The following is a 445,767-nucleotide window of genomic DNA, read 5'->3' as shown; positions in this document are numbered from 1 at the left end:
CCTGGGTGTGAAGGGCGATCTGGCCAACAAGCCGGTGCAACTGTTCGGCCGTAACTCGGTATCCGGCACCTACGGCTACTTCAAGGAAGAAGCCCTGTGCAAAGGCGACTTCAAGCCTAACGTCAACGAGCAGCCAGGTTCGGCTTCGGTGGTGCAGTCCATCAGCTCCTCGCTGAACGGCATCGGCTACTCGGGCATCGGCTACAAGACCGCCAGCGTGAAGACCGTGGCCCTGGCCAAGAAAGGCAGCAGCGACTTCATCGAAGACACCGAAGAAAACGCCCTGAACGGCAAGTACCCGCTGTCGCGTTTCCTCTACGTCTACATCAACAAAGCCCCGAACAAGCCTCTGGCCCCGCTGGAAGCCGAGTTCGTGAAGCTGGTCCTGTCCAAGCAGGGTCAGGAAGTAGTGGTCAAGGACGGCTACATCCCGCTGCCAGCCAAGGTGGCCGCCAAGGCCCTGGCTGACCTGGGCCTGAAAGAAGGCGCATAAGCCGCCGCAGAAGGTCCGGGCTCCCCGGACCTTCTCGTTTTCGTAGGAGCGGGCCGGGCGGCGCAAGCGCCCGCAAGGGCGACCCAGGCTCAAGGCCGGCTCGTCGGCCAGCCGGCTCCTGCAACCTCATTTTTCAACCCGCTGCCGGCTTTGCCACGTGGCGGATTTGCTGCGTCACTGCATTGTCATCTTTCTGTCATACAGGATCGCTAGGGTGTGCGCATGAATGATCTGGCCAATTCCCCCATGACTACGACTTCTCCCCCCAAGCGCATTGACTTCAATACGCCTGAACTGCAACGCAAGCGTCGCATTCGCGCGCTCAAAGACCGCCTGACCCGCTGGTACGTCCTTGTTGGCGGACTGGCGGTACTGGGTGCGATCACCCTGATCTTTTTCTTCCTCGCCTATGTCGTGGTGCCGCTGTTCCAGGGCGCCGACCTGACCGTCAAGGACCCGCTGACCCCGGCCTGGATGCAGGACGCCGGCAAGCCGCTGATGTTCTCCCTGGAAGAGCAGAACCAGGTCGGCATGCGTGTCTCCGACAAGGGCCAGGCGCTGTTCTTCGACATCGACAGCGGTGCCGAGCTGCGCAAGGTCGACCTGCCGATCCCGGCCGGCGCCAACGTGGTGTCCATCGGCAAGGACCAGCCCGGCAATCCGCTGGTGGTGGTCGGTCTGTCCAACGGTCAGGCCCTGGTGTTCCGCCACACCTACAAGGTCAGCTACCCGGACGGCAAGAAGACCATCTCACCGGCCATCGAGTACCCCTACGGCGACAGCCCGATCACCCTGAACGAGCAGGGCGGTGCCCTGGAGCACGTCAACCTCAACGCCACTGATTCGTCGCTGATCATCGCCGGTTCCACCGGTGCGCAACTGCATGTGCTGAAGCTGACCCGCGAAGAAAACATGATGACTGGCGAGGTCACCAGCGAGCAGAGCCGCATCGAACTGCCGCAGATGACCGAGGCGGTGAAGGCCATGTACATCGATCCGCGCCAGCAGTGGCTGTATGTGATCAATGGCCGGGCCCAGGCCGACGTGTTCAGCCTGCGGGACAAGAGCCTCAACGGTCGCTACAAACTGCTGGAAGACGCTGACACCGAAGTTACCGCCAGCACCCAGCTGGTGGGCGGCATCTCGCTGATCATCGGCACCTCCAAGGGTGGCCTGGCCCAGTGGTTCATGGCCCGCGACCCGGATGGCGAACTGCGCCTGAAGCAGATCCGCACCTTCCAGATGGGCACCGCGCCTATCGTTGAAATCACTGCCGAAGAGCGTCGCAAGGGCTTCGTTGCCCTGGACGCCGCCGGCAAGCTCGGGGTGTTCCACAGCACCGCCCACCGCACCCTGCTGGTGGATCAGGTGGTGGATGGCCAGGGCCTGTTCGGCCTGTCGCCACGGGCCAACCGGGTGATCGTCGAGGCCGGTGGCAAGCTGCAGCCGCTGCTGCTGGACAACCCGCACCCGGAAGTGTCCTGGAGCGCGCTGTGGAGCAAGGTCTGGTACGAGAACTACGACGAGCCTAAATACGTCTGGCAATCCACCGCGGCCAACACCGACTTCGAACCCAAGCTGAGCCTCTCGCCCCTGACCTTCGGCACTCTGAAGGCGGCGTTCTACGCCATGCTGCTGGCGGCACCATTGGCCGTGGCGGCAGCGATCTATACCGCCTACTTCATGGCCCCGGGCATGCGCCGCAAGGTCAAGCCGGTGATCGAGCTGATGGAAGCGATGCCGACGGTGATCCTCGGCTTCTTCGCCGGCCTGTTCCTGGCGCCCTATGTCGAAGGTCATCTACCGGGCATCTTCAGCCTCTTGATGTTGCTGCCAATCGGCATTCTGGTGGCCGGTTTCATCTTCAGCCGCCTACCGGAGTCGATCCGCCTGAAAGTGCCGGATGGTTGGGAAAGTGCGCTGCTGATCCCGGTGATCCTGTTCGTGGGCTGGTTGTCGCTGTACATGAGCCCCTTCATGGAAAACTGGTTCTTCGGCGGCGACATGCGCATGTGGATTTCCCACGACCTGGGGATCACCTACGACCAGCGCAACGCCCTGGTGGTCGGCCTGGCCATGGGTTTTGCGGTGATTCCGAACATCTACTCGATCGCCGAAGACGCCGTGTTCAGCGTGCCTCGCGGCCTGACCCTGGGCTCTCTGGCCCTGGGTGCCACGCCGTGGCAGACCATGACCCGGGTGGTGATCCTCACCGCCAGCCCGGGGATCTTCTCGGCACTGATGATCGGCATGGGCCGCGCCGTGGGCGAGACCATGATCGTGCTGATGGCCACCGGCAACACCCCGATCATGGAAATGAACCTGTTCGAAGGCCTGCGCACCCTGGCCGCCAACGTCGCGGTGGAAATGCCCGAATCTGAAGTCGGCGGCAGCCACTACCGCGTGCTGTTCCTCTCGGCGCTGGTGCTGCTGTTGTTCACCTTCGTCATGAACACCCTCGCAGAACTGATTCGTCAGCGTCTGCGCAAGAAATACTCGTCGCTTTAAGAAAGGTAGAAGTCTGTGAAACAGAACTCCCTAAAAGACTGGTTCAAGAGCGGCGCCCCGGGCGTCTGGATCAGCGGTGGCGCGGTGTCCATCGCGGTCATCATGACCATCGGCCTGCTGGCGGTGATCGCCGTGCGCGGCCTCGGCCACTTCTGGCCGGCCGACCTGGTGCACGCCAGCTATGACGTGCCGGGCCAGGCCAACCACCTGGTCATCGGTGAAGTGGTGCAGAAGGAAGAAGTGCCCCGGGCGCGCCTGAAGAGTGCCGGTTTGCCGGTGCCCGACCAGGGCCCGGAGTTCATGACCCGGGAGCTGATCAAGGTCGGCAACCGTGACCTGAACGGCAACGACTTCACCTGGATCGTCGGTGAGTGGCTGACCAACCAGAGCTACCCCAAGGAGCTGATGGCCATCGAGCGCCGTGAGTGGGGCAACTTCTACGGCTACCTGGTCAACGTCAAGGAAAGCGGCAAGGTGGTCGCCGAAGGCGAGGCCGCCTGGCCTGAGCTGCAAGCACGGATCAACCGCGTGAACCAACTGGCGGCTCAGCTCAAGAGCCTGGAGAAGTCCGACATCGGCGCGATCAACGCCGGTCTGGAGCGCCTCCGCCTGCACGGTCGCAAGCTGGAGCTGGAGGGCCGGATGAGCCCCGCCGCTCAAGCCGACATGGACGCCGAGCGGGCCGAACTCAATGCCCGTTACCAGGACATCGAAGCCCGGCTCAATGACCTGCACGCCCAGTTCAATCGCGACAGCCTGACCGCCCGCGATGCCAACGGCAAAGAGCTGGAGATCAGCCTGGGCAAGGTGGTGCACGCCTACCAGCCGAATGCCATGGGCACCTTCACCAAGATCGGTTTCTACTTCAGCAAGATCTGGGAATTCCTCAGCGACGACCCCCGTGAAGCCAACACCGAAGGCGGGATCTTCCCGGCGATTTTCGGCACCGTGATGATGACCCTGATCATGGCCATGATCGTCACCCCGTTCGGCGTACTGGCGGCGGTCTACCTGCGTGAATATGCCAAGCAGAACACCCTGACCCGGGTGATCCGCATCGCGGTGAACAACCTGGCAGGGGTTCCGGCCATCGTCTACGGCGTATTCGGCCTGGGCTTCTTCGTCTACGTGCTGGGCGGTTCCGTGGACCGGCTGTTCTTCCCCGAAGCTTTGCCGGCGCCGACCTTCGGCACCCCGGGCCTGCTCTGGGCCTCCCTGACCCTGGCGCTGCTGGCAGTGCCGGTGGTGATCGTGGCCACCGAGGAAGGCCTGGCGCGGATTCCCCGCACCGTGCGTGAAGGTTCCCTGGCCCTGGGCGCGACCAAGGCCGAGACCTTGTGGAAGATCGTCCTGCCGATGGCCAGCCCGGCGATGATGACCGGCATGATCCTCGCGGTGGCCCGTGCCGCCGGTGAAGTGGCGCCGCTGATGCTGGTGGGTGTGGTGAAACTGGCGCCGTCGCTGCCAGTGGACGGCAACTACCCGTACCTGCACCTGGACCAGAAGATCATGCACCTGGGCTTCCACATCTATGACGTCGGCTTCCAGAGCCCCAACGTCGAGGCGGCGCGGCCGCTGGTGTACGCCACCGCGCTGCTGCTGGTGCTGGTGATCGCCGTGCTCAACCTGTCGGCCGTATGGATTCGCAACCACCTGCGCGAGAAGTACAAGGCGCTGGACAGCTAATCGGCTGGTTTCTACAGAACAGAATGATGTCACCGCAGGCCAGACGCCTGCGGTTCACGACAAACGAATTGGTAGCACAGGGAGCATCCCATGCAACACGAAGCACATACTCACGGCATCAACATGTCCGCCCTGGGCCGCGACAAGCAGAGCCTGAGCCTGGAACAAGAGACCGTGGCCATCGAAGTGCCCGGCCTGAGCCTGTTCTACGGCGAGAAACAGGCACTGTTCGATGTCAGCATGAACATCCCCAAGCAGCGTGTGACCGCTTTCATCGGCCCGTCCGGTTGCGGCAAGTCGACCTTGCTGCGGACCTTCAACCGCATGAACGACCTGGTGGACGGCTGCCGTGTAGAGGGTGCGATCAACCTTTACGGCAACAACATCTACCGCAAGGGCGAAGACGTGGCCGAGCTGCGTCGTCGGGTCGGCATGGTGTTCCAGAAGCCCAACCCGTTCCCCAAGACCATCTACGAAAACGTGGTCTACGGCCTGCGTATCCAGGGCATCAACAAAAAGCGTGTGCTCGACGAAGCCGTAGAGTGGGCGCTCAAGGGCGCGGCGCTGTGGGATGAGGTCAAGGACCGCCTGCACGAATCGGCCCTGGGCCTGTCCGGCGGCCAGCAACAGCGTCTGGTGATTGCCCGGACCATCGCCGTGGAACCTGAAGTGTTGCTGCTGGACGAACCCTGCTCGGCCCTGGACCCGATCTCGACCCTGAAGGTCGAAGAACTGATCTACGAGCTCAAATCCAAGTTCACCATCGTCATCGTGACCCACAACATGCAGCAGGCGGCGCGGGTTTCCGACTACACCGCGTTCATGTACATGGGCAAACTGGTGGAATTCGGCGATACCGATACGCTGTTCACCAATCCGGCGAAGAAGCAGACCGAAGACTACATCACCGGGCGTTACGGCTAGAAAGCAGCTGCAAGCCGCACGCTTCAAGCGGCAAGTAACAGCAGTTCAACGCGACGAAACCTATCAACTGGCAGCTTGTAGCTTGCGGCTTACAGCTTTTGTGGAGCAGAACCATGATTTCGAAGGAAGGCCTCACCCACCACATCTCCGCGCAGTTCAATGCCGAGCTGGAAGAGGTGCGCAGCCACCTGCTGGCCATGGGCGGGCTGGTGGAGAAGCAAGTCAATGACGCGGTCACCGCGCTGATCGAAGCCGACTCCGGGTTGGCCCAGCAGGTGCGCGAGATTGACGATCAGATCAATCAGATGGAGCGCAATATCGACGAGGAATGCCTGCGCATCCTCGCCCGTCGCCAGCCGGCGGCTTCCGACCTGCGCCTGATCATCAGCATCTCCAAGTCGGTGATCGACCTGGAGCGCATCGGCGACGAAGCCACCAAGATCGCCCGTCGGGCCATCCAGTTGTGCGAAGAGGGCGAAGCTCCTCGTGGCTACGTGGAGGTGCGGCACATCGGCGACCAGGTGCGCAACATGGTGCGCGATGCCCTGGACGCTTTTGCCCGCTTCGATGCCGACCTGGCACTTTCCGTGGCTCAGTACGACAAGATCATCGACCGTGAATACAAGACCGCACTGCGCGAGCTGGCCACCTACATGATGGAAGACCCGCGCTCTATCTCGCGGGTTCTGAGCATTATCTGGGTGCTGCGTTCGCTGGAGCGGATCGGCGATCACGCGCGCAACATTTCCGAGCTGGTGATTTATCTGGTGCGTGGCACCGACGTGCGCCATTTGGGGCTCAAGCGCATGAAGGAAGAAGTTGAAGGCACAAGTGGCGAATCCGCTAATGTTCCGGATCAAGCTGACGATAAGTAAGAGTGCCCGAGAAGAGCGCCCGGCCCTTTGGCCGGGCGTTTTTGTTTGTGCTCCTCGAATTTGAAAAGCAGCACCCGCGAACGAAAAGTCCCGGCGTGACTGAAGAGTTTTGGCAAAGTGCCATCAGCCAGCGTTATGCTTGCCGGGATTTTTAAAGGGGTGGTCGATGAGTAAGGTAAGTGTGTTGGTGGTGGATGACGCTTCGTTCATTCGTGACCTGGTGAAGAAGTGCCTGCGCAACTACTTCCCTGGCATCAAGATCGAAGACGCGATCAACGGCAAGAAGGCCCAGGCGATGCTCGCCCGCGAAGCCTTCGACCTGGTCCTGTGCGATTGGGAAATGCCGGAAATGTCCGGCCTTGAGCTGCTGACCTGGTGTCGTGAGCAAGAGGCGCTGAAAACCATGCCGTTCGTCATGGTCACCAGCCGTGGCGACAAGGAAAACGTGGTGCAGGCGATCCAGGCCGGGGTTTCCGGCTATGTGAGCAAGCCTTTCACCAATGAACAGCTGCTGACCAAGGTCAAGCAGGCGCTGAACAAGGTCGGCAAGCTCGACACCTTGATGAACAGCGCGCCGACCAAGATGAACTCGGCCTTCGGCAATGACTCCCTGAGCGCCCTGACCGGCGGCAAGCCGGCGGTGGTGGGGGCGGCTTCGGCCCCGGTCAATCCGTTTGCCAAGCCGGCCGCCCCTGCGCCGGCCTCGGCAGCCGCAGCGCCGGCGCGTGGTTTGCTCAACAGCCCTCCGGTCAAGGCGCCGACGCCCGCAGCAGCGGCCAGTGGCGGTCGTGGCCAGGGCCAGCTGCGGTTGTCCAGCGGCAATCAGCCGTGCGTGATCAAGGCCCTGAGCATCAAGGAAGCGTTGCTGGTGGTGAAGCGTACCGACAGCCTGCCTCAAGTGCTGGAGAGCGCGGTGCTGGACCTGGAGCAGGGCGACAACGCTGAAGTGGCGCGGCTCAACGGCTACCTGCATGCGGTGGTGGCGTTGGAGCCCAAGCCGGACAGCGATTGGCTGCAACTGACCTTCCGTTTCGTCGACCAGGACGCGCAGAAGCTCGATTACATCTCGCGCCTGATCGCCCGCGGCACCGCGCAGAAGCATTTCGTTCCCGGCGCCTGATCCTCCCAGTCCGCTTTGTAGGAGCTGGCTTGCCAGCGAAAGCGTCCACAAGAGCAACACAAGGCTTGCGGGTCTCTTCGCCGGCAAGCCGGCTCCTACGAGGATCAAAGCTGCGGAAATCTGCGGAAAACACTTTTCCCGTTGCGGACTTTTGCCTTGCGCTGAGACGGCCTGCTGCACCATCCCGCTATCGAGCGAACCACTCGCAACATAGGCCGTAACCCTCAAGCCGCAAGGCTTTCGCCGTACCCCTCGATACTTTCTGCCGTACGTCCGATTGATCTTTTTGTCCTTGATTTATATCTGTTTGGATATAGATTGCGCGTAGCGCTAAGTGCCTTTCAGCGCTTGTGGCCATGCCTTGAAACAACCCGGCGCGGCCGGTCCTGGCCGTGTTGATTAGCCTTGTTCCTGGTCATTAACAGGAGAGGTTCGATGCCCAGGCACAAGGATGTGGTGTTTGTCGGGAGCGCGCTGCGAGATCTCCGGGCGTTCCCTGAAGATGCCCGTCGGGCCGCCGGTTTGCAGTTGGATCTGCTGCAGCAGGGTGAACAGCCCTACGATTGCAGGTCGGTGAAGACCATCGGTCCGAGCGTTTTCGAGATCAGGGTCAATGAGGATTCAGGGGCGTTTCGGGTGTTCTATGTGGTCAAGCGGCCGGCAACCATCTATGTGCTGCATGCGGTGCGCAAGACCATCCGCAAGACCGAAGCGCGGGAGATCGAACTGGCTCGCGCCAGATATCAGGAAGCAGGTTCACGCCATGACTGATTCACCGGTTACTCAGCGGTTCACCAGTGTCTGGGATGCCCTTGAGGCCACTCCCCAGGAAGCCGCCAACATGCGCCTGCGGGCCAAGCTGATGCTTGAGCTGGGCAAGACCGTACAAGCCTGGGGCCTCTCGCAGAAGGAGGCGGCCAAGCGCCTCAATATCTCCCAGCCACGTCTCAATGACGTACTCAGCGGCAAGATCAACAAGTTCTCCCTCGATGCCCTGGTCAACCTGTCGGAGGCCGCGCAACTGGGCGTGGATATCCATTTCGATGCGTCGGGCACGCACCCTCTGGCCCCGGCCTGATTCACACAAGCTCCATATCCGGCTGTTAGCGTGCCTGCATAACCTGCCAAGAGGCTGCCCAATGCTTGTGCGCCTGCTGCTGTTGTGCGGACTGTCCCTGCTGGCCACCTCGCTGGCGGCGATGACCGTCTACAAATCCGTCGACGCCGATGGCGTGGTGTCCTACAGCGACCGGCCTTCGCCGGGAGCCCAGGCGTTCGTGTTCCGCGATCGCATGGAGGAACACCTGGAGCGCCAGGTGCGCCTGGATATCCAGAAGCACAAGGACGGGGACGCGGTGTATGTGCGCAACGACCTCTACGCGCCGGTGGAGATCGAGTTGGGCTTTGCCGGTTTGCACAACGTCAGTGGAGCGCCCGGAGGCCCGATCCGACAGGTACTGCCGGCCCGCAGCAGGCAGCGCCTGGCGCTGCTCACGGCGATTCGCGCCGATCAGCCCTTGAGCTATGTCCCCAGGTTCCGTTATTCCCTGGGGGACCCGGCAGGCGCCACCCAGGCCTATCGCTACCCGCTGCCCTGGCGCGGCGGGCCGTTTCGCCTGACCCAGGGCGCCAATGGCCCATACAGCCATTTCGGTCCCAGGAGCCGTTATGCCATGGACATCGCCATGCCCGTGGGCACGCCGATCATCGCCGCCAGGGGCGGGGTGGTGGTCAAGACCGAGAATGCGCAGAACGGGCGGGGCGACAACCCGGCGGGCAACTTCGTCCGGGTGCTGCACGACGACGGCACCATGGGCGTGTACCTGCACCTCAAGCAAGGTTCGGTGACTGTGCGCGAAGGGCAGCGGGTGGCGGTGGGCAGCCCGTTGGGGTTGTCGGGCAATACCGGCAACAGCAGCGGGCCGCACCTGCATTTTGTGGTGCAGCGCAATACCGGGCTGGGGCTGGTGTCGATTCCCTATCAGTTCAACCAGCCGCTGGGGGATCTGCCGAATTTTGCCTTGGGCAAGAAATGACCTGCTGCTGTAGGCGCCGGCGTGCCGGCGAACGGGCCAAAGGGCCCGTCAATCCAGCATCAACACCTTGGCCAGGATGATCTTCGGTCCCTTCATCTTCTTGATGATGATGCGCAGGCCTTCGACTTCCAGCACTTCTTCCTCTTCCGGCACCCGTTTCAGGGTTTCGTACACCAGGCCGGCGAGGGTTTCGGCTTCGATATGGTCCAGGTCGATGCCCAGCAGGCGCTCGACCTTGAACAGTGGCGTGTCACCGCGCACCAGCAGCTTGCCTGGCTGATAGGCGAGGATGCCGCGCTCGGTCTTGCGGTGTTCGTCCTGGATGTCGCCCACCAGTACTTCCAGCACGTCTTCCATGGTCAGGTAGCCAATCACCTTGCCGTCGGCTTCTTCCACCAGGGCGAAGTGCGAACCGCCCTTGCGGAACTGCTCCAGCAACTGTGACAGCGGCATGTGCCGCGACACGCGCTCCAGCGGGCGAGTCAGCTCGGCCAGGTTGAACGACTCGGGAATATGGTCCAGGGCCGCCAGTTCCAGCAGCAGGTCCTTGATGTGCAGCAGGCCGACGAACTCGTTGCGCTCGCTGTCGTAGACCGGATAGCGGCTGAACTTGTGGCGACGGAACAGGGCAAGGATTTCCTTGAGCGGCGCGTTGAATTCGACGCTGACCAGGTCCTCTCGGGAGTTGGCCCAGTCCACCACTTCCAGTTCGCCCATTTCCACGGCCGAGGCCAGTACGCGCATGCCCTGGTCGCTGGGGTCCTGGCCGCGGCTGGAGTGCAGGATCAGCTTGAGTTCTTCACGGCTGTAATGATGCTCGTGGTGCGGGCCGGGCTCGCCCTGGCCGGCAATGCGCAGGATGGTGTTGGCGCTGGCATTGAGCAGGTAGATGGCCGGGTACATCAGCCAGTAGAACAGGTACAGCGGTACCGCCGTCCACAGCGACAGCAGCTCGGGTTTGCGGATCGCCCAGGATTTGGGCGCCAGCTCGCCGACCACGATGTGCAGGTAGGAAATGATGAAGAACGCGGTGAAGAACGAAACGCCGCGGATCACTTCCGGGGAGTTCACGCCTACGGCACCCAACAGCGGCTCCAGCAGGTGGGCGAACGCCGGCTCACCGACCCAGCCCAGGCCCAGGGAGGCCAGGGTGATGCCCAGCTGGCAGGCCGACAGGTAGGCGTCCAGCTGGCTGTGCACGGTACGCAGGATCTGCCCGCGCCAGCCGTTCTTGTGGGCGATGGCTTCGACTCGAGTCGAGCGCAGCTTGACCATGGCGAACTCTGCGGCAACGAAAAAGCCGTTGAGCAGGACCAGGATCAGAGCAAAAAGAATCATGCCGAAGTCGGCGAACAGAGACGCGAGGGTGAAACCAGGGGAAGGGTCCATGATGGAGTTTTGCGGGTTCCGTGTATTCGAAGAAGAAGGAAAGGCGGTGCCTGAATGGCAGGCACAAGTGACGCAATGTAGCGGCTGACGGGGCGATTGCCTAGGGGCAAACCACGGTCAGCGCTGTTCGGTAAGGCTGCCAGCTGCGGCTTTTTTAACCTGGGCCGGGGCGAAATGGCAGGTAAAGGTACTGCCGTGGCCCAGTACGCTGCTGATTTCCAGGCGTGCGCGATGACGCAGCAGCACGTGCTTGACGATGGCCAGGCCCAGGCCCGTGCCGCCGGTATTGGAGTTGCGGCTCGAATCCACGCGGTAGAAGCGTTCGGTGAGGCGCGGCAGGTGCTTGCTGTCGATGCCGATCCCGGAGTCTTGCACGCTCAGGTGCGCGCCTTGGTCGTCGCCCCACCAGCGGATGCGGATATTGCCTTCGGCCGGGGTGTATTTCACCGCGTTGAACACCAGGTTGGAGAAGGCGCTGCGCAGTTCCGCCTCGCTGCCCTTGAGCTGTACCGAGGCGTCGGCTTCCAGGGTGATGCGCTGGTTGCGCTCCCCGGACAGAGCCTGGGCATCGCTCTTGATCGATTGCAGCAGCCCATCGATGGGCACCGGCTGGTTGTCCGAGGGATAGTCGGTGGCTTCCAGCTTGGCCAGCAATAGCAGGTCGTTGAGCAGGGTCTGCATGCGCCCGCCTTGCTGCTGCATCTGTTGCAGGGCACGGCTCCAGCGCGGATTCACTTCCTCGACGTTGTCCAGCAGGGTCTCCAGATAGCCGCAGATCACCGTCAACGGGGTACGCAGTTCGTGGGACACGTTGGCGATGAAGTCCTTGCGCATCTGTTCCAGCTGGTGGATGCGGGTCACGTCGCGCACCAGCATCAGGTGCTCATTGTTGCCGTAGCGGGTGATGTACAGCTGGATGCGCACCCGGTCGTTGGCCGGGGAGGGGATCTCCAGCGGTTCGGCGTAGTTGTCTTGCTCGAAGTATTCCTTGAAGCGCGGATGGCGCACCAGGTTGGTCACCGGCTGACCGCTGTCCTGGGGCGTCTTGAGGCCCAGCAGGGTTTCGGCGGCGCGGTTCCACCATTCCAGGTTGCCGTCGCTGTCGAGCATGATCACCGCGTCTTTCAGGGCCGCGGTGGACTCCTGGACCCGGTCGATCACCGCCTGCAGGCGCCCGCGCACCCGTTGGTCGCGGCGTTGCAGGTGATAGATGCTGTCGAACACCTCACCCCACAGGCCATAGCCGTCGGGCGGTGCTTCGTCGGGTTGATGCAGGCGCAGCCATTCGTGCAGGCGCAGCAGCTGCTTGAGGGTCCAGGCCAGGTAGAGCCCTAAGCCGGCGGCCAGGCTCCAGCCGTAGTAACCACTGATCAGGCCCACCAGCAGGCAGCCGGTGATCAACAGCAGCAGGTGGCGAATCAGGGTGCCATGCCAGTTTTGATTCACTTGAAACACGTCCGTGGGGGTGAAGCAGCTCCGAGCTGCAAGTGTTGAAGCGGTCACTCATCGGCGCGCCGCTTGTTGCTTGCCGCTGTTGTCAGGCCTTGGTGGAAAAACGATAGCCGGTGCCGCGCACGGTTTGTACCAGATTCTCGTAGGCGTCACCCAGGGCTTTGCGCAAGCGGCGGATGTGCACGTCTACGGTGCGTTCCTCGACATACACATTGCCGCCCCAGACCTGATCCAGCAGCTGGCCGCGGGTGTAGGCACGCTCCTGGTGGGTCATGAAGAATTGCAGCAGGCGGTATTCGGTGGGGCCCATTTCTGCCGGCTTGCCGTCGATGGTCACCCGGTGGCTGATGGGGTCCAGCAGCAGGCCGCCGACTTCGATCGGCGCTTCGCCATCGGTAGGGCCGGCGCGGCGCAGCACGGCCTTGAGGCGGGCCACCAGCTCACGGGGCGAAAACGGCTTGGTGATGTAGTCGTCGGCGCCGACCTCCAGGCCCTGGATCTTGTTGTCCTCTTCACCCTTGGCGGTGAGCATGATGATCGGGATGTCCCCGGTCAGCTCGTCGCGCTTGAGGCGTCGGGCCAGCTCGATGCCGGAGGTGCCGGGGAGCATCCAGTCCAGCAGGATCAGGTCCGGCTTGCGGTCGACGATAATGGCATGGGCCTGCTGAGAGTTCTCTGCCTCCATGCAGTCATAGCCGGCCATTTCCAACGCAACGGCGATCATTTCGCGAATCGGCGCTTCGTCGTCAACGATCAGAATGCTTCTGCCAACCATGCTGGAACCTCTTGTCATTTAACTGTCTTGCGCCGCATTAGATAACGGAATTATTGCAGTCGTGTGACAGTATTTCAGGTCGCGAGGCGCGGTGCAGCTTCGTCGACTACGCTTTGGGTCCGATTCCTGACAACCACAAAAGAAGGTTTCCATGACTCTGTTCAAGCAATCGTTGAAAGTCCTGCTGGTAGGCGCTGTCCTGGCCTTGCCGACATTTGCCCTGGCCGCCGACCCGGCGATGAGCAAGGACGGCGTGCTGGTCAATCTCCAGGGCATGACCCTCTACACCTTTGCCAAGGACACCGGTGGCAAGTCCATGTGCAACGACAAATGCGCCGCCAACTGGCCGCCGCTGATGGCCGAGGGCAGCGACAAGGACATGGGCAAGTGGACGGTGATCAAGCGTGACGACGGCAAGATGCAATGGGCTTATGACGGCAAGCCGCTGTACAGCTTCGTGATGGACAAGAAGGCCGGCGACATGACCGGTGACGGCAAGATGGACGGCGCCTGGAAGGTCGCCAAGTCCGACTGACCTTTTCGGGCCGTTCGCAGCCTGCGGCAGCGGCTACACCGATCTCTGTAGCCGCTGCTGAGCCATGGCGAAGCTGCGAAAAGGCCCGCAGGGCCTTGCTTGACGCTCTAGCGCAACGCGTAATCCAGGACCACGCCGATAAAGATCGCCATGCCGGCCCAGTGGTTGTGCAGGAAGGCCTTGAAGCATTTCATCCGATCGCGATCTCGGGTGTACCAGAACTCCCAGGCAAAACACGCCGCCGCCACCAGCAGCCCCAGGTGGAACCAGCCCCCCAGATGGAAGCGTGCGCCGGCCAGCAGCAGGCAGCCCAGGGACAAGCCCTGCAGGGTCAGGATGATCACCCGGTCGGCATCGCCGAACAGGATCGCCGTGGACTTGACCCCGATCTTCAGGTCGTCGTCGCGGTCGGTCATGGCGTAGTAGGTGTCGTAGCCCACGGTCCACAGCAGATTGGCGATGTACAGCAGCCACGCACTGGCTGGCAGTTCGCTGTTCTGCGCGGTGAAGGTCATCAGAATGCCCCAGGAATAGGCTGCGCCCAGGACCACCTGTGGGTAATAGGTGTAGCGCTTCATGAAGGGGTAGCAGGCCGCCAGGGCCAGGGCGCCGAACGACAGCCAGACCGTGGTGGCGTTGGTGCACAACACCAGCAGGAAGGCTGCGCCCATGAGGAGCGCGAACAGTGCCAGGGCTTCCTTGGCGCTGACCTTGCCGGTGGCCAGGGGCCGTTGGTCGGTGCGCTTGACCTGGCCGTCGACCTTGCGGTCGGCGAAGTCGTTGATGGCGCAGCCGCCGGCTCGGGTCAGGATCACGCCGAAGGTAAAAATCAGCACATGGCTCAGGGATGGCTGGCCCTCGGCGGCGATCCACAGGGCCACCAGGGTCGGCCACAGCAGCAGGTAGATGCCGATGGGCTTGTCCATGCGGGTCAGTTGCAGGAAGTCCCAGGCCCGTGGATGCAGGCGATTGAGGGATTTGAGCAGGCTCAGGTACATCAGCAGGCCTCCGGTTGGGCTTCGATGGCGCGCCACAGGCTGGGCAGGAAGACCTCGGCGACCAGCAGGCTCAAGGGGCCGCGATCGAAACGCGAACGCCGGCCCCAGAGCCCCTCGGTGGCCACTGCGGTGGGCAGCCAGGCTTGCGGATAGCGGCAGACTTCGATGGGCTGGCGGGTAAAGGCTTCATCGCAGAACAGCAGTTCCCCGAGGGAGCGGCTGCCCAGTTCGTCGATGTTCAAGCCGCCTTGCTGCAAGGCGCTGCGGGCGGCCACGCTGCGGGCGAACACCCAGGCTTCGCCGTGGCCCCGCAGGTACACCTCGCGAACCCAGCCTTCACTCTGTTCGGGCAGGCCCAGGGCCACGCACTCGTCGTTGCGCAGGGTTTGCCATTCCTCCACCAGCGGCGTGACGCTGAAGCCGTCGCGGGAGAGTCGGGTCAGGCGCCGGGTCAGCGACCCTTCATCGAACAGCCAGTTGGCAACGGCTGAGCCGGGGAAGGGGGACAGACGGCTTTGCACCAGCCAGGTCGGGGCCGGTGCGGGGGGCATTGAGTGCGGCACAGTGGGTCAGTATTGGCAGCAAATGAGGCGGCGAGCTTAGCATGGCAACCGCCGGTTTTGATTGATCCAGGACGCCTGGCAGCACGAACGTGCTTGCATCTGCCGGTAGTGATCAGTAAAAAACCCCAGTGCCGGACGCTGATCAGCGTGGCCTTTAGAGTCGATCCATCGACCGAGCCTGAACTCCCGAGGAAATGCATCAATGAAAAAGTGGCAATGTGTGGTCTGCGGCCTGATTTATAACGAAGCGGAAGGCTGGCCGGACGACGGTATTTTGCCGGGTACCCGTTGGGAAGATGTGCCTGAAGACTGGCTCTGCCCGGACTGCGGCGTGGGCAAGATGGATTTCGAAATGATCGAGATCGCCTGATCGAATTCTGTGGATTGAACGACCAATAACAAGGAGCAGGGAATGAGCGCACCGGTGGTGATCGTGGGAACAGGTCTGGCGGGTTACAACCTGGCCCGGGAATTTCGCAAGCTCGACGGCCAAACGCCGTTGTTGCTGATCACTGCCGATGACGGCCGTTCCTACTCCAAGCCGATGCTGTCGACCGGTTTTGGCAAGAACAAGGACGCCGACGGCCTGAGCATGGCCGAGCCCGGCGCCATGGCCGAGCAGCTCAAGGCCGAGGTTCGCACCCACACCCGCATCAGCGGTATCGACCCGGGCCACAAGCGTTTGTGGATTGGTGAGGAGGCGGTGGCCTACCGGGATCTGATCCTGGCCTGGGGCGCGGAAACCGTGCGGGTGCCGGTGCAGGGCGACGCATCCGAACTGATTTTTCCCATCAACGACCTGGAAGACTACGCACGCTTTCGCGCCGCGGCGGCGGGCAAGCGGCGGGTGCTGTTGCTGGGGGCCGGGCTGATCGGCTGCGAGTTTGCCAACGACCTGATCCTTGGCGGCTACAGCGTGGACCTGGTGGCCCCGTGCGAACAGGTGATGCCGACCCTGCTGCACCCGGCTGCCGCGGCGGCGGTCCAGGCCGGACTGGAAAGCTTGGGCGCGCGCTTCCACCTAGGACCGGTGCTCAACCGCCTGCAACGCTGCGCCGACGGCCTGGAAGCCCATCTGTCCGATGGCCAGGTGATCGCCTGCGATCTGGTGGTCTCGGCCATTGGCCTGCGCCCGCGCATTGATCTGGCCGCAGCTGCCGGGTTGGTGGTCAATCGCGGCGTGGTGGTGGACCGCGAGCTGAAAACCTCCCACGCCAATATCTATGCCCTGGGCGATTGCGCCGAGGTCGACGGCCTCAACCTGCTGTACGTGATGCCGTTGATGAGCTGCGCCCGGGCCCTGGCGCAAACCCTGGCCGGCAAGCCCACCGCAGTCAGCTACGGGCCGATGCCGATCACCGTGAAGACCCCGGTCTGCCCGCTGGTGGTGTCGCCACCGCCACGGGGCGCCGAAGGTGTCTGGACCGCTGAAGGGCAAGGGGCCGACATCAAGGTGCTGTGCCGTGACGCTAGCGGCCAGCTGCTGGGTTACGCCCTGACCGGGGCGGCGGTGATGGAGAAACTGGCCCTGAACAAGGAACTCCCGGCCCTGCTGGCTTAAATACCGGTCGTTCTGTCGGAATAACCGGGTTTTTGCACCTACAAAGGTCGTGGCAAGACTGGCGCCACTCTCAAGCGCGTGCCATCCTCACTCCCGTCTGCCGCAGCGTAGAGCCTGCGGCGCCTTGGGCGCTGTTCCCGTGAACAGCACGGACATAACAACAAAAAACCGTCAAAGAGGCTTCACACTATGCGTAAACCAGAACTCGCCGCAGCCATTGCTGAAAAAGCGGACCTGACCAAAGAGCAGGCCAATCGCGTGCTCAACGCCATCCTTGAAGAGATCACCGGGGCTCTGCACCGCAAAGACAGCGTCACCCTGGTTGGTTTTGGCACCTTCCTGCAACGCCACCGTGGCGCCCGCACCGGCAAGAACCCGCAAACCGGCGAGCCGGTGAAGATCAAGGCCAGCAACACCGTGGCATTCAAACCGGGCAAGGCGCTGAAAGACAGCGTCAACCCATAAGCATTGAGCGAGCTCCCGGCAGCGGGAGCTTGCAGGGGAAAATAGGCACGCCGAGCGCATCGGGTGCCTATTTTTTTTGCCCGCTGATTGCTTGCGGATCAGCTTGCGAAGCCGCGGTGGCGTGGCTAGGATGCGCGATTGTCCGACACGTGATCTAAGGCCAAGGATGACCCGTTCCACTGACAAACCCCCGGCACGGGTGGCCGCGTTGCGCTACCTGGGGCGCCCCGATATCGCCGCCATGCTACTGGGCTGCATCCTCTCCCTTGGCCTGTCATCGGCCTTTGCCGGCAGCGACTCGCGACTGGCCCAGATCGGCTATCGCGAGGCCCTCAACTGGTTCCACAGTCAGAAATACGACAGCGCCGGCGTCTGGCTCTGCGGCTATTCCCTGGCCCGCGAGGACTACAGCGTGGCGCCCAAGGCGCCGCGTTTGCTGGTGGAAGTGGATGAGCGCTTTCTCTACCTCAAGACCGGCGGGCAACTGGTGGAACTCACCGGCGCCGCCCAGGGCCCCGAGCGCAGCGAGTACCAGAATGCCGGCGCCCATATCCGCGTCACCCTGAACATCCTCAAGCGCAACAACTTCAGCGAGTACCAGGAATCCCACGACCGCCAGGTGCTGGCAAAGATCGAGATGAACGATCAGATCCAAACCCTGACCCTCAAGGGGCAATCATGCGGTACTTGAACCGGGTGGGCCTGAGCCTGCTGCTCAGCGCTTGCACCCTGCCGGCCCTGGCCGATGAGGCCAATCCGGGTCAAGGCTGCTACGGCTACCTCACCGAAATGGTCAGGAGCAGTGATTTTCCCTACCGCGACTTCACCACCCCAGAGCGGCTCAAGCTGCTGATCGACCGCGATGATGGCGATGAACTGAGCCTGCAGCTGTTCTACGAAACCTCCGGCAGCGGGATCATCGGCTGGGTTCGCTACGACGTGCCGCAGCAAGCGCTGTGGAATGTCAGCATCGATCCCGAAGAGCCCCAGGCCCTCAAGTTCGACCGGCGCTTTGCCCAGGCTTACGCCTCCTGTCTGAAAGCACGCTGAGCCTGATCCGGGTGCCTTTGCCGGGCTGGATCGGTTTGTTCAAAGTTGCCGACGGGTTCCTTGATTGTTGCCGGTCATTGCTTGAAAATCCGCCGCTGTCCGACCCCCTCAGCATGGAACGCGAACCTCTTGTCCTCTTACCGCATTCAAGAAGCCGACCTCGACATCCCTGACGCCTGGCAGGACCAGAGCATCAATATCTTCAAGCTGCCGGCTGTGGGCGGCGCCCAGGAAGCCAGCTTCGTCATCAGCCGCGACCCGAGCCAGGGCGACGCTTCATTCGCCGATTACGTGGCCCGGCAGTTGAGCGGTGCCGAGCAGCAACTGCCGGGCTTCACCCTGATCAAGCGCTGGGAGTTCGACATGCACGGCCACGCCTCGGTCCTGCTGGACTACAGCTGGAAACGCGAAGGTCGCGAGCTGATGCTGCGCCAGGTGTTCATCGAGCGTAAGCCGGCGGTGCTGATCACCACCCTGACCACCACGCCGCAAGACCTGGTGCACCACGAGCCGGCCTGGAAACAGGCCATGCAGAGCCTCAAGCCTCAGCCTTCGCGGGCCTGATCCCTTCGCTGAGTAGCGCACCATGGATATGTTGGCAGCAGCGCGCCTGGGGGATGAGATCGCCCACGGTTTTGGCGTGGCGGCGATGGTGGCGGGGGCCGTTGTCGGTGCCCTGATTGGCGCCGCGGTGGTGGCGGCGACCGTGGCCACCGGTGGCGTGGCGATCGCCATCATCGCCGGTTCGGTCGCGGCTGGTGGCCTGTCGATGTTCCAGATCGCCAAGGGCCTGAGCACGATCTTCAACCTGCCTGAACCCAGCACGGGGGTGCTGGTGGAGGGCAGCTTCAATGTCCGCATCAACCTGCGCAACGCCATGCGCGCGGGCCAGGATCATTCGTCCTCGTGCAGTGGCCTGCCGCTGAATCATCCGATCTGGCCGTTCCCGGTGCTGATCGCCGAGGGCAGCGCCAAGGTCACCATCAACGGCAAGCCCGCCGCGCGCCTGCAAAGCAAGATGGTTTGCGGCGCCCACATCAAGACCGGCAGTGAAAACACCTTCATTGGCGGGCCCACGGTGCAGGTGGCCTTCGTCCTGGATATCGAAGGCTGGATGCACACTGGGCTGGAGGCATTGGGGCTGTTGGCGGCCGGCGGGGCCCTGGTATTGGCGGCCTGCGCCGGAGCGGCGGCATTTTTCGGGGCCCTGGCCATTGGTGGGGTGATGTTCGCCGGGATGTCCCTGCTGGGTGACCTGGGCGATCGCCTGGGCCCCGGCTATCGTGACTTGCTGCAAGGCGTTGCCGGCATGGCCTTGCTGGGCCTGGGGCCGAAGATGGCCAAGGGCATCAAGCCGCCCCAGTTCAAGCCCGGCTTCAGCGAGGCGGATATCCTGGCGATTCCCAAGGGCTCGCGCCCGGACCCTTCGGAATACCTGACGCCCCAGTTTATGTCCAAGCACCTGGCGCAGTTCGACAAGGGCGCCTCGCGCCTGATGAGCAAGGGCAACCTGGACAAGTACGGCATCGGCCAGAAGGACGGCACCTCGTTTATCGCCCCCAGGCACGAAATCGACCAGTTGCTGGCCCGCACCAAGGGCAATCCCCGGGCGCTGGAAGACGCCCTGGGCCTGCCGAAGAACTTTTTCGAATCCGGTGGCGAGCTGGTGCGTGTCGACCTGCCGAAGCCCCGGGACATGAACCTGCGCATTCCCTCAGGCAACGAGGCCGGCGCCAACGAGAGCTGGATCCCCGGTGGTAAGCTGCCCGAGGGCACCAGCGAGGCAGTGATCGACGCCGGCGGCCTCAAGACCAGTGACCTGGACTGGAAAATCCTCACCTTCTAAGGACCGAAATGAAATTCAACGATCTGTTTGTCAGCCGTGAAGAGATGTTCTCGATGGGCATCGAAGAAGTCTCCGGCCAGCACTACGTCTCCTTTCCGGTCAGCAACGGCATGGTCGATTACGAGGAGTACTACGCCATCGACCAGGCGACCTTTGAGCTGTTCCAGAACGACCTGCAAGCCGCGCTGGAATTTGTCGCCCGCGCCAGGAAGCGCGAGCTGGATCAGTTGCTGATCATCCAGCCGGGGAAGAATCGCGGTACCGCGATCTGACCCGGCTTCGCCTTGGCATCAGGCCTGGTTGCGGTATGGCATGAAGCGACCTTCGGCCCGGTAGAGGCCCAGGCCTTTATCGCCCTTGAAGCCTGTGTCGATCAGGCCATCGGCCAGGGCGCCCGAGATCAGCAGGTCCCCCGAATCCGGTTCCCTGGCGATCTGCTCCATCCCGGCGACGCTGTCGAGGAACCAGGTCTTGTTGAAGTAGAGAAGGGTGCCGTCGTCCGTCCGTTCCGCTTCGGAGCACGTGTGGTCGATGGCCTTGACGGCCTGGATGGCGTTGACGATGTAGTACGGCTGGCTGACCTCCTGGTGGTCGGCCACCAGGCGCAAGGGCTGGATCAGCTCGACATCGGCCGGCGCCTGCTGGTGGAGAAAGTCCGCCAGGCGCGCCGACACCAGGGGAATGCCCCCCAGCAGCCACAGGCAATCATGCTCCAGCAAGCGCTCAGCTCAGCGCCGCCAGGAGTTGCTTGTTGAACGACTCTTTCAGTTCCTGGTTGTTGGTGTAGCCCAGGGTCTGCTCGCTCATAATCTTCGCTAGCGTTGCGTCGTCCGGTTGGATTGCGTTGGTTTTCAAGGCGATAACAATCAGCGGAACCGGATAGGCGTAATACTTTGGCCTCTCGATGACATCGTTCACCAGTGCGGGGCTGACGTTGAAGAGGTTGTACAGGATAGGCAGGTGAACATCCTGGAGCCGGCGCAGAATCACCTGGCAGGTATTTTCAATGCCTTGTTCGGTCACGGGCAGCAGTGGACAGCCGTCTTTTTCGCTGACCGTCGACATGCAGTAGAGCAATTTCGGATTGGCCAGGTTGGACGGGTAGGGCGGGCTTATCCGCTCAATCTCCGCCTGCAGGGCCGGGTGTTCGACAAAGATGATGATTTCGTAGGCGCGGGTGTTGGCCAGGTACTCGAAATGCAAGGTCGCCACGGCGCCCGATTCTTTCTGGGTAATCAGCACTTTGTTCCGGGTGACTTTCACGCCGGGATAAACCGCGAGTTCGCTCTTCAAGAAAAGCTGGAGTGCCTTTTCGAAGTGGCTGCGCAATTGATGGGTGCCTGCTTTCATTTCTTGATGAGTCCTTCAATCATGAAACGGCGCTACGACGATCCGCCCCGACCGTCGTTGAGCCTGATGTACAAACCTCTGCTCACTTGCCGAACGCGGCATTGATCTCTTTGAGGCTATGGCTGTAGTGCTTTTTCTTCGGATGGAAGTAGACCTCTTTCAGGCTCTTGGAGGTCAGCAGTGGGCTCATGTCGCCGTCTTTCAGGTCCCAGAATTGCAGTGAGCTCAGGTGCTCCATTGCCGGGGCGAACGACACCGAGTCGAGCTCGGAAATGAACACCTCCTCAAGGGTCTTGTTGTCTGACAGGAATCCGTAGTCCCGTAACTGGCTGCATTTTTCGATGTGCAGGGTCTTCAGGTTCTTGAGCGCGTTGATGGCGCTGATATCGAGCATCTTCGGGCTGTGCTGGATCTGAATCGATGCCAGCTCGTCCAGCGTCTCGATGCCGGCCAGTCGCTCGATGTTCCCGCCGCTGATTCGCAGCTCCTGCAGTGCGCTGAGCTTCGAGAGAAACCCGCAATCCTGATTCTTCACCGCCACCAGCAGCAGGTGCTTGAGCCGTGGCAGCTCCAGGGGTTCCAGCGCCTCATCGGCGCCGGTTATGTAGAGCGTCTCCAGGCTGGGCAGTCGCGAGAAGTCGATACGTTCCTTGAGGTAGGGGATCGACAGCAGCTTCAGCTGTGGCAACGCGTACAGCGGGCTCAAATCAACATGCTTCAGGTCGATGTCGTCCGACAGGTCCAGCGCCTGCACGCCGCTGTGCCCATTCAGCGCACTCAGGTCCAGCGGCGCACCCTTGGCCGCTTTGGCAGAGCCCATGACCCGGAGGTTGGCGTAGCCCTTCTTGCTGGCGTATTCGATACCTGCGGCGAACTGCTGGGCCGGTATTTCCAGGGCGTTTATGTCCTCGTTGTAGCTGAATTGCTTCATGACTTGCTCCCACATGATCCGGATTTCTTGAAGTGGTTGCCCAACTTCGAGCGGTTCAAGCAGGACCTGCCCGCCGCGCTGGCATTGGTCACCCGCGCCAGAAGGCGCGAGCTGGATCGGTTGCTGATCATCCAGCCGGGCAAGAATCGCGGCTCGGAGATCTGATCGGATGCCCCCAGGCGCTCAGGCATTGTTCCGATAAGGCACGAAACGCCGTTCGGCGCTGTACAGCCCCAGTCCCTTGTCACCCTTGAAGCCAGTGTCGATCAAGCGGTCGGCCAGGGTTGCGCTGATCAACAAGTCGCCGGACTCCGGCTCCCGGGCGATCTGGCCCATGCCTGGGGCGCTTTCGAGAAACCAGGTCTTGTTGAAGTAGAGCAGGGTGCCGTCATCGTCGCGCTCCGCTTCGGAGCGCGCGTGGTCGATGGCCTTGACGGCCTGGATGGCGTTGACGATGTAGTACGGCTGGCTGACCTCCTGGTGGTCGGCCACCAGGCGCAAGGGCTGGATCAGCTCGACATCGGCCGGCGCCTGCTGGCGGAGAAAGTCCGCCAGGCGCGCCGACACCAGGGGAATGCCCCCCAGCAGCCACAGGCAATCATGCTCCAGCAGCTTCTTGGCCTTGCACTGGAAAAACACCGGCGGCGTGTCCATTGCCTTTGGATACGGCTGCCCGGCGAGCAGGGCCAGGTAGTTGAAACTGGAGCCCGGGGTTTGATAGGCACCGCTCTCGACGTCGTAGGAGCCGATCAGCTTCGGGTTGTATTGGATCGGAGGTTTCCAGCTCAAGATCATCATCTGTTCCTAATCGTAATAGGCTCCCGGCCGGGCATTCTTGTTCAGTTGCCGCTGGCCTGAGCGCAGCAACTGGCGCTCGTCGGAGACAATTTTGTCCAGGGCCTTGCGGTATTGGGCCTGGTTCCAGTTATTGCGTTTGCCGACCTGTTCCACCTGGGTCATCTTCGCCGCCAAGTTGTCGCTGACCCGGCCGGCGTGGCGGCCTTCGTGGATCGAACGGCGCGGATCCTTCATTGCGGTCTTCTTGTTGGGCAGGAAGATTTTATTCCTTCGGCTTTGCAGATCGTACCCGGCCAGCTTGAGCAACGGATGATTCTTGGTGGCCGGGTGCTTGTCGCTGAGGATGTGGTGGTCCTGATAGCCCTGTTTCTTCAGGCTCTTGATCCGGCGGTTGATCGATGAGGCACAGCTCCAGCCCAGGGGGTCGATCCAGCCGAACGGGTTGGGGGCGTAGAGGTAGAGGTTCAGGCCCCCGGCCAGGCTGATCGGGTCCGGCGTGGTGAAGCGTCCCACATCCGGGTCATAGAAGCGGAAGGTGTTGTAGTGCAGGCCGGTTTCCCGATCCAGGTACTGCCCCTGGAACCGCAGGTTCTGTTCTTCGATGTAATAGGGTTCACGCACCTCATCCAGGGTGTTGCCCCATACCTGATAGCGCGCCTGCCAGACGCAGTGGCCATCGGCCTCGGTCAATTGCTCCGGCAGTCCGCTCAAGTCGTTGTGGTAGTAGCGCACCTTCTGTTGGTCGCCCAGGCCATCGACCCGGGCCAGGGGCTCGTCGCTGTCCGGGGCATAGAGGTACAGGCTGTCCTGGCGGCTGTTGTGCTCCTGCAGCAGTTGCATGCCATCCCAGGTGAAGCGGGTTTCGTCCAGGGGCTGGCCCTGGCTGTCGCAGAGGCTCTTGGAGATCCGCCGGCCGAACGGGTCGTAGCGCATGCGCACCAGGGTGTCGCCCGCGGCGCTCTGGTTGCGCACCTCGATCAGGCGATGTTCGGCGTCATAGCTGAAATGCTGCACGCCGCGGCGGGCACTGTGTTTTTCGATCAGCCGGCCGAAGCCGTCGTAGCGGTAGCGTTTGTCCTGAAAGCTCAGCAGTTGGTTGTGCCGGACCTGCCCGCCCGCCACCTTGGGCCCGTCCAGCAGGTTGGCCGCGGCGTCGTAGCTGAAGGTTTCGTTGTGCCCCGCCAGGCGTCCCTGGCTGGCGATGATGCGACCGCTGGCGTCGTAGTGCAGCAGTTGCTGGTCCTGCCCCTGAGGCTGGCGGGTCATGCGCCCGATCAGGTTGTCGCCGGGGTCGAAGTCGAAGTGCTTCTGCCGCTCCAGCGCCGGGTTGCCCGGCATTGCTGTCGAGCGCCGCAGACGGGCGCGCAGGCGCCCACCGCGGTCGTATTCGCTGTGGCAGCTGATCTGGCCCTGGGTGCGCAGCACTTCGCGGTGCAGCCGGTCGCGTTCGAAGTCGCTGATGAGCTGGCCGTCGAGGTTGATCTGGTGCAGGTGGCCACTGCCGTAATACAGGCGGTTGAGCCAGCGCCCATCCGGCAGGCGGGTGCGGGTCGGGTTGCCCAGTTCGTCGTACTGGTACTGCAGGCTGGCGTCGGGGGTCTGCTCCGAAAGCAGCTGGCCGAGGGCGTCGTAGGTGAAGCTCAGGTCCTGCTGCTGGCCGGTGTGGTCGGTGAAGTGCACCGCCGTCAGTTGATCCAGTGGGTCGTAGTCGTACCGGATGTGCCCGTCGTCGGTGGTCTTGCCGATCAGGCGGCCCACGGCGTCGCGCTGCAACTGGTGGACGATGGGCGCTACGGCCGGCGCTCCCGGGGCCGGGGGGGCGGGGACGTACTCCAGGCGGGTGACCTGGTCCAGGCCGTCGTAGGCAAAGCGTCGGGCGCTGCCGTCGAGGTCCTGCTGTTGCACCAGGCGATCACCGGCGTCCCAGGTGAAACGGTAGCTTTCGCCGTTTTCATTGGTCAGCGCCAGCAGGCGGCCAAAGGCGTCGTAGCTGAACTGCACCTGCCGGCCATGGGGATCGGTGCGCAAGCGCACCTGGCCCCGGCGATCGTATTGATAGCCGGTGCTGTGGCCCGCCGGGTCGATGTAGCCGGTCAGCAGGCCGCTGGCGTCGCGCTGGTAGTGTTCGCTGCGGCCATCGGGCAGGTGGCTCCGCAGTAAGCGCCCCTGGGCGTTGTAGTGAAAGGTCTGACGCTCGCCCAGGGCGTTGGTAATGGTCTGCAGGTAGCCCTGGCGGTCATAGCTGAAACGGGTGGGGTAGCCCGAGCAGTCGACCTGCTGCACCAGCTGACCCTGGGCGTTCCATTCCAGGGTCTGGCGCTTGCCGCTGGCGTCGATGACTTCCTGCACCAGGCCGCGGGCGTCATAGCGGTAGCGGGTGCTGTGGCCCAGCGGATCGGTTTCGCGGATGCAGTTGCCGCGGGCATCGTACTGGTAGGTCCAGCTATTGCCCGCGGCGTCGATCTGCGCCAGTGGCAGCGACCAATGCTCCAGCCACAGGGTCGACTCGCAGCGTCCCAGGGGGTCGACGCTGCGGCACAGGTTGCCGGTGTCGTCGTACTGGAACTGGTACTGGCCGCCCTGGGGGTCGACAGCGCCCAGCAGCTGGCGCTCTTCGTTCCACTGGAACTGCCAGGTCTGCCCGAGGTTGTCGGTGTATTCGGTGATCTGTCGTTGGCTGTTCCAACGGCGCAGGCTCTGGCGCTGCAAGTTGTCGGTGATGCGGGTGACGCCCGCCTGCAGGTCGTAGTCGTAGCGGTATTCGTCGCCTTCGTCGGTGTAATGGCGAACCACCCGCCATTCGCGCTCGTCGATCCAGGCCCATTCATAGAAGCAGCGCAGCCCGGTGGGGAGCCAGTGCTCGACCATGCGCCGGGCACTGTCGTAGGCAAAGTGGCGTTGCAATTGCTGGCTGGCGTCGCGCACTTCGGCCAGGTCGCCCTGGCTGTCATAGGCGTAGCTGGCCAGCACTTCACGCTGCAGGTCGGGGTACAGGCGCTCGATCTGCGCCACTCGGCCGGGCCATTGCGGGCTGTAGATCAGTTCGACCTGGACCTGATCGAAGGTATCGCGCAGGCGGCCGAGGCGCCCGCTGCTGTCGTAGTCCAGGTGAATGCGGTTGTCGTTGCGGTCCCCCAGCTGGCTCAGGCGCAGATGGGCCGGCCGATCCGGACTGGGCTCGAACAGCCGGTACAGGCCGTCCTCGCTCTCGATCAGCAGCCGGCCGTCGTGATTGCGCCGCACGCTCAAGCCTTCGCCGTCACTGAACACCGCGCCACCGAGGGGAATCGAGCCCATGTCGATGCGCCGCCCCTGTTCATCGGTGTAGATCAGGCGTTCACCGCCCTCGGGGTGGGCGTCGAGCGCCACGAAGCTCTCGTAGAGTACGCTCCAGCCGGCGCCGAACAGCCCGTCCCGGCGTTCGTCGAGGCTGTTGTAGACCCGCTGCCAATCGATGGGCAACACCCCGGGCAAGGCGAAATCCAGGTCCTCGTCGTACCCCAGCACCTTGGCCCCGGTCGCGGCATGCACCGGATTCGGCGAGCCGGCGATAGCCTGGGTCAGCGCATTGGTGGCCTGGCTGACGACAAACGAATTGACCCCGGCCATCAGCATGCACGGCAGGTTGCTGAGGAACTTGCCCTTGCCGCCCTTGAGCATCATCAGCGCGCTCACCGCCAGGCCAACCCCCGGGGTCTTGCCGCTGCGGATCTCGCGCACCACCACCGAGCCGCCGCCGATGGTCACGTCGGGAGAGATCGGTCCGGCGGACACCACCTTGGCGTCGCAGGTGCTGCGGTCGCCGCTGCGCACCGCTGGCTGGCCGTCGATGCTGACCTTCTCCGAGCCTTCGGCCAGGTACTGCAGGGGCATTGGCGGGTGCTTGGTGCAGGTCACCAGGTCCAGTTCCTTGGTCTGCGAGCCGGGCGCCGGGGAGGCCACGGTGGGCCGCCACATCTGCGAGAAGAATTCCTTGGCCATGTCGAGAAAGCCCGGGCCTTCTTCCGGGGTCGCCGAAGGGGTGTCGGTGGCTTCGCCTTCTTCGGCGCCGTCGCCGTTGATATGCGACGGCGGGGCGATACCGGCCGCGCGGGCCGCCGGTTTGTTGTTGGTCAGGACCTTTTTCGAACCGCTGGCGATGGTGGCCTGGATCGAGGGCGGGAACAGGGCATTGGCGATGCCCTCGCATAAATTGCTCAAGCCCTTGTCGGCGCCGGTCTTGCTCATGACCACGCCGACCACCACGCCCACCACCAGCCCCAGTACGCAGGCACCGAGGCCGCCGGTGGCCACGGTGATGCCCGCCGCCGCGGCCACCGCCATGGTCGCCAGGGCGCCGATGGCGACGTTGGCCGCCACCTCCAGCACGCCGCCGAGGATGTCGGCCATCATCGAGGTGTGTTCCAGCCCGTCGCCCAGTCGGGCGGCCCACAGCGCGTCAGACATGCCCCGGTCTCAGCCCAGCACCAGGCTGTGCTTGATCTGCGCCCAATGCGCGGCTTCGGCGTCGCCGAGTTTCTGCGCCTTGACGTAGCTCATGGCGAGCATCTGCCGGGTGCCCGGCAGCACCAGGGCCAGCTGGAACTGGAACACCTTTTCGCTGCCCTTGCTGAACTGGCTGCGCAGCTCCAGGCCCGGAATGTCCTGGGCCGGGCCCAGCAGCACCGGCTGCGGACCCTTGACCCGCAGTTCCTGCACTTGCTGTTCCAGCCGCTGCAACTGGCTGGCCAGGCTGCTCTCCAGGGTTTCGCCGTCGCCCAGCAGGCTGCGGCTGACGATCAGCGAAGTGCCCAGGGCCGGGAACTTGAGGATGTTGATCGAGGCGTCCTGCAGTTCGCCGGCAGGGGGCTGGAACTGCAATTCATTGAGGCGATAGGTCATGGCATGGGCATCCGTTCGTTAGCCTTTGGGGGCGGAAAAGGGGGCTTTGGCCTTGGCGCTGATGGCGCCCTGCACACCCTGGCCCTCGGTGGTGGTGCCCGGGCCGCCGCCGTTGTTCAGGTGCAGCACGCCACCGGTATTGATCTCGGCATCGGCCGAGGCATGCACGCTGATGTTGACCCCACACAGGTTGATCTGGCCGCTGGCATTGAGCTCCAGGATGCTGGCCCCGCACACCAGGCGCAGGCGTTCGCCGACCTCGATCACGTAGCTCTGGCCGATGCTGTCGAGCTTCTTCTCGCCCACCGTCAGCTCATCCACGTGCTGGACGATGCGCGTGCGCTTGTTGCCGATGGTCACGTACTCGTCGTGGCCGATGCTCTTGTTGCGGTTGTTGCCCACCGAGTGGCTTTCGTTGACCTCGACCACGATGTCCTGGTTGCGCTCGGCGTGGATGTACAGCTGCTCGGCGCCCTTTTTGTCTTCCATGCGGATTTCGTTGAAGTTGGCCGGGCTGCCGCCCTTGCTCGAACGACTCTTCATCCCGCTCTGGGTGGCGTTGGCCGGCAGGTCGTAGGGCACGGTCTGCTCGGCGTTGTACACCCGGCCGGTGATGATCGGGCGGTCGGGGTCGCCTTCGAGGAAGCTGACGATCACTTCCTGGCCGATGCGCGGGATCTGCATCGAGCCCCAGTTCTTGCCGGCCCAGGCCTGGGACACGCGAATCCAGCACGAGCTGTTCTCGTTGGACTGGTCGTGGCGGTCCCAATGGAAGTGCACCTTGACCCGGCCATATTGGTCGGTCCAGATCTCTTCCCCGGCCGGGCCCACCACCCGCGCGGTCTGCGGGCCCTGGACGATGGGTCGCTGGGTCTTGGCCAGGGGGCGGAAACTCTGCTGGGCGTCGATGCAGGTCAGGTGGCTTTCGAACTGTGCCGAGCCGCCGCTGCCGCCGGTCTCCAGGCTCTCCTGGACCACGTAGTAGTGGATGCCGACGATCAGGTACTCGCGGTTCTGGTCCTGGCGGCTGAAGCCGGTGAGGTTGAACAGGTTGCCCACCCCCAGGCCACGGGCATTGCCGCTCAGTTCGATGCGCTCGTGCAGGCTTTGCAGGGCTTCGATGCGGGTCTGCGCGTAGTGCTCGCCGTCGCTGCTCTGCACGTAGGTGCCGGGGTAATCGTAGAGCGGGTAGTCGCCGGCGCTGTGGGGGCGCGGCATGGCCGAGCGCACGTCGATCCGTGCGCTGGGGCGCTGGAAGTCGTAGTCGTTGAGCTCAAGGGAGCCGGGCTGGACTTCCTGGGCCAGGTGCCAGTCGAAGATGTGGTCGCGCTCGCGCTGTTGCTCGTCCCGGGGGTAGTAGGGCACCGAGGCGTAGCCGGGCACGCTGCTGTGGGCACCGTAGGCGTCAGCCAGCACCAGCACGTGGCGGTCCTTCTCGTGGCGGAAGAAGTAGTAGATGCCTTCCTGTTCCATCAGCCGGCTGACGAAGTCGAAGCTGGTCTCGCGGTACTGCACGCAGTATTCCCACTCCCGATAGGGACGGCTCAGGGCGTCTTCGAAATCGGAAAAGCCCAGGTCGCGAAACACCTGCTTGATGATCTGCGGGATGCTCAGGTGCTGGAAAATCCGGCAGTCGGAGGTGCGGCTGAGCAGCCACAGCCAGGGGCGCAGGGTCACCTGGTAACTGGCGAACTGGCCGCTGTCGACGTTCTGGCTGCAGCGGGCCACGATGCCGTGGAAATAGCGCTGGCTGCCGTCGTCCAACTGCACGCTCAGGCCCATGGGTTTGCCCAGCAGCTGGTTGAGGTCGATGTTGGCGTCGCTGGAAGTCAGCTGCAGCTGGTAATCGAACAAGCGCCCCAGCTCTTCGCCGCCGCCCATGCTGTTGAGCAGCAGGACGTCCGGTCCCAGTGGGCAATTGACCTGTGCCAGTCGTGTGGATTGCTGAAATAGCATCGTCAGTCTCGTTGAATGCGTGGTGTGCCTGAACACTGCGTCCGGCGCGCTCCCTGTAGCCGCTGCCGAAGGCTGCGACAAGGCCCGAAGGGCCTTCTCTGGCCCTCAAGGGCGCGACCGCTGCGGCGCAGTGCCGCCCAGCTCGTTCGCAGCCTGCGGCAGCGGCTACAGGGAGCCCGGGCTCAGGCCGGCTCGCTGAAGTCGTAGTGCAATTCGTTTTCCCGCTGGCGAATGCGCACCCCGGCCAGCGCGCGGCCTTCGAGCATGCGGGTGAGGAACTCGCGGCTCATGTCCGGCAGCAGGCTGTTGGTGAGGATGGCGTCGATCATGCGGCCACCACTTTCGGTCTCGGTGCAACGGGAAACGATCAGGTCGATGACCTCGTCGTCGAAATCGAAATCCACCTTGTGGGTGCTTTCCACGCGCTTCTTGATCCGTCCCAGTTGCAGGCGGGTGATCGCCTTGAGCATGTCGTCGCTCAGCGGGTAGTAGGGGATGGTCACCAGGCGCCCCAGCAGCGCCGGCGGGAAGATCTCCAGCAATGGCTGGCGCAGGGCCTTGGCGATCTCTTCCGGCTCGGGCAGGGTCTGCGGGTTCTTGCAGACGTTGGCGATCAGCTCGGTGCCGGCGTTGGTGGTGAGCAGGATCAGGGTGTTCTTGAAGTCGATCATGCGGCCTTCGCCGTCTTCCATGACGCCTTTGTCGAACACCTGGAAGAAGATCTCGTGCACGTCCGGGTGGGCCTTTTCCACCTCGTCCAGCAGCACCACGCTGTAGGGTTTGCGCCGCACCGCTTCGGTGAGCACGCCGCCTTCGCCGTAGCCGACATAGCCCGGCGGGGCGCCCTTGAGGGTGGACACGGTGTGGGCTTCCTGGAACTCGCTCATGTTGATGGTGATGACGTTCTGCTCACCGCCGTACATGGCTTCGGCCAGGGCCAGGGCGGTTTCGGTCTTGCCCACCCCGGAGGTGCCCGCCAGCATGAATACGCCAATCGGCTTGTTGGGGTTGTCGAGACCGGCGCGGGAGGTCTGGATGCGCTTGGCGATCATCTGCAGGGCGTGGTCCTGGCCGATGATGCGTTTCTTCAGGTGCTGGTCGAGGTTGAGCACGGTTTCCAGCTCGTTGCGGGCCATGCGGCCTACGGGAATCCCGGTCCAGTCGGCGACCACCGAGGCCACCGCCTGGTAATCCACGGTCGGCAGGATCAACGGGGTTTCGCCTTGCAGGGCCGTCAGGCGCTGTTGCAGGTCCAGCAGCTTTTCCCGCAGGCCGTGGCTTGCGTCGCCAACGTCGCTGTCCACCAGGCCAACGTTTTCCCGCAGTTGGGCGCGGGTCGCCAGCAGTTCGTCCACCAGGGTCTTCTCTTGCGCCCAGCGGCTTTCCAGTTCGGCCAGGCGCTCGCGCTCGGCGGCCAGGAGGTTTTCGCTGTTGACCTGACGGTTGCCGATGGCCACGCCGATCGCCTGTTCCCGGGCGATGATCTGCAGTTCGGTTTCCAGGGCCTCGATGCGCCGGCGGCTATCGTCCACCTCGGCCGGCACCGCGTGCAGGCTGATGGCGACGCGGGCACACGCGGTATCCAGCAGGCTGACGGATTTGTCTGGCAACTGGCGCGCCGGAATGTAGCGATGGGACAGTTTGACCGAGGCTTCCAGGGCTTCGTCGAGGATCTGCACCTGATGGTGCTGCTCCATGGTCGAGGCCACGCCGCGCATCATCAGCAGCGCCTTGTCTTCCGACGGCTCGGCCACTTGCACCACCTGGAAGCGCCGGGTCAGGGCCGGGTCTTTCTCGATGTGCTTCTTGTACTCGGCCCAGGTGGTGGCGGCCACGGTACGCAGGGTGCCGCGGGCCAGGGCCGGTTTCAGCAGGTTGGCCGCATCGCCGGTGCCGGCGGCGCCACCGGCGCCCACCAGGGTGTGGGCTTCGTCGATGAACAGGATGATCGGCTTGGGCGAAGCCTGGACGTCTTCGATGACCTGGCGCAGGCGCTGTTCGAACTCGCCCTTCATGCTGGCACCGGCCTGCAGCAGGCCGACGTCGAGGCTGCGCAGTTCGACGTCCTTGAGCGCGGGCGGCACGTCGCCGGCGACGATGCGCAGGGCGAAACCTTCCACCACCGCGGTCTTGCCGACCCCGGCTTCGCCGGTGAGGATCGGGTTGTTCTGGCGGCGGCGCATGAGGATGTCCACCAGTTGGCGAATCTCTTCGTCACGGCCGACGATGGGGTCGAGCTTGCCGCTACGGGCCTGCTCGGTGAGGTCGACGGTGAAGCGCTTGAGGGCTTCCTGCTTGCCCAGGGCGCTGGGGGCCATGGCGCCGCTGGCTTCGCCCGGCACCGCGCCGGCAGTGAAACCGTCGCTGGCGCTCAGGGCGTTTTCCGGCGAGTCGCCGATGTACTCGTCAAAACGCTCGCACAGGGCCTCGATCTTGATCTTGTCGAACTCCCGAGACAGCCCCAGCAGCGCGTGGCGCAGGCTCGGCGTCTTGAGGATGCCGATCACCAGGTAGCCGGTGCGCACCTGGCTTTCGCCGAACATCAGGCTGCCGTAGACCCATCCGCGTTCCACCGCTTCCTCGACGTGGGACGACAGGTCGGTGATCGAGGTCGAGCCCCGGGGCAGGCGATCCAGGGCTTCGGTCAGGTCCTTGGCCAGGCGCGCCGGCTCCAGGTTGAACTGGCGGATGATGCGGTGCAGGTCCGAGTCCGTAAGTTGCAGCAACTGGTGCAGCCAGTGGGCCAGTTCCACATAGGGATTGCCCCGCAACTTGCAGAAGACCGTGGCGGCTTCGATGGCTTTGTAGGCAACGCTGTTGAGTTTGCCGAACAGCGCCGCGCGACTGATTTCACCCATGCTCTGTGCTCCTTGGTGTACGTGAGGTAGTGGCCAGGTCGGCGTAGTGCCGGGCCAGTATGAGATCCTTGGCATCACTGCCGGGTTGACCGAGCCAGGTGTTGAAACCCAGGCGCTGGCGGCCGTTGAGTTGCAGCTTGGGCACTTCGTCCTTGAGCAGGACCAGGTTCAGGTCCCAGTCCAGCTCGAAGCCCAGGTATTCGGCGACCCAGGCCACCAGTTCCTTGAACGGCTGGCCGTCGGGCAGCATCCCCTGGTAGTCCTCCAACTTCAGCGGACCCAGGCGAATGCGGAATTTGTGCTGGCGGTCCCAGACGTGGCTGCCCAGGCAGAAGTCCACCCCCAGCTGATGGGACTGCACCCCGACCCGGCTGCGCTCGGGCAGCTCCAGCCACTGGCCGACGTATTCCTCGATCGCCACCGGCAGGCCGAAGTACTCGCCGATGATGGCGCGCAGGCCGTCCGGGTAGCGGGTCTGGGCCGCCAGGTGGCCGCTGTAGTGCAGCTTGGCGGTGTCGGGAATCAACCCCTGTTTGAGCAGGCTGGGCATGCCCCGGCCACTCAGGGCCGCCAGGCGCGCGGACCAGTAGTCGTCGTCCGGGCGGTCGTGGCTCACCGTCGGCCGGGCTTCGGCCCAGGCGCGGTAGAACAGGCTCAGCAGGCGATGGTGGAACACATCGAGAAAGCGCTTGCTGGTGCTGTCGGCGTTGTTGCGCTGGCGTTCGCGCACGTACTCGGTGATGTGCAGCGGCAGGGGGCCGTTGGGCCCGCCCAGGCCGAAGAAGAACTGCTCCAGGCGCGTGGCCGAGCCGTCGCTGCCCGGGGTGACCGAAGCCAGGGTCGAGGGCGCGAAGGTGCAATCGGCCTGTTGGCCCAGGCGCAGCGGATCGTCCGCCAGGCGCAGGGAGTGACCGAAGCGCGGCAGTTGCGGCGACAGGCATTCGATACGCCGCAGGGCCTGGAAGAAGTCGTACTCCCAGGGCTCGGCGTGCATCGCCGTCAGCGTATTCAAAGAGTCGGACGACGTCCGGGCTTGGCTTTCCATCGCATGATCTCGCCGCGTTCGGTGGTACGGATCACCGTCTCGGTAAAACTGTTGATCGACACGTAACGTGCCAGGAAGCGCTCGAAGACCGCGCCGAGCAGGAACACCCCGGTGCCGCGAAACGCGTTTTCGTCGAATTGCAGGGTGATCTCCAGGCCCCGGCCGAAGACGATCGGCCCGGGCATCGGCAGGCGCCGGGTCACCGCCTTGCTGCTGACTTCCCGCAGGCCCTCGATCTGCAATTGCAGGGCCGCGTCGTTGCTGTCGCCGTACAGCCGCAACAGCTCGCGCAGGGCCGCTGCGCCCTGGCCCTGTTCGCTCAGGGACAGGTAGTTCAGCGACAGCTGGCTGATCAGGCGCCAGGCCTTGCCGTCATGGGCGTGGCTGGGGCGTGGTCGGCTGGGGCCGGCCAGGCAGCGGATGGCCTGCACCGGGGCGCTGTCGGCCAGGGTGAAGTCGGTCTTGGCGTTGCCGGTGTTCATGAACAGCGGCAGGTCGCGGTTGGTGCACAGGGCGCTGACCCCTAGCTGGCGCAAGTCATGGCGGTAGGGCGCCTGCTGGCTGTCCACCAGGCTGACGAAGGATTCGCTGCCGATGTAAGTGGAGCGCGGGCCGTTGCGGCGCTGGTCGCTGGACAGCACCCGGGGTTCGCGGCGGACGATGTAGTAAGCCTGGTCGCGGCCGTAGCGGGACGGGTCGCGCACCGCGTAGAACGGCAGGAATGGCTGCTCCGGCCCGGTGCCGTGGCCACTGATGGCGGTCAGCGAGTGCACTTCGAAATCCATGGGCCGGGTGCGGTCGGCGATCACATGGTGCTCGTTGACCCGGTCGGACAGGTGGATGCGGTCCAGGCGCTTGGGAAACAGGTTGATCGCCGGGGTGCAGAAGGGCACTAACTGGGCGGTGCCGACGCCGCCTTCCAGGCTCTGGTCGAAGCGCTCGAAGAGCACGATCAGCTCCAGCTCCTGGCCGGCGCAGCGTTGTACCGCACGGCCCAGCTGGGCGAATTCGACGAACAGGAAGCGGTTGGGCAGGGCGAAGTATTCCTGCAGCAGGCGATAGCCCTGGAAGGCCTGAGGCACCACCGGCAGGGCCGCGTCGCGGTCGTCGAAGCCACGGGAGCGCAGGGCGTCCAGTGGCAGGCGCTCGACCCAGTCGCTGCCCGGAGCCCGGGCGAACACCGCACAGGCGTTGCCCAGCAACTGTTCGTAGAGACGGAACGGCAGCTCGTCGTTGCCATTCAGGTACAGCGGCAACTGCTCCAGGGCCAGGCTGTTGAATGGCAGTTCGGCGCCGGTGCGCAGGGTCAGGCGCAGCCCGGCCTTGGCCTTGGGCTCGTTGGCGGCCAGGCGTCCGAGCACCGCTGCCGGGTTGCCGAAGTATTCGGCCTGGCTGACTTGCAGCGGCCACAGCGTCACCGCGTGGGCGGTGCGGTACTCGCAGCAGGTCTGGGTGTCGCGGCTCAGGGCGGCCCGCAGGCTGGTGTCGCGCTCCAGGGTGAAGCCGCTGCTCAGGGAGCCTTCATCGGGATCGGCCTGCAACTGCACCACGGTCATCGACGGGGTCGGCGCCAGGTAGTGCGGGTAGGCGATCTCCAGCAGGTTGTGGGTGAAGGTCGGGTACTCGGCATCGAGCTTCAACTGCACCCGGGCGGTCAGATAGGCGAAGCCTTCCAGCAGGCGCTCGACATAGGGGTCGGCGCAGTCCATGCCCGACAGGGTCAGGCGGCTGGCGATCTTCGGGTATTCCTTGGCGAACTCCGCGGCGCTTTCGCGCACGTGGTGCAGTTCCTGGTTGTACAGCTCCAACAGGCGCGGATTCATGAGCGCCTCCGGGAGTCGGCTTGCACCACCCGGACATGCCCGGATTCCAGGTCCATGTCGGTTTGCAGCAGCAGGCGCAGTGGCATCGGCTGGGCCCACAGATCGCCCTCGATCTCGAAGCTCAGGGCGTTGTGGTTCATCTCGCCGGGCGCGGTGCGCGCACGAACCCGCAAGGTGCTGCGCAGGATGCGTGGTTCAAAGGTGGCGATGGCCTGGTGGATCAGGCTTTCCAGGGCCGGAATATCGATGCTCGACGCGCTGTACCCGGCCAGGGCCGGCAAGCCGTAGTTGACCACCGACGTACCGGCGGGGGTGTGCAGGGTGGCATCGGCTTCCAGCAGGGAAGTGGTGTTGAGCAGCCATGCCAGGTCGCGCAGTACCGAGGCCTTGAGCTGGCTCAGGGACAGCACGCGCTTGTCCGGGCTTTCTTTCAGGTTGCCGGGTTCATCGTCGGTCAGACGATCCAGCAAAGAGGGTTGCAAGCGATCGCGGGCGGCGATGTCGGTTACCAAAGGGTTCGCTCCAGGATCGGATTGCGCAGGCATGACGTCACGAAAAGGGGCACAGGCGCACACCCCTGTAGCCGCTGCCGCAGGCTGCGAACGAGGACAACGTCCTCGCAACCCGGGCCAAGCATGCAGCATGGCCCGGATCTTTCGCCGCCGCGGCGCGACCGCAGCGGATCAGCGCTTGGTGTTCGAGCGGATGTTCCAGCCGTACTTGATCGGGCCGCCGTCCTTGGTGCCGTCGGCTTTCTGCGGCTGGTACTCGACCATCACCTGAGCGAAGTTCAGGGTGATGTTTTCGGTCAGGCGGTCATCGCTGCCCGAACCGCCGGTGCTCAGCGAGGTGATCAGCACTTCTTCCAGGTCGATGATCATGTACTCGACCTGGCTTTCGCCGCCGGCCTTGCGCACGGTCAGGCGCACCTTGTCGATGTGCTTGCCGCTGGAGCAATGCATCATCAGGTTCGGCGAGGCCTTGTCGACGTACTTGGTCAGCGACAGGTCCTGGATGTTCACCTTGCCCGCACCGCCGCCGCCACCCACGTGCATGTTGCCGGACTGGGACATGCCCCAGCTCCAGTTCAGCACGTCGATTTCGTCTTTGTGGGCTTTGTCCATGGACTCGCCCTTGATGTCACCGATCTTGATGAAAATATCAACAGCCATGTTTTCTCCCTGTGTGGCACTTGCCACGATGTTGATTCAGCGTCTGGCGCCGCTGCGCGAGGCCCTGGGGACCTTGCGCGGCTTGTGGCGACGGCGACAGGTTTGAGTCGGTTATGGGTCAGGCGCCCTTGGCGGACGGCAGTTTGGATACCAGGCGCAACGACACGGTCAGCCCTTCGAGCTGGTAGTGCGGGCGCAGGAAGAACTTCGAGTTGTAGTAGCCCGGGTTGCCTTCGACTTCCTCGACCACCACTTCCGCCGCGGCCAGTGGGTGCTGGGCCTTGGTGGTTTCGGTGGAGTGCGCCGGATCACCGTCGACGTAGTTGAGGATCCAGTCCTGCAGCCAGCGCTGCATCTCGTCCTTCTCTTTGAAGGAGCCGATCTTGTCGCGCACGATGCACTTCAGGTAATGGGCGAAGCGGCAGGTGGCGAACAGGTACGGCAGGCGCGCGGCCAGGTTGGCGTTGGCGGTGGCGTCCGGGTCGTCGTACTCGGCGGGCTTCTGCAGCGACTGGGCGCCGATGAAGGCAGCGAAGTCGGTGTTCTTCTTGTGCAGCAGCGGCATGAAGCCGTTCTTCGCCAGTTCCGCTTCACGGCGGTCGGAGATGGCGATCTCGGTCGGGCACTTCATGTCCACGCCACCGTCGTCGGTGGGGAAGGTGTGGGCCGGGAGGTTTTCCACCTCGCCACCGGATTCCACGCCGCGAATCCGCGAGCACCAGCCGAAATGCTTGAACGAACGGTTGATGTTCACCGCCATGGCGTAGGCCGCGTTGGCCCAGGTGTACTTGGAGCTGTCGGCGCCGTCGGTGTTTTCTTCGAAGGCGAAGGCTTCCACCGGGTCGGTCTTGGCGCCGTACGGCAGGCGCGCCAGGAAGCGCGGCATGGTCAGGCCGATGTAGCGCGAGTCTTCCGACTCACGCAGCGAACGCCAGCCGGCGTATTCCGGGGTGGTGAAGATCTTGGTCAGATCGCGCGGGTTGGACAGTTCCTGCCACGAACCCATGCCCATCACGGTCGGCGAAGCCGCGGCGATGAACGGGGAGTGCATGGCGGCGCAGACTTTCGACAGCTCGCCCAAGAGCTCGACATCCGGTGGCGACTGGTCGAAGTAGTAGTCGCCCACCAGGCAGCCGTAAGGCTCGCCGCCGAACTGGCCGTATTCCTCTTCGTACATTTTCTTGAACAGCGGGCTCTGGTCCCAGGCCGTGCCCTTGAATTTCTTCAGGGTCTTGTGCAGCTCCGGCTTGGAGATGTTGAGCACGCGGATCTTCAGCTGCTCATCGCTCTCGGTGTTGTTGACCAGGTAGTGCAGGCCACGCCAGGCGCTTTCCAGTTTCTGGAATTCCGGGTGATGGATCACCTGGTTGACCTGGGCGGTGAGCTTGGCGTCGATGGCGGCGATGATCGACTCGATCGACTTGATGGCGTCGTTGGACACCAGGTCGGTCTGCGCCAGGGCCTGTTCGGCCAGGGTCCGCACGGCGGTTTCCACGGCTTCGCGAGCGCGCTCGGTCTTGGGTTTGAATTCCTGCAGCAGCAGCGAAGCGAATTCGCTGGCCTGCTCGGTGGCGCCGGGTTGGGCCTGATTGTCACGCATCAATTCGGTCATGATCGTTGGTCCTGATTTACGCGTTCGGCTCGGAGTCCACAGGTTTTGGCGCACTCGCCAGGGCCTGGAGCAACGCCGGATCCTTGATGGCTTTCATGATGATTTCTTCAGCGCCGGTCTTGCCGTCCATGTAGGTCAGCAGGTTGGCCAGTTGAGTACGGGCCTCCAGCAGCTGGTTCAGGGAGTCGACCTTGCGTGCCACCGCGGCGGGGCTGAAGTCGTCCATGCTCTCGAAGGTGATGTCCAGGCTCAGGTTACCTTCGCCGGTCAGTTCGTTGGGCACGTGGAACGCGACCCGTGGCTGCATGGCCTTGAGGCGCGAGTCGAAGTTGTCGACGTCGATTTCCAGGAACTTGCGATCGGCCACCGCCGCCAGAGGCTCTGCAGGCTTGCCGGCCAGGTCAGCCATCACGCCCATGACGAAGGGCAGCTGGACCTTTTTCTCGGCGCCGTAGAGTTCGACGTCGTACTCGATCTGCACCCGGGGCGCGCGGTTGCGCGCGATGAACTTTTGAGAACTTTGCTTCGCCACGTTGTGCTCCTGGTCGCTGTTGCGACGGTGTTGGCGTCGGTCGGTGATTGCCGCTGACGATACTGTTCGGCCGTACCGGGGTTAGTCGGATTCGGGGCCGCGCAGGTTTTCAAATTGGGACATGCCATCGGGGATCAGATTGCGCACGATGGCCGCGAAATCGGCGTTGACCAGATTCTTGGCTCGGTTGAGCAGCACCGGCAGCGGGCTCGAAGGCTCGTGACGGCTGTAGTAGGCCAGCAACCGGTCAAGGCTGCGCAGCACGTCCTCACGGCTGTTGATCTCGCCGGAAATCCGCGTTGCGGCTGGCGCCACGGGCGCGTTGCCGGCCTCGTTCGCGGGGGCTTCGGCGGGCTCATCGGCCGGGCTTTCGCTGGTTTGCGGGGCGTGCAGGCTTAGCACCTGCAGCGCCAGGCGCAGGGGCTGCTTGAGGGCGCTGAGGTCAACGCCGCTGGCGGAACCCACTTGTTCGCTGACCTGCTTTTCGATGGATTCGGCCGCCGAGCGAGCGCTGCTCAAGGCGTGGCGAATGGCTTCCAGGTGCTCTGGGTCGCTGTCTTGCAGGGCCCCGGCCAAGTGATCGGAACCCAGGCTTTCGCCCGAGAAGTGCTGCAGGCCGGCGGCGTTCAGCGCCGCGCGCACGCTCACCGGGCCGAAGGTCCGGGAACGGGTGAGGATGGCTTCGCGCAACAGGCCGATAGTGGAGTCTGCGGCCAGGCCGGCCAGGGCATTGATCCGCACCGTGGGATCGTTGTCGTCGTCGGCGTCCAGGCGCGGGTGCAGCTCGGCCCAGTAATCACGGAGCAAACCGTTGATCAGGTCGAGACTGGTGGCCAGGCCCGGCAGGCCTTCAAGGGCCAGGGTACTTTGCAGGAGGAAATGGGTGATGCGCAGGTCTTTGCTGCGGGCCAGCAAGTCCAGGCTCTGTTGCTGGACGCTGCGCCAGTCCGGCGGCTCGGCCGGCAGGATCGAGTCGCCCATGCTGCGCTCGGGCTGGCCTTGTGCGGCCCGCTCCAAGTGCAAGAAATCCGCGTCATATTCCAGGTCTTCGCCACAAGGCGAAGTTGCTGAAATAGCGGCGAGCAACATCGGTACATCCACCTGGTTCGATCTCCCTATCAGCCTGCAGGACAGTCAGGCAATTAATGCACTAGTTGTTTGTGAACTCGCGCACATTTCTTGGTTAACATGGACTCATTGATACTAGTGAGCCATCATCCGTGTTCAAGAAGTTGTGCATTTTTGGTGTAGTAGTTGTGGCTTGTCAAGGTAAGCTATTCGCCCCGCATGACACTGTTATGTCGACTTACTTAGTTCCTTGACCGGCGAGTCAGATTGGGGCGGGACGAAAGGCTTTTGTCATCTGTGTAGTTTAAGTTGAGCGATCATGCTGTGAACGGTGCTGTTTAAAGGATTTTTTGCGGGTTTTTCTTTTTTTACGGAACTTTTTCCCCGCCGCCGGTTCGCACGCGGAAGTACAGCAAGGAGGCGCAATGTCGCTGTGTTTGACTATCACTAGTTATCACAAGATCACCCCTGGTCAATGCCCTGAGAAACTAATGGATCAGGGAATGATGGCAATTGGCCGCAGTTCCGATAATGACTGGGTACTTCCTGATCCCGAGCGCTTAGTTTCAGCGCGACATTGTGTCATCCAATACAAGGATGGCCGTTATTATTTGACCGATAACAGTACTAATGGTGTGGAGTTAGTCCGTGCCGGTATTCGTATGCGCCGGGGTAGCAGTGAGCCATTGGAAGATGGCGAGGTTATTCGCATTGGCGATTATGAAATCAGTGCGCGGATCGATTTCAGTCTCAATCGTGCCCAGGTTGAGGCCTTTTCCGGGGACAGCTCCAACAGTTTCGAAGCGCTGATGGGGCGCCACTCGTCGCCTCCCACGCCGATCGAGCCGATTGCCATGGCGCCGGTGGCGCATTTTCAGGGGGCTTCTGCCCAGGACACCTTTCCTGACCTGTTCGATTTCCTGACTCCGAGCGCCACGCCTCCGGCCACTCAGCCCGATCATGTGCCCGCCGAGCAGCACGACTTTCGCCCGCCGACCCCCACCACCGTGCCTCAGCCCGTAGCTGCGCCTCAGCCGGCTGCGCCCCAGGGCGCGGCGGTGATTCCGGAGGACTGGGACCTGTTCGGCGAAACACCGGCCCGACCGGCTCCGGTGGCGAGCGCAGCGCCAGTGGCAGCGCCGCCTGTTGTCCCGGACCCCTTTGCCAGCGTCGCTGAGTTCAGTGCAGTTGCGTCGCAACCGCAACCGCAACCGCAACTGCAACCGCAACTGCAACCGATCGAGGTCGCAGCCGTGGTGCCCGTTGCCCCTGTCGCCCCTGCGACTCCCGTTGCGCCAGCGGCCGAGCCGGAGCCACACACCGACCTGTTGCAAGCCTTCCTGCGGGGCGCCGGGCTGGACCAGCTGCGCATCGACCCGCAGCAGGCCCAGGCGCAGATGGAAAGCCTGGGGCGCAGCTACCGCTTGATGGTGGAAGGCCTGATCGATGTGTTGCGTGCCCGCAGCAGCCTCAAGGGCGAGTTCCGCATGCAGCAGACCATGATCCGCCCGGTGGAAAACAACCCGCTGAAGTTCGCCCCTAACGTGGACGAAGCCATGCTCCTGCTGTTGCGCCACAGCAACCAGGCGTTCATGGCCCCGGACCAGGCGGTGCAGGAGAGCTTCGACGATTTGCGGGCTCACCAGCTGGCCGTCATGGCCGGCGTGGAAGCCGCGATCAAACACCTGCTGGGGCGCTTCGAACCCACTGAGCTGGAAGCCCGCATGGCCCGTCCCGGTGGCCTGGGCAACCTGTTCAGCGGTTCGCGGCAGGCGCAGAACTGGCAGCAGTTCACGGCGCTCTACAAACAGATTTCCCAAGAAGCCCAGGACGATTTCCAGGACCTTTTCGGTCGTGAATTCAGTCGCGCCTACGAAGAGCATACCCACCGGCTGCGCCGTTCCTGAGCGCGCCTGGAACCCCCCGAACACACGGATACACGGACAGCTGACACGTCATTGAGGACGCAGGATGATTCAACGATTACTGACATTGGTCGCCATGCTGGTACTGGCAGCCTGTGCCAAGGACGCACCAACGCCCGCCGAGCCGGCCAAGGACGAACCTGGCGCCACCACCGTGGAGCTGCGTTTCCAGGCCGTGGCCGGGCTCAACCCGGGCCCTGACGGCCTGAGCACCCCGGTGCGGGTGCGGATCTTCGAACTCAAGAACCCGGCCACCTTCATGCGCGCCGACTACTTCGCCCTGGCGGAGCGGGCCCCGGCCACCCTGGGCCCGGACCTCATCGACCAGGATGAAGTGCTGGTCAAGCCCGGCGACCAGTTCACCCTCAAGCGCACCCTGGACCCGGCCACCCGTCAGGTCGGCCTGTTGGTGGGCTATCGCGAAGTGGACCAGGCCCTGTGGCGAGTCGGGGTCAACACGGCGCAGCGCCTGAACAATCAGTATCAGATCGTCCTCGATGTCCGCGCGATCAGCGCCGAGCTCGTGGCCCCCCCATCCAGCCCTGCCCAATAGGCAATCGGAGCAACCATGTCCTGGAACAATCGCGTGGTCTGGTCGGAAGGCATGTTCATTGGAACCCAGCACTTCCAGCAGCATGACCGTTACCTGGAAAACCTCATCGATGCCCGCAGCCGTCCGCTGTCGGCGGGGGCCTGGGGATTCTCCGAGCTGCGTATCGATCAGGGCCTGCTGGCCCAGGGCAAGCTGGCCATTGTCAGCGCCCGCGGCCTGTTGCCCGACGGCACACCGTTCAACATTCCCCATGACGACCTGGCGCCGAGCCCGCTGAGCATCGACGACAGCCTGCGCGATGGCCTGGTGTACCTGGCGCTGCCGCTCAAGCGCGCTGGCGCCCGGGATACCGTGGACGAAGGCGAGGAACTGGGCGCTGCCCGCTACCTGAGCCAGGTGCGCGAGGTGCGGGACGACAACGCCCCCTTTGAAAACCGTGCGCCGGTGGCGGTGGGTTCCCGGGCCTTGCGCCTGCTGACCGCGGCGGACGGCCTCAGCGACTACGCCGCCATCGGTGTGGTGCGGGTCAAGGAAAAGCGCGCCGACCGCGCCCTGGTGCTGGATGACAGCTACATCCCGCCGCTGCTGGATGTGGCCGCGTCCAAGCCCTTGAGCGCCTTTCGCAGCGAGCTGCTGGGCCTGCTGCACCAGCGGGGCGAAGCCCTGGCCGGACGGGTGGTGGCTTCGGGGGCCGGAGGCGCTTCGGAAATCGCCGACTTCATGCTGCTGCAACTGGTCAACCGCGCCCAGCCGCTGGTCAGCCATCTGAACCAGATCAGCCCGCTGCACCCCGAGCGCCTGTACAGCGAGCTGGTGAGCCTGGCCGGTGAATTCTCGACCTTCTCCAACAGCGCTCGACGCCCCGCTGAGTACCCGCAGTACCAGCACGATGAGCTGGCCCTGAGTTTTGCCCCGGTGATGCAGGCCCTGCGCGAGGCCCTGTCGATGCTGATCGACAGCAAGGCGACGCCGATCCCGATCGTCGAGAAAGCCTATGGCGTGCACGTGGCGATGCTGGCCGACCGCACCCTGCTGGAGAGCGCCAGCTTCATCCTGGTGGTGCGCGCCGACGTGCCCGGCGAGACCCTGCGCGGGCGCTTTGCCCAGCAGAGCAAAGTGGGCTCGGTGGAGCACATCCGCGATCTGGTCAACCTGCAGTTGCCGGGCATCGGCCTGTTGCCGCTGCCGGTGGCGCCACGGCAGTTGCCGTATCACGCCGGCTCCACCTACTACGAGCTCGACCGTGGCAGCGAGCACTGGAAGCAGCTGGTTCATTCCGGCGGCTTCGCGTTCCACGTCGCCGGGGAATTCCCGGGCTTGAACCTGGCCTTCTGGGCCATTCGAGGATAAGTCGCGATGCATCCTTTCGACGATTCGGCAGGGCAGCCGTCCCCGGCCAATGACCGCACCCAATTCATGCCGCGCCCCGGTGGCCGTGCTCCCGAGCCCGGGCGTCCGGCTCCGGCGCCAGCGCCGTCCCTGGCCATGCCGGCGGCGCCGCTGCCGGCCGGCCAGGCCCAGGGCCTGAACCCCCTGGAGAGTGCTGCCGGCCCGCTGCTGGCCTTGCTCACCCGGCTGCGCAACACCCTGGCCCATCCGGCCCCGGCCAGCCTGCGGGCGCAACTGCTGGCCTACCTGCGCCAGTTCGAGGAGCGGGCCGAGGCCGCTGGCGTGCCGCGCAACGATGTGCTGCTGGCCCGCTATGCGCTGTGCACTGCCCTGGATGAAGCGGTGCTCAGCACCCCCTGGGGCAGCACCAGCGACTGGGGCAAGCAGAGCCTGCTGATCACCGTGCACAACGAAGCCTGGGGCGGCGAGAAGGTCTTCCAGTTGCTGGAGCACTGCCTGCAAAGCCCCCGCGAGCGCCTGTACCTGCTGGAGCTGCTGTACCTGTGCATGTGCCTGGGTTTCGAAGGCCGCTACCGGGTGATGATCGACGGTCGCAGCCAGCTCGAAGCGCTGCGCGAGCGCACTGCGGCGATCATCCGCAGTGCCCGCGGCGAGCACGAGCGCGAACTCTCGCCGCATTGGCGCGGGGTCAGCGTGGCCCGTGACCGGCTGGCCCAGTTCATGCCGCCCTGGGTCGGTATCGCCATCGGTGTGGCCCTGCTCCTGGCGCTGCTGTTCGGCCTGCGCCTGAAGCTGGCGGCGGACGCTGAGCCGGTGTTCAAGAACATCCATGCCCTGGGCGAGATCCCGGTGCAGACCCTGGACCGCCCAGTGATCCAGCCCAAGATTGTCGAACGTCCGCGCCTGGCGGGCTTTCTTGCCGAGGACATCAAGGCCGGGCGGGTGGCGGTGGAAGACGCCGTCGACCGTTCGGTGGTGACCATCCGTGGCGACGAGCTGTTCGCCTCGGCCAGCGCCAGCATCCTCGACGACTATCAGCCGCTGATGCTGCGCATCGCCGACGCGGTGCGCAAGGTCAAGGGCCAGGTGCGCATCACCGGCCACAGCGACAACCGCCCGATCGCCACCTTGCGCTTCCCGTCCAACTGGAAGCTGTCCCAGGCCCGCGCCGAATCGGTGTTGCAGATTCTCGCAGCGAAGACCGGACAGCCGGAGCGCTTCAGCGCCGAAGGCCGCAGCGATACCGAGCCGTTGGCAACCAATGCCACCGCTGAAGGGCGGGCGCGCAATCGTCGGGTAGAAATCAGCGTATTGGCGGAGGGAGTCGAGTGAAGGCGTTTTTCAGTTTTGTGACGCGCTGGGTGATTCCACTGCTGGGGCTGATCGCCCTGAGCCTGATCATCTGGTTCATTGGCCCGCTGCTGGAGTTCCTGGTGCCGGAAGGGCGGCGTTGGGCGCTGATCATTGTCATTTTCGCGGTGTGGATCGGCTACCGGGTGTTTCGCATCATCCAGGCCCGCCGGCACGCGGCCAAAGTCCTGCAAAGCCTGGCCGCCGATACCCCGCCGGACCCGGACAGCGTGGCCACCGCCGAGGAACTGGCGGCCCTGCGCCAGCGCATGGACGAAGCCCTGGCGCTGTTGAAGAAGGCCAAGCTCGGCGGTGACGAGCGGCGCAACCTCTACGAGCTGCCGTGGTACGTGATCATCGGGCCGCCGGGCTCGGGCAAGACCACCGCGCTGGTCAATTCCGGCCTGCATTTTCCCCTGGCCGCGCAGCTGGGTGCCGGTGCCGTGCGCGGCGTCGGCGGCACCCGCAACTGCGACTGGTGGTTCACCGACCAGGCGGTATTGCTGGACACCGCCGGGCGCTACACCACCCAGGACAGCCATGCCGCGGTGGACAAGGCGGCCTGGCTGGGCTTTCTCGACCTGCTGAAAACCCAGCGTCCGCGGCGGCCCATCGATGGCGCCTTCGTCGCCATCAGCCTCTCCGACCTGCTGCTCAGCAGCGAAGCCGAGCGGGCGGCGCATGCGGCGGCGATTCGCCTGCGTATCCAGGAGCTGTACACCCAGCTGGGAGTGCGCTTCCCCATCTATCTGATGCTCACCAAGCTCGATCTGGTGCCGGGTTTCATGGAGTTCTTCGATTCCCTGAGCAAGGAAGAGCGGGCCCAGGTCTGGGGCATGACCTTCGCCCTGGACGACGGCAAGAGCGGCGACAGCCCCCTGGCCCAGTTGCCGGCGGAGCTGGCGGCCCTGGAGCAGCGCCTCAACGAACGCCTGGTGGAGCGCCTGCAACAGGAACGCGATCCGGCCCGGCGCGACCTGATCTACGGCTTCCCGCAGCAATTCGCGGCGCTCAAGGAGTCCTTGCAGGGCTTCCTCGAAGGCGTGTTCAAACCCAATGCCTTCGAGGAGCGCGTGCTGCTGCGCGGGGTGTATTTCACCAGCGGCACCCAGGAAGGCAGCCCCATCGACCGCCTGATCGGCGCCATGGCCCAGAGCATGAACCTGGACCGCCAGCACCTGGCGCGGCAGACCGGTACCGGGCGCAGCTACTTCATCGAGAAACTGTTCAGCGCGGTGGCCTTTGCCGAGCGCGGGCTGGTGGGGGTCAACCCCAAGGTCGAGCGGCGGCGCAAATGGATCGCCCGGGGCGCCCTGGCGGCCACCGTGGCCCTGGTGCTGGTGGTCAGCACCCTGTGGATCATCAGCTACCGGGCCAACCAGGCCTATATCGCCCAGGTCGACCAGCGGGTCGGCCCGGTGCGTCAGGACGTGCAAAGCCTCAGCCCGGCCCAGCGCGATGTGCTGGCGGTGCTGCCGCTGCTCAACGCCACGCGCAACCTGGCCGGCGATGCGCCGGGCTGGGCCGAGGGCCTGGGCCTGTATCAGGGCGACATGCTCGAGGCCGAGGCCGCCAGCGTCTATCGCAAGCTGCTGGTGGCGGTGTTCGCCCCGCGTCTGATGACCCGCATCGAAGAGCAGCTGCACAGCGGCGGCAACTCGGACTTCCTCTACGAGGGGCTCAAGGCCTACCTGATGCTGGCGGACAGCGAGCACTACGATCCGGACTTCATCAAGGCCTGGATCACCCTGGATTGGGACCGCACCCTGGCCCGCGACCTGCCGCCCGAGCAGCGCCAGGCCCTGACCGGCCACCTGCAGGCGCTGTTCGAAAAACATCCACCCAATGCGCGGCTGGACCAGCACCTGATCGACGACCTGCGCCGCCAGCTGCAACAGCTGCCGGTGGCCCAGCGCGTGTATGACCGGGTCAAGCGCGCCAAGCTGCCGGACGGTGTGCCGGACTTCCGCCTCAGCGAAGCCGGTGGCCGTGACGCGGCGCTGGTGTTCACCCGCAAGAGCGGCAAGCCGTTGAGCGAACCCCTGAGCGGGCTGTTCACCGCCAAGGGCTACCGCGAAGGCTTCCTCCTGGCCAGTCTCAACCAGGCCGGCACCCTGGCCGAAGAGCAGTGGGTACTGGGCCGCGATCAGGCCGACCAGCAGAACGTCGCCAGCCTCGCCGCCGACGTGCGCCGCCTGTACTTCCAGGACTACCTGCGCCAGTGGGACGCCTTGCTGGCGGACATCGACTTCGTGCCGATCACCAGCGTGGCCCAGGCCGCCGACGTGCTGCGGATTCTCTCCGGGCCCACCTCGCCGCTGAAGAAGCTGCTGGTGGCGGTGGCCAAGGAAACCGATCTGCAACAGGAAGAACGCCTGTTGGCGGCCCAGGGCCAGAAGGTCGAGGGCGGTGTGGATCAACTCAAGCAGCGCCTGGGTTCCCTGCTGGGCCAGGAACAGGCAGGCAATCCGGCGGCCGTGGCCAGCAGCGAAGACCCGGTAAGCGCGCACTTTGCCGAGCTCAACAGCCTGGTGAGCAAGGGCGAAGGCGAGCCGGCGGCCATCGACGGCCTGCTGGCGGACATGAATGCCCTGTACGTGCAGGTCAGTGCCATGGTCGGGGCCAGCGGCGATGCTCTGCTGGGCGAGGCCAAGAACCAGGCCAGTGCCGCGGCGGCGCGGGTCAGCCTGACTGCCGAGCGCCAGCCGCCGGTGGTCCAGGGGCTGGTGAAATCGGTGGTCAGTTCCACCACCAACACCATGATGGGCGGGGTGCGCAACCAACTGAATGCGGCCTGGGTCAGCGAGGTGGTGAACGTTTATCGCCAGTCCCTGAGCGGGCGTTATCCGATGTCGCCGGGCAGCTCGCGGGACGCGACCCTGGAAGACTTCGGGCAGTTCTTCGGCACCGGCGGGGTGATGGACAACTACTTCCGCAAGTACCTGCAGCCTTACGTCAACACCTCGACCACCACCTGGAGCTGGCAGCCGGGCGCGGCGCAGAAGCTGGGCATTTCCCCCGGCGTGCTGCAAACCTTCCAGCGCGCCTCGAACATCCGCGATGCGTTCTTCCGCTCCAGTGGCGGGACCCAGCCGGCGGTGCGTTTCGAGCTCAAGCCGGTGGCCATGGACGCCAACATCAGCCAGTTCCTGCTCGACCTGGATGGTCAGCAACTGAGCTACGACCACGGTCCGAGCCGGCCGGTGGCCATGCAATGGCCGAACCCGGGGAGCATCGGCGTGGTGCGCCTGTCGATCATGCCGCCATCGGCCACTGGGCGCTCCGGGATCACCCTGGACGGTCCCTGGGCCTGGTTCCGTTTGCTGGAGCAATCGGACCTGACCGCCACCAACTCGCCGGACCGCTTCAACCTGCGGCTGCGGGTGGATGGCGCGAGCATCTCTTACGAACTGCGGGCCAGCAGTGCCTTCAACCCGTTCAAGAGCCGGGTGCTCAGCGGCTTCAGCCTGCCGGAGCGGCTATGACGGTGGTCGGCCTGTACGGCAAGTTGGCCAGCCGCGGCGATTTTGTCAGCCGTGGCTTGCCGCAGAGTTTCATCGGCCCTTGGGACAGTTGGCTGGCGGCGGGGTTGCTGGCCAGCCAGAACGCCCTGGGCGAGCAGTGGCTGAACGCCTACCTGGTCAGCCCGCTGTGGCGTTTTGCCCTGGCCCCGGGAGTCTGTGGGCCCCAGGCGGCGGTGGGCGTGGTGATGCCGAGCATCGACCGGGTCGGGCGTTACTTCCCCCTGACCGTGGCCGCCTTGCTGGAGCCTGAAAGCGATGTGGCCTCCCTGGTGAGTGGTCCGCAGCTGTGGTTCGAACAGGTGGAAGAGCTGCTGCTGGCGACCCTGGACCAGGACGCCAGTTTCGAAGCCCTGGAGGACGGGTTGCAGGCCCTGGGAGCGCCGAGCCCGGCGACTCGCGCCGAATGCAGCCATTTCGCCGGCCTGCAGCGGTTTTATGTCAGCGATCCACAGTCCCGTGGCGCGGTCCTCGCGACCCAGGGCAGTGAAGGGTCGAGCGCCTGGTGGGGCCGGGGTTCGCCGTCCATCAGCCCGATGCTCCTGCGTTGCCAGGGGCTGCCGCCGGCCAGCGATTTTGCGCAATTTTTGCTCGGACAAGAAGGTGCCGTCTAAATGGGTTCAGCGCCACAACTGTCCTACCAGTCCGCCAGCTACAGCCATGTCGGCATGGTGCGGAAAATCAATGAAGACGCCTGGCTCGAAGCCCCGGAAGCCGGCCTCTGGCTGGTGGCCGACGGCATGGGCGGGCACGCTGCCGGGGATTACGTCAGCAGCTTGATTGTCGATAGCCTGCGCGGCATTGCGCCGGTCGACAGCCTCGACCATTACGTCGCCGCGCTGCGCAATGGCCTGGCGGCGGTGAATGCTGCCGTGCGCGAGGAAACCGCCAATCGCGGGGTGACCATGATGGGCAGCACCGTGGTCCTGCTGGCGGTGCGCGGTGCTCGGGCGGTGTGCCTGTGGGCCGGCGACAGTCGCCTGTACCGGCTGCGGGACGAGCAACTGGAAAGCATTTCCAGGGATCACAGCTACGTTCAGGACCTGCAGGACAGCGGCCTGCTCAGCGAAGCCGAGGCGCGGGTGCACCCCCGGGCCAATATCGTCACCCGGGCCATTGGCGTCGAAGCCCAGTTGGAGCTGTCCCAGGTCGACCTGCAGGTGGAGGACGGCGACACCTTCCTGCTGTGCAGCGACGGCTTGAACAAGACCGCCGAAGACTTCGAGCTGCGCGATGTGCTCAGCCACAGCGAGCCCAACGACGTGGTGCGCAGCCTGATTCACCTGGGCCTGACCCGGGGCGCGCCGGACAACATCACCGCCATCGTGATCAAGGCCGCAGGACAGTGACCATGGACATTCTGATTCCCGGCTTTGACATCCAGGGCGAGATTGGCGAAGGCGCCATGGCCACCGTGTACCTGGCGACCCAGCGTTCGCTTGAGCGCAAGGTGGCGCTCAAGGTGATGGCCGCGGCGCTGGCCGCCGACCCGAGCTTCTGCGAGCGCTTTTTGCGCGAGGGCAAGACCCTGGCGCGCCTGTCCCATCCGCACACCGTGACCATCCACGACATCGGCAATGTCGGCGAGCTGTACTACATGGCCATGGAGTACCTGCCCAACGGCACCCTCAAAGAGCGCATTGCCGCCGGGCTGACCCCGGAGCAGGGCCTGGCCTACATCCGCCAGATCGCTTCGGCCCTGGGTTATGCCCACGCCCAGGGGTTGGTGCACCGTGATGTGAAGCCGGCCAACATCCTGTTCCGCGCCGACGGCACGGCGGTGCTTTCGGACTTCGGCATCGCCAAGTCCCTGGATGACCGTACCCAGTTCACCCAGGCCGGTTTTGCCGTGGGCACGCCGAGCTACATGAGCCCGGAACAGGCCCGTGGCCAGGACATCGACGGGCGCGCCGACCTCTATGCCCTGGGCGTGGTGCTGTACGAAATTCTCGTCGGCGAGTTGCCTTACAACGGCACCGACGCGCTGTCCACGGCCCTGGCCCACCTCACCGAGCCCTTGCCGGAGCTGCCGCTGCACCACGGGCGCTACCAGCACATCCTGCGCAAGCTGCTGGCCAAGGACCCGGCGGAACGTTATCCGGATGCGGCGGCCTTGCTGACGGCCCTGGACAACCTGCCGCCTGAGGCGACCGAGGTCGAGGCGACGCTGATCCAGCCGTTGCCGCTGCCGCCTCAGGCTGCACCTCAGCCTGTACCTCAGCCTGTACCTCAGCCTGTAACTCAGAGCCACGACCTGGCCGGGCTGACCCCGGTGTCGATCGAGATTCCCCGGCAGGCGCCTGCGCCACAACCGGCGCCGCGCCGCGAGCCGCCCGAGGAGCCAGCGGCGCCGCCGCGCACCTCCAATCTGCCACCAGCCGGCAGTGGGGCCTCCGAACAGCACCGTGGCCCGGTGCTGGCCCTGGCCGGCGTCGCCGTGGCCGTCGCCCTGGCGGTGGCCGGCGCTGGTTATTGGTGGCTGTCCGGTGACAGCCCGGCGCCTGCGCCCAAGACCGCTTCGACGGTCAGCACCCCGCCTGCCGTGGTGGCGCCGCCGGTGGAGCAGCCACTGGCAGCGGATGTCGATGGCGGCCAGCGACCGTTGCTCATGCCGGGCAAGAAGACCCTGTTCCAGCGGGTGCTGAGCAAGCCGGGGGCGAGCTTTTCCAGCGAGCCGGGGGCCACGCCGGACAAGTCGGTGCCGGCGTTCTCGGTGCTTTACGTGTACCAGCGCAAGAACCTCGACGGCCGCTCCTGGCTGCGCCTGGGCGCCGCCAGTGACGGGCGCAGCGCCGGCTGGCTGCCGGCCGAGCAGGTCAGCGACTGGAAGCAGAGCCTGGTGCTGAAGTTCACCGAGCGCTCCGGTCGTGCACCGGTGATGTTCGTGCGTCAGGCCAGCGAACTGGAGCGTTTGCTGGCGGACCCGGCGGCGGCCAAGAACCTGCTGCTCAGGGCGCAGAAGAATCCTCAGGACGAGCAGCAGGTGCTGGCCCTGGAACCCAATGCCAGCGCGGTGCCCCAGGAGCAGTTCTACCTGCTGCCGATCTTCGATTCCAAGGAGAGCTTCGACGAGAGCGGCCAGCCGGTGCAGTTGCTCAATGTCGCCTCGATCGACCCGGGCAACAGCCCGCAGAGCATCAGCGACAGCAGTGGCCAGCGCCTGCCGGCGAACAGCCCGCCGGCCGCCGCCGATGCCTTCCGCACGGCAGTGGTGCTGGTGGTGGACACCTCGGTGTCGATGCAGCCGTACATCGATCAGGTGCGCGACGTGGTGCACGAGCTGCAGAGCAAGATCGCCGAGCGTGGCGAGCTGGACAGTGTCAGCTTCGGCCTGGTGGGGTTTCGCAACAACACCAGCAAGACCCCGGGCCTGGAGTACGTGACCAAGACCCTGGTGACCCTGGATCAGGGTCGCGACCCGCAGCGTTTCCAGGAGCTGGTGAGCCAGGTCAAGGCCACCAGTGTCTCCAGCCACTCGTTCAACGAAGACGCCTTTGCCGGGGTGATGCAGGCCGTGGAAGGCATGGACTGGAAGGGCTACGGCGGACGCCTGATCCTGCTGGTCAGTGATGCCGGGGCCCTGCGCAAGAATGATCCTTACAGCCGTACCCAGATGAACGAAGCGGAAGTGCGCCAGGCGGCTTTGGGCAAGCAGATCAAGATCTATGCCCTGCACCTGCGCACCGATGCCGGCAAGAAAAACCACGCCCAGGCGGAAACCCAGTACCGGGTACTGACCGCCGACGCCAACCCGAAGATCGGCGACCTGTACATTCCGGTGCCCGGCGGCGATGTGCGCAAGTTCGGCGAGCAGGTCGACGAGATCGGCACGGTGTTCGCCGACCTGGTGCATCAGGTGCGCAGCAACCAGAACCAGGACGTCCCGCAGCTGGCGGCGGCGCCGAGCATCGCGCAGAAGTCGGCGGCCATCGGCTACGCCATGCACATGGATTTCCTCGGTCGCAAATCCGCGAGTCAGGCACCGCAGCTGGTCAGCGCCTGGACCGCCGACCGCGACCTGACCAACCCGGCGCTGCCGGCGTTCCAGGTCTGCGTGATGCTGACCAAGCTGCAGCTCAACGACTTGCAGCAGTCGCTGAAGCTGATTGTCGATGCGGCACGCAAGACCCAGACTTCGCCCAAGGATTTCTTCCAGGAAATCGCCAGCGCCAGCGCCTACATGAGCCGCGACCCCTCGGCCCTGCGCAAGGGCGGCAACCTGGCCGACGGCGGCGTGCTGGGGGAATACCTGGAAGGGCTGCCGTACCGCAGCAAGTCGCTGAACATGACCCAGGACCTGTGGCTGTCCCTGAGCGTGGCCGAGCAGGAAGATTTCATCGACGAGCTGGATTCGAAGATCCGTCTCTACGAGACCTTCCACAACGACCTGGCCAACTGGGTGCGCTTCGGCGATGCCGAGCCGGGTGATGCCCTGTACCGCGTTCCGTTGTCGACGCTGCCGTGATGCTCGATCTGGCAGAGGTGCGCAAGAGTCGCGGCGAGGGTCGCCAGCGCTACAGCCTGGTGATCCCCAGGCTGCAATTGCGCGCGGGCGATCAACTGGCGGTGGTCGGCCCCAGCGGCTGCGGCAAGAGCACGCTGCTCGATCTGCTGGCGCTGGTGCTGGCTCCGGACTCGGCGGCGCGCTTTGAATTTGCGCCGGCCAATGACCCCATCGACATTGCCGGCATCTGGCGCGGCACTGGTCACAGCGCCCTGGCGCAGTTGCGCAGCCAGCACCTGGGTTATGTGCTGCAGACTGGCGGTCTGCTGGGGTTTCTTGATGTGCGCAGCAATATCAGCCTGCCCCGGCAGTTGCTGGGGCTGGCGGACGAGGGCATTCCACGGCGTTTGGCCGAACGCCTGGAAATCGCCGATCAACTGCACAAGAAACCCGCCGCCCTGTCGGTGGGCCAGCGTCAGCGGGTCAGTTGTGCCCGGGCCTTGGCCCATGGCCCGCAGGTGCTGCTGGCGGATGAGCCGACCGCGGCCCTGGACCCCTTGAACGCTCAGCGGGTGATGCAACTGTTGGTGCAACAGGCGCGGGATCAGCGGCTGTGCTGCGTGATCGCCACCCACGATGAGGTGCTGGCCCGGGCCAACGGCTTGCAGGTGCGGCGCATTGCCTGCCAGCGCGATGCCGACGGCGGAGTCACCGCGACGCTGGGGGAGGCCTGCTGATGCGTGCGTCCCTGACCGCTGCCCTGGCCTGGCAGGACTACCGCGCCGATACCTGGTTGTCGGCCTGTTCGGTGCTGGCCCTGGTGGCAGTGATTGCGCCGTTGCTGGTGCTGTTCGGGCTCAAGTTCGGGCTGGTGAGCAGCCTCACCGAGCGCCTGGAAAAGGACCCGGCGGTACGCGAGATCATTCCCCTGGGCGGTGGACGTTTCAGCGCTAGCTTCATTGCTGAACTGGGCCAGCGTCCGGACGTCGCCTTTGCCTTGCCGCGCACCCGGCAGATTGCCGCGACGGCGGACTTGTCCCGGGGCACGGGGGATATCGGACTGACCGTGGAAATGTTGCCGACCGCTGTCTCGGACCCCTTGCTCGGGCGTTTGCCGGTGCCGCGGAACATGAGTGGCGTGCTCCTGAGTCGTACCGCCGCCGAGAAGCTTGGCGTACAGCCTGGAGATTGGCTGCAGGCAAGCTTCGGCCGGCAGGTGGCAGGGCGCAGCGAAGTGCAGCGGACCCGGGTCCAGGTGGAGGGTGTATTGCCTCTGGAAGCCTTTGCCCGGGATGCCCTGTTCGCCCCGCTGGCCTTGCTGGAGGCCGCCGAGGACTATCGCGACGGCCGTGCCGTGGCGGCCCTGGGCTGGCTCGGCGAAGCGCCGGCCGCGTCCGCGCAGCGGGTCTACCCGGCCTTTCGCCTGTATGCCCGCAGCCTGGATGACGTCGAACCCTTGCGCCGCTATTTCGCCGAGCGTGGCCTGTTGGTGGCGACCCAGGCCCAGACCATCGCCCAGGTGCAGTCCTTGAGTCGCAACCTGTCCATTGTCTTCTGGGTGATCGCCGGGCTGGCCCTGGCGGGCGCCTTTGCGGCGATCTTCGCCGGGGCCCTGGCGGCGGTGGAGCGCAAGCGCCGGGAGTTGTCGGTGCTGCGCCTGCTGGGATTCTCCACCGGCGCCCTGTTGTTGTTCGTGGTGGCCCAGGCGCTGTACAGCGCCGGTTTCGCTGCGTTGTTGAGTGGCGCTCTGTATGGCCTGGCCCAGGCCGGGCTGAATCATTTGTTCATGCAGGTGCCCGGCGAGTACGCCAGTCATTTGCTGCCGGCCCATTACGGGCTGGCCCTGTTGGCGACGCTGGGCGTCAGCACCCTGGCCGCCGCGCTGGGCGGCTGGCGGGTGTCGCGCATTGAAGCCTGTGAAGGAATTCGCGATGTATAAGTTGATCGGCACCGTGTTGGCCATGACCCTGGCCGGCGCCGCGTGGGCGCAAGAGCCCGGTAACAAGATGGACAACCCCAAGCCCTTGCCGGACGACGTCAGTCTGCCGCTGCCCTGTGAAGGCGAGATGGTGTTCCGCTATGTCTACGTGTTGGCCCAGGGCACCCTGGACGACCGTGAGGTCAACCTCGGCTATCCCTTCAGCGAAGGTGAGAGCGGCTACCAGCAATCGTTCATCTCCGGTTATCGCCGGGACTACATCAATGGCCAGTTCACCCTCAAGGACCTGCCTGGTGCCTGGAGCAAGACCATTGCTCCGGCCTTGCCGAAAACCGGTGCCGGGGTGCCTCTCAAGCCGATGCTGTATTTCATCGGCAAGTACGAAGTCACCGCTCGCCAGTACGCCCAGGTGATGGCCCAGGCCCAGTCCCTGGCCAGCGGCGAGCCGGCCCCGGCCTGTGAAGTCTCGGAGGGGATGCAGGGCCGTTTGCCCAAGGTCAAGCTGTCGCGCTTCGAGGCCGAGCGTTTCGCGGCGGTGTACAGCGCCTGGCTGATGAAGCATCACCGTGACTTGCTGCCGGTCAGCGGCCGCGGCGGCTCCTCCGAAGACGGCGGCCTGGGCTTTGTGCGCCTGCCCACCGAAGTGGAGTGGGAATACGCCGCCCGTGGCGGTCAGGCGGTGAGTCGCCAGGAGCTGGAAGGGCGGCTGTTTCCACGGCGCCTGGAGGGCAGCGAGAGCGATGGCCCGCTGGCGGACTGGGCGGTGTTCAATCAGGTGGCCGGCGGCACGGGTCAGGCGGCGCGGCTGATGCCGATCGGCACCAAGCTGCCCAACCCCATCGGCCTGTTCGACGTGATCGGCAATGCCGCCGAGATGGTCCAGGAGTCGTTCCAGCTGGTGCGCGCCGGACGGCGCCAGGGCACCTACGGTGGCTTCGTGGTCAAGGGCGGCAATTACCTGGAAGGCGAGGGCACGCTGTTTACCGGCATGCGCCGCGAGTACCCGCTGTTTGGCGCCGACGGCACCGAGCAGAGCAATGAAACCACGGGTTTTCGGGTGGCCATCGGCGCCTTGTCGGCCCCGCGTTCGCGCTACAAGGAGCTGTTCGCCCAGTGGCAGAAGGAAGGCCGCCTGGCGTCCCTGACCGACGCCATCGATGACGCCCAGGACCCCACCAAGCGCCTGGACGCCATCATCGCCGCCAGTGTCGACCCGCGTCTGCAGGCGGAGCTGGGGCTGGTCAACGAAGAGCTCAAGCGCAACGTCTCGCTGATCGCCCAGCAGCGCGAGGAGGCGGCGGGCAACCTGATCCAGTCGTCGGCCCTGGTGGCCGAGACCATCAATAACTACAACATCCGCCTGACCAACCTGAAGAAGAGCCAGCAGCAGGCCATCGATGCCAAGGACGAACCCAGCGCCAAGCTGTTCGCCGAAGCCATCGACAACGGCCGCAGCGCGCTGGACGGGGCGGTGGCGATCTACATCGACAACCTGGCCACGGGCACCCGTTACACCGACGCGGTGATCCAGGCGCAATTTCAACGGATCAAGGAAGAACTCAATCGCAAGCCGGTGCTCGGCAAGAGCCTGGTGACGCGCGCTACGTTATTCGTCCGCCATGTCGGGAATTATCGCCAGCAACGGCGAGCCGACCCGGCGACGATTTTGAAGGAACTGCTCGCATCGACCGGTCAGAAGTCATGACCGGCCGCTGTCTGTCGAGCCTGGAGGAGCTCGGACGACCTGGCGTCGTACCGAGTTGGTCAAACTTAATCGAGATCACGAACATGCTTTTTTCCCGCAACCCATTTGCTTCAACATCCAAGCGTCACCTGCTGTTGGTTGCCGCCGGGTTCAGCACCGTATTGACCGGTTGCGCGACCTCTCCGGTGTCCAAGGTCGCCTCCACCACCAAGGTCGAGTACTACCCGAGCTGCTACGAGCCGGTGCAGCACCTGCGCGCCACTGATTCGGACATGACCAAGTCGGTGGTCACCGGTGCCGCCCTGGGCGCTGCTGGCGGTGCCTTGCTCGGCGCCCTGACCGGCGACGGCGACAACCGTGGTCGCAATGCGGCCATCGGTGCGGCCGGTGGTGCCCTGGCCGGTGGTGCCGCCGGTTACTACACCGAGCGCCAGAAGCAGATCGCCGATGACAATCAGCGCATCGCTTCCTACGCCGCCGACGTCAACAAGAGTGCTGCCGACATCGATCGCAGCACCGCCTACGCCCGTGCTTCGCAGACCTGCTACCAGCGTGCCTTCGACAGCCTGATCACTGCCCGCAAGGCCAACAGCATCAATGATGTGGAAGGGCGCAAGCGCCTGGCGGAGATCGTCAGCGGCCTGAAAGAGTCCAATGACCTGATCGCCGCGGTGAACGGCCGGGCCAGCGAAGACCTGAGCAAGTACAACCAGGCCTACGAGCAGGATCTGCAGCAAGTGGGCGTGCAACGTACCGACGTGGTGAAAGTCGCCACCGCCGACACCACCCCGGTGACCACCACCGGTGGCAGGAAGAAGCAGCAGAAGGTCAAGCAACCCAAGCTGCCGACTGTACCGACGGAAGCGGTGAGCACCGAGAAGTCGATCCAGCAGGCCAAGACCAAGCAGGCCGAGAGCAACAAGGTCGCTACCACCGGCCAGACCCAGGTCAACAGCATGTGCAAGAGCCCGGACCTGGGTGACTGGGCACCGGTGCCTTGCCCTAACGTGTGAGTCAGTGATTGTCTGACAAGATGTAGCGATAAGCGTTGAACGCCAGTCGATCTCCGAGTAATCGAGCAGATCGGCTGGCGCTCTTCGAGTTACAGGTTAAACTGCGGCGGCCATCCAATAATTCCACTGAGGCGCCGTGCATGAAATTCCGTTTTCTTCTCTGGGTGCTTGGCCTGTTGATGGGCAAAGCCAGCCGCAACAATCCTGCTTTTCAGCAACAGTTGGGTGACAAGGAACTGGTATTCCAGTTGCAGACGCTCGACGGCAAGGTTGCTCGACACTTCTTCGTCAAAGACCAGCGCGTGACCAGTCGTTCGGGGTTCTATCCGGAGCCGGCGTTCGCCATTGCCTTTAAGGATGCCGCTTATGGCTTCGCCACGATGCAGGCGAAGAACAAGCAGTTGGCGTTCATGACCGGGATTCAGGACAAATCGATCCAGATCAAGGGCAATCCGGCGCTGGTGATCTGGTTCCAGGGCTTGACCAAGTATTTGAAACCGAAGAAGGCCAAGCCCAAGGCTTGAGGGTGGGACTTCGCCGGCTAGCCGGCGAATGGGGTCAGGCCTGGCTGAACTGCGAAGCCAGTTCCCGCAGCAGCACTTCCGCTTCCAGCACTTTGCTCACCACGTCTTCGGCCTTGTCGCGGCTCAGGCCCAGGCGCTCGAACAGGGCGTCGGGAATTTCCTCGTGGGGGCCGGAACCGATGCCACGGCTGCGCAGCAGGCGCACCGCCAGGCACACCAGATTCGGGTACTCGGCGTAGGCGCCGTCGTAGCTCGGGTCGTGCTGGAAGCGCAGGGCGGTAGACAGCTCGTCCGGCATGTCCCAGTAACGCATCAGCCAGGAACCGATCTGTTCGCGGCTGATGCCCAGCAGGTGCTGCTCGACATAGCTGTGGCACAGGTGCGGGTTGACCTCCAGGTGCCGGCAGATCAGCGAGAAGTGCGGTGGGAATACGTGGGCCAGCAGCAGGTAGCCGAAGTTGTGCAGCAGGCCGGCGAGGTAGGTCAGGCCGGCTTCCGGGCGCTGTGCGCGGGGCATGGCGCGGGTCAGGCCTTCGATCACCGCGGCGGTGTAGATCGATTGCTGCCAGTAGGGCGTGGCGTGCTGCGGCTGGTCCTTGGGCAGGCTCAGGGTCTTGCCCAGGGCCAGGCCCAGGGCGAGGTTGATCACCAGGTCAAAGCCCAGCACGCGGACGATGGCGTCCTCCACCGAGCGGATCTTGCCCGGCGACGCGTAGTAGGGCGAGGCGGCCCAGCTGACCACTTGCGCGGCCAGGGCCGGGTCGGTCTCCACCACGCCGGTGATGTCGTCGATGGTGGCGTTGGGGTCGACCCGCAGCTTGATGATCTTCTGCGCGGTTTCCGCCAGCGGTGGGATCTCGATGGTGGCTTCCAGGCGTTGCTGGATACGCCGCGCGGTGAACGCCTGCATGGCCTGGGTGATTTCCTCGCGGTCGTCATCCGGGCGATCGAGGTTGGGGCGGATGCTGCTCAGGGGTTCGCCGAAATGCCCGGCGCTGGCCTTGTTGAGCATGCTCTTGAAGGCTTCGCTGGTGATTTCCAGAAGCACGCCCGGCTCGCCCGAATAGATCAGCAGGCTGGGCTCGCGCAGCAGGCTTTCTTCGTACAGGCAGGGGGAACTGGTGAGTGCCGGCAGGCCGGGCAGCAGGCTCAGGCTGTGTTTGCCGAGCATGCGCTCCAGGCGTTCGGTGGACACCGCGGTGAGACGGCGGCCGGTGAGTTCGGTGAGGCGGTTGAGGTCCAGTAGCTGGCTCTGCGGAAACAGCACCATCAGCGCGCCGACGGCATCGTCCAGCAGCACCGCCTGGACCTTGCGCGCAGCCGGCAGGCCCGGCTGGTCGAGCACTTCGTTGTAGCTGATGGCCAGCTTGCCGAGCAGCAACCGGATAACAGACGGAGCGTGTGGGGTTGCAATGTCGAGGGCAACTTCTGTCATGGTCTGGTATCCGTTTTTCTACAATTTGACGAGTATAACCAGCTTGGTTATGCCCATGGTCCATTAACTGAGCGTTGGTTCACACTTGGCCGTATTGCTGGCCGTGGCGCAGCCAGCGTTCCAGCAGCGGGCTCACATGGTCCGGCCAACGCTCCAGCAAGGCCTGCGCGGCGTCGCGCACGGCCGGTAGCAGGTCAGCGTCACGCATCAGGTCGGCGACCTTGAATTGCAGCAGGCCGGTCTGGCGGGTGCCGAGCATTTCCCCGGGGCCGCGCAGTTCCAGGTCCTTTTCGGCGATGACGAAACCGTCGTTGGTCTCGCGCATGATGCCCAGGCGCTGCCGCCCGATTTGTGAAAGCGGCGGATGGTAGAGCAGCACGCAGTGGCTGGCGGCGCTGCCGCGTCCGACCCGGCCGCGCAGCTGGTGCAGTTGCGCCAGGCCCAGGCGCTCCGGGTTCTCGATGATCATCAGGCTGGCATTGGGCACATCGACCCCGACCTCGATCACGGTGGTAGCCACCAGCAGTTGTAGGTTGCCGGCCTTGAACTCGGCCATCACCGCGGCTTTCTCCGCCGGTTTCATGCGGCCGTGAATCAGCCCCACGCGCAGTTCGCCCAGGGCGCTGGAGAGGTCTTCGAAGGTGGTTTCGGCCGCCTGGCAGGTGAGCTCTTCAGACTCTTCGATCAGGGTGCAGACCCAGTAGGCCTGGCGCCCTTCGGCGCAGGCCGCGCGCACCCGCTCGATCACTTCGACGCGGCGGCTGTCGGTCACCAGCACGGTGTTGACCGGGGTCCGGCCGGGCGGCAGTTCGTCGAGGATCGAGGTATCCAGGTCGGCGTAGGCGCTCATCGCCAGGGTTCGCGGAATCGGTGTGGCGGTCATGATCAGCTGGTGCGGACAGAGGCGGCCACCCACGCCTTTCTGGCGCAGGGCCAGGCGCTGCTGGACGCCGAAGCGGTGCTGTTCGTCGATGATCACCAGGGCCAGGTTCTTGAACTGCACTTCATCCTGGAACAGGGCGTGGGTGCCCACCACCATCGGCGCGCCGCCGGCAATCTGTTCCAGGGCCGCAGCGCGGTTCTTGCCCTTGAGCTTGCCCGCCAGCCAGGCGACTTCCAGGCCCAGGGGCTCGAGCCAGCGCTTGAAGGTAATGAAGTGCTGCTCGGCGAGGATTTCCGTCGGCGCCATCAGCGCCACCTGGTAACCGGCTTCCAGGGCCTGCAGGGCGGCGAGGGCGGCGACCACGGTCTTGCCGGCCCCAACGTCGCCCTGGATCAGGCGCAACATGGGCTCCGGCTGGCTCAGGTCGTAGGCGATTTCGTTGCCGACTCGCTGTTGCGCGCCGGTGGGGGCGAAGCCGAGGTTCTTCAGGTATTTGGCCGGCAGCTTCTTGGCCAGGGGCAGCACCGGGGCGCGCTGGGAGCGCAGGCTGTCGCGCAGGCGTTGCTGGGACAGCTGATGGGTCAGCAGCTCTTCGAACGCCAGACGGTGCTGGGCCCAGTGGTGCCCCAGGGCCAGTTCGTCGACATCGGCGTCCGCCGGCGGGTGATGCAGGTAGCGGATCGCATCGTCCAGGGGCGCCAGCTGATAGTCGCGGGCCAGTTCTTCGGGCAGCCAGTCGGGCAGGCTACGCGGGCCCAGCAGCGCCAGGCTCTGCTGGCAGAGCAGGCGCAGGCGCTGTTGGGTCAGGCCTTCGGTCAGGGGGTAGATGGGCGTCAGGGTCTGATCCACCGGCGGCGGCTCGTCACCACTGATGGCGCGGTATTCGGGGTGGTAGATCTCCAGTCCTGAGGCGCCGGGTCGGGCTTCGCCGTAGCAGCGCACGCGGGTGCCGCGTTTCAGGCCGTCTTTCTGGGCGTTGCTGAAATGGTAGAAGCGCAGGCTCAGGCCGCCGGTGCCGTCTTGCAGGCGCACCAGCAGGCTGCGGCGTTTGCCCATGACCACATCGGCGCCGCTGACGGTACCTTCGATCACCGCATCCTGGCCAGGGCGCAGAGCGCCGATCGGCACCACTCGGGTACGGTCCTGATAGCGCAGGGGCAGGTGGAACAGCACGTCCTGAAGGTTCTCCAGGCCGACCTTGGCCAGCTTCTCGGCCATGGCTTCGCCGACGCCCTTGAGTGCCGTGACCGGCACTTTCGACAGCTCAGTCATTGCGCTTGCTTAGCTCGCGGCGGGCGGCTTGGCCACCGAGCACAGGCGGATCGAGTCGGCGAGGATCTCGATGGCCTTGGGCCGCGGGAAGCTGGCGCGCCAGGCGATGGCGACGGTGCGGAACGGCACCGGCGGGGTCAGTGGGCGGACTTCGATCACGCCGGGAGCGTAGTGATGGCTGTCCACTGCCGACAGCGGCAGGATCGAGATGCCCAGGCCGGAGGCGACCATGTGGCGGATGGTTTCCAGGGAACTGGATTCCACGGTGGTGTGCTTGGCGCCGTCGTTGCCCTTGGTCAGGGTCGGGCAGGCTTCCAGTACCTGATCGCGGAAGCAGTGGCCTTCGCCCAGCAGCAACAGGCTCTTGTCGTTGAGCAGGCTGGCGTCGATGGTTTCCTTCTTGGTCCAGGAATGGCCGCTGGGCATCAGCACATAGAAGGGTTCGTCGTACAGCGGCAGGGTCAGGACATCGGCCTCGTTGAACGGCAGGGCGATGATGATGGCGTCCAGCTCGCCGTTGCGCAGTTTGTCGCGCAGGACGTGGGTGAAGTTCTCTTCGATATACAGCGGCATCTGCGGAGCGACCCGGTGCAGCTGGGGAATCAGGTGCGGGAACAGATAAGGGCCGACGGTGTAGATGGCGCCCACCTTCAGCGGTGCGGTCAGCTGGTTCTTGCCGGCCTGGGCCAGTTCGCGGATGCCTTGGGCCTGTTCCAGGACCTTCTGCGCCTGGGCAACGATGGTTTCGCCTACCGGCGTCAGGCGTACCGCGCTCTTGCTGCGCTCGAAAATCAGCACACCGAGTTCGTCTTCAAGCTTCTTCACGCCTACCGAAAGGGTCGGCTGGCTGACATGGCAACGCTCGGCGGCGTGGCCGAAGTGCTGCTCTTGGGCGAGGGTAACGATGTAGCGCAATTCTGTGAGAGTCATAGCGGGCGTCCATGAGGTTGCGGCCAAGCATAACGGCTGCAATCGATAGACGCACGTTATCAGACAGAGGGTGGAGTGCGACACCCGCCAATGTCTGCTTCAGGCTGCACAAGCGACAAGGGCACCCTGAGGTGCCCTTGCGTTGTATCAGCGGCGGCCGCGGCTTCTGTCGATCTCGTAGTTGTACGAGGCGGTGATTTCCACGCTGCCGTTGGTGAGCATGTCGGCCGGTGGCTTGGGCAGTGGCTGGGCCCGCCGGATCATGTCCAGGGTGGCCCGGTCCAGATCAGCGTTGCCCGAGCGTCCCACCAGCTCGTAGGACAGCACCTTGCCTTCGGCATCCACCACGAAGCGCAAGGAGTTGGTGCCTTCCTTGCCGCGCCGCTGGGCTTCGCCCGGGTAGCGCTTGTACTTCGCCAGGTGGGCCTGTAACTCACCCTGCCAGTTGGCCTTGGCGGCGGCCTGGGCCGGTGATGGGCCTGGGGTCGCTGGAGCGGGCTGCTTGGACGGCGACGGGGTTACCGGAGCGTCGCTGGGCTTTTCCTCGGAAGGTTTCTCCTTGGGCGGCTCGGGCTTGACCACCGGTTTTGGCGGCTGCGGCTTGGGCTTCTGCTTGGCCGGCTTGGGCACCGAAATAGTCGGCTTCGGTGCTTCGGCGAGCTTGGGCAGCGGCAGTTCTTCCACGGGCGCCGGCGGTTGCGGCGGGGTCACCACTTTCGGTGGTGCCGGGGGAGGCGGCACAGGGGCAGGCGCCAGTTCGACCACCATGGCTTGTGGTGGAATGGGCATCGGCTGTGGCTTGGACCAGTTGAGGGCGAGCAGGATCGCCACCGCATGGACGCCCAGCACCACCGCCAGGCTACCGCTGTAACGCGTCAGTCTTTGGCGCGTCGTGATCATTTCTTGGCTGCCGTCTCAAGTCCGACCAGGCCGACTTTCAGGTAGCCGGCGGCGCGCAGGGTGTCCATCACGCTCATCAGGTCGCCGTAGTCCACGCCCTTGTCAGCCTGGAAGAAGATCGTGGTGTCCTTCTTGCCCTGGGTACGGGCGTCAAGGATGGCCCCGAGGGTTTCGGCCTTGACCTCATCTTCACCCAGGAACAGACGCTGATCGGCCTTGACGCTGAGGAACACCGGTTTCTCTGGGCGCGGCGCCGGCTTGGCGCTGGAGGCAGGAAGATCAACCTTGATGTCCACGGTGGCCAGAGGGGCGGCCACCATGAAGATGATCAGCAGCACCAGCATCACGTCGATGAACGGCGTGACGTTGATTTCGTGGTTTTCGGCCAGGTCGTCGCCTGCGCCTTCTTTCAAATGCAAGCCCATGGCTGATTACCCCACTTTCACCATGTGCGGTTGTGCGGAGCGCTCGGTCGGCTGGTGATCCAGGTCACGGCTGACCAGCAGCAGGACTTCTGCCGAGGCGTCTGCCACCTGGGCCCGATAGCCGGTGATGGAGCGAGCGAAGACGTTGTAGATCACCACCGCGGGAATCGCTGCGACCAGGCCCAGGGCGGTGGCCAGCAGGGCTTCGGCGATACCCGGGGCGACCACGGCGAGGTTGGTGGTCTGGGTTTTGGCGATGCCGATGAAGCTGTTCATGATGCCCCAAACGGTACCGAACAGACCGACGAACGGTGCGGTAGAGCCGATGGTGGCCAGTACCCCGGTGCCGCTGCTCATGTTGCGGCCGCAGGCGGCTACCAGGCGCTCCAGGCGGAAGCTGACCCGTTCCTTGATGCCTTCTTTCTCACGGCTGTTGGTCGACAGGCGCATTTCTTCCAGGGCGTCGTGCACCAGCAGGTGGGCGAGGGTGCCCTCCTTGGCGGCCGTGGCGCTGGCTTCTTTGAGCGTGGTGGCTTTTTTCAGGGCGGCGATTTCGCTGCGCAGGCGGCGCTTGGCGCCCAGCAGTTCGAAGCCTTTGGCGATCCAGATGGTCCAGGTGATGATCGAGGCGATGGCCAGCCCGATCATTACCAGTTTCACGATGATGTCGGCGTTCTGGTACATGCCCCACGGCGACAGGTCGTGGGCCATGCCCAGGCTGTTGTCGGCTTCGAGGACTTCGGGAGCGTCTTCAGCAAGCACTGGCTGGCCTTCGACCTGAGCCGGTTCGCCAGCCACTGGGGCGGCGGCGGGAGTTGCCGGGTTGGCAGCCGGAAGCTCGGCGGCCGGGGCAGTCGCGGTCGGTGCGGCGGCGGTGGCCGGTGCGTGTTGGTCGGCGAAGGCTGCGGTCGGTGCCAGCAGCAGGCTGCACAGCAGCGCTGCAACCGCGCTCACGGCGCGCAGTGGGCTTGGGCGTTTGGTTGGCGAGGCGGAGAGTTGATTGCTTGTCATGCTGGCCGGACCTGAGAGGAAAAAAGGGTGAAATGTCCTTCTAGGCCTCGCAGGGCCGAGAACAAAATGGGTGGGCATTATTGCAAGTAATTCTTGTTAACAGAAGTAATAGAGTATCTTTTTTTCCTTGATTGCTAGCCGTTCGTCCAGTGCCGAGGCTAGTCTTGACCTTTCTGAAAGGAGTTTTCTGATGTCCTTCCCCTCTGTTTTGATCGCCGGTTGCGGTGATGTCGGGAGTCGCCTGGCGACCCAATTGCTGGCCGAGCAATGGCAGGTTTATGGCCTGCGTCGCAACGTTTCGCGCTTGCCGCAGGGGGTGGTGGGTGTCGCCGCAGACCTGTTCAGCGAGCAATGTCCGGCCCAGTGGCCGCAAGCGCCCGTGGATTATCTGGTGTACTGCGCGGCGGCCACGGAGCATGACGAGGCCGGGTATCGTGCGGCCTATGTCGAGGGCTTGCAGCATGTCCTGAGCTGGCTCCAGCAGCATGGCCAGCAGCCCAAGCGCTTGTTGTTCGTGTCCAGCAGCAGTGTTTACGAGCAAAAGGGCGGCGAGTGGGTCGACGAGAACTCCCCGACCCTGGCGAGCGGCTACTCGGGCCGTTTGATGCTGGAGGCGGAGCAGGTGGCCTTGAACAGTGGGATTCCTGCCAGTCGGGTGCGTCTGACCGGTATCTATGGACCGGGCCGTGAATGGTTGCTGACTCAGGTGCGTCGCGGCTATCGGGTGGCGATTGATCCGCCGTTGTATGGCAATCGCATCCATGCCGACGATGCGGCGGGGTTGCTGGCGTTTTTGCTCAAGGCTGACCAGGGTGGTGCTGTCCTGGACGACTGCTATATAGGCGTGGATGACGCGCCTGCGCCTCTGGCGGAAGTGGTTGGCTGGCTGCGTGAACGCCTGGGCGTGACTGAGTGGTCCGATGATGCCAGCGTTCGGCGCACGGGCAGCAAGCGTTGCAGCAATGCCCGGGCCCGGGCCTTGGGCTGGGTGCCGCGTTACTCGAGTTATCGCGAGGGGTATGCGGAGATTCTTCAGGGCCAAGCTTGAACCGGGCTGTAGCCGCTACCGTTGGCAGCGGCTACAGGAGGGTCATTGTTTTTCCAGCAGCCATTGCTGACTGCCCGGTGTCAGCGAGGGCACTTCATCCGCCAGTGCGGTATTCACCGCCTGGAAAATTTCCAGCTGCTGATCCTTGCGGACGAAGATCCAGGAGTTGCCCTGGCCATTGAGCTGCAGCCAGATGCTGTCGTTGCCACCGCTCATGGAGGCGCAGTCACCGGCCAGGCACAGGGCGTAGCGATCGGCGCCTGGCAGGCCTTGCACGGCGCCGTTGGCCTGGAACTGTACTTCGTTGCCCAGCCCCGGACCGCTGACGATTTTCCATTTGCCACCCAGATAGGCCGAATACAAGGCACGCTCGAAGTTGGCGCCCAGTGGTGCGCCTTCAGGTGCCGGGTCTTTGGGCGTGGCAAACACTTGTTCAGGCTCGTTGTCGTTGGCCACTTGCAGCAATTGCTTGCCGTTGCGTTTGAGTTCGGTGGCGGCGCTGCCATAGAACTCGACCTTTGTGGTGTTTGAGCCGTCGCCGATGATCTTGCCTTCGATGGTCTCGAAGCCATTGGTGTAGCGTGCCTGGCCGGCTTTGGTGTTGAGTTCCCATTCCAGGTTCGGGCCGTAAGCCTGGAGGGCTTCACGCAAAGGGCCGCCCTTGGAGGCTGCGTCGATCGCTACCTGATTGATCCAGATGCCGCCTACATCGTTTTTGGCGGGGTCGCTGGCACAACCGCCGAGCAATAAGGCGAGCAGCGAAACAGCTAGCGCTTGGCGCATGACGAAATCCTTTCAGAACGAAAACGGCGCAGCCTGAAGAGCTGCGCCGCGGGTGTTACTCGATGACCAGAATGGCATCCATTTCAACCTGTGCGCCCTTGGGCAGGGCGGCCACGCCGATGGCGGCGCGGGCTGGGTAAGGCTGTTGGAAGTACTTGCCCATGATCTCGTTGACCTTGGCGAAGTGGCTCAGGTCGGTGAGGAAGATGTTCAGTTTGACGATGTCCTTGAACGAACCGCCAGCGGCCTCGGCTACCGACTTGAGGTTCTCGAAGACCTGGACGGTCTGGGCTTCGAAGCCCTCCACCAGTTCCATGGTTTTTGGATCGAGGGGAATCTGGCCCGACATGTAGACAGTGTTGCCCGCCTTGATGGCCTGGGAGTAGGTGCCGATGGCGGCCGGGGCCTTGTCGCTGGTGATAACGGTCTTGGTCATGAATGACTCCTTGTAATGGACGGGCTACGCGCGCATGCGGGTGATGCGGATGACCCCGGTCAGGGCGCGCAGTTTCTTGATCACGCGAGCCAGGTGCACGCGGTCGTGCACGCTGACCACCAGTTGGACCACGCTGATGCGACCATCGCGTTCGTCCATGCTGATTTTCTCGATGTTGCCGTCGGCGGCATTGACGCTGCTGGCCAGCAGCGCGATCAGGCCGCGCTGGTGTTCAAGCTCGACGCGCAGTTCGACGTTGAATTCGCCGGTGACATCCTTGGCCCAGGACAGCTGGATGCATTTTTCCGGGTTGTGACGGATTTCGCTGATATTGCGGCAGTTGTCCAGGTGCACCACCATCCCCTTGCCGGCGGACAGGTGGCCGACGATCGGGTCGCCGGGGATCGGCGTGCAGCATTTGGCGTAGCTCAGCACCAGGCCTTCGGTGCCGCGGATCGCCAGCGGGCCTTCCGGGCTCGGCAATTGTTCGCCTTCGCCCAGCAGCCGGCGGGCGACCACGTAGGCCATGCGGTTGCCCAGGCCGATGTCTTCCAACAGGTCTTCGATCAGTTCCAGGCGGTACTCCTGAAGAATCGCCTGGATACGTTCCGTCGGGATTTTTTCCAGGGAGCTGTCGAAGCCGTTGAGCACCTTGTTCAGCAGGCGTTCGCCGAGACTGATGGACTCGGAACGACGTTGCAGTTTGAGGGCGTGGCGAATGTGGGTGCGGGCCTTGCCGGTGACCACGAAGTTGAGCCAGGCCGGGTTCGGCCGTGCTCCCGGGGCGCTGACGATCTCCACGGTGGAACCGCTTTGCAGGGGTTCCGACAGCGGGGCCAGGCGGCGGTTGATCCGGCAGGCGATGCAGCTGTTGCCCACGTCGGTGTGCACCGCATAGGCAAAGTCCACCGCGGTGGAGCCTTTGGGCAGCTCCATGATCCGGCCTTTGGGCGTGAACACGTAGACCTCGTCCGGGAACAGGTCGATCTTCACGCTTTCGATGAATTCCAGGGAGTTGCCAGCGCGCTGCTGCATCTCCAGAACGCCCTTGACCCATTGGCGGGCGCGGGCATGGGTGCTTTTCGGCTGTTCGTCGCCACTGGATTTGTACAGCCAGTGAGCGGCGATGCCGTTGTTGGCCATTTCTTCCATTTCCCGGGTACGAATCTGGATCTCGATTGGTACTCCGTGCATACCGAACAGCGTGGTATGCAGCGACTGATAGCCGTTGGCCTTGGGAATGGCGATGTAGTCCTTGAAGCGTCCCGGCAGTGGCTTGTACAAATTATGTACAGCGCCGAGCACGCGATAGCAGGTGTCTACTTTGTCGACGATGATACGGAACGCATAGACGTCCATGATCTCGTTGAAGGCCCGGCGTTTGCCGCGCATCTTCTTGTAGATGCCATACAGGTGCTTCTGGCGACCGCTGACCTCGCCCTGTATGCCGTCGATGGCCAGGCAGTGGCTGAGGGACTCTTCGATCTTGTTGACGATTTCCTTGCGGTTGCCCCGGGCGCGCTTGACCGCCTGGTAGATCCGCGCGGAGCGCATCGGGTGCATCGCCCTGAAACCCAGGTCTTCGAATTCGATGCGGATGCTGTGCATGCCCAAGCGGTTGGCTATGGGAGCGTAGATCTCCAGGGTTTCCTTGGCGATCCGCCGACGTTTTTCGCCGGACAGCACTTCCAGTGTGCGCATGTTGTGCAGGCGGTCGGCCAACTTGACCAGGATCACGCGAATGTCGCGAGCCATGGCCATGGCCATCTTCTGGAAGTTTTCAGCTTGGGCTTCGGCTTTGGTCTCGAAGTTCATCTGGGTCAGTTTGCTGACCCCATCCACGAGTTCGGCCACGGTTTCACCAAACTGCGCACTGAGCGCTTCCTTGGCAATTCCGGTGTCTTCGATCACGTCATGCAGCATCGCAGCCATCAGGCTCTGATGGTCCATGTGCATGTCGGCAAGAATGTTCGCTACCGCGAGTGGGTGCGTGACGTACGCCTCGCCGCTGCGACGGCGTTGACCGTCATGGGCTTGTTCGGCGTAGAAATACGCTCGGCGGACCAGATTGACCTGGTCCGTGCCGAGATAGGTCGATAAGCGATCGGCGAGGGCGTCTATGCTCGGCATGATATCTCCTGCCGTAAGCTGTGATCCCGCGCCGTGCTACGTCGACCAGGCATAGGCTCAGACGGCCTCGTTGGACTCGTCCTCGAAAGCAGCAAAAAGCGGTTCATCTTCAACGATTTCGGCTTCGGCGATAGCTGCGTAGTCGATCAGGCCTTCAGCGATTTCGCGCAGGGCGACAACGGTAGGCTTGTCGTTTTCCCATGCTACTTTCGGCTCTTTGCCGCCGGTTGCCAGTTGACGGGCACGCTTGGTAGAGAGCATGACCAGCTCAAAGCGGTTATCCACGTGTTCTAGACAGTCTTCAACGGTTACGCGGGCCATGGTCTTCCTCGTAGCAAATGCAATATGCGCGCTGCCCGGATGGGCGAGCGGACTCAACAGTTTAAAAAATCACCAGCGTTTAGGGAAGCGCTGATTTTTTGACCAAGCTCTTCAACGCGCTGCAAGTGCCAATGTAAAGCGCTTGCAGCGGTTTTGGGAAGTGCTGTTTAACCAAGCAATTCAGCGAGCAGTTTGCCAAAGCGCTGCTGCTGACGTTTCTGTTGCAGCTGATTGGAGCGGAAAATCGCTTTCAGATCTTCCAGCGCGTGGGCGAAGTCGTCGTTGATGATCAGGTAGTCATAGTCGACGTAGTGGCTCATTTCGCTGACGGCTTCACGCATCCGCCCTTCGATGATTTCGTCGCTGTCCTGCCCGCGGTTGGTCAGGCGCTGGTGCAGGGCCTGCAGTGACGGCGGCAGAATGAAGATCGAGCGTGCCTGAGGCATGAGCTTGCGCACCTGCTCGGCACCCTGCCAGTCGATTTCCAGGATCAGGTCGTGGCCTTCGTCCAGGGTCTGCTGCAGGTGGCTTTGTGAGGTGCCATAAAGGTTGCCGAAGACTTCGGCGCGTTCGAGAAAGTCGCCGTGCTCGATCATCTTCACGAACTCGCTGCGTTCGACGAAGTGATAGTTCACGCCATTCACTTCACCTGGGCGCATGGCGCGGGTGGTGTGGGAGACGGAGACGCGGATCTCCTGGTCGGCGTCGGTCAGGGCCTTGACCAGACTGCTTTTGCCCGCGCCCGACGGGGCGGAAATGATGTACAGGGTGCCGGTGCTGTGGGTCATGTCAGTTGCCTTACTCAATGTTCTGCACTTGTTCGCGCATCTGCTCGATCAACACCTTGAGGTTGACCGCAGCCTGGGTGCTGCGCGGGTCGAAGGCCTTGGAGCCCAGTGTGTTGGCTTCGCGATTGAGCTCCTGCATCAGGAAGTCCAGGCGCCGACCGGCAGCGCCGCCGGACTTGAGCACGCGGCGTACTTCGATGATGTGGGTGCTCAGGCGGTCCAGTTCTTCAGCGACATCGCTCTTCTGCGCCAACAGGACCATTTCCTGCTCGAGACGGGTAGGGTCCAGTTCGGCCTGCATGTCGGCGAAGCGGTCGAGGACTTTCTGGCGCTGGGTCGCGAGCATCTGCGGGACCAGCTCACGCAAGGTCGCCACGTCTTCTTCAATGGAGGACAGGCGCTCGTTGATCAGCCGGGCCAGTTCGGCGCCTTCGCGCTCGCGGCCATTTTTCAGGTCTTTCAGGCCCTGGTTGAACAGGGCCAGGGCATCGCTGTTCAAGGCTTGCGGGTCGGTGGCATCGGCCACCAGCACGCCGGGCCAGGCCAGGACTTCCAGTGGATTCAGGGCTGCCGGCTGCTTGATCAGGCTGGCGACGGTTTCAGCGGCGGCCACCAGTTGTGCCGCACGTTCACGGTCGACTTGCAGCGGCTTGCCGGTGGTCTCTTCAGTGAAGCGCAGGGTGCATTCGACCTTGCCCCGGGACAGGCCCTGGCGCAAGGCTTCGCGGACTGCGCTTTCGAGGTCGCGAAAGGCTTCCGGCAAACGCAGGTGCGGCTCCAGGTAGCGGCTGTTGACCGAGCGCAATTCCCAGCTCAGGGTGCCCTGAGTGCCGGCCCGTTCGACTCGGGCGAAGGCGGTCATGCTGTGCACCATGGAGGTACCTCCGATTCAGCGCCGGCACCAACCCCAGGAGGATTGAGCGGGCCTGATAGTGATGAATTGAAGCCGACAGGCTGCGAAGGCGCAGGATTGTAGCGCAGTGCGGCCGGAGGCCCCAATCCCTGGCGCTGACAATGGGCTGCAGGTCATCGCTACAGGACCGATCTGACGCGTAAATATGCCTTTGGCCGTTTTAGGCGTGCCCTGGCGCGGTTGCGGGCTTTATAATGCTCGGCAGTTTTCCGTCCTCGTACAGGTGTTCCCCTATGAAACGTCCAAGTGGTCGCGCTGCCGATCAGCTCCGCTCGATCCGCATCACCCGCAACTACACCAAACACGCCGAGGGATCTGTACTGGTCGAGTTCGGTGATACCAAGGTGATTTGCACTGTCAGTGTCGAGAATGGCGTGCCGCGCTTCCTCAAGGGGCAGGGTCAAGGTTGGCTGACAGCCGAATACGGCATGCTGCCGCGGTCCACCGGCGAGCGTAACCAGCGTGAAGCTAGCCGTGGCAAGCAAGGCGGCCGCACCCTGGAGATCCAGCGCCTTATCGGTCGCTCCCTGCGCGCCGCCCTGGACATGTCCAAGCTGGGCGACATCACCCTGTATGTCGATTGCGATGTGATCCAGGCTGATGGTGGCACCCGTACCGCATCGATCACTGGCGCGATGGTGGCTCTGGTCGACGCCTTAAAAGTGATCAAGAAGCGCGGTGGCCTGAAAGGCGGCGATCCATTGAAGCAGATGATTGCGGCAGTATCGGTGGGTATGTACCAGGGTGAGCCGGTCCTGGACCTGGATTACCTGGAAGACTCGGCCGCCGAAACCGACCTCAATGTCGTCATGACCAGCACCGGTGGTTTCATCGAAGTGCAGGGCACTGCCGAAGGTGCGCCGTTCCAGCCGGCCGAACTGAATGCGATGCTGGCCCTGGCCCAGCAAGGCATGAACGAAATCTTCCAACTGCAGCAGGCGGCACTCGCCGATTGATGGGCGCCGGTCTTCAGCAAGGAGAGCAGCATGAGTGATGAGCAGCTACCCCAGCCCACCCCGAGCCATGAAGTTCGGCAATGGGCAATGTTTTGTCACTTGTCCGCCTTGCTGGGGATCTGGGTTCCATTCGGTACATTGATCGGGCCGCTGATTCTTTGGCAGATGAAGCGCGAGACCGATCCCTTCATTGATGCACAAGGTAAGGAAGCGCTGAACTTTCAGTTGACTGTCGCTATCGCTTCGGCAGTCTGTTTCCTGCTGATGATCGTGATAATCGGTTTCTTTATGTTCGGCCTGCTGGCGATTGGTGCCCTGGTGTTGACCATCATCGGCGGAGTCAAGGCTGGAGAGGGAGTGCCATATCGGTACCCTTTCACCTGGCGCCTGATCAAATAGAGCGAGCACAAAAAGCCGACTGTGATGTCGGCTTTTTTGTGGCTGTGAACGGACGCTTAGATGGTCAGTGTCCAGTCATAGTCCACGATCAGCGGCGCATGCTGCGAAAAACGCGGCTGACGCGGCAAGCGTGCGCTGCGGACAAAACGGCGCAGGCCGGGAGTCAGCAACTGATAGTCGAAGCGCGAGCCCAAGTTGAGCATCTCAGCCTGTTCGTTGTCCGGCCACCAGCTGTACTGGTCGCCTTCGCGACTGACTTCGCGCAGGGCATCGACATAGCCCATGTTGCCGATAATCTCGTCCATCCAGGCGCGCTCAGGTGCCAGGAAGCCCGGAGATTGCTGGCCGTCACGCCAGTTCTTGATATCCAGCTTCTGTTGCGCCACGTACAGCGAGCCACAATAAATGTACTCGCGACGTTTGCGTCGCTGCTTATCCAGATAGCGGGCGAAGTCGTCCATTAACTTGAACTTCTGGTTCAAGTCTTCATCGCCGTTCTGCCCTGATGGAAGCAGCAAGGTCGCGATGCTGACCTTGTCGAAATCGGCTTGCAGGTAGCGCCCGTAACGATCGGCTGTCTCGAAGCCGAGGCCGCTGATGACCGCCTTCGGCTGCAACCGCGAATACAAAGCCACACCGCCTTGGGCAGGGACTTCAGCATCGCAGGCATAAAGGAAGTAGCCATCCAGTTGGAAGGCTGGGTCGTCCAGTTCAAAGGCAGAGGCGCGGGTGTCCTGCAGGCAGATGACGTCGGCATTCTGTGCCTGCAGCCAACTGAGCAAACCACGCTCCACTGCAGCCTGAATACCATTGACGTTCACACTGATGATCCGCATAAATGGCCCCAAAAATCACGTGCGTGTATGATACCCGAGCTCTACCTAATTAGCTAAATCCGTGGTATCTGGGGTTTTTTCATGCAGGCGTATCAGCGCGATTTCATTCGTTTTGCCATCGATCGCGGGGTTTTGCGCTTCGGTGAGTTCACCCTGAAGTCCGGGCGCACCAGCCCTTACTTCTTCAATGCCGGCCTGTTCAACAGCGGTTCGGCCCTGGCCCAGCTGGGGCGTTTCTATGCGGCGGCGATTGTCGACAGCGGCATTCCCTTCGATGTGCTGTTTGGCCCGGCTTATAAAGGCATTCCCTTGGCAGCAGCCACTGCAGTGGCTCTGGCTGAACATCATCAGCGCGATCTGCCTTGGTGCTTCAACCGCAAGGAAGCCAAGGCGCACGGTGAGGGCGGTAGCCTGGTGGGTGCGCCATTGACCGGCGATGTGCTGATCATCGATGACGTGATCACCGCCGGCACGGCAATTCGCGAGGTGATGCAGATCATCGAGTCCCAGGAAGGCGCCAAGGCGGCAGGTGTATTGATCGCACTGAACCGCGAGGAGCGTGGCAACGGTGAGTTGTCGGCGATCCAGGAAGTCGAGCGTGACTTCGGCATTCCAGTGGTGAGCATCGTTTCCCTGACCCAGGTCCTGCAGTTCCTGGCGGACGATCCGGCGCTCAAGCAACATCTGCCGGCAGTGCAAGCCTATCGCGCGCAGTACGGAATCTGACACTGTAGGAGCCGGCTTACCGGTGAAGAGACCTTTGAGTCCTGAGTTGCGGGTGTGAGTGCCTTCCCTGGCAAGCCTGCTCCTACACAAGGCTGCTCCTACAAAGATTGCGTAGATAAAAAAGCCCCCGCCCGAGATACCGGGCGGGGGCTTTTTTGTGGCTGTCGCTTAAGGGCGCTTGCGGTTGCTGATCAGGGTGCCGACACCGGTATCGGTGAAGATCTCCAGCAGAATCGCATTGGGTACGCGACCGTCGATGATCAGGGAGCTGCCGACGCCACCTTGTACCGCTTCCAGGGCGCAGCGGATTTTCGGCAGCATGCCGCCGTAGATAGTGCCATCGGCAATCAGTTCGTCCACCTGCTGGGTGCTCAGGCCGGTCAGGACCTTGCCGGACTTGTCCATCAGGCCAGCGATGTTGGTCAACAGCATCAGTTTTTCAGCTTTCAGTGCTTCAGCTACCTTCCCGGCAACCAGGTCGGCGTTGATGTTGTAGGACTCACCGTTGGCGCCCACGCCAATCGGCGCGATCACCGGAATGAAATCGCCCTTGACCAGCAGGTTCAGCAGATCGGTGTTGATCCCGACCACTTCGCCCACATGGCCGATATCGATGATTTCCGGCGTGGTCATCTCTGGAGTCTGGCGGGTCACGGTGAGCTTTTTCGCACGAATCAGCTCGGCATCTTTACCGGTCAGGCCGATGGCGCTGCCGCCGTGACGGTTGATCAGGTTGACGATGTCCTTGTTGACCTGGCCGCCGAGGACCATCTCCACCACGTCCATGGTTTGCGCGTCGGTCACGCGCATGCCATCGACGAAGTGGCTTTCGATCGACAGGCGCTTGAGCAGGTCACCGATTTGCGGGCCACCGCCGTGCACCACCACCGGGTTGATCCCGACAGCCTTCATCAGGACGATGTCGCGGGCGAAGCCGGTTTTCAGCTCCTCGCTCTCCATAGCGTTGCCGCCGTACTTGATCACCAGGGTCTTGCCGACATAGCGGCGAATGTAAGGCAGCGCTTCGGATAGGACCTTGGCGGTATTGGCGGCGGCATCGCGTTCGATGGTCATTCAGGGCTCCGGTGCTTCAAACAGTCAAAACGGTAGTTGGAGGTCAGGTGCAACACGTTTCAGCTGGACGTGGAACACGTCCTTAATCCGCTGCAGCTCGGCTTCGTCATCAGCCTCGAAGCGCAGCACCAGCACAGGGGTGGTATTGGAGGCGCGAACCAGGCCCCAGCCCTTGGCATAGTCGACTCGCACCCCGTCAATGGTGGTCAGGTCAGCGCCTGCGCCCCACTGCGCGTCGTGCAAGGCATCAATGATGCTGAATTTGCTCTCTTCGGTCACATGGATATTGATTTCCGGCGTAGAAATATCGTTCGGGAAGGTCGCGAACAGCTCTTCTGCGGTGGATGTTTCCTTGCTGAGGATCTCCAGCAACCGTGCGGCGCTGTAAATGCCGTCGTCGAAACCGAACCAGCGCTCCTTGAAGAACACATGGCCGCTCATCTCGCCGGCCAGCAGGGCGCCGGTCTGTTTCATTTTCTTTTTGATCAACGAGTGACCGGTCTTCCACATTAGCGGGCGACCGCCGTATTCCTTGATCAGCGGAATCAGGCGGCGGGTGCACTTGACGTCGAAGATGATCTCCGCATCCGGGTTGCGCGCCACCACGTCCTTGGCGAACAGCATCAGCAGGCGATCGGGGAAGACGATGCTGCCAGTGTTGGTCACCACGCCGACGCGATCGCCGTCACCGTCGAAGGCCAGGCCCAGGTCGGCGCCGGTTTCCTTGACCTTGGCGATCAGGTCTTCAAGGTTCTCGGGTTTGCCCGGGTCCGGGTGATGATTGGGGAAGTTGCCGTCTACCTCGCAGAACAACGGAATGACTTCGCAGTTCAAGGCCTCGATCAGTTGCGGGGCAATGACCCCGGCGGCGCCGTTGCCGCAATCCACCACGACTTTCAGGCGGCGAGCCAGCTTCACGTCTCGGGCGATCTCTTCGGCGTAGCGCGGCAGGATATCGACCTTGGTGATGCTGCCCTGGGCGCTGCTCAGGTTGTTGGTCTTGAGGCGCTGGTGCAGGGCTTGGATCTGTTCGTTGGCCAGGGTGTCGCCGGCGATGACGATCTTGAAACCGTTGTAGTTCGACGGGTTGTGGCTGCCGGTGAGCATCACCCCGGACTTGCCGGCCAGGACGTTGGCGGCGTAGTACAGGGCGGGGGTCGGCACCAGGCCGACATCGCTGACGTGGCAGCCGCTGTCGTGCAGGCCCTGAATCAGTTGCTCCACCAGCTCCGGGCCGGACAGGCGGCCGTCCCTGCCTACGCAGACGTTGGGTTCGCCCTGAGCCAGGCTCTGGGAGCCAACGGCGCGGCCGATCCAGTAGGCGGTCTCTGCGGTCAGGGTTTGCGGTACAACACCGCGGATGTCATAGGCGCGGAAGATGCTCTCGGGAAATGTCGGGGCGACTTTGGCTGCGTTGCTCATCACTGAGGGTGCTCCATTTGAAGAGGGGGCAGTACGGCCGGGGAAATGACGGGCCGGCGGGCTCAAACTGAAGGGTATGACGGCGTTTTCAGCGTAGAGTTCGTACTGTGTAAGTGCCATCTGGAGGGCACTTGCCGCTCCGCGGACGCTCAAGGGCCTGATTTGACGGGCCCGAGGGGGCATGCGGAAACCGGCGGTCATTTATCCTGAAGTGCCCTGCCGTCACCCTGGGGGCGGACCAGGTGTCCGGCCCCAGGGCACGCAATCAGTGACTACCGGAGTGGCCGAAACCGCCTGCGCCGCGCTGGCTTTCATCAAAAGCCTCAACCACTTCGAAGTGCGCCTGCACTACCGGCACCAGCACCAGTTGGGCGATACGCTCGCCGACGGCGATATTGAAGGCGGTCTGGCCGCGGTTCCAGCAGGAAACCATCAGTTCGCCCTGGTAGTCCGAGTCGATCAGGCCGACCAGGTTACCCAGCACGATGCCGTGTTTGTGGCCCAGGCCGGAGCGCGGCAGGATCAGCGCCGCCAGGCCCGGATCGCCAATGTAGACCGACAGCCCGGTCGGGATCAGCAGCGTCTGGCCTGGCTCCAGGATGGTGTCTTCCTTGAGCATGGCGCGCAGGTCGAGGCCGGCGGAGCCCGGCGTGGCGTACTGCGGCAGGGGGAATTCGTTGCCGATGCGTGGGTCGAGGATCTTGGCTTGTAGAGCGTGCATTGAAGTTAAACCTGGTTCAGCCGTTCGGCGATAAAAGAGATCAGTTGGCGGGCAATCTTGCCCTTGCTGGTCTGGGCGAAGAGAGTTGCGTGCAACTCCCGGTCAATCACGCTGCAGGCGTTTTCCTCGCTGTTGAAGCCAATGCTCGGGTTGGCTACGTCGTTGGCGACGATCAGGTCGAGGTTCTTGTCCTTCAATTTGCGTGCAGCGTAGTCGAGCAGATTTTCGGTTTCGGCGGCGAAACCGACACTGAATGGCCGATCCGGCCGCGTAGCGATGGTGGCCAGGATATCTGGATTGCGCACCATCTGTAGTAGCAGGCCGTCACCTTTCGTAGGGTCTTTCTTTAATTTCTGTGGGGCGACGACTTCCGGGCGGTAGTCCGCGACCGCCGCGGAGGCGATGAAAACGTCGCACGGAATGGCCGCCTCGCAGGCCGCGAGCATGTCGCGAGCGCTGACTACGTCGATCCGAGTGACTCTGTCGGGGGTTGGCAGGTGCACCGGTCCGGTGATCAGGGTGACCCGGGCGCCGGCCTCGACGGCTGCCTCGGCCAGGGCGAAGCCCATTTTTCCTGAGCTATGGTTGGTGATGTAGCGCACCGGATCGATGTTTTCCTGAGTCGGCCCGGCGGTGATCAGCAAGTGTTTGCCGGTCAGTGCCAGGTGCTGGAAGCAGTCGGCGGCGCACAGCGCCAGATCGTTGGCTTCCAGCATGCGGCCCAGGCCGACGTCGCCACAGGCCTGGCTTCCGGAGGCTGGGCCGAAGACTCGCAGGCCACGGCTTTGCAGCAATTGGGTGTTGGCCTGGGTGGCCGGGTCGCGCCACATGGCCTGGTTCATCGCTGGAGCGATGGCGACGATGGCGTCCGTGGCCAGGACCAGGGTGGTCAGCAGGTCATCGGCGATGCCCTGGGCCAGACGGGCGATCAGGTCGGCCGTGGCGGGGGCGATCAGCACCAGATCGGCCCATTTGGCCAGTTCGATGTGACCCATGGCGGCTTCGGCGGCCGGGTCCAGCAGGTCGAGGTGGACCGGGTGCCCGGAGAGGGCCTGCATGGTCAGCGGGGTGATGAACTCACTGCCGCCCCGGGTCATGACCACACGCACTTCGGCGCCCTGGTCGAGGAGTCGGCGAACCAGCTCCGCGCTCTTATAGGCGGCAATGCCGCCGCCGACGCCGAGCACGATGCGTTTCCGATACAGCCGCTGCATAGGCCTGTTTTTCCGTTAAGTGATTGCTGCGTGGCATGCCCCCTCCCCAGGTGAAATACCACGCAAAAAAGAGGGGGCTAAGATAGCACAGCGCCCGCTGCCGAACAGCGGCGCCATGCACAGGGAGGTGTGATGAGTATTCGTGATTGGCCTGCGGCGGAGCGCCCGCGGGAACGGCTTCTGGAGCAGGGCGCCATCAGCCTTTCCGACGCCGAATTGCTGGCTATTTTCTTGCGCACCGGGGTGGCTGGAAAAAGTGCGGTCGACCTGGCGCGGCACCTGTTGCATCGCTTCGGCAGCTTGCGCAGTCTGCTGGAAGCCGATCAGCTGACCTTCACCCGCCAACTGGGATTGGGGCCGGCCAAGTACGCACTGTTGCAAGCGGTGTTGGAGATGGCGCGTCGGCATCTGGCAGAAAAACTCCACCGCCAGTCAGCCTTGGAAAGTCCGTTGGTGGTGCGCGATTACCTGAAGTCGATGTTGCGACATGAGCCCCACGAGGTGTTTGGCTGTCTGTTTCTCGACACCAAGCATCGGGTGCTGGCCTTTGAGGTGCTGTTCCACGGTTCCATCGACAGCACCACGGTGTACCCGCGACAAGTGCTCAAGCGCACCCTGGCGCATAACGCGGCAGCGGTAATTCTCTGTCACAACCACCCATCGGGCATCTCTGAGCCCAGCCCGGCCGATCGGGTGGTGACCCGGCGTTTGCAAGAAGCCCTGGAGTTGATCGATGTAAGGGTGCTGGATCACTTCATCGTGGGAGAGGGCGATCCGTTGTCCATGGCCGAGTATGGCTGGATCTGAAGGAAGCCAGCCTCAAGGTCGGTACTGACCCTGAAGCTGGCCGACGTGTCACTTGACGCTGACCTTCGAGTAATCCTGGCGGCCGAAGGGGCTCACTTGATAGCCCTCGACCTGTTTGCGGGTCAGGGCGAAAGCGGTCGGGTGAGCCAGAGGGAGCCACAGCGCTTGCTGCTGGATCTGGGTCTGGGCCTGCTGGTACAGCTTGCTGCGCACACCCTGTTCGCTGGTGGTCTTGCCGGCGGTAATCAGCTTGTCCAGGTTCTGATCGCAGTAGCGTGCGAAGTTGGTGCCGGATTTGACTGCTGCGCAGGTGAACTGTGGTGTGAGGAAGTTATCCGGGTCGCCGTTGTCGCCGGCCCAGCCCATGAACAGCAGGTCATGTTCGCCGGCCTTGGCCCGGCGGATCAGCTCGCCCCATTCGATCACGCGGATTTCTGCCTGGATTCCCACTTGGGCCAGGTCCGCCTGCAGCAGTTGGGCGCCCAGGCTCGGGTTGGGGTTGAGCAGGCTGCCGGAAGGGCGGGTCCAGATTGTGGTCTCGAAGCCGTTTTTAAGGCCTGCCTTGGCCAGCAGCTGACGAGCCTTTTCCGGGTCGTGGGTGTAGCCCGGCAGCTCTTTGGCGTAGCTCCAGGTATTAGCCGGGTAGGGGCCATTGGCGGCCTCGGCGGTGCCTTCGAACACAGTCTTGAGGTAATGGGCCTTGTCAAAGGCCAGGTTGATCGCCTGGCGCACTTCGGGTTTGTCCAGGGGCGGATGCTGGCTGTTGATCGCAACGAAGGCTGTCATGAAGGCTGCCGTTTTCTCGATCTTCAGCGTTGGATCATCACTGGCGGCTTGTACGTCCAGGGGCTTGGGTGACAGGGCGATCTGGCACTCATTGCGCCGCAGTTTCTGCAGGCGCACGTTGGCGTCCGGAGTGATGGCGAAAATCAGGGAGTCCAGCGCCGGTTTGCCAGCAAAGTAGTCGCGGTTGGCCTTGTAGCGGATCGAGGCGTCTTTCTGGAAGCGCCCGAAAATGAACGGGCCGCTGCCGATGGGCTGGCTGTTGAGCTTCTCCGGGGTGCCGGCCTTGAGTAACTGATCGGCGTACTCTGCGGAGTAGATCGAGGCAAAGCCCATGCTCAGGGTGGGGAGAAAGGTCGAGTCAGCGTGATCCAGGGTAAAGCGCACCGTCAGCGGGTCCAGGGCGTCGATCTTCTTGATCAGGCTGGGCAACTGCAGGGATTGTGCGTGTGGGAAGCCGCTCTGGGCGATCTTGTGCCACGGGTGGGCTGGGTCGAGCATGCGCTCGAAGCTGAATTTGACGTCTTCGGCGGTCAGCTCGCGGCTGGGATTGAAGTAGTCGGTACGGTGAAACTTGACCTTGGGATGCAGCTTGAAGACATAGCTCAGGCCATCCGGTGAGACTTCCCAGCTATCGGCGAGGCTGGGGACCACCTTGCCGCTGACGGCGTCGAATTCCACCAGGCGGTTCATCAGCACGTCGGCGGACGCGTTGGTGGTGGTCAGCGAGTTGTACTGCACCACGTCGAAGCCCTCCGGGCTGGCTTCGGTGCAGACGCTCAACGCGGCGGCCTGGGCCAATGGGCTCAGAAGAGGGGCGAGCAGGAGCGGGAGGGCGGCAAGACGCATGGTCGGGTTCCTTGTGCAGATCGAAAGCCCATCTGCGAGTGCAGTCTGGAAATGCCTTACCCTAGTGGCCTCTTTGTAAAATGACTATCCCTTTTGTATTCGACATTGAAGCCTGGGACGCGGTCAGGGCTGGAGTCGTGATTTTGTGTAGGGATGCCCGTGTTCAGCAGCAGATTTTTTCCCGAGGTTTCGAGAGAAATATATTCTGCGACGAGCGGTAGATTTCTGCGGTAGCCTTTGCCGCAGGCGTCCGGCGCAAGAAAATCAGGACTTTTCATCATCCTGCACACAGCGGCTGTTGTTGCTATGGGGTCTTTCTGGTATAAAGCAGCGCTCTTTTCTAGGGGCCCGGTTCCTTCGCTTGTAGGTGTAGCCGGTAAGACCCTAAAGAAACGCGGCGCCTGGCGCCAAATGACTGAGAGATTAAGCGGCCAACCCATGCCGGGTTGGGCATGTGGTTTTAGAGGGCTGAGGCATGTCTAGAGTCTGTCAAGTTACCGGTAAGGGTCCGGTGACTGGGAATAACATTTCCCACGCAAACAACAAAACCCGTCGTCGTTTCCTGCCGAACCTGCAGCATCACCGCTTCTGGGTTGAGTCCGAGAAACGCTTTGTGCGTCTGCGCGTATCTGCCAAAGGCATGCGTATCATCGACAAGCGCGGCATTGATGTCGTGCTGGCCGAAATCCGTCGCGATGGCGGCAAGGTTTAAGGGAGCTAATCATGCGTGAATTGATTCGTTTGATCTCGAGCGCCGGTACTGGTCACTTCTACACTACCGACAAGAACAAGCGTACTACTCCGGACAAAATCGAGATCAAGAAATATGATCCGGTTGTTCGTAAGCACGTGATCTACAAGGAAGGCAAAATCAAGTAATTGATTTTTCTTCTGACAAAAAAACCCGCCTTCAAGCGGGTTTTTTTGTGCCTGGGATTCAGGCCTTCTGTTCGAAGGCCACGTAGACCTTGCGGCAGGGCTCCAGCACTTCCCAGGTGCCTTTGAAGCCGGCCGGGATCACAAAGCGGTCGCCAGAGCGCAGGGTCTTGGCGTTGCCATCGTTGTCTCGCAGCACCGACACGCCCTGGAGAATCTCGCAGTATTCGTGCTCGGTGAAGTTCACCGTCCATTGGCCCACCGCGCCTTCCCAGATCCCGGCATTGAGTTGCCCGCACGGGCTGGCGTAGTGGTTGAACACCGCTTGCTCGGGATCGCCCTTGAGCACTTTTTCCGGAGCGGGGCGGTAGCGTTCGCCCTCGGTGTTGGCCTGGCTGAAGTCGACGACGTTGTGGATGCTCATTCTTGTATTCCCCCGTGATTGCGGCGCGAGTGGCTATGAAGGCCAGAGTCTATGTTTATTAAAATGCACATAGCAATGCTGTTTGCCCGGGCTTTGTCAAATATATTGAAAGTACAGGGGTCGCTGGTTTAGGGTGGCGGGTGCCTTTGGCCGAAAACAGGCTGGCCGGGCAGAATTCTTCATGAGTGCCGGCGTAGTTCGCATGGCGCTTGTATTCAAATAAGAGGAGGACACTCGTATGACCACCCTGACTCGTGCCGATTGGGAACAACGTGCCCGCGACCTGAAAATCGAAGGCCGCGCCTACATCAATGGTGAATACACCGCTGCTGTTTCCAATGACACCTTCGAGTGCATCAGCCCGGTAGACGGTCGTGTGCTGGCAACCATTGCCAGCTGTGACGCCGCCGATGCCCAGCGTGCCGTGGACAATGCCCGCGCCACCTTCAACTCTGGCGTCTGGTCGCGCCTGGCGCCGGCCAAGCGCAAGTCCGTCATGATTCGTTTTGCCGGCCTGCTCAAGCAACACGCCCAGGAGCTCGCGCTCCTGGAAACCCTGGACATGGGCAAGCCCATCACCGACTCCCTGGAAATCGACGTGCCCGGCGCGGCGCAAGCCCTGAGCTGGAGCGGCGAGGCCATCGACAAGATCTACGACGAAGTCGCGGCCACCCCCCATGACCAACTGGGCCTGGTAACCCGTGAGCCGGTGGGTGTAGTCGCGGCCATCGTGCCGTGGAACTTCCCACTGATGATGGCCTGCTGGAAGCTGGGGCCGGCGCTGTCCACCGGTAACTCGGTGATCCTCAAGCCTTCGGAAAAATCCCCGCTGACCGCAATCCGCATTGCGGCTCTAGCGGTGGAAGCCGGGATTCCGGCTGGCGTGTTCAACGTGCTGCCCGGCTACGGTCACACCGTTGGCAAGGCCCTGGCCCTGCACATGGACGTGGACACCCTGGTGTTCACCGGCTCCACCAAGATCGCCAAGCAACTGCTGGTGTACTCCGGTGAATCCAACATGAAGCGCGTCTGGCTGGAAGCCGGTGGCAAAAGCCCGAACATCGTATTTGCCGATGCCCCGGACCTGCAGGCCGCCGCCGAATCCGCTGCCAGCGCCATTGCCTTCAACCAGGGCGAAGTCTGCACCGCCGGTTCCCGTCTGCTGGTGGAGCGTTCCATCAAGGACAAATTCCTGCCGCTGGTGATCGAGGCCCTGAAAGCCTGGAAACCGGGCAACCCACTGGACCCGGCCACCAACGTCGGCGCCCTGGTGGACACCCAGCAGATGAACACCGTGCTGTCCTACATCGAGGCCGGTCACGCCGATGGCGCCAAGTTGGTGGCCGGTGGCAAGCGCACCCTGCAGGAGACAGGTGGTACCTACGTCGAACCGACGATTTTCGACGGCGTCAGCAACGCGATGAAGATTGCCCAGGAAGAAATCTTCGGCCCAGTGCTGTCAGTGATTGCGTTCGACAGCGTGGAAGAGGCGATCCAGATTGCCAACGACACTCCGTACGGATTGGCGGCGGCGGTCTGGACTGCAAACATCTCCAAGGCGCACCTGACGGCCAAGGCGCTGCGTGCCGGCAGCGTCTGGATCAACCAGTACGACGGTGGCGACATGACCGCGCCGTTCGGCGGCTTCAAGCAGTCGGGCAATGGTCGGGACAAGTCGCTGCACGCGTTCGACAAGTACACCGAGCTGAAAGCGACCTGGATCAAGCTCTGAGTCTTCGGGGTTGAGGCAATGGCGTCCGCAAGGGCGCTTGCGCCGGCAAGCGCCACGCCTTACAGGCGTCTTTGTCCGAAGCTGTTGATCCACAGCGCAGCCGGACTTCCCGCGAGGGGAGTCCGGCTGTGTTGTCTGTGGCTTGCAGAATAATCATCCACAGGAGTGTGGAAATGCCTTGGGCGACTTATTTCGCCGTTTTATCCGCTGTCTTGAGTGTCGGCCTGGCCTTGGGCATGACCATGCCGCTGGTGTCCTTGCGCCTGGAAAGCTGGGGCTACGGACCCTTTGCCATCGGCGTGGTAGCGGCGATGCCGGCCATTGGCGTGCTGCTGGGCGCGAAGATTTCCAGTCGGCTGGCGGCCCGCTTCGGTACCGCCAACCTGATGCGCCTGTGCCTGTGGGCGGGTGCGCTCTCTATTGGACTGCTGGCGCTGTTGCCCAGCTATCCGGTGTGGCTGGCGTTGCGCCTGATTCTGGGCGTGGTGCTGACCATCATCTTCATTCTGGGGGAAAGCTGGATCAATCAGCTGGTGGTGGAGCAGTGGCGGGGACGGCTGGTGGCGTTGTATGGCAGCGGCTATGCCCTGAGTCAGCTGGCCGGCCCCTTGCTGCTTGGTGTCCTGGGGATCACGCAGGACTACGGCTTCTGGGTCTCGGTGGGATTGCTGGTGGCGGCGCCCTTGCTGCTGTTGGGGCGTAGCGGAGCGCCGAGCACCGAGTCTTGCAATGTCACCCTGATCGACCTCTGGCGCTTCTGTCAGACGTTGCCGGCGATTGGTTGGGCGGTGGCCTTGTTCGCGACTTTCGAGGCTCTGATCCTGACCTTGCTTCCGGTTTATTGCTTGAGCCAGGGCTTCACCGAGGACGTGGCCCTGGCCATGGTCAGCACCGTAGTGGTGGGCGATGCATTGTTGCAGCTGCCGATCGGCGCCTTGGCTGATCGCGTCTCCCGGCGCGGCCTGTTCACCGGTTGCGCGGTGATCCTGCTGTGCTCCAGCCTGGCCATTCCCCTGCTGTTGGACAGCGTATTGATCTGGCCGTTGTGGGTGCTGTTCGGGGCCAGCGCTGGTGGGCTGTTCACCTTGTCGCTGATCCTGATCGGCGAGCGTTATCGCGACGATGCTTTGGTACGAGCCAATGCTCATGTGGCGCAGCTGTGGGGTATCGGTTGTCTGATCGGTCCCTTGGTGGCAGGTGCGGGCAGCCAGTGGGTCAGCGGCCATGCGATGTTGCTGCTGGTGGCGGCGGGCGCCTTTGGCCTGTTGCTTCTGCTGCTGCGTCAGGGCGCTTTTGGCAGCGTCCAGGCGCAACCCTTGTAGCGCTTCAAAGCATGCGCTCCAGACCGATGCGAGTGCTCAGCCAGGCATTGATGCGTCGCCACCAACTGCCGGGCTCGTGGCTCAGACTGTGCAGCTGCCCATGGTCCTCGGTGATCCAGACCAGCTTGCCGTCCTCCAGTTTGACCTGGTAGCTGAGGGGCGGCGCCATCCCTTGCAGGGCCAGGGCGCGTACATGCTCGGCCAGTTCGGGGCTGTCCACCAGCACCCCGACCTCGGTGTTCCACAGCACTGAGCGTGAATCGAAATTGAATGAGCCGATAAAGCTCTTCTGTCGGTCGAAGACCATCGCCTTGCTGTGCAGGCTGGAGTCCGAGTCCTTCAAGGAACGGCTGTGGAACAGCCGCGGACCGCTGCCGCCGCCCCGCTCTGCGGGTTGCCTGCGCAACTCGTAGAGCTTCACGCCGTGTTCCAGCAAGGCCTTGCGATAGGGCGCGTAGCCGCCATGCACCACCGGCACGTCGGTGGCTTCCAGGGCGTTGGTCAAGAGGCTGACCGCGACCCCGGCGTCAGCCCGGCCGGTCAGGTACACCAGCCCCGGCTGGCCCGGGACGAAGTAGGCCGAGACCATGATCAGTTCCTTGCTGACGCCCTTGAGCTCCGGTGCCAACTGGGTGGTCAGCAGCAAGTGCGGGTCGGGATCGCCCTTGGCCAGGACCTTGGTGGGGGCGTCCCACAGGGCCTGGTTCCAGGCCCAGATCAGTTCCTTGCGCCAGATATCCATGCGCGGCTGGGTCTGGTAGGTCATCAGCTGGCGATACAGGGCCTGGTTTTGCCGGTGGCTGTCCTGTAGCGACTCTTCCAGGCGCTGGCGGGTGTTGTTCAGGGCCTGGGTTGAAGGTGCGTAAGACAGGAACTCGTCTATGGGCCGGCTCAGGGCACTGTTCCAGTATTGATCGAAGCTATGGCCCAGCTGTTCGGCCACGGGGCCTGCGCTGAACATGTCGATGTCGGTGAAGTTGAGATTGGGTTCGGCATCGAAGTATTCATCGCCGATGTTGCGCCCGCCGACGATGGCCACGCTGTTGTCCGCCAGCCACAGCTTGTTGTGCATCCGGCGATGCTGTTGCGACAGGTTGAACAGGCGGCCCACGGCTCGGGTAACGCCGGTGCTGCGGCCCAGGTGCAGCGGGTTGAACAGGCGGACCTGGATCTGCGGGTGGGCGGCCAGGGTGGCGATGATCTGGTCCAGCCCGTCGCTGGTGGTGTCGTCCAGCAGGATGCGTACCCGCACACCTCGATCGGCAGCCTTGAGCAACTCGTCCACCAGCATCCGGGTGCTGATGCCGTCATGAACGATGTAGTACTGCAAGTCGAGGCTGCTCTGGGCGTTGCGGATCAGCTCGGCGCGGGCCATGAAGGCTTCGGTGCTGTTGGGCAGCAGGCGAAAGCCGGAGCGTCCCTGGTAGGGGGCGGCCTGGGCCCGGATGGACTGGGCGAAGCTGGAGTCACTGGCGGCCAACGCTTGGCTGGGCTGGTAAGGCACTTCCTGGGTGGCGCAGCCGCCTAGCCCGAGGGTCAGGATCAGCGGCAGGATAAACCCCTGTTTACGGCTCAAGTCAGGTCGTCTCGCATCGCGGCGCGGGTTGGCATGGGGCAGTGGGCTTCCTGCAACGTGACCCGGGGTTCAGTCCTGGGTTTCGCTGAGCAGCTTGATGGCTGCGGAGCCGACTTTGCGTACCGCGTCTTCGATCTGCGCGGTTGGCTTGGCAGCGTAGTTCATCCGCAGGCAATTGCGGTATTTGCCCGAGGCGGAAAAGATACTGCCCACGGCGATCTGCACGCCTTGGTCGAGCAATGCCCGGTTGAGTTTCAGAGCGTCGAAGCCTTCGGGCAGTTCGATCCACAGCATGAAACTGCCCTGGGGGCGACTGGCGCGGGTGCCCGTGGGGAAATAGCGGCTGACCCAATCGAGCATCAGGTCGCGATTGCGCTGGTATTGAGTGCGCATCTTGCGCAAATGGGGCTCGAAATGACCGCTTTTCAGGAATTCGGCGATGGCCACCTGGGGTTGCGGGGCGGTGGAGCCGGTACTGATGTACTTCATGTGCAGCACCCGCTCCAAGTAGCGGCCGGGTGCGACCCAGCCGATACGCAGGCCGGGGGCCAGGGTCTTGGAGAAGGAACTGCACAGCAGAACCCTGCCGTCGTCGTCGAAGGACTTGATGGTTCGCGGGCGTGGGTAGGTGTAGGCCAGTTCGCCATACACGTCGTCCTCGATGATCGCCACGTCGAAGCGCTGGGCCAGGGTCAGCAGGGCCCGCTTGCGCGACTCCGGCATGATGTAGCCCAAGGGATTGTTGCAGTTGGGGGTCAACTGTATGGCCTTGATCGGCCACTGCTCCAGGGCCAGTTCCAGGGCTTCCAGGCTGATCCCGGTAATAGGGTCGGTGGGGATTTCCAGGGCCTTCATGCCCAGCCCCTTGAGGGTCTGCATGGCGCCGTGAAAGCTCGGCGAGTCTACGGCGACGATGTCCCCGGGCTCGCAGATAGCGCGAATGCTGGAGGACAGGGCTTCATGGCAGCCAGTGGTGATCACCAGGTCATTGGCCCCCAGCTGGCAGCCCGAATCCAGCATCAGCCGCGCCACTTGCTCGCGCAATTCCAGCACGCCGTAGATGTTGTCGTAGTGCAGGCCGGGCATGTCCTGGCGCCGGCTGAGCCGGGCCAGGGCCCGTAGCAAGGGCTTCATGGTTGGCGTGGTGATGTCCGGCATGCCGCGGCCCAGTTGCACCACATCCTTGCGCGGCACCGCGCGGATCAATTCCAACACCTGGTCCCACTGGGAGATTTCCACCGGCCGCTGGGCCGGGCGACCGACTGCCGGCAGCGCAGGCAACTCACGGCTGGGGGGGACGAAGTACCCGGATTTTGGCTTGGGCATGGCCAGTCCGTTGTCTTCCAGTACGCGGTAGGCCTGCTGCACGGTACTCAGGCTGACCCCGTGTTCTACGCTCAGCGCGCGCACCGAGGGCAGTCGATCACCGGGGCGATAGAAGCCCTGTTCGATGCGGGTGCCCAGGAGTTCGGCGAGGTTCACGTAGAGGGTCATGGCGTTGGCTCGAAGTGGCAGTCATGGAGGACCAGTACAGATGAGGCAAAAATACGGCATTCAGCGGGAATTTTGGCAAATCTGTATGGAAGTAATGCCGCTGTATTGGGTCTGTATTGGTTTTGCTATGGCGCCCATCATGCTCGCTCATGGCAACTTGAGTAAACAGGAGCAATGGAGATGAACGGCTTGAGCGATGTGCGGCTGTCGTTACGCGGTCAGGAGCTGGAAGTCGAGCAGGAGCGGGCGGCGGCGACCCTGTCGCGCACTGCGCCGTCCGGGCTGGGAACCTGGGACCTGTACTGGCATCGATTGCGTACCCGCAAGGCGTTGCTGGAGTTGACCGCCGAGGAGTTGCGGGATGTGGGGCTGAGCCGCGAGGAGGCGCGGGCCGAAGGCCTCAAGCCTTTCTGGCGGCTGTAATCCGCGGCGACAAGGAGCCGCGGAAGATCAGGCCAGCTCTTTCAGGCGATGCCAGAGCATGCCCAGGGCCAACAGTGGCGAGCGCAGGTGCTTGCCGCCGGGAAAGGTGATGTGCGGCACCTTGGCGAACAGGTCGAAGCCGCCGCCCTGTTGACCGCTGATGGCCTCTCCCAGCAACTTGCCCGCCAGGTGCGTGGCGTTCAGCCCATGGCCTGAATAGGCCTGGGCGTAATACACATTGGGCTGGTCCTTGAGTCGGCCGATCTGTGGCAGGCGGTTGGCGCCGATGCCGATCATGCCGCCCCACTGGTAGTCGATCTTCACCTTGGCCAGTTGCGGGAACACTTCCAGCATCTTCGGCCGCATGTACGCGGCGATGTCCTTGGGGTCGCGTCCCGAGTAGTGGCAGGCACCGCCGAACAACAGGCGCCGATCGGCCGAGAGCCGGTAGTAGTCCAGAGCGACGCGCTGGTCGCAGACCGCCATGTTCTGTGGCAATAGCTCTTGCGCCTGGGCCTCACTCAAGGGTTCGGTGGCAATGATGTAGCTGCCGGCCGGCAGCACCTTGCCCCCCAGCTCCGGGTTGAGGTCGTTGAGGTAGGCGTTGCAGCCCAGCACCAGGGTCTTGGCGCGGACCGTGCCGCGATGGCTGTGGACCTTGACCTCGGGCCCGTAGTCGATGCGAGTCACCGCCGAATGCTCTAACAGACGCACGCCCATCTGCTGCGCCGCCCGGGCTTCACCCAGGGCCAGGTTCAGTGGATGCAGATGGCCCGAGCCCATGTCGATCAGCCCGCCAACGTAGCGTGTGGAGCCCACTACGCTGTGCATTTCACTGGCCTGCAACAGGCGGGTTTCGTGGCGATAGCCCAGGCTGCGCAGCTCTTCGGCGTCTTCGGCAAAACCCTCAAGGTCTGCTGGCTTGTTGGCCAGGTCGCAGTAGCCCCAGGTCAGATCGCAGGGGATCTGCAGGCGTTCGATACGCTGGCGGACGATTTCCACCGCCTCCAGGCCCATGAGCTTCATCTGCCGCACGCCGTCGCTACCGATCACCTTGGTGAACTGCTCCAGGCCGTGGCCGACCCCGCGAATCAACTGCCCACCGTTGCGGCCGCTGGCGCCCCAGCCGATCTTGCGGGCTTCCAGCAGGATCACGCTGAACCCGCGTTCGGCCAGTTCCAGCGCGGTATTGAGCCCCGAGAATCCGCCGCCTACCACGCACACGTCCGCTGTCAGCTCGCCTGCCAGTGTCGGGTAGTCCGGCTGCGGCAGGCTGCTGGCGGCATAGTAAGAGGCGGCGTGCCGATCGCTGGCGGCGGATGGCTGAGCACTGGCGGGCATGGAAAGTGTCCTGATCAGGGGGTCTTTAAAAATTGCCGGAGCATAAGCCGCGGCTTTCGTTTGCGGCAACCGCAGGACGCCCGGCCCTGTCTGCTGCCAGGCATTTAGGGCAGAATTCATGGCTATTCATGCCCCGGTAGCCTTTTTCATGAGCTGTAACCGTCAAATCGTCCGTAGTTTGCGTCAGCAGATTCCCTCGTTCGAGTGCGTTCCTGGTTGCCACGACTGCTGCGGCCCAGTCACCACTTCGCCTGAGGAGATGTCCCGCCTGCCGCGCAAGACCGCTGCCGAGCAGGACGCCGCCATGGACGAGCTCAACTGTGTGCACCTGGGCCCCAATGGCTGCACGGTGTATGACGAACGCCCGCTGATCTGTCGCTTGTTCGGCACCACGCCGAGCCTGCCGTGCCCCAACGGCCGGCGTCCCGTGGAGATGATCCACCCCCGGGTCGAGAAGCAGATCCACGACTACATGGCCAGCAATCGTCAGGTCCTGGTCTAGCCCCTCGCGCTCCGAGCCAGCTTGCCGCGGAACCGGCGCCCCTCATCTCAATCCGGAATCGGCAGGCTCAGGCTTTCCTTCACTTCCTCCATCACGATGTAGCTCTTGGATTCCCGTACATGGGGCAGCTTGAGCAGGATGTCCCCCAGCAGCTTGCGATAGGACGCCATCTCCGAGATCCGCGCCTTGACCAGATAGTCGAAGTCCCCGGATACCAGGTGGCACTCCAGCACGTGCGGCAGCTTCAGTACCGCCCGGCGAAACTCCTCGAAGGTATCCCCTGACTTGTAGTCCAGGCTGATCTCGACGAACACCAGCAGGCTGCCCTTCAAGTGCTGCGGGTTGAGCCGGGCGTTGTAGCCCATGATGATTCCTTCGCGTTCCAGGCGGCGCACTCGCTCGGTGCAAGGGGTGGTGGAGAGTCCGACCCGTTCCCCCAGCTCGGTGAAGGAAATGCGTCCATCGGCCTGCAGAATTCGCAGGATATTGCGATCTATCTTGTCCAGGGCACGACGGGTCTGATGATTGGTGCGCATAGGGGATGCCCCTCCGTGAAAAGCGATATTGCCGAGAATTCTCGCCAAATATAGGCGGTTATATAGTGAAAATCACTGCTCAATGTTTCTTACACTGCGCCCATCTTTGCTCTGAATAACAAACGTCAGCGGTCAAGCCGCGATGAGGGATATGAAAATGCGCGTTCTGGTCTTGGGCAGTGGCGTTATCGGAACCACCAGTGCCTATTACCTGGCTCGAGCCGGGTTTGATGTGACCGTGGTGGACCGCCAGCCGGCTGCAGCCATGGAAACCAGTTTCGCCAACGCCGGCCAGGTTTCCCCTGGCTATGCCTCGCCCTGGGCTGCTCCGGGCGTGCCGCTCAAGGCCATCAAATGGCTGCTGCAGCGCCACGCACCGCTGGCAATCAAGGCCACCGCCGATATCGACCAATACCTGTGGATGGCGCAGATGCTGCGTAACTGCACTGCCAGCCGTTATGCAGTGAACAAAGAGCGCATGGTGCGTCTGTCCGAATACAGCCGTGACTGCCTCGACGAATTGCGCGCGGAAACCGGCATCGCCTACGAAGGTCGCAGCCTGGGCACCACCCAGCTGTTCCGCACCCAGGCGCAACTGGACGGTGCGGCGAAAGACATCGCCGTGCTCAAGGAATCCGGCGTACCGTTCGAGCTGTTGGATCGCGAGGGCATCGCCCGGGTCGAGCCGGCTCTGGCCAGCGTCACCGACATCCTTGCCGGTGCCCTGCGCCTGCCGAATGACCAGACCGGCGACTGCCAGATCTTCACCACGCGCCTGGCTGAAATGGCCATCAAGCTGGGTGTGGAGTTCCGTTTTGGCCAGGACATCCAGCGCCTCGACTTCGCCGGCGACCGGATCAATGGCGTGTGGATCGACGGCAAACTGGAAACCGCCGACCGCTACGTGCTGGCCCTGGGCAGCTACTCGCCGCAATTGCTCAAGCCGCTGGGCATCAAGGCCCCGGTGTACCCACTCAAGGGCTACTCCCTGACCGTGCCGATCACCAACCCGGCCATGGCCCCGACTTCGACCATCCTCGACGAGACCTACAAGGTCGCGATCACTCGTTTCGATAACCGTATCCGGGTCGGTGGCATGGCCGAAATCGCCGGTTTTGACCTGTCGCTGAACCCACGCCGGCGTGAAACGCTGGAGATGATCGTCAACGATCTCTATCCTCAGGGCGGCGATCTGTCCCAGGCCAGTTTCTGGACCGGGCTGCGTCCTACCACCCCGGATGGCACGCCCATCGTCGGTGCCACGCCGTTCCGCAATCTGTTCTTGAACACCGGTCATGGCACCCTCGGTTGGACCATGGCCTGTGGTTCCGGTCGTTTGCTGGCGGACCTGATGGCCAAGAAAAAGCCGCAGATCAGTGCCGAAGGCCTCGATATTTCCCGTTATGGCAACCCTCAGGAGTCAGCTAAACATGTCAATCCAGCGCCAGCTCACCAATGAGCGCATGAGTCAGATCGTCGTTCACAGCGGTACGGTGTATCTGTCCGGGCAAGTCGGCGATGACATGAGTGCCGGGATCGAACAGCAAACCCGGGAAACCCTGGCCAACATCGAGCGTCTGCTGGACCTGGCGGGCACCGACAAGAGCAAGCTGCTGTCGGTGACCATCTACCTCAAGGACATCGATGCCCACTTCGCAGGCATGAACAGTGTCTGGGACCAGTGGCTGCCAAAAGGCGTGGCCCCGGCCCGGGCCACTGTGGAGGCCAAGCTCTGCGAGCCGGAAATCCTCATCGAGCTTTCCGTGGTGGCTGCTCTGCCTTGAGCGACAAGATCCCTCTCCCGGTGCCGGTGGCGGCCAGCCGTTATCCAGCACCGGTTTTTTATTCCCCCATGACCGCCTAGAAGTCTGCCGCCATGCGCCCTGCCCGTGCCCTGATCGATCTCCAAGCCCTGCGTCACAACTACCAACTGGCCCGTGAAGTCTCGGGTGTTCGCGCCCTTGCGGTGATCAAGGCTGATGCCTACGGTCATGGCGCCGTGCGTTGCGCCCAGGCGCTGGAGGCCGAGGCCGACGGCTTTGCCGTGGCCTGCATCGAAGAGGCCCTGGAACTGCGCGCCGCCGGTATTGGTGCGCCGATCCTGCTGTTGGAAGGTTTCTTTGAGGCCTCCGAGTTGGCGCTGATCGTCGAGCATGATTTCTGGTGTGTGGTGCATTCGCTGTGGCAGCTCGAGGCTATCGAGCAGACACCGGTGGCCAAGCCGCTGACGGTCTGGCTCAAGCTGGATTCGGGCATGCACCGGGTTGGCCTGCATCCCAAGGATTACCAGACGGCCTATCAACGGCTGCAGGCCAGCGGCAAGGTCGAGAAGATCGTGCTGATGAGCCACTTCGCCCGTGCTGACGAGCTGGACTGCCCGCGCAGCAGCGAACAGGTCGCGGTATTCGAGGCGGCTCGTCAGGGGTTGGGGGCTGAAATCAGCTTGCGTAACTCGCCGGCGGTCATGGGCTGGCCGAGCGTGCCCAGTGACTGGGTGCGTCCCGGCATCATGCTTTATGGCTCTACGCCGTTCGAAGAAAACAACTCCGTGGCTGAGCGACTGCAGCCGGTCATGACCCTGGAATCCAAGGTGATCTGTGTGCGTGAGCTGCCCGCCGGCGAGCCGGTGGGCTATGGCGCCAAGTTCATCACCGACAAGCCGATGCGCATCGGCGTGGTCGCCATGGGTTATGCCGATGGCTATCCGCGCCACGCGCCGACCGGCACTCCGGTGCTGGTGGACGGCCAGCGCAGCCGCCTGCTGGGCCGGGTGTCCATGGACATGCTGTGTGTCGACCTGACGGATGTGCCACAGGCCGGGCTGGGTTCCCGGGTGGAATTGTGGGGCAAGAACATCCTCGCCAGCGAGGTTGCCCTGGCCGCCAATACCATCCCTTATCAGCTGTTCTGCAACCTGCGTCGGGTGCCGCTGGTGTACTGCGAAGACTGAGATTACGCGGGTTGTACCGAAAGTCGCCTGCCCTCGGGGGAATCGGGGCCAAGTGTTGTAAATACTGAACGCTGTCGCCATGATAACGCTCAATTACAACAACGCCTGATTCCCGCCTAGGAGGCTGCCGCATTGGACGTCGGTGAACGACTACAATCCATCCGTAAACTGAAAGGTCTTTCCCAGCGTGAACTCGCCAAGCGTGCGGGCGTCACCAATAGCACCATTTCAATGATCGAAAAGAACAGTGTCAGCCCCTCGATCAGCTCGCTGCGAAAGGTGCTGGGCGGCATTCCCATGTCCATGGTCGAGTTCTTTTCCGAGGAAATCCTCCAGGAAACGCCTTCTCAGATTGTCTACAAGGCCCACGAACTGATCGATATCTCCGATGGCGCAGTCACCATGAAGCTGGTGGGCCGGGCGCATCCGAGTCGTGCTATTGCGTTTCTCAACGAAATCTACCCGCCCGGCGCCGATACCGGGGAAGAGATGCTCACCCACGATGGCGAGGAAACCGGCATTCTTCTCGAAGGTCGCCTGGAACTGGTGGTAGGGCTGGAAACATTTGTCCTGGAGGCCGGTGACAGCTACTACTTTGAGAGTACGAAGCCGCACCGTTTCCGTAATCCGTTCGATGCTCCGGCGCGACTAATCAGCGCAGCCACTCCGGCAAATTTCTAGACCAAGAGGCATCCTGCAAGGTTTGCAGAGAGGCCCCCAGCGACATTTCGCCGCGATTAAGACCCCTTCGACTTTGGGGTTGTTTCAGTGTGGCGGGCTAACCGTTATACTTTCGCCCGCCTGCGAAACCGTGGCCGCAGGCGTGACTAGCCACCATTGAGGGTGTACGCGTGAACCTAATTATGAAAATGCTGGCCGCACCAGCAACCGTATTGGCCCTTTGGGCAGTCAGCGCTCAAGCTGCGACTAATGACGACATTGCCAAGCGTCTTGAGCCTGTTGGCCAGGTCTGCGTTCAGGGGCAGGAATGCAAGGGTATGGAAGTCGCTGCTACTGCAGGTGGTGGCGGTGGTGCGAAATCCCCGGATGACGTGATTGCCAAGCATTGCAATGCTTGTCACGGCACCGGCCTGTTGGGTGCGCCGAAAATCGGTGACACCGCAGCCTGGAAAGAGCGTGCCGATCACCAGGGCGGCCTCGACGGCATCCTGGCCAAGGCCATCACCGGTATCAACGCCATGCCGCCTAAAGGCACCTGCGCCGATTGCACCGATGATGATCTCAAAGCTGCTATCCAGAAGATGTCCGGCCTGAAATAAGTCGCCATCTTCAGCGAAAAAGCCGCTTACGAGCGGCTTTTTTGTGGGCGTAATTCAGCCAGTGCACTGTTCAAGGCAGCAAACTCCCGGCAAGCTCGGTCCAACCTCAATTCATGGATGGTCCCCGGAGGGTCAGATGCTGCAATCCTGTTCTATCGAGCATGCGGTAGATGAAGTGCTCGCCCGTTTGCCGCAACACATTCACATGGGCATGCCCCTGGGCCTGGGCAAACCCAACCGTTTTGCCAACGCTCTGTATCGCCGCATTGGCCAATTGCCCGAACGCCAACTGACGATCTATACCGCCCTGAGCCTGGGCCGTCCGTCCCTGGGCGACGGTTTGCAGAAGCGCTTTCTCGAACCCTTCGTGGAGCGGGTGTTCGGCGACTATCCAGAACTGGATTTCCTTGCCGACCTGCACCGTGACAGCCTGCCGGCGAACATCCGCGTCGAGCAGTTCTTCATGCAGCCCGGCAGCCTTTTGCACAGCGCCGCAGCGCAGCAGGACTACGTCAGCAGCAACTACAGCCATGCCGCCCGGGACATCAACGCCGCCGGCCTCAACCTGGTGGCGCAACTGCTGGCCCGCGATCCGCAACACCCCGGCCGCCTGAGCCTGAGCTGCAACCCGGATATCACCCTCGACATGCTGCCGATGATCGCCAAGCGTCGTGCGGCGGGGGAGACCATCCTGATTCTCGGCCAGGTCCACAGTGACCTGCCTTATATGCCCGGGGACTCCGAGATCGATGCTGCGGACCTCGATCTGCTGATCGACGAAGAAGAGCGCAGCACCCTGTTTTCCACGCCGAACATGCCGGTGGGGATTCAGGATCATTGCATCGGCTTGCATGCCAGCACCCTGGTGCGCGACGGCGGCACCTTGCAGATCGGCATTGGCTCCATGGGCGACGCGCTGACCGCAGCCTTGCTGGCACGGCAGGCCGACAACGACGGTTATCGTGCCCTGCTGGCGGATCTGCAGGTTGACCACTGGCAGGCGCTGATCGACCGCGAAGGCGGCGTCGAGCCCTTTGCCCAGGGGCTCTATGGTTGCAGTGAAATGTTCGTCAACGGTCTGCTGGCCCTGGCGGATGCCGGCATCGTGCGGCGCAAGGTCTACCCGACCCTGGAGCTGCAACAGCAAGCCAACGCCGGCACTCTGGATGCGGCCACGGCTGGCGGGGTCTCGGTCCACGGTGGTTTCTTCCTTGGCCCGCGCAGTTTCTATCAGCGGTTGCGCGAGCTGCCCAAGAGCAAGCTGGCGCAGTTCAACATGACCGCCATCAGCTACATCAACGAGCTGTATGGCCATGAAGAACTCAAGCGCCTGCAGCGCCGGGATGCGCGATTCATCAACAGCGCGTTCACCATGACCCTGATGGGCGCGGCGGTGTCCGATCAGTTGCAGGGCGGGAAGGTGCTCAGCGGTGTGGGCGGGCAGTACAACTTCGTTGCCCAGGGACATGCTTTGGCAGATGCCCGATCAGTGCTGATCCTGCGCAGTTGGCGCGAATCCGCTGGCGAGGTCAGTTCCAACATTGTCTGGGAGTACGGCCATTGCACCATCCCGCGCCATCTGCGGGACATCGTGATCACCGAGTACGGTATTGCCGATCTGCGGGGTAAAACGGATGCGCATGTGATCGAGGCGCTGCTCAACATCAGCGACTCACGCTTTCAGCCGGGGTTGCTGGAGCAGGCACAGAAGGCCGGAAAACTGCCGAAGGATTTTCGTCTGAACCCGCGTTTTACCGACAACAGCCCACAGCGTTTGCAGAACATTCAGGCGCGTCATCGCCACCTGTTTCCCGAGTATCCGTTGGGCAGTGATTTCAGCGATGAAGAGCGTGACCTGCTGCGGGCGCTGAACTGGCTCAAGAGCAAGTTCAAGCTCAGCGAGATCCTTGAGCTGGGCAAGGCGGCACTCGATGCGCCGGAGCCTGAGGCATTTGCGGCGCACCTTGAGCGCATGGGGCTGGAGCAGCCCGATGGGCTGCGCGAGGAACTGTATCAGCGCTTCCTGCTGGCCGGGCTGCAGGCCACGGCACCCACCTTGTCGTAGGTGCCGGCTTGCCGGCGAATGGGCCATCAAGCCTTGCGCTGCTCTCAAGGGCGTCTTCGCTGGCAAGCCAGCTCCTGCACAATTCAACTCCTGAGCAGGCCTGGCGGGCGAGGTTACTCGATGAAGGTGACCACGCCACCGGCCAGGGATTTGACCCGGGCCAGGGATTCCACGCGGTAGCCCTGGGCGTCCAGCTCGGCACGGCCGCCCTGGAAGGACTTCTCGATCACGATGCCCAGGCCGGCCACGGTGGCACCGGCCTGCTTGATGATCGAGATCAGTGCCTGGGACGCCTTACCGTTGGCCAGGAAGTCATCGATGATCAGCACACGATCGCTGCTGGTCAGGTGCCGTGGGGAGATGGCGACGGTGCTTTCCACCTGTTTGGTGAAGGAGTACACGGTGGCCGACAGCAGGTTCTCGGTCAGGGTCAGGGACTGGTGCTTGCGGGCGAAGATCACCGGCACGCCCAGGTTCAGGCCGGTCATGATGGCCGGGGCAATCCCCGAGGCTTCGATGGTGACGATCTTGGTGATGCCCGAGTCCTTGAACAGCGTGGCGAATTCATCGCCGATCAGCTTCATCAACTGCGGGTCGATCTGATGGTTCAGAAAGGCGTCGACTTTCAGTACTTGATCGGAAAGCACGATGCCTTCTTCGCGAATTTTCTTGTGCAGTGCTTCCACGGAGCTTCCTCAAATAGCGCCTGTTGCGCCAAAGGTCAGTTAAAAATAGTCGATTTTAGCGCTTTAACATCGCGCGTATATCCGCCAAAGCGCTATTGCCGCGAACGGCTTTGACTTCGGTCGGCGTGTCGTCGTTGCCTTCCCAGGCCAGGTCGTCCGGGGGCAATTCATCGAGGAAGCGGCTCGGTGCGCAGTCGATGATTTCACCGTATTGCTTGCGCTTGGCCGCGAAAGTGAAGGCCAGGGTCTGGCGAGCACGGGTAATGCCCACGTAGGCCAGGCGTCGTTCTTCCTCGATGGTATCGGCTTCGATACTGGAGCGGTGCGGGAGGATTTCCTCTTCCATGCCCATGATGAACACGTAGGGAAACTCCAGCCCCTTGGAGGCATGCAAGGTCATCATTTGTACACCTTCGGCGCCGTCTTCCTCTTCCTGCTGGCGTTCCAGCATGTCCCGCAGGACCAGCTTGCCGATGGCGTCCTCGACGGTCATTTCGCCGTCTTCGTCTTTTTCCAGGGTGTTCTTCAAGGCCTCGATCAGGAACCAGACGTTGCCCATCCGGTAGTCCGCGGCCTTGTCGCTGGAGCTGTTGGTGCGCAGCCAGTTCTCGTAGTCGATGTCCATGACCATGCTGCGCAGGGCAGATATCGGGTCTTCGCCGGCGCATTGTTCACGGACGCGGTCCATGAAGCGCTTGAAGCGCGCCAGGCGATCAGTGAAACGGCTGTCCAGGTGCTCGCCCAGGCCGATCTCATCGGTGGCGGCGTACATCGAGATCTTGCGCTCGGTGGCGTAGTTGCCGAGTTTTTCCAGGGTCGTGGAGCCGATTTCCCGGCGCGGCACGTTGATCACCCGGAGGAAGGCGTTGTCGTCGTCCGGATTCACGATCAGGCGGAAGTAGGCCATCAGATCCTTGACTTCCTGGCGTCCGAAGAAGCTGTTCCCGCCGGACAGGCGATAGGGCACCTGGTGGTGCTGCAGCTTCAGTTCGATCAGCTTGGCCTGGTAGTTGCCCCGGTAAAGAATGGCGAAGTCGCTGTAGGGCCGGTCGGTGCGCAGGTGCAGGCTGAGGATCTCCATGGCCACCCGTTCGGCCTCGGCGTCTTCGTTGCGGCAGCGGATCACGCGGATCTCGTCGCCGTGGCCCATCTCGCTCCACAACTGCTTTTCGAACTCGTGGGGGTTGTTGGAGATCAGCACGTTGGCGCAGCGCAGGATACGGCTGGTGGAGCGATAGTTCTGCTCCAGCATCACCACTTTCAGGGACGGGTAGTCGTCCTTGAGCAGCATCAGGTTTTCCGGGCGCGCGCCACGCCAGGCGTAGATCGACTGGTCGTCGTCGCCCACCACGGTGAACTGGTTGCGTTTGCCGATGAGCATTTTCACCAGCAGGTACTGGCTGGCGTTGGTGTCCTGGTATTCGTCCACCAGCAGGTAGCGGACCTTGTTCTGCCATTTCTCCAGGATGTCGGCGTGTTCTTCGAACAGCTTCACCGGCAGCAGGATCAAGTCATCGAAGTCCACCGCGTTGAACGCCTTGAGCGTGCGTTGGTAATGGGTGTAGACGATGGCTGCAGTCTGTTCCTTGGGGTTGCGGGCATTTTCCAGGGCTTGGGCCGGCAGGATCAGGTCGTTCTTCCACGAACCGATCATGTTCTTGATCTCGTCGACACCGTCGTCCCCGGAGTACTCCTTCTGCATGATGTCGGTCATCAGGGCCTTGACGTCGGCTTCGTCGAAGATCGAGAAGCCCGGCTTGTAGCCCAGCCGCGCATGCTCCTTGCGGATGATGTTCAGGCCCAGGTTGTGGAAGGTCGACACGGTCAGGCCACGGCCTTCGCCGGCGCGCAGCAGGGTGCCGACCCGCTCCTTCATTTCTCGCGCGGCCTTGTTGGTAAAGGTCATGGCGACGATGTACTGGGCGCGGATGCCGCAGTTCTGGATCAGGTGCGCGATCTTGCGGGTGATCACGCTGGTCTTGCCGGAGCCTGCGCCGGCGAGCACCAAAAGAGGGCCGCCGACATAGTTCACGGCTTCTTGCTGCCGGGGATTGAGTCGGGACATGACGGTAAAAAGGGATCGGTTACGAAAAGGGCGGGCATTTTAACAGGCTGGACAGATTCTGCTGCTCTCTCCGACTTGTGACGCACAACGCTATCTAAATTTGCCGGTTTTGATACTTTCCCTCAGGATGCGCGCTGAATATGCGTCTAATGTTCGAGTTAGAGCGGTACAAGAAATTGCGTATGATAATCAATATCAATTGTTATTGCTTATTTGCGCGCCATAATGCCCGCCGCCAACTCATTTTGCAGAGTCTAGGGAGCTAGCTTGTCTAAGCCTGTCGAACCCTTGCGTTTGCTGCTACTGGCCGAAGAGCCTGTGTGGACAGCGTTGTTGCGCGAGTGTGTCGCTCCGTTGGGAGACTCGGTGGTATTGATCAGTGCTCCCACCTGGGAGTCGGTCAGTCGTTTGTTCGAAGACGATCGCAATGCGGTCCTGTTGACCATTCCACGCCTGCAGCCCGGTCCCGGGCGTTGCAGTTTGCCCACCATTCTATTGCTGGACCATGAGCCCTCAGTAGCCCCGGTGGGTGTCAGCGACTGGCTGGTGGGTTCTTGCCTGAGTACCGACGCCCTGCGTCGCTGCCTGCGTCATGTCCGCGAGCGCGGTGTGCTGGAAAACACCCTGCAACGCCTGGCCGAGCAAGACCCCCTGACCGGCATCGCCAACCGCCAGGGCTTCCAGACCCTGCTGGCCGCACGGCTGGCGGAAAACGACGGTCGCGGCCTGGCCCTGGGGCACCTGGACCTGGATAACTTCCGCCACGCCAACGACGCCCTCGGCCACCAGGCCGGCGACCGCCTGATCTTGCAGGTGGTGTCGCGGCTCAAGAGCCAACTGGAGGCTGGTGACCAACTGGCCCGCCTGGGCAGCGACGAGTTTGCCCTGCTGATCGACACCCGCCGCGCGCCGCAGCGCGCCGAATGGATGGCTGAACGCATCACCGAAGCCATGGCCGAACCCTATTGGGTCGATGGCGAAAGCTTGTTGATCGGCTGCAGCCTGGGGATTGCCCATGCGCGAGCCAATGCCGGCGCCGACCCGTTGATGTGGCATGCACATATCGCCATGCAGCAGGCCAAGAGCACCCAAGGCTGCACCTTTCATATCTTCAATGAGCGGATCAACCGCAACGCCCGCAGCCTCGCCGATCTGGAAAGCGAACTGCGCCGAGCCTTGCGCCGTGATGAGCTGGAGCTGCATTACCAACCCCGGCTGAACCTGCATGACGGCAAGATCGTCGGCCTCGAAGCCCTGGTGCGTTGGCGCCACGGCGAGCGCGGCTTGCTGCCTCCCAGCGAGTTTGTGCCCCTGGCGGAACAGAGCGGGCTGATCGTGCCCTTGGGCTACTGGGTGATTTCCCGTGCTCTGCGAGACATGCAGGCCCTGCGCGAGCGTGGGCTGCCCTCGCTGCACATGGCGGTCAACCTGTCGTTCCGCCAGTTTCAGGACAGCCAGTTGCTCTCGACCCTGAGCCGGCTGATCGCCGAGCGCGGGGTTGAGGCCCAGTGGCTGGAGTTCGAGCTGACGGAAACCGCAGTGATGCGCCGCAGCGATCTGGTGAAGCAGACCATGGATGCCCTGGGGCGCCTGGGGGTGCGTTTTTCCCTGGACGACTTCGGCACCGGTTTCTCTTCCTTCGTCCACCTCAACAGCCTGCCGATCACCCTGCTCAAGGTCGACAAGAGCTTTGTCGGGGGCATGGAGCAGCGTGAAGAGAACCGCAAACTGGTACACGCCATGATCAACCTGGCCCACAACCTCAATCTGGATGTGGTGGCCGAAGGTGTGGAAACCGCGGAGCAACTGGCGTTGCTACGAGGCTTTGGCTGCGATCAGGTCCAGGGCTACCTGATCAGCAAGCCGTTGCCCCTGGCGGACCTGATGGAGTACCTGACGTTCGGCAGCAGCCAGCAGTCGCTGCAGGAGGGGATGCTTTAAGCGACGGATACCGGTGCTGATCCAGCGCCTTGGGCGGCGGGGACCCGCTCCCCGTCAATCCGCGCTGCTGGCTTGAGCGTTCATCGCCGCAACCACGGGCTCGTGCTTGATCATGCGGCGCATCCGCCACTCGAACGCCAGGGTCAGGCTGATGGCCGCGCAGGCCAGGCCCAGGGCCAGTCCCCACCAGACACCGGTCGGTCCCCAGCCCAGGGTAAAGGCCATCAGCCATGCCGATGGGGCACCGATCAGCCAGTAGCAGCCCAGGCCCACCAGGAAGGTGGTCTTGGCATCCTTGAGACCGCGGATGGCGCCCATGGCGATGGTCTGGGTGCCATCGAACAGCTCGAACCAGGCCGCTACCGCCAACAGGCTCACCGCCAGTTCAATCACCTCGGCGAAGGCCGGGTCGTTATGGTCGAGGAACAGCCCGATCAACTGGTTGGGCAGCAGCCAGAAAACCATCGCGAACCCCAGCATCGCCACCGCGCCGAAGGCGATGCCGACCCGTCCGGCCAACCGTGCATCCAGCAGTTGTCCGGCGCCGTAGTGCTGGCCGATGCGCATGGTGATGGCGTAGGAGATACCCGCCGGCACCATGAACGCCACCGACACGATCTGCAGGGCGATCTGGTGCGCCGCCAGCTGGGTGCTGCCCATGGTGCCCATGCACAGCGCGGCGAAGGCGAACAACCCGACTTCCACCGCATAGGTGCCGCCGATGGGCAGGCCCAGGCGCCACAGTTCGCGCAGGTAATGGGTGTTCAGCCGGGCCAGGCCCTGGCGCAATGGGTACGCGGCATAGGCTGGATGGCGCTTGATGTGCCAGGCCAAGGCCAGCGCCATGCAGTTGGCGACGATGGCGGTCACCAGGCCGATGCCCATCAGGCCGAGTTTCGGTAGGCCGAACATGCCGGTGATCAATGCATAGTTGAGCAGGAAGTTGGCCACAGTCCCTGCCAGGCTGATGACCATCACCGGCGTCGCCCGGCCGATGGCGCTGGTGAAGCCGCGCAAGGCCATGAAGCTCAAGTAGCCGGGCAGGGCGAACGGCAGGATCAGCAAGAACTGGCCGGCAGCCTGGACGTTGCTTTCAGTCTGGCCAAAAAGCAGCAACAGCGGTTTGAGGTTCCACAGCAGCAGGCCGGCGACCAGGGCCATGATCCAGGCCAGCCACAGGCCGGCCTGGGTCAGGCGGGCGGCGCCCTGGATGTCTCCGGCGCCCTGACGAATCGCCACCAGGGTGCCGACCGCGGCAATCACGCCGATGCAGAAAATCGAGACAAAGGAATAGCTGGCGGCGCCCAGGCCACCGCCGGCCAGGGCTTGCGGGCTGAGGCGGGCCATCATCAGGGTGTCGGTGAGAACCATCAGCATGTGCGCCAGCTGGGAGGCGATCAGCGGCCCCGCCAGCCGCAGGATGGCCCAGAGTTCGGTACGTGCTGGATGCTGCATGGTCATCAGGCTCGATCAGGGTAAAGTCGGGGAGAGCGCTGATTCTCGGCGCTTCCGGGCCATAGCACAAAGGGATAAAAATACTTGCTGGCATGATAAAAACTCATGCGAATATCTTTCTGGTAGCGTTGCGTCATTCCGCTGCTGGAGCGCGTCCATGTCCCGTCGTCTTCCTCCTCTTTATGCCCTGCGCGCCTTCGAAGCGGCGGCGCGGCACAGCTCCTTCACCCGCGCGGCCGAGGAACTGTCCATTACCCAGAGCGCTGTCAGCCGGCATATCCGCACCCTGGAGGAGCACTTCGCCTGCCGGCTGTTCCAGCGCAGCGGGCGCAATCTGCAACTGACCGAAGCGGCGCGCTTGCTGCTGCCGGGTATCCGCGAGGGTTTCGGTGCCCTGGAGCGGGCCTGCAATACCCTGCGGGCCGAAGACGACATCCTGCGTATGAAGGCGCCGTCGACCCTGACCATGCGCTGGTTGCTGGCCCGCCTCAGCCGCTTCCGCCATCTGCAGCCGGGCAACGAAGTGCAGCTCACCAGTGCCTGGATGGACGTGGACTCCGTGGACTTCAACCAGGAGCCCTTCGACTGCGCGGTACTGCTGAGCAACGGACACTTTCCACCGGACTGGGAAGCCAGCTACCTGTTCCCGGAGTTGCTGATCCCGGTGGGTGCTCCGAACTTGCTCGAAGACCCGCCCTGGGATGTGGCGCGGCTGGCGGCCACGGAGTTGTTGCACCCGACTCCGGATCGGCGGGACTGGCGCAGTTGGCTGGAGCAGATGGGGCTCACGGATCAGGTTTCCCTCAAGGGCGGGCAGGTGTTCGATACCCTGGAACTGGGGATGATTGCGGCGGCTCGGGGTTACGGCGTGTCCATGGGGGATCTGCTGATGGTGGCCGAAGATGTGGCTCAGGGTCGCTTGAGCCTGCCCTGGCCGACCGCCGTCGCCAGTGGCTTGAACTATTACCTGGTGTGGCCCAAGACCCGGCCGGGAGGCGAACGTTTGCGACGCCTCAGCGACTTTCTCCAGGGCGAGGTCCAGGCCATGCAACTGCCCGAGGTAGAGCGCCTCGGCTGAAACGATGCAGTGCCCGGCCGACGGGGGCGCGGAGATATCCTTGCTAGGCGCTCAAGTATTCGTGGGCGCCGCCGAATCCATGGGTTATGGAACCAGCGTTCAGGAAGGTCCTAAATTACTAAAAATCCTAGAATAATTACTGCCGAGTGTGCTGATCGATCAGGATGATCCGCCTTCTCGGGAAGGAGCCATCATGTCCCAACCCCGTGCCCGGATAGCCTCCCAGCTAGGGCTTGCCCTTGCCCTGATACTCGCTCTGGTGATCAGCGGTAGTACCCTGTTTGCCCTGCGTTCTCTGGATTCGGCGAATCTCGACACTAGAGAGGAGCACCTGGCCAGCGAAGCGCGCCTGCTGGCGGATCAGCTCAACACCTTTCACAGCAGCCTGCGCGAAAGCACCCAGCGCCTCAGCGGCTTGTTTGAAAACCGCTTCCGCAGCGGCCTGAGTCTGCATCCCGAGCAACCGGTGAGTGTGGCCGGGGTCCAGACCCCGGGCCTGCACCTGGGGGACGTGGTGCTGAACAACAACTTCGAGGAAGTGGACGAGTTCAAGCAGATGACCGCCGGGGTGGCGACCCTGTTCGTGCGCAGCGGCGACGACTTCATCCGGGTCAGTACTTCCTTGAGCAAGCAGGACGGCAGCCGGGCCATTGGCACCTTGCTCGACCACGCCCACCCGGCCTATCAGAAACTCATGGCGGGGCAGGGTTATGTCGGCCGGGCGCTGTTGTTCGAACGTTTCTACATGACCCAGTACACCCCGGTGCTGGATCGTGCCGGCAAGGTGATTGCCGTGTTGTTCGTTGGTTTTGACTACACCGATGCGCAGAACGCTCAGTTCGACAATCTCCAGCGCTTTCGCATCGGACACAGCGGCTCCCTGGCCTTGCTGGACGAACAGCACAAATGGCTGGTGCCACCGGCGGGCGTGCAAGGCCTGGATCAGGCCGCGCAGGTCATGACCGATGCAGCGCAGCAGCCGGGCAAGGGCCGCTTCTGGAGCGACCAGGGCGAAGACTTCTACAGCCTGGCGGTGCCTTTTGCCGGTGGGCCCTGGTCGGTGGTAGCGAGCATGCCCAAAGCCGAGATTCGGGCGGTGACCTGGAGCGTCGGCATCCGTCTGGTGATCGGCAGCCTGTTGGCGATGTTGTTGGCGGTGGGCGCTACGGTCTGGCTGCTGCGCAGCAAGCTGGCGCCCTTGAGTGATCTGGTGCGTCAGGCCCAGGCCTTGGGCGGCGGCGACCTGAGTGCGCGGTTGAATGTGTCCAGCCACGATGAGATCGGCCAACTGGCTCGCAGTTTCAACCAGATGGGTGAAGCCTTGTCGACCATGGTCGAGCACATCCGCCGTTCTGCCGCAGAGGTCAACGGTCGGGCCCAGGCCTTGTCTGGCCTGTCCAGCGGTGCCTATGAAGGCATGGAGCAGCAGTCGGGCGAGATCACCAGCATGGCGGGGGCGGTTGAGGAGTTCAGCGCCACGTCGCTGAACATCGCCGACAACATGGGCAGCACCCAGCGCCTGGCCGAGGAAAATGCTCAGCAGACCCATATCGGCCGCGAGTCCATGGAGCAGGCGTCATCGTCCCTGGAGCAGATTGCCGGGGCGCTCAACAGCACGGCTACGGTAATCAATACCCTGGGCCAACGCTCCCAGGAGATCGGCGGAATTGTCGGGGTGATCACCGCGATTGCCGACCAGACCAACCTGCTTGCACTCAACGCCGCCATCGAGGCGGCCCGTGCCGGCGAGCAGGGTCGCGGCTTCGCCGTGGTGGCGGATGAGGTGCGCAACCTGGCGTCGCGTACCCGCGAGGCCACCGACGAAATCTCGCAGATGATCAACAGCATCCAGCAGGAAACCGGCCATGCCATCGAGACCATGGAGCAGGGCAACCGGCTGATGCAGGAAGGCTTGTCGCGCAACGCCGATGTGGCTTCGGCCCTGGCCCTGATCGACGAGCAGAGCCGCAGCGCCGGAGAGCAGTTCGCCGCCATCACCACGGCCACCCAGGAGCAGAGCAGCACCGCCACGGTGCTCAGCAGCAACCTGCAGAGCATTGCCCAGGCCAACAGCGAGCAACGGGAAGTGGTGTCCAACCTGGCGCTCACTGCTCGTGAGCTGGAAACACTGGCCGCCGACCTGCGACAGGAAGTCGACCGCTTCCGCTGACAGTGGCCCTTTCGCCCCGCAACCCTGGGTTGCGGGGCAAGGTCCTGCTGCACGCCGGCGGCTATCGCGTCCGGCGGTTCTGAGGTTTAGCGGGGTTCGGTCGGTTCACTCAGCCCCGGGTCAACGCGCTTGCCGATGTCCCGCAGGCGCGCCAATTGATCGACCATGGTCGGGGCCTCGTCGACGCTGCTGACGAAGGTCCACAGATAAGTCATTACCGCATACACATGCCCGGCCTTGACCTCGGGTGACAGCGCCAGCTGACTGATGGCGATGACGAACAGAATCGCCGCCACGGTGCCCAGAAACAGATAGGCCGCCGCCTCCCGGTCCGAGAGCCAGATGCGCAGCCGCGACAGCAGCCGATAGTGACGCTTCAGCGAGGCGGCGCCGACCTTGGCCACCAGGCCGATTTCCTTTTCCAGTCGATCGTTCAGGCGTTCGTGCAACTGCTGATTGCGCCGTGCAAAGCGCGGCAGCAGGGTGACGCACAGCAGCAGGGCGCCCAGGCAGGCCAGGCCGATCCAGGGCTCGATCACCAGCAGCATGACCGCGGCACCGACAATCGATACCAGGGCGGTGGCGATGGTCGGCACATGCTTTTCGAAGAAGTCGACGAACTCCCTGGCCAGCACCACCCGCGCCGCTGCCGTGGAAGTGTTTTGCTGCTGCAGGCGCTGATTGAGGATCACCGGCACCGCCAGGTCGGCGTAGATGCGGGTGAAGGTGCGGGTGTCCACCGCTCGCCGCGCGGCCCCCACGACCCAGAAGCCCAGCACCACCAGGGCGTAGGTCAGCGCGTGGGTGGTGTCACCCCGCAGGATCGAGTCTACGGCGAACCCGGCAAACAGCGGGTAGGCCAGCAGCAGGGCGTTCTCTAGCGCCACCAGGGACAACGTGACAAACAGCTTGCCCGGGTACGCCCGGGCAATGGCCTTGAGCGTCTGGCCGGCCGATTGCTGGCCGATCTTTTGTGTGGAGTCGACGATAACGGATGGGGTGACGACAGACATGAGTGCACCACAGGTGTGATAACGGTTAATATTGAGCGACTGCTCAATTATCTTTGAGCGATCGCTCAAAATGCAAGCGCCGTCCATCTCGGCGTCAAGAGGCCCGATTGCCCATGTCCCGTAACGACCGTAAAGACCAGATCATCGGCGCGGCCCTGGAGTTGTTTCGCAGCAAGGGGTTCGCCGATGTCTCCACTCGCGACCTGGCCGAACATGCCGGGTTGTCCCGCAGTCATGTCTATCACTACTTCAGCGATTGGAAGGAGCTGCGCCGCGAGGCCTTCATCCGTTTTGCCAATGAGCAACTGGAGGCGGTGGGCGAACCGCTGCAAGGCGTCGCGCCCTTGGAGGCGCTGCAGGGTTTTCTTCGCGATTGCCTGCCCGATTCCGCCGAGGACGGCTGGGCGCTGTGGCTCGATGCCTGGGACGAGGCCATGTATGACCAGGAGCTGGCCGAGGCCTACCTGAAGATCAACGGTCAGTGGCAGCAGATGTTGGCGCAGATCGTCCACCGTGGGGTCCAGGCCGGAGTGTTCCGCTGCTCCAGCCCCGAACGCGTGGCACGACAGTTGTTCGCGCAAACCATGGGCTATGCCGATGACCTGCTGCTGCGGGCCTCGACCGAAGCTGCCGAGGCTGCCTTGGCAGAAGTCTTGGAAGTGGCGGGTTTGCTGTTGGGGTTCGAGGACTAAGGGCCTCAGTACAAATGATGGGATCTTGTGGTGGTTAGCGCGATTTATTGGCTTGCTGAAACGATTCTTCAGCGCTATAAAAATCGTACAACTCCAATAAAGGCAATCCCTCGATGAAGTCCCTCAAACTGCTTGTTTCCCTCGCCGCGCTGAGCGCCGCTTCCCATGCCATGGCCTGGGACTATGTATTGCTCGACAGCGACAAGGCCGCCGACAACCTGCACCTCACCAGCCAGCAACTGGGGGTAAAGACCGAGCGGCCTTTTTCCGTGACCTTGCGCACCTTGCATGGCGGTCGCCAGGAAGGGGTGAGCATCATCGACATCGACAATGGTGTGATGAAGCTCTCGGTGGTGCCGACCCGGGGCATGAATGTGTTGCAGGCCTCGGTGGGCGATGTGCGCCTGGGCTGGGATTCACCGGTCAAGGAAGTGGTCAATCCGGCGTTCATCGAACTCAATGGCCGTGGTGGCCTGGGCTGGCTGGAAGGCTTCAATGAGCTGGTGACGCGCTGCGGCTACGAGTGGGTCGGGCACCCTGGCCTGGACAATGGCGAGTTGCTGACACTGCATGGCCGCGCGGCGAACATTCCCGCCAGCAAGGTCACCCTGCATATCGACGAGAAACCGCCTTACGCCATTCACTTGCGGGGCGAGCTCAAGGAGCAGGCGTTCAAGAAGGTCGATTTCAGTGTCGCCACCGAACTGGTTACCGAGCCCGGCAGTACCAGTTTCACCCTCAATGACCGGTTGACCAACAACGGTGATTATCCGAAGGAATACCAGGCGCTGTACCACAGCAACTTCAGCACGCCGTTCCTCGAGCAGGGGGCCAAGTTTGCGGCACCGGTAAAACAAGTCTCGCCCTTCAACGACAAAGCCAAGGCCGATCTGGGGGACTGGCAGACCTATCGCGGCCCGACCCGCGACTATGACGAGACCGTCTACAACGTCGTGCCTTATGCCGACGCCAAGGGCGAGACCCTGGCGGTGCTGCATAACAAGGCGGGTAGTCTCGGCGTATCGCTGGGCTTCAATACCCAGCAGTTGCCGGTGTTCTCGCTATGGAAGAACACCGACACCCAGGGCCAGGGTTATGTGACGGGACTGGAACCGGGCACCAGTTTCTCTTACAACCGCCGCTATCAGCGTCCGCTGAATCTGGTGCCGACCATCGGCGCCAAGGAGCAACGGCAATTCCAGATCCGCTACAACCTGCTGGCGGACAAGGCTGCGGTGGATGATGCGCTGAGTCTTGTCGGCAAGATTCAGGATGGACGCCAGACCGAAGTGCGTCCCACGCCGCTGGTGGATCTGTCCAAGGAGTGACCCTTCAACCTGTGCTCGGCCGGTAATGCAGGGCTTCTGCCAGATGCTCGCGGTTGATCCGTGCCGCCTGCTCCAGGTCGGCCAGGCTCCGGGCCACCTTCAGCAGGCGGTGGGCGGCTCGTAGCGACAGGTCCAGGCGTTCGCAGGCCGCTTCCAGCCAGCGTTCGTCAGCCGTGGATAGCCGGCAATGGCGCCTCAGGCCGGGGAGGTCGAGATGGGCATTGGCGCAACCCTGGCGTTGGCGTTGCAGCTCGCGAGCTTGAGCCACCCGGGCGGCGGCGCTGGCACTGTCGTCCCCCGGTTGCGGCTCGGGGTTCAGGGCGGTGGCTTCGCGAGCCACGGTCAGGTGCAGGTCGATGCGATCGAGCAAGGGGCCGGACAGCTTGTTGCGATAGCGCTGGATCTGTTCCGGCGTGCAGCGACACCGTCCGTTGGGGTCGCCAAGGTAGCCACAGGGGCAGGGGTTCATGGCGGCTACCAGTTGGAAGCGCGCTGGAAACTGTAGCCGGTCGCGGGCGCGAGAGATGACGATCTGGCCCGACTCCATGGGCTCGCGCAGAACCTCCAGGACCTTGCGGTCGAACTCCGGCAGTTCATCGAGAAACAACACACCGTGATGGGCCAGGGTGATTTCTCCCGGACGAGGTTTCGAACCGCCACCCACCAGTGCAGGGCCTGATGCCGAATGATGGGGCTGGCGGAAGGGGCGCTGCGGCCAGTGGCGCAGCGGCTTGTGGCTGCTCACCGATTGAATGGCTGCGACTTCCAGGGCTTCGTCTTCCTGCAAGGGTGGCAGCAGGCCGGGCAAGCGACTGGCCAGCAAGGTCTTGCCGGTGCCGGGCGGGCCGCTGAACAGCAGGTTGTGGGCACCGGCGGCAGCGACCAGCAAGGCACGCTTGGCGGCCAGTTGGCCCTGGACTTCCCGCAGGTCGGGGTAGGGCGTCTGATTCTCCTGCAAGCCGTCGCTGACGTAAGCCGCGATGGGGACGTGGCCATTGAAGTGGGCGACGGCCTCCAGCAGATGGTCTACGGCGATCACCTCCAGGCCCGAGGCCAGGCAGGCTTCCTCGGCATTGGCCCGGGGCACCAGCAGGGTGCGTCCCGCCTTGCGTGCCGCCAGCGCAGCCGGGAGCACACCGCGTACTGCTCGCACCGCGCCGGACAGAGCCAGCTCACCCAGGCATTCGATGTTGTCCAGCGCCAGGGCCGGCACCTGCACGCTGGCGGCGAGGATGCCCAGGGCGATGGCCAGGTCGAATCGTCCACCGTCCTTGGGCAAGTCCGCCGGAGCTAGGTTGAGGGTGATGCGTCGCGGCGGGAAGTTGAATCCGGCGTTGAGGATGGCGCTGCGCACCCGGTCCTTGCTTTCCTTGACTGCAGCTTCCGGCAGCCCGACCAGGGTCAGGCTCGGCAGGCCGTTGGCCAGGTGCACTTCAACGCTGACAGCCGGAGCCTGTACGCCCACTTGGGCACGGCTGTGGATGATTGCCAGGGACATGGGAAGATCTTCCTTGAGACAGCGGGAACCGCGTCCTGCGGTGCTGCAAGGATAGATGAGGGCTTTGGCGGGAGGAGCTTTGAATGCGCACAGGATATGTCGCCGGCGCTACGGCTTTCGTTGGCAAACCGGCTCCAGGTTTGTAGGAGCCGGCTTGCCGGCGAATCGCGGGTTCAGCTCATTGCGCTGCCGGATTGAGCCGGGCTTCCAGCTCCGCCACTTTGGCCTCCAGGCTTTCCAGGCGTGCCCGGGTGCGGGCCAGGACCACCATCTGGCTGTCGAATTCTTCCCGGCTGACCAGGTCCAGTTTGCTGAAGCCGCTTTGCAGCAGGGCCTTGAACTGGCTTTCGATTTCATTGCGAGGCAGAGGTGTTTCACCGCTGAGCAAACGCGAGGCGTGGCCGCTCAGGGCATCGAGAAGGTCTTTGGGCGCGAGCATGGGAGTGTCCTGAATAGCAGATGGGCCGCAGTGTATCACGCACGGCTCAAGGGCTTGGTGGTGCCCGCTCTGCACGTTTTTCGCGCATCCGGGCGGGCGCTCGCGCACCGTTATTGTGCGTATCCGCGGTGCCGATTTGTGGCAAGCCCGAACGGCTGTGGGCAAGAGACTGAAATCACTGATTTTTCCCGAGCTGGCAAGCTTTCTGCTTAGACCTTGGTGACCCATGCACTGATGCAGTCGCTGTGACGAATGCAGTGCGGCAGGCGGAGCGGGGAGTGTTTCGTCAGAAGCGGTTAGCTGGCGTCGGTCTGGCTGAGGAAGGCCGACGATGCGTTACAAAGCCAGGCACTGCGCTTAGACTTGAGTCGGGTTTGTTTTCCTGGGGCAAGTCCACCAATTCGGGAGAGAGTTTCATGAAGCTAGTCACTGCCATCATCAAGCCGTTCAAGTTGGACGACGTGCGCGAGTCGCTGTCCGAGATCGGCGTGCAGGGCATTACCGTCACTGAGGTCAAAGGCTTCGGCCGGCAGAAGGGTCACACCGAGCTGTATCGCGGTGCGGAGTATGTGGTGGATTTCCTGCCCAAGGTGAAGATCGATGTCGCCATTGACGACAAGGATCTTGACCGGGTTATCGAGGCGATAACCAAGGCCGCCAACACCGGCAAGATCGGTGACGGCAAGATCTTCGTGGTCAATCTGGAACAGGCTATTCGCATCCGTACCGGCGAAACCGATACCGACGCAATCTAAGCCGCCAAACCCAACGCCCCAGGAGAAAACAATATGACTCTGCGTAAATTCGCAGGGCTAGGAGCCCTTTTGTCCCTCGTAATGCCTGGCCTGGCCATGGCGGCAGACGAAGTGGCAGCTCCAGTCCTCAATTCCGGCGACACCGCCTGGATGCTGACTTCCACAGCCTTGGTGCTGTTCATGACCATTCCTGGCCTGGCGCTGTTCTATGGCGGCATGGTGCGGTCGAAAAACATTCTTTCGGTGCTGATGCAGTGCTTTGCCATTACCGGCCTGATCAGCATTCTGTGGGTCATCTATGGCTACAGCATTGCGTTCGACACGACGGGCATGGAACAGGGCGTCGTCAACTTCAACTCCTTCTTCGGTGGCCTGGGCAAGGCCTTCCTGGCGGGCGTGACCCCAGCCAGCGTAACCGGCCCAGCGGCGCTGTTCCCTGAAGCGGTGTTCATCACCTTCCAGATGACTTTCGCCATCATCACTCCGGCGTTGATTGTCGGTGCCTTCGCCGAGCGGATGAAGTTCTCCGCCATGCTGATCTTCATGGGCGTCTGGTTCACCCTGGTGTATGCACCGATCGCGCACATGGTCTGGTCCGGCAACGGCGGCCTGATGTGGGACTGGGGCGTGCTGGATTTCGCCGGCGGCACCGTGGTCCACATCAATGCCGGTATCGCAGGCCTGGTGGCGTGCCTGGTACTGGGCAAGCGCAAAGGCTTCCCTACCACGCCGATGGCTCCCCACAACCTGGGCTATACCCTGATGGGCGCGGCCATGCTGTGGGTCGGTTGGTTCGGCTTTAACGCCGGCTCCGCTGCTGCGGCCAACGGTACTGCCGGCATGGCCATGCTGGTGACGCAGATCGCTACTGCCGCCGCGGCCCTGGGCTGGATGTTTGCCGAGTGGATCACCCACGGCAAGCCAAGCGCGCTGGGTATCGCTTCGGGCGTGGTCGCCGGCCTGGTAGCCATCACTCCGGCAGCGGGCACCGTTGGCCCGATGGGCGCCCTGATCATCGGCCTGGCCGCTGGCGTGGTGTGCTTCTTCTGTGCCACCAGCCTCAAGCGCAAGCTGGGTTATGACGACTCCCTGGATGCCTTCGGCGTTCACGGCATCGGCGGTATTCTTGGCGCGATCCTCACCGGTGTGTTCGCCGCTCCATCTCTGGGCGGCTTCGGCACCGTGACCGACATCGCCGCGCAAGTCTGGATTCAGTGCAAAGGTGTGGGCTTTACCGTGATCTACACCGCGATCGTGACCTACATCATTCTCAAGGTCCTGGATGCCATCATCGGGCTTCGGGTTACCGAGGAAGAAGAAGCGGTCGGCCTCGATCTGGCACAACACAACGAGCGGGGTTACAACCTGTAATCGCGCCTGAAAAAACGCCCGGCTCCGGCCGGGCATTTTTTTGCCTGGCATTTGTCATTGAGAAAGGCTGAATGGATTTACTGACAAGCATTGGCGTGTATGCCGTGGCGATTTCCAGCAGGACAAATGCTTACACTAAAGCAGGATTATTCGGCGCTTTGTTTTTTCCCTGAGCGCGCTAGAATGCGCGCCGAAGCGTGGAGATCGGTATGTGGCAACAGACCCTGATTACCCTGCGGGCCAGGCCCCGGGGCTTTCATCTGGTGACGGACGAGTTGCTCGCCGGCCTGCCTGAGTTGAGGGCATGTCGGGTTGGTCTGCTGCATTTATGGCTGCAACATACCTCGGCCTCGTTGACCATCAACGAGAACGCCGATCCGGCGGTACGGCGTGACTTCGAGCGTTTCTTCAACACCCTGGTGCCTCAAGGCATGGCCGGGTACGAACATGACGACGAGGGCGCGGACGACCTTCCGGCGCACTTCAAAGCCAGTTTGCTAGGCTGTCAGCTGACTTTGCCGGTAGCGGCGGGGCGCTTGGCGCTAGGCACCTGGCAAGGTGTTTATCTGGGCGAGCATCGCGATCATGGCGGTGCTCGCAAAGTCCTTGCCACCCTGCAGGGTGATAGGGCATAAGCCGCTGAGTATCAGTGGACGTTGATTTTTTTCCGGCAGCCTTCGACAGTCGGCGCAGCTGGGCTATAACTAATCTGCTTTTCGCAAGTCATGAGGTAGAACATGAGCGACGATGATCTGGAAAACGACGACCTCGAAGTAGGTGACGAAGACGAAACCGAAGAAGGTCTTGAAGCGGCCGCCGACGATGTGGCGGAAGACGACGGCAGTGATGTTCCTGCTCCGACCGCCAAAGGCAAGGCCAAGGCCGCGGTCTCGGTAGACGAGCTGCCGAGTGTCGAAGCCAAGAACAAGGAGCGTGATGCACTGGCGCGTGCCATGGAAGAGTTCCTGGCCCGTGGCGGCAAAGTGCAGGAAGTCGAGGCCAATGTGGTCGCCGATCCGCCCAAGAAGCCTGATAACAAGTACGGCAGCCGGCCGATCTGAGCCTTGTTACTTGCTTGCTGAAAAAGCCCGCCGTCGCTGCGGGCTTTTTCATGGGCGCGTGCCGGGTAAATGGCGCCGCGTGGCGGCGATCGCGAGCAAGCTCGCTCCTACAGAACGAGCCGCATCAGGTGCCGCTGTGCCAGCGACCCAGCAGTGCTGGCAGTTCTTTGAGGCTGCGAATCTCGGCATCAGGGGCGCGCTCGGCTTCCCAGGCCTTGCCCGCAGGATTGAACCAGATGGCCCGAAGGCCCGCCTGCTGGGCGCCGGCAATGTCGTCGCCCGGGTGATCGCCGATGTGCACGGCAGTATCCGCGGTGGCACCACCGCGCTGCAGGGCTTCATGGAACAGCCGTGCATCCGGCTTGGCGACCCCGATGTCTTCGGCGCACAGGGCGAATTTGAAGTAGTCCGCCAGGCCCAGGCGACGTACGTCGGCATTGCCGTTGGTGACGACACCAAGGGCGAAATGATTGGCCAGGGCCTCCAGGGTCGGCTGAACCTCGGGGAAGATGTCCAGCTGATGCCTGGCATGCAGGAACACTTCGAAGCTCTGATCGGCCAGCAGACTGGCTTGGCTGTGCTCATACCCGGCCTCTTGCAGGGCATGGAATAGCACCCGGCGGCGCAGGGCGCTGATCCGGTACTTGAGCGTCGGCTCGTCCTGCAGCACCCGTTCGCGAATGGCCCACAGATGCTCCACCGGCACGCCGCCGAGATTCGGTGCGTGATCGGTCAACCACTGGCGCAGGGTGGCTTCGGCGCTGACAATCACCGGCGCGGTATCCCACAGGGTGTCGTCGAGGTCGAAGGTGATCAGCTTGATGGTCATTACTCACCGCCTTTGTTGCGTTTGGCCCGTGGATGGGCGCTGTCGTAGACCGCTGCCAGGTGCTGGAAGTCCAGGTGGGTATAGATCTGTGTGGTCTTGATGTCCGAATGCCCCAGCAACTCTTGCACGGCTCGCAGGTCCTGGGAGGACTCCAGCAGGTGGCTGGCAAAGGAGTGGCGCAGCATGTGCGGGTGCAGGTTCTGCCCCAGTTCCCGCTCGCCGGCGGCCTTGACCCGCAACTGAATGGCTCGTGGCCCCAGGCGGCGCCCCTTCTGGCTGACGAACAGGGCGCCGTCCGGCGGGTTGCTCAGGGCTCGCAGCGGCAGCCACAGCGTCAGGGCTTCCCGGGCCTTCTTGCCCACCGGCAGCACACGGGTCTTGCTGCCTTTGCCCAGCACCTGCACCAGGCCGTCGGCCAGATCCAGCTGTTCGAGGTTCAGGCTGGTCAGCTCGGAGAGACGCAAGCCGCAGGAGTAGAACAGTTCCAGGATCGCCTGGTCGCGATAGGCCAGGAAGTCGTCTTCTACCGCGCCGTCGAGCAGTTGCAGGGCGCGATCGGTATCCAGGGTCTTGGGCAGGCGACGTTCGCCCTTGGGCGGTGCCAGGCCGTTGGCCGGGTCGTGATCGCACAGCCCTTCGCGGTTCAGGTAGTGATAGAGCCCGCGCACGGCGGACAGAAGGCGTGCCAGGCTGCGTGATGACTGACCTTGCTGGTGCAGGCGGGCAATCATGCTGCGCAAGCCCTGGATATCCAGGTCGGTCCAGCTGCGCACCTGCTGCTTTTCACAGAATCCCAACACCTTGTCGAGATCGCGCCGGTAGGCCAGCAGGGTATGGGCCGACACCTGGCGCTCACTGCGCAGGTGTGCGCAGTAGGCATCCAGTTGCTGCTGCATGGTCAGCGTACCGAGCGCAGCGAGTGAGTGAAGCGCGGCAGCACGCGGCCGGTGACTTCAGCAATGTAATTGAGGAACAGGGTGCCCACCGAGCTCTTGTAGTGCTGCGGGTCACGGCTGGCGATGGCCAGTACACCGTGCATGCCCTGGTGCGCCAGGGCGACTACCGCAGTGGAGCCGATCTGCTTGCGCTGTTCTTCGCCGAAGAGAAAGTCCAGTTCGTGCTCGCGCAGACTGCCACTGACACTCTTGCCTTCTGAAAGCAGGCCGCCGATGGCGCCCTGGGCTTCGGCGGCGCAGACCCAGCGGCCTACCGGCATGGGGCTGTCGCTGAACAGAATCAGGCTGACGAAGGGCACCTGGAAATCCTGGCGCAGGCTGTCTTCGACACTCATCACCACCTCTTCCAGGCTGGTGGCGTCCATCAGGGCCAGGATCAGGCGTCGGGTCTTGTCGAACAGCCGATCGTTGTCCCGGGCCACGTCCATCAATTGCGACAGGCGATGGCGCATCTCGATGTTGCGCTCGCGCAGGATCTTCATCTGCCGCTCCACCAGCGATACGGTGTCGCCGCGCTGGTGCGGAATGCGCAAGGCCGGGAGCAACTCGTCGTGCTCGACGAAGAAGTCCGGATGGGCCTCCAGGTACGCGGCAACGGCGGCTGCGTCCAGGTCGGCAGAAGGCGTTGGGTCGGGCTTTGCGGCGGGAGCCTGCGGCTGATCAGTCATGGATTTCGCTCACTTAAAGACGCACCTGTCCTTCGTATACGCGCACTGCCGGACCGGTCATCATCACCGGTTGGCCAGGGCCTGCCCATTCAATGGACAGGCGCCCGCCCGGCAGGTCGATCAATAGGGGCGAATCCATCCACCCCTGGCTGATCGCGGCCACTGCGGCTGCGCAGGCGCCGGTACCGCAGGCCTGGGTTTCCCCGGCGCCACGTTCCCAGACCCGCAATTGCGCGCGTTGACGGTCCAGCACCTGGAGAAAACCGACATTGACCCGCGCCGGGAAGCGCGGGTGATGCTCGATCTTCGGCCCCAGTTCGTGTACCGGCGCGCTGTTGATGTCATCCACCCGCAACACGGCGTGAGGGTTGCCCATGGACACGGCGGCCAGCTCGACCTGCAGGCCATCGACGTCCAGCGTGTAGCTGTCGGCCTGGGCCGGGGCCTGGAACGGAATGTCCGCCGGCACCAGGCGCGGAGCCCCCATGTTGACGCTGATCTGTCCGTCGTTGCGTACATCCAGTTCGATGACGCCGCTCTTGGTCTCGACGCGGATCTGACGCTTGGTGGTCAGGCGCTTGTCCAGTACGAAACGGGCGAAGCAGCGGGCGCCGTTGCCGCACTGTTCCACTTCGGAGCCGTCGGAGTTGAAGATCCGGTAGCGGAAGTCCACGTCCGGGTTGCTCGGGGCCTCGACGATCAGCAGTTGATCGAAGCCGATTCCGGTATGGCGATCACCCCATTGTTTGGCGTGCTTGGGCAGAATATGCGCGTGCTGGCTGACCAGGTCGAGAACCATGAAGTCATTGCCCAGGCCATGCATCTTGGTAAAACGCAGCAGCATGGTCTTACTCCGGCAGCAGGCTTTCGCCAGCGAATAACTCGGCTACCGTCTCGCGGCGACGCACTTCAACAGCCTGGTCACCATCGACCAGTACTTCAGCGGCACGGCCGCGGGTGTTGTAGTTCGAGCTCATGACGAAACCATAGGCACCAGCAGAATGCACCGCCAGCAGATCGCCCTCGGCCAGGGCCAGGTTGCGTTCCTTGGCGAGGAAGTCGCCGGTTTCGCAGATCGGTCCGACGATGTCGTAGGTGCGGGGTTCGGCATCCCGCGGCTGGACGGCACTGACATCCATCCAGGCCTGGTACAGCGCTGGGCGGATCAGGTCGTTCATGGCGCCGTCGACGATGGCGAAATCCTTGTGTTCGGTGTGCTTGAGGTACTCGACACGGGTCAGCAGTACACCGGCGTTGGCCACGATGAAGCGGCCCGGTTCGAACACCAGGGCCAGGTCGCGGCCATCCAGGCGTTCACGCACGGCCTTGATGTAGTCGGCGGCCAGTGGCGGCTCTTCGTCGCGATAACGCACGCCCAGACCGCCACCCAGATCGATGTGGCGCAGGTAGATGCCGCATTCTCCAAGACGGTCCACCAGATCCAGCAGGCGGTCGAGGGCGTCGATGAAAGGGGCCAGGGTGGTGAGTTGCGAGCCGATGTGGCAGTCGACCCCGACGATATCCAGGTTCGGCAGCTGCGCGGCGCGGATGTACACGTCCTCGGCAGTCGCAATGTCGATGCCGAACTTGTTTTCCTTGAGCCCGGTGGAGATATACGGGTGAGTGCCGGCATCGACGTCGGGATTGACTCGCAGCGAGATTGGCGCGCGAACACCCAGTTCGGCGGCCACCAGCTGCAGGCGCTCAAGCTCTTCTGCGGACTCGACGTTGAAGCAATGGACGCCCACTTCCAGGGCTCGGCGCATGTCGTCACGGGTCTTGCCGACACCGGAAAAGACAATCTTGTCGGCTTGGCCGCCAGCCGCCAGGACGCGCTCCAGCTCGCCCCGGGAGACGATGTCGAAGCCTGCGCCCAAGCGCGCCAGGACATTCAGCACACCCAGGTTGGAGTTGGCTTTTACCGCGAAGCAGACCAGGTGCGGCATGCCGGCAAGCGCCTCGGCATAGGCCAGGTACTGGGCCTCGATGTGCGCTCGGGAGTAGACGTAGGTCGGCGTGCCGAAACGCTCGGCAATGGCGGACAGGGCTACGCCTTCCGCGAACAGCTCACCGTCGCGGTAGTTGAAAGCGTCCATGGTGAGCCCTTAGTAGGTGTCGTGCTTGTGCGACTTCGACTGCGATTTCGCCTGTTCTTCTGGGGATTTGCTGTCATCGGGCAGATACAGCGGGCCTTTCTGGCCGCAGGCGGTAACAAGGCAGGCAACCGCGACGAGCGCAGCAAGGGAAGAGATCAGGCGCTTCATGGCGAAATCCTTGAGAATGCGTAAATTGCGCCCGAGTATACCGGCCACCCGGCAGCTTGCCTATGCAGCGTAACTCCCGTCCAGCGGGCCTTTGCCAGGGGCTGCTCAGAGGCTTTGGTCGGCTTCCGACACAATGGGCGTCGCATTTATCCACCTGTTCGGTATCCTTTGCATTCGCCGGGGAGCGTCCGTATCTTGCGGCGCTTGAGCGTGAGTAGACACTTTTTGAGGTTCCTGCAATGAGTTTGACCGAAGCCCGTTTTCACGACCTGGTGGACGCCACCCAGCAGACGCTGGAGGATATTTTCGATGAGAGCGACCTGGACATTGACCTGGAAAGCTCCGCCGGAGTGCTCACCGTCAAGTTCGACAACGGCAGCCAGGTGATCTTCAGTCGCCAGGAACCTTTGCGCCAGCTGTGGCTGGCCGCCCGCTCCGGTGGTTTCCACTTCGACTACGACGAGGAAAGCGAGCGCTGGATGTGCGACAAGAGTGAAGAGCAGCTGGGGGAGATGCTGGAACGCATCGTTCTCGAACAGGCGGATATCAAGCTCGATTTCGAAGGGCTCTGAGGTCGTGACTCAGCCCGCCGCAGCCCGACCGCCCAAGCCGCTCTACAGTAATGTCAGCCCGGCGGTCAGTTCGCCGTGCATCAGTCTGTGCCGTCTCGATGAGGAGAAGGTCTGCCGCGGCTGTTTCCGCCATGTGGAGGATATTCGCGAGTGGCGTTCGGCCGATGACGAGCGGCGGCGAGTGATCTGCGCACAAGCGCTGCAGCGCAAACAGAGCGGTACAGCCGGGGGACTTTAGGTTCGTACTGGTACGGTTTGTTTATTCAGTGTGCTGTGATAGTGTCCGACTTCGCCTCGCTACATCGAGGCCGGTGAGAACCCCGTCTTATTTGGCGGGGTTTTGCTTTTTTGTGCAGAAAAAATAGGAGTCAGCCAGGATCATGAGTACTGCACCATCCATCATCCTTACCCGCCTTGACGTGCAACGTCTGGAGCGCCTGATCGACAGCCTGGACGACTCGCTGCCAGGCGTCATTGCACTGCAAACCGAGTTGGATCGTGCCGAAACGCTGGTGGGTCACGATGAAGTACCGGCCGGTGTCGTAACCATGAACTCGCGTGTGCATTGCCGTGAGGAAAGCAGTGGCAAGGACTATCACCTGACCCTGGTTTATCCACAGGACGCCAACGCCGACGAAGGCAAGATTTCGATCCTTGCACCCGTGGGCAGTGCCTTGCTGGGCTTGCAGGTGGGTCAATACATCGACTGGCCGGCGCCGGGTGGCAAGACCCTGAAGCTGACTCTGCTGGAAGTGGAATACCAGCCGGAAGCCGCGGGCGACTACCACCTCTGATTTGCGGCTAGACCTGCTCGAGCGCGTCGTTCAGTGCGCGCTCCAGGCTGGCCTTGTAGCGCAGATACACAATGCTCGAACTTTGCATATCACCGAGCAGGCCGGACAGGTCCAGGTCGGTGATGTAGCAGCGATAGCGTTCCGGTTCACGGCGCTGTCCGACGATTTCCTGGGCCACCGCGCTGAATAGCTGGTTGCCATATTCCAGTTCGGAAAACTCCCGTTGATTGCAGTACAGCGAGACTTGCACCTGGCCAGGTGCAGCCTTGCCGATGATCGCCTGCACGTCATAAAAGGCCTTGTTCACCGGGGTCGCAGGTGCTGGTCGCGGCTCTACCCGGCGCGCCCGACCGGTGCCTGAGGGCAGTATCTGCAAGTAGAGTGTGTCCAAAGGTTTCTCGCCCTGGCTACTGTCCATCGACTGTAGCGCTTCACGGCGGTAGAGGATCGACTGCAGGAAGCGCTGCAGGGGCACCAGCAGGCTTTGTTCGTCGTGGTACGCCAGGGTCTGCTGCCACAGGGCGTTGTGCTCATCGAGGATATGGAGTTCGGCGTGCTGCTCGATGATCCGATAGAACACCTGAATGCAGTCTGGCTGGCCCATGGGCAGGATCAGCGCCAGGTCGTGATCTTCCAGGGCCATGGGATCGAGGTGCAGGGGGCTATAGCGGGCTTGCTCCTGGCCCAGGTATTCAAGCAGTGCGGCGGGTGTCGCCATGGCCCGATGCCGAACCTGGCCGGGTACCAGTTCGAGGACGTGAAAGTGCTGCTGGACCTGGATCAGGTAGCGGTAGTTGAGCTGACTGAGCAGGAGGTGGTGCGCGGTTTCGAACAGCTCCTCCACCCGCCGAGCGATGAACTGTGCGCGGTTGTGGCAGAAGCAGCGGACCCGCAACCGTGGTTGTGAGTCGGACGGCAGGTTATTGAGGTAGTCCCGCAGGCATTCGAGCAAGGCATGTTCAGCGTCATAGCGCCCGACCATGACCTCGTTCCAGCTATTGAGGGTGACCTGATCCAGGGTCAGCACCAGGTTTTCCCGCACCCCGGCGTAGCTCAGGGAGTCGGTGCGCTCGGTGGTCATGAGAATGTTCAGGTCGCGGTGATGCTTGAGCGGGTCGACTCCGACGTTCACCAGGATCAGCACTTCGCCGGGTACGCTGGCATGCAGCAGCTGTTCTTCGTCGACGGTGGTCAGTGGCAGGGCCACCGTCTGTTGCAGGCTGCCAAGCAAGTTGAACAGCTCGAACTCGCTCAGGTCGCTGCTGCCAGGGTGCAGGGCCAGGCGCGTGCTGCTATCGATCACCCCATTGCGATGGCACCAGGTCAGCAGCTCAAGCAATTCACGGCTGCGCTTGATAGGCGCGAAGTGCTCCCACTCCAGGGCGGTCAGATTGCCGTTGTACAGGCCCCAATGAGTCTGCCCTGGTTCTTTCTTGTTCGGCGATTGCACCAGGGTCAGGGTGTCTTCCGCGAGGTCCGGGGCGATGCCGGGATTGATGAACTCGATTTTCCCCGCCTTGCGTTCGAATGCCGCGTACAGGCGTCGGCCCAGCACGTTCAAGTCGCGTTTATTGATCAGGCTGGCGGCCTGTTCGGTGCGGGCGAACTGGGTCAGGAAGCGGTAGCTGTAGTTGAGCTCGTTGACCAGCGCCCGGCGCTCGCTGCTGACTTGGCGCACTTTCCATTGGCTGCGACTGTCCAGCAGGGCCAACTGGCGCTGATCCCAGCCCCATTCGCTGGCCAGGCGCTCAAGCAGTGCCCGCTGCCAGCTCGGGCTGCGAGCGCCATTGCCGCTGGAAAGCTTGCGGTTGACCTTGAGGTACAGGCTGCGCCGTACCAGTTCCAGACGCTCGGGCTCGCCACGGGCCTTGAGGTATTCCTCGATGCGTCGGTAAACCACGATATAGGGGTCGAGCTCGTCCAGGTCCAGGCGGTTGGCGAACACCGCCTGCTTGAAGCGCAGGCTCAGGCACTGGACCCTGGGATGCTCACTGGCGTAGACCTCGATCAGCAGCAGCTTGAGTACTGATTTGTAGGGGGACTCGATGCCCTTGAACAGCTGCCAGAGTCCGGCTCCGATGAACTCGCCGGGCGGAATGCGTGCCATGTGGCCCAGGTCCAGATTCTCTTCGGCGGGTACGAAGCGCTTGGAGAGCAGGGTGTGGATGTAGCGCTCGTAGCGGGACTCCTCGTACACCGGCACCAGCCACCACAACGGCGTGCGTCCGGCCAACCAGATGGCGGTGCGGTAGAACTCGTCGAGCAGCAGGTAGTGCTGGGTGGTGCCGCAATCATCCGAACTCAGCTGTGTATCCCGCTCACCGCGGACAAAGCGGTTGGGGTCGATCAGGAAAAAATGCGCCTCGGCGCCCTGGCCCGCGGCCCAGGCTTCCAGCAACTGGCATTTCTTCTGCAGTTCGGCCAGCTCGGTTTCGCTCAGGTCCGGCGCATGGCACACCCAGACATCCATGTCGCTCTGGTCCGCCTGGGCCAGGGTGCCCAGGCTGCCCATGAGAAACAGGCCGTGGATAGGTCGAGGTGGATTGCCATGACGAGGCTTGTAGGAAAAGGAACGGGTCAGGCGCTGGGCTTCAGCCAGGGCTTGCGGGTCGGGCTCGTAGTTGGACAGTCCCGCCGGGGTAGCGCCGGAAACGTAGCCGGGCAGCAGGGGGTGATTGACGTGAAAGAACAGTGGCAGCAGGTTGAGGACCAGCTGCTGGCGTGCCGACAACCCTTCCATTGCCCGAGCCATGCGTCCGGCATTGAGGGTGAGAAAACGCGCGCGCAGTTGACTGAGAACCTTGCGATCGATTCCTTCATCCAGATCGGGACGGATTTCATGGGTATGGGGCATTTCAAGCTGAGCTCGAACGTGGCGGTTTGAGGACGGCAGCAGTTTATCGTCAGACAAGACCGAGCCTTAAGCTGATTTTGTTTTTTGACGCCAGATTTCTAGCGTATTGGCGGGAGGGTGCCTACGGAATCCGACAGACGGGAACCCCGCAGGCCGAGGAACGGTGTTCAGGCGGTTTCTTTGACGCTCAGGATGGTCAGCAGGCCTTGGGCATGTTCAGCAGCATCCCGGCCAAGGCTGGTCAGGTAGCCCCCATCGGGCTGGGTAATCAGTTCTTTGTCAAACAGGCGTTGGGCGGCGGCGATGGCAGAAGGGGCGGCGGTCTGATGGATTTTCAGGCCTTCCTGGGAGTTGTCCAGGTTGAAGAGTGCAAGGATTTCCAGTTCGGCAACCAACTCAGGGGTATACGACATAAGGACTCCAGACTTTCTAGGAATGAGAGGTCAGCGTTCTTAAGGTGACCGCAGAACGGCGGCGTGTCCAGCATTCGCTGAGGACTTTTGTACCTGGGGGCAGCGGTCTTTGGCCGCAGGGTGCCTGCAGTGTAGTCAGGTCGGGAGTGGCGTGCCGGAGCGTTGCTGCGGGCAGCGCTCCGGTGGTAGCGGCTTACTGCTTCTCTGGAGGCAGTTCCGGCAGGGCGCGCAGCGCGGCTTCGTACCATTGGGTATCGAAGGCGCGGTCTTCCTCGAGGATCGCATCGATCTCGACAGCCAGGACGTGGGCCATCAGGCTGAGGATTTCTTCCCGCTCGTAACCCACCAGAGTCAGCTTATTGAAGGTGGCCTTGGCTGCTGGCGGATTGTCGCTTTCGATCTGGTTCTCGATCGCTTCGATCAGGGTGTTTTCGGCGAACTCTTCTTCGTCGTTGTCGATATCGGTTGGCTCGCTCATGGCAGGCTCCTCAAGGAAAGGTCGCCAGTTTACTCGTATTCAGAGGCTGGATGCTGCTGGTCAGAAGTGGATTAACCTTCTATAAAAAGTCCTGCCGACCCCCTGCACGGCCTGGAGGCTATGGGATGTTCAAGCTTTATGGGTTCGCCATCAGCAACTACTACAACATGGTCAAACTGGCCCTGCTGGAAAAGGGCCTGCCCTTCGAGGAGGTGTTGTTCTACGCCGGCCAGAGCCCCGAGGCGCTGGCCATCAGTCCTCGGGGCAAGGTTCCGGTGCTGGAAGTGGAGCAGGGCTTTATAAGTGAAACCAGCGTGATTCTCGATTACCTGGAGCAGGTCCATCCCGAGCCGGCGTTGCTACCGGGAGATGCCTTCGAGAGGGCACAGGTGCTGGCACTGGCCAAGGAGATCGAACTCTATATCGAGCTGCCGGCCCGAGCCTGTTTCCCCGAAGTGTTCTTCGGTGCAACGCTGCCCGAGGCCATCAAGGAAAAGGCTGGAGTTGAATTGCTGCAGGGGTTTGCCGCATTGCGCCGGCATGCTCGGTTCGCGCCTTATGTGGCGGGTACCAGCCTGAGCGTGGCGGACCTGTATTTCCAGTACAGCGTGAACCTGGCCCTGGTCGTTGGGGACAAGCTGTTTGGGATCGATTTTCTGGCCGATATGCCAGAGGCCAGGGCCCTGTTGGAGCGCCTGGAACAGACGCCCAACGCCAGGCGGATTGCCGCTGACAAGGCTGCGCTCATTACCGCCAGGCGATCGGGGCGCTAGCGTCGGGTAGCCCGCTTGTAGGGACCGGCAGAAGAGTTGCCGGCCCCTAAGGGCAGGGGCTTAGCGGCTGGCCAGCAACGCCTGGCCGCGAGCCACGGCAGCCCGGACCTGGGCTGGAGCGGTGCCGCCGATGTGATTACGAGCATTCACCGAACCTTCCAGGGTCAGCACGGCAAACACGTCCTGCTCGATCTGGTCGCTGAATTTGCGCAGTTCTTCCAGGCTCATTTCTGCCAGGTCCTTGCCAGTCTCCACACCGTACTTCACGGCGTGGCCGACGATTTCGTGGCAGTCACGGAACGGCAGGCCACGGCGCACCAGGTAGTCCGCCAGGTCGGTAGCGGTGGAGAAGCCACGCAGGGCCGCTTCACGCATGATGGCGTGCTTGGGCTTGATGGCCGGGATCATGTCGGCGAAGGCCCGCAGTGAGTCGCGCAGAGTGTCGGCAGCGTCGAACAGCGGTTCCTTGTCTTCCTGATTGTCCTTGTTGTACGCCAGGGGCTGGCCCTTCATCAGGGTCAGCAGGCCCATCAGTGCGCCAAACACTCGGCCGCTCTTGCCCCGCACCAGCTCTGGTACGTCGGGGTTTTTCTTTTGCGGCATGATCGAGCTGCCGGTGCAGAAGCGGTCCGGCAGATCGATGAACTGGAACTGCGCGCTGGTCCACAGCACCAGCTCTTCGGAGAAGCGCGACAGGTGCATCATTGCCACGCTGGCGGCGGCGCAGAATTCGATGGCGAAGTCACGGTCGGAGACGCTGTCCAGGGAGTTGCCACCCATGGCTTCGAAGCCCAGCAGCTGGCAGGTCAGCTCGCGGTCGATGGGGTAGGTGGTGCCGGCCAGCGCAGCGCTGCCCAGAGGCATGCGGTTGGTGCGCTTGCGGCAGTCCACCAGGCGCTCGTAGTCGCGGCTGAGCATTTCGAACCAGGCCAGCATGTGGTGCCCGAAGGTCACAGGCTGGGCGGTCTGCAGGTGAGTGAAGCCCGGCATGATGCTTTCGGCTTCGCGCTCGGCCAGCTCCAGCAGGCCTTTTTGCAGGCGGGTGATCTCGGCCAGGATCAGGTCGATTTCGTCCCGCAGCCACAGGCGGATGTCGGTGGCCACCTGATCATTGCGGCTGCGTCCGGTGTGCAGCTTCTTGCCGGTGATGCCGATGCGGTCGGTCAGGCGCGCTTCGATGTTCATGTGCACGTCTTCAAGGTCCACGCGCCAGTCGAAGCTGCCGGCCTCGATCTCGCCCTGGATGGTCTTCAGGCCGTCGATGATGCTGTCACGCTCGGCGTCAGTGAGCACGCCAACCTTGGCCAGCATGGTGGCATGAGCGATGGAGCCCATGATGTCGTGGCGATACAGGCGCTGGTCGAAAGTGACAGAGGCGGTGAAGCGGGCGACGAAGGCGTCGACGGGTTCACTGAAGCGGCCGCCCCAGGACTGATTGGTCTTGTCAGTGCTCATGAATTCGCTCGTGATCTGCTGAAGGAAGATGGCGTAAAAAACAGGCGCCGATAATAACAGGGTTGCCTGGGCTGTCGCTGGCACTGGTCGGCAGCTTTTTTCTCCGGGCCTGTCTGCGTGGCTTGTCGCCGGTCCCTAGGGCGCAGAGACTGAGGTCGGCACAATCCGGAGTGGATCAGGACAGGGGGGCTTGAGTGCGCAAGGTGATATCGATCAAACGATATTTATCGATTGAGCAATATCGTCTTGGCAACCGTCTACAGTTGGACAGGAGGACCGGCACAATTGCGTAACACCCCTCGCGTGTTCGCAGTGAGTCTGTCCATCGAGTTCACTCCGCGCAGGTCCATGCAACCCGCCCACGAAACGAGGCAGGTGCGGCCAGGGTGGACACCGACCACAGTAACGAGGGGGGCTTTGTGTTGAATACCAGCATTCCCTGCAACGCCGTCGCGCATCCACCGACCTTGGGCGGTATCGGGCAGGTCCGGGTAAATATTGGTGCCCGACTTGCGGCACTTTTTGGCCTTCGCACTAGTCTTATCGTGGATCGCCGTGACGGACGTCACTCCACCTGTCTACGCTATCCTTGTGCGAGACTCACGCAGGAATCCAGCGCAATATGAATGTCCTGATCGTTGATGACGAACCCCTAGCCCGCGAGCGCCTGAGCCGGATGGTCAGTGAGCTTGAGGGATACAGTGTCCTGGAGCCCAGCGCCACCAATGGCGAAGAGGCACTGAGCCTGATCGACAGCCTGAAGCCGGATATCGTCTTGCTCGATGTCCGCATGCCGGGTCTGGACGGTCTGCAGGTCGCCGGAAAATTGTGCGAACGCGAGACGCCTCCGGCGCTGGTGTTTTGCGCGGCCCCGGACGAATTCGCCTTAGAGGCCTTCGATGCCAGCGGGGTCGGGCACCTGGTCAAGCCCGTGCGCCCAGAACTGCTGCTGGAGGCGCTGAAAAAGGCCGAGAAGCCCAATCGCGTGCAGTTGGCGGCCCTGACCCGGCCGGCGGCGGAAAGCGGCAATGGCCCGCGTAGTCACATCAGCGCCCGCACCCGTAAGGGTATCGAGCTGATTCCTCTGGCTCAGGTGGTGTATTTCATTGCTGACCACAAGTATGTGACCTTGCGCCACGAAAGCGGCGAGGTGCTTCTGGATGAGCCATTGAAGGCATTGGAAGACGAATTTGGTGAGCGCTTTGTGCGTATTCATCGCAATGCGCTGGTGGCGCGAGAGCGGATCGAACGACTGCAGCGTACGCCCCTGGGACATTTCCAGCTGTACCTCAAGGGGCTCAATGGTGATGCCCTGATCGTTAGCCGACGTCATGTGGCGGGTGTACGCAAGATGATGCAGCAGCTCTAGAACGCGACTCAAGGCCCACAAAAAGGCAAGCCTGGCGTCGGGAGGGCGCTGCGTTTCTGATACAAGTCAAAGCTGCTTTGGCTGAGCTGTTATTATCTGCCGTATCTATTCAGTACGGATTGATCCATGTCCTCTCGCGAAATCCGCATCGCTACCCGCAAAAGTGCACTGGCCTTGTGGCAGGCCGAATACGTCAAAGCCCGTCTGCAAGAGGCCCATCCGGGCCTCGTCGTGACCCTGGTGCCCATGGTCAGTCGCGGTGACAAACTGCTGGACTCGCCCCTGTCGAAAATCGGCGGCAAGGGCCTGTTCGTCAAAGAGCTGGAAACCGCACTGCTGGAAAACCAGGCCGACATCGCTGTGCATTCGATGAAAGATGTGCCCATGGACTTTCCCGAAGGCCTGGGGTTGTTCTGCATCTGCGAGCGTGAAGATCCACGTGACGCCTTTGTTTCCAATACCTACGCCAGCCTTGAGCAATTGCCGGAAGGCAGCGTGGTGGGTACCTCCAGCCTGCGCCGCCAGGCCCAACTGCTGACCCGTCGCCCTGACCTGCAGATTCGTTTTCTGCGGGGCAACGTCAATACTCGGCTGGCCAAGTTGGATGCCGGTGAGTACGACGCCATTATCCTGGCCGCCGCCGGCCTGATCCGTCTGGGCTTCGAAGACCGCATCAGTTCGTCCATCAGTGTCGATGAGAGTCTGCCCGCCGGTGGCCAAGGCGCAGTCGGCATCGAGTGCCGTAGTGCCGACACTGAAATTCACGCGTTGCTGGCGCCTCTGCATCATGCCGACACAGCCAGCCGGGTGACTGCCGAGCGAGCGCTGAACAAGCATTTGAACGGTGGCTGCCAGGTTCCGATTGCCTGCTACGCGGTGCTCGAAGGCGATCAGATCTGGCTGCGAGGCCTGGTCGGTGAGCCTAGCGGTGGACTGTTGTTGAGCGCGCAAGCGCGTGGCCCGCGAGCGTCGGCCGCTGAACTGGGGGTGAAGGTGGCAGACGACCTGCTGGCCCAGGGCGCCGATGACATCCTGCGCGCGGTCTACGGCGAGGCGGGCGAAGAGTGATCGGGTGGCGCCTGCTGCTGACCCGGCCGAGCGAGGATAGTGCTGCATTGGCAGCGACCCTGGCCGAGGTCGGTGTCTTCAGCAGCAGCCTGCCGCTACTGGAGATTCAAGCCTTGCCTGTCAGCGATTCGCAGCGGGCGATCCTGCTGGAACTGGATCGTTACTGTGCGCTGATCGTGGTCAGCAAGCCTGCCGCGCACCTTGGCCTTGGCTTGCTGCGAGCCTATTGGCCTCAGCCTCCCGCTCAAAGCTGGTTCAGTGTCGGTGCCGGTACCGGGCAGATCCTTGCGGATGCCGGTCTGCAAGTTTTCTACCCTCAAACAGGTGATGACAGCGAAGCCTTGCTTGAGCTTCCCCAATTGCGCGAGGCTATCCGGCGACCTGAGCCACGGGTGCTGATCGTCCGCGGAGAGGGCGGTCGCGAACTGCTCTCTGAGCGCTTGCGTGACCTAGGTGCTAGTGTCGATTATCTGGAACTCTACCGCCGGTGCCTGCCGCATTACGCCAAGGATGCGCTGCTTGAGCGGATTGAGGGGGAACGCTTGAACGGCCTGGTGGTCAGCAGTGGACAGGGTTTCAGCCACTTGCAGCAGTTGGCCGGCCCAGCCTGGTCGCAGTTGGCGAAGATGCCGTTGTTTGTTCCAAGTCCCCGGGTCGCCGAAATGGCACGTGCCGCTGGGGCGGAAAAAGTTGTGGATTGTCGCGGCGCCAGTGCCGCGGCTTTGCTAACGGCGTTACGGGAGCAACCCGTGCCCGTTCTCTAAACGCAAAGGATGGATACGTGAGCGAAACAGCCTTGCCTAAAGATGAAGTGCGGCCGGTGCCTGAAGCACCTGCCGAGCCCACGACCCCAACCGTTGAGCGTCGTGGCAACGGGTTGGCGATACTGGCCCTGCTGCTGGGGGCGGCGGGTGTCGCCGCAGGCGGCTGGGGGATCTGGCAGGTGCGCAGCCTGCAAGCCAACAACCAGCAGCAACTGAGCCAGCTGCAGGCCCTGGGAGATCAGGCGCAGAGTTTCAAACTCAGTGAACAGCGCCTGAGTGCACGCCTGGAACAACTGCCGGCAGCCGATGAGCTGGAGGACCGGCGGCGGCTGGTGGCCCAGTTGCAAGGTGATCAGCAGCGCTTGAGTCAGCGCTTGGAAACCGTGCTCGGCGCCAGCCGCAAGGACTGGCGCCTGGCCGAGGCCGAGCATCTGCTGCGTCTGGCCAGTCTGCGTCTGTCTGCACTGCAAGACATCAGCAGTGCTCAGGCCCTGGTCCAGGGCGCAGACGATATCCTGCGGGAGCAGAACGACCCGGGCTCTTTCGCTGCACGCGAGCAGTTGGCCAAGAGCCTGGCGGCCTTGCGCAGTACCGAGCAACCAGATCGCACCGGCCTGTTCCTGCAACTGGGAGCCCTGCGTGATCAGGTGCTTGAGCTCAGCGCCGTGGCTCCGGAGTACAAGGACCGCGGCGAGTCACTGCTGGGGCTGACCGCCGACGGTGACGGCGCGAGCCGCTGGGCGCAGTGGTGGGATCAGATCTCCCGCTATTTCCGCATCGATTTCAATGCCGACAAGAACATCCGTCCGTTGCTGGCCGGCCAGGGGCTGACTCAGGTGCGCCTGGCCCTGAGCCTGACGTTGGAGCAGGCACAATGGGCCGCCTTGAATGGTCAGGCGGCGGTCTATACCCAGGCACTGACCGAGGCACGTGATGTACTGACCAGCAACTTCAATCAGGACAATCCGCAAAGCAAGATCATGCTTGAGCGCTTGTCCGAACTGAGCAAGCAGCCCGTGACCGTTGTCACCCCGGATCTGGCCAAGACCCTGAGCACTGTCCAGGCCTATCTCGAGCGGCGCAATCTGAACGCTGAAGATTCAGTCAAGCCTCTGGCCAAACCTGCGGCGAACACCGCCCAGGAGACGAGCCCATGAAGCGCGTCTATGTGATCGTTCTACTGCTCATCGCAGCCATCGGCCTGTTGGGGTTGGCCATTGCCGAGCATCCCGGGTACGTGCTGATCGCCTACAGCAACTTCCGCTACGAATCCAGCCTGTGGGCAACCCTGGCCTTGGTGGCGCTGATCTGGTTGGTGATCTGGGGCATCAAGCTGCTGATCGAATTGGTGATGGTCTCTGGTGGTGTGGTCAATCCCTGGTCGCGGCGCAATCGGAGTCGCCGGGTACAAATCGCCATCGAGCAGGGCCAGATGGACCTTGCCGAAGGTCGTTGGGCCAGCGCGCAAAAACACCTGCACCGTGCTGCAGAGGCCGAACGTCAACCACTGTTGTATTACCTCGGTGCGGCCCGCGCCGCCAACGAGCAAGGCCACTATGAGGAGTGCGACCAGTTGCTGGAGCGGGCACTGACTCGCCAGCCCCAGGCCGAGCTGGCGGTCGCCTTGAGTCATGCCCAGTTGCAGACCGACCGCGGTGATACCGAAGGTGCCCTGAGCACCCTGCAAGCGATGCATGAGCGCCATCCCCATAGCGTTCAGGTCCTGCGCCAGTTGCAGCGCCTGCATCAACAGCGTGGTGACTGGTCGGCGCTGATCCGTTTGCTGCCCGAGTTGCGCAAGGACAAGGCCCTGCCGGCCAGCGAGCTGCAGGAGCTGGAGCGTCGCGCCTGGGGTGAGAACCTGACCTTGGCGGCACGGCGCGAAGAGGATCAGGTGGCAGGCCTGCAGTCTCTCAATCGAGCCTGGCAGCAACTGACTTCGGCCCAACGCCAGGAGCCACAGCTGGTGCTGGCCTACGCCGAACAACTGCGTCAGCTGGGGGCAGGAGCCGAGGCTGAAGAGGCCCTGCGCACAGCCCTCAAGCGCAAATATGAAAGCCACCTGGTACGGCTCTACGGATTGGTGCGCGGCAGCGATCCATCGCGCCAGTTGCAGACTGCCGAGCACTGGTTGAAGGAGCATGCGGACGACCCGAGTTTGCTACTGACCCTGGGCCGTCTGTGTCTGCAGAACAGTCTGTGGGGCAAGGCCCGGGACTACCTGGAAAGCAGCCTGCGACTGCAGCGCAATCCTGAAGCCTGTGCCGAGCTGGCTCGTTTGCTGGCTCAGTTGGGCGATACCGAGCGCAGCAACCAGCTGTTCCAGGAAGGCCTGGGAATGCTCGACGAGCGCCTGCTGGCGTCACCGTTGCCGGTTCCGGTACGGATCTGAAGCGTCTTCAGGGCCGGTTGCCGGTTGCAGGCAACCGGCCTGTTTTTATTTGGGGTTGATGGCTCATTCACGGTTGATTGTCGATCCGCTGCGGCATAGCGCTTCTTGAAAGGAGCGAGCGCTTTCTCTACCGTGGCTGCCTGTTTCTCTCCGTTACGGATATCTCATGTCGCTGGCCGGCTCTCGCTTGCTGTTCTCCCTGGTGTTCCTGGTGGGGGCTTTTGCCTCGTGGGCGGCGTTCAACCTGCAATCCGGTGGTGGCCTGGAATCCTGCACCTTGTGGGGCGTGCAACGCTTGCTGCTGATGATGTTCGCTGGCGTCAATCTACTGGCTGTGGTGCAGGGGCCGGGGCGCATGGGACGAGCTGTCTACTGGGCGCTCAACCTGATACTGGGCCTGTTCGGAGTGATCACTGCCGGGCGTCATGTGTTGTTGCAGAACATTCCTTCCGAGCAACTCCTGGCCTGCCTGCCGGACATGCCGTTCATGCTGCGCAACCTGTCCTGGTGGCAGGCACTGCAATTGACCTTCGTGGGGACATCGGACTGCGCGGAGGTCACCTGGACCCTGCTCGACATGAGTCTGCCGGAGTGGAGCCTGCTGTTTTTCGTGATCATGCTGATCTTCAGCGGCTACCGTCTGCTGCGCCTGTCTCGATCCAGTCGCAAGGCTGCAGCGTTGCCCTGAGTCATGGTTTGGTGGGAGGGCGCGGATTAAACGCTTGTATGAACTTTATCTCCTGCGTACCTTGATGCTGTTGTCGAGCGGGCATAATCTGGCCCGCACGCGTCACTGGAATTATGTTGCTCGATGCTGTTGCGCCTGACCGGATCCAGAGTCTCCAGAAGGGGGGGGCGGCGGGCAAGCGGCATGACCCATAAGGGAAGAGAGATCACCATGCTCGAAAGTTGTCAGAATGCTCAGGAACGCTGGGGTGGAGTGCATCTGCTGATCGACCGCTGGTTGCAGGAGCGTCACGAACTGGTTCGAGCCTATGATGCGTTGGGTGCCGAGCCCGAAGCCCTGAGCGAGAGCAAGAAATCGCTGCAGGAATTCTGCGGGATTCTGGTGGACTACGTTTCCGCCGGTCATTTTGAAATCTACGAGCAGCTCACCAGCGAGGCCAAGGCCTTTGGCGACAAGCGCGGGCTTGAGCTGGCCGATACCCTCTATCCGCGTATTGATGTGATCACTGAAAAGCTCCTGGCGTTCAACGACCTGTGTGATGCGGGTCAGTGTGTGGCGCAGAAGTTCAAGGAGCTGGGCGGCCTGTTGCACGAACGCTTCGAACTGGAAGATTGCCTGATCGAAGTGCTGCATAACGCCCACAAGCAGGACGCGGTGGCTCAGGCCTGAAAACAGGGCGGAGCAATACAGGAACGGCACGCCTTGGCGTGCCGTTTTTCGTTCCTGTGCCTTAGTCAGCAACGCCCAGCAGTTCGATCTCGAATACCAGGGGGGTGTAAGGCGCGATCAGGTCGCCTGCGCCTTCGGTGCCGTAGGCCTGATTCGAAGGAATCACCAGTCGCCATTTGGCGCCGGTGGGCATCTGCGACAAGGCGCTGCGCCAGCCTTCGATCACACTGTCCAGGCGAAACCACTGCGGTTGCTGGGTCTGGTCGAACACGGTGCCATCGGGCAGGCGTCCGGTGTAGCGCACCTGGACTGAACCGTTGGGGCGGGCCTTGTTGCCACTGCCAGGTGCCAGCTCGGTCAGTAGAATGCCATCGGCCAGTTGGCGCACGCCGGGCTTGGCCTTTTCCTGGTCGAGAAAACGTCGTTCGTTTTCCAGGGCCGCTTCAGTTTTCGACTGGCTCGACTGCTCGCTGATCCGTGCATCGTGCTGAGCCAGGATCTGTTCGATGCGTTCGGTTTTTAGGGCCAGTGGCTTGCCTTGATAAGCGGCTTTCAAACCCTCGACCAATGCCTGGATCTGCAGATCGGGCACTTCGTCACGCAGTCGTTCACCGAGGCTTGCGCCCAGGCTGTAGGCAAGGTCGTGAGCGTCATTGGGCGGCGCTTCGGCAGCAGCCTGAGCCAGTGGCAAGAACAGGCTCAGGGATAAAAACAGGTAACGCGACATGGGCACTCTCCGGCCTGAGTAGCGGTGGATTATGCCAGCGACAAAGCACGGGTTGGTGAGCAACTTCGATGACGGCGAAGAACATTTTCAATCCGCTGCAACGCCGGGCTTTCGATACTGTCAACATGCCCTAGCGGCGGTAGCAGCAGAGGTCTAGTATGAGCCGCAACTCACGTCAGCCAGGAGGTAAACCATGTCGGCCAATAAGAAGCCTGTAAATACTCCGTTGCATTTGCTCCAACAGCTGTCGGGCAGCCTGCTCGAACATTTGGAAAACGCTTGTTCCCAAGCCTTGGCTGATGCTGAAAAACTGCTCGCCAAGCTGGAAAAACAACGGGGTAAGGCGCAGGAAAAACTGCACAAATCGCGCACCAAATTGCAGGACGCTGCGGCGGCCGGCAAGGCCAAGGCACAAGCCAAGGCCAAGACCGCGGTGAAAGAACTCGAAGACTTGCTGGACGCATTGAAAGAGCGCCAGGCACAAACCCGCAGCTACATTCTGCAACTCAAGCGCGATGCCCAGGAAAGCCTGAAACTGGCTCAAGGCGTTGGTCGTGTGAAGGAAGCAGTGGCCAAGGCATTGAGCACTCGTGATGCCAAGCCGGTAGCTGTCGCAGCGAAGAAACCAGCGGCCAAGCCTGCAGCTAAAGCACCTGCCAAATCTGCCGCCAAACCAGTGGCGAAAAAAGCGTCTGCCAGCGCAGCTAAACCCGCGGCGAGCAAACCCGCAGCGGCTAAACCTGCCGCCAAGCCTGCGCCTGCCAAACCTGTTGCCGCCAAGACCGCTGCCGCCAAGCCAGCAGCCAAAGCCGCCGCAGCCAAGCCTGCCGCCGCCAAGCCAGTGGCCAAACCTGCCGCCAAATCTGTAGCAGCCAAACCTGCCGCTAAACCTGTCGCAGCCAAATCCGCAGCCAAACCTGCCGCCGCAAAAGCGCCGGCCAAACCTGCTGCCAAACCCGCCAGCAAACCTGCAGTAGCTGCCAAGCCAGCAGTATCGTCGGCTGCTAAACCAGCAGCCAAGCCGGCCGCCAAACCTGCCGCCAAACCGACTGCGAAAAAGCCGGTGGCCAAGCCTGCAGCAGCCAAACCCGCTGTGGCCAAACCCGCCACCCCGGCAGCCAAGCCAGCGGCTCCAGCACCGGCTGCGGCCAAGCCAGCTGCACCCGCGCCAGCAGCCTCGCCAGCAGCGACTGCGAGCACAGCTCCTGCCGCTCCCGCTCCGGTAACTGCCGGTACTCCTTCCAGCGCTTCTTAAGCGCCGGTCGCCGCGACGCGCAGCACCTGCAGCGCGTCGCGGTTGCGTTCGGCGGCTCCGGCCGCCAATCCTTCAAGCCAGTCTTCCAGGCTCTTCGCTTGAACCTCCGGCCATTCCCGTACCCGCTCCTGCAAACGCAACAGCAATTGCCGTTCGGCTTCCAGTTCCAGGGTCTTGACCTGTTCGCGCAAGGCACTCAACTCAAGGTCTTCGCGGGCCGCATCGCGCCAGCCAATGCGCAAGTCGCGCAAGGGTTGAACCACGTCCCGGTGCCAGGGCGCCGCGAGCTCATTCAACTGCTCCAGGCGCTGGCTATCGCAGCGGACGCCACGCTGGCCAAGCCAGGCTCCACAGAGCAGCAGGCAGACATTGGCCCCTTCGTCCTGTAGCTGCAGGCAGGCTTCCTGCACGCCGGAAAGGGCATAAGTGGTCAGGGAAAAATTCCACAGGTCAGAGGACATAGTGCTACTCGCGCCAGTTGCGAGCGAAGCTGGTAGACTCCGCCGCCATTATGATTCGACTTCAGAACCTGACTTTACAGCGTGGCCCGCAACGTCTGCTAGAAGACGCCGAGCTGACCCTGCACGCCGGCCAGAAAGCCGGCCTGATCGGTGCCAACGGCGCCGGCAAATCCAGCCTGTTCGCCTTGCTGCGCGGCGAGTTGCATCCGGATTCGGGTGACTGCTTCCTGCCCGCCGATTGGCGCATTGCCCACATGCGTCAGGAGGTCGACACCCTCGAGCGCCTGGCCGTGGACTATGTGCTCGACGGCGACCTGCGTCTGCGCCAGGTGCAGCGTGAACTGGCCGCCGCCGAAGCGGCCCACGACGGTGGCGCGCAAGCGCGCCTGCATGCCGAGCTGGATAGCGCCGATGGCTACACCGCTGACGCGAGGGCGCGCAAGCTGCTGGCCGGACTGGGCTTCACCAACGAACAGATGGACCGCCAGGTCGGCGATTTCTCCGGGGGCTGGCGGATGCGCCTGAACCTGGCCCAGGCGCTGATGTGCCCGTCGGACCTCTTGCTGCTCGACGAACCCACCAACCACTTGGACCTCGATGCCATCATCTGGCTCGAAGACTGGCTCAAGGGTTATCCCGGCACCTTGCTGTTGATCTCCCACGATCGGGATTTCCTCGATGCCGTGGTCGATCACGTGGCTCACGTCGACCAGCGCAAGATCACCCTCTATCGCGGTGGCTACAGCGCCTTCGAGCGGGCCCGTGCCGAGCGACTGGCCCAGCAACAGCAGGCCTACGAGAAGCAGCAGGCGCAACGGGCGCACATGGAAAGCTACATTGCCCGCTTCAAGGCCCAGGCCACCAAGGCTCGCCAGGCCCAGAGCCGGATCAAGGCCCTGGAACGGATGGAAGAGCTGTCGGCGGCCCATGTGGACTCGCCGTTCGACTTCACCTTCCGCGAGTCGACGAAGATCTCCAGCCCGCTGATCGACCTCTCTGATGCCCGTCTGGGGTATGGCGAGCGCGCGGTGCTGGAGAAGGTCAAGCTGCAACTGACGCCGGGCGCACGGATCGGCCTGCTGGGCCCCAACGGCGCCGGCAAGTCGACCCTGATCAAGAACCTCTCCGGTGAGCTGCAGCCGTTGTCCGGCCGCCTGACCCGGGGCGAGAACACCGTTGTCGGCTACTTCGCCCAGCATCAGCTTGACTCCCTGGATTCCAAGGCCAGCCCCTTGCTGCACCTGCAGCGGCTGGCGCCCACCGAGCGCGAGCAGACCCTGCGCGACTTCCTCGGCGGTTTCGACTTCCGCGGCGCGCGGATCGACGAGCCGGTGCTGAATTTCTCCGGCGGTGAAAAGGCTCGCCTGGCCCTGGCCCTGATCGCCTGGGAGCGGCCGAACCTGTTGCTGCTCGACGAACCCACCAACCACCTGGACCTGGAGATGCGCCTGGCCCTGACCATGGCCCTGCAAGAGTTCAGCGGCGCGGTATTGGTGGTCTCCCACGATCGCCATCTGCTCAAGAGCACCACGGACAACTTCTTCCTGGTGGCCGACGGCAAGGTCGAGGAGTTCGACGGCGACCTGGATGACTACACCCGTTGGCTGGTGGACTACCGCCAGCGCAATGCCCCGGTCAGCAACACGCCGGTCAACCCGGACAAGACCGACAAGAAAGCCCAGCGCCAGGCCGCGGCTGCTTTGCGTCAGCAGTTGGCACCGCACAAGCGCGAGGCCGACAAGTTGGAAGCCGAACTGGGCAAGGTCCATGAGCGCCTGGCCAAGATCGAGACCAGCCTGGGTGACAGCGGTCTTTACGAAGCGGCGCGCAAGGACGAGCTGCGGGACCTGTTGGCTGAGCAAGCCAAGCTCAAGACCCGCGAGTCCGAACTGGAAGAGGCCTGGATGGAAGCCCTGGAGTTGCTGGAAAGCATGCAGGCAGAACTCGAGGCACTGTCCTGATGGAAGCGTTGCAACTGCCATTGCCGGCGCAGTGGGTCGCTCCGTTGTGGGTGGGCGTGCAGATCCTGCTGATTCTCCTGGCGGGCTATCTGGCCCAGCGTTTTGTCGCCCGTGGCCTGACCCGCCTGGGCGAGCGTTACCCGTTCCCGCCGCAGTTGCTGATGCCCCTGCGGGGCGGTCTGCGCTGGCTGATCATGGGCAGCGCGGTGATCTTCGTCCTGGAGCGCCTGGGGGTTTCCGCCACGGTGTTGTGGACCGCCCTGTCCGGCTTTGTCGCCGTGGCGGCGGTGGCCTTCTTCGCCATGTGGAGTGTGCTCTCCAACCTGCTGTGCGCGATCCTGATCTTCACCGTTGGCCCCTTCCGCCTGGGTGACGTGGTGGAGTTGGTGGACACCGTCGACAAGCCTGGCGTCAAGGGCCGGGTCGTGGCGATCAACCTGCTGTACACCACCCTGATCGAGTCCGAAGAGGCCGGCACCGGCAGCGCCATGGTCCAGGTGCCCAACAGCCTGTTCTTCCAGCGCTCGGTGCGTCGCTGGCGCGGCAGCGATGTGCTGCCGGTAGGAACTGGCGAAAAGTAACCCCTTCCTCTGTAGCCGCTGCCGCAGGCCGCGAACGGCTGTGCAGCTATTGCCCCGTCCTGCGGACCTATCGCAGCCTGCAGCAGAGGCTACAGGGCCGTGCATCACCTTTGGGCGAAAAAAATATAGTCAGCCGCGGGTCGGAGGATTAGCTTAGGCAGTCACGACCAATCCGATCCGAGGTGTGCGATGGTGCTTGAAACATGGCTGGCGTTCTTTGCCGCCAGTTGGGTAATCAGTCTTTCTCCGGGCGCCGGCGCCATTGCGTCGATGTCCTGTGGCTTGCAATACGGTTTCTGGCGCGGCTACTGGAACGCCCTGGGCCTGCAACTGGGCCTGGCCCTGCAGATTGCCATTGTCGCCGCCGGTGTTGGCGCCATCCTTGCTGCTTCTGCCACCGCCTTCTATGCAATCAAGTGGTTTGGTGTGGCCTACCTGGTGTACCTGGCGGTCAAGCAATGGCGCGCGCTACCCAGCGATCTCAGCGATGACGCGGCCATCCGTCCCCTTGGCAAGCCTCTGGCACTGGTGTTTCGCGGCTTCCTGGTGAACATCAGCAACCCCAAGGCCCTGGTGTTCATGCTGGCGGTACTGCCGCAGTTCATCGACCCCCATGCGCCCCTGGTCAAGCAGTACCTGATTCTCGGCGCCACCATGATCGTGGTCGACCTGATCGTGATGGCCGGCTACACCGGGCTGGCGTCCAGGGTCCTGCGTCTGTTGCGTACCCCGGTTCAGCAGCGGCGCATGAACCGTACCTTCGCCGGTTTGTTCCTCGGCGCGGCGGGCTTCCTGGCGACCATTCGCAAAGCCGCGGCCTAGGTTTTCCAGAGACAAAAAAAGGCGACCCCACGGGTCGCCTTTTTCGTTTGCGTACGGCTTAGCGCAGGATTACCGGCGCTGTGTCCGGCGGCAGGTTGTTGCGCATCGGCGCTTGCCCCGGTTGCTCGTAGCCACCGCGACCCAGCTGCTCGGCCATCTGCCGGGTAACGTCTTCGCCCAGGGCCTTGGAGACTTCGCGTACCACCCGTGGCCGGTTCAGCGAGACACGGATGTCGCGGCTGTTCACCAGCTTGGTGTCCTGGCCTTCGCCCATGGCGGTGAACGCCGAGGTGATCTCGAAGGTGCGGGTGTTGATCAGGCTGAAGTCCGCCACCAGGGTCAGGCCCAGCACCGCCGAGTAGCTGTTGGTATTGGCCAGCTCGTTGATGTCCTGGGTGAAGTCGATGTCCGACACCGTGCCGAACAGCACGTAGTCGGCACCCTTGAAGTTGCCCGCCTTGATGCGCTTGATGATGTCGTAGACGTTGGTCTTGGACGCGTCGGTGTGGGGCGAACCCTGCACCAGCTGGAACATCCCGGACTTGAGAATCCCGCCCTTGATATCACCGGTGAACTTGCGCAGTTCGCCTTCTTCGATGTAGCTGGTGCTGGCTTCCAGTTCGTTGTAGCTGGCCGAACCGCTGGAGCTGTAGTAGCCCTCGCGGTAGTTCTGCTGGGCCGAAACCACGTGAATGTATTCCTGCACACGTTCCTGGTAGGCCAGGTCCATGACTGCGACTTTCGGGGCCGCCTGGGCGCTGAACGCACAGGCCAGGGCCAGGATGCCAATCCATGCACGCATTGCTTAGCGCTCCGTGGTCTTGCGGATCTCTTTCTCGTCCATCCACTCGGCCAGACCGCTCTCGACGTCGATCAGTTGCAGGCTGAATTTGTAGAAGACGTCCTTGTAGTCGCTGCTGCGCTTGACGATGGAGCTGATGGAGCCCTCAAGACGGTACTTGGCGGCGACCATGTTGCCGGTCTTGGCCACGGTGGACTTCTTGTACAGGCCGCTCTGGTTCTGCAGCTTGAGCTGGTCGACCTGGCTCTGCATGGCTGTGTTGTCGCTGGCGAAGCGGGCGGTGCCGGATTTCATCAGCTGGGTCTTGATCGAGGTGGTGATCTCGCGAGTATCGATGTACTCGCTGGTCTTGTTCTTCACGTCGTAGACCTGCACCACTGGGCGGCCCTGGAGGATGCCGGACTGGGCCAGGGAGCGGGTCATGGATTCGGCGATCATCTGCAGGTCGGTGGAACCGAACTCGTTGGTCACCAGTTCCACGGCCTTGCTGTCGCCGTAGCTGATGTTCTTGCCGCCCAGGACCGGGGAGTTGTTGGCGCAGCCGCTGGCCAGCAGGGCGACCACGGCGAGGAAGGAAAAGCGTGCAAACATGGAAGTGCTCTCTTGATCGGGTTCAGGAACGGCTTATTGGGTTTTGACTTCCAGGCGGAAGTCAGTGGCCTTGGGCACCGGCGCGATGGCCGGCAGGAAGGTGGCCTGGGCCGCGTACAGGTTGAAGACTTTCCAGCTTTCTTCATCGGCAACCGGGAAACCGTCGTCACCCAGCCAGACAAAGCGGTAGTACATGGTCATGTTGGTGTGGCTGGTGTTGTTCAGTGCCACCTTGACCGTCAGGAAGCCGTTTTCACGGGCGACCCGCATCGCGCCGATGGCGATGTTGTTGAACTTGTTCATCACCACCACCTTGCTCGCGGCACTGCCGGGGGCGGGAGGAGGCGGGGTGGCGCAACCGGCCAGTAGGGCCAGTGCGGCGACAGCGAGAAGTTTCAAGCGCATGGGGGGCTCCGCTTAAGGACGTTGGTTGCTGGCCATGTTCTGGCCGGCGTTGTTCGGGATGACATGAGCGGCCAGGCCGCTGCTGAACACCTGGTTGCCCACTACGCGCAGGGCGATCACCTGATAGCGCTGATCAACCTTGACCTGCACTTGAGTGCCGCCCTGGGCGTTAGGCAGGCTGAGGCTGTGCTCGCCCTGCTTGAGACGCAGGCGGGCGACCTGGGTGTTGTCCGGCAGGGTGCGCCAGGTGCGGGTATCGGCCCCTTCGGTCACCGCCGAAGCCAGGCCCACGGCCAGGCCGGCCAGGGGGTTGACCTCGTTGAGGTTCTTTTGCGCCACGCCACGGGTCACTGCACGCACAGTGGTGCGCAGGATGATCCCCGGCATGTCGTCACGCAGGGCGCGGCGGGACATGGCGGTGGTGCTGTTGAGCAGGGTCAGGTTCTGCTGCTGACCATCGATGCCGATCTGGGTGAAGGTCTGGGTCGAGGTATCGGCCTTGATCACCGGGAACGACAGTGGAGTGATGACCAGGTTGCCGTTGATTGGCAGCGGCAAGGGAATGCGCACCGAGTCCCGGGCCGGGGCCAGGCCGCTTTGCACCACGATCAGCACGTCGCTCTCATCGGCCGCCAGGGCCGCTACCACCGGAGCCTTGACCGGAGCCTTGGCGGGCGTCTTGCGTTTGGACTTGGTCGAGGATTTGCCCGGGGCTTCGACTTTCACCGGTTCCACGGGGGTGTCCAGGTTCAGCAGGGCCTGTTCCAGCAAGGGCGTGTTGGGACGCAGTTCCGCAGCCTTGCGGTAGCCGGGAGCCGCCAGGTCCTTCTCGCCCAGGGCTTCATAGACGAAGCCGGCCAGGTAGTGGCTGAACGCACTCTGGTAGCTGTTCTTCAGGTTGACCACATCGGGAGCGTCGAGGGCTTCCACGGGATAGCCCTTGAGGTCCTTGTACTCGGTTTTAACCCCTTGCTTCTCGGCTTCGTCCTCGCGCTTGAGGTATTCCTTGTCCCGCAGTTCGGCGATCACCGCTTCGCGTTCGTGGGTCTTCTTGATCGCCATGCGGGCGCCGTCGAAGTCGTTGCTGGCCAGCAGGTTCATGGCCATCTGGGTCGTCAGCATGACCTTTTCGTAGTCATAGCCTTCGTAGCGACGGACTTTGTCGTTGACCAGGAAACTGCCGAACTGGGCCAGGTACTTGTCGGTGTCGAGCTTGACCGAGTCTTCCCAGTTGCCCACGACCTGATCGGCATGGCCCCAGGCGGCCTGGCTGCCATTGAGGTCGCCCTTGGCCCGCAGCAACTCGCCCTTTTCGAAGTAATAGAGCAGGTCCTTGTCTTCACCCTTGTTGTTTTTTTCCAGCAGGGTCAGGGCGGCATCTAGGTTGCCGGCACGCAGTTGCTGGTTGGTTTCCTGAAGCTCGTTGTCGTAGCTGCGGAAGGCCGAACAGCCTGCGAGCAGGGTGACTGCGCCGAGCGCAATCGAGGTGAGGACGCGGGATGCCATGGGTACTTCTTCTTCCCTGAATGAGACAGCCTGGCGTGCGGGTCGGGCTGGACGAACCCATTGGCAGGAACTGCGGCTACGCTGCCAATTCCTCATAAAAAGAGGAGCTTAAATGCCGTCTCGCTATAACGAGGGCGCGGCATTATAAACGTGGATTCTGGCGCTGTAATGGCTTTTTAACTTCAATTTGATTGGTGTTTGCCACTATGTGAGCGGCTGCTCATTGGTGGTCGAACCAGGCTGCCAGCGGGCTCTTTTCCAGGGTCGCGGGGCGATGACGAACAGCTCATCGCCCACGCGCCTCAGGCTGATGACCTGGTAGCGCTGGTCCAGCTTGAAGCGCAGTTCGCCGGTCTTGCCCAGGGGCAGTCGGTGTTGGCCTTTTCTCAGGCGCAGACGGGTCACCTGGGTGGTGTCGGGCAGGCGCTGGTCGGCGCAAGTGTTGCAACAGGCGGATAAGCCTTGAGTGAAACTCATTGGGAGTGAACAATATGTTACTTCGTATTTCCATTTGAGATTCGTTCATGACTGGCCCTTCCCGTTTACTGGCATTGCTGGTGCTGCCGCTGCTCGCGCTCTGCAGCTTCAACCTGCTGGCCGATACCGTCGATGGCGCGCCCAAGGCCCTGCATCTGCTGGATTACATTGGCGCCGACTACCCGCCCACGGTTGAAGCCGGCAAGGTCATCGACGAGTCCGAATACCGCGAGCAGGTGGAGTTTCTCGGGGTCCTGCAGGGGCTGATCGCCGACCTGCCGGCCAAGCCGAAGAAAGCCGAGCTGGAGCAGGGCATCGTCAACTTGCGCAAGGCGGTGGACGACCGCGTCGAGGGCAGCCAAGTGGCACGCTTGGCGCGGCAGATGGGGGCCAAGCTGGCGGTGGCCTATGAGGTCAGCCAGGCGCCGGTCATCACCCCGGACCCTGCTCGCGGTGCGCCGCTGTATGCCCAGCATTGCTCGGTCTGCCATGGGGAGAAAGGCGCAGGCGATGGTCCGGCAGGTGTGGGCATGACCCCGCCGCCGGCCAATCTGCGGGATGCCGAGCGCCTTGATCGCCTGAGCCTGTACGCGGTCTACAACACCCTGGGGCTGGGTGTCGAAGGCACCGACATGCCGGCCTTCGCCGATCAGTTGGATGACCGGCAGCGCTGGGACCTGGCCACCTACATCGCCGGGTTCAGCGCCGATCCTGCGGCGGCCAAGGGCGAGCAGAGCTTCAATCTGGCCGACCTGGCCCGGCAGACGCCTGCTGAAGTGCTGGCTGCTCAGGGGCCGCAGGCAGCGGCCACTTTCCGTGCCCAGCGGGCCCAGCCGCCTCAGGTCAAGCGTGGCCCGGCGCAGTTGCTGGACTACACCGCTTCGACCCTGGACAAGAGTCTCGCGGCTTATCGCAACGGCGAGCATGAGCAAGCCTACGATCTTTCGGTAGCGGCTTACCTGGAAGGTTTCGAACTGGTGGAAAGCTCCCTGGACAACGTCGATGCCACGGTGCGCAAGGACACGGAGAAGGCCCTGATGGCCTACCGGCAGTCGTTGCAGGACGGATTGCCGGTGGCCCAGGCCGAACAGCGCCTGGACGCCGCCAAGGCCAAGCTCAAGGCGTCCGCCGAGTTGTTGGGTGGCGACAGCCTGAGCTGGTCCCTGAGTTTTATCTCCGGTTTGCTGATCCTCCTGCGCGAAGGCCTGGAAGCCATTCTGGTGCTGGCGGCGATCCTTGCGTTCCTGCGTAATACCGGCCAGCAATCGGCGGTGCGCAGTGTCAACGTCGGCTGGGGCCTGGCGCTGTTGGCCGGCCTGGCCACCTGGGCCCTGGCGGCTTATGTGATCGACGTCAGCGGTTCCCAGCGGGAGCTGCTGGAGGGGGCCACGGCGTTGTTCGCCAGTGTCATGGTGCTGTGGCTCGGGGTATGGATGCATGATCGTCGGCATGCGGCGGCCTGGCAGGATTACATCAAGACCAGCCTGGTGGGCGGCGGCGGGCGTTTCGGTTTTGCCGTGCTGGCGTTCTTCTCGGTGTACCGCGAGCTGTTCGAGGTGATCCTGTTCTACGAGACCCTGTGGCTGCAGGCAGGCCCAGCCGGACATAACGCGGTCATGGCGGGTGGTGCCACCGCTCTGGTGTTGCTGGTGGGCCTGGCGTGGGTGATCCTGCGGGGCTCGGCCAAGCTGCCTTTGGCGCTGTTCTTCGGCATCAACGCGGCGTTGCTGTGTGCCTTGTCGGTGGTATTTGCCGGGCACGGGGTCAAGGCGTTGCAGGAAGCGGGCATCTTCGGCACCCGGCCAGTAGCCTTCTTCGATTTCGACTGGCTGGGCATTCATGCCGATGCCTACTCGCTGGGGGCTCAGGCTGTGGCGATCCTGGCGATCGTGGTGCTGTACAGTCGCAGCCGCATGAGTGAGAAGCAGCGACTGCGCGCGTCTTGAGTCGACAGCGTCGCTGATCGCGGGCGAGCCCGCTCCTGCGGGGGCTGGCTTGCCCGTTTTGCATTTTGTGAGGAGAACATCAATGCGTGTCTGGATCGATGCCGACGCTTGCCCCAAGGCGGCCAAGGATCAGGTGGTGCGCTTTGCCTTGAAGCGCCAGTTCGAGGTGGTGCTGGTGGCCGGGCAAGCGCAGATCAAGCCGGCTTTCGCCTGCGTCAAACTGATTGTGGTGCCCAGCGGTCCGGATGCTGCCGACGATTATCTGGTGGAGCATGCCGTGCCCGGTGAGCTGGTGATCTGCAGTGATGTGCCCTTGGCCGACCGCTTGGTGAAAAAGGGTGTGTCGGCCCTGGACCCGCGTGGCAAGGAATTCGATGCACAGAACATGGGGGAGCGCCTGGCGGTGCGTAATCTGTTCACCGATCTGCGGGAGCAGGGGCAGGTCAGTGGCGGACAGGCGCCTTATGGCGAGCGGGAGAAGCAGGCCTTCGCCAATGCCCTGGACCGGATTCTGACCCGGCTGGCGCGTCAGGCCTGAGGGAGGAACCAGCGGCTCCTCCTGAAGCGGGGTGTCAGGGAGTCACTGCTCGCCTTCGTGGGTCAGTTCCAGCACCCGGTCGACCAGTTTGTTGATCCCGGAGGCGGCTTCGCTGATGGATTGCGCCAGCATATAGGCCGGGGTGCTCACCAGTTTGCGTGCTTTGTCTTCGACGATGTCGCCTACTGCGCATTCGGTGTGGCTGGCGCCCATCTTGCCCAGGGCCGCTGCGGTATCGGCATCGTTGCCGATGGTGCAGGTCACGCCAGGACCATAGATCTTCGCCGCCAGGGCCGGAGCGATGCACATCAGGCCCACCGGTTTGCCCGCTTCGGCAAAGGCTTCGGCCAGAGCCAGGACGTCCGCCTGGACTGTGCAGGCCGCGCCTTCGGTGGCGAAGCTGGAGAGGTTCTTGGCTGCCCCGAAACCGCCGGGCACGATCAGCGCGTCGAAGTCTTCGACATTGGCCTCGCGCAGGTCCTTGACCTGGCCACGAGCAATGCGCGCCGATTCCACCAGCACGTTGCGGGTCTCGGGCATGGCTTCGCCGGTCAGGTGGTTGAGCACATGCATCTGCGGGATGTTCGGGGCAAAGCACTGCACCTGGGCGCCGCGTTGGTCGAGGCGCAGCAGGGTCATCACGCTTTCGTGGATCTCGGCACCGTCGAACACGCCGCAACCGGAAAGGATCACTGCAACTTTTTTGCTCATGGTTTTTCTCCAGGTTCAGGGTGCTGACAGCATGCCAATGACCGGCGCGTTACTCCACTGATGTCGTCGAAGCCTTGGCCTTGGCCTGTTCGGCGGCTTGTTCGGCGTCATAGATCTGCTTGGCCAGACGGGCGTTCTTGAAGCGTCGGCGCAGCCACAGGCCGAAACCCAGCACCAGCAACGCGCCCAGCACCCACAGCTCGTACTTCTTGATGCTGCCGAGCATGCCTTCCATGACCGCGCCGAAATGGTAGGCGGCCTGGGCCAGGGCCACGGCCCAGACGGCCGCGCCGATGCCGTTGAGCAGCAGGTAGCGGCCCGGCGGATAGCCTGACAGACCAATGGCCACTGGCATCACGGTGCGCAGGCCATAGACGAAGCGGAAGCTCAGCACCCAGATATCCGGATGCTTGCGGATATGTTCCAGCGCCCGATCGCCCATCATTTGCCAGCGCGGTTTGCGCGCCAGCAACTTGCGGCCATGCTTGCGCCCCAGGAAGTACCACAGCTGGTCACCGGCGTAGCTGCCGAAGAAGGCAACCACCATCACCAGGTTGATATCCATGTATCCGCGGAACGCTAGAAACCCGGCTAGAACCAGAATGGTTTCGCCTTCGAAAAACGTACCGAGAAAGAGGGCGAAATAGCCGAAATCCTGAAGAAATTGTTGGAGCATTGTCTGGATGCTGGCGAAATGAACGCGCAGCCTACCCCTTCGACGACGTTGGGGAAAGTATCGAAATGTGTCTCGACGTGAACAATTGGGCCAATGACAATGAGTGTTGCTGCCGGTCAACAGCTTGAGCACAACTGTCATCTGTTCGTCATAATGCCCGCTTATAACTGTCACGCTCGCCCGCCAGCGCGGGCCCTGGAGTCCGCCGTGAGCTTTACCCCTGCCAGCCGCCTGTTCCCTGCCACTCGTCTGCGGCGTAACCGCCGTGATGATTTCTCGCGCCGTCTGGTTCGCGAAAACCGGCTGAGCGTGGACGACCTGATCCTGCCGGTGTTTGTGCTCGACGGTGATAATCGCCGTGAGGCGGTGGCTTCGATGCCGGGCGTGGAGCGCTTGACCATCGACCTGTTGCTGGAAGAGGCGGCGCATTGGGTCGAGCTGGGGATTCCGGCCCTGGCGCTGTTCCCGGTGACGCCGGCCGGGCTCAAGTCCCTGGATGCGGCCGAGGCCTGGAACCCTGAAGGGATTGCCCAGCGTGCCACCCGCGCCTTGCGCGAGCGCTTCCCGGCGCTGGGCGTCATCACCGATGTGGCCCTGGACCCGTTCACCACCCATGGCCAGGACGGCATTCTCGACGAGCAGGGTTATGTACAGAACGACATCACTGTCGATGCCCTGGTGCGTCAGGCCCTGTCCCACGCCGAGGCCGGCGCCCAGGTGGTGGCGCCGTCGGACATGATGGACGGGCGGGTCCAGGCGATCCGCGAAGCCCTGGAGCTGGCGGGACACGTCAACGTGCGGATCATGGCCTACTCGGCCAAGTACGCCAGCGCCTATTACGGCCCCTTCCGCGATGCGGTGGGTTCGGCGCTGAACCTGGGCAAGGCCGACAAGGCCTCGTACCAGATGGACCCGGCCAATGGTGACGAAGCCCTGCATGAAGTGGCGGCGGACCTGGCGGAAGGGGCGGACATGGTCATGGTCAAGCCGGGCATGCCGTACCTGGATATCCTTTTTCGGGTCAAGGATGAATTCAAGGTGCCGACCTTTGTCTATCAGGTCAGCGGCGAATACGCCATGCACATGGCGGCGATCCAGAATGGCTGGTTGGGTGAAGGGGTTATTCTTGAATCCCTGACCGCTTTTAAACGTGCAGGTGCTGATGGCATCCTGACTTACTTTGCCGTTCGTGCTGCTCAATTGTTACGAGAGCAAAAATAGCCCTCCCAGGAACACGCGATGAATACTGAAGGACTCTCAGAAGTTGCCGTAAAAGACGCTCAGCCGGTGGTCGAGCCAGTGGTTGAAACCTCGCCGGAGCTCGAGCCCGTGCCCGTAGTGGCCGAGGTGCAACCGACGCCGGCCATTGTCATCCCCAACCTGGATGACAGCAGCCTGTACATTCACCGCGAACTCTCGCAACTGCAGTTCAATATCCGCGTGCTGGAACAGGCGCTGGACGAATCCTACCCGCTGCTGGAGCGCCTGAAGTTCCTGCTGATCTTCTCCAGCAACCTGGACGAGTTCTTCGAGATCCGTGTCGCGGGCCTGAAGAAGCAGATCACCTTTGCCCGGGAACAGGCCGGTGCCGACGGCCTGCAACCGCACCAGGCCCTGGCCCGCATCAGCGAGCTGGTGCATGGTCATGTCGATCGCCAGTACGCGATCCTCAACGACATTCTGCTGCCGGAACTGGAGAAGCATCAGATTCGCTTCATCCGTCGCCGTCACTGGACCACCAAGCTCAAGACCTGGGTCCGGCGCTTCTTCCGCGACGAGATCGCGCCGATCATCACCCCCATCGGCCTCGACCCGACGCACCCGTTCCCGCTGCTGGTGAACAAGAGCCTGAACTTCATCGTCGAGCTGGAAGGCATCGATGCCTTCGGTCGCGATTCGGGCCTTGCGATCATCCCGGCGCCGCGTCTGTTGCCGCGCATCATCAAGGTGCCGGAAGAGGTCGGCGGCCCTGGCGACAACTATGTGTTCCTGTCGTCGATGATCCACGCCCACGCCGACGACCTGTTCCAGGGCATGAAGGTCAAAGGCTGCTATCAATTCCGCCTGACCCGTAACGCCGACCTGGCGGTGGACACCGAGGACGTCGAAGACCTGGCCCGCGCCCTGCGCGGCGAGTTGTTCTCCCGTCGCTACGGTGACGCGGTGCGTCTGGAAGTGGCCGACACCTGTCCGAAACATCTGTCGGACTACCTGCTCAAGCAGTTCAACCTGCACGAGACCGAGCTCTATCAGGTCAACGGTCCGGTGAACCTGACGCGACTGTTCAGCATCACCGGCCTGGACAGTCATCCGGAGCTGCAATACACCCCGTTCACCCCGCAGATCCCCAAGCTGCTGCAGAACAGCGAGAACATCTTCAGCGTCATCAGCAAGCAGGACATCCTGCTGCTGCACCCGTTCGAGTCCTTCACCCCGGTGGTCGACCTGCTGCGCCAGGCCGCCAAGGACCCGCATGTGCTGGCGGTGCGCCAGACCCTGTACCGCAGCGGCGCCAACTCGGAGATCGTCGACGCCCTGGTGGACGCGGCGCGCAACGGCAAGGAAGTCACCGCGGTGATCGAACTGCGTGCGCGCTTTGACGAAGAGTCCAACCTGCAGATGGCCAGCCGCCTGCAAGCGGCCGGCGCGGTAGTGATCTATGGCGTGGTGGGCTTCAAGACCCACGCCAAGATGATGCTGATCCTGCGTCGCGAGGCCGGTGAGATCGTGCGCTATGCGCATTTGGGCACCGGTAACTACCACGCGGCCAACGCCCGCCTGTACACCGACTACAGCCTGCTGACCTCCGACGATGCCTTGTGCGAAGACGTCGGCAAACTGTTCAGTCAGCTGATCGGCATGGGCAAGACCCTGCGCATGAAGAAGCTGCTGCATGCGCCGTTCACCCTGAAAAAGGGCATGCTCGACATGATCGCCCGGGAGACCCAGTTCGCCCTGGACGGCAAGCCGGCGCACATCATCGCCAAGTTCAACTCGCTGACCGATCCGAAAATCATCCGCGCGCTGTACAAGGCCAGCCAGTCCGGCGTGCGCATCGATCTGGTGGTGCGCGGCATGTGCTGCCTGCGTCCGGGGATTGCCGGGGTGTCGCACAACATCCATGTGCGCTCCATCATCGGTCGCTTCCTGGAACACACTCGGGTGTTCTACTTCCTCAACGGCGGCGAGGAGCAGATGTTCCTTTCCAGTGCCGACTGGATGGAGCGCAACCTCGACAAGCGGGTCGAGACTTGCTTCCCGGTGGAAGGCAAGAAGCTGATCCTGCGGGTCAAGAAAGAGCTGGAGAGTTATCTCACCGACAACACCCACAGCTGGAGCCTGCAGTCCGACGGCCGTTACATCCGCAACACGCCGACCGGCAACCAGAACCCGCGCAGCGCCCAGGCGACTTTGCTGGAGCGTCTTGGCAGCCCGGTGTTGCCAGTGCGCTAAGCGCCACAGGCGCCGTAGACAAAAAGGCCAGCCCGTTTACCGGGCTGGCCTTTTTTATTGGCTTGCGTTGGATGTTTGGTAGGAGCTGGCTTGCCAGCGAAAGCCCCGGCAAGAGCGATTCAGGGCTTGGGGCCTGTTCGCTGGCAAGCCGGCTCCTAAGGTCGGCTTGTTCAGGTCTCAGCGAACGTTCAGCACGATGCCGACCCGGGTCAGCCATTCGGCTTCCAGGGCGAAGTCGGCCTGGGTCAGCTGGTTTTCATCCAGCCAGTTTTCCGGGAACTCCACATCCAGATGGTCGCCTTCGGCGCTCAGGCTCACCTGAGGCATCTGCTGGGTGCCACGGATGTGATGGAACAGGATGGCGAAGCGCAGCAGCACGCACAGGCGGATCAGCTTGATGCCGTCATCGCCGAACTCGGCGAATTTTTCCTTGGGAATGTTGCGGCGGTGGCCGCGCACCAGCAGCGCCAGCATCTGCTGGTCTTCCCGGGAGAAGCCGGCCAGGTCCGAGTGCTCGATCAGGTAGGCGCCATGCTTGTGGTAGTGGTAGTGAGCGATATCCAGTCCCACTTCGTGGACCTTGGCGGCCCAGCCCAGCAGCTCGCGCCAGACACCGTCCTCCAGGTCCCAGTCCGCCGCCACCTGGTCGAAGGCGCGCAGGGCCTTGCCTTCGACTCGCGAGGCCTGCTCCAGGTCCACGTGGTAGCGCTCCATCAGCGAGCTGAGGGTACGTTCACGGACGTCTTCGTGATGATGGCGGCCCAGCAGGTCGTAGAGCACGCCTTCACGCAGGGCGCCTTCGCAGTGGTCCATGCGCTGCAGTTCCAGGGCGTCGAAGATGGCTTCGAGAATCGCCAGGCCCGCCGGGAAGATCGCCCGCCGATCGGGCTTGATGCCTTCGAAGTCGATTTTCTCGGCATCCCCCAGCTTGAACAGCTTGCGCTTGAGCCAGGCCAGCCCCTCGGCGTTGACCTCGCCACTGCCCTGGCCGCCGGCCTTGAGGGCCAGGCCGATGGCGCGGATGGTTCCGGAAGAGCCGATGGCTTCGTCCCAGGTCAGGCGATGCAGGGCATGTTCGATGCTCATGATCTCCAGCCGCGCGGCGGTGTAGGCCTGGGCGTAGCGGGCCGGGGTGATCTTGCCATCGCGGAAATAGCGCTGGGTGAAGCTGACGCAGCCCATCTGCAGGCTTTCCCGCAGCAGGGGTTCGAAGCGCTGGCCAATGATGAATTCGGTACTGCCGCCACCGATGTCGGCGACCAGGCGCTTGCCCGGGGTATCGGCGAGGGTGTGGGACACCCCGAGGTAGATCAGTCGGGCCTCTTCACGGCCGGAGATGACCTCCACCGGGTGGCCGAGGATCTCCTCGGCGCGGCGAATGAACTCGCCACGGTTGCGGGCTTCACGCAGGGCGTTGGTGCCGACGATGCGTACGGTGCCCGGTGGCATGCCGTTGATCAGTTGGGCGAAGCGCTTGAGGCAGTCGAGCCCGCGCTGCATGGATTCTTCGTTGAGCTGGCGTTCTTCGTTGATTCCGGCGGCCAGTTGAACCTTTTCACCGAGCCGCTCGAGAATGCGGATTTCACCGTTCCGGGCCTTGGCCACGACCATGTGAAAGCTGTTGGAGCCCAGATCGATCGCGGCGATCAGGGACAGATTCTTGGCTTGGGATTGGGGCATGGTTGGGGGTCTCGGTCGATAACCTCGCCATCCTGCCACGATCAACGGCTCGCGCCAACGCGCAGTGTCCAATGCGTTGATTCAACGCATAAAACCCTCGGCAGGCTGTGCTGTCGCTGTGCGCCGGCCAGCCGGCTCCTATGACACGGGAGCCTCAAGCCTGCTCGGTGCTGCCAATGAAGTTCGCCAGCTCGGCGGTCTGCGGATGAGCGAACAGCTGCTTGGGATCTCCCACTTCATGCACCTTGCCCTGGTGCATGAACACCAGCTTGTCGCCCACTTCCCGGGCAAAGCGCATCTCATGGGTGACCATGATCAGGGTCATGCCGTCCCGGGCCAGTTGGCGCACCACGCTGAGCACTTCATTGACCAGTTCCGGGTCCAGGGCCGAGGTGATCTCATCGCACAACAGCACCTTGGGCGACATCGCCAGGGCTCGGGCAATGGCGACCCGCTGCTGCTGGCCGCCGGACAGTCGATCCGGAAACGCATCGAACTTCTCCGCCAGGCCAACCCGGGCCAGCATCTGCCGCGCCAGCTCGGCAGCCCGGGCCTTGGGCACCTTCTGCACCACTTGCGGGGCCAGCATCACGTTCTCGCCCACGGTCAGGTGAGGGAACAGGTTGAACTGCTGGAACACCATGCCGACCTTCTGTCGCAGGCTGCGCAGATCGGCGCGGGCGGCGTCCAGGTACTCGCCGTCAACCTCGATCACCCCGTCGTTGATCGACTCCAGGCCGTTGAGGGTGCGCAGCAGGGTGCTCTTGCCCGAGCCACTGCGACCGATGATTGCCACTACCTGGCCCTCCTCGATGCTCAGGTCGATGCCTTTGAGCACATGGTGCTCGCCGTAATATTTATGCAGGGCGGAGATTCTAAGCAGAGGCATGCAGTTTCCTTTCCAGGTAGCGCGCGCTGAGGGACAGGGGGTAGCAGAGCAGGAAGTAACCGAGGGCCACCAGGCCGTAGACCATGAAGGGCTCGAAGGTGGCATTGGCCAGCATGCCGCCGGTCTTGGTCAGCTCGGTGAAACCGATGATCGAGGTCACCGCGGTGCCTTTGACCACCTGCACCGAGAAGCCCACGGTGGGCGCCACGGCGATACGCAGAGCTTGCGGCAGGATCACGTAGCGCAGTTGCTCATAGGGATTGAGCGCCAGGCTCGACGAGGCTTCCCACTGCCCGTGGGGGATCGACTCGACGCAACCGCGCCAGATCTCTGCCAGGTAGGCGCTGGTGAACAGGGTCAGGGCGATAGCGGCCGCCAGCCAGGGCGAGATATCCACACCCAGCAAGGCAATACCGAAGAACACCAGGAACAACTGCATCAACAGCGGTGTGCCCTGGAACAGTTCTATATAGGTGCGGGCGAAGGCGCGGGCAAAGGTCTTGTCGGAGATCCTCAGGGTCATGACCAGCAGGCCGATCAGGCCGCCGCCAACAAAGGCCACCAGGGACAGCAACAGGGTCCACTGCAGGCCGCTGAGCAGGTTGCGCAGGATGTCCCAGAAGGTGAAGTCGCTCATCGGCCGTTCCTCAGGATGTAGCGTTGGCCGAACCAGTTCAGTAGTTGGCGGATCAGCAGGGCCATGCACAGGTAGATCAGGGTGGTCAGGGCGTAGGTTTCAAAAGCGCGGAAGTTGCGCGACTGGATGAAGTTGGCGGCGAAGCTCAGCTCCTCGGTGGCGATCTGCGAGCACACCGCCGAGCCCAGCATGACGATGATGATCTGGCTGCACAGGGCCGGCCAGACCTTGCCCAGGGCCGGCAGCAGCACCACGTGCCGAAAGGCTTCGAAGCGGCTCATGGCCAGGGCTGCGGCGGCTTCCAGCTGGCCCTTGGGAATGGCCTGGATGCCGGCGCGGATGATTTCCGTGGAGTAGGCGCCGAGGTTGATCACCATCGCCAGCACCGCCGCCTGCCACTCGGAGATCTGCAGGCCCAGGGATGGCAGGCCGAAGAAGATGAAAAACAACTGCACCAGGAACGGCGTGTTGCGGATCAGCTCGACGTAGACGCCGAAGATCGCCGCCAGGGGCTGGATCTTCCAGGCCCGCACCAGAGCCCCGGCTATCCCCAGGCTGACCCCCAGCAGGGTGCCTATGGCGGTCAACTCCAGGGTGAACAGGGCGCCGCGTAGCAGCAGGCCGGTATTTTCCAGCACCGGCAGGAAGTCGAACTGATAAGCCATGCTCAAGCTCCGGGGCGCCGATCAGAGGTCAGCCGGCAGCGGCTCTTTGAGCCACAACTGGGAGTTCTTCTCCAGGGCGCCATCAGCCTTGGCGGCACTGAGGATCTGGTTGACCTTGTCCAGCAACTCCGGCTGGTTTTTGTTGACGCCGACGTAGACTGGGGAGTCCTTGAGCTTGATCTTCATCGCCGGGATGCGCTTCGGGTTGCGCTGGCTGATGGCGACCATCACCACGTTACCGCTGGCGATCAGGTCGACCTGGCCGGCGAGGTAGGCGGCGATGGTGGAGTTGTTGTCCTCGAAACGCTTGATGGTCGCGCCTTGTGGGGCCACGGCGCTCAGCTCGATGTCTTCGATGGCGCCTCGGGTGACGCTGATGGTCTTGCCCTTGAGGTCGTCAAGGCCGGCGATTGCCGCCTCGGGCGGGCCGAAGACTGCGAGGTAGAAGGGTGCGTATGCCTTGGAGAAGTCGATGACCTTTTCCCGTTCCGGGTTCTTGCCGAGGCTGGAGATCACCAGATCCACCTTGCCGGTGGTGAGGAACGGAATGCGGTTGGTGCTGTTGACCGGGGTCAGCTCCAGCTTGACCTTGAGCTGCTCGGCCAGCAGGCGCGCGGTGTCGATGTCCAGGCCCCGGGGCTGCATATCCGGGCCTACCGAGCCGAAGGGCGGGAAGTCCTGAGGCACGGCGACCTTGAGGGTGCCGCGGGCCACCACGTCGTCCAGGGCATTGGCCTGGGCTGGGGCCTGGGCCAGCAGCAGGCTGGCAAACAGGGCAGAGAGCAGGGCGCTACAGCGTTTGGTCATGGCGAATCTCCGCAAGTCGTGGGAAGTGGTTTCTGTGTGGCGACAGAGCACAGGCCATGCCAACACGCGGAAAGGGCCCTGGAAATATGGGTTTTATTGGCTTTGGTCGGTCTTACTGGTCTGAACAGCTGAGGGGTTTTTCGCACTCGAATCGGGCATGGGGTCGTACCCTCGAACCCCCTTGGAGCACGACTTGCCGGGTTCGGCGAATAGCTTTACAAGGGAGCTTTTCCTGCACTGGCCAGCCTCAAGCCCATGAATTCGATTACTCGTGCCGTACCCGAAGTGGCGCTGCAAGCCATTCGCCAGTTGATCAGCGAGCAGGGCTTCGGCCCCGGTGATGCGCTGCCTTCGCAGCGGGATCTGGCGCTGCAGTTGGGGGTCAGTCGGGCGTCGCTGCGTGAGGCGTTGTCATCCTTGAGCGCGCTGGGGGTGATCAGTGTGCAGCCGGGCAAGGGGGTGTTCGTCCAGGCTCCCGAGGCAGCGGCAGCCGGTGCCGGCTTGAGTTGGCCGTTCGCCGCTCAGGCTTCGCCTGTGGATATCTTTCAGTTGCGCTATGCCCTGGAGGGGTTTGCCGCGGGGTTGGCGGCAGTGACCCTGACCGCCGATGAGCTGGATGCCCTGGAAGACAATGTCGAGGCCATGCGTCGCCAATTGCGGGTCGGGGATTTCGAGGCGGCGGCGCGGCTGGATTTCGAGTTCCACCAGAAGATTCTCCTGGCCAGTGGCAACCAGGCGATGTTGAGCATCCTCAGCACCAGCGCCGAGATCTTCCTGGAAAGTCAGAAACTACCGTTCATCCGACCCGAGCGGGTCATGGAGACGTGGCAGGAGCACCGCAAGATCCTCCGCGCCCTGGCCCGGCACGCTTCGGGGGCGGCACAAAAGGCCATGCAGGAGCATGTGCGCAATGCCGCTCTGCGCACTGGAATCGCCTTTGTCACCCCCACATCTTCGTGAGCTGAGCTATACCCAAACTCATGGGGCACCATAGTTAGAGTCAATCATCTCCGGCTTCCTGAACGCGGGAAGGGCGGATATGATGGGCCACGTTTTTTTGCTTACAACCTGGAGAATTCCATGAGCAGCGATCTTATCAAACACGTCAGCGATGCCAGCTTCGAGGCCGACGTACTCAAAGCCGAAGGCGCTGTGCTGGTCGACTACTGGGCTGAGTGGTGCGGCCCATGCAAAATGATCGCTCCGGTTCTGGACGAAATTGCTGAAACCTACAAAGGCAAACTGACCGTTGCCAAGCTGAACATCGACGAAAACTCGGAAACCCCGGCCAAGCATGGCGTGCGTGGTATTCCGACCCTGATGCTGTTCAAGAACGGCAACGTCGAAGCCACCAAGGTCGGCGCACTGTCCAAGTCGCAGTTGGCAGCGTTCCTCGACGCCAACATCTAAGCGTCGATTTTCAGTGCCCTGGAAAAGCCCCGCAAAACGCGGGGCTTTTTCGTAATTGAGGGCTAGACGCTCCGAAACTCAGGTGTTACATTCGGCCCCGCATTGGTTTCTCCAGTGCCCCCTGCAAGCCGTCGCCGACGCTCTCCTTTTCGAATAAGTACGCGATCCTGTCGCCTTCTCTGCGGCGCGGCCTCATTAAGCCAAAAGCTTAATTTCCCCCCTCTATAAATGATTACGTCATTCCTATATGAATCTGACTGAACTCAAGCAAAAGCCGATTACCGAACTGCTCGAATTGGCCGAACAGATGGGCATAGAAAATATGGCCCGTTCGCGCAAGCAGGACGTGATTTTCTCCCTGCTGAAAAAGCACGCGAAAAGCGGTGAGGAAATCTCCGGTGATGGCGTGCTGGAGATCCTCCAGGACGGCTTCGGCTTCCTCCGCTCCTCCGACGCCTCCTACCTGGCCGGCCCGGACGATATCTACGTCTCGCCAAGCCAGATCCGTCGCTTCAACTTGCGTACCGGTGACACCATCGTTGGCAAGATCCGCCCTCCGAAGGAAGGCGAGCGGTACTTCGCGCTGCTCAAGGTCGATACCATCAACTACGACCGTCCCGAGAACGCCAAGAACAAGATTCTGTTCGAAAACCTGACGCCGCTGTTCCCGACCGTGCGCATGAAGATGGAAGCCGGCAACGGTTCCACCGAAGACCTGACCGGTCGTGTCATCGACCTGTGCGCTCCGATCGGTAAAGGCCAGCGTGGTCTGATCGTTGCTCCGCCAAAGGCGGGCAAGACCATCATGCTGCAGAACATTGCTGCGAACATCACCCGCAACAACCCTGAAGTTCATCTGATCGTGTTGCTGATCGACGAGCGTCCGGAAGAAGTGACCGAGATGCAGCGCACTGTGCGCGGCGAAGTGGTTGCCTCCACCTTCGACGAGCCGCCAACCCGTCACGTGCAAGTGGCCGAGATGGTGATCGAGAAGGCCAAGCGCCTGGTCGAACACAAGAAGGACGTGGTGATCCTGCTGGACTCCATCACCCGTCTGGCCCGTGCCTACAACACCGTGATCCCGAGCTCCGGCAAGGTCCTGACTGGTGGTGTGGATGCCCACGCCCTGGAGAAACCGAAGCGTTTCTTCGGCGCCGCGCGGAACATCGAAGAAGGCGGCTCGTTGACCATCATCGCCACCGCGCTGGTTGAAACCGGCTCGAAGATGGACGAAGTGATCTACGAAGAGTTCAAGGGTACCGGCAACATGGAACTGCCCCTGGATCGCAAGATCGCTGAAAAGCGCGTCTTCCCGGCCATCAACATCAACCGTTCCGGCACCCGCCGCGAAGAGTTGCTGACGGCCGACGACGAACTGCAGCGCATGTGGATCCTGCGCAAGCTCCTGCATCCTATGGATGAAGTCGCTGCCATTGAGTTCCTGGTCGACAAGCTGAAACAGACCAAGACCAACGATGAGTTCTTCCTGTCGATGAAACGCAAGTAAATCGATCAGGCCAGCAAGAGCCGGGGAAACCCGGCTTTTTGCTATCTGACATTCTCTATTCTGAACCTGTGGGTTCGGCGCTAAACTGCCTGCCCCGAATGCCACGGCGAAAACGAGGCTCACGCATGCAGTATCGCGACTTGCGCGACTTTATCAGCGGCCTGGAACAGCGCTCCGAACTCAAGCGCATCCAGGTTCCGGTGTCCCCAGTGCTGGAAATGACCGAGGTCTGCGATCGCACCTTGCGTGCCAAAGGCCCGGCCCTGTTGTTTGAAAACCCCACCGGTTATGACATCCCCGTGCTCGGCAACCTGTTCGGTACCCCCGAGCGTGTGGCCCTGGGCATGGGCGCCGAAGCCGTCAGCGAACTGCGCGAGATCGGCAAGCTGCTGGCGTTCCTCAAGGAGCCGGAGCCGCCCAAGGGCTTGAAGGATGCCTGGTCCAAGCTGCCGATCTTCCGCAAGATCATTTCCATGGCGCCCAAGGTGGTCAAGGATGCGGTCTGCCAGGAAGTGGTGATCGAAGGCGACGACGTCGACCTCGGCATGCTGCCGGTGCAGACCTGCTGGCCAGGCGACGTCGGTCCGCTGATCACTTGGGGCCTGACGGTGACCAAGGGGCCGAACAAGGACCGGCAAAACCTGGGCATCTATCGTCAGCAGGTAATCGGCCGCAACAAGGTGATCATGCGCTGGTTGAGCCATCGTGGTGGCGCCCTGGATTACCGCGAGTGGTGCGAGAAGCACCCGGGCCAGCCGTTCCCGGTGTCCGTGGCCTTGGGCGCGGACCCGGCAACTATCTTGGGCGCCGTGACCCCGGTGCCGGACAGCCTCTCCGAATACGCTTTCGCCGGCCTGCTGCGGGGCAACCGCACCGAACTGGTGAAGTGCCGTGGCAACGACCTGCAAGTCCCGGCCACCGCCGAAATCATCCTTGAAGGGGTGATCCATCCCGGCGAGATGGCCGACGAAGGCCCGTACGGCGACCACACTGGCTACTACAACGAAGTCGACAGCTTCCCGGTGTTCACCGTGGAGCGCATCACCCATCGCATCAAGCCGATCTATCACAGCACCTACACCGGCCGGCCGCCGGATGAGCCAGCGATTCTCGGCGTGGCGCTGAACGAAGTCTTCGTGCCGATCCTGCAGAAGCAGTTCCCGGAAATCACCGACTTCTACCTGCCGCCAGAAGGCTGCTCGTACCGCATGGCGGTGGTGACCATGAAGAAGCAGTACCCGGGCCACGCCAAGCGGGTAATGCTGGGGGTCTGGTCGTTTTTGCGACAGTTCATGTACACCAAGTTCGTTATCGTCACCGACGACGATATCAATGCCCGGGACTGGAACGATGTGATCTGGGCCATCACCACGCGCATGGACCCCAAGCGCGACACGGTGATGATCGACAACACCCCGATCGACTACCTCGACTTCGCCTCGCCGGTGTCCGGCCTGGGCTCGAAGATGGGGCTCGATGCCACCCACAAGTGGCCCGGAGAAACCACCCGAGAGTGGGGCCGGGTCATCGTCAAGGATGAGGCGGTCACCCGCCGGATCGATGCCATCTGGAATCAGTTAGGAATAGATTGATGCGTGTAACCTTGCAGCCCTCCGGAGCGGTGCTTGAGACGCTGCCCGGCGAGCGGATTCTCGATGCGGCGCGGCGCTTGGGCTATGAATGCCCGCAGAGCTGCCGCAATGGCAACTGTCACGTGTGCGCGGCCCTGCTGGTGGAGGGCAGTGTGCAGCAAGCCGGCGATGTGCGTGATCATGGTGAGTTCTACACTTGCATTGCAGAGCCGCTGGAAGACTGCATTGTGCTGTGGGATGGCGTCCTTGCGCTGGGAGAGTTGCCGGTGCGCAGCTTGTCGTGTCAGCTCACTGAGTGCCTTGAGGTCGGCGGCGATGTCTGGCGGGTCAGGCTGCGAGCGCCGGCCGGCAAGCCACCCCGCTATCATGCGGGCCAGTACCTGATGCTGGAGCGGGATAACGGCGAGAAGTCGGCCTTCTCCCTGGCATCAGCGCCCCATTGCGGGCGTGATCTGGAGCTGCATGTGCTGGTGCGCGAAAACAGTGCGCAGAGCTTGATGGAGCAGTTGCAGCGCAACCGCATGGCTCGGGTCGAATTGCCTTTTGGCGACACTCACCTGGCCGAGTTGCCGCAGGGCCCGCTGGTGCTGATCGCTGCCGGTACCGGTATGGCGCAGATGCACAGCCTGATCGAGCACTGCCGAGCCAAAGGCTTCAAGTATCCGGTGCACCTGTATTGGGGCGTACGCCGGCCGGAAGATTTCTATCAGTTGGAACACTGGGATGAGTGGCAGCAACTGCCTAATCTCTATCTGCACAAGGTGGTCAGCGACCTGTGCGGTTGGGAGGGGCGCTGCGGCATGCTGCATGAGGCGGTTTGCGAGGACATCACCGACCTGTCGTCGGTGCATGTCTACGCCAGCGGCTCGCCAGCCATGATCTACGCCACCCTGGACGCTCTGGTGAATGCCGGGATGGATGCCCATCAGATGCGTGCGGACGTGTTCGCCTACGCCCCGCGGCCCTGACTGCATCGGGTCCGTGTCCTTCGTTATAACTCTGTATATAGCCCATCGGTATTTATCTAATTAAATAAATGCCGGTAGGTTATATATAAGCCTTCAACTTGAGTGCTGCTCTAGTGGCACTTAACTTGCCTTGAAACTTATGTGTCTTGTAGTTACTGCCAAGCGTTCTATTAAGTAACTTCTTTTACGCGGGGAGCCGAACGCTATTCGCCATGACAGCCCTTGAATCCAGTTATCTGAATCTGGCTTACCCTCCGCGGCTCGATCTGGGGCCGCAGCTGACCCACGAACAACTTCTCAGCTCCATGCAGTCCACCATGGCCCGGCACAAGGGCGGCCCGGTCTGGCTGTTCGCCTACGGTTCATTGATCTGGCGCCCGGAGTGTTCGGCGGTCGAGCGCATGCGTGGCCGGGTGCATGGTTATCATCGTGGTCTGTACCTGTGGTCCCACGAGCATCGCGGCACGCCTGAACTGCCGGGGCTGGTGTTTGGCCTGGATCGTGGCGGTTCCTGCAGCGGCTTCGCCTACCGGCTGCCGGAGGAGCATCTGGATGCCTCGTTGTATGCCCTGTGGCAGCGTGAAATGCCTTATCCCTCTTACCGTCCGCACTGGCTCAACTGCCGTCTCGAGGATGGCAGTCAGGTCCAGGCCTTGGGTTTTGTGCTGGAGCGGCACCTGCCCAGCTATGCCGGCAATCTGCCGGATCATGTACTGAGCCAGGTGTTCGAAAGCGCTTGCGGGCGTTATGGCACCACCCGCGATTATGTTGAACAGACCATTCAAGCCCTGCGCAGCCACGCCATGCCGGATCGCAACCTGGAGGCACGGCTCAAGCGCTGCAAGGGTGTTGTGGCCTATTGACGGAAGCCGGCCTCAGCGGACCTGCACCACGACTTTGCCCACTGCCTTGCGCTGCCCCAGATCATCGATGGCCCGGGCGGCTGCCGTCAGAGGATAGACCTGGGACACCAGCGGCTTGAGCTTGCCCGCGGCGAACCATTCGAACAACTGCTGGAAATTGGCCGCGTTGTCCTGAGGCTGGCGCTGAGCGAAGGAACCCCAGAACACCCCCACCACCGCCGCGCCTTTGAGCAGCGCCAGGTTCACCGGCAATTCGGGAATGCGCCCGCTGGCAAAGCCCACCACCAGCAAGCGGCCGTTCCAGGCGATGGAGCGCACCGCCTGATCGAACAGGTCGCCGCCCACCGGGTCGTAGATCACGTCGGCGCCGTTGCCGTCGGTCAGGCGCTTGATCTCGTCCTTCAGGTTGCTTTCGCTGTAGTTGATCAGCTCATCGGCACCGGCGGCCTTGGCCACGGCGAGCTTTTCTGCGCTGCTGGCGGCGGCGATCACCCGGGCGCCCATGGCCTTGCCGATTTCCACCGCCGCCAGCCCGACCCCGCCCGAGGCACCGAGCACCAGCAGGGTCTCACCCGGCTGCAGGTTGCCCCGTTGCTTGAGGGCGTGCATCGAGGTGCCGTAGGTCATGCTGAAGGCGGCAGCGGTGTTGAAGTCCATGGCGGCGGGAATCGGCAATACGTTGTAGCCCGGCACCGCCACCTGTTCGGCAAAACTGCCCCAGCCGGTCAGGGCCATGACCCGATCGCCGACCTTGAGATGGCTGACTTTCTCGCCCACTGCGCTGATGACACCGGCCGCTTCACCGCCCGGGGAGAAGGGGAAGGGTGGCTTGAACTGGTATTTGCCCTCGATGATCAGGGTGTCCGGAAAATTCACCCCTGCGGCATGCACGTCCAGCAGGACCTCGTTCTTCTTCGGCACAGGACTTGCGACCTCTTCCAGCACCAGCGTTTCGGCGGGGCCGAAGGCTTTGCACAGCACGGCTTTCATCAGGGCTATTCCTTTGGGAGTGGTGGCCGATAAGTGTAGGAGTGTGAATCAGGCGGTCAACGAGCATGCCCGGCCCTGATGGTCAGCCATAAGCTTGTGCTTGGGCTCAGGCGGGCTGGCCTTTATGCTAGGCCGCAAACCGGATTAAGGAGCGAATTGTGAAAGCGTGGATCATGTTGCTGCTGGCCCTCTCCCTGCCGATGGCAGCCGGGGCTGAAGAGGCTAAAGAAGGCGAAGCACCGAAAGTCAGTTACATCAGCCTGAGCCCGCCCTTTGTCGGTAACTACGGCCTGGATGGCGGCCCCAAGCTCAAGGTCTACAAGGCTGACGTGGCCCTGCGGGTGACCGGCGACGCTTCGGCCCAGGCGGTCAAGGCCAATGAGCCGCTGATCCGCAACCAGTTGGTGGCGCTGTTTGCCCAGCAGACCGTCGACACCATGAACAACGTCGAGGCCAAGGAAAAGCTGCGCCAGGAAGCCCTCAAGCAGGTGCAGCAAGTCATGAATGACGAAACCGGCAAGCCGGTGGTGGAAGACCTGTTGTTCAACAACCTGATCATCCAGTAACGCTCAGCTGTTGGAGCTGGCTGGCCAGCGAAGGCGTCCGAGAGGGCGACGTGGGGCTTGAGGGCCCTTTCGCCGGCCAGTCGGCTCCTACAGCGTGTGGCTCATGAGGCGAGGCTTTTGCGAAAGCGCGCCAGGGCAATGGCGAAGAACAGCAGGCCGATCGTCGCCAGGGCCAGCAGGTCGGGCCAGACCACACTGACGCCCGCATCACGAAACAGGATCGCTGCGCTGAGGCTGACGAAGTGTGTTGATGGCGAGCCCTGCATCACCCATTGCAGCCATTGCGGCATGCTGTCCAGCGGTGTGCTGCCACCGGACAGTAGCAGCATCGGGATGATCACCGGGATCGCCAGCAGGCCGAACTGCGGGGTGGAGCGGGCCAGGGTGGCAAGGAAGATCCCCAGTGCGGTGCTGGCGAACAGATACAACGCAGTGACCATCAGGAACAGCCCCATCGAGCCCGCCAGCGGCACGCCCAGCACGCCTTTGACTATCACTTCCAGCGATATCCAGGTGCACAGCACCACCACCAGCATATTGCTCCAGATTTTCGCCAGCATGATCTCCAGGGCCGTCAGCGGCAGTACCAGCAAGTGGTCGAGGGTACCGTGCTCGCGCTCGCGCAGCAGCGCGGTTCCGGTGAGCACGATGGCCAGGATGGTGATGTTGTTGACGATCTGGATCACCGCAAGAAACCAGCCTCCCTCCAGGTTGGTATTGAACAGCGCGCGGGTGGTCAGCAGGGCCGGGGCCTTGCTCGCGGCATCCGCCTGGTTGGCATAGTTGAGCAACTCGCGCTGGAAGATTCGGCCAATGTAGCCGGCGCCCATGAACGCCTGGCTCATGGCGGTGGCGTCGACGTTGACCTGCACCGCCGGCTGACGGCCGGCCAGCAGGTCGCTCTGGAAGTTGGCAGGGATGTTGATCACGAAGGTGTACTGGCCGCTGTCCATCACCTTGTCCAGTTGGTCGTAGGGCAAGGCGACCGGGTTCTGGAACTCCGGCGGTTGCAGGGCCTCTGCCAATTGTCGTGACAGTGCGCTGTGGTCTTCATCCACCAGGGCCACGCTGGCGTTGTGTACGCCAATGACCGAGCCGGCCGCCGGCAGGTAGATGGCCACGGTGAAGGCGTAGAACAGGAACAACAGCAAGACACTGTCGTGACGCAGGCTGGTGAGCTCCTTCAGACCCAGGCGCAGGATATGGGCGAGCCTGTTCATCAGACCTCCTGCTTTTTCAACATGACCAGGCTAAGCCCGGTGAAACCGAGGAAGAACCCGATCAGTGCCAGGCACTGAGGCCATAGCTCCCGCAGGTCCAGGGCCTTGGTGAAGGTGCCGACGGCGATGTCAAGGAAGTGCCCGGCGGGGAACAACTGCCCCATGATCGCCGCCGAGCCTTCCAGGGACGAGCGCGGCACGATCAACCCGGAGAACTGGATGGTCGGCAGGCTGGTGATGATCATGGTGCCGAGGATCGCCGCGATCTGGGTGCGGGTGAAGGCCGAGATCAGCAGGCCCATGCTGGTGGTGGCCAGCACGTAGAGGACGCCGCCCAGGGCCAGGGTCAGTCCGCTGCCCTTGAAGGGCACGCCGAACAGCCAGCGGTTCATGGCCACCAGCAATCCCAGGTTGATCAGGCTCACGGCCAGGTAGGGCGCCTGCTTGCCCAGGAGGAACTCCAGGCGGGTCAGGGGCGTGGCATAGAAGTTGGTGATCGAGCCCAGTTCCTTCTCGCGAACGATGCCCAGGGCGGTGAGCATGGCCGGAATGAACGCCAGGATCAGCGCCATGACCCCGGGCCCGATGGCGTTGACGCTGACCACGTCCTGGTTGTAGCGAAAGCGTGTTTCCAGCTTGGCGGCGGATCTTGTGTTCAGTGCCGGGCTGCTGTGTTCGGCCAGGAGTTCGAGGTTGGCCTGGTGTACCGCCTCGACATAGTTGCGGCTGGTTTCCGCGCGAAACGGCATGCCGCCGTCCAGCCAGGCGGCCACCGTCGGTTGGCGCCCGGCATACAGATCGCGGCCAAAGCCGGAAGGGATTTCCAGGGCCAGCTTGATCTCCGAGCGCTGCAGGCGCCGATGCAGTTCGGCGGAGCTGCGGATGGTGGGTTTTTCCTCGAAGTAGCGTGAGCTGCGAAAAGCCTCCAGATAGGCGCGGCTTTGCGGCGTCTGATCCTGGTCGTAGACGGCGAAGGCGAGCTTTTCCACATCCAGGGAAATGCCGTAGCCAAAGATCACCATCATGAAGATCGCCCCCAGCAGGGCAAAGCCCAAGCGCACCTTGTCCCGCAATAGCTCCTTGCCTTCCCGGGTGGCCACTGCCAGCAGCCGGGCCAGGCTCAGGCCCGAGCGCGGAGGCGCGATGGCGTGGCTGGCGGCAGCCGCCGGAGGTGGCGCTGCATCCGCGGCTCCTTGGGCTTCTTCCAGGCAGCGGACGAAGGCGGCTTCCAGGGTGTCGCCGGAAAACTGCTGTTGCAGCGCCGCTGGTGTGTCACAGGCCAATACCTTGCCGGCGTGCATCAACGAAATGCGGTCGCAGCGCTGGGCTTCGTTCATGAAATGAGTGGACAGGAAGATGGTCACGCCCTGTTCCCGGGACAGTTCGATCAGCAGTCGCCAGAAATCGTCACGGGCTGCCGGATCAACCCCTGACGTGGGTTCGTCGAGGATCAGCACTTCCGGGCGGTGCAGCACCGCCACGGCCAGGGACAGGCGCTGGCGCAGCCCCAGGGGCAGGGCGCCGGATTGCTGCTCGGCGATTGCGCCCAGGTCGAAGCGCTGGATCAGTTCCTCGATGCGTGGGCCGCTCTCGGCTTTCGGCAGGTCGAACAGGCGGGCATGCAGCTCCAGGTTCTGGCGCACGCTGAGTTCGCCGTACAGGGAAAAGCTCTGGGACATGAAGCCGACCCGCTTGCGGGTGGCCAGGTCCTTGGCGTCCACCGGATTGCCCAGCAACTTGGCGCTGCCTTCAGTGGCGGGCATCAGCCCGGTGAGGACCTTCATGGTGGTGGTCTTGCCGCAGCCGTTGGAGCCGAGGAAGCCGAAGATCTCCCCGCGACCGATGGCGAAGCTGACTTTGTTGACGGCGGTGAAGTCGCCGAAGCGCAGGGTCAGCTCGTGGGCCTCGATGGCGATGTCCTGGTTATCGCCAGAACGTGGCGGGATCACCAGTGGCTGATTGTCATGGCCGCTGTCGCCCTGGTAGTGAGTGAAGGCATCGTCCAGCTTGCCGCTGCCCGTTACCTGCGCCAACTCCCGGCTCAGGCCCTGGGCGATCAACTTGCCTTGGTCGAGCATCAGGCAATGCTCGAACTGTTCGGCTTCTTCCATGTAGGCGGTGGCCACCAACAGGGTCAGTTGTGGTCGTTGCTGGCGCACATCCTCCACCAGTTCCCAGAAGCGTCGGCGGGAAAGCGGGTCGACCCCGGTGGTGGGCTCGTCAAGGATCAACAGATCCGGTTCGTGGATCAGCGCGCAGCACAGGCCGAGTTTCTGTTTCATCCCACCGGACAGCTTGCCCGCCGGGCGTTCGGCAAAGCGCAGCAGGTCGGTGGCCAGCAACAGGCTGTGCATGCGCTGGTCGCATTCGTCACGTGGCAGGCCGAACAGGGTGGCGAAGAAGCGGATGTTCTCGCTAATGGACAGGTCGGGATACAGGTTGCCCCCCAGCCCCTGGGGCATGAAGGCGATGCGCGGGTATAGGCTTCTGCGGTGGCGGCGCTGGGAGATGGCTCCGCCGAGTACCTCGAGCTCGCCTTGCTGAAGCTTCTTGACCCCGGCAATCAGCCCGAGAAGGCTCGACTTGCCGGCACCGTCAGGACCGATCAGGCCGCAGCGTGTGCCTGCCGGCAGGCTGAAACTGATGTCGATCAGAGCCTGCTGGGCACCGTAGCGATGGCTGATGCCGGTGGCGTGCAGCGCCAGGGCATTCATTGCAGGTTAGCCGGCCAGTCCACGGTGGCTGTGCGCACATAACCGGCACCGGGCATGCCCGGTTTGGCCTGGGGCACGGCGGCGGGTTGAGTCAGGCGCACCTTGACCCGGAATACCAGTTTCTGGCGTTCGTCACGGGTTTCCACTTCTTTGGGGGTGAATTGCGACTTGGCCGCGACGAAGCTGATCTTTGCCGGCAGTGGCTGGTTGGGCAGGGCGTCGAGAACAATCCGCGATTCATCGCCCACCGTCAGGCGCCCGGTGACCGAGGCTGGCAAGTAGAGGTTCATGTATTGGTCGTTGGGGTCGATCAACAGCAGTACTCGGCCGCCGGCACCCAGGACTTCGCCAGGCTCGGCCAGACGCAGTTGGATGATGCCGTCGATGGGGGCTCGCAGGCTGCTGTCGTCGATCTCGCTGGTGAGCTGCGCAACCTGGGCCAGGGCGGCGCCGATAGCGGCCTTGACCGCCGCTACCTGGGCCTGGGCCGCCAGCACGGCGGCATTGCCGGTGTTCAGCCGTGCCTGTTGCTGATCGATGATCTGCTGGCTGGCGAAGCCGCGCCTGAACAGTTCCTGGGAGCGCTTGAGTTCCTGATTGGCCAGGAGCAATTCGCTCTGGCGCAGTTGCACGTTGGCTTCTGCGGCGGAGAGGTTTTCCCGGGCGCGCAGCACTTCGGCTTCGGCCTGGCTGCGCTGGGCTTCCAGGGTGCGGGTATCCATCCGGGCCAGCAGTTGGCCCTGGAGCACTTTGTCGCCTTCATTGACCCGCACTTCCGCCAGGCGTCCGGGAATCTTGCTGGCGATCTGCACCTCAGTGGCTTCGAGACGGCCATTGCCCATGCTCAGCCCTTCCGGCAGACGATCCTGGAGGGATTTCCAGTAACCGAAGCCACCAGCGGCGAGCAACAGAATCAAGAGGGAGACAGCGAAAAGGCGGGAAGAACGGTGGTTCGTCGACATGTGTTCTGCGTCCTGCGGCTATAGCGTCCTAGTCTGACGTATCAAGGCTTTTACCCGCTTGATGCTCGTCAAATGAAAGGGCCAAGCCTAAACCTATTGTTCGCAGGCTGCATGGCGATCGGGGCAAAAAACTGGCGCCAGTGCCGTTGCGCTTGCCAGGCCACGGCACACCGGGGCGGGTTGCTCAACGTAGAGAGAGCACAGCCGCCCATTGCTCTGCGGTCACTGGCATGACTGACAGGCGACTGCCTTTTTGCACCAGGGGCATTTCAGCGAGGGCAGTCTGCTGCTTGAGATAGTCCAGGCGCAGGACCTTGTTGAAGGTTTCCACGTGGGCTACGTCGATTGCGCTCCAGGCATTTTTCTCGGCGCTGGACTTGGGGTCGAAATAGACGCTGTCCGGTTCCAGGGCGGTGGGGTCCGGGTAGGCCGCCTTGATGATTTGGCCGATGCCAGCGATGCCTGGCTCCGGACAACTGGAGTGGTAGAAGAAGAACTCATCGCCGACGGCCATGGCGCGCAGGAAGTTGCGTGCCTGGTAGTTGCGCACACCGTCCCAACGGGCCTTTCCAAGCTTGTTTAGGTCCTGGATCGAGAGTTCGTCTGGCTCGGATTTCATCAGCCAATAGGCCATGTTTCTTACCCTCCAAAGGGTGGTTGGGCAGGTTGTCGGAGGATTTTATGACAAACCGACAGTCGGTTGACGCCAGCATTTGCGTGTCGGTTCACGTTATCGCAGAATGCCGGGATTTTAAGCTTGACGCTGCTGCACGGCCTGTTATGGAAACCGTTGCTGTCATCGTGTGTGACTTGCCCGAGGGGGGGCAATCGATGAAACGCCAACCGGATTTACTATGGATTTTGGTTATTTTGTTCGGTTTGGGCGTTGTGACCACTGGTTATGCGCAGAGCTTATGGGCCAACAAGACCGATGCCCCGATCGAGATTGCCCAACAGCCGCAACCCTTCAAGCGTTGAATCCGTCCCGGCGTCGCTGAGCCAGCGCGACGTCTATCGGGCGCAGTACCATCCCTGATCAGTCACGGTGCCCTGTAGCGGCACATCCCAGCTGGCCTGATCCAGTCTCGCGACCTTCTGACATTCATGGGCCAGCCCCAGCAGCTTCGGCTTGCGCCAGCTCTTGCGCCGCGCCAGGTAAGCCAGGCTGCGGTCGTAGAAGCCGCCGCCCATTCCCAGGCGTCCACCGTCTTCGTCAAATCCCACCAAGGGCAGGAGCACCAGATCCAGCGCCCAGACCTTGCGTTGGCGTGCGACGTTGATCCTGGGTTCGAGGATGCGAAAGCGGTTGGGGCGCAGTTTTTCTCCGGGCCGTACGCGCTGGAAGACCATCTTGGTCCGTGGCCAGGCACTGAGCACTGGCAAGTAGGTGGCCTTGCCCCGGCGTTGCGCGGCACGTAGCAGCAGGCGCGGATCGATCTCTCCGTCAGTGGGCAGGTACAGGGACAGGTGTCGGGCTCGGCGAAACACTGGATTCTGCGCCAACTGGCGGTACAGCCCGCTGGCGGCCTGGCGTTGCTGGGCAGGTGTCAGGGAGCGACGGGCTTTACGCAGCATGCGTCGAAGTTGCGGGCGGGAAAGCGGCGCAGGTTCGGTCATGGATGAGGCTATGGAAAGTCGGACATGGCAGAACAGCCTACCCGGAAAAACCAATGCCAGCATGGATAACTGGCATTGGCTGAGAATTCAGGCTCCCCAGGCGAACCGCTGTCGACTTAGCCCTTGAACCCGAAAGTTCAAGGCGGAAGATGCAGCAGGCTTTAAGGCTTTCCGTCTAGCGGACATGCACACCAGCCCAACGTGCAACTTCCAGGGTAGTGCGAATCGGCTCAGGGACATCGCCAACTGGCAAGCACCCCAGGGAGTGGCGGGAGTATACCGCAACCGCTGTCAGGAATCAGCCTTGCTTGCGTCCGAATCGGTGGCCAGGACCAGGTCAACGCGTTCCAGAAGATCGCGCACTTGTTCGCGAGTGGTGGCGCTGGCCTGCACGTCCGGACGCTCCTGGCGGTGCAGCAGATCGTGGGTGATGTTCAGCGCGGCCATGACCGCGATGCGATCGGCACCGATGACTTTGCCGCTGCTACGGATCTCGCGCATCTTGCCGTCCAGGTAACGGGCTGCGCTCACCAGATTGCTGCGCTCTTCCTGGGGGCAGATGATCGAATACTCTTTGTCGAGGATCTGCACGGTAACGCTATTGCTTGAACTCATGAGTCTTGCTCCAGGGCCTTGAGGCGCGAAATCATCGATTCGACCTTACGCCGGGCGATTTCGTTTTTTTCAATGAGGTGCGCGCGTTCCTCGCGCCAGGTCTTTTCCTGAGCTAATAAGAGTGCGTTTTGACTCTTTAGTTGCTCGACCCGGGTAATAAGCAGTTCGAGTCTGGCCATCAGTGCGTGCAGGTCGGTGTCTTCCATTGTGTCCCACTGAAGTTGGTCTGATGAGTGGCAACTGGCTGGGCAGCGCCTGGACGGCCCGAACAGTCCTGGCGCATCGGGTGCTGTCGGTCGGCAATCTGTCCGTCGCCCCAGGCCCCGCGGACCGCTGTAACGGGGCGCAAGGCGCAACGCGGCGCTGGCAATGAATGATGACACGCCCTACGATACAAGGCCTTCATTCTAGACATTGCGCCGCTTGGCGCCTAGCTGCCCATGCCCATTCAGAATTCCCCGTACAACGCCTTCGCCACCCTGCTCAGCAGCAGTGGTCATCCTGTTTCTCCTGCCGAATTGCACGGCCTGTTGCTGGGCCGTAGCTGCGCTGGCGCCGGCTTCGAGGTCGACGGCTGGCTGGTGGACGCTTCCGAGCTGCTCGAAGGCGAGCCACAAGAAAATGTGCGCAACGCCCTGATCGGCCTGCAGGAAATGGTCAAGGGCGAGCTCACCAGCGACGACATGACCGTGGTCCTGCTGCTGCCCAGCGACGACGCGCCATTGACCGAACGTGCCGCGGCCCTGGGCCAGTGGTGCCAGGGTTTCCTCGCCGGTTTCGGCCTCAATTCCCGTGACAGCAGCGCCCTGAGCGTCGAGGCCACGGAAGTGTTGCAGGACCTTGCAGCCATCGCTCAGGTACAGGATGCGCTGGAAGAGTCCGACGACGGTGAAAGCGACTACATGGAAGTGATGGAGTACCTGCGGGTCGCGCCATTGCTGCTGTTCACCGAAACCAACAAGACCGTTGCACCGGCTGCCAAGCCTTCTCTGCACTGACTGACAGGGAACTGCATCTGCCCATGATTCATATCCCTAGAGCGGAATACAGCCGTCGCCGCAAGGCGCTCATGGCGCAGATGGAGCCCAACAGCATCGCGATCCTGCCGGCGGCGGCCGTGGCCATTCGCAACCGCGATGTGGAGCACGTCTACCGCCAGGACAGCGATTTCCAATACCTCAGCGGTTTTCCCGAGCCCCAGGCCGTGATCGTGCTGATGCCCGGTCGCGAGCATGGTGAGTACGTGCTGTTCTGCCGTGAGCGCAATGCCGAGCGGGAACTGTGGGATGGCCTGCGGGCTGGTCAGGAAGGCGCGATCCGTGACTACGGTGCGGACGATGCGTTTCCCATCACTGATATCGACGACATTCTCCCGGGGCTGATCGAAGGTCGTGACCGGGTCTATTCGGCCATGGGCAGCAACCCCGAGTTCGATCGCCACCTGATGGACTGGATCAACGTGATCCGCTCTAAAGCGCACCTTGGCGCCCAGCCGCCGAACGAATTCGTTGCCCTGGATCATCTGCTGCACGATATGCGCCTGTATAAATCGGCGGCGGAAGTGAAGGTGATGCGCGAAGCCGCACGGATTTCCGCCCAGGCCCATATCCGGGCCATGCAGGCCAGTCGCCCCGGATTGCACGAGTTCAGTCTGGAAGCCGAGCTGGACTACGAGTTCCGCAAGGGCGGGGCGAAGATGCCGGCTTATGGTTCCATCGTCGCTGCCGGGCGCAACAGCTGCATCCTGCACTACCAACAGAATGACGCCCTGCTCAAGGACGGTGATCTGGTATTGATCGACGCTGGTTGTGAAATCGACTGCTATGCCAGTGATATCACCCGGACCTGGCCGGTCAACGGTAAGTTCTCGCCCGAGCAGAAGGCGATCTACGAACTGGTGCTGGCGGCCCAGGAAGCGGCGTTTGCCGAGATCGCCCCGAACAAGCACTGGAACCAGGCCCATGAGGCAACGGTCCGGGTGATCACCGCCGGTCTGGTGAAGTTGGGTCTGTTGGAAGGCGCAGTCGACGAGCTGATTGCCAGCGAGGCTTACAAGACGTTTTACATGCACCGCGCCGGGCATTGGCTGGGCATGGATGTACACGATGTCGGCGAATACAAGGTCGGCGGCGAGTGGCGGGTGTTGGAGGTCGGCATGGCGCTGACCGTGGAGCCGGGCATCTACATCTCCCCGGACAACCAGCAAGTGGCGAAGAAGTGGCGCGGCATTGGCGTGCGCATCGAGGACGACGTGGTAGTGACCAAGCAGGGCTGTGAAATTCTGACAAGCGGCGTGCCCAAAAGCGTCGCCGAGATCGAGGCGCTGATGGCAGCAGCCCGAGTTCAGGCCTCATGAGCCGGGTCAATCTGGCCATCATCGGTGGCGGCCTGGTCGGCGCAAGCCTGGCCCTGGCTCTGCAGGCCGGAGCCAAGGCCCGGGGCTGGAAGATCGTGCTGATCGAACCCTTCGCCCCCGGCGACAGCTTCCAGCCCAGCTACGATGCGCGTTCTTCGGCACTGTCCTTTGGCGCCCGACAGATCTACCAGCGCCTGGGCTTGTGGCAAGCGATCTCCCGGCGCGCCGAGCCGATCAAGCAGATTCATGTGTCCGACCGTGGGCGGTTTTCCACTGCGCGCCTGTCGGCCATGGAAGAAGGGGTTCCGGCCCTGGGTTATGTGGTGGAAAACGCCTGGCTCGGTCAATGCCTGTGGCAAGGACTGGACAAGGACGTGATCAGCTGGCGCTGTCCGTCGGAGGTCACTCGCCTGGAGCCTCTGGAAGGCGGCTATCGCCTGACCCTGAATGACGAAACCACACTGGAATGCGACCTTGCGGTGCTCGCCGACGGTGGCCGCTCCGGCCTGCGCGAACAATTGGGTATCGGGGTCAAGAATCGCCCCTATAACCAGAGCGCGCTGATTGCCAACATCACCCCCAGCGAAGCCCACAACGGCATGGCCTTCGAGCGCTTCACCGATGACGGACCGATGGCGTTGCTGCCATTGCCGGAAAATCGCTGCGCGCTGATCTGGACCCGCCAGGGCATGGACGCTCAGCGTCTGGCCGACCTGGATGACCGTAGTTTCCTCAGCGAATTGCAGGGCGTGTTCGGTTACCGCCTGGGCACCTTGAAACAAGTGGGGGCGCGGCATTTGTATCCGCTGTCCCTGGTAGAAGCCGAAGAGCAGGTGCGCTCCCATCTGGTGGTGCTGGGCAATGCCGCCCACAGCCTGCATCCGATTGCCGGACAGGGCTTCAACCTGTCGCTGCGTGATGCCCAGGCCCTGGCGGATGCCTTGCTGGCCAGCGAACAACTGCCGGGCGATTTTGCCGTGCTGCAGGCTTATCGCGAGCGCCAGCGCCTGGACCAGAGCCTGACCGTGGGTTTTTCCGATCAGGTCACGCGGCTGTTCGGCAGCAAGCTCCCCCTGCTGTCGGTGGGGCGCAATCTTGGCTTGCTCGGACTGGACCTGCTGCCCCCGGCCAAGCGCTGGTTCGCGCGCCAGGCCATGGGCCTGGGTACTCGTCCGGATGCGTGAGTGGCTGACTCGACGCGTCGGCAAGGCACGCTTGCTGCGCTGGGTGATGAACCTGTATCCGCCCTATCTGGGGGCAGGTGTGCGGGTTCGCCAGATCAGCGTGGATTTCCGCGAAGTCCAGGTCTCCATGGGGCTGGGCTGGTACAACCGCAACTATGTCGGCACCCAGTTCGGCGGCAGCCTGTATTCGATGGTGGACCCGTTTTTCATGCTGATGCTGATGGAGAACCTGGGACGCGATTACATCGTCTGGGACAAGGCCGCGGCCATCGACTTCATCGCCCCGGGCAAGGGGCCGGTGTTTGCTCGGTTCAGCATTGACCAGGCGCTGCTCGACGAAGTGCGCCAGCAGACCGCAACGGGCGAGAAGTACCTGCCGCAGTTGCAGGTAGAGATTCATGACGGCTCCGGCACCCTGGTGGCGCGGGTCGATAAAACCCTTTATGTGCGGCTCAAGCCGCAAGCGAGACAGGCCTAAAGCATGGAAATGCGCGCAGATGTGCTGATTGTCGGAGCTGGAATGGTCGGCAGTGCCTTGGCGTTGGCGTTGCAGGGCAGCGGCCTGGAAGTGCTGCTGCTCGATGGCGGCTCCCTGAGTGTCAAACCCTTCGACGCCGAGTCGCCGTTCGAACCCCGGGTCAGTGCCTTGTCGGCCGCCAGCCAGCGGATTCTGCAGCGCCTTGGCGCCTGGGACGGTATTGCCGCACGGCGCAGCAGCCCCTACTGCGACATGCAGGTCTGGGACGGCAGCGGCACCGGGCAGATTCACTTCTCGGCCTCCAGCGTGCATGCCGAGGTGTTGGGGCATATCGTCGAGAACCGCGTGGTTCAGGATGCCTTGCTTGAGCGTTTGCACGAGTGCGACATCGGTTTGTTGGCCAATGCCCGCCTGGAGCAGATGCGCCGCTCCGGCGATGACTGGCTGCTGACCCTGGCGGACGGCCGGGTCCTGCGAGCGCCTTTGGTCATCGCCGCCGATGGCGCCAACTCGGCCGTGCGTCGCCTGACCGGTTGTGCTACCCGGGAGTGGGATTACCTGCATCACGCCATCGTCACCAGTGTGCGCAGCAGCCAGCCCCATCAACTGACCGCCTGGCAGCGTTTCACCGACACCGGCCCGTTGGCGTTTCTGCCGTTGGTACGGGACGGGCAGCACGACTGGTGCTCCATTGTCTGGTCCACCACGCCCACCGAGGCCGAGCGCTTGATGGCCCTGGATGACGCCGCGTTTTGTGCTGAGCTGGAGCGCGCCTTCGAAGGTCGCCTGGGCACCGTGCTCAGCGCCGACCCTCGGCTTTGCGTGCCGCTACGCCAGCGCCACGCCAAGCGCTACGTGGCCGAAGGCCTGGCCCTGATCGGCGACGCCGCCCATACCATTCATCCGCTGGCGGGACAGGGGGTCAACCTGGGTTTCCTCGATGCCGCAGTGCTGGCCGAAGTGCTGCTGCAAGCGGCCAGCCGTGGCGAGCGCTTGGCCGAGGTCAAGGTACTGAGCCGTTTCGAGCGTCGGCGCATGCCTCACAACCTGGCGCTGATGGCGGCCATGGAAGGCTTCGAGCGGCTGTTCCAGGCCGATCCGTTGCCGCTGCGCTGGCTGCGCAACACTGGCCTGAAGATGGTCGACCAGATGCCCGAGGCCAAGGCGCTGTTCGTGCGTCAGGCACTGGGCCTGAGCGGCGATCTACCAGAGCTGGCCCAAGCGTAGGCGCCGGCTGGCCGGCGAAGCTTCCTGGCGGACGGCTCTACGCAACATCTGGTAACGCCTCGGCGTCAGGTTCGGTTGAGAAGGCAAATGGGAGTCCTTATCATTTCGCCTCATTTTATAATCGAGAGACTGCTCCCATGTTGGCACCGAAGCGTCTACTGACCGCCCTGGCACTCACTTTCATCGGCACCGCCGCCCATGCTGCCGATGAAGTCGTGGTCTACTCCTCGCGTATCGATGAGCTGATCAAGCCGGTGTTCGATGCCTACACCCAGAAGACCGGGGTGAAGATCAAGTTCATCACCGACAAGGAAGCGCCGCTGATGCAGCGGATCAAGGCCGAGGGCGAAAACGCCACCGCCGACCTGCTGCTCACCGTGGACGCCGGCAACCTCTGGCAGGCCGAGCAGATGGGCATCCTGCAACCGTTCACCTCCAAGGTCATCGACAGCAACATCCCTCTGCAATACCGCTCTTCCAACCACGCCTGGACCGGCCTGAGCCTGCGGGCGCGGACCCTGGCCTACTCCACCGAGCGGGTCAAACCTTCCGAACTGACCACTTATGAAGCCCTGGCCGACAAGCAGTGGGAAGGCCGTCTGTGCCTGCGTAGCGCGAAGAAGGTCTACAACCAGTCGCTGACTGCCACCCTGATCGAGACCCACGGCGCGGCGAAGACCGAAGAGATCATCAAGGGCTGGGTCAACAACCTGTCCACCGATGTGTTCTCCGATGACATCGCGGTGCTGGATGCGATCAACGCCGGCCAATGCGACGTTGGCATCGTCAACACCTACTATTACGGCCGCTTGCACAAGCAGAAGCCCGACCTGGCGGTGAAGCTGTTCTGGCCGAACCAGGGCGATCGCGGGGTGCACGTCAACCTGTCGGGTATTGGCCTGACCAAGTACGCGCCGCATCCGGAGGCGGCCAAGGCGCTGGTGGAGTGGATGACCACGCCTGAAGCGCAGAAGATCTTTGCCGACGTCAACCAGGAGTTCCCGGCCAACCCGGCGGTGGCGCCTTCTGCGGAAGTGGCCAGCTGGGGCAAGTTCGTGGCCGATACCCTGCCGGTTGAGATCGCCGGCAAGCGCCAGGCCGAGGCCATTCGCTTGATGGACCGCGCTGGCTGGAACTGAGACTGCCGTTATACTGCGCCCCGCTTTTGCGGGGCGTTTTGTTTAACGGTTGGGCTTTTGTGGCGAGGGAGCTTGCTCCCGTTCCACCGCGTAGCGGTGGCAAGCCCTGAATACGTGATTCAACTGGCGTAACGTGGTTGCAGCCGTTGGGGCGGCCATGGCACCCAGCGGGAGCAAGCTCCATCGCTCCACGCGTTTTGCGCAAGTATTTTTGTCTGTTCCACCTGCCCGAGAGTTCTTTGTGGCCCATCCTGCCCAACGTCGCTGGTATCCCCTGGTCTTCGCCGTAGCGGCCTTGGTCCTGTTGCCGCTGAGTGTGCTGCTGCTGTCCTGGCAGGCCGTCGACCAGCAGATCTGGTCCCACCTGTGGGACACGCAGATGCCGCGTCTGTTGAGCAACACCCTGACCCTGGTGTTCGGGGTCGGCGTTGGCGTCACGCTGCTGGGGGTGAGCCTGGCCTGGCTCACCAGCCTCTGCGAGTTTCCCGGACGGCGCTGGCTGGATTGGGCGCTGATGCTGCCCTTCGCGATCCCGGCCTATGTACTGGCCTTTGTCTTCGTCGGCCTGCTGGATTTTTCCGGACCGGTGCAAAGTCTGCTGCGGGAATGGTTCGGCACAGGCTTGCGGCTACCGAGAGTGCGCTCCACCGGCGGCGTGATCCTGGTGCTGGTGCTGGTGTTCTATCCCTACGTCTACCTGTTGGCGCGCAACGCCTTCCTGGCCCAGGGCAAAGGCTTGATGGAGGCCGCTCGGGTGCTTGGGCAGTCGCCCTGGCAGGCCTTTTGGCGCGTGGCGCTGCCGATGGCGCGGCCGGCCATCGGCGCTGGGGTCGCCCTGGCGCTGATGGAGACCCTGGCGGATTTCGGCGCGGTGTCGGTGTTCAACTTCGACACCTTCACTACCGCTATCTACAAGACCTGGTACGGGTTTTTCAGTCTATCCAGTGCCGCGCAACTGGCCAGCCTGTTGCTACTGGCGGTGATGCTGGTGCTGTACGGCGAGCGACGCGCCCGCGGCGCCAGTCGCACCGGCAACGAGCGGCCCCGGGGCAAGGCGCTGTACCACCTGTCTGGGCTCAAGGCCATGGCGGCTACGGGCTGGTGCCTGCTGGTATTTGCCTGTGCCTTCGTGATCCCGCTGCTGCAACTGCTGGTGTGGTTCTGGCAGCGCGGGCGCTTCGACCTGGATGAGCGCTATGCCGGGCTGATTGTCCACACCCTGTACCTGGGAGGCATGGCGGCGCTGATCACCGTCTGCGTGGCTTTGCTGTTGGCATTCGCCCGACGCTTGGCGCCGACCCGAGGCATCCGCGCCGGGGTCAGCCTGGCCAATCTCGGTTACGCCTTGCCCGGCTCGGTGCTGGCGGTATCGATCATGCTGGCCTTCAGCTATCTGGACCGGGAACTGGTGATTCCGTTGTCCGGCTGGTTGGGCGGGGCCGGCAAGCCGCTGTTGCTGGGTAGCCTGTCCGCCTTGTTGCTGGCCTACCTGGTGCGTTTTATCGCGGTAGCCTACGGACCGCTGGAAAACAGCCTGGAGCGGATTCGCCCGTCGCTGCCCGAAGCCGCGCGCAGCCTGGGGGTGGGTGGGCCGCGACTGTTTTTCAAAGTGTATCTACCGTTATTGCTGCCCGGGACCCTGAGCGCGGCCTTGCTGGTGTTCGTCGATGTGCTCAAGGAAATGCCCGCCACCTTGCTGATGCGCCCGTTCGGCTGGGACACGCTGGCGGTGCGGATCTTCGAAATGACCAGTGAAGGGGAGTGGGCGCGAGCTTCGTTGCCGGCGCTGACCCTGGTACTGGTTGGCCTGCTGCCGGTGATTGGCCTGATTCGTCGCTCAGCCCATCGAATCGGTTAGGTGCCAGCCTTGCACCTTGCGGCTACAATGCGCGGCATTCGGTGCGGCCTGTTGTTTGGCCGGGACGCTGAAATCGGCTGCAAGCCATCTATTTCAAGGCTTTCACCCTAGCAGCGCCAGTCCGCACCCTCGCCACGCCCGGAAGGAGAAACCCATGGGACAGCGTACGCCTCTGTATGACCTGCATCTCGCCCTCGGCGCGAAAATGGTCGATTTTGGCGGTTGGGATATGCCTTTGCATTACGGCTCGCAGGTCGAGGAGCACCATCAGGTGCGACGTGATTGCGGTGTGTTCGATGTATCGCACATGACCGTGATCGATGTCAGCGGCGCCCAGGCCAAGGCCTGGCTCCAGCACTTGCTGGCCAATGATGTCGAACGTTTGCAGCACCCTGGCCAGGCCTTGTACAGCACCATGCTCAATGAGCGCGGCGGCATCGTCGACGACATGATCGTCTACCGCCTCGAGGACGCTTATCGCCTCGCGCTCAACGCCGCCACCCGGGATCAGGACCTGGCCTGGATGCAGGCGCAGTTGGGTGAGTTCCAGGTGCAACTGCGCGAGCGACCGGAGCTGGCCATGCTGGCGATCCAGGGACCTCAGGCCCGGCACAAGATCGCCGAGTTGGTGACCCAGTCCCGTGGCGCCCTGATTCAACAGCTCAAGCCTTTCGAAGCCGGCACCGACGGTGACTGGTTCATCGCCCGCACCGGTTACACCGGTGAGGATGGACTGGAAATCGTCCTGCCCGCCGATCAGGCGCCGGCCTTTTTCAACGATCTGGTGGGAGCGGGGATCTCGCCCATCGGCCTGGGCGCCCGGGATACCCTGCGCCTGGAAGCCGGCATGAACCTCTACGGCCAGGATATTCACCAGGATGTTTCGCCCTTGGCAGCGAACATGGCCTGGAGCATTGCCTGGGAGCCGTCGTCACGCAAATTCATCGGTCGTACCGCTCTGGAGGCTGAGCGAGCGTCCGGGGTGAAGCAAAAGCTGGTGGGGTTGGTACTGGAAGAGCGTGGGGTTTTGCGCGCGCATCAAGTGGTTCGCATCGCCGATGTTGGCGAAGGTGAGATCACCAGTGGTAGTTTCTCCCCTACGCTGAGTAAATCGATCGCACTGGCGCGGGTGCCGATGGCCACCGCTGACCGTGCCGAAGTGGAAATCCGCGGCAAGTGGTACCCGGTCCGGGTGGTCAAACCGACCTTCGTGCGCCACGGCAAGACCTTGATCTAACTATTTCCAGCCGGCATTGCGCCGCTGACACTTCTTCTTGAGGACACAGAACATGAGCGATATCCCTGCCCACCTGCGTTTTGCCGATAGTCACGAATGGGCCCGTCTGGAAGCTGACGGCAGTGTGACCGTGGGTATTAGCGACCACGCCCAGGAAGCCCTGGGCGATGTGGTATTCGTCGAGCTGACGGAAGTTGGCAACGTGTTTGGCGCAGGGGACCAGGCGGGCGTGGTGGAGTCGGTCAAGGCCGCTTCCGACATCTATGCCCCGGTGGCCGGTGAAGTGATCGCGGTCAACGAAGATCTGAGCACCAGCCCCGAGCTGCTCAACAGCGAGCCTTACGACGCCTGGATCTTCAAGCTCAAGCCGAGCAACCCGGCCGATCTGGAGAAACTGCTGGACGCCGCCGGCTACAAGGCCGCCATCGGCGAGTAAGTCGCTCCTGCAAGCAGGCCCGCTCCTGTTGTGCAGGAGCGAGCTTGCTCGCGAAGGCCCTTTAAGCCTGCAACACCTCTTTCACCGCCGCCACCGCACGTTCCACGTCGGCCTTGCTCATGGCGGTGAACATCGGCAACGAGACGATCAGACGACCGACCCGTTCCGCCACCGGGAACATTCCCTCCTTGAAACCGCGCTCGCGGTACAGGCTCAGCAAGTGAATCGGCGGATAGTGATAGCCGATGCCGATGCCCCGTTCCTGCATCTGCTCCATGAAGGTGGCGCGGGCCGGCTTGCCGTCCTTGCGCTCCGGAAGCACCAGCTGGAACAGGTGCCAGTTGCTGTTGCTGAAATCCGCCGGCGGTAGCTGGGCGCCATAGCGAGTTTCGAAGTCGCTGCCAAAGCACTCGAAGTAATGTCGGGCCAGCTCGCGGCGGTGGGCGGTGATCGCCTCGATATGGGCAAACTGCCCCAGGCCGATGGCGGCGGCGACGTCGGTCATGTTGAACTTGCCCCCCAGCACATCCACATCCAGACCGTCGAAGCCGTTGCGGGTGACCCCTTGCAGGCGGTACTTCTCGGCCAGGCGCACTTCTTCAGGGGTATTGAGGACCAGGCAGCCGCCCTCGGACGAAGTGACGTTCTTGTTGGCCTGGAAGCTGAAGGACACGAAGTCGCCACCGGCGCCGATGCGTTGGCCATTCCAGCTGGAACCCAGGGCCTGGGCCGCGTCTTCCACCACCCGCAGGCCGTGTTTCTTGGCCAGGGCATACAAGCGGCTCATGTCCACCGGCAAGCCGGCCAGGAACACCGGGATAATGGCTTTGGTGCGTGGCGTAATAGCAGCTTCCACCTGGGCCAGGTCGATGTTGCGGGTGATCGGATCAATGTCGGCGAACACCGGCGTGGCACCCACTTCGAGAATCACGTTGGCGGTGGCCACCCAGGAAATCGGCGTGGTGATGACTTCATCTCCAGGGCCGATGCCGGCAATGCGCAAGGCGATCTCCATGGTGCAGGTGCCGGAGTTGAAGGTACGCACGCTGCGTCCGCCGAAGAACGCCGAGAGCTGGGCTTCGAACGCCTGGACCTTGGGGCCGCTGGTGATCCAGCCCGAACGCAGCACTTCGCCGACGGCGGCGATGGTGGATTCATCGATGGTGGGTTTGGAGAACGGCAGGAAAGACGGTTGGCTCATGACGATGGGGCACCCGATAAGCGGACGATGAGAGCAGGGGTTGCGGCGCACCGGGGCCGGCGCGCGGACGCCCTGCATGATGGTACCGATTGCCTCGGGATGCCAGCGCGTCGACGCGCAGAATCGGCTGCTATGCTGCTTGGCACCCTGTTGCATCGACGCTGAGCGCCGCTTATCGGAGAGAGCCTGCCATGTCCCTGTCGCCATCCCTGAGCCAGTTACGCGAGCCCAACGCATTTCTCCACCGGCACCTGGGGCCCGATGCCGAGGAGCAGCAGGCGATGCTTGCCAGCCTCGGGCTGGGGAGTCGGATCGAGCTGATCGAGCAGACGGTGCCGCCGGGCATCCGCCTCAATCGCGCCCTGGACCTGCCACCGGCACTGGATGAACAGGCGGCCCTGGCCAAGCTCAAGGGGTATGCCGCGCAGAACCAAGTCTGGACCAGCCTGATCGGCATGGGTTACCACGGCACCCTGACGCCGACGGTGATCCTGCGCAATGTGTTGGAAAACCCCGGTTGGTACACCGCCTACACGCCTTACCAACCGGAAATCGCCCAGGGCCGACTCGAAGCCCTGCTGAATTTCCAGCAGATGACCATCGACCTCACAGGCCTTGATCTGGCCAACGCCTCCTTGCTGGACGAGGCCACCGCAGCGGCCGAAGCCATGGCCCTGGCCAAGCGCGTGGCCAAGTCCAGGAGCAATCTGTTTTTTGTCGATGAACACTGCCATCCCCAGACCATCTCCGTGGTGCGCACCCGGGCCGAGGGGTTCGGTTTCGAGGTGATCGTCGACGCTGTGGATAACTTGCCCGCGCATCAGGTGTTTGGCGCGCTGTTGCAGTACCCGGATACCCACGGCGAGATCCGCGACTTGCGGCCGTTGATCGATCAGTTGCATGCCCAGCAGGCCCTGGCCTGTGTGGCCACCGATCTGCTCAGCCTGTTGGTACTGACCCCGCCCGGCGAGCTGGGGGCCGACGTGGTCCTGGGCTCCTCCCAGCGCTTCGGCGTGCCCATGGGCTACGGCGGTCCTCATGCAGCGTTTTTCGCTTGTCGCGACGAGTACAAGCGGGCGATGCCCGGGCGCATCATCGGCGTGTCCAAGGATGCCCGCGGGCAGGTGGCCTTGCGCATGGCTCTGCAAACCCGCGAGCAGCATATCCGCCGCGAGAAGGCCAACTCCAACATCTGCACTGCCCAGGTGCTGCTGGCCAACATCGCCGGCTTCTATGCGGTCTATCACGGTCCGGCTGGCCTCAAGCGCATTGCCCAGCGGGTGCATCGATTGACCTGCATCCTCGCTGCGGGCCTTGAGCGCCACGGCATAACGCGGGTCAACCGGCACTTCTTCGACACCCTGACCCTGGAGGTGGGCGGCAGTCAGACCGCGATCATCGAGAGCGCCAAGGCGCTGCAGTTCAACCTGCGGATTCTCGGCCGTGGCCAGTTGGGCCTGAGCCTTGATGAGACCTGTGACGAAACCACCGTGGCCCGGCTGTTGGACGTGTTTCTCGGCGCGGATCATGGATTGGACGTCGCCGAACTGGATGCCGAGGTGCTGGCCTCGGGTCTTCCTGACAGCCTGTTGCGCCGCAGCCCCTACCTGACGCATCCGGTGTTCAGCGCCCATCACAGCGAAACCCGGATGCTGCGCTACCTCAAACAACTGGAGAACAAGGACCTGGCGCTCAACCAGTCGATGATCCCCTTGGGCTCCTGCACCATGAAGCTCAATGCCAGCAGCGAGATGATCCCCATCACCTGGCCGGAATTCGCCAACCTGCACCCCTTTGCCCCTCGGGAGCAGGCCGTCGGCTACACCTTGATGATCGAGGAACTGGAGTGTTGGTTGTGCGCCATCACCGGCTTCGATGCCATCTGCATGCAGCCCAACTCCGGTGCCCAGGGCGAATACGCGGGGTTGCTGGCCATTCGTCGTTACCACGAGAGCCGCCAGCAAGGCGGGCGGCACATTTGCCTGATACCGGCCTCGGCCCATGGCACCAACCCGGCCTCGGCCCAAATGGCCGGGATGCAGGTGGTGATCGTCGAATGCGATGAGGCTGGCAACGTCGACCTGGAGGATCTGACGGCCAAGGCCCAGGCCGCCGGTGATCGGCTGTCCTGCCTGATGGCCACTTACCCCTCGACCCATGGCGTCTATGAAGAGGGCATCAGCCAGATCTGTGAAGTTATCCACAGCCACGGCGGCCAGGTGTACATGGACGGCGCCAACCTCAATGCCCAGGTGGGCCTGACTCGGCCTGCGGACATCGGCGCCGATGTCTCGCACATGAACCTGCACAAGACGTTCTGCATTCCCCATGGCGGCGGCGGGCCGGGGATGGGGCCGATCGGCGTGCGAGCCCATCTGGCGCCCTTTGTCGCCAATCACCCGGTGGTGCCCATCGACGGGCCGCTTGCAGAGAATGGCGCGGTCAGCGCGGCGCCCTGGGGCAGCGCCAGTATCTTGCCCATCAGCTGGATGTACATCGCTCTGATGGGGCCGCAACTGGCGGATGCCAGCGAGGTGGCGATCCTCGCCGCCAACTACCTGGCCGCCCAGCTCAGCGGCGCCTTCCCGGTGCTCTATAGCGGGCGTAATGGCCGAGTGGCCCATGAATGCATCCTCGACCTGCGGCCGCTCAAGGCGCTGACCGGGATTACCGAGGAGGATGTGGCCAAGCGTCTGATGGATTACGGCTTTCATGCCCCGACCATGTCCTTCCCGGTGCCGGGCACGCTGATGGTGGAACCCACCGAAAGCGAGTCCAAGGCTGAGCTGGACCGCTTTGTCGAGGCCATGCTGAGCATTCGTGCCGAGATCGCCCAGGTCCAGGAGGGCAACTGGCCGGCCGAGGACAATCCGCTCAAGGGGGCTCCCCATACCCTGGCGGACATCACCGGGATCTGGGCGCGGCCCTACAGCATCGAGCAGGCGGTGCTGCCCAGTGGCCATGCCCGGGCCCACAAGTACTGGCCTGCGGTGAACCGGGTGGACAACGTCTACGGTGATCGCAACCTGTTCTGCGCCTGTGTCCCGGTGGCGGCCTATCGCTGAGTCCGCCTCAGTAGTGCTGGCGTAGCCGCGTGGGACGGCTGCCGTGGGCGCGGTCCCGGTGTGGCTGACTCTCCAGGGGATAGAGGTGCAGCAGCTCTTCTTCGCTGACCTGGTTGCTCAGGCCCAGCTCCAGCTCCGGGCAGTCCAGGTCCAGCCAGTCGCCGTGCTGCAGCTGCAGTTCGTTCTCACGCCGGCAGGCACTGTGGAACACGTAGTGGACCATGCCCGGTTGCAGGAACTGCTCATGCTGTTCGAGGAAGGCCTGGGAGTATTTGCGGATCGCCCACCAGTTCTGCAGATCAAGGCGATAGCTGAGGTAGGACAACTGCACGCCCTGGCGTTCAACCCGTACATTGAGTGACAGGCTGCTCTGCAGCTCGCCGAGGATCAGCGCCGGAGTGATGGCGCACTGGCGCAGGCGTGATTGTGCGCAGGAACTGGCGTCCTGGCGGCTGAGCAGCGGGTCATGGATGTCATGACCCAGGCTGAAGCCGACAAAGCGCAGTTGCTTGAAGTGGTCCACCAGATACACGCAGAACACGCCCGGCTGACTGCAAATGCTCAGGGCGTGATACGGGATCATCAGCGCCTCGCCGTCGGTCTTGAGCAGGCTGCCGTTGCCCTTGTAGAACCAGCCCTGGCGGGTGTTCGGGGTGTTCAGGCTGACCTCGCTGACCTGGGCCAGGAGGCTGTCGCTGGGTTTGAGTGGCGGACGCAGCGGCCCTTGCGGGTGTCCCTCGCAAGGCTGTTGCGGATGGGCTGGCAGGCTGCGCAGGTACTCGCTCCAATCCAGGTGCCGGCGGGCGCAGAAATGCAGGGTTTCGTATAACCCACCGTGTTCGGACAGGGCATGCATGCTGCGACCATTGTGCAAGTCGAACAGCCCGATGGCGCGCTGTTCCTTGTGGCAGACATCCAGCAACAGCAGGTAATCGTCCATGATTTTCTAGTCCTTCAGGGGCAAGGGGGCGGGGAGGATGGGCAGCGGCTCGGGGGCTCGCGTCCGGCGAGGTTCGAGCGCACTTTCCTTGAGCAGAAATGACATCAGCAAGCCGATCAGGCTGCCGCTCAGGGCCACGTACAGGATCGACGGCAGGCCGAAATGGCTGGCGGCAAACCCGGCCACGGCCGGGGACAGCCCGCCCCCGAGAATCTCGCCGAAACCCACGACAATCCCGGTCGCCGTCGGCAGCAGGGCCGGGGCCACGGATTCACTGGTCAGTGGGCCGACCGTCATGCAGATCAGGCTGAAATTGAAAAACGACAGCAGGAACAACAGCAGAAACAGCAGCCAGGGAATCGCCGGGCTGACGATCAGCAGGCCCACCAGGGTGCTGCTGGTCATGAAACAGGCCGATACCACCGGTTTGCGCCCGAGGCGGTCGGACATTCCGGGAATGATCAATTGGCCGATGAAACCGCCCAGGCCGATGGCCGAGATGACAAAGGCCATGGACAGGGTTTCCAGGTGCAGGTGGTCGGTCAGGTAACTGGGCAGCATGGCGCAGAGCACGAACTGACAGGTGAGGATGCAGAACATGATCAGGATGTTCAGGCTGACGTTGCCGCTCTTGAACGCCGCCAGCCAGTTGCGCCCGGCGCTGCCAGACAGGCCTGCGGTGGAGGGCGCCGGCAGCGGCCGGTAGACCTTCCACAGGTAGCCGGCCAGCAGCAGGCCCGGCAGGGAAATGATGGCGAACACCGCCCGCCACGAGCCGGAAAGCTGCAGCAGGTACGCGGCGATCAGTGGCCCCAGGCACAGGCCGAGAATCGGGAACAGCGCCTGCTGGATACCCAGGTTCAGCCCGCGTCGGTCAGGGCGCGAGACTTCGTTGGTAACAATGATGCTGGTCGGGGTAAAGGCGCCTTCGCAGATGCCCATCAACCCGCGCAGGATCACCAGCCCCAGCACGCCGGTGGCCAGCGCGGAGAAGCCGGACAGCAGCGACAGCACGGCAATCGAGGCCACCAGCACGCGGCGGGTGCCCAGGCGTTCGATCACGCCGCCCATGCCCAGGGCGGACAGCCCCCAGGTGAAGGCCAGCGCGGCGGACAGGTAGCCCAGGTCCTGATAGTCCAGTTGCAGGTCGTGCATGATCACCGGAAACAGCGGCAGGATGATGAAGCGATCAAGCCCCACCAGCCCGAAACTCAGTGACAGCAACAGCACCATGGATCTTTCGTAACGGCTGTCGGCAGCCGTGGTTGGTATTCCAGCGTTCATCGCTCTGCTTCCTTGAAAACCATGAACCCGGCGCGGCGCGCCGTGAGGGTGCGGCCTGACGTTGCCTTACAGCCCGGCAACGTCAGGTCGGACAGACGCAGGTTTTCCCGTCAGGCGGTCCACTCACCGACGGCCATTTCCGCAGTGAAGCCTGGGCCGAAGGCTGCCAGCAGGCCGATATCGCCTCGATTCAGGTTGGAATCGAACTGCCGCTTGAGCACGTCGAACACCACCACGCTGGCGATGTTGCCGGCTTCCGAGAGGCTGCTGCGCGATTGCGAGACCCGGTTCGAGGCCAGGTCCAGGTGCATCACCAGCTCGTCGAGGATCTTGCGTCCCCCGGTGTGGAAGATGAAGAAGTCGTTGTGCGCGCAGTTCTGTTCGAACGTCTCGTAGTTGAGCTTCTCCATCACCGGCGCCACATCCTTGATGGAGTTCATCACCGCCTTGTCCAGGGTGAAGTGGAAGCCGGTGTCCTTCACGTCATATTTGATGTAGTGCTCGCTCTTGGGCAGGAAGAACGACTCGGTCTTCTTGATCTTGAAACCGCCGGCCTGGTCGTCGGCGCGCAGCACGCAGGCCGACACCGCATCGCCGAACAGGGCCGCGGAGATGAAGGCATGCAGCTTGGTGTCGTCTGGCTGATAGCACAGCGAAGAGAACTCCAGGGACACGATCAGCACATGGTTGCGAGCATCGAGCCGGGCGAAATCGTTGGCCCGGTTGATGGCCGCGGCCCCGGCCACGCAGCCCAGCTGGGCGATGGGCAGTTGCACGGTGGAATTGGGCAGGCCGAGGTCGTTGATCAGGTGCGCGGTCAGCGACGGCATCATGAAGCCGGTGCAGGAGGTGACGATCACCATGCGGATGTCGCTGATCTGCAACCCGGCATTTTCGATGGCCTGGCGCGCCGCCGCGGATGACATCTGCCGGGCTTCACGCTCATAGACGATGCTGCGGTGGGTGAAGCCGGTGTGCACCGCCAGTTCGTCGATCGGCAGCACCAGATGGCGCTCGTTGACTTCAGTGTTGGCGATCATGCGTTTGGCCAGGGCCATGCGCGGATGGTCGGCGTGGAGGTTTTCCAGGTGATCAACCATCTGCTGTTGGGTGATCTTGTGTTGCGGAAACATGACGTGTGGAAGGCAAAGAGTAGACATGATGGGTCCTTGGCTCTAAGTAAGCCAATAAGTTAAGGGGTGGGGATAGTCCCCGTTCATAGGCACAGGAATCTGTAGGCCCTAAAGGAAATCAGGGCCTTAAGGCAACTTCGAGGCGTGAAGCGGCCGTTGATGTAACTTTTAAGTTGGATTTTATTTTAATGGCTAACTTCAAGGTGCCTTATATAAAGGCACCTTGAACAACAACTTATATATCCAGTACGAACTTATAAGCGTATTGCCAGGCCAGGTTGCTTTCGCGCACATGCTTGCGAATCACCATGCGCACTGGTGCGCCGACTTTCAGCTGCTGTGGATCGCAGACATCGACGATCTCCGAGGCAATCACCAGGCCGTCATCCAGGCGCACCATGGCCATGACGCGCGGCACGGTTTCGCCATAACCCATGGCGGCCAGGACCGGGTTCTCGGCGTGGGCCATGACTTCGATCTTGCCCGTGCGCTTGCAGCGGTAAGGCTTCACGCTCAGGGAATTGCAGGCGCCGCAGACGGTGCGCCTTGGGAAGAAGATTTCGTTGCACTCTTCGCACTGGCTGCCTTCGAGGCGGTACTTGCCGCCATGCTCGCGCCATTCGCGGAGCATGCTGGCAGTGGTCATTCTGTGGATCTGTTCTGGGTACATGGACATGGTCCGGGCTCCTTAGTCGTTCGAGAGGACAATCACTGAGTTGTGCGCCGCATAACCGCCAAGGTTCTGCGACACGCCGATGCGTGCGCCCTTGACCTGGTTGTCGGATTCACCCCTCAGCTGCCGGAACAGCTCGGTGATGTGCAGGATGCCGTCGCAGCCCGAGGCGTGGCCGCGGCCGATGTTGCCGCCGTCGGTGTTCAGTGGTAGTTGGCCGTCCAGGGCGATGCCGCCTTCGAGTACGAAGTCGCCGGCCTGGCCCTTGCCGCAGATGCCCATGGATTCCATCTGGATCAGTCCGGCGCCGAGCAGGTCGTAGACCTGTGCCACGTCGATGTCCTTGGCGGTGATCCCGGCTTTCTTGTAGGCAATTTCCGCGCAGGCGATGGAGTTGGCCGAGACGGCCATGCCCACGTCCTTGGGCAGGCCCGGGTGATGCAGGGTCGGATTGTGGAAGCGCGTGCCGAAGTAGTGTGAGACCCCGGTGTAGGCACAGCCGCGGACGAACACCGGTTTGTCGGTGTACTTGTGGGCCAGGTGTTCGGCCACCAGGATGGCGCAGCCACTGGCTTCGCCCCAGGCCAGCATCGAACCGCAGGCTTCGCTGTTCTTCAGCGCTTCCAGGGTGGGAATCGGCTGGCCATAGCGGGTGGCGGTCGGGGTGTTGTGGGCATAGACGCGCATCTGCCGGCCAAATGTGGCCAGGACATCAGCCTCGCGACCGGCATAGCCGAACTTCTGGAAGTATTCGGCGGTGGCCAGGGCGAAGGCGTCGGTATGGGAGATGCCGAGGAAGTAATCGTATTCACATTCAGTGCTGGAGCCGATGTACTCGGCGTAGTTGAAGTGATCGGTCATCTTCTCGAAACCGCCGCACAGGACGATGTCGTACTCACCGGACGCGACCATCTGGTGACCCATCTGGAACGACACCGAACTGCTGGTGCAGTTGGCGGTGCTCATGAAGGTCGGCGCCGGGCTGATGCCCAGGGCGTCGGAAATGGTCGGCCCCAGGCCGCCATATTCGGAAATGCCTTCACCGTGATAACCATAGGCGACCCCCTGGATTTCCCGGGGGTGCATCTTGGCGTCCTTGAGGGCTTTATAGGCGGACTCGACGATCATTTCCTTGAACGTCTGCCGAACTCGTGAACTTCCGGGCTTCGGCGTATAGGCGGCCGAAACGATTGCAACACGACGTGCGCACATGTACATGCTCCTTGCGTAGACAGGCGTAATCAGAGGTAGGCGGTCAGGGCGTAGTCAGCCCGCAGGTACTTGAACTCGTACTTGATGGAGGTGCCGTAATCGACATAGGTCTTGGCTTCGAGCAGTTCGCGCAGGGGCGTGTTGTGCTTCTGGTACTGCTCGATGGCGTCGGTGACGGTCAGGGCAATGGCGTCACTGCCGGCCCCGAAACCATAGGACACCATGAGGATCTTCTGCCCCGGACGGGCCTGGTCCAGCACGTTGATCAGGCCGAGCAGCGGGCTGGCGGCGCCAGTGTCACCCACATCGCCGGCGTAGATCCCCGGTTCGATCTGCTTGGTGTTAAAACCCAGGTGCTTGCCCAGGGAATAGGGCGTGGACACCAGGTTCTGCTGGAACACCACGTAGTCATAGTCGGCGGCGCTGGTACGCAGTTTGGCCATCAGGCCTTCGGCGGCGCGGCGGGTCTGATCTTCCAGGCCGATGCTGTTCTTGTCTGAGCCCAGGCCCATCCCGGAACGAATGTAGCGATCGCCCTGGGGGCGGATGTTGTCGGCGATATCGGCGGCGCAGGAAAAACTGCCGTCAAACTCGGCGATGACGTTCTGATTGCCGATCAGCAGGGCGGCGGCGCCGGCTCCAGCATAGGACTCGGTCAGGTCGCCCGGCGCGGTGTTGCGGTTGATGGTGTCGGCGCCGATGGCCAGGGCGCTGCCGGTCATGCCGGAGGCCACCAGGGCCTGGCAGATCTGCAGGGCGGAGGTGCCGGACTTGCCGGCAAACTGCACGTCGGCGCAATAGGCGTCGTAACCGCTGCCGAGCATTTCCAGGATGATCGAAGCCGAGGCTCGTGAGTCGTAGGGGTTGGTGCAGGTACCCAGGTACAGGGCTTCGAGCTCATGGCCGGGGACTTTATCCAGGGCCCGTTGCGCCGCCAGCACACCGAGGGTGATGACATCTTCATCGGGCTGCAGCACGGCTCTTTCAGTGACGCCGAGGTTTTCCTCGACCAGCTTGAGCTCGGTGTTTTTCCAGACGTTGATCACGTCCTGGACTTTGAGGCGGCATACCGGAATACCCGCGCCATAGCTGACAATGCCTACTTTTTTCACGTTCATTTTCCTCTTGATTCCATTCTTTTTGAGAAAACTGGGTCGTGCCTGCTCAGAAGCACCCTTGAAACATACGGAAAACAATTTTGCTGTCTGTCTCGTGGCGACACCGCATAAACCGGCGGCCCAGAGGGGGGGGACAGCAGACTCCGAATAGGGGAAAACCCACTCGAAAGCTGTTTTTCTTAACCTCTCTATGCTATGATACGGAACGTTTCGTTTAGTAATAATTTCAGACGATCTAGTCTCTTTTTGGGAAGCGGGCCGCAGCCTCGAATCCGAGGGACTCGCAGTTGCAGGGCCTGATTTACTCAACCCTAATGAGATACTTTAAAAACTAGATAGATCGGTGCAAGAAGTTCATGATTCTTTTAAGAATGAAACGAAACGGACCGTTTCATTTCGATTCGGAGGAATCCTATACCCTGCGTTGCGTTTGTCAAGCGCCCTGCCTGGAGATTTTTTATTGTGGCTCGTACCCCATCTCGCAGCTCCATCGGCTCGTTGCGAAGTCCCCATACCCATAAAGCCATCCTCAGTTCCACCATCGAAATCCTTAAGGAATGCGGTTATTCCGGGCTTAGTATCGAGTCCGTCGCCCGCCGGGCGGGTGCCAGCAAGCCGACGATCTATCGGTGGTGGTCGAACAAGGCGGCATTGATCGCGGAAGTTTATGAAAACGAGAGTGAACAGGTCAGGAAATTTCCTGATCTCGGCTCGTTCAAGGCTGATCTCGACTTTTTGCTACGCAATCTCTGGAAAGTCTGGCGAGAAACCATATGCGGAGAGGCTTTCCGCTGTGTCATCGCTGAAGCGCAGTTGGATCCAGCAACATTGACCCAGCTCAAGGATCAATTCATGGAGCGCAGAAGGGAGTTGCCGAAAAAGCTGGTGGAAAATGCCATTAGCAATGGCGAGCTCCCCAAGGACACCAACCGTGAATTGCTGCTGGATATGATTTTTGGTTTTTGCTGGTATCGGTTGCTGACCGAGCAGTTGACGGCGGAACAGGACATTGAGGAGTTCACTTCTCTGCTGATCAACGGTGTTTGTCCTGATACGCCACGTTGATTCATTGCCAGCCATTAAGCCCTTGAGTTGTGCGGGCTTAATGGCTGTTGTTTCAGGCTGAAGTCGCGCCGAACTCCCGATACAGGTCCGGCAGGAAGCTGGCCAGATGATTGAACTCGCACATATCGTGCACGGCAAATTCATAGGCCAGGGTTTCCAGCTCGGCTTCGCCAAAGCCACTTTCCTTGAGCAGCGCCGATGCTTTTTCAGCTCCGGGAAAGCGGGCCATCGATGGGTGCGATCCGACCCAGTAACGGCTGGTCAGGTACATGCCGCCCGGCACTTCCTTGAACAGATGCACCATCAATGACACCGGCACCTCTGGGTGATCGGCCAGGCTCATCAAGGCACTGACGCTGCCGTCGATTTTCGCTTCGCGATACAGGTCAGGGTCAAGGCCCAGGCTGGCTGGTTCCTGAAAATCGATGTGCAAGTGCATCAGGCGATCGCCGACATACTCCGATGCGCAGAAAGTGTTGCCATACAGCCGCTCCTCGAAGCTCAAGGATTCGTCGCTCAGGCGCTGATGGTTCACGCAGGGGTTGCTGACATGGGCGTAGGGGAACCACAGGGTATAGCGCTCCGATTCCGCCGGGTGCCACATGAACCACCACTTGAACATCTGTGCGGTGCAGCCGGGGAAGAACTTGCGGCTTTGCACATAAGCCATCGGCCCCGGTAGCAGGGCGTAGCCGGACTCCTCACTGACGAAGTCCGGGTCGAGCAGACGATTGATGCCCTCGACGCTTGGGGTCAGGGTGTCTTTCAGGTCCATCGGGCCTTGTTGGATCTTGCGTACAGCGGACAGCGGCACGCGCATTTCCGAGCGGAAATACTTGGCGTAGGGCTTGTTTCGGATTGCTACCTGGTTACGCAGGAAGAGCTTCTGCATGGGCAGTGAGAAGTAGGTGAAGGGAGTCATGATGCGCGCTTCCATGCTGATATCCTTTGGCGTGAATTGACGAGTAGCCGCCACGTTCGTGCAATCCGCTCGCGGAGTTGAACGAGAAACTGGCGCTTTTTAGCTAAGCAGTCCATAAACAAAAGTCAAATTTGAATTTAACTTAGTGAGAGCGTCTATGGTCGTTTCCGCTTCCCCGCCGCCTGCTGCGGCCCGTGCGCCGCGTCAGGATGGCCAGGCAACTCGCCAGCAGATCCTGGAAACGGCTGGCCAGCTCTTTGCCGAGCTGGGGTACGCCAACACCACCAGCAAGCAGATTTGCGAAAACTCCAAGGCCAACAACGCCTCGGTCAACTATCACTTCGAGAACAAGGACGGCCTGTACCGGGCTGTGCTGCGCGAAGCCCACGATCGCCTGGTGCGGATCGAGACCATGATCAGCCTGAGCGAGAGCCAGGACAGTGCCGAAGATAAGCTGCGGGCGATCATCACTGTGCTGATCGAGGGGCTGAACAATCAGCGCGAGGGCTGGGCACTGAAAGTGCTGACCCGCGAGCTGCTGTCGCCTTCGTCGGTGCTGCCGGCGGTCCTGGAGGAGCAGGCGTTCCCCAAGGCGAAGATCGTGCGCACCATTCTCGGCCAAATCATGCACCTGTCGCCGGAAGATCCGGCCACGTTGCGCAGTGCCGTCAGTGTGTTCGCGCCCTGCCTGTTCCTGCTGATCGCCCATCAGCCGCTGGCGCGCAACGTACTGCCCGGCCTGGAGCTGGACCCGCCGGCCCTGATCGAGCACATGATGAGCTATGCCCTGGCTGGCCTGGCGGCGGTGGCCCGGGCTTCTGGCAGAGCCTAGCGTGTCATTCGGGCGAAAAAAAACGCCGACCCTGAGGTCGGCGCTTTCTGTCAGCCATCCCTGGGACGATCCTTACTCCTGTGCGACGGCGTTCTTCGCCAGGATCGCGTTGGCCAGTTCCATATCAGTGGCCTTGAGGCCGGGATTGTCGGCGCGGACTTTCTGCATCGCGGCTTCCAGGTACGGGCCGCGAATGCTGCCTTCGCTGGCGACGAAGCTGCCGGCGTCGTCCTGGGCGGCGACGATCAGCTTGTGATCCTTGAAGGTCAGGTAAGTGGAGCCGGTGGTGGCGCCGGAGGAAATGACGTTACGCCAGAAGGTGTCGGCCATTGCCGAACCAACGGGAAGAGAAAGCAGGGCAAGGGTGGCGACAGCTATTTTCAGACGCATGATGGGTGACTCCAACTGGGGGTTATCTGCACCGTTTGATTCTAGATACCCCAGCGGAGTTCCGTGACCCATCAGTCAAGGTTTTCGACCAGCAGAATGGCGCCTTCCTGGCCAATCACGCGCACCCGGGCGCCCACAGGCGCGTCGGCGCCCTTGGCGATCCACACCCCATCGGCGACCTTGATCCGGCCACGGCCGTCAACGATCGCCTGATGCACCACGAAGGTCTTGCCGACCAGCTCCTGCCCTCGCAGGTTCAGGTTCGGCTGGTCGCTGGGGCGCACCACACTGCGTTGGCGACGCCACCAGTACAGGGCAGTCAGCACCGATAGCAGGCCGAACAGGAGGAACTGCACCTCCCAGGTCAGGCCGGGAATCAGAAAGGTCAGGACCCCTACGGCGGCAGCCGCCAGGCCGATCCACAGCAGGTAGCCGCCGGCACCGAACACTTCGAGAATCAGCAATACGGTGCCCAGGGCCAGCCAGTCCCAGAACGATAGGGCGTGCAAGAATGCCAACATGGATCGGGCCTCAGACCTTCTTGCCGTCGAACGTGGCCTTGACGATTTCGCCAATGCCGCCCACGGCGCCGATCACCTGGCTGGCTTCCAGTGGCATCAGGATCACCTTGCTGTTGTTGGCCGACGCCAGCTTGCCCAGGGCATCGATGTACTTTTGCGCGACGAAGTAGTTGATCGCCTGGACGTTGCCGCTGGCGATCGCCTCGGATACCACCTGGGTCGCCCGGGCCTCGGCTTCTGCCTGGCGCTCCCTGGCTTCGGACTCAAGGAAGGCTGCCTGACGTTCACCCTCGGCTTCCAGAATCTGCGCCTGCTTCTTGCCTTCGGCGGTCAGAATGGCCGCTGCCCGCAGGCCTTCGGCTTCGAGGATCTGGGCGCGCTTGACCCGTTCGGCCTTCATTTGCCCGGACATGGCCGCCATCAGGTCGGCAGGCGGGCTGATGTCCTTGATCTCGATACGGGTGATCTTGATTCCCCAGGGCGCGGTGGCTTCGTCAACGGTTCGCAGCAGTTTCTCGTTGATGCCGTCACGTTGGCTCAGCATCGCGTCCAGTTCCATGGAACCGAGCACGGTACGGATATTGGTCTGCAGCAGGTTGCGGATGGCGTGCTCTAGGTTGTTGACCTCGTAGGCCGCCTGGGCGGTGTTGACCACCTGGAAGAAGCACACGGCGTCGATCTGCACCGTGGCGTTGTCGGCGGTGATGACTTCCTGAGGGGGAATGTCCAGCACGCTTTCCATGACGTTGATCTTGCGACCGATGCGGTCCATCACCGGAATGATGATGTTCAGCCCCGGCTTGAGGGTGTTGGTGTAGCGACCAAAGCGCTCCACTGTCCACTGGTAGCCTTGGGGCACGACCTTGAACCCCATGAACACCAGGGCCACCGCGAGGCCGACAAAAAGTAACAGTACGCTTCCGATCTGCATAACATTCACCTGTTCAGTCATTGCTCAAGGGCTCGAGGAGCACGAGTGTACGGCGGTGTCCGGCCCGGCGCCGGCATACCTTGGTCCTTGCATCATCAGGACACACATCACCGGCGCGATTCGGGCACGCCGCAAGGTTCAAAGCTGGAAGCGGGTGACCGAGGTTTGCAGGGTCGCCACAGAGTTTTCCATCTGCTCCACCGTTTGGGTCAGCTCACGCATGGCCTGGCTGTTGCGCCGGGCTACCTGACTGATCATTTCCACCCGTTGCGCCACTTCGCTGCTGGCCTTGGACTGCTCGCCGATGGTGTGGGAAATCTCTTCCACCATCAGCGCCGAACGTTGGGCACCCTGGCGAATCTCGTTGATCGAAGTCCCCGCCTGCTGGGCCATGTGCACCCCGTCGCTGACCCGGCTGACCCCGGTTTGCATGCTGCTCACTGCTTGCTCGGTGGTTTCACGGATGCGCTCGATCATGCCGGTGATCTCCCGGGTGGATTGCGCGGTGCGCGCCGCCAGGTTGCGCACCTCGTCGGCGACCACGGCGAATCCGCGTCCGGCCTCGCCGGCCCGGGCCGCTTCGATGGCGGCATTCAGGGCCAGCAGGTTGGTCTGCTCGGCGATGCCATTGATCACCTGGATGATCGAATGGATCTCCTCCGAGGACTGGCCCAGGGCGGTGATGCTCTGGGACGACTGGTTCACCGCCTCGGCGATGTGGCTCATGCCGTCCACGACCCCGAGGATCACCTGGCCGCCGCTGCCGGCCAGGGACTCGGACTGGGCGGCAATGCCCTGGGCGTTGCGGGCGTGCTCGGCGACCTGGGCAATGTTGCTGATCATCTGCTCCATGGCTGCTGCCATGTCGGTGGCGCCGTCGGCCTGCTCGGTGGCGCCGTCGGCGATGCCCAGCGAGGTGTCGCTGAGGCTGTGGGAACGCCCCCGCAACTCCTCGCTCTCATGGCGGATGGTGGTGATCATCTGCCGCAGGTTGTCCTGCATTTCGCCAAGGGCCTGTTGCAACTGGCCGGCTTCGTCCCGGCTGTCGACACTGATGGGCATGGTCAGGTTGCCCTGGGCGATGGCCCGGGCCGTGGCGACGGATTTTTCCAGGGGCTTGAGGACCCGGATGAGCAACTGGCGGGTCAACAGGCACAGGGCCAGGGCGGCAATCAGACTGCCGCCGATCAGCCACCAGGCGGCTTGGCGTACGGCGGTTTCACTGTCTGCGCTGGTCTGTGCGGTAGCGGCTTCGATCTTGCTGCTCAGTGCCGAGTTGCGGGTCTCCACTTCACTGAAACGCTGAGAAAACTCCGGCATTTGCAGGCGCGCGGCCTGGGGGTCCTTGAGGGCCTGTTCGGCGATGCTTTCGGCCGCATGAATGTAGCTTTCCAGGACTGGCTGCAACTCGCTGATGGCATCGCGGATATCCGGCGCCAGGGGCAGCCGGGCGTTTTCCGCCAGGGCCTTGCGGAACCAATCGCCGTGTTCGCGCAGACTGTTGCGCACCTCCTCTGCGGCCGCGCTGTCGCCAGGCTCGCTGCTCAGAGCCTCCAGCACATCGGCCCGCAGGGCGTCGTGCATCATGTCGGCCTCCAGGTGATTGCGCAGGGCACTGGCATTGACTTCATTGTCATGCAGGGCCTTGGCCAGGCGTGACTGTCCCCAGAGGCCGAGGCCGGCTACCAGGGCAATGGCCAGCAGGCTGAGAACCCCGGAGGCGATCATGTTGTGACGAATATTCATGCCTGGCTTCCTGCTTGTCTTGGCGGTGGTTAAAGCGTAGCCCAGCACTTGGGGTTCGCCTCCGGGCGAGCGGGGTCTGGTTACTGGTTTTCGCTTTGAGGTGTCACCCGCAGCACTTCCTCCAGGCTGGTCAGGCCATCGGCAAGCTTTTGTGCGGCGGCCAGGCGCAGGCTGCGCATGCCGTCGTCGCAAGCCTGGCGACGCAGGCCGGCGAGGTCGAGGTCGTCTCGAACAAGGGCTTTGAGCGGGGTACTCAAGGGCATGATTTCGTAGACGCCGGTACGTCCGTGATAGCCGGTGCCACGGCACTCTGCGCAGCCCACGGCCTTTTTGCTCAGGGGCGGGAGCGGCAATTGTCGGGGGGAGGTCAGGCTCTGCCAGTCATCCGGGGCGAGGGCGGCGGGCGCCTTGCAGTGGGGGCACAGGGTACGCAGCAAGCGTTGGGCCATGACGCCGATCAGGGTGGCCTTGATCAGATAGTGAGGCACTCCCAGTTCCAGTAGGCGGCTGATGGCTCCGGGGGCATCGTTGGTGTGCAGGGTGGAGAGCACCAGGTGCCCGGTGAGTGCAGCCTGGATAGCCATTTCGGCGGTCTCCAGGTCGCGGATCTCGCCGATCATGATGATGTCCGGGTCCTGGCGCATCAACGCACGCACGCCGCTGGAAAAACTCAGGTCGATATTGTGCTGCACCTGCATCTGGTTGAACGCCGGCTCGATCATCTCGATCGGGTCTTCGATGGTGCACAGGTTGATCTCGGGGCTCGCGAGCTTTTTCAAGGTGGTGTAGAGGGTGCTGGTCTTGCCCGAGCCTGTGGGGCCGGTCACCAGGATGATGCCGTGGGCCTGCGCGGTCATGGCTTGCCAACGGTTCAAGTCGTCGGCGCCGAAGCCCAGCTGATCGAAATCCTTGAGCAGCACCTGCGGGTCGAAGATGCGCATCACCAACTTTTCGCCAAAGACCGTGGGCAGGGTCGAGAGCCGCAACTCGATCTCGCTGCCTTCTGGAGTACGGGTCTTGACCCGGCCATCCTGGGGTTTGCGTTTTTCCGCGACGTTCATCCGTCCCAGGCTCTTGAGGCGGCTGACGATGGCCAGGGTCACCTGGGGCGGGAACTGGTAGACGCCGTGCAGCACCCCGTCGATGCGAAAGCGCAGGGTGCCGTGCTCGCGGCGGGGCTCGATATGGATATCGCTGGCCCGTTGCTGGAAGGCGTACTGAAACAGCCAGTCGACGATGTTGATGATGTGGGCGTCGTCGGCATCCGGCTCCTGGTCGCTGGCCCCGAGCTTGAGCAGTTGCTCGAGGTTGCCCGGGCCGCTTGTCCTTTGCTCGCTGCTGGCCCCGCTGACCGATTTGGCCAGGCGATAGAACTCCAGGGTCAGGCGCTGGATATCCACCGGGCTGGCCACCACTCGGTGGATCGAGCGCTTGAGGACATGGGCCAGATCGGCCTCCCAGGCGCTGACATAGGGCTGGGCGCTGGCCACGGTGACGCTTTGGGCATCCACCGCCACGGCGAGGATCTTGTGCCGCTGGGCGAAGGCGCAGGACATCAGCGGGGTGATGCTGGCGACGTCGATCTGCAACGGGTCGATGCGCAGGTAGGGCTGGCCGGCGCGCCGGGCCAGCCACGCGGTGAGGCTGTCCAGGTCCAGATGCTGGCCGGGACGCTGCAAGTCCGGCAGATGCTGACTGGCAATCAGTTCCAGGGGATGCAAGGGGGGGCTGGTGCCATGACGTCGGATGCTGAGGGCCTGTTCGGCGGCATCCTGGCTGATGCGGCCCTGGGCCAGCAGTTCACGCAGCAGCTCACTGAGGTCCAGCCAGTGATCCTGGGCAATGTGTGCGGCAGCCATGGGGGCTCCTTGGGGCTGTTGTCCAGACGCGGGTCTCTGACCACAAATGGCCAAGAATAGCCCCGCCAGACTGGGCCGCCGCCTGCCAAGGGTTGCAGGGTTTTTCCGGCCTCAGCCAGCGGCCTGCAGTTGCGCCGGCTCTGCCCGTTCCAGTTCTACCGAGCAGACGCTGATCAGGTTGCGCAACTTGTCGCCGATCACCCGAGCCCGGTGCCAACTCAGGCCGTCGAGTTCCACGTCGATGTGCAGCGTGGCGTCTTGCTGGATCACCGTGACCCGCTGGGGCACCAGAAATTGCAGGGCGAAGTGGTTGAGCACCCGACACAGGACATCGGCTTCGGCCTCGGCCGTCATCTGATAGTGCACGCGACAGTGGACATTGTTCTGGTTCCAGACATCGGTGCGGGATGATTGGCCAGGGGTGGCTTCGAGATGGGGCATGGCAGTCTCCAGATCAGTGGAGAAATTTTTACATTCGGTTTCGGGTATTTCTTATCTAAGATTGAGCGGAATTCATGAAAGTAGAATTGTTTGATTCAAGTTTTTATAGATAAGGGAATTTATTATGCATAGCGAGCTGGACGCCTACGACCGCCGGATACTCGCGTTGCTGCAAGAGGACGCGTCACTTTCCAGTGCGCAGATTGCCGAACAGGTGGGCTTGTCCCAGTCACCGTGCTGGCGGCGGATTCAACGCTTGAAGGAAGAGGGGGTGATCCGTGGCCAGGTGACCTTGCTTGATCGCAAGAAGATCGGCCTCAACACGCAGATCTTTGCCGAGATCAAGCTCAACGCCCACGGACGCTCCAACTTCACCGAGTTCACCGAGGCGATTCGCGGTTTTCCGGAGGTGCTGGAGTGTTATGTGCTGATGGGGGCGGTGGATTTCCTGCTGCGCATCGTGACCGCGGACATCGAAGCCTATGAGCGGTTTTTCTTCGAGAAACTGTCCATGGTGCCCGGCATTCAGGAGGTGAACTCGATCGTTGCCCTGTCGGAGATCAAGTCCACCACCAGCCTGCCGGTACTGCGCTGAGGGGCGGCTTACATGCGCAGCAGGGTTTTCCAGGCGCGGTTCTGGAACACCGCGATGGCCTGTTGCTTGCGGGCATCGAGGGCTTCGTCGGTAATGGGCTCGTTGGCCAGTTGTGCCAGCTTGTTCAGTTCACCGTAGAGGCGGTCCAGCTCCGGAATGTCCAGCGCGGCGCGGGCGTGGTGCAGCCAGGCCTGGATACGTTCGATCCGCGGCAACTGTTCGGCCAGATCTTCCGGCTGCTGCTGGTAGCGCGGCAGTTGCAGGGAGGTCGCTTCCTCGGCCAGCAGGCGTGGCAGCCAGCTGCCCAGTTGCGCTGCACCCTGGCGGTTGCCACGGGTGTTGCGCTCGGCGGTCCAGGCTCGGGCCAGCAGCCAGCGCGAGGTGTTCAGGGAGAACAGGCCCCAGCGTACGTCCTGCAGTTCCTCGATGAACTGCTCCGGCGCGGCTTTGCGCACGTCTTCATCGTCGAGGCCGGCTTGTACCAGCGGACGCCAGTCTTCCAGCAGGGCATCCAGGGCGCTACGCAGCTCAGCGGTGGATTGGCGTGGCGCGGCTTGGCCCAGGCTGCTGGCCAGAGCTCGCAGCTCGGCGAGGTTATCCACCCAGTCCTGCAGCAGGCGCCAGTGACCGTTGAAGCGATACTGTTCGGCCAGGCGCTGGCTGCTGCCCAGCAGGTGCCAGGCCAGGGCGGCGAAGGCATCGTCCAGCGGGGTTTCGGCGCTCAGTTGTGGCGCCGGCAGGCTCAAGGAGTAGCTACCGGCATCGAACAGGCGATAGCCACGCTCGGCCTTGCTGATGTCGCAGGGCATCAGGGGCAGGGTGAGGGCCAGCTCCGCCGCCAGTTCCAGCAGAGCAGCGGGTTCGCCTTCACGCAGTTCCAGCTCCAGCTCGCAGATTTCTTCCTTGTGCTTGCCGGCGATCACCTGGCCCAGGTCCAGGGCCGCCTCGATCACCACTTTGGCCTTGCCACGGCCCCAGGCGATTTCCGCGCGTTCACGGACAAAGTCGGTGGTGAACAGCGGCTTGAGGGTCTTTTTGTCCAGCTCGGCCAGGGCTTCGGGCCAGCATTCGCCGTCGAGTTTTTTCACGTCGAGCTTGGCTTTGGCCAACGACCAGTCGTACTCGTTGCGCTCGGACAGGCCGGCAACGCTCTGGCCGCTGGTCTTGAGGGTCTGGATCACTGCGTCACCGTCACGACGCAGGCGCAGGGCGACTTTGGCCCGGGCCAGATCGCGCTCTGGGGTGTCGAAGTACTGGTTCATCAGCTCACGGCGTTCCCAGCCACTTTTGTTGCGTTTTTTCAGTAGCGGGTGCTCGCGCAGGGCGGCGAGGGTTTCGCGGCTGACGCGGAGTTTGATTTCGGTTTCTTTCTGCATGGCCGGAAAATCCAGGATCGGGAGTGCAGCCGGGGGAAGAGTTGGCTGCCAAGGCCGTGCAGTGTACAGGACCAGGCGCCCGGAGGCGCCACGACGGTTCCTTCCTCTCACAAGATGCCTCTATGATGGTCCTCATCTTGGGATTTGCGGAGCCAGTTCATGCCATTGCCGTCCATGAAAGATCAGTTCGCTGCACTGATCGCCGCGCCGTCGGTGAGCTGCACTCAAGCGGCGCTGGACCAGTCCAACCGTCCGGTCATCGACTTGTTGGCCAGTTGGCTTGGCGACCTCGGTTTTGCCTGCGATATCCAGCAGGTCAGCCCCGGCAAGTTCAATCTGCTGGCCAGCTTCGGTAGCGGTCCCGGTGGCCTGGTACTGGCCGGGCACAGTGATACGGTGCCGTTCGATGCCGCTTTATGGCAGACCGATCCGCTGAAGTTGACCGAGGTCGACGGCCGCTGGGTCGGTCTGGGCAGTTGTGACATGAAGGGCTTTTTCGCCTTGATCATCGAAGCGGTGCGACCGTTGCTGGAGCAGCCATTCAAGCAGCCGCTGCTGATCCTTGCGACCTGTGATGAAGAAAGCTCCATGGCCGGTGCCCGGGCCCTGGCGGAAGCCGGGCGGCCCCTGGGGCGCGCGGCGGTGATCGGCGAGCCCACGGGCCTCAAGCCGATCCGCCTGCACAAGGGGGTGATGATGGAGCGCATCGATATCCTCGGGCGCAGTGGTCATTCCTCTGACCCGCGCCTGGGGCGTAGCGCTCTGGAGGCCATGCACGACGCCATCGGCGAACTGCGGGGGTTGCGGCTGCTGTGGCAGCGCGAGTACCGCAATCCACAGTTCAGCGTGCCGCAACCGACCTTGAACTTCGGCTGCATCCACGGTGGCGACAACCCCAACCGCATCTGCGGCCAGTGCTCCCTGGAGTTCGACCTGCGTCCCTTGCCAGGCATGGACCCGCAAGTGCTGCGCGAGGCGATCCGGCAGAAACTTCAACCCATTGCCGAGCGGCATGAAGTGCAGATCGACTATGCGCCGCTGTTCCCTGCGGTGCCGCCGTTCGAGCAGCCCGAGGACGCTGAGCTGGTGCGGGTGGCGGAGCGGCTTACCGGGCATCGTGCCGAAGCAGTAGCGTTTGGCACTGAAGCGCCTTATCTTCAGCGCCTTGGCTGCGAGACGCTGGTGCTGGGCCCGGGCGATATTGCCTGCGCCCACCAGCCTGGGGAGTACCTCGAAATGTCACGCTTGCAGCCTACTGTGCAGTTGCTACGAGAGTTGATTGAACATTACTGCCTGACGCCGGCCCAATTTCAGTAAATTACCGGCGTCCTGATCCGTACCCATGAGGAGAGTAAGCGTGTTGCCAAGCCTGTTCCGACGATAACCATCAGCCCGCTGTGCGTTTTCCGTTTCGTCCTTTTATAGGCTGCTTTTTATTTACAGGCTCAGGTTCATGCCCGAATACGTCAATTGGCTCCGCCACGCGTCTCCCTATATCAACGCTCACCGTGACTGTACCTTCGTGGTCATGCTCCCGGGCGACGGCGTTGAGCACCCCAACTTCGGCAATATCGTCCACGACCTGGTGCTGCTCCACAGCCTGGGGGTTCGCCTGGTGCTGGTGCACGGTTCACGGCCACAGATCGAAGCCCGTCTGGCGGCTCGCGGTCTGGCGCCCCATTACCATCACGGCCTGCGGATTACCGACGCGGCGACCCTGGAGTGCGTGATCGACGCCGTGGGCCAGTTGCGCATTGCCATCGAGGCGCGTCTGTCCATGGACATGGCCTCCTCGCCCATGCAGGGCTCGCGGTTGCGGGTCGCCAGCGGCAACCTGGTGACGGCCCGTCCGATCGGCGTGCTGGAAGGTGTCGACTACCACCACACCGGTGAAGTGCGTCGGGTCGATCGCAAGGGCATCAATCGCCTGCTGGACGAGCGCTCCATCGTGCTGCTGTCGCCTTTGGGGTATTCGCCCACTGGCGAAACCTTCAACCTGGCTTGCGAGGACGTGGCCACTCGCGCCGCCATCGATCTGGGGGCCGACAAGCTGCTGCTGTTCGGTGCCGACCCGGGGCTGCTGGATGAAAACGGCAAGCTGGTGCGCGAGTTGCGCCCGCAACAGGTTCCGGCGCACTTGCAGCGTCTGGGCAGCAATTACCAGGCCGAACTGCTGGATGCCGCTGCCGAGGCCTGTCGTGGGGGGGTGGGACGTAGCCACATCGTCAGTTATGCCGAAGATGGCGCCCTGCTGACGGAACTCTTTACCCGTGATGGCGGCGGCACCCTGGTGGCCCAAGAGCAATTCGAGCGGGTGCGCGAGGCGGCGATTGAAGATGTCGGTGGTTTGTTGGATCTGATCAGCCCGCTGGAAGAACAGGGCATCCTGGTACGGCGCTCCCGGGAGGTGCTGGAGCGTGAGATCGAACAGTTCAGCGTGGTCGAGCGCGAGGGCATGATCATTGCCTGCGCTGCCTTGTACCAGATTGCCGACTCCGACGCCGGCGAGCTGGCCTGCCTTGCGGTGAACCCGGAGTATCGTCATGGCAAGCGCGGTGATGAACTGTTGGAAAGGATTGAAACCCGGGCCCGTGCTCAAGGGTTGAAGACTTTGTTCGTCCTCACTACCCGCACCGCCCACTGGTTTCGCGAGCGGGGTTTTGTGCCCAGTAGCGTCGAACGTCTGCCGTCGGCCAGGGCCTCGCTGTACAACTACCAGCGCAATTCGAAGATCTTCGAAAAGGCCCTCTGAGTCCATTTCTGTTCTGCAATACACAGCGCCTCGACCCCAGGATCGAGGCGTTGTCGTTTTCTGCACATGTCAGAAAAATTTCATTTCGACACAAAAACTGTAACAAATTGACGGGAGGATAGGCTCTTAGCCATGATGCGTCGCTTTTTCGATCCTCCATGACGTTTTACGCCTCTGGCGCGGGGAGGACCTTGAAGGGCTGAATCGGGGAAAAATTTTCAGAAATAAGCTTGCGAGTGCCTAGGCCGGGACTCTCGGCTTTACAGTGGCTAGCGTTATTCCTGAAAAGCATGAAAAAGGACTAAACAATTCTTTTTGGGTTTATGAGTAATTCATTACCCTGCATGGACCAAATCACTGCGATTAGACCATGGTCGTAGACATAGATAGTTACGATTGACTTGTCGGTCACGGTCTGGCGCTAATCGCGCATCTGTGGCACCCGGGCGTTCGATCTGGGGCCAGGAACCACAAGAATTAGAAACGAGAGGAGCGAAACATGAACAAGTCCACCTTGGCCCTGGCTGTGGCCGTAGGGGTTTTGGCGCAGCAGGCAGGCGCCGCCGGTTTCATCGAAGACAGCAAGGCTACCTTGGGGCTGCGCAACTTCTATATCAATACCGATAACCGCGATGGCGATGCCAAAGCTGCGGGTGCCCAGAGTAAGCAGGAAGAGTGGGGCCAAGGCTTCCAACTCAACTTCACTTCCGGTTACACCGAGGGCACTGTCGGTTTCGGTCTGGATGCAATCGGCTTGCTGGGCATCAAGCTGGACTCGGGCGGCGGTACTAACGGCGCCACCTCCACTTCCTATGGCGGCACCGTCTTCCCAAGCAAGTCTAATGGCGAAGCCGTTGATAACTATTCCAGCCTGGGCCTGACTGCCAAAGCCAAGGTCTCGCAGACCGAACTGAAGCTGGGCACCCTGCAGCCAAAACTGCCGGTTATCGTGACCAACGATGGTCGCATGCTGCCGCAAACCTTCCAGGGCGGCCAGATCACTACCAACGAGATCAAGGATTTGACTCTGGTCGGTGGCCAGATCGAGCACGCCAAAGGTCGTAACTCCAGCAACAACGAAGAGTTGTCCATTGCTGGCGCCAATGCTCACACAGCAGCAGGCCGTGATAGCAACAAGTTCATCTACGGTGGCGGTGACTACAAAATCACCAAAGACCTGACTGCTCAGTACTACTATGGCAACCTGCAAGACTTCTACAAACAGCACTTCGTGGGCCTGCTGCACAACTGGGCTATCGGCCCGGGCGTATTGAAGTCTGACCTGCGCTACTTCAACAGCCGTAACGACGGTGCCAATGGCCACGACTCGGCTTACTACACCACCGGTGACTACGGCACTGGCATCACCAAGGGCAAGGTTGATAACCGTCTGCTCAGTGGCTTGTTCCTGTACTCGGTTTCCGGCCACACCTTCGGCGGCGGCTATCAGGTCAGCAACGGTGACAGCGATTTCCCTTGGCTGAACCAGGGTGACGGCTCGTCGGCTTACCTGACCACCGACATGCAGATCCAGAAATTCGCCCGTGCCGGCGAACGCACTTGGCAAGCTCGCTACTCCTACGATTTCGCCAAAGTGGGTCTGCCAGGTCTGACCGCAGGTGTGGTTTACCTGCGTGGCGACAACATCGATACATCCGGCAAGGTGGGGTCTACCACTCCTCAACGTACAGTTTCGGCCACTGGCCGCTCCGAGTGGGAGCGCGACCTGACCGTTGCCTACGTGATTCCGGAAGGTCCGTTGAAAAACCTCGGCCTGACCTGGAAGAACGCCATGTGGCGTAACGACATCCCGGGCCAGCGCGATCAGGACGAGAACCGTCTGATCGTCAGCTACTCGATCCCGCTGTTGTAATAGCGCGATAAAGCCTCGCCCGGCGCAATGCCGGGCGAGGTATTGCTTCAAGTCAGGCCCACCCCCGTGAGCCCTTCCTGAATCCCCCTCTTTGTACAGCTACTCAAGGCCTTCTCGAACCTTGTTGAGAAGGGTGGTCTTCGCCTGCGCGCGCGTCCAGTGAAGAGATTTTTAATATTCAATTTGGTTATGAATAAATCGATATTTATTCTTTTTAAATAAGCTCCGGTGCAGGCAGAGTAGCTCCATCACGCACTCACAGGAGCAGCACCCCATGAGCCTCAGACTGGGCGACATCGCCCCCGACTTCGAACAGGATTCCAGTGCCGGCAAGATTCGTTTCCACGAGTGGCTGGGCGATAGCTGGGGCGTGCTGTTTTCCCACCCCGCAGACTTCACGCCGGTGTGCACCACCGAGCTGGGTTTCACCGCCAAGCTCAAGGACGAGTTCGCTCAGCGCGGAGTCAAAGCCATTGCCCTGTCGGTGGACCCGGTGGATTCCCATCACCGCTGGATCGAAGACATCAACGAAACCCAGCACACCATCGTCAATTTTCCGATCCTGGCGGACGCCGATCGCAAAGTGTCGGACCTCTATGACCTGATTCATCCCAATGCCAGCGACACGCTGACCGTGCGTTCGCTGTTCGTCATCGACCCGAACAAGAAGATTCGCCTGACCATCACCTATCCCGCCAGTACTGGGCGCAACTTCCACGAAATTCTCCGGGTGATTGACTCGTTGCAACTCACCGACAACTACAAAGTGGCCACTCCGGCCAACTGGCAGGACGGTGACGAGGTGGTGATAGTGCCCTCGCTCAAGGACGAGGAAGAGATCAAACGCCGCTTTCCCAGAGGTTATCGCGCAGTGAAGCCTTACCTGCGCCTGACGCCGCAGCCCAATCGCTGACCCACTCACCGCAGTAGGGGCCGGCTTGCCGGCGAAGGTGGTGGTGAGGCCGGTGCAGGTTTTGCGGACTCTTTCGCGGGCAAGCCCGTTCCTACGCTGAACGCCGAGGTAACAGAACCACAAAGCAGGGGTTTTAAGGCCGTTTCGACGGCCTATTTTTTTGCCTGGAAATCATCGTTCCTTATATTCATTTAAGGAATAAACAAATGAATAAATAAGATTTATGGATATAAAAATAGGCTGTTAAGGTCTGTTCAGTCCGGCGAGATCGCATCCCGCGAATCGCTTTATCTTGTTCAAGGAATCCCCTGCATGCTGGTGGTCTCTCTCGGTGGCAGTCCCAGCCAACGCTCCCGTTCCGGGGTGCTGCTGGAGTTGGCCAAGCGCTGGTTGCAGCAGCAAGGCGTGGAAGTGGTCAGTTACCAGGTGCGGGACTTCCCGGCCGAGGATCTGCTTCACGCTCGCTTTGACAGCGCCATGGTCATCAACCTGCTGCAACACATTGAACAGGCCGACGGCCTGCTGATCGCCACACCGGTGTACAAGGCGTCGTTTTCCGGGGCGCTGAAAACCCTGCTCGATCTGCTGCCGGAACGCGCACTGAGCCACAAGGTGGTGCTGCCCATGGCCACAGGTGGCAGCATCGCCCACATGCTGGCGGTGGATTACGCCCTCAAGCCTGTGCTCTCGGCACTCAAGGCCCAGGAAATGCTCCAGGGCATCTTTGCCGAGGACAGCCAGATCGCTTATGGCGAAGGCAGTGTGCAGCCGCAGCTGGCCGAGGCTCTAGAGCTGCGTTTGAAAGAGGCTCTGGAGCAGTTTCACAGCGCCATGGCCCGTCGCCCCAAACCGCTGGACCCGCATGTATTGAATGAACGGCTGTTGAGTGCTCGCTGGAGCATTTGAGCCACACCCCTGATTTGAAGTACTGGCCTTACTCGCCCGCCAACGGGCAAGCAGGTGCAGCCACAACCCCACAGCAAAAAGGAGAGCGCCATGCGCCCTGTCATTTTGCGTCGCGGTCTGGTCGCTCTGTTTGCTGCGGCTGTGTCCTTCGGCGCCATTGTTCAAGCTCAAGCCGAGACCTTGCGTATCGGTTATCAGAAATACGGCACCCTGGTGCTGCTCAAGGCCAAGGGCACCCTGGAAAAGCGCCTGGCGCAGCAGGGTGTGGACGTGAAGTGGACCGAGTTTCCTGGTGGTCCGCAGTTGCTGGAAGGGCTGAACGTCGGTTCCATCGACTTCGGCGTGACCGGCGAAACCCCGCCGGTGTTCGCCCAGGCCGCCGGTGCCGACCTGCTCTATGTGGCCTACGAACCACCGGCGCCCCATAGCGAAGCGATCCTGGTGCCCAAGGACTCGCCGATCAAGTCGGTGCAGGACCTCAAGGGCAAGAAAGTGGTGCTGAACAAGGGCTCCAACGTTCATTACCTGCTGGTCCGCGCCCTGGAAGACGCCGGCCTCAAGTACAGCGATATCCAGACCGTGTTCCTGCCTCCGGCCGATGCCCGAGCGGCGTTCGAGCGTGGCAGCGTCGACGCCTGGGTGATCTGGGACCCCTACCAGGCGGCAGCCGAGCAGCAACTGCAGGCACGCACGCTGCGTGACGGCAGTGGCATCGTCGACAACCACCAGTTCTACCTGGCGACCAAACCCTACGCACAGCAGCACCCCGAGGTGATCAAGGCCCTGGTGGAAGAAGTGCGGGCCGTGGGCGAGTGGTCCAAGGCCAACCCGCAGGAGGTCACCCAGCAAGTGGCGCCGCTGCTGGGTCTGTCTACCGACATCACCCTGACCTCGGTGAAACGCCAGGGCTACGGTGCGGCCTTCCTGACCCCGGAAGTGATCGCCGCGCAGCAGAAAATTGCCGACAGCTTCTATCAGCTCAAGCTGATTCCCAAGCCGCTGAGCATCAAAGACGTGATCTGGACGCCCCCTGCCGCCGTGGCCAAAGCGCCGTAAATCGACCCCTTAGGAGACAACTCCATGAGCCTCAACATCTTCTGGTTTCTGCCCACCCACGGCGACGGCCATTACCTTGGCACCGCCGAAGGCGCTCGCGCCGTGGATCATGCTTACCTGCAGCAGATCGCCCAGGCCGCCGACCGCCTGGGGTTTGGCGGGGTGCTGATCCCCACCGGGCGCTCCTGCGAGGATTCCTGGTTGGTGGCGGCTTCGCTGATTCCGGTGACCCAGCGTCTGAAGTTCCTGGTCGCCCTGCGCCCCGGGATCATTTCCCCGACGGTGGCGGCGCGTCAGGCGGCAACCCTGGATCGCTTGTCCGGTGGCCGGGCGCTGTTCAACCTGGTGACCGGGGGGGATCCGGACGAACTGGCCGGCGATGGCCTGTTCCTCGACCATGAAGAGCGTTACCAGGCCTCCGTGGAGTTCACCCGTATCTGGCGCCGGGTGCTGGAAGGCGAAACCGTGGACTATGACGGCCAACACATCAGCGTGAAGGGCGCCAAGCTGCTCTATCCACCGCTGCAGCAACCGCGCCCGCCGCTGTATTTCGGTGGCTCTTCGGAAGCCGCCCAGGATCTGGCCGCCGAGCAGGTGGACATGGTCCTGACCTGGGGCGAGCCACCGGCCGCCGTGGCCGAGAAGATCCAGCAAGTGCGGGACAAGGCAGCCAAGCTCGGACGCTCCGTGCGCTTCGGCATCCGCCTGCACGTGATTGTGCGGGAAACCAATGCCGAGGCCTGGCAGGCCGCCGAGCGCCTGATTTCCCATCTGGACGACGACACCATCGCTCGGGCCCAGGCGTCCCTGGCGCGCTTCGATTCCGTGGGCCAGCAGCGCATGGCGGCCCTGCATGGGGGGCGTCGCGACAAGCTGGAAGTCAGCCCCAATCTCTGGGCCGGGGTGGGTCTGGTGCGTGGCGGGGCCGGCACCGCACTGGTGGGCGACGGCCCTACGGTGGCGGCGCGGATGAAAGAGTACGCGGACCTGGGCATCGATACCTTCATCTTCTCCGGTTATCCACACCTGGAAGAGTCCTATCGCGTGGCCGAGTTGCTGTTTCCGCACCTGGATATCGAACGGCCCAAGCTGCCCGAAGCCGCCGGTTACGTCAGCCCGTTCGGGGAGATGGTCGCCAATGACATCCTTCCCAAAGCCGCGTCCCAGAGCTGAGGTGCGGCCATGAATGGACAACGCATAGTGCATCGGCTGGCGCCCTGGGGGCTGCCGTTGCTGTTGCTCGCGGTGTGGCAACTGTCGGTGTCGGCGGGTTGGCTGTCGACCCGCATCCTGCCGGCTCCCAGCGCGGTGATCGAAGCCGGGATCAGCCTGGTCCGCAGCGGTGATATCTGGACCCACCTGGCTATCAGTGGCTGGCGTGCGGGGCTGGGCTTTGTCATCGGTGGCGGTATCGGCCTGGTGCTGGGCTTCATCACCGGCTTGTCGAAATGGGGTGAACGCTTGCTGGACAGCTCGGTGCAGATGATCCGCAACGTACCGCACTTGGCGCTGATTCCCCTGGTGATTCTGTGGTTCGGCATCGACGAGTCGGCGAAGATTTTCCTGGTGGCGCTGGGCACTCTGTTTCCGATCTACCTCAACACGTACCACGGCATTCGCAACGTCGATCCGGCGCTGGTGGAAATGGCCCGTAGCTACGGCTTGTCGGGGTTTGCGCTGTTTCGCCAAGTGATCCTGCCGGGAGCCTTGCCCTCGATCCTGGTGGGCGTGCGTTTTGCCCTGGGCTTCATGTGGCTGACCCTGATCGTCGCGGAAACCATCTCCGCCAGCTCCGGCATCGGCTATCTGGCCATGAATGCCCGGGAGTTCCTGCAGACCGATGTGGTGGTGCTGGCCATCGTCATGTATGCGCTGCTAGGCAAGCTTGCAGACCTTGCGGCGCGGGGCCTGGAACGAGTCTGGCTGCGCTGGCATCCGGCCTATCAAGTGGCCAGGGGAGATGCCCAATGACGGCTCAACAACCTCCACGGCTGCTGCGGGGCATTCCCCTGGCCGTGCGCAAATTGCAAAAGACCTTTGGGGCGCGGCAGGTGCTGCGGGAAATCGATCTGCACATTCCTGCCGGTCAGTTCGTGGCTGTGGTGGGCCGCAGCGGTTGCGGCAAAAGCACCTTGCTGCGCCTGCTGGCCGGTCTCGACCAGCCTTCGGGCGGTGAGTTGCTGGCCGGTTCCGCGCCCTTGAGCGCAGCCATCGAAGACACCCGGCTGATGTTCCAGGAGGCGCGTTTGCTGCCCTGGAAGAAAGTCATCGACAACGTTGGGCTCGGCCTCAAGGGCCACTGGCGGCCCCAGGCCCTGGAAGCCCTTGAGGCGGTGGGCCTGGCCGATCGCGCCCATGAATGGCCGGCGGCGCTGTCAGGTGGCCAGAAGCAGCGGGTGGCCTTGGCGCGAGCCCTGATTCACCAGCCGCGACTGTTGCTGCTGGACGAGCCGCTGGGAGCACTGGATGCCTTGACCCGGATCGAGATGCAGCAGTTGATCGAACGTTTATGGCAGCAACATGGCTTCACCGTATTGCTGGTGACCCACGATGTCAGCGAAGCCGTGGCAATTGCCGATCGGGTGATCCTGATCGAGGACGGCGAGGTGGGCCTTGACCTGCACGTCGAGCTGCCACGCCCGCGGGTGCGCGGTTCCCATCGCCTGGCGGCCCTGGAAACCGAAGTCCTCAATCGCGTGCTGTCACTGCCAGGCTCACCGCCGGAGCCGGAACCCGTTTCACCCTTGCCCACGCAGTTGCGCTGGGCTCTTTAAAACTGCGACTCATATTCGACCCCAGGAGAAATACCATGACCATTAAAGCCATCAACGTACGCAATCAGTTCAAAGGCACCATCAAGGAAATCGTCGAAGGTGATGTGCTGTCGGAAATCGATGTGCAGACGGCTTCCGGGATTGTCACTTCGGTGATCACCACCCGCTCGGTCAAGGAGCTGGAACTGTCCATCGGCAGCGAGGTGATTGCCTTCGTGAAATCCACCGAGGTGTCGATCGCCAAGTTGTGAGCGATGCAGTGCAACAGCCCCGAAGGGTGCAAGTCCTTCGGGGCTTTTTTCATGGACGCTGTAAATAACGGTCAGATTTGATACTTTCCCTGCTTTCGGCAAGGCCTGAACAGTACAAACATGACAACAGAGCAGGGTCCAAACGTAGGGTATCTGGAGTTTGATCGCGAGCGCTGGTCAGCTCTGCGGGCCGCAGAACCCATGAGTCTGTCACCGTCCGAGATGGAGACGCTGACCAGTCCGACCCAGCCCATGGCGCCCGAGGAGGTGAGGCAGATCCTGCTCCCGCTGTCGCGCCTGCTGCATTTGCATGCGGCCCAGGTAGAGTCACTCAAGGCCCCCCAGGCAGGTTTCAAGGCGCCTTATGTCATAGGTGTTTCCGGCAGTGTCGCGGTGGGCAAAAGCAGTTTTGCCAGGGTCCTGGCGGCCCTTCTGGCCTATTGGCCGGACAAGCCCAATGTGCATCTGGTGACTACGGACTCCTTTCTTTTCCCCCTGGCGACCCTTCAGGAAAAAAATATCCTGCACCGCAAGGGATTTCCCGAGTCCTACGATGAGCCGTTGTTCGTGGATTTTCTGCAATCGGTGTGCAGGAAGGGTGAGTCCGTGAAGATCCCCATCTACTCCCACGTCCGCTACGACATCCTGGCCGATGAGGCGCAGTCGGTGGAGGCTCCGGACATCATCATCCTCGAAGGCCTGAATGTACTGCAGGGGGAGCAGGGGCAAGGCCTGAGCTCCCTGGATTTCATCGACTTCTCCATTTACGTCGATGCGTCCGAGGAGGCGATCAAAGCCTGGTACCTGGAGCGCTTTGTCTACTTGAAGAACACCGCTTTTCAGGCGGCAGATTCCTATTTCAACAAGTACAAGGGGCTTTCGGACCTTGACGCCTTGTCGGTGGCGTCCGATACCTGGGACCGGGTCAATCTGAAGAATCTCGTCGAAAACATCCTGCCGACCCGGGAACGGGCGAACCTGATCATTCACAAATCAGCGGATCACAGCATCGACAGGTTGCTGCTGCGGCAGGTGTGAGCGCTCAGAGCGGCGTTGGGCGCTTGGGCAGGTAGGGCGGCAAGTAAAGGCTCAGGTAGGCATCGAAGACCCGCATGCCTTCCTCCGCCATGCGCGGGGTGATCTGCCCGTGCTGCTGCACCGATCGCGCGTACACCCGGTCTCCCAGCTCCATGGCCAGGGCGAATACATCCACATCCTGGGGCAGCGTCGGCAGCTCGAAGTGGTGATTGAACAGCTTGTGCATCAGGTCACCCAGCTCAATGTCGTGCTGGCGATCGGCCTGGGTGACTTCCGTCAAACCGTGCTGGGCAAGGATCAACTGGCGGGCCGCCGCGTCCTCGCCGTAGATGTCGAGCATGCGTTGTTCGACCAGGCGTGACAGGTCCCGCCAGTTGTCGAGCCGGTCGTGGTCGATGGGCGCTTGCAGGCAGGCGCGAAACGCTGCGTGGACATCGGCGGTCAGGGCTTCCAGCAGGGCCGGGACACTGGCGAAGAAGTGATAGACCGAGGACGGTGGAATCTGCGCCCGTTCGGCCACGCTGTAGATCGACAGGCTGGCCACACCCTCGCTGGCGAGCAGGGTCCGGGCGGCGTCGAGTATCGAGTCGATCCGGGCCTGGCTGCGTGCACGGGGTTTGCGAAGAGGGGCGGTGCGCGTCATCGGTGTCTCCTACTGGGCAGCGGGCATTGTACGCGAGAGCGTCAGAATTCCTGTATCCGCCGGCCATGGATCAGTGGCACAAAAAAACGCCGCGGGGCTGTCAGCTCCGCGGCGTTTTTTTTGCAACAACCGCTTAAACGGTGTGCAGGTACCAGTTGTACTCGAGGTCGGAGATGGAGTGTTCGAACTCTTCCAGCTCGCTCTCTTTGCAGGCCACGAAGATATCGATGTACTTCGGATCGATGTACTTGGCCATTACCTCACTGTCGTCCAGCTCGCGCAGGGCATCGCGCAAGTTGTTCGGCAGGCTCTGCTCGTTCTGCTCGTAGCTGTTGCCTTCGGTCGGCGCCGGTGGCTCGATCTTGTTGGTCAGGCCGTGGTGCACGCCCGCCAGGACCGAGGCCATCAACAAGTACGGGTTGGCGTCGGCGCCGGCGACCCGGTGTTCCAGGCGCACGGCATCGGCCGAACCGGTCGGCACCCGCAGGGCCACGGTACGGTTGTCCAGGCCCCAGCTCGGCGAGTTCGGCACATAGAACTGTGCGCCGAAACGACGGTAGGAGTTGACGTTCGGGCAGAGGAAGGCCATCTGCGCCGGCAGGGTCTCGAGCACACCGCCGATCGCGTGACGCAGTGCGGCGTTCTGCTCGGGATCCTCGCTGGCAAAGATGTTCTTGCCATCTTTATCCAGAACCGAAATGTGGACGTGCAGACCGTTGCCCGCCTGGCCTGGGTAAGGCTTGGCCATGAAGGTGGTATCCATCTCATGGTCGTAGGCGATGTTCTTGATCAGGCGCTTGAGCAGTACCGCGTAGTCGCATGCCTTGATCGGGTCGGCCACGTGGTGCAGGTTGACTTCGAATTGTGCCGGGGCACTTTCCTTGACGATGGCGTCGGCCGGGATGCCTTGTTCCTTGGCACCTTCCAGAATGTCCTGGAGGCAGTCGACGTATTCGTCGAGATCGTCGATCAGGTAGACCTGGGTGGAGTGCGGGCGTTTGCCGGAGATCGGCGAACGTGGCGGTTGTGGACGGCCGTTCACGTTCTCCTGGTCGATCAGGTAGAACTCCAGTTCGAAGGCGGCGCAGATGGTCAGTCCCAGTTCGTCGAACTTGGCCACGACCTGGCGCAGTACTTCTCGTGGATCGGCGAAGAACGGATCGCCTTCAAGCTCGTGCATGGTCATCAGCAGTTGCGCGGTAGGACGCTTCTGCCAGGGCTCGTTGCACAGGGTATCGGGGATTGGATAGCAGATTCGGTCAGCATCGCCGATGTCCAGGCCCAGGCCGGTGCTTTCCACCGTAGAGCCATTGATATCCAGGGCAAACAGGGAGGCCGGCAGGTTGATGCCTTTCTCGTAAACCTTGTGGAGGCTGGTGCGTTCGATGCGCTTGCCGCGCACCACACCATTCATATCCGCAATCAGAAGGTCAACGTACAGAACCTCAGGATGTTCCTTAAGGAACGCGTTCGCTTCGTTGAGCTGAACGGCACGCGGGGGTACCGACATGATGCAACACCTTTGTTGTTAAAAATATCAATCATTGATCTTTTCTGGTTTCAGTCAACCCGAACGGCATGCCGAAGTCAAGTAAGGCTCTTTACGCCCTAATAAAGGGCTGGCGAGGCTCTTTTGGGGCAAAACAGGGCGTTTTTTGGGACTCGACTGCCTCGGGTAGCGCAGACTTGAGCGGGCCGTGTTGTATTTTTTACGGGGGTGTTGTGTAAAAAAATGAACAAGGCTAAGCTCGAATCAAACCCATAACAGCAATAATACCGGGGTGTTTCATGTCTCGCCTGCCGTTAATCGGCATCACCGCCTGCTCCAGGCAGATCGGTCTGCATGCCTATCACATCAGTGGCGACGAGTATGTACAGGCAGTAGCCAGCGCAGCCCAGGGCGTGCCGGTGATTCTTCCGTCCGTGGCGCAGTTGCTTTCCCCGTCCGATATTCTGGACGGTCTGGACGGCATCCTCTTTACCGGTTCTCCCTCCAATATCGAACCTTTCCATTACCAGGGGCCTGCCAGCGCGCCGGGCACTGCTCATGATTCTGCACGGGACGCGGCCACTCTGCCGCTGTTGAATGCCGCCGTCGAAGCCGGTGTTCCGGTGCTGGGCATCTGTCGTGGATTCCAGGAAATGAATGTAGCCCTGGGCGGCAGCCTTCATCAGAACGTGCATGACGTGCAGCCGTTCATGGACCACCGCCATGATGACGAGCCTGGTCAGCCCCTGGATGCCTGGTACGCGCCTGCCCATGATTTGCACGTCCAGGCGGGTGGGGTCCTGGCAAATCTGGGCCTGCCGCAGAAGATTCAAGTCAACTCGATTCATGCTCAAGGCGTTGAACGTCTGGCGCCGGGCCTGCGGGTCGAGGCGCTGGCGCCTGACGGTCTGGTGGAAGCCATCTCGGTCGAGGGAGGCAAGGCATTTGCTTTGGGGGTGCAATGGCACCCCGAATGGCAGGTAAGCTGCAATCCTCACTATCTGGCCATCTTCCAGGCTTTTGGTGATGCCTGCCGCAAACGGGCAAAACAACGCGACGCCGAAGCGTCACACAACGCCTGACTTAATAGAGAGTCAGGAAACTCAGCCTAGAGGCATTTATGAGTAACAACCTCGACCAGCTCACCGATTGGTTGAAAGACCACAAGATCACAGAAGTCGAATGCATGATCGGCGACTTGACCGGTATCACCCGGGGCAAGATCTCGCCGACCAACAAGTTCATTGCCGAAAAAGGCATGCGCCTGCCCGAGAGCGTGCTGTTGCAGACCGTGACCGGCGACTATGTCGAAGACGACATCTATTACGAGTTGCTGGACCCGGCGGACATCGACATGATTTGCCGCCCCGACCAGAACGCGGTGTACCTCGTGCCCTGGGCCATCGAACCCACTGCCCAGGTGATCCACGACACCTACGACAAGCAGGGCAACCCTATCGAGCTGTCGCCCCGCAACGTCTTGAAGAAGGTGCTCAAGCTCTACGCCGACCACGGCTGGCAGCCCATCGTGGCGCCGGAGATGGAGTTCTACCTGACCAAGCGCAGCGACGACCCGGACTACCCGCTGCAGCCGCCGATCGGCCGTTCCGGCCGCCCTGAAACCGGTCGTCAGTCGTTCTCCATCGAAGCGGCCAACGAATTCGATCCGCTGTTCGAAGATGTCTACGACTGGTGCGAACTGCAGGAGCTGGACCTGGACACCCTGATCCATGAAGACGGCACGGCGCAGATGGAGATCAACTTCCGTCACGGCGACGCCCTGTCCCTGGCCGACCAGATCCTGGTGTTCAAGCGCACCATGCGCGAGGCGGCCCTCAAGCACGACGTGGCGGCCACCTTCATGGCCAAGCCCATGACCGGCGAGCCTGGTAGCGCCATGCATTTGCACCAGAGCATCATCGACATCAACACCGGCAAGAACGTCTTCTCCAACGAAGACGGAACCATGAGCCAGCTGTTCCTCAACCACATTGGCGGGCTGCAGAAGTTCATCCCCGAGTTGCTGCCGCTGTTCGCTCCCAACGTCAACTCGTTCCGCCGCTTCCTGCCCGATACCTCGGCGCCGGTAAACGTCGAGTGGGGCGAAGAGAACCGCACTGTGGGCCTGCGGGTGCCGGATGCCGGACCGCAGAACCGTCGGGTGGAAAACCGCCTGCCGGGCGCCGACGCCAACCCTTACCTGGCCATTGCTGCCAGCCTGCTGTGCGGCTTCATCGGCATGGTCGAAGGCCACAACCCGAGCGCGCCAGTGGTCGGTCGTGGTTATGAACGACGCAACCTGCGCCTGCCGTTGACCATCGAGGACGCCCTGGAGCGTATGGAAAACAGCAAGACCATCGAGAAGTACCTGGGCCAGAAGTTCATCACCGGCTATGTCGCGGTGAAGCGGGCCGAGCACGAAAACTTCAAGCGCGTGATCAGTTCGTGGGAGCGGGAATTCCTGCTGTTCGCCGTCTGATTCGCCGGGCGCCGCTGCCCCCCAGCGGCGCCTTCACTGACACTTAGGAGAGATTGATGACTCATAAAAACCCGCAAACCCGCGAGTGGCAAACCCTCAGCAGTGATCACCACCTGGCGCCTTTCAGTGACTTCAAGCAATTGAAGGAGAAGGGGCCGCGGATCATCACCCATGCCAAGGGGGTGTACCTCTGGGACAGTGAAGGCAATCAGATTCTCGACGGCATGGCCGGCCTGTGGTGCGTAGCCATTGGCTATGGCCGTGATGAACTGGCGGAAGCGGCCAGCAAGCAAATGCGCGAACTGCCCTATTACAACCTGTTCTTCCAGACCGCCCACCCGCCGGTGCTGGAGCTGTCCAAGGCGATCGCTGATATCGCGCCAGAAGGCATGAACCACGTGTTCTTCACCGGTTCCGGCTCCGAAGGCAACGACACCATGCTGCGCATGGTCCGCCATTACTGGGCGATCAAGGGCCAGCCGAACAAGAAGACCATCATCAGCCGGGTCAACGGCTACCACGGTTCCACCGTGGCCGGTGCCAGCCTCGGCGGCATGACCTACATGCACGAACAGGGCGACCTGCCGATCCCGGGTATCGTTCATATCCCGCAACCGTACTGGTTCGGTGAAGGTGGCGACATGAGCCCCGAAGAGTTCGGTATCTGGGCGGCCAACCAGTTGGAAGAGAAGATTCTGGAACTGGGTGTGGATAACGTCGGTGCCTTTATTGCCGAGCCGATCCAGGGCGCTGGCGGCGTGATTGTGCCGCCGGACAGCTACTGGCCGCGGATCAAGGAAATCCTCGCCAAGTACGACATCCTCTTCGTCGCCGACGAAGTGATCTGTGGCTTCGGCCGCACCGGTGAGTGGTTCGGTAGCGATTTCTACGACCTCAAGCCCGACATGATGACCATCGCCAAGGGCCTGACCTCCGGCTACATCCCCATGGGCGGCCTGATTGTCCGTGACGAAGTGGTGGCGGTGCTCAACGAGGGCGGCGATTTCAACCACGGTTTCACCTACTCCGGCCATCCGGTGGCCGCAGCCGTGGCCCTGGAAAACATCCGCATCATGCGCGATGAAAAAATTATCCAGCGCGCCCACGAAAAAGCGGCACCCTATTTGCAGAAACGTCTGCGTGAGCTGAGTGATCATCCGTTGGTGGGTGAGGTTCGCGGGGTAGGCCTGCTGGGGGCGATCGAGCTGGTCAAGGACAAGGCCACCCGCGCGCGCTATGAAGGCCGCGGCGTGGGCATGATCTGCCGACAGTTCTGCTTCGATAACGGTCTGATCATGCGTGCCGTGGGCGACACCATGATCATTGCGCCACCGCTGGTGATCAGCGAGGCGGAGATCGACGAACTGGTGGCCAAGGCGCGCAAGTGCCTGGATCTGACCTTGAGTGTGCTGCAGAACTGAGTGCTAGGCTTTGAGCGTGGTGCTTACGGGCACGGCGCTCGAAGCAGATATAAAGGATGGGTCTTTCCTTGAAAGCCGGCCTTGGATCTTGCCAGACTACCCGCCGTTTTGGTTGCCCTGAGACTGGCCGCTGAGCGAGTGGTTAAAAAAGAATAATTGGAGCATTACGCATGAAGGCATTAGGTATGAAGTTAGCTGGCAAGACCCTCCTCGCCATGTCCCTGATGGGCGTGATGGCGGCGGCAGCGCAGGCGGACGATAAAGTACTGCACGTTTATAACTGGTCCGATTACATCGCCCCGGACACCATCAAGAAATTTGAAGCCGAGTCGGGCATCAAAGTGGTCTATGACGTGTTCGACAGCAACGAAACCCTGGAAGCCAAGTTGCTCGCCGGCAAATCCGGTTACGACGTAGTCGTGCCTTCCAACAACTTCCTGGCCAAGCAGATCAAGGCCGGTGTCTATCAGGAGCTGGACAAGTCCAAGCTGCCGAACTGGAAGAACCTCAACGAATCGCTGCTCAAGGCGGTATCGGTGAGCGACCCGGGCAACAAGCACGCTTTCCCTTACATGTGGGGCTCGATCGGCATCGGTTTCAACGCCGAGAAGGTCAAGGCGGTGTTGGGTGCCGACGCACCGACCAACTCCTGGGACCTGCTGTTCAAGCCGGAAAACGCCGAGAAGTTGAAGGCTTGTGGCGTCAGTTTCCTCGATTCGCCAACCGAGATGATTCCGGTGGCGCTGCACTACCTGGGCTACCCGACCGACAGTCAGGACAAGAAGCAACTGGCTGAAGCCGAAGCCCTGTTCCTCAAGATCCGTCCTTCGATCGCCTATTTCCACTCGTCCAAGTACATCTCCGACCTGGCTAACGGCAATATCTGCGTCGCCGTGGGTTACTCGGGCGATATCTATCAGGCCAAGGCCCGCGCCGCCGAAGCCGGTGACAAGGTCAAGGTCAGCTACAACATTCCGAAAGAGGGTGCTGGCAGCTTCTACGACATGGTCGCCATCCCTAAAGACGCGGAAAACGTCGACGGCGCCTACAAGTTCATGACCTTCCTGCAAAAGCCTGAAGTCATGGCCGAAATCACCAACGCCGTGCGTTTCCCCAACGGTAACGCGGCTGCAACCCCGTTGGTCGATAAAGACATCACCAGCGACCCGGGCGTTTACCCGCCAGCTGACGTACAGGCCAAGCTGTACGCGATTGCCGACCTGCCGGCCGCGACCCAGCGCATCCTGACCCGCAGCTGGACCAAGATCAAATCCGGCAAATAAGCCAATTTGCAGCACGACCTGTTGCCGTCATCGTGGCGAGGGCGGCAACAGGTAACAATTAAATGACAGAAAGTTTTGCTGGATTGGTTTATCGAGGGTAAGTTGCGCGCCGGTTTTGTTGCTGGGCAGCTCGGAGGCTGTCAGGTAGCGCGGGGCAACTTGGGCCCAACTATTTAAGAGGACCTCCACTTGCCTATTTCTTTATTTCGCAAAGCCATGCTGGTCGCCGCCAGCCTGACGCTGGTGGCTGGCGCGCAGGCTGCACCGACCGTGCATATTTATAACTGGTCCGACTACATCGGTCAGAACACCCTGGCCGAATTTGAAAAAGCCACGGGCATCAAGCCGGTGTATGACGTTTTCGATTCCAACGAAACCCTGGAAGGCAAGTTGCTGGCCGGTCGTACCGGTTATGACGTGGTGGTGCCGTCCAACCACTTTCTGGGCAAACAGATCAAGGCCGGGGCTTTCCAGAAACTCGACAAGAGCCTGCTGCCTAACTACTCCAATCTCGATACGGCGCTGCTCAAGCGTCTGGAGATGAACGACCCGGGCAACCAGTACGCGGTGCCGTACCTGTGGGGCACCAATGGCATTGGCTACAACGTCGACAAGGTCAAGGCCGTGCTGGGCGTGGACAAGATCGACTCCTGGGGCGTGCTGTTCGAGCCGGAGAACATCAAGAAGCTCAACAGCTGCGGCGTGGCCTTCCTTGATTCTGCCGATGAAATGATGCCCACGGTCCTCAATTACCTGGGCCTGGATGCCAACAGCACCAACCCCCAGGACTACAAGAAGGCCGAAGCCAAGTTGCTGGCGGTGCGTCCCTACGTGACCTACTTCCACTCGTCCAAGTACATCTCGGACCTGGCCAACGGCAATATCTGCGTGGCCATCGGCTTTTCCGGCGACGTGTTCCAGGCCAAGGCCCGGGCCGCCGACGCTGGCAAGGGCGTGAACATCGCCTACGCGATTCCGAAGGAAGGCGGTGCCCTGTGGTTCGACATGCTGGCGATCCCCAAGGACTCGACCAACGTCAAGGAGGCTCACGCCTTCATCAACTATTTGCTGCAACCTGAGGTGATTGCCCAGGTCAGTGACTACGTCGGTTACGCCAACCCCAACCCCGGGTCGGACAAGCTGATGGAGCAGTCCATTCGCACCGACGAAGCGGTTTATCCACCGCAAGCTGTACTCGACAAGACCTACGTGTCCATCGAGTTGCCACCCAATATCCAACGCTTGATGACCCGTAGCTGGACCAAGGTCAAGACGGGTAAGTAGTTCCACAGGCTCAAACTATCCAAGGTCCGCCCACGTGGGGCGGGCTGCAAATTTTGTTGGGAGTTTCGCAAATGGCAGTTGCCTCCGGCGCCTATAAGAAAGCCCTCGAGGGCGACCAGACACCTAAGCAGGTGCTGGTCAAAATCGACCGGGTCACGAAGAAGTTCGACGAGACGGTTGCCGTGGACGATGTGTCCCTGGAAATCAAGAAGGGCGAGATCTTCGCCCTGCTCGGCGGCTCGGGTTCGGGCAAGTCCACCTTGCTGCGGATGCTGGCCGGTTTCGAACGGCCAACGGAGGGGCGAATCTTCCTCGATGGTGTGGACATCACCGACATGCCGCCCTATGAGCGGCCGATCAACATGATGTTCCAGTCCTATGCGCTGTTCCCGCACATGACCGTGGCCCAGAACATCGCCTTCGGCCTCAAGCAGGACAAGATCCCAGCGGCCGAAATCGACGCCCGGGTGGCGGAGATGCTCAAGCTGGTACAGATGAGCCAGTATGCCAAGCGCAAGCCGCACCAGCTGTCCGGTGGCCAGCGCCAGCGCGTGGCCCTGGCTCGCTCCCTGGCCAAGCGTCCCAAGCTGTTGCTGCTGGACGAACCCATGGGCGCCCTGGACAAGAAGCTGCGCTCGCAGATGCAGCTGGAACTGGTTGAGATCATCGAGCGCGTAGGCGTGACCTGCGTGATGGTGACCCACGACCAGGAAGAGGCCATGACCATGGCCGAACGCATCGCCATCATGCACCTGGGCTGGATCGCCCAGATCGGCAGCCCGATCGATATCTACGAGACTCCGGTCAGCCGCCTGGTCTGCGAATTCATCGGCAACGTCAACATCTTCGAAGGTGAAGTGGTGGACGATGCCGAAGGTCACGCCCTGATCACCTGCAAGGACCTGGACCGCAGCATCTATGTCGGCCACGGCATCAGTACCTCGGTGCAGGACAAGTCGGTGACCTACGCGATCCGCCCGGAAAAGCTCCTGGTGACCGCCGAGATGCCGACCTGCGAGTACAACTGGTCCAGCGGCAAGGTGCACGACATTGCCTACCTGGGCGGCCACTCGGTGTTCTACGTCGAGCTGCCGAGCGGCAAGCTGGTGCAGTCCTTCGTGGCCAACGCCGAGCGTCGCGGCGCCCGGCCGACCTGGGGTGACCAGGTTTACGTGTGGTGGGAAGACGACAGCGGCGTGGTACTGCGCTCATGAACATGCGAAAGCTCAAGCGCCGACTCAATCGAATAATTCCCGGTGGCCGTCAGCTGGTCATCGGGGTTCCGTTCATCTGGCTGTTCCTGTTCTTCATGCTGCCGTTCTTCATCGTGCTGAAGATCAGCTTCGCCGAAGCGGACGTGGCCATTCCGCCGTATACCGAGATCTACAGCTACGTCGACCAGAAGCTGCAGGTGCTGCTCAACCTGGGCAACTACGCGATGCTCGGCGACGACGAGCTGTACATCGCGGCTTACCTGGGCTCGCTGAAGATGGCGTTCTTCAGCACCATCCTCTGCCTGCTGATCGGCTACCCGATGGCCTATGCCATCGCCAGTGCCCGTAAAGAGCTGCAGACGGTGCTGGTGCTGCTGATCATGATGCCGACCTGGACCGCGATCCTGATTCGGGTCTATGCCTGGATGGGCATTCTCAGCAACAACGGCCTGCTCAATGGCTTCCTGCTGTCCATGGGCTGGATCAACGAGCCGCTGCAGATCCTCAACACCAACATCGCGGTGTACATCGGCGTGGTCTATTCCTACCTGCCGTTCATGATCCTGCCGCTGTACGCCAACCTGGTGAAGCACGACACCAGCCTGCTGGAGGCCGCGGCCGACCTGGGTTCGAGCACCTTCAACAGCTTCTGGAAGATCACCGTGCCGCTGTCCAAGAACGGCATCATCGCCGGTTGCATGCTGGTGTTCATCCCGGTGGTGGGCGAGTTCGTGATTCCGGAACTCTTGGGCGGCCCGGAAACCCTGATGATTGGTAAGGTGCTCTGGCAAGAGTTCTTCAACAACCGTGACTGGCCGGTGGCATCCGCCCTGGCGGTGGTGATGCTGGCGATCCTGATTGTGCCGATCATCCTGTTCAACCGCAGTCAGGCCAAAGAAATGGAGGGCAAGGAATGAAGCGCTTCAGTTTCTCAAGCATGATGCTGGTGCTGGGCCTGTTGTTCATCTACCTGCCGATGCTGATCCTGGTGATCTACTCGTTCAACGCCTCGAAACTGGTGACGGTCTGGGGCGGCTGGTCGATCAACTGGTACATCGGCCTGCTGGATAACACTCAGCTCATGGGCTCGGTCCTGCGCTCCCTGGAAATTGCCTGCTACACCGCCGTTGCCGCGGTGGCCCTGGGCACCCTGGCGGCGTTCGTCCTGACCCGGATCACTCACTTCAAGGGCCGCACCCTGTTCGGTGGCCTGGTGACGGCGCCGCTGGTCATGCCTGAAGTGATCACCGGCCTGTCGCTGTTGCTGCTGTTCGTGGCCATGGCTCAGGCGGTCGGCTGGCCTCAGGAGCGTGGCATCGTCACCATCTGGATTGCCCACACCACGTTCTGCGCAGCTTATGTGGCGGTGGTGGTGTCGGCTCGCCTGCGCGAGCTTGACCTGTCCATCGAAGAGGCGGCCATGGACCTGGGCGCGCGGCCGTGGAAGGTGTTCTTCCTGATCACCATCCCGATGATCGCGCCGTCCCTGGCAGCGGGGGGCATGATGTCCTTCGCCCTGTCCCTGGATGACCTGGTCCTGGCGAGCTTCGTCTCTGGCCCTGGCTCCACCACCTTGCCGATGGAAGTGTTCTCGGCGGTGCGCCTGGGGGTCAAACCGGAGATCAACGCCGTGGCCAGCCTGATCCTGCTGGCGGTGTCCCTGGTGACCTTCCTGGTCTGGTTCTTCAGCCGCCGCGCCGAAGAAGCTCGCAAGCGCGCGATCCAGCAAGCCATCGAAGAGAGTGCTGCCGACTCCTGGAAGCAGCCGGACGTACGTCGGGCCCAGGCGCCGGAAGCGGTCTGACCTCAGGTTCGCAACACCTCAGGTTCGCAATAAAAAACCTCGCCCCGTAACCGGGAGCGAGGTTTTTTATTGCCTCATGCCGCCGGTTTCGCCGTAGGAGCCGGCTTGCCGGCGAAAGCGTTCGCGAGATGTACGCCAGGCTTGCAGGCCTCTTCGCTGGCAAGCCAGCTCCACGGGGCGGGGCGCTCAGGGGCGGCGGGCCGGCAGCAGCTTCAGGGTGCTGCGGGTGTTGGCGGTGACTTCCTCTTCGCTGAAGTGCGCCTGTTGGTAGACCCCTTCGATGTAGGCCTCGGCCTGGTCGTCGTAGTGCTTGTCGAACAGCACGCCGCTCTGGCCCACCGGGTTGATGGTCAGGCTGTGGGCCGGGTCGGCGAAGTCGATGATGCGCCGGGTCGAGGGGCCATACACCACGGACCAGGGCGCCGGACCGATCTTGGCGGTGAGGTTGTTCGGCACTTCATGGCTGCCTGGGGCGTCCAGGGGGCCGACGTTGAATACCCGGTCCAGAGGCTTCTGCATCCCCAGCGGGTGGCCGTGGGTCAGGGTATGGGCGCTGCCCCAGCGCCATTGTGCGGGGTTGGCGCCCAGGGTGCGCTTGAGGTGGTCGATGCTGGCGTGCCAGGCCACCTTGACCGTGTCGGCTCGGCTTTCAAGCTGGGGTGTGGTGCGGTTGTCCCACCAGGGGGAATCGGGATCGGCCGCCAGCCGGGGCAGGGCAGCATCCACCACTCGGGCCTGGATCAGGGCGTCGAAGTAGGCGTCGCCGAGTTTTTCATGGAAGGTGGCGTTGGCCAGCTCGAACAGGAATTGGTTGAACAGGGTGGCGCTGGTGGAGTCCAGCGGGTAGTCGCCCTGCCACTTGGCCAGTTGCTCCACCAGTTTCAGTTCCTCGGGGGCGTCGACCACTTCCCGCAGCACGGGCAACAGCGGTGCCAGCAGGCGCGGCCCGTAGGCGGTTGTCGTGCCCAGCTGCAGCTTCTGGGTGTTTTCCAGGTCCCATTTCACGCTTTTGTCACTGAGCTGACGGTCCAGTTGCTGGCCCCGGTCGGCGAGGTTGTAGTAGCCGGGGATCTCCATGCCGGTCGGGGAGACGGGCTGGAAGTTGGCGGAGACGATATAGCCCCGGGCCGGGTTCTCTTCCTGGGGGTTGGCGCTAAAGGGGTAGAAGCCCTCCTTGTCAGCCATGGCGGTGCTGCCGTCGAGCAGGAACGCCGGTTTCGCCCCGGTCGGGCGCTTGGGCAGCAGCGCCGCCGCCCACCAGCCGATATCGCCCTTGGCGTTGGCCCAGACAATGTTCAGGCCGGGGGCGTGGATCTTGGCGGAGGCCGCTCGGACCTTGACCAGGGTATCGGCGCGGTTGAGCTGGTAGAAACCATCGAGGATCGGGTTGGGGGTTTCCAAAAAGCCCCACCACATGGCCACCGGGGCCTTGCCCACGGTGGTGCCGAGCATGTCGTTGATGATCGGGCCGTGGGGCGACTGGCGCAGGGTCAGGGTCACCGGCGCCTGTCCCTTGACTGCAATCTGCTGCTCGCTGCTGATCAGATCGACCCATTTGTCATGGAACCAGACCTGATTGGGGTTTTCCGGGTTGACCTTCTCGACGATCAGGTCGAGATCGTCGTTCTGGAACATGGTCAGGCTCCAGCCGAAGTCCAGGTTGTGGCCCAGGAAGGCGAAGGGCACCAGGGCCTGATGATGGCCGTAGAGTTCGAAGCCCGGTGCCGAAAGCTGCGCCTCGTACCACACCGACGGCAGGGAGTAGCGGATGTGCGGATCGCCGGCCAGCAGCGGGCGTCCGCTCTTGGTTCGAGCGCCGGCCACGGCCCAGGCGTTGCTGCCTTCAAATTGCGGCAGTCCGGCCTCGCTCAGGGCTTGCTGGCTCAGGAGGGCGATCTGCCCCAGGTCCTGCCAGTCGACAGCGGCCAGGGGCTGTGAAGGTTGCGGCTTGCCTTTGGCCAGCACGCCCTTGGGCTGCCAGTCGAGGTCGAAGACCTTCAGGTAATCGTTGCCCAACTGGTCGCGGATGTAGGTCAAGAGCGGTTCGGTGCGAAAGGCCATGGCGAAGCTGTAGGCCATGAAGCCGGCGACGCTGACGGTGTCTTCTGCGGTGAATGGCCGCTTGTGAATGCCCAGGACATCGAACTCCATGGGGCTGGCGTGGCTGTCCTGATACTGGTTGATGCCATCCAGATAGGCTTCCAGGGCCTTCCAGGCGGGAGACTGACGGTCGAGCCCGGCCACATAGCTGTCAGCGCGCTCGCGGATGCGCAGGCTGCGGAACAGTTTGTCGGTATCCAGTAGCTTGGGCCCCAGGACCTCTGCCAGTTCGCCCCGGGACAGGCGCCGCAAGACTTCCATCTGGAACAGTCGGTCCTGGGCGTGGACGTAACCCAGGGCGCGATACAGGTCGGTTTCGTTCTCCGCGCGGATATGGGGCACGCCACGCTCGTCGTAACGCACAGTGACCGAGCCTTGCAGGCCACGGACTTCCACCTGGCCCTGCCGCGTCGGCTGTTTGCTGTAGAGATAACCGACGACACCCGCCAGCAGGGCGAGGATCAGGACAGCGACGACGGTCAGGCTGCGTTTCATGCGGGCTCCTTGCTGTTGTTTTCAGTGCCGCCCTGGAAGAGCAGCAGAGATTTAGCACAAGTCATGGGCCCCGCGCAGGAGGCAGTCCTTGAATAGTCGCGAATGCCTTAATTGGCAGTGACTGGCCAGGGACAGTAGCAGCCTACCGCCAGGGTGTGGGTGGCATTGATCTGGCGATGGTTCTCGAGCGCCTGGAGGATAGGCTCGATGAAGCTGTTGCTGGAGTTGCAGGTCAGGCCTTCGCTGTAGGGCCCGAAGTAGGCCAGCTTGCCGTTGCGGTCCCAGATCGCCACCGCCGGACTGGCGGGAATCTGTTCGGCACCGGGCAGGCTGTCGAGGGGCTTCAGGCGGCCCAGGGTGGCGGGCAGTTGGCCGTGGCTGCCGGGCTTCTGCACGGAATAGAACTCCACGCCCCGCGGACCATAGGTTTCGATCAGTTCAGCCAGGTGCTGCTGGTTGCCGACGTTGCAGGGGCAGGCCGGGTCCCAGAAGTGCACCAGGCGGATGGCGCCGGGGCCGGCCAGCTCGGCGGGCAGTTGCAGCGGGTCGCCGGAGAACACCGCGGTGTGCTCACTGAAGGCCCGCAGATAGCGTCCCTGGAACCAGTCGTAGGCGCACCACAGCACCACGGCGCAGATCAGGACGAGCAGGCTGGCAAGCAGGGAGGTGCGGTAAGGCTGGCGCATTAAGATCGGTCCTCGAAGGTCGCGTAGCTTGCCATGCTTGCCGCGACAGATGAATATCGCAGGCCTAGAAAGCCTGTTTTATCCCCGGTGCCCCCCGCTTTGGAAAATCCCATGTCCGTGACCTTCGACCCCGACCACCTGCGTGCCAGTCTGCAACCTCTGGTGGCTGGGCAGCCCTTGTCGGTGGAGGCCCAGGCCTATCAACGCTTCTATGGGCTGGACTTCGCCGGACGGGCGCTCGTGCCACGCAGTCGCCTGGGGCGCTTTCAAGTGGAGGGCTACGAGGTGGTCACGCAGGTGTGGTGGCCGGAACAGCCACAGGCAACGCTGTTTCTGTTCCACGGTTTCTACGATCACATGGGCTTGTACCGGCATGTGATCGAGTGGGCTCTGCAGCGCCGCTTCGTGGTGATTTCCTGTGACCTGCCCGGGCACGGCCTGTCCAGTGGCGAGCGCGCCAGCATCGATGATTTCGCGGTGTATCAACAGGTACTGCAAGGCCTGTTCGCCGAGGCGCGGTCTCTGGAGTTGCCCCAGCCCTGGCACTTGTTCGGGCAAAGCACCGGTGGCGCGATCATCATGGATCACTTGCTCAACCAGGGTGCCGAGAGCCCGGCCCAGGGGCAAGTGGTGCTGCTCTCGCCCTTGGTACGGCCGCGGGCCTGGGGCTGGTCGATGCTCAGCTATTACCTGTTGCGGCCATTTGTCAGCGGCATTGCCCGGCGCTTCAGCGAGAACTCCAACGATCCGGATTTTCTTGCCTTCCTCCAGGCCGATCCGTTGCAGCCACAACGTTTGCCCACTGCCTGGGTCGGCGCGTTGGCGCGTTGGATCAAGCGGCTGGAAGCGGCCCCGCGCAGTTCAAGGCAGCCGCTGATCGTGCAGGGGCAGGCGGACATGACGGTGGATTGGGAGCACAACCTGCAAGTGATTCGCGGTAAGTTCACGGCCCCCGAGGTCTTGATGCTGCCGGAGGCGCGGCATCACCTGGCCAATGAAATTCCCTTGTACCGCGATCAGTACTTCGCCTTTCTGACCCAGCACGTCTGAGCCCCGGGAGATGGGTGTAGCCGCTGCCGTAGGCTGCGAACGGCCCGAAGAGTCGCTGGAGGTTCGGCGCTGGATTGCCAGGCAAGGTCCTGCGGAGCTTTGCGCAGCCTCGCGGGCTCGGCAGCGGCTACAGGTGAGTTGGCTGGATCAGGGGGCGAGGCTGGAGGTGCTCTGGCCGACCGCCAGACCGGCGCGAATCGCTGCCAGGGCTGCCTGGTAATAGGCCTTGCCCTCAGTGGATTCGGCGAAGGTTGCGAACTCTTCCAGCTCGGTGTCGGACAGGTCCCGGTAAACGTACAGCAGGGTGTTGTTCAGGTCGTTGCCGATCTGCTGCATCAATCGCTGGCGCTGACCGTTGAGCATGCCCTGGGCCTGCCCCCCTCCCAGCAGGCCGGGAATCATCTGGCTCAGGCTGTCTGCGGCGACTCCGGCGATCGCCAGGCTGACTTCCGCGCCGGCCTCCTTGGCCGGCAGTGCCTGGGCCAGGTGGCCGATGATCAATTGGCGGTTATCGCTGACCTGCATCTTCGGCAGGCCCTGAGCATTCTTGGCCAACTGGTCGCGACGGGTGGCCAGCAGTTCGGCGGCGACGATCTTGCGGCCCAGGGGCGACTGGAAGAAAGCCAGGGCGGGGGCGGGATTGGCGAGATGCCGGCGCAGTTGCTCTTCGGCGCGACGGTCCACGGCCTGGGGCGCAAAGCGCTGGTTGCTGTTGTCCACCAGGGCCTGGTAGACCGCTGGCGGCAAGCTGTTCTGGTAGCGCTGCTGGGCGGCGCTGAGGGCATCGTTGAAATGCGCGCGCTGTTCCGGCCAACCGGCGACCTTGTACAACTGGTCGTGGCTGTCTGCCCAGGCAGGCAAGGCGCAGAACATCAACAGTGAGAAAAGCAAACGGCGCATAAGGACTCCTGTCAGCAGGCGACTATTCTCCGGGGCAAGGCGATGGTTGTCGAGAATTCGTATCAGGATCGCCCGCTAAAGTAATGAGTGGAAAGTGCATTGGAAAAAAATGCGTGATCCTCTGCTCTGTGGCTCTGTCAGATTTATCTGATGCTGGATACTATGCGCGCCATGCAAATACCCTCTGATCATCCGCTGTTGTTGCGTATCGTCGACGACCTGGCCGCCTGTGGCTGGTCGCAGCAGAATATTTTCCTGCCCGAGGGTCTGACCCTCGAACTGGCGGCTGAGTGCCGTAAACGTGCAATAGAAGGTGAACTGGCGCCTGCGGCGGTAGGGCGAGGCCCGGCTCAGGAGATACGCGAGGGTATTCGCGGCGACCATATCCAGTGGCTCGAGCCCGGCCAGGCCGAGGCCGTCGATACCTATCTGGGGTTGATGGACAGCCTGCGTGAGGCCCTCAATCGAGGCCTGTTTCTCGGGCTTGAGGATTTCGAATGTCACTTCGCGATGTACCCGCCGGGCGCCTTCTACAAGCGTCACGTGGATCGCTTTCGCGATGACGACCGGCGCATGGTGTCGGCAGTGATCTACCTCAACTCGCAATGGTTGCCCGAACACGGCGGGCAACTGCGCATGTACCTGAACGATCAGGAACCATACGATGTAGCCCCCGTCGGGGGCCGGCTAGTGGTGTTTCTCTCTGGCGAGGTACCCCATGAAGTCCTCCCAGCGACCCGGGAACGCCTGTCCTTGACCGGTTGGTTCCGGCGTCGTGGTAACGAGCCGTTCTGAACATGCACAAGATCCTGGTCAGCCGCTGCCTGTTGGGCCACCGCGTACGTTACGACGGCGGCGCCAGCGGCCCGTTTGATCAACTGGCCGCCTGGCTGCAAGAGGGGCGGGTGGTTGCGCTCTGTCCGGAAGTGGCCGGTGGCTTGCCGACGCCACGGGCGGCGGCGGAGATTCCCGGTGGTCAGGGCGGCGATGTGCTTGCAGGGCGGGCACCGGTGATGACCACGGAAGGCGAAGATGTCAGCGCCCAGTTCCTCTCTGGGGCGCGCCAGGCGCTTGAGCTGGTGGAACAGCACGGGATTCGCGTTGCCGTGCTCAAGGCCAACAGCCCATCCTGCGGCAACCTGCTGACCTACGACGGCACCTTCAGCGGGGTCAAAGTCCAGGGCGAAGGGGTGACCGCGGCTTTGCTGAAGCGGTACGGGGTTCAGGTCTTCAGCGAACTGCAACTCCCCGAAGCCGCTGCCGCCCTGGCCACATTGTCCTTGTAGCCGCTGCCGAGCACCGGCGAGGCTGCGAAAAGGCTCGCAGAGCCTTGCCTGGCGGTCTCTCGCCGACCTCTAGCGGCCAAATCCCTGCGTTCCTTCGGGCCGTTCGCAGCCTGCGGCAGCGGCTACAGGTCAATCCGGCAGGTTGTGTCGTTTACTGCCCGGCGTCGCTCTTGGGCGGTTTGCTGGCATCCATGCCGAACCATTTTTCCGACAGGGCCATCAATCGCCCATCGGCCTTGATTCGCTGCAGGGCGCTGTCCAGGCTCGCCTGGAACGCCGGGTTTCCTTTCTGGAAGGGAATCGCCAGGCTCAGGGTCGGGCCCACCTTGGCGCCTTCCTTGACTGGCAGGCGACTGTCGCGAATGGCGTAGGGAATCAGCAGGCGGTCGCTGATGGCCGCGTCGATCTGTTTGTCCGCCACATCCTTGATCGGTTGCTGGGCATCGGCATAGCTGCGCAGGTTGATGCCTTCCACGGTCCGTGCCTGATCAACGAACTGGCTGCCCTGAGCCACGCCCAGCGCCTGGCCACGCAGGGCCTGGAGGGAGAGCAGCGGGCGTTGTTCTTCCTTGCGCACGATCAACTGGGCGCTGGAATAGCTATAGGGCTCGCTGAAATCGAAACGATCCTTGAGTTCCGGGGTCACTGCTATGTGGTTGATGGCCACGTCGAACTTGCCGCTCTCCACACCTGGCAGCAACTCGGCCGCCGCGGTCACCACGAAGTCCGCGCGCACGTCCAGCTCACTGGCCAGCAACTGCCCCAACTCCACCTCGAAGCCGGTGAGTTTGCCGTCGTCCTTGAAGTTGAAAGGTGGCGTATTGGCTTCCAGGGCGATGCGCAGTTCCCCGCGGTCATTGATGTCGTCCATCAGTTCGGCTTGAGCGCCAGTGCTCACAAGGGGTAGCAAAAGTATCAGGCCAGGCAGGAAACGCATGGTCACTCCTTGAATTTATATGAGCGATGCGCCGTTCAGGCTCGCTTTGCTAAGGTGTTGAGTGCCTTCGACAACGAATCGCCACGAAGTTGTCATAACCGTAAAAGATTTGCGGAAAAACTGGAGAAGATAATGAAAAATTTTATGTCCCGTGCGGCCTTGGCCAGTCTGTTGCTTGGAGCTTCGATGCTGGCGGGCGCGGCGGATATTCCTCGTACTCAGGCACCAGCGGGCGCCAAGGTGTTCATCGTTTCACCTGCTGATGGAGCCACCGTGGACAAGACCTTCAAGGTCAAGTTCGGCGTTGAAGGCATTGCCCTGGCACCGGCGGGCGATCAGACCGCCAATACCGGCCACCATCACCTGCTGATCGATGTCGATCAACTGCCGGCCGAGAACCTGCCGATTCCGATGGACGCCAACCACCTGCATTTCGGCAAGGCCCAGACCGAGACCGAAGTGACCCTGACCCCGGGCAAGCACACCCTGCAGCTGGAGCTGGGCGACAAGAACCACGTGCCGTTCAGCCCGGTCATCGTCTCCAAGAAAATCACAGTAATAGTGAAATAATCGTAAACGCTGCGCAAAAAAAGGGAGCCTTGATGGGCTCCCTTTTTTGCGCAGCTAGCTGCAAGGTTTCAGCTACAAGCTGCAAGCCAGTTATGGCTTGCAGCTTGAGACTTGCCGCAGCTCTTAGAACAGCACACGGCAACGGATGGTGCCGTTGATGTGCTGCAGCTTCTCTTGCGCCAGGTCCGAGTACTCGGCGTCGACGTCGATTACCACGTAGCCGACCTTTTCGTTGGTCTGCAGGAACTGACCGGAGATGTTGATGCCGTTTTCGGCGAAGACCTTGTTGATCTCGCTCATCACACCCGGGATGTTCTCGTGGATGTGCAGCAGGCGGTGCTTGCCAGGGTGGGCCGGCAGCGCCACTTCCGGGAAGTTGACCGAGGAGACCGAAGTACCGTTGTCGCTGTACTTGACCAGCTTCTCTGCCACTTCCAGGCCGATGTTGGCTTGGGCTTCAGCGGTGGAGCCGCCGATGTGCGGAGTCAGGATCACGTTGTCCAGGCCGCGCAGCGGGCTTTCGAACTCTTCGTCGTTGGAGCGCGGTTCAACCGGGAACACGTCGATGGCCGCGCCGATCAGGTGCTTGTCCTTGATCGCGTCCGCCAGGGCGTCCAGCTCAACCACGGTGCCGCGAGCGGCGTTGATCAGGATGCCGCCTTTCTTGATGGCACGGATTTCCTTTTCGCCGATCATCCACTGAGTGGCCGCGGTTTCCGGCACGTGCAGGGTGACGATGTCGGACATGCCCAGCAGTTCGTGCAGGTTGCCCACCTGGGTGGCGTTGCCCAGTGGCAGCTTGGTCACGGTGTCATAGAAGAACACCTGCATCCCCAGGCCTTCGGCCAGGACCGACAGCTGAGTACCAATGGAGCCATAACCGACGATACCCAGCTTCTTGCCGCGGATTTCGAAGGAGTTGGCCGCGCTCTTGATCCAGCCGCCACGGTGGCAGGAAGCGTTTTTCTCAGGGATGCCGCGCAGCAGCAGGATGGCCTCGGCCAGTACCAGTTCGGCGACCGAACGGGTGTTGGAGTAAGGCGCGTTGAACACCGCGATGCCGCGCTCGCGAGCGGCGGACAGGTCAACCTGGTTGGTGCCGATGCAGAAGCAACCCACTGCGACCAGTTTCTTCGCGTGGTCGAAGATCTCTTCGGTCAGTTGAGTGCGGGAGCGAATGCCGATGAAGTGTGCATCGGCGATCTTTTCCTTGAGCTGGGCTTCCGGCAGAGAACCGGTGAGGTACTCGATGCTGGTGTAGCCGGCGGCCTTGAGGACGTCGACAGCGGATTGGTGGACGCCTTCGAGGAGAAGGAACTTGATCTTGCTCTTATCGAGAGAAGTCTTGCTCATCTGCGTAAACCTGTGTCCCGGAGAAAAATGGCAGGGAAATGGACAGCTTGAGCTGACCTGGACGGCATGCAACCGCCACCGCGGGAAGGCCCTTGGGCACTCTCCTGCGGGGGCGGTATGCTAGCATACGCGCCCCGCTAAACACTCATTCCTGCGACGTGAAGCGTTCTCAGGATGACCATGAATTGTTCGAGAGTTCTGTCGATGACCAATCCTGCCCTGATTGATGAACTGAAGACCCTGGTTGAGCCTGGCAAGGTGCTGACCGACGCTGACTCCCTGGAAGCTTACGGCAAGGATTGGACCAAGCATTTCGCCCCGGCCCCCACGGCCATCGTGTTTCCCAAGACCATCGAGCAGGTCCAGGCGATCGTGCGCTGGGCCAATCAGCACAAGGTCGCGCTGGTGCCTTCCGGCGGGCGGACCGGGCTCTCGGCCGCTGCCGTGGCAGCCAACGGCGAAGTGGTGGTGTCCTTCGACTATATGAACCAGATACTCGACCTGAACCTGACGGATCGCACCGCGGTTTGCCAGCCGGGTGTGGTCACCGAACAACTGCAGAACCTGGCGGAAGAAAACGGCCTCTACTACCCGGTGGACTTCGCTTCTGCCGGTTCCAGTCAGATTGGCGGCAATATCGGCACCAATGCCGGTGGTATCAAGGTGATTCGCTACGGCATGACCCGCAACTGGGTGGCCGGCATGAAAGTAGTGACCGGCAAGGGCGACGTGCTGGAGTTGAACAAGGATCTGATCAAGAACGCCACCGGCTATGACCTGCGCCAGTTGTTCATCGGCGCCGAAGGCACCCTGGGCTTCGTGGTCGAGGCCACCATGCGTCTGGATCGGGCGCCAAAGAACCTCACCGCGATGGTGCTCGGCACCGCCGATTTCGACTCGATCATGCCGGTGCTGCACGCTTTCCAGAGCAAGCTCGACCTGACCGCCTTCGAATTCTTCTCCGACAAGGCCCTGGCCAAGGTCCTGGCCCGTGGTGACGTGCCGGCTCCCTTCGAGTCCGACTGCCCGTTCTACGCCTTGCTGGAGTTTGAAGCGACCACTGAAGAAGTGGCCAACCACGCCCTGGAAACCTTCGAGCATTGTGTCGAACAGGGTTGGGTGTTGGACGGGGTGATGAGCCAGAGTGAAACCCAGTTGCAGAACCTGTGGAAGTTGCGGGAATACATCTCCGAGACCATTTCCCACTGGACCCCTTACAAGAACGATATATCGGTCACTGTTTCGAAAGTGCCGGCTTTCCTCAAGGAAATCGATGCCATCGTCGGTAAACACTACCCGGACTTCGAAATCGTCTGGTTCGGTCACATTGGCGACGGCAACCTGCACCTGAACATCCTCAAGCCGGACAACCTGAGCAAGGACGAGTTCTTCGCCAAGTGCGCCACGGTCAACAAGTGGGTATTCGAAACCGTCGAGAAGTACAACGGTTCGATTTCCGCCGAGCATGGCGTGGGCATGACCAAGCGTGATTACCTGACCTACAGCCGCTCGCCGGTTGAGATCGAGTACATGAAGGCAGTCAAGGCAGTGTTCGATCCGAACGGCATCATGAACCCGGGCAAGATCTTCGCTGTTTGAGTGCAAGCAGCGCCCTGATGAAGCACACGAGCAGGAGTCGGTAATGAGCTATCAGCACCAGTATGTCGACGGTACCCGGATTCATTTCCCTCTGGGCAAGGTGGTTTGCATCGGTCGTAACTACGCCGAGCACGCCAAGGAGCTGGACAACCCGGTTCCCACCGAGCCCCTGCTGTTTATCAAGCCCGGCAGTTGCGTGGTGCCGCTGGAAGGTGGTTTTGCCATTCCCACCGAGCGCGGCTCGGTGCACTACGAGGCGGAAATCGCCGTGCTGATCGGCAAGCCATTGTCTACCAAGCCCAGCCGCGAAGAAGTGCTGGACGCCATCTCCGGTTTCGCCCCGGCCCTGGACTTGACCCTGCGCGACAAGCAGGCCGAGCTCAAGGCCAAGGGCCTGCCTTGGGAAATCGCCAAGTCGTTCGATGGCGCGGCGGTTATCGCGCCATTCGTGGTGGGCAGCAGTTTTGCCGACCTGACGGATATCGGCATTCGCCTGACCATCAACGGTGAGGTACGCCAGGACGGCAACAGCAGCGATATGCTCAATCCCATCGTGCCGATGATCCAGTACATGGCCGGCTGCTTTTCCCTGCAGGCCGGCGATGTAATTCTCACCGGCACCCCGGTTGGCGTCGGGCCGCTGAATGTCGGTGATGAACTGGTGCTGGAGCTGCCGGGCGTCAGTCGATTCACCAGCAGCGTCCGTTGATCGGGAACTTTCTACGAGGACCCGGGAATCCGGCACACCTCGTAGAAAGATCATGGCCTTTTACTGTTTTTTCACATTCGTTCCGGATAATTCTTAGGTCTATGGTTCGCCGATCTGAACACTGCGTGCTATTAACCATGGCCGACCTCTGGAACTCTTGTGATGGATGCTCCTCCCCTGACTAAGCCTCTCGGCAGTCGTATGTCGCGTATTCGCCTGCGCATGCGCTGGTACTCCTGGCTGCTGCTGGCGGGTGTGATCTGCTATGGCGTTGCCAGTCTCCTGCATTGGGACGACCGTGGCGCGCTCTGGGTGCAGGAGCGGTTTGTCAGTCCTTCCGAGCGCAGCGCCAGCATCTGGCTACCCGGTTACCGCGTGGTCATCGATGCCAAGGCGCTGCCTGGCATGGAGAGCGATGAAGCGTCGGATCTCTCCTACAACCCGCAGACCAAAACTTTATTTTCGGTCATGGGCAAGCATCCGTTCCTGGCGGAGCTGACCCTGCAAGGCGACGTCCTGCGCAAGATCCCTCTGGTGGGCTGGAGCAACCCGGAAGGGGTGGCAGTCCTGGAGAATGGCTTACTGGCGATAGTCGATGAGCGTCAGCATTCGCTGGTGATCGTCAAAGTTGATGCCAGTACCAAAGAGCTGAACATCGCCGATTTTCCGCGCTACGACCTGGGCCCTTCGGAAGATCAGAACAAGGCTTTTGAAGCCATTGCTTGGAACCCGCGCAAGCAGCAACTGCTGTTGGGCGAGGAGCGTCCAGCGGCACTCTTCACCTGGAGCAGCGATGGCAGCCAGGTGCTCAAGGGCAGCAAACAGAAACTCGCCAGTGAGGAGCTCGATTTGCGCAACCTCTCGGCCCTGGGCATTGACCCGCGCACCGGTCATACCCTGGTGCTGTCCGCCGACTCTCATCTGTTGCTGGAGCTGGACGAGCAGGGTGAGCAAGTCAGCTTCATGGCCTTGCTCGGCGGCTTTAACGGCCTGCAGAACACCATTCCCCGGGCCGAAGGCGTGGCTATGGATGAGGCCGGCAACCTGTACATGGTCAGCGAGCCCAATCTGTTCTATCGCTTCGAGAAGCAATGACCTCCTGGTCCGGCGCCTTTGCCGGATCGTCGATTAAGCTTGAATTCAGACGGCTGTGATATTTCATCAGCCTGTCCTGATTTCGAGTTCGCCCGCCATGTATCGTCTGACCCGCTTGCAACCTCTCTATCTGATCCTCTGCCTGATGGCGGTGCTGCTTGCCGCGTTTGCCCACAACCATCGGTTGTGGCAGCGCGCCTGGTTCGACTGGCAATCCTACTGGCAAGTGACGGCCCCGCAATCTCTGGGCCTGGGTGATTATCGAGTGGTACTGGAGGCGCAGCCTATTGAGGGGCTGGATGAGGTTTCGGCACTGACCTACGATCCGCTGCGCAACAGCCTGTTCACCGTGACCAACAAGAATTCCGAGCTGGTAGAGCTGTCCCTGGACGGGCAGGTCCTGCGGCGTATCGCTCTGCTGGGCTTTGGTGATCCGGAGGCAGTGGAGTTCATCAGCGCCAATACCTATGTGATCAGCGATGAACGGCAGCACCGGTTGATCAAGATTCAGCTGGACGACGAAACCACCGTGGTGGATGCGGCAGAGGCCGAGCAGATCACGCTCGGCGTGCACCTTTCGGGGAACAAGGGCTTTGAAGGCCTGGCTTACGATTCACAGGGCCAGCGCTTGTTCGTCGCCAAGGAACGCGACCCGATGCTGATCTATGAGGTGCAGGGCTTTCCCCATCACGATCCGGAAAAGTCCTACGGGGTGCATGTGCTGAACAACCCCAAGCGGGATGCCGGGCTCTTTGTACGCGACCTCTCCAGCCTGCAATACGACGAGCGCAGCGGCCATCTGCTGGCCTTGTCGGACGAGTCGCGCCTGGTGGTGGAACTGGACGTCGACGGGCGCCCGCTGAGCACCCTGGCATTGGGCAAGGGCCGCCAGGGCCTGAGCAAGGCCGTGCCCCAGGCCGAAGGAATAGCCATGGATGACGACGGCACCCTGTATCTGGTGAGCGAGCCGAACCTGTTCTACGTCTTCAAGAAGCCTGAACTGTAGAGGCGGTCGGGCGGCATTCTGCTTGCCGGCGAAGAGGCCCTTGGGACGTCCCTCGCCGGCAAGCCTGAGCCTACCCGCAAAGCAGGCTCAGGCCTTGAGGGTTTTCACCCCTTCGGCCGTACCCAGCAGCAGTACATCCGCGGGGCGCGCGGCGAACAGACCGTTGGTGACCACGCCAACGATGGCATTGATCTGGCGTTCCAGCTCCACCGGGTTGGTGATCTGCATGTTGTGCACGTCGAGGATGATATTGCCGTTGTCGGTGATCACCCCTTCGCGGTACACAGGGTCGCCGCCCAGTTTTACCAACTCGCGGGCTACGTGACTGCGGGCCATCGGGATCACTTCCACCGGCAGTGGGAAGTTGCCCAGCACTGGTACCAGCTTGCTGGCGTCGGCGATGCAGATAAAGGTCTTGGCCACGGCGGCAACGATCTTTTCCCGGGTCAGGGCTGCGCCGCCGCCCTTGATCAGGTTCAGGTGCTCGTCGCTCTCGTCGGCACCGTCGATGTAGAACTCCAGGTCGCTGACGGTGTTGAGCTCGTACACCGCAATCCCGTGGCCCTTGAGGCGTGCGGCGGTGGCTTCAGAGCTGGCTACGGCGCCGTCGAAGGCGCCCTTGTGCAGGGCCAGGGCATCGATGAAGCAGTTGGCGGTGGAGCCGGTGCCGACCCCGACGATGCTCTTGTCATCGAGTTTCGGAAGGATAAGGTCGACGGCGGCCTGGGCGACTGCCTGTTTGAGTTGATCCTGGGTCATGCGGGCTCCGAAGCGGGCAATGGGGGGCACAAAGGCCGGCATTATAGGCGCCGCGACAGATCCGGTCATTGCCCGTTTGGCTAATCGGCCAGGCCGGGCAGGAGAGTTGGCAATCCGCAGGAGGGCGGCGAGGGCGCCGGCTAAAACCTCTGTATTCGTGTGGTCGCCCGGGCAAACGCTGGGTTAGACTCCTTGGCCCTGCCCAACCCGCTCAGTGATGCTTTCCGATGCTCGAACAGTACGTCAAGAAGATCCTCACCTCGCGCGTTTATGACGTTGCCGTAGAAACCCCATTGCAGACTGCCCGCCAGCTCTCCGAGCGGCTGGGCAATCAGGTCTGGCTCAAGCGTGAAGACTTGCAGCCGGTGTTCTCGTTCAAGATTCGCGGCGCCTACAACAAGCTGACCCAACTCAGCGACGCCGAGCGCGCCCGTGGGGTGGTCACCGCATCGGCGGGTAACCATGCTCAAGGCCTGGCCCTGGCGGCCAAGGTGCTGGGGGTCAAGGCCACCATCGTGATGCCCAAGACCACGCCGGAGATCAAGGTTGAAGGCGTGCGCTCCCGCGGCGGCAAGGTGGTGCTGCATGGCGACTCTTTCCCCGAAGCGCTGGCCTATTCGCTGAAGCTGGTGGATGAAAAAGGCTACGTCTATATCCATCCTTACGACGATCCCCACACCATTGCCGGGCAGGGCACTGTGGCCATGGAGATTCTGCGCCAGCACCCGGGGCCACTGGACGCGATTTTCGTGCCGGTGGGCGGCGGCGGGCTGATCGCCGGTATTGCCGCTTATGTGAAGTACCTGCGTCCTGAGATCAAGGTGATCGGTGTCGAGCCGGACGACTCCAACTGCCTGCAAGCGGCCATGGCAGCGGGTGAGCGGGTCGTGCTGCCGACGGTGGGCATTTTCGCCGACGGCGTGGCGGTGGCGCAGATCGGTCAGCACACCTTCGATATCTGCAAGGACTATGTGGATGAAGTGATCACCGTCAGCACCGATGAAATCTGTGCGGCAATTAAGGACATCTACGACGATACCCGCTCGATCACCGAGCCTGCCGGCGCTTTGGGCGTTGCGGGGATCAAGAAGTACGTCGAGCAGCGCGGTATCACCGGGCAGACCCTGGTGGCCATCGATTCCGGGGCCAACGTCAATTTCGACCGCCTGCGCCACGTCGCCGAGCGCGCCGAGCTGGGCGAGGGCCGCGAAGCCATCATCGCCGTGACCATTCCCGAGAAACCGGGCAGCTTCAAGGCGTTCTGCGAGGCGGTGGGCAAGCGTCAGATCACCGAATTCAACTACCGCTACAACACCGGCAGCGAAGCCCATATCTTTGTCGGCGTTCAGACCCACCCGGAAAATGATCCACGTAGCGCCCTGATCGCCAGTCTGACCGAGCAGGGTTTTCCGGTGATCGACCTGACCGACAACGAACTGGCCAAGCTGCATATCCGCTACATGGTCGGTGGCCATGCCGAGAAGGTCAGCGACGAAGTGGTGCTGCGCTTCGAGTTCCCGGAGCGTCCGGGGGCATTGTTCAACTTCCTCAACAAACTGGGCGGGCGCTGGAATATCTCCATGTTCCATTACCGTAACCATGGTGCGGCCGATGGCCGAGTGGTCGCCGGCCTGCAAGTACCGGCCGATGAGCGTCATCTGGTACCGGCGGCTCTGGAGCAGATCGGCTATCCGTACTGGGATGAAAGCGATAACCCGGCTTATCAGCTGTTCCTCGGCTGAACGACTACGCTGAGGATCGGAGCCTTAAGGAAGCGAGAACATGGAAACACTGACCACGCTGAAGACGCTTCATGTGCTGGCCACCGTGCTGCTCTTGGGCAGTGCGCTGGGTTTGGCGATCTGGGTCTGGCGCCTGCGCCGCCAAGGTGATGCGACGGTCTACAGCCGCGTGCTGCACCGCCCGGGACTGTTCGGCTGGCTGCTGCTGGCGGTGGGTTTGCTGGCCCTGCCATTCAGCGGCTGGTGGCTGGTGCATCTGGTGGGTTGGCCGCTGGGGCAGACCTGGGTTCTGGGCTCCAGTGTGCTCTACACCCTGGGCGCTCTGGCCTGGCTTTGGCTGATGGTGCGCCTCAACCGCCTGCGTCTGGCCAAGGCGGCCAGTGGCCTGACCTTCACCCTGGCACTGGCAATCTTCAGTGCGGTGTGTTTCGTCACCATTGCTGGCCTCATGGGCGCCAAGCCGGTCTAAGCCTTAAGGATTGCCATGAAGGTTGTTCTGGTGGGGGCGACAGGGTTTGTCGGCCGTCATCTGCTGGCGGCGTTGCACGCCGCCGGCCATCAACTCATCGCCACCAGTCGCCATCGGCAAACCCGGAGTCTGCCTGGCGTGGAATGGCGGCAACTGGACCTCGATCGCCTGGGCCTTGAGCCCCAGCCTTTTGACTTGCCCGCTGATACCGACCTGTTGATCAACGCTGCGGGGTTGTTGAGCAATGATGCCCAGGCGTTGACCCTGACTCAGGATCTGGGGACTCGTGCGCTGTTTGATCTGGCGGCGGCCCGGGGTGTGCGGGTGTTGCAGATTTCCGCCTTGGGCGCCGGCCAGCAGCCGCAAGTGCCGTTTCTGGCGAGCAAGGCGGCTGCGGATGATTACCTGCTGCGCCTGGGGATTCCGGCCGTGGTGTTGCGTCCATCCCTGGTGCTCGGCGCGGGTGGCGCCAGCAGTGGCTGGCTGGCCCGGCTGTCGCCCTGGCCGCTGATTCCGTTGTTGTCCGCCAAGGCCCGAATGCAGCCCCTGCATGTGGATGACTTGAGCGCTGCCGTGCTTGCGTTGATCGGGCAATGGCCTGCGCAGTCCATGGTGCTGCCGCTGGTTGGCCCTGAACGGATGACCATGGCGCAGTTGCTGGATCGTCTGCGTGCGGCCCAGGGCTGGGCCCCGGCGCGCTACTTCCAGTTGCCCTCAGTGGTCCTGGCGCTGGTCGCAGGGGTGGGGGAGCGCCTGGGCTGGCGGGCCCTGAACCGGCAGAGTCTGAGCATGGCCCGTTGCGACAACCTGGGGGACCCAGAAGTACTGGCGTCGGTCTGCGGTTATCACGCCGCGCCCTTGGCAGCCCGGCTGCAAGACTGGCCGCAGGCCGCGCAGAGCACCCAGTTGGCCCTGCGACCGCTGCTGCTGGCGGTCATGGTGCTGATCTGGCTGGGTACGGCGGTGGTGTGCATCGGTCCCGGCTACGACTGGGGCCTGCGGATCATGGTCGAGGCCGGGGTGCAGGGCGCCTGGGCGGTACTGGCGGTGATCGCGGGATCGCTCTGTGACGCGGTGCTGGGTGTCGGTCTGCTGCTGCGGCGTTGGCGCCGGCGGGCCCTGCAGGCGCAGCTCGCACTGATGCTCGGCTACACCCTGATCATCAGTCTGATCCTGCCGCATTTCTGGTTTGACCCTTATGCCGCCGTGGCCAAGAACCTGGTGCTGATGGTGGCGACCCTATGGCTGTTGTGGACTGAACCCCGTCGATGAGTGCTTATCTGCTGTTGAAAACCCTGCATATCCTGTCCTCGACCGTTCTTTTCGGCCTCGGCGCGGGCTCGGCCTATTACGCACTGCGGGCCTGGCGCAGCGGCAAGCTGGAAGTGATTGCCGTGACGTTCAAGCATTTGGTGTTCGCCGATTGGGCCTTTACTGCAACGACGGCCGTCTTCCAGCCGTTGAGTGGGCTGGGATTGGTGCATCTGGCGGGCTGGCCGATCCAGCAAGCGTGGCTGATGTGGAGCTTGGGGCTCTATGTCCTGGCGGGGCTGTGCTGGTTGCCGGTGGTCTGGTTGCAGATCCGGGTGCACAAGATGGCTGAGCAGGCGCTGCGGGACGGCGTGCCGATGCCTCTGCGGGCCAATCTTTACATGCGCTGGTGGTTCGCCTTGGGCTGGCCGGCGTTTCTGGCCTTCATGGCGATTTTCTATCTGATGGTGGCCAAGCCGGTTTAGCAGCCTTCGCCGGCAAGCCGGCTCCTGCGGCTTGCAGGAGCCGGCGAAGCGCTCAATCCCGCAGGCTGATCACCTGCCAGCCGCGCTTGAGAGCCTCGGCACGCAGGTTTGGATCAGGGTCGACGGCCACTGGGGTGGCCACTTGCTCCAGCAACGGCAGATCGTTCATCGAGTCGCTGTAGAAGTAGCTGCCTTCCAGGTCATGACCGGTTTCTTCCAGCCAGCGCTGCAGGCGGATGACCTTGCCTTCACGGAAGCACGGTACGTCGGTGCTGCGTCCGGTGTAGCGGCCGTCCTGCATTTCGCATTCGGTGGCGATCAGGTGTTCCACCCCCAGGCGCTCGGCGATCGGCGCGGTGATGAAACGATTGGTGGCGGTGATGATCACCAGCTTGTCGCCGGCCTCGCGGTGCTGGGCCAGCAGGGCCTGGGCCTTGGGCAGCAGGATGGGCTCGATGCAGTCGCGCATGTAGTCGCGATGCCATTGCTCGAGCACGGCCATCTCGGTGCGGCCGAGGATTTCCAGGCAGAAGTTCAGGTAGGCGGCGTTGTCGAGTTTGCCGGCCAGGTAGTCCTGGTAGAACTCGTCGTTGCGGGTCTTGTAGGCGACGGCGTCGAGGAAGCCCCGCTCGCACAGGTAGTCGCCCCAGGCGTGGTCGCTGTCGCCGCCCAGAAGCGTGTTGTCCAAGTCGAATAAAGCCAGGCGCATTGCAGTTACTCGCTGAAAAGTCGCGGAAAAAGGTGCCCAGAATACGGTCTTTTCACAAGAGTGCACATAAGGTAAGCAGCCTCGTTGCTGCATTCCCAAGCTTTGTGGAACAATGCGGCGACATGCGTTTGCGAGGTTGTAGCCGTGATCGACCCCGATGGTTTCCGCCCCAATGTCGGGATCATTCTGACCAATGATGCCGGACAGGTGCTATGGGCTCGCCGTATCAATCAAGATGCCTGGCAGTTTCCTCAAGGGGGCATCAACCCCGACGAGACGCCGGAAGACGCCTTGTATCGCGAGTTGAACGAAGAAGTAGGGCTGGAGCGCGAAGATGTGCAAATTCTTGCCTGCACCCGGGGCTGGTTGCGCTATCGTTTGCCGCAGCGCCTGGTCCGGACCCACAGCCAGCCGCTGTGCATCGGCCAGAAACAGAAATGGTTTCTCCTGCGCCTGATCTCCAACGAGCAGCGGGTGCGGATGGATTTGACCGGTAAACCGGAATTCGATGGCTGGCGCTGGGTCAGTTATTGGTATCCGTTGGGCCAGGTGGTGACATTCAAGCGCGAAGTGTATCGCCGCGCTCTCAAAGAGCTTGCCCCGCGCCTTTTAGTGCGCGACTGACGACGGAGTTCGACCCCGAGCCATGCTCAATACGCTGCGCAAGATCGTCCAGGAAGTTAACTCCGCCAAGGATCTCAAGGCGGCGTTAGGGATTATTGTATTGCGCGTCAAAGAGGCCATGGGCAGCCAGGTCTGCTCGGTCTACCTGCTGGACCCGGAAACCAACCGTTTTGTGCTGATGGCCACTGAAGGCTTGAACAAGCGTTCCATCGGCAAGGTCAGCATGGCCCCCAACGAAGGCCTGGTGGGCCTGGTGGGCACGCGGGAAGAGCCCCTCAACCTGGAAAACGCCGCCGATCACCCGCGTTATCGCTACTTCGCCGAAACCGGTGAGGAGCGTTACGCCTCGTTCCTCGGCGCCCCGATCATTCACCATCGCCGCGTAGTTGGCGTACTGGTCATCCAGCAGAAAGAGCGCCGCCAGTTCGACGAGGGTGAAGAAGCCTTTCTGGTGACCATGAGCGCGCAACTGGCCGGGGTGATCGCCCACGCCGAGGCCACCGGTTCGATCCGCGGCCTGGGGCGTCAGGGCAAGGGTATTCAGGAAGCCAAGTTTGTCGGCGTGCCAGGTTCCCCTGGCGCCGCGGTAGGTAGCGCGGTGGTGATGTTGCCACCGGCTGATCTGGATGTGGTCCCGGACAAATACATCACCGACATCGACGCTGAACTGGCGCTGTTCAAGACCGCCCTGGAAGGGGTGCGCGCCGATATGCGCGCGTTGTCGGAAAAACTTGCGACCCAACTGCGTCCGGAAGAGCGCGCGCTGTTCGACGTCTATCTGATGATGCTCGACGACGCCTCCCTGGGCAGCGAAGTGAAGACCGTGATCAAGACCGGGCAATGGGCCCAGGGTGCGTTGCGCCAAGTGGTCACCGATCACGTCAACCGTTTCGAACTGATGGACGACGCCTACCTGCGCGAGCGCGCCTCGGACGTCAAGGACCTGGGGCGGCGGCTCCTGGCCTATCTGCAGGAAGAGCGCCAGCAGACCCTGGTCTACCCCGACAACACCATCCTGGTCAGTGAAGAACTGACCCCGGCCATGCTCGGCGAAGTGCCGGAAGGCAAGCTGGTGGGGCTGGTCTCGGTGCTGGGTTCGGGCAACTCCCACGTGGCCATCCTGGCCCGGGCCATGGGCATTCCCACGGTGATGGGCCTTGTCGACCTGCCGTATTCCAAGGTCGATGGCATTCAGATGATCGTCGACGGCTATCACGGCGAGGTCTATACCAACCCCAGTGACGTGCTGCGCAAGCAGTTCGCCGATGTGGTGGAAGAAGAGCGGCAACTGGCCCAGGGCCTGGACGCATTGCGCGACCTGCCTTGCATCACCCCTGATGGCCACCGCATGCCGCTGTGGGTCAACACCGGCCTGCTGGCCGATGTGGCCCGGGCGCAGAAGCGCGGTGCCGAGGGCGTAGGCCTGTATCGCACCGAAGTGCCGTTCATGATCAACCAGCGCTTTCCCAGCGAGAAAGAACAGCTGGCGATCTATCGCGAGCAGCTGGCGGCCTTCCATCCGCAACCGGTGACCATGCGCAGCCTGGACATCGGTGGCGACAAGTCGCTGTCGTACTTCCCGATCAAGGAAGACAACCCCTTCCTCGGCTGGCGCGGCATCCGCGTGACCCTCGACCACCCGGAAATTTTCCTGGTGCAGGCCCGGGCCATGCTCAAGGCCAGCGAGGGCCTGAACAACCTGCGCATCCTGCTGCCGATGATTTCCGGTATCCATGAGCTGGAAGAAGCCCTGCACCTGATCCACCGTGCCTGGGGTGAAGTCCGCGATGAAGGCACCGACGTGCCCATGCCGCCAGTGGGGGTGATGATCGAGATTCCGGCGGCGGTGTATCAGACCCGGGAACTGGCGCGCCAGGTGGACTTCCTCTCGGTGGGCTCCAACGACCTGACCCAGTACCTGCTGGCGGTAGACCGCAACAACCCGCGGGTCGCCGACCTCTACGACTACCTGCATCCGGCCGTGCTGCAAGCGCTGCAGAACGTGGTGCGTGATGCCCATGCCGAAGGCAAGCCGGTGAGCATCTGTGGCGAAATGGCCGGCGATCCGGCGGCGGCGGTGCTGCTGATGGCCATGGGTTTCGACAGCCTGTCGATGAACGCCACCAACTTGCCGAAAGTGAAGTGGATGCTGCGTCAGATCAACATGAGCAAAGCCAAGGAACTGCTGGACGAGATGATGACCATCGACAACCCGCAAGTTATCCACAGCTCGCTGCAATTGGCGCTGAAGAAACTCGGCCTGGCACGGATGATCAATCCGGCTTCGAGCAAGACCCTGTAATCGAAGTATTTGCTTCGCCGGCCAGCCGACTCCTACAACGGCCTGTGTAGGAGCCGGCTGGCTGGCGAACGTTTCACACTTTCAGCTCGACCTCTCCCAGATGCCCGCCATAAGGGCCAAAACTGCGCTCCAGCAGATGCCGCGAGCCGTCCGCGTTGACGATCAGCGCGGTGCTGGCGCGGGTGCCGTAGCTGGGGCTGGCGATGAATACGCTGGACAGCAGGCTTTCCGTAGCCAAACCCACTCCGGTGTCCGGCAGTTCGGCGAAGGGCGCGGTGTGCGGATCGCTGAGTAACGCCAGCAGGGCTTGGGGTTGTGGATTGGACAGCACTTCCTGCAGCGCGGCCTTGGCCTTGAGCAGCTTGGGCCACGGCGTATCGAGCCCGGCATTGGACAGGCCGTAGACGCCGGGCTTGAGCAATTGCGGTTGCACATCCTGGGCGTTGTAGTGCCACAGTTGCTCTGCTGTGCCCAGCAACAGGTTGAACCCGGCGTACTCCACCGAGCGGCCCACCACATCGTGCAGATAATCTTCCAGGGCTACGTCGCCTTCGAGAAAGCGCGCCACCAGTTCGCCCCGGGAGCGTCGTGCCGGGGGCTGATGCGGGTTGCGGATATTGGTCAGGGCGGCAAAGCGGCCATTGGCACCGACACCAAGCCAGGTGCCTCCGGCCTCCAGGTCGCGTCCGGCGTGGATCTGCGGCGACTCCGGCCATTGCCCCAGGGGCAGGCTGGGCCGGGCGTAGAATTCGTCACGGTTGGCCGCGACGATCAGTGGCTGAGCATGACCCGGCCGCCAGGCGAATACGATCAAGCACATTAAGGTGGCCCCCTGTGTGTTTTTGCCCACTTTACGCACAGATCCAATGGGTATCCATCGCCATCCAGTGGAGTCCGGGGCGGCGCATCCGTTACCATGCCGGTCTTATTTTCGGATGCTCCCATGGAATTTCTGCTCTATCTGCTGCTGGGCGCCTGTGCAGGTGTGCTGGCCGGGCTGTTCGGCGTGGGCGGCGGGATCATCATTGTCCCGGTGCTGGTGTTCAGTTTCACCCTGCAAGGCTTCGATGCCTCGGTGCTGACCCATCTGGCGGTCGGCACTTCTTTGGCCAGCATCATCTTTACCTCGGTCAACGCCGTTCGCGAACACCATCGCCGTGGCGCGGTGCGCTGGCCGATCTTCGCCTGGATGGCCCTGGGCATCCTGCTGGGGGCCGGTTTCGGCGCGCTGACCGCCGAAGCGATTTCCGGCCCGCACCTGCAAAAAATCATCGGCGTCTTCGCCCTGGTGGTGGCCTTGCAGATGACCCTGGAGCTCAAGCCCAAGGCCAGTCGCCAGGTGCCCGGCAAGCTGGGTTTGGCGGCGGCCGGCGGTGTGATCGGCTGGGCTTCGGCGATCTTCGGCATTGGCGGCGGTTCGCTGACGGTGCCGTTTCTCACCTGGCGCAGCGTACCGATGCAGCAGGCGGTGGCTACATCCTCGGCGTGCGGCTTGCCCATCGCCCTGGCCAGCGCCTTAAGTTTCATGATTCTGGGCTGGCATGATCCGCAGCTTCCGGCTCATAGTCTCGGCTTCGTTTATCTGCCGGCGCTGCTGGGCATTGCCCTGACCAGCATGGTGTTCGCCCGTATCGGTGCGCGCCTGGCCCACACACTGTCGCCACGCCTGTTGAAACGCTTGTTCGCCGCGCTACTGTTCTGCGTGGGGATCAGCTTCCTGTTCTGAGTGGTGACGCAATCCTGGCTTAATCCTGGGCTGGCAGTTTGCCCCGGGACATTTGAGTTCTAACCCTTACGAGGAGTCGCAATGCTGCCTTACCCGCAGATTGATCCGGTGGCCCTGGCCATCGGCCCGCTGAAAATCCACTGGTACGGCCTGATGTACCTGATCGGCATCGGCGGTGCCTGGCTGCTGGCCTCGCGCCGGCTGAACCGTTTCGATCCGACCTGGAGCAAGGAAAAGCTCTCGGACATGGTGTTCTGGATGTCCATGGGGGTGATCGTCGGTGGGCGACTGGGTTACGTGCTGTTCTACGACCTCAGCGCCTATCTGGCCAACCCGACCCTGATCTTCGAGGTGTGGAAGGGCGGCATGTCGTTCCACGGCGGTTTCATCGGAGTAATGCTGGCGGCCTGGTGGTTCGGCAAGCGCAACAACAAGACGTTCTTCGAACTGATGGACTTCGTCGCGCCCATGGTGCCAATCGGCCTGGGTGCCGGGCGAATCGGCAATTTCATCAACGCCGAATTGTGGGGTAAACCCACCGACGTGCCATGGGCGATGATCTTCCCGCCGTTCAGCGATCCGGCGCAGTTGCCGCGTCATCCGTCGCAGTTGTATCAGTTCGCCCTGGAAGGCGTGGCGTTGTTCCTGATCCTGTGGCTGTTCTCGCGCAAACCCCGGCCGACCATGGCGGTTTCCGGTATGTTCGCCCTGTTCTACGGGATCTTCCGTTTCATCGTCGAGTTCGTCCGGGTGCCGGACGCACAGCTGGGCTACCTGGCATGGAACTGGCTGACCATGGGTCAGGTTCTGTGCGTGCCGATGATCCTCGGCGGCCTGGGACTGATCTGGCTGGCTTATCATCGCGCTCCGGCCCAGAGCGCGGCGCAATAAATTCGAATCCCGGGGCGTGCCCCGGGTTCAAGGATGCAGGTAATTCATGAAGCAATATCTTGATCTGGTGGCCCATGTCATCAACAACGGCACCAAGCAGGCCAACCGCACCGGTGTGAACACCATCAGCTTTCCCGGGGCCATGCTGCGCTACGACCTCAAGGAAGGTTTCCCGGCCATCACCACCCGCAAGATGGCCTTCAAGTCGGCCATCGGCGAGATGGTTGGCTTCCTGCGTGGGGTGAACAACGCCGCCGAGTTCCGTGCCCTGGGCTGCAAGGTCTGGGACCAGAACGCCAACGAAAACGCCCAGTGGCTGGCCAACCCGTTCCGCCAGGGCGATGACGATCTGGGCGAGATCTACGGCGTGCAGTGGCGCAAGTGGCCGGCCTACAAGCAGATCAAGACCAGCAACCAGGCCGCCATTGACCTGGCGTTGAGCCAGGGCTACCGGCAGATCGCCGCCGGCGAGGAAGACGGCCAGGGTTACGTGGTGCTGTACAAGGCCATCGATCAGGTGCGCCAGTGCGTTGACACCATCATCAACGACCCGGGCAGCCGGCGAATCCTGTTCCACGGCTGGAACTGCGCGCAGCTGGATGAAATGGCCCTGCCGCCGTGCCATCTGCTGTATCAGTTCCACCCTAATGTCGAGACTCGGGAAATCTCCCTGACCCTCTACATCCGCTCCAACGACCTGGGGCTGGGGACGCCGTTCAACCTCACCGAGGGCGCCGCGCTGCTGAGCCTGATCGGTCGCCTGACCGGCTACACGCCGCGCTGGTTCACCTACTTCATCGGTGATGCCCACGTTTACGAAAATCACCTGGACATGCTCAACGAACAGCTCAAGCGCGAGCCGTTCCCGATGCCCAAGCTGGTGATTTCCGAGCGCGTGCCGGAGTTCGCCAAGACTGGCGTCTACCAGCCGGAGTGGCTGGAACTGATCGAGCCGAGCGATTTCTCCCTGGAAGGCTATGAGCACCACGCGCCGATGACCGCGCCGATGGCGGTGTAGTTTTCACTTCCTGTGATTATTAAAGCAGAGCGTAAATTGACGCTCTGCTTTTTACTTCATAGGGCTAAGATAGATGTTATTTCTAATTGAACGGATTCAAGACCTTTTCAAGTTCAGCCTCTCTAAGGCTGAGCGGTTTTCGTTTTGTAAGATGATTTATCTTTTTTAGTTCTTTGTTTTTTCTATCTTCACTTAGGTCTTCGCATAGTTTTATTCGCAGGTCATCGAAGATCGATGTGTCATACTCACCCAGTGTCGAGTGCTCGTAGAAGAATTGATAGTCTCTGACGATGTGGTTTGCTTTCTCTTCTGACCAGCTTTTGACAACGTCAGGTGCTATCCAGAATTCTGCATCATGTATCATCGCCCATTCTACAAAGCATAGTGTGTCGATTGGGCTTGATAGTTTAGCTGCGAAAAGATCAATCTGTGATTCATGGCTGATGACTATTATATGGGTCTGATGTGATTCTGGGATTACGGTGATATAGCTGTCAGAAGCTTTGTCAAGTAATCGAATTGTTAAGCGTTTTTCAATCGCAACGGGATAAGCGACATCCAGTTTTCTGTAAAGCAACTGGTAATTGGCCTGACATGCTTCTGTTAATGAAATCACCATTGTTGCTGAGGGTGGTATATCGATCTCTTGGTGTAGGTTTTTGCCATTTTCGATAAGGTCGATGAGTGATTCTGTCAGCTTGCTAGAATTTATTACTTTCTCTGATTCTATATTTGGGTTGAACACGATGTTGCTTTTTTGGGACTTTAGTTCACTCTGCGTTAATAAGTTTCTTGTGAAGCTGTCTTTGCTTATACTTCTATAGCATTGTAAGAATATGTCTTTTAGCGTGGATATGCCGCGAGTATCTATGCTGTGAAATATTTTTTCGTGAGTACTGCAGAATCCCTTGAATGTTGTGGCGTTGTTGATCCCTTCACTGCAGATTTCTATGTCTCTGAGATCTTTTGTGTCATCTCTTTTTGGCTGTATCGTTAATAGGTTGCCGTCTGTGGAAATAGGGCGAAGAGAAGTCTCTTTGGATATGGAATGCGAATGTACAGCTAGATTTGAGCAGTTAGGATACAAGCAGTTATATTTGCGTTTTGTGTGGTATCTCGAACTGACTTCTTTGTAGAAGCTTGAGTTGATCTGTTGTTTGACTTTTGCTGAAAGTTTGAACATCTCCAAGTCCTTTGGTCATATTGTCGTTTGAACGGGTGTATTTTACTGAGCGAAAAGCTGCGCAATCAGTCTCTTTAGCATGGAAAAGGAGCCGATTCCCTCAATGCCCGTGGCTGCGGCCGACATGGGACGGCTCGGCCTCGCTGGGAGCCACCGAACCGCTGACTTCCAGGCGCTGGAGGATGCCGCAGTGATCCAGGTCCGGCCCTTCGCTGCAGCGCTGGCGCAGGTCCAGCAGTTGTTCCTGGAGCACCAGTAGCCCGTCGATGCGCGCCTTGACGTGGTGGATGTGCTCGTCGATCAGGGCGTTGACGCTGGCGCACTGGCCTTCGGGGCTGTCCCGCAGGTTGAGCAGGCTGCGGATTTCCTCGAGGGTCATGTCCAGGCTGCGGCAGTTGCGGATAAAGGTCAGGCGCTCGGTGTGGGCCTGGGTGTAGAGGCGGTAGTTGCCTTCGCTGCGGGCCGGTTCCGGCAGCAGTCCTTCGCGCTCGTAGTAACGGATGGTCTCGACCTGACAGTCGGTGAGTTTCGCCAGTTCGCCAATCTTCATTGCCGTCGTCTCCGAATGGGTGCTTGACCCTATAGTGGCTACAGGGTGTTCACTTGGCAACAAGCACCTTTATACGGACGCGACCCCTATGAGCGACTCCATTCACAACCCGCGCAAACCCGACGCCCAGCACGCCCATGCTGATCACGATCACAGCCATTCCCATGCCCCTGCCTCTGCGGGCAAGCTGCAGCCGGTCAAGGCGCACGATCACGCCACCCACGGTGCCTCCTGCTGCGGTTCTGCCGGCCCGGCGCCGTCCAAGGTCACCCTGAGCGAAACACCGACTGCCGGCGCGCGTCTGAGCAGCTTCCGCATTGAAGCCATGGATTGCCCCACCGAGCAGACCCTGATCCAGAACAAGCTGGGCAAGCTGGCGGGGGTTCAGGCGCTGGAGTTCAACCTGATGAACCGCGTGCTGGGGGTGACCCACGACCTGCCGAGCACGACGCCGATCATCGAAGCGATCAAATCCCTGGGCATGCACGCCGAGCCTCTGCAGCAGGATGGCGCCGAAGTCGCGCCTGCCGCAGCGCCGGTGAAGAAAGCCTGGTGGCCGCTGGCCCTGTCCGGTATCGGCGCGCTGGCCGCCGAAGTCATTCACTTCACCAATGCCGCACCCGACTGGGTCGTGGCGCTGGTGGCCCTGGTGTCGATCCTCAGTGGCGGCCTGGGCACCTACAAGAAGGGCTGGATCGCCCTGAAGAACCGCAACCTGAATATCAATGCGCTGATGAGCATTGCCGTGACCGGTGCAGTGCTGATTGGCCAATGGCCGGAAGCGGCGATGGTGATGTTCCTGTTCACCGTGGCCGAGTTGATCGAGGCCCGCTCCCTGGACCGGGCGCGCAACGCCATCAGCGGCCTGATGCAGATGACCCCGGAACAGGTCACGGTGCAGCAGGCGGACGGCAGCTGGAGCGAACTGGAGGCGAAAAACGTCGAGCTGGGCGCCCGCGTGCGAGTTCGCCCGGGAGAGCGCATCGGTCTGGACGGCGAGGTCGTGTCCGGCAGCTCCACCATCGACCAGGCGCCGATCACCGGTGAAAGCCTGCCGGTGGAAAAAACCGTGGGCGACAAGGTGTTCGCCGGCACCATCAACCAGGCCGGTTCCCTGGAATATCGCGTGACCGCCGCCGCCAACAACTCGACCCTGGCACGGATCATCCACGCCGTGGAGCAGGCCCAGGGCGCCCGGGCGCCGACCCAGCGCTTCGTCGATACCTTCTCGAAAATCTACACCCCGGCGGTATTCGCCTTCGCCCTGGCCGTGGCGCTGATTCCACCGCTGTTCATGGGTGGCGTCTGGTTCGACTGGATCTACCGCGCCCTGGTGTTGCTGGTGGTGGCCTGTCCCTGTGCCCTGGTGATCTCCACCCCGGTGAGCATCGTCAGCGGCCTGGCGGCTGCGGCCCGTAAGGGCATCCTGGTCAAGGGCGGGGTCTACCTGGAGGGCGGTTACAAGCTCGACTACCTGGCCCTGGACAAGACCGGCACCATCACCCACGGCAAACCGGTACAGACCGATTTCCTGTCCCTGGACCCGTTGGCGCAGGACACGGCTCCGGCCCTGGCCGCGAGCCTGGCGGGACGTTCCGATCATCCGGTGTCCCTGGCCATTGCCCAGGCGGCTGTGGATAAGCAGCTGGCGCTGCATGCTGTGGATAACTTCGAAGCCCTGACCGGGCGCGGAGTGCGCGGCGAGATAAACGGCCAGCTGTATCACCTGGGCAATCACCGCCTGGTGGAAGAGCTGGGCCTGTGCTCCCCGGCCCTGGAGGAAAAACTCTTCGCCCTGGAGAAGCAGGGCAAGACCGTGGTGCTGTTGCTGGACAGCAATGGCCCCCTGGCACTGTTCGCCGTGGCCGACACGGTCAAGGAATCCAGCCGCGAGGCCATCCAGCAGTTGCATGAGCTGGGGATCAAGACCCTGATGCTCACCGGCGACAACCCTCACACCGCCCAGGCCATTGCGGCCCAGGTGGGCATCGATCAGGCCCGGGGCGACCTGTTGCCCACCGACAAGCTGCAAGCCATCGAGGCGTTGTATGCCCAGGGGCATCGGGTGGGCATGGTGGGCGACGGCATCAACGACGCCCCGGCCCTGGCCCGGGCCGAGATTGGTTTCGCCATGGCCGCGGCGGGCACCGATACGGCCATCGAGACTGCGGATGTAGCGCTGATGGACGACGATCTGCGCAAGATTCCGGCTTTTATTCGCCTGTCGCGCCAGACCTCGGTGGTGCTCAAGCAAAATATCGCCCTGGCCCTGGTCATCAAGGCGATCTTTCTTGGGGTAACCTTTGCCGGGCTCGCCACCATGTGGATGGCGGTGTTCGCCGACATGGGCGTCAGCCTGCTGGTGGTATTCAACGGCCTGCGCCTGCTGCGCAAATAGGCCACCGTATCGGCAAGCAACAAGCAACTGAGGGGAGAACCAGAGTGATGAACTCACACGCACCGGCTTCAGCTTGCGGCTTGCCGCTCAAAGCTTGCAGCTGCGGCAAGCCGCCATGCTGAGTGCCGAGCTGAAGGCTTTTTACATGGTCGCCCGCCTGGGCAGCATCACCCTGGCGGCGAAGAAGCTTGGCCTCAGTCAGCCGACGGTGACCACGCAGATCCGCAACCTGGAAAGCCAGTATTCGGTGGAGCTGTTCTACCGCGGCGGTCGGCGCCTGAGCCTCAGCGACGAAGGCACGCGCCTGCTGCCCATGGTCAAGGACCTGTTGCAGCAGGAGGCTGACATCGAGTTCTTCCTGCGCAACAGCGGGCAGGTGCAGGGCACATTGCGCATCGCTGCCACCGCGCCGTACTACATCCTCGATCTGGTGAAGACTTTCCGCGAGCGTTTGCCCCAGGTCGAAGTGTCGGTGGAGATCGGCAACTCCCAGCAAGTCCTCGAAGCCCTGGAAGACTACCGGGTGGATGTGGCGGCCTCCTCGCAACTGCTGGAGGATGCGCGGCTGATCCGCCGGGTATTGGGCAGTGATCCGCTGGTACTTGCGGTGCATCGCAACCACCCCCTGGCGGCGCTGGATCACGTGCCGCTCAATGCCCTGGCCGGGCATACCCTGTTGATGCGTGAACCGGGCTCCACCACCCGCAGCCTTACTGAAACCTTGCTCAAGGACGCCCACGTCAGCTTTGGCCCGCTGCTGGAAATCGGCAGTCGCGAATCGATCCGCGAGGCGGTGCTGCGCAATATCGGCATCAGCATCATTGCCCGTCAGGAAGTGCCCCACGATCCGCAACTGCGGGTCCTGACCATCGAGCATGCGCCGCAGATCGTCGAGTACCTGTACTGCCTTAAGGAGCGCAAGAACGCGCGCCTGCCCGCGGCCTTCCTCGGCCTGGCCCAGGAAATGGCTCCCGCCTGAAAGACCTGCATCGGTCATGCCGATGCCTTCGCGAGCAAGCTCGCTCCTACATTGAAATGCATTCCCCCTGTGGGAGCGAGCTTGCTCGCGAAGGCGTCAGATCAGGCAGCACCTGACTTACAGGTTGAACCAAAATCCCTGAATACCACTATCGGTCGTTTTTGCCTTACTGCCATATGGCCGACGCATTACAACTCTAGGATTTGCCTCATCTGCTAGATGAGGTCCGTCCATGAACCACTCCACTGCAACTGCCCTGAGCAACCCCGGCGCGCCGATGAAGGTGCGGGGTATCCAGAAGCGTTTTGGCGCCTTCACCGCCCTGGACAACGTGTCCCTGGACGTCGCGGCCGGCGAACTGGTGTGTCTGCTGGGCCCGTCCGGCTGCGGCAAGACCACACTGCTGCGCTGCATCGCCGGCCTTGAGCGCCAGGACCAGGGCGAGTTGTACCTGGGGGATCGGGATGTTTCGCTGCTGGCGCCACAAGCCCGGGACTACGGCATCCTGTTCCAGTCCTATGCGCTGTTTCCCAATCTCACGGTGGAAGCCAACATCGCCTACGGCCTGGCCGGTAGCGGCCGTGAGGAAGTGCGCAAGCGTGTGGCACAGATGCTGGAACTGGTCGGGCTGACCGGCAGCGAGAAGAAATACCCCGGCCAGCTGTCTGGCGGCCAGCAGCAGCGCGTCGCCCTGGCCCGTGCCCTGGCGCCGTCACCGTCGCTGCTGCTGTTGGACGAACCGATGTCGGCCCTGGACGCCCGGGTCCGCGAGCACTTGTGCACCGAGCTGCGCCAGCTGCAACGGCGTCTGGGGATCACCACCCTGATGGTCACCCACAATCAGGACGAGGCCATGTTGATGGCCGACCGCATCGCCGTGATGAACAACGGCAAGGTCGAGCAGTACGCTACGCCCCAGGAAATCTACGATCGTCCGGCCACACCCTTCGTCGCCGAGTTCGTCGGCCAGGGCAACTGGCTGCCTTTTAGCCGCAACAGCGACAGCCACGCCCAGGTCGGCGGGATGAATGTGCGCCTGGCCGACGATTCGGCCAAGGCCGCTTCGGGTCGCCTGTTCTGTCGTCCGGAAGCCATCAGCGTGAACCCGCCGGTGCATGAGGAAAACCTGTTCCCGGCCAAGGTCCGCGAGATCACTTTCCTCGGCAATCGCTGCCGCATGAGCTTTGAACTCAACGAGCTGCCGGGGCATGCACTGCTGGCGGAGCTGGCCCCGGAAGCCATGCCGCGCCTGGGCGCCCAGGACATCTGGGTGGCCTTGCCGCCGCGCAGCCTCCAGGTGTTTGCCTAAGATGAGCGTGCCAATGTCCCTGCCGCTACCTGCCAAGCGGGCGCGCCAGGCTTCTCGTGCCGAGATCGGCGACCGTATCTTTGTCGTCGGCGGCAAGGTTCTGCTTCTGCTCCTGCTGGGTGTAGCGGTGCTGTTGCCCCTGTTGGCGATCTTCTGGCGCGGTTTCAGCGCCGAGGCCGGGCAGGGCGGTGGCTGGGTGGCGGCCCGTGAACTGGTGGCCAGCGACAACTTCCACTGGTTGCTGGGCAACAGCCTGAAAGTCTCCCTCAGCGTGGCCGCCATCGTGGTGCCCCTGGCTTATCTGTTCGCCTACGCGCTGCAACGCACGCTGATTCCCGGCAAGGGCCTGTGGCGTGGTCTGTCGCTGTTGCCGCTGATGGCGCCGTCGATGCTGCCGGGCATTGCCCTGGTCTATCTGTTCGGCAACCAGGGGATGCTGCGTGGCCTGTTCGCCGAGAACATCTACGGCTTCTGGGGCATCGTTCTCGGCGAAGTCATCTACACCTTTCCCCATGCCCTGATGATCCTGCTCTCGGCCCTGTCCCTGGCGGATGCGCGGCTGTTCGATGCCGCATCGAGCATGGGCGCCAGCCCCGCCAAGGCCTTTCGCAGCATCACCTGGCCGGCCACCCGGCAAGCGGTGTTCGCCGCGTTCTGCCTGGTGTTCACCCTGACCATCACCGACTTTGGCGTGCCGGTGGTGGTGGGCGGCGACTATCAGGTATTGGCCCTGGAGGCCTACAAGGCGGTGGTGGGCCAGCAGCAGTTCGGCCGCGGCGCCTTGATCGGCATGGTGTTGCTGCTGCCGGCGTTGTTCAGTTTCGGCGTCGATGCCTGGTTGCGCCGTCGTCATGGCGACTCCATGAGCGGTCGTGCCCAGGTGTTCAAACCGGCGCCGTCGCGGCTGCGCGATGGTTGCTACCTGGCCATCGTGCTGCTGATCTGCGCGACCTTGCTGCTGGTGTTCGGCATGGCGGTGTATTCCTCCCTGGTGAAGTTCTGGCCCTACAACCTGTCGCTGTCGCTGAATCACTACCAGTTCAACGACACCGCCGGTGGCGGCTGGCTGGCCTACCGCAACAGCCTGACCATGGCCCTGTGCACAGCGTTGATCGGCAGTGTGGTGATCTTCACGGGGGCCTACCTGATGGAGAAAACCAGCGGCCAGCGTGGCCTGAACCTGGCGTTGCGCATGCTCAGCTTCGTGCCGATGGCGGTGCCCGGTTTGGTGCTGGGCCTGGGCTATGTGTTCTTCTTCAACCTCAACGGCAATCCGCTGCATGTGTTCTACGGCAGCATGGCCCTGTTGGTGGTGTGCACCATCGCCCACTACCTCACCACCGCGCAGATGACTGCCACCACCGCCCTGCGCCAGCTGGATGCCGAGTTCGAGGCCGCCGCGCTGTCGCTCAAGGCGCCGCTGTACCGGCACTACCTGCGGGTTACCGTACCGATCTGCCTGCCGGCGTTGCTGGACATCGTGCGCTACCTGTTCGTCTCGGCCATGACCACGGTGTCGGCAGCGATCTTCCTCTACAGCCCCGACACCATCCTCGCCGCCGTGGCCGTGCTGAACATGGACGACGCCGGCAATGTGGGCGGCGCTGCGGCGATGTCGACCCTGATCCTGTTCACCTCGGCCGGCGTCTCGCTGCTGCTGGCGGGGGCTTCCCGCGGGCTGTTGCGCCGCTCCCAGGCCTGGCGGCAAAGCGCCCCGGGCCACTGATTTCCTGCTCACTCACCCTCTGATCTGCACTCACTAAGGAACCGCACCATGTTCAAGCCCCTGGCTCTTGCCGCTGCCGTCCTCTCTGCTGTCAGCCTGAACGCCTTTGCTGCGAAAACCGAACTGACGGTCTACACGGCCCTTGAAGCCGAGCAATTGAAGTCCTACAAGCAAGCCTTCGAAAAGGCCAACCCGGACGTGGAGATCAAGTGGGTGCGTGATTCCACCGGGATCATCACCGCCAAGCTGCTGGCGGAAAAAGCCCGTCCACAAGCGGACGCGGTCTGGGGCCTGGCGGCGTCCAGCCTGGCGATCCTCGATCAGCAGGGCATGCTGCAAAGCTATGCGCCCAAGGACCTGGGCAAGATCGGCCCGAACTACCGCGACGCCGCCAACCCACCGACCTGGGTCGGCATGGACGTGTGGGCCGCGACCATCTGCTTCAACACCGTGGAGGCCGAGAAGCAGGGCCTGAGCAAACCGGTGAGCTGGCAGGACCTGACCAAGCCCGAGTACAAGGGCAAGATCGTCATGCCCAACCCGGCGTCTTCGGGCACCGGCTTCCTTGACGTCAGCGCCTGGCTGCAGACCTTCGGCGAGAAACAGGGCTGGCAGTACATGGACGACCTGCACCAGAACATCGGCCAGTACGTCCACTCCGGCTCCAAGCCGTGCAAGCTGGCCGCCGCCGGCGAGTTCCCGATTGGCATTTCCTTCGAATACCCGGCCGTGCAGCTCAAGCGCCAGGGCGCGCCGCTGGACATCATCCTGCCCAAGGAAGGCCTGGGCTGGGAAATCGAAGCCACCGCAGTGATCAAGGGCACCCCTCATGAAGAGGCGGCGAAGAAGCTCGCCGACTTCTCCGCCAGCCCCGAAGCCATGGAGCTGTACAAGGAAAACTTCGCCGTCCTGGCTCAGCCGGGCATCGCCAAGCCGCAGACCGAGCTGCCAGCGGACTACGAGCAGCGCCTGATCAAGAATGACTTTGCCTGGGCCTCGAAGAACCGCGACCAGATCCTCGCCGAATGGCGCAAGCGCTATGACGGCAAGTCGGAAAAAGTTGCCAAGCAGTAACCGATCAATCGCTTTCGCCGGCCAGCCGCTTCTACCGGGTTTGTAGAAGCCGGCTCGCCAGCGAAGGCGCTTCCCACCAGGACACCACTCATGACCCATCACAGCGATCTACTGATCGTCGGCGCCGGCATCCTCGGCCTGTCCCACGCCTACGCGGCTGCCAAACGCGGTCTGCGGGTGCGAGTTTTCGAGCGCAGCGCCACGCCTTTGGGCGCTTCGGTGCGCAACTTCGGCCAGGCCCTGGTCACCGGCCAGCCACCGGGCCGCATGTTGGAGCTGGCCCGTGCCAGCCGCGATATCTGGGCCGACTGGCAGCAACTGGCCGGCTTGCCACTCAAGCGCAACGGTTCCTACCTGTTCGCCCGCAACGAAGCCGAAGAGCAGTTGCTGGAGGCCTTCTGCGCCGGCCGCGCGCGCGAGCACGGCTACCGCGTCGAGCTGCTTCAGGGCGCGGCGCTGAATGATCTGTACGGTGGCCAGTTCCGCCATCATCGGGCGGCCTTGCATGGCTTGGACGACCAGCAGCTTTATTCCCGGGAAGCCATTGCGCTGTTGATCGACTACCTGCGCCGCGACCTGGGGGTGCAGTTCCACTTTTCGACCCTGGTGCGTGACATCGAGCCGGGGCAACTGCACAGCACCGCTGGCCGCTTCCAAGCGCCACGCATCGTGCTGTGTTCGGGGCACGATTATCAGACCCTGCTGGCCGAGCAGATCGCGGCCTTGCAACCGCAGATCTGCCGCTTGCAGATGCTTCGCGCCCGGCCCCAGGTCAACCTGAACCTGCAACATGCGTTGCTCACCGGGCTCAGTTGCGTGCATTACGGCGCCTTTGCCGATCTGCCGGAAGCGGCCGCCGTACAGGCGCAGATCCTGCGTGAAGCGCCACACCTGCATGAGCACGGCATTCACTTGCTGATCAGCCCGACTCCTTATGGCGAGGTGATCATCGGCGATTCCCATGATTACGGCAGCGATCCGTCGCCTTTCAATGGCGAACAGGTGGATAACTGGCTGATCGAGCTGGCCGAGCAGACCCTGGGCTGCAAGGTCCAGGTGGTGGAGCGCTGGCAGGGCGTCTATGGTGCTCGCGGGCCTGGGCCGTTCTCCTTCCTGGAGGCGGCCCCCGGGGTCCATGTGGCGCTGATGCACACTGGGGTGGGCATGAGCGTCGGTCCGGCCATGGCCGAGGGCAATATCGTCCGGATACTGGAGGAGGCGTGATGAGTCGCCAGCAAGTGATTGATGAGGTTTTCGGCCTGTACGAGCGCTTTGGCGATGACGACTACATCGGCGAGCCGGTGTCGCAGATCGAGCATATGTCCCAGGCGGCGCAGTTGGCCCTGGCGGAAGGTTATGACGACGAAGTGGTGCTGGCGGCGTTCTTCCACGACATCGGGCACATCTGTCAGCAGGATGCCGAGAACATGGGCGGTTTTGGCGTGGTCAGCCATGAGCGCCGGGGGGGCGATTATCTGCGCCGGGCGGGCTTCAGCGAGCGCCTGGCACGACTGGTGGAATACCACGTCCAGGCCAAGCGTTACCTGACGTTCAAGGAGCCGGGGTATTACCAGCGGCTGAGCGAGGCCAGCCGACGTACCCTGGCGTATCAGGGTGGGGTGATGAGCGCGGCAGAGGCGGCGGCCTTTGAACTCGACCCGCTGTGTGCGTTGAGCTTGCGCATGCGTCACTGGGACGAGCAGGCCAAGGAAATGTGGGTGCCGGTGATGGACCTGCAGATCCTCAAGGACAAGGCCTTGGCGCTGCTTTGATCGTGGTTCAGGCTTGGTTTTTGTAGCCGCTGCCGCAGGCTGCGAACGGCTGCGCAGGAGGCGCCGCTTCTGGGAGTGTTGAAGGTCCTGCGGCCCTTGGCGCAGCCTCGCGGGCTTGGCAGCGGCTACAGCAGATGTTGAGCCAGGGCCTCGATCTGCTCCTGGCGCTCGGCCTGGCTCAGGCGCGCATGGGGATTGAGCGATGACCACTGCGGATGAGCCCGAGCCTTGCTCAAGGCTTCCGGCAACTTGCCCTCGCGCCAGCTCTTATCCTCCGGCGTGGCCAGGCGGATGCTGTCCATGGCCGCGTGTCCGCGCAGGTTCAGTGCCTGCACCAGCTGCCGCTGACGCAGGGCCAAGAGGCGCAGTACGCTGTCGTCCACGGTCAATTCGCGCTGGCCCTTGAGCTTGCCCAGCAGGCGACTGCCATAACTGCGTGCGGTCTGCAGCGCGCCGCCGGCAATGGCCCCGGCCAGCGCCGCGGCGCCCAGGGTCAAGCCGCCCACCAGCAGATCCACGCCGGCCCCGGCCGCCGCGCCCGCGGCGATTCCGCCACCGACACGCACCCCCAGTTGCTTGAGGGTTTCCGGGTTGAACAGGTCGTCGCCCCAGCGCCCGTCCAGCAGCGGTAGATCGCTGGCCGAGGCGTCCTGAGGGCGGAAAGCGTAGAGCTTGAGCAGGGCTTCGACACAGCGCTGTTCACGCTGGCGAATCGCCTGACGCAACTCACTGATGGCTTGCTGTTCCTGCTGAGTGTCGCTGGCTACGCTGCGGCGGCAGGCGGCGCAGTCCACCAGCAGTTCGGCAATCAGCCGTGCCGCACTTTGCTGGCGCACCAGACGTTGGGCCTGCTGGTCGTCGATCAGCCGTTGCAGGGCCGGGCGCGCATGCTCCAGCAGCAGGGACAGGCTTTCATACAGGCGCCGTTCGCCGTCTTGCGGTGGTGCCACGCTGTCGAACCGCACCAGGGCGTGCAGCCCCAGGCGGGCCAGGGCTTCGCGCCAATCGCCTTCACGCTGCTCGGCGCTGCTGACGAAGTTCAGCACCGGCAGCAGCGGCTTGCCGCAGCCGCTCAGCACTTCCAGCTCATCCCGGTACTTGGCCAGCACCGGTTCCCGGGCGTCGATCACATAGAGCCCGGCGTCCGAGGCCAGCAGCTGGCGCAGGACCTTGGCTTCCTGCTCGAAGCGTTGCCGAGCCTCGCTGCCGTCGAGAAAGCGTGCCAGCCGGGCCGGGCCGTCCAGGCGCTCGCCCGGGCGTTCCAGGCGCTCCAGATAGTCCAGCAGGGCGATGGCGTCTTCCAGGCCCGGGGTGTCGTAGAGCTCCAGCAGGGGTTGGCCATCCACCGACAGGCGGGCGCCCTCCACATGCCGGGTGGTGCTGGGGCGGTGGGAGACTTCGCCAAAGTCCACGTCCCGGGTCAGGGTGCGCAGCAGCGAGGTCTTGCCGACGTTGGTGTGGCCGACCACCGCCAGTTTCAGGGGTTTTTGGCGAACATCAGTCATGACCGGTCTCCAGCCAGTTGAGGGGCGCGCAATCGGCGAACGGCAGCTCCAGCTGCTGCAGGGCGGTGTGCCAATCCCCCAGGCGGTCGGCATCCAGGGCTTGGCCGGGCGGAGCTTGCAGCAGCCAGACCCGGGTGGCGCTGGCGCTGCGGGCCAGTTCGGCGATCAGTCCCAGGCTGCCGCGATCCGGCGAGCGTCGCGGATCGCAGGCGATCACCAGGCGCGCCGGGGGGAAGCGGCTCATCTGTTCCAGCAGGCGGTTGCGCGACTCGCGGCTGTCGAGGATGCCGGCGTCCTTGACGCTGTCCGGCAGTTGCGGCGGCCAGGGACGCTGGTCGTCCAGCTCGATGGCCACCAGCAGGGCGCCGCTGCTGTCCTGGGCGCTGACCCCGCCTTCGACGCGGTGCAACTGCTCGGGTGCGGCATCGTTGACCCCCAGGCGCTCGCTACTGGGCATCAGGCGCTCACGCAATTGGGCGTAGCCCGGCAGCTTGAGGTCCAGTTGCAGGCGGGCCTTTCCGCGTTTCCAGCGCCAGCGGCAGAACAGCATCAGCAGCAGGCGCGGCAGCACGCCGTAGATCATCACCAGCACCACCAGCCAGATGGCCCAGGACTGGCGGATCAGCTCGGTGTTGTAGACGTCCCGGGTGCTGGCCTGGATGCTCGCCACGCTCGGCGCGCCGAAGCCCAGGCTGCGGGGCAGGGCACTGAGGGCGTTGGTAATGGCCACGAAGGCATCGGCGCCCAGCAGGGTGCTTTCCCAGACAAAGCTGTAGCGGTGGGTGGTCAGCAGCAACAGCAGCATGACCACGGCGCTGAACAGGGCCAGGCACCACAGGCCGTTGACCAGGGCGCCCAGGGCCCAGCGATTGAGCTTGCGCCGCTGCAGCAACAGCAACAGGGCCGGTGGCAACTGCGCGGCTTTGGCGTCGCGGGAGAACTTTTCACTCAGCCATAGCCACAGCCGGCCCAGGCTGGCGCTGTGCTCGCCGGCGTACAGCAGGCCGATCAGCCAGCTCAGCAGCAGGATCAGGTTCAGGCCCAGCAGGCTGCCCAGGGCCCAGAACACATTGACCGGTTGCTGGGTGTTGCCCAGGGCGCTGAAGGCCAGGCCGGCACCGCTCAGGACCGCCAATACTGCCAGCATCAGCAAGGCCAGGCGGGCGCCTTGCAGCCAGTGCAGCAAAGCGCTGTGCAGACCGTCGCGCTGGGCCAGCCACAGGGCTCGGGTCTGGATGCGGGTGGCCAGGTCGCCGCCCTGGTTGCGGGCCAGGCGGTTGGCTTCCTGATCGTCCAGTGGCCCGGCGTGCTCCTCGCGCAGGCGCACGGTTTCGGTCAGCCACAGTCGTTGCAGGGGAGTCAGTGCAGTCACGCGTCATTCCATCGCTTTAAAGTGCGCTGAGCATAACTGCTGCAGCGGCGGTCGGGTGAAGTTGCCAGGCTTGGGCCCTCTGGTATCCTCGCCGGCATGAAAAAATCTCTCCCTCTCAGCCTGATCGCGGCCCTCGGTGAAAACCGCGTGATCGGCGTCGACAACAGCATGCCCTGGCACTTGCCGGGGGATTTCAAATACTTCAAGGCCACGACCCTGGGCAAGCCGATCATCATGGGGCGCAAGACCTGGGACTCCCTGGGCCGGCCCTTGCCGGGGCGGTTGAATATCGTGGTCAGTCGTCAGACCGATCTGGTGCTCGAAGGTGCCGAGGTTTATCCGTCACTGGAGGCCGCGGTGGTCCGTGCCCAGGAGTGGGCCCTGGAGCAGGGGGCCGACGAGCTGATGCTGATAGGCGGCGCGCAGCTCTATAGCCAAGGCCTGGAGCAGGCCGATCGTCTGTATCTGACGCGGGTGGCCTTGAGCCCGGAAGGGGATGCCTGGTTTCCAGCGTTCGATCTGGACCAATGGCAGTTGGTGTCGGATGTGCCGAATCCGCCGGAAGGGGACAAGCCGGCGTACCGCTTCGAGGTGTGGGAGAAGCGTTAAGCGCTTCGCCGGCAAGTCGTCCCTCGTCGGGGGTGGCTTGCCGGCGAAGAGGTCAATCAAGCCTGAGCCAGTTCCGCGTGCTCATCGGCGTCCAGCAACGCCTTGTCGGTTTGCTGCATCACTTGGCTGGTGATGGCGCCGGCGGTCATCGAACCGCTGACGTTCAGCGCCGTGCGGCCCATGTCGATCAGCGGCTCCACGGAAATCAGCAACGCCACCAACGACACCGGCAAGCCCATGGCCGGCAGCACTATCAGTGCGGCGAAGGTCGCGCCACCGCCCACGCCGGCCACGCCCGCGGAACTCAAGGTCACGATAGCCACCAGGGTGGCGATCCACAGCGGGTCCAGCGGGTTGATGCCCACGGTGGGGGCAACCATCACCGCCAGCATGGCCGGGTACAGGCCGGCGCAACCGTTCTGGCCGATGGTGGCGCCGAACGAAGCGGCGAAGCTGGCGATGGACTGGGGAATGCCCAGGCGCCGGGTCTGGGCTTCGATGCTCAGGGGAATGCTGGCGGCGCTGGAGCGGCTGGTGAAGGCGAAGGTCAGCACCGGCCAGATCTTGCGGAAGAAGCGCAGCGGGTTGATCCCGGCCAGGGCCACCAGCAGGCCGTGGACCACGAACATCAGGCCCAGGCCGAGGTAGGACACCACCACGAAACTGCCGAGCTTGATGATGTCCTGCAGGTTGGAACCGGCCACCACCTTGGTCATCAGCGCCAGCACGCCGTACGGGGTCAGCTTCATCACCAGGCGCACCAGGCGCATTACCCAGGCTTGCAGGGTGTCGATGGCGTTGAGCACCTTCTGGCCCTTGTCGGCGTCATCCTTGAGCAGTTGCAGCGCCGCGACACCGAGGAAGGCGGCGAAGATCACCACGCTGATGATCGAGGTCGGCTTGGCCCGGGCCAGGTCGGCGAAAGGGTTCTGCGGGATGAACGACAGCAGCAGCTGCGGCACGTTGAGGTCGGCGACCTTGCCCGCGTAATCGCTCTGGATCACTTGCAGGCGGGCCATTTCCTGGGTGCCGGCCACCAGCCCTTCGGCCGTCAGGCCGAACAGGTTGGTCAGGCCGATGCCCACCAGCGCCGCGATGGCGGTGGTGAACAGCAGGGTGCCGATGGTCAGGAAGCTGATCTTGCCCAGGGACGATGCGTTGTGCAGGCGGGCCACGGCGCTGAGGATCGAGGCGAACACCAGTGGGATCACGATCATCTGCAGCAACTGCACGTAGCCATTGCCCACCAGGTCGAACCAGCTGATGGAGGCCTTGAGCACCGGGTGGCCGGCGCCGTAGAGGCTGTGCAGGGCGATGCCGAAGACCACGCCCAGCACCAGGGCCAGCAGGACCTTCTTGGCCAGGCTCCAGGTGGTGTGGCGGGTTTGTGCCAGGCCCAGCAGCAGGGCCAGGAACACCAGCAGGTTGAGGATCAGCGGCAGATTCATTGGGGCTCCGATAAGACTTGTGTCAATCGCGGCTCAGGGCGATTGCGAACCGGCAAGCCTAACAGCTTGAAATCTATTGAATTAATAACGATATCGCATGGCAACTGTCGTTTTTGGAATAAGCGGCTGACGCTCAGGCGCATGTGGTTGGCGCTCTCGGGACGCAAGCGGTCGCGTGGAGACGGGAACTGTCACAGGGATTTGTTAGCGTCGAACCTTTCACTCAGGGAGAAACCGCAGATGAAGTTCGCGCCGAAATTTCTAGCCGTTGCACTCTGCCTGGGCCTTGCCGGCCAGGCCTTCGCTACCGAGTTGAAGCACTGGCCGCAGGAGCAGGCCAAGCAGCTGGACGCGATGATCGCGGCCAACGCCAACAAGGGTAACTTCGCGGTGTTCGACATGGACAACACCAGTTACCGCTACGATCTGGAAGAGTCCCTGCTGCCCTTCATGGAAAACAAGGGGCTGATCACCCGCGAGACCCTCGACCCGTCGCTGAAACTGATTCCGTTCAAGGACACCGCCGAGCACAAGGAAAGCCTGTTCAGCTACTACTACCGCCTGTGTGAAATCGACGACATGGTCTGCTACCCCTGGGTGGCGCAGGTGTTCTCCGGCTTCACCCTCAAGGAACTCAAGGGCTACGTCGACGAGCTGATGGCCTCCGGCAAGCCGGTGCCGAGCACCTATTACGACGGTGACGTGGTCAAGACCATCGAGGTCAACCCGCCCAAGGTCTTCACCGGCCAGACCGAGCTGTACAACAAACTGATGGAGAACGGCATCGAGGTCTATGTGATGACCGCCGCCTCCGAAGAGCTGGTGCGCATGGTCGCCTCCGATCCCAAGTACGGCTACAACGTCAAGCCGCAGAACGTGATTGGCGTGACCACCCTGCTCAAGGACCGCAAGACCGGCGCCCTGACCACCGCGCGCAAGCAGATCACCGACGGCAAGTACGACGAGAAAGCCAACCTTGGCCTGGAGCTGACGCCTTACCTGTGGACCCCGGCCACCTGGATGGCGGGCAAGCACGCGGCGATCCTGACCTACATCGACGAGTGGAAGAAACCGGTGCTGGTAGGTGGCGACACCCCGACCAGCGACGGCTACATGCTGTTCCATGATGTGGACGTGGCCAAGGGCGGCATCCACCTGTGGATCAACCGCAAGGACAAGTACATGACCCAGCTCAACGGCATGATGGCCAAGCACGCCGCGGCCCAGGCCAAGGAAGGGCTGCCGGTGACCGCCGACAAGAACTGGGTGATCGTCAAGCCCGAAGACATCCAGTAATCCTGCCCCTACACCGCCCCTCTGTAGGAGCCGGCTTGCCGGCGAACAGGCCTTTGGGTCTGGCGTCGCCCTCGTGGACGCTTTCGCTGGCAAGCCAGCTCCTACGGTAAACCGATCCGCCAAGCCGCTTTCATCCGTAGGAGCCGGCTTGCCGGCGAAGAGTTCCTTGGATCTGGCATCGCCCTTGTGGACGCTTTCGCTGGCAAGCCAGCTCCTGCAAGGGGCGCCTGTCGTTCGGTGCGGAGCCGGCGTCCGCTCCAGGTGGAGGATGTTTCAACTTGTGACTGCCAAACCCCCTCTGCCATAATCGCGCCCGTTTCCACTCCTCCTGCCTGCTCTCCCTGTGCCGGGTTTGTCCCCGTCTGCACGTAATGGACTACGTTGTGAGCTATCTCTCGATCGAATTCGGCCTCTGTTTCATCCTGTTCTTCATTCTTTATTGGGGGTTGGGCTTCAGCCTGCGCCTGCAGAACGGCCTGCTACTGGCCGCCAGCTACGCGATCCTCGCCAGCTTCAGCCTGAACTTCCTCTACATCCTGCTGGGCTATACGGCCCTGGTGTATCTGCTCGGCCTGTTGAGCCAGCGTTACCCCGGGCGGGGCTGGGTCAATGGCCTGATGTTGCTGCTGGTGCTCGGGGCCTTTTATCTGTTCAAGTACCAGGATTTCTTCACCAGCACGGTGCAGAACGCCTTCGCCCAGTTCGGTATGGAAGTGTCGTTGCCGCTGCTGGAGGTGCTGTTGCCGGTGGGGCTGTCGTTCTATGCCTTCCACTCGGTCAGCTACCTGGTGTCGATCAACCGTCGAGAGCTGACGCCGGGTTCGCCCTTCGACCTGGCGCTGTACCTGGCGTTTTTCCCCAGCCTGATTGCCGGTCCGGTGAACCGGGCGATCCCCATGCTGGAACAGATCAACCCGCCGCAGTTGCGTCAGGTGCTGGAGCCGCAGCGGGCCCTGGGCCTGATCGCCGTGGCGGTGGTCAAACTGTTCTTCCTCAGCTCGTGGCTGGCCAATGAATGGGTCGACCCGGTGTTCGACAGCCCGGTGGCCTTCTCGGCCGAGCAGATCCTGCGGGCGGTGTACGGCTATTCGTTCCTGATCTACTTCAACTTCAGCGGCTACACCGATCTGGTGACCGGTATCGCCCTGTTGCTGGGCTTCCGCCTGCCGTTGAACTTCAACTACCCCTATGCGGCGCGCAACCTCAAGGAGTTCTGGGGGCGCTGGCACATCAGCCTGTCGACCTTCATCCGTGACTACGTGTACATCCCCCTGGGGGGCAACCGTGGCCCGGTATGGCGCGGCAACCTGAACATGCTGCTGGCGATGCTGATCTCCGGCCTGTGGCACGGCGCCAGCGCCAACTTCATTATCTGGGGCGCGCTGCACGGCGTTGGCCTGGCGCTGTACAAACTGTGCAGCCCGTTGCTGGCCCGGGGGCCGAGCTGGATCGGTTCGGATCTGATGGCTCGCCTGCTGACCTTCCACTACGTGGCTTTTGCCTGGATCTTCTTCCGCTGCGCGACCTTGTCCGACGCCATGGACATGCTCAGTGGCCTGGGTGGTCTGTCCTTCAGCGGGCTGGCCAGCAGTGCCTTGAGCCTGTTGGGCTGCCTGTTGTTCGTCGCCTTCTACCCACGGATCGTGGCGCTGCTGCAGCGCCTGTTCGCCGCTGCCACCGGCTTGCCATGGCTGTTGTATCCAGTGCCGCTGGGGCTGTTCATCTGCGTAGTCATCTTCGCCTCACCGTCGGGCGTGCCGGGGTTCATCTATGCCAGTTTCTAACCGTTCGCCCTTATCGGTCAGCCTCGGCAGCGCAGCCAAGGTGTTCTATGCCCTGGTGGTGACCAGCCTGTTACTGGTGTGGTTCAACCAGCAGTCGATCCGTCTCTACTGCCAGCAGAAGTACCACGATGACTGCGAGATCCCGGGGCTGTCGCAGAACCCGCAGTGGCGCTTTGGCGCGCAGCTCAACCAGGCCCTGGAAAATGCCCGGGTGGCCTTTGTCGGCAGCTTTGCCGCAACCGCCGACCTGAGCCTGGTGGCCCAGGCTGAAGCAGCCGCGGACGAAGAGCCTGCGCCGTTGCCGAAGGTCGCGGCGGCACCGGCGCCCGAGCACCCGCCGCTGAGTGCTGCGCACGCGGCACCGACCCATACGGCCACCCAGGCTCCTGTCCCGGCCCCGGTGCATCCGCAGCCAGTGGCCGTGGCTCCCGTGGTCAGCCATCCGCCTCAGGTGGAGCCGGGACGCACGGCGCCGCTGATGGCCAGCCTGGCCACGGGGGATGAGGTGTTCTTCGTCGGTGACTCCTTGATGCAGGGCGTGGCGCCGCACATGGCCAACACCTTGCGCAAACGCTACAACGTCAAGAGCCTGAACCTCAGCAAGCAGAGCACTGGCCTTGCCTACCCGAGCTTCTTCAACTGGCCCAAGACCGTTGAGAGCACCTTGGCCAGCAACCCCAACATACGCCTGATGGTGATCTTCCTCGGTCCCAACGATCCGTGGGACATGCCGGTGGTCAAGGGCAAACCGTTCCTGCGCTTCAAGACCCCGGACTGGGAAGCAGCCTATCGCCAGCGCATCGATTCGATCCTCGACACCGCCCAGGCCCACAATGTGCAAGTGATCTGGGTCGGTCCGCCGAACATGGAGAAGCCCAAGCTGTCTACGGCCATGGCTTACCTGAGCGACCTGTACAAGAGCCAGATCGAGCGCTATCAGCAGCATTTCGTCTCGGCCAACGAGATTCTCGGCTACCAGAACGACGAGTTTTCCTATTACCGCACCACCGGCGATGGCAAGAAGGTCAAGACCCGGGTCGACGACGGTATTCATTTCACCACCACTGGGCAGAAGCTGATCGCTGAGCGTGTGATCTCGCTGATCAACTTTCCCAGTCAACAATTGACGGAGCACTGATATGGGGCGACTGCAAGGCATTGCGCTGTTGCTGGGCATTACCTTGCTGAGCAGTTGCAGCCCGACCACCGAGGTCCAGGCCACTCCGGCCTCGGCCCTGGCCCGGTCCGGGAGCGGAACCAAGAAAGTCGTGACCACCGGCACCGACCCGAACCTGGCACTGCTGGCGCGCAAGTTCAGCACCTCCAACCGCACCCCCATCAACATCGTGCAACTGGGTGACTCCCATACCGCCGCCGACCTGTTCAGCGGCGAGATGCGTCGCCTGTTGCAAGCGCAGTACGGCGATGGCGGCATTGGTTTCGTGGCGGCCACACCGGTGCCCGGCACCCGCTATGAACGGGTGATCCTCGGGGCGGCCAAGCGCCAGTGGTCCCTGGTATCGGCGCGCAACCAGCAGAGCAACCAGTTTCCCCTGGGCGGTTACCTGTCGCTACCGATGACCCCGGGGGCTCGGGTGCATATCGCCGAGCGCCAGCCGAGCAACCAGCAGTACCGCATTTCCGCGCTGTACCAGGCGTCCAGCAACAACACCCTGACCGCCCGGGACAACCTCAACAAAAGCAGCCGCATGCTGGCCGCCACCGGGGGCCAGTGGCGCTTCAGTCCGCCGTTCAACAATCTGACTCTGCCGCTGGACTTCAACGTGGCCAACAACCAGGGCCTGGCCCTGGGCGGCTGGAACATCCTCGGGCAGAAGAGCGCCGGGGTGATCTACTCCTCCCTGGGCATCAATGGCGCGCGCCTGGATGTGCTGGACAAGTGGCAGCCCGGCTGGCTGGAAACCCTCAAGGCCCTGCGCCCGGACATGGTGGTGCTGGCCTATGGCACCAACGAAGCCTTCGATGACGATCTGGATCTGCAGCTGTACCGCAGCCAGTTGCAGGAAAAGGTCAGGCTGCTGCGCAAGAACCTGCCCAAGGCCGTGATCCTGCTGGTGGGGCCGCCGGACTCCATCAAGCGCCGCAATGCCGGGAGTTGTGCGGCTTCCCAACCGCAACCGCTGCGGCAGATCGTGCAGATCCAGAAGGATGTGGCGAAGAGCAGTCGCACCCTGTTCTGGGACTGGCAGGCGTTCATGGGCGGGGATTGCTCCATCAGCAAATGGCAGGGCAGCGACCTGGCGCGTAACGACCTGGTGCACCTGACCGCCGACGGCTACCGCAAGAGCGCCGATGGCCTGTACCGCTTCCTGCGCGGGCAGTTGGGCGAACGCATGCCCTGAGAACCCGGAACCGGCTCCTACGGTGGCGGCGCCAGCACCTCGAATGCTGCTGTGGGAGCTGGCTTGCCAGCGAAGGCGTCCGCAAGGGCGATGCAAGGCCAAAAAAATGCCCCGCACTTGGCGGGGCATTTTCATTTGCGGGCGACGATCACAGGCCGTCGAGCATGGCCTTGTTGCGTACCGCGCCCTTGTCGGCGCTGGTGGCCAGCAGGGCGTAAGCCTTCAGCGCGGTGGTCACTTTGCGTGGGCGAGCTTCCACGGGCTTCCAGCCTTTCTTGTCCTGTTCGACGCGGCGCGCCGCCAGTTCCTCATCGCTGACCAACAGGTTGATCGAACGGTTGGGAATGTCGATCAGTACCTTGTCGCCGTCCTGCACCAGGCCGATGGCGCCGCCGGCCGCCGCTTCTGGCGAGGCGTGGCCGATGGACAGGCCTGAAGTGCCGCCGGAGAAGCGGCCGTCGGTGAGCAGGGCGCAGGCTTTGCCCAGACCCTTGGACTTCAGGTAGGAGGTCGGATAGAGCATTTCCTGCATGCCCGGGCCGCCTTTCGGACCTTCGTAACGGATGATCACGATGTCGCCTTCTTTCACTTCGTCGGCGAGGATGCCGCGCACGGCGCTGTCCTGGCTTTCGAAGATCTTGGCGTTGCCTTCGAACACGTGGATCGACTCGTCGACACCGGCGGTCTTCACCACGCAGCCGTCCAGGGCAATGTTGCCGTAGAGCACGGCCAGGCCACCTTCTTTCGAGTAGGCATGCTCGACACTGCGGATGCAGCCATTTTCACGGTCGTCGTCCAGGCTGTCCCAACGGGTCGACTGGCTGAACGCGGTCTGGGTCGGGATGCCCGCCGGGCCGGCCTTGAAGAAGTGGTGCACGGCTTCGTCGCTGGTCTGGGTGATGTCCCACTGGGCGATGCCCTCGGCCAGGGTCTTGCTGTGCACGGTGGGCAGGTCGGTGTGCAGCAGCCCGCCACGGGCCAGTTCGCCGAGGATGCTGAAGATGCCGCCGGCGCGGTGCACGTCTTCCATGTGGTACTTCTGGATGTTCGGCGCCACTTTGCACAGCTGTGGCACGTGGCGCGAGAGGCGATCGATGTCGCGCAGGTCGAAGTCGATCTCGGCTTCCTGGGCGGCGGCCAGCAGGTGCAGGATGGTGTTGGTGGAACCGCCCATGGCGATGTCCAGGGTCATGGCGTTCTCGAACGCCTTGAAGTTGGCGATGTTGCGCGGCAGCACCGACTCGTCGTTGTCGCCGTAGTAGCGCTGGCACAGCTCGACGATGGTGCGCCCGGCCCGCAGGAACAGCTCTTCGCGGTCGCTGTGGGTGGCCAGGGTCGAACCGTTGCCCGGCAGGGCCAGCCCCAGGGCTTCGGTCAGGCAGTTCATGGAGTTGGCGGTGAACATGCCGGAGCACGAACCGCAGGTCGGGCAGGCGCTGCGCTCGTACTCGGCAACCTTCTCGTCAGAAGCGCTGGAGTCGGCGGCGATGACCATGGCGTCCACCAGGTCCAGGCCGTGGCTGGCGAGCTTGGTCTTGCCGGCTTCCATCGGGCCGCCGGAGACGAAGATCACCGGGATGTTCAGGCGCAGGGCGGCCATCAGCATGCCGGGGGTGATCTTGTCGCAGTTGGAGATGCAGACGATGGCGTCGGCGCAGTGGGCGTTGACCATGTATTCCACGGAGTCGGCGATGATCTCGCGGCTCGGCAGGGAATACAGCATGCCGTCGTGGCCCATGGCGATGCCGTCGTCCACGGCGATGGTGTTGAATTCCTTGGCCACGCCACCGGCGCGTTCGATCTCGCGGGCCACCAGCTGACCCAGGTCCTTCAGGTGCACGTGCCCCGGGACGAACTGGGTGAAGGAGTTGGCAATGGCGATGATCGGCTTCTTGAAGTCGGCATCTTTCATCCCCGTGGCGCGCCACAGGGCGCGAGCACCGGCCATGTTGCGGCCGTGGGTGGATGTTTTCGAGCGGTAATCAGGCATGGAGCACTCCGGGCGGCTAATCAGGGAACAAATGGGGAGTGAGCTTCTATTGACCTTGGGAACACTCAGAAATGGCCGTGTGTCCGAAAGCTGCCGATGACGCCGCGGGATCGCCGCGCGCCTCAGCCTGAGCTCATAAACCCGCCGGGGGATGACTGGCGATGAATTCGCCGATTCTACACCGCTGGCGTCAGGAAGGAATGCCGTGGCCGCTCTGTGGCGTGCGATTGCCAGGATCTGAGAGGGAGGCTGCCCGTCTGGCCGCTCCTGGTTTAGACTCGCCGCCCCTCGATCACCTTCCAATGGAGCTGGAATGTCCGCGAACATGCGATCCCTGAGGTTCTACCTCGGCACGGGCCTGCTGCAAGGGCTGATGCTGATGTGGCTGGTGCTCTATAGCGACTGGCCCGGCAGCACCATGGCCGTGGTGGGCGCGGCCCTGCTGACGGGCGGCGGCTTCGTGCAGCTGCTGGCCGGGCAGCGGCGCCAGTGGCGCACCTGGAAGGCCGCACTGTTGCTGGCCTTTGCGGCGGCGGTCGTGGTGCAGGCCTGCAGTGAGTTGCCCTTTACCCGCGGGGTGATCTACAGCGTGGTGGCGCTCCTGCTGCTGATGACGCTGCTCAGCGCCACCTGGCTGCCGGGACGTGACGGTTTTAAACGACGGCTGTTGGGTGACGGAGCCTGGATGCTGGTGGCTCTTTGCGCTGCGTGGCTGGTGCAGGCGTTGTTCGATTTCTGGACCCGCGAGCACCATCTGGACCCCTTCAAGAGCGGGTTTTTGTCCTTGCGCTACTTCACTGGCCCGCCCTTGGCGTTTTCCTTCCTGCTGTATCTCAGGGATCTGTGTCGTCTGCGCGATCTTCAGACGCAAGCGCCCTGATAACGACGGTTGACCGGGCTGTTCAGGCCCAGGGCGGCAGCGCTCAGCAGCAGAATGACTACCGAGGTCTTTTTCGTGGTCGCGGGGGAGTGGCCCATGGTGTGGCGCTCTCGGTCCTTGAGAAGGTGCCGAGAATCGAACCATGGTCGTGCAAAGTCAATCGAGGGCGGTGGCCATTCCCGCGCTGGGCAGGAATGGCCGTCGGCCCGGGCTCAGCTGTTAGGCAGCAGGCGGCAGGTGATGCTCTTGATGTAGCGGGTTTCCGGGATGGCTGGGTGCACCGGGTGATCCGGGCCCTGGCCGCCGCGTTCCAGCAGTTGGATATTGCGGTCCAGGTGACGGGCACTGGTCAGCAGAATGTTCTGCAGGGCGTCCTCGGGCAGGTGCATCGAGCACGAGGCGCTGACCAGGATGCCGTCCTTGTTGAGCAGGCGCATGGCTTGCTCGTTCAGGCGGCGGTAGGCGCCTTCGCCATTCTTCAGGTCTTTCTTGCGCTTGATGAAGGCGGGTGGGTCGGCAACGATCACGTCGAAGCGCTCTTCACTGGCTTTCAGTTCTTTCAGGGCTTCGAAGACGTCGCCTTCGATGCAGGTCATTTTCTCGGCGAAACCGTTCAGCGCGGCGTTGCGCTCCACGCCATCGAGGGCGAAGGCCGAGGCATCGACGCAGAACACTTCACTGGCGCCGAACGCCGCGGCTTGCACACCCCAGCCGCCGATGTAGCTGTACAGGTCCAGCACGCGCTTGCCCTTGGCGTACGGCGCCAAGCGGGCGCGGTTCATGCGGTGGTCGTAGAACCAGCCGGTTTTCTGGCCCTGGATCACCGGGGCTTCGAACTTGACGCCGTTCTCTTCCAGGGCAACCCATTCCGGCACCAGGCCGAACACGGTTTCGACGTAGCGGTTCAGGCCTTCGGCGTCACGGGCGGCGGAATCGTTCTTGAACAGGATGCCGCTGGGCTTGAGCACCTGGGTCAGGGCGGCAATCACGTCGTCCTTGTGGGTTTCCATGGTCGCCGAGGCGATCTGTACCACCAGGATGTCGCCAAAACGGTCGACCACCAGGCCCGGCAGCAGGTCGGAGTCGCCGTAGACCAGGCGGTAGAACGGTTTGTCGAACAGGCGCTCGCGCAGGGACAGGGCCACGTTCAGGCGGTGCACCAGCAGCGACTTGTCCAGGGCCAGCTTGGCGTCTCGGGACAGCAGGCGGGCGCAGATCAGGTTGTTCGGGCTCATGGCAACGACGCCCAGGGGCTTGCCGCCGGCGGCTTCCAGTACCGCCTGGTCGCCTGCCTTGAAGCCGTGCAGAGGGGTGGCGGCTACATCGATTTCGTTGCTGTAGACCCACAGGTGGCCGGCGCGCAGGCGGCGATCGGCGTTGGCTTTGAGGCGCAGGCTTGGCAGGGACATGACGTCGCTCCGGAAAAAAGGGCGCGATTATACCTTGCTGCGCAACTTCAGCGACGGCCAATGGACCTGCGGCTAAAGGCGCAGGGTAAAGTTCCTGTCCGTTCGCCCAACATTGGCTCGTTAGAGGTTAGAATCGCCGCCTCAGCCAGAGTGTGTACTTATGTCCCAAGAGCTATCAGCCGAACAGATTCAGCAGGCCCTGCAAGGCATCAGCGTGCCGCCTCAACCGCAAATCATGGTGGATTTGCAGATGGAGCAGTACATGCCCGACCCCGACCTGGAAGTGATTGCCAAGCTGATATCCCAGGACCCGGGCCTGTCCGGCGCGCTGCTGAAGATCGTCAATTCGCCGTATTACGGCTTGAGCAACAAGATCGCCTCGATCCAGCGCGCGGTGAATCTCTTGGGCAGCCGCTCGATCATCAACCTGATCAACGCGCAGTCGATCAAGGGCGAGATGAGCGATGAAACCATCGTCACCCTCAACCGCTTCTGGGACACCGCCCAGGATGTGGCCATGACCTGCCTGACCCTGGCCAAGCGCACCGGCTCCCAGGCGGTGGATGAAGCCTATGCCCTGGGGCTGTTCCACGACTGCGGCGTGCCGCTGATGCTCAAGCGTTTCCCCGACTACATGAGCGTGCTGGAAGAAGCCTATGGCAGTGCCGGGCCGGAGCAGCGGGTGGTGGACACGGAAAACCGTGCCTTCAACACCAACCACGCGGTGGTGGGGTACTACACCGCCAAGTCCTGGCGCTTGCCGGAGCATGTGACCAATGCCATCGCCAATCACCACAACGCCCTGGCGATCTTCAGCGACGAGTCCTCGCGCAACAGCCAGCTGAAGAACCTGCTGGCGATCCTGAAAATGGCCGAGCACATCTGCGCGTCCTACCGGGTGCTGGGCAACCAGGTGGAAGATCACGAGTGGAACAGCATTGGCCATCTGATTCTCGACTACGTCGGTCTGTCGGATTACGACTTCGAGAACCTCAAGGAAACCGTGCGCGAGCTGGGCGCACACTGATCGTTCATTTCGCAATGAGTGCCAGGGGCGGACATGCCTGAATTACCTGAAGTCGAAACCACCCGGCGCGGGATCGCACCGCACCTGGAAGGCCAGAAGGTCAGTCGGGTCATCGTCCGTGACCGGCGTTTGCGCTGGCCGATCCCCGAGGATCTGGATGTGCGCCTGTCCGGGCAGCGCATCGTCCAGGTGGATCGTCGGGCCAAGTACCTGCTGATCAATGCCGAGGTCGGCACCCTCATCAGTCATCTGGGCATGTCGGGCAATCTGCGCCTGGTGGAAATCGGCCTGCCGGCGGCCAAGCACGAACATGTGGATATCGAACTGGAGTCGGGCCTGGCCCTGCGCTACACCGACCCGCGCCGGTTTGGCGCCATGCTCTGGAGCCTGGACCCGCTGAACCACGAGTTGCTGGCGCGCCTGGGGCCGGAGCCGCTGACCGACCTGTTCGATGGTGAGCGCCTGTTCCAGTTATCCCGGGGGCGCTCCATGGCGGTCAAACCGTTCATCATGGACAACGCGGTGGTAGTGGGGGTGGGCAATATCTATGCGACCGAGGCGCTGTTCGCCGCAGGCATCGATCCACGTCGTGAAGCCAAGGGCATTTCCCGGGCCCGCTATCTGCAACTGGCGATCGAGATCAAGCGCATCCTGGCGGCGGCCATCGAGCGGGGCGGCACCACCTTGCGCGACTTTATCGGCGGCGACGGCCAGCCTGGGTACTTCCAACAGGAGCTGTTCGTCTACGGACGTGGCGGGGAGCACTGCAAGGTCTGCGGCACGGGGCTGCGGGAGATCAAGCTGGGCCAGCGGGCCAGCGTCTATTGCCCACGTTGCCAGCGCTGAGAAGCTGCGCCGGCAAGCCGGCTCCTACGAACGCCGTAGGAGCAGGATTGCCGGCGAAAATGCCCTGAAGGGCCGCTGAATTCCTCAAGCCTTGCCGGTGATCTTCCGGTACTTGGCCATCAACTCTTCTTCGGTTTCCGGACGCGCCTCGTCCAGCGGAATGCAATCCACCGGGCATACCTGTTGGCATTGCGGCTCGTCGTAGTGGCCGACGCACTGGGTGCACAGGTTCGGATCGATGACGTAGATCTCCTCGCCTTGGGAGATGGCCGCGTTGGGGCACTCGGGTTCGCAGACGTCGCAGTTGATGCAATCGTCGGTGATGATCAGGGACATGGGGGACTCCGGCCTGGGCGGCAGGCCCGGGCATGTAAAAACGAATGCGCGCAATTGTGCCGTATTGACGCCCGCAGTGCACGCGGGCGCGATGGCTGACGCCTGGCAAGGGCCCTCTGCGGGGCCGCACGGCTTATTTCTTGAAGCGCAGGGTCAGTGCATCGGCGACGGCCGGATGGACGAACTTGGTGATATCGCCACCCAGGGCAGCAATTTCACGAACCAGCGTCGAGGAAATGAACGAGTAGCGCTCCGACGGCGTCAGGAACAGGCTTTCCACGTCCGGCGCCAGTTGGCGGTTCATGTTGGCCAGCTGGAACTCGTATTCAAAGTCCGAAACTGCTCGCAGGCCCCGCAGAAAGACATTGGCGTTCTGCTCCTTGGCAAAGTGCGCCAGCAGGGTGGAGAAGCCGACGACTTCAACGTTGGGCAGGTGCTTGGTCACCTCTTGCGCCAGTTCCACGCGTTGTTCCAGGGGGAACAGCGGGTTTTTCTTGGGGCTGGCGGCAACGGCGATGATCACGTGGTCGAACAGCCGGGAGGCGCGCTCGACCAGATCGCCGTGGCCCTTGGTAATAGGGTCGAAGGTACCTGGGTACAACACTCGGTTCATCGCGTCGTCCTGGCGGGAATCCGTTGGGGAGTCGGATGGTATCGCAGCCTTCCCGGTCGGCCAAGTCGCCTTTTAGGGAAGAAAGCACTATAGACGACGAAAATACCCCGCTTTTTCACGCCGTTTTCAAGCGCTCCGCCAGGGCTGTGGCCAATTGCGCGGTCAGGCCGTAGACCGACAGCTGCGGGTTGGCACCGATGCTGGTGGGAAACAGCGAGCCGTCGTGGATCGACAGATTGCGCAGTTGATGGTGGCGCCCGAGGCTGTCGGCCACGGCGTTTTTCGGGTCTTCGCCCATGGCGCAGCCACCCATCACGTGGGCGCTGCCCAGGCGGGTGCGGTACAGCGCCAGGTCCAGGCCGTCGATCTGGGTGCGGACTTCATTCAGGGTCTTGGCGAAGCGGGCGTCGCTGTGCAGCGGCTTGACCGCCTTGGCGCCGCCGGCGAACTGGATCTCCGCCATGCTGTGGAAGGCCCGGCGCAGGCCGTTCCAGGCGTAGGGCGAGACCTGATAGTCGAGCACCGGGGTGCCGTCACCGCGCAGCTCGACGTTGCCGCCGGTGCTGTCGGGGTGGAAGCCGTCCCGCAGCAGGGCCAGCATGGCGTGGGTGTGGGGCAGTTGCTCCATGGACAACCCGCTCTGCGGCCCGAAACCACCTAGCAGGGTGCTGGCCAGGGCCGGTTGCAGGGGTGGCACTTCAAGTTTGTAGGACATCTTGCCGGTGGTGCCGTCCTGCCACTGGAAATGGTCGGAGTAGATCGATTGCGGCGCGCCGTAGAACGGGTTGATCACCTCGTCGAACTGGCCGGCGGAGAAGTTCACCAGGTGCAGGAAGGTGCGTTTGCCCAGGCGCGAATGCGGGTCCGGGGCATCGGAGCGCAGCAGCAGGGCGGGGCTGTTGATGCCGCCACCAGCCAGCACGTAGTGCCTGGCCTTGACCGTGATGGTGCGCCCGGTGGGGGCGACGCAGCGGGCGTCCATGGCCTGGCATTGCAGGCCACTGACCTTGTCATCCTTGATCAACAGGCGTTCGGCCCGGGCCAGGTACAGCAGCTCACCGCCTTTCTCCAGGGTTGCCGGAATGGTGGTCACCAGCATCGATTGCTTGGCATTGGTGGGGCAGCCCAGGCCGCAATAGCCCAGGTTCCAGCAGCCACGGACGTTGCGCGGAATCACGTGCCAGCTGTAGCCCAGGGCTTCGCAGCCCTTGCGGATCACGTCGTTGTTGGCGTTGGGCGGCATGACCCAGGGCGCCACCCCCAGGCGCTGCTCCATTTTCTCGAACCAGGGCGCCATCTCCGCCGAGCTGTGGCCCACCACCCCGTGTTCCCTGGCCCAGTGTTCCAGGGTCGGGTCGGGAGTGCGGAAGCTCGATGTCCAGTTGATCAGGGTGGTGCCGCCCACGGCGCGGCCCTGGAGGATGGTGATGGCGCCGTCCTTGCTCATGCGCCCGATGCCTTCCTGATAGAGGCTGGTGTAGGCCTGGTCCTCCAGCATCTTGAAGTCGTCGCTGGTCTTGAGCGGGCCTTCCTCGATCAGCAGCACCTTGTAGCCGGCGGCGCTGAGGATTTCGGCGGTGGTGCCGCCACCGGCGCCGCTGCCGATGATGGCGACATCGGCTTCCAGGGTCAGGTCCTGCTCCAGCTGCGAGCCGTTGTAGGTTTTCCAGCCACGGTTCAGGCCTTCGCGGAACAGATCAGGTACAGGCATATCGGACGCTCTCTTATTATTGAAGGCTCGGCGCGGATCCACTGTAGCCGCTGCTGAGCCTGCGAAGCTGCGAAAAGGCCCGCAGGGCCTTGCTTGACGATCCCCAGCCGCTGCCCCATCGCCCCACGAACCTAAACGCTCGTGCGCAGCCTGTGGCAGCGACTACAAAGGCCGGTCAGACCTTCGGTGGCCCGGGATAACCGCAATGGGCCCAGGACTCAGGGCGGGTGTACCAGGCCATCATCACCAGTTGCAGCAACGAGGCATGGCCCATGCGCAGCAGGGCCAGGAAGCTGTTTTCCCAGCGGCTGAGGAAGTTGCGGATGGCCTCGGCGCTGGCGTTTTCCCAACTGCCCCAGATCCCCGTCAGCGGGCCGCGGGTGACCGCCATGCCCAGCACATCGAACAACTGCTGGGTGAGCTTGAACATTTCCGGCGATAGGTGATTGAGGGCGTTGTCCAGGTTGGCCAGGGTGCCGTCGATGGCGGCGGGCATCTTGTCCGCCGCCACGGCGCCTTCAAGCATCACCGGGATCAGCGCCCGCAAAAACGGCAGGTCATTGCTGCGCAGCATGGCGAAGCCGCTGGCGGGCGTGCTGGCAGAGCAACCGCTGAGGCTTGCGCCCAGTCCTGCGGTGGCCAGGAAGGCGCTGGCGCAAAGGCTGATTTTCAGCAATCCGCGCCGTGACAGCGCGGGTGTTTCAGACAGGCTAGGGGTCATTGTTGTTATTACCCGGCGATGTACTGGTTAACGAATGAACAGCTTCTGGATGAGTTTCTGGATCGATTTTCCATAAGGCGGGTAGATCAGGCGCGCCGCGTTGAAGCGCTGCTTGATGAACACTCCCTTGGCCTTGCTGAAGGTCAGGAAGCCTTCATGCCCGTGGTAGTGGCCCATGCCGGAAGGGCCGACACCACCAAACGGCAGGTCATCCTGGGCCACATGCAGCAGGGTGTCGTTGAGGCACACGCCGCCGGAGTGGGTTTCGTTGAGCACCCGCTGCTGTTCGGACTTGTCGTAGCCGAAGTAGTACAGGGCTAGGGGGCGCGGACGCTGGGTGATATAGGCGAGGGCCTGGTCCAAGGTCTTGTAGGGCACGATGGGCAGGATCGGACCGAAGATCTCGTCCTGCATCACGGTCATGTCGTCGGTGACATTCAAGAGCAGGCTATGGCCCAGGCGCCGCTCCTGGCTCTGTTCGAACAGCGGCACCAACAGCGCGCCCTTGCTGGTGGCGTCGCTCAGGTAGCCGTTGAGCCGGGTCAACTGGCGCTGGTTGATGATCGCGGTGTAGTCGGGGTTGTCCGCCAGGGTCGGGAAGAAACCACGCACCACCTGGCGATAGGCTTCGACAAAGGCACCGATGCGTTCTTCCGGCACCAGCACGTAGTCCGGGGCGACGCAGGTCTGCCCGGCGTTCAGGGTCTTGCCGAAGGCGATACGTTCGGCGGCGTCCTTGAGGGGCACGGTGTGGGACACGATGGCCGGGGACTTGCCGCCCAGCTCCAGGGTCACCGGGGTCAGGTTTTCCGCGGCGGCGCGCATCACGTGTTTGCCGATGCTGGTGGCGCCGGTGAACAGCAGATGATCGAAACGCAGCTTGGAGAACGCCATGCCCACTTCGGCTTCGCCCAGCACCACGCACACCAGATCCTCGGGGAACACCCGGGCCAGCAACTGTTTGAGCAACTGGCCGGTGGCCGGGGTGGATTCACTGAGCTTGAGCATCACTCGGTTGCCGGCGGCCAGGGCCCCCACCAACGGGCCCATGCACAGGTACAGCGGGTAGTTCCACGGCACGATGACGCCCACCACCCCCAGCGGCTGATAAACCACCTTGGCCGAGGCTGGCTGGAAGGCCAGGCCGACGGCGCGACGAGACGGCTTCATCCATTTTTTCAGGTGCTTGCTGGCGTAGTGAATGCCATGCAGGCTGGGCATCAGCTCGGCCAGCAGGGTTTCATCGGCGCTGCGGTTGCTGAAGTCCTGGCTGATGGCATCGATCAGCGCCTGGCGTTCGGTGTCGAGCAGGTTCTGCAGTGATTTGAGCCATTGTTGGCGTTGTGCGGCCGGTGGCATGGGATTGGCGGCGAAGGCCCGGCGCTGGGCTTCGAACAGCGCATGCAGCTCGTCCTGTTGCTGAAGGGAATCCTGCAGGTAAGCGATTTCGGCAGACATGGACGGGCTCCGGTTTTTATAGGGTGGCTAGTTTTTTAGAGCTTATGCTCTAAATTGTCAAATACCATCCGGTGCCGGTCGCGATTTATCCACAGGGGGATAGAACGTAAGATGCACCCCAGCCTTCTGATTAAAGCCCACGCCCATGGCCCCACGTATAAAAACCCGCGAGCGCATCGTTCAGTTCAGTCTTGAGCTGTTTAACCAACAGGGCGAGCGCAACGTCAGTACCAACCATATTGCTGCGCACATGGAGATTTCTCCGGGCAACCTGTACTACCACTTCCCCAACAAGCAGGCGATCATCGCCGTGTTGTTCGCCGAGTACGAGAGTCTGGTGGACAGCTTCCTGCGCCCGCCCCCCGGGCGTGCGGTTACCGTCGAAGACAAGCGCTATTACCTGCAGGCGCTGCTGGCGGCCATGTGGCGCTATCGCTTCCTGCACCGCGACCTGGAGCACCTGCTGGACAGCGACGCCGAACTGGCGGCTCGCTACCGGCGCTTCTCCCAGCGCTGCCTGATCCAGGGCATGGCCATCTACGGACGTTTCGTCGAGGCCGGGATCGTCGCCATGGACAAGGTGCAGATCGAATCCCTGACCCTCAATGCCTGGATCATCCTTACTTCCTGGGTGCGTTTTCTGTGCACCACCCGGGAGAACTCCACCCACCTGAGCGAGGAAGCCATCAAGCGCGGCGTCTATCAGGTGCTGGTGCTGGAAGCCGGTTTTGTCACCGAGCAGGCCCGGGAAGCGGTCAACGGCCTGTTCGAAGAGTTTTACGTACCGCTGGCCCAAGCCCTGGAAGAAGTGCAGTAGGATCAATCTCCGACTTACTCACAGGAGCCCGCTATGCCCCTCGCGCAGTTGATCAGCCCGCTTGCCCTGGACCAGAAAAAACAACAGCCCGGCCTGGTGATTCTGGATTGTCGCTTTGCTCTGGAAGACCCGGATTACGGCCAGCGCAGTTACGCCGACGGGCATATCGCCGGGGCGCATTTCGCCGATCTGAACCGGGATCTGAGCGCGCCGGTGATCAAGGGCGTGACCGGCCGGCATCCGTTGCCGGAACCGGCGCAACTGGTGGCCCGCCTGCAGGCCTGGGGCATCGATAACGACAGCGAGATCGTGCTCTATGACGACGGCCCCGGTGCCTACGCTGCCCGCGCCTGGTGGTTGCTGGCCTGGTTGGGCAAGCGTGATGGCGTGTTCATTCTCGATGGCGGCCTCAAAGCCTGGCACGCCGCGGGCCTGCCCCTGAGCCTGGATGCACCGCAAACCGTGCCGGGCCGGTTCGCCGGCCAGCCCGACCACAGTCTGCTACTGGATGCCGAGCACTTGCGCCAGCGCCTGGGCCAGGCGGACCTGACCCTGCTGGATGCCCGTGGCCTGCCGCGTTTTCGTGGCGAGGTGGAGCCCATCGATCCGGTGGCCGGGCATATTCCCGGTGCCCAATGCGCGGCATTCACTGACAACCTGGGCGAGGACGGGCGCTTCCTTGCGGCCGACCGACTCAAGCAGCGATTCGCGCAAAAGCTCGCCGGACGCTCCCCGGAGCAGTTGGTGGCTTACTGCGGCTCTGGCGTCACCGCTTGCCACAACCTGTTCGCCTTGTGCCTGGCCGGCTACCCGCTGGGGCGCCTGTATGCCGGTTCGTGGAGCGAATGGATCACCGATGCCCAGCGGCCTGTCGCCACCGGCGATTGACGGGCTGCCCCCGTCGGCCTCTTCGCTGGCAAGCCAGCTCCTGCGGCCCGCAGGCCCCCGCGAACCTGCTCGCGAAAGCCGCGCCGCCCTACTTCAGAGCGGCGCTGCGATAAGCCGCCGGCGTCACCCCATACACCTGCTTGAACTGCCGGCTCAGATGGCTTTGGTCGGCAAATCCCAACTGTGTCGCCACTGCCAGCGGCAGGCAGCCATCACGCAACAAGGCCCGGGCTTTGGCGATGCGCTGTTGCATCAACCAGGTATGGGGTGCAATCCCGGTGGTCCGGCGAAACACCCGGGCGAAATGGAACGGCGACAGGTTTACCGCCGCCGCCAACTCTTCCAATGACGGCGGCGCGGCCAGTTGCGAGCGCAGCAGTTCCTTGGCTTGGACAATCGCCCGGTGTTCCTGCCCAGGTTCACCCGGTGCCCGGACGCCGGCGTGGCGCTGCAACAGCATCAGCAGCATTTCACGCCACTGGGTCTGTTGTTGCAGGGCGGTGGCCGGGCTTTCCAGCAGGTGGTGCAGGCGGGCAAAACCCTGCACCAGATCCGGGTCTCGATACAGGGTGGCGCCAAAGGCCGGCAGGCTGCCGCTGGGCAGTTCCAGTTCATCCAGCAAGCCGAGAATCTGCCGGTTGTCCGGGTAAAAGGCCCGATACAGCCAGCCGTCTTCAACACCCTTGGCCCCGGTGTGCAATTCGTCCGGGTTGATCAGCACCAGGGTGCCGCTGCCCGCCAGGTGTTCGGCCCCGCGGTAGCGGTAACGCTGAGCGCCAGCCATGATCATGCCGATCACATAACCCTCGTGCACATGGGGCACGAAGCGCTGTTCGATATAACGCGCGGCCAGCAACTCGACCCCGGCCAGGGGCGCGGTCTGCCAGAAGCGGATCGACTCCCGGGCGGGCTTATCCATGGCGGTCCAGGCCGGTCAGCCATTGCGGGATGCGTTGTTCCAGGTAGTAGCTCGGGTGTTTCAGGCTGCCTCCGACAAAGCCCACGTGGCCGCCCTTGGCCTGCAGTTCGAACTGGGTACTGGCGGACAGTTCGCCGGCCTCGGGCAGGCTGTGGGGGAACACAAAGGGATCGTCCGCGGCCTGGATGATCAGGGTCGGGGTACGGATTTCCCCGAGGTAATAGCGGCTGGAAGCGCGGCGGTAGTAGTCCTGGGCATCGGCAAAGCCATGCAGCGGCGCGGTGACCCGGCCATCGAAGTCCCAGAAGGTGCGCATCTTGGTCAGCGGGCCCAGTTGCGCCAGGGTCGCCAGGCCTTCATGGCGGCCGTCGTGCTGGAACTGGCGTTGCTTGTCCTTGATGTAGGCCAGCATCTCGCGCATGAAGTGGGCCTGATAGACCTTGGAGAACCCCTGGCCAATGCGGTCGGCGCACTGGTCCAGGCGAAACGGTACCGACACCGCCGTAGCCCCTTGCAGCGGACTGGCGCTGCCGCTTTCCCCCAGGTACTTGAGCAGTACATTGCCTCCCAGGGAATAGCCCACCGCGAACAGCGGTGCCTGGGGGCGCTTGGCCCGCAGATGGGCAATGGCCGAAGCCAGGTCTTCGCTGGCGCCGGAGTGGTAGCTGCGGGGCAGCAGGTTGGGTTCGCCGGAGCAGCCGCGCCAGTTCAGCGCTGCGCTGGCCCAGCCTCGGGTGGCGAGGGCCTGTTGCAGGCCGGCCACATAAGGTGAATTGGAAGAACCGGTCAGCCCATGCAGCACCAGCACCAGCGGGGCCTCGGCGCTATGGGGGCCGTGCCAGTCAAGATCGAGAAAGTCGCCGTCATCCAGCCACAGACGTTCGCGCTGGCGCTCAAGGTGGGTGGTCGGGCGCCACAGCGGACCCCACAGCGTCTGCAGGTGCGGGTTGCCAAGGCCGAAGGCGGGGATGAAACGATCAGGCGAGTTGGGCACGGGGTGAGTCTCGATGCGGCGCTGCGCAGCCCGGGTGGGCTGCGCAGCTTGTTCCGGCCGAGCGTAAACAGGTTCTACGCGGCGCTGTCTGCCATACGTTGCCACAAGGAGTAATACACCTGCCCGGATTTTTGTTCACGGTGCAGGCGCCAACTGCCGGGCAGACCCAGGGTCGATGGCGCGGTTTCGCTTTCGGTGTAGATCCAGGCGTCGTCCGCCAACCAGCCGCGTTCCTCCAGCAGGGCGCAGGCGGCGGGCAGCAGGTTCTGGTTGAACGGCGGGTCCAGAAACGCCAGGTCGAACGGCGTGGCCGGCTGGGTTTCCAGGTAGCGCAGGGCGTCAGCGGTCTGCGCCTGGCCCACAGAGCAACGCAGCGTTCCCAGGTGCTCGCGCAGGCTGGAGACCGCTACGTTGCTGCTGTCCAGGGCCAGCCCCGAGGCGGCGCCGCGGGACAGGGCTTCAAGGAACACCGCCCCGCTGCCGGCGAACAGGTCGATGACCTTGGCCCCGGCCACATAGGGGGCCAGCCAGTTGAACAGGGTTTCGCGCACCCGGTCCGGGGTCGGGCGCAGCCCCGGCAGATCGGGGAAGCTCAGCTTACGGCTGCGCCATTCGCCGCCGATGATGCGCAGCTGGCCCACGCCATTGTGCTGGTTGTGGACGGGCTTCTTGCTGGGACGGGCTGGACGGGCCATCAGTGCTCCGGAACCCCGAGCGGCTGCTCGGCGGGTTTGTCAGTGGGGGGCGGCAACGGCTTCTGCGCGACGGTGGGGCCGGCGCTGACGATGACCATCTTGTCGACGCCGAGGTGTTTGTTCATGGCGGCCTTGACCTGTTCCACCGTCAGTGCCTGGGATTGACGCATGAAGTCTTCCAGGTAGCTCAACGGCAGGTTGTAGAAGCCCATGGCGCCCAGCTGGCCGACGATATCGGCGTTGCTGGCGGTGGACAGCGGGAAGCTGCCGGCCAGTTCGCGCTTGGCGTCATCCAGTTCCTTCTGGGTCGGGCCGTTTTTCAGGTAATCGGCGAACACGTCCTGCACCAGTTTCAGGGTGCCTTCGCTCATTTCTGCGCGGGTCTGCAGGTTGATCATGAACGGCCCGCGGGCCTGCATCGGGGTGAAGCCCGAGTACACGCCGTAGGTCAGGCCGCGTTTCTCGCGCACTTCACTCATCAGCCGGGTGCCGAAGCCGCCACCGCCGAGGATCTGGTTGCCCAGGGACACGGCGGCGTAATCCGGATCGTCACGGTCGATCCCCAGTTGTGCCAGCAGCAGGTTGGTCTGGCTCGACGGGAATTCGATGTGGCCGATGCTGGCCTTGGGTTCAGTGGGTTGCTCGACCTTCGCCAGGGCCGGGCCTTTGGGCAGGGCGGCGGAGACTTGCGCGGCAATTGCCTCGGCGTCGCTGCGGGACAGATCGCCGACCAGAGCGATCACCACGTTGCCGGCGGTATAGGCCTTGGCGTGGAAGGCCTGCAGTTGCGCCTGGGTGATAGTCGGAACGCTCTTGGCATTGCCTTCGCTGGCATGCGCATAGGGATGGCTGCCGTACAGGCGCTGCATCAGCTCCAGGCTGGCCAGCTTGCCGGGGTTCTGCTTCTGGTACTCGAAGCCGGCTAGCAACTGGTTCTTGATCCGCGCCAGGGAGTCGGCAGGGAAGGTCGGCTTGCCCACCACTTCGGCAAACAGCTCAAGCGCCGGTTCGCGTTTATCCACAGCGCTGAGGCTGCGCAGCGAGACCACGGCCATGTCCTTGTAGGCACCGTTGCCGATATCCGCGCCCAGGCTTTCAAAGCCCTGGGCGATGGCGCCCACATCCTTGCCGGGCACGCCTTCGTTGAGCATGGCGTTGGTCAGCAGGGCCAGGCCGGAAGTGTTGCCGTCCTGGCTGCTGCCGGCGGCGAAGATCAGGCGCATGTCGAACATCGGCAGCTCGCGGGCTTCGACGAACAGCACCTTGGCGCCTTCGGCAGTGTTCCAGGTCTGCACATTGAGGTTGCGATGGCTGGGGGCCTTGCCATCCAGCTCGGCCAGAGATTGCAGCTTCTGGCTGCTCTTGGCGTTGTCCAGGGCCTGGCTGGCATTGCTCTCGCCGGAGCGCGACAGGTACAGGCCACCGGCGGTGAGCAGGGCGACCAGGGCCAGGCCCAGCAGGACCGGTGAAGCATTCTTGCGCTTACTCATGAGCGGACTCCTCAGGCAGTACATGGGCCACGCTCATACGCTCCCGGGTGAAATAGGTGCGGGCGGCTTTCTGGATGTCTTCCGGGGTCACGCTTTGCAGTTCCGCCAGCTCGGTGTCCATCAGCTTCCAGGACAGGCCGACGGTTTCCAGCTGGCCGATGGCGCTGGCCTGGCTGGTGATCGAGTCACGCTCGTAGACCAGCCCGGCAATCACTTGTGCCCGGACCCGCTCCAACTCTGCGGCCGACGGCGGGGTGGTTTTCAGTTGGTCCAGCAGGCGCCACAGCCCGGCTTCGGCCTGGGCGATGGTTTTCTTCTTCTGGCTGTTGGGGGTGGCCGAGAGCATGAACAGGCTGTCGCCTCGGGTGTAGGCGTCATAGCTGGTGGAGCCGTTGGACAGCAACTCTTCGCCGCGCTCCAGCTGGGTCGGAATGCGCGCGCTGTAGCCGCCGTCCAGCAGGGCCGCGGCCAGGCGCAGGGCGTTGACCGAACGCTTGTCTTCAGCTGTGGCGATGCTGGGCACGTTGAAGGCCAGCATCAGACTCGGCAGTTGGGTCTTCACATGCAGGGTGATCAGGCGCTCGCCGGGTTCGGCCAGCTCCAGGGGGATCTTCGTCGGTGGCACGTCGCGCTTGGGGATGGCGCCGAAATAGCGTTGGGCCAGAGCCTTGACCTCATCCGGGGTGACATCGCCCACCACCACCAGGGTGGCGTTGTTCGGCGCGTACCAGGATTGGTACCAGTGGCGCAGTTCCTCGACCTTCATCCGGTTCAGGTCGGCCATCCAGCCGATGGTCGGCGTGTGGTAGCCGCTGGCGGGGTAGGCCATGGCCTTGAAGCGCTCGTAGGCCTTGGACAGCGGCTTGTCGTCGGTGCGCAGGCGGCGTTCTTCCTTGATCACTTCGATCTCGCGGGCGAACTCGTCGGCCGGCAGGCGCAGGCTGGCCATGCGGTCGGCTTCCAGCTCCAGGGCTACGCCCAGGCGGTCGCGGGCCAGGACTTGGTAATAAGCGGTGAAGTCGTCGCTGGTGAAGGCGTTCTCTTCGGCGCCAAGATCCCGCAGGATCAGGGACGCTTCACCCGGGCCGACCTTCTCGCTGCCCTTGAACATCATGTGTTCCAGGGCGTGGGACAAACCGGTCTGGCCCGGGGTTTCGTAGCTGGAGCCGACCTTGTACCAGACCTGCGACACCACTACCGGTGCGCGATGGTCTTCGCGGACCACCACTTTGAGGCCGTTGTCGAGGGTGAATTCGTGGGTGGGTTGCGGGTCGGCAGCCAGGGCTGCAAGGGGCAGACAAACTGTGCTGAGCAGCAGGCCTGCAGCGCGGCGGGCTAGAGCATTCATTCGTTTTTAAACCTGTTGGGCTGCCCGCTTGGTCTTAGCCTGTGCGGGCGAGGAGGTGCTAGGATACTGATCCGTTTTACTGGCGGCCACGCCTATCAGGCTTGCACGAATCAGAGTGTGCTTGGGCAGGTTGTATGAGTTACCGGCAAAAAGCCTTGATTTGTCAGCTAAACTTCGACTTTTCGCCGATTTTGCCGTTCCAGTCCTTAAGTAAAATCGATCCTTGAAGTGCTTTTGGGCATTTCGACAACATGTTGCGCGTGAACAAGCTGGATGAAACACAGTCTGTTCTGCATCGAATATTTATTTACCGAAGCGCCCACTGGCGCATCGCTACCTTGAGATAGCCGTCTCCATGTTTGGTTCCAACGACGACAAAAAGACCCCAGCCGCGGCTGGCGAGAAAAAAGGCCTGTTCGGATGGCTGCGCAAAAAGCCGCAGGAACCCGTCGTCGAACAGCCGCAAGTGCCTGTCGAGCCGGTGCCGGCTCCAGTTATTGAAACCGCTCCCGGCGTTGCCCCGAGCGAGCCGGTGGTGCTGTCGACCGGCGAACCGGTGCTGCAACCCCGGGGCGAGGCCGAGCCGGTAGCGGCCGTTGCGCCCGAGTTGCCCCTGACTCCGAGCCCGGAGCACAAGCCCTGGCTGACTCTACCGGTAGCGGAAGAGCCGGTGGCCCTGGTGGAGGACGCTCAGGCGGAGCACGTCACTCCGCCGATTCCAGCCCTGACCCCAGCATCTGAACCGGTGGTCGAAGCGCCGGTTGTCACCCCGGCTCCTGTGCTCGAAGTGCAAACGCCGGTAGCGCCGGTAGCGCCGGTATTCGTCGCGCCGGAGCCTGTTGCTCCTGCTCCTGCTCCTGCTCCTGTTGCCGAGCCGGTTGCCCAGGTGGCGGAGCCCGAGCCCGTGGTCGAGCCGGTCCGTCCTGTTGAAGAGAACAAGGTCGGTTTCTTCGCCCGCTTGAAGCAGGGCCTGTCCAAGACCAGCGCCAGCATTGGCGAAGGCATGGCCAGCCTGTTCCTGGGCAAGAAGGCCATCGATGACGAGTTGCTGGAAGACCTGGAAACCCGTCTGCTGACTGCCGACGTCGGGGTCGAAGCGACTTCGGTGATCATCCAGAACCTGACCCAGAAGGTGGCGCGCAAGCAACTCACCGACTCCGATGCGCTGTACGCCTCGTTGCAGGCCGAACTCACCAGCATGCTCAAGCCGGTGGAGCAGCCGCTGAAAATCGTCGCCCAGAACAAACCCTTCGTGATCCTGGTGGTGGGCGTCAACGGCGCCGGCAAGACCACCACCATCGGCAAGCTGGCGAAGAAACTGCAGCTGGAAGGCAAGAAAGTCATGCTGGCGGCTGGCGACACCTTCCGCGCCGCGGCGGTGGAGCAACTGCAAGTCTGGGGCGAGCGCAACAAGATCCCGGTCATCGCCCAGCACACCGGAGCCGATTCCGCTTCGGTGATCTTCGACGCCGTGCAGGCGGCCAAGGCCCGTGGTATCGATGTGCTGATCGCCGACACGGCGGGGCGCCTGCACACCAAAGACAACCTGATGGAAGAGCTGAAGAAGGTTCGCCGGGTGATCGGCAAGCTCGACGCCGATGCGCCGCACGAGGTGCTGCTGGTGCTGGACGCCGGTACCGGCCAGAACGCCATCAACCAGGCCAAACAGTTCAACCAGACCGTGGAATTGACCGGCCTGGCCCTGACCAAACTCGATGGCACGGCCAAAGGCGGGGTGATCTTCGCCCTGGCCAAGCAATTCGGTCTGCCGATCCGTTATATCGGGGTCGGTGAAGGCATCGATGACTTGCGTACTTTTGAAGCAGAACCCTTTGTCCAGGCACTGTTTGCCGAGCGGGAGCGTTCATGATTCGTTTCGAACAGGTCGGTAAGCGCTATCCCAATGGCCACGTTGGCCTGCATGAGCTGAGCTTTCGCGTCCGTCGTGGCGAATTCCTGTTTGTCACCGGCCATTCCGGCGCCGGCAAAAGCACCTTGCTGCGCCTGCTGCTGGCCATGGAACGTCCGACCTCCGGCAAATTGCTGCTGGCGGGTCAGGACCTGGGTCAGATCAGCAATGCACAGATCCCTTTCCTGCGGCGGCAGATTGGCGTGGTGTTCCAGAATCACCAGTTACTGTTCGATCGCACGGTGTTCAACAACGTCGCTCTGCCGTTGCAGATCCTCGGTCTGTCCAAGACGGAAATCGCCAAGCGCGTGGATTCGGCCCTGGAGCGCGTGGCCTTGTCGGATAAAACCGATCTTTACCCAGGTGATCTGTCCACCGGTCAGCAACAGCGCGTAGGTATTGCTCGAGCCATCGTCCACCGTCCAGCCTTGCTGCTGGCGGATGAGCCCACCGGTAACCTCGACCCGCGTCTTGCGGCGGAAATCATGGGCGTGTTCGAAGACATCAACCGCCTGGGCACCAGCGTACTGATCGCCAGTCACGACCTGGCGCTGATCGCGCGCATGCGTCACCGCATGCTGACCCTGCAGCGCGGCCGATTGATTGGTGACGGGGAGGCCGGCGTATGAGTGCCACACGTACTCCTAAAGTGGCGGAGCGCGTAGCGCCCAAGGCCTCCGAAGCACCGCCACCGAAGAAAAAACGCGACGAGGACGACGGTCCGGATTTCGCCACCCTGTTGCATGCCTGGATCGAAAGCCATCGCGCCAGCTTGCTGGACAGCCTGCGGCGCCTGGGCAAGCAGCCCATCGGCAGTTTCTTTACCTGCCTGGTGATGGCTGTGGCCCTGAGCTTGCCCATGGGCCTGTCGTTGCTGCTCAGCAACGTCGAGCGCCTGGGCGGTTCCTGGCAGCGGGCAGCGCAGATTTCGCTGTACCTGGATCTGGGGGCTTCAGCCAGCGAAGGTGAGAAGCTTGGCGAAGAGATCAAGGGCCTGCCCGGTGTGGCGGATGCCGAGTTCATCAGTAAGGAAAAGGCGCTGGAAGAATTCCAGCAGCAGTCCGGCCTGGGTGAGGCTTTGCGCGAGCTGCCCCACAATCCGCTGCCGGGCGTAGTGCTGGTCACGCCGAGCGAAGTGGACAAGGCGACCCTGGAGGCCTTGCGTCAGCGGTTGTCGGAAATGCCCAAGGTGCAACTGGCGCAGTTGGACCTGGTATGGGTCGAGCGGCTGGCGGCCATCCTCAAGCTGGGGGACCGTTTTGTCTTCGGCCTGACGGTGTTGCTGGTTTCTGCATTACTTTTGGTGATAGGCAATACCATTCGTCTTCATATTGAAAACCGCCGCACAGAGATAGAAGTGATTAAACTCGTCGGCGGCACAGACAGCTATGTGCGCCGTCCCTTCCTTTATATGGGCGCGTTGTATGGCTTCGGTGCGGGGATTCTGTCCTGGGGCGTATTGGCGTTTGGCCTGAACTGGCTGAACGACGCGGTGATCGGCTTGGCCGGCTTGTACGGCAGTGATTTTGCCCTGGCAGGGGTGCCGGTTGCTGATGGTCTATCGCTCTTGCTTGGTGCGGTGCTGTTGGGTTATATCGGTGCGTGGATTGCGGTGGCCCGCCACCTGAGGGAGTTGGCACCGAAGTAATGTCATTTTGCTTGTATTGACCTTTCAGAATATTTGGGAACTTGTTTCGCGGTTTCCGGTCAATTTTCGCAGTGCTGAACTGCACGAGTTATGTGAGTCGGAGGTTTTTTCGTATGACCACTTCTTTGCAACCTGCTTACGCATTGGTTCCAGGCGCAAACCTGGAGGCCTATGTGCACACGGTGAACAGCATTCCATTGCTGACGCCCGAGCAGGAGCGTGAACTGGCCGAGAGTCTCTACTATGAGCAGGATCTTGAGGCGGCTCGGCAGATGGTGCTCGCCCACCTGCGTTTTGTCGTACATATCGCCCGTAGCTATTCCGGCTACGGGTTGGCCCAGGCTGACCTGATCCAGGAAGGCAACGTTGGCCTGATGAAAGCCGTGAAGCGCTTCAACCCGGAAATGGGTGTGCGCCTGGTGTCCTTTGCGGTGCACTGGATCAAGGCGGAAATTCACGAGTTCATCCTGCGTAACTGGCGGATTGTGAAAGTCGCGACCACCAAGGCTCAGCGCAAGCTGTTCTTCAACCTGCGCAGCCAGAAGAAGCGTCTGGCCTGGCTGAACAATGAAGAAGTGCATCGCGTGGCGGAGAGCCTGGGCGTTGAGCCCCGTGAAGTGCGCGAGATGGAAAGTCGTCTGACCGGCCAGGACATGGCCTTCGATCCGGCTGCTGAAGCGGATGATGACAGCGCCTTCCAATCGCCGGCCAACTACCTGGAAGACCATCGCTACGACCCGGCGCTGCAACTGGAGGATGCCGATTGGAGCGACAACTCCACCCACAACCTGCACGAAGCGCTGGAAGTGCTGGACGAGCGCAGCCGTGACATCCTCTACCAGCGCTGGCTGGCCGAAGAGAAAGCCACGCTGCACGACCTGGCGCAGAAGTACAACGTTTCGGCCGAGCGTATCCGCCAGCTGGAAAAGAGCGCGATGAACAAGTTGAAGCTGTCCATCGCCGCTTAAGCCTGAAGCGTCATGCAAAACGCCCCGAGATGATCGGGGCGTTTTTGTTTGCGCGTCTTTTGTAGGGGCCGGCTTGTCGGCGAATAGACCTGGTTTACCTAACCCGCCCACGGCGCTTTACGGGCTTCATTCAACCGATTCAGGTAATCGGCCCCACCCAACTGGCTCATCTGCCGCCGAACCCAGCCCGCCCGCTGCATCACATAAGTGCTGGGCCGCGCTGCGCTCCACACCCTTGGATTGGGCAGGACAGCGGCCAGCAGGCTGGCTTGCTGGCGTGACAGGTTGGCCGCGCTGACGCCGAAGTGATGGCGCGCCGCGGCTTCTGCCCCGAACACCCCTTCATCCCATTCGACACTGTTGAGGTAGACCTCAAGAATCCGCTGCTTGGGCCAGAACACCTCGATCAGCGCGGTGAACCAGGCTTCCAGCCCCTTGCGCAAGTAGCTGCGGCCGGACCAGAGGAACAGGTTTTTCGACACTTGCTGACTCAGGGTGCTGGCACCACGGATCGAACCGCCCCGTTCGTTGTGGATCAACGCTGCCTGGATTGCATCGATATCAAAGCCCCAGTGCTCGGGGAATTTCTGATCCTCGCCGGCGATCACCGCCACCTTGAGGTTGTCGGAGATTTCATCCCAAGGCTTCCAGGTGCGTTGCAGGTCGATGGGGTCGTTGTCGATCCAGGATTCGACCTTGCGCTCCACCATCAGGGCGGTGCCCGGCGGCGGCACGAAACGGAACAGCAGCACCAGCAGCACGCTACCGACGACGAACCACATCAAGGCTTTTACAAGGCGACGAAACAGATAACGCAGCATAGAGATGGCTTGGCCGAACCCGTTGAGCGCGCCATTATACAGACCCTTTGCGCTGAATCTGACTGGAGTTCCTCATGTTGCGTGGCTTCCTGATGCTGGCCGCTTTCTTCGGTTTCACCGGGGTCGCCCTCGGCGCCTTTGCCGCTCACGGTCTGAAAAACCGCCTGAGCACCGAGTACCTGGCTATTTTTCATACAGGGGTCACTTACCAGCTGGTGCATACCCTGGCGCTGTTCGGCGTCGCCTTGCTGGCGGCGCATATTCCAGGGCGGCTGGTGACCTGGGCCGGTATCGCGTTCACCCTGGGCATCCTGTTGTTCTCCGGCAGCCTGTACCTGCTGACCCTGAGCGGCATCAGCAAGCTGGGCATCATCACCCCTTTCGGTGGCCTGGCCTTCCTGGTTGGCTGGTTTCTGCTGGGCCTTGCCGCCTGGCGCCTGCAAGGGGCCGGCTGACGCTTGTAGCTGACCTTTAGGTCACGATCGGGCTAGAATGCTGGCCCCTAAAAATGATGGCGGCCTCGAGCATGCGCATTCAGTTGAACGGTGAATCCTTTGAACTGCCCGACGGCTCGACCGTTGCGGCCCTGCTGACCCGTCTGGACCTGACCGGACGCCGGATCGCGGTGGAACTCAATCTGGATATCGTTCCGCGCAGCCAGCACGCCGAGACCGCCCTCAACGAGGGCGACCAGGTGGAAGTGGTCCACGCCATCGGCGGCGGCTAGCCACTGGCGTCAATCGCGCTGCTACGTATTCTGCGCAGCGCCCTGGCCCGGCTCCGGGCCTCTCCCATGGAAGACGCGTTCACCGGCCCCGGAATGAAGGCTCCAGGGCCCCGGGCCTGATGAAGAATTCTGCAAGAACCTCACCCCAACAGAGGATTTCCGATGAGCAACGTTCGTAGTGACAAGCCTTTCGTCCTGGCCGGTCGGACGTACCAGTCGCGTTTGCTGGTAGGCACCGGCAAGTACCGCGACATGGAAGAAACCCGCCTGGCCATCGAGGCCTCGGGTGCCGAGATCGTCACCGTCGCCGTGCGCCGGACCAATATCGGCCAGAACCCGGGCGAACCGAACCTGCTGGATATTCTGCCACCGGATCGCTACACCATCCTGCCCAACACCGCCGGCTGCTATGACGCAGTGGAAGCGGTACGCACCTGCCGCCTGGCTCGCGAACTGCTGGACGGCCACAACCTGGTCAAGCTGGAAGTCCTGGCCGACCAGAAGACCCTTTTCCCCAACGTGCTGGAAACCCTCAAGGCCGCCGAAGTGCTGGTCAAGGAAGGTTTCGACGTGATGGTCTACACCAGCGATGACCCGATCATCGCTCGCCAACTGGCGGAAATGGGCTGCATCGCGGTCATGCCCCTGGCGGGCCTGATCGGCACCGGGCTGGGGATCTGCAACCCGTACAACCTGCAGATCATCCTCGAAGAAGCCAAGGTTCCGGTGCTGGTGGATGCCGGTGTCGGCACTGCCTCCGACGCCACCATCGCCATGGAGCTGGGGTGTGAAGCGGTGCTGATGAACTCGGCCATCGCCCATGCGCAGCAACCGGTGCTGATGGCCGAAGCCATGAAACACGCAATTGTCGCGGGCCGCCTGGCGTACCTCGCCGGTCGCATGCCGAAGAAACTCTATGCCAGCGCCTCTTCGCCGCTGGATGGTCTGATCAAGTAAGAGCCATTGATGACTGAATCAAACGACACGCCAATCCAGCCGGAAGCCGGCGACGAGCGCCAACACCGCCGCATCAAGAGTTTCGTGATGCGCGCCGGGCGCATGACCGAAGGCCAGCAGCGCGGCCTGGATCAGGGCGCGCCGCTGTATGTGCTGCCCCTGGCTGACGCCCCGGTGGACTACGACCAGGTGTTCGGCCGTTCTGCGCCGCGCTCTTTGGAAATCGGCTTCGGCATGGGCCATTCGCTGCTGGAAATGGCCGCGGCGGCTCCGGAGCAGGACTTCATTGGTGTGGAAGTTCACCGTCCGGGCGTCGGCGCGCTGCTCAATGGCGTGCTGACTCAGGGCCTGACCAACCTGCGGGTCTACGATTGCGACGCCATTGAAGTGCTCAACCGCTGCATCGCCGACAACAGCCTGGACCGGCTGATGCTGTTCTTCCCCGATCCGTGGCACAAGAGCCGGCACCACAAGCGCCGCATCGTCCAGGCCTCCTTCGCCGAACTGGTGCGCAGCAAGCTCAAGGTGGGCGGCATTCTGCACATGGCCACCGACTGGGAGCCCTATGCCGAATACATGCTGGAAGTGATGAACGTTGCCCCGGGTTATCGCAACCTGGCCGAAGACGGCAAGTGCGTGCCGCGCCCGGCTGAACGCCCGATCACCAAGTTCGAGCGTCGTGGCGAGCGCCTGGGTCATGGCGTGTGGGATCTGAAGTTCGAAAAGCTCGACTGAGCCCCGTACAGCCGCTGTTGTAGGCGCTGGTTTGCTAGCGAAGGTGCCCTCAAGGACGCCTTCGCCAGCCAGCTGACTCCTACAAGGCTTGGATGAAACTGACCGGCACCTGGTCGGTCAGCCACACCCCATTCTCTGCCTGATAGAAGGTGAAACCCTGGGCCTGCATGGCCTGGGCGTCGATCTGCAGGATCACCACCTTGCCGTAACGCTGGCCCACGGCCCGGGCGGTGTCGATTTCCTGGGACAGGTGCACGTGATGGCGTGAGCCCGGGATCAGCCCCTTCTCATTGATCGACTCCATGAAGCGCGTGGCAGTGCCGTGGTAGAGCACGGCGGGCGGTTGCTTTGCCTCAAGCTGCAATTGCACGGCCTTGTTGGAGTGTCCCTGAACGGCGCGGATTTGCTGGCCGTCAGCGGAGAGGGCGAAGCGCTTCTTGTCGTTGCCTTCGACCACCCGCTCGATCAGTTCCCGGTTCAGTTGCCGGCCGTTCTTGGCCGCGCCGCTGATCAGCGCTTCGATATCGCCCCAGCCTTGGCTGTCCAGCTCAAGACCGATGGCCTGGGGCTCGTGGCGCAGCACGTAGCTGAGGAACTTGCTGGTGTCTTCGATGACTTTCTTGCTCATGTTCTTCCTTGAATAGCGGCTGCAGGTCAGCGGCGGTCGGCGACCACGCCAATCAGCACCAGCACCACCAGCAGCACTGGCGCCAGGCTGTAGTTGTTGAACTGGCTCAGGCCGCGGACGATCCACGGCGTGGCGTAGATCAGCGCCAGGCCGCTGCCGACCATGCACAGCAAGGCCATCAGCGGCACGCGCAGGGCGCCGGCGATGCCGCCCAGGCGCTGCTCGACCCAGCCCTTGATGTCCGCGCCGAACAGCACCAGCAGGCAGCCCACCAATGCCAGGGCGATTTCCGAGAGGTTGCTGCGACTCCAGCGGGACACGGTGGCAAGCAGGTCGAGTACCAGATCCATGTGATTTCCTTAGATCAGAAAGTATTGCAGCAGGTCATTGAGGAAGAGTTGCCCGCGGGCCGTGGCCGCCAGGCGTGACGGTTCGACCTGCAACAAGCCACTTTGTTCGGCCTGACGCCGACCTTCGGCAAGGCTGGCCAGATCCAGGCCGGTGCGCTGGGCGAACAGTGCAGCGTCGACGCCATCGGTGAGGCGCAGGGCGTTCATCAGGAACTCGAACGGCAGCTCGTCGTTGCCCAGGGTCTTCTCGCCAGCCTTGAACGGCTTGGCCGGGTTCAGGTAGTCCTTGGGCAGGCGGGTCTTCCAGGTGCGCAAAATGCGCCCGTCCGGGTGGCTGAGCTTGCCGTGGGCGCCGGCACCGATGCCGATGAAGTCGCCGAAGCTCCAGTAGTTCAGGTTGTGCCGCGCCGCGCGTCCGGGCTGGGCGTAGGCCGACACTTCATACTGGGCGTAGCCATGCTCGGCCAGCAGTGCCTGGCCGGCTTCCTGGATATCCCACAGGGTGTCGTCCTCCGGCAGCACCGGCGGCTGGTTCCAGAACACCGTGTTGGGTTCCAGGGTCAGCTGATACCAGGACAGGTGGGTCGGCTTCATGGCGATGGCCTGACGCAGATCGCCCAGGGCATCGTCCAGGGACTGATCCGGCAAGCCGTGCATCAGGTCCAGGTTGAAGTTGTCGAACCCGGCCTGGCGCGCCATACCGGCGGCGCGTACCGCTTCGTTACCGTTGTGGATGCGGCCCAGGGCCTTGAGCTTCTGTTCCTGGAAGCTCTGGATGCCGATGGACAGGCGGTTGATTCCCAGGGCGCGATAGGCGGTGAATTTCTCCTGCTCGAAGGTCCCGGGGTTGGCTTCCAGGGTGATTTCGATATCGCTGGCGAAGGCGATGCGTTGTTCCACGCCCTGGAGCAGCCGCCCCAGGGCCTGGGCACTGAACAGGCTCGGGGTGCCGCCGCCGAAGAAGATCGAACTCAGCTCGCGGCCATGCACCGCGTGCAGCTCCAGGTCGAGGTCGGCCAGCAGGGCGTCGACGTACTCTTCTTCCGGCAACGTCGGGCTGGCGGCGTGGGAGTTGAAATCGCAATAAGGGCATTTGCGTACACACCACGGGATGTGGATGTACAGCGCCAGGGGCGGCAACTGGGGCAGCGCCGCCCGAGGCGTTGGCGCGCCGCCGAGAATCAGCGGCGACGCGGATCGGTCCTGGCTCATTTCAGGCCCAGGCGTTGCCGCAGAATGGCCATGGCGCGGGCGCGGTGGCTGAGCTGGTTTTTCTCCACGGGGCCCAGCTCGGCGCTGGAGCAGTCACGTTCCGGCACCCAGAACAGCGGGTCGTAGCCGAAACCGTGTTCGCCACTGGCGGCGGTGAGGATGCGCCCGTGCCACAGGCCTTCGCAGAGGATCGGCAACGGATCGTCGGCGTGCCGCACCAGGGCAAGGACGCAGACGAACTGCGCGCCGCGCTGGGCTTCGGGGACGTCTTTCAGGGCTTCGAGCAGCTTGGCGTTGTTCGCCGCGTCGCCCTGGCCGTCGGCATAGCGCGCCGAGTAGATGCCCGGCGCGCCGCCGAGAAAGTCCACGGCCAGGCCGGAATCGTCCGCCAGTGCCGGCAGGCCGGAAATGCGTGCGGCATTGCGCGCCTTGAGGATGGCGTTTTCGACGAACGACAGACCGGTTTCTTCCGGCTCGACGCTGCTGAACTCGCCGATCGAGCGCAGTTGCACCGAGGCGCCGAGCATGGCCTGGAGTTCTTTGAGTTTGCCGGCGTTGTGGCTGGCCAGTACGAGTTGCGTAAGGTTCATTATTCGCCCGGGAATAGCTCTTGGTTGAAGCTGAAGCTGTTGGTATCGCCACCCGTTTGCACGGTGATGGTGAAGGTACGGGTTTCCTGCTGTTCCACCGGGAACTGGGCGATGTAGTAGATCGCGCCCTGTTCGGTGATCTGGCGGAATTTCAGCGGGATGCTCTTGCTGGTCAGGTCCTTGACCGTACCGCTGACCTGGCCGACCAGCGGCTTGCCATCCTTGATCAGGGAGACGTTGATCACGCCCTGGTTCTTGCTGCGAACCAGCTCCGCGGCCCTGGCGACGTCAGGTTGCAGGTAGGTGGAGTTGAAGGTGTTGTAGTGCACGGTGATGTCACCGAACACCTCCTTGCGCTCGCTCTTGATCGGGTCTGCCGCCAGGGCACTGAAGCTCAGGCAGGCAGCCAATAGAAATGTCACCAGACGTCCCATGATGGTTCTCCTCGATGCAACGTGGTTTATACCGCGACCTTGTGATCTTGCAGGCCGGGACTGCTGACGCGGTAGATGCCGATCTCTCCCAACAGATTAGGCCATAGCTTACTGGCCCACCCGTGACGGTGTTGTTGATCGACGGCAAGGCGGTTGATCACCCGGGCTTGGCGCTCGCGGCACAGCTCTTCGAAGTCCTCGAAGGTGCAGAAGTGGATGTTCGGCGTGTTGTACCAGGTGTACGGCAGGAACTCCGAGACCGGCATCCGACCCTTGCTGGCCAGGTACCAGCGGCAGCGCCAGTGGCCGAAGTTGGGGAAAGTGATGATGCACTGGCGGCCGACCCGGAGCATTTCGTCGAGGATCTTGTCCGGGTAGTGCACGGCCTGCAGGGCCTGGGTCATGACCACGATATCGAAGCTGTTGCTGGCGAAGTTGCCCAGACCCTTGTCCAGGTCCTGCTCGATCACGTTGATGCCCTTGGCCACGCACTCGGCAATGTTGTCCGGGTCGTTTTCCAGGCCGTAGCCGGTGACTTGCTTGTGTTCCTGCAGCCAGCTCAGCAGCTCGCCGTTACCGCAGCCCAGGTCGAGGACGCGGCTGCCGGCGGGGATCCATTCCTGGATGATTTCCAGATCGGCTCTCATCGTGTCCTCACAAGGTAATGCGGTTCATGTAGTGACTAAAGGCCTGCAAGTAGCGCGGGATCGGGATCAGGAAGGCGTCGTGCCCCTGAGGTGCGTCGATCTCCAGGTAGCAGACGTCCTTGCGCGCCGCCATCAGCGCGTCCACCAGCTCCCGGGAACGGGCCGGGGAGAAGCGCCAGTCGGTGGTGAAGGACATCACGCAGAACTTGGCGCTGGCGTTGGCGAAGGTCTTGGCCAGGTCGTCGTCGAAGTTCGCCGCCGGGTCGAAATAGTCCAGGGCCTTGGTCATCAGCAGGTAGGTGTTGGCGTCGAAACGCCCGGAAAACTCTTCGCCCTGGTAGCGCAGGTAGCTTTCCACCTGGAATTCGACGCTGTGGAAGTCGTAGTTGAGCTTTTCGCTCTTGAGACCGCGGCCGAATTTCTCGCCCATGGAGTCATCGGACAGGTAGGTGATGTGCCCGACCATGCGCGCCAGCATCAGCCCGCGTTTAGGGATCACGCCTTGTTCCTGGAAAGAACCGCCGTGGAACTCCGGGTCGGTGAGAATCGCCTGGCGTGCCACTTCGTTGAAGGCAATGTTCTGCGCCGAGAGCTTGGGCGCCGAGGCGATGGCCAGGCAGTGCCGTACCCGGTCCGGGTAGGTGATGGTCCATTGCAGGGCCTGCATGCCGCCCAGGCTGCCGCCGATCACCGCCGCCCACTGGGCAATGCCCAGGCGGTCCGCCAGGCGCGCCTGGCTGTGCACCCAGTCTTCCACGGTGAGCACCGGGAAATCGGCGCCGAACGGCTTGCCGGTTTCCGGATTGAGGCTGCTGGGGCCGGTGGAGCCGTTGCAACCGCCGAGGTTGTTGAGGCTGACCACGAAGAACTTGTTGGTATCGATGGGCTTGCCGGGACCGATGCAGCTGTCCCACCAACCGGGCTTGCGGTCATCGACGCTGTGGTAGCCGGCGGCGTGATGATGGCCGGACAGGGCGTGGCAGATCAGCACCGCGTTGCTGGCGCTGGCGTTGAGCTGACCATAGGTTTCGTAGATCAGGTCGTAGGCCGGTAGCGCGCGTCCGCAGGCCAGGGCCAGAGGATCGCTGAAGTGCGCTATTTCTGGCGTGACCAGACCAACAGAATCGGGGGGAAAGGCAGTTGGCATCGACCCTGCTCTCATTTAAATGAGGCGTAAGTCTAAAGACCGCTGCCCCCAGCGGCAAGCAAAGCCCGGGGCTGTATTTGGTTGGAGAAATAGCGGGGTGAGATTCGCTGGCAAGCCAGCGCCTACAGCGGACCTGGGGCGTAGGAGCCGGCTTGCCGAAGAATCAGGCAGGGCGCGCCAGCCCCGGCAGATCCGGCAGCTTCTTCGGCGCTTGCAGGCGCACGCGCTTCTGCCGGTTCAACTCGCCACTGACCAGGCTGACGTGGCTCTTGGGAATGCCGAAAGCCTTGGCCAGGAACCCCATCAAGTGAGCATTGGCCTTGCCCTCCACAGGCGGGGCGGTGAGGCGGATCTTCAGCCGCTCCCCATGCAGGCCAGCGAACTCGTCGCTGCTGGCCTTGGGTTGCAGGTGACAATCGAGAATCAGATCGTCACCGTCCCAGCGGAAGTAGCTCATCAGATCAGCCCGAACAACTCAGGGGGCATGAAGGTGTAGAGCGCCAGGCGCGGAATCAGCCACTGTTGCACCAGCTGGATCACGATGAAGGCCAGGATCGGCGAGATGTCCAGGCCGCCCAGGTTGGGCACGATGCGCCGGAATGGGGCCAGCAGCGGCTCGCTGATCTGGTAGGCCAGTTCCGCGCCCGGGCTCTGGCTGCCAGGAGCGACCCAGGACAGGATCACGCTGATGATCATGGCGAAGAACCAGATCTTCAGGAACAGCGCGAAGATCCCGATCGGCGCCCACAGCAGCAGTCCCAGGGCATTGAAGGAGATTTGGCTGAGGGTCAGGACGATGGCGAACAGCGCCATTTGGACGATCAGGGCCAGGACCAGCGAGGACATGTCGAGCCCGAACATGCTGGGGATCACCCGGCGCAGGGGTTTGAGCAATGGCTGGGTGGCGCGCACGATGAACTGGCAGATAGGGTTGTAGAAGTTCGCTCGCACCACTTGCAGCATGAAGCGCAGCAGGACCACCAGCAGGTACAGGCTGCCCAGGGTCTGAATCACAAAAATGGCAGCGTCGTTGAGTCCGAACATTATCGATTCCTTTGTAGGGGCGAGTTAACGACCGAGTTGTTCGGCCATTTCGGCCGAGCGGTGCGCGGCGGCACCCAATGCTTTTTCCACCAGGGCTTCAAAGCCGTTGGCCTGGAACGATTTGATCGCGGCTTCCGTGGTGCCGGCTGGCGACGTTACGCGGCGGCGCAGCTCGGCGGCGTCGACGTCACTGGACACTGCCATGTGAGCCGCCCCCAGGGCGGTCTGCAGGGTCAGTTGGGCGGCGGTTTCCCGAGGCAGGCCGAGCTTTTCGCCAGCGGCGGTCATGGCTTCGATCAGCAGGAAGAAATACGCCGGGCCGCTGCCGGACACCGCGGTCACAGCGTCCAGTTGTTGCTCTTGATCCAGCCACAGGGCGATGCCCACGGCGGACAGCAGTTCTTCGGCCTGATGGCGCTGTTCAGGGCTGACCTGGGCGGTGGCATACAGGCCGCTGACGCCCTGGCGCAGCAGCGCCGGGGTGTTGGGCATGCAGCGCACGATCGGTTGCTCGCCGAGCCAGTGGTTCATGCTGGCGCAGGTGATGCCGGCGGCAATGGACACCACCAGCTGCTGCGGCTGCAGGCTCGGGCGCAGGGCTTCGCACACGGCTTTCATGGCCTGGGGTTTGACCGCCAGGACGATCACATCGACGCCGGCGATGGCTTCGGCGTTGTCGGCGAACACCTGGATGCCGTGTTCGGCAGCCACCTTGGCCCGGGTTTCGGCGCCGGGGTCACTGGCACGGATCTGTGCCGCCTCAAGGCCTTTGGCCCGCAGGCCACCGATGAGGCTGGCCGCCATGTTGCCGGCGCCGATAAAAGCGATACGAGTCGTGTTCATGACAGGTCCTTATGAGAGGTCAGGGTCAGTCGCATCAGGACTGACTGTAGTCGCGGGCACCAAACAGTGCGGTACCGATCCGCACCCAGGTGGCGCCCTGGGCGATGGCCGCTTCGAGGTCGTGGCTCATGCCCATGGAAAGGGTGTCCAGGGGCAGCTTGAGGTTGTCGCGCAGTTGGTTGTTCAGGGCCTGCACCGCCGCGAAGGCGGCTTCCTGGGCGGCGCGGTCCTCGGTGGGCTCGGGAATCGCCATCAGCCCGCGCAGTTGCAGGCGTGGCAAGGCGCTGATGGCCCTGGCCAGGTCTGGCAGGTCGGCCGGGGTACAGCCGGACTTGCTGGCTTCGCCACTGACATTCACCTGGATGCAGATGTTCAGCGGCGGCAGCTCGGCGGGGCGTTGCTCGGACAGGCGTTGTGCGATTTTCAAGCGATCCACGGAATGCACCCAGGCAAAGTGCTCGGCAATGGCGCGAGTCTTGTTCGACTGAATGGGGCCGATGAAGTGCCAACTCAAGGGCAGGTCCGCCAGTTCCTGTTGTTTGCCCAGGGCTTCTTGCAGGTAGTTCTCGCCGAAGTCCCGCAGGCCGGCGGCATAGGCTTCGCGCAGGGCGGCGGCGGGTTTGGTCTTGCTCACGGCCAGCAGCATGACGCTGTCCGGGGCACGCTGTACGGCCTGGCAGGCGCTGCGGATGCGCTCGGCTAGCTGGGCAATGTTGTCTGCTATCGTGGACATTCGATTTCTTCTCAAAAGTACCGGCGACCGGGAGCCTGTGACCTTGGCCGCCAACCGCCGCATGAATCCACCAGACCCTGATTGTCGACCGGCCCGAGCATCGCTCAAGGGCCGCGCCGGTCATTGCCTGGCATGGCGGCTGGGTCTGAAGCTCGCGGCATTCTACTGGAATTGGGGGGCACTATGGACATCACCGAACTCCTGACTTTGAGCATCTCCCGGGGTGCTTCCGACTTGCATCTGTCTGCCGGACTGGCGCCGATGTTGCGCATTGATGGCGATATTCGTCCGCTGGACAGCCCGGCCCTGGATGCACAGCAGGTGCTGTCCTTGATGCATGGCTTGATGAGCGAGCCACAGCGGCAGGTGTTCGCCAGCCAGCAGGATCTGGACTTTGCCTACGAACTGCCGGGCGTGGCGCGGTTCCGGGTCAATGCCTTCCAGCACGTCCGGGGAGCGGCTGCAGTGCTGCGCCTGATCCCGTCACGGGTACAGAGCCTGGAGGCGTTGGGACTGGGGCAAGTGTTTCAGCAGATTGCCGAAGCGCCTCGGGGGCTGGTGCTGGTCACCGGGCCCACCGGTAGCGGCAAATCCACCACCCTGGCGGCGATGATCGATCACCTGAACCAGCATCGGCAGCAGCACATCCTCACCCTCGAAGACCCCATCGAGTTCATTCATCCGCAGAAAAGTTGCCTGATCCACCAGCGCGAGGTGCCGCGTGATACCCGCAGTTTCGCCACCGCCTTGCGTGCGGCGCTGCGGGAGGACCCGGACGTGATCCTGCTGGGAGAGTTGCGCGATCTGGAAAGCATTCGCCTGGCCCTGACCGCCGCCGAAACCGGGCACCTGGTGTTCGCCACCCTGCACACTGCATCCGCGGCCAAGAGCATCGACCGGCTGGTGGACGTGTTCCCGGGGGAGGAAAAGGCCCTGGTGCGCTCGATGCTGGCCGAGTCGCTGCAGGCGGTCATTGCCCAGGTGTTGCTGAAGAAAGTGGGCGGTGGGCGGGTGGCGGCTCACGAAATCATGCTGGGCAATGCGGCGATCCGTAACCTGATTCGCGAGGACAAGGTGGCGCAGATGTATTCGGCGATCCAGACCGGCGGGGCCCAGGGCATGCGCACCCTGGACATGAGCCTCAAGGCATTGCTGGGGCAAGGGCTGATCAGCCGTGAACAGGCGCGGGAGCAGGCCCGGATGCCGGAGAGCTTTTGACAGGGCTGGAAATGCATTCGCCGGCAAGCCGGCTCCTACAGGTGGGTGTAGGAGCCGGCTTGCCGGCGAATGGGCGAATCAGCAGATCAGCGCTGCACGACCCGCAGAGGTGCCTGTTCCTTGGGCAGTACCCGCTTGGCAACCACGTAGTGGCTCTGCCAGTAGGGTTTCTTCAGGGTGTCGATGGTCACTGCCTTGCCGCGCCGTGGGGCGTGGATAAAGCGGTCTTCGCCCAGGTAGATGGCGACGTGGTTGACCTTGCGGCTCTTGATGTTGAAGAACAGCAGATCGCCCGGCTTCAGGTCCTTGCGCTCGACCTTCTGCCCGTGGCCGCTGGCCATGGCGTTGGAGGTGCGTGGCAGGTCCACGGCGGCGACGTCATTGAAGGCGTAGCGCACCAGGCCGCTGCAATCGAAGCCTTTACTTGGGCTGCTGCCGCCCCAACGATAGGGGGTGCCCAGCACATTGACCGCACGGCTGAGGACAGTGGTGCTTGGCCGGCCGGCGTTGTTGGCCACCAGCTTGCTGTCGGCCTTGCTCAGGCGGGTGGGGTGCTTGATGGTGGTCTTGTTCTTGGCGGTGACCGTCGAAACATGGGGTTTCGGGGTGTAGCCATTAACGTTGGGAAGTCGTTGCTCACGGTTGGTGGCGTGGGCGGCCAGTGGCATTAATAGGCAAATGGTTAGCCATGTCTTGAAAAATGGTCGCATTAGGCAAGGCTCTTATTTGGTTAGCGCGCAACTTTATAACAGCTTTCAGGTCACTTCCGTGGCCGTTTGTCGATTCAACCTTGGGGTCAACTTCGGCAAAGAGGTGGCAACTTGACGCAGAAAACCGTCAGAAGTCAGGCAGTACAAGGCTTTGGCGGAACAGAAGGTAACATTGTCCACACGTCGAAAGCCTGTAAAAAAGTCACAAAGATTTTAAGAATATTTATCTATCACCTAGCAAGAGGCTCTTAATGAACACCTATCGTCAGGATGCATCCGCCCATGACACCCACAGCAAGGTGATCGGTTACCTGTTGTGGATTCTCGGTTTTACCGGCGCTCACCGCTTCTATTACGGCAAGCCGGTGACCGGGACCATTTGGTTCTTCACCCTTGGTCTATTGGGCATTGGCTGGCTGATCGACTTGTTCCTGATCCCGTCCATGGACCGGGAAGCGGACTTGCGCTTTACCTCTGGTCCCCTGGAATACAGCGTGGCCTGGATTCTGCTGACCTTCCTCGGGGTATTTGGCGTACATCGCATGTACCAGGGCAAATGGCTGAGCGGTGTGCTCTACCTGTTCACCGGTGGTTTGTTCTTCCTGGGGGTGCTGTACGACTTCTGGACCCTGAACGACCAGGTCTCCCTGGAAAACGCCAAACGCCGCTGATCCAGTCAGCGGCGCAGGCGGTGATGGCGTTGCATGGGGCTGTTGCCGCAGGCCGCCATCAGGAGCGGCGGCTCCTTCGGAGCCGTTCGCAGCCTGCGGCAGCGGCTACAGGGCGCCAGCCAGGCAATCAGCCTTGATAGCTGATATGCCCATCCACCAGGGTGTAGCGCACGGCGCCCGGCAGGCTATGGCCGAGGAACGGGCAGTTCTCGCCCTTGGACAGCCAGCGCTCGCCGGCCACGGTGGAACTGGCCGGGTCGAACAGCACCAGGTCCGCTGCACCCCCTTCCACCAGCTTGCCCGCCGGCAGGCGCAAGGCCTCGGCAGGACCCGCGCTGAGGCGCGCCAGCAGGGTCGGCAGGTCCAGTAAACCGTCCTGAACCAGGGTCAGGGCCAGTGGCAGCAGCAACTCGACGCTGCTGATGCCGGGCTCGGTGGCTCCGAACGGCGCCAGCTTGGCATCGCGCTCGTGGGGCTGGTGATGGCTGGAGATGGCTTGCACCACCCCGGACTTCACCGCTGCACGCAGGGCATCACGGTCGGCCCGCGAGCGCAGTGGCGGCTGCACGTGATACAGGCTGGAGAAGTCGATCAGCGCCTCATCGGTGAGGATCAGCTGATACAGCGCCACATCGGCGGTCACTGGCAGGCCGCGGGCCTGGGCCTGGGCGATCAGCTCAACGCCCCGGGCGCTGGTCAGCTGGCTGAAGTGAGCGCGCACGCCGCTTTGTTCCACCAGCAGCAGGTCCCGGGCCAGGGCCACGGTTTCCGCGCTTTCGGGAATCCCCGGCAAACCGAGGAAGCTGGCGGTAGCACCTTCATGGGCCAGGCCGCCTTCGGCCAGGTCGCGGTCCTGGGAGTGGAAGATTACCGTCAGGTCGAAGGTGGCGGCGTATTCCAGGGCACGGCACAGGGTGCGGGTGCTGCGGAAGCCGTCCAGACCGTTGCCGAAGGCCACGCAGCCGGCGTCACGCAACGCGATCAGCTCGGCTAATTGCTCGCCTTCCAGGCCCTTGCTCAGAGCCCCGATCGGGAAGACTTTGCTGTTGCCGGCTTCCCGGGCGCGGTCGAGGATCAGTTCGGCCACGGCCGAGGTATCCAGTACCGGTTTGGTATGCGGCGGGCAGCACAGACTGGTGACGCCACCGGCCGCGGCGGCGCGGGTTTCGCTGGCGATGCTGCCCTTGCGGCTGTAGCCCGGCTCGCGCAGGGCCACGCTCAGGTCCACCAGGCCGGGCGCGGCCACCAGGCCCTTGGCGTCGATGATAGTGACGGCATTGAAACCATTGGGGGCGGCGCCGATGGCGACGATCTTGCCGGCTTCCAGGTGCAGATCAGTGGTTTGATCCAGGCCGCTGCTTGGATCGATGACGCGGGCGCCGAGAATGCTGAGCTTCACTGGGCGTTCTCCTGCTCGAATTGTCGCTGGGCGGTCTGCCCGCTCATGGCCATGGACAGCACGGCCATGCGCACTGCAATGCCGTAGGTCACCTGATTGAGGATCACCGAGTGCGGACCGTCGGCCACCGCCGATTCGATCTCCACGCCGCGGTTAATCGGGCCCGGGTGCATGACGATGGCGTCGGGCTTGGCCCCGGCCAGGCGTGCGGTGGTCAGGCCGAACAGGCGGTAGAACTCGCCTTCGCTGGGCAGCAGGCCGCCCTGCATGCGCTCACGCTGCAGGCGCAGCATGATCACCACGTCCACGTCTTTCAGGCCTTCGGTCATGTCGGTGTAGACCTTGACCCCGTACTGCTCGATGCCGATGGGCAGCAGGGTTTTCGGTGCGATCACGCGGATGTCCGGGCAGCCGAGGGTTTTCAGCGCCAGCATGTTCGAGCGGGCTACCCGCGAGTGCAGGATGTCGCCGACGATGGCCACCGAGAGGTTCTCGAAGCCGCCCTTGTGCCGGCGGATGGTCAGCATGTCGAGCATGCCCTGGGTCGGGTGGGCGTGACGGCCGTCGCCGCCGTTGATGATCGCTACCTGAGGGCACACGTGTTCGGCGATGAAGTGCGCGGCGCCGGAGTCGCCGTGGCGTACCACGAACATGTCGGCGGCCATGGCTTCCAGGTTGCGCAGGGTGTCCAGCAGGGTTTCACCCTTGCTCGCCGAGGAGGTCGAGACATTCAGGGTGATCACGTCCGCCGACAGCCGCTGGGCCGCCAGTTCGAAGGTGGTGCGGGTCCGGGTGGAGTTCTCGAAGAACACGTTGCACACGGTCTTGCCGCGCAGCAGCGGGACTTTCTTGACCGCCCGGGCGCCGACTTCGAGGAAGGAGTCGGCGGTGTCGAGGATTTCTGTCAGCAGCTCGCGGTTCAGGCCGTCGAGGGACAGGAAATGGCGCAGCTGGCCCTGATCGTTGAGCTGCAGCGGGCGCTTGGCGTCTAGAGGCGTCATCGCAATGGACTCTTAAAAGGGCGAGTTAGAGGGCGAGGTCTTGGAGCTCGAGTTGAAGCGGCGCAGGACCGGACAATTTTACCCGCTCGTGGGCGGCCAGCGACAGGGTCGCGCCCACCACATTCGGACGAATCGGCAGCTCGGCGGCGTTCAGGTCCAGCAGGCAGACCAGGGTCACGCTGGCTGGACGGCCATAGTCGAACAGCTCGTTGAGGGCGGCGCGGATGGTCCGGCCGCTCATCAGCACGTCATCAATCAGCACCAGATGCTGGCCTTCGATCTCGAACGGCAGTTCCGAAGGGCGAACTTGCGGGTGCAGGCCGTTCTGGCTGAAGTCGTCGCGGTAGAAGGACACATCCAGGGTGCCCAGAGGGGCGTCGCTGCCCAGGGCTTCCAACAGGGCCTGGGCCACCCACACGCCACCGGTACGGATACCGATGAAGCGCGGCTCGCTGATGGCGCGCTGGGCCAGGTGGGCGTTGAGATCAGTGGCCATCTGGCTGATCAGGGCGGCGGGATTGGGCAGGCTCATGGTGGCTCCTTCGTGGGCTCGCGCCTGCTGCCGGGCAGCAGGGCACGGGAACTTACGGCTGGTGTTGGGCCAGGAGGCGCGCAGCCTTGGGCCGCGCATCTTCAGGATTCGGGATCTCAGGTATTCAACAGCGTGGCGTTTTCGTCGAGCCAGCCCTGCAGCAGCAGGGCCGCGGCGATGGCGTCTACCGGGTTGTCGCGGTAACTGCCTTTCTGCCCGCCCCGGGCCAGGCGTTCGCCCTTGGCCTCGAAGGTGGTCAGGCGTTCATCGTGGGTATAGAAGGGCACATTGAAGCGGCCGTTCAGGCGCCGGGCGAACTTCTCGGCGCGCACGCACATGTCGCTGGGGCTGCCGTCCATGTTCAGGGGCAGGCCCACCACCACGGCGTCGGGTTTCCATTCCGTCATCAGCGCTTGCACCTGATTCCAGTCCGGCACGCCGTTCTGCGCCTTCAAGGTGCACAGCTCCCGGGCCTGGCCGGTGATGGCCTGACCCACGGCAACGCCGATCTGCTTGGTGCCGTAGTCGAAGCCCAGGATCAGTCGCAAGGCCATCAGGCGTGCCCCGCCTGGCTGGTGAGCAGGCTGAGGTTGACCCCCAGGTGCCGGGCGGCGGCTTCCAGGCGCAATTCGCTGCTGGTGTTGAACAGGATGTCGGCGTCGAAGGGGCAGGTCAGCCAGGCGTTGTCCGCCAGTTCGGCTTCCAGCTGCCCGGCTTCCCAGCCGGCATAGCCCAGGGCGATCAGGCTCTTGGCCGGGCCCACGCCGTCGGCAATGGCGAACAGCACATCCTGGGAGGTGGACAGGGACAGTCCTTCGAATTCCACCGTGGCCTGATAGATCGGGCCGTTGGGGTGCAGGACAAAACCGCGATCAGTCTGCACCGGGCCGCCGCTGAAGATCGGCACATGCTGGCACAGCAGCGACGGTTCTTCGTCGGGGCGCAATTGTTCGAGGATATCGGCCAGGCTCAGGTCCAGGGGCCGATTGATCACCAGGCCCATGGCGCCGCTGGCATTGTGCTCGACGATATAGGTCAACGTCTGGGCAAAATTCGGGTCGGCCATATGGGGCATGGCGATCAGGAAGTGATGCTTGAGATAGCTGGGGCTGACATTTTTCATGAGCGCTAGTGTGGCGGTGGCGGGCCCGGCTGACAAGCGCGCCCTGTGCAGGAGCTGGCTTGCCAGCGAAGGCGTCATTGGGATTTGCGCCACTCTGTCGGGCCTCTTCGAGGCCGCAGGGGCGAACGATCAGTTGCTGGACAGTTTGTCGCCCCGGGCGAAGCGCCAGGTGCGGATGATTTCCAGGCGGTCGATGTCCGACAGGTCGCCGGTAAAGGGGGCGAACGGCGCCGCCAGGCGCACGATGCGTTGGGCGGCCTGGTCCAGCAGCGGCTGGCCGGAGGACTCCAGCACCAGCACTTCGTACAGGGAACCGTCGCGGTTGATCGAGACCATCAGCCGCAAGTTGCCGTAGATCTGCTTACGCCGGGCTTCCTCGGGGTAGTTGAGGTTGCCGATGCGCTCGACCTTCTTGCGCCACTCGTCCTTATACCAGGCGCCCTTGTCGCGCATGGTGGAGGCGGCGCTCAGGCGGTGGATGCGTGGACGCTTGGCGTACAGCTGCTGTTCGTTGGCCAGTTCGGCTTCCAGGCTGGAAATCTCGCTGGACAGTTGAGCGCTGTCGAAACGCGGGGTATCGGCCTTTGGCGTCGGGTCTTTCTTGACCTCTTCACGCTGGGTCACGGTCTTTTTCGGCTTCGGCGCGGTGGTGGCCACGGCCGCTTTGGGCGCGACTTCCTTGACTTCAGGTTTGACTGACGGTGGCGGCACGACCTTTTTCACCGAGTTGTCCTGAAAGGGGGCGACTTCGGTGGTTTTCGGAATGGCTTTCTTGTCCAGGGTGCCGCTGCCTTCCTGATTTTCCTGGGCGAGGAAGTCGGCCTTCTTCGGCTTGGTCTCGCTCTTGAAGGTGGCCAGGGTGATTTCCAGGGTCTTGCTGATCGCCTTGGGTTCGGCAAAGGAAAAGCCCAGGCCGAGGATCAGTGCCAGGTGCAGGAGCGCCGCCAGGAACAGGGTAAATCCCAGGCGATCGGCCGCGCGCACGCCGCTATGGGCCAGCTCGGGGGGCAGATCGGACGGGAGGTTCATCGACGGTTCGACATCACAGGAGGCATCACACAACCAACATCACGGTTTCACAGGCGGCGCATGATAACGCAATGTTGGTTTCAAGCCTTGAGTGCCAAGCTTCAAGCGACAAGCTGCAGCTTGATGCAGATCAAGCTTGCGGCTTGTTGCTGGCGGCTTGCAGTTTGCGTTCGATGGCATCCATCAGCCGCGCGCCGATCTGGGTGCCGAAGGCATTGTCGATTTCACGGATGCAGGTGGGGCTGGTGACGTTGATTTCCGTCAGGTGCTCGCCGATCACGTCGAGGCCGACGAACAGCAGGCCCTTGGCCCGCAGGGTCGGGCCGACCTGAGCGGCAATCCAGCGATCCTTGTCGCTCAGTGGACGGGCCTCGCCACGACCGCCAGCGGCCAGGTTGCCACGGGTTTCACCGGCGGCGGGGATGCGCGCCAGGCAGTAATCCACCGGTTCGCCATCGATCATCAGGATGCGCTTGTCGCCGTCCTTGATGGCCGGCAGGTAGGCCTGGGCCATGATCTGCTGGCTGCCGAGCACGGTCAGGGTTTCCAGGATCACCGACAGGTTCGGGTCGCCGGCGCGGTGACGGAAGATCGAGGTGCCGCCCATGCCGTCCAGGGGCTTGAGAATCACATCGCCATGCTGGGCGGCGAACTCGCGCAACACATCGGCGCGACGGCTGACCACGGTGGGCGGGGTGCACTGGGGGAACAGGGTGGCAAACAGCTTTTCATTGCAGTCGCGCAGGCTCTGGGGCTTGTTGACCACCAGCACGCCGGCGCTTTCGGCCTGTTCCAGCAGGTAGGTGGAGTAGACGAACTCCATGTCGAAGGGCGGGTCCTTGCGCATCAGGATCACGTCCAGATCGCTCAGCGGGCAGTCGATCTCGGCGTCCAGCTCGAACCATTTCTCCGGGTTGGCGAACACCTGCAGCGGCCGCATGCGCGCCCGGGCCACGCCGGCGCCCTGGTACAGGTCGCGCTGCTCCATATAGAAGAGGGTCCAGCCGCGCTCCTGGGCGGCCAGCAGCATGGCCAGCGAGCTGTCCTTCTTGTAGGAAATGCTGGCGATAGGGTCCATGACAATCCCGACGCGAACGCTCATGGGTGGATTCCTTTAAGAAAATGAGTGGAAGTAAGGCAAAAAAAGTGGCGTCAGAGTGGCGCTGACAAGGGCCTGGGTCAAGGAAAAACCACTGCCTGGCGTGGTCCATAGATTGCAGGGGGGAGAGTGTGCTAAAAAGGCTCGCAGGCCGGGCCGAGGCCTTGAAGTTCAAGGGTTTGGGGCGTTGGCCAGCGGTACCGGATCAAATCATTCGCTGGGGCGATGGCAGAGCAGATATGGAACAGCATTCCAACGCCTTGAAGGTGATGGTGATCGACGATTCGAAGACGATTCGCCGCACGGCCGAAATGCTGCTGAAGAACGTCGGCTGTGAAGTCATTACCGCAGTGGACGGCTTCGAAGCGCTGTCGAAGATCGTCGACCACCACCCCGGAATCATTTTCGTCGACATCATGATGCCGCGGCTCGACGGTTATCAGACCTGTGCGCTGGTGAAGAACCACAGCGCGTTCAAGTCCATTCCCGTGATCATGCTGTCCTCCAAGGACGGCCTGTTCGACAAGGCCAAGGGGCGTATCGTCGGCTCCGACCAGTTTTTGACCAAACCCTTCAGCAAGGAAGAACTGCTGAGCGCAATCAAGGCCCACGTTCCGGACTTTATCGCGCTTGCGCCACAGTAGACACGCACAATGGCGTCCGGCCCGCGGGCCGCGCGCCTATACCGTATGGGGAAGACCATGGCTCGTATTCTGATCGTCGATGACTCGCCGACTGAAATGTACAAACTCACCGGCATGCTGGAAAAGCACGGCCATGAAGTGCTCAAGGCCGAGAACGGTGCCGACGGCGTGGCCCTGGCCCGGGAAGAAAAACCCGATGCGGTGCTGATGGACATCGTCATGCCCGGCCTCAACGGCTTCCAGGCCACCCGGCAGTTGACCAAGGACGCCGAGACCAGCCACATCCCGGTGATCATCATCACCACCAAGGATCAGGAAACCGACAAGGTCTGGGGCACCCGCCAGGGCGCCAAGGACTACCTGACCAAGCCGGTGGACGAAGAGACCCTGATCAAGACCCTGAACAACGTCCTGGCCGGCTGACCGCCCGGCCATGAGCGAATCCCAGACCGCCTTCGAGCTGCTGCTGGAGATCGACCAGCGCTGCCGCCTGCTGGCTGCCGACCTGCCGTCCCAGGAAACCCGCCAGCACAGCTGGAGCGGTATCGGTTTCCGCCTGGGAGAGCACTGGTATGTCGCGGCCATGGGCGAGATCAGCGAAGTCCTGCACGAGCCGCGCTACACCCTGCTGCCCGGGGTCAAACCCTGGGTCAAGGGCGTGGCCAACCTGCGTGGGCGCCTGCTGCCGATTATGGACCTGTGCGGTTTTTTCGGTCATGAACTGTCGCCCCTGCGCAAGCAGCGGCGAGTGCTGGTGGTGGAGTACAAAGAGCTGTTCGCCGGCCTGCTGGTGGATGAGGTGGCCGGCCTGCAGCACTTTGCCCAGGACAGCCTGGAGCCCGGCCTTGGCGGATTCTCCGACGCCGCGATCAATCCCTACCTGCAAGGGCAGTTCCGTCGTGATCAGGTCTGGCAGGTGTTCAGCCCCTTCGCCCTGGCCCGTTCTCCCGGGTTCCTGGAGGTGGCGGCATGAATGACTCCCCGACGGCTGTGCAGCCCGTTTGCAGTGCCATGGCAGGCCCGTGCCTTCCTGGATCAATCCATGCTGCCCTGGCGATGCGTGCGTCCCGGGGACCCGAACGCGGGACCGCCCGCTCGCCACAGGCCTGATCGATGACCAACGCCAAAACCGGCAAGCCCCTGGAGGGCTCCCGCAGTCGCTCGCAGATCATCGTGCTGTTCATCGCACTGATCGTGTTCATCATGCTGCTGTTCGCCAACTTCGCTTACCTCAATACCCAGGCCACCTACGACAAGCAGTACATCGGCCATGCCGGTGAGCTGCGGGTGCTGTCCCAGCGCATCGCCAAGAACGCCACCGAAGCGGCGGCGGGCAAGGCCGCGGCGTTCAAGCTGCTGGGGGATGCACGCAACGACTTTGCCCAGCGCTGGGGCTATCTGAAGAAGGGCGACCCGGCCACCGGCCTGCCCGGGGCCCCGGTGGCCCTGCGTCAGGAAATGCGCGCCGTGCAGTTGGACTGGGAAAAACTGCTGAAGAACACCGACGCGATCCTGGCCAGCGAACAGACGGTGTTGTCCCTGCATCAGGTGGCCGCGACCCTGGCGGAAACCGTGCCGCAGTTGCAGGTGGAATACGAAAAGGTGGTGGAGATCCTGCTCCAGCGCGGCGCCCCGGCAGCCCAGGTGGCCATGGCCCAGCGCCAGTCGCTGTTGGCCGAACGGATTCTCGGTGCGGTGAATACGGTGCTGGCCGGCGACGAAAACGCCGTGCAGGCCGCCGATGCATTCGGCCGCGATGCCGCGCGTTTCGGCCAGGTGCTCAACGGCATGCTGCAAGGCAACCCGGGGCTGAAGATCAGCCAGGTCGAAGACCTCGACGCCCGGTCCCGCCTGACGGAGATTTCCGAACTGTTCGAGTTCGTTTCCGGTTCCGTGGACGAGATCCTCGAAACCTCGCCCGAGCTGTTCCAGGTCCGCGAATCGGCGAGCAACATCTTCAGCCTGTCCCAGACCCTGCTGGACGAAGCCTCGCTGCTGGCCACCGGCTTCGAGAACCTGGCCGGCAGCCGCAAGCTGGACACCATCGGCGGTTATGTCCTGGGCCTGCTGGCACTGGCGTCGATCATCCTCATCGGCCTGGTGATGGTCCGCGAAACCAACCGCCAGTTGCGGGAAACCGCCGAGAAGAACGAGCGCAACCAGAACGCGATCATGCGTCTGCTGGATGAGATCGAGGACCTGGCGGACGGCGACCTGACAGTGACCGCTTCGGTGACCGAGGACTTCACCGGCACCATTGCCGATTCCATCAACTATTCCGTCGACCAACTGCGCGACCTGGTGGCCACCATCAACCTCACGGCGGGTCAGGTGGCCGGCGCGGTGCAGGAAACCCAGGCCACCGCCATGCAACTGGCGGAAGCCTCGGAGCATCAGGCGCAGCAGATTTGCGAAGCCTCCACGGCGATCAACGACATTGCCCAGTCCATCGATCAGGTCTCGGCCACCGCGGCGGAGTCCTCGGCGGTGGCCGAGCGCTCGGTGGAGATCGCCAACAAGGGCAACGAAGTGGTGCACAACACCATCCACGGCATGGACAACATTCGTGAACAGATCCAGGACACCGCCAAGCGCATCAAGCGTCTGGGTGAGTCTTCCCAGGAAATCGGCGATATCGTCAGCCTGATCGACGACATTGCCGACCAGACCAACATCCTGGCCCTCAACGCGGCGATCCAGGCCTCCATGGCCGGGGATGCCGGGCGCGGTTTTGCCGTGGTGGCCGATGAAGTGCAACGGTTGGCGGAGCGCTCCTCGGCGGCCACGCGACAGATCGAGACCCTGGTGCGGGCGATCCAGACCGATACCAACGAGGCGGTGATCTCCATGGAGCAGACCACCACCGAAGTGGTGCGCGGTGCGCGCCTGGCCCAGGACGCTGGGGTGGCCCTGGAAGAAATCGAAGGCGTATCCAGGACCCTGGCGGCGCTGATCCAGAGCATCTCCAATGCGGCCCAGCAACAGACCTCCTCGGCCGGTCAGATTTCCCTGACCATGAACGTGATCCAGCAGATCACCTCGCAAACCTCGTCCGGCTCCACTGCGACCGCCGAGAGCATCGGCAACCTGGCGAAGATGGCCAGCCAACTGCGCCGCTCTGTATCCGGCTTTACCCTGCCGGCGACCCGGGGACCGGCCCCGAATGACAACCGCTGACGCTGGGAACCCGTTTGCGATCTGGCGAGCACAGAAGGTTTTGACTGGAGTGGTTATGGTTGACCGGCATGACTATGTGGCCCTGGAATGGGTCAAGGGCGAAATTGCCGAGACCTTGAAGCAGGCCTATCAGGCACTGGAGCACCTGGCGGACGATCCCCAGGCCTTGGACGCCCTCGACCAGTGCCTGGAGGGGATTCATCAGGTCCATGGCAGCCTGCAGATGGTGGAGTTCTACGGCGCCGCGCTGTTGGCCGAGGAGATGGAGAAACTCGCCCTGGCCCTGCAGCAACAGCGGGTGGCCCAGCGTGACGAAGCCCTGCGCCTGCTGCGCCAGGCCATCAGCCAGTTGCCCCAGTACCTGGACCGGGTGCAGAGCGCCCGGCGCGACCTGCCGTTGGTGGTGTTGCCACTGCTCAACGACCTGCGCAGCGCCCGGGGTGAAAGCCTGCTTTCGGAAACCAGCCTGTTCAGCCCGCAATTGCCCAGCCTGCCGCCTCTTTCCGACAAGGCCCTGGCAGCGCTGGAACCCCTGGAATTCCCGACCCAGTTGCGCAAGCTGCGACACATGCTGCAGACCGCGCTGGTGGACCTGCTGCGTGAGCAGGACGCCGACATTTGCCTGGGCCACATGGCCAAGGTCTTCGAGCGCCTGGAGGCCCTGTGCCAGGATGCACCGCTGGCGCCCTTGTGGCATATCGCCTCGGCCCTGGTGGAAGGCATGCGCCAGAACGAAATCGCCAACAGCCCGGCGGTGCGCAGCCTGCTCAAGGACGCCGACAAGGAACTCAAGCGGCTCCTGGAGCAGGGCATGCCCGGCATCAACCAGGCGGCGCCCGCCGAGTTGCTCAAGAGCCTGTTGTTCTACATCGCCAAGGCGCGCCATCCCACTCCATTGATGCTGACCATGAAAGAACGTTACGGACTGGACGATGCCTTGCCCGACAGCGCGGTGGTCGACGAGGAGCGGGCCCGCATGGCCGGCCCCGATCGCGATGCCATGCGTTCGGTGCTGGCGGCCGTGTGCGACGGCCTGGTGCGGGTCAAGGAGCGCCTCGACCTGTTCGTGCGCAGCGATCGCCAGCACGCCGGCGACCTGGACAGCCTGCTGTCGCCGCTGCGGCAGATCGCCGACACCCTGGCAGTGCTGGGGTTCGGCCAGCCGCGCAAGGTGATCATCGACCAGTTGGCGGTGGTGCAGAGTCTGGCTCAGGGCCAGCGGGCGCCGGACGACGCGGTGTTGATGGATGTGGCCGGTGCCCTGTTGTATGTCGAGGCGACCCTGGCCGGCATGGTCGGTACTGTGGAGCCGGAGAGTCGCGAAGAAAGCCGCCTGCCCACCACCGACCTGACCCAGATCCACCAACTGGTGATCAGGGAGGCACGGCTCTGCCTGCAGCAGGCCAAGGACCTGATCATCGAGTGCATCGAAGGTGACTGGGAGCGCGAGCTACTGGTTTCGCTGCCAGAGCTGCTGACCCAGGTGCGCGGTGCCCTGGCGATGATTCCGCTGCCCCGCGCCGCCAGCCTGATGGAGGCCTGCAACCAGTTCATCGTCGAGCATCTGCTGCTGGCGCAACCCAGGCCGGCCTGGCAGCAACTGGACCATCTGGCTGACGTGATCACCAGCCTGGAGTACTACCTGGAGCGCTTGAGCGAGGACCATGAAGCCCCGGGCGAAAAGATCCTCGACGTTGCCGAGCAAGGCCTGGCCGCCCTTGGCTATGTACCGGTGGAACAGGTGCCGTTGCTGGATCAGCCCCTGAGTCCCAACCAGGCCCAAGTGGCGCAGGACCTGCAGGCGCAGGATGATCCCCAGGTGGCGCAGTCCCTGGCGGATGCGCTGGCGCTGCCGGTATCGGCCCTCAACCCGCCGGCCCTGATCACCCCGGGCAGCCTGCTGCCGCCCCCTCGGGACGAGGAGCCCGTGGACGACGAACTGCGGGAAGTGTTCCTCGAAGAAACCGAGGAAGTGCTGGAAATGCTTCGCGAGTACCTGCCGCGCTGGGCGGCCGACCCCCAGGGCACGTCCGCCCTGAGTGAGCTGCGCCGGGCCTTTCATACCCTCAAGGGCAGCGGCCGCATGGTGCGCGCGCTGGTGCTGGGGGAGTTGGCCTGGGCGGTGGAGAACCTCCTCAATCGGGTGCTGGAACACAGCGTGGCCCCCGGCCCCGAGGTCCTGCAGCTGGTGGCGGACACGCTGGAGCTGTTGCCTGAGCTGATCGCCGAATTCGCCGTCCAGGGTCAGCGTCAGCGCGATGATGTCGATCGCCTGGCGGCGCGTGCCCATGCCCTGGCCAAGGGCGCCGAGGAGCCTGCCAGCGTGGCGCCGGACGACCACGCCCTCGACCCGCAGTTGCTGGAAATCTTCCGTGCCGAAGCCCAGACCCACCTGGACAGCATCCAGCGTTTTCTCGATCAGGCCGCCGAGCACGTGCCGTTGCAGGCCAGCGACGCACTGCAACGTGCCCTGCACACCCTCAAGGGCAGCGCCTCCATGGCCGGAGTGCTGCCCATCGCCGAGCTGGCCGGGCCCTTCGACCAATTGGCCCGGGAGTACCGGGCGCACCTGATTCCCCTGGACCTGGACGAAGTGGAACTGCTGCTGGAGGCCGAAGGCCTGCTGCGCCGTGGCTTGCGGCAGCTGGACAGTGATCCGCTGGCGCCCATCGATGGTGCCCGCTCATTGGTCGGCCGCGTCCTGGTGCTGCTGGGGGAGCGGCTGGAAGCCTTGCTCAACGCCCCGGACAGTGCCCCTCGGGCCAAGCGCGATCCGCAACTGATCAACAACTTCCTGGCCCAGGGCATGGACATCCTGCTGGATGCCGAAAGCCTGTTGCGGCGTTGGCAGCAGCATCCCGGCGAGCGCCAGGAGCTCAGCGCCTTGCTGGACGAGTTGACCACCCTTGGCGAAGGCGCTCACCTGGCCGACCTGCATCCGGTGGATGAGCTGTGCGAGGCCCTGCTCGATCTCTATGGCGCCGTGGAGGAAAGCAGCCTGGCGGTCAGCGAGGGCTTCTTCAATGAAGCCGAAAGCGCCCATGAAGCCCTGATCAACATGCTCGACGAGCTGGCGGCGGGCCAGGAAGTCAGCCCGCGGCCGGAGCGGGTCGAGGCCCTGCGCGAACTGTTGCACCAGGGCCTCGACCCGTCCGCCACCGGCTTGATCAGAAGCGACGGCAGCCGTGTCCTGAGTATCAGTGAACTGGGGGCGGCCACCGCTGGCCTGGAGCAGGTTGCAGATCCTCTGCAAGCCGATGACGAGATCGTCGAGATCTTCCTCGAAGAAGCGGTGGATATCCTCGAAAGCGCCGACCAGGCCTTGCAGCGCTGGCTGGCCGATCCTGAAAATGCTGCACCGCTGTCGTCCCTGCAGCGGGACATGCATACCCTCAAGGGCGGTGCGCGCATGGCCGAAGTGGCCCCGGTGGCGGAACTGGCCCATGAGCTGGAGTCGCTGTACGAGGGGCTGGTGGACCGGCGCTACAGCCACAGTCAGCACCTGGGCCTGCTATTGCGCAGCAGCCATGAGCAGTTGGCGCTGCTGCTGGAGCAATTGCAGGGGCAACGGCCGCTGGACGAGTCCCGGGCCCAGGTCGATGCCGTGCGGGCCTACCGGCAGCAGGCCGCAAGCCCTGCGGAGCCGGTGCCGAGCGCGGCGCAGGAAGACAGTGCCGCCCAGGACCCGGAGCTGCTGGAGATCTTCCTCGAAGAGGGCTTCGACATCATCGACAGCTCCGCCGCGGCCCTGGGGCGCTGGCAGGCCGACCCCCAGGCCCGCCAGGAGGTGGAAACCCTGCTGCGGGACCTGCACACCCTCAAGGGCGGTGCGCGGATGGTGGAGATTGCTCCCATCGGCGATCTGGCCCACGAGCTGGAGTTTCTCTTCGAAGGCCTGTCCGCCGGCCTGCTGCAACCCAGCCCGGCGCTGTTCACCCTGTTGCAGAAAAGTCACGACCGTCTGGCGCAGATGCTCGACGCAGCCCGGGCTGGCCAGCCCATCGAGGCGGCGCAGAAACTCATCGACGCCATCCACGACCTGAGCCATCCCCGTGTGCCGTCCACGTCTGGGGTGCCAACCCCGCTACCGGCGAGCAAGCCCGAGCCTGTTGCACCCGCTCCAGAAGCGGCGGCAGCCGGGGACATGGTCAAGGTATCGGCGGAGTTGCTGGACGACCTGGTGAACCTGGCCGGGGAGACGTCGATCTTTCGTGGCCGCATCGAACAACAGGTCAACGATGCTCGGGTGGCCCTCGGCGAGATGGAAACCACCATCGAGCGGATGCGTGACCAGCTGCGCCGCCTGGACACCGAAACCCAGGGACGGATTCTCAGCCGCCAGCAGGTGGAGGCCGAGCGCCTGGGCTACGAAGAGTTCGACCCCCTGGAAATGGATCGACACTCGCAGTTGCAGCAGCTGTCCCGGGCCCTGTTCGAATCGGCCTCGGACCTGCTGGACCTCAAGGAAACCCTCGACCGGCGCAACCATGACGCCGAGAACCTGTTGCAGCAGCAGGGGCGCATCAACACCGAGTTGCAAGAAGGCCTGATGCGCACCCGCATGGTGCCTTTCGAACGCATGGTGCCAAGGCTCAAGCGCATCGTGCGCCAAGTGGCCGAAGAGCTGGGCAAGGACGTGGAATTCGTGGTGGGCAATGCCGAGGGGGAAATGGACCGCAACGTGCTCGAACGCATGGTCGCGCCCCTGGAGCACATGCTGCGCAACGCCGTGGACCACGGCCTGGAATCCGTCGAGGCGCGGCTGGCCGCCGGCAAGCCGCGACAGGGGCGGATCACCCTCGACCTGTCCCGCGAGGGCGGCGACATCATCTTCGACATGCGCGACGACGGTGCCGGAGTGCCCCTGGAGGCGGTGCGCAACAAGGCCATCAAGCGCGGCCTGCTGGACCCGCAAGCCCCCATCAGCGACCGCGAGGTGCTGCAGTTCATCATGCAGCCGGGCTTTTCCACCGCCGAGAAGATCACCCAGATCTCCGGGCGTGGCGTCGGCATGGACGTGGTCCATGAAGAAGTACGCCAACTGGGCGGCAGCATGAGCATTGATTCGGTGGCCGGGCAGGGGGTGCATTTTCGTATCCGTTTGCCATTCACCGTCTCGGTCAACCGGGCATTGATGGTGCAGTGCGCCGACGAGCAGTACGCCATCCCGCTGAACACCGTGGAAGGCATCGTCCGGGTGCTGCCGGGTGAGCTGGACGCCTATTACCAACTCGACCCGCCGCGCTATGAATACGCCGGCCAGCGCTATGACCTGTGCTACCTGGGGGAGCTGCTGCACACCGTGCCGCGGCCAAAACTCCTGGGCCAGGTGCTGCCGTTGCCGGTGCTGCTGGTGCACTGCAACGAGCAGCGTATCGCGGTGCAGGTGGACACCACGGCCGGCACCCGGGAGATCGTAGTCAAGAGCCTGGGCCCGCAGTTCGCGGCAGTGCAGGGCCTGTCCGGTGCGACGATTCTCGGCGATGGCCGGGTGGTGCTGATTCTCGACCTGCTGGCGCATATCCGCGCACAGCAGTTGCAAGCGCCCGTGCCGCGTCCGGCCGGGGAAGAAGCACTGAGCGAGGTGGAGCCGCCACGGCCGATGCTGGTGCTGGTGGTGGATGACTCGGTCACCGTGCGCAAGGTCACCAGCCGCTTGCTGGAGCGCCACGGCATGAACGTGCTCACTGCCAAGGACGGAGTCGATGCCATGGCCGTGCTGGCCGAGCACACCCCGGACCTGATGCTGCTGGATATCGAGATGCCGCGCATGGACGGCTTCGAAGTGGCGATCCAGGTGCGTAACGATCCCCGTCTGCAGCACTTGCCGATCATCATGATCACCTCCCGTACCGGCCAGAAACACCGCGATCGGGCCATGGCCATTGGGGTCAACGACTACCTCGGCAAGCCTTATCAAGAGTCGGTGTTGCTGGAAAGCATCGCCCTGTGGAGCAAGAACCATGCTTGATCACCGCTCCAGCACCCTCACCGGGCTGTTGTTGCCCCTGGCCGACCGCACCCTGATCTTGCCGAACGTGGCGGTGGCCGAGTTGATCGACTACCAGCAGGGCGCCTTCGACCTGGACTCGCCACCCTGGTACCTGGGCCAGGTGCTCTGGCGCGAGCGGCGGATTCCGTTGATCAGTTTCGAATCGGCCTGTGGCAACAAGACGGTGATCGGCGAGCGGGCTCGCATCGTGGTGCTCAATGCCCTGGGCGGGCGCCCGGAACTGAAGTTCATCGCCTTGCTGGTGCAGGGCATTCCCCGCTCTTGCAAGCTCGACAGCCAACTGAGCTATGTCGACGTGCCCCTGGCCCCCCTGGAAAAAGCCGCGGTGCAGGTGGCCGAGCTGGTGGCCAAGGTGCCGGATCTGCTGGCGCTGGAAGAGTTGCTGGTGGGGGGGCTTTAGGGCCGCTTCGCCGGCAAGCCGGCTCCTGCACAAAACCGCCTGTAGGCGCGGGCTTGCCAGCGAAAGCAGCGCCTCAGGCAGTACGCAACCTGTCCCGCACTTCCATCAGCGCATAGCCCAGCAGGTTCAGGCCGCGCCATTGCTCCGGCCGGTTGGCCTTGGCGTCCTCGGCGGCCAGGCCAATGCCCCAGATCCGGTCCACCGGGCTGGCTTCCACCAGCACCTGGTCCCGGGTGGACAGCAAGTACTCGCCCAGGGCCGAGTGCTGGCTGAACTTGGCCAGGTTGCCCTGGACCACGATGTCGAAGCGCGCCGCTTGCCATTGCGTGTCATCGAAACCACGAACCTCACGGCCCAGTTGCTTCACATCGGCGGGCGTCACGGCCTTGAGGATGCGCCCGTGGGTTTCCCGGTCGTCGAACAGCAGGGCCTTGCCGGCCATCATGAAGTGCTCGGCGCTGGGATAGTGGATGCCCTCGATCTCGAGACCGGCGGCAAACCACTGGCTGAAGCAACTCGGGGAAGGGCGCCCGTCCCGGGTCGGCTGGTGCCCCCAGAACATCAGGTAGTCGGGCTTCAGGCCGTGCTTGATCTGTTCCAGCAACGCCTGGTTCGAGCGAATCGGTGTGTCCATGCTGACTCTCATTGTTGTCTGCTCAGGCCATTGGCTGGCCGGTCCGGTGGGCATTGTGTACCGAGAGCGAGAAACGGCGCCATTGGCTTGGCAATCGTTACGCTCAGCGTAACTATCCAACGCCGGGCTTGATTGATGACCCCAGGTTTCACTCCTATGGTGACTGCCACGACAGCGAACCCGTGGAGTGAGCATGACAACAATAATTTCCCCCGACGCGCGCTGGTCGCGGCGGCGCAGCGAAAAGCAGCGGCGCCTCGAGCAGGTGCGGGCCATCGCCGATGGCGTGGTGTTGCCGAGCGACAAGATCGTCGCCGCCCTGGAAGCCCTGATCCTGCCCGGCGACCGGGTGGTGCTGGAAGGCAACAACCAGAAGCAGGCGGACTTTCTCTCCCGCGCCCTGGCCAAGGCCGACCCGGCCAAGCTGCATGACCTGCACATGATCATGCCCAGTGTCGGCCGTTCCGAGCACCTGGACCTGTTCGAGCGCGGCATTGCCCGCAAGCTGGACTTCTCCTTCGCCGGCACCCAGAGCCTGCGCATCAGCCAGTTGCTGGAAGACGGGCTGCTGGAAATCGGCGCCATTCATACCTACATCGAACTCTATGCGCGGCTGGTGGTGGACCTGATCCCCAATGTGGTGCTGTCCGCCGGCTTCATGGCCGACCGCGCCGGCAACATCTACACCGGCCCCAGCACCGAGGACACCCCGGCACTGATCGAGCCGGCGGCCTTCAGCGACGGCATTGTCATCGTCCAGGTCAACCAGTTGGTGGATGACGTCAGCGAGCTGCCCCGGGTCGACATCCCCGCCTCCTGGGTCGACTTCGTGGTGGTGGCCGACAAGCCGTTCTACATCGAACCGCTGTTCACCCGCGATCCACGGCATATCAAGCCGGTGCACGTGCTGATGGCGATGATGGCGATCCGCGGCATCTACGAAAAACACAAGGTGCAGTCGCTGAACCACGGCATCGGTTTCAACACCGCGGCCATCGAGCTGATCCTGCCGACCTACGGCGAGTCCCTGGGGCTCAAGGGCAAGATCTGCCGCAACTGGACCCTCAATCCTCACCCGACCCTGATCCCGGCCATTGAAAGCGGCTGGGTGGAAAGCGTGCATTGCTTCGGCACCGAACTGGGCATGGAGAACTACATCGCCGCGCGTCCGGACGTATTCTTCACCGGCCGCGACGGCTCGCTGCGGTCCAACCGGATGTTCTGTCAGCTGGCCGGGCAATACGCGGTGGACCTGTTTATCGGCGCCACCTTGCAGGTGGACGGCGACGGTCACTCTTCCACCGTGACCCGCGGCCGCCTGGCTGGTTTCGGCGGCGCACCGAACATGGGCCACGACCCACGCGGGCGGCGCCACGGCACTCCGGCCTGGCTCGATATGCGCCAGGATCAGAGCGATGCACCCCAGGCCATGCTCGAACGCGGCAAGAAGCTGGTGGTGCAGATGGTGGAAACCTTCCAGGAAGGCGGCAAACCGACCTTTGTCGAGACCCTGGATGCCGTGGAGGTGGCGCGCAAGAGCGGCATGCCCCTGGCGCCGATCATGATCTACGGCGACGACGTCACTCACCTGCTCACCGAGGAAGGCATCGCCTACCTGTACAAGGCCCGCTCCCTGGAAGAACGCCAGGCGATGATTGCCGCCGTGGCTGGGGTGACCGCCATCGGTTTGCGCCACAACCCCAAAGACACCGCGCGCATGCGCCGTGAAGGGCTGATCGCCTTGCCCGAAGACCTGGGCATCCGCCGGACCGACGCCAGTCGCGAGCTGCTGGCGGCGAAAAGCGTCGCCGATCTGGTGCAGTGGTCCGGTGGCTTGTACAACCCGCCCGCCAAGTTCAGGAGCTGGTAATGCACGCACTCAACCTGCAATCACAACCCCTGAGCCTGGCCGAACGCCTGGCGGACCTGGCGGTGGACGCGCTGATCGACGAGGCCGACCTGTCGCCCAAGCCGGCCCTGGTGGACCGCCGTGGCAATGGTGCCCATACCGATCTGCACCTGGGCTTGATGCACGCTTCGGCCCTGGCCCTGTGGCCGGCCTTCAAGGAGATGGCCGAAGCGGCGCTGGCGTTCGGTGAAGTCGGCCTGCCTCTGCGCGAAGCCCTGGGCCGCATCGGCCGCGAAGGCGAACAGGCCATGCTCGCCACCACGGCGGGGGTGAATACCCATCGTGGGGCGATCTGGGCCCTGGGCCTGCTGGTGGCCGCCGCCGCGCTGGAACCACGATCCACAGGTGCCGGCAGTGTTGCGCTGCGGGCTGCGCGCCTGGCCCTGCTGGAGGATCGCTATGCACCACGGCCCTTGAGTCATGGCGCCCAGGTGGCGCTGCGCTACGGCGTGCGCGGTGCTCGGGAAGAAGCCCAGCAAGGCTTCCCCGCGGTGCTGCAATGGGGGCTGCCACAGCTCAAGCGCAGCCGCGCCCAGGGCCATGGCGAACAGAACGCCCGACTCGATGCCTTGCTGGCGATCATGAGCCGTCTGGCGGATACCTGCGTGCTGTACCGCGCCGGTGAGCAAGGCTTGCAGGCCATGCAGCAGGGCGCCCAGGCGGTGCTCGATGCCGGTGGCAGCGCCAGCCTTGCCGGTCGTCGTCGTTTGCATGAGCTGGACCTGCAACTGTTGACCTTGAATGCCTCGCCCGGCGGTGCTGCTGATTTGCTGGCGGCCAGCCTGCTGTTGGACCGGATCGAATCCGCCGACGCCTTTATCCAGGGAGCGCTGTAATGGAAACCTTGTCTTTTCAATTCCCCGCCGGCCAGCCCGGCCGTGGCCGCGCCCTGGTGGGCTGTGTGGGCTCCGGCGACCTGGAAGTGCTGCTGGAGCCGGGTCAGCCCGGCACATTGACCATCCAGGTGCAGACTTCGGTAAACGGCAGCGCCGCCCGCTGGCAGCACCTGTTCGAGCGCATGTTCGACGGCCAGTTGCCGCCGGCGCTGCTGATCGACATCCATGATTTCGGCGCCACTCCCGGGGTGGTGCGCCTGCGCCTGGAACAGGGCTTCGAGGAGATCGGCCATGACTGACAGCGCACGTTTATTGAACAAGCACAGCTTCGTCGAGCTGGGTGCTCGGCAGCGGGCCCGGGCCTTGCTGGATGCCGGCAGTTTTCGCGAGCTGCTGGACCCTTTCCAGCGGGTCATGTCGCCCTGGCTGGCGCGTCAGGGCGTGGTGCCCCAGGCCGACGACGGCGTGGTGATCGCCAAGGGCAGCATCGCCGGTTTGCCGGTGGTGATTGCCGCCATCGAAGGCGCGTTCCAGGGCGGCAGCCTGGGTGAAGTGGGCGGGGCGAAGATCGCCGGAGCCCTGGAACTGGCTGCCGAGGACAACCGCAACGGCATCCCGACCTGTGCCGTGCTGCTGCTGGAAACCGGTGGCGTGCGCCTGCAGGAAGCCAACCTCGGGCTGGCGGCGATTGCCGACATCCATGCGGCGATTGTCGACCTGCGCCAGTACCAGCCGGTGATCGGCGTGGTGGCCGGCAGTGTCGGCTGTTTTGGCGGCATGTCGATTGCCGCCGGGCTGTGCAGTTATCTCGTGGTCACCCAGGAAGCGCGCCTGGGGCTCAACGGCCCGCAAGTGATCGAGCAGGAAGCCGGGCTTGAGGAGTACGACTCCCGGGATCGGCCGTTCATCTGGAGCCTGACCGGCGGCGAGCAGCGTTTTGCCAGCGGCCTGGTTGACCGTTACGTGGCCGACGACGTGGCGCAGATCCAGGCCCAGGTCCGCGAGTTGCTGGCCCTTGGCTTGCCCGAGCGGCAACGCAGCCGCGAGGCCGATCTGTACCTGCAACGCCTGGCCCGTTTGGACACCACGCCGCAAATCGATGCGGCGACGGTTCGCGATCTGTATCAAGGAGACCGCTCATGAGTGCTTGTTCTTTGCGGGGTTTGAACTGGTTCAACGCCTTGAGTGGCGGCGCCGCGCTGGTGGCCGGCCTGCCGCCGTCGCTGCGGGTGGCCGATGGTGAATTGGCGGGGCAGCCGGTGCGTTTTATCGCCGTGGTGGCCGACCCGGAAAATCGCTTTCCCCGTGCCCGTCAGGGCGAGGTTGGATTACTGGAAGGCTGGGGCCTGGCCAAGGCCGTGGATGAGTTGATCGATGCCGACTGCGACCAGCCTCACAAGCGGGCGCTGCTCGCCATTGTCGATGTGCCGAGCCAGGCCTATGGCCGTCGCGAAGAGGCCCTGGGCATCCATCAGGCCCTCGCGGCGGCGGCCGACAGCTACGCCCGGGCGCGGCTGGCCGGGCACCCGGTGATTGCCCTGTTGGTGGGCAAGGCCATGTCCGGAGCCTTTCTGGCCCACGGTTATCAGGCCAACCGCTTGATCGCCCTGCGCGATCCCGGGGTGATGGTGCATGCCATGGGCAAGGCCTCGGCGGCGCGGGTCACCCTGCGCAGTGTCGAGGAACTGGAAGCCCTGGCCGCCAGCGTGCCGCCCATGGCCTATGACATCGGCAGCTACGCCAGTCTCGGGCTGCTCTGGGAAAGCGTATCGGTGCGGCAGATTGAACAGCCGGCAGTGGAGGATCTGGCGGTCGTCGAGGAATGCCTGTTGGCGGCGATTGCCGATGTGCGGGCCAAAGGTGTCGACCTGAGCTGCCGTCTGGGGGCGTCGAACCGGGCGGCGTCGAGCCGGGTTCGCCAATTGCTGCGGGAACAGTGGTGAACAGCCTCGGCCCCTGGCTGCCCCACGACTTGCTGTGGGGCATGACCCCGGCGCAGTTGGCCGCCGATGCGCCGGATTGGGCCTTTGCCGTGCTGGAGGCCGGGCAGCCGGTGGTGGTGCGGCGGGCGCTGACGGCGCCGGGGCAGATTGCTGTCGGCCTGCGCGGTGGCACCCGTGAGCAGCGCTACCCGGCTGTGCTGGCGTTGGAGTCGGTGCAGCGTGGGGTACATCCCGAGGCGCTGTGCCGGATGTCCGGCTCGCGCTCATTGCCGGCGCTTCGGGCGTTGCAGCAGTTACGCGGCGAGCTGGATGCCCTGGGCCTGGTCTGGGGCGTCAGCGGCAGCGCCGGTTTTGAGTTGGCCTGTGGGATTGCCGCGCTGCATCAGCACAGCGACCTGGACCTGATCCTGCGCACGCCGGAACCTTTTTCCCGGGCTCAGGCCCGCGAGTTGCTGGCCCTGCTGGAGTGCGCCGAGTGCCCGGTGGATCTGCAATTGCAGGTGCCGGCCGGCGCTCTGGCCCTGCGGGAATGGGCGGGAACGGCGCCTCGGGTGCTGCTCAAGAGTGCCGGGGGCGCGCGCTTGGTCAGCGACCCCTGGTGCGCGCTGGAGCAGGCGGCATGAGCAGCTTGCTGGTGTTTCCGGGCCAGGGCGCGCAGCAGCCGGGGATGCTCCAGCGTTTGCCGCCAAGCCCTGAAATCCGCGCCTGCCTGGACGAGGCCAGCGAAGTGCTGGGCGAGGATGTGCTGACCCTGGATTCGCCCCAGGCCCTGGCCAGCACACGGGCGGTGCAGTTGTGCCTGTTGATCGCTGGCGTGGCCTGTGCCCGGACCCTGCTGCAAGCGCCGGTCAAGGCGGACTATGTGGCGGGCTTGTCCATCGGCGCCTACCCGGCGGCGGTGGTGGCCGGGGCCCTGGGGTTTGCCGATGCGTTGCGACTGGTGAGCCTGCGTGGCCAGTTGATGCAGCAAGCCTATCCGCAGGGCTATGGCATGACCGCATTGATCGGCCTGGATCTGGCGCAGGTGGAGGGGTTGCTGGCCCAGGTCCACAGCCCGCAAACGCCGGTGTACCTGGCCAATATCAACGCCGACAGCCAAGTGGTGATCGCCGGCAGCGATGCGGCGATGCATGCCGTGGCCGAGCTGGCCCGGGGGTGTGGAGTCGGCGTGGCCAAGCGTCTGGCGGTCAGCGTGCCGTCCCATTGCCCGTTGCTGGAACAACCGGCCCAGATCCTGGCCGCCGCTTTTGCCGAAGTGCCCTTGCAGGTGCCCGCCCTGGGTTATCTGAGCGGCAGCCGGGCCCGACCGTTGCGCACGGTGGAACAGGTGCGCGATGACCTGGCGTTCAACATGTGCCGGGTGGTGGACTGGCGCGGCACCGTGCAAAGCGCCTACGAGCGCGGGGTGCGCCTGCAGATCGAACTGCCACCCGGCGCGGTACTCACCGGGTTGGCCCGCCGGGTGTTTGCCCAGGGGACGGTGATCGCCTTCGACGGCGCGCGCCTGGACACCTTGCAGGCGCTGATGCGTGAGGAGGGAAGCCGCGACCGATAGAGCACCGACTCAGGCTGACGAAGCACAAGAACAACAACTTCGACGATGCACTTTGAGGACAACAACAATGATTATCTACGGTGTGGCCTTCCTGGCCTTTTGTACCCTGGTGGGTATTTTCATCGGTGAGCTGCTGGGCAAATTGATCGGCGTGCCGGCCAATGTCGGCGGCGTCGGTATTGCCATGCTGCTGTTGATCGGCCTGGGCAGCTACCTGCACAAGCGCGGCTTGTTCGCCGGCAAGTCCGAGCAGGGCGTGGAGTTCTGGGGCGCGGTGTACATCCCCATCGTGGTGGCCATGGCCGCCCAGCAAAACGTGTATGGCGCGCTCAAGGGCGGGCCGATGGCGATCCTGGCGGGCACCCTGGCGGTGGTGATCGCCTTTGCCCTGGTGCCGGTGCTGGTGCGCATCGGCAACAAGGCGCCGGATGCGGCCGTTGCTCAGAAAACAGCGGGGTAAGGGCCATGTACGAATCGATGATGAAGGTCATTACCGGCTACGGGCTGATCAGCGGTTTTGCAGTGATCGGGATCACCATGTGGGTCTCCTACTGGATCTCCAACACCTTTACCAAGGGCCGCCTGCATGGCTCGGCCATCGCCATTCTGCTGGGGCTGGTGCTGTCCTACGTGGGCGGCGCCTTCACCGGTGGGCAGAAGGGCGTGGTGGATATCCCGCTGCTCTCGGGCATCGGCTTGTTGGGCGGAGCGATGCTGCGGGACTTCGCGATTGTCGCCACCGCCTTCGGTGTCAGTGTCGAGGAGCTCAAACGCGCCGGATTCGTAGGGGTGCTGGCGCTGTTTGTCGGGGTTGGCTCGTCCTTTGTGGCGGGAGTGGGGGTGGCCATGGCGTTTGGTTACACCGATGCGGTGAGCCTGACCACCATTGGCGCCGGGGCGGTGACTTACATCGTCGGGCCGGTGACTGGCGCAGCCATCGGCGCCAGCTCCGAGGTCATGGCGCTGTCGATTGCCGCGGGGTTGATCAAGGCGATTCTGGTGATGGTGATGACACCCTTCGTGGCACCGCTGATCGGCCTCAACAACCCGCGCAGCGCGGTGATCTTCGGCGGTTTGATGGGCACTTCCAGCGGCGTCGCCGGGGGCCTGGCGGCCACCGATCCGAAGCTGGTGCCCTATGGTTGCCTGACGGCGGCGTTCTACACGGCCCTGGGCTGCCTGCTGGGGCCGTCGCTGCTGTTCCTGCTGATGCGTGGCCTGCTGGGCGCGTAGGCGCCGGCTTGCCGGCGAAGGGGCCTTTGAGACGTGCACAGGTCTTATGGACGCCTTCGCTGGCAAGCCAGCTCCTACGGCGGGTTGCGGTGTTGCCAATGACGCGTTTTGGCAGGAACCGGCTTCCTACGTGATTTGCCGATTGGCGTACATCCGGCATTCGGCCAACAGTGCCAACAGGTTCGGGTCGCGTTCCTTGGCCTTGAGAAACACCACGCCGATATGTTGCTGCAGGCGGTAGCGCGCCTGCAGCGGTATCAGTTTCACGCGGTTCTCGTAGACGGCCGCGATCCTCCCCGGCAGCAACGCGTAACCCACCCCTGAGCTGACCATGCTCAGCAAGGTGAAGATGTCGTTGACCTGCATCGCTACCTTGGGTTCGAACCCCGCCTGCTTGAACACCCGCACCCCATCCTGATGAGTGGCAAAGCCTTGGGTCAGGGTGATGAAGGTGGCATCGCGCACGTCGGCCAGGTCCACTTCACGCTGCTGGGCGAAGGGCGAATCGGCGGGAGTGGCAAGGAAAATGTCGTCGGAAAACAGCGGCAGTTGTTCACAGTCCGGGTCGTTGACGCTGTCGTCCAGGGAAATCAGGATGGCGTCCACTTCCATGTTCTTGAGCTTGTACAGCAGGTCGATGTTGGAGCCCAGGATCAGGTCGATGTTCAGTTCGCTGCGGCGCAGCTTCAGGCCCATGATCAGCTGCGGCACGGTTTTCACCGTCAGCGAATAAAGCGCGCCGAGTTTGAAACGTTCTGCGGAAAAGCCCGCCGCTTCACGGGTCAAACGCACGCTCTCGACCACGTCCTGGACCAGCTTCTGGGCGCGTTCTTCGAGGACGAAGGCGCTTTCCAGCGGCGTCAGGTTGCGCCCCTCATGCTTGAACAGCGGGCAGCGCAGAGCGTTTTCCAGGGAGTGGATGGCGCGGTGCACGCTGACATTGCTGGTCTGCAACTCGGCGGCAGCGCGGGCCAGATTGCCGGTGCGCATGAAGGCCAGAAACACTTCGAGCTTTTTCAGGGTCAACTCTTCGTCGATGAGCATGGACTGGCCTCGGCTGATGAGGGGCTGATGATGCCCGATGAGTCAGGGCGTGGCCGCTGGTTTTTTATTGGCCGTGCCCCAATAGACATGTTGCGCTTTCAAGCTGCAGGCCTGAGCCTTGCGTGTTTTTTCAATGTTTCAAGGGTGAGCGACAGATGTATCACGGAGAAAGATTCAACGCCTGGACCCACTTGCTGGGTGCGATCGCCGCGTTTGTCGGCGGGATCTGGCTGGTGGTGCTGGCCAGCCTCGATGGCGACCCGTGGAAGATCGTCGGTGTGGCGATCTATTCCTTCACCTTGCTGGTGCTCTACAGCGTGTCCACGGTCTACCACAGCGTGCGTGGGCGGGCCAAAGGCATCATGCAGAAGGTCGATCACTTTTCCATCTATCTGCTGATTGCCGGCAGCTACACCCCCTTCTGCCTGGTGACCCTGCGCGGGCCCTGGGGCTGGACCCTGTTCGGGATTGTCTGGGGGTTGGCGCTGATTGGCATCCTGCAGGAGATCAAGCCGCGTTCCGAGGCGCGAATTCTGTCCATCGTGATCTACGCGGTCATGGGCTGGATCGTGCTGGTGGCGGTCAAGCCGCTGCTGGCGGCTTTGGGCCCCGCCGGTTTTGCCTGGCTGGCCTCGGGTGGCGTGCTGTACACCGTGGGCATCATCTTCTTTGCCCTGGATAGCCGCCTGCGTCATGCCCATGGCATCTGGCACCTGTTCGTGATCGCCGGCAGCCTGCTGCACTTCATCGCCATCCTGTTCTACGTCCTATAAGGGGTGGTCCAGCTGGGCCTGGGCCTGGTGGGCGAAGATCTCCAACAGGCTGGCCAGGGTGTGGGGCGGTGGTTCGGCGGCGCGGGTCACGGCGTACAGGGTGATGGGCAGCGGCGGGCTCAGGGGGCGGATGGCGGTGCTGGCGGTTGACGCGCCCAGGGCGGTGAACGGGTCGATCAGCGCCAACCCGGCGCCGGATTCGACCATGGCCCGGGCCAGGGAATAGGTCTGTACGGCAATGCTGATCCGCGGCGGCGGTTCCACGGCCTTGAGGTAGCTGTCGAGCCGGGCCGACAGCGGGTCGCTGCTGCTCAGGCCAATCAGTGGTGCATCCGCCAATTCCATCAACGCCAGCGGCTGGCCGCGCATGGCGGGCGGCCAGTAGTCCTGCGGGGCCAGGGCCACCAGCACGCCCTCGGCCAGGGGCTGTGCACAGAGCCCGGGGTGGTCCGGGCGCTGCAGGGTCAGGGCCACATCGATTTCCCGCATCAGCAGGTTCTGCACCAGTTCGCGGCTATGGGCGCTGGACAGTTCGCACAGGCTGTCCGGGTATCGGCGGGTCCATTCGCTGATGGCCGGCGGCAGCAGTGCCAGGGCCAGGGCCGGGGTGGCGCCGATGCGCAGGCTCTGGCCCGGCGCCCGGCGCAGGTTCTGCGCCAGCCGCCTGACCCCTTGCAGGCTTTCGCTGACCTTGTCCACTTCCCGCTCCAGCTCCAGGGCTTCGGGCGTGGGCTGCAACTTGCCCCGTACCCGCAGGAACAGCGGAAAACCCAGTTGCAGTTCGGCGTGCTGCAGGACCTTGCTCACTGCCGGCTGGGAGACGTGCAGCAGCTGCGCGGCGCCGCTGATGGAGCCGGTCTGGCGAATGGCCTGGAAGATTTCGATGTGACGCAGTCGCATGGGCAGTCCATAACCTTTGTTTATGGGTGGTCCATCTTTATTCATTGTTCGGCGCCTGTCACCTGCCCCTAACCTTGCGCCATTCAACAAGCGGTCGGGGACAGTCATGAGTCAGCGGGTTTGCATCATCGGCGGTGGCGTCATTGGCCTGGCCAGCGCCTATGCCCTGGTTCGCCAGGGCCTGGAAGTGACGCTGGTGGAAGCCCAGGATGCCCTCGGCAGCCAGACCAGCTTCGCCAATGGCGGGCAGTTGTCCTATCGCTATGTAGCGCCCCTGGCCGATGCCGGTGTGCCTTGGCAGGCCCTGGGCTGGATGCTCAAGGGCGACTCGCCGCTCAAGCTGCGCCCGCGCCTGGACCCGGCGCAATGGCGTTGGTTGGCGGGGTTTCTCGGCGCCTGCCGGCATTCGGTGAACCAGCGCAATGCTGCTCATCTGCTGCGCCTGGCGCTGCTCAGCCAGAGCACGTTGCAGAGCTGGCGCGAGGACGACGGCTTGGCGGGCTTCGACTGGCGGCGCAATGGCAAGCTGGTGACCTTTCGTGAGCGTGGCAGCTTCGACCACGCTCGGCACAACCTCGCGGACCGCCGCCAGCAGCAGGTGTTGTCGGCCGCCGAGTGCGCGGCGCTGGAACCGACCCTGGGCGACGCGCCCTTTGTCGGCGGCATCCACACCCCCGACGAGGAAGTGGCCGATTGTCATGGCTTCTGCCAGCAGTTGGCGGCGCGGCTGCGGGCTTCCGGGCGTTGCGAGATTCTCCTGGGCCAGCGGGTTCGGGGCATTCATCACCAGGGCGACCGGGTGCAGGCCATCGATCTGGGCGACCGGCTCTTACCGGTGGAGCACCTGGTGCTGGCGGCCGGTCACCGCAGCGCCGAGCTGCGCCTGCCCGGGCTCAAGCTGCCCCTGTATCCGCTCAAGGGCTATAGCCTCAGCGTGCCCATCGGTCCTGAGCACCGCGCGCCGGATATCAGCATCACCGACTACAACCGCAAGATCGTCTACGCCAGGATCGGCCAGCAGTTGCGGGTGGCGGCCATGGTCGACATCGTCGGCTTCGATCCGTCCCCGGACCCGGCTCGGCTGGCCTTGATGCGGCGTCAGGCCGAGCAGACCTTCGCCGCCGCCGGTGATTATGCGGCGGCCAGCGAATGGGCCGGGATGCGTCCCGCCACTCCCAGCGGCGTGCCGCTGATCGGCGCCACCGCTTATCGCAATCTGTGGCTCAACCTTGGTCACGGCGCGCTGGGATTCACCCTGGCCTGTGGCAGTGGCCAGCTGCTGGGCGAACTGATTGGCCAGCGTTCCACCAGCATCGACATGCAGGGCCTGGCGCCCCGCGTCGCCTGAACGTTCAACAGGAGTCTTCAGATGAGTATCCAGCGTATCCACAGCAACCATCGCCTCAGCGGTGCCGTCACCTTTGCCGGACTGGTGTTCCTTTCCGGCCAGGTGCCGGGGGCCAGCAGCGACATCGGCGGCCAGACCCGGGAGGTCCTGGAGAAGATCGACGCCTTGCTGGCCGAGGCGGGCAGCGACAAGGATCATCTCTTGAGCGCGACGATCTACCTCAAGGACATCCAGGCCGATTTCGCGGTGATGAACGAAGTCTGGTCGGCCTGGCTGTCCCCCGGGCAGGCGCCGGCGCGCACGACCTTGCAGGCGGCCCTGGCGCGCCCGCAGATCCTCGTCGAAATCAGCGTCATCGCTGCTCGCCGCTGAATCACCTCTACCCACAACGGAGAATAACAATGCATAAGATCACGTTGCTCGGCTGCACCCTGGGGCTGTTGTTCAGCGCCGTTTCCCAGGCCAACGAGGCGCCCCTGGACGGCACCCTGGCCAAGATCGCCAATAGCTCCAGTATTACCTTGGGTTATCGCGATGCCTCGGTGCCCTTTTCCTACGTCGGCGACAACAGCGGCCAGCCCATGGGCTATTCGGTGGAGCTGGCGGGCAAGGTGGTGGAGCGCATCCAGCAGCAGTTGCACCTGCCCAAGCTGAAGGTGAAGTACAACCTGGTGACGTCCCAGACGCGCATTCCCCTGGTGCAGAACGGCACCGTGGATCTGGAGTGCGGTTCTACCGGCGTGACAGCCGAGCGGCAGAAGCAGGTGGCGTTTTCCTACGGTTTTATCTACGTCAAAGGGCAACTCTTGACCGCCAAGGACAGCGGGATCAAAAGCTTCGCCGATCTGCGGGGCAAGAACGTGGTGACCACGGCGGGGACCACCAACGAGCGGTTTCTCAAGAGTTACAACGTCGAGCACAAGATCGACATGTTCGTGATCAGCGCCAAGGACCACGGCGAGGCATTCCAGATGCTGCAGTCGGGGCGTGCGGCGGCGTTCTACATGGATGATGCGCTGCTCTACGGCGAACGGGCCAAGGCGCGGGACCCGCACAATTGGGTGGTGGTGGGGGAGGAGCAGTCGCGGGAGATCTACAGCTGCATGGTGCGCAAGGATGACCCGCAATTCCTGGCCCTGGTGAATGGGGTCCTGGCGGATCTGTATCGCAGTGGCGAGATCAACGGCATCTACCAGCGCTGGTTCCAGCAGCCGATTCCGCCCAAGGGCCTGAACCTGGAGTTCCCCATGACTGCCGAGCTGAAGGCGATCATCGCCCAGCCCACCAGCGACCCGGTGCAATAACCGGCTGTTGCGCCGCCACCTGTAGGACCCGGCTTGCCGGCGAAGGGGCCTTTGATACGTGTACGGGGCTGATGGGCGCCTTCGCTGGCAAGCCAGCGCCTACGGTGGGTGTTTGAACGGGGACTGTTTTAGAAGTCGCCCCACAGTTGCTGGGCCACGGCCAGGGCGACCACGGGGGCGGTTTCGGTGCGCAGCACGCGAGGACCAAGACGGGCAGGCAGAAAGCCTGCACCGTGGGCCTGATCCACTTCGGCATCGGACAGACCGCCTTCCGGGCCAATCAGGAAGGCCAGGGTCTGGGGTTTGGCGTGGCTTTCCAGGGGCTGGGCCACGGGATGCAGGACCAGTTTCAGGTCCGCCTGGGTCTGCTTGATCCAGTCCGCCAGCAATACCGGTGGATGAATCAGCGGAACGCGGGAGCGACCGCATTGCTCACAGGCGCTGATGGCCACCTGGCGCCAGTGCAGCAGGCGTTTGTCGGCGCGTTCGTCCTTGAGCCGCACTTCGCAGCGCTCGCTGAAGATCGGGGTGATTTCGCTGACCCCAAGTTCCGTGGCTTTCTGGATCGCCCAGTCCATGCGTTCGCCCCGGGACAGGCCCTGGCCCAGGTGAATCTGCAGCGGTGATTCGTCCTGGCCGGCAAAGCGTTCATCCAGCTGCACCCGTACCCGCTTCTTGCCCACTTCCACCAGCGTGCCGCGAAACTCCATCCCTGAGCCGTCGAACACCTGCAAGGCGTCACCTTCGGCCATGCGCAGCACGCGTCCGATGTAATGGGCCTGGGCTTCCGGCAGTTCGTGTTCGCCAAGGCTCAAGGGGGCGTCGATAAAGAAGCGGGACAATCTCATCTGGTTTCTCTGTGCTGTAGGAGCCGGCTTGCCGGCGATAAACGATGGTGCGCTGCGTGGCGAAGCGCTTCGCTGGCAAGCCCGCTCCTGCGCCAGAGGGTGCAGGAGCGGGGCGAGGGACTCAGCCCGGATCGCGGAAGCCCGGGTGGAAGTCCTTGGGCACGGCCATGCTGACGCTGTCGCGGGTGGCGATGTCGATGCCTTCGCTGGCGACTTCGGCGAGGAAGTCGATCTGCTCCGGGGTGATCACGTAGGGCGGCAGGAAATACACCACGTTGCCCAGGGGGCGCAACAGGGCGCCGCGCTCCAGGGCGTGCTGGAAAACCTTCAGGCCGCGACGTTCCTGCCACGGGTAGGCGCTCTTGCTGGCCTTGTCCTGGACCATTTCGATGGCCAGGACCATGCCGGTCTGGCGCACTTCGGCCACGTGGGGGTGATCCACCAGGTGCGCGGTGGCGCTGGCCATGCGCTGGGACAGTGCGCGGTTGTTCTCGATGACGTTGTCCTGCTCGAAGATGTCCAGGGTCGCCAGCGCCGCCGCACAGGCCAGCGGGTTGCCGGTGTAGCTGTGGGAGTGGAGGAAGGCGCGCAGGGTCGGGTAGTCATCGTAGAAGGCGCTGTAGACCTCATCAGTGGTCATGCACGCGGCCAGAGGCAGGTAGCCGCCGGTCAGGGCCTTGGACAGGCACAGAAAGTCCGGACGGATGCCGGCCTGCTCGCAGGCGAACATGCTGCCGGTGCGGCCGAAGCCCACGGCGATCTCATCATGGATCAGGTGCACGCCATAGCGGTCGCAGGCTTCGCGCAGCAGCTTGAGGTACACCGGGTGGTACATGCGCATGCCGCCGGCGCCCTGGATCAATGGCTCGACGATGACCGCGGCTAGCGTGTCGTGGTGTTCGGCCAGGGTCTGTTCCATGGCGGCGAACATGTTTCGCGAATGCTCTTCCCAGCTCATGCCGTCGGGACGCAGGTAGCAGTCCGGGCTAGGCACCTTGAGGGTGTCCAGCAGCAGGGCCTTGTAGGTCTCGGTGAACAGCGGTACGTCGCCCACCGACATGGCGGCGATGGTTTCGCCGTGGTAGCTGTTGCTCAGGGTGACGAAGCGCTTCTTGGCCGGCTGACCGCGGTTGAGCCAGTAGTGGAAGCTCATCTTCATCGCCACTTCGATGCACGACGAACCGTTGTCGGCGTAGAAGCAGCGGGTCAGGCCTTCGGGGGTGATCTGCACCAGGCGCTCGGACAGCTCGATCACCGGCTGGTGGCTGAAACCGGCGAGGATCACATGCTCCAGCTGGTCCACTTGATCCTTGATGCGTTGGTTGATGCGCGGATTGGCATGGCCGAATACATTGACCCACCAGGAACTGACCGCGTCCAGGTAGCGTTTGCCTTCGAAGTCTTCCAGCCAGACGCCTTCACCGCGCTTGATGGGGATCAAAGGCAGTTGTTCGTGGTCTTTCATCTGGGTGCAGGGATGCCACAACACCGCGAGATCGCGTTGCATCCACTGGTTATTCAGGCCCATGTAGAGTCTCCTGGAGGCGGAATCGGGCAAGCCTATGCAATGCATGGCCGCGGGACAACCTATTGTGTGGGGCGACGGTCAGACAAATGCGCCCTGTACGCAAAGACGTGTCTGAGAGCTGCCAGGGCACCCGCCCTTGGTTATCCCTGAGTCTTCTGAAACGGTCCTTAATCTTTTCTTAACGAGCTCGGCCCAGACTATCGATCGTATTTCTCGATATTTCAAAGCAAAATTTTTCGCTTTAATTCGATAGGTAAATCGCTAGTCTTGGTCAGCGTTTCTTACAGGATGCAACTCGATGCAGTTACGTAATTCTTCTTCGCGCTACGGCTGGGTAAGCATTGTTCTGCACTGGGGCGTGGCCCTGGCCGTCTTCGGATTGTTCGCTTTGGGCCTGTGGATGGTCGGTCTCGACTACTACAGCACCTGGCGCAAAGACGCCCCGGACCTGCACAAGAGTATTGGCCTGACGCTGTTTGCGATCATGCTGCTGCGGGTGCTGTGGCGTTTTGTCAGCCCACCACCACCGGCACCGGCCAATCATGGGCGTCTGACCCGCCTGGGGGCCAAGTTGGGACATGGGTTCCTGTACCTGGGTCTGTTCGCGGTCATGATTGCCGGTTACCTGATCTCCACCGCAGACGGCGTCGGTATCCCGGTGTTTGGCTTGTTTGAAGTTCCTGCTCTGGTTTCCGGACTGCCGGACCAGGCAGATGTAGCAGGCGTGGTGCATCTGTACCTGGCCTGGGCGCTGGTGATCTTTGCCGGCATCCATGGTCTGGCGGCCTTGAAGCACCACTTTATCGATCGTGATGCGACCCTCACCCGTATGCTGGGTCGCAAAGCCTGATGTTCAACCTCGACTCAAAAGGAATAGAAAGCATGTTGAAAAAGACTCTCGCCGCTCTGGCAATCGGATCGGCTGTATTGGCGGCCGGTCAAGTGATGGCAGCGGACTACGTGATCGACAAGGAAGGCCAGCACGCCTTCGTCGACTTCAAGATCAGCCACCTGGGCTACAGCTTCATCACCGGTACCTTCAAGGACCTGGACGGCAAGTTCAGCTTCGACGCGGCCAAGCCTGAAGACGCCAAGATCGAAGTCAATGTGCGCACCGCCAGCGTGTTCACCAACCACGCCGAACGTGACAAGCACATCACCAGCAAGGACTTCCTCGACGCTGGCAAGTTTGCCGATGCCAAGTTCGTCTCCACCAGCGTCAAGCCTACCGGCAAGAATGCCGACGGCAAGCTGACCGCTGATGTGGCCGGCGACCTGACCCTGCACGGTGTGACCAAGCCGGTTGTGGTCAAGGCCACCTTCCTGGGTGAAGGCAAGGACCCATGGGGCGGCTACCGTGCCGGTTTCGAAGGCACCACCAGCATCAATCGCCAGGATTTCGGCAAGATGATGGACCTGGGCCCGGCGTCCAACAACGTCGACCTGTACATCACCTTCGAAGGTGTGAAAGCGAAGTAATGCTTCGTCTGTAGCCACTGCCGCAGGCTGCGACAAGGCCCGCAGGGCCTTCGCGATTCAATTCGCACAGCCCTTATTGGACTGATCGCAAGCTGCGCCAGGGCAAAAAAACGCCCCCGACCACAAATCGGGGGCGTTTTTTATTGCCCGTCATGCAACACGGTGAGCCTGGCAGGTCCTTGCGCCGGCCTCCCCGTCGTTCGCAGCCTGCGGCAGCGGCTGCAGAAAGCGCCCTCGACCAGCCGCCACAAAAAACGCCCCGGGTCTTGCGACCAGGGGCGTTTTTCATTGCAGCCTGCGGACTCAGCGATTGCGGGTCAGCAGTGCCGGCTTCTCGCCCCGTGGGCGGCTCGGCAACTGGTCCAGTTGCTCAGGCGTCGGGAAGCGATCGGCCTTGGACTCCTTGTGCATGATCTTCGGCTGGTTGCCCCGAGGATTCTGCACTGCCGGCTCCTGGCGTGGCTGTTCGTCACGGTTCGGACGACGATTGCGCGACTCGTCGCGACGACCCTGGCTGTCACGAGGGGCGCCGTTGCGTGGACCGCCGCTGCGCTTGGCCGGTGCGGTGCCGGTGGTGCTGCCGTTGCTGTTGCGTGGGTTGCCGGAGCGACCCTGGCCACCACCAGCGCCACCGCGTGGCGGATTGCCGGCACCGGCGCCCTGGGCCGGAGCCCCTGGACGGCGACCACGGCCCTGGTTGTTCTTGTTCTGGTATGGGCTGACGTAGTCAGCGCGGTTACCGAAGTTGTCCACGTCGTCGTCGAGGAACTCATCCGGTGCCCGGTCGGCACGTGGCGTCGGCTGGCGCTGTTCGCGGGCCGGAGTGCCTTCACGCGGTTTCTGCTCGCGGGCCGGGCGCTCGCCACGGGCCGGCTTGTCTTTGCCGCCCTTGTCCTTGCCCTTGTCCTTGCGACCACCGCCGCCACCGCCGCCGTTCGGGCCGTCGCCACGTGGGCCACGAGGATTGCGCGGGTTGCGTACGTCCGGACGCTCGCGCACTTCCGGCTTCTCGGCTTCCACGGCGCTGGCATCGAAGCCCATCAGGTCGCCATCGGCGATCTTCTGCTTGGTCATGCGCTCGATGCTTTTCAGCAGTTTCTCTTCGTCCGGAGCCACCAGGGAGATGGCCTCGCCCGAGCGACCGGCACGGCCGGTACGACCGATACGGTGCACGTAGTCTTCGTCGACGTTAGGCAGCTCGAAGTTGACCACGTGGGGCAGTTGGTCGATATCCAGGCCGCGGGCGGCGATATCGGTGGCTACCAGAATGCGTACGTCGCCGGCCTTGAAATCGGCCAGGGCCTTGGTGCGGGCGTTCTGGCTCTTGTTACCGTGGATCGCCACAGCGCTCAGGCCGTGCTTGTCCAGGTACTCGGCCAGGCGGTTGGCGCCGTGCTTGGTACGCGTGAACACCAGCACCTGTTCCCAGGCGCCGGCGGTGATCAGGTGCGCCAGCAGCGAGCGTTTGTGGCTGGCGGGCAGGCGGAACACCCGCTGCTCGATACGCTCAACCGTGGTGTTGGGCGGGGTGACTTCGATGCGCTCGGGGTTGTGCAGCAGCTTGCCGGCCAGGTCCGTGATGTCCTTGGAGAAGGTCGCGGAGAACAGCAGGTTCTGACGCTTGGCCGGCAGGCGCGCGAGGACTTTCTTCACGTCATGGACGAAGCCCATGTCGAGCATGCGGTCGGCTTCGTCGAGCACGAGGATTTCCACGTGGGACAGGTCGACGCTGCCTTGGCCGGCCAGGTCCAGCAGACGGCCGGGGCACGCCACCAGCACATCGACGCCACGGGCCATGGCCTGGACCTGCGGGTTCATGCCGACGCCGCCGAAGATGCAGGCGCTGACGAACTTCAGATCGCGGGCATACAGCTTGAAGCTGTCATGCACTTGCGCGGCCAGTTCGCGAGTCGGGGTCAGGACCAGTACGCGCGGTTGGCGCGGGCCGTGACGCTGGGATTTGTCCGGGTGACCGTTGGGAAACAACCGCTCCAGGATCGGGAGGGCGAAACCGCCGGTTTTACCAGTACCTGTCTGTGCCGCGACCATCAGATCGCGACCTTGCAACACGGCGGGAATGGCCCGCTGTTGCACCGGAGTAGGCTGGGTGTAGCCGGCGGCTTCGATGGCACCGACTAAAGCCTCGGAGAGACCGAGGGAAGCAAAGGACATGAGTAATCCTGTTTTAGTGAGGGCTTGGCCCAAAGGGATAATCTTGCCGGGCGTGAATGGCGTTTAAGAGGACGCAATCCCGTCCGGTCCTGCTGGCCTGAAGACTCATCCAACGCAGGCTCGCGCGGGCCGGTTGGCTGCGCCGTAGCGGGGTGGAGAGGCCTTGAACAGGTTCCAGCGTCCGGGCGTGAGCCTGGCGGGAGGCGGGAGTATAACAGAGCAATCAGTATGCGCTGCTTTCCTGCTGCTCAACGGTTTTTTCTGACCCCCGGGTAGAGGATGACCTGACAGGGGGCAGAACAGGTTCCGCTCCGTACTTGGCGCTCAACTCGGCGTAGGCCGGCTCGCGCTTGAAGCGCTTGAGTTCGGCGCCGAAGCGTTGCACCAAAAGGTCCATCCCGGCGTTGCGGCGCAGCGCCAGGTACTGGCTCTGGCGGCTGATGACCGTAGGGTTCTGGCTGACCTGATCGCGAATGCCCAGGCTGTCCAGCAGATGCTGGCCCACTCGCTTGTCGGTGATCAACAGGTCGATGCGTCCCAGTAGCAGCTTGCCGAAGTTGGCTTCATGGGTCGGTGCCGGCTCGCGGTTGAACAGGGTCGAATTGCTGAAGTCATCGCTATACAGGTAGCCGGGAGAGGTGCCGATGGTCAGGCCCTTGAGTTCATCCAGGTGCTTGAACGGATGTGGGCGCTGCTTGGCGTAGAACATCACGAACTCCACATCAGAGAGAGGCTCGCTGGGATAGAGCAAGGTATGGTCGCGCTGGTCGCTATGGAAGATATCCAGGGCTCCGTCGGCCTGGCCGGTTTCCAGCATGGCCAGGCAGCGTTTCCATGGCAGGAACTGCCACTCGACTTCTATCCCCAGACGCTGAAAGACAATGGCCGTGGTTTCGTAGTCCAGCCCCAGGGCCTTGCCGTTTTCCTCATAGACATAAGGCGCCCAGGGTTCGGTGACAATGCGCAGCTTCTCGCCATGGGCGGCGACGCTCAGGCAAGTGCAGAGGAGGGCTATCAGCAACTGGGCAATGACGGACATTGCTGGAGATTACGACGAGAGATCATGCAATTGCTAGGGGGAGTTCCAGCCGCTCTGGCTCAAGGCTTGGGCAAATAAAAAGGCCCCGGTTTGCGCCGGGGCCTGGTGAAGGGTTGCCGATCAGCGCGGCAGCTTCAGGTTGTTCCAGATGGCCAGGCTCGGGTCGGCCTGGTTCAGGGTGTAGAAGTGCAGTCCTGGTGCGCCGCCCTGCAGCAGGCGCTCGCACATCTGGCTGATGACCTGCTCACCGAAAGCCTGGATGCTGGTGCTGTCGTCACCGTAGGCTTCCAGTTGCTTGCGGATCCAGCGAGGGATCTCCGCGCCGCAGGCGTCGGAAAAACGCGCCAGCTTGCTGTAGTTGGTGATCGGCATGATGCCCGGCACGATCGGGATGTTTACGCCCATCTTCTGCACGCGCTCGACGAAGTAGAAGTAGCTGTCGGCATTGAAGAAGTACTGGGTGATCGCACTGTCGGCACCGGCATTGGCCTTGCGTACGAAATGGGTGAGATCGTCTTCGAAGTTGCGCGCTTGCGGGTGCATCTCCGGATAGGCGGCGACTTCTATATGGAAGTGGCTGCCGGTTTCTTCACGAATGAAGCTCACCAGATCGTTGGCGTGGCGCAACTCGCCGCTGGCCATGCCCATGCCCGAAGGCAGGTCGCCGCGCAGGGCAACGATGCGCTTGATGCCAGCTGCCTGATACTGCTGCAGCAGACCGCGCAGGTCGTCCTTGCTGTCGCCGACGCAAGACAGGTGCGGTGCGGCAGGGACTTTTACTTCGCTCTCCAGTTGCAGCACGGTGTTGACCGTACGATCACGGGTCGAGCCGCCGGCACCGTAGGTGCAGGAGAAGAAGTCGGGGTTGTAGCTGGCCAGCTGACGGGCAGTGGCAAGCAGTTTTTCATGCCCAGCATCGGTCTTGGTCGGAAAGAACTCGAAGCTGTAGCGACGATCTTGGGACATGGAAGCAACCTCCAGCTACAAGCCGCAAGCTGAAAGCGCCAAGAGAAGCGTGGGTGCGCTCATCTCCTGATTCTGGAGCCTGTTGCCTGACACTGTTTAAGCAAATAGGGGCAAAGCTTGAGGCTCTGTGCGGCAAGCCCGGCTTGTGGCCCTGGCTTGCCGCTTGAAGCTCAACGCTTGCAGCTGCTCTTAGTAGCGATAAGCGTCTGGCTTGAACGGACCTTCGACGGTCACGCCGATGTAGTCAGCCTGTTGCTTGGTCAGTTGAGTGACCACGCCGCCGAAGCCGCGAACCATTTCCAGGGCCACTTCTTCGTCGAGCTTCTTCGGCAGGACTTCAACGGTCAGGCGCTCGGCTTTCTGGGCCGGCGACAGGTCGGCGTACTTCTGGCCGAACAGGAAGATCTGCGCCAGAACCTGGTTGGCGAACGAACCGTCCATGATGCGGCTTGGGTGACCAGTGGCGTTGCCCAGGTTCACCAGGCGGCCTTCGGCCAGCAGGATCAGGTAGTCGTCGTTCTGTGGGTCGAAATCGCCATGGCCGGTACGGTGGATCTTGTGTACCTGTGGCTTCACTTCTTCCCATGCCCAGTGCTTGCGCATGAAAGCGGTGTCGATTTCATTGTCGAAGTGGCCAATGTTGCAGACCACGGCGCGCTTTTTCAGGGCCTTGAGCATGTTGGCGTCGCAAACATTGACGTTGCCGGTGGTGGTCACGATCAGGTCGATCTTGCCCAGCAGGGCCTTGTCGATGCAGGCTTCGGTGCCGTTGTTGATACCGTCGATGAACGGCGAAACCAGTTCGAAACCGTCCATGCAGGCTTGCATGGCGCAGATCGGGTCGACTTCGGACACCTTGACGATCATGCCTTCCTGACGCAGGGACTGGGCCGAGCCCTTGCCCACGTCACCGTAGCCGATGACCAGCGCTTGCTTGCCGGACAGCAGGTGGTCGGTGCCGCGCTTGATGGCGTCGTTCAGGCTGTGACGGCAGCCGTACTTGTTGTCGTTCTTGCTCTTGGTCACCGAGTCGTTGACGTTGATCGCAGGAATCTTCAGCTCGCCTTTGGCCAGCATGTCCAGCAGGCGGTGTACGCCGGTGGTGGTTTCTTCGGTCACGCCGTGAACGCGATCCAGTACCTGTGGGTATTTGTCGTGCAGCAGCTGGGTCAGGTCGCCGCCGTCGTCGAGGATCATGTTGGCGTCCCAAGGCTGGCCATCCTTGAGGATGGTCTGCTCCAGGCACCACTCGTACTCTTGTTCGGTTTCGCCTTTCCAGGCGAACACAGGAATGCCGGCGGCGGCGATGGAGGCAGCGGCCTGGTCTTGAGTCGAGAAGATGTTGCAGGACGACCAGCGTACTTCGGCACCCAGGGCAACCAGGGTTTCGATCAGCACGGCGGTCTGAATGGTCATGTGGATGCAGCCGAGGATTTTCGCGCCCTTGAGTGGCTGTTCAGCCAGGTACTTGCGGCGCAGACCCATCAGAGCGGGCATTTCCGACTCGGCGATGATGGTTTCGCGACGGCCCCAGGCGGCCAGGGAAATGTCGGCGACTTTGTAGTCGGTAAAATCTGCAGGCGTGTTTACAGCGCTCATGAAGAGCCTCCATTCGTAGTGTGCGAATGGGCGCCGTTGTGCGTTTAGTGTCCGTACAGGGAAGCCTGTACCGACAACGCCCCATCCGAGCCTGACAGGTCATGCCTGCTGCAGCGCCCCTCGGACAGGTGGCGGGAAAACGGTATCAAGTGCAGATGACCGTTTTGAAACGGTGGCGATTATAGCCGCCAGAGCCAGACTTCCAAAAGTGTTTCTGTCGCCTGGATGAAGATCGTTAATCGCGACCATAGTCGATGTTGCGTAGAGCATGACCGTCCGGTCTGCCATTATGCCGGGCATCAATTGGCAGGACGGTCAGGAGTGAATATGAATTTCCACACCCGCAAGTGGGTAAAGCCCGAAGACCTCAACCCCAACGGCACGCTGTTCGGCGGCAGCCTGTTGCGCTGGATCGACGAAGAAGCGGCGATTTACGCCATTGTCCAGCTGGGCAACCAGCGAGTGGTCACCAAGTACATCTCGGAAATCAACTTCGTCAGTGCCTCACGCCAGGGCGACATCATTGAGCTGGGCATCACCGCCACCGAGTTCGGTCGCACTTCCATTACCCTGACCTGCGAAGTACGCAACAAGATCACCCGCAAATCCATTCTCACCGTAGAGAAGATGGTCTTCGTCAACCTGGGTGAAGACGGCCTGCCGGCGCCTCACGGGCGCACCGAAATCAAATACGTCAAGGACCAGTTCAAGGACGAAGCCTGAACCCACGCGCCAGCGAGTGCCTTGACCCCATTCGCCAGCCTGAGGCCTCCAATCCGAACGGAACAGCCCTGAACCTCGCGTGTCGTAACTCATACGACCCACCTGGTTCAGGACTCCCATGGACACTCGACACGACGGTAAAACCCCCGGTCTTTCGGCCGCGGAGCAGCAGGACGTCGACCGTAACCAGCCGCCCCGCGCGGCGGTCCTGCATGAAATCATCCGCACCCAGGGCGATCAGGAGCTGGAGCGCAGCGTCGCTGCCCTGTGGTGGTCGGCCTTGGCTGCCGGCCTGACCATGGGCCTGTCCCTGATGGGCATGGGCCTGCTCAACTCCCGCCTGCCGGATGGCGAAGCCTTCAAAGTGATCGCCAGCTTCGGCTACTGTGCGGGCTTTCTGGCGGTGATTCTCGCGCGCCAGCAACTGTTTACGGAAAATACTCTGACCGCGGTATTGCCGGTGATGAGCAAGCCGAGCCTGCAGAACTTCGGGCGGTTGTTGCGCTTATGGGGTGTGGTGCTGGTGGGTAACCTGTGCGGCACCTTGCTGGTGGCCTACGTGATGCTGCACCTGCCGATCTTCGACAGCCGAACCGACCAGGCCTTTCTGGAAATCGGTCGCAAGGTGATGGAGAACGACAGCTCGCAGATGTTCGCCAAGGGCATCATCTCCGGCTGGATGATCGCCACCATGGTGTGGATGATTCCGTCCATGGAGAGCGCCAAGATGTGGATCATCATCCTCATCACCTACCTGATGGCGCTGGGGGACTTCACCCACATCGTGGTGGGCTCGGCCGAAGTCTCTTACCTGGTGTTTGCCGGCGAGTTGGGGTGGCGGGATTTCTGGCAGGTGTTCGCCGGGCCGACCCTGGCGGGGAACATCATCGGCGGCAGTTTCATCTTCGCTCTGATCAGCCATGCCCAGGTGCGCAGCGAGAGCGGCACGCCGAACAAAAACGCGGATCGGGCAGGGGCACCCGATCCGCGACAGATCAAGAAGTGATCAGTGGGCCTCGGTCTTGGTTGCCGGGGTTTCCTGGGTGACGTGGCGCACCAGCTTGCCGATGCTCAGACCCTGCAGCAGGATCGAGGACAGCACCACGATGTAGGTGATGCTCAGCACCAGGTCGCGTTCCGGCCCCAGGGGCAGGGCCAGCGCCAGCGCCACTGAGACGCCACCGCGCAGGCCACCCCAGGTCAGCACGCGAATGGTGCCCCGGGGCACGCTGCGCCAGCGGCGCAGCAGGAGGATTGCCGGGGCCACGGTCAACAGGCGCGACAGTATGATGGCCACTGCCAGCAGGCTCGCGGCCGCCAAGTGCAGCCAGTTGAACGGCAGCAGCAACAGTTCCAGGCCGATCAGGGCGAACAGCAGGGCGTTGAGCATGTCGTCCAGCAGTTCCCAGAAACCATCCAGGTAACGCCGGGTCATGTCGTTCATCGCCAGGTTGCGCCCCAGATTGCCGATGATCAGGCCGGCTACCACCATGGCGATCGGTGCCGATACGTGGATCTCGCTGGCCATGGCCGAACCGCCGATCACTAGAGCCAGGGTCAGCATCACTTCGATCTGGTGCTGCTCGATGCTCTTGATCATCAGGTACACCAGGTAGCCGATCAGGCCGCCGAACACCACGCCGCCGATGGCTTCATGCACGAACAGCCAGGCAGTGGCGCTCACCGTTGGGGTTTCACCCAGTTGGGCGATGCCCAGCAGCACGGTGAACACCACGACCGCTGTGCCGTCGTTGAACAGCGACTCGCCGACGATAGTGGTCTTCAGCGGCTTGGAGGCGTTGGCGGTCCGCAGTACGCCCAGCACCGCGATGGGGTCGGTGGGGGAGATCAGTGCGCCGAACAGCAGGCAGTAGAGGAAGCTCACCTGCCAGCCGAACAGGCCGAAGATCCAGTAGGCCAGGCTGCCGATGACGAAGGTGGCGATCAGCACGCCGACGGTGGCCAACAGGCCGATGGGCCAGCGATAACTGCGCAGATCGTTGAGGTTGACGTGCAGGGCGCCGGCGAACAGCAGGAACGACAGCATCCAGTTCATCAGCAGGTCGCCGAAGTCGATCTTGCCGATCAGTTCCTCGACATGCTCTTCCAGGCCGGGGAAACCGAGGTAGCTCAGTCCTTGCAGCAACAAGGAAAAGAGCAGGGCGGTGACCATCACGCCGATGGTCGGCGGCAGGCCGATAAAACGGAAGTTGACGTAGGTGAGCAGGGTGGTCAGGCAGATAAAAGCAGCGACAAGTTCAAGCATCCGGACTCCTTTGGATGATCGCAGGAAAAACAGCCTGAACTCTTTCAGGCCAAAGGTTTGATGTGCCGGCGACGGGACGGGACACAGTTCGTTATGGCGCGAGAGTCCGCGCCCTTGCCACGGCAATGCTGTTGAGCCGCACCCATTGACCGCAGCGAGGGGGCGACGTTGCAGGCCTGGCGGTAAAAATGCCCCGAGCACGCCCATGCTGCCGAATTCGCTGTCGCCACTGCCAAAAAAGCGGGCAACCAGTGCAAGCCGGGCAGCCGGCATGCGAGGATTCCCGCTCTGTGGTCGGGCACTCTGCCCAAGCATGACCGTGCCGCACGAGATCCGATGACCTTCAGGCAAACAGGGAGTGTGAGGTGCTGGCGACAAGTCTGGTTCTGGTGGCGGCGCTGCTGCATGCGGCATGGAACACCCTGATCAAGTTCAGCGGTGAACGATTGCTGGTGGTGGCCTGCATGGACAGCGTGGCGTTGCTGTTCGTGGCGATCGTGCTGTTTTTCCTGCAGTGGCCGCCGCCGCAGATCTGGCCCTGGATCATCGCCTCGGCGGCCTTCGAACTCTTGTACCGCTATCTGCTGATCCAGGCGTATCGGGTGGGGGACCTGGGGCTGGTCTATCCGTTGATGCGCGGCTTGTCGCCCCTGGTGGTGCTGGCCCTGACCCTGATTTTTGCCGGTGAGGTCCTGAGCACCCAGCAAATCCTCGGCATCCTGCTGATTCCCTTCGGCATGCTGTGTCTGCTCTGGCAAGGCGGGGGCGGCGCGCGCCTGCCCTGGAGCATGCTGCCGGTGGTGGCGCTGATCGGCCTGTGCATCGGTTGCTATACCTTTATCGACGGCCAGGCCCTGCGCCGCTGGTCGCACCCGCTGGACTACCTGACCTGGGTCACGCTGCTCAGCGCCTGGCCTTTTCCCCTGGTGGCCGTGGTGTGGAAACGGCCTGCGTTTGCGCAGTTCTGGCGTGAGCAGTGGCGCCTGGGGCTGAGCGTCGGCTTCTGTGTACTGTTGAGCTACGCTCTGGTGCTTTGGGCCATGCAGTTGGGCTCGATTGCAGAAGCGGCGGCGCTGCGTGAAATCAGTGTGATTCTGGTGGTGCTGTTCGGTATGCGCTACCTGAAAGAACCTTTCGGCCGGCCACGGCTCTTAGCCTGTGGATTGGTGCTGATTGGCATGTTGGTGATGAAGTTCTGAACACTCCCTAAAACTCTAAAAAAGGATTTGCTCCATGACTGTCGCTTTCTGGTGTGTGTTGATCGCAATTGTTCTGCCCTACCTGTGTACCGCCATCGCCAAGGGCGCAGGTAAATACGGGCTTCGCTACAACCATGACCCACGGGCGTTCCTGAGTACCCTGGAGGGGCTGCCCAAGCGTGCCCACAACGCGCAGCTCAATGGCTTCGAGGTGACTCCGGCATTTGCTGCGGCGGTGATCATTGCCCATGTGGCGGGTAACGCCGAACTGGTGACCATCAACGTCCTGGCGGTGCTGTTTGTCACCAGCCGCCTGCTGTACATGATCTGCTACCTGGCGGACTGGGCGATCCTGCGGTCCCTGGTGTGGTTCGTGGGCATGGGCCTGATCGCCAGTTTCTTCTTCGTTTCAGTCTGAAACACCCTCTTGCCGGCGAAAGCGTCTTCATGGTCGCCTCCGCCGGCAAGCTGGCTGCTACTGGGGTCAAGGGGTATCGGGCACTTCCGGTACTTTGGGCAGCGCCGCGCCCTTGGGCCAGAGCATCCAGATCTGCCCCTGCTGCTTCATGTCGCCGGCCAGTTGCCCGGCCGCCTCGCCTGTGCCCCAGAACAAATCGGCACGGACTTCTCCGGTAATCGCGCCGCCCGTGTCCTGAGCGGCCACGGGACGTACCAGGCTGCTGCCGTCGGGACGGGTGGTAGACAGCCACAACAGGCTGCCCAGGGGAATGACCTTGCGATCCACTGCGACGCTGTAGCCGGAAGTCAGCGGCACGTTCAATGAGCCACGGGGGCCTTCGTTGCTGTCCGGGTTGCGATTGAAGAACACGTAGCTCGGGTTGCTGCCCAGCAGTTCGGGAATCCGCGTCGGATGGGCCTTGGCCCAGGCGGCGATGGTGCCCATGGTCACGTCCTCTTTTTTCAGTTCTCCCTGCTCCACCAACCAGCGGCCGATGGGCCGGTACGGGTGGCCGTTCTGGTCGGCGTAGCCGATCCGCAGTTGGCGACCGTCATCCAGCTGGATCCTTCCCGACCCCTGGATCTGCAGGAATTGCAGGTCCATCGGATCGGTCAGCCAGGCCAGCACCGGAGCCTTCACCCCCTTGGCTTCGATGGTCGCGGCATCGTCATAGGGCTTGAGTACCCGGCCTTCGAGACGGCCCCTCAGGCGCTTGCCCTTGAGTTCCGGATAGAGGCTGTCCAGAGCGACGATGATCATGTCGTCCGGCACGCCGTACACCGGTACATTGGCCGTTCGGGTCTGGGTCAGGCTGCCGGGATACACCGGTTCGTAATAGCCGGTGATCAAGCCGGTGCTGCTGCCGCTGCCCGAGCGCAGCCCATAGACTTCCAGGTGTTCCTTGAGAAAGTCGCGGATGGCGGCCGGAGTCTGTGGCACGTTGGCTGCTGCAGCGCAGGTGGTGCCCCACACCGGGTCGGCTTTCAGGCGGTTGCAGGCACTGCGCCAGGAGCCGAAGCCGGCCAGCAGGTCGTTATCGGCTACGCTGGGCAACGACTCCCAGGGCGCACTGTTGTAGGTGGCCAAGGCGTGGGTTGGCGCAGGCTTGCCGTTATCGCCGCCGTTGCAGCCGGCAAGCAGCGCCAGGGCTGGCAGGGTCCAGAGCAGGTGGCGACGCCAGCGGAGGAAGCTCGGGTTCATGCTGTATTTCCTTGAAGGGTTATCCACAGGCTGGATGGCAGTGGGCAACCCCTATTGTTAATAGGGCTATTGGTGTTTGCCGGGGAGGCGAGGATACTGGCCGCCGTTTCCGTGACCTGACCTGAAGCCACCATGACGCTAAAAAGACTTTCTGTTGTATTGCTGGCCTGCCTGACGCTTTCCGCCTGTGGCGGTGTCGATCCCAACTCTCCCCTGGGTCAGCGCAAGGCGATCTTCAAACAGATGCTCAAGACCGGCGAGGACCTGGGGGGCATGCTGCGTGGGCGGATTCCTTTCGACGGTGCACGTTTTGCCGAAGGTGCGGTCAAGCTCGACAGCCTGTCCCATGAACCCTGGAAGCACTTCCCCGAGGTCAAGGAAGAAGATCACACCAGCGCCACCGATGACGTCTGGCGCAAGCAGGCGCGATTCCAGGAGCTGGCACGCAACCTGGAGGCGGCCACCGGCGAACTGGTGACCATCAGCCAGGTCCAGCCTTACAAGGCCAGTAACCTGGGGCCGGCAGTGCAGAAGGTCGAGGATGTCTGCAGTGCTTGTCACAAAGAATTCCGCAATCACTGAGTGGCGGTTCTGACAAGGTGTTTTGCGCTGGCGAGGGAGCAGTCTCCCTCGCCACGACAAGCGCTGCTTACTTGTCCAGCTCGTCCAGGGCTTGCTGCAGTTCCTTGCGGGATTCGGCGAGTTTGTCCTTGCGCTTGTTGATCTTCTCCGAGTCGCCTTTCTTCATGGCTTTTTCCAGATCGGCCTGGCGCCGGCTGACTTCGTGCTTGGCTTCCAGCACCTTGTTTTCCCGATCCTTCTTCAGCGAGGCATCGGTGCAGTGGGCGTTGACTTCACTCAGGGCGCGCTCCAGGCCGGCTTGCTGATTGCTGTTGCCATGAGCCTTGGCTTGTTCAATCTGGGTCATGATCGCTTGGCGCTTGGCGGCACAACCGGTCAGTTGCGGAGCTTGTTCGGCGGCCAGCAGGGGCGCGCTCATCAGGCTGCACAGGGTCAAGGCAGCGAGGGATGGAAACAGTTTCATGGAAGGCTCCAGGTGGAAAAAAAGATCAAAAAATAACCAATTAAAATATTGACGCTGGCATCGGGAGTGGGGTGTTGGAGCCCAATCCCGCCTGGGTGGTTCAACCTGCGCCCCAGGATGATGGATTAAAAACCTTCGATACCCGCTTCACTCAAGGTGGCACGCAGGGCCAGTACCTGTGGATCACGAAAGAATGCCGTCAGTTGCGCAGCACGTTCCGCTCCTATTCCTGCCTCGTCCTGCCAGTCCTGGCTGCTTTTCAGCGCCAGGGTTTGCCATGGCCCGCTCAGGTCAGCTGAGCCACTGGGTGGCAGCCCCAGGGATTTCAGCCAGCGAGGGAAGGGTTGCTGTCTTGCCCGGTGCAGGCTCTCGAGTAAACGAGAGCTGCTGCGCTTGCCGAAGCCGGCAATGTTAGCAAGCTCCGCCTGATCCAGGGTCAGCCAATCCAACAGGCCTTTGATACGCCCTGTTTCAATCAGCCTGCTCCAGGTTCGCTCGCCGATATTCTGCAGGTCCAGGCCCTGTTTGCTGCTGAGCCAGGTCAGTCGCGCGAGAAACTGACTCTCGCAACCGGGAGATGGCTGCCAGCAGCTCAAGCCATGAAAGTCCTCCTGGGCCGGAGCCTGGATGGCCTGGCGTTGCGGGCTCCTGAGTACCACGCTCTCCAGGCGCGGAATGGTCAGTCCGGCAAGGCTGATGGCCACCTGATCGCCGGGCGCTATGTCCAGTGCCCGCCAGCGTTGTAGCGAGCCGACGCTGACGCGACGGATCTGTCGGTCGTCGAGGGTGACAGGCTCGATATCCAGCAAAGGGGTGATGCGTCCGGTGCGGCCGATGCGGAATCGAACCTGACGCACATGGGCCAGGGCCTGGGCGTAGGGATACTTCCACGCGGCGATCCAGTGCGGCGCTTTGGCCTGCCAGCGCTCGGCGGCCGGGCGCTGGCTCTGCCGCAGGATGATGCCGTCGCTGGCGAAGGGCAGGGGTGAGCGGTACCAGTGTTCTCGCCATTGTCGAGCTTCGCTGAACCCGGTGATGGGCCGGCTGTATTCACGGCCCTCGGGAAAACCCAGTTGCGCCAGTTGCTCCAGGCGTTCACTCAAGGTGGCGGGGCCTTGGGGCCAGTCCCAGACAAACAGGCCGATCTGCTGTGCTTCTGCCATCGACAGGTGTTTGCGTGCCAGCCATCCGGCGACCCGGCTGCGGGCATTGAGGCTGCCCGCGCGGGACTGGATGTGTTGCTCCAGTCGTTGATACAGCTCCCCTTGCAGCAGCAGGTCCACGGGCTGTGGCAATTGTTTGGGGATGGCCGGGATCTGATGGGCGCTGGCGCTCCAGTCATGGCCCAGCAGGCCGTCACCCCGACTTAACGCCTGGTGGAAGCGACCCTGGCGGTAGATCAGGGTCACGGCCACGCCGTCGATCTTGGGTTGGGCCCAAACACCTTCGCGACCTTTTAGCCAGAGCTGGACGGCATTGTCATCGGGGAGTTTTTCCACTCCGGTGTGAGCAATAGGGTGGGGGATGCTGCCCCGGGCGTCGAGCAACGGCCGGTCCGCAGTCACGGGAATCTGTGGAAAGCAGTGCCGCAGGTTGGCCAGGCGCTGACGGGACTGGTCGTACAGCTCGTCGGCTACAGGCGATTGGCCGTGCCGGTGGTAGGGGGTATCCCAGTTCTTGAGCTGTTGTTGCAGGGCGGTGATTTCCAGGTTGGCCTGGGACGTTGGCCAGTCGGGACATTGGGCCTGAGCGGTTGGAGCGGCGAGGGCCAGAAGCAGCAGGAAGAGTCTTGGCGGCATGGGGAGCATCCTTGCTCTGATGGGCATGCGCTAAAGGCTAGAGGGGATTGGCTGTGGGCTTGGACGAAGGTGTTTGCCGGGTGTTTCATCGGGCGCCAAAACTTGTCGTCAATGGCGCAGGGCCCTGTATCGACGGTTGTCGGCTGGCTTTGCAAGGAAACCTTCAGCCACAAAAAAGCCCCGCCAGGCGAGCCGGACGGGGCTTTGGATGTTGCCAGGTGAAGCTTACAGGCCGGCAGCAGCGCGCAAGGCGTCGGCGCGGTCGGTTTTTTCCCAAGTGAAGGTGGTGAAGGTGTCCTCACCCACGGTCTTGGTTTGTGGGGCACGGCCGAAGTGACCGTAGGCCGCGGTTTCCTGGTACATCGGGTGCAGCAGGTCAAGCATGGTGGTGATCGCGTAAGGACGCAGGTCGAAGTGCTCGCGTACCAGCTTGACGATCTTGTCGTCGCTGATCTTGCCGGTGCCGAAGGTGTTCAGCGAGATCGAAGTCGGTTGCGCCACGCCGATGGCGTAGGACACCTGGATCTCGCAACGCTCGGCCAGGCCGGCGGCAACGATGTTCTTGGCCACGTAGCGACCAGCATAAGCGGCGGAACGGTCAACCTTGGATGGGTCCTTGCCGGAGAACGCGCCACCGCCGTGACGGGCCATGCCGCCGTAGCTGTCGACGATGATCTTGCGGCCGGTCAGGCCGCAGTCGCCCACCGGGCCACCGATGATGAACTGGCCGGTCGGGTTGATGTGGAACTGGGTGTCCTTGTGCAGCAGCTCGGCTGGCAGCACGTGCTTGACGATCAGTTCCATCACGCCTTCACGCAGGTCGTTGTAGGACACTTCCGGGTTGTGCTGGGTCGACAGCACCACGGCGTCGATGCCGACCACGATGCCGTTTTCATAGCGGCAGGTGACCTGGGACTTGGCGTCCGGGCGCAGCCATGGCAGCAGACCCGATTTGCGAGCTTCAGCCTGGCGATGGACCAGTTGGTGGGAGAAGGCAATCGGCGCCGGCATCAGCGCTGCGGTTTCGTTGCTGGCGTAGCCGAACATCAGGCCCTGGTCGCCGGCGCCCTGATCTTCAGGCTTGGCGCGGTCAACGCCCTGGTTGATGTCGGGGGATTGCTTGCCAATGATGTTCATCACGCCGCAGGTGGCGCCGTCGAAGCCGACGTCCGAGCTGGTGTAGCCGATGTCGCAGATCACGTCACGGACGATCTGTTCCAGGTCGACCCAGGCAGTGGTAGTGACTTCGCCAGCGACGATGGCCACGCCAGTCTTGACCAGGGTTTCCACCGCGACGCGGGCATGCTTGTCCTGGGCAATGATGGCGTCCAGCACCGCATCGGAAATCTGGTCGGCGATTTTATCCGGATGCCCTTCAGACACGGACTCGGAGGTGAAAAGGGAGTATTCGCTCATCTCGAGAGTTTCCTAAATTTACCGATGGTGAGTGTCGCCAGCCGGTCGCTGAAAGTGGCGGACCTGGATCTGGAAACCATTACGTAAGCCTACATAGAGACTTTCCCCGGGAGTCAGTCCCGCAGCGCTGGCCCAGCGGGCCAAATCATCTTGTTCGAACCCTAGCCAGAGATCGCCGCAAGCCTCTTTGGCCCAACTCTGGTTGTGGCTGCACAAGTCTGTTACCAACAGGCTGCCGCCTGGTTGCAGCAATCGGGCCATCTGCTTGATGGCTTCGGCCGGTGCGGCGAAATGGTGCAGGACCATATTCAGCACTACGCAATCGGCCGTCAGTGGCACGCCATCCAATGCATCGGCCAATTGCAGGCTGACGTTAGCCAATGTTTCGCGCTCACACAGCTGGCGCGCCAGTTCAAGCATTGCCGGACTGTTGTCCAGAGCGGTGACCTGGGCAAAGCGTCGGGCCAGTTCAGGGAGAAATCCACCGTCACCGGGACCCACTTCAATGGCCGTGGCCATTGGCTTGAAACTCAGCTGGTCCAGCAGCGCGAGAACACTGTCGCGGTACTGCGGCAGTCCTGCGATCAGGTCCTGCTGGGCGCGGAATTTCTCCGCCACCCGGGAAAAAAAGTCCTGGCTGGCTGCGGCCCGTTGCCGGTGCACCAGGCCGATCCGGCCCTGGACATCCGCCGGCAGCCGCACCTGGTCCACTTCGTCCAGCAGTGCTGCGTGAAGCTTGCCCCCCAGGAGTTCGGTATGGGGCAGGGCGCGGCGATAGAAAATCGCATTGCCTTCACGGCGGGTCGCCACCAGGTTGGCCTGGGCCAGGACCTTCAAATGGTGACTCATGCCGGACTGGCCGATGGCGAAGATCTGAGCCAGTTCCAGTACACCGAACGAGTCGTTGCTCAGTGCGCGCAATACATTGAGCCGCAGAGGATCGCCGCCGGCCTTGCACAGGGCGGCCAGTTCGTCGCAATCGTCATACTCAATGGAGGGTGCGTGCAGGTTCATAGGGGCGCAGTCTAGAGGTGCCTGCAAAGCCCTGCAACTCCAATATCAAAACTTTTTGATATTGGTGTTGCGGGGGCCTGTGCCAGAGCCGTTCGTTGCCTTGTCAACGAACGGCGAGCGGGTTTCTCCAGTGGATTGAGTACTTATCCTTGGGAAAAACATGCCTGAGTGACTATCTGTCATTGCCCCCGCCAGACGCCTGAGGGAAAATGCAGGCCTTTTTTCCGTTTCGTTTTATTCAATCCTCAGGAGATCAGCGATGCCCAGCCGTCGTGAGCGTGCCAACGCCATTCGTGCCCTCAGCATGGATGCCGTGCAAAAAGCCAACAGCGGCCATCCAGGTGCCCCCATGGGTATGGCGGATATCGCCGAAGTACTTTGGCGTGACTACCTCAAGCACAACCCGAGCAATCCATCCTTCGCCGACCGTGACCGCTTCGTGCTGTCCAACGGTCACGGCTCGATGCTGATCTACTCGCTGCTGCACCTGACCGGCTACGACCTGTCGATCGATGACCTGAAGAACTTCCGCCAACTGCACAGCCGCACTCCGGGCCACCCGGAATTCGGCTATACCCCGGGTGTGGAAACCACCACTGGCCCACTGGGTCAGGGCCTGGCCAATGCCGTGGGCTTCGCCCTGGCGGAAAAAGTCCTGGCGGCGCAGTTCAACCGTCCAGGTCACGACATCGTTGATCACCACACCTACGTATTCCTGGGTGATGGTTGCATGATGGAAGGCATTTCCCACGAAGTGGCCTCCCTGGCCGGCACCCTGGGCCTGGGCAAACTGATCGCCTTCTACGATGACAACGGCATCTCCATCGACGGTGAAGTTGAAGGCTGGTTCACCGACGACACGCCCAAGCGTTTCGAAGCCTACAACTGGCAAGTGATCCGCAATGTCGACGGCCACGATCCGGAAGAGATCAAGACCGCCATCGACACCGCGCGCAAGAGCCCGCTGCCAACCCTGATCTGCTGCAAGACCACCATCGGTTTCGGTTCGCCGAACAAGCAGGGCAAGGAAGACTGCCACGGCGCGCCACTGGGTGCCGAGGAAATCGCCCTGACCCGCGCCGCGCTGAAATGGAACCATGGCCCGTTCGAAATCCCGGCCGACATCTACGCCGAGTGGGACGCCAAGGAAGCCGGTCGCGCCGTGGAAGCCGAGTGGGATCAGCGTTTCGCCGCCTACTCCGCTGCGTTCCCTGCCGAAGCCAATGAACTGGTACGTCGCCTTGCGGGCGATCTGCCCGCGGACTTTGCCGAGAAGGCCAACGCCTATATCGCTGAAGTCGCGGCCAAGGGCGAAACCATCGCCAGCCGTAAAGCCAGTCAGAACACCCTGAACGCCTTCGGCCCGCTGCTGCCTGAATTCCTCGGCGGCTCGGCTGACCTGGCCGGCTCCAACCTGACCCTGTGGAAAGGCTGCAAGGGCGTCAGCGCTGAAGATGCCAGCGGCAACTACATGTACTACGGCGTGCGCGAGTTCGGCATGACCGCCATCATGAACGGCGTTGCCTTGCACGGTGGCCTGGTGCCTTACGGCGCGACCTTCCTGATGTTCATGGAATACGCCCGCAACGCAGTGCGCATGTCGGCGCTGATGAAACAGCGGGTGATCCACGTCTACACCCACGACTCCATCGGTCTGGGCGAAGACGGCCCGACTCACCAGCCGATCGAGCAACTGACCAGCCTGCGCAGCACCCCGAACCTCGACACCTGGCGCCCAGCCGATGCCGTGGAATCGGCGGTGTCCTGGAAGTACGCCCTGGAGCGCAAGGACGGCCCATCGGCGCTGATCTTCTCCCGCCAGAACCTGCAACACCAAACCCGTGATGCCGGGCAGATCGCCGACATCAGCCGCGGTGGCTACGTGTTGAAAGACTGCGCAGGCGAGCCTGAGCTGATCCTGATTGCCACCGGTTCGGAAGTGGGCCTGGCGGTCCAGGCTTTCGACAAGCTGACTGAGCAGGGCCGCAAAGTGCGCGTGGTTTCCATGCCGTGCACCAGCGTGTTCGACGCTCAGGACGCGGGCTACAAGCAATCGGTTCTGCCGTTGCAGGTCAGCGCGCGGATCGCCATCGAAGCTGCTCACGCCGACTTCTGGTACAAGTACGTGGGTCTGGAAGGCCGGGTGATCGGCATGACCACCTACGGCGAGTCGGCGCCTGCGCCGGCCTTGTTCGAAGAGTTCGGTTTCACCCTGGACAACATCCTGGGCCAGGCCGAAGAGCTGCTGGAAGACTAAAAAAGCACGCGGTGGCCCAGCCACCGCGATCCCTCTGTAGGCGCTGGCTTGCCAGCGATTCGCGGCCTGCCTGACACGCCGCTGATCGCTGGCAAGCCAGCTCCTGCGATGGGGTGCGTATAACAAGTTCGTCTGCCTGTGCCTGATCGAGAACCCCATGCCTCAATCGCGTCCCTATAAAGTTGCACTCAACGGCTACGGCCGGGTTGGTCGTTGTGTCTTGCGTGCTCTGTTCGAGCGGGGGGCTGCGGCTGGATTCGAGATCGTCGCCATCAACGATCTGGCCGACATGGCCAGTGTTGAATACCTGACACGCTTCGACTCGACCCACGGCCGGTTTCCCGGCGAGGTGAAGGTCGATGGCGACTGTCTGCATATCAATGGCAACTGCGTGAAAGTGCTGCGCAGTGCCACCCCTGAAGGCATCGATTGGGCGTCCCTGGACGTCGATCTGGTGCTGGAATGCTCCGGTGCCTACCACACCCGGGCAGACGGCCAGCGTTTCCTCGACGCCGGCGCGCCACGGGTGTTGTTCTCCCAGCCGATGGCCAGCGAGGCGGATGTCGATGCCACCATCGTTTACGGGGTCAACCAGGAGTGTCTGACCGGCGCCGAGCTGCTGGTCTCCAACGCCTCCTGCACCACCAACTGTGGTGTGCCGCTGTTGCGCCTGCTGGATCAGGCCATCGGCCTGGAATATGTGTCGATCACCACCATTCACTCGGCGATGAACGACCAGCCGGTGATCGACGCCTATCACCACGAGGATCTGCGTCGGACCCGTTCGGCGTTCCAGTCGGTGATCCCGGTGTCCACTGGTCTGGCGCGTGGTATCGAGCGCTTGTTGCCGGAACTTGCCGGGCGAATTCAGGCCAAAGCTGTGCGAGTGCCGACGGTCAATGTGTCCTGCCTGGATATCACCATGCAGACTGTGAGCGATACCGACGCCACCGAGGTCAACCGGATCCTGCGCGAGGCCGCCACCAGCGGTCCGCTCAAGGGCTTGCTGGCCTATACCGAGTTGCCTCACGCCAGCTGTGATTTCAATCATGATCCCCATTCGGCGATCGTCGATGCCAGTCAGACCCGCGTTTCCGGCCCTCGGCTGGTGAACATCCTGGCCTGGTTCGACAACGAATGGGGCTTTGCCAACCGGATGCTGGATGTTGCTGGGCACTACCTGCAAACAGCCACTCCACGCTCTGACTCTAAACTCTCTGTTTCTGAACAACAGTAACCCAGGAATTGCGACCCATGACCGTGTTGAAGATGACCGACCTCGATCTGCAAGGTAAGCGCGTACTGATCCGCGAAGACCTCAACGTCCCAGTCAAGGACGGTGTTGTCACCAGCGATGCGCGGATCCTGGCTTCGCTGCCGACCATCAAGCTGGCCCTGGAAAAAGGCGCGGCGGTGATGGTCTGCTCGCACCTGGGCCGCCCGACCGAAGGCGAGTTCTCTGCCGAGAACAGCCTCAAGCCGGTAGCCGATTACCTGAGCCGCGCCCTGGGCCGTGAAGTGCCACTGGTGGCCGACTACCTGGGTGGTGTCGAGGTCAAGGCCGGCGACATCGTGCTGTTCGAAAACGTGCGCTTCAACAAGGGCGAGAAAAAGAACGCCGACGAATTGGCCCAGCAATACGCTGCCCTGTGCGACGTGTTCGTGATGGATGCTTTTGGCACCGCGCACCGCGCCGAGGGTTCGACCCATGGCGTGGCCAAGTTCGCCAAAGTAGCCGCTGCAGGTCCTCTGCTGGCTGCTGAGCTGGAGGCGCTGGGCAAGGCCCTGGGCAACCCGGCCAAGCCGATGGCGGCCATCGTTGCCGGTTCCAAGGTGTCCACCAAGCTGGATGTGCTCAACAGCCTGAGCCAGATCTGCGACCAGTTGATCGTCGGTGGCGGCATCGCCAACACCTTCCTGGCCGCTGCCGGGCATCCGGTGGGCAAGTCGCTGTACGAGCCGGACCTCTTGGACACCGCCCGTGCCATCGCCGCCAAGGTCAGCGTACCGCTGCCGGTGGACGTGGTCGTGGCCAAGGAGTTCGCCGAAAGCGCCGAAGCTACCGTCAAGCTGATCGCTGATGTTGCCGCTGACGACATGATCCTCGACATCGGTCCACAGACTGCCGCGCAGTTCGCCGAGCTGCTGAAATCCTCCAAGACCATCCTCTGGAACGGTCCTGTAGGCGTGTTCGAATTCGACCAGTTCGGCAACGGCACCCAAGTGCTGGCCCAGGCCATCGCCGACAGCGCCGCGTTCTCCATTGCTGGCGGTGGCGACACCCTGGCGGCCATCGACAAGTATGGCGTGGCCCAGCAGATCTCCTACATTTCTACCGGTGGCGGCGCTTTCCTCGAGTTCGTCGAGGGCAAGGTACTGCCGGCGGTTGAAGTCCTGGAAGCCCGGGCCAAGGCCTGAGATTCCCGTTGGCCGGGCAAAGGAGTGTTCTGATGGTCAAGACATTGCCACTGTTGATCGCCGCGGCTTTGCTGGCGGGGTGCTCCGGCACTGCGCAGGTAAAATCGGCCGATGAGGCCGGTGAGCCGGACAAAGGCTGCTATCAGGCCGATTGGCAGGCCGAGACGGCGCCGGTGATTAACAAGCGTCTGGGCCCAGAGGGCCTGGAGAAGTACGAGACACCGTCAAAGACCAGGGAACAGGGCTGCCCTTGACGGGTCGGATTGGTTAACGCAACGCGCTGGGGCCTGTGGGCTGTCAGCCGAGGAACATCGATGAAAGGTTTGATCGCCGTGGCGATGCTGGGCTTGCTGGCAGGGTGCGCCAACCTGAACCTGCTCAAGTCGCCGGCTCCCGACAACTGGACGACCTGGGTGTGTGACAGCCAGGCACAAGTGCTTTGGCGCTACACCGACGACAGCCGCAAGGCGGTCGACGTGCGCCTGGGGGGCGACGATCAGGTTCGGCGCCTTAAGCTTGAGCCCAGTGGTTCGGGTTCGCTGTACAGCGATGACATGCTGGCGCTTCACGTCAAGGGTGAAGAGGGCCTGGTTTACTGGGTCGCCACCAATGACTTGATCGGCCGCGGCTGCAAGGCCCAGTAGCAGCTGGCTTGCCAGCCAAGGCGGCGTCCAGGCCGGTGCAAGGTCAAGGGCCCCTTTACCGGCGAACTGGTTCCTGAAGGGCTGTAGAGATTTGGTTTTAACAGATACAACAGGGCGGGCTGACCCCCGATCTGCAATCACTTGAATAGCAGTCGCCGCTACGGCAGGCTTGCACGATTAACGACCCTCGACCGGGAGAGACACACACAATGGCACTCATCAGCATGCGCCAGATGCTGGACCACGCAGCCGAGTTCGGCTACGGCGTCCCAGCCTTCAACGTCAACAACCTTGAGCAGATGCGCGCCATCATGGAAGCCGCTGACAAGACTGACTCCCCGGTGATCGTTCAGGCGTCCGCCGGTGCGCGCAAGTACGCCGGTGCGCCGTTCCTGCGTCACCTGATCCTGGCGGCGATCGAAGAGTTCCCACATATCCCGGTGTGCATGCACCAGGACCACGGCACCAGCCCTGACGTCTGCCAGCGTTCCATCCAACTGGGCTTCTCCTCGGTGATGATGGACGGCTCCCTGGGCGAAGACGGCAAGACGCCGACCGACTACGAATACAACGTGCGCGTCACCCAACAGACCGTGGCCATGGCCCACGCCTGCGGCGTGTCGGTAGAAGGCGAGCTGGGCTGCCTGGGTTCCCTGGAAACCGGCATGGCCGGTGAAGAAGATGGCATCGGTGCCGAAGGCGTGCTGGACCACAGCCAGATGCTGACCGATCCGGAAGAGGCCGCGGACTTCGTCAAGAAGACCCAGGTCGACGCCCTGGCCATCGCCATCGGCACCAGCCACGGTGCCTACAAGTTCACCAAGCCGCCTACCGGCGACGTGCTGGCCATCGACCGCATCAAGGAAATCCACAAGCGCATTCCCAACACCCACTTGGTGATGCACGGTTCTTCGTCGGTTCCGCAGGAGTGGCTGGCGATCATCAACCAGTACGGCGGCGACATCAAAGAAACCTACGGCGTGCCGGTTGAAGAAATCGTCGAAGGCATCAAGTACGGCGTGCGCAAGGTCAACATCGATACCGACCTGCGCCTGGCGTCCACCGGTGCCATGCGTCGCCTGATGGCCACCAACCCGAGCGAGTTCGACCCACGCAAGTTCTTCGGTGCCACCGTGACCGCCATGCGCGACGTGTGCATCGCCCGTTACGAAGCCTTCGGCACTGCCGGCAACGCTTCGAAGATCAAGCCGATCTCCCTGGAAGCGATGTTCCAGCGCTACCTCAAGGGTGAGCTGAACGCCAAGGTCAACTAAGCCTTAGCGTCATCCGGAAAGCCCGCAGCGATGCGGGCTTTTTTGTGCCTGGGATTCCTGCACAGAGACGGGGTTAGATTTTGTTGTGGTCGATATCCAGCTTGGAGAAGGTCACCTTGCCGCCCTCGCTGGTGTAGCCGCTGTTGTCCTGGACATAAACGCCAGCCTTGAAATACAGCGGCTTGTCGCGCCAGGTGGCGCTCAGTTGGCCATCCCATTGATAGCCCGCAGCACTGATCCCCAGGGCACCACCGGGGCTCAGGTGGATCAGGTAGGAAAACTCCCGATCCATGGGCACGTTCCTGGCGATGGTGATGACCCGGCCTTCGTCGTCATCCGGGCGCATGCGCACCTTGGCCACGACATTGCCGCTGCCCTGGCGGGTCTTGTACTGGTACTCCACTTTCACCAGGGGCTTGGTGCTGTTGTAGGCATGGATCTGGCCGACGACGATCTTGCCCGATGAGGGCACCTGCTTCACTGCCAGGGTGGCGTACAACAGGTTGTCGGCCTCGGGGTAGGTCCAGTTGCGCAGGTTTCCGTTGGAATAGGTTTCCCGCAGCTCGGTGCGCGGGTAGATGGCGTTCTCGGTTTTTGATCCGGTCACCGGCGACCAGAAGAACAGGGTGCCGCTATCGGAGTGGAAGTACTGGTCCTTGAAGCCTTTGACCAGGGCGGGGGTGTCAATGGTTGCCGGTGGGCTGCCGACGGGAACGCTGAGGTTCCAGGTTGCCAGATCGATCATGGTGAGAGGTTCCGCAAGGAAAGGTCTGGTGCAGGTCGCCGAGGGCTTTAGCCTGCGCTTCTTCGGGCGTCTTTATAACGCAGAACGGATGCCGGGCGAGGTCCGTACGGCGGATATCTGACGTCAGCAAAATATCGAAATGCCATCCTTCCCGGTTTTTATGCTGCACAACTGTGACCGTTAGTCGGGAGTCGGCGCCATTGGCGGAGTGATGGCGTCATGGCGGCTTCTGCTTTTCAAGATCCGGGTCTAGAGTGAATTCACAGTTTTAGCCAGGTTTTCTCACCCGCTCAGTCTTATTACAGGCAAGAGAAGCAGCATGGAATGCGTGCACCCGGAGGTGGCCGAAGGCCACTCCACTCTTCTGATCGTTGATGACTATCCTGAAAATCTCCTAAGCATGCGTGCTCTGTTGCAGCGCCAGGACTGGCGGGTGATGACCGCTGCCTCCGGTGTCGAGGCCCTGGGCCTGTTGCTCGAGCATGAGGTGGATCTGGTGCTGCTGGATGTGCAGATGCCCGGCATGGATGGTTTTGAGGTGGCTCGACTGATGCGCGGCAGCCAGCGTACCCGGCTGACACCGATCATCTTCCTCACCGCGAACGAGCAGTCCCAGGATGCCGTGATCAAGGGCTACGCCAGTGGCGCAGTGGACTACCTGTTCAAACCCTTCGACCCGCAGATCCTCAAGCCCAAGGTCCAGGCTTTGCTGGAGCAACAGCGCAACCGCCGAGCCCTGCAGCACCTCAGTCATGATCTGGAGGTGGCGCGAGCGTTCAACGCCGCGGTGTTGGACAACGCCGCCGAAGGCATTCTGGTGGTGGACGAAGGCGGCCATGTGCGCTTCGCCAATCCAGCGGTCTCGCGCTTGCTCAATGCCCAGGTGCAAGATCTGGAAGGTTCGCCCTTCCTCGATTACCTGCAAAAGCCCCACGTCCCCGACTGGAACGAATCCGAACTCTACGCCTGCTACCGCAGGGGCGAGACCTATCGTCTGCATGACGCCCTGTTGCGTACCGTCCCCGGCCAGCAGATCTGTGTGGCCCTGTCCTGCGCGCCCCTGCCCAGCGAACAGAAGGCCATGGTGGTGACCTTGCTGGACATGTCCGAGGTTCGACACCTGCATCAACAGCTGGAGTACCAGGCCGTTACCGATCCGCTGACGGGCCTGCTCAACCGGCGCGGTTTCTATCAGACCGTGGAGAACATCCTGCTGCGCAGCGATCGCTCGGGAAAGTCTCTGGTGCTGCTCTACCTGGACCTGGACGGCTTCAAACGAGTCAACGACTCCCTGGGGCACGATGCCGGTGACCGGGTGCTGCGCTGGGTCTCTGAGCAGTTGAAGGAATGCCTGCATTCGTTCGATATTCTCGGGCGCATGGGCGGCGACGAGTTCACGGCCCTGCTGGAGCTGAGCTTCCCGGAGCAGGCGGCAAAAATCGCCGAAAAACTGATCGAACGCCTGTCCATCAGCCAGCAGATCGATGGCATGGAGGTGGTGCTGGGGGCCAGCATTGGCATCGCCATCTACCCTGACTGCGGTTCCAATCTGGATGGCCTGTTGCGCGCGGCGGATATCGCCATGTACGAGGCCAAGCGTGCCGGCCGTCAGCAGTACCGTTACTACGACCATGAAATGAACGGCCGTGCCCGGTCCCGGCTGATGCTTGAAGAAAGCGTGCGCAGCGCGGTGGAGCGCAAGGAGTTCACCCTGGTGTATCAGCCCCAGGTGGCCATTGCCGATGGCCGCTTGCGAGGGTTCGAGGCGTTGCTGCGCTGGCGGCACCCGAGTGTCGGCGATGTACCGCCGGGGCTGTTTCTGCCGTTGCTGGAAGAGGCACGGTTGATCAGCCGCCTGGGCAGTTGGATCTATCAGCAGGGCGCCGCTCAGCGCAAGGATTGGGAACAGGTGTTCAGCCCGGACCTGGTGCTGGGGGTCAGCCTCAGCGCTACCCAGTTCGGCATGCCCAACCTGGCAACCGAACTGCGCCAGGTGTTGTTGCGCCATGGCCTGCTGCCTCGTCAGCTGGAGGTGGAGGTGACCGAGGCGGCACTGACCCAGAACCTGGACGAGACCCGCAAGCAGTTGCAGCAGTTGCATGAACTGGGGGTGCGGGTGGCCCTGGACGATTTCGGATCAGGCAGCTGCTGTCTGGCGTACCTGCGTGACCTGCAGTTGGACACCCTCAAGCTTGACCGGCACCTGATCGCTCGTCTGCTGACTTCGCCGCGAGATGCCGCCATCGCCCGCAGCGTGATCGATCTGTGCAAACAGTTCGGCCTGCTGGTGATTGCCGAAGGCGTGGAAACCCTCGAGCAATTCGAGTGGCTCAAAGCCAATGGTTGTGAATATGTGCAGGGTTTCCTGGTGGCGCGCCCCCTGACTGCCAGCAGTGCCAGTCAGTTTGCCCAGCCTTTTGACTGGAGCGCGTTGCCGGCCTGAATTCGCTACACTGGCGCTCTTTGCACCTTGCGCTGCCCCTTCATGACTGCACTCAAATACCTTCAGGCCTACCCCGTCGCCCTGCAACAGCAAGTGCGCCAGCTGATCGACGAAGATCGCCTGGGGGACTACCTGAGCCGGCGCTATCCGCACAAGCACGCGGTACAGAGCGACAAGGCGTTGTACAACTACGCTCTGGAACTGAAGCAGGAATACCTGCGCAACGCCCCGGCCATCGACAAGGTGCTGTTCGATAACCGTCTGGATCTGACTCACCGCGCCCTGGGCCTGCACACCACGGTGTCCCGGGTGCAGGGCGGCAAGCTCAAGGCCAAGAAGGAGATCCGCATCGCCTCCCTGTTCAAGGAGGCGGCGCCGGAGTTCTTGCGGATGATCGTGGTGCACGAACTGGCGCACTTCAAGGAATCGGATCACAACAAGGCGTTCTACAAGCTCTGCGAGCATATGCTGCCGGGCTATCACCAGCTGGAGTTCGACCTGCGGGTCTACCTGACCTGGCGCGACCTGCAAGCCAAGGCAGGAGCGGCGGATTAGTGCTTAGTGAAAGGGAGTAGGCGATGGATGTCAGCAAGACCAAGAGCAGTTTCTACCGCCGCCTGTATGTGGCGTATCTGATCGACAGCGGCCTGGCCAGCAGTGTGCCGGCGCTGACCGAAGTCACGGGCATGCCCCGACGCACCGCCCAGGACACCATCGCCGCCCTGGCGGACCTGGACATCCTCTGCGAGTTCGAGCAGCAGGATGGCGCCCGCAATCATGCCGGGCGCTACCGAATCCATAGCTGGGGGGCCATCGACAAGGGCTGGATCGAGCCCAATCTGCGGCAGATCAAGACAGTGCTGGGTTATCCCTGAGTCTCAGGCCCGGCGCATGCCGATATGGGGAATGCCGTCCTCAAGGTATTCCTCACCCGCGACGATGAAGCCGTAGCGTCCGTAGTAATCCTGCAGATGGGCCTGGGCCGAGAGGTAGATCGGGGTTTCTGGCCAGTGCCGTTGTGCCTGTTTCAGCGCCTGCTCCATCAGGGCATGACCCAGGCCCTGGCCACGGGCCTGTTCGGCGATCACTACGCGGCCGATCACGACGTCGCCGCCTTGGGAGATCGGGTCCAGCAGGCGCAGATAGGCCAGCAGGCGGTCGTCGTCCCAGGCCATCAAGTGGCAGGTATCGCCTTCAAGGTCGCGGCCGTCCACTTCCTGGTAGGGGCATTTCTGTTCCACGACAAAGACTTCGGTGCGCAGTTGCAGGATGGCGTACAACTGTTCCTTGCCCAGATCGGTGTGATGCTTGCAGACCCATTCGATGGTCATCTTCATATCCTGTAGAAAGTGCTGTGCGAAATACTAGGCACATCGCCGCCGGATGTCTTGTCGAGCAGCACCCAGAGGCTGTTTCTGTGAGTTAGGTCAAAATGCCACCATTGTTGTTACTGGCCTTTGTCTTCTTTGTGTAATCTGTTTTCAAGTCCTGTGCAGCGGTTTTGATGAGCTAGTGTTAGGGGCTGGGCTGCCCTGTCGAATACCGGCAGGGGCCCTCGAGTGTCGGCTGGAATGCGCTGGGCCCTGTGCCCGCTAAGGATCTTTTAGCATGCTGCGATTGCATCGAGCTTTGGCTTTGATCGGATTGCTGTTGCTGGGCCACAGCGCTTCTGCACAGAAGCTGCGCCTGGTCGCTGACGCCTGGCCCCCCTTTACCGACGCGACCCTGGTCAACGGCGGGGTGGCCACCGATATCGTCAGCACCGCTCTGTCCCGTGCCGGCTATTCCAGCGAGTTCGAGCAGGTGCCCTGGGCTCGGGCTCTGATGGGGGTGGGCGAGGGGCGCTACGACGTACTGGTCAATGCCTGGTACAACGAAGAGCGCACCCATCTGGGGCAGTTTTCCTCGGAGTACCTGGTCAACCGAGTGCGCTTCATCAAGCGCAAGGATGCCTCGCTGGAATACAACAACCTCAAGCAACTGCATGAGTACCCGGTGGCGGTAGTGCGTGGCTACGCCTATTCGCCGGAGTTCGACAACGACCCGAACCTGCAGAAAGTTCTGGTGCACAACTTCGCCATGGCCGTGCGCATGCTGGCGGCGGGCCGGGTCAAGCTGACTCTGGAAGACGAATACGTCGCCCGCTACTACCTGGCCCGGGAATCGCCTCGGGTGCGCAACGCCGTGGAGTTCCTGCCCAAGCCCCTGAGCGAGAACGGCCTGCATATCCTGGTCAGCCTGAAAAACCCCGAACACGCGCAGATCGTTGCCAAGTTCGACCGGGAAATTGCCGCCATGAAGGCCGACGGCAGCTACGACCGGCTGTTGCGCCAGCACGGTATGTAACCGAACAGGGAGCTGCATCAGTTGGCTTGCCAGCGAGCGCGGCCCCGGACCTTGCATTAATCTTGCGGCCCCTTTCGCCGACAGGCCTATTCCTACGGTTTTTCGGTGTCGCTGGTGTCTTTGATCAGGTGCGCCGCCAGGGTCCGCAACGGGCCCAGTTGTCGACAGATCAGTGCCAGCTGGGTCTGCACCAGACGCTGGCCTTCGTCGATTTCATCCGGCATCTGCTCCAGCTCATTGGCCAACGCTTCCTCGGCATCGCTCTGGATGGCGATCGGGGTCTTGTTGGCCAGGCCCTGGGCAATCTCGTCGATGCTCGCCGCCAGGCTGACCCCGGCACCGTCGATCAGGTGCTCGCGGACTTCCCCCGGCAGTTGGGTTTCCCGGTGCGCGCCCAACCCCGACAGGTAGCTGAGCAAGGTGTGGGACAGCACCAGGAAGCGGAACCCCACGTCGGCTTCCTTACGGAAATGCCCCGGCTCCATGAGCATGTTGGCCAGGGTGGTGGACAGCGCCGCATCGGCGTTGTGGGCGTTGCGCCGGGCCAGCCGGTAGGCCAGGTCGTCGCTTTTGCCCGCGGCGTACTGCTGCATGATCTGACGCAGGTAGATGCTGTTGCAGGTCAGGGTGTTGGCCAGCACCTTGTTCAGGCGTCGGCCCTGCCAGTCCGGCAGGAACAGGAACACCGCCAGCCCGGCGATCAGGCTGCCCAGCAGGGTATCGAACAGCCGCGGCAGGAACAGCCCGTAACCGTCGCCCACCTGGTTGAAGCAGAACAGCACCATCAGGGTGATGGCGGCTGTGGCCAGGGTGTAGCGGGTGGTGCGGTTGGTAAAGAACACCACCCCGGCGGCGATGGCGAACAGCGATTGCACCAAGGGGCTCGGGAACAGGTCGAACAGCGCCCAGGCGATGGTCAGGCCGATGGCGGTGCCGACGATCCTTTGGCCCAGCTTGCGCCGGGTGGCGCCGTAGTTGGGCTGGCAGACGAACAGCGTGGTGAGGATGATCCAGTAGCCCTGGGATGGGTGGATCAGATGCACCATGCCGTAGCCGATACTCAGCGCCAGGGGCAGGCGCAGGGCATGGCGGAACAGCAGTGACGTCGGTGTCAGCTGGGTGCGCAGGCGAGTCCAGACATCCTTGAGGTTGCGCGGCGAGCGGTCCAGCAGGCTGCTGTCGGTGGCATCGGCCAGGGCGTCAGGGTTGCTGGCGTCGCTGAGCAGGCGGTCGAGGGTGCCAAGGTTGGCCGCCAGGGCGCGCAGCGAGCGCAGCAGCCCGCGCCAGGCCGGGTTGCTCTGGATGCGCAGGTGTTCCAGGGAGGCGTGCAGGTCGCTCAGGGCCTCGGCGAAGCTGGCGTCATAGACGAACGGCTGGCGCAGCTGGATGGATTCGGCCAGGGCGCGGCAGGCCTTGCCCTGCTGGCGCAACAGGCGCTGGCAGCGAAACAGCACGTCGCTGTGGAAGAAGGCGTCGGTCAGGGCGTTATAGGGGTAATGGGACGAACTGGCGCGCTCGTGGATGTCCTGGGCCAGGAAGTACAGCTTCAGGTAGCGGCTGACTTTCGACCCCGGCCGGCCATTGCCCACCCGGTGCAGGATGATCTCCTTGGCGGCGTTGAGAGCTGCCACGACCTTGCCATTTTGCTGGGCCAGCTCCAGGCGCCGGGCTTCCACATCCAACTGGCGGATCGGCTCGAACAGGGATGACTTGAGCTTGAGGTAGAAACCCAGCTCACGAAACAGCCGGGCCAGGCTCTGCTGCACCGGCTGGTTGGAGAACAGCGCCTGCCAGAGGACCGAGAGCAGGCCATACCAGGCCGCGCCGGCTACCAGCAGCAGCGGCTCGTGCCAGAAGTCGATCACCGCGCCGCCGCGCTGGTCGACGCCGATCATGGTGTAGACCGAGAGAATCAGGGTCGCCGAGGCGATGGCGCCATAGCGTTCCCCCAGGGCCCCGAGCATGGTCAGGCCGAAGCTGGCCAGGGCCAGGGCAATGGCGAAGATCCAGGGGTAGGGGAACAACAGTTCCACCGACAGCGCGGCGATGCTGAAGCACACCAGGGTCACGGCCAGGGCGTTGAGCCGGCCTTGCCAGCTGTCGTCGGTTTCCGCCAGGGCGCTGGCGATGATGCCGAGAAACAGCGGGATCAGCAGGCCCATTTCATCCTGATACCAGCACAGCGCCATGCTGCCGGTCAGGGCGATGAACACCCGCACGCTGTAGCTGAATTTATCCAGCGCCCAGAGGCGGCGCAGAGACTGACGAAAAGAAGTCGATGACATGGAGTGGGACAGGCCTTCCGGGGCGATGCAGCTAAATTGAGCCAGTATTGACGACGGCGCAATGCCGTCGTCACATCCGCCGGCAAATTCTGTTGCCGTTGCCGGTCGGGCGCCTGTAGCCGCTGCCGTAGGCTGCGACAGGGCCGTAGGACCTCAGCGGACATTGGATCGCCGCGCCCCTTCGGGGCGTTCGCAGCCTGCGGCAGCGCCTACAGGGATGCACAGCGGCTCAGACGTATTGCGCCGCCGCGTAGCCCGAGGCCCAGGCCCACTGGAAGTTGAAGCCGCCCAGGTGGCCGGTGACGTCCAGCACTTCACCGATGAAATACAGCCCCGGGCTCTTCAGCGATTCCATGGTCTTGGACGACACCTCGCGGGTATCGACCCCGCCCAGGGTCACTTCGGCGGTGCGGTAGCCCTCGGTGCCCGCCGGCACCAACTGCCAGCTGCCGAGTTTTTGCGCCACGTCCGCCAGTTCCGCCGGGGTGTACTGCTTCATCGGCTTGGAGACGAACCAGTGCTCGGCCAGCAGTCCCGCCATCTTCTTGGTGAAGATTTCCCCCAGCAGGGTTTTCAGCTCGCTGTTGGGGCGCTCGGCCTGCTGCTGTTGCAGCCAGCCCAGGGCGTCGTGGTCTGGCAGCAGGTTGATCTCGACACTGTCGCCGGGTTGCCAATAGGACGAAATCTGCAGGATCGCCGGGCCGCTGAGGCCACGATGAGTGAACAGAATGTTCTCGCGAAAGCTCTGCTCGTTGCAGCTCACCAGACAGTCCACCGAGGTGCCCGACAACTCGCTGCACAGTTCCTTGAGCTGGTCGGTGATGGTGAAGGGCACCAGGCCGGCACGGGTCGGCAGCAGTTCATGGCCGAACTGCTTGGCGACCTGATAGCCAAAACCGGTAGCACCCAGGGTCGGGATCGACAGGCCGCCGGTGGCGATCACCAGGGACTGGCACTGCACCGCGCCCAGGGTGGTCTGCAGCAGGTAGCCGGACTCAAGCTTCTCGATCTGCTGGATCGAGGTGTCCAGGCGCAGCTCGACGCCGACCTGATCGCATTCGTCGAGCAGCATGCCGAGGATGTCGCTGGACTTGTTATCGCAGAACAGCTGGCCGAGTTTCTTCTCGTGGTAGGGCACGCCGTGCTTGGCCACCAGGCCGATGAAGTCCCACTGGGTGTAGCGGGCCAGGGCCGATTTGCAGAAATGCGGGTTCTGCGAAAGGAAGTTGGCGGGCTCGGTGTACATGTTGGTGAAATTGCAGCGGCCACCGCCGGACATCAGGATTTTCTTGCCGGCCTTGTTGGCGTGGTCCAGCAACAGCACCTGGCGGCCCCGGCCGGCCGCGGTCAGGGCGCACATCAGGCCGGCGGCGCCAGCGCCGATGATCACGACTTCGGTAGAACGCAAAACGGAGTCCTCGTTAGGAGCGAATGACCCTGTAGCCGCTGCCGCAGGCTGCGATAAGGCCGAAGGCCTTCAGCGATCTCAAGATCCAGCGCCCCTTCGTACGGAGTGCCGCCCAGATCGATCGCAGCCTGTGGCAGAGGCTACAGGCCAAGCAGTGGGGTTAGAGGACGCGCACGCGCAGCGAACGGCCCTTGATCTTGCCGTTGTTCAAACGCTGCAGGGCCTGCATGACCACGCTGCGATCAACCGCCACATACGACTGGAAGTCGAAGATCGCGATCTTGCCGACCTGGGCGCCCGGGATGCCGGCGTCGCCAGTCAGCGCACCGAGAATATCGCCCGGGCGCACTTTGTCCTTGCGCCCGCCCGCGATGCACAGGGTGCTCATCGGTGGCTGCAGCGGGGCGCCGCCCTGGGACTTGAGGTTGTCGACCTGATCCCAGTTCAGCGGGGCTTTCTGCAGCTGTTCGATGGCTTGCGCGCGATGGGCTTCGGACGGTGCGACGAGGCTGACCGCGATGCCTTTTTCGCCAGCGCGACCGGTACGGCCGACGCGGTGAATGTGGATTTCCGAATCGCGGGCCAGCTCGACGTTGATCACCATGTCCAGCGCATCGATGTCCAGGCCGCGGGCGGCCACGTCGGTGGCGACCAGTACCGACGTACTGCGGTTGGCGAACATCGCCAGCACCTGATCGCGGTCACGCTGTTCCAGATCGCCATGCAGGCCGACGGCGGAAATGCCTTTGGAGGTCAGGTGATCGACGGTTTCCTGCACTTGCTGCTTGGTGAAGCAGAAAGCGACGCAGGAAGCCGGGCGGAAGTGGTGCAGGACTTTGGTCACAGCGCTCATGCGTTCTTCCGGGGAAATCTCGTAGAAACGCTGTTCGATCTGCGTGTCGTCGTGGAACGCTTCGGCTTTCACCGTCTGCGGATCACGCATGAACTTCGACGCCAGTTGCTTGATGCCCACCGGGTACGTGGCGGAGAACAGCAGGGTCTGCCGGCGCGACGGGGTCTGCTCGATGATGTCTTCGATGGCGTCGTAGAAACCCATGTCGAGCATGCGGTCGGCTTCGTCGAGGATCAGCGTGTTCAGGCCATCAAGCACCAGCGAACCCTTGCGCAGGTGTTGCTGGATACGCCCCGGGGTGCCGACGATGATGTGGGCGCCGTGTTCCAGGGAAGCGATCTGCGGACCGAAGGACACGCCGCCGCACAGGGTCAGGACCTTGATGTTGTCTTCGGCACGGGCCAGGCGCCGGATTTCCTTGGCCACCTGGTCGGCCAGCTCGCGGGTCGGACAGATCACCAGGGCCTGGCAGCCGAAGTAGCGCGGGTTGATCGGGTTCAGCAGGCCGATGCCGAAGGCCGCGGTCTTGCCGCTGCCGGTCTTGGCCTGGGCGATCAGGTCCATGCCCTTGAGGATCACCGGCAAGCTCTGCGCCTGGATCGGCGTCATCTGGGCATAACCGAGGGAGTCGAGGTTAGCCAGCATGGCGGGAGACAGGGGCAAAGTATTAAAAGCGGTGGCAATGGTGGTCACGGGACTGGCCTGCAAAACAAAATGTCGCGCAGTGTATCAGTCTCGCTCCCATAACCTGCAAATTCTGGACGAGCAACCGCGCAGGGGCGGTGTTGTGTAGAAGCTGGCTGGCCAGCGAAGGCGACCGGGAGTTTGGCGCAGGGCTCGGGGGCTCTTCGCCGGCGAGCCGGCTCCTACGGAGGGGTGTGTGCGGCTCAATGCTCGATGTGCTGTTCCTCGACCTTGCGCGCCCTTCGGCCATCGGTGGGCGACAGCTGGAGGAAGATTGCCGCCGCTAGCATCGCCATGATGCCCACGGTGAGGAAGGTCAGCTGGAAGGCGCCGAGCACGGTGTTCACTCCGTCATTGCCTACTTGTGCAGTAAAACCGCCTAGCAGCGCACCGGCACAGGCCACCCCCAGGCTCAGGGACAGCTGCGCCACCACCGACAACAGGCTGTTGCCGCTGCTGGCGGAGGCATCGTCGAGGTCGATCAGGGTCACGGTGTTCATCGCGGTGAACTGCAGCGAGTTGATCGCCCCCAGCACCGCCAGCATGCCCAGCAGCAGGGGATAAGGCGTGTGCTCGCTGACCAGCCCCATGCTGGCCAGCATCAGCCCCAGGGCCAGGGTGTTGCCGGTGAGCACGATGCGGTAGCCCAGGCGCTCGATCAGGGGCCGGGCAATGGACTTGGCCAGCATCGCCGCGGCCGCCAGGGGCAGCATGCTCATCCCCGCCTGAGACGGTGAATAACCCAGCGCCACCTGTAGCAGCAGCGGCACCAGGAACGGCAGGGCACCGCTGCCCAGGCGGGCGAACAGGTTGCCGAGGATGCCCACGGCAAAGGTTCGTACCTTGAATAGCGAGGGCGCAAACAGCGGGTTATCGGTGTGCACGGCCCGCAGCCAATAGGCCGCCAGGCAGGCCAGCCCACCAAACAGCAGCAACATCACCCGCAGGTGCGGCAGGTGCAATTCCCCCAGGCCTTCCATGGCAATGGTGATCAGCACCATCGCCGCGCCGAACAGCACAAAGCCCAGGCCATCGAAACGGGTGCGCTCGCTGCCTCGCAGGTCTGGGATAAAACGCCACACCGCATAGCAGCCGACGACGCCCACCGGCAGGTTGATCAGAAAGATCCAGTGCCAAGTCAGGTATTGCACCATCCAGCCGCCCATGGTCGGGCCGATCAGCGGGCCCAGCAGCCCGGGAATGGTGATGAAGCCCATGATCCGCACCAGCTCCGAGCGCGGGTAGGCCCGCAGCACCACCAGCCGTCCCACCGGCAGCATCAGTGCCCCGCCCAGGCCCTGGATCACCCGGGCGCCGATCAGTTGGCTCAGGGTGTTGGACATCGCGCACAGCAGGGAGCCGATGCTGAAGATCAAGATGGCGCCGAAGAAGATCTTCTTGGTGCCGAAGCGGTCGGCGATCCAGCCGGACGCTGGGATCAGCAGGGCAACGGTGAGCATGTAGGCAATGATCACCCCCTGCATGCGCAGCGGGTCTTCCGCCAGGTCCTGGGCCATGGCCGGCAGCGCTGTATTGAGGATGGTGCCGTCCAGGGATTGCATGAAGAAGGCGATGGCCACCACCCAGGGCAGCCAGCGGGCGGTGGTAGCGTCGAGAGGCGGGCGTTCGGGCATGGGACCTCTATGTCAATTCAGGTCGGAGCTGGCTTGCCAGCTCCGACAGCTTTGAGGGCAGTTCCTACAGGGTCAGAGTCAGGCGGCTGACCAGGGCTCCAGGCAAATGCATCGAGGCGGTCTGGCGCTGGCCGTAGGTGCTGGCCGAAAGCAGCAGTTCCCGTTGCGCCGTCAGGGCCTCCAGTTGCGAACCCAGCAGGCTGTAGACGCTGTCATCGAAACGCATGGTGTTCACCGGGGCCTGGATCTCGCCGTTCTCCACCCAGAAGGTGGCGAAGCGGGTCATGCCGGTCAGGCGCGCTGCCGGCAGGTCCGAGTAGTTGAGGTACCACAGGTTGCTGATGTACAGGCCGGTGCCCAGTTGCTTGAGGATCTCCTGCTGCGACAGCTGCCCGGCGGCCATGTTCAGTGCACTGGGGTATTCGCCGCTGCCGGCGCCGTTGCTGGTCAGGCCGTACTCGGCGGCGCTGCGGGAGTTGATCAACTGGGCGTTGGCATTGCCGGCGGCGATCAGCGACAGGTCGCTGCGCGGGTAGCCCTCATCGGAAAAGGCCGGACTCAGGGAGCCGCTGACCTGTTCGTCCAGGGACACCAGGGGGCTCAGGGCGGCATCGCCCGCGTAGAGTTTCTGCAGGGGGCTGTGCTTGCTGGCAATGGACTGGGCCGAGAACCCGCCCCAGGCCAGCATGCCCATGATCTCCTCCAGGGCCGCCGGTGCCAGGTAGGCGCGGTACTGTCCCGGCGCCAGGGTGCGCAGCGGTCGACCGAGGAACTCCAGTTGCTGACGGGCCTGGTCGAAGCGCTGGGCGAAGGCTGCGTCGTCCCAGGCGTGTCCCGCGTAGCTGGCCTTCACCGCTTCACCATTGGCGTGGAACAGGCTGAAGTCGAAGTTGAAGCTGTTGGCCTGATGCCAGCCGAACGCTCCGGCGGAACTGGCAAAACCTCGGCTGATGGGGCCGGCGGCATAGATGCCCACCAGATCCAGGCCGGCACCGGCGCGGCCGATCTGTGCCACCACCTGCTCGCTATCGGGCAGCGGATGGTCCTGCACATGGTGGGATTGCCATTGGGCGTGATTGAGCATCAGGTACGGGTCCGCCGGCAGCAGCGGCAGGGTTTCGCGCAACTGTTGCAGGGCTTCGACCAGGCGCTGACGGTCCACCTCGGGGTCATTGCTCAAGGTGATGCTCAAGTCGGCGTGGCGTCCGTCGTCGATCAGCTTGAAGTGCAGGCTGGCCTGTTGCACCTGCCCGGCCTGACGCACCTTGGCGTGGTTGAAACGGATGAACTCCGAGGACTCGGCCGAGTAGCTCAGGGTGAACTGTTCCGATTCCTTGATCGCGTCCTGCAGCCACTGCACCCATGCCTTGAACTGCTCGGCCTGATTCATCGTCCTGGTCATCAGGCGTCTCCTCCGAATACGTCAATCTTGCTGAACACGCAGGCCGGCGAAGCGTGGCCGACGCGGATTACCTGGTTGGGCTCGCCCTTGCCGCAGTTGGGCGTGCCCAGGACCTGGAAGGTGCTGCGATCGCCCACCGCGCTGAGGTTGCGCCAGAACTGTGCGGAGATACCCCGGTAGTTGGGGTTCTTGACCACGCCCTTGAGCTCGCCGTTTTCGATCAACTGGCCCCATTCGCAGCCGAACTGGAACTTGTTGCGCGCATCGTCGATGGACCAGGAACGGTTGGTGGACATCAGGATGCCGTGTTCGATCTGGCCGATCAGGCGGTCCAGGGGCTGGTCGCCGGGCTCGACGTTGAGGTTGGCCATGCGGTCGATGGGCGCGCGGTTCCAACTGCTGGCGCGGCTGTTGGCTACGCCGTCGAGGCCACTGCGGTATTGCGACAGGGCACTGCCCAGGGGACGTACCAGCAGCCCCTCGCGGATCAGGAACTGCTTGCTGGCGGCGCTGCCATCGTCGTCATGCCCATAGCTGGCCAGTTCCTCGGGAATCTCCGGGTCGAAGGTCACGTTGAGCAGCGAGGAGCCATATTGCAGGCGGCCGAAATCTTCCTGTTTGACGAAACTGGTGCCGGCGTAGTTGCGCTCGTCGCCGAGGATGCGGTCCAGTTCCAGGGGGTGGCCGATGGACTCGTGGATCTGCAGCATCATCTGGTCCGGCATCAGCAGCAGGTCCCGCTGGCCCTGCGGGGTGTTCGGCGCCAGCAGCAGTTGCAGTGCCTGGTCGGCCACCCGTGGCGCCGCGCCTAGCAGGCCACAGCGGCTGATCACATCACCGGCGCCCTGCTGGCCGAAGTTTTCCCGGCCCAGGCTGCGGGTCTGACTGTCGCTACCGTCGTAGGCGGTGACATCCAGGCCCGGGTAGACGAAGCGCTGAGCCTGGCGCAGCTCGGCACCGGCGCTGTTGAGGTAGATCTGCTCGACCTGGGTCACGCCGATGCCCACTTGCCAGTTCACCAGGCGCTCGTCCTTGGGCACCGAGGCCGATTCGTCGCCCAGCAGCTGGTAGCAGTCGCTGAGGGATGGGAAGGGCTGGTCCAGATTCGGCGAAAGGTAATCGCCACGGTGGCTGGATACCGGTTGCTCGCGCAGGTCCAGCAGGGCGTGGGCGGCGATCACCCGAGCCAGCTGTTCGGCGCGGTCGAGGGCGGCTTGCAGGCCGCCTTGCGAGAGGTCACTGGTGGCGGCGTAGGCTTCCACACCACGCACCCTTGCGGTCAGCATCGCCCCTTCGTCGCGGCCCAGGCTCGGTGGTTCGGCAACGTTCTTGCGTACTGACAGGTATTGGTCCGACTCGCGCACGTAGCGCAGGGAAAAGAATTCGGCGCCCGTGCGCAAGGCAGCAAAGCGCTGCTTGAACTGGGGGTGAAAGTCGAACATGGAGAACCTCCTTGTGAGACGCGATAGCGGGCGGGTCTTGTCGCCAGCAAACGGAACGCTGCCCGGCGGCTCCTACAGATATAGGCGTCGGTGGACTCCGGGGCGAAGGGGATGGGCAAGTTGCAGAACTGTAGCTGCTGCCGGAGGCTGCGATCAAGGATGCAGTGCGGGCAATGCGGGGGCAGGAAATACGCGGGGAGGTGAAAAAGGCACCGACCCTTGCGGTCGGTGCCCGTGCGGCTTACTGCGCGGTCGGAGTGATATCGCGCATTGGCTTGCCACGCACCGGGGCGTTGCCCGCTACGTAGTAGTCGGCCTTGCTGCGGGGCAGCGGCTGACGGCCACGGATTTTGTCGGCGATTTTCTCGGCCATCATGATGGTCGGCGCATTGAGGTTGCCGGTGGTGATGATCGGCATGATCGAGGCATCCACCACGCGCAGGCCTTGCATGCCGTGCACGCGACCCTGGCCATCCACTACCGCCATGTCGTCGGTGCCCATCTTGCACGAGCAGGATGGGTGGAACGCGGTCTCGGCGTGCTCGCGGATGAACTTGTCCAGTTGCTCGTCGGTCTGCACCTCGATGCCCGGGCTGATTTCTCGACCGCGGAAGGCGTCCAGGGCCGGCTGTTGCATGATTTCCCGGGTCAGGCGGATGCCGTCGCGGAATTCCTGCCAGTCCTGCTCGGTGGCCATGTAGTTGAAGAGGATGCTCGGGTGCTGGCGCGGGTCCTTGGACTTGATCTGCACGCGACCACGGCTCGGCGAGCGCATGGAACCCATGTGCGCCTGGAAACCGTGCTCTTTAACACCGTTGCTGCCGTTGTAGTTAATCGCCACTGGCAGGAAGTGGTACTGGATGTTCGGCCACTCGAACTCTTCACGGGTGCGGATGAAACCGCCGGCTTCGAACTGGTTGCTGGCGCCGATGCCGGTGCCGTTGAACAGCCACTCGGCGCCGATGGCCGGCTGGTTCCACCACAGCAGCGATGGGTACAGCGACACCGGTTGGGTGCAGGCGTACTGCAGGTACAGCTCCAGGTGGTCCTGCAGGTTTTCACCCACGCCCGGCAGGTCGTGGACCACCGGGATGTCCAGGCTTTCCAGCAGGGCGCGGGGGCCGACGCCGGAGCGTTGCAGCAGTTGCGGCGAGGCGATGGCGCCGGAGCTGACGATGACTTCCTTGCGGGCGCGGGCTTCCACGCGCTCCTCGGTGCTGCCTTGCAGGTAGCTCACGCCGACGGCGCGCTTGCCGTCAAAGAGGATCTTGTCGGTCAGGGCGTGGGTGACGATGGTCAGGGTCGAACGCTTCTTGGCGATGTCCAGGTAGCCGCGGGCGGTGCTGGAGCGACGACCTTTAGGGGTGACCGTACGGTCCATCGGGCCGAAGCCTTCCTGCTGGTAGCCGTTCAGGTCTTCGGTGCGCGGGTAACCGGCTTGTACACCGGCTTCGACCATGGCGTGGAACAGCGGGTTGTTGCCGGCTTTGGGCGTGGTCACGCTGACCGGGCCTTCGCCGCCGTGGTAGTCGTTAGGGCCGATGTCACGGGTTTCCGCCTTGCGGAAGTACGGCAGGCAGTCCAGGTAGGTCCAGTCTTCCAGGCCTGGCAGCTTGGCCCAGCCGTCGTAGTCCATGGCGTTGCCGCGGATGTAGCACATGCCGTTGATCAGCGACGAGCCACCCAGGCCCTTGCCGCGACCGCACTCCATGCGACGACCGTTCATGTGTGGCTCTGGATCGGTCTCGTAGGCCCAGTTGTAGCGACGGCCTTGCAGTGGGAAGGCCAGTGCCGCCGGCATCTGGGTACGGAAGTCGAAGCGATAGTCCGGGCCGCCGGCTTCCAGCAGCAGGACGGTGACGCCTTCGTCTTCAGTCAGACGGGTCGCCAGGGTGTTACCGGCAGAGCCGGCACCCACAATGATGTAATCGAATTCTTGGGACATTGAATGCACCCTCTTTGAGATTGGTCAGGTCGCACGATCAATAGGCCTGTAGCTGCTGCCGAAGGCTGCGATCGGCCGCGTAGCGGACGTGCTTCGGCGATCGCAGGAAGGTCCTTCGGACCTTTTCGCAGCCTGCGGCAGCGGCTACAGGGGTTGTCGTTCAGGCTGGGTGTCTTAGAACACCGAGGCGTAGTCGCCCAGCTCGACCTGTACCGACTTGATGCGGGTGAAGTTGTTCAGCGAGCTGATGCCGTTCTCACGGCCAACACCCGATTGCTTGTAGCCGCCAACCGGCATCTTGGCGTCGGATTCGCCCCAGGCGTTGATCCAGCAGATACCGGCTTCGAGCTGATGAATCACGCGGTGGGCGCGGTTCAGATCCTTGGTGACGATACCGGCGGCCAGGCCGAAGTCGGTGTCGTTGGCACGGCGGATCACTTCTTCTTCGGTTTCGTAGGTCAGGATCGCCATCACCGGGCCGAAGATTTCTTCACGGACGATGGTCATGTCGTCGGTGCAGTCGGTGAACACGGTCGGTGCAACGAAGGCACCCTTGGCGAATTCGCCGTCGGTCAGGCGCTCGCCGCCGCACAGTACGCGGGCACCTTCTGCTTTGCCCTTGGCGATGTAGCCCAGCACGCTTTCCATGTGCTGGAAGCTGACCAGCGGACCGAAGTTGGTGTTTTCGTCTTCCGGGTTGCCGATGCGGATGCGCGCTACGCGCTCGGCGATCTTGGCTTCGAAAGCGGCTTTCAGGTGGCTCGGTACGAACACGCGAGTACCGTTGGTGCAGACCTGACCGGAGCTGTAGAAGTTGGCCATCATGGCGGTGTCGGCGGCGCGATCCAGGTCAGCGTCGTCGAAGATGATCAGCGGCGACTTGCCGCCCAGTTCCATGGTCACGTCTTTGAGCGAGGAGCTGGAAGCGCTGGCCATGACCTTCTTGCCGGTGTCGGTGCCGCCGGTGAAGGAGACTTTCTCGATGCGCGGGTGCTCGGTCAGCCAGGTGCCGACTTCACGGCCGCTGCCGGTCAGCACGTTGAACACGCCTGCTGGTACGCCGGCTTCGGTGTAGATCTCGGCCAGTTTCAGGGTGGTCAGCGAGGTGACTTCGCTGGGCTTGAAGATCATTGCGTTGCCGGCGGCCAGGGCTGGCGCGGATTTCCACAGGGCGATCTGGATCGGGTAGTTCCAGGCGCCGATGCCGGCGACCACGCCCAGCGGCTCGCGGCGGGTGTAGACGAAGGAAGTGGTGCGCAGCGGGATCTGCTCGCCTTCGATGGCCGGTACCAGGCCTGCGTAGTATTCCAGCACGTCAGCACCGGTGACGATGTCCACGTACTTGGTTTCGGAGAAGGCTTTACCGGTGTCCAGGGTTTCCAGGGCGGCCAGTTCGTCGTTGCGCTCGCGGAGGATTTCCACGGCGCGACGCAGGATGCGCGAGCGCTCCATGGCGGTCATGGCGGCCCAGATCTTCTGGCCTTTTTCGGCGCTGACCACGGCGCGTTCCACGTCATCAAAGGTCGCACGCTGCACTTGTGCGAGAACTTCACCGTTGGCCGGGTTGATGGCATCGAAAGTGGCGTCGCTGCCGGCATCGGTGTAGCCGCCGTCGATGTAGAGTTTTTGCAGTTCGAAACGGGCCATAGTGTCCTCGCAAGTGCATTAAGTAGTGGGCTTGACCACCGGGCGTATCCCGAAGTTCAGGACACGTTGATCAGTGGCGGGTCAGGGGCCGAGCGTCTCTTTTGTGCTCTGGCGTTCCTGCTTAGCCAGTTGTAGATCCATGTATTCGTAAGCGATCCGTATCGCCTGGTCGGTGTCGAATGCATCACCCGACAAGGCACCACGCAGCCACAAACCGTCGATCAAAGCCGCCAGGCCGCGAGCTGCCTTGCGCGCATGGTAGAGCGGCAGGGCACGGCGGAACTGGCAACACAGGTTGGAATACAAGCGGTGGTCGTTGATCCGCTGCAACCTGTGCAAATCGGGCTGGTGCATGCTGGAAGCCCAGAAGGCCAACCAGGTTTTCATTGCCGGGCCGTTCACCTGGCTGGCATCGAAGTTGCCCTCGATGATCACTTTCAGGTGAGCGCGCGGGCTGTCGTCCGTCAGGGCCTGGCGGCGTGCTCTGACGCCTTCGTTGAGCATGCTCATGATGTAACCCATCGTCGCTGCGATCAGGCCGTTCTTGTCCCGAAAGTAGTGACTGATGATGCCGTTTGAAACACCGGCCAAACGGGCGATCAGCGCAATGCTGGCGTCCCCCATTCCGACCTGATCGACGGCCTGTAGCGTGGCTTCGATCAATTGCTGGCGGCGTATGGGTTGCATACCGACCTTGGGCATCTGATACCTCTCCTTAGGCCTGTCGGCGGGCGTATGACGCCGGTCGACTTGTGGGCCAGTCTATTTTGTTTTGATTGAACGTTCAATCAACAAAGAATAAGATCTGCGACAAATCGTCGCTGCCTGGGGAGGTTTTCCTACTCGCGGACGGCGGGAAAACGACCTCCGAAATAGCCCAAAACTTACACGTGGCATGGCGTGGACCGGCAAGAGTAAGGACGTGTTGAAGGGGCAGGACGCTCCGGGGAACAGACGACGAGCTGCAGGTTCGTCACTGACCTTGGATGCGGGTGCGCAACGCGGCTTTTGCGGTTTCGGGCTTTTTCGGGGTGTCTTTATATCACCCGATGATCGGCTGCCAACTAACCGATTGGTCGGGTGCGGTGTTGCCTTGTGTCCTTCTCTCGCACTGCCTGGAGCATCTGTGCAATGAGTTCTGCCTCTCTTATAAAGACCCCACCGGAGAAGGTGCGGGTCAACGGTTGGGTGTTCTACACCTCCACCGCGCTGATCCTGTTGTTGACCGCCATTCTGATCATCGCCCCGCAAGAGGCCGGCAGATTGCTGGGCATTGCCCAGGCCTGGTTGTCTCGCAGCTTCGGCTGGTACTACATGGTGGTGATCGCCGCTTACCTGGTGTTCGTGGTGGGCCTGGCATTCTCCTCCTACGGCAAGCTCAAGCTGGGGACCAAGCAAGACACCCCGGACTTCAGCTACGGTGCCTGGGCCGGGATGCTGTTCTCCTCCGGTATCGGTATCTCGCTGCTGTACTTCGGTGCTTCCGAGCCCCTGGACCACTACTTCAATCCGCCGGAAGGCGTACCCGGCAGCAACCTGGCCGCACGCCAGGCGTTGCAGCTGACCTTCCTGCACTGGGGCCTGCATGGCTGGGCGATCTACGCCCTGGTGGGCCTGGCGGTGGCGTACTTTGCCTACCGGCATAACCAGCCGCTGGCGCTGCGTTCGGCGTTGTATCCGCTGGTGGGCGAGCGCTGGGTCAAGGGCGCGGCCGGCCACGCAGTGGACGGTTTCGGCATGTTCGTGACCCTGCTGGGCCTGGTGACCAACCTCGGGATCGGCTCGATGCAGGTGTCTTCCGGCCTGGAAAACCTGTTCGGCATGGAGCACAGCAACACCAACCTGCTGATCGTGATCATCGTCATGAGCACGGTGGCCACCATCGCCGCGGTGTCCGGTGTGGAAAACGGCATCCGCCGCCTGTCCAACCTGAACATCGTGCTGTTCAGCGGCCTGTTGATTTTCGTCCTGCTGTTCGGCCCGACCCTGCACCTGCTCAACGGCTTCGTGCAGAACATCGGCGACTACCTCAACGGTGTGGTGCTCAAGACCTTCGACCTCTATGTGTACGAAGGCGACAACGCCAAGTCCGACCGCTGGCTGGGCCTGTGGACCCTGTTCTACTGGGCCTGGTGGATTTCCTGGGCGCCATTCGTAGGCATGTTCATTGCGCGTATTTCCCGTGGTCGCACCGTGCGTGAGCTGGTCGCCGGCGTGCTGCTGATTCCCCTGGGCTTCACCCTGGCCTGGCTGTCGATCTTCGGTAACTCGGCCCTGGACCTGGTGGTCAACCAGGGAGCGGTGGAACTGGGCAAGACGGCGCTGGAACAGCCGTCCATGGCGATCTACCAACTGCTTGAGCACTACCCGGCCTCGAAGATTGTCATCGGTGTCTCGATCTTCGTCGGCTTCGTGCTGTTCCTGACCCCCGCCGACTCCGGCGCGGTGATGATGGCCAACCTGTCCTGCAAAGGCGGCAACGTCGACGAAGACGCCCCGCACTGGCTGCGGATCTTCTGGTCGGTGGTGATCACCCTGGTGACCATCGGCCTGTTGTTCGCCGGTAACTTCGAAGCCATGCAGACCATGGTGGTGCTGGCCGGCCTGCCGTTCTCGGTGGTGCTGATCTTCTTCATGTTCGGTTTGCACAAGGCCATGCGCCAGGACGTGCAGATCGAGCAGGAACAAGCGCAATTGGCCGAGCGCGGTCGCCGTGGTTTCAGCGAGCGCCTGACCCAGCTGGACCTGCAACCGACTCAGTCGGTGGTGCAGCGTTACATGGACAAGCACATCAGCCCGGCGCTGCAGGAAGCCGTCGCGCAACTGCGTACCCTGGGCCATGAAGTGCAGACCAACCTGGGCAAGTCCAAGAGTTTGCTGGGCTTGCGGGTGGAAATGGAGGAAGGCAATCCCTTCGTCTATGAAGTGAGCCTGGACGGCTACCTGGCGGCACCGAGCGAATCGGCCCAGCCGGAAGGGGCGGACAGCGAAGTTCGTAGTCGTTTCTACCGCGCCGAGGTGTACCTGCACAACGGCAGCCAGGAATACGACTTGATGGGCTTCACCCAGGAGCAGATCACCCGTGATGTGCTCGATCAGTTCGAAAGCCATCGGCAGCTCCTTGGCCGGGTCTATAGCTGAGTGAAGTGACGGACCGCTCCCGACGGAGCGGCTCCACCCGCTGTAGGAGCCGGCTTGCCGGCGAAGGCGCCCTTAATGGAAGGTTTCAGGGCCTGTTCGCTGGCAAGCCAGCTCCTGCAGAAGGGGGTGTGTCGATAAAGCAAAACGCCGCGATTGCTCGCGGCGTTTTTGTGTCTGCGGCTTAACCCAGGTTCTTGCCAAGCAGCGCGTGGTAGAGCTCGCTGTCGCCAAGGATGCCGACGACTTTCTGGTTGTCGTGGAGCACCAGTTTGTTGCCGGTCTGGTAGCGGATCTGCAGCGCGTCGCGCATGCCGATGTTGGAGTCCACCAGGGTCGGACGCCGGCCCAGTTCTTCCACGGACTGCCCCGGAACCCAGTTCTGCAGGTCCAAGTGCGAGCCATTGCGCCGCGCGCCCTTGATGGTGTTGCCCTCCGCCAGGTCGAGCCAGGAATCGCCGCCCGGGTCCAGGCACACGGAGCCGTTGACCCGCTTGCAGTTGTCCAGGCTGCGCATCAGGCTGCGCCCGCAGAGCACGTTCAGCGGGTTGGTGTGGGCGACGAAGGTGCGCACATAGTCGTCCGCGGGGTTGAGCACGATTTCTTCCGGCTTGCTGTACTGGATGATCCGCCCGTCTTTCATGATGGCGATGCGGCTGCCCAGCTTCAGGGCCTCGTCCAGGTCGTGGCTGACAAACACGATGGTCTTGCTCAGCTTGCGTTGCAGTTCCAGCAGCTCGTCCTGCAGACCCTGGCGGATCAGCGGGTCGAGGGCCGAGAAAGGTTCGTCCATCAGCAGGATATCGGCGTCCATGGCCAGGGCGCGGGCCAGGCCCACACGCTGCTGCATGCCGCCGGACAGCTCGTCGGGCTTCTTGTTGCGCCACTGGGTCAGGCCCACCAGCTCAAGTTTCTCGTCCACCAGCTTGCGCCTTTCCTTCTCCGGTCGGCCCTGCATCTCCAGGCCGAAGCTGATGTTCTCGCGCACCGTCAGCCAGGGCATCAGGGCGAACTTCTGGAACACCATGGCGATGCGCTGGGTGCGCATCATCTTCAGTTCGGCGGGGGAGCAGGAGGCAATGTCGATCTGCTGGCCTTCGTGCTCGACGAACAGCTTGCCGCGGCTCACGGTGTTGAGGCCGTTGATGCAGCGCAGCAGGCTGGATTTGCCGGAGCCGGAAAGGCCCATGAGTACGCAGATCTCGCCTTTCTGGATGTCCAGGCTGGCTTTTTCCACGCCGACGATCTGCCCGGTTTTCTTCAGGATCTCGTTGCGGGTCATGCCCTGGTCCAGCAGCTTGAGCGCCTCCCGTGGGTCCTTGGAGAAGATAACGTCTACGTTATCGAAGCGGATTATGCTCATGCGTCACCCCCTACTTTGGCTTCAGGTTGTTTGCAGATGCGGTCGAGCATGATCGCCAGCAGCACGATCGCCAGACCGGCTTCAAAGCCCAGGGCAATGTCGGCGGTATTGAGTGCGTTGACCACGGGTTTGCCCAGGCCGTCGGCGCCGACCAGGGCGGCGATCACCACCATCGACAGCGACAACATGATGCATTGGGTAATACCGGCGGCGATGCTCGGCATGGCGTGGGGCAGCTCAATGCGCGACAACAACTGACGGCGCGAACAGCCAAAGGCCTTGCCCGCGTCCATCAACTCTTGTGGAACATCGCGAATGCCCAGGTAGGTCAGGCGGATCGGCGCGGCAATGGCGAACACCACCGTGGAGATCAGGCCGGGTACCACCCCGAGGCCGAACAGGGTCAGGGTCGGGATCAGGTAGACGAATGTGGGGACGGTCTGCATCAGGTCCAGGACCGGACGCATCATGGTGTAGAACAGCGGTTTGTGCGCGGCGACGATTCCCAGGGGCACGCCGATCAGCACGCAGACCAGGGTGGCGAACAGCACCTGGGCCAGGGTTTCCATGGTTTCCTGCCAGTACCCCAGATTGAGGATCAACAGGAAGGACAGCACGACAAATACAGTCAGGCCCCATTTGCGCTGGATCAGGTGCGCCAGCAGGGCAATCAGGCCGATCAGGGCCAGGGGATTGAACCAGGTCAGCGCGAACGTCACGCCGTGGATCATGGTTTCCAGGGTGGTAGCGATCGCATCGAAGGTGCTGGCACCGTGTTTCGTCAACCAGTCTACGAAAGCCGCGATGTACTGGCCCAGGGGGATTTTCTGATCAGTGAGCATGGTATTGAACGTCCGCATGCAAGGAAAAAACAGCCCGGGCGGGCAAGCCCGCCCGGCGTAAGCGATTACTCAGCAAGCTTGGCTTTCACGGCTTCCAGGCCGGGTTTACCGTCAATGGTGGTCACGCCAGCGAGCCAGGTATCGAGCACCTGTGGATTCTTCTTCAGCCAGGCCTTGGCGGCTGCGTCAGGCTTCATCTTGTCGTCCAGCACGTTGCCCATCAGCGTGCTTTCCATGTTCAGGGTGAACGACAGGTTCTTCAGCAACTGGCCCACGTTGCTGCACTCGGTGGTGTAGCCCTTGCGGGTGTTGGTGTAGATGGTGGCCTGGCCGAAGTTGGGGCCGAAGAAGTCGTCGCCACCGGTCAGGTATTTCATCTTGAAGCGTGTGTTCATCGGGTGTGGTTCCCAGCCCAGGAACACCACCGCGGTGTCGCGACGCTGAGCGCGCTCAACCTGGGACAGCATGCCCGCCTCGCTGGACTCCACTACTTTGAAGCCGGCGTCCTTGAGGCCAAAGGCGTTCTTGTCGATCATCGTCTGGATGGTGCGGTTGCCGTCGTTGCCCGGCTCGATGCCGTAGATCTTGCCGTCCAGCTCCTTCTTGAACTTGGCGATGTCGGCGAAGTCTTTCAGGCCCTTGTCATACAGCGACTCGGGAACTGCCAGGGTGTACTTGGCGTTTTCCAGGTTGGCGCGCACGGTCTCCACGGTGCCGGCATCGCGGTAGGCCTTGATGTCGTTTTCCATGGTCGGCATCCAGTTGCCGAGGAACACGTCCATGTTCTTGCCGTCGGCCAGGGACTTGTAGGTCACCGGCACGGAAATCATCGTGGTCTTGGTCTTGTAGCCCAGGGCGTTGAGCACGACGCTGGTGGTGGCGGTGGTCACGGTGATATCGGTCCAGCCGACATCGGAGAAGTTTACGGTGCTGCATTGCTCCGGTTCTGCGGCGTGTGCCAGAAGCGGCAGACTCAGCATGGCGGCCAACAACAACGACGGGGAACCTTTCATAGGGGAGACTCCTGGATGTTTTTTTGGCGGCGTATGGACCGCGCTTATAAGTGTGGCGGTTGGTGTGCCGGGGACAGCTCTACCACCGTGCCTTGCAATCGAGTCGAGACTGATCATGTACCAGTGAAAAACTGTCGCCTACGGGGTGCGTCGTATCCAGTACAGGGAGGGTCGCATCCAGTGTCGGTGAGGTCGCTTACAGTGTTTCCGGGCATTTTTTCCTGCATCTGAGCCGCAAAAAACGCCCAGAACCCGAGCCTCGCGCCAGGCGGCGTTGGTGGACATGAGTGAGTCGGTGTCAGACGTCGCGAGGCGCAGTAAAAGCCTGATGATGCGCCCTTCTCGGCGGATTGCAGCTTGAGCGTAGCAGCTCCGTCAGAGGGCGTTTTCAGCGCCTGGACTGTGCTCATCGAGGAGTTACGCAGTAATGGCTATCAGTGTTTTCGACTTGTTCAAGATCGGCATCGGGCCTTCCAGTTCCCACACCGTCGGGCCCATGCGCGCCGCGGCGTTATTCGTCCAGGTATTGAAGGAACGCCATCTGCTGGAGCAGGTGCGGCGGATCGAAGTGCAACTGTTCGGTTCGTTGTCGGCCACCGGCATTGGCCATGGCAGCGACAACGCGGTGATCATGGGCTTGATGGGGGAGTGGCCCGATGCGATCGATCCGTCGCTGATCGGCCCGCGCATCGAACGGCTCAGGGAAACCCACACCCTGTTGCTGGACGGACGGCTGGCTGTGCCGTTCATCTGGTCCCGGGACATGCGCCTGCTGGACGAAAACCTGCCCTTTCACCCCAATGCCATGACCCTGGTGGCTGAAGGTGAAGGCGGGGAGCTGTTGCGCGATACCTATTATTCGGTGGGCGGCGGTTTTGTCGTCGACCAGGCCCAGGCCAGTAGCGGCGTGGCGGACCTGGATCGTAGCGAGCTGCCTTACGATTTCTCCAGTGCGGTGGAACTGCTCAGCCTGTGCCAGAAGCACAACCTGCGAGTCGCCGAACTGATGCTGGCCAACGAGAAGGTCTGGCGTTCGGAAGAGGAAATCCGCAGCGGCCTGATGACGCTGTGGCGCGCGATGCAGGATTGCGTGGAACAGGGGCTCAAGCACGAAGGCATCCTGCCCGGCGGGCTCAATGTGCGCCGGCGCGCGGCCAGGCTGCATCGCAGCCTGCAGGAACTGAACAAGCCCAATGTGATCGGCTCCACCTTGAGCGCCATGGAGTGGGTCAACCTGTTCGCCCTGGCGGTGAACGAGGAGAACGCCGCCGGTGGGCGCATGGTCACCGCACCCACCAACGGCGCGGCGGGGATCATTCCGGCGGTGCTGCACTACTTCATGAAATTCAGCGAGGACGTGACTGACGCCAACGTGGTGGATTTCTTCCTCGGCGCGGCGGCCATCGGCATCCTGTGCAAGAAGAACGCCTCGATCTCCGGGGCCGAAGTCGGCTGCCAGGGGGAGGTGGGTTCGGCCTGCGCCATGGCGGCGGCGGGGCTGGCGGAGATTCTCGGGGCCAGCCCCGAGCAGTTGTGCAACGCCGCGGAAATCGGCCTGGAGCACAACCTGGGCCTGACCTGCGACCCGGTGGGCGGGCTGGTGCAGGTGCCCTGCATCGAGCGCAACGCGATTGCCGCGGTGAAGGCGATCAATGCCGCGCAGATGGCCTTGCGCGGTGACGGCCAGCATTTCATTTCCCTGGACCGGGTGATCCGCACCATGCGCGATACCGGCGCCGATATGCACGACAAATACAAAGAGACGTCCCGTGGTGGCCTGGCCGTGAGCGCGGTGGAATGCTGAGCCGCCTTCGCTGGCCAGCCGCATGCGAACCAGGGACGTCGGCGCGCGCAAATGGCTCACTCGGGCCACCGCGCGCCACCTTTTAGCGCGTCGCGAATAGACAAGTTGCCCGGTGCGCCGGCGGACCAGTCCGTGGGTCGGCGCGCTGTGCTTTGAGTGACACTCGCCGGCCTCGGCGCAACGCCTTGGCGGCCCAAGTGCTACCTAACTGCTCACCGCTTTTGTCGGCGCCTGTGCGCCGCGCCTTTCGGCGCTTCTTATCCGCACATTGCCAAGGGCTATATAGACGCGTCGCGACGTCGTTTTCAGGAGTTATTGAATGCCCATTCAACTTTAGGCATGGCAATTGCTCTGTGAATATCAAGCCCGCCTCCGATGAGTCGCAGGGCACATAAAAAGAGCCTCCGCCTGAGGCCATCACCCGCTTTGTGTGAGGAGATATCGCGATGACGTCGTTCAACTCCGGGGCCCAACCCCAGAACCGTGCGCCTCAATCCATCGGCTTTCTGCTGCTGGACAATTTCACGCTGATTTCCCTGGCCTCCGCAGTCGAACCCCTGCGCATGGCCAACCAACTGTCCGGCCGCGAGCTGTATCGCTGGACCACCCTCAGCGTCGATGGCGGTCAAGTCTGGGCCAGTGACGGTCTGCAAATCACCCCCGACGCCTCCATGCACAAAGCCCCCAGCCTCGACACCGTGATCGTCTGCGGCGGCATCGGCATCCAGCGCACCGTGACCCGTGAACATGTGTCCTGGTTGCAAAGCCAGGCCCGCCAGTCGCGCCGCCTCGGCGCGGTGTGCACCGGCAGCTGGGCCCTGGCCTGCGCCGGCCTGCTGGACGGCTTCGATTGCAGCGTGCACTGGGAATGCCTGGCGTCGATGCAGGAAGCCTTTCCCCGGGTGGCCATGAGCACCCGCCTGTTCACCCTCGACCGCAACCGTTTCACCAGCTCCGGCGGCACCGCGCCACTGGACATGATGCTGCACCTGATCAGCCGCGATCATGGCCGTGAGTTGTCGGCGGCGATCTCGGAGATGTTCGTTTACGAGCGCATCCGCAACGAACAGGATCACCAACGCGTGCCCCTCAAGCACATGCTCGGCACCAACCAACCCAAGCTCCAGGAAATCGTTGCGCTGATGGAGGCCAACCTCGAAGAGCCGATCGATCTGGATGAACTGGCGGTGTACGTGGCCGTGTCCCGGCGCCAGCTGGAGCGGCTGTTCCAGAAGTACCTGCATTGTTCGCCGTCGCGCTACTACCTCAAGCTGCGGTTGATCCGTGCCCGGCAACTGCTCAAGCAGACGCCGATGTCGATCATCGAAGTGGCGTCGGTCTGTGGCTTTGTTTCCACGCCACACTTCTCCAAGTGCTACCGCGAGTACTTCGGTATTCCGCCCCGTGACGAGCGCATCGGTTCCAACACCACCCAGCAGGTGGCAATGATGCCGCTGCCGCAAGCCATGGTCCTGGCGCCGCTGTCCGGCCCGCTGTCGGCCTTGAGTCAGGCGCGCAACGAGTCGACCTTCGCCAGCGTGCGTCTGTAGTCACAGACGCTTCTTGAAATACACCACGCGTTCGGTTTCTTCGAAACCCAGCGCGTGGTGCAGTGTCTGGCTGGCCAGATTGTCCAGGCTGGTGTCAGACGCGATCTCCACACACCCGGCCTGGCGTCCCCACTGGCTGACCTGCTCGATCAGTTGCTGGGCAACGCCCTGGCGACGGTGCTCGGGAGCCACATAGATTCCTTCGAGAAACACCACCGGCGAACTCTCGGTGCCGTTGACGTAGTCGTGGCGCAGCGCCGCCTCGGCCAGGCCGATGGCTTCACCGTTCTGGGCAAAGGCCAGCCAGCAGCCATAGCGCTGGGGGGCGGCCAGCATCTGGCGGATTTCGGCCAGGTGCTCCTCTGGCGGACAGTCGGGCCACAGGCCCAGGCGCAATTGCAGCCAACTGGCCGCGTCGGCGGATGAGCCGGGCTGTATCGGGATCATGAGTGCTTGCCTGTTTTCGCCAGAGGGACGCGCACTCTAGCAATCCGCTCAGGGCACAGGGAGACTCACGCGCGTTTTTGCTGCAGGTACTCGGCCAGGGCCGGCAGCAACTGGCGATCAATGGCCTGGCGCACCGCGGGAAGAATGGTCGCATTACCGGTGAGCATCTGCTCCACCATGCCCTTGAGCGCCTTGGCCCGTGCATCGCTCAAACCGCGCACCGCACATTCACAGGCCTGCTCGGCGCTGGCGCCTGCGGGCATCTCGAAACCCAGGGCCCGGAGTTGTCCCAGCAGGTCGTCCTGATCAATCAAATCCGCATGCATCATGACGCTCATCCTTATTCAGGTAACGTGGTCGTCAGTCGATTCTGGTTGGCCGTCCGGGTGGCGGCAAGGGCAGATGGTCGCGATGGCCTGTTTACCTATGAACAGGTCGTTTTCGGCTAACTCGATGGCTTATGGCCGGTTGCAACAGCGTCTGGAAAAAGACGGTCAATCAAGTCTCGCGGCGCTTGCGTGTGATGGCCCGGGCTTGCATAAGGGTGGATATTGAGTCGTGCTGGCGCTCAAGGACACCCGCCGCAAGCGGCGGGGGTGGGCAGGATGGCCGTTGGGGCAAAAAAATAGGGAGCTGTAGTGGATGAAAGTGATGTTCAACCTGGGTTTGGCCTGTTTGTTGTGGATGGTTTGCAGCGCGGCTGCGGCAGCCACCGAGTGTGGCGATTTTTTGCGGGCCATGACCGATCCGCCGAAATCCCTGGAGTTTTTTCACTGTGAGTCGCAGCCCGAGGATCAGGGCGCACCGCTGACCGCGAGGTATCGGGTCAAAGGTCAGGATGCCCATCAGGTAGAGCGCTATCTGCAGCGGGAACTGGGGCTGCAGGAGGGGCTCAAGTTTGTCTGCTGCGGCTGGGAAACGAAGGGGTTCATTTCCTATAGGGATAAGAAGACCGGGCGTCGTTATCAGATCGGCATGGGCTCTGAAGAGACGCCCTACAACCAGCGCCGGGATTGGCACAAGATCGGCTATTTCTACGTGACGGTGGTGTTCTATACCGAGGACATCTGAACCCCTGCAATGGCCCTATTGCCTACGGGCAGGTCGTTTTCGGCTAACTCGTGAGCAGGCAGAGTGGGCAGACTGCAACCAGCTCGCGTCGTGTTGGTTTGGTCACCTTCTCACCGCAGCTCCTCAGCAGTAGTCCCTGCCTCGATCCTGTCACGGCTTGATCGGGGCTTTTTTTTGCCTGTGGAGGTTTTGCCGGCAAGCTTCGCTGGCCAGCCGGCTCCTGTGGGGAGCCGGTGGCTGGTGGGATGGGGATCAGCGCTGCAGCACCAGGATTCTGGAGAGCAGCTCGTCGCGGTCGATGTAGCAACCCTGGAAATGCCGGGCGCCGCTGGACGGGTCGAAGGCGTTGCGGGCATGCAGGGTCCGGCGGTTGTCGAAGCACCAGAGTTGTCCCGGGTCGAGGCGGCGGATGACCCGGAAGCGCGTCTCTCGGGTCATGGCGATAAATCGACGGTAAGCGTGGTACAGCCTGGGCATCTGCTCCACCGAGGTGTCGAAAGGCCCCCGCAGGAAGTTGGCCATGCGGATCTCCGCCACCCGACCCAGGGCATCCAGGGCAATGATCGGCGCCAGGCAGCGGTAGTCGCTGTGGCGGTCCTTGTTGCGAAACTCCACGGGTGTTTCACACAGTGTCAGGAAGGCCTCTGGGTCTTCACGGCGCAAGGCATCGGCGATGGCGAAGCCGTCGACGAAGATGCTTTCGCCGCCCACGGCGTCATTGACCAGGCAATGCAGGAACTGCAGCCCCGGTTGCAGCTCGCGGGTGGGCAGGTCGCTGTGCAGCGGCAGGTTGAAAGCGGTGTAGGCGTTGCTGTCGGCATCGGCCTTGGATTGCACGTTGAACAGCACGCCGAAGTTGCTCTCGCGGATAAACGAGATACGTCGGGCGATCAGCGCCAGCGAACCGGGTTCCGTGGGGGCGCCCCGGACCTGGGTCAGGCCGGTGTCGCGCAGGGCCAGCAGCCATTGCAGCAGAGCCGCAGGATCGTCCATCAGGGCCTGATACTCGAATACCGGTAGTTGCAGGCTGCTGTCCCACAACTGGCTGTGCGCCTTGTGGGCGCGGCGTTCCTCGCGGGATTGCTCGTCATAGGCGTGGGCCCGCAGCCAGCCGGGATCGAAGCGGCTACGGTGGCCGTCCGACCATTCGAGGCACAGGCAACCCTGGCTGTCGATGTGCGCCCCGTGGCAGCCGAGGTCCTCGGCCACATCGACGATTTCCAGTACCTGTTCACGGGTCACGCTGTAGACGCATTCCGGGCAGGGGCAGTTGTCCCGCAGCCATTGATGGTGAAAGGGGCTGAGGCGGCCATCGGCCCAGTGCACCTGGACCCGGTCCGGCAGTACCTGGACGGCGCTCAACGGGCTGATCAGCGGATAACGGCGATAGTCGGCAAGGGCGGCGATGTTCACGGCGATCTCCTTTTCGGGCTTGTTGTCATTTTTCCGTTGGCAGGCCAATCACCCGGCCGATGTAGGTGGGGCGCGGCAGCTCGGCCTGCTCGGCCGCCATGGTTTGCAGGCGCTGCAACACCGCTTCGTCGAACGGCGCGGAGCGGGGGCCGGCGAGGTCGACGTGGAGCAGCATCTGTTCGTTGCCGGCCAGCTCCTGGGGATCACCGACCTTGTGCAGGCTGTGATACAGGTGCAGGCGCTTGCGGTCGTGGCCGATGATCTGGGTATGGACCTCGACCTCGGTGCCCTGCTTCACCTCGTGCAGGTAGTTCAGGTGCAGTTCCAGGGTGAACAGCGAGTGGCCGCTGGCGTCGCGGTTGTCGCTGTCGAGCCCCAGGCGATCCATCAAGGCATCGGTGGCATAGCTGAAGATCAGCAGGTAGAAGGCATCACGCAGATGGCCGTTGTAGTCGACCCAGTCTTTGATGATGCGGGTGCTGTAGGTGGTCAGGGCAGGCATAGGATCACCGGATAACGGTAGGAGCCGGCTTGCCGGCGAAGGCGTCCGTTGGGTTTGCGCCTGGCTTGAGGGCCTATTGGTTGGCAAGCCAGCTCCTACGGGGGTTGGGTTAGTCGTGAAAGTGCATGCCGTGCTTGGCCTTGGTGGTTTTCACCGCCTCCAGCACCGCCAGCAGGCAGTCATCACGATAGCGCTCCAGGGCCGAAATGCTGTGGTTGCCCAGTTGCTCGGCGGTACCTTGGACTACGTCATCGATCAGTTTGTCGGTCAGCTCCGGGGCCGGCAGGTAGGTCCAGGGCAGTTGCAGCGCCGGGCCGAACTGGGCCATGAAGTGACGCATGCCGGCGTCGCCTCCGGCCAGGGTGTAGGTGAGGAAGGTGCCCATGAACGACCAGCGCAGGCCGGCGCCAAAGCGGATCGCGTCGTCGATTTCCCCGGTGGTCGCCACCCCGTCATTGACCAGGTGCAAGGCTTCGCGCCACAGGGCTTCGAGCAGACGGTCGGCGATGAAGCCCGGGACTTCCTTGCGCACATGCAAGGGGCGCATCCCCAAGGATTCATAGACCTGGATCGCCGCCTGTATCGCCTCAGGTGCGGTGTGCTGGCCGCCCACCACTTCCACCAGCGGTAGCAGGTACACCGGGTTGAACGGGTGACCCACCACGCAGCGTTGCGGGTGGGTCGAGCCCTCAAAGAATTCGCTGGGCAGCAGGCCCGAGGTGCTGGAGCCGATCAGGGCGTCGGGCTTGGCCGCGGCGCTGATCTTGCTGTGCAGTTCCAGCTTGAGTTCCAGGCGCTCGGGAGCGCTTTCCTGGATGAAGTCGGCGTCTTTCACACACTCTTCGATGGTGCTGACAAAGCGCAGGCGCTGTGGCGAGGCTCCGGGGGCCAGGCCCTGTTTTTCCAGAGCGCCCCAGGCGTTGGCGACCCGCTGGCGCAGGGCGGCTTCGGCTCCGGGGGCCGGGTCCCAGGCCACCACGTCCAGGCCGTGGGCCAGGGCGCGGGCCACCCAGCCACTGCCGATCACGCCGCTGCCCAGAGCGGCGAAGGTTTTGATGTTGGTGATAAAAGTCATCGCGTCTTCCTGAAAAAAGAGTCTGTAGGCGCTGGCTTGCCAGCGAAGCGCTTGGCGGCCTTGCGGGCCCCTTCGTCGGCAAGCTGGCTGCTACGGGGGCTGATGTGACGGCCTCTTCGCGAGCAAGCTCGCTCCTGCGCAGAGAGGTGGATTGGGGTCAGCCGCGTTGCTTTAGGCCCATTTTCTGGCGGCCCTCGGCCGGGGTCAGGACCCGGGCCCCGAGGCGGCTGAGGATCTCCGTGGCCCGTTCCACCAGTTGGCCGTTGGTGGCGAGCACGCCGCGATCCAGCCACAGGTTGTCCTCCAGGCCGACCCGCACGTTGCCCCCCAGCAGCACCGCTTGCGCGGCCATGGGCATCTGCATGCGGCCGATACCGAAGCCGGCCCAGACCGCATCCGCCGGCAGGTTGTCGACCATGGCCTTCATGGTGGTGGTGTCCGCCGGGGCGCCCCAGGGAATGCCCAGGCACAGCTGGAAGAGCGGGTTGTCCAGCATGCCTTCCTTGATCATCTGCTTGGCGAACCACAGGTGTCCGGTGTCGAAGATTTCCAGCTCGGCTTTCACCCCCAGCTCCTGGATGCGCCTGGCGCCTGCCCGCAGTTGGGCCGGGGTGGACACGTAGATGGTGTCGCCATCGCCGAAGTTGAGGGTGCCGCAGTCCAGGGTGCAGATCTCCGGCAGCAGTTCCTCGACATGGGCCAGGCGGGTCAGCGGCCCGACCAGATCGGTGTTGGGCCCGAACTCCATGGGATGCTCGCCGGCGCCGATCTCCAGGTCGCCGCCCATGCCGGCGGTGAGGTTGACGATGATGTCGATGTCGGCCTCGCGAATGCGCTCCATGACTTCGCGGTACAGCGCGACATCACGGCTGAACTTGCCGCTCGCAGGGTCCCGGACGTGGCAGTGGACCACCGTGGCGCCAGCCTTGGCGGCCTCTACCGCGGCGGCGGCAATCTGCTTCGGGGTGACCGGCACATGGGGGCTCTTGGCGGTCGTGTCGCCAGCACCGGTGAGTGCGCAGGTGATGATGACGTCGTGGTTCATGGTGCGGTTCCTTACAGGCATGTTTGCTGGGGGCGTGGGGTGGCCGTGCGCAGCCCTGGGCGGGCTGCGGGGCGCGAGTGTGGGTGGTTTATTTACTGGTCAGTTGCAGGTGTTCGGCGGCCGGCTTGCCATCGAAGGTGGTCACCCCTTCAAGCCAGCGCTGCTGGTCCTGCGGGTGGTCCTTGAGCCATTGCCGGGCGGACTCCAGGGCGTCCTTGTGCTCCAGCAGCGGCTGCATCATCCGGCTCTCGTCCTCGGCGCTGAAGGTCAGGTTGGTCAGCAGCCGGTGCACGTTCGGGCACTGCTCGGCATAGTTCGGCGCGGTGACGGTCCAGACCGTGGCCTGGCCCTCGTTCGGGCCCAGGGCGTCCTGGCTGCCGCTGAGGTAGGTCATCTTGAAGTTGACGTTCATCGGGTGCGGCGCCCAGCCGAAGAACACGATGGCTTCATTGCGTTTCACCGCCCGGGCCACCGTCGACAACATGCCGGCCTCGCTGGACTCCACCAGCTGGAACTTGCCCAGGCCGAACTGGTTCTTGGCGATCATGTCCTTGATCTGGGTATTGGCTCCCGAGCCGGGTTCGATGCCGTAGATCTTGCCCCCCAGCTCCTTCTGGAACCTGGCGATGTCGGCGAAGGTCTTCAGGCCCTTGTCGGCCAGGTAGGAGGGGACGGCCAGGGTAGCGCGGGCGTCCTTGAGGCTGGGCTCGGCCAGGACCTTGACCTGGTTGGCGTCGACGAACGGGGTGATGGTCTGGGTCATCAGCGGGTTCCAGTAGCCGAGGAACAGGTCCAGGCGCTGGTCGCGGATGCCGGCGAAGATGATCTGCTGCGAGGCGCTGGTCTGCTTGGTCTTGTAGCCGAGGCCGTCGAGCAGGACCTGGGTCATGGCGCTGGTGGCGATCACGTCGGTCCAGTTGACCACGCCCAGGCGTACGTTCTGGCAACTGGGGGCGTCGGCGGCCATGGCTCCCGACGTCAGAAAAACGCTACCACTAAGCGCAAGCACACAGCGGCTGATCAGTCGTTTCATGTGGGTTCCCTCGGCAGGTTGTTATTGTCGATCCCGGCGTCTTGGTGCGTCGGTGAGCTCAAGGTACGCAGGCGTCGCCGGCGGTAAACGCACAGCGGCGACCGACTCTTGCACTGCAGCGACCTGGCCCCTTGTGGCAGGGGGGCATTTGGCGTATCACAGGGCCCACGCTGGCCGTCACCGGAGTGCGTTGCATGTCCCAGGACTTCTACTTCCTGCTGATGCCGGGGTTCTCCGCCATCGGTTTCATTTCCGCCATCGAGCCACTGCGGGTAGCCAACCGTTTTCGTGGCGAGCTGTATCGCTGGCATGTGCTCAGCGCCGACGGCGGCGCGGTGCTGGCCAGCAACGGCATGTCGGTCAATGTCGACGCGGCCCTGGAGCCGCTGAAGAAGGGCGCAACCTTGTGGGTGGTGGCCGGTTTCGAGCCGTTGAAGTGCCTGAGTCCCGCCCTGGAACACTGGCTGCGGCGCCTGGACGTGGAGGGGGTGACTCTCGGGGGGATCGACACCGGCAGCGTGATCCTCGCGGAATCCGGGCTGCTGGAGGGGCACCGGGTGACCCTGCACTGGGAGGCCATCGAGGCGTTCAAGGAGTCTTATCCGCAGTTGAGCGTGACCCAGGAGTTGTTCGAGATCGATCGCCGGCGCATCACCTGTGCCGGTGGCACCGCGTCCATCGACATGATGCTCGACCTGATCGCCCAGGCCCACGGCCCGCAACTGGCGATCCAGGTCAGCGAGCAGTTCGTCCTGGGGCGCATCCGCCCGCGCAAGGACCACCAGCGCATGGAAGTCGCCAGCCGCTACGGCATCAGCAACAAGAAACTGGTGCAGGTGATCGGCGAGATGGAGCAACACAGCGAGCCGCCCCTGAGCACCCTGGCCCTGGCGGAATCGATCAAGGTCACCCGGCGTCAGCTGGAGCGGTTGTTCCGTCTGCACTTGAACGACACCCCGAGCAACTTCTATCTGGGCCTGCGCCTGGAGAAGGCCCGGCAACTGCTGCGCCAGACCGACATGAGCGTGCTGGAGGTGAGCATCGCCTGCGGGTTTGAGTCGCCGTCCTACTTCACCCGCAGTTACCGCGCGCGTTTTGTGCACTGCCCCCGTGAAGACCGACGCCTGCTGGGGAGCGGCCAGGAGTCGGTTTGACAGGGGTTTATAGTCAATTATACTCGCGGCTATAAATTATAGTCCTGGCAATAATTGAGTATAAAACCATGTCGAAAAACACCGGTTTCGTGTTTCGTCGTCCTGCTCTGGCGCTCAATATTGCCGATGGCCTGGTGGGTTCGGGGATTCAGGATTACAGCTCGGGGCTGTTCCTGGCGGCGCCTCGGCGCACCGGGAAAAGTACCTTTCTGCGCGAGGACCTGCTGCCTGAATGCCAGAGCCGTGGCTGGCTGGCGGTTTATGTCGACCTTTGGGCCAATCGCGAAAAAGACCCCGCCGAGCTGATCGCCGCGGCCATTGCCGGGGCGCTGGTGCCTTTCGAGAAAGGCATTCGCAAACTGGCCAAGTCCCTCGGGGTGGAGAAGCTCAGCTTTCTGCGCACCCTGTCCTGGGATTTCAGCAAGTCCCAGTTGCCCGAAGGCGCGACCCTGACCCAGGCCCTGGAATTGCTCCACAGTGCCACGGGCAAGACGGTGGTCCTGATAATCGACGAGGCCCAGCATGCCTTGAGCTCGGAGGCCGGGTTGAATGCCATGTTCGCGCTCAAGGCGGCCCGGGATCAGCTCAATCAGGGGCGGGACATGGATACCAGCGGCTTGCGGCTGGTGTTCACCGGGTCCAATCGCGACAAGCTGGCCCATCTGGTGCTCAACCGTAACCAGCCGTTCTTTGGTTCGAGCATCACCCCGTTCCCGCTGTTGGGACGGGATTTCACCAAGGCCTACACGGCCCATCTGAACGCTCATCTGGCGCCCACCAACCAGTTCAATGCCGATGATCTGGACCAGGCCTTCGAATGGGTTGGCCGGCGTCCGGAAATGCTGCGCAGCATCATTGGCCAGGTGGCCCTGGAGCTGGGGGAGGCGAGCCAGCTCAACGAGTTGTTGCGCAGCAGCGCCGAGATTCTCCGCGCCGGGGTCTGGAGCGAATTCGAAAGCGCCTGGAACGGTCTGACCCTGTCCCAGCGGGCGGTGCTTGAAGTGATGGTGGAGCGTTCGCGCAACAACCTGCCGTTCGCACCCTTTACCGACGACACCCTGGCGGCGGTGGCCAAGGCGTTGCAGGCCATGGGCAGCGATACGCAACCGGGGACCCAGACGGTGCAGGCCTGTATCGATGCCCTGCGGGAAAAGGAGTTGGTGTGGAAGTCCAGCCGGGGCGCCTACGCCCTGGAAGACAATTCATTCGCCGACTGGCTGCAGCATTATCGGCGCCAACTGTAGCCGCTGCCGCAGGCTGCGAACGGCCCGCAGGGACGCGAGGATCTCAGGCGCGCTGGATGTTTGGCGTTAGACCGCCAAGCGAGGCCCTGCGGTCCTTGTCGCAGCCTCGCCATGGCTCGACAGCGGCTACAGGTTTCGTTGCGAACGGTGAGGATCTCAGGCGCGCTGGATGTTTGGCGTTAGACCGCCAAGCGAGGCCCTGCGGTCCTTGTCGCAGCCTCGCCATGGCTCGACAGCGGCTACAGGTTTCGTTGCGAGCGGTGAGGATCTCAGGCGCGCTGGATGTTTGGCGTTAGGCCGCCAAGCGAGGCCCTGCGGTCCTTGTCGCAGCCTCGCCATGGCTCGACAGCGGCTACAGGTTTCGTTGCGAGCGGTGAGGATCTCAGGCGCGCTGGATGTTTGGCGTTAGACCGCCAAGCAGGGCCTCAGGATCATTTCTTCAGCAAGGCCGCGCAGGCGGTCTTGTAGGCTTCGTGCTGGTATTTGTTGAGGCTCGCCCCCAGCTCGAAGCCGTGCTTCTTGTGCTGGGCGTTGATGGTTTGCGGCGACAGCAGGGTCACTTCGCAATTATCCAGCAACTGAAGCACGCCTTCGATCTTGAAGGTGGTAGGGCCGCCGGCGAATTCGCCTTTCTTGCTGCGCTTCTTGATGGCGATGTGGGTAATCCCGTGTTCACGGACAAAGGCGTCGATCCGGGCGGCGAAGTCGCGAACGTTGCCCGCGTCATCGTCGTCTTCCAGGGCGATCTTCTTGATGGCCAGCGCCTGGTGGTGCGGTGCGCCGTCTTGCAGGGAGGCGAGGGCGAAGATGGCTTCGCTGCCCTTGATCTCGATACCGCAGATGCTCATGAGTAACCCTTTCAATCGTTGAGTGGGGCGCAGCTTACAGCTCCAGCTGGTCGGCGCGTATACCGAAGACGGCGGCAATTTTTTCCCGGGTGCTCTTGCGGGGTCGGGCCACGCTCAGAACCTTGTCCCTTTGTTGCCCGCGCCAGCGTTACCAGGTCGTGGACTGTCCGCGCCGATCCACTTCGTACACCTTGTGCCGCAGCAGGCGTTCCTTGAGCCAGCGTTCGGCCTTGCCCATCACTCGTTGCCGGGCCCAGAGCAGGTCCACGCCCACCAGCCAGTCGGTGTAGGGATACGCCCCCAGTTGCAGCTCCACCAGCTCGCCCTTGGCCAGTTCACGCTGGATCAGTTGCCGGGGCAGGGTGGCCCAGCCCAGGCCGGCGCGGACCATTTCCAGCAGCGCCAGGTAGTTTTCCGCCTGCCACAGTTGGCTGCAGCGCAGGTACTCGCTGCTGGGCAGCTTGTCGGCGTGGGCGCTGAAGGCCAGGCGCCGATGCCCATGCAGGTCGTCGAAGGTCACGTTGTCCAGCCGGGCCAGGGGATGATCCGGGTGGCAGACGTGCAACATGATCAGCTTGCCCATCTGCTGGAACTCCAGCTCCTGGGGATAGCCCGGTTGTGAAAAGGCGATCCCCAGCACCGCATCGCCTCGGGCCACCAGCTCACTGGCATCTCCGGACAGCGGATGACGGATCAGCAGGTCGACATAGGGGAAGGCCTGCTCGAACTCGCGCAAGACCGGCATCAGCGGGCCGTAAGGGGTTTCGATCACGATGGACAACTGCGGCTCCAGCGCTTCCGACAGACAGTCGGCATTGGCTTGCAGGGTCAGGCAGCGCTCCAGCACCGCCTCGGCCTGCAGCAGCATCTTCTTTCCGCTGGCGGTCAGCACCGGGCTGCGGCTGCTGCGGTCGAACAACTCCACTCCCAGGTCGGCCTCCAGATTGGCGATGGCCACGCTGACCGTGGACTGGGTCTTGCCCAGCTTGCGGGCAGCGGCCGAGAACGAGCCGGTTTGTGCGGCCTGAACGAACATCTGCAGTTGTTCCAGTGAAAAGCGCATCGCGTCTCCCGACCCCAGGACAGGCTTGTCCAATCCATCGTTAAAAACGATGGCTGCTCATTTGTTGCATCGTATTCAAGCACAGATCATGGGCGCCGACGTTCGTACATCCTGCCGGGGCATTGCCCCCGGATGCCTGCCAGAACAACAACAAGAGCTGCACTTTCAGGAGATCTGCGACATGAACATTCCCCGGGTTCACCCAGTGGACGAGGTCCTGCCCGTTCGCCAGTTGTTCACCTTCGGCCTGCAGCATGTGCTGGTGATGTATGCCGGTGCGGTGGCGGTACCGTTGATTCTAGGCAATGCCCTGGGCTTGACTGCGGCCCAGGTGGTTTTACTGATCAACGCCAACCTGCTGACGTCCGGCGTTGCCACCCTGATCCAGACCCTGGGCTTCTGGCGCTTCGGCGCACGCTTGCCGTTGATCCAGGGCTGCTCCTTCATTGCCCTGGCGCCGATGATCATGATCGGCAAGCAGTTCGGCCTGGCCGAGGTGTTCGGCGCGGTGATCGCCGCCGGGGTCCTGACCATTGCCATGGCTCCGCTGTTCAGCCGTCTGCTGAGGTTCTTTCCACCGGTAGTGATCGGCAGCCTGATCACCATCATCGGCATTTCCCTGATGCCGGCGGCGGCCGTCTGGCTGGGGGGCGGCAACCCCGCCGCCGAGGATTTCGGTGCACCGGCCAACCTGTTGCTGGGGCTGGCCACGGTGGCAGTGACCCTGGTGATCTATGGCAAGTTCTCCGGCTTTATCGGCAACCTCAGTGTGCTGATCGGGCTGCTGGTGGGCAGCCTGATCGCTGCGGCCTGCGGCATGACCCACTTTGCCCAGGTGGGCGAAGCGGCCTGGTTCGAGCTGAGCCCGCCCATGGCCTTCGGGGCTCCGCAATTCTCCCTGATGCCGATCCTGATCATGACCCTGGCGATGCTGGTGATCATGGCCGAGACCACCGGCAACTGCCTGGCCATTGGCAAGCTCACCGGCAAGCCGACGACCCAGCGCACCCTGGGGGACGCCTTCCGCGCCGACGGCCTGTCCACCCTGCTCGGCGGCCTGTTCAACAGCTTCCCCTACAACGCCTTCACCCAGAACACCGGACTGATCGCGCTCTCCAAGATCAAGAGCCGCTTCGTGGTGGCGGCAGCCGGCGCGATCATGGTGCTCATGGGGCTGTTTCCCAAGCTCGGGGCGCTGGTGGCTGCGGTGCCGACCCCGGTACTGGGGGGCTGCGCCATCGTCATGTTCGGCATGACCACCGTGGCCGGCATCCAGGAGCTGTCACGGGTGAGGTTCGAGGGCACTGGCAACGGCATAATCGTCGCCGTGTCGGTCAGTGTCGGCGTGCTGCCGATGTCCTTTCCGGCGTTGTTCGCCCAGGCCCACGGCCCCCTCAAACTGCTGCTGGAAAGCGGCATCTTCCTCGGCGCCCTCACCGCCATCGTGCTCAACCTGCTGCTCAATCCGCGCATGTCTGCGGCCCAAGAGCTGGCCGCCCAGGCCGGGCTTGGTGACTGAAGACTGCTATCAGGCCCGCTTTTTCCCGGCGGGCCCCTGTCCATGAAAAGGAGGTCAAGATGACCCAGGTTCTTTCCCCCATCCCTGCCGGCGTCAGCCAGCTGGACCTGCAACTGCTGCGCCAGAGCATTGAACTGGCCGAAGAGGCCAAGGCCCGTGGTCGCCACCCGTTCGCCGCCCTGGTGGCGGACCGCAACGGCAAGATCATTGCCAGTGCCGGCAACAACTCCATGCCCCCCGAAGGCGACCCGACCCAGCACGCCGAACTCGCCGCTGCCGCCAAGGCCGCAAGGCTCCTGGGCCCCGAGGAGCTGGCCCAGTGCACCCTGTACACCAGCGCCGAGCCCTGCTGCATGTGCGCCGGGGCCATCTACTGGACCGGGATTGGTCGGGTGGTCTACGCCCTGTCCGAACACGCCTTGCTGGCACTGACCGGCGACCACCCGGAAAACCCGACCTTTTCCCTGCCGTGCCGTGAAGTCTTTGCCCGCGGGCAGCGGCAGATCCCGGTGCTGGGGCCGATGCTGGAACACGAAGCGGCCCGGGCCCATGTGGGGTTCTGGAAATGAGTGGCGGGGTGTCCATCCACGTGGTGGATGTCGCCAGCGGCCAGGTGGCCGAAGGCATGGCGGTACGGGTGCGGCGCCTGGGCGGCGAGTGGTTGTGCCAGGGGCGGATCGGCAGCAATGGCCTGTTGGATGGCCTGCCAGCGTGCGCGGCCAGCTTCGGGCCGGGCCTTTACGAGGTGGAACTGGACGTGGCGGCGTTCTATCGCCAGCAAGGACAGGTGCTGCCCACGCAGCCCTTCCTGGATGTGCTGGTCTACCGCTTCGGCCTGGACGACCCGCGCCAGCACTACCACCTGCCGTTCAAGCTCACCGCCTGGGGCGTCTCATGCTTTCGCGGCGGCGCCTGACCCGGCGTTGACCCGGCTGCAGGAGCGAGCTGGCTCGCGAAACCGTCGCAACCGCTGCACCGGGTTCGGCAGGGCGTTTTTTACGGGCAAGCCCGCTCCTACCAGCGCTAGCGGGTCATTCCTGGGCGATGGACTCGATGAACTCCGAGCGCTCGTCGCTCATCCGCGCCAGGCAATCGTTGGTGGCGATGGTGTAGGCCTTGGTTCCGGGCTTGGCCGGGAAGGATTCCACTGCGCAGTCGGCGTCGCGCTGCTTCTGCCACAGCTGCTGGGCGTTCTTGACCTTGGCGCTGATGTCGGCCAGTTGCGCCTTGTCGTTGCCGTACAGGGTGCCCAGGCGTTCCAGCAGGCTTTGCACGTTGTCGCTCAGCAACTGCTCGGCGGTGGTGCGGTTGTAGGTCGCGCATTCCAGGGTCTGCACGTCGTGTTCCACGCCGTCGCAGGGCGTACTGTCGGCCTCTTCGGCCGCCTGTACGCCGGTGGCTATCAATATCAAGGCCAGGAAGATCGGTTTCATTGCAGCACTGCCCCTCATCCAGTGAAGCTTTCGTTGAAGCGGCGAATTCTGGCGCAAGCCCCAGGCAAAGAACAGAGGGCGCCATGCCCCCACATCCGGCCCTTTGTCGGGTCTTGACGCTTTCGGCAATTCCCCTGTCGTTTTTGCACCGGGGCGCCCCGGCCCTCAAGCATATGCTGACCCCAAAGCGCCGGCAGACGATTCGGCGCATGAATCGCCAATAAGGGGACAGCCTGATGAGCCCAGCCGAATTACACGCCGACAGCATCGTTATCGACGGGCTGATCATTGCCAAGTGGAACCGCGAGCTGTTCGAGGACATGCGCAAGGGCGGCCTGACCGCAGCCAACTGCACGGTGTCGGTTTGGGAAGGGTTCCAGGCCACGGTCAACAACATTGCCGCCAGCCAGAAACTGATCCGCGAAAACAGCGACCTGGTGATGCCGGTGCGCACCACCGCGGATATCCGCAAGGCCAAGGAAGTGGGCAAGACCGGCATCCTCTTCGGCTTCCAGAATGCCCACGCTTTCGAAGACCAGATCGGCTACGTCGAGGTGTTCAAGCAGCTGGGCGTGGGCATCGTGCAGATGTGCTACAACACCCAGAACCTGGTGGGCACCGGCTGCTACGAGCGTGATGGCGGGCTCTCGGGGTTCGGCCGCGAGATCGTCGCCGAGATGAACCGCGTCGGGGTCATGTGCGACCTGTCCCACGTCGGTTCCAAGACCAGCGAGGAAGTGATCCTCGAATCCAAGAAACCGGTGTGCTACTCCCACTGCCTGCCGTCGGGGCTCAAGGAGCACCCGCGCAACAAGTCCGACGCCGAGCTTAAATTCATTGCCGACCACGGCGGTTTCGTCGGCGTGACCATGTTCGCGCCGTTCCTGGCCAAGGGCATCGATTCGACCATCGACGATTACGCCGAAGCCATCGAATACACCATGAACATCGTCGGTGAGGATTCCATCGGCATCGGCACCGACTTCACCCAGGGCCACGGCCAGGACTTCTTCGAATACCTGACCCACGACAAGGGCTACGCCCGGCGCCTGACCAACTTCGGCAAGATCATCAACCCCCTGGGCATCCGCACCGTGGGCGAGTTCCCCAACCTCACCGAGACCCTGCTCAAGCGCGGCCACAGCGAGCGCGTGGTGCGCAAGATCATGGGCGAGAACTGGGTCAGCGTCCTGAAGGACGTCTGGGGCGAATAAGGCCACCCCCCACAGCACATTCCTGTAGCCGCTGCCGCAGGCTGCGATCGGCTCCGAAGGAGACGCGCTCTTGCGGCCCTCGGAAGGCTCTTCGAGCCTTTTCGCAGCCTGCGGCAGCGGCTACAGACGTACTTATCCACAGAATTCCGGAGTTTTGAAACATGGCCAAGATCGCCCCGCAACTGCCTATCGAAGTCGACAGCGAAACCGGTGTCTGGACCTCCGACGCCCTGCCGATGCTCTACGTGCCGCGGCACTTCTTCGTCAACAACCACATGGGCATCGAGGAAGTCCTGGGCGCCGATGCCTACGCCGAGATCCTCTACAAGGCCGGCTACAAGTCCGCCTGGCACTGGTGCGAAAAGGAAGCCGAATGCCACGGCCTGGAAGGCGTCGCGGTGTTCGAGCACTACATGAAGCGGCTGTCCCAGCGCGGCTGGGGGCTGTTCAAGATCCAGGACATCGACCTGGATAAAGGCACCGCCAGCGTCAAGCTCGAACACTCGGCGTTCGTCTACGTCTACGGCAAGGTCGGGCGCAAGGTCGACTACATGTTCACCGGCTGGTTCGCCGGCGCCATGGACCAGATCCTGGCCGCCCGTGGCAGCAAGATCCGCACCGTGGCAGAGCAGGTTTACGGTGGTTCCGAAGAAGGCCACGACGATGGCCTGTTCGTCGTCAAACCGTTGTAAGCGGAGTTAAGAAAAATGGCTTTCGAAGCGATGTTCCAGCCGATCCAGATCGGCAAACTGACCATCCGCAACCGTGTGCTGAGCACCGCCCACGCTGAGGTCTATGCCACCGACGGCGGCATGACGACTGAACGGTATGTGAAGTACTACGAAGAAAAGGCCAAGGGCGGCATCGGCCTGGCCATCTGCGGTGGTTCCTCGGTGGTGGCCATCGACAGCCCCCAGGAATGGTGGAGCTCGGTGAACCTGTCCACCGACCGCATCATCCCGCACTTCCAGAACCTGGCCGACGCCATGCACAAGCATGGCGCCAAGATCATGATCCAGATTACCCACATGGGCCGGCGCTCGCGTTGGGACGGCTTCAACTGGCCGACCCTGATGTCGCCGTCCGGGGTGCGCGAGCCGGTGCACCGCGCCACTTGCAAGACCATCGAGCCGGAAGAGATCTGGCGGGTGATCGGCAACTACGCCCAGGCTGCGCGTCGGGCCAAGGCCGGCGGCCTGGACGGCGTCGAACTGTCGGCGGTGCACCAGCACATGATCGACCAGTTCTGGAGCCCGCGGGTCAACAAGCGCACCGACGAATGGGGCGGCACCTTCGAGAAGCGCATGCGCTTCGGCCTGGAAGTGCTCAAGGCGGTGCGCGCTGAAGTGGGCGACGACTTCTGTGTCGGCATGCGCCTGTGCGGCGACGAATTCCACCCGGACGGCCTGTCCCACGAGGACATGAAGCAGATCGCCAAGTATTACGACGACACCGGCATGCTGGACTTCATCGGCGTGGTCGGCTCGGGCTGCGACACCCACAACACCCTGGCCAACGTGATCCCCAACATGAGCTTCCCGCCGGAGCCGTTCCTGCACCTGGCGGCGGGCATCAAGGAAGTGGTCAAGGTCCCGGTGCTGCACGCACAGAACATCAAGGACCCGAACCAGGCCACGCGGATTCTCGAAGGCGGTTACGTCGACATGGTCGGCATGACCCGCGCCCACATGGCCGACCCGCACCTGATTGCCAAGATCAAGATGGGCCAGATCGACCAGATCAAGCAGTGCGTCGGCGCCAACTATTGCATCGACCGCCAGTACCAGGGCCTGGACGTGCTGTGCATCCAGAACGCCGCCACCTCCCGTGAATACATGGGCGTGCCGCACATCATCGAGAAAACCACCGGCATCAAGCGCAAGGTGGTGGTGGTCGGCGCCGGTCCTGCCGGTATGGAAGCCGCTCGCGTGGCGGCCGAACGTGGCCACGACGTGACCCTGTTCGAGAAAAAAGAAGCCATTGGCGGGCAGATCACCACCGCCTCCAAGGCCCCGCAACGGGATCAGATCGCTGGCATTACCCGCTGGTATCAGCTGGAACTGGCGCGCTTGAAAGTCGACCTGCGCCTGGGCACCGCGGCGGACACCGCGACCATCCTCGACCTGCGCCCCGACGTGGTGGTGCTGGCCGTGGGCGGCCATCCATTCATCGAGCAGAACGAGCACTGGGGCGCCGCCGAAGGGTTGGTGGTCAGCAGCTGGGACATCCTCGACGGCAAGGTGGCGCCGGGCAAGAACGTGCTGGTGTACGACACCATCTGCGAGTTCACCGGCATGTCGGTCACTGACTTCATCGCCGACAAGGGCTCGCAAGTGGAGATCGTCACCGACGACATCAAGCCGGGTATCGCCGTCGGCGGCACCTCGTTCCCGACCTACTACCGAAGCCTGTACCCCAAGGAAGTGATCATGACCGGGGACCTGACCCTGGAGAAGGTCTACCGCGAGGGCGACAAACTGGTGGCGGTGCTGGAGAACGAATACACCGGCGCCCGCGAAGAGCGGGTGGTGGATCAGGTGGTGGTGGAAAACGGCGTGCGTCCTGACGAGGAGCTCTACTACGGGCTCAAGGAAGGTTCGCGCAACAAGGGTCAGATCGACGTTGAGGCGCTGTTCGCGATCAAGCCGCAGCCGTGCCTGAGCGAGACGGGGGAGGGCTACCTGTTGTTCCGCATCGGCGACTGCGTATCCCAGCGCAACACCCATGCCGCGATCTACGACGCACTGCGCCTGTGCAAGGATTTCTAAGCCACCTGTAGCCGCTGCCGCAGGCTGCGATAAGGCCCGAAGGGCCTTCCGGGGCCCTCAAGAGCATCTGTCCTGTGACGCAGTGCCGCCCGGGCGCAGCCTGCGGCAGCGGCTACAACGACCGACCCGGTCTTTGGGAGCTCCACCATGTTGAACACCCTTCTTCCCATTCTGTTGTTCGCCGCCGTTGGCCTTGCGGTCCTCGGCGCGCTGCGGCGCGTGGCCCTGTGGCGCCAGGGGCGGGCCTCCAAGGTCGATCTGCTCGGCGGCCTGCTGGCCATGCCCAAGCGCTACATGGTGGACCTGCACCATGTGGTGGCCCGGGATAAATACATGGCCAACACCCACGTGGCCACGGCGGGCGGCTTTGTCCTGGCGGCGGTGCTGGCGATCCTGGTGCATGGTTTTGGTCTGCATAACCGCATCCTCGGCTACGCCTTGCTGCTGGCCACCACGCTGATGTTCGTTGGCGCGCTGTTCGTCGCCAAACGTCGGCGCAACCCACCGGCACGCCTGTCCAAGGGCCCGTGGATGCGCCTGCCGAAAAGCCTGCTGGCGTTTTCCGTGAGTTTCTTTGTGGTGACCCTGCCCGTGGCCGGGATCCTGCCGGAACACTTCGGTGGCTGGCTGCTGGCGACGATTCTGGCGGTCGGTGTGCTGTGGGGCGTGTCCGAGCTGTTTTTCGGCATGACCTGGGGCGGGCCGATGAAGCACGCCTTCGCTGGCGCCTTGCACCTGGCCTGGCACCGCCGCGCCGAACGCTTTGGCGGCGGCCGCTCCACCGGCCTCAAGCCGCTGGACCTGGAAGACCCAAGCGCGCCCCTGGGCGTGGAAAAACCCAAGGACTTCACCTGGAACCAGCTGCTGGGCTTCGACGCCTGCGTGCAGTGCGGCAAGTGCGAGGCGGCGTGCCCGGCCTTCGCCGCCGGCCAGCCGCTGAACCCGAAAAAGCTGATTCAGGACATGGTGGTCGGCCTGGCCGGTGGCACCGATGCGCAGTTCGCCGGTAGTCCCTATCCAGGAAAGCCTATCGGCGAGCATGGCGGCCATCCGCACCAGCCCATCGTCAACGGCCTGGTGGACGCCGAGACCCTGTGGTCCTGCACCACCTGCCGGGCCTGCGTCGAGGAATGCCCGATGATGATCGAGCACGTCGATGCCATCGTCGACATGCGTCGCCACCTGACCCTGGAGAAGGGCGCGACCCCGAACAAGGGCGCCGAGGTCCTGGAAAACCTCATCGCCACCGACAACCCCGGCGGCTTCAACCCGGGCGGACGGATGAACTGGGCGGCGGACCTGAACCTGTCCCTGCTCAGCGACAAGCAGAGTACCGACGTGCTGTTCTGGGTCGGCGACGGCGCCTTCGACATGCGCAACCAGCGCACCCTGCGGGCCTTCGTCAAGGTGCTCAAGGCGGCCAAGGTGGACTTCGCCGTGCTCGGCCTGGAAGAGCGCGACAGCGGCGATGTGGCCCGGCGCCTGGGGGACGAAGCCACCTTCCAGCTGCTGGCCAAGCGCAATATCCAGACCCTGGCCAAATACCGCTTCAAGCGCATCGTCACCTGCGATCCCCACAGTTTCCATGTGCTGAAGAACGAATACGGCGCCTTCAACGGCCACTATCTGGTGCAGCACCACAGCACCTACCTGGCTGAGCTGATCGACGCCGGTGCACTGAACCTGGGCCAGCACAAGGGCAGCAGCGTGACCTATCACGACCCATGCTACCTGGGGCGCTACAACGGCGAGTACGAAGCGCCGCGCGAAGTGCTGCGGGCCCTGGGCATCGAGATCAAGGAAATGCAGCGCTCGGGCTTCCGTTCCCGTTGCTGTGGCGGTGGCGGCGGGGCGCCGATCACCGACATTCCGGGCAAGCAGCGGATTCCCGACATGCGCATGGAAGACATCCGCGAGACCGGCGCCGAGCTGGTGGCCGTGGGTTGTCCACAGTGCACGGCCATGCTCGAAGGGGTGGTGGAGCCGCGGCCGATGATCAAGGACATCGCCGAACTGGTGGCCGATGCCTTGCTCGAAGACGCCGCCCCGGGCAAAGCCCCGGCGTCGGTGAAACCCGAACCTGCGGAGGTGCATTGATGAGCGAGATTATCCGCCGCGATCCCCGCGCCGAGTGGATCGCCCGCAACCGCCTGCACCCGCTGCATGCGGCCATGCAGCCGGCGCAGCACAGCTGGATGGGGCCCAATGGCCTGATCCGCAAGAACCCCCACGGCATCGGTTTCATCGGCCCCAACGGCCTCAAGCGCATCGACCGCAGCGGCGCCCAGCAGGGCGGCAGTGCCAAGCGCACGGCCGCGGCCGAGGTGCAGTTGCCGCTGCATCAGGTGGCACAACCGGCGTTCTACATCAACGTGGTGCCGGACCTGGTCGGCGGCCGCCTGAGCAGCCACGACCGCGACCTGCTGGGCCTGGCCCGCCAGTTGGCAGGCCAGGACGGCGCAGTGCTGGCGGTGGTGTTTGGCGAGCACAAGGAATCGGCCTTTGCCACCGCGGGCGTCGACCGCCTGCTGGTGCTGCACGGCTGCGAGTTCGACGGTTATGCACCGGAACAACGGGTGCAGGGCCTGCGGGCTGTGGATAACCAGTTCAGCCCGCGCCACTGGCTGCTGCCCGACAGCCGCACCGGTGGCGGCGAACTGGGCCGGCGCCTGGCCGCGGCCCTGGGCGAACGCCCGGCGACCCGGGTCTGGCAGGTCAAGGACGGGCAATGCATTGGCCGGGCCGGTGCTGGCCTGCAGGACCTGGCGCGGCCGGCGCCACGCCTGATCCTGGCCGCCGCCGAATGCGCCGAGCCGGTCAGCGAAACCCGCCACGAAGCCTTGCCGGTGGAGTTATCCACAAGCGTTGCCCGCAGCCTGGCACGCATCGAGGATCTGGGTGCGGTGGCGGTGGACCCGGCGGCGATTCCCATGGCCGAGGCCGAATTCATCTTTTCCGGGGGCAACGGGGTCAAGGACTGGCCACTGTTTCACCAGACCGCCGCGGCCCTGGGGGCTACCGAAGGCGCCTCGCGGGTGGCGGTGGACGACGGCTTCATGGCCCGGGATCGGCAAGTGGGGGCCAGTGGCATCTGGGTCACCGCGCGGGTCTATGTGGCGGTGGGGATTTCCGGGGCGATCCAGCACCTGCAGGGTATCGGCGCCTGCGACAAGGTGGTGGCCATCAACCTCGATCCGGGCTGCGACATGATCAAACGCGCCGACTTGTCGGTGATTGGCGACAGCGCGGAAATTCTCAAGGCCTTGATCGCGGCGGTAGCGGCTTACCGCAACGATGCCAAGCGCGATGCGGCTTAAGGGGACGTTATGAACAGCACTGTGATCAGCCTGGTATCGATAGGCGCGCACCCGACCTCCGGCCGTCCACGGCGTGCCGAGCAAGACGCCCGTGCGGTGGAACTGGGCCTGCAACTGGCGGGGGACAAACTGCAGGTGCTGCATGCCGGCGACGTCGCCGAACCAGCCCTGCGTGCTTACCTGGGCATGGGCCTGGAACAGTTGCACGTGCTGGAACAGCCAGCGGGCGCTGATGCCCTGCCGATCCTGACCCAGTACCTGCGCGACGCGGGCGCTCAGATGGTGCTCACCGGCAGCCAGGCAGAAACCGGCGAAGGTTCCGGCATGCTGCCGTTTTTGCTGGCGGAGAACCTGGGTTGGCCGCTGGTGGTGGGACTGGCGCAAGTCGAATCCCTGGCCGATGGCGTGGCCCATGTCCTGCAAGCCTTGCCCCGTGGCCAGCGGCGCCGGCTCAAGGTGCGCCTGCCGTTCCTTGCCACTGTGGATAACGCTGCGCCGAAACCGCGCCAGAGCGCCTATGGCCCGGCGCGCCGTGGTCTGTTGCAGGCCGATCAGGTCGTGGTGGTGGAAGACGAGTTATTCACAGCCTCCAGCCTGCAACCGGCCAAACCCCGGCCCAAGCGCCTGAAAGTGATCAAGGCCAAGAGCGGCGCGGATCGCATGAAGGCCGCCACCGCCAAGGCCAGCGGCGGCACCGGCCAAGTGCTCAAGGGCGTGAGCCCCGAGGCCGGCGCCGAGGCCATTCTCAAGTTGCTCATCGAAGAAGGCGTGGTCCGCTGAGCTCAGGTTTATGCACAGCCCTCGGGCCGTGCACCCACCTCTGGGCACCGCCGTTCGCTGGCAAGCCAGCTCCTACCAGGGACATCGCGTCTGCACCCGCCGTAGGAGCCGGCTTGCCGGCGAAGGGGCCGCTAGGGTTTTACTCACCTCTGGGCATCGTCGTTCCCTGGCAAGCCAGCTCCGACAAGAGTAGCGATGGGTTACTCACAATCCCTGTGTGCGTACCTGTGGATAAGGTGTTCGCGCCTTGCTCAAGCCCTTGTGGAACAAGCTCTGCAGCCGTCTGTTCGAATTTTGATCAGTCTAAGCTGGCGATTTTCATGGCTTTTTTTCCAGGGCAGGGAAGTAGCCGAGGAGACTTTTGCACAGCACTTGCCCCCAAAGTCTGTTGGCGCTTCTGTGGATAAGATGTTCGCTTAGCGCTGCAGGCCCCGTAGAACCTGAGCTTGAATGCTTTGATCAAAAAACATCCAAATACGCTGTTCAGGCTCGATTATTCGAGTAAAGCCTCGATATTTCGCGGCCTCCAGGGGTTTTCCACAGTTGTTGATGCTTCTGACCCCAGTTGCCCCCAAAGTCTGTTGGCCGTTCTGTGGATAAGGTGTTCGCCTTCCTCTACAGGCCTCTGAATACGTGCCTTTCAGAGCTTTGTTCAATAATTGATCAATTGCCGGCAAAACTGCTGTTTTCCCATAAGTCACGGATTTTCTTGGCATTGCCTGCTGAAATATCCCCAACCCTCGCTCATTTGCCCACAGTTGCTGTGGGCCAAGGTGTGGATAACATGTTCGCGGAAGGCTGCACCCCCTGTAATCCATAGCGTGCACGGCAATAGATCAAATTTCGTACAGTTCTAATGGCTTTCTTGACAGTGATAGGTGGCCTGTCTTCACTGATGCCACAAGGACTTAGCGGCAACTTATCCACATCCGGCTCAGGGAGTGCAGGCAATGGATTGTCGTTTATCGCAGGTTTATCCGACCGGGGCCCCCCTCCCTAGACGTACCCGTCGCCGTGCCGCCAACCAGCGCGCACGTCTGTAGCCCTGCCCTTCGTTTTGTCCCTTCACTGCTTGTGTTTCAGGCGCCAAGGCCTGCCTGTTCGGCTGCCTGCGCGCTGACGGATGCACCCATTAGAGGCGACCACAGAGTTGCCCCATCAGCCTGAGAGGAACCCCGCCATGACTCGGATCGCGACCCCCATCAGCGAGATCCAGGAACACTACGACGTTGTTGTCATCGGTTCCGGCTACGGAGGTGGCATCGCCGCTTCCCGATTGTCCCGGGCCGGTCGGCGTGTCTGCCTGCTGGAGCGAGGGCGGGAGATCCAGCCGGGCGAGTACCCCAACACCCTGGCCAGCGCTACCGAAGAGCTGCAGGTGCATGACCCCGACGGCCACATCGGCTCGCGCACCGGGCTCTTCGATCTGCACGTCAACGCCCAGCAGAACGTGGTGGTCGGTTGCGGCCTGGGAGGCACGTCGCTGATCAATGCCAACGTCGCCCTGGAGCCCGAACCCGGGGTCTTCGACGACCCGCGCTGGCCCCGGGCGGTGCGCGAGCATCGCGATACCTTGCTCAAGGAGGGCTATGCCCGGGCCCGGGAGATGCTCAAGCCCAATCCCTATCCCGACTCGGCGCCGACCTTGCCCAAGCTCCAGGCCAACCAGAAGTCCGCGGAGTATCTCAAGCAGGGTGCGCACTTCTACAAGCCGCCGATCAACGTGACCTTCGCCAAGCTGCCCAACAACCTCAACCATGTCGGGGTCGAGCAACTGCCGTGCAACCACTGTGGCGACTGTGTCTCGGGCTGTAACAACAAGGCCAAGAACACCACCTTGATGAATTACCTGCCGGACGCCAGCAATCATGGCGCCGAGATTTTCTGCCAGGCCCAAGTGCGCTACCTGGAGCGGGAGGGCGATGGCTGGATCGTGCATTTCCAATACCTGGACAGCGGTCGCGAGAAGTTCTCGGCGCCGACCCTGTTCGTCAAGGCCGACATCGTGGTGCTCAGTGCCGGCACCCTCGGCTCCACGGAAATTCTCCTGCGCTCCAGGGCCAAGGGCCTGTCCACCTCGGACCAGTTGGGTGAGCACATGAGCGGTAACGGCGACATCCTCGGGTTCGGCCACAACTGTGAGCAGACCATCAACGGCATCGGCTTCGGCACCCATTCGGCCAGTGAGCTCAAACCCGTGGGGCCGTGCATCACCTCCATCATCGACATGCGCACCGAAGGCGACTGGCGTAGCCGCATGGTCATCGAGGAGGGGTCGATTCCCGGTGCCCTGGGCCGGGCCATGGTGCCCAGCATGGCGCTGTTTGCCGCGACTCTGGGCAAGGCCACCGACAACAGCCTCAGCGCTCAGTTGGGCTACAAGGAGCGCGAGGCCGAGAGCTTTCTGCGGGGGCCTTATTACGGTGCGCTGCACAACATGCAGACCTACCTGATCATGAGCCATGACGATGGCCGCGGCCGCATGCTGCTGGACGCCAAGGATCAACTGCGCATCGACTGGCCGGGTGTTGGCCAGCAGCCCAATGTGATTCTTGGCAACGAGCGCCTGTACCAGAGCACCAAGGCGCTGGGCGGAGTCTGGGTGGAGAACCCGATCTGGACCAAGCTGCTCAAGCACAGCATCGTTTCGGTGCACCCGCTGGGTGGCTGCGTCATGGGCGAAGACGCCGCTCAGGGGGTGGTCAACCACAAGGGCCAGGTGTTTTGCGGCGCCAGCGGCACCGAGGTCTATCCCGGGTTGTATGTGGCGGACGGCGCGGTGATTCCGACTTCACTGGCGGTCAATCCGCTGCTGACCATCTCGGCGGTCAGCGAGCGCAACATGCGCCTGCTGGCCGAAGATCGCGGCTGGAAGATTGACTACAGCCTGCCCTCGGCCCCGAGCAAGGCGGTGCCGGCGCCGACCCTGGGCGTGCAGTTCACCGAGACCATGAAGGGCTATTTTTCCACGGCCTTCACCCAGCCCCAGGGCACCGATCTGGCGCGCTATCAGGAGGCGGCCAAGCGCGGCGAGGCGCAGAACTCTCCCATCGAGTTCACCCTGACCATCACGGCCAACGACCTCAACCGGATGATCAAGGAGCCCGAGCACGCCGCCACCCTGGTGGGCACCCTGGAGGCTCCGGCGCTGTCGGCTCAGCCCCTGGTGGCCAGCCACGGGGTGTTCAACCTGTTCGAGGAGTTCCAGCAGCAGGTGGGCGTGCGCCACATGAACTACGACATGCGCCTGACCGCCGAGGACGGCAACCAGTACTACTTCAGCGCGTTCAAGACCGTGCCCGAGGATCACGGCGTGCTGAACATCTGGCCCGACACCAGCACCCTGTACGTGACCCTGTACCGCGGCCAGGACAAGAGCGGCCCGGTGCTGGGCTCCGGGGTGATGCACATCCTGCCGGCGGACTTCGCCAGGCAGATGACCACCATGAAGGTGCTCAATGCGCGCAACGAGCGTGAACGCATCGAGGCCCTGGCGCGCTTCGGCAAGTTCTTCGCCGGGATTCTGTGGGAGAGCTACGGCGGCGTGTTCGCCGGAGACATCTACTTCAACCCCGACGCACCGCCGCGGACCAAACGGCCCCTGGATGCGCCGGTGCCCACGGTGCAGTTCTTCGAGACCGAAGACCGGGTGCAGCTGCGCCTGACCCGCTACCAGGCGGGCAGCAAAGGCCCGGTGATGCTGGTGCACGGGCTTGGCGTGGGCTCCAACATCTTCTCCACCGACACCATCCAGACCAACCTGCTGGAGTACCTGTGCAAGCACGACTATGACATCTGGCTCCTGGATTTCCGGGTCAGCATCCTGTTGCCGGCGAGCAAGCGCGAATGCAATGGCGACCAGATCGCGGCCTATGATTTCAAGGCCGCCATCGGCCAGATCAAGCAGGCGACCGGGGCCCGTGACGTGCAATGCGTGGTGCATTGCTACGGCGCCACGACCTTCTTCATGTCGCTGCTGGCGGGCCTGAAGGATGTGCGCTCGGTGGTCTGCTCGCAGATTGCCGCCGATACCGTGGTGGCCACCGCCACCGGGATCAAGGCCGGATTGCACCTGCCGGGCATGCTCGACGCCATCGGCATCAAGTCCCTGACGGCCTACGCCGACAGCAAGGAAAGCCTGTTCAACCGCCTCTACGACACGGCGCTCAATGGCTACGCGCGGATCGAGGCCCAGGGTTACTGCACCAATCCGGTGTGCCACCGCATCACCTTCATGTACGCCTCGCTGTACCGCCACGACACCCTCAACCAGACCCTGCACGACAACCTGCACGAGCTGTTCGGCGCCTCGAATATCGAGACCTTCGAGCATCTGGCACTGATCTGTCGCAAGGGGCACCTGGTGGACTTCAAGGGGCGTGACGTCTACATGCCGCATTTCGATCGGCTGAAATTGCCCATCTGCTTTATCAGCGGCGCCGACAACCAGTGCTACCTGCCGCTAAGCACGCAGAAGACCTATGAACGCCTGTGCCAACTCCATGGCCCCGAATTGTTCAGCCGCCACGTGGTGCCGGGTTACGGACACATCGACTGCATCTTCGGCAAGAACGCGGTGATCGATGTGTACCCGCTGATCCTCGCGCACCTGGACAAGACCGCCCGGGGCTGACCCAGGCCAGCCCGCGGCAAGATCGCCGCGGGCCCGCGCCAGATCATGCAACAGGCACCGCAGCACGCGCGCTTGGAGGCCAAGTGCAGGCTGCGGCGGCCGCTACACATGGATGCAGGGAAGGTTGATATGAACGCTTATATCCGCTGGTTCCAACGCTTCATCTGGCTGGGCATCGCCATGAACATGGTGTTCGCCCTGCCGGCGCTGTTTGCCCCGGCGCTGCTGACTGCGGTGGTCGGCCTGCCGCCGGTGCTGTCGGACCCCTGGCTGGAAAACACCGGCATGCTGCTGGTGGGCATCAGCCTGTTCTACATGCCTTCGGGCTGCAACGCGCCGCGTTTCGTGGTGCATTCCTGGTTGTGCGTGCTGTCGCGGCTGATCGCCGTGGCGTTCTGGATCTACCTGATCAATACCAGCAACCAGTCCCAGGTGTTCGTGCCCATGCTGATGGGCGACCTCGGCATGTTCCTGATCCTCGGCATCCTGCTGTACCTGGGCAGTGCCCCGGCCAACCGGCCCTGGGCCCTGCTCTGTGCCGGGCTGCACGACTGGCGCCAGTACTGGGCCGCCTGCTGGAAGCGCCACAGCTTTCGCGTGGGCAGCCTGGTCCTGCTGCTGGTCCTGGGGGTGGTCGGTTATGCCACGTGGGTCAACATGATTCGCGAGGTGCCCCAGCCGCCGGAAGCCTCGGACGAGGATCACTTCAAGTACGCCGCCATCGGCCTGGGGATCGAAGCACGGATTCCTTACTACCTGTTTGCCGTGCTGCCGCAGATGTGCCCGGAAAAACTCCCGCGCCCCGGCGGTTACGAGGTCTTCGGCTTCCTCTACGAGAACGGCCGGGACCTGCCGGTGGGCATGGCCAAGCGGCAGTTGGGCTACCCCACGGTGGAGCCCAACTGCGCCCTGTGCCACACCGGTGCCTACCGGGCCAGCGCCAGCGATGTGTCCCGGGTGGTGCCCACTGCACCGGCCAACCTGATGCAGCTCCAGGCCTTCCAGTGGTTCGCCTACGATTGCGCCAGCGATCCGAAATTCACCGTGGATGCGCTGATGAACGCGATCAACGCCAAGTTCCAGCTGGGCTTTGTCGAACGCCTGTACAACCGCTACCTGATCATGCCCATGGCCAAGAGCGCGCTGCTCAAGCAGAAGCAGGCCTATGCCTGGCAGAAGCTGCGGCCGCAGCAAGGGCCGGGGCGCACCGACACCTTCAACCCGACCAAGATGGTGGTGTTCGGCTTCCCCGACGACTCCACCATCGGCACCGTGGACCTGCCGCAGATCTGGAACCAGAAGCCGCGGGAATCGATGTACCTGCACTGGGACGGCAACAACAACCAGATCCGCGAGCGCAACTACGCGGCGGCGATGGCGGTGGGCGCGACCCCGCAATCGGTGCTGCCTGAGAGCTTCAACCGGGTCACCAACTGGCTGCTGGGGCACAAACCGCCGGCTTGGCCGTTCGCCCTGGATCAGGCCAAGGTGGCCCAGGGCAAGCCGCTGTGGGAGGCCAACTGTGCCGGTTGCCATGACTTCGGCAAGGCCGACACCGGCCAGGTCACGACCAATATCCAGACGCTGGGCACCGATCCCCACCGCCTGGACTCCTTCACCACCGGCCTGGTGCAAGCCTTCCATGGGTTCAAGAAGCCGCCTTTCGACTTCGGTGCCTATCGCAAGACCCAGAGCTACAGCAACACCCCCACCGACGGCATCTGGCTGCGCGCGCCGTACCTGCACAACGGCTCGGTGCCCAGCCTCTGGGACCTGTTGCAGGCCCCGGAACTGCGGCCCCAGGTGTTCTACACCGGCTCGGATGTGTATGACCCGCAGAAGGTCGGTTTCATCACCAGTGGCGCGGCGGTCCAGGGGCCGGGCTCCTTCAAGTACGACACCCATCTGGAGGGCAACAGCAACAGCGGCCATCTGTACGGCACGCAGCTTTCCGCAGAGCAGAAGTGGCAGTTGATCGAATACATGAAGACCCTGTGACGCCCGTTCGGCGTTTGGGCAAAGGGACCATCAAGAGGGATGCCGGCATGTCATTTGTGAGCAATCTGGAACATGAATACGAACAGGTCAAAGCCCGGGTCGACGGGCTGCTGGCCAGGCTCGAACTGGCCTGGAAAAAACTCCGTAGCGAGCTTGAGCCGGCGGAGCTGCAGGCGATCGTGCAACTGCTGCAGCGCGCCCATGACCAGGCGCAGTACGCCCTGATTCATGGCGACTTGCCCCCCGGTCAGGCGCCGGTGCCCTGGGAGCTGGCCCACGGCCTGTCGGTGCTGCACCTGGGCAACGCCAAGCCCCTGCCGCAAACGGTGGCCGAGCTGCAGACCCAGGTGATGAAGGACGGCACCCTGCTGGGTTGTCGCCAGTGGGAGCTGCTGGACCTGCGCTGGAGCGAGGCCTTGCTCAACTGGATCGAGAACCTGCGCAAGCACGCGACCTTCGGCACCACCCCGGCGCTGATCGAGATGGCCGACAACGTGCTGCTGGACATGGCCGGGGATTGGGGCACCGGCTACTTCCAGCCCAACTCGGCGGCGCAACGTGTGGCGGACCTGATCAAGCAGGACCAGGCGGATTTCACCGTCCACCTGGGAGATGTGTATTACGCCGGTACCGGCAGCGAAGAGAACGCCGACCTTGCCGATTGGCCCATGGGCCGCCAGGCGTCATTCAGCCTCAACTCCAACCATGAAATGTACAGCGGTGCCCATGGCTACTTTGCCGAGATCGCCGCGCTGTTTCCCAAGCAGCAAGGCACCAGCTACTTCGCCCTGTTCAACAGCCACTGGCTGATCGTCGGCCTGGACAGCGCCTATGCCGCCGACGAAATGAACCTGTACATGGATGGCAACCTCAATCCACCGCAACAGCAATGGCTCAAGGACCTGGTGGCCAGCAAGGGGCAGGGGCGCAAGATCATTCTGCTCAGTCATCACCAGGGGCTGGATATCAGCGGCCAGCAGCAGACCGCGCTGTACAAGCAGGTGGTCGCGGCCCTGGGCCGGGTGCCGGACTACTGGTACTGGGGGCACCTGCACAACGGCATCTGCTATACGCCCAAGGACGGCATGTACGGGCGCTGCATCGGCCACGGGGCGATTCCCTATGGCGTCACCCGCGAATTGAAAGGCAACCCTCAGGTGCTGTGGTCTGAAACCCTGTCGGCGGATGATCCGAACTACCCGCTGCGGGTTCGCAACGGTTACGTGAGGGTGAAGCTGGATGGGGCGCAGATCAGCGAAGACTTCATTGGCGAGACCGGCGCGGTCAGTTGGTCACTGCCTCGAAGGCCCTGAACCCCCTGAACCCCCTGAAACCCCTGAAACCCCTGAAAACCCTGTAGCCGCTGCCGAGCCCGCGAGGCTGCGACAAGGTCCGCAGGACCTTGCTTGACAGTCCCTGCAAGATCCTTACGCTCGCTACGTCGCAATCCCGTCCAAGCCGTTCGCAGCCTGCGGCAGCGGCTACACAACCCTGTAGCCGCTGCCGAACTCCTGCGGTGTCAGCCAGTGACCGGCACGCCCTTGAGATAAGGCGCCGGTTCCGCGCCGAGGTTGCTCAGCATGCGCTCGCTGTACCAGTCGACGAAGTTGACCACGCCGAACTCATAGGTCTTGGAGTACGGACCCGGCTGGTAGGCGGTGGAGTTGATGCCACGCTGGTTTTCTTCCGCCAGGCGCCGGTCCTGGGCGTTGGTGGCGTCCCACACCTGACGCATGCGCTCGACGTCGTAGTCCACGCCTTCCACCGCGTCCTTGTGCACGATCCACTTGGTGGTGACGATGGTTTCCTGAGCGCTGATGGGCCACACGGTGAACACGATGATGTGGTCGCCCATGCAGTGGTTCCACGAATGCGGCAGGTGCAGGATGCGCATCGAGCCCAGGTCCGGGTTCTTGATCCGCCCCATCAGCTTGGCGCAGCCCTGCTTGCCGTCCAGGGTCATGGACACGGTGCCCTTGAGCAGGGGCATGCGCACGATGCGGTTGCGCAGGCCGAAGCTGGCGTGGGCGTAAGGGATCTTCTCGGCTTCCCAGGCGGCGGCGGAGGCGGCCACGTGGTCCTTGAACGCCTGGTCGGCCCGCGGGTCGGTGACGTCGTCCCATTCCAGCAGGGTTTTCAGCAATTCGGGGTGCGAGCCGCCGCAGTGGTAGCACTCGCGGTTGTTCTCCAGCACCAGCTTCCAGTTGGCCTTTTCATGCAAGGTGGTCTGCACCGCCACCTTGGTGTTCTCCATGTCGTAGGGCTCCATGTAATGGGCCAGGGTCGCCAGGAAGTCGTCGATGGCCGGCGGGTTCTCGGCCAGGGAAATGAAGATGTAGCCGCCGGCGGTCTTCACGTTCACCGGTTTCAGGCCGTACTGCTTCATGTCGAAGTCGGCGCCCATCTCGGTGCCGGCGAACAGCAGGCGACCGTCCAGTTCGTAGGTCCACTGGTGGTAGTGGCAGACCAGCTTGGCGACCTTGCCCTTGTCGCTGGTGCACAGCCGCGAACCGCGGTGGCGGCAGACGTTGTGGAAGGCGTGGACCACGCCGTCGGCGCCGCGGATGACGATGATCGGGTTCTTGCCGATCTGCAGGGTGATGTAGTTGCCCTTGGTGGGGATCTCGCAGGTCATGCCGGCGATCAGCCATTCCTTCTGGAAGATCTCCTGCATGTCGATATCGAACAGCCTGTCGTCGCAGTAGAAAGGCTGCGGCAGGGAGAAGGTCCGCTCGCGCTCCTGCAGCATCTGTGCAGTGGCCTTGCGTGCAGGTTCCAGTGGATCGCCCAAGCTCAGGGTTGCGGTGACGTCCATCGTTCAAGTCCTCATGGCCGTTCTGTGCGGCCGGCGAATTAAATAGTGGCTACGGTGGGTGCTACGCAAGTCACGAAAAATCGGTTGTCGTGTTTGAGGCGAGTGTGGGTCCGCGGGCGCCTTGAACCTTATCCATGGGCGACATGGCCCAATCTGTTCCCGACGGGGGAGCCCCTGTAACTGGGGGCTGGTCGCGATAAGCATGTGAATGTCGCAGATAGGTAAATGGGCGCGAGAAGCCTTACGCAGAATCGCTGACAAGACGCCGACAGTCGGCCGTGGAGAACAGCATGTCCAACACCTTCCTCAACCCGGTAACCACCCAGACCTGGGCCAATGGCCGTCACATCGTCCGTTGCGTCAAAGTCATCCAGGAAACCTGGGATGTGCGGACCTTCTGCTTCATGGCCGACCAGCCGATCATGTTCTTCTTCAAGCCCGGGCAGTTCGTCACCCTGGAGCTGGAGATCGAAGGCCAGCCGGTGATGCGTTCCTACACCATCTCCAGCTCGCCATCGGTGCCCTACAGCTTCTCGGTGACCATCAAGCGCGTGCCGGGGGGCAAGGTCTCCAACTGGTTGCATGACACCTTGCATGAAGGCCAGGAACTGGCGGTGCACGGGCCGGTGGGGCTGTTCAACGCCATCGATTTCCCCAGCCCGAAAGTGCTTTACCTCAGCGGCGGCGTCGGCATCACCCCGGTGATGTCCATGGCGCGCTGGTTCTACGACACCAACGGCAACGTCGACATGGTGTTCATCCACAGCGCCCGCTCACCCAAGGACATCATTTACCACCGCGAGCTGGAGCACATGGCCTCGCGGATCGACAACTTCAGCCTGCACCTGATCTGCGAGAAACACGGCCTGGGCGAGCCCTGGGCCGGCTATCGCGGCTACCTGAACCACAAGATGCTGGAACTGATGGCCCCGGACTTCCTGGAGCGGGAAGTGTTCTGCTGCGGACCGACGCCCTACATGAATGCGGTCAAGCGCCTGCTGGAAGCCGCCGGTTTCGACATGGCGCGCTACCACGAGGAATCCTTCGGCGCGACCCCGCCCGAAGCCCGGGCCGACGCCGTGGAACACGCCGAACAGGCGGCCGAGGCGCCGGAGCCGGACCTGGCCGATCTGCATCAGGTGGAGTTCACCGCCTCCGGCAAGAGCATCCGCGTGGCCCCGGGGGAAACCGTGCACGCGGCCGCAGCCAAGCTCGGTCTGATGATCCCCAAGGCCTGCGGCATGGGCATCTGCGGCACCTGCAAGGTGCTCAAGCTGGGCGGCGAAGTGGTGATGGAGCACAACGGCGGGATCACCGAGGAAGACGAAGCCGAAGGCTACATCCTGTCTTGCTGCAGCGTGCCCAAGGGCGACGTGCGCGTGGAGTTCTGATCGCCGGCAAGCCGGCTCCTACACCCATCTGCTGTAGAAGCCGGCTTGCCAGCGAACAGGGGCAACCCGGTTACTGATACAACGCCGGTCGCCGATCCAGGTGCACATGGTTATGTTGACTGATGGACTTGTGCCAGGCCTGGGCCAGGTCCAGCTCCGCCAGCAGCAACTGCTGCCCGTTTTTCCGATTCTTGCCCGCCAGCGGATAGCCATCGGCATCGACGATGGTCGAGCCGCCCACCCAGTTCACCCCTCGCTCTTCGCCGCAGCGGTCGCAGGCGGCGATGAACATCCGGTTGACCGCCGCGTTGGCCTGGACCCGGACCATCTCCGCCGGCCGCTCGCTGGGCGGGCGCGGGCCGTCCGGCCAGTTCACCGGCGCGCACAAAAGCGCGGCCCCGGCCAGGGCCGGCAGGCGCACCCATTCGGGGAACTCCAGGTCGTAGCAGATCATCATGGCGATCGGCCCGAAGCGGGTGGGCACCACGGGGGGCGGCTCGTCGCCCGGAGTGAAGATCAGGTTCTCCCGGTCCCACAGGTGCGCCTTGCGATACACCGTCAGCGTTCCTTCAGGCTCGATCAGGGCGGCGCTGTTGGCCACCCGCTGATCGTCCAGGCGCTCGCAGAAGCCGCCGACAATCACCACCTGCAGTTCTTCGGCCAGGGTTTTCCACAGGCTCAAGGTCGGCCCGTCGAGGCTTTCCGAAAGCGCCAGGGCTTCTTGCAGGTCGCGGAACACATAGCCGCTCTGCACCAGTTCCGGCAGCACCACCACCTGGGCGCCGTGGGCGGCGGCCTGGCGGATGGCCTCGGTGCTGAGGGTGCGGTTGTAGTCCAGGTCGCCGACTCGTGGTGCCAGTTGCTGGCAGGCCACTTTCAGGGATGTCTGGGGGATCATTGCGCGCCTCCTTCCAGTTGCTGTTCGCTGGCCTGGATAGCCAGGCGTTCGGCTTCCAGGTCCAGGTTGCGGGTCAGCGCCCAGTAGACCAGCCCGGCCACCGCCAGGCCAATCACGAAGGCGACGTCGGCGCCGCCCAGGGCCTGGGACAGTGGGCCCTGGTAGAAGCTCAGGGACATGAACGGCACCATCGCCAGCAAGCCGAGGAAGTAGGCCAGCAACCCGGCGCTGGACCAGCGGCCATAAATGCCGGCGTGATTGAAGATGTGGCTGATGGCGTAGCGGCCTTTGCGCACCAGGTAGAAGTCCGCGAGGTTGACCGCGGTCCAGGGCACCAGGAAGTACAGCATCAGCAAGACAAAGGTGTTGAAGCTGCCCAGGTAGCTTTCGGGAATGTTCATGGCGATCAGGAAGATCACCACCGCCACCAGCAGGATGCCGGTTACCCGGCTCTTGAGGGTGGGCTTGATCGACTTGAAACCGTCAATGGCGCTGATGCCGGTGAGCATGGCGCCGTAGCAGTTGACCGCCATGATGCCCACCAGTGCCGGCACCGCGATCAGCACGGTGAAGGTGCCGAAGCCGGGAATCAGGGTGTTGCCCACTTCGCGCACGCTGGCGATGGCGTCCGGCGAGGGCAGGGCGGACGCCAGGAAGGCCCCCAGGGACATCAGCCACAGGGCCGAGCCGGCGGCGCCCAGGTAGGTCCAGAAAATCACCTGGCGCGACGGCGTCTGGTGCGGCAGGTAGCGCGAATAGTCGGAGACGTACACCGAGTAGCTGATCTGGTAGCCGGCGGCGGCCGACAGCTGGATCAGGAACGCCGACCAGGAAAACTGCGGGTCGGCCAGGGCCGAGTCGGCCTGCAAGGTCAGCAGGGCGCTGACGGTGAGCACCGCGAACACGCTGATCATCACGTAGGTCAGCCAGCGCTGCACGGTGTGCAGCAGGTCATGGCCGACCACCGCGATCAGCACCGCCACGGCGATCATCAGGCTGTACCAGGGCGCCCGGGCCCCGGGGATCACCGTGTTGATGGCGTCGGTGGCGAGGATCACGTTGAACACGTTGAAGCCGATGTAGACGAACACCACCGCGGTGAACGGCACGATGGCGCCCCGCAGGCCGAACTGGGCGCGGGACTGGATCATCTGCGGCAGGCCCATGCGCGGGCCCTGGTTGGCGTGGAAGGCCATGCAGAAGGTGCCCAGGCACACGCCAATGACGATCGCCAGAATGGCGTAGGGCAGGGCCAGGCCCAGGGCCGCGCCGGTGAAGCCGGTGACCATGGTGGTGAGCACGAAGTTGCCGGTGAACCAGAACGGTCCCTGGTGCCAGACCTTGCCGTGGCGTTCGTTGCGCGGCACGTAGTCGATGGAACGGGTTTCGATCGCAAGGCCAGGAGACTGGGCCTTTTCGGTGACGCAAGACTGAGTCGTCATGGGTGGAGCCTTTGTTTTTATAGGTCGACCCCGGAGTCTCGGATAAAGGTGGCGGATGTTGAATCAGCAGGGGCAAATAATCAGTTCAGGAATTTGTGAACTGATGCTTTCGCTGGCCAGCCAGTTCCCATGGAGGAGGGCGTGTCGTTGTAGGAGCCGGCTTGCCGGCGAAGGCGCCCGTGAGAGCGGCGCCCGGCTTGGGGGCCTGTTCGCTGGCCAGCCAGCTCCTACTGGGCTGGAGGTGCGCTGGCCGTTGCAGGAGCCGGCTTGCCGGCGAAGGCACCTGTGAGACCGGCGCCCGGGTTGCGGGCCTGTTCTCTGGCCAGCCAACTCCTACATGCGAAGGGGGTGGGTCAGGCGCTCATGACGGTGCGGATGTCCGCTGCCAGTTCGCGCACGCGCTCTTCTTCGGTGTCCCAGGAGCACATGAAGCGCGCGCCGCCCTTGCCGATGAAGGTGTAGAAGCGCCAGCCCCTGGCGGTCAGGGCGGCAATCGCCGGTTCCGAGAGTTGCAGGAACACGCCGTTGGCCTGCACCGGGAACATCAGCTCCACGCCAGGGATGTCGGCCACCAGTTGGGCCAGCAACTGCGCGCAGTGGTTGGCGTGGCGGGCGTGCTTGAGCCAGGCGTCGTGTTCCAAGAGGCCGACCCAGGGCGCCGAGAGAAAGCGCATTTTCGAGGCCAGCTGGCCGGCCTGTTTGCAGCGGTAGTCGAAGTCTTCCGCCAGCTTGTGGTTGAAGAACAGGATCGCTTCACCCACCGCCATGCCGTTTTTCGTGCCGCCAAAGCACAACACGTCGACGCCGGCCTTCCAGGTCAGCTCCGCTGGGGTGCAGCCGAGGAAGGCGCAGGCGTTGGAGAAGCGCGCGCCGTCCATGTGCAGGTTCAGCCCCAGTTCCTTGCAGGTGGCGCTGATGGCACGGACTTCTTCCGGGGTGTAGACGCTGCCCACTTCGGTGGCCTGGGTCAGGGTCACCACCCGCGGCTTGGGATAGTGGATGTCCTGGCGCTTGAGGGCGATCTCGCGGATCGATTCCGGGGTCAGCTTGCCATTCTGGGTGCCGGCGATCAGCAGCTTGGAGCCGTTGGAGAAGAACTCCGGGGCGCCGCATTCGTCGGTTTCGACGTGGGCGGTTTCCGAGCAGATCACGCTGTGGTAACTCTGGCACAGCGACGACAGGGCCAGGGAGTTGGCGGCGGTGCCGTTGAAGGCGAAGAACACTTCGCAGTCGGTTTCAAAGAGCTTGCGGAAATGATCGGCGGCGCGAGCGGTCCACTGATCGTCGCCGTAAGCGCGCTCGTGGCCGTGGTTGGCCTGCTCCATGGCGGCCCAGGCTTCAGGGCAGATGCCGGAGTAGTTGTCGCTGGCGAACTGTTGGCTTTTGTCGGTCATGGCCGGCTTCCGTGTAAGAGAGTTCCGTGGTCGATGATGGTGCGCACTTTACCCAAGAACAATGGCTCAGCACACGCTCTGTTTATGCCGGAATAATGCAGGGCCCATAAGGATTTATGCGTGATGCGATGCTGAAAACCGACAACTGCCAGCGCGATGGGGCGCTGGATGCGTTGAAGTGGCTGGCGCTGCTGAGCATGGTGCTGGATCACCTGCGGTATGTGGGCCTGAGCCTGGACTGGCTGTATGTGCCGGGGCGGCTGGCGTTTCCCTGGTTCTGCCTGGCGATGGCGGTGAATCTGACGCGCCTGAGCGAGCGTGCCGGACGCCCGACCGGGCAATGGCGTTACCTGGGCTGGCTGCTGCTGTTCAGCGCACTGAGTGAGATTCCCTATCGGCTGTTCGTGCCTGATCCCGACACCTTGAATGTGCTGCCGACCCTGGCCCTGGGCCTGCTGGTGGCCCGGGGCTGGCAGCAGCGTCGGCGACTGGATCGGGGGCTCGGCCTGTTGGCCCTGGTCCTGGCTTTGGGGGGCAGTGAGTGGCTGATGTTTGGTGCCTTCGGGGTATTGCTGCCGTTGGCCTTGCTGCTGGTGCTGCGTCGCCCCTGGTATTTCAGCCTGTTGCACGGGGCCTTGTGCCTGGCGGCCAACCAGTGGGAAACCTTGTTCCCGGCGGCGCGCCTGGGCAATCCGGTGGCGACCTGCGGTATTGCCGTTTGTCTGCTGGCGCCGTGGCTGGGAGTGAGGCTGCTGCGGGGGCTGCGTGGCAGGTCGGTGCCGGCCATGCGCCGCTGGGCCTACCTGCTGTACCCGGCGCACTTTCTCCTGCTGCTGGCCCTGCGCCAACTCCTGTAGCCGCTGCCGCAGGCTGCGAACGGCTTGGGCGGCATTGCGACGTAGCAGACGCGGCGATCTTGAGGGTGTAGAGGTGTGGCTGGAGATCGCCAGGCAAGGTCCTGCGGACCTTTGCGCAGCTTCGCAGGCTCAGCAGCGGCTACAGGGGCGGGCGCCTTTCGCCTGCGACCCGGACCTGTGCTGCGCCGCAAGGTGTCGATCCAGAGCCTTCGCCCGGCTGTGGCCCGAGGCATTTATCTCCGTGCGCCAAGGCATGTCGTAAACGCACCTTTGCGTGGCGTCCATAGGCATTTGAGTTCCCCTTGCCGGTCATACCATCGCATCCAAAGGGCGCAGCTTTAAGGCTGGCCTCACCGAGACGAAAGGCGCAGCGCCGCCGCTGGGAGAGACGTGATGTTCAGCAAGCAAGACCAGATCCAGGGTTACGACGATGCACTGCTGGCGGCGATCAATGCCGAGGAACAACGCCAGGAAGATCACATCGAGCTGATCGCGTCGGAGAACTACACCAGCAAGCGGGTGATGCAGGCGCAAGGCAGCGGGCTGACCAACAAGTACGCCGAAGGCTACCCGGGCAAGCGCTACTACGGTGGCTGCGAGCATGTGGACAAGGTCGAGGCCCTGGCCATCGAGCGCGCCAAGCAGCTGTTCGGCGCCGATTACGCCAACGTCCAGCCGCACTCCGGTTCTTCCGCCAACAGCGCGGTGTACCTGGCCCTGCTGCAGGCCGGCGACACCATTCTCGGCATGAGCCTGGCCCATGGCGGCCACTTGACCCACGGCGCCAAGGTGTCGTCTTCGGGCAAGCTGTACAACGCCGTGCAGTACGGTATCGATACCCGCACCGGGCTGATCGACTACGACGAGGTCGAGCGTCTGGCCGTGGAACATAAGCCGAAGATGATCGTCGCTGGCTTCTCGGCCTACTCCAAGACCCTGGACTTCCCGCGTTTCCGGCAGATCGCCGACAAGGTCGGGGCGCTGCTGTTCGTCGACATGGCCCACGTCGCCGGGCTGGTGGCCGCCGGTCTGTATCCCAACCCGCTGCCCTATGCCGACGTGGTCACCACCACCACCCACAAGACCCTGCGCGGTCCCCGTGGCGGCCTGATCCTGGCCAAGGCCAACGAAGAGATCGAGAAGAAACTCAACGCCGCGGTATTCCCCGGCGCCCAGGGCGGCCCGTTGATGCACGTGATCGCCGCCAAGGCGGTGTGCTTCAAGGAAGCGCTGGAGCCCGGGTTCAAGGCCTACCAGCAACAGGTGATCGACAACGCCCAGGCCATGGCCGGCGTATTTATCAAACGCGGCTACGATGTAGTGTCCGGTGGCACCGACAACCATCTGTTCCTGGTCAGCCTGATCCGTCAGGGCCTGACCGGCAAGGATGCCGACGCCGCCCTGGGCCGCGCCCACATCACCGTGAACAAGAACGCCGTGCCCAATGACCCGCAGTCGCCGTTTGTCACCTCCGGCCTGCGCATCGGCACCCCGGCGGTCACCACCCGCGGATTCAAGGTCACCCAGTGCACCGAGCTGGCGGGCTGGATCTGCGACATCCTCGACCACCTCGGCGATGCCGACGTCGAGGCCAATGTCGCGCGCCAGGTGGCAGCCCTGTGCGCTGATTTCCCGGTTTACCGCTGAGAGCCGCAACTGGAGCAATGACTATGCAACGCTATTCGGGCTTCGGCCTCTTCAAGCACTCTCTCAGCCACCATGAAAACTGGCAGCGCATGTGGCGCACGCCGACCCCGAAGAAGGTCTATGACGTGGTCATCGTCGGCGGTGGCGGGCATGGCCTGGCCACGGCCTACTACCTGGCCAAGGAACACGGCATCACCAACGTCGCGGTGGTGGAAAAAGGCTGGCTGGGCGGCGGCAACACCGCGCGCAACACCACCATCGTGCGTTCCAACTACCTGTGGGACGAGTCGGCGCAGCTTTACGAGCACGCCATGAAGCTGTGGGAAGGCCTGTCCCAGGACCTCAACTACAACGTCATGTTCTCCCAGCGTGGGGTCTACAACCTGTGCCACACCCTGCAGGACATCCGTGATTCCGAGCGTCGGGTCAGCGCCAACCGCCTCAACGGCATCGATGGCGAGCTGCTCAACACCCAGCAGGTGGCGGACGAGATTCCTTACCTGGATTGCTCGAAAAACACCCGTTATCCGATCCTCGGCGCCACGGTGCAGCGCCGTGGCGGCGTGGCCCGTCACGACGCCGTGGCCTGGGGCTTTGCCCGGGCCGCCGACGCCCTGGGCGTGGACCTGATCCAGCAGACCGAAGTCATCGGTTTTCGCAAGGAAAACGGCGTGTGCATCGGCGTCGAGACCAACAAGGGCTTTATCGGCGCCAAGCGCGTCGGCGTGGTCACCGCCGGTAACTCCGGGCACATGGCCAAGCTCGCGGGCTTCCGCCTGCCGATCGAATCCCACCCGCTGCAAGCCCTGGTGTCGGAGCCGATCAAACCGATCATCGACAGCGTGATCATGTCCAACGCGGTGCACGGCTACATCAGCCAGTCGGACAAGGGCGACCTGGTGATCGGCGCCGGTATCGACGGCTGGGTCGGCTACGGCCAGCGCGGCTCCTACCCGGTGATCGAGCACACCATCCAGGCCATCGTCGAGATGTTCCCGATCCTTTCCCGAGTGCGCATGAACCGCCAGTGGGGCGGCATCGTCGACACCAGCCCGGACGCCTGCCCGATCATTTCCAAGACCCCGGTGCCGAACATGTTCTTCAACTGCGGTTGGGGCACCGGCGGCTTCAAGGCCACCCCGGGCTCGGGCAACGTGTTTGCCGCAAGCCTGGCCAAGGGCGAGATGCATCCATTGGCCGCCCCTTTCTCCATCGACCGTTTCCACAACGGTGCGCTGATCGACGAACACGGCGCTGCTGCGGTCGCCCACTAAAAGGACAACTCCCTATGTTGCATATCTTCTGTCCTCACTGCGGCGAGCTGCGCTCCGAAGAGGAATTCCATTCGTCCGGCCAGGCCCACATTCCCCGGCCCCTGGACCCCAACGCCTGCACCGACGAGGAGTGGGGCGACTACATGTTCTTCCGCGACAACCCCCGCGGCCTGCACCACGAGTTGTGGATTCACGCCGCCGGTTGCCGCCAGTACTTCAACGCCACCCGCGACACCGTGACCTACGAAATTCTTGAAACCTACAAGATAGGCACCAAACCGCAGTTCACCGCCAAGGCTGCTGGAGAGAAGGTATGAGCCAGACCAATCGCCTGTCCAACGGCGGACGCATCGACCGCAACAAAGTCATCACCTTCACCTTCAACGGCCAGAGCTACAAAGGCTTTGAAGGCGACACCCTGGCCTCGGCCCTGCTGGCCAACGGCGTGGACATCATCGGTCGCAGCTTCAAGTACTCCCGGCCCCGGGGCATCTTCGCCGCGGGCTGCGAAGAGCCCAACGCCGTGCTGCAGATCGGCGCCACCGAAGCCACCCAGATCCCCAACGTGCGCGCCACCCAACAGGCGCTGTACCAGGGCCTGGTGGCCACCAGCACCAACGGTTGGCCCAGCGTCAACAACGACATGATGGGGATTCTCGGCAAGGCCGGCGGCAAGCTGATGCCGCCGGGCTTCTACTACAAAACCTTCATGTACCCGCAATCGTTCTGGATGACCTACGAGAAGTACATCCGCAAGGCGGCGGGCCTCGGTCGCTCGCCTACCGAGAACGATCCGGACACCTACGACAACATGAACCAGCACTGCGACGTGCTGATTGTCGGTGGCGGCCCTGCCGGTCTTGCGGCTGCGCTGGCCGCTGCCCGTAGCGGCGCCCGGGTGATCCTGGCCGATGAGCAGGAAGAGTTCGGCGGCAGCCTGCTGGACAGCCGCGAAAGCCTGGACGGCAAGCCGGCGGTGGAGTGGGTGGCCAGTGTGGTTGCCGAGCTCAAGTCGCTGCCGGACGTGTTGCTGCTGCCACGGGCCACGGTCAACGGCTACCACGACCATAACTTCCTGACCATCCACGAGCGCCTCACCGATCACCTCGGCGACCGCGCGCCGATCGGCCAGGTGCGCCAGCGTATCCACCGGGTCCGCGCCAAGCGCGTGGTGCTGGCCACCGGCGCCCACGAGCGGCCGCTGGTCTACGGCAACAACGACGTGCCGGGCAACATGCTGGCCGGCGCGGTGTCCACCTACGTGCGCCGCTACGGCGTGGCCCCGGGCAAGAAACTGCTGCTGTCCACCAACAACGACCACGCCTACCGCGTGGCCCTGGACTGGCTCGACGCCAGCCTGCAAGTGGTGGCCATCGCCGATGCGCGGCACAACCCCCGCGGCGCCCTGGTGGAAGAAGCCCGGGCCAAGGGTATTCGCATCCTCACTTCCAGTGCGGTGATCGAAGCCCGTGGCAGCAAGCACGTGACTGGCGCGCGCGTAGCGGCCATCGACGTCAAGGCGCACAAGGTCACCAGCCCCGGCGAATGGCTCGATTGCGACCTGATCGCCAGCTCCGGTGGCTACAGCCCGGTGGTGCACCTGGCTTCGCACCTGGGCGGCAAGCCGGTATGGCGTGAAGACATCCTCGGTTTCGTGCCCGGTGAAGCGCCGCAGAAACGCGTGTGTGTCGGCGGTATCAACGGCGTCTACAGCCTTGGCGACACCCTGGCCGATGGTTTCGAGGGCGGTGTGCGCGCCGCCAGCGAAGCCGGGTTCCAGAGCGTGGAGGGCGTGCTGCCCAAAGCCCTGACCCGCCTGGAAGAACCAACCCTGGCGCTGTTCCAGGTGCCCCATGAAAAAGGCACGGCGCGGGCGCCGAAGCAATTCGTTGACCTGCAGAACGACGTCACCGCCGCTGCCATCGAACTGGCGACCCGCGAGGGCTTCGAGTCGGTGGAGCACGTCAAGCGCTACACCGCCCTGGGCTTCGGCACCGACCAGGGCAAGCTGGGCAACGTCAACGGCCTGGCCATTGCCGCCCGTTCGCTGAACGTCAGCATCCCGCAGATGGGCACCACCATGTTCCGCCCGAACTACACGCCGATCACCTTCGGCGCCGTGGCTGGGCGTCACTGCGGGCACATCTTCGAGCCGGTACGCTTCACCGCGCTGCACGCCTGGCACGTGAAGAACGGCGCCGAATTCGAGGACGTCGGTCAGTGGAAGCGCCCTTGGTACTTCCCGAAAAACGGCGAAGACCTGCATGCCGCGGTCAAGCGTGAATGCCTGGCGGTGCGCGACAGCGTCGGCCTGCTGGACGCCTCGACCCTGGGCAAGATCGACATCCAAGGCCCGGACGCCCGGGAGTTCCTCAACCGCATCTACACCAACGCCTGGACCAAGCTCGACGTGGGCAAGGCCCGTTACGGCCTGATGTGCAAGGAAGACGGCATGGTCTTCGACGACGGCGTGACCGCCTGTCTGGCCGACAACCACTTCCTGATGACCACCACCACCGGCGGCGCGGCCCGCGTGCTGCAGTGGCTGGAGATCTACCAGCAAACTGAATGGCCGGACCTCAAGGTGTACTTCACCTCGGTCACCGACCACTGGGCCACCATGACCCTGTCGGGCCCCAACAGCCGCAAGCTGCTGAGCGAAGTCACCGACATCGACCTGGACAAGGACGGCTTCCCGTTCATGACCTGGAAGGAAGGCCTGGTGGGCGGCGTGCCGGCGCGGGTGTTCCGTATCTCCTTCACCGGCGAGCTGTCCTACGAGGTCAACGTCCAGGCCGACTACGCCATGGGCGTGCTGGAGCAGATCGTCGAGGCTGGCAAGAAGTACAACCTGACCCCCTACGGCACCGAAACCATGCACGTGCTGCGGGCCGAGAAGGGCTTCATCATCGTTGGCCAGGACACCGACGGCTCGATGACCCCGGACGACCTGAACATGGGTTGGTGCGTGGGCCGGACCAAGCCGTTCTCGTGGATCGGCTGGCGCGGGATGAACCGGGAAGACTGCGTGCGCGAGGAGCGCAAGCAACTGGTGGGCCTCAAGCCGATCGACCCGACCCAGTGGCTGCCGGAAGGCGCGCAACTGGTGTTCAACCCCAAGCAGGCGATCCCGATGAGCATGGTCGGTCACGTGACCTCCAGCTATGCCCACAACTCCCTGGGTTATTCCTTTGCCCTGGGCGTGGTCAAGGGCGGCCTCAAGCGCCTGGGCGAGCGGGTCTTCGCGCCCCTGGCCGATGGCCGGGTGATCGAGGCGGAAATCGTTTCCTCGGTGTTCTTCGACCCCAAAGGCGACCGCCAGAACATATGACATGAACCCGGGCACGCACCCTGTAGCCGCTGCCGCAGGCTGCGCCAAGGTCCGCAGGACCTGCCCGGGAGGCAAAACCTTGCGCCCGGTTCCCAAGCGACCGCAGCCCCTGGCAGCGGCAACCGGAACCGGACCACAGAATAAAGGACAGGTGCTCCATGACCGCAGTCAACGTTTACCAACAGCGCCCCACCACCGGGGCCAAGGCCGAGTCGCCCCTGCACCACGCCGACCTGCCGAGCCTGGTGGGCAAGGGGCGCAAGAACGCCGGTGTGATCCTGCGCGAGAAAAAACTCCTCGGTCACCTGACGATCCGTGGCGACGGCCACGACCCGGCCTTCGCCGCCGGGGTGCACAAGGCCCTGGGCATCGAATTGCCGGGCGCCCTGAGCGTGGTGGTCAAGGGCGAGAGCAGCCTGCAATGGCTGGGCCCGGATGAGTGGCTGCTGATCGTGCCCAGCGGTGAAGAATTCGCCGCCGAGCAGAACCTGCGCGCCGCCCTGGGCGACCTGCATATCCAGATCGTCAACGTCAGCGGCGGCCAGCAGATCCTCGAACTGTCCGGCCCCAACGTGCGCCAGGTGCTGATGAAGTCCACCAGCTACGACGTGCACCCCAACAACTTCCCGGTGGGCAAGGCGGTGGGCACGGTGTTCGCCAAGTCGCAACTGGTGATCCGCCGTACCGGCGAAGACACCTGGGAGCTGCTGGTACGCCGCAGCTTCTCCGATTACTGGTGGATGTGGCTGCAGGATGCCGCCGCTGAATATGGCCTGAGCGTGCAGGCCTGAACCCTAATCCTGTGGCCGCTGCCGCGGGCTGCGACAAGGCTCGAAGAGCCGCCCCCTGCGGGGCCGAGCGCAGCCTTCGGCAGCGGCTACAGTGCTTTCGTCAACAGGAGCCCATCTGATGAGCCGCGCCCCCGATACATGGATTCTCACCGCCGACTGCCCCAGCGTGCTCGGCACGGTGGACGCGGTGACCCGCTTTCTGTTCGAGCAGGGTTGCTACGTCACCGAGCACCACTCCTTCGATGACCGGCTCTCGGGTCGCTTCTTCATCCGCGTGGAATTTCGCCAGCCCGACGGCCTCGACGAACAGGGCTTTCGCCAGGGCCTGGCCGAGCGCGCCAAAGCCTTCGCGATGAACTTCGAACTGACCGCACCGCACTATCGGCCGAAGGTGGTGATCATGGTCTCCAAGGCTGATCACTGCCTCAACGACCTGCTCTATCGCCAGCGCATCGGCCAGTTGCCCATGGACGTGGTGGCGGTGGTGTCCAACCACCCGGACCTCAAGCCCCTGGCCGACTGGCACCAGATTCCCTACCACCACTTCCCCCTCGACCCCAACGACAAGCCGTCCCAGGAGCGTCAGGTGTGGCAGGTGATCGAGGACTCCGGCGCCGAACTGGTGATCCTTGCCCGCTACATGCAAGTGCTGTCGCCGGAGCTGTGCCGCAAGCTCGATGGCAAGGCGATCAATATCCACCACTCGCTGCTGCCGGGCTTCAAGGGCGCCAAGCCTTATCACCAGGCCTACAACAAGGGCGTGAAACTGGTGGGCGCCACCGCGCACTACATCAACAACGACCTGGACGAAGGCCCGATCATCGCCCAGGGCGTGGAGGTGGTGGACCACAGTTACTACCCTGAAGACCTGATCGCCAAGGGTCGCGACATCGAAGGCCTGACCCTGGCCCGGGCAGTGGGCTACCACATCGAGCGGCGGGTGTTCTTGAACGGCAACCGCACGGTGGTGCTCTGATGATTCTTGGGGCTGCTGCGCAGCCCTTCGCGAGCAAGCTCGCTCCTACAGGCGTTGCGCCTGTTTGCGTGAAAGCGATTTTGAAAACGAAACAGCATCCGTACCCGAGCAATCCACGTGTTTCCCCCTTTGGGTAACGCGGTTCCATAACAACAACAGCGAGGTGAAAGCATGTCTGGTAATCGTGGTGTCGTGTATCTGGGCAGCGGCAAGGTCGAGGTACAGAAAATCGACTATCCAAAAATGCAGGACCCGCGCGGCAGGAAGATCGAGCACGGCGTCATCCTGCGCGTAGTCTCCACCAACATCTGCGGCTCGGACCAACACATGGTCCGCGGCCGTACCACTGCCCAGGTCGGCCTGGTCCTGGGTCATGAAATCACTGGCGAAGTGATCGAGAAGGGCAGCGACGTCGAGAACCTGAAGATCGGTGACCTGGTGTCGGTGCCGTTCAACGTCGCGTGCGGGCGCTGCCGTTCCTGCAAGGAACAGCACACCGGGGTCTGCCTGACCGTCAACCCGGCCCGCGCCGGTGGCGCCTACGGCTACGTCGACATGGGCGACTGGACCGGCGGCCAGGCCGAGTACGTGCTGGTGCCTTATGCCGACTTCAACCTGCTGAAACTGCCGGATCGCGACAAGGCCATGGAGAAGATCCGCGACCTGACCTGCCTCTCCGACATCCTGCCCACCGGTTATCACGGCGCGGTGACTGCCGGCGTTGGCCCGGGCAGCAGCGTCTACATCGCCGGTGCCGGCCCCGTGGGCCTGGCGGCAGCCGCCTCGGCGCGCCTGTTGGGGGCGGCGGTGGTGATCGTCGGCGACGTCAACCCGGTGCGCCTGGCCCACGCCAAGGCCCAGGGGTTTGAAATTGCCGACCTGTCCAAGGACACCCCGCTGCACGAACAGATCGCCGCCCTGCTGGGCGAGCCGGAAGTCGACTGCGCGGTGGACGCCGTGGGCTTCGAAGCCCGTGGCCACGGCCATGCCGGTGCCCAGCACGAGGCCCCGGCCACCGTGCTCAACTCGCTGATGGGCGTGGTACGCGTAGCGGGCAAGATCGGTATTCCCGGCCTGTACGTCACCGAAGACCCGGGCGCGGTGGACGCCGCGGCGAAGATGGGCAGCCTGAGCATCCGCTTCGGCCTGGGCTGGGCCAAGTCCCACAGCTTCCACACCGGCCAGACCCCGGTGATGAAGTACAACCGCCAACTGATGCAGGCCATCATGTGGGACCGCATCAACATCGCCGAAGTGGTGGGCGTGCAAGTCATCAGCCTCGACGACGCACCGCGCGGCTATGGCGAGTTCGATGCCGGCGTGCCGAAGAAATTCGTCATCGACCCGCACAAGCTGTTCAGCGCTGCCTGAAGACCGTCAGCCTTTGGCTTGAAGCCTGCCAATAACGAAAAACGCCGCCTTCTCTTGCCGAGAATGCGGCGTTTTTTCTGTGGCGAGGGAGCTTGCTCCCGCCCGGCCGGCGCCCCGGCGCGTAGCGGTCGTAAAACCTACTGCCGTGGCATGTCAGGCTCACCGCGTAGACGCTACCGGGGGCGCTGCGCACCTCAGCGGGAGCAAGCTCCCTCGCCACATCCAGCGGTTGCAGTCAGGCGATCAGCGTGGCGCGCAAGCGCCGTCCCAGCACATCCATCAGGTCGCAGCCATCGCGCAGGGGAATGGCGCAGAGCTGGGCCAACTCCTGGACCAGTACCGGGTCCTTGCCCAGCGCATCGCTCAAGACCAGTTGCTCCAGCACCTGGGTCACGGCACGGATACGGAAGGCGGCGGCTTCATGGAGCACATCCAGCGGCGCCTGGGTATCGATCAGTAGAGAGGGAATGTTGCAGTCGTGGCCGGTGATCGGCATGTAACGGTTCATGGAAAGTTCTCCGCAGTTCAGTGAGAACCGCCACGGATTCGTCGCCAAACGATGGGTGGCAGCTGTACGCAGGTTGGCGAACCGGGAACTTGCGGAACCGGCAGACCCGAAGGTCTCCCACGCACAGCTGCCATAACGGCAACGTTGCGGGTGCAGAACATCCTGCCAACAAAGCAGGACGCTTCTGACCGAAGTTCATCGGGTCGCCAAACCCGGTCGCTATTTGAGCGACCGGCGGACTATAAGCCGCCGGTGCGTGAGGCAGCAAGGCGTTGGGGGGTGGATGTCTTGCAGGAGTTGTCGGTTGTTCGGCGAGTGCTCGGTAACGGTTGCGGATGGTGAGTCAATAGCCTCTGCCCGGGTAGTCGAACCAGTGTTCGCCTCTCAGGATTTCCTTTATGTCGGTCTCGGCCAGGATGCCTGGCGCATCGCGCTGGAAGCGTGAGCGCCACTGGGGCAGCCACCAGTAGTTCAGCGCCGTGCCTCTTGGTATCAGCACCAGGGTCAGGACGGGGCGGTCCATGGCCCCGCGCTGATACAGCTGGTGGCTGCGGTCCATGAGGTCCAGGTAGTAATCGAGGGGCAGGGACAGCATCAGGGCCGTGGTATGCACCTTTTCCGTCTGGGTTCGCTGTGGGTCCTGCAGCAGGTTCAGGGCTTCGCAGTAGTAACGCTCGGGTTGGCGGGCGAACGGCTGGGCCTCGGCAACGCCAAGAATGCCTAAGGCGCTGCCATCGTCGCGCCAGTCGGCTCCCTGGCGGTCGCTGAAGTGCTGGCGGATAAAGCCGGTCAGGGGGCCCGGGGCCGTGTCGGCGCATTGGCTGCTATCGACCGGGGTGCCGATTCGCCAGAGCAAGACGGCGATTGCCAGGGCCAGCAGCAGGCCGCTGTAGAGCGCAGCTTTCATAAGAGTCCGTTCGGTGGATGGCGCCAGGCGAGGCGGGGGCTTGCATGGCAGGCAAGGGCCTGCCTGCAAGGATGCGGCGGGGGGCCTGGGCGCGGAGTTTACCCTGACGGCGTTCGCGGGCAAGCCCGTTCCTGCGGTAGCAGGTGCCTGTTACAGCGCCGCCAATTGCCCCTGGTACAACACCGGCCCGGTGGGTTGCCCAGTAGGTGAGCCGCCGTGGGGTTCCAGGCTCACCGCGAGGGCGATCGGGGTGCCCAGCAGTTCGCGTTGGGCCGGGCTCAGGTTGATCTTGCCTTGGCCGCCTACCGGCACCACGCCGAGGGAAATCGGTTTGCCGTCGGCAGGGATCGCCCAGAGTTCCAGGCTGCGGTCCAGGCCAACAGCCGCCAGGGTCAGGGGTTCGACTTGCAGGTACTGGGCGTGGGCCTTGATCCGCAGGGCCGGTTGCTGGTCGGCGCTGAGCAGGGTGGCGCTGTAGCGCACCTGGTCGCTCTGCTGGATAAAGCCGATGTACAGGGTCGCCAGCACGGCGCAGGCGGCAAGCGCCAGGCGCAGGCGCATCCACAGCGGTTTCTTCTGCGGTACGTGCAGCACTTGCGGTTCGATGCGTGCCTGGATGCCCGCCCAGACCCGTTCCGGCACCGCGGCTTCATGCAGGGCTTCGGTCAGGCTGGCGAGGCTTTCCTGCCACTGCGCCAGTTCTTCGCGCAGCGCCGGGTCGTCCAGCAGGAGCATTTCGAAACGCCGGCGGGCGGCGCCCTGCATCAGGCCGATAGCGTAGTCGGCGGCCAGGGCGCGGCGGCGTTCAGGGGTTCGATAGTTCATGATTCAAGGCACCGGCGCAGGCGTTCCATGCCCCGACGAATCCAGGATTTGACCGAGCCCAGGGGCGCGGCCAGGTGTTCGGCCAGCTCCGAGCAGGACAGGCCCTGGAAGTAGGCCACGGTGATGGATTGGCGCTGCATGCCGTCGAGGCTGTCCAGGCAGCGGTTCAGGGCCCGGGCGGCGCGGGCGCTGTCCAGTTGGTCGTGGGCCGAGGGGCTTTGATCCTCCAGCTGTTGTTCTTCGAGTTCGCCCAGGGGCCGTTCGCGCTGTTTGCGCAACTGGTCGATGGCCTGGTTGCGGGTGATGTTGACCATCCAGGTCAGGGGCGCGGACAGGTGCGGCTGGTAGCGCACGGCGTTGTTCCAGATGCGCACGAAGCTTTCCTGCAGCACTTCCTCGGCCAGATCGCGACGGCCCATGAAGCGCAGGGCGACGCCATGCAGGCGCGGGGCAACCATGCGATAGAGGGTTTCGAAGGCCCGGCGATCACCCAGTGAACACTGGGCCAGCAGGTGCCGCAGCTGATCGGTGTCGAGGCTCGAGATGGCGATTCTCCTGACAGGAACTGGGACAAGGGCCAGCGACAAGCGCCGACTGACGCAGCCAGAGATTAGTCCAGGGTGGGTGGTTGTTCCATTCACGTCCTGCTGCCTCATGCCGGAGCCCGAAGGTGGCGCTTGTGGACGATATACGCAGCAGCAGCGCAGCTGGATGCAGGCGCCGGACGGCAGGGCAGGCGCTGGAACATTCGCCTGGGGTTTCAGTCAAAACACTGTTTTCCCGCCGCCCGAGTCCGGACGGTTTCCCGCCCCATGAGGTTGTTTCGATGAATATTCCACGCGGTTTTGCCCTGGCTACCCTGATGACCCTGGCAGCCGGTTCGGCGTTGGCCGGCGGTTTCAGCTTGAGCGATGCGGCCAACGCCATTGCCGGCATGCAGGGCGGCGACAAGGCCGCTGCCGCCGCGCCGACTTCCCAGACCGCCGGCCTGCTGGGCACCCTGGCGCAACTCAATGTCACCCCTGAGCAGGCCATCGGTGGCACCGGCGCCATGCTCGGCCTGGCAAAGAATCAACTCAGCAGCACCGACTATTCGCAACTGAGCCAAAGCGTACCGGGCCTGGACCAGCTCTCGGGCAGCAACGCCCTGGGCAGCCTGGGCGCCTTGAGCGGCCTGCTCGGCCAGTCTTCCGGCAACAGCGCCGGCCTGGGCAGCGCCCTGGGCAACGTCAAGGACACTCAAGACCTGAACAACGCCTTTGGCGCCCTGGGCATGGACAGCGGCATGATCGGCCAGTTTGCCCCGCTGATCCTGCAGTACCTGGGCCAGCAGGGCGTTGGCGGTTCCCTGCTGCAAAGCCTGGGCGGCATCTGGGGCGTGGCCAAGTAACGCGCTCCGGCTCCGGCGCCTGGCGCGCCGGGGCTTCCCCTGATTCCTGAAACAGTGGTCTTTACCTTTCCCGGAGTTTTCGCCGAATCGGGCCTGTGCTATATCTCGCGCCCCGTTTTCCAAGGAAGCTTGAACGCGATGTTCATGGATGCACTGAAGATGTCTCTGCCCGCCGATGCGGTGCTCGGTTTCATGCTCTACATGCTGGGCGCTGCCCTGGTGTTTGCCCTCTACGCGTTCATCTACACGCGCCTGACCCCCTATAACGAATTCGCCCTGATCCGCCAGGGCAACAGTGCCGCTTCCATCGCCCTGTCCGGCGCTTTGCTGGGCTTTGCCATTCCGGTGGCCAGCGCGATTTCCCATTCCATTTCGATCATCGACTTCCTGCTCTGGGCCGGCATCGCCGCGGTGGTGCAATTGCTCACGTTCCTGGTGGTCAGCCTGACCCTCAAGGGCCTGTCCCAGCGCATCGCCAACCAGGAAAATTCCGCGGCGATCCTGGTGGCTTCGGTGTCTGTCGGTGTCGGCCTGCTGAATGCGGCCTGCATGACTCCATCGGT

Annotated in this window: 415 protein-coding genes, 1 other RNA gene, 4 pseudogenes and 1 riboswitch (2 of these 421 cut by a window edge); of the genes and pseudogenes, 227 read left to right on the top strand and 193 right to left on the bottom strand. The window is 63.0% G+C overall.

Translation table 11 applies throughout. From position 1 onward, the window contains the following. The 9 genes from Q8O96_RS17375 to Q8O96_RS17335 all read left to right on the top strand — a co-directional run. Nucleotides 1-493: the 3' portion of a phosphate ABC transporter substrate-binding protein PstS gene (locus tag Q8O96_RS17375; protein ID WP_102881328.1), read on the top strand. It extends 491 nt beyond the left edge of the window; only the last 493 of its 984 coding nucleotides appear in the window; the start codon falls outside the window, past its left edge; its stop codon occupies nt 491-493. Between the two features lie 222 nt (nt 494-715). Next, nucleotides 716-3,001, top strand: a complete 2,286-nt coding sequence (locus Q8O96_RS17370) for an ABC transporter permease subunit (protein ID WP_102862318.1) — start codon at nt 716-718, stop codon at nt 2,999-3,001. Between the two features lie 15 nt (nt 3,002-3,016). Beyond that, the gene (pstA, locus tag Q8O96_RS17365) at nt 3,017-4,687 is read left to right on the top strand and encodes a phosphate ABC transporter permease PstA (RefSeq protein WP_102862317.1); all 1,671 of its coding nucleotides are present in this window, start codon (nt 3,017-3,019) and stop codon (nt 4,685-4,687) included. A 90-nt stretch (nt 4,688-4,777) separates the two neighbouring features. After that, entirely contained in the window at nt 4,778-5,611 is an 834-nt protein-coding gene (gene pstB, locus Q8O96_RS17360; RefSeq protein WP_102862316.1) for a phosphate ABC transporter ATP-binding protein PstB, read from the top strand. 113 nt (nt 5,612-5,724) lie between these two features. Continuing rightward, nucleotides 5,725-6,486, top strand: a complete 762-nt coding sequence (gene phoU, locus Q8O96_RS17355) for a phosphate signaling complex protein PhoU (protein ID WP_025130765.1) — start codon at nt 5,725-5,727, stop codon at nt 6,484-6,486. Nucleotides 6,487-6,652: 166 nt separating this feature from the next. Then, nucleotides 6,653-7,606, top strand: coding sequence for a response regulator (locus Q8O96_RS17350; RefSeq protein WP_102862315.1), 954 nt, complete (start codon nt 6,653-6,655; stop codon nt 7,604-7,606). A 435-nt stretch (nt 7,607-8,041) separates the two neighbouring features. Beyond that, complete coding sequence (locus tag Q8O96_RS17345) at nt 8,042-8,377, top strand: type II toxin-antitoxin system RelE/ParE family toxin (RefSeq protein ID WP_305949140.1); 336 nt, start codon at nt 8,042-8,044, stop codon at nt 8,375-8,377. Then, on the top strand, nt 8,370-8,684 hold the full coding sequence (locus Q8O96_RS17340) for a helix-turn-helix domain-containing protein (RefSeq protein ID WP_102862313.1): 315 nt from the start codon (nt 8,370-8,372) through the stop codon (nt 8,682-8,684). The genes Q8O96_RS17345 and Q8O96_RS17340 overlap by 8 nt, the downstream gene beginning before the upstream one ends. A gap of 61 nt (nt 8,685-8,745) precedes the next feature. Then, complete coding sequence (locus Q8O96_RS17335; protein WP_250329723.1) at nt 8,746-9,642, top strand: peptidoglycan DD-metalloendopeptidase family protein; 897 nt, start codon at nt 8,746-8,748, stop codon at nt 9,640-9,642. 48 nt (nt 9,643-9,690) lie between these two features. Here Q8O96_RS17335 and Q8O96_RS17330 read toward each other — a convergent pair whose 3' ends face one another. From Q8O96_RS17330 to phoB, 3 genes are all read right to left on the bottom strand, one after another. Beyond that, nucleotides 9,691-11,031, bottom strand: coding sequence for a hemolysin family protein (locus tag Q8O96_RS17330; protein ID WP_102862311.1), 1,341 nt, complete (start codon nt 11,029-11,031; stop codon nt 9,691-9,693). Nucleotides 11,032-11,148: 117 nt separating this feature from the next. After that, a complete protein-coding gene (gene phoR / locus Q8O96_RS17325) occupies nt 11,149-12,477 on the bottom strand; it encodes a phosphate regulon sensor histidine kinase PhoR (protein ID WP_102862310.1) in 1,329 nt (442 codons plus the stop codon). A gap of 91 nt (nt 12,478-12,568) precedes the next feature. Beyond that, nucleotides 12,569-13,258, bottom strand: coding sequence for a phosphate regulon transcriptional regulator PhoB (gene phoB / locus Q8O96_RS17320; RefSeq protein WP_003177195.1), 690 nt, complete (start codon nt 13,256-13,258; stop codon nt 12,569-12,571). A 151-nt stretch (nt 13,259-13,409) separates the two neighbouring features. Between phoB and Q8O96_RS17315 the strand changes: the two genes are divergently transcribed. Beyond that, nucleotides 13,410-13,793, top strand: coding sequence for a hypothetical protein (locus Q8O96_RS17315; RefSeq protein ID WP_102862309.1), 384 nt, complete (start codon nt 13,410-13,412; stop codon nt 13,791-13,793). Nucleotides 13,794-13,900: 107 nt separating this feature from the next. Here Q8O96_RS17315 and ubiA read toward each other — a convergent pair whose 3' ends face one another. Together ubiA and Q8O96_RS17305 are read right to left on the bottom strand one after the other, a co-directional pair. Beyond that, the gene (ubiA, locus tag Q8O96_RS17310) at nt 13,901-14,791 is read right to left on the bottom strand and encodes a 4-hydroxybenzoate octaprenyltransferase (RefSeq protein ID WP_102862308.1); all 891 of its coding nucleotides are present in this window, start codon (nt 14,789-14,791) and stop codon (nt 13,901-13,903) included. After that, nucleotides 14,791-15,354 carry a chorismate lyase gene (locus tag Q8O96_RS17305; RefSeq protein WP_102862307.1) on the bottom strand — a complete coding sequence of 188 codons (564 nt, stop codon included), beginning with the start codon at nt 15,352-15,354 and terminating at the stop codon, nt 14,791-14,793. Before Q8O96_RS17305 ends, ubiA begins: the two co-directional genes overlap by 1 nt. A gap of 202 nt (nt 15,355-15,556) precedes the next feature. On the opposite strand from Q8O96_RS17305, the gene Q8O96_RS17300 reads away from it, so the two are divergent. The 8 genes from Q8O96_RS17300 (at nt 15,557) to Q8O96_RS17265 (ending at nt 20,548) form a co-directional block, all read left to right on the top strand. Continuing rightward, nucleotides 15,557-15,724, top strand: a complete 168-nt coding sequence (locus Q8O96_RS17300) for a rubredoxin (protein ID WP_025130776.1) — start codon at nt 15,557-15,559, stop codon at nt 15,722-15,724. A 42-nt stretch (nt 15,725-15,766) separates the two neighbouring features. Beyond that, nucleotides 15,767-16,915, top strand: coding sequence for an NAD(P)/FAD-dependent oxidoreductase (locus Q8O96_RS17295; RefSeq protein ID WP_102862306.1), 1,149 nt, complete (start codon nt 15,767-15,769; stop codon nt 16,913-16,915). A 189-nt stretch (nt 16,916-17,104) separates the two neighbouring features. Then, the gene (locus tag Q8O96_RS17290; RefSeq protein WP_102862305.1) at nt 17,105-17,380 is read left to right on the top strand and encodes an HU family DNA-binding protein; all 276 of its coding nucleotides are present in this window, start codon (nt 17,105-17,107) and stop codon (nt 17,378-17,380) included. 166 nt (nt 17,381-17,546) lie between these two features. Continuing rightward, nucleotides 17,547-18,071: a hypothetical protein gene (locus Q8O96_RS17285; protein ID WP_102862304.1), complete on the top strand. Its 525-nt coding sequence runs from the start codon at nt 17,547-17,549 to the stop codon at nt 18,069-18,071. After that, on the top strand, nt 18,059-18,430 hold the full coding sequence (locus Q8O96_RS17280; protein WP_102862303.1) for a hypothetical protein: 372 nt from the start codon (nt 18,059-18,061) through the stop codon (nt 18,428-18,430). Before Q8O96_RS17285 ends, Q8O96_RS17280 begins: the two co-directional genes overlap by 13 nt. A gap of 129 nt (nt 18,431-18,559) precedes the next feature. Further along, the gene (locus Q8O96_RS17275; protein WP_102862302.1) at nt 18,560-18,994 is read left to right on the top strand and encodes a DcrB-related protein; all 435 of its coding nucleotides are present in this window, start codon (nt 18,560-18,562) and stop codon (nt 18,992-18,994) included. A gap of 22 nt (nt 18,995-19,016) precedes the next feature. Beyond that, nucleotides 19,017-20,276, top strand: a complete 1,260-nt coding sequence (locus Q8O96_RS17270; protein WP_102862301.1) for a PAAR domain-containing protein — start codon at nt 19,017-19,019, stop codon at nt 20,274-20,276. Nucleotides 20,277-20,284: 8 nt separating this feature from the next. Then, on the top strand, nt 20,285-20,548 hold the full coding sequence (locus Q8O96_RS17265) for a hypothetical protein (RefSeq protein WP_102862300.1): 264 nt from the start codon (nt 20,285-20,287) through the stop codon (nt 20,546-20,548). Nucleotides 20,549-20,566: 18 nt separating this feature from the next. Here Q8O96_RS17265 and Q8O96_RS17260 read toward each other — a convergent pair whose 3' ends face one another. From Q8O96_RS17260 to Q8O96_RS17250, 3 genes are all read right to left on the bottom strand, one after another. Continuing rightward, nucleotides 20,567-20,995: an imm11 family protein gene (locus Q8O96_RS17260; RefSeq protein ID WP_207166763.1), complete on the bottom strand. Its 429-nt coding sequence runs from the start codon at nt 20,993-20,995 to the stop codon at nt 20,567-20,569. Between the two features lie 4 nt (nt 20,996-20,999). Beyond that, nucleotides 21,000-21,626 carry a hypothetical protein gene (locus tag Q8O96_RS17255; RefSeq protein WP_305949139.1) on the bottom strand — a complete coding sequence of 209 codons (627 nt, stop codon included), beginning with the start codon at nt 21,624-21,626 and terminating at the stop codon, nt 21,000-21,002. Between the two features lie 82 nt (nt 21,627-21,708). Next, nucleotides 21,709-22,557, bottom strand: coding sequence for a hypothetical protein (locus Q8O96_RS17250; RefSeq protein WP_207166761.1), 849 nt, complete (start codon nt 22,555-22,557; stop codon nt 21,709-21,711). Nucleotides 22,558-22,584: 27 nt separating this feature from the next. Between Q8O96_RS17250 and Q8O96_RS17245 the strand changes: the two genes are divergently transcribed. Continuing rightward, a complete protein-coding gene (locus tag Q8O96_RS17245) occupies nt 22,585-22,722 on the top strand; it encodes a hypothetical protein (protein WP_207168131.1) in 138 nt (45 codons plus the stop codon). 18 nt (nt 22,723-22,740) lie between these two features. On the opposite strand, the gene Q8O96_RS17240 is transcribed toward Q8O96_RS17245, so the two are convergent. The 12 genes from Q8O96_RS17240 to tssA all read right to left on the bottom strand — a co-directional run bounded on the left by Q8O96_RS17240 (nt 22,741) and on the right by tssA (nt 40,335). Then, a complete protein-coding gene (locus tag Q8O96_RS17240; RefSeq protein WP_305949138.1) occupies nt 22,741-23,346 on the bottom strand; it encodes an imm11 family protein in 606 nt (201 codons plus the stop codon). A gap of 15 nt (nt 23,347-23,361) precedes the next feature. Beyond that, nucleotides 23,362-27,801: an RHS repeat-associated core domain-containing protein gene (locus Q8O96_RS17235; protein ID WP_305949137.1), complete on the bottom strand. Its 4,440-nt coding sequence runs from the start codon at nt 27,799-27,801 to the stop codon at nt 23,362-23,364. Nucleotides 27,802-27,810: 9 nt separating this feature from the next. Further along, nucleotides 27,811-28,236: a DcrB-related protein gene (locus tag Q8O96_RS17230; RefSeq protein WP_060844974.1), complete on the bottom strand. Its 426-nt coding sequence runs from the start codon at nt 28,234-28,236 to the stop codon at nt 27,811-27,813. 18 nt (nt 28,237-28,254) lie between these two features. Next, nucleotides 28,255-30,192 (bottom strand): type VI secretion system Vgr family protein, encoded by a 1,938-nt coding sequence (locus tag Q8O96_RS17225; RefSeq protein WP_102862296.1) that lies wholly within the window; start codon nt 30,190-30,192, stop codon nt 28,255-28,257. A gap of 182 nt (nt 30,193-30,374) precedes the next feature. Further along, the gene (tssH, locus tag Q8O96_RS17220; protein WP_305949136.1) at nt 30,375-33,050 is read right to left on the bottom strand and encodes a type VI secretion system ATPase TssH; all 2,676 of its coding nucleotides are present in this window, start codon (nt 33,048-33,050) and stop codon (nt 30,375-30,377) included. Continuing rightward, entirely contained in the window at nt 33,043-34,095 is a 1,053-nt protein-coding gene (gene tssG, locus Q8O96_RS17215) for a type VI secretion system baseplate subunit TssG (protein WP_305949135.1), read from the bottom strand. Before tssG ends, tssH begins: the two co-directional genes overlap by 8 nt. After that, nucleotides 34,059-35,918, bottom strand: coding sequence for a type VI secretion system baseplate subunit TssF (gene tssF / locus Q8O96_RS17210; protein ID WP_207814945.1), 1,860 nt, complete (start codon nt 35,916-35,918; stop codon nt 34,059-34,061). The genes tssG and tssF overlap by 37 nt, the downstream gene beginning before the upstream one ends. Then, on the bottom strand, nt 35,915-36,430 hold the full coding sequence (gene tssE, locus Q8O96_RS17205) for a type VI secretion system baseplate subunit TssE (protein WP_102862292.1): 516 nt from the start codon (nt 36,428-36,430) through the stop codon (nt 35,915-35,917). The genes tssF and tssE overlap by 4 nt, the downstream gene beginning before the upstream one ends. A 171-nt stretch (nt 36,431-36,601) precedes the next feature. After that, on the bottom strand, nt 36,602-37,090 hold the full coding sequence (locus Q8O96_RS17200; RefSeq protein ID WP_011064257.1) for a type VI secretion system tube protein Hcp: 489 nt from the start codon (nt 37,088-37,090) through the stop codon (nt 36,602-36,604). A 118-nt stretch (nt 37,091-37,208) separates the two neighbouring features. Continuing rightward, nucleotides 37,209-38,702, bottom strand: coding sequence for a type VI secretion system contractile sheath large subunit (gene tssC, locus Q8O96_RS17195; protein WP_102862291.1), 1,494 nt, complete (start codon nt 38,700-38,702; stop codon nt 37,209-37,211). 16 nt (nt 38,703-38,718) lie between these two features. After that, entirely contained in the window at nt 38,719-39,234 is a 516-nt protein-coding gene (tssB, locus tag Q8O96_RS17190; RefSeq protein ID WP_025130792.1) for a type VI secretion system contractile sheath small subunit, read from the bottom strand. Between the two features lie 81 nt (nt 39,235-39,315). Then, a complete protein-coding gene (tssA, locus tag Q8O96_RS17185) occupies nt 39,316-40,335 on the bottom strand; it encodes a type VI secretion system protein TssA (RefSeq protein ID WP_102862290.1) in 1,020 nt (339 codons plus the stop codon). Between the two features lie 392 nt (nt 40,336-40,727). Here tssA and tagH point away from each other — a divergent pair, with 392 nt between their 5' ends. The 13 genes from tagH to Q8O96_RS17120 all read left to right on the top strand — a co-directional run bounded on the left by tagH (nt 40,728) and on the right by Q8O96_RS17120 (nt 58,626). Continuing rightward, nucleotides 40,728-42,209, top strand: a complete 1,482-nt coding sequence (tagH, locus tag Q8O96_RS17180) for a type VI secretion system-associated FHA domain protein TagH (protein WP_305949134.1) — start codon at nt 40,728-40,730, stop codon at nt 42,207-42,209. Nucleotides 42,210-42,273: 64 nt separating this feature from the next. Continuing rightward, nucleotides 42,274-42,780: a type VI secretion system lipoprotein TssJ gene (gene tssJ, locus Q8O96_RS17175; protein ID WP_102862288.1), complete on the top strand. Its 507-nt coding sequence runs from the start codon at nt 42,274-42,276 to the stop codon at nt 42,778-42,780. A 15-nt stretch (nt 42,781-42,795) separates the two neighbouring features. Then, a complete protein-coding gene (gene tssK, locus Q8O96_RS17170; RefSeq protein WP_102862287.1) occupies nt 42,796-44,130 on the top strand; it encodes a type VI secretion system baseplate subunit TssK in 1,335 nt (444 codons plus the stop codon). Between the two features lie 6 nt (nt 44,131-44,136). Beyond that, nucleotides 44,137-45,462, top strand: a complete 1,326-nt coding sequence (locus tag Q8O96_RS17165; protein WP_102862286.1) for a DotU family type VI secretion system protein — start codon at nt 44,137-44,139, stop codon at nt 45,460-45,462. Further along, complete coding sequence (gene tssM / locus Q8O96_RS17160; RefSeq protein WP_305949133.1) at nt 45,459-48,965, top strand: type VI secretion system membrane subunit TssM; 3,507 nt, start codon at nt 45,459-45,461, stop codon at nt 48,963-48,965. The genes Q8O96_RS17165 and tssM overlap by 4 nt, the downstream gene beginning before the upstream one ends. After that, entirely contained in the window at nt 48,962-49,615 is a 654-nt protein-coding gene (gene tagF, locus Q8O96_RS17155) for a type VI secretion system-associated protein TagF (protein ID WP_305949132.1), read from the top strand. Before tssM ends, tagF begins: the two co-directional genes overlap by 4 nt. Further along, nucleotides 49,616-50,350: a PP2C family serine/threonine-protein phosphatase gene (locus Q8O96_RS17150; protein WP_102862283.1), complete on the top strand. Its 735-nt coding sequence runs from the start codon at nt 49,616-49,618 to the stop codon at nt 50,348-50,350. It abuts the gene before it with no gap. Between the two features lie 2 nt (nt 50,351-50,352). Further along, entirely contained in the window at nt 50,353-53,466 is a 3,114-nt protein-coding gene (locus Q8O96_RS17145) for a serine/threonine-protein kinase (RefSeq protein WP_305949131.1), read from the top strand. Then, a complete protein-coding gene (locus Q8O96_RS17140; protein ID WP_102862281.1) occupies nt 53,466-54,182 on the top strand; it encodes an ABC transporter ATP-binding protein in 717 nt (238 codons plus the stop codon). The genes Q8O96_RS17145 and Q8O96_RS17140 overlap by 1 nt, the downstream gene beginning before the upstream one ends. Next, nucleotides 54,182-55,384 (top strand): ABC transporter permease, encoded by a 1,203-nt coding sequence (locus Q8O96_RS17135; RefSeq protein WP_102862280.1) that lies wholly within the window; start codon nt 54,182-54,184, stop codon nt 55,382-55,384. Before Q8O96_RS17140 ends, Q8O96_RS17135 begins: the two co-directional genes overlap by 1 nt. Next, a complete protein-coding gene (locus Q8O96_RS17130) occupies nt 55,377-57,089 on the top strand; it encodes an SUMF1/EgtB/PvdO family nonheme iron enzyme (protein WP_115581211.1) in 1,713 nt (570 codons plus the stop codon). Before Q8O96_RS17135 ends, Q8O96_RS17130 begins: the two co-directional genes overlap by 8 nt. Before the next feature lie 83 nt (nt 57,090-57,172). After that, a complete protein-coding gene (tagQ, locus tag Q8O96_RS17125; protein WP_102862278.1) occupies nt 57,173-58,102 on the top strand; it encodes a type VI secretion system-associated lipoprotein TagQ in 930 nt (309 codons plus the stop codon). A gap of 140 nt (nt 58,103-58,242) precedes the next feature. After that, nucleotides 58,243-58,626: a helicase gene (locus tag Q8O96_RS17120; protein ID WP_102862277.1), complete on the top strand. Its 384-nt coding sequence runs from the start codon at nt 58,243-58,245 to the stop codon at nt 58,624-58,626. Nucleotides 58,627-58,660: 34 nt separating this feature from the next. On the opposite strand, the gene Q8O96_RS17115 is transcribed toward Q8O96_RS17120, so the two are convergent. The 6 genes from Q8O96_RS17115 to exbB form a co-directional block, all read right to left on the bottom strand. After that, nucleotides 58,661-60,061 (bottom strand): aminoacyl-tRNA deacylase and HDOD domain-containing protein, encoded by a 1,401-nt coding sequence (locus tag Q8O96_RS17115; RefSeq protein WP_102862276.1) that lies wholly within the window; start codon nt 60,059-60,061, stop codon nt 58,661-58,663. Nucleotides 60,062-60,140: 79 nt separating this feature from the next. Continuing rightward, the gene (gene recG, locus Q8O96_RS17110; protein ID WP_102862275.1) at nt 60,141-62,216 is read right to left on the bottom strand and encodes an ATP-dependent DNA helicase RecG; all 2,076 of its coding nucleotides are present in this window, start codon (nt 62,214-62,216) and stop codon (nt 60,141-60,143) included. A gap of 9 nt (nt 62,217-62,225) precedes the next feature. Further along, nucleotides 62,226-63,146, bottom strand: a complete 921-nt coding sequence (locus tag Q8O96_RS17105) for a hydrogen peroxide-inducible genes activator (RefSeq protein WP_102881293.1) — start codon at nt 63,144-63,146, stop codon at nt 62,226-62,228. Between the two features lie 147 nt (nt 63,147-63,293). Further along, nucleotides 63,294-64,046 (bottom strand): energy transducer TonB, encoded by a 753-nt coding sequence (locus Q8O96_RS17100; protein WP_102862273.1) that lies wholly within the window; start codon nt 64,044-64,046, stop codon nt 63,294-63,296. Continuing rightward, nucleotides 64,043-64,471, bottom strand: a complete 429-nt coding sequence (gene exbD / locus Q8O96_RS17095) for a TonB system transport protein ExbD (protein ID WP_102862272.1) — start codon at nt 64,469-64,471, stop codon at nt 64,043-64,045. The genes Q8O96_RS17100 and exbD overlap by 4 nt, the downstream gene beginning before the upstream one ends. Before the next feature lie 6 nt (nt 64,472-64,477). Next, nucleotides 64,478-65,482 (bottom strand): tonB-system energizer ExbB, encoded by a 1,005-nt coding sequence (gene exbB, locus Q8O96_RS17090; RefSeq protein ID WP_102862271.1) that lies wholly within the window; start codon nt 65,480-65,482, stop codon nt 64,478-64,480. A 190-nt stretch (nt 65,483-65,672) separates the two neighbouring features. On the opposite strand from exbB, the gene Q8O96_RS17085 reads away from it, so the two are divergent. After that, nucleotides 65,673-66,530 (top strand): SDR family oxidoreductase, encoded by an 858-nt coding sequence (locus Q8O96_RS17085; protein WP_305949130.1) that lies wholly within the window; start codon nt 65,673-65,675, stop codon nt 66,528-66,530. Between the two features lie 42 nt (nt 66,531-66,572). Here Q8O96_RS17085 and Q8O96_RS17080 read toward each other — a convergent pair whose 3' ends face one another. The 6 genes from Q8O96_RS17080 to Q8O96_RS17055 form a co-directional block, all read right to left on the bottom strand. Beyond that, entirely contained in the window at nt 66,573-67,313 is a 741-nt protein-coding gene (locus Q8O96_RS17080) for a hypothetical protein (RefSeq protein WP_102862269.1), read from the bottom strand. Between the two features lie 55 nt (nt 67,314-67,368). Beyond that, complete coding sequence (locus Q8O96_RS17075; protein WP_007921133.1) at nt 67,369-67,749, bottom strand: RidA family protein; 381 nt, start codon at nt 67,747-67,749, stop codon at nt 67,369-67,371. 24 nt (nt 67,750-67,773) lie between these two features. Continuing rightward, nucleotides 67,774-69,879, bottom strand: a complete 2,106-nt coding sequence (spoT, locus tag Q8O96_RS17070; RefSeq protein WP_102862268.1) for a bifunctional GTP diphosphokinase/guanosine-3',5'-bis pyrophosphate 3'-pyrophosphohydrolase — start codon at nt 69,877-69,879, stop codon at nt 67,774-67,776. 57 nt (nt 69,880-69,936) lie between these two features. Next, entirely contained in the window at nt 69,937-70,200 is a 264-nt protein-coding gene (rpoZ, locus tag Q8O96_RS17065; protein WP_007921129.1) for a DNA-directed RNA polymerase subunit omega, read from the bottom strand. A 167-nt stretch (nt 70,201-70,367) separates the two neighbouring features. Beyond that, a complete protein-coding gene (gene gmk / locus Q8O96_RS17060) occupies nt 70,368-70,988 on the bottom strand; it encodes a guanylate kinase (RefSeq protein ID WP_102862267.1) in 621 nt (206 codons plus the stop codon). A 10-nt stretch (nt 70,989-70,998) separates the two neighbouring features. Continuing rightward, nucleotides 70,999-71,862 carry a YicC/YloC family endoribonuclease gene (locus tag Q8O96_RS17055; RefSeq protein ID WP_102862266.1) on the bottom strand — a complete coding sequence of 288 codons (864 nt, stop codon included), beginning with the start codon at nt 71,860-71,862 and terminating at the stop codon, nt 70,999-71,001. Nucleotides 71,863-72,134: 272 nt separating this feature from the next. On the opposite strand from Q8O96_RS17055, the gene rph reads away from it, so the two are divergent. Together rph and Q8O96_RS17045 are read left to right on the top strand one after the other, a co-directional pair. Then, nucleotides 72,135-72,857: a ribonuclease PH gene (gene rph, locus Q8O96_RS17050; RefSeq protein ID WP_016964145.1), complete on the top strand. Its 723-nt coding sequence runs from the start codon at nt 72,135-72,137 to the stop codon at nt 72,855-72,857. Nucleotides 72,858-72,887: 30 nt separating this feature from the next. Then, complete coding sequence (locus Q8O96_RS17045) at nt 72,888-73,256, top strand: DUF4870 domain-containing protein (protein WP_102862265.1); 369 nt, start codon at nt 72,888-72,890, stop codon at nt 73,254-73,256. Nucleotides 73,257-73,312: 56 nt separating this feature from the next. Here Q8O96_RS17045 and Q8O96_RS17040 read toward each other — a convergent pair whose 3' ends face one another. Further along, on the bottom strand, nt 73,313-74,092 hold the full coding sequence (locus tag Q8O96_RS17040; RefSeq protein ID WP_102862264.1) for an exodeoxyribonuclease III: 780 nt from the start codon (nt 74,090-74,092) through the stop codon (nt 73,313-73,315). Nucleotides 74,093-74,173: 81 nt separating this feature from the next. On the opposite strand from Q8O96_RS17040, the gene pyrE reads away from it, so the two are divergent. Further along, entirely contained in the window at nt 74,174-74,818 is a 645-nt protein-coding gene (gene pyrE, locus Q8O96_RS17035; protein ID WP_102862263.1) for an orotate phosphoribosyltransferase, read from the top strand. Between the two features lie 168 nt (nt 74,819-74,986). Here pyrE and argB read toward each other — a convergent pair whose 3' ends face one another. From argB to coaBC, 4 genes and pseudogenes are all read right to left on the bottom strand, one after another. Further along, a complete protein-coding gene (argB, locus tag Q8O96_RS17030) occupies nt 74,987-75,892 on the bottom strand; it encodes an acetylglutamate kinase (RefSeq protein ID WP_011064225.1) in 906 nt (301 codons plus the stop codon). 24 nt (nt 75,893-75,916) lie between these two features. Further along, a pseudogene (locus Q8O96_RS17025) lies at nt 75,917-77,317 on the bottom strand (phosphomannomutase/phosphoglucomutase); the annotation flags it as partial. A gap of 262 nt (nt 77,318-77,579) precedes the next feature. Then, on the bottom strand, nt 77,580-78,035 hold the full coding sequence (gene dut / locus Q8O96_RS17020) for a dUTP diphosphatase (RefSeq protein WP_102862261.1): 456 nt from the start codon (nt 78,033-78,035) through the stop codon (nt 77,580-77,582). Nucleotides 78,036-78,040: 5 nt separating this feature from the next. Then, nucleotides 78,041-79,249 carry a bifunctional phosphopantothenoylcysteine decarboxylase/phosphopantothenate--cysteine ligase CoaBC gene (gene coaBC / locus Q8O96_RS17015; protein WP_102862260.1) on the bottom strand — a complete coding sequence of 403 codons (1,209 nt, stop codon included), beginning with the start codon at nt 79,247-79,249 and terminating at the stop codon, nt 78,041-78,043. Nucleotides 79,250-79,381: 132 nt separating this feature from the next. Between coaBC and radC the strand changes: the two genes are divergently transcribed. Continuing rightward, complete coding sequence (gene radC, locus Q8O96_RS17010) at nt 79,382-80,056, top strand: DNA repair protein RadC (RefSeq protein WP_102862259.1); 675 nt, start codon at nt 79,382-79,384, stop codon at nt 80,054-80,056. Nucleotides 80,057-80,104: 48 nt separating this feature from the next. Here the strand turns inward: radC and Q8O96_RS17005 are convergent, their stop codons facing one another. Beyond that, a complete protein-coding gene (locus Q8O96_RS17005) occupies nt 80,105-81,688 on the bottom strand; it encodes an ABC transporter substrate-binding protein (RefSeq protein ID WP_102862258.1) in 1,584 nt (527 codons plus the stop codon). 475 nt (nt 81,689-82,163) lie between these two features. On the opposite strand from Q8O96_RS17005, the gene rpmB reads away from it, so the two are divergent. Continuing rightward, complete coding sequence (gene rpmB / locus Q8O96_RS17000; protein ID WP_011064219.1) at nt 82,164-82,400, top strand: 50S ribosomal protein L28; 237 nt, start codon at nt 82,164-82,166, stop codon at nt 82,398-82,400. Nucleotides 82,401-82,411: 11 nt separating this feature from the next. Then, nucleotides 82,412-82,567, top strand: coding sequence for a 50S ribosomal protein L33 (gene rpmG, locus Q8O96_RS16995; RefSeq protein WP_003177274.1), 156 nt, complete (start codon nt 82,412-82,414; stop codon nt 82,565-82,567). A gap of 58 nt (nt 82,568-82,625) precedes the next feature. On the opposite strand, the gene Q8O96_RS16990 is transcribed toward rpmG, so the two are convergent. Further along, complete coding sequence (locus Q8O96_RS16990; RefSeq protein ID WP_102862257.1) at nt 82,626-82,988, bottom strand: cupin domain-containing protein; 363 nt, start codon at nt 82,986-82,988, stop codon at nt 82,626-82,628. 238 nt (nt 82,989-83,226) lie between these two features. Here Q8O96_RS16990 and Q8O96_RS16985 point away from each other — a divergent pair, with 238 nt between their 5' ends. Continuing rightward, nucleotides 83,227-84,720 (top strand): aldehyde dehydrogenase, encoded by a 1,494-nt coding sequence (locus Q8O96_RS16985; protein WP_102862256.1) that lies wholly within the window; start codon nt 83,227-83,229, stop codon nt 84,718-84,720. A gap of 173 nt (nt 84,721-84,893) precedes the next feature. Continuing rightward, complete coding sequence (locus Q8O96_RS16980; RefSeq protein WP_305949129.1) at nt 84,894-86,042, top strand: MFS transporter; 1,149 nt, start codon at nt 84,894-84,896, stop codon at nt 86,040-86,042. A gap of 4 nt (nt 86,043-86,046) precedes the next feature. Here Q8O96_RS16980 and Q8O96_RS16975 read toward each other — a convergent pair whose 3' ends face one another. Then, nucleotides 86,047-87,618, bottom strand: a complete 1,572-nt coding sequence (locus Q8O96_RS16975) for a phospholipase D family protein (protein WP_305949128.1) — start codon at nt 87,616-87,618, stop codon at nt 86,047-86,049. Between the two features lie 69 nt (nt 87,619-87,687). Continuing rightward, nucleotides 87,688-89,112, bottom strand: a complete 1,425-nt coding sequence (locus Q8O96_RS16970) for a PLP-dependent aminotransferase family protein (protein ID WP_102862253.1) — start codon at nt 89,110-89,112, stop codon at nt 87,688-87,690. Between the two features lie 180 nt (nt 89,113-89,292). On the opposite strand from Q8O96_RS16970, the gene Q8O96_RS16965 reads away from it, so the two are divergent. After that, nucleotides 89,293-89,535, top strand: coding sequence for a DUF1127 domain-containing protein (locus Q8O96_RS16965; protein WP_115581207.1), 243 nt, complete (start codon nt 89,293-89,295; stop codon nt 89,533-89,535). 27 nt (nt 89,536-89,562) lie between these two features. Here Q8O96_RS16965 and Q8O96_RS16960 read toward each other — a convergent pair whose 3' ends face one another. Further along, entirely contained in the window at nt 89,563-90,876 is a 1,314-nt protein-coding gene (locus tag Q8O96_RS16960) for an FAD-binding oxidoreductase (protein ID WP_305949127.1), read from the bottom strand. Between the two features lie 148 nt (nt 90,877-91,024). Between Q8O96_RS16960 and Q8O96_RS16955 the strand changes: the two genes are divergently transcribed. Then, the gene (locus tag Q8O96_RS16955) at nt 91,025-91,378 is read left to right on the top strand and encodes a YkgJ family cysteine cluster protein (protein WP_102862531.1); all 354 of its coding nucleotides are present in this window, start codon (nt 91,025-91,027) and stop codon (nt 91,376-91,378) included. Between the two features lie 47 nt (nt 91,379-91,425). On the opposite strand, the gene Q8O96_RS16950 is transcribed toward Q8O96_RS16955, so the two are convergent. Beyond that, nucleotides 91,426-91,914, bottom strand: a complete 489-nt coding sequence (locus tag Q8O96_RS16950; protein ID WP_011064210.1) for an Lrp/AsnC ligand binding domain-containing protein — start codon at nt 91,912-91,914, stop codon at nt 91,426-91,428. A gap of 157 nt (nt 91,915-92,071) precedes the next feature. Between Q8O96_RS16950 and dadA the strand changes: the two genes are divergently transcribed. From dadA to Q8O96_RS16920, 6 genes are all read left to right on the top strand, one after another. Then, nucleotides 92,072-93,373 carry a D-amino acid dehydrogenase gene (gene dadA / locus Q8O96_RS16945; protein WP_102862530.1) on the top strand — a complete coding sequence of 434 codons (1,302 nt, stop codon included), beginning with the start codon at nt 92,072-92,074 and terminating at the stop codon, nt 93,371-93,373. Then, nucleotides 93,345-93,698 (top strand): RidA family protein, encoded by a 354-nt coding sequence (locus Q8O96_RS16940; RefSeq protein ID WP_102862250.1) that lies wholly within the window; start codon nt 93,345-93,347, stop codon nt 93,696-93,698. The genes dadA and Q8O96_RS16940 overlap by 29 nt, the downstream gene beginning before the upstream one ends. A gap of 92 nt (nt 93,699-93,790) precedes the next feature. After that, nucleotides 93,791-94,864: an alanine racemase gene (gene alr, locus Q8O96_RS16935; RefSeq protein ID WP_250329735.1), complete on the top strand. Its 1,074-nt coding sequence runs from the start codon at nt 93,791-93,793 to the stop codon at nt 94,862-94,864. Between the two features lie 132 nt (nt 94,865-94,996). Further along, entirely contained in the window at nt 94,997-95,545 is a 549-nt protein-coding gene (locus Q8O96_RS16930; RefSeq protein ID WP_102862248.1) for a cupin domain-containing protein, read from the top strand. Nucleotides 95,546-95,727: 182 nt separating this feature from the next. Next, nucleotides 95,728-96,144, top strand: a complete 417-nt coding sequence (locus Q8O96_RS16925; RefSeq protein WP_115581203.1) for a cytochrome c5 family protein — start codon at nt 95,728-95,730, stop codon at nt 96,142-96,144. 136 nt (nt 96,145-96,280) lie between these two features. Beyond that, entirely contained in the window at nt 96,281-98,209 is a 1,929-nt protein-coding gene (locus Q8O96_RS16920) for an acetyl-CoA hydrolase/transferase C-terminal domain-containing protein (protein WP_102862246.1), read from the top strand. Between the two features lie 113 nt (nt 98,210-98,322). On the opposite strand, the gene Q8O96_RS16915 is transcribed toward Q8O96_RS16920, so the two are convergent. Both Q8O96_RS16915 and rep read right to left on the bottom strand, forming a co-directional pair. Then, entirely contained in the window at nt 98,323-98,895 is a 573-nt protein-coding gene (locus tag Q8O96_RS16915; protein ID WP_016968070.1) for a xanthine phosphoribosyltransferase, read from the bottom strand. Between the two features lie 55 nt (nt 98,896-98,950). Continuing rightward, the gene (gene rep / locus Q8O96_RS16910; RefSeq protein ID WP_102862245.1) at nt 98,951-100,960 is read right to left on the bottom strand and encodes a DNA helicase Rep; all 2,010 of its coding nucleotides are present in this window, start codon (nt 100,958-100,960) and stop codon (nt 98,951-98,953) included. 267 nt (nt 100,961-101,227) lie between these two features. Between rep and Q8O96_RS16905 the strand changes: the two genes are divergently transcribed. Continuing rightward, nucleotides 101,228-102,901, top strand: coding sequence for a bifunctional diguanylate cyclase/phosphodiesterase (locus Q8O96_RS16905; protein WP_102862244.1), 1,674 nt, complete (start codon nt 101,228-101,230; stop codon nt 102,899-102,901). 54 nt (nt 102,902-102,955) lie between these two features. Here the strand turns inward: Q8O96_RS16905 and Q8O96_RS16900 are convergent, their stop codons facing one another. Beyond that, a complete protein-coding gene (locus tag Q8O96_RS16900) occupies nt 102,956-104,356 on the bottom strand; it encodes a NorM family multidrug efflux MATE transporter (RefSeq protein WP_305949126.1) in 1,401 nt (466 codons plus the stop codon). A 157-nt stretch (nt 104,357-104,513) separates the two neighbouring features. Between Q8O96_RS16900 and Q8O96_RS16895 the strand changes: the two genes are divergently transcribed. From Q8O96_RS16895 to Q8O96_RS31290, 3 genes and pseudogenes are all read left to right on the top strand, one after another. Continuing rightward, nucleotides 104,514-105,434, top strand: a complete 921-nt coding sequence (locus tag Q8O96_RS16895; RefSeq protein ID WP_102862242.1) for a LysR substrate-binding domain-containing protein — start codon at nt 104,514-104,516, stop codon at nt 105,432-105,434. A gap of 193 nt (nt 105,435-105,627) precedes the next feature. Continuing rightward, nucleotides 105,628-106,701, top strand: a pseudogene (locus Q8O96_RS31295) (Cache 3/Cache 2 fusion domain-containing protein); the annotation flags it as partial. 42 nt (nt 106,702-106,743) lie between these two features. Beyond that, nucleotides 106,744-107,604, top strand: coding sequence for a methyl-accepting chemotaxis protein (locus tag Q8O96_RS31290; protein ID WP_371826188.1), 861 nt, complete (start codon nt 106,744-106,746; stop codon nt 107,602-107,604). An 86-nt stretch (nt 107,605-107,690) separates the two neighbouring features. Here Q8O96_RS31290 and Q8O96_RS16885 read toward each other — a convergent pair whose 3' ends face one another. Then, complete coding sequence (locus Q8O96_RS16885) at nt 107,691-108,617, bottom strand: ABC transporter six-transmembrane domain-containing protein (RefSeq protein WP_305949125.1); 927 nt, start codon at nt 108,615-108,617, stop codon at nt 107,691-107,693. 113 nt (nt 108,618-108,730) lie between these two features. On the opposite strand from Q8O96_RS16885, the gene Q8O96_RS16880 reads away from it, so the two are divergent. Both Q8O96_RS16880 and Q8O96_RS16875 read left to right on the top strand, forming a co-directional pair. After that, nucleotides 108,731-109,309, top strand: a complete 579-nt coding sequence (locus Q8O96_RS16880) for a TetR/AcrR family transcriptional regulator (RefSeq protein WP_305949124.1) — start codon at nt 108,731-108,733, stop codon at nt 109,307-109,309. 113 nt (nt 109,310-109,422) lie between these two features. Further along, entirely contained in the window at nt 109,423-110,637 is a 1,215-nt protein-coding gene (locus Q8O96_RS16875) for an aldose 1-epimerase family protein (protein ID WP_115581199.1), read from the top strand. 4 nt (nt 110,638-110,641) lie between these two features. Here the strand turns inward: Q8O96_RS16875 and Q8O96_RS16870 are convergent, their stop codons facing one another. Together Q8O96_RS16870 and Q8O96_RS16865 are read right to left on the bottom strand one after the other, a co-directional pair. Then, complete coding sequence (locus Q8O96_RS16870; protein ID WP_305949123.1) at nt 110,642-112,135, bottom strand: YifB family Mg chelatase-like AAA ATPase; 1,494 nt, start codon at nt 112,133-112,135, stop codon at nt 110,642-110,644. A gap of 178 nt (nt 112,136-112,313) precedes the next feature. Further along, nucleotides 112,314-112,574 carry an accessory factor UbiK family protein gene (locus Q8O96_RS16865; RefSeq protein WP_072451854.1) on the bottom strand — a complete coding sequence of 87 codons (261 nt, stop codon included), beginning with the start codon at nt 112,572-112,574 and terminating at the stop codon, nt 112,314-112,316. Nucleotides 112,575-112,990: 416 nt separating this feature from the next. On the opposite strand from Q8O96_RS16865, the gene glnK reads away from it, so the two are divergent. From glnK to sutA, 4 genes are all read left to right on the top strand, one after another. Then, complete coding sequence (gene glnK / locus Q8O96_RS16860; RefSeq protein WP_002555808.1) at nt 112,991-113,329, top strand: P-II family nitrogen regulator; 339 nt, start codon at nt 112,991-112,993, stop codon at nt 113,327-113,329. 33 nt (nt 113,330-113,362) lie between these two features. After that, nucleotides 113,363-114,700 (top strand): ammonium transporter, encoded by a 1,338-nt coding sequence (locus tag Q8O96_RS16855; protein WP_102862236.1) that lies wholly within the window; start codon nt 113,363-113,365, stop codon nt 114,698-114,700. 209 nt (nt 114,701-114,909) lie between these two features. Next, nucleotides 114,910-115,335, top strand: a complete 426-nt coding sequence (locus Q8O96_RS16850) for a secondary thiamine-phosphate synthase enzyme YjbQ (protein ID WP_102862235.1) — start codon at nt 114,910-114,912, stop codon at nt 115,333-115,335. 102 nt (nt 115,336-115,437) lie between these two features. Further along, complete coding sequence (sutA, locus tag Q8O96_RS16845; protein ID WP_007926654.1) at nt 115,438-115,761, top strand: transcriptional regulator SutA; 324 nt, start codon at nt 115,438-115,440, stop codon at nt 115,759-115,761. Nucleotides 115,762-115,885: 124 nt separating this feature from the next. Here the strand turns inward: sutA and Q8O96_RS16840 are convergent, their stop codons facing one another. The 6 genes from Q8O96_RS16840 to Q8O96_RS16815 are packed head-to-tail and all read right to left on the bottom strand — an operon-like array spanning nt 115,886 to nt 120,478. Next, nucleotides 115,886-116,590 carry an HAD family hydrolase gene (locus Q8O96_RS16840; RefSeq protein WP_305949122.1) on the bottom strand — a complete coding sequence of 235 codons (705 nt, stop codon included), beginning with the start codon at nt 116,588-116,590 and terminating at the stop codon, nt 115,886-115,888. Then, nucleotides 116,590-117,486, bottom strand: coding sequence for a tyrosine recombinase XerC (gene xerC, locus Q8O96_RS16835; RefSeq protein WP_305949121.1), 897 nt, complete (start codon nt 117,484-117,486; stop codon nt 116,590-116,592). The genes Q8O96_RS16840 and xerC overlap by 1 nt, the downstream gene beginning before the upstream one ends. Nucleotides 117,487-117,488: 2 nt before the next feature. Next, complete coding sequence (locus Q8O96_RS16830) at nt 117,489-118,214, bottom strand: DUF484 family protein (protein WP_102862232.1); 726 nt, start codon at nt 118,212-118,214, stop codon at nt 117,489-117,491. Nucleotides 118,215-118,227: 13 nt separating this feature from the next. Then, the gene (gene dapF, locus Q8O96_RS16825) at nt 118,228-119,058 is read right to left on the bottom strand and encodes a diaminopimelate epimerase (RefSeq protein WP_102862231.1); all 831 of its coding nucleotides are present in this window, start codon (nt 119,056-119,058) and stop codon (nt 118,228-118,230) included. A gap of 4 nt (nt 119,059-119,062) precedes the next feature. After that, complete coding sequence (gene lysA, locus Q8O96_RS16820; RefSeq protein WP_102862230.1) at nt 119,063-120,310, bottom strand: diaminopimelate decarboxylase; 1,248 nt, start codon at nt 120,308-120,310, stop codon at nt 119,063-119,065. Between the two features lie 9 nt (nt 120,311-120,319). After that, a complete protein-coding gene (locus tag Q8O96_RS16815; protein ID WP_082729310.1) occupies nt 120,320-120,478 on the bottom strand; it encodes a lipoprotein in 159 nt (52 codons plus the stop codon). A 239-nt stretch (nt 120,479-120,717) separates the two neighbouring features. On the opposite strand from Q8O96_RS16815, the gene cyaY reads away from it, so the two are divergent. The 3 genes from cyaY (at nt 120,718) to rnk (ending at nt 121,844) form a co-directional block, all read left to right on the top strand. Beyond that, complete coding sequence (gene cyaY, locus Q8O96_RS16810; protein WP_102862229.1) at nt 120,718-121,050, top strand: iron donor protein CyaY; 333 nt, start codon at nt 120,718-120,720, stop codon at nt 121,048-121,050. A 4-nt stretch (nt 121,051-121,054) separates the two neighbouring features. Beyond that, nucleotides 121,055-121,288, top strand: coding sequence for a DUF1289 domain-containing protein (locus Q8O96_RS16805; protein ID WP_102862228.1), 234 nt, complete (start codon nt 121,055-121,057; stop codon nt 121,286-121,288). Between the two features lie 142 nt (nt 121,289-121,430). Next, the gene (gene rnk, locus Q8O96_RS16800) at nt 121,431-121,844 is read left to right on the top strand and encodes a nucleoside diphosphate kinase regulator (RefSeq protein WP_011064182.1); all 414 of its coding nucleotides are present in this window, start codon (nt 121,431-121,433) and stop codon (nt 121,842-121,844) included. Nucleotides 121,845-121,851: 7 nt separating this feature from the next. Here the strand turns inward: rnk and Q8O96_RS16795 are convergent, their stop codons facing one another. The 3 genes from Q8O96_RS16795 to Q8O96_RS16785 form a co-directional block, all read right to left on the bottom strand. Next, a complete protein-coding gene (locus tag Q8O96_RS16795) occupies nt 121,852-124,698 on the bottom strand; it encodes a class I adenylate cyclase (RefSeq protein WP_305949120.1) in 2,847 nt (948 codons plus the stop codon). Between the two features lie 167 nt (nt 124,699-124,865). Further along, complete coding sequence (locus Q8O96_RS16790; RefSeq protein ID WP_025130885.1) at nt 124,866-125,111, bottom strand: TIGR02647 family protein; 246 nt, start codon at nt 125,109-125,111, stop codon at nt 124,866-124,868. A 193-nt stretch (nt 125,112-125,304) separates the two neighbouring features. Further along, nucleotides 125,305-125,589: a hypothetical protein gene (locus tag Q8O96_RS16785; RefSeq protein ID WP_305949119.1), complete on the bottom strand. Its 285-nt coding sequence runs from the start codon at nt 125,587-125,589 to the stop codon at nt 125,305-125,307. 125 nt (nt 125,590-125,714) lie between these two features. On the opposite strand from Q8O96_RS16785, the gene Q8O96_RS16780 reads away from it, so the two are divergent. Further along, nucleotides 125,715-126,362 carry a glutathione S-transferase gene (locus Q8O96_RS16780; RefSeq protein WP_102862225.1) on the top strand — a complete coding sequence of 216 codons (648 nt, stop codon included), beginning with the start codon at nt 125,715-125,717 and terminating at the stop codon, nt 126,360-126,362. A 60-nt stretch (nt 126,363-126,422) separates the two neighbouring features. On the opposite strand, the gene argH is transcribed toward Q8O96_RS16780, so the two are convergent. After that, on the bottom strand, nt 126,423-127,817 hold the full coding sequence (argH, locus tag Q8O96_RS16775; protein ID WP_305949118.1) for an argininosuccinate lyase: 1,395 nt from the start codon (nt 127,815-127,817) through the stop codon (nt 126,423-126,425). Between the two features lie 622 nt (nt 127,818-128,439). On the opposite strand from argH, the gene Q8O96_RS16770 reads away from it, so the two are divergent. From Q8O96_RS16770 to rsd, 7 genes are all read left to right on the top strand, one after another. After that, complete coding sequence (locus Q8O96_RS16770; protein ID WP_102862223.1) at nt 128,440-129,186, top strand: LytTR family DNA-binding domain-containing protein; 747 nt, start codon at nt 128,440-128,442, stop codon at nt 129,184-129,186. A gap of 126 nt (nt 129,187-129,312) precedes the next feature. After that, the gene (gene hemC / locus Q8O96_RS16765; protein ID WP_102881262.1) at nt 129,313-130,254 is read left to right on the top strand and encodes a hydroxymethylbilane synthase; all 942 of its coding nucleotides are present in this window, start codon (nt 129,313-129,315) and stop codon (nt 130,252-130,254) included. Then, a complete protein-coding gene (locus Q8O96_RS16760; protein WP_102862221.1) occupies nt 130,251-131,018 on the top strand; it encodes a uroporphyrinogen-III synthase in 768 nt (255 codons plus the stop codon). Before hemC ends, Q8O96_RS16760 begins: the two co-directional genes overlap by 4 nt. A gap of 17 nt (nt 131,019-131,035) precedes the next feature. After that, a complete protein-coding gene (locus tag Q8O96_RS16755) occupies nt 131,036-132,175 on the top strand; it encodes a uroporphyrinogen-III C-methyltransferase (RefSeq protein ID WP_170002945.1) in 1,140 nt (379 codons plus the stop codon). Beyond that, on the top strand, nt 132,172-133,410 hold the full coding sequence (locus Q8O96_RS16750; RefSeq protein WP_102862219.1) for a heme biosynthesis protein HemY: 1,239 nt from the start codon (nt 132,172-132,174) through the stop codon (nt 133,408-133,410). Before Q8O96_RS16755 ends, Q8O96_RS16750 begins: the two co-directional genes overlap by 4 nt. A 166-nt stretch (nt 133,411-133,576) precedes the next feature. Then, nucleotides 133,577-134,098 carry a disulfide bond formation protein B gene (locus Q8O96_RS16745; protein ID WP_305949117.1) on the top strand — a complete coding sequence of 174 codons (522 nt, stop codon included), beginning with the start codon at nt 133,577-133,579 and terminating at the stop codon, nt 134,096-134,098. A gap of 210 nt (nt 134,099-134,308) precedes the next feature. Then, the gene (gene rsd, locus Q8O96_RS16740; RefSeq protein WP_102862217.1) at nt 134,309-134,767 is read left to right on the top strand and encodes a sigma D regulator; all 459 of its coding nucleotides are present in this window, start codon (nt 134,309-134,311) and stop codon (nt 134,765-134,767) included. A gap of 61 nt (nt 134,768-134,828) precedes the next feature. Here the strand turns inward: rsd and Q8O96_RS16735 are convergent, their stop codons facing one another. Next, complete coding sequence (locus Q8O96_RS16735; protein ID WP_305949116.1) at nt 134,829-135,494, bottom strand: FKBP-type peptidyl-prolyl cis-trans isomerase; 666 nt, start codon at nt 135,492-135,494, stop codon at nt 134,829-134,831. Between the two features lie 193 nt (nt 135,495-135,687). Here Q8O96_RS16735 and Q8O96_RS16730 point away from each other — a divergent pair, with 193 nt between their 5' ends. Then, nucleotides 135,688-136,749 (top strand): AlgP family protein, encoded by a 1,062-nt coding sequence (locus Q8O96_RS16730; RefSeq protein ID WP_305949115.1) that lies wholly within the window; start codon nt 135,688-135,690, stop codon nt 136,747-136,749. Here the strand turns inward: Q8O96_RS16730 and Q8O96_RS16725 are convergent. Continuing rightward, nucleotides 136,746-137,210 carry a TIGR02444 family protein gene (locus Q8O96_RS16725; protein ID WP_102862214.1) on the bottom strand — a complete coding sequence of 155 codons (465 nt, stop codon included), beginning with the start codon at nt 137,208-137,210 and terminating at the stop codon, nt 136,746-136,748. The two genes, Q8O96_RS16730 and Q8O96_RS16725, sit on opposite strands and share 4 nt — an antisense overlap. A 50-nt stretch (nt 137,211-137,260) precedes the next feature. On the opposite strand from Q8O96_RS16725, the gene Q8O96_RS16720 reads away from it, so the two are divergent. The 3 genes from Q8O96_RS16720 to Q8O96_RS16710 all read left to right on the top strand — a co-directional run bounded on the left by Q8O96_RS16720 (nt 137,261) and on the right by Q8O96_RS16710 (nt 140,574). After that, entirely contained in the window at nt 137,261-139,171 is a 1,911-nt protein-coding gene (locus Q8O96_RS16720) for an ATP-binding cassette domain-containing protein (protein WP_102862213.1), read from the top strand. Further along, nucleotides 139,171-139,752 (top strand): mechanosensitive ion channel family protein, encoded by a 582-nt coding sequence (locus Q8O96_RS16715; RefSeq protein ID WP_305949114.1) that lies wholly within the window; start codon nt 139,171-139,173, stop codon nt 139,750-139,752. The genes Q8O96_RS16720 and Q8O96_RS16715 overlap by 1 nt, the downstream gene beginning before the upstream one ends. 189 nt (nt 139,753-139,941) lie before the next feature. Beyond that, complete coding sequence (locus Q8O96_RS16710) at nt 139,942-140,574, top strand: LysE family transporter (protein WP_102862211.1); 633 nt, start codon at nt 139,942-139,944, stop codon at nt 140,572-140,574. A 58-nt stretch (nt 140,575-140,632) separates the two neighbouring features. Here the strand turns inward: Q8O96_RS16710 and Q8O96_RS16705 are convergent, their stop codons facing one another. The 5 genes from Q8O96_RS16705 to Q8O96_RS16685 form a co-directional block, all read right to left on the bottom strand. Next, nucleotides 140,633-141,376 (bottom strand): penicillin-binding protein activator LpoB, encoded by a 744-nt coding sequence (locus Q8O96_RS16705; RefSeq protein WP_102881252.1) that lies wholly within the window; start codon nt 141,374-141,376, stop codon nt 140,633-140,635. Between the two features lie 3 nt (nt 141,377-141,379). Further along, on the bottom strand, nt 141,380-141,967 hold the full coding sequence (gene lpoB / locus Q8O96_RS16700; protein WP_060841666.1) for a penicillin-binding protein activator LpoB: 588 nt from the start codon (nt 141,965-141,967) through the stop codon (nt 141,380-141,382). Nucleotides 141,968-142,000: 33 nt separating this feature from the next. Further along, complete coding sequence (locus tag Q8O96_RS16695; RefSeq protein ID WP_060841665.1) at nt 142,001-142,372, bottom strand: YcfL family protein; 372 nt, start codon at nt 142,370-142,372, stop codon at nt 142,001-142,003. 12 nt (nt 142,373-142,384) lie between these two features. Next, the gene (locus Q8O96_RS16690; RefSeq protein ID WP_305949113.1) at nt 142,385-143,878 is read right to left on the bottom strand and encodes a COG3014 family protein; all 1,494 of its coding nucleotides are present in this window, start codon (nt 143,876-143,878) and stop codon (nt 142,385-142,387) included. Nucleotides 143,879-144,082: 204 nt separating this feature from the next. Next, nucleotides 144,083-144,355, bottom strand: a complete 273-nt coding sequence (locus tag Q8O96_RS16685) for a hypothetical protein (protein ID WP_115581186.1) — start codon at nt 144,353-144,355, stop codon at nt 144,083-144,085. A gap of 47 nt (nt 144,356-144,402) precedes the next feature. Here Q8O96_RS16685 and Q8O96_RS16680 point away from each other — a divergent pair, with 47 nt between their 5' ends. Then, nucleotides 144,403-146,301, top strand: coding sequence for a cytochrome c/FTR1 family iron permease (locus tag Q8O96_RS16680; RefSeq protein ID WP_305949112.1), 1,899 nt, complete (start codon nt 144,403-144,405; stop codon nt 146,299-146,301). Between the two features lie 82 nt (nt 146,302-146,383). Then, complete coding sequence (locus tag Q8O96_RS16675) at nt 146,384-146,839, top strand: YaiI/YqxD family protein (protein WP_102881247.1); 456 nt, start codon at nt 146,384-146,386, stop codon at nt 146,837-146,839. A gap of 42 nt (nt 146,840-146,881) precedes the next feature. Here Q8O96_RS16675 and elbB read toward each other — a convergent pair whose 3' ends face one another. Together elbB and Q8O96_RS16665 are read right to left on the bottom strand one after the other, a co-directional pair. Beyond that, nucleotides 146,882-147,550, bottom strand: coding sequence for an isoprenoid biosynthesis glyoxalase ElbB (elbB, locus tag Q8O96_RS16670; protein WP_102862205.1), 669 nt, complete (start codon nt 147,548-147,550; stop codon nt 146,882-146,884). A 49-nt stretch (nt 147,551-147,599) separates the two neighbouring features. After that, nucleotides 147,600-148,226 carry a DedA family protein gene (locus tag Q8O96_RS16665; protein WP_102862204.1) on the bottom strand — a complete coding sequence of 209 codons (627 nt, stop codon included), beginning with the start codon at nt 148,224-148,226 and terminating at the stop codon, nt 147,600-147,602. A 207-nt stretch (nt 148,227-148,433) separates the two neighbouring features. Between Q8O96_RS16665 and hemB the strand changes: the two genes are divergently transcribed. Both hemB and ppk1 read left to right on the top strand, forming a co-directional pair. After that, nucleotides 148,434-149,447, top strand: coding sequence for a porphobilinogen synthase (gene hemB / locus Q8O96_RS16660; RefSeq protein ID WP_305949111.1), 1,014 nt, complete (start codon nt 148,434-148,436; stop codon nt 149,445-149,447). Nucleotides 149,448-149,465: 18 nt separating this feature from the next. Continuing rightward, nucleotides 149,466-151,679, top strand: coding sequence for a polyphosphate kinase 1 (gene ppk1 / locus Q8O96_RS16655; RefSeq protein ID WP_102862203.1), 2,214 nt, complete (start codon nt 149,466-149,468; stop codon nt 151,677-151,679). A 177-nt stretch (nt 151,680-151,856) separates the two neighbouring features. Here ppk1 and ppx read toward each other — a convergent pair whose 3' ends face one another. The 5 genes from ppx to Q8O96_RS16630 all read right to left on the bottom strand — a co-directional run bounded on the left by ppx (nt 151,857) and on the right by Q8O96_RS16630 (nt 156,357). Then, on the bottom strand, nt 151,857-153,359 hold the full coding sequence (gene ppx, locus Q8O96_RS16650; protein WP_102881245.1) for an exopolyphosphatase: 1,503 nt from the start codon (nt 153,357-153,359) through the stop codon (nt 151,857-151,859). Between the two features lie 154 nt (nt 153,360-153,513). Beyond that, entirely contained in the window at nt 153,514-154,248 is a 735-nt protein-coding gene (locus Q8O96_RS16645; protein WP_102862201.1) for an amino acid ABC transporter ATP-binding protein, read from the bottom strand. Further along, the gene (locus tag Q8O96_RS16640; RefSeq protein ID WP_102881244.1) at nt 154,235-154,885 is read right to left on the bottom strand and encodes an amino acid ABC transporter permease; all 651 of its coding nucleotides are present in this window, start codon (nt 154,883-154,885) and stop codon (nt 154,235-154,237) included. Before Q8O96_RS16640 ends, Q8O96_RS16645 begins: the two co-directional genes overlap by 14 nt. Beyond that, nucleotides 154,882-155,550 carry an amino acid ABC transporter permease gene (locus tag Q8O96_RS16635; RefSeq protein ID WP_213665230.1) on the bottom strand — a complete coding sequence of 223 codons (669 nt, stop codon included), beginning with the start codon at nt 155,548-155,550 and terminating at the stop codon, nt 154,882-154,884. Before Q8O96_RS16635 ends, Q8O96_RS16640 begins: the two co-directional genes overlap by 4 nt. A gap of 21 nt (nt 155,551-155,571) precedes the next feature. Further along, nucleotides 155,572-156,357, bottom strand: a complete 786-nt coding sequence (locus tag Q8O96_RS16630) for a transporter substrate-binding domain-containing protein (RefSeq protein ID WP_102862198.1) — start codon at nt 156,355-156,357, stop codon at nt 155,572-155,574. A 255-nt stretch (nt 156,358-156,612) separates the two neighbouring features. Between Q8O96_RS16630 and Q8O96_RS16625 the strand changes: the two genes are divergently transcribed. From Q8O96_RS16625 to Q8O96_RS16600, 6 genes are all read left to right on the top strand, one after another. Continuing rightward, nucleotides 156,613-157,317 (top strand): FadR/GntR family transcriptional regulator, encoded by a 705-nt coding sequence (locus Q8O96_RS16625; protein ID WP_305949110.1) that lies wholly within the window; start codon nt 156,613-156,615, stop codon nt 157,315-157,317. A 120-nt stretch (nt 157,318-157,437) separates the two neighbouring features. Beyond that, the gene (gene trxA / locus Q8O96_RS16620) at nt 157,438-157,767 is read left to right on the top strand and encodes a thioredoxin TrxA (protein WP_016967174.1); all 330 of its coding nucleotides are present in this window, start codon (nt 157,438-157,440) and stop codon (nt 157,765-157,767) included. 247 nt (nt 157,768-158,014) lie between these two features. Next, entirely contained in the window at nt 158,015-159,274 is a 1,260-nt protein-coding gene (gene rho, locus Q8O96_RS16615; RefSeq protein ID WP_017125454.1) for a transcription termination factor Rho, read from the top strand. Between the two features lie 125 nt (nt 159,275-159,399). Further along, nucleotides 159,400-160,866, top strand: a complete 1,467-nt coding sequence (gene ubiD / locus Q8O96_RS16610; RefSeq protein WP_011064155.1) for a 4-hydroxy-3-polyprenylbenzoate decarboxylase — start codon at nt 159,400-159,402, stop codon at nt 160,864-160,866. Beyond that, nucleotides 160,866-161,834 (top strand): CDP-6-deoxy-delta-3,4-glucoseen reductase, encoded by a 969-nt coding sequence (locus Q8O96_RS16605; RefSeq protein ID WP_102862196.1) that lies wholly within the window; start codon nt 160,866-160,868, stop codon nt 161,832-161,834. Before ubiD ends, Q8O96_RS16605 begins: the two co-directional genes overlap by 1 nt. A 212-nt stretch (nt 161,835-162,046) precedes the next feature. Next, nucleotides 162,047-162,697 carry a gamma-glutamylcyclotransferase gene (locus Q8O96_RS16600; protein WP_102881240.1) on the top strand — a complete coding sequence of 217 codons (651 nt, stop codon included), beginning with the start codon at nt 162,047-162,049 and terminating at the stop codon, nt 162,695-162,697. A 12-nt stretch (nt 162,698-162,709) separates the two neighbouring features. Here Q8O96_RS16600 and Q8O96_RS16595 read toward each other — a convergent pair whose 3' ends face one another. Continuing rightward, on the bottom strand, nt 162,710-163,687 hold the full coding sequence (locus tag Q8O96_RS16595) for an NADPH:quinone oxidoreductase family protein (RefSeq protein WP_253084074.1): 978 nt from the start codon (nt 163,685-163,687) through the stop codon (nt 162,710-162,712). Nucleotides 163,688-163,845: 158 nt separating this feature from the next. On the opposite strand from Q8O96_RS16595, the gene Q8O96_RS16590 reads away from it, so the two are divergent. Continuing rightward, nucleotides 163,846-164,253 carry a flagellar basal body-associated protein FliL gene (locus Q8O96_RS16590; RefSeq protein ID WP_102862193.1) on the top strand — a complete coding sequence of 136 codons (408 nt, stop codon included), beginning with the start codon at nt 163,846-163,848 and terminating at the stop codon, nt 164,251-164,253. 101 nt (nt 164,254-164,354) lie between these two features. On the opposite strand, the gene Q8O96_RS16585 is transcribed toward Q8O96_RS16590, so the two are convergent. The 4 genes from Q8O96_RS16585 to Q8O96_RS16570 form a co-directional block, all read right to left on the bottom strand. Next, complete coding sequence (locus Q8O96_RS16585; protein ID WP_115581180.1) at nt 164,355-165,473, bottom strand: ABC transporter permease; 1,119 nt, start codon at nt 165,471-165,473, stop codon at nt 164,355-164,357. After that, nucleotides 165,473-168,187, bottom strand: a complete 2,715-nt coding sequence (rbbA, locus tag Q8O96_RS16580) for a ribosome-associated ATPase/putative transporter RbbA (RefSeq protein WP_102862191.1) — start codon at nt 168,185-168,187, stop codon at nt 165,473-165,475. The genes Q8O96_RS16585 and rbbA overlap by 1 nt, the downstream gene beginning before the upstream one ends. Then, a complete protein-coding gene (locus Q8O96_RS16575) occupies nt 168,184-169,149 on the bottom strand; it encodes an HlyD family secretion protein (RefSeq protein ID WP_102862190.1) in 966 nt (321 codons plus the stop codon). The genes rbbA and Q8O96_RS16575 overlap by 4 nt, the downstream gene beginning before the upstream one ends. A gap of 184 nt (nt 169,150-169,333) precedes the next feature. Further along, nucleotides 169,334-169,783 carry an EVE domain-containing protein gene (locus Q8O96_RS16570; protein ID WP_102862189.1) on the bottom strand — a complete coding sequence of 150 codons (450 nt, stop codon included), beginning with the start codon at nt 169,781-169,783 and terminating at the stop codon, nt 169,334-169,336. A 47-nt stretch (nt 169,784-169,830) separates the two neighbouring features. Here Q8O96_RS16570 and Q8O96_RS16565 point away from each other — a divergent pair, with 47 nt between their 5' ends. Beyond that, nucleotides 169,831-170,127, top strand: a complete 297-nt coding sequence (locus Q8O96_RS16565; protein WP_102862188.1) for a hypothetical protein — start codon at nt 169,831-169,833, stop codon at nt 170,125-170,127. A 33-nt stretch (nt 170,128-170,160) separates the two neighbouring features. On the opposite strand, the gene Q8O96_RS16560 is transcribed toward Q8O96_RS16565, so the two are convergent. From Q8O96_RS16560 to Q8O96_RS16545, 4 genes are all read right to left on the bottom strand, one after another. Beyond that, nucleotides 170,161-170,766, bottom strand: coding sequence for a 5-formyltetrahydrofolate cyclo-ligase (locus Q8O96_RS16560; RefSeq protein ID WP_102881235.1), 606 nt, complete (start codon nt 170,764-170,766; stop codon nt 170,161-170,163). Nucleotides 170,767-170,855: 89 nt separating this feature from the next. Then, a non-coding RNA gene (gene ssrS / locus Q8O96_RS16555) (6S RNA) lies at nt 170,856-171,034 on the bottom strand. A gap of 23 nt (nt 171,035-171,057) precedes the next feature. Beyond that, nucleotides 171,058-171,381 carry a cell division protein ZapA gene (locus tag Q8O96_RS16550; protein ID WP_016962902.1) on the bottom strand — a complete coding sequence of 108 codons (324 nt, stop codon included), beginning with the start codon at nt 171,379-171,381 and terminating at the stop codon, nt 171,058-171,060. After that, nucleotides 171,378-171,587 carry a TIGR02449 family protein gene (locus tag Q8O96_RS16545; protein ID WP_011064144.1) on the bottom strand — a complete coding sequence of 70 codons (210 nt, stop codon included), beginning with the start codon at nt 171,585-171,587 and terminating at the stop codon, nt 171,378-171,380. The genes Q8O96_RS16550 and Q8O96_RS16545 overlap by 4 nt, the downstream gene beginning before the upstream one ends. Before the next feature lie 234 nt (nt 171,588-171,821). Here Q8O96_RS16545 and Q8O96_RS16540 point away from each other — a divergent pair, with 234 nt between their 5' ends. The 9 genes from Q8O96_RS16540 (at nt 171,822) to gcvH (ending at nt 181,296) form a co-directional block, all read left to right on the top strand. Then, nucleotides 171,822-172,379 (top strand): YecA family protein, encoded by a 558-nt coding sequence (locus Q8O96_RS16540; RefSeq protein ID WP_102862186.1) that lies wholly within the window; start codon nt 171,822-171,824, stop codon nt 172,377-172,379. A gap of 23 nt (nt 172,380-172,402) precedes the next feature. After that, nucleotides 172,403-173,737 carry a Xaa-Pro aminopeptidase gene (gene pepP / locus Q8O96_RS16535; protein WP_102862185.1) on the top strand — a complete coding sequence of 445 codons (1,335 nt, stop codon included), beginning with the start codon at nt 172,403-172,405 and terminating at the stop codon, nt 173,735-173,737. Continuing rightward, entirely contained in the window at nt 173,734-174,921 is a 1,188-nt protein-coding gene (ubiH, locus tag Q8O96_RS16530; RefSeq protein ID WP_305949109.1) for a 2-octaprenyl-6-methoxyphenyl hydroxylase, read from the top strand. Before pepP ends, ubiH begins: the two co-directional genes overlap by 4 nt. Then, nucleotides 174,914-175,399 carry a DUF4442 domain-containing protein gene (locus Q8O96_RS16525; protein ID WP_250329747.1) on the top strand — a complete coding sequence of 162 codons (486 nt, stop codon included), beginning with the start codon at nt 174,914-174,916 and terminating at the stop codon, nt 175,397-175,399. The genes ubiH and Q8O96_RS16525 overlap by 8 nt, the downstream gene beginning before the upstream one ends. A 9-nt stretch (nt 175,400-175,408) precedes the next feature. Then, nucleotides 175,409-176,626, top strand: coding sequence for a 2-octaprenyl-3-methyl-6-methoxy-1,4-benzoquinol hydroxylase (locus Q8O96_RS16520; RefSeq protein ID WP_250329826.1), 1,218 nt, complete (start codon nt 175,409-175,411; stop codon nt 176,624-176,626). A 137-nt stretch (nt 176,627-176,763) separates the two neighbouring features. Beyond that, nucleotides 176,764-177,765, top strand: a complete 1,002-nt coding sequence (locus tag Q8O96_RS16515) for an extracellular solute-binding protein (protein WP_102862181.1) — start codon at nt 176,764-176,766, stop codon at nt 177,763-177,765. A 241-nt stretch (nt 177,766-178,006) separates the two neighbouring features. Then, complete coding sequence (locus Q8O96_RS16510; protein ID WP_102862180.1) at nt 178,007-179,623, top strand: iron ABC transporter permease; 1,617 nt, start codon at nt 178,007-178,009, stop codon at nt 179,621-179,623. Nucleotides 179,624-179,777: 154 nt separating this feature from the next. Then, nucleotides 179,778-180,860, top strand: coding sequence for a glycine cleavage system aminomethyltransferase GcvT (gcvT, locus tag Q8O96_RS16505; protein ID WP_102862179.1), 1,083 nt, complete (start codon nt 179,778-179,780; stop codon nt 180,858-180,860). Nucleotides 180,861-180,912: 52 nt separating this feature from the next. Further along, nucleotides 180,913-181,296 (top strand): glycine cleavage system protein GcvH, encoded by a 384-nt coding sequence (gene gcvH / locus Q8O96_RS16500; RefSeq protein WP_102862178.1) that lies wholly within the window; start codon nt 180,913-180,915, stop codon nt 181,294-181,296. A 61-nt stretch (nt 181,297-181,357) separates the two neighbouring features. Here the strand turns inward: gcvH and Q8O96_RS16495 are convergent, their stop codons facing one another. Beyond that, nucleotides 181,358-182,497 carry a DegT/DnrJ/EryC1/StrS aminotransferase family protein gene (locus Q8O96_RS16495; protein ID WP_102862177.1) on the bottom strand — a complete coding sequence of 380 codons (1,140 nt, stop codon included), beginning with the start codon at nt 182,495-182,497 and terminating at the stop codon, nt 181,358-181,360. A 191-nt stretch (nt 182,498-182,688) separates the two neighbouring features. On the opposite strand from Q8O96_RS16495, the gene gcvP reads away from it, so the two are divergent. Next, nucleotides 182,689-185,562 carry an aminomethyl-transferring glycine dehydrogenase gene (gene gcvP, locus Q8O96_RS16490; RefSeq protein ID WP_305949108.1) on the top strand — a complete coding sequence of 958 codons (2,874 nt, stop codon included), beginning with the start codon at nt 182,689-182,691 and terminating at the stop codon, nt 185,560-185,562. Between the two features lie 7 nt (nt 185,563-185,569). Here gcvP and Q8O96_RS16485 read toward each other — a convergent pair whose 3' ends face one another. The 6 genes from Q8O96_RS16485 to Q8O96_RS16460 form a co-directional block, all read right to left on the bottom strand. Continuing rightward, nucleotides 185,570-186,502, bottom strand: a complete 933-nt coding sequence (locus Q8O96_RS16485) for a fumarylacetoacetate hydrolase (RefSeq protein ID WP_305949107.1) — start codon at nt 186,500-186,502, stop codon at nt 185,570-185,572. Between the two features lie 6 nt (nt 186,503-186,508). Further along, nucleotides 186,509-187,786, bottom strand: coding sequence for an MFS transporter (locus Q8O96_RS16480; protein WP_102862174.1), 1,278 nt, complete (start codon nt 187,784-187,786; stop codon nt 186,509-186,511). A gap of 110 nt (nt 187,787-187,896) precedes the next feature. Continuing rightward, a complete protein-coding gene (locus Q8O96_RS16475) occupies nt 187,897-188,946 on the bottom strand; it encodes a type III polyketide synthase (RefSeq protein ID WP_102862173.1) in 1,050 nt (349 codons plus the stop codon). 208 nt (nt 188,947-189,154) lie between these two features. Further along, on the bottom strand, nt 189,155-189,595 hold the full coding sequence (locus tag Q8O96_RS16470) for a Zn-ribbon domain-containing OB-fold protein (protein WP_102862172.1): 441 nt from the start codon (nt 189,593-189,595) through the stop codon (nt 189,155-189,157). A gap of 12 nt (nt 189,596-189,607) precedes the next feature. Further along, nucleotides 189,608-190,804 carry a thiolase family protein gene (locus Q8O96_RS16465; RefSeq protein WP_016966051.1) on the bottom strand — a complete coding sequence of 399 codons (1,197 nt, stop codon included), beginning with the start codon at nt 190,802-190,804 and terminating at the stop codon, nt 189,608-189,610. A gap of 29 nt (nt 190,805-190,833) precedes the next feature. Next, nucleotides 190,834-191,922, bottom strand: a complete 1,089-nt coding sequence (locus Q8O96_RS16460) for a hydroxymethylglutaryl-CoA synthase (RefSeq protein WP_102862170.1) — start codon at nt 191,920-191,922, stop codon at nt 190,834-190,836. 462 nt (nt 191,923-192,384) lie between these two features. Between Q8O96_RS16460 and Q8O96_RS16455 the strand changes: the two genes are divergently transcribed. Beyond that, the gene (locus tag Q8O96_RS16455; protein ID WP_102862169.1) at nt 192,385-192,987 is read left to right on the top strand and encodes a TetR/AcrR family transcriptional regulator; all 603 of its coding nucleotides are present in this window, start codon (nt 192,385-192,387) and stop codon (nt 192,985-192,987) included. A 52-nt stretch (nt 192,988-193,039) separates the two neighbouring features. Here Q8O96_RS16455 and Q8O96_RS16450 read toward each other — a convergent pair whose 3' ends face one another. Then, complete coding sequence (locus tag Q8O96_RS16450; protein WP_305949106.1) at nt 193,040-193,924, bottom strand: DAPG hydrolase family protein; 885 nt, start codon at nt 193,922-193,924, stop codon at nt 193,040-193,042. Nucleotides 193,925-194,066: 142 nt separating this feature from the next. Here Q8O96_RS16450 and Q8O96_RS16445 point away from each other — a divergent pair, with 142 nt between their 5' ends. Then, nucleotides 194,067-194,741: a TetR/AcrR family transcriptional regulator gene (locus tag Q8O96_RS16445; RefSeq protein WP_102862167.1), complete on the top strand. Its 675-nt coding sequence runs from the start codon at nt 194,067-194,069 to the stop codon at nt 194,739-194,741. Between the two features lie 72 nt (nt 194,742-194,813). Here the strand turns inward: Q8O96_RS16445 and Q8O96_RS16440 are convergent, their stop codons facing one another. From Q8O96_RS16440 to Q8O96_RS16415, 7 genes and pseudogenes are all read right to left on the bottom strand, one after another. Then, the gene (locus tag Q8O96_RS16440; protein ID WP_016966055.1) at nt 194,814-195,131 is read right to left on the bottom strand and encodes a DUF2388 domain-containing protein; all 318 of its coding nucleotides are present in this window, start codon (nt 195,129-195,131) and stop codon (nt 194,814-194,816) included. Between the two features lie 71 nt (nt 195,132-195,202). After that, nucleotides 195,203-195,652 carry an NfeD family protein gene (locus Q8O96_RS16435; RefSeq protein ID WP_102862165.1) on the bottom strand — a complete coding sequence of 150 codons (450 nt, stop codon included), beginning with the start codon at nt 195,650-195,652 and terminating at the stop codon, nt 195,203-195,205. 10 nt (nt 195,653-195,662) lie between these two features. After that, nucleotides 195,663-196,583, bottom strand: a complete 921-nt coding sequence (locus Q8O96_RS16430; protein WP_102862164.1) for an SPFH domain-containing protein — start codon at nt 196,581-196,583, stop codon at nt 195,663-195,665. A gap of 138 nt (nt 196,584-196,721) precedes the next feature. After that, entirely contained in the window at nt 196,722-197,435 is a 714-nt protein-coding gene (locus Q8O96_RS31285) for a methyl-accepting chemotaxis protein (protein ID WP_371826187.1), read from the bottom strand. A gap of 141 nt (nt 197,436-197,576) precedes the next feature. Beyond that, nucleotides 197,577-197,903: pseudogene (locus Q8O96_RS31280) on the bottom strand (HAMP domain-containing protein); the annotation flags it as partial. Between the two features lie 506 nt (nt 197,904-198,409). Then, a complete protein-coding gene (locus Q8O96_RS16420) occupies nt 198,410-200,188 on the bottom strand; it encodes a GspE/PulE family protein (RefSeq protein WP_102862162.1) in 1,779 nt (592 codons plus the stop codon). Between the two features lie 111 nt (nt 200,189-200,299). Then, nucleotides 200,300-200,629 carry a hypothetical protein gene (locus tag Q8O96_RS16415; RefSeq protein ID WP_305949104.1) on the bottom strand — a complete coding sequence of 110 codons (330 nt, stop codon included), beginning with the start codon at nt 200,627-200,629 and terminating at the stop codon, nt 200,300-200,302. A gap of 124 nt (nt 200,630-200,753) precedes the next feature. Here Q8O96_RS16415 and Q8O96_RS16410 point away from each other — a divergent pair, with 124 nt between their 5' ends. Continuing rightward, nucleotides 200,754-201,224, top strand: coding sequence for an Lrp/AsnC family transcriptional regulator (locus tag Q8O96_RS16410; protein ID WP_065902318.1), 471 nt, complete (start codon nt 200,754-200,756; stop codon nt 201,222-201,224). 8 nt (nt 201,225-201,232) lie between these two features. Here the strand turns inward: Q8O96_RS16410 and Q8O96_RS16405 are convergent, their stop codons facing one another. Then, nucleotides 201,233-202,600 (bottom strand): inorganic triphosphatase, encoded by a 1,368-nt coding sequence (locus Q8O96_RS16405; protein ID WP_102862160.1) that lies wholly within the window; start codon nt 202,598-202,600, stop codon nt 201,233-201,235. Between the two features lie 159 nt (nt 202,601-202,759). Between Q8O96_RS16405 and argE the strand changes: the two genes are divergently transcribed. The 11 genes from argE (at nt 202,760) to coaA (ending at nt 214,163) form a co-directional block, all read left to right on the top strand. Then, complete coding sequence (gene argE / locus Q8O96_RS16400) at nt 202,760-203,917, top strand: acetylornithine deacetylase (RefSeq protein ID WP_102881220.1); 1,158 nt, start codon at nt 202,760-202,762, stop codon at nt 203,915-203,917. Between the two features lie 136 nt (nt 203,918-204,053). Beyond that, complete coding sequence (gene argA / locus Q8O96_RS16395; protein WP_102862158.1) at nt 204,054-205,352, top strand: amino-acid N-acetyltransferase; 1,299 nt, start codon at nt 204,054-204,056, stop codon at nt 205,350-205,352. A 499-nt stretch (nt 205,353-205,851) separates the two neighbouring features. Further along, nucleotides 205,852-207,225, top strand: a complete 1,374-nt coding sequence (locus Q8O96_RS16390; protein ID WP_102862157.1) for an OprD family porin — start codon at nt 205,852-205,854, stop codon at nt 207,223-207,225. 274 nt (nt 207,226-207,499) lie between these two features. Then, nucleotides 207,500-208,138 (top strand): peroxiredoxin, encoded by a 639-nt coding sequence (locus Q8O96_RS16385; RefSeq protein WP_102862156.1) that lies wholly within the window; start codon nt 207,500-207,502, stop codon nt 208,136-208,138. A 312-nt stretch (nt 208,139-208,450) separates the two neighbouring features. Continuing rightward, nucleotides 208,451-209,044, top strand: coding sequence for an NADPH-dependent FMN reductase (gene ssuE / locus Q8O96_RS16380; protein ID WP_102862155.1), 594 nt, complete (start codon nt 208,451-208,453; stop codon nt 209,042-209,044). A 90-nt stretch (nt 209,045-209,134) separates the two neighbouring features. Further along, nucleotides 209,135-210,100 carry a sulfonate ABC transporter substrate-binding protein gene (locus Q8O96_RS16375; RefSeq protein WP_102862154.1) on the top strand — a complete coding sequence of 322 codons (966 nt, stop codon included), beginning with the start codon at nt 209,135-209,137 and terminating at the stop codon, nt 210,098-210,100. Nucleotides 210,101-210,124: 24 nt separating this feature from the next. Continuing rightward, nucleotides 210,125-211,273 (top strand): FMNH2-dependent alkanesulfonate monooxygenase, encoded by a 1,149-nt coding sequence (gene ssuD, locus Q8O96_RS16370; protein ID WP_102862153.1) that lies wholly within the window; start codon nt 210,125-210,127, stop codon nt 211,271-211,273. Between the two features lie 9 nt (nt 211,274-211,282). Beyond that, a complete protein-coding gene (gene ssuC / locus Q8O96_RS16365) occupies nt 211,283-212,071 on the top strand; it encodes an aliphatic sulfonate ABC transporter permease SsuC (protein WP_102862152.1) in 789 nt (262 codons plus the stop codon). After that, the gene (gene ssuB, locus Q8O96_RS16360) at nt 212,068-212,874 is read left to right on the top strand and encodes an aliphatic sulfonates ABC transporter ATP-binding protein (protein ID WP_102862151.1); all 807 of its coding nucleotides are present in this window, start codon (nt 212,068-212,070) and stop codon (nt 212,872-212,874) included. The genes ssuC and ssuB overlap by 4 nt, the downstream gene beginning before the upstream one ends. A gap of 35 nt (nt 212,875-212,909) precedes the next feature. Then, nucleotides 212,910-213,125: a molybdopterin-binding protein gene (locus Q8O96_RS16355; protein ID WP_011064106.1), complete on the top strand. Its 216-nt coding sequence runs from the start codon at nt 212,910-212,912 to the stop codon at nt 213,123-213,125. Nucleotides 213,126-213,245: 120 nt separating this feature from the next. Beyond that, nucleotides 213,246-214,163 carry a type I pantothenate kinase gene (gene coaA, locus Q8O96_RS16350; RefSeq protein ID WP_102862150.1) on the top strand — a complete coding sequence of 306 codons (918 nt, stop codon included), beginning with the start codon at nt 213,246-213,248 and terminating at the stop codon, nt 214,161-214,163. A gap of 4 nt (nt 214,164-214,167) precedes the next feature. On the opposite strand, the gene Q8O96_RS16345 is transcribed toward coaA, so the two are convergent. Next, on the bottom strand, nt 214,168-214,806 hold the full coding sequence (locus Q8O96_RS16345; protein ID WP_102881216.1) for a TetR/AcrR family transcriptional regulator: 639 nt from the start codon (nt 214,804-214,806) through the stop codon (nt 214,168-214,170). 133 nt (nt 214,807-214,939) lie between these two features. Then, entirely contained in the window at nt 214,940-216,316 is a 1,377-nt protein-coding gene (locus tag Q8O96_RS16340; RefSeq protein ID WP_085581012.1) for a glutamine synthetase family protein, read from the bottom strand. Between the two features lie 278 nt (nt 216,317-216,594). On the opposite strand from Q8O96_RS16340, the gene Q8O96_RS16335 reads away from it, so the two are divergent. The 8 genes from Q8O96_RS16335 (at nt 216,595) to Q8O96_RS16300 (ending at nt 225,780) form a co-directional block, all read left to right on the top strand. Beyond that, the gene (locus tag Q8O96_RS16335; protein ID WP_102862148.1) at nt 216,595-217,377 is read left to right on the top strand and encodes a gamma-glutamyl-gamma-aminobutyrate hydrolase family protein; all 783 of its coding nucleotides are present in this window, start codon (nt 216,595-216,597) and stop codon (nt 217,375-217,377) included. A gap of 38 nt (nt 217,378-217,415) precedes the next feature. Beyond that, a complete protein-coding gene (locus Q8O96_RS16330; RefSeq protein ID WP_102862147.1) occupies nt 217,416-218,774 on the top strand; it encodes a glutamine synthetase family protein in 1,359 nt (452 codons plus the stop codon). Between the two features lie 56 nt (nt 218,775-218,830). Beyond that, complete coding sequence (locus tag Q8O96_RS16325) at nt 218,831-220,195, top strand: aspartate aminotransferase family protein (protein ID WP_102862146.1); 1,365 nt, start codon at nt 218,831-218,833, stop codon at nt 220,193-220,195. 185 nt (nt 220,196-220,380) lie between these two features. After that, complete coding sequence (locus tag Q8O96_RS16320; protein WP_102862145.1) at nt 220,381-221,478, top strand: polyamine ABC transporter substrate-binding protein; 1,098 nt, start codon at nt 220,381-220,383, stop codon at nt 221,476-221,478. A 189-nt stretch (nt 221,479-221,667) separates the two neighbouring features. Continuing rightward, nucleotides 221,668-222,762 (top strand): polyamine ABC transporter substrate-binding protein, encoded by a 1,095-nt coding sequence (locus Q8O96_RS16315; protein WP_102862144.1) that lies wholly within the window; start codon nt 221,668-221,670, stop codon nt 222,760-222,762. Nucleotides 222,763-222,833: 71 nt separating this feature from the next. Next, the gene (locus Q8O96_RS16310; protein WP_041120308.1) at nt 222,834-223,976 is read left to right on the top strand and encodes an ABC transporter ATP-binding protein; all 1,143 of its coding nucleotides are present in this window, start codon (nt 222,834-222,836) and stop codon (nt 223,974-223,976) included. 35 nt (nt 223,977-224,011) lie between these two features. Beyond that, a complete protein-coding gene (locus Q8O96_RS16305) occupies nt 224,012-224,893 on the top strand; it encodes an ABC transporter permease subunit (RefSeq protein WP_177431301.1) in 882 nt (293 codons plus the stop codon). Then, on the top strand, nt 224,890-225,780 hold the full coding sequence (locus Q8O96_RS16300) for an ABC transporter permease subunit (RefSeq protein WP_102862142.1): 891 nt from the start codon (nt 224,890-224,892) through the stop codon (nt 225,778-225,780). Before Q8O96_RS16305 ends, Q8O96_RS16300 begins: the two co-directional genes overlap by 4 nt. Nucleotides 225,781-225,966: 186 nt before the next feature. Here Q8O96_RS16300 and Q8O96_RS16295 read toward each other — a convergent pair whose 3' ends face one another. Both Q8O96_RS16295 and Q8O96_RS16290 read right to left on the bottom strand, forming a co-directional pair. Next, nucleotides 225,967-228,375 carry a penicillin acylase family protein gene (locus Q8O96_RS16295; protein ID WP_305949103.1) on the bottom strand — a complete coding sequence of 803 codons (2,409 nt, stop codon included), beginning with the start codon at nt 228,373-228,375 and terminating at the stop codon, nt 225,967-225,969. A 107-nt stretch (nt 228,376-228,482) separates the two neighbouring features. Continuing rightward, nucleotides 228,483-229,061 (bottom strand): DUF6436 domain-containing protein, encoded by a 579-nt coding sequence (locus Q8O96_RS16290; protein ID WP_115581164.1) that lies wholly within the window; start codon nt 229,059-229,061, stop codon nt 228,483-228,485. A gap of 111 nt (nt 229,062-229,172) precedes the next feature. Between Q8O96_RS16290 and Q8O96_RS16285 the strand changes: the two genes are divergently transcribed. Next, nucleotides 229,173-230,111 (top strand): alpha/beta hydrolase, encoded by a 939-nt coding sequence (locus tag Q8O96_RS16285; protein ID WP_102862139.1) that lies wholly within the window; start codon nt 229,173-229,175, stop codon nt 230,109-230,111. Nucleotides 230,112-230,258: 147 nt separating this feature from the next. On the opposite strand, the gene Q8O96_RS16280 is transcribed toward Q8O96_RS16285, so the two are convergent. After that, nucleotides 230,259-231,011 carry a DUF2059 domain-containing protein gene (locus Q8O96_RS16280; protein ID WP_102862138.1) on the bottom strand — a complete coding sequence of 251 codons (753 nt, stop codon included), beginning with the start codon at nt 231,009-231,011 and terminating at the stop codon, nt 230,259-230,261. Between the two features lie 162 nt (nt 231,012-231,173). Between Q8O96_RS16280 and Q8O96_RS16275 the strand changes: the two genes are divergently transcribed. Beyond that, the gene (locus tag Q8O96_RS16275; protein ID WP_162884161.1) at nt 231,174-231,806 is read left to right on the top strand and encodes a 2OG-Fe(II) oxygenase; all 633 of its coding nucleotides are present in this window, start codon (nt 231,174-231,176) and stop codon (nt 231,804-231,806) included. 2 nt (nt 231,807-231,808) lie between these two features. Next, nucleotides 231,809-232,297 (top strand): DUF523 domain-containing protein, encoded by a 489-nt coding sequence (locus Q8O96_RS16270; protein ID WP_305949102.1) that lies wholly within the window; start codon nt 231,809-231,811, stop codon nt 232,295-232,297. A gap of 151 nt (nt 232,298-232,448) precedes the next feature. Here Q8O96_RS16270 and Q8O96_RS16265 read toward each other — a convergent pair whose 3' ends face one another. Beyond that, complete coding sequence (locus tag Q8O96_RS16265; RefSeq protein WP_102862136.1) at nt 232,449-233,234, bottom strand: transporter substrate-binding domain-containing protein; 786 nt, start codon at nt 233,232-233,234, stop codon at nt 232,449-232,451. Between the two features lie 132 nt (nt 233,235-233,366). Between Q8O96_RS16265 and Q8O96_RS16260 the strand changes: the two genes are divergently transcribed. Then, on the top strand, nt 233,367-233,804 hold the full coding sequence (locus Q8O96_RS16260; RefSeq protein WP_102862135.1) for a DUF4399 domain-containing protein: 438 nt from the start codon (nt 233,367-233,369) through the stop codon (nt 233,802-233,804). A 123-nt stretch (nt 233,805-233,927) separates the two neighbouring features. Here Q8O96_RS16260 and serA read toward each other — a convergent pair whose 3' ends face one another. Further along, nucleotides 233,928-235,157 (bottom strand): phosphoglycerate dehydrogenase, encoded by a 1,230-nt coding sequence (serA, locus tag Q8O96_RS16255; RefSeq protein WP_011064084.1) that lies wholly within the window; start codon nt 235,155-235,157, stop codon nt 233,928-233,930. A 204-nt stretch (nt 235,158-235,361) separates the two neighbouring features. On the opposite strand from serA, the gene Q8O96_RS16250 reads away from it, so the two are divergent. The 4 genes from Q8O96_RS16250 to Q8O96_RS16235 all read left to right on the top strand — a co-directional run bounded on the left by Q8O96_RS16250 (nt 235,362) and on the right by Q8O96_RS16235 (nt 239,566). Beyond that, the gene (locus Q8O96_RS16250; RefSeq protein WP_102862134.1) at nt 235,362-236,756 is read left to right on the top strand and encodes an FAD-binding oxidoreductase; all 1,395 of its coding nucleotides are present in this window, start codon (nt 235,362-235,364) and stop codon (nt 236,754-236,756) included. Nucleotides 236,757-236,799: 43 nt separating this feature from the next. Beyond that, nucleotides 236,800-237,465, top strand: coding sequence for a fumarylacetoacetate hydrolase family protein (locus Q8O96_RS16245; protein WP_102862133.1), 666 nt, complete (start codon nt 236,800-236,802; stop codon nt 237,463-237,465). A gap of 162 nt (nt 237,466-237,627) precedes the next feature. Beyond that, nucleotides 237,628-238,560, top strand: coding sequence for an SdiA-regulated domain-containing protein (locus Q8O96_RS16240; protein WP_102862132.1), 933 nt, complete (start codon nt 237,628-237,630; stop codon nt 238,558-238,560). 97 nt (nt 238,561-238,657) lie between these two features. Further along, nucleotides 238,658-239,566: an SdiA-regulated domain-containing protein gene (locus Q8O96_RS16235; RefSeq protein WP_102862131.1), complete on the top strand. Its 909-nt coding sequence runs from the start codon at nt 238,658-238,660 to the stop codon at nt 239,564-239,566. Between the two features lie 87 nt (nt 239,567-239,653). Here Q8O96_RS16235 and rpiA read toward each other — a convergent pair whose 3' ends face one another. Further along, nucleotides 239,654-240,325, bottom strand: a complete 672-nt coding sequence (gene rpiA / locus Q8O96_RS16230; RefSeq protein WP_102862528.1) for a ribose-5-phosphate isomerase RpiA — start codon at nt 240,323-240,325, stop codon at nt 239,654-239,656. Between the two features lie 227 nt (nt 240,326-240,552). On the opposite strand from rpiA, the gene ilvA reads away from it, so the two are divergent. Genes ilvA through Q8O96_RS16210 form a run of 4 tightly spaced genes read left to right on the top strand, consistent with a single transcriptional unit; the run spans nt 240,553 to nt 244,272 of the window. After that, complete coding sequence (gene ilvA, locus Q8O96_RS16225) at nt 240,553-242,067, top strand: threonine ammonia-lyase, biosynthetic (protein WP_102862130.1); 1,515 nt, start codon at nt 240,553-240,555, stop codon at nt 242,065-242,067. 40 nt (nt 242,068-242,107) lie between these two features. Beyond that, complete coding sequence (locus Q8O96_RS16220) at nt 242,108-242,536, top strand: DUF2269 family protein (RefSeq protein ID WP_115581161.1); 429 nt, start codon at nt 242,108-242,110, stop codon at nt 242,534-242,536. Between the two features lie 15 nt (nt 242,537-242,551). Next, on the top strand, nt 242,552-243,808 hold the full coding sequence (locus tag Q8O96_RS16215) for an SDR family oxidoreductase (RefSeq protein ID WP_305949101.1): 1,257 nt from the start codon (nt 242,552-242,554) through the stop codon (nt 243,806-243,808). After that, the gene (locus Q8O96_RS16210; RefSeq protein ID WP_102862127.1) at nt 243,805-244,272 is read left to right on the top strand and encodes a DUF2269 domain-containing protein; all 468 of its coding nucleotides are present in this window, start codon (nt 243,805-243,807) and stop codon (nt 244,270-244,272) included. The genes Q8O96_RS16215 and Q8O96_RS16210 overlap by 4 nt, the downstream gene beginning before the upstream one ends. 52 nt (nt 244,273-244,324) lie before the next feature. On the opposite strand, the gene Q8O96_RS16205 is transcribed toward Q8O96_RS16210, so the two are convergent. Continuing rightward, nucleotides 244,325-244,981, bottom strand: coding sequence for an HAD family phosphatase (locus Q8O96_RS16205; protein ID WP_102862126.1), 657 nt, complete (start codon nt 244,979-244,981; stop codon nt 244,325-244,327). A gap of 144 nt (nt 244,982-245,125) precedes the next feature. On the opposite strand from Q8O96_RS16205, the gene Q8O96_RS16200 reads away from it, so the two are divergent. Continuing rightward, complete coding sequence (locus tag Q8O96_RS16200) at nt 245,126-245,605, top strand: RNA pyrophosphohydrolase (protein WP_011064073.1); 480 nt, start codon at nt 245,126-245,128, stop codon at nt 245,603-245,605. Between the two features lie 22 nt (nt 245,606-245,627). After that, on the top strand, nt 245,628-247,907 hold the full coding sequence (gene ptsP, locus Q8O96_RS16195) for a phosphoenolpyruvate--protein phosphotransferase (RefSeq protein ID WP_102862125.1): 2,280 nt from the start codon (nt 245,628-245,630) through the stop codon (nt 247,905-247,907). 73 nt (nt 247,908-247,980) lie between these two features. Here the strand turns inward: ptsP and Q8O96_RS16190 are convergent, their stop codons facing one another. After that, nucleotides 247,981-248,727, bottom strand: coding sequence for an NRDE family protein (locus Q8O96_RS16190; protein WP_110652445.1), 747 nt, complete (start codon nt 248,725-248,727; stop codon nt 247,981-247,983). A gap of 123 nt (nt 248,728-248,850) precedes the next feature. On the opposite strand from Q8O96_RS16190, the gene Q8O96_RS16185 reads away from it, so the two are divergent. From Q8O96_RS16185 to Q8O96_RS16175, 3 genes are all read left to right on the top strand, one after another. After that, a complete protein-coding gene (locus Q8O96_RS16185) occupies nt 248,851-249,633 on the top strand; it encodes a sulfite exporter TauE/SafE family protein (protein WP_102862123.1) in 783 nt (260 codons plus the stop codon). A gap of 81 nt (nt 249,634-249,714) precedes the next feature. Beyond that, complete coding sequence (gene lgt / locus Q8O96_RS16180) at nt 249,715-250,524, top strand: prolipoprotein diacylglyceryl transferase (RefSeq protein ID WP_102862122.1); 810 nt, start codon at nt 249,715-249,717, stop codon at nt 250,522-250,524. A 46-nt stretch (nt 250,525-250,570) separates the two neighbouring features. Continuing rightward, nucleotides 250,571-251,542 carry a thymidylate synthase gene (locus tag Q8O96_RS16175; protein ID WP_015637397.1) on the top strand — a complete coding sequence of 324 codons (972 nt, stop codon included), beginning with the start codon at nt 250,571-250,573 and terminating at the stop codon, nt 251,540-251,542. 82 nt (nt 251,543-251,624) lie between these two features. Here the strand turns inward: Q8O96_RS16175 and Q8O96_RS16170 are convergent, their stop codons facing one another. Next, on the bottom strand, nt 251,625-252,725 hold the full coding sequence (locus Q8O96_RS16170; protein ID WP_305949100.1) for a hypothetical protein: 1,101 nt from the start codon (nt 252,723-252,725) through the stop codon (nt 251,625-251,627). Nucleotides 252,726-252,825: 100 nt separating this feature from the next. Next, nucleotides 252,826-253,275: a Cd(II)/Pb(II)-responsive transcriptional regulator gene (cadR, locus tag Q8O96_RS16165; protein WP_092308673.1), complete on the bottom strand. Its 450-nt coding sequence runs from the start codon at nt 253,273-253,275 to the stop codon at nt 252,826-252,828. Between the two features lie 88 nt (nt 253,276-253,363). Between cadR and Q8O96_RS16160 the strand changes: the two genes are divergently transcribed. From Q8O96_RS16160 to Q8O96_RS16130, 7 genes are all read left to right on the top strand, one after another. Beyond that, nucleotides 253,364-255,673 carry a heavy metal translocating P-type ATPase gene (locus Q8O96_RS16160; protein WP_305949099.1) on the top strand — a complete coding sequence of 770 codons (2,310 nt, stop codon included), beginning with the start codon at nt 253,364-253,366 and terminating at the stop codon, nt 255,671-255,673. 115 nt (nt 255,674-255,788) lie between these two features. Next, nucleotides 255,789-256,652: a LysR family transcriptional regulator gene (locus Q8O96_RS16155; protein ID WP_102881471.1), complete on the top strand. Its 864-nt coding sequence runs from the start codon at nt 255,789-255,791 to the stop codon at nt 256,650-256,652. A gap of 232 nt (nt 256,653-256,884) precedes the next feature. Then, entirely contained in the window at nt 256,885-257,961 is a 1,077-nt protein-coding gene (locus Q8O96_RS16150) for a putative 2-aminoethylphosphonate ABC transporter ATP-binding protein (RefSeq protein WP_102881196.1), read from the top strand. 1 nt (nt 257,962) lies between these two features. After that, on the top strand, nt 257,963-259,687 hold the full coding sequence (locus Q8O96_RS16145) for a putative 2-aminoethylphosphonate ABC transporter permease subunit (RefSeq protein ID WP_305949098.1): 1,725 nt from the start codon (nt 257,963-257,965) through the stop codon (nt 259,685-259,687). Nucleotides 259,688-259,735: 48 nt separating this feature from the next. After that, nucleotides 259,736-260,761 carry a putative 2-aminoethylphosphonate ABC transporter substrate-binding protein gene (locus Q8O96_RS16140; RefSeq protein WP_207814976.1) on the top strand — a complete coding sequence of 342 codons (1,026 nt, stop codon included), beginning with the start codon at nt 259,736-259,738 and terminating at the stop codon, nt 260,759-260,761. Nucleotides 260,762-260,851: 90 nt separating this feature from the next. Beyond that, the gene (locus tag Q8O96_RS16135) at nt 260,852-261,985 is read left to right on the top strand and encodes a TIGR03364 family FAD-dependent oxidoreductase (protein WP_305949097.1); all 1,134 of its coding nucleotides are present in this window, start codon (nt 260,852-260,854) and stop codon (nt 261,983-261,985) included. Next, a complete protein-coding gene (locus Q8O96_RS16130; protein WP_305949096.1) occupies nt 261,985-262,533 on the top strand; it encodes a phosphonate degradation HD-domain oxygenase in 549 nt (182 codons plus the stop codon). Before Q8O96_RS16135 ends, Q8O96_RS16130 begins: the two co-directional genes overlap by 1 nt. Before the next feature lie 125 nt (nt 262,534-262,658). Here the strand turns inward: Q8O96_RS16130 and Q8O96_RS16125 are convergent, their stop codons facing one another. Next, nucleotides 262,659-264,038 carry a GTPase/DUF3482 domain-containing protein gene (locus Q8O96_RS16125; protein WP_102862114.1) on the bottom strand — a complete coding sequence of 460 codons (1,380 nt, stop codon included), beginning with the start codon at nt 264,036-264,038 and terminating at the stop codon, nt 262,659-262,661. Then, a complete protein-coding gene (locus tag Q8O96_RS16120; protein WP_305949095.1) occupies nt 264,031-265,410 on the bottom strand; it encodes a DUF2868 domain-containing protein in 1,380 nt (459 codons plus the stop codon). Before Q8O96_RS16120 ends, Q8O96_RS16125 begins: the two co-directional genes overlap by 8 nt. 96 nt (nt 265,411-265,506) lie before the next feature. Here Q8O96_RS16120 and Q8O96_RS16115 point away from each other — a divergent pair, with 96 nt between their 5' ends. Then, a complete protein-coding gene (locus Q8O96_RS16115; RefSeq protein WP_115581153.1) occupies nt 265,507-266,019 on the top strand; it encodes a dihydrofolate reductase in 513 nt (170 codons plus the stop codon). Between the two features lie 56 nt (nt 266,020-266,075). On the opposite strand, the gene Q8O96_RS16110 is transcribed toward Q8O96_RS16115, so the two are convergent. Further along, complete coding sequence (locus tag Q8O96_RS16110) at nt 266,076-267,467, bottom strand: L-cystine transporter (RefSeq protein ID WP_102881188.1); 1,392 nt, start codon at nt 267,465-267,467, stop codon at nt 266,076-266,078. 240 nt (nt 267,468-267,707) lie between these two features. On the opposite strand from Q8O96_RS16110, the gene Q8O96_RS16105 reads away from it, so the two are divergent. From Q8O96_RS16105 to Q8O96_RS16090, 4 genes are all read left to right on the top strand, one after another. Then, the gene (locus Q8O96_RS16105) at nt 267,708-268,763 is read left to right on the top strand and encodes a phosphorylcholine phosphatase (RefSeq protein ID WP_102862110.1); all 1,056 of its coding nucleotides are present in this window, start codon (nt 267,708-267,710) and stop codon (nt 268,761-268,763) included. A 383-nt stretch (nt 268,764-269,146) separates the two neighbouring features. Then, entirely contained in the window at nt 269,147-270,547 is a 1,401-nt protein-coding gene (locus Q8O96_RS16100) for an MBOAT family protein (RefSeq protein ID WP_240322051.1), read from the top strand. Continuing rightward, on the top strand, nt 270,534-271,685 hold the full coding sequence (locus tag Q8O96_RS16095; protein WP_115581152.1) for an SGNH family hydrolase: 1,152 nt from the start codon (nt 270,534-270,536) through the stop codon (nt 271,683-271,685). Before Q8O96_RS16100 ends, Q8O96_RS16095 begins: the two co-directional genes overlap by 14 nt. Before the next feature lies 1 nt (nt 271,686). Then, a complete protein-coding gene (locus tag Q8O96_RS16090) occupies nt 271,687-272,910 on the top strand; it encodes an SGNH/GDSL hydrolase family protein (protein WP_207166714.1) in 1,224 nt (407 codons plus the stop codon). 148 nt (nt 272,911-273,058) lie between these two features. On the opposite strand, the gene ilvD is transcribed toward Q8O96_RS16090, so the two are convergent. Further along, a complete protein-coding gene (gene ilvD, locus Q8O96_RS16085; protein WP_102862106.1) occupies nt 273,059-274,900 on the bottom strand; it encodes a dihydroxy-acid dehydratase in 1,842 nt (613 codons plus the stop codon). A gap of 313 nt (nt 274,901-275,213) precedes the next feature. On the opposite strand from ilvD, the gene Q8O96_RS16080 reads away from it, so the two are divergent. Then, nucleotides 275,214-275,780: a hypothetical protein gene (locus tag Q8O96_RS16080; protein WP_102862105.1), complete on the top strand. Its 567-nt coding sequence runs from the start codon at nt 275,214-275,216 to the stop codon at nt 275,778-275,780. A 212-nt stretch (nt 275,781-275,992) separates the two neighbouring features. On the opposite strand, the gene Q8O96_RS16075 is transcribed toward Q8O96_RS16080, so the two are convergent. After that, nucleotides 275,993-277,189: a class I SAM-dependent rRNA methyltransferase gene (locus tag Q8O96_RS16075; RefSeq protein WP_305949094.1), complete on the bottom strand. Its 1,197-nt coding sequence runs from the start codon at nt 277,187-277,189 to the stop codon at nt 275,993-275,995. 214 nt (nt 277,190-277,403) lie between these two features. On the opposite strand from Q8O96_RS16075, the gene Q8O96_RS16070 reads away from it, so the two are divergent. Both Q8O96_RS16070 and mutM read left to right on the top strand, forming a co-directional pair. Further along, the gene (locus Q8O96_RS16070) at nt 277,404-278,216 is read left to right on the top strand and encodes an HDOD domain-containing protein (protein WP_162884160.1); all 813 of its coding nucleotides are present in this window, start codon (nt 277,404-277,406) and stop codon (nt 278,214-278,216) included. Between the two features lie 33 nt (nt 278,217-278,249). Continuing rightward, nucleotides 278,250-279,062, top strand: coding sequence for a bifunctional DNA-formamidopyrimidine glycosylase/DNA-(apurinic or apyrimidinic site) lyase (gene mutM / locus Q8O96_RS16065; protein WP_102862102.1), 813 nt, complete (start codon nt 278,250-278,252; stop codon nt 279,060-279,062). A gap of 84 nt (nt 279,063-279,146) precedes the next feature. Here mutM and Q8O96_RS16060 read toward each other — a convergent pair whose 3' ends face one another. From Q8O96_RS16060 to Q8O96_RS16040, 5 genes are all read right to left on the bottom strand, one after another. After that, nucleotides 279,147-279,398 (bottom strand): YfhL family 4Fe-4S dicluster ferredoxin, encoded by a 252-nt coding sequence (locus Q8O96_RS16060; protein WP_011064042.1) that lies wholly within the window; start codon nt 279,396-279,398, stop codon nt 279,147-279,149. Nucleotides 279,399-279,531: 133 nt separating this feature from the next. Beyond that, nucleotides 279,532-280,011 (bottom strand): pantetheine-phosphate adenylyltransferase, encoded by a 480-nt coding sequence (gene coaD / locus Q8O96_RS16055; RefSeq protein ID WP_003195136.1) that lies wholly within the window; start codon nt 280,009-280,011, stop codon nt 279,532-279,534. A 115-nt stretch (nt 280,012-280,126) separates the two neighbouring features. Continuing rightward, a complete protein-coding gene (locus Q8O96_RS16050; protein WP_305949093.1) occupies nt 280,127-281,722 on the bottom strand; it encodes a GMC family oxidoreductase in 1,596 nt (531 codons plus the stop codon). Between the two features lie 175 nt (nt 281,723-281,897). Further along, entirely contained in the window at nt 281,898-282,443 is a 546-nt protein-coding gene (locus Q8O96_RS16045) for a twin-arginine translocation pathway signal protein (RefSeq protein WP_102862100.1), read from the bottom strand. A gap of 27 nt (nt 282,444-282,470) precedes the next feature. Continuing rightward, nucleotides 282,471-283,901 carry a coniferyl aldehyde dehydrogenase gene (locus tag Q8O96_RS16040; RefSeq protein ID WP_102862099.1) on the bottom strand — a complete coding sequence of 477 codons (1,431 nt, stop codon included), beginning with the start codon at nt 283,899-283,901 and terminating at the stop codon, nt 282,471-282,473. A 145-nt stretch (nt 283,902-284,046) separates the two neighbouring features. Between Q8O96_RS16040 and Q8O96_RS16035 the strand changes: the two genes are divergently transcribed. Next, nucleotides 284,047-284,718 carry a TetR/AcrR family transcriptional regulator gene (locus Q8O96_RS16035; protein ID WP_102862098.1) on the top strand — a complete coding sequence of 224 codons (672 nt, stop codon included), beginning with the start codon at nt 284,047-284,049 and terminating at the stop codon, nt 284,716-284,718. 33 nt (nt 284,719-284,751) lie between these two features. Next, nucleotides 284,752-285,606, top strand: coding sequence for a sulfurtransferase (locus tag Q8O96_RS16030; RefSeq protein ID WP_102862097.1), 855 nt, complete (start codon nt 284,752-284,754; stop codon nt 285,604-285,606). 88 nt (nt 285,607-285,694) lie between these two features. Here Q8O96_RS16030 and Q8O96_RS16025 read toward each other — a convergent pair whose 3' ends face one another. The 5 genes from Q8O96_RS16025 to Q8O96_RS16005 form a co-directional block, all read right to left on the bottom strand. Next, nucleotides 285,695-286,525 carry an AraC family transcriptional regulator gene (locus Q8O96_RS16025; RefSeq protein WP_102862096.1) on the bottom strand — a complete coding sequence of 277 codons (831 nt, stop codon included), beginning with the start codon at nt 286,523-286,525 and terminating at the stop codon, nt 285,695-285,697. Continuing rightward, on the bottom strand, nt 286,518-287,519 hold the full coding sequence (locus Q8O96_RS16020; RefSeq protein ID WP_207166711.1) for a hydrolase: 1,002 nt from the start codon (nt 287,517-287,519) through the stop codon (nt 286,518-286,520). Before Q8O96_RS16020 ends, Q8O96_RS16025 begins: the two co-directional genes overlap by 8 nt. Before the next feature lie 74 nt (nt 287,520-287,593). Next, nucleotides 287,594-288,214 (bottom strand): 16S rRNA (guanine(966)-N(2))-methyltransferase RsmD, encoded by a 621-nt coding sequence (gene rsmD, locus Q8O96_RS16015; protein WP_305949092.1) that lies wholly within the window; start codon nt 288,212-288,214, stop codon nt 287,594-287,596. Next, the gene (locus Q8O96_RS16010) at nt 288,214-289,704 is read right to left on the bottom strand and encodes a pitrilysin family protein (protein WP_102862093.1); all 1,491 of its coding nucleotides are present in this window, start codon (nt 289,702-289,704) and stop codon (nt 288,214-288,216) included. Before Q8O96_RS16010 ends, rsmD begins: the two co-directional genes overlap by 1 nt. Then, on the bottom strand, nt 289,697-291,052 hold the full coding sequence (locus Q8O96_RS16005; protein ID WP_207166710.1) for a pitrilysin family protein: 1,356 nt from the start codon (nt 291,050-291,052) through the stop codon (nt 289,697-289,699). Before Q8O96_RS16005 ends, Q8O96_RS16010 begins: the two co-directional genes overlap by 8 nt. 355 nt (nt 291,053-291,407) lie before the next feature. Between Q8O96_RS16005 and ftsY the strand changes: the two genes are divergently transcribed. The 4 genes from ftsY to rpoH all read left to right on the top strand — a co-directional run bounded on the left by ftsY (nt 291,408) and on the right by rpoH (nt 295,577). Continuing rightward, entirely contained in the window at nt 291,408-292,922 is a 1,515-nt protein-coding gene (ftsY, locus tag Q8O96_RS16000; RefSeq protein WP_305949091.1) for a signal recognition particle-docking protein FtsY, read from the top strand. Next, nucleotides 292,919-293,590, top strand: a complete 672-nt coding sequence (gene ftsE, locus Q8O96_RS15995) for a cell division ATP-binding protein FtsE (protein WP_305949090.1) — start codon at nt 292,919-292,921, stop codon at nt 293,588-293,590. Before ftsY ends, ftsE begins: the two co-directional genes overlap by 4 nt. Further along, on the top strand, nt 293,587-294,609 hold the full coding sequence (gene ftsX, locus Q8O96_RS15990) for a permease-like cell division protein FtsX (RefSeq protein WP_102862090.1): 1,023 nt from the start codon (nt 293,587-293,589) through the stop codon (nt 294,607-294,609). Before ftsE ends, ftsX begins: the two co-directional genes overlap by 4 nt. A gap of 113 nt (nt 294,610-294,722) precedes the next feature. Continuing rightward, a complete protein-coding gene (gene rpoH / locus Q8O96_RS15985; RefSeq protein WP_016967616.1) occupies nt 294,723-295,577 on the top strand; it encodes an RNA polymerase sigma factor RpoH in 855 nt (284 codons plus the stop codon). A 98-nt stretch (nt 295,578-295,675) separates the two neighbouring features. Here rpoH and mtgA read toward each other — a convergent pair whose 3' ends face one another. Further along, nucleotides 295,676-296,398, bottom strand: a complete 723-nt coding sequence (mtgA, locus tag Q8O96_RS15980) for a monofunctional biosynthetic peptidoglycan transglycosylase (protein WP_102862089.1) — start codon at nt 296,396-296,398, stop codon at nt 295,676-295,678. A gap of 74 nt (nt 296,399-296,472) precedes the next feature. Between mtgA and Q8O96_RS15975 the strand changes: the two genes are divergently transcribed. From Q8O96_RS15975 to trmB, 4 genes are all read left to right on the top strand, one after another. Beyond that, nucleotides 296,473-296,853 (top strand): DUF423 domain-containing protein, encoded by a 381-nt coding sequence (locus tag Q8O96_RS15975; protein WP_102862088.1) that lies wholly within the window; start codon nt 296,473-296,475, stop codon nt 296,851-296,853. A 71-nt stretch (nt 296,854-296,924) separates the two neighbouring features. Continuing rightward, nucleotides 296,925-297,125 (top strand): sulfur carrier protein ThiS, encoded by a 201-nt coding sequence (gene thiS, locus Q8O96_RS15970; RefSeq protein ID WP_162884096.1) that lies wholly within the window; start codon nt 296,925-296,927, stop codon nt 297,123-297,125. A gap of 162 nt (nt 297,126-297,287) precedes the next feature. Beyond that, entirely contained in the window at nt 297,288-298,082 is a 795-nt protein-coding gene (locus tag Q8O96_RS15965) for a thiazole synthase (protein ID WP_007921204.1), read from the top strand. Between the two features lie 9 nt (nt 298,083-298,091). Beyond that, entirely contained in the window at nt 298,092-298,817 is a 726-nt protein-coding gene (gene trmB / locus Q8O96_RS15960; RefSeq protein WP_102862086.1) for a tRNA (guanosine(46)-N7)-methyltransferase TrmB, read from the top strand. 79 nt (nt 298,818-298,896) lie between these two features. Here trmB and Q8O96_RS15955 read toward each other — a convergent pair whose 3' ends face one another. The 11 genes from Q8O96_RS15955 to Q8O96_RS15905 form a co-directional block, all read right to left on the bottom strand. Continuing rightward, the gene (locus tag Q8O96_RS15955) at nt 298,897-299,445 is read right to left on the bottom strand and encodes an RNA 2'-phosphotransferase (RefSeq protein WP_305949089.1); all 549 of its coding nucleotides are present in this window, start codon (nt 299,443-299,445) and stop codon (nt 298,897-298,899) included. A gap of 26 nt (nt 299,446-299,471) precedes the next feature. Beyond that, complete coding sequence (locus Q8O96_RS15950; RefSeq protein ID WP_011064021.1) at nt 299,472-299,795, bottom strand: DUF3392 domain-containing protein; 324 nt, start codon at nt 299,793-299,795, stop codon at nt 299,472-299,474. Nucleotides 299,796-299,804: 9 nt separating this feature from the next. Further along, a complete protein-coding gene (hemW, locus tag Q8O96_RS15945; RefSeq protein ID WP_305949088.1) occupies nt 299,805-301,007 on the bottom strand; it encodes a radical SAM family heme chaperone HemW in 1,203 nt (400 codons plus the stop codon). Continuing rightward, a complete protein-coding gene (gene rdgB, locus Q8O96_RS15940) occupies nt 301,004-301,600 on the bottom strand; it encodes an RdgB/HAM1 family non-canonical purine NTP pyrophosphatase (RefSeq protein WP_025131031.1) in 597 nt (198 codons plus the stop codon). The genes hemW and rdgB overlap by 4 nt, the downstream gene beginning before the upstream one ends. Beyond that, complete coding sequence (locus Q8O96_RS15935) at nt 301,597-302,031, bottom strand: DUF4426 domain-containing protein (RefSeq protein WP_060841544.1); 435 nt, start codon at nt 302,029-302,031, stop codon at nt 301,597-301,599. The genes rdgB and Q8O96_RS15935 overlap by 4 nt, the downstream gene beginning before the upstream one ends. A gap of 26 nt (nt 302,032-302,057) precedes the next feature. After that, on the bottom strand, nt 302,058-302,678 hold the full coding sequence (gene metW, locus Q8O96_RS15930; RefSeq protein ID WP_011064017.1) for a methionine biosynthesis protein MetW: 621 nt from the start codon (nt 302,676-302,678) through the stop codon (nt 302,058-302,060). 7 nt (nt 302,679-302,685) lie between these two features. Next, entirely contained in the window at nt 302,686-303,825 is a 1,140-nt protein-coding gene (locus Q8O96_RS15925) for a homoserine O-acetyltransferase (RefSeq protein WP_102862082.1), read from the bottom strand. 163 nt (nt 303,826-303,988) lie between these two features. Beyond that, nucleotides 303,989-304,282, bottom strand: a complete 294-nt coding sequence (locus tag Q8O96_RS15920) for a DUF167 domain-containing protein (protein ID WP_102862081.1) — start codon at nt 304,280-304,282, stop codon at nt 303,989-303,991. After that, nucleotides 304,282-304,869: a YggT family protein gene (locus Q8O96_RS15915; protein WP_102862080.1), complete on the bottom strand. Its 588-nt coding sequence runs from the start codon at nt 304,867-304,869 to the stop codon at nt 304,282-304,284. The genes Q8O96_RS15920 and Q8O96_RS15915 overlap by 1 nt, the downstream gene beginning before the upstream one ends. A 24-nt stretch (nt 304,870-304,893) precedes the next feature. Further along, nucleotides 304,894-305,712: a pyrroline-5-carboxylate reductase gene (gene proC / locus Q8O96_RS15910; RefSeq protein WP_102862079.1), complete on the bottom strand. Its 819-nt coding sequence runs from the start codon at nt 305,710-305,712 to the stop codon at nt 304,894-304,896. A gap of 34 nt (nt 305,713-305,746) precedes the next feature. Next, nucleotides 305,747-306,445, bottom strand: coding sequence for a YggS family pyridoxal phosphate-dependent enzyme (locus Q8O96_RS15905; RefSeq protein ID WP_102862078.1), 699 nt, complete (start codon nt 306,443-306,445; stop codon nt 305,747-305,749). Nucleotides 306,446-306,628: 183 nt separating this feature from the next. Here Q8O96_RS15905 and Q8O96_RS15900 point away from each other — a divergent pair, with 183 nt between their 5' ends. Then, the gene (locus Q8O96_RS15900; protein ID WP_115581139.1) at nt 306,629-307,663 is read left to right on the top strand and encodes a type IV pilus twitching motility protein PilT; all 1,035 of its coding nucleotides are present in this window, start codon (nt 306,629-306,631) and stop codon (nt 307,661-307,663) included. Between the two features lie 86 nt (nt 307,664-307,749). Here the strand turns inward: Q8O96_RS15900 and Q8O96_RS15895 are convergent, their stop codons facing one another. Then, nucleotides 307,750-308,373, bottom strand: a complete 624-nt coding sequence (locus Q8O96_RS15895; RefSeq protein ID WP_102862076.1) for a C40 family peptidase — start codon at nt 308,371-308,373, stop codon at nt 307,750-307,752. A gap of 251 nt (nt 308,374-308,624) precedes the next feature. Here Q8O96_RS15895 and Q8O96_RS15890 point away from each other — a divergent pair, with 251 nt between their 5' ends. Continuing rightward, nucleotides 308,625-309,044: a TM2 domain-containing protein gene (locus tag Q8O96_RS15890; RefSeq protein ID WP_305949087.1), complete on the top strand. Its 420-nt coding sequence runs from the start codon at nt 308,625-308,627 to the stop codon at nt 309,042-309,044. A gap of 127 nt (nt 309,045-309,171) precedes the next feature. Here Q8O96_RS15890 and Q8O96_RS15885 read toward each other — a convergent pair whose 3' ends face one another. The 7 genes from Q8O96_RS15885 to gshB all read right to left on the bottom strand — a co-directional run bounded on the left by Q8O96_RS15885 (nt 309,172) and on the right by gshB (nt 315,230). Continuing rightward, a complete protein-coding gene (locus Q8O96_RS15885; protein ID WP_102862074.1) occupies nt 309,172-310,443 on the bottom strand; it encodes a dihydroorotase in 1,272 nt (423 codons plus the stop codon). Continuing rightward, nucleotides 310,440-311,444, bottom strand: a complete 1,005-nt coding sequence (locus Q8O96_RS15880; RefSeq protein ID WP_011064007.1) for an aspartate carbamoyltransferase catalytic subunit — start codon at nt 311,442-311,444, stop codon at nt 310,440-310,442. The genes Q8O96_RS15885 and Q8O96_RS15880 overlap by 4 nt, the downstream gene beginning before the upstream one ends. A 25-nt stretch (nt 311,445-311,469) precedes the next feature. Then, complete coding sequence (gene pyrR / locus Q8O96_RS15875) at nt 311,470-311,976, bottom strand: bifunctional pyr operon transcriptional regulator/uracil phosphoribosyltransferase PyrR (protein WP_060841533.1); 507 nt, start codon at nt 311,974-311,976, stop codon at nt 311,470-311,472. 116 nt (nt 311,977-312,092) lie between these two features. Beyond that, complete coding sequence (gene ruvX, locus Q8O96_RS15870) at nt 312,093-312,530, bottom strand: Holliday junction resolvase RuvX (protein ID WP_102862073.1); 438 nt, start codon at nt 312,528-312,530, stop codon at nt 312,093-312,095. Then, entirely contained in the window at nt 312,530-313,099 is a 570-nt protein-coding gene (locus tag Q8O96_RS15865; protein WP_102862072.1) for a YqgE/AlgH family protein, read from the bottom strand. The genes ruvX and Q8O96_RS15865 overlap by 1 nt, the downstream gene beginning before the upstream one ends. Before the next feature lie 129 nt (nt 313,100-313,228). Further along, nucleotides 313,229-314,128, bottom strand: coding sequence for an energy transducer TonB (locus tag Q8O96_RS15860; protein WP_102881163.1), 900 nt, complete (start codon nt 314,126-314,128; stop codon nt 313,229-313,231). Between the two features lie 130 nt (nt 314,129-314,258). After that, entirely contained in the window at nt 314,259-315,230 is a 972-nt protein-coding gene (gshB, locus tag Q8O96_RS15855; RefSeq protein WP_102881162.1) for a glutathione synthase, read from the bottom strand. A 236-nt stretch (nt 315,231-315,466) separates the two neighbouring features. On the opposite strand from gshB, the gene pilG reads away from it, so the two are divergent. From pilG to Q8O96_RS15825, 6 genes are all read left to right on the top strand, one after another. After that, a complete protein-coding gene (gene pilG / locus Q8O96_RS15850; protein ID WP_305949086.1) occupies nt 315,467-315,871 on the top strand; it encodes a twitching motility response regulator PilG in 405 nt (134 codons plus the stop codon). A gap of 57 nt (nt 315,872-315,928) precedes the next feature. Then, nucleotides 315,929-316,294: a twitching motility response regulator PilH gene (gene pilH, locus Q8O96_RS15845; RefSeq protein WP_011064000.1), complete on the top strand. Its 366-nt coding sequence runs from the start codon at nt 315,929-315,931 to the stop codon at nt 316,292-316,294. A gap of 10 nt (nt 316,295-316,304) precedes the next feature. Then, on the top strand, nt 316,305-316,844 hold the full coding sequence (locus tag Q8O96_RS15840; RefSeq protein WP_102862069.1) for a chemotaxis protein CheW: 540 nt from the start codon (nt 316,305-316,307) through the stop codon (nt 316,842-316,844). Between the two features lie 140 nt (nt 316,845-316,984). Beyond that, nucleotides 316,985-319,048 (top strand): methyl-accepting chemotaxis protein, encoded by a 2,064-nt coding sequence (locus Q8O96_RS15835; protein WP_102862068.1) that lies wholly within the window; start codon nt 316,985-316,987, stop codon nt 319,046-319,048. Nucleotides 319,049-319,103: 55 nt separating this feature from the next. Next, nucleotides 319,104-325,019, top strand: coding sequence for an Hpt domain-containing protein (locus tag Q8O96_RS15830; protein WP_305949085.1), 5,916 nt, complete (start codon nt 319,104-319,106; stop codon nt 325,017-325,019). Further along, the gene (locus Q8O96_RS15825; RefSeq protein ID WP_102862066.1) at nt 325,012-325,461 is read left to right on the top strand and encodes a chemotaxis protein CheW; all 450 of its coding nucleotides are present in this window, start codon (nt 325,012-325,014) and stop codon (nt 325,459-325,461) included. Before Q8O96_RS15830 ends, Q8O96_RS15825 begins: the two co-directional genes overlap by 8 nt. A gap of 73 nt (nt 325,462-325,534) precedes the next feature. On the opposite strand, the gene Q8O96_RS15820 is transcribed toward Q8O96_RS15825, so the two are convergent. Then, nucleotides 325,535-326,095, bottom strand: coding sequence for an NADAR family protein (locus Q8O96_RS15820; RefSeq protein ID WP_305949084.1), 561 nt, complete (start codon nt 326,093-326,095; stop codon nt 325,535-325,537). Between the two features lie 193 nt (nt 326,096-326,288). Here Q8O96_RS15820 and mdcA point away from each other — a divergent pair, with 193 nt between their 5' ends. The 9 genes from mdcA to madM all read left to right on the top strand — a co-directional run bounded on the left by mdcA (nt 326,289) and on the right by madM (nt 333,571). Continuing rightward, on the top strand, nt 326,289-327,965 hold the full coding sequence (mdcA, locus tag Q8O96_RS15815) for a malonate decarboxylase subunit alpha (protein ID WP_115581136.1): 1,677 nt from the start codon (nt 326,289-326,291) through the stop codon (nt 327,963-327,965). Next, a complete protein-coding gene (locus Q8O96_RS15810; RefSeq protein WP_207814992.1) occupies nt 327,965-328,840 on the top strand; it encodes a triphosphoribosyl-dephospho-CoA synthase in 876 nt (291 codons plus the stop codon). Before mdcA ends, Q8O96_RS15810 begins: the two co-directional genes overlap by 1 nt. Beyond that, nucleotides 328,840-329,139, top strand: coding sequence for a malonate decarboxylase subunit delta (locus tag Q8O96_RS15805; protein ID WP_102862062.1), 300 nt, complete (start codon nt 328,840-328,842; stop codon nt 329,137-329,139). The genes Q8O96_RS15810 and Q8O96_RS15805 overlap by 1 nt, the downstream gene beginning before the upstream one ends. Further along, the gene (locus Q8O96_RS15800) at nt 329,132-329,983 is read left to right on the top strand and encodes a biotin-independent malonate decarboxylase subunit beta (RefSeq protein WP_102862061.1); all 852 of its coding nucleotides are present in this window, start codon (nt 329,132-329,134) and stop codon (nt 329,981-329,983) included. The genes Q8O96_RS15805 and Q8O96_RS15800 overlap by 8 nt, the downstream gene beginning before the upstream one ends. Beyond that, nucleotides 329,980-330,783: a biotin-independent malonate decarboxylase subunit gamma gene (gene mdcE, locus Q8O96_RS15795; protein ID WP_102862060.1), complete on the top strand. Its 804-nt coding sequence runs from the start codon at nt 329,980-329,982 to the stop codon at nt 330,781-330,783. The genes Q8O96_RS15800 and mdcE overlap by 4 nt, the downstream gene beginning before the upstream one ends. Continuing rightward, on the top strand, nt 330,780-331,406 hold the full coding sequence (locus tag Q8O96_RS15790; protein WP_305949083.1) for a malonate decarboxylase holo-ACP synthase: 627 nt from the start codon (nt 330,780-330,782) through the stop codon (nt 331,404-331,406). The genes mdcE and Q8O96_RS15790 overlap by 4 nt, the downstream gene beginning before the upstream one ends. After that, a complete protein-coding gene (gene mdcH, locus Q8O96_RS15785) occupies nt 331,403-332,338 on the top strand; it encodes a malonate decarboxylase subunit epsilon (protein WP_115581132.1) in 936 nt (311 codons plus the stop codon). Before Q8O96_RS15790 ends, mdcH begins: the two co-directional genes overlap by 4 nt. A gap of 67 nt (nt 332,339-332,405) precedes the next feature. Then, entirely contained in the window at nt 332,406-332,798 is a 393-nt protein-coding gene (gene madL, locus Q8O96_RS15780; protein ID WP_047306475.1) for a malonate transporter subunit MadL, read from the top strand. Between the two features lie 5 nt (nt 332,799-332,803). After that, nucleotides 332,804-333,571 (top strand): malonate transporter subunit MadM, encoded by a 768-nt coding sequence (gene madM / locus Q8O96_RS15775; RefSeq protein ID WP_016968745.1) that lies wholly within the window; start codon nt 332,804-332,806, stop codon nt 333,569-333,571. Between the two features lie 126 nt (nt 333,572-333,697). Here madM and Q8O96_RS15770 read toward each other — a convergent pair whose 3' ends face one another. Beyond that, nucleotides 333,698-334,615, bottom strand: coding sequence for a LysR substrate-binding domain-containing protein (locus tag Q8O96_RS15770; RefSeq protein ID WP_047306474.1), 918 nt, complete (start codon nt 334,613-334,615; stop codon nt 333,698-333,700). Between the two features lie 155 nt (nt 334,616-334,770). Here Q8O96_RS15770 and Q8O96_RS15765 point away from each other — a divergent pair, with 155 nt between their 5' ends. Beyond that, entirely contained in the window at nt 334,771-335,388 is a 618-nt protein-coding gene (locus Q8O96_RS15765) for a hemolysin III family protein (protein WP_102862057.1), read from the top strand. On the opposite strand, the gene Q8O96_RS15760 is transcribed toward Q8O96_RS15765, so the two are convergent. Beyond that, a complete protein-coding gene (locus tag Q8O96_RS15760; RefSeq protein ID WP_102862056.1) occupies nt 335,383-336,288 on the bottom strand; it encodes a LysR family transcriptional regulator in 906 nt (301 codons plus the stop codon). The genes Q8O96_RS15765 and Q8O96_RS15760 overlap by 6 nt on opposite strands. Before the next feature lie 106 nt (nt 336,289-336,394). On the opposite strand from Q8O96_RS15760, the gene Q8O96_RS15755 reads away from it, so the two are divergent. From Q8O96_RS15755 to Q8O96_RS15745, 3 genes are read left to right on the top strand one after another with little or no spacing between them, the layout of a single operon-like run. Continuing rightward, nucleotides 336,395-337,636 (top strand): D-amino acid dehydrogenase, encoded by a 1,242-nt coding sequence (locus Q8O96_RS15755; RefSeq protein ID WP_305949082.1) that lies wholly within the window; start codon nt 336,395-336,397, stop codon nt 337,634-337,636. A 21-nt stretch (nt 337,637-337,657) separates the two neighbouring features. Continuing rightward, entirely contained in the window at nt 337,658-338,008 is a 351-nt protein-coding gene (locus Q8O96_RS15750) for a RidA family protein (protein ID WP_102862054.1), read from the top strand. A gap of 29 nt (nt 338,009-338,037) precedes the next feature. Beyond that, entirely contained in the window at nt 338,038-338,940 is a 903-nt protein-coding gene (locus Q8O96_RS15745; RefSeq protein WP_102862053.1) for a transporter substrate-binding domain-containing protein, read from the top strand. A gap of 128 nt (nt 338,941-339,068) precedes the next feature. Here the strand turns inward: Q8O96_RS15745 and Q8O96_RS15740 are convergent, their stop codons facing one another. Next, nucleotides 339,069-339,788: a 16S rRNA (uracil(1498)-N(3))-methyltransferase gene (locus Q8O96_RS15740; protein WP_305949081.1), complete on the bottom strand. Its 720-nt coding sequence runs from the start codon at nt 339,786-339,788 to the stop codon at nt 339,069-339,071. Between the two features lie 121 nt (nt 339,789-339,909). Next, entirely contained in the window at nt 339,910-341,316 is a 1,407-nt protein-coding gene (locus tag Q8O96_RS15735; RefSeq protein ID WP_207814996.1) for an adenosylmethionine--8-amino-7-oxononanoate transaminase, read from the bottom strand. A gap of 298 nt (nt 341,317-341,614) precedes the next feature. On the opposite strand from Q8O96_RS15735, the gene Q8O96_RS15730 reads away from it, so the two are divergent. Next, nucleotides 341,615-342,166, top strand: coding sequence for a cytochrome b (locus tag Q8O96_RS15730; protein WP_016968753.1), 552 nt, complete (start codon nt 341,615-341,617; stop codon nt 342,164-342,166). A gap of 32 nt (nt 342,167-342,198) precedes the next feature. Next, the gene (locus Q8O96_RS15725) at nt 342,199-342,795 is read left to right on the top strand and encodes a YceI family protein (RefSeq protein ID WP_031320659.1); all 597 of its coding nucleotides are present in this window, start codon (nt 342,199-342,201) and stop codon (nt 342,793-342,795) included. A gap of 303 nt (nt 342,796-343,098) precedes the next feature. Here Q8O96_RS15725 and Q8O96_RS15720 read toward each other — a convergent pair whose 3' ends face one another. From Q8O96_RS15720 to ahcY, 4 genes are all read right to left on the bottom strand, one after another. Beyond that, entirely contained in the window at nt 343,099-344,967 is a 1,869-nt protein-coding gene (locus Q8O96_RS15720) for a DEAD/DEAH box helicase (protein ID WP_102862050.1), read from the bottom strand. Nucleotides 344,968-345,190: 223 nt separating this feature from the next. Next, a complete protein-coding gene (locus Q8O96_RS15715) occupies nt 345,191-346,006 on the bottom strand; it encodes an ABC transporter substrate-binding protein (RefSeq protein WP_102862049.1) in 816 nt (271 codons plus the stop codon). 120 nt (nt 346,007-346,126) lie between these two features. Then, nucleotides 346,127-346,972, bottom strand: coding sequence for a methylenetetrahydrofolate reductase [NAD(P)H] (gene metF / locus Q8O96_RS15710; RefSeq protein WP_102881139.1), 846 nt, complete (start codon nt 346,970-346,972; stop codon nt 346,127-346,129). A 189-nt stretch (nt 346,973-347,161) separates the two neighbouring features. After that, nucleotides 347,162-348,571, bottom strand: a complete 1,410-nt coding sequence (gene ahcY, locus Q8O96_RS15705; RefSeq protein ID WP_102862047.1) for an adenosylhomocysteinase — start codon at nt 348,569-348,571, stop codon at nt 347,162-347,164. 21 nt (nt 348,572-348,592) lie between these two features. Further along, nucleotides 348,593-348,699, bottom strand: a riboswitch (S-adenosyl-L-homocysteine riboswitch). Between the two features lie 199 nt (nt 348,700-348,898). On the opposite strand from ahcY, the gene Q8O96_RS15700 reads away from it, so the two are divergent. Both Q8O96_RS15700 and Q8O96_RS15695 read left to right on the top strand, forming a co-directional pair. After that, entirely contained in the window at nt 348,899-349,294 is a 396-nt protein-coding gene (locus Q8O96_RS15700; RefSeq protein WP_060841501.1) for an acyl-CoA thioesterase, read from the top strand. Between the two features lie 118 nt (nt 349,295-349,412). After that, nucleotides 349,413-350,300 carry a formate/nitrite transporter family protein gene (locus tag Q8O96_RS15695; protein ID WP_102862046.1) on the top strand — a complete coding sequence of 296 codons (888 nt, stop codon included), beginning with the start codon at nt 349,413-349,415 and terminating at the stop codon, nt 350,298-350,300. On the opposite strand, the gene Q8O96_RS15690 is transcribed toward Q8O96_RS15695, so the two are convergent. Then, nucleotides 350,301-351,560, bottom strand: coding sequence for a sodium:proton antiporter (locus Q8O96_RS15690; RefSeq protein ID WP_305949080.1), 1,260 nt, complete (start codon nt 351,558-351,560; stop codon nt 350,301-350,303). Nucleotides 351,561-351,925: 365 nt separating this feature from the next. Here Q8O96_RS15690 and Q8O96_RS15685 point away from each other — a divergent pair, with 365 nt between their 5' ends. Together Q8O96_RS15685 and Q8O96_RS15680 are read left to right on the top strand one after the other, a co-directional pair. Continuing rightward, entirely contained in the window at nt 351,926-352,759 is an 834-nt protein-coding gene (locus Q8O96_RS15685) for an EamA family transporter (protein WP_305949079.1), read from the top strand. Between the two features lie 34 nt (nt 352,760-352,793). Further along, nucleotides 352,794-353,177, top strand: a complete 384-nt coding sequence (locus Q8O96_RS15680; RefSeq protein WP_102862043.1) for an MAPEG family protein — start codon at nt 352,794-352,796, stop codon at nt 353,175-353,177. A 66-nt stretch (nt 353,178-353,243) separates the two neighbouring features. On the opposite strand, the gene Q8O96_RS15675 is transcribed toward Q8O96_RS15680, so the two are convergent. Then, complete coding sequence (locus tag Q8O96_RS15675) at nt 353,244-354,419, bottom strand: murein transglycosylase A (protein ID WP_207166697.1); 1,176 nt, start codon at nt 354,417-354,419, stop codon at nt 353,244-353,246. A 132-nt stretch (nt 354,420-354,551) separates the two neighbouring features. Here Q8O96_RS15675 and Q8O96_RS15670 point away from each other — a divergent pair, with 132 nt between their 5' ends. Then, nucleotides 354,552-355,001, top strand: coding sequence for a cytochrome c (locus Q8O96_RS15670; RefSeq protein ID WP_025131121.1), 450 nt, complete (start codon nt 354,552-354,554; stop codon nt 354,999-355,001). Nucleotides 355,002-355,068: 67 nt separating this feature from the next. Here the strand turns inward: Q8O96_RS15670 and Q8O96_RS15665 are convergent, their stop codons facing one another. The 4 genes from Q8O96_RS15665 to Q8O96_RS15650 all read right to left on the bottom strand — a co-directional run bounded on the left by Q8O96_RS15665 (nt 355,069) and on the right by Q8O96_RS15650 (nt 359,693). Further along, a complete protein-coding gene (locus tag Q8O96_RS15665; protein WP_102862041.1) occupies nt 355,069-355,464 on the bottom strand; it encodes a DUF1090 domain-containing protein in 396 nt (131 codons plus the stop codon). A gap of 125 nt (nt 355,465-355,589) precedes the next feature. After that, nucleotides 355,590-357,272, bottom strand: coding sequence for an NAD-dependent DNA ligase LigB (gene ligB, locus Q8O96_RS15660; RefSeq protein ID WP_371826183.1), 1,683 nt, complete (start codon nt 357,270-357,272; stop codon nt 355,590-355,592). Nucleotides 357,273-357,488: 216 nt separating this feature from the next. Next, nucleotides 357,489-358,679, bottom strand: coding sequence for a methionine adenosyltransferase (metK, locus tag Q8O96_RS15655; protein ID WP_102862039.1), 1,191 nt, complete (start codon nt 358,677-358,679; stop codon nt 357,489-357,491). Nucleotides 358,680-358,697: 18 nt separating this feature from the next. After that, nucleotides 358,698-359,693, bottom strand: coding sequence for a metalloregulator ArsR/SmtB family transcription factor (locus Q8O96_RS15650; protein WP_305949078.1), 996 nt, complete (start codon nt 359,691-359,693; stop codon nt 358,698-358,700). A 259-nt stretch (nt 359,694-359,952) separates the two neighbouring features. On the opposite strand from Q8O96_RS15650, the gene tkt reads away from it, so the two are divergent. The 6 genes from tkt to fba all read left to right on the top strand — a co-directional run bounded on the left by tkt (nt 359,953) and on the right by fba (nt 366,286). Next, nucleotides 359,953-361,950, top strand: coding sequence for a transketolase (gene tkt, locus Q8O96_RS15645; RefSeq protein WP_102862037.1), 1,998 nt, complete (start codon nt 359,953-359,955; stop codon nt 361,948-361,950). A gap of 157 nt (nt 361,951-362,107) precedes the next feature. Next, a complete protein-coding gene (gene epd / locus Q8O96_RS15640; protein ID WP_102862036.1) occupies nt 362,108-363,187 on the top strand; it encodes an erythrose-4-phosphate dehydrogenase in 1,080 nt (359 codons plus the stop codon). A 17-nt stretch (nt 363,188-363,204) separates the two neighbouring features. Continuing rightward, nucleotides 363,205-364,368: a phosphoglycerate kinase gene (locus Q8O96_RS15635; protein WP_102862035.1), complete on the top strand. Its 1,164-nt coding sequence runs from the start codon at nt 363,205-363,207 to the stop codon at nt 364,366-364,368. Between the two features lie 32 nt (nt 364,369-364,400). Next, a complete protein-coding gene (locus Q8O96_RS15630) occupies nt 364,401-364,622 on the top strand; it encodes a hypothetical protein (protein ID WP_102862034.1) in 222 nt (73 codons plus the stop codon). A 60-nt stretch (nt 364,623-364,682) separates the two neighbouring features. Then, complete coding sequence (locus tag Q8O96_RS15625) at nt 364,683-365,012, top strand: MliC family protein (protein WP_305949077.1); 330 nt, start codon at nt 364,683-364,685, stop codon at nt 365,010-365,012. 209 nt (nt 365,013-365,221) lie between these two features. Continuing rightward, nucleotides 365,222-366,286, top strand: coding sequence for a class II fructose-bisphosphate aldolase (gene fba, locus Q8O96_RS15620; protein WP_003229012.1), 1,065 nt, complete (start codon nt 365,222-365,224; stop codon nt 366,284-366,286). A 73-nt stretch (nt 366,287-366,359) separates the two neighbouring features. On the opposite strand, the gene Q8O96_RS15615 is transcribed toward fba, so the two are convergent. Next, nucleotides 366,360-367,031 carry a polysaccharide lyase family 7 protein gene (locus Q8O96_RS15615; protein WP_102862032.1) on the bottom strand — a complete coding sequence of 224 codons (672 nt, stop codon included), beginning with the start codon at nt 367,029-367,031 and terminating at the stop codon, nt 366,360-366,362. 319 nt (nt 367,032-367,350) lie between these two features. Between Q8O96_RS15615 and Q8O96_RS15610 the strand changes: the two genes are divergently transcribed. The 3 genes from Q8O96_RS15610 to Q8O96_RS15600 are packed head-to-tail and all read left to right on the top strand — an operon-like array spanning nt 367,351 to nt 370,349. Beyond that, nucleotides 367,351-369,474 (top strand): bifunctional diguanylate cyclase/phosphodiesterase, encoded by a 2,124-nt coding sequence (locus tag Q8O96_RS15610; RefSeq protein ID WP_305949076.1) that lies wholly within the window; start codon nt 367,351-367,353, stop codon nt 369,472-369,474. Between the two features lie 42 nt (nt 369,475-369,516). After that, entirely contained in the window at nt 369,517-370,029 is a 513-nt protein-coding gene (locus Q8O96_RS15605) for a M48 family metallopeptidase (protein WP_102881129.1), read from the top strand. A 23-nt stretch (nt 370,030-370,052) separates the two neighbouring features. Then, nucleotides 370,053-370,349, top strand: coding sequence for a helix-turn-helix domain-containing protein (locus tag Q8O96_RS15600; RefSeq protein WP_102862029.1), 297 nt, complete (start codon nt 370,053-370,055; stop codon nt 370,347-370,349). 3 nt (nt 370,350-370,352) lie between these two features. On the opposite strand, the gene Q8O96_RS15595 is transcribed toward Q8O96_RS15600, so the two are convergent. Beyond that, the gene (locus tag Q8O96_RS15595; RefSeq protein WP_102862028.1) at nt 370,353-370,805 is read right to left on the bottom strand and encodes a GNAT family N-acetyltransferase; all 453 of its coding nucleotides are present in this window, start codon (nt 370,803-370,805) and stop codon (nt 370,353-370,355) included. A gap of 277 nt (nt 370,806-371,082) precedes the next feature. Here Q8O96_RS15595 and Q8O96_RS15590 point away from each other — a divergent pair, with 277 nt between their 5' ends. Beyond that, complete coding sequence (locus tag Q8O96_RS15590; protein WP_102862027.1) at nt 371,083-371,820, top strand: ABC transporter substrate-binding protein; 738 nt, start codon at nt 371,083-371,085, stop codon at nt 371,818-371,820. Nucleotides 371,821-371,912: 92 nt separating this feature from the next. Here Q8O96_RS15590 and yccS read toward each other — a convergent pair whose 3' ends face one another. From yccS to betI, 9 genes are all read right to left on the bottom strand, one after another. After that, the gene (gene yccS / locus Q8O96_RS15585) at nt 371,913-374,105 is read right to left on the bottom strand and encodes a YccS family putative transporter (protein WP_115581123.1); all 2,193 of its coding nucleotides are present in this window, start codon (nt 374,103-374,105) and stop codon (nt 371,913-371,915) included. A gap of 229 nt (nt 374,106-374,334) precedes the next feature. Continuing rightward, a complete protein-coding gene (locus Q8O96_RS15580; RefSeq protein ID WP_060841481.1) occupies nt 374,335-375,513 on the bottom strand; it encodes an NAD(P)/FAD-dependent oxidoreductase in 1,179 nt (392 codons plus the stop codon). Between the two features lie 160 nt (nt 375,514-375,673). Further along, entirely contained in the window at nt 375,674-377,011 is a 1,338-nt protein-coding gene (dbpA, locus tag Q8O96_RS15575) for an ATP-dependent RNA helicase DbpA (RefSeq protein ID WP_242553955.1), read from the bottom strand. A gap of 242 nt (nt 377,012-377,253) precedes the next feature. Then, nucleotides 377,254-378,684, bottom strand: coding sequence for a multidrug transporter subunit MdtD (gene mdtD, locus Q8O96_RS15570; protein WP_305949075.1), 1,431 nt, complete (start codon nt 378,682-378,684; stop codon nt 377,254-377,256). Between the two features lie 64 nt (nt 378,685-378,748). Beyond that, nucleotides 378,749-380,086, bottom strand: a complete 1,338-nt coding sequence (locus Q8O96_RS15565; RefSeq protein ID WP_115581121.1) for a TldD/PmbA family protein — start codon at nt 380,084-380,086, stop codon at nt 378,749-378,751. After that, complete coding sequence (locus tag Q8O96_RS15560) at nt 380,086-381,528, bottom strand: TldD/PmbA family protein (RefSeq protein ID WP_305949074.1); 1,443 nt, start codon at nt 381,526-381,528, stop codon at nt 380,086-380,088. Before Q8O96_RS15560 ends, Q8O96_RS15565 begins: the two co-directional genes overlap by 1 nt. 241 nt (nt 381,529-381,769) lie before the next feature. Then, nucleotides 381,770-383,473, bottom strand: a complete 1,704-nt coding sequence (betA, locus tag Q8O96_RS15555; protein ID WP_102862022.1) for a choline dehydrogenase — start codon at nt 383,471-383,473, stop codon at nt 381,770-381,772. A gap of 174 nt (nt 383,474-383,647) precedes the next feature. Further along, entirely contained in the window at nt 383,648-385,120 is a 1,473-nt protein-coding gene (gene betB / locus Q8O96_RS15550) for a betaine-aldehyde dehydrogenase (protein ID WP_102862021.1), read from the bottom strand. Between the two features lie 81 nt (nt 385,121-385,201). Next, nucleotides 385,202-385,822 carry a transcriptional regulator BetI gene (betI, locus tag Q8O96_RS15545; protein ID WP_016966359.1) on the bottom strand — a complete coding sequence of 207 codons (621 nt, stop codon included), beginning with the start codon at nt 385,820-385,822 and terminating at the stop codon, nt 385,202-385,204. A gap of 486 nt (nt 385,823-386,308) precedes the next feature. On the opposite strand from betI, the gene Q8O96_RS15540 reads away from it, so the two are divergent. Continuing rightward, entirely contained in the window at nt 386,309-388,261 is a 1,953-nt protein-coding gene (locus Q8O96_RS15540; RefSeq protein WP_240322063.1) for a BCCT family transporter, read from the top strand. Between the two features lie 181 nt (nt 388,262-388,442). Here Q8O96_RS15540 and choV read toward each other — a convergent pair whose 3' ends face one another. From choV to Q8O96_RS15525, 3 genes are all read right to left on the bottom strand, one after another. Beyond that, on the bottom strand, nt 388,443-389,621 hold the full coding sequence (choV, locus tag Q8O96_RS15535; RefSeq protein WP_207166690.1) for a choline ABC transporter ATP-binding protein: 1,179 nt from the start codon (nt 389,619-389,621) through the stop codon (nt 388,443-388,445). Further along, a complete protein-coding gene (choW, locus tag Q8O96_RS15530; RefSeq protein WP_102862017.1) occupies nt 389,618-390,463 on the bottom strand; it encodes a choline ABC transporter permease subunit in 846 nt (281 codons plus the stop codon). Before choW ends, choV begins: the two co-directional genes overlap by 4 nt. 65 nt (nt 390,464-390,528) lie before the next feature. Further along, the gene (locus Q8O96_RS15525; protein WP_102862016.1) at nt 390,529-391,476 is read right to left on the bottom strand and encodes a choline ABC transporter substrate-binding protein; all 948 of its coding nucleotides are present in this window, start codon (nt 391,474-391,476) and stop codon (nt 390,529-390,531) included. 427 nt (nt 391,477-391,903) lie between these two features. Between Q8O96_RS15525 and Q8O96_RS15520 the strand changes: the two genes are divergently transcribed. Then, nucleotides 391,904-393,280 carry an L-serine ammonia-lyase gene (locus Q8O96_RS15520; RefSeq protein WP_102862015.1) on the top strand — a complete coding sequence of 459 codons (1,377 nt, stop codon included), beginning with the start codon at nt 391,904-391,906 and terminating at the stop codon, nt 393,278-393,280. A gap of 446 nt (nt 393,281-393,726) precedes the next feature. Continuing rightward, complete coding sequence (locus tag Q8O96_RS15515; RefSeq protein ID WP_060841469.1) at nt 393,727-394,830, top strand: GlxA family transcriptional regulator; 1,104 nt, start codon at nt 393,727-393,729, stop codon at nt 394,828-394,830. On the opposite strand, the gene aac(6') is transcribed toward Q8O96_RS15515, so the two are convergent. Both aac(6') and Q8O96_RS15505 read right to left on the bottom strand, forming a co-directional pair. Beyond that, nucleotides 394,831-395,277: an aminoglycoside 6'-N-acetyltransferase gene (aac(6'), locus tag Q8O96_RS15510; protein ID WP_102862014.1), complete on the bottom strand. Its 447-nt coding sequence runs from the start codon at nt 395,275-395,277 to the stop codon at nt 394,831-394,833. Nucleotides 395,278-395,342: 65 nt separating this feature from the next. Then, on the bottom strand, nt 395,343-395,606 hold the full coding sequence (locus Q8O96_RS15505) for a hypothetical protein (protein WP_025131152.1): 264 nt from the start codon (nt 395,604-395,606) through the stop codon (nt 395,343-395,345). A 313-nt stretch (nt 395,607-395,919) separates the two neighbouring features. Between Q8O96_RS15505 and Q8O96_RS15500 the strand changes: the two genes are divergently transcribed. After that, nucleotides 395,920-396,348 (top strand): DUF4952 domain-containing protein, encoded by a 429-nt coding sequence (locus tag Q8O96_RS15500; protein WP_115581120.1) that lies wholly within the window; start codon nt 395,920-395,922, stop codon nt 396,346-396,348. Between the two features lie 252 nt (nt 396,349-396,600). Here the strand turns inward: Q8O96_RS15500 and Q8O96_RS15495 are convergent, their stop codons facing one another. The 5 genes from Q8O96_RS15495 to Q8O96_RS15475 all read right to left on the bottom strand — a co-directional run bounded on the left by Q8O96_RS15495 (nt 396,601) and on the right by Q8O96_RS15475 (nt 401,416). Beyond that, entirely contained in the window at nt 396,601-397,761 is a 1,161-nt protein-coding gene (locus tag Q8O96_RS15495; protein WP_115581119.1) for a gamma-butyrobetaine dioxygenase, read from the bottom strand. Nucleotides 397,762-397,786: 25 nt separating this feature from the next. Then, nucleotides 397,787-398,263 carry a thioesterase family protein gene (locus tag Q8O96_RS15490; RefSeq protein WP_102862011.1) on the bottom strand — a complete coding sequence of 159 codons (477 nt, stop codon included), beginning with the start codon at nt 398,261-398,263 and terminating at the stop codon, nt 397,787-397,789. 109 nt (nt 398,264-398,372) lie between these two features. Continuing rightward, nucleotides 398,373-399,338, bottom strand: a complete 966-nt coding sequence (locus tag Q8O96_RS15485) for an L-carnitine dehydrogenase (protein WP_305949073.1) — start codon at nt 399,336-399,338, stop codon at nt 398,373-398,375. Between the two features lie 157 nt (nt 399,339-399,495). Then, complete coding sequence (locus Q8O96_RS15480) at nt 399,496-400,383, bottom strand: 3-keto-5-aminohexanoate cleavage protein (protein ID WP_305949072.1); 888 nt, start codon at nt 400,381-400,383, stop codon at nt 399,496-399,498. Nucleotides 400,384-400,471: 88 nt separating this feature from the next. Further along, complete coding sequence (locus Q8O96_RS15475) at nt 400,472-401,416, bottom strand: choline ABC transporter substrate-binding protein (protein ID WP_305949071.1); 945 nt, start codon at nt 401,414-401,416, stop codon at nt 400,472-400,474. A 194-nt stretch (nt 401,417-401,610) separates the two neighbouring features. On the opposite strand from Q8O96_RS15475, the gene Q8O96_RS15470 reads away from it, so the two are divergent. Both Q8O96_RS15470 and Q8O96_RS15465 read left to right on the top strand, forming a co-directional pair. Further along, entirely contained in the window at nt 401,611-402,570 is a 960-nt protein-coding gene (locus Q8O96_RS15470) for a GlxA family transcriptional regulator (protein WP_207166688.1), read from the top strand. 68 nt (nt 402,571-402,638) lie between these two features. Further along, the gene (locus tag Q8O96_RS15465) at nt 402,639-403,814 is read left to right on the top strand and encodes an AAA family ATPase (protein WP_207166687.1); all 1,176 of its coding nucleotides are present in this window, start codon (nt 402,639-402,641) and stop codon (nt 403,812-403,814) included. A 431-nt stretch (nt 403,815-404,245) separates the two neighbouring features. Here the strand turns inward: Q8O96_RS15465 and Q8O96_RS15460 are convergent, their stop codons facing one another. The 3 genes and pseudogenes from Q8O96_RS15460 to Q8O96_RS15450 form a co-directional block, all read right to left on the bottom strand. Beyond that, the gene (locus Q8O96_RS15460; RefSeq protein WP_305949070.1) at nt 404,246-404,662 is read right to left on the bottom strand and encodes a DUF3010 family protein; all 417 of its coding nucleotides are present in this window, start codon (nt 404,660-404,662) and stop codon (nt 404,246-404,248) included. A gap of 34 nt (nt 404,663-404,696) precedes the next feature. Next, a pseudogene (locus Q8O96_RS15455) lies at nt 404,697-404,777 on the bottom strand (transcriptional regulator); the annotation flags it as partial. Nucleotides 404,778-404,810: 33 nt separating this feature from the next. Then, nucleotides 404,811-405,725 carry a LysR family transcriptional regulator gene (locus tag Q8O96_RS15450; protein WP_102862004.1) on the bottom strand — a complete coding sequence of 305 codons (915 nt, stop codon included), beginning with the start codon at nt 405,723-405,725 and terminating at the stop codon, nt 404,811-404,813. 181 nt (nt 405,726-405,906) lie between these two features. Here Q8O96_RS15450 and Q8O96_RS15445 point away from each other — a divergent pair, with 181 nt between their 5' ends. From Q8O96_RS15445 to Q8O96_RS15435, 3 genes are read left to right on the top strand one after another with little or no spacing between them, the layout of a single operon-like run. Continuing rightward, nucleotides 405,907-407,244 carry a nucleobase:cation symporter-2 family protein gene (locus Q8O96_RS15445; RefSeq protein WP_296412865.1) on the top strand — a complete coding sequence of 446 codons (1,338 nt, stop codon included), beginning with the start codon at nt 405,907-405,909 and terminating at the stop codon, nt 407,242-407,244. 59 nt (nt 407,245-407,303) lie between these two features. Further along, nucleotides 407,304-407,813: a nucleoside deaminase gene (locus Q8O96_RS15440; RefSeq protein WP_250329786.1), complete on the top strand. Its 510-nt coding sequence runs from the start codon at nt 407,304-407,306 to the stop codon at nt 407,811-407,813. Nucleotides 407,814-407,821: 8 nt separating this feature from the next. Continuing rightward, nucleotides 407,822-408,160: a hydroxyisourate hydrolase gene (locus Q8O96_RS15435; protein WP_180988538.1), complete on the top strand. Its 339-nt coding sequence runs from the start codon at nt 407,822-407,824 to the stop codon at nt 408,158-408,160. Nucleotides 408,161-408,275: 115 nt separating this feature from the next. Here the strand turns inward: Q8O96_RS15435 and Q8O96_RS15430 are convergent, their stop codons facing one another. After that, nucleotides 408,276-408,677, bottom strand: a complete 402-nt coding sequence (locus tag Q8O96_RS15430) for a lysozyme inhibitor LprI family protein (protein ID WP_102862000.1) — start codon at nt 408,675-408,677, stop codon at nt 408,276-408,278. 236 nt (nt 408,678-408,913) lie between these two features. Between Q8O96_RS15430 and Q8O96_RS15425 the strand changes: the two genes are divergently transcribed. The 9 genes from Q8O96_RS15425 (at nt 408,914) to Q8O96_RS15385 (ending at nt 424,700) form a co-directional block, all read left to right on the top strand. Beyond that, nucleotides 408,914-409,891, top strand: a complete 978-nt coding sequence (locus Q8O96_RS15425) for a dipeptidase (protein ID WP_102861999.1) — start codon at nt 408,914-408,916, stop codon at nt 409,889-409,891. 161 nt (nt 409,892-410,052) lie between these two features. Then, nucleotides 410,053-410,583, top strand: a complete 531-nt coding sequence (locus Q8O96_RS15420; RefSeq protein ID WP_011063916.1) for a 4-vinyl reductase — start codon at nt 410,053-410,055, stop codon at nt 410,581-410,583. Nucleotides 410,584-410,598: 15 nt separating this feature from the next. Continuing rightward, the gene (dgcA, locus tag Q8O96_RS15415; RefSeq protein WP_102861997.1) at nt 410,599-412,659 is read left to right on the top strand and encodes a dimethylglycine demethylation protein DgcA; all 2,061 of its coding nucleotides are present in this window, start codon (nt 410,599-410,601) and stop codon (nt 412,657-412,659) included. 147 nt (nt 412,660-412,806) lie between these two features. After that, a complete protein-coding gene (gene dgcB, locus Q8O96_RS15410; RefSeq protein ID WP_115581110.1) occupies nt 412,807-414,756 on the top strand; it encodes a dimethylglycine demethylation protein DgcB in 1,950 nt (649 codons plus the stop codon). After that, nucleotides 414,756-415,976 carry an electron transfer flavoprotein subunit alpha/FixB family protein gene (locus Q8O96_RS15405; protein WP_305949069.1) on the top strand — a complete coding sequence of 407 codons (1,221 nt, stop codon included), beginning with the start codon at nt 414,756-414,758 and terminating at the stop codon, nt 415,974-415,976. The genes dgcB and Q8O96_RS15405 overlap by 1 nt, the downstream gene beginning before the upstream one ends. A 9-nt stretch (nt 415,977-415,985) precedes the next feature. Then, entirely contained in the window at nt 415,986-416,756 is a 771-nt protein-coding gene (locus tag Q8O96_RS15400; RefSeq protein WP_102861994.1) for an electron transfer flavoprotein subunit beta, read from the top strand. 1,180 nt (nt 416,757-417,936) lie between these two features. Beyond that, complete coding sequence (locus tag Q8O96_RS15395) at nt 417,937-421,389, top strand: GMC oxidoreductase (protein ID WP_305949068.1); 3,453 nt, start codon at nt 417,937-417,939, stop codon at nt 421,387-421,389. 129 nt (nt 421,390-421,518) lie between these two features. Then, nucleotides 421,519-423,387, top strand: a complete 1,869-nt coding sequence (locus Q8O96_RS15390) for a hypothetical protein (RefSeq protein ID WP_305949067.1) — start codon at nt 421,519-421,521, stop codon at nt 423,385-423,387. A 47-nt stretch (nt 423,388-423,434) separates the two neighbouring features. Then, nucleotides 423,435-424,700: a metallophosphoesterase gene (locus tag Q8O96_RS15385; RefSeq protein ID WP_305949066.1), complete on the top strand. Its 1,266-nt coding sequence runs from the start codon at nt 423,435-423,437 to the stop codon at nt 424,698-424,700. A gap of 206 nt (nt 424,701-424,906) precedes the next feature. On the opposite strand, the gene gbcA is transcribed toward Q8O96_RS15385, so the two are convergent. Then, complete coding sequence (gene gbcA / locus Q8O96_RS15380) at nt 424,907-426,202, bottom strand: glycine-betaine demethylase subunit GbcA (protein ID WP_305949065.1); 1,296 nt, start codon at nt 426,200-426,202, stop codon at nt 424,907-424,909. A 290-nt stretch (nt 426,203-426,492) separates the two neighbouring features. Between gbcA and gbcB the strand changes: the two genes are divergently transcribed. Continuing rightward, nucleotides 426,493-427,593, top strand: a complete 1,101-nt coding sequence (gene gbcB / locus Q8O96_RS15375) for a glycine-betaine demethylase subunit GbcB (RefSeq protein ID WP_102861988.1) — start codon at nt 426,493-426,495, stop codon at nt 427,591-427,593. A 70-nt stretch (nt 427,594-427,663) separates the two neighbouring features. Here the strand turns inward: gbcB and Q8O96_RS15370 are convergent, their stop codons facing one another. The 3 genes from Q8O96_RS15370 to Q8O96_RS15360 all read right to left on the bottom strand — a co-directional run bounded on the left by Q8O96_RS15370 (nt 427,664) and on the right by Q8O96_RS15360 (nt 431,327). Then, entirely contained in the window at nt 427,664-428,491 is an 828-nt protein-coding gene (locus Q8O96_RS15370) for a nitrilase-related carbon-nitrogen hydrolase (protein ID WP_305949064.1), read from the bottom strand. After that, a complete protein-coding gene (locus Q8O96_RS15365) occupies nt 428,488-429,933 on the bottom strand; it encodes a cytosine permease (RefSeq protein ID WP_305949063.1) in 1,446 nt (481 codons plus the stop codon). Before Q8O96_RS15365 ends, Q8O96_RS15370 begins: the two co-directional genes overlap by 4 nt. Before the next feature lie 353 nt (nt 429,934-430,286). Continuing rightward, nucleotides 430,287-431,327, bottom strand: a complete 1,041-nt coding sequence (locus tag Q8O96_RS15360; RefSeq protein ID WP_102861985.1) for a low specificity L-threonine aldolase — start codon at nt 431,325-431,327, stop codon at nt 430,287-430,289. 116 nt (nt 431,328-431,443) lie between these two features. On the opposite strand from Q8O96_RS15360, the gene Q8O96_RS15355 reads away from it, so the two are divergent. The 8 genes from Q8O96_RS15355 (at nt 431,444) to fdhA (ending at nt 441,574) form a co-directional block, all read left to right on the top strand. Then, nucleotides 431,444-432,184 carry a TraX family protein gene (locus tag Q8O96_RS15355; protein WP_305949062.1) on the top strand — a complete coding sequence of 247 codons (741 nt, stop codon included), beginning with the start codon at nt 431,444-431,446 and terminating at the stop codon, nt 432,182-432,184. A 393-nt stretch (nt 432,185-432,577) separates the two neighbouring features. Then, entirely contained in the window at nt 432,578-433,831 is a 1,254-nt protein-coding gene (locus Q8O96_RS15350; RefSeq protein WP_047289636.1) for a serine hydroxymethyltransferase, read from the top strand. Between the two features lie 23 nt (nt 433,832-433,854). Continuing rightward, a complete protein-coding gene (locus Q8O96_RS15345; RefSeq protein WP_060841439.1) occupies nt 433,855-435,105 on the top strand; it encodes a sarcosine oxidase subunit beta family protein in 1,251 nt (416 codons plus the stop codon). Nucleotides 435,106-435,119: 14 nt separating this feature from the next. Then, nucleotides 435,120-435,422, top strand: coding sequence for a sarcosine oxidase subunit delta (locus tag Q8O96_RS15340; RefSeq protein WP_011063902.1), 303 nt, complete (start codon nt 435,120-435,122; stop codon nt 435,420-435,422). After that, nucleotides 435,419-438,436 carry a sarcosine oxidase subunit alpha gene (locus Q8O96_RS15335; RefSeq protein WP_305949061.1) on the top strand — a complete coding sequence of 1,006 codons (3,018 nt, stop codon included), beginning with the start codon at nt 435,419-435,421 and terminating at the stop codon, nt 438,434-438,436. Before Q8O96_RS15340 ends, Q8O96_RS15335 begins: the two co-directional genes overlap by 4 nt. Before the next feature lie 158 nt (nt 438,437-438,594). Then, on the top strand, nt 438,595-439,227 hold the full coding sequence (locus tag Q8O96_RS15330) for a sarcosine oxidase subunit gamma (RefSeq protein WP_016964293.1): 633 nt from the start codon (nt 438,595-438,597) through the stop codon (nt 439,225-439,227). A gap of 118 nt (nt 439,228-439,345) precedes the next feature. Further along, nucleotides 439,346-440,203: a formyltetrahydrofolate deformylase gene (gene purU, locus Q8O96_RS15325; protein ID WP_047306415.1), complete on the top strand. Its 858-nt coding sequence runs from the start codon at nt 439,346-439,348 to the stop codon at nt 440,201-440,203. A 171-nt stretch (nt 440,204-440,374) separates the two neighbouring features. Further along, nucleotides 440,375-441,574, top strand: coding sequence for a formaldehyde dehydrogenase, glutathione-independent (gene fdhA, locus Q8O96_RS15320; protein ID WP_047289632.1), 1,200 nt, complete (start codon nt 440,375-440,377; stop codon nt 441,572-441,574). Nucleotides 441,575-441,809: 235 nt separating this feature from the next. Here the strand turns inward: fdhA and Q8O96_RS15315 are convergent, their stop codons facing one another. The 4 genes from Q8O96_RS15315 to Q8O96_RS15300 form a co-directional block, all read right to left on the bottom strand. Beyond that, nucleotides 441,810-442,082 carry a hypothetical protein gene (locus Q8O96_RS15315; protein WP_305949060.1) on the bottom strand — a complete coding sequence of 91 codons (273 nt, stop codon included), beginning with the start codon at nt 442,080-442,082 and terminating at the stop codon, nt 441,810-441,812. Between the two features lie 343 nt (nt 442,083-442,425). After that, entirely contained in the window at nt 442,426-442,989 is a 564-nt protein-coding gene (locus Q8O96_RS15310; protein ID WP_305949059.1) for a hypothetical protein, read from the bottom strand. A 150-nt stretch (nt 442,990-443,139) separates the two neighbouring features. Further along, nucleotides 443,140-443,814 (bottom strand): anti-sigma factor domain-containing protein, encoded by a 675-nt coding sequence (locus Q8O96_RS15305; protein ID WP_305949058.1) that lies wholly within the window; start codon nt 443,812-443,814, stop codon nt 443,140-443,142. Next, a complete protein-coding gene (locus Q8O96_RS15300; protein ID WP_060841432.1) occupies nt 443,811-444,455 on the bottom strand; it encodes a sigma-70 family RNA polymerase sigma factor in 645 nt (214 codons plus the stop codon). The genes Q8O96_RS15305 and Q8O96_RS15300 overlap by 4 nt, the downstream gene beginning before the upstream one ends. Nucleotides 444,456-444,640: 185 nt before the next feature. On the opposite strand from Q8O96_RS15300, the gene Q8O96_RS15295 reads away from it, so the two are divergent. Together Q8O96_RS15295 and Q8O96_RS15290 are read left to right on the top strand one after the other, a co-directional pair. After that, nucleotides 444,641-445,204 carry a DUF2780 domain-containing protein gene (locus tag Q8O96_RS15295; RefSeq protein WP_102861979.1) on the top strand — a complete coding sequence of 188 codons (564 nt, stop codon included), beginning with the start codon at nt 444,641-444,643 and terminating at the stop codon, nt 445,202-445,204. A 138-nt stretch (nt 445,205-445,342) separates the two neighbouring features. Next, nucleotides 445,343-445,767, top strand: partial view of a DUF350 domain-containing protein gene (locus Q8O96_RS15290; RefSeq protein ID WP_016963056.1) — the 5' portion only. 4 nt of this gene lie beyond the right edge of the window; the window shows 425 of its 429 coding nt (coding positions 1-425); the start codon lies at nt 445,343-445,345; its stop codon lies off the right edge, out of view.

The sequence above is a fragment of the Pseudomonas sp. LPH60 genome, assembly GCF_030718165.1.
GTDB lineage: Bacteria > Pseudomonadota > Gammaproteobacteria > Pseudomonadales > Pseudomonadaceae > Aquipseudomonas > Aquipseudomonas danubii.
Note: the sequence above shows the minus strand (reverse complement) of the source record. Positions and strands in the feature narration are given on the sequence as shown.

What these genes read in the sequence shown, in the direction of transcription:
- ptsP (WP_102862125.1), top strand. Translation starts at nt 245,628, where the DNA reads ATGCTCAATACGCTGCGCAAGATCGTCCAGGAAGTTAACTCCGCCAAG.
- Q8O96_RS15765 (WP_102862057.1), top strand. Translation starts at nt 334,771, where the DNA reads ATGTATCACGGAGAAAGATTCAACGCCTGGACCCACTTGCTGGGTGCG.
- ssuD (WP_102862153.1), top strand. Translation starts at nt 210,125, where the DNA reads ATGAGCCTCAACATCTTCTGGTTTCTGCCCACCCACGGCGACGGCCAT.
- metF (WP_102881139.1), bottom strand. Translation starts at nt 346,972, where the DNA reads ATGTCCCAAGATCGTCGCTACAGCTTCGAGTTCTTTCCGACCAAGACC.
- Q8O96_RS16420 (WP_102862162.1), bottom strand. Translation starts at nt 200,188, where the DNA reads ATGGCTGCCGCACACATTGCCCAGGATCACTGGCTGGACCTCAGTGAG.
- Q8O96_RS15440 (WP_250329786.1), top strand. Translation starts at nt 407,304, where the DNA reads ATGACCCAGGTTCTTTCCCCCATCCCTGCCGGCGTCAGCCAGCTGGAC.
- Q8O96_RS16960 (WP_305949127.1), bottom strand. Translation starts at nt 90,876, where the DNA reads ATGCCCGCCAGTGCTCAGCCATCCGCCGCCAGCGATCGGCACGCCGCC.
- ilvD (WP_102862106.1), bottom strand. Translation starts at nt 274,900, where the DNA reads ATGCCTGATTACCGCTCGAAAACATCCACCCACGGCCGCAACATGGCC.
- Q8O96_RS17085 (WP_305949130.1), top strand. Translation starts at nt 65,673, where the DNA reads ATGTCCTTCCCCTCTGTTTTGATCGCCGGTTGCGGTGATGTCGGGAGT.
- tssF (WP_207814945.1), bottom strand. Translation starts at nt 35,918, where the DNA reads ATGAATCCGCGCCTGTTGGAGCTGTACAACCAGGAACTGCACCACGTG.
- glnK (WP_002555808.1), top strand. Translation starts at nt 112,991, where the DNA reads ATGAAGCTAGTCACTGCCATCATCAAGCCGTTCAAGTTGGACGACGTG.
- Q8O96_RS15860 (WP_102881163.1), bottom strand. Translation starts at nt 314,128, where the DNA reads ATGAACCTCCCGTCCGATCTGCCCCCCGAGCTGGCCCATAGCGGCGTG.
- Q8O96_RS15590 (WP_102862027.1), top strand. Translation starts at nt 371,083, where the DNA reads ATGCTGCGATTGCATCGAGCTTTGGCTTTGATCGGATTGCTGTTGCTG.
- Q8O96_RS16545 (WP_011064144.1), bottom strand. Translation starts at nt 171,587, where the DNA reads ATGGAAGACACCGACCTGCACGCACTGATGGCCAGACTCGAACTGCTT.
- Q8O96_RS17115 (WP_102862276.1), bottom strand. Translation starts at nt 60,061, where the DNA reads ATGACAGAAGTTGCCCTCGACATTGCAACCCCACACGCTCCGTCTGTT.
- Q8O96_RS15905 (WP_102862078.1), bottom strand. Translation starts at nt 306,445, where the DNA reads ATGTCCACGATAGCAGACAACATTGCCCAGCTAGCCGAGCGCATCCGC.
- dadA (WP_102862530.1), top strand. Translation starts at nt 92,072, where the DNA reads ATGCGCGTTCTGGTCTTGGGCAGTGGCGTTATCGGAACCACCAGTGCC.
- rpoZ (WP_007921129.1), bottom strand. Translation starts at nt 70,200, where the DNA reads ATGGCCCGCGTAACCGTTGAAGACTGTCTAGAACACGTGGATAACCGC.
- Q8O96_RS15355 (WP_305949062.1), top strand. Translation starts at nt 431,444, where the DNA reads ATGCGTGATGCGATGCTGAAAACCGACAACTGCCAGCGCGATGGGGCG.
- tssK (WP_102862287.1), top strand. Translation starts at nt 42,796, where the DNA reads ATGTCCTGGAACAATCGCGTGGTCTGGTCGGAAGGCATGTTCATTGGA.
- alr (WP_250329735.1), top strand. Translation starts at nt 93,791, where the DNA reads ATGCGCCCTGCCCGTGCCCTGATCGATCTCCAAGCCCTGCGTCACAAC.
- Q8O96_RS16625 (WP_305949110.1), top strand. Translation starts at nt 156,613, where the DNA reads ATGAATTCGATTACTCGTGCCGTACCCGAAGTGGCGCTGCAAGCCATT.
- Q8O96_RS17330 (WP_102862311.1), bottom strand. Translation starts at nt 11,031, where the DNA reads ATGGACCCTTCCCCTGGTTTCACCCTCGCGTCTCTGTTCGCCGACTTC.
- Q8O96_RS15310 (WP_305949059.1), bottom strand. Translation starts at nt 442,989, where the DNA reads ATGAAAGCTGCGCTCTACAGCGGCCTGCTGCTGGCCCTGGCAATCGCC.
- Q8O96_RS17075 (WP_007921133.1), bottom strand. Translation starts at nt 67,749, where the DNA reads ATGACCAAGACCGTTATCACCAGCGACAAGGCCCCGGCCGCCATCGGC.
- Q8O96_RS16695 (WP_060841665.1), bottom strand. Translation starts at nt 142,372, where the DNA reads ATGCGCTTGAAACTTCTCGCTGTCGCCGCACTGGCCCTACTGGCCGGT.
- Q8O96_RS15675 (WP_207166697.1), bottom strand. Translation starts at nt 354,419, where the DNA reads ATGAACCCGAGCTTCCTCCGCTGGCGTCGCCACCTGCTCTGGACCCTG.
- gbcB (WP_102861988.1), top strand. Translation starts at nt 426,493, where the DNA reads ATGTCCAACACCTTCCTCAACCCGGTAACCACCCAGACCTGGGCCAAT.
- Q8O96_RS16160 (WP_305949099.1), top strand. Translation starts at nt 253,364, where the DNA reads ATGAGCGACTCCATTCACAACCCGCGCAAACCCGACGCCCAGCACGCC.
- Q8O96_RS16115 (WP_115581153.1), top strand. Translation starts at nt 265,507, where the DNA reads ATGAAAAAATCTCTCCCTCTCAGCCTGATCGCGGCCCTCGGTGAAAAC.
- ruvX (WP_102862073.1), bottom strand. Translation starts at nt 312,530, where the DNA reads ATGGCCTTGCGACTGATCCTGGGCTTCGACTACGGCACCAAGCAGATC.
- rpmB (WP_011064219.1), top strand. Translation starts at nt 82,164, where the DNA reads ATGTCTAGAGTCTGTCAAGTTACCGGTAAGGGTCCGGTGACTGGGAAT.
- Q8O96_RS15625 (WP_305949077.1), top strand. Translation starts at nt 364,683, where the DNA reads ATGAAAGGTTTGATCGCCGTGGCGATGCTGGGCTTGCTGGCAGGGTGC.
- Q8O96_RS16280 (WP_102862138.1), bottom strand. Translation starts at nt 231,011, where the DNA reads ATGCGCCGTTTGCTTTTCTCACTGTTGATGTTCTGCGCCTTGCCTGCC.
- dapF (WP_102862231.1), bottom strand. Translation starts at nt 119,058, where the DNA reads ATGCTGCTGCGTTTTACCAAGATGCATGGCCTGGGCAATGACTTCATG.
- Q8O96_RS16445 (WP_102862167.1), top strand. Translation starts at nt 194,067, where the DNA reads ATGGTCGTTTCCGCTTCCCCGCCGCCTGCTGCGGCCCGTGCGCCGCGT.
- Q8O96_RS16985 (WP_102862256.1), top strand. Translation starts at nt 83,227, where the DNA reads ATGACCACCCTGACTCGTGCCGATTGGGAACAACGTGCCCGCGACCTG.
- Q8O96_RS15895 (WP_102862076.1), bottom strand. Translation starts at nt 308,373, where the DNA reads ATGCGACCATTTTTCAAGACATGGCTAACCATTTGCCTATTAATGCCA.
- Q8O96_RS15365 (WP_305949063.1), bottom strand. Translation starts at nt 429,933, where the DNA reads ATGACGACTCAGTCTTGCGTCACCGAAAAGGCCCAGTCTCCTGGCCTT.
- serA (WP_011064084.1), bottom strand. Translation starts at nt 235,157, where the DNA reads ATGAGCAAGACTTCTCTCGATAAGAGCAAGATCAAGTTCCTTCTCCTC.
- Q8O96_RS15565 (WP_115581121.1), bottom strand. Translation starts at nt 380,086, where the DNA reads ATGACCAGGACGATGAATCAGGCCGAGCAGTTCAAGGCATGGGTGCAG.
- argB (WP_011064225.1), bottom strand. Translation starts at nt 75,892, where the DNA reads ATGACCATCGAACGCGATGCCGCCGCCAATACCGCCAAGGTCCTATCC.
- ssuE (WP_102862155.1), top strand. Translation starts at nt 208,451, where the DNA reads ATGCTGGTGGTCTCTCTCGGTGGCAGTCCCAGCCAACGCTCCCGTTCC.
- Q8O96_RS15975 (WP_102862088.1), top strand. Translation starts at nt 296,473, where the DNA reads ATGTTGCGTGGCTTCCTGATGCTGGCCGCTTTCTTCGGTTTCACCGGG.
- madM (WP_016968745.1), top strand. Translation starts at nt 332,804, where the DNA reads ATGTACGAATCGATGATGAAGGTCATTACCGGCTACGGGCTGATCAGC.
- Q8O96_RS16870 (WP_305949123.1), bottom strand. Translation starts at nt 112,135, where the DNA reads ATGTCCCTGGCAATCATCCACAGCCGTGCCCAAGTGGGCGTACAGGCT.
- Q8O96_RS16310 (WP_041120308.1), top strand. Translation starts at nt 222,834, where the DNA reads ATGGCAGTTGCCTCCGGCGCCTATAAGAAAGCCCTCGAGGGCGACCAG.
- Q8O96_RS15730 (WP_016968753.1), top strand. Translation starts at nt 341,615, where the DNA reads ATGCAGTTACGTAATTCTTCTTCGCGCTACGGCTGGGTAAGCATTGTT.
- Q8O96_RS15735 (WP_207814996.1), bottom strand. Translation starts at nt 341,316, where the DNA reads ATGGGCCTGAATAACCAGTGGATGCAACGCGATCTCGCGGTGTTGTGG.
- pepP (WP_102862185.1), top strand. Translation starts at nt 172,403, where the DNA reads ATGATTCATATCCCTAGAGCGGAATACAGCCGTCGCCGCAAGGCGCTC.
- Q8O96_RS16465 (WP_016966051.1), bottom strand. Translation starts at nt 190,804, where the DNA reads ATGTGCGCACGTCGTGTTGCAATCGTTTCGGCCGCCTATACGCCGAAG.
- lysA (WP_102862230.1), bottom strand. Translation starts at nt 120,310, where the DNA reads ATGGACGCTTTCAACTACCGCGACGGTGAGCTGTTCGCGGAAGGCGTA.
- Q8O96_RS15800 (WP_102862061.1), top strand. Translation starts at nt 329,132, where the DNA reads ATGACTGACAGCGCACGTTTATTGAACAAGCACAGCTTCGTCGAGCTG.
- pstB (WP_102862316.1), top strand. Translation starts at nt 4,778, where the DNA reads ATGCAACACGAAGCACATACTCACGGCATCAACATGTCCGCCCTGGGC.
- Q8O96_RS17165 (WP_102862286.1), top strand. Translation starts at nt 44,137, where the DNA reads ATGCATCCTTTCGACGATTCGGCAGGGCAGCCGTCCCCGGCCAATGAC.
- Q8O96_RS16665 (WP_102862204.1), bottom strand. Translation starts at nt 148,226, where the DNA reads ATGCTCCAACAATTTCTTCAGGATTTCGGCTATTTCGCCCTCTTTCTC.
- Q8O96_RS15880 (WP_011064007.1), bottom strand. Translation starts at nt 311,444, where the DNA reads ATGACGCCTCTAGACGCCAAGCGCCCGCTGCAGCTCAACGATCAGGGC.
- Q8O96_RS15420 (WP_011063916.1), top strand. Translation starts at nt 410,053, where the DNA reads ATGGCCAAGATCGCCCCGCAACTGCCTATCGAAGTCGACAGCGAAACC.
- ssuC (WP_102862152.1), top strand. Translation starts at nt 211,283, where the DNA reads ATGAATGGACAACGCATAGTGCATCGGCTGGCGCCCTGGGGGCTGCCG.
- tssC (WP_102862291.1), bottom strand. Translation starts at nt 38,702, where the DNA reads ATGACCGAATTGATGCGTGACAATCAGGCCCAACCCGGCGCCACCGAG.
- Q8O96_RS16040 (WP_102862099.1), bottom strand. Translation starts at nt 283,901, where the DNA reads ATGTCTGCCGAAATCGCTTACCTGCAGGATTCCCTTCAGCAACAGGAC.
- Q8O96_RS16780 (WP_102862225.1), top strand. Translation starts at nt 125,715, where the DNA reads ATGTTCAAGCTTTATGGGTTCGCCATCAGCAACTACTACAACATGGTC.
- Q8O96_RS16920 (WP_102862246.1), top strand. Translation starts at nt 96,281, where the DNA reads ATGCTGCAATCCTGTTCTATCGAGCATGCGGTAGATGAAGTGCTCGCC.
- Q8O96_RS15450 (WP_102862004.1), bottom strand. Translation starts at nt 405,725, where the DNA reads ATGCGCTTTTCACTGGAACAACTGCAGATGTTCGTTCAGGCCGCACAA.
- Q8O96_RS16140 (WP_207814976.1), top strand. Translation starts at nt 259,736, where the DNA reads ATGTTCAAGCCCCTGGCTCTTGCCGCTGCCGTCCTCTCTGCTGTCAGC.
- ftsX (WP_102862090.1), top strand. Translation starts at nt 293,587, where the DNA reads ATGAGTGCCACACGTACTCCTAAAGTGGCGGAGCGCGTAGCGCCCAAG.
- Q8O96_RS15650 (WP_305949078.1), bottom strand. Translation starts at nt 359,693, where the DNA reads ATGAACCTGCACGCACCCTCCATTGAGTATGACGATTGCGACGAACTG.
- ppx (WP_102881245.1), bottom strand. Translation starts at nt 153,359, where the DNA reads ATGCCCCAATCCCAAGCCAAGAATCTGTCCCTGATCGCCGCGATCGAT.
- Q8O96_RS15330 (WP_016964293.1), top strand. Translation starts at nt 438,595, where the DNA reads ATGACCGCAGTCAACGTTTACCAACAGCGCCCCACCACCGGGGCCAAG.
- ftsE (WP_305949090.1), top strand. Translation starts at nt 292,919, where the DNA reads ATGATTCGTTTCGAACAGGTCGGTAAGCGCTATCCCAATGGCCACGTT.
- Q8O96_RS15305 (WP_305949058.1), bottom strand. Translation starts at nt 443,814, where the DNA reads ATGAACTATCGAACCCCTGAACGCCGCCGCGCCCTGGCCGCCGACTAC.
- Q8O96_RS16710 (WP_102862211.1), top strand. Translation starts at nt 139,942, where the DNA reads ATGGTGCTTGAAACATGGCTGGCGTTCTTTGCCGCCAGTTGGGTAATC.
- cyaY (WP_102862229.1), top strand. Translation starts at nt 120,718, where the DNA reads ATGAGTTTGACCGAAGCCCGTTTTCACGACCTGGTGGACGCCACCCAG.
- Q8O96_RS15690 (WP_305949080.1), bottom strand. Translation starts at nt 351,560, where the DNA reads ATGCTTGAACTTGTCGCTGCTTTTATCTGCCTGACCACCCTGCTCACC.
- purU (WP_047306415.1), top strand. Translation starts at nt 439,346, where the DNA reads ATGAGCCGCGCCCCCGATACATGGATTCTCACCGCCGACTGCCCCAGC.
- Q8O96_RS16405 (WP_102862160.1), bottom strand. Translation starts at nt 202,600, where the DNA reads ATGCAGAAAGAAACCGAAATCAAACTCCGCGTCAGCCGCGAAACCCTC.
- Q8O96_RS16595 (WP_253084074.1), bottom strand. Translation starts at nt 163,687, where the DNA reads ATGAAAGCCGTGCTGTGCAAAGCCTTCGGCCCCGCCGAAACGCTGGTG.
- Q8O96_RS15360 (WP_102861985.1), bottom strand. Translation starts at nt 431,327, where the DNA reads ATGACCGACAAAAGCCAACAGTTCGCCAGCGACAACTACTCCGGCATC.
- Q8O96_RS16010 (WP_102862093.1), bottom strand. Translation starts at nt 289,704, where the DNA reads ATGAGTAAGCGCAAGAATGCTTCACCGGTCCTGCTGGGCCTGGCCCTG.
- dgcA (WP_102861997.1), top strand. Translation starts at nt 410,599, where the DNA reads ATGGCTTTCGAAGCGATGTTCCAGCCGATCCAGATCGGCAAACTGACC.
- Q8O96_RS17235 (WP_305949137.1), bottom strand. Translation starts at nt 27,801, where the DNA reads ATGTCTGACGCGCTGTGGGCCGCCCGACTGGGCGACGGGCTGGAACAC.
- gbcA (WP_305949065.1), bottom strand. Translation starts at nt 426,202, where the DNA reads ATGGACGTCACCGCAACCCTGAGCTTGGGCGATCCACTGGAACCTGCA.
- Q8O96_RS15965 (WP_007921204.1), top strand. Translation starts at nt 297,288, where the DNA reads ATGAGCAACGTTCGTAGTGACAAGCCTTTCGTCCTGGCCGGTCGGACG.
- Q8O96_RS16235 (WP_102862131.1), top strand. Translation starts at nt 238,658, where the DNA reads ATGTATCGTCTGACCCGCTTGCAACCTCTCTATCTGATCCTCTGCCTG.
- dbpA (WP_242553955.1), bottom strand. Translation starts at nt 377,011, where the DNA reads ATGCTGGCTAACCTCGACTCCCTCGGTTATGCCCAGATGACGCCGATC.
- ssuB (WP_102862151.1), top strand. Translation starts at nt 212,068, where the DNA reads ATGACGGCTCAACAACCTCCACGGCTGCTGCGGGGCATTCCCCTGGCC.
- lgt (WP_102862122.1), top strand. Translation starts at nt 249,715, where the DNA reads ATGCTGCCTTACCCGCAGATTGATCCGGTGGCCCTGGCCATCGGCCCG.
- Q8O96_RS15955 (WP_305949089.1), bottom strand. Translation starts at nt 299,445, where the DNA reads ATGAGCAAGAAAGTCATCGAAGACACCAGCAAGTTCCTCAGCTACGTG.
- Q8O96_RS15900 (WP_115581139.1), top strand. Translation starts at nt 306,629, where the DNA reads ATGGACATCACCGAACTCCTGACTTTGAGCATCTCCCGGGGTGCTTCC.
- Q8O96_RS16855 (WP_102862236.1), top strand. Translation starts at nt 113,363, where the DNA reads ATGACTCTGCGTAAATTCGCAGGGCTAGGAGCCCTTTTGTCCCTCGTA.
- Q8O96_RS16815 (WP_082729310.1), bottom strand. Translation starts at nt 120,478, where the DNA reads ATGAAGCGCCTGATCTCTTCCCTTGCTGCGCTCGTCGCGGTTGCCTGC.
- ilvA (WP_102862130.1), top strand. Translation starts at nt 240,553, where the DNA reads ATGCTCGAACAGTACGTCAAGAAGATCCTCACCTCGCGCGTTTATGAC.
- betB (WP_102862021.1), bottom strand. Translation starts at nt 385,120, where the DNA reads ATGGCCCGTTTCGAACTGCAAAAACTCTACATCGACGGCGGCTACACC.
- Q8O96_RS15935 (WP_060841544.1), bottom strand. Translation starts at nt 302,031, where the DNA reads ATGGGACGTCTGGTGACATTTCTATTGGCTGCCTGCCTGAGCTTCAGT.
- Q8O96_RS15810 (WP_207814992.1), top strand. Translation starts at nt 327,965, where the DNA reads ATGCACGCACTCAACCTGCAATCACAACCCCTGAGCCTGGCCGAACGC.
- Q8O96_RS15385 (WP_305949066.1), top strand. Translation starts at nt 423,435, where the DNA reads ATGTCATTTGTGAGCAATCTGGAACATGAATACGAACAGGTCAAAGCC.
- Q8O96_RS16355 (WP_011064106.1), top strand. Translation starts at nt 212,910, where the DNA reads ATGACCATTAAAGCCATCAACGTACGCAATCAGTTCAAAGGCACCATC.
- mdtD (WP_305949075.1), bottom strand. Translation starts at nt 378,684, where the DNA reads ATGCCCGAACGCCCGCCTCTCGACGCTACCACCGCCCGCTGGCTGCCC.
- tagQ (WP_102862278.1), top strand. Translation starts at nt 57,173, where the DNA reads ATGCTTTTTTCCCGCAACCCATTTGCTTCAACATCCAAGCGTCACCTG.
- Q8O96_RS16955 (WP_102862531.1), top strand. Translation starts at nt 91,025, where the DNA reads ATGAGCTGTAACCGTCAAATCGTCCGTAGTTTGCGTCAGCAGATTCCC.
- Q8O96_RS16415 (WP_305949104.1), bottom strand. Translation starts at nt 200,629, where the DNA reads ATGCCCCATCTCGAAGCCACCCCTGGCCAATCATCCCGCACCGATGTC.
- Q8O96_RS16125 (WP_102862114.1), bottom strand. Translation starts at nt 264,038, where the DNA reads ATGACTGATGTTCGCCAAAAACCCCTGAAACTGGCGGTGGTCGGCCAC.
- tagF (WP_305949132.1), top strand. Translation starts at nt 48,962, where the DNA reads ATGACGGTGGTCGGCCTGTACGGCAAGTTGGCCAGCCGCGGCGATTTT.
- Q8O96_RS16600 (WP_102881240.1), top strand. Translation starts at nt 162,047, where the DNA reads ATGACAGCCCTTGAATCCAGTTATCTGAATCTGGCTTACCCTCCGCGG.
- rpoH (WP_016967616.1), top strand. Translation starts at nt 294,723, where the DNA reads ATGACCACTTCTTTGCAACCTGCTTACGCATTGGTTCCAGGCGCAAAC.
- Q8O96_RS15515 (WP_060841469.1), top strand. Translation starts at nt 393,727, where the DNA reads ATGACGTCGTTCAACTCCGGGGCCCAACCCCAGAACCGTGCGCCTCAA.
- Q8O96_RS15315 (WP_305949060.1), bottom strand. Translation starts at nt 442,082, where the DNA reads ATGAACCGTTACATGCCGATCACCGGCCACGACTGCAACATTCCCTCT.
- Q8O96_RS17045 (WP_102862265.1), top strand. Translation starts at nt 72,888, where the DNA reads ATGAGTGATGAGCAGCTACCCCAGCCCACCCCGAGCCATGAAGTTCGG.
- Q8O96_RS15740 (WP_305949081.1), bottom strand. Translation starts at nt 339,788, where the DNA reads ATGAGATTGTCCCGCTTCTTTATCGACGCCCCCTTGAGCCTTGGCGAA.
- Q8O96_RS16265 (WP_102862136.1), bottom strand. Translation starts at nt 233,234, where the DNA reads ATGCGTTTCCTGCCTGGCCTGATACTTTTGCTACCCCTTGTGAGCACT.
- gcvP (WP_305949108.1), top strand. Translation starts at nt 182,689, where the DNA reads ATGTCCCTGTCGCCATCCCTGAGCCAGTTACGCGAGCCCAACGCATTT.
- Q8O96_RS15460 (WP_305949070.1), bottom strand. Translation starts at nt 404,662, where the DNA reads ATGAGCATCTGCGGTATCGAGATCAAGGGCAGCGAAGCCATCTTCGCC.
- Q8O96_RS16520 (WP_250329826.1), top strand. Translation starts at nt 175,409, where the DNA reads ATGCGCGCAGATGTGCTGATTGTCGGAGCTGGAATGGTCGGCAGTGCC.
- Q8O96_RS15745 (WP_102862053.1), top strand. Translation starts at nt 338,038, where the DNA reads ATGCATAAGATCACGTTGCTCGGCTGCACCCTGGGGCTGTTGTTCAGC.
- tagH (WP_305949134.1), top strand. Translation starts at nt 40,728, where the DNA reads ATGTCGCTGTGTTTGACTATCACTAGTTATCACAAGATCACCCCTGGT.
- Q8O96_RS17100 (WP_102862273.1), bottom strand. Translation starts at nt 64,046, where the DNA reads ATGATCACGACGCGCCAAAGACTGACGCGTTACAGCGGTAGCCTGGCG.
- Q8O96_RS16260 (WP_102862135.1), top strand. Translation starts at nt 233,367, where the DNA reads ATGAAAAATTTTATGTCCCGTGCGGCCTTGGCCAGTCTGTTGCTTGGA.
- Q8O96_RS17290 (WP_102862305.1), top strand. Translation starts at nt 17,105, where the DNA reads ATGCGTAAACCAGAACTCGCCGCAGCCATTGCTGAAAAAGCGGACCTG.
- Q8O96_RS16965 (WP_115581207.1), top strand. Translation starts at nt 89,293, where the DNA reads ATGAACGGCTTGAGCGATGTGCGGCTGTCGTTACGCGGTCAGGAGCTG.
- Q8O96_RS17105 (WP_102881293.1), bottom strand. Translation starts at nt 63,146, where the DNA reads ATGACTCTCACAGAATTGCGCTACATCGTTACCCTCGCCCAAGAGCAG.
- Q8O96_RS17335 (WP_250329723.1), top strand. Translation starts at nt 8,746, where the DNA reads ATGCTTGTGCGCCTGCTGCTGTTGTGCGGACTGTCCCTGCTGGCCACC.
- trmB (WP_102862086.1), top strand. Translation starts at nt 298,092, where the DNA reads ATGACTGAATCAAACGACACGCCAATCCAGCCGGAAGCCGGCGACGAG.
- Q8O96_RS16865 (WP_072451854.1), bottom strand. Translation starts at nt 112,574, where the DNA reads ATGCTCGCGCCCAAAGACCTTCTCGATGCCCTGAGCGGCCACGCCTCG.
- Q8O96_RS16940 (WP_102862250.1), top strand. Translation starts at nt 93,345, where the DNA reads ATGTCAATCCAGCGCCAGCTCACCAATGAGCGCATGAGTCAGATCGTC.
- mdcH (WP_115581132.1), top strand. Translation starts at nt 331,403, where the DNA reads ATGAGCAGCTTGCTGGTGTTTCCGGGCCAGGGCGCGCAGCAGCCGGGG.
- Q8O96_RS16715 (WP_305949114.1), top strand. Translation starts at nt 139,171, where the DNA reads ATGGAAGCGTTGCAACTGCCATTGCCGGCGCAGTGGGTCGCTCCGTTG.
- Q8O96_RS16565 (WP_102862188.1), top strand. Translation starts at nt 169,831, where the DNA reads ATGACAAACCGACAGTCGGTTGACGCCAGCATTTGCGTGTCGGTTCAC.
- Q8O96_RS16340 (WP_085581012.1), bottom strand. Translation starts at nt 216,316, where the DNA reads ATGTCGGTACCCCCGCGTGCCGTTCAGCTCAACGAAGCGAACGCGTTC.
- Q8O96_RS16675 (WP_102881247.1), top strand. Translation starts at nt 146,384, where the DNA reads ATGCGTGTCTGGATCGATGCCGACGCTTGCCCCAAGGCGGCCAAGGAT.
- rpmG (WP_003177274.1), top strand. Translation starts at nt 82,412, where the DNA reads ATGCGTGAATTGATTCGTTTGATCTCGAGCGCCGGTACTGGTCACTTC.
- Q8O96_RS16245 (WP_102862133.1), top strand. Translation starts at nt 236,800, where the DNA reads ATGAGCTATCAGCACCAGTATGTCGACGGTACCCGGATTCATTTCCCT.
- Q8O96_RS16480 (WP_102862174.1), bottom strand. Translation starts at nt 187,786, where the DNA reads ATGAACGCTGGAATACCAACCACGGCTGCCGACAGCCGTTACGAAAGA.
- Q8O96_RS15665 (WP_102862041.1), bottom strand. Translation starts at nt 355,464, where the DNA reads ATGAAACTGTTTCCATCCCTCGCTGCCTTGACCCTGTGCAGCCTGATG.
- Q8O96_RS16685 (WP_115581186.1), bottom strand. Translation starts at nt 144,355, where the DNA reads ATGAGTTTCACTCAAGGCTTATCCGCCTGTTGCAACACTTGCGCCGAC.
- Q8O96_RS16470 (WP_102862172.1), bottom strand. Translation starts at nt 189,595, where the DNA reads ATGTCCATGTACCCAGAACAGATCCACAGAATGACCACTGCCAGCATG.
- Q8O96_RS16990 (WP_102862257.1), bottom strand. Translation starts at nt 82,988, where the DNA reads ATGAGCATCCACAACGTCGTCGACTTCAGCCAGGCCAACACCGAGGGC.
- Q8O96_RS15920 (WP_102862081.1), bottom strand. Translation starts at nt 304,282, where the DNA reads ATGAGCTACTTCCGCTGGGACGGTGACGATCTGATTCTCGATTGTCAC.
- Q8O96_RS16440 (WP_016966055.1), bottom strand. Translation starts at nt 195,131, where the DNA reads ATGCGTCTGAAAATAGCTGTCGCCACCCTTGCCCTGCTTTCTCTTCCC.
- Q8O96_RS17265 (WP_102862300.1), top strand. Translation starts at nt 20,285, where the DNA reads ATGAAATTCAACGATCTGTTTGTCAGCCGTGAAGAGATGTTCTCGATG.
- Q8O96_RS16275 (WP_162884161.1), top strand. Translation starts at nt 231,174, where the DNA reads ATGCGCGCCATGCAAATACCCTCTGATCATCCGCTGTTGTTGCGTATC.
- Q8O96_RS16105 (WP_102862110.1), top strand. Translation starts at nt 267,708, where the DNA reads ATGAAGTTCGCGCCGAAATTTCTAGCCGTTGCACTCTGCCTGGGCCTT.
- Q8O96_RS15770 (WP_047306474.1), bottom strand. Translation starts at nt 334,615, where the DNA reads ATGCTCATCGACGAAGAGTTGACCCTGAAAAAGCTCGAAGTGTTTCTG.
- Q8O96_RS16830 (WP_102862232.1), bottom strand. Translation starts at nt 118,214, where the DNA reads ATGACTGATCAGCCGCAGGCTCCCGCCGCAAAGCCCGACCCAACGCCT.
- Q8O96_RS16175 (WP_015637397.1), top strand. Translation starts at nt 250,571, where the DNA reads ATGAAGCAATATCTTGATCTGGTGGCCCATGTCATCAACAACGGCACC.
- trxA (WP_016967174.1), top strand. Translation starts at nt 157,438, where the DNA reads ATGAGCAGCGATCTTATCAAACACGTCAGCGATGCCAGCTTCGAGGCC.
- dgcB (WP_115581110.1), top strand. Translation starts at nt 412,807, where the DNA reads ATGTTGAACACCCTTCTTCCCATTCTGTTGTTCGCCGCCGTTGGCCTT.
- Q8O96_RS16285 (WP_102862139.1), top strand. Translation starts at nt 229,173, where the DNA reads ATGTCCGTGACCTTCGACCCCGACCACCTGCGTGCCAGTCTGCAACCT.
- Q8O96_RS15595 (WP_102862028.1), bottom strand. Translation starts at nt 370,805, where the DNA reads ATGACCATCGAATGGGTCTGCAAGCATCACACCGATCTGGGCAAGGAA.
- Q8O96_RS16190 (WP_110652445.1), bottom strand. Translation starts at nt 248,727, where the DNA reads ATGTGCTTGATCGTATTCGCCTGGCGGCCGGGTCATGCTCAGCCACTG.
- rep (WP_102862245.1), bottom strand. Translation starts at nt 100,960, where the DNA reads ATGTCCCGACTCAATCCCCGGCAGCAAGAAGCCGTGAACTATGTCGGC.
- Q8O96_RS15610 (WP_305949076.1), top strand. Translation starts at nt 367,351, where the DNA reads ATGGAATGCGTGCACCCGGAGGTGGCCGAAGGCCACTCCACTCTTCTG.
- Q8O96_RS17200 (WP_011064257.1), bottom strand. Translation starts at nt 37,090, where the DNA reads ATGGCTGTTGATATTTTCATCAAGATCGGTGACATCAAGGGCGAGTCC.
- Q8O96_RS16950 (WP_011064210.1), bottom strand. Translation starts at nt 91,914, where the DNA reads ATGCGCACCAATCATCAGACCCGTCGTGCCCTGGACAAGATAGATCGC.
- Q8O96_RS16240 (WP_102862132.1), top strand. Translation starts at nt 237,628, where the DNA reads ATGGATGCTCCTCCCCTGACTAAGCCTCTCGGCAGTCGTATGTCGCGT.
- Q8O96_RS15470 (WP_207166688.1), top strand. Translation starts at nt 401,611, where the DNA reads ATGTCCCAGGACTTCTACTTCCTGCTGATGCCGGGGTTCTCCGCCATC.
- Q8O96_RS15465 (WP_207166687.1), top strand. Translation starts at nt 402,639, where the DNA reads ATGTCGAAAAACACCGGTTTCGTGTTTCGTCGTCCTGCTCTGGCGCTC.
- Q8O96_RS15830 (WP_305949085.1), top strand. Translation starts at nt 319,104, where the DNA reads ATGGTTGACCGGCATGACTATGTGGCCCTGGAATGGGTCAAGGGCGAA.
- mutM (WP_102862102.1), top strand. Translation starts at nt 278,250, where the DNA reads ATGCCTGAATTACCTGAAGTCGAAACCACCCGGCGCGGGATCGCACCG.
- Q8O96_RS17295 (WP_102862306.1), top strand. Translation starts at nt 15,767, where the DNA reads ATGAGCGCACCGGTGGTGATCGTGGGAACAGGTCTGGCGGGTTACAAC.
- Q8O96_RS15345 (WP_060841439.1), top strand. Translation starts at nt 433,855, where the DNA reads ATGCAACGCTATTCGGGCTTCGGCCTCTTCAAGCACTCTCTCAGCCAC.
- Q8O96_RS16785 (WP_305949119.1), bottom strand. Translation starts at nt 125,589, where the DNA reads ATGAGCGAGCCAACCGATATCGACAACGACGAAGAAGAGTTCGCCGAA.
- dut (WP_102862261.1), bottom strand. Translation starts at nt 78,035, where the DNA reads ATGCACGCTCTACAAGCCAAGATCCTCGACCCACGCATCGGCAACGAA.
- Q8O96_RS16570 (WP_102862189.1), bottom strand. Translation starts at nt 169,783, where the DNA reads ATGGCCTATTGGCTGATGAAATCCGAGCCAGACGAACTCTCGATCCAG.
- Q8O96_RS16320 (WP_102862145.1), top strand. Translation starts at nt 220,381, where the DNA reads ATGAAGTTAGCTGGCAAGACCCTCCTCGCCATGTCCCTGATGGGCGTG.
- Q8O96_RS16060 (WP_011064042.1), bottom strand. Translation starts at nt 279,398, where the DNA reads ATGTCCCTGATCATCACCGACGATTGCATCAACTGCGACGTCTGCGAA.
- Q8O96_RS16770 (WP_102862223.1), top strand. Translation starts at nt 128,440, where the DNA reads ATGAATGTCCTGATCGTTGATGACGAACCCCTAGCCCGCGAGCGCCTG.
- Q8O96_RS16155 (WP_102881471.1), top strand. Translation starts at nt 255,789, where the DNA reads ATGCTGAGTGCCGAGCTGAAGGCTTTTTACATGGTCGCCCGCCTGGGC.
- Q8O96_RS15400 (WP_102861994.1), top strand. Translation starts at nt 415,986, where the DNA reads ATGAACAGCACTGTGATCAGCCTGGTATCGATAGGCGCGCACCCGACC.
- Q8O96_RS15890 (WP_305949087.1), top strand. Translation starts at nt 308,625, where the DNA reads ATGAACACCTATCGTCAGGATGCATCCGCCCATGACACCCACAGCAAG.
- Q8O96_RS15520 (WP_102862015.1), top strand. Translation starts at nt 391,904, where the DNA reads ATGGCTATCAGTGTTTTCGACTTGTTCAAGATCGGCATCGGGCCTTCC.
- pilG (WP_305949086.1), top strand. Translation starts at nt 315,467, where the DNA reads ATGGAACAGCATTCCAACGCCTTGAAGGTGATGGTGATCGACGATTCG.
- Q8O96_RS16390 (WP_102862157.1), top strand. Translation starts at nt 205,852, where the DNA reads ATGAACAAGTCCACCTTGGCCCTGGCTGTGGCCGTAGGGGTTTTGGCG.
- Q8O96_RS16295 (WP_305949103.1), bottom strand. Translation starts at nt 228,375, where the DNA reads ATGAAACGCAGCCTGACCGTCGTCGCTGTCCTGATCCTCGCCCTGCTG.
- Q8O96_RS16750 (WP_102862219.1), top strand. Translation starts at nt 132,172, where the DNA reads ATGAAGCGCGTCTATGTGATCGTTCTACTGCTCATCGCAGCCATCGGC.
- Q8O96_RS15950 (WP_011064021.1), bottom strand. Translation starts at nt 299,795, where the DNA reads ATGGATCTGGTACTCGACCTGCTTGCCACCGTGTCCCGCTGGAGTCGC.
- Q8O96_RS31285 (WP_371826187.1), bottom strand. Translation starts at nt 197,435, where the DNA reads ATGGAGCAGATGATCAGCAACATTGCCCAGGTCGCCGAGCACGCCCGC.
- Q8O96_RS16560 (WP_102881235.1), bottom strand. Translation starts at nt 170,766, where the DNA reads ATGACCGAACCTGCGCCGCTTTCCCGCCCGCAACTTCGACGCATGCTG.
- Q8O96_RS17370 (WP_102862318.1), top strand. Translation starts at nt 716, where the DNA reads ATGAATGATCTGGCCAATTCCCCCATGACTACGACTTCTCCCCCCAAG.
- Q8O96_RS16900 (WP_305949126.1), bottom strand. Translation starts at nt 104,356, where the DNA reads ATGCAGCATCCAGCACGTACCGAACTCTGGGCCATCCTGCGGCTGGCG.
- ftsY (WP_305949091.1), top strand. Translation starts at nt 291,408, where the DNA reads ATGTTTGGTTCCAACGACGACAAAAAGACCCCAGCCGCGGCTGGCGAG.
- rsmD (WP_305949092.1), bottom strand. Translation starts at nt 288,214, where the DNA reads ATGGCCCGTCCAGCCCGTCCCAGCAAGAAGCCCGTCCACAACCAGCAC.
- gcvH (WP_102862178.1), top strand. Translation starts at nt 180,913, where the DNA reads ATGAGCGATATCCCTGCCCACCTGCGTTTTGCCGATAGTCACGAATGG.
- Q8O96_RS16090 (WP_207166714.1), top strand. Translation starts at nt 271,687, where the DNA reads ATGGGGCGACTGCAAGGCATTGCGCTGTTGCTGGGCATTACCTTGCTG.
- Q8O96_RS15525 (WP_102862016.1), bottom strand. Translation starts at nt 391,476, where the DNA reads ATGAAAGGTTCCCCGTCGTTGTTGTTGGCCGCCATGCTGAGTCTGCCG.
- Q8O96_RS16435 (WP_102862165.1), bottom strand. Translation starts at nt 195,652, where the DNA reads ATGTTGGCATTCTTGCACGCCCTATCGTTCTGGGACTGGCTGGCCCTG.
- Q8O96_RS16460 (WP_102862170.1), bottom strand. Translation starts at nt 191,922, where the DNA reads ATGAACGTGAAAAAAGTAGGCATTGTCAGCTATGGCGCGGGTATTCCG.
- Q8O96_RS15350 (WP_047289636.1), top strand. Translation starts at nt 432,578, where the DNA reads ATGTTCAGCAAGCAAGACCAGATCCAGGGTTACGACGATGCACTGCTG.
- Q8O96_RS16730 (WP_305949115.1), top strand. Translation starts at nt 135,688, where the DNA reads ATGTCGGCCAATAAGAAGCCTGTAAATACTCCGTTGCATTTGCTCCAA.
- Q8O96_RS16130 (WP_305949096.1), top strand. Translation starts at nt 261,985, where the DNA reads ATGAGTCGCCAGCAAGTGATTGATGAGGTTTTCGGCCTGTACGAGCGC.
- ppk1 (WP_102862203.1), top strand. Translation starts at nt 149,466, where the DNA reads ATGAATACTGAAGGACTCTCAGAAGTTGCCGTAAAAGACGCTCAGCCG.
- ahcY (WP_102862047.1), bottom strand. Translation starts at nt 348,571, where the DNA reads ATGAGCGCTGTAAACACGCCTGCAGATTTTACCGACTACAAAGTCGCC.
- Q8O96_RS17225 (WP_102862296.1), bottom strand. Translation starts at nt 30,192, where the DNA reads ATGCTATTTCAGCAATCCACACGACTGGCACAGGTCAATTGCCCACTG.
- coaD (WP_003195136.1), bottom strand. Translation starts at nt 280,011, where the DNA reads ATGAACCGAGTGTTGTACCCAGGTACCTTCGACCCTATTACCAAGGGC.
- choV (WP_207166690.1), bottom strand. Translation starts at nt 389,621, where the DNA reads ATGAGCATAATCCGCTTCGATAACGTAGACGTTATCTTCTCCAAGGAC.
- Q8O96_RS16515 (WP_102862181.1), top strand. Translation starts at nt 176,764, where the DNA reads ATGTTGGCACCGAAGCGTCTACTGACCGCCCTGGCACTCACTTTCATC.
- Q8O96_RS17040 (WP_102862264.1), bottom strand. Translation starts at nt 74,092, where the DNA reads ATGCGGATCATCAGTGTGAACGTCAATGGTATTCAGGCTGCAGTGGAG.
- phoU (WP_025130765.1), top strand. Translation starts at nt 5,725, where the DNA reads ATGATTTCGAAGGAAGGCCTCACCCACCACATCTCCGCGCAGTTCAAT.
- Q8O96_RS16290 (WP_115581164.1), bottom strand. Translation starts at nt 229,061, where the DNA reads ATGCGCCAGCCTTACCGCACCTCCCTGCTTGCCAGCCTGCTCGTCCTG.
- Q8O96_RS16485 (WP_305949107.1), bottom strand. Translation starts at nt 186,502, where the DNA reads ATGGACGATTACCTGCTGTTGCTGGATGTCTGCCACAAGGAACAGCGC.
- tssH (WP_305949136.1), bottom strand. Translation starts at nt 33,050, where the DNA reads ATGGGTGAAATCAGTCGCGCGGCGCTGTTCGGCAAACTCAACAGCGTT.
- Q8O96_RS16170 (WP_305949100.1), bottom strand. Translation starts at nt 252,725, where the DNA reads ATGTTCAAACTTTCAGCAAAAGTCAAACAACAGATCAACTCAAGCTTC.
- Q8O96_RS16605 (WP_102862196.1), top strand. Translation starts at nt 160,866, where the DNA reads ATGCGTGTAACCTTGCAGCCCTCCGGAGCGGTGCTTGAGACGCTGCCC.
- Q8O96_RS15760 (WP_102862056.1), bottom strand. Translation starts at nt 336,288, where the DNA reads ATGCGACTGCGTCACATCGAAATCTTCCAGGCCATTCGCCAGACCGGC.
- madL (WP_047306475.1), top strand. Translation starts at nt 332,406, where the DNA reads ATGATTATCTACGGTGTGGCCTTCCTGGCCTTTTGTACCCTGGTGGGT.
- yccS (WP_115581123.1), bottom strand. Translation starts at nt 374,105, where the DNA reads ATGTCATCGACTTCTTTTCGTCAGTCTCTGCGCCGCCTCTGGGCGCTG.
- lpoB (WP_060841666.1), bottom strand. Translation starts at nt 141,967, where the DNA reads ATGTTTGCACGCTTTTCCTTCCTCGCCGTGGTCGCCCTGCTGGCCAGC.
- pyrE (WP_102862263.1), top strand. Translation starts at nt 74,174, where the DNA reads ATGCAGGCGTATCAGCGCGATTTCATTCGTTTTGCCATCGATCGCGGG.
- Q8O96_RS16525 (WP_250329747.1), top strand. Translation starts at nt 174,914, where the DNA reads ATGCGTGAGTGGCTGACTCGACGCGTCGGCAAGGCACGCTTGCTGCGC.
- spoT (WP_102862268.1), bottom strand. Translation starts at nt 69,879, where the DNA reads ATGCCGAGCATAGACGCCCTCGCCGATCGCTTATCGACCTATCTCGGC.
- Q8O96_RS15390 (WP_305949067.1), top strand. Translation starts at nt 421,519, where the DNA reads ATGAACGCTTATATCCGCTGGTTCCAACGCTTCATCTGGCTGGGCATC.
- Q8O96_RS17055 (WP_102862266.1), bottom strand. Translation starts at nt 71,862, where the DNA reads ATGGTGCACAGCATGACCGCCTTCGCCCGAGTCGAACGGGCCGGCACT.
- Q8O96_RS17135 (WP_102862280.1), top strand. Translation starts at nt 54,182, where the DNA reads ATGCGTGCGTCCCTGACCGCTGCCCTGGCCTGGCAGGACTACCGCGCC.
- elbB (WP_102862205.1), bottom strand. Translation starts at nt 147,550, where the DNA reads ATGAGCAAAAAAGTTGCAGTGATCCTTTCCGGTTGCGGCGTGTTCGAC.
- Q8O96_RS16095 (WP_115581152.1), top strand. Translation starts at nt 270,534, where the DNA reads ATGCCAGTTTCTAACCGTTCGCCCTTATCGGTCAGCCTCGGCAGCGCA.
- exbB (WP_102862271.1), bottom strand. Translation starts at nt 65,482, where the DNA reads ATGACAAGCAATCAACTCTCCGCCTCGCCAACCAAACGCCCAAGCCCA.
- tssJ (WP_102862288.1), top strand. Translation starts at nt 42,274, where the DNA reads ATGATTCAACGATTACTGACATTGGTCGCCATGCTGGTACTGGCAGCC.
- gmk (WP_102862267.1), bottom strand. Translation starts at nt 70,988, where the DNA reads ATGACCCACAGCACCGGCACCCTGTACATCATTTCCGCCCCGTCGGGC.
- Q8O96_RS16795 (WP_305949120.1), bottom strand. Translation starts at nt 124,698, where the DNA reads ATGCCCCATACCCATGAAATCCGTCCCGATCTGGATGAAGGAATCGAT.
- mdcE (WP_102862060.1), top strand. Translation starts at nt 329,980, where the DNA reads ATGAGTGCTTGTTCTTTGCGGGGTTTGAACTGGTTCAACGCCTTGAGT.
- Q8O96_RS17280 (WP_102862303.1), top strand. Translation starts at nt 18,059, where the DNA reads ATGCGGTACTTGAACCGGGTGGGCCTGAGCCTGCTGCTCAGCGCTTGC.
- rph (WP_016964145.1), top strand. Translation starts at nt 72,135, where the DNA reads ATGAAACGTCCAAGTGGTCGCGCTGCCGATCAGCTCCGCTCGATCCGC.
- Q8O96_RS16495 (WP_102862177.1), bottom strand. Translation starts at nt 182,497, where the DNA reads ATGAGCCAACCGTCTTTCCTGCCGTTCTCCAAACCCACCATCGATGAA.
- Q8O96_RS16885 (WP_305949125.1), bottom strand. Translation starts at nt 108,617, where the DNA reads ATGTCTGTCGTCACCCCATCCGTTATCGTCGACTCCACACAAAAGATC.
- Q8O96_RS16135 (WP_305949097.1), top strand. Translation starts at nt 260,852, where the DNA reads ATGACCCATCACAGCGATCTACTGATCGTCGGCGCCGGCATCCTCGGC.
- Q8O96_RS17350 (WP_102862315.1), top strand. Translation starts at nt 6,653, where the DNA reads ATGAGTAAGGTAAGTGTGTTGGTGGTGGATGACGCTTCGTTCATTCGT.
- Q8O96_RS15820 (WP_305949084.1), bottom strand. Translation starts at nt 326,095, where the DNA reads ATGGACACACCGATTCGCTCGAACCAGGCGTTGCTGGAACAGATCAAG.
- Q8O96_RS15500 (WP_115581120.1), top strand. Translation starts at nt 395,920, where the DNA reads ATGAAAGTGATGTTCAACCTGGGTTTGGCCTGTTTGTTGTGGATGGTT.
- Q8O96_RS17120 (WP_102862277.1), top strand. Translation starts at nt 58,243, where the DNA reads ATGAAATTCCGTTTTCTTCTCTGGGTGCTTGGCCTGTTGATGGGCAAA.
- tkt (WP_102862037.1), top strand. Translation starts at nt 359,953, where the DNA reads ATGCCCAGCCGTCGTGAGCGTGCCAACGCCATTCGTGCCCTCAGCATG.
- pilH (WP_011064000.1), top strand. Translation starts at nt 315,929, where the DNA reads ATGGCTCGTATTCTGATCGTCGATGACTCGCCGACTGAAATGTACAAA.
- Q8O96_RS16705 (WP_102881252.1), bottom strand. Translation starts at nt 141,376, where the DNA reads ATGCGTGCATGGATTGGCATCCTGGCCCTGGCCTGTGCGTTCAGCGCC.
- Q8O96_RS16430 (WP_102862164.1), bottom strand. Translation starts at nt 196,583, where the DNA reads ATGCAGATCGGAAGCGTACTGTTACTTTTTGTCGGCCTCGCGGTGGCC.
- mdcA (WP_115581136.1), top strand. Translation starts at nt 326,289, where the DNA reads ATGACAACAATAATTTCCCCCGACGCGCGCTGGTCGCGGCGGCGCAGC.
- tssG (WP_305949135.1), bottom strand. Translation starts at nt 34,095, where the DNA reads ATGGAAAGCCAAGCCCGGACGTCGTCCGACTCTTTGAATACGCTGACG.
- Q8O96_RS15680 (WP_102862043.1), top strand. Translation starts at nt 352,794, where the DNA reads ATGACTGTCGCTTTCTGGTGTGTGTTGATCGCAATTGTTCTGCCCTAC.
- Q8O96_RS15505 (WP_025131152.1), bottom strand. Translation starts at nt 395,606, where the DNA reads ATGATGCATGCGGATTTGATTGATCAGGACGACCTGCTGGGACAACTC.
- Q8O96_RS15865 (WP_102862072.1), bottom strand. Translation starts at nt 313,099, where the DNA reads ATGAAAAATGTCAGCCCCAGCTATCTCAAGCATCACTTCCTGATCGCC.
- Q8O96_RS15725 (WP_031320659.1), top strand. Translation starts at nt 342,199, where the DNA reads ATGTTGAAAAAGACTCTCGCCGCTCTGGCAATCGGATCGGCTGTATTG.
- Q8O96_RS16680 (WP_305949112.1), top strand. Translation starts at nt 144,403, where the DNA reads ATGACTGGCCCTTCCCGTTTACTGGCATTGCTGGTGCTGCCGCTGCTC.
- rnk (WP_011064182.1), top strand. Translation starts at nt 121,431, where the DNA reads ATGAGTACTGCACCATCCATCATCCTTACCCGCCTTGACGTGCAACGT.
- Q8O96_RS16410 (WP_065902318.1), top strand. Translation starts at nt 200,754, where the DNA reads ATGCATAGCGAGCTGGACGCCTACGACCGCCGGATACTCGCGTTGCTG.
- betI (WP_016966359.1), bottom strand. Translation starts at nt 385,822, where the DNA reads ATGCCCAAGGTCGGTATGCAACCCATACGCCGCCAGCAATTGATCGAA.
- ubiA (WP_102862308.1), bottom strand. Translation starts at nt 14,791, where the DNA reads ATGTACCTGAGCCTGCTCAAATCCCTCAATCGCCTGCATCCACGGGCC.
- Q8O96_RS17145 (WP_305949131.1), top strand. Translation starts at nt 50,353, where the DNA reads ATGGACATTCTGATTCCCGGCTTTGACATCCAGGGCGAGATTGGCGAA.
- Q8O96_RS16205 (WP_102862126.1), bottom strand. Translation starts at nt 244,981, where the DNA reads ATGCGCCTGGCTTTATTCGACTTGGACAACACGCTTCTGGGCGGCGAC.
- Q8O96_RS16575 (WP_102862190.1), bottom strand. Translation starts at nt 169,149, where the DNA reads ATGTCGACGAACCACCGTTCTTCCCGCCTTTTCGCTGTCTCCCTCTTG.
- sutA (WP_007926654.1), top strand. Translation starts at nt 115,438, where the DNA reads ATGAGCGACGATGATCTGGAAAACGACGACCTCGAAGTAGGTGACGAA.
- Q8O96_RS16980 (WP_305949129.1), top strand. Translation starts at nt 84,894, where the DNA reads ATGCCTTGGGCGACTTATTTCGCCGTTTTATCCGCTGTCTTGAGTGTC.
- Q8O96_RS16645 (WP_102862201.1), bottom strand. Translation starts at nt 154,248, where the DNA reads ATGCCTCTGCTTAGAATCTCCGCCCTGCATAAATATTACGGCGAGCAC.
- Q8O96_RS16970 (WP_102862253.1), bottom strand. Translation starts at nt 89,112, where the DNA reads ATGACCCTCTACGTGAACCTCGCCGAACTCCTGGGCACCCGCATCGAA.
- rho (WP_017125454.1), top strand. Translation starts at nt 158,015, where the DNA reads ATGAATCTGACTGAACTCAAGCAAAAGCCGATTACCGAACTGCTCGAA.
- Q8O96_RS16745 (WP_305949117.1), top strand. Translation starts at nt 133,577, where the DNA reads ATGTCGCTGGCCGGCTCTCGCTTGCTGTTCTCCCTGGTGTTCCTGGTG.
- gshB (WP_102881162.1), bottom strand. Translation starts at nt 315,230, where the DNA reads ATGAGCGTTCGCGTCGGGATTGTCATGGACCCTATCGCCAGCATTTCC.
- Q8O96_RS15925 (WP_102862082.1), bottom strand. Translation starts at nt 303,825, where the DNA reads ATGCCAACTGCCTTTCCCCCCGATTCTGTTGGTCTGGTCACGCCAGAA.
- Q8O96_RS15835 (WP_102862068.1), top strand. Translation starts at nt 316,985, where the DNA reads ATGACCAACGCCAAAACCGGCAAGCCCCTGGAGGGCTCCCGCAGTCGC.
- Q8O96_RS16925 (WP_115581203.1), top strand. Translation starts at nt 95,728, where the DNA reads ATGAAAATGCTGGCCGCACCAGCAACCGTATTGGCCCTTTGGGCAGTC.
- hemC (WP_102881262.1), top strand. Translation starts at nt 129,313, where the DNA reads ATGTCCTCTCGCGAAATCCGCATCGCTACCCGCAAAAGTGCACTGGCC.
- Q8O96_RS17150 (WP_102862283.1), top strand. Translation starts at nt 49,616, where the DNA reads ATGGGTTCAGCGCCACAACTGTCCTACCAGTCCGCCAGCTACAGCCAT.
- Q8O96_RS16640 (WP_102881244.1), bottom strand. Translation starts at nt 154,885, where the DNA reads ATGAGCGACTTCACCTTCTGGGACATCCTGCGCAACCTGCTCAGCGGC.
- argE (WP_102881220.1), top strand. Translation starts at nt 202,760, where the DNA reads ATGCCATTGCCGTCCATGAAAGATCAGTTCGCTGCACTGATCGCCGCG.
- ubiD (WP_011064155.1), top strand. Translation starts at nt 159,400, where the DNA reads ATGCAGTATCGCGACTTGCGCGACTTTATCAGCGGCCTGGAACAGCGC.
- Q8O96_RS16330 (WP_102862147.1), top strand. Translation starts at nt 217,416, where the DNA reads ATGAGTAACAACCTCGACCAGCTCACCGATTGGTTGAAAGACCACAAG.
- Q8O96_RS15840 (WP_102862069.1), top strand. Translation starts at nt 316,305, where the DNA reads ATGAGCGAATCCCAGACCGCCTTCGAGCTGCTGCTGGAGATCGACCAG.
- Q8O96_RS16875 (WP_115581199.1), top strand. Translation starts at nt 109,423, where the DNA reads ATGAAGTCCCTCAAACTGCTTGTTTCCCTCGCCGCGCTGAGCGCCGCT.
- Q8O96_RS17080 (WP_102862269.1), bottom strand. Translation starts at nt 67,313, where the DNA reads ATGCGCCAAGCGCTAGCTGTTTCGCTGCTCGCCTTATTGCTCGGCGGT.
- Q8O96_RS16725 (WP_102862214.1), bottom strand. Translation starts at nt 137,210, where the DNA reads ATGTCCTCTGACCTGTGGAATTTTTCCCTGACCACTTATGCCCTTTCC.
- betA (WP_102862022.1), bottom strand. Translation starts at nt 383,473, where the DNA reads ATGTCCCAAGAATTCGATTACATCATTGTGGGTGCCGGCTCTGCCGGT.
- Q8O96_RS15720 (WP_102862050.1), bottom strand. Translation starts at nt 344,967, where the DNA reads ATGTCCTTTGCTTCCCTCGGTCTCTCCGAGGCTTTAGTCGGTGCCATC.
- Q8O96_RS17345 (WP_305949140.1), top strand. Translation starts at nt 8,042, where the DNA reads ATGCCCAGGCACAAGGATGTGGTGTTTGTCGGGAGCGCGCTGCGAGAT.
- rbbA (WP_102862191.1), bottom strand. Translation starts at nt 168,187, where the DNA reads ATGAATGCCCTGGCGCTGCACGCCACCGGCATCAGCCATCGCTACGGT.
- Q8O96_RS17285 (WP_102862304.1), top strand. Translation starts at nt 17,547, where the DNA reads ATGACCCGTTCCACTGACAAACCCCCGGCACGGGTGGCCGCGTTGCGC.
- Q8O96_RS15480 (WP_305949072.1), bottom strand. Translation starts at nt 400,383, where the DNA reads ATGAACCACGACGTCATCATCACCTGCGCACTCACCGGTGCTGGCGAC.
- gcvT (WP_102862179.1), top strand. Translation starts at nt 179,778, where the DNA reads ATGGGACAGCGTACGCCTCTGTATGACCTGCATCTCGCCCTCGGCGCG.
- Q8O96_RS15825 (WP_102862066.1), top strand. Translation starts at nt 325,012, where the DNA reads ATGCTTGATCACCGCTCCAGCACCCTCACCGGGCTGTTGTTGCCCCTG.
- Q8O96_RS16035 (WP_102862098.1), top strand. Translation starts at nt 284,047, where the DNA reads ATGGCCCCACGTATAAAAACCCGCGAGCGCATCGTTCAGTTCAGTCTT.
- fba (WP_003229012.1), top strand. Translation starts at nt 365,222, where the DNA reads ATGGCACTCATCAGCATGCGCCAGATGCTGGACCACGCAGCCGAGTTC.
- proC (WP_102862079.1), bottom strand. Translation starts at nt 305,712, where the DNA reads ATGAACACGACTCGTATCGCTTTTATCGGCGCCGGCAACATGGCGGCC.
- Q8O96_RS16050 (WP_305949093.1), bottom strand. Translation starts at nt 281,722, where the DNA reads ATGCCTGTACCTGATCTGTTCCGCGAAGGCCTGAACCGTGGCTGGAAA.
- Q8O96_RS16075 (WP_305949094.1), bottom strand. Translation starts at nt 277,189, where the DNA reads ATGTCCCTGCCAAGCCTGCGCCTCAAAGCCAACGCCGATCGCCGCCTG.
- Q8O96_RS16300 (WP_102862142.1), top strand. Translation starts at nt 224,890, where the DNA reads ATGAAGCGCTTCAGTTTCTCAAGCATGATGCTGGTGCTGGGCCTGTTG.
- ubiH (WP_305949109.1), top strand. Translation starts at nt 173,734, where the DNA reads ATGAGCCGGGTCAATCTGGCCATCATCGGTGGCGGCCTGGTCGGCGCA.
- Q8O96_RS17300 (WP_025130776.1), top strand. Translation starts at nt 15,557, where the DNA reads ATGAAAAAGTGGCAATGTGTGGTCTGCGGCCTGATTTATAACGAAGCG.
- Q8O96_RS16540 (WP_102862186.1), top strand. Translation starts at nt 171,822, where the DNA reads ATGCCCATTCAGAATTCCCCGTACAACGCCTTCGCCACCCTGCTCAGC.
- Q8O96_RS15490 (WP_102862011.1), bottom strand. Translation starts at nt 398,263, where the DNA reads ATGCCTGCCCTGACCACCTACAGCACCCGCATCATCAAAGACTGGGTC.
- thiS (WP_162884096.1), top strand. Translation starts at nt 296,925, where the DNA reads ATGCGCATTCAGTTGAACGGTGAATCCTTTGAACTGCCCGACGGCTCG.
- Q8O96_RS16185 (WP_102862123.1), top strand. Translation starts at nt 248,851, where the DNA reads ATGGAATTTCTGCTCTATCTGCTGCTGGGCGCCTGTGCAGGTGTGCTG.
- Q8O96_RS15395 (WP_305949068.1), top strand. Translation starts at nt 417,937, where the DNA reads ATGACTCGGATCGCGACCCCCATCAGCGAGATCCAGGAACACTACGAC.
- Q8O96_RS15915 (WP_102862080.1), bottom strand. Translation starts at nt 304,869, where the DNA reads ATGTTCGGACTCAACGACGCTGCCATTTTTGTGATTCAGACCCTGGGC.
- ligB (WP_371826183.1), bottom strand. Translation starts at nt 357,272, where the DNA reads ATGCTCCCCATGCCGCCAAGACTCTTCCTGCTGCTTCTGGCCCTCGCC.
- Q8O96_RS17270 (WP_102862301.1), top strand. Translation starts at nt 19,017, where the DNA reads ATGGATATGTTGGCAGCAGCGCGCCTGGGGGATGAGATCGCCCACGGT.
- Q8O96_RS15475 (WP_305949071.1), bottom strand. Translation starts at nt 401,416, where the DNA reads ATGAAACGACTGATCAGCCGCTGTGTGCTTGCGCTTAGTGGTAGCGTT.
- Q8O96_RS15485 (WP_305949073.1), bottom strand. Translation starts at nt 399,338, where the DNA reads ATGACTTTTATCACCAACATCAAAACCTTCGCCGCTCTGGGCAGCGGC.
- Q8O96_RS17255 (WP_305949139.1), bottom strand. Translation starts at nt 21,626, where the DNA reads ATGAAAGCAGGCACCCATCAATTGCGCAGCCACTTCGAAAAGGCACTC.
- Q8O96_RS16215 (WP_305949101.1), top strand. Translation starts at nt 242,552, where the DNA reads ATGAAGGTTGTTCTGGTGGGGGCGACAGGGTTTGTCGGCCGTCATCTG.
- Q8O96_RS16895 (WP_102862242.1), top strand. Translation starts at nt 104,514, where the DNA reads ATGTCCCGTCGTCTTCCTCCTCTTTATGCCCTGCGCGCCTTCGAAGCG.
- Q8O96_RS16790 (WP_025130885.1), bottom strand. Translation starts at nt 125,111, where the DNA reads ATGTCGTATACCCCTGAGTTGGTTGCCGAACTGGAAATCCTTGCACTC.
- Q8O96_RS15700 (WP_060841501.1), top strand. Translation starts at nt 348,899, where the DNA reads ATGAATTTCCACACCCGCAAGTGGGTAAAGCCCGAAGACCTCAACCCC.
- Q8O96_RS15295 (WP_102861979.1), top strand. Translation starts at nt 444,641, where the DNA reads ATGAATATTCCACGCGGTTTTGCCCTGGCTACCCTGATGACCCTGGCA.
- Q8O96_RS16145 (WP_305949098.1), top strand. Translation starts at nt 257,963, where the DNA reads ATGAGCGTGCCAATGTCCCTGCCGCTACCTGCCAAGCGGGCGCGCCAG.
- exbD (WP_102862272.1), bottom strand. Translation starts at nt 64,471, where the DNA reads ATGGGCTTGCATTTGAAAGAAGGCGCAGGCGACGACCTGGCCGAAAAC.
- Q8O96_RS16110 (WP_102881188.1), bottom strand. Translation starts at nt 267,467, where the DNA reads ATGAATCTGCCGCTGATCCTCAACCTGCTGGTGTTCCTGGCCCTGCTG.
- Q8O96_RS15560 (WP_305949074.1), bottom strand. Translation starts at nt 381,528, where the DNA reads ATGTTCGACTTTCACCCCCAGTTCAAGCAGCGCTTTGCTGCCTTGCGC.
- metW (WP_011064017.1), bottom strand. Translation starts at nt 302,678, where the DNA reads ATGAGAGCCGATCTGGAAATCATCCAGGAATGGATCCCCGCCGGCAGC.
- Q8O96_RS16250 (WP_102862134.1), top strand. Translation starts at nt 235,362, where the DNA reads ATGACCAATCCTGCCCTGATTGATGAACTGAAGACCCTGGTTGAGCCT.
- hemW (WP_305949088.1), bottom strand. Translation starts at nt 301,007, where the DNA reads ATGAGCCAGGACCGATCCGCGTCGCCGCTGATTCTCGGCGGCGCGCCA.
- coaBC (WP_102862260.1), bottom strand. Translation starts at nt 79,249, where the DNA reads ATGCAGCGGCTGTATCGGAAACGCATCGTGCTCGGCGTCGGCGGCGGC.
- Q8O96_RS16270 (WP_305949102.1), top strand. Translation starts at nt 231,809, where the DNA reads ATGCACAAGATCCTGGTCAGCCGCTGCCTGTTGGGCCACCGCGTACGT.
- Q8O96_RS16720 (WP_102862213.1), top strand. Translation starts at nt 137,261, where the DNA reads ATGATTCGACTTCAGAACCTGACTTTACAGCGTGGCCCGCAACGTCTG.
- Q8O96_RS16850 (WP_102862235.1), top strand. Translation starts at nt 114,910, where the DNA reads ATGTGGCAACAGACCCTGATTACCCTGCGGGCCAGGCCCCGGGGCTTT.
- Q8O96_RS16550 (WP_016962902.1), bottom strand. Translation starts at nt 171,381, where the DNA reads ATGAGTTCAAGCAATAGCGTTACCGTGCAGATCCTCGACAAAGAGTAT.
- Q8O96_RS16635 (WP_213665230.1), bottom strand. Translation starts at nt 155,550, where the DNA reads ATGGCTTATCAGTTCGACTTCCTGCCGGTGCTGGAAAATACCGGCCTG.
- Q8O96_RS17130 (WP_115581211.1), top strand. Translation starts at nt 55,377, where the DNA reads ATGTATAAGTTGATCGGCACCGTGTTGGCCATGACCCTGGCCGGCGCC.
- Q8O96_RS16475 (WP_102862173.1), bottom strand. Translation starts at nt 188,946, where the DNA reads ATGTCTACTCTTTGCCTTCCACACGTCATGTTTCCGCAACACAAGATC.
- argH (WP_305949118.1), bottom strand. Translation starts at nt 127,817, where the DNA reads ATGAGCACTGACAAGACCAATCAGTCCTGGGGCGGCCGCTTCAGTGAA.
- Q8O96_RS16840 (WP_305949122.1), bottom strand. Translation starts at nt 116,590, where the DNA reads ATGACCATCAAGCTGATCACCTTCGACCTCGACGACACCCTGTGGGAT.
- phoB (WP_003177195.1), bottom strand. Translation starts at nt 13,258, where the DNA reads ATGGTTGGCAGAAGCATTCTGATCGTTGACGACGAAGCGCCGATTCGC.
- Q8O96_RS15695 (WP_102862046.1), top strand. Translation starts at nt 349,413, where the DNA reads ATGGACACTCGACACGACGGTAAAACCCCCGGTCTTTCGGCCGCGGAG.
- Q8O96_RS15750 (WP_102862054.1), top strand. Translation starts at nt 337,658, where the DNA reads ATGAGTATCCAGCGTATCCACAGCAACCATCGCCTCAGCGGTGCCGTC.
- Q8O96_RS16880 (WP_305949124.1), top strand. Translation starts at nt 108,731, where the DNA reads ATGTCCCGTAACGACCGTAAAGACCAGATCATCGGCGCGGCCCTGGAG.
- Q8O96_RS16005 (WP_207166710.1), bottom strand. Translation starts at nt 291,052, where the DNA reads ATGAATGCTCTAGCCCGCCGCGCTGCAGGCCTGCTGCTCAGCACAGTT.
- Q8O96_RS31290 (WP_371826188.1), top strand. Translation starts at nt 106,744, where the DNA reads ATGGGTGAAGCCTTGTCGACCATGGTCGAGCACATCCGCCGTTCTGCC.
- Q8O96_RS16385 (WP_102862156.1), top strand. Translation starts at nt 207,500, where the DNA reads ATGAGCCTCAGACTGGGCGACATCGCCCCCGACTTCGAACAGGATTCC.
- epd (WP_102862036.1), top strand. Translation starts at nt 362,108, where the DNA reads ATGCCTCAATCGCGTCCCTATAAAGTTGCACTCAACGGCTACGGCCGG.
- Q8O96_RS15630 (WP_102862034.1), top strand. Translation starts at nt 364,401, where the DNA reads ATGGTCAAGACATTGCCACTGTTGATCGCCGCGGCTTTGCTGGCGGGG.
- Q8O96_RS16375 (WP_102862154.1), top strand. Translation starts at nt 209,135, where the DNA reads ATGCGCCCTGTCATTTTGCGTCGCGGTCTGGTCGCTCTGTTTGCTGCG.
- Q8O96_RS15605 (WP_102881129.1), top strand. Translation starts at nt 369,517, where the DNA reads ATGACTGCACTCAAATACCTTCAGGCCTACCCCGTCGCCCTGCAACAG.
- Q8O96_RS17250 (WP_207166761.1), bottom strand. Translation starts at nt 22,557, where the DNA reads ATGAAGCAATTCAGCTACAACGAGGACATAAACGCCCTGGAAATACCG.
- Q8O96_RS15425 (WP_102861999.1), top strand. Translation starts at nt 408,914, where the DNA reads ATGAGCCCAGCCGAATTACACGCCGACAGCATCGTTATCGACGGGCTG.
- Q8O96_RS15405 (WP_305949069.1), top strand. Translation starts at nt 414,756, where the DNA reads ATGAGCGAGATTATCCGCCGCGATCCCCGCGCCGAGTGGATCGCCCGC.
- cadR (WP_092308673.1), bottom strand. Translation starts at nt 253,275, where the DNA reads ATGAAGATTGGCGAACTGGCGAAACTCACCGACTGTCAGGTCGAGACC.
- Q8O96_RS15670 (WP_025131121.1), top strand. Translation starts at nt 354,552, where the DNA reads ATGACGCTAAAAAGACTTTCTGTTGTATTGCTGGCCTGCCTGACGCTT.
- Q8O96_RS16735 (WP_305949116.1), bottom strand. Translation starts at nt 135,494, where the DNA reads ATGTCGCGTTACCTGTTTTTATCCCTGAGCCTGTTCTTGCCACTGGCT.
- Q8O96_RS15755 (WP_305949082.1), top strand. Translation starts at nt 336,395, where the DNA reads ATGAGTCAGCGGGTTTGCATCATCGGCGGTGGCGTCATTGGCCTGGCC.
- Q8O96_RS16045 (WP_102862100.1), bottom strand. Translation starts at nt 282,443, where the DNA reads ATGACCCCTAGCCTGTCTGAAACACCCGCGCTGTCACGGCGCGGATTG.
- Q8O96_RS16325 (WP_102862146.1), top strand. Translation starts at nt 218,831, where the DNA reads ATGACTCATAAAAACCCGCAAACCCGCGAGTGGCAAACCCTCAGCAGT.
- Q8O96_RS16630 (WP_102862198.1), bottom strand. Translation starts at nt 156,357, where the DNA reads ATGACCAAACGCTGTAGCGCCCTGCTCTCTGCCCTGTTTGCCAGCCTG.
- Q8O96_RS17315 (WP_102862309.1), top strand. Translation starts at nt 13,410, where the DNA reads ATGACTCTGTTCAAGCAATCGTTGAAAGTCCTGCTGGTAGGCGCTGTC.
- Q8O96_RS17005 (WP_102862258.1), bottom strand. Translation starts at nt 81,688, where the DNA reads ATGCGTCTTGCCGCCCTCCCGCTCCTGCTCGCCCCTCTTCTGAGCCCA.
- Q8O96_RS15715 (WP_102862049.1), bottom strand. Translation starts at nt 346,006, where the DNA reads ATGTCCGTCATTGCCCAGTTGCTGATAGCCCTCCTCTGCACTTGCCTG.
- radC (WP_102862259.1), top strand. Translation starts at nt 79,382, where the DNA reads ATGAGTATTCGTGATTGGCCTGCGGCGGAGCGCCCGCGGGAACGGCTT.
- Q8O96_RS15635 (WP_102862035.1), top strand. Translation starts at nt 363,205, where the DNA reads ATGACCGTGTTGAAGATGACCGACCTCGATCTGCAAGGTAAGCGCGTA.
- mtgA (WP_102862089.1), bottom strand. Translation starts at nt 296,398, where the DNA reads ATGCTGCGTTATCTGTTTCGTCGCCTTGTAAAAGCCTTGATGTGGTTC.
- Q8O96_RS16150 (WP_102881196.1), top strand. Translation starts at nt 256,885, where the DNA reads ATGAACCACTCCACTGCAACTGCCCTGAGCAACCCCGGCGCGCCGATG.
- Q8O96_RS16080 (WP_102862105.1), top strand. Translation starts at nt 275,214, where the DNA reads ATGTCCGCGAACATGCGATCCCTGAGGTTCTACCTCGGCACGGGCCTG.
- rsd (WP_102862217.1), top strand. Translation starts at nt 134,309, where the DNA reads ATGCTCGAAAGTTGTCAGAATGCTCAGGAACGCTGGGGTGGAGTGCAT.
- Q8O96_RS16030 (WP_102862097.1), top strand. Translation starts at nt 284,752, where the DNA reads ATGCCCCTCGCGCAGTTGATCAGCCCGCTTGCCCTGGACCAGAAAAAA.
- fdhA (WP_047289632.1), top strand. Translation starts at nt 440,375, where the DNA reads ATGTCTGGTAATCGTGGTGTCGTGTATCTGGGCAGCGGCAAGGTCGAG.
- Q8O96_RS16210 (WP_102862127.1), top strand. Translation starts at nt 243,805, where the DNA reads ATGAGTGCTTATCTGCTGTTGAAAACCCTGCATATCCTGTCCTCGACC.
- pyrR (WP_060841533.1), bottom strand. Translation starts at nt 311,976, where the DNA reads ATGAGCCTGCCCAATCCCGCCGCCCTGATCAGCCAGATGGCCACTGAT.
- argA (WP_102862158.1), top strand. Translation starts at nt 204,054, where the DNA reads ATGCCCGAATACGTCAATTGGCTCCGCCACGCGTCTCCCTATATCAAC.
- rpiA (WP_102862528.1), bottom strand. Translation starts at nt 240,325, where the DNA reads ATGACCCAGGATCAACTCAAACAGGCAGTCGCCCAGGCCGCCGTCGAC.
- metK (WP_102862039.1), bottom strand. Translation starts at nt 358,679, where the DNA reads ATGAGCGAATACTCCCTTTTCACCTCCGAGTCCGTGTCTGAAGGGCAT.
- Q8O96_RS17340 (WP_102862313.1), top strand. Translation starts at nt 8,370, where the DNA reads ATGACTGATTCACCGGTTACTCAGCGGTTCACCAGTGTCTGGGATGCC.
- Q8O96_RS15615 (WP_102862032.1), bottom strand. Translation starts at nt 367,031, where the DNA reads ATGATCGATCTGGCAACCTGGAACCTCAGCGTTCCCGTCGGCAGCCCA.
- Q8O96_RS15600 (WP_102862029.1), top strand. Translation starts at nt 370,053, where the DNA reads ATGGATGTCAGCAAGACCAAGAGCAGTTTCTACCGCCGCCTGTATGTG.
- Q8O96_RS16345 (WP_102881216.1), bottom strand. Translation starts at nt 214,806, where the DNA reads ATGACGCGCACCGCCCCTCTTCGCAAACCCCGTGCACGCAGCCAGGCC.
- Q8O96_RS16690 (WP_305949113.1), bottom strand. Translation starts at nt 143,878, where the DNA reads ATGGCATCCCGCGTCCTCACCTCGATTGCGCTCGGCGCAGTCACCCTG.
- recG (WP_102862275.1), bottom strand. Translation starts at nt 62,216, where the DNA reads ATGACTGAGCTGTCGAAAGTGCCGGTCACGGCACTCAAGGGCGTCGGC.
- Q8O96_RS15805 (WP_102862062.1), top strand. Translation starts at nt 328,840, where the DNA reads ATGGAAACCTTGTCTTTTCAATTCCCCGCCGGCCAGCCCGGCCGTGGC.
- Q8O96_RS15430 (WP_102862000.1), bottom strand. Translation starts at nt 408,677, where the DNA reads ATGAAACCGATCTTCCTGGCCTTGATATTGATAGCCACCGGCGTACAG.
- Q8O96_RS16585 (WP_115581180.1), bottom strand. Translation starts at nt 165,473, where the DNA reads ATGAACAGGCTCGCCCATATCCTGCGCCTGGGTCTGAAGGAGCTCACC.
- coaA (WP_102862150.1), top strand. Translation starts at nt 213,246, where the DNA reads ATGACAACAGAGCAGGGTCCAAACGTAGGGTATCTGGAGTTTGATCGC.
- Q8O96_RS16335 (WP_102862148.1), top strand. Translation starts at nt 216,595, where the DNA reads ATGTCTCGCCTGCCGTTAATCGGCATCACCGCCTGCTCCAGGCAGATC.
- Q8O96_RS15370 (WP_305949064.1), bottom strand. Translation starts at nt 428,491, where the DNA reads ATGATCCCCCAGACATCCCTGAAAGTGGCCTGCCAGCAACTGGCACCA.
- xerC (WP_305949121.1), bottom strand. Translation starts at nt 117,486, where the DNA reads ATGCAGCAGCAACTGGATGCCTACTGCGCACACCTGCGCAGTGAGCGC.
- Q8O96_RS16450 (WP_305949106.1), bottom strand. Translation starts at nt 193,924, where the DNA reads ATGGAAGCGCGCATCATGACTCCCTTCACCTACTTCTCACTGCCCATG.
- Q8O96_RS15340 (WP_011063902.1), top strand. Translation starts at nt 435,120, where the DNA reads ATGTTGCATATCTTCTGTCCTCACTGCGGCGAGCTGCGCTCCGAAGAG.
- choW (WP_102862017.1), bottom strand. Translation starts at nt 390,463, where the DNA reads ATGCTCACTGATCAGAAAATCCCCCTGGGCCAGTACATCGCGGCTTTC.
- Q8O96_RS17140 (WP_102862281.1), top strand. Translation starts at nt 53,466, where the DNA reads ATGCTCGATCTGGCAGAGGTGCGCAAGAGTCGCGGCGAGGGTCGCCAG.
- Q8O96_RS16025 (WP_102862096.1), bottom strand. Translation starts at nt 286,525, where the DNA reads ATGGATAAGCCCGCCCGGGAGTCGATCCGCTTCTGGCAGACCGCGCCC.
- Q8O96_RS17230 (WP_060844974.1), bottom strand. Translation starts at nt 28,236, where the DNA reads ATGACCTATCGCCTCAATGAATTGCAGTTCCAGCCCCCTGCCGGCGAA.
- Q8O96_RS16220 (WP_115581161.1), top strand. Translation starts at nt 242,108, where the DNA reads ATGGAAACACTGACCACGCTGAAGACGCTTCATGTGCTGGCCACCGTG.
- Q8O96_RS15445 (WP_296412865.1), top strand. Translation starts at nt 405,907, where the DNA reads ATGAACATTCCCCGGGTTCACCCAGTGGACGAGGTCCTGCCCGTTCGC.
- Q8O96_RS15335 (WP_305949061.1), top strand. Translation starts at nt 435,419, where the DNA reads ATGAGCCAGACCAATCGCCTGTCCAACGGCGGACGCATCGACCGCAAC.